Raw genomic sequence first — 459,046 nt, 5'->3', positions numbered from 1 at the left:
CGATGCCCAGCGCCTCCAGGCGCTCGGCAACCAGGGCCGCAGTACGGTGCTCCTCGAAGGCCAGTTCAGGATGGGCGTGGATGTCGCGGCGGATCGCCGTGACCTCCGGATGGAGGGCCCCCAAATTCTCTAGAAGGTGCATGATGCGTCCCGATGTCCGGCCCAGAGGCCGTGGATCAATCAATGATAGCAGCGGGCTTTGCCCCCGCTCCACCACCCTAGCCCGCCCCCAGCGATGAAACTGTTCTACGCCGACCACTTCGTACTGCCCTTGCCCGAAGGCCATCGCTTCCCGATGGAAAAGTACGCCCGCCTGCGCACCCGCCTGCTCGCCGGCGGCCTGTTCGATGCCGACGACTTCCACGTCCCGACGGCTGCCAGCGATACCGAGATCCTGCGCGCCCACGATGCCCGCTACCTGCAAAGCGTGGCCCGCGGCATGCTGGACAAGGAGGCCCAGCGGCGCATCGGTTTTCCGTGGTCCGAGGCGATGGTCGAGCGCTCACGCCGTTCCGCCGGCGCCACGCTGGCCGCCTGCCGCGCCGCTCTCGAAGACGGCTGCGCCGCCAACCTGGCCGGCGGCACCCACCATGCGTTTCGCGACCGGGGCGAAGGTTTCTGTGTCTTCAACGACTCGGCGATTGCCGCGCTGGCCATGCGCGCCGAAGGCCGCGTCGAACGCGTGGCCATCGTCGACTGCGACGTGCACCAGGGCAACGGCACGGCAGCGATCCTCGCCAACCGGCCGGACTGTTTCACCTTCAGCATCCACGGCGCCCACAACTATCCCTTCGACAAGGAACGCAGCGACCTGGACGTGGACATGCCCGACGGCAGCGGCGACGGGGCCTATCTCGACGCGCTGCAGCCGGCGCTGGCCGAGGTGTTCCGGCGCGCCGATCCGCAGCTGGTCATCTATCTGGCCGGCGCCGATCCGTTTGAAGACGACCGCCTCGGCCGCCTCAAGCTCACCAAGGCCGGACTCGCCGCCCGCGACGAGCTGGTGCTCGGCGAGTGCCGGCGCCGCGGCCTGCCGGTGGCCATCGCGATGGCCGGCGGCTACGCCCGCCAGATCGACGACACGGTGGACATCCACGTCGCCACGGTGAGCACCGCCGCACACATCTTCCGTGCACGTAAAGCACCATCGCTATAATCGAGAAAACCCCTGCGAGGACTCCCCATGCGTTTCGAAGGCTCCGACAACTACGTCGCCACCCCCGACCTGATGCTGGCCGTCAATGCGGCGATCCGCCTGCAGCGCCCGCTGCTCATCAAGGGCGAGCCCGGCACCGGCAAGACCATGCTCGCCGAGGAAGTCGCCGCAGCCCTCGGCATGCCGCTGCTGCAGTGGCACATCAAGTCCACCACCAAGGCCCAGCAAGGCCTGTACGAATACGATGCGGTGTCCCGCCTGCGCGACTCCCAGCTCGGCGACGACAAGGTGAAGGACATCGGCAACTACATCGTCAAGGGCACGCTGTGGCAGGCCTTCGATGCCGACGAGCCGACCGTGGTGCTGATCGACGAGATCGACAAGGCCGACATCGAATTCCCCAACGACCTGCTGCGCGAACTCGACCGCATGGAGTTCCATGTCTACGAGACCCGCGAGACCGTCAAGGCTCGCCACCGCCCCATCGTCTTCATTACCTCCAACAACGAGAAGGAACTACCGGACGCCTTCCTGCGCCGTTGCTTCTTCCACTACATCAAGTTCCCTGACCGGGACACGATGCAGAAGATCGTCGACGTGCACTTCCCCGGTATCAAGCAGGCCCTGCTGAAGGAGGCCCTGGAGGTCTTTTTCGGCCTGCGCGACGTGCCGGGCCTGAAGAAAAAACCGTCCACGTCGGAGCTGATCGACTGGCTCAAACTGCTGGTGGCCGAAGAGATTCCGGTAGAGGCCCTGCGCTCCCCCGACCAGAAGGCTGCCATCCCGCCGCTGCATGGCGCGCTGCTGAAGAACGAGCAGGACATGCACCTCTTCGAGCGCCTGGTCTACATGGCCCAGCGCAACCGCTGAGCCGGACGCCGCCATGCTCATCGACTTCTTCCTGCACCTCAAGAGCCGCAAGCTGCCGGTGTCCACGAAGGAATTCCTGACCCTGCTCGAAGCCCTCGAAGCTGGCCTGGGCGGGCACAGCATGGAAGACTTCTACTTTCTGGCCCGCGCCAGCCTGGTCAAGGACGAGAGCCAGTACGACCGCTTCGATCAGGCCTTCGGCGAGTACTTCAAGGGCATCGAGGCCATCCTCGGCCTGGAAGTGGATCTGCCCGAGGAATGGCTGAAGGCCATGGCGACGAAACACCTCAGCCCCGAAGAAAAGGCCAGGCTCGAGAAGCTCGGCTGGGACAAGCTGATGGATGAGTTCAAGAAGCGCCTGCAGGAGCAGAAAGGGCGCCACCAGGGCGGCTCGAAATGGGTCGGCACCGGCGGCACCTCGCCCTTCGGTAACAGCGGCTACAACCCGGAAGGCATCCGCGTCGGCGGCGAATCGGCCGGCAACCGCACGGCGATCAAGGTGTGGGACCAGCGGGAATACCGCAACCTGGACGACACCGTCGAACTGGGCACCCGCAACATCAAGGTGGCGCTACGCCGCCTGCGCCGCTTCGCCCGCCTTGGCGCACCGGACGAACTGGACCTGGACGGCACCATCGCCGCCACCGCGCGCAACGCCGGCTACCTGGACCTGCTGATGCGCCCCGAGCGCCACAACGCGGTGAAGGTGCTGATCTTCTTCGACGTGGGCGGCTCGATGGACGACCACGTGAAGGTCTGTGAGGAGCTGTTCTCGGCCTGCCGCACCGAGTTCAAGCATCTGGAGTACTTCTACTTCCACAACTGCGTGTATGACCACGTATGGCGCGACAGCCGTCGGCGCCATAGCGAGCGCACGCCGACCCTCGACGTGCTCCACAAGTACGGCCCGGAATACAAGCTGATCTTCGTAGGAGACGCAACGATGAGCCCCTACGAGATCCTGCAGCCGGGCGGCTCCATCGAGTACAGCAACCCTGAACCCGGCGCCACCTGGCTGCGCCGCCTCGCCGACGCCTACCCCGCCATCGCCTGGCTCAACCCCGAGCCGGAGCGCATGTGGGACTACCGGCAGTCCATCGGCATCGTCCGGCAACTGCTGGGAGAACGCATGTTCCCCCTCACGCTGGACGGCCTGACGCGGGCCATCACCCACCTGTCGCGGAAGCAGTAAACACCACTCCCGCGCGAAACCGGAAACGCTCCGGTCAGGGCATCCGGTAGTTGTCCTGGGTCAGCAGGTCGATGCCGCACGGCAGCTGTTCGATCCAGTCGAGGAAGCGGTTGACCATGACCTTGCCCTCGAAACGGCAGCCGTGCTGCGGCACGATCATTTCCACATCCATCTGTCGGACCATGTTCACCCAGAAGCGGCAGATCTTGTTGGAGATCATGTAACGGCGATGGAAGCCGGCCATCGTGATCACGTGGTCGTCGAAATCCCGCACCGGCTCGGCCGCCTGGGTGTGATCGACGAGCGAGGCGCCCATGTCGCCGGAGAACAGGATCTTGGACACCGGATCGTAGAACTGGAAGTTGCCTTCCGAATGCATGAAGTGGGCCGGCACCGCCTTGATCTTGCTCTCGCCCAGCGGGATGTTCATGCCTTCGTCGGGAATGCCGATGATCCGCGCCGAATAATCCTTGCCGGTGGTGAAGTGCGGCACAAAGCGCGTCCACAGACGGGAGATCATCACCTTGCAATGGGTGGACACCATCCACTTGTTGAGTGACGCGATGATGTCCGGGTCGGCGTGAGTGGCGAAGATGTAGTCGAGCCCACGCGACGGGAAGAAGCGCTGCATGGACATCAGCAGGCCGTTGTAGGTCATGTTGCCGCCCGGGTCGATCAGCGCGCCGTGCTCACCATCGACGATCAGGAACTGATTGCACTGCACCGCATGGTCGGCTTCCTCGTCCACCAGATCATAAAAGGCCAGACAGGCATGCTTGCCGTTGTTGAAGAGTTCGACTGCCATGGGGTGCATTCCGCGTATCAGAAAGACCGATACTTTATCCGAGTCGCCACATGGCGAAAACGTGACAACAACCTACATTGACCGTCGTCAAAGAAACTTCTCGTCATTCGCACGGCATTGGGGTAGTTTTAGCACTTTCGGATAGTCCAGTCCCCGTCGTGAAACAAGCCATACCCCTACTTTGCGCGATTGTCATCCTGCTCGCACCGGTCGATTACGCATGGTCCCTCGACACCGGCTTCGCCAGCCGGGCCCCGTCGTCCGCCATGAACAACCAGCAGAACAGCAGTTCACTCATGGCCCGCAAGAAGCTGCTGGCCATGCGCAAGGGCCCCGGCGCCCAGGCCGGCTTCGGTGGCGTGAACGTGATGAGCCGGGAGGGCGTCCGCCCGGAGGACCTGCGTCCCCCATCCGCCACGATGTGCGCCATGCAGGGCATCTCCGGACATGCCAGGCCCAGCGCCGTCTCGCGCCAGGAAGCGTCGGGACGGGTCGTACTGTCCACCGATCCCTCCAGCCTGAGCGGGCAGAGTGCCGACATCTACAGTGCCTGTGATTCGACTGGCAAGCGCGCCCGTGCCGGTCTCAAGGCGGGCAGCGGATCACTCCTTGTCGATGCAACTGGTGGTCGTGGTCCGGGTGGTACGCCCTCCCGCCTGACCAATGCAAGAACCAAGAGCATCTACGACGCAAGGACCAACATGCTGGTCGGCACCAAAGCCACGAAAGACCGCGCGGCGGCGTTCGCCAACCAGCCCACCAAGTCCACGTCCCTGTTCGACCCGGTCACCGGTGGCATCAAACCGCCGAAGGTCATGAGCGCGTACAGCGTTTACCAGCAGACGCCCTGACGAAACGCCCCCGCCCGTCAGCGCCTGACGGGCCAGTACCAGCTCGGCACGCCCTTGCGCCCGCCTCCTGCACCCTGACGGCGGCGGCTGCGCAGGTGGCCATCCACCGCGGCGATCCACGGCGCCAGATGCATGTCGGCAAGTTCCAGATCGACGAACAGTTCGGGCAGCCGGTAGGCAAACCAGCGATAGGCGGCCAGCAGGCGCACGGTGGTTTCCGCCTCCTCCAGCGAGGCACGCCGCGGCGACTGGGGCAGGAAATCCAGCGCAATCGTCTTGCCCTTGTTGGCACTGTAGGCCCAGTCGCGCCACACGCCGTCGATCGTCTCGTTCTGCGATGCCATCGGTGCCATCGAGAACACGTGCTTCTGATGCAGGCTGAGGTTCTTCATGCGGTCCAGCTGGGCCGCGCGGGCCAGCTGTTCCTCCGGAATGTGGGGCGTGAAGAAGCCGTCGCCGCAGTCCGCGTGGAGCAGGAACAGGGACAGTAGCGCCTCCAGCCGGCGGTCGCCCGACATTTCGGCGATCTGCTCCAGGTAGGCCGAACCCGCCGTGATCTGGAAGCCCTTCGCCTCCAGCGGTTCCTGGTGGGTTTTCATGAGACTGCTCACCACCCGGTGCTCGGCCGGGGTAAGGCCTGCCACGACGCCCTCCTCGTCGTGATGGCCGAAGCGCCCGGCGCGACCGCCGATCTGCTGCAACAATGACGGCGACAGGGTTCCCCGTGACGTGCCGTCATACTTCTGCACGGCGGTGAATACGACGCGCCGGATCGGCAGATTGAGCCCCATGCCGATGGCGTCGGTAGCGACGAGGATGTCCGCATCGCCGCCGGCAAAACGGTGCGCCTCCCGTTCCCGCACCTCCGGCGACAGCGCGCCATAGATGCAGGCCACCGACTTTCCCAGGGCCATCAGATCGTCGCGCAGATTGAGGGCGTCCCGCCGCGAAAAGACGATGAAGGCGTCGCCGGGCTTGGCGCGCCGCAGCGCGGCCGCGGGATCGTTGCCCAGCGCCTGCCCCACCACCAGCGGATGCTTGCGCTGCTTGCGCCGGATCTCCAGCGGCAGGCCCAGTCGGGCGGCAAGCGCCGTTATGGCCGGCTCTGCCGACAAGGCCCCGACCAGCCACACCTCGCGGGCATTGGCGCCCACCACCGCCTGGGTCCACGCCCAGCCGCGATCCGGATCGTCCAGCATCTGGATCTCGTCGATGACCGCCACCTCCACCGCTGTGGAGGAGTCCAGCATCTCGATGGTGGACGCCGTCACGCGGCTGCCCTCGACGATACGATGCTCCTCGCCGGTGATCAGGGACGCGCTGACGCCGAACTCCTCGTTCAAGCGGGTAAACGCCTCCAGCGCCAGCAGGCGCAGCGGCCCCAGATACACCCCGGACGCGGCTGTTGCGAGGCGCTCGAAGGCGTCGTGGGTCTTGCCGGAATTGGTGGGCCCCAGCACCGCCACCAGCCGGCGCGTACGCCGGCCGGCCTGGAAGGTGGCCGGATAATCGGACAGCTTGAGCGTCCGCCCGATCTGTTCCGCCAGATCGTGGTGGCGCTGTTTGGCGCGCAGATCGTTAAGGGACTGGGCCAGGCCCTTGCCGACCGTGGAAAGATCCAGATCGCCGCCGGACCACAGCTCCTTCAGCTTGCGCAGATTGGCTTGCAGTCCTTCCGCCGCACAGGCGTCCAGGTAGGCGCCGATTTCGATGATCGCCGCTTCCAGCGCGTATTCCAGCTCAGCACCGACTTCCTTGAGCATGGCCTGCTCAAGGGCATCCCGTACGTCGCCCGGCCGGCGTCGCCAATGGCTCGCCTGGCCCAGGCAGCTCTCGGGCAGATGGCCAAAGACCCGAAACGCATCGCCCCGGATCCGTACGGTCCGGCCCACGGCCAGCCACACCCGGTTGCCGCTGAAGGTGCGGGAGAAGCGCAGGGCTTCCGGCGGGTTCGGGGGTGTATCCATATCTATCCTATCTACGCTGCCATCGGTGCATCCGACGGGCAAAACATTGGGGGCGCACATCTTATTCGACCGCCCCTTCCCCGGCACGCCCAAATCCACGGCCAAGGGGGAAATGTTCCACAAGCCGCCTGCCCGGCCCTGGGCCTGCGTGCTGGAGTAAATCCGCCACTCACGGTAGTGTTGCGCGTTTCCGGCTTCCGCCGGGCATCTTCTTATACAGGGTAGGCATGTCTTGATGAGCGGTTTGCCACAGCCCCCGCGCCGGTGGGGCCGCGGGACGTCCCTGCCGGCATGGGCCCGGCGCATCCTCGTGCTGTCCTGCGCGGCGCTCACGGCCTGTGCCACCGACCACTTCGATCCGCAGCCCCTGTCTGCCGCCGCGATCGCCGACACCCATGAAGCCCGCACGCTGAACTCGGCCGAGCTGCAGCGCTACCTCCTGCAGCACGGCACGGCCCTGCCGCCGGAAAGCTGGAATCTGGAGGCACTGACACTGGCGGCCTTTTATTACAATCCGGAACTGGAGACCGCTCGCGCGCGCCTGGCAACGGTGGAAGCCGGTCGCCTCACCGCCGCACAACGGCCAAATCCGACCCTGCAACTGCCGCTGCAGGGCACGCTCAATCCCCAGGCCGGCACATCACCCTGGACCCTGGGTTTCGCCCTCGATATTCCCATCGAAACCGGCGGCCGTCGCACTTACCGCATCAATCAGGCGTCGCAACTTGGCGATGCGGCACGCTTCGGCTTCGCAGCCTCCGCGTGGGGCGTGCGCAGCCGCCTGCGTTCGGCGCTATTGGCCCTGTGGCATGCGGAAGCCCGCGGGACCCTCCTTCAGCAACAGGCGCTGCTCGACCTGGACATCGCAGGACGCTTCGAGCGGCGGCGTGTGCTGGGCGACGTTTCTCCTTGGGAAGCCAGTCAGCAACAGCTCGCCCTGCTGCGAACCCAGGGCGAGCAGCTGGCCGCCCGGCGCCAGGCCGACAACGCCCGCGCCGCCGTGGCCACCGCGCTGGGCGTGGGTCTGCCGGCGCTCGGCGCGGTGGCGCTGGACCTGTCGGCCTTCGAGCAGCCGCTCCCGCCCCTGCCCGCCCGCACACTACAAAGGCAGGCGCTGCTGAATCGCGCCGACCTGGCCGCCGCACTGGCCCAATTCGACGCCAGCCAGTCCGCGCTGCAGGTAGAGATTGCCCGCCAGTATCCCAACATCACCCTGGGCCCCGGCTACACCTTCGACCAGGGCGCCCGCCGCCCTGGCTTCACTTTCGGTGGCCTGGAGCTACCGCTCTTCAATCGCAACGAGGGCCCCATCGCCGAAGCACGCGGACGGCGCCGGGAGGCCAAGGCGCGCATCCATCTGCTGGAAAGCCAGGCCCTGGTGGAAACGGACGCCGCGATGACCGAATGCGTCAGCGCCCAGGAAAGCTTGCAGCAGCGGGAAGCCCAGCTCGCCGAACAGGCACGCCAGCTTTCGCGCCTGCACAAGGCCTTCGCCGCCGGCCAGGAGGACCGCCTGGCCGTGGCGCTGGCCGAGCGGCTACAGCTGGCTGCCCGCCTGTCCGTACTAGATGCCCACCTGCAACTGCAAAGCGCAGTGGGACGCCTGGAAGACGCCCTGCAACAACCGTTCGCCATAGCGGCGGACGACAATCGCAACCTGAAGTGATGATGCCCAACAAGACCCTCAGACGCGCCTCGCTGGTGCTCGTACCGCTCCTGGTGATTGGACTCAGCGTGGCCGGTTTCCTGCAATCCCGCGCGGAAGAAGGCCGCGAGGCGGAGCAGGACGGCGCAGCCATCCCGTCGCGTGTGACGGTGGAGGACGGCCTCACCGTACTGAGCCTCGACAAGGCCGTGCAGGTGCGCAGCGACATCCGGACCGCCGCGCTCGCCCCGGCCGGCGCGGGCAGCGGCGCGGAGTTCTACGGCACGGTGGTCGACCTGCAGCCTCTTGCGGAACTCACCAGCCGCCGCGACGCGGCCGCGGCAGATCTGGCGGCAGCCGACGCCGCCCTCGGAGCCGCCCGCGCCGAGCAGGCCCGCATCGAAGCCCTGTACCAGGATGGCGGCACCGCCTCGCTCAAGGCGCTGGAGGCCGCCCGCACCGCCGTCGCAGCGGCAAATGCCAAGTCACGCGCGTCCCAGGCAACCCTAGGCAACGTCGAAAGCGCGCTGCGCAACCAGTTCGGCACGGTCATCGCCAACTGGGCCGACAGCCAGGGAGACCGTGCGCTCGCACCCCTGCTGGCACGGCACGAAGCCCTGCTGCGTGTCGTGCCGCCGACGAATGAAGCGCCGCCGGTGGTCTTCATCACCAGCGATGGCATGCCGCCCCTCGAGGCCCGGCGCGTATCGCCCTCCCCACAAGCCGATGCTGCCTTCCACGGACAGGCGCATTTCTATCGCACGACGGCCGACCTGCCCGCCGGCCTGCGCCTGAGCGCCCATGCACCAGGCGCTGGCGGCGTGCGCATTCCGGCCGACGCCATCGTCTGGTACGGCGGCCAGCCGTGGGCCTATGTGCAGATTGCCGACGCACGTTTCGCGCGGCGCCCCGTCGATGCCGGCCAACCGCGGGATGGCGACTTCATCGTGACACGCGCGTTCACAGCCGGCGAACAGGTCGTCGTTCGCGGCGCGCAGCTGCTGCTGTCCGAGGAGTCGCGGCCCGCGACGGCTGGACAGACGGACAACGACTGACGCCCTCGCCCGTGATGCTGACCGCCCTCATCGATTCCGCCGTGCGCCTGCGTGGCGTGATGGTCGCCCTGGCCTGCCTGCTGCTCGGTTACGGCGTGTATGCGCTGAGCCAGTCGCGGCTCGACGTCTTCCCCGAGTTCACGCCGCCGCTGGTCACCGTGCAGACGGAAGCGCCGGGCCTGTCGGCCGAGCAGGTGGAGCAACTGGTCACCCAGCGCGTCGAGAACGTCCTCGGCGGCGCCAAAGGCCTTGCCTCCATGCGCTCCCAGTCGATCCAGGGCGTCTCCGTCATCACCCTCACCTTCAGCGACGCGACGGACATCTGGCGCGCCCGCCAGTTGGTCAGCGAACAGCTGGCTGCGCTGGCCGGCGAACTGCCAGCCGGGGTGCGCAGCCCGCGGATGACCGCACTGAGTTCCGCCACCACCCAGGTGCTGGGCATCGGCCTGACGTCCGGCTCCAGGTCGCTGATGGAATTACGCAGCTTTGCCGAGTGGACGCTGAAGCCCCGCCTGCTGGGCCGCCCCGGCGTCTCCGACGTGGGCATCTATGGCGGTGACGTGAAGCAGTACCAGGTTCAGGTGGTGCCGGAGAAGCTCGTGCGCCTCGGGCTGTCACTGCAGGATGTGGTGGCCGCCGCGCAGCGCGCGACCGGCGTGCGCGGTGCCGGCGTACTCGACACCGCCAACCAGCGCATCGTCCTCACCACCGAGGCGCAAGCCACGTCGGCCGCACAGCTTGGCCAGGTTTTGCTGCGGACGCAGAACGGCAGCGTCGTACGGCTGGCGGATGTGGCGACGGTTGCGCTCGGCAGCGAGGTGCCGTTCAGCGGCGCCAACGTGCAGGGCCGGCCCGGCGTGATCCTGATGGTCAGCAACCAGTACGGCGCCGACACCGTGTCGGTAACCCGCGAACTCGACGCAGCAATGGACAGCCTGCGTCCCGTGCTGGCGGCCCAGGACATCGAACTGCATGCGGACCTGTTCCGGCCGGCCAATTTCATCGTGGCGGCAACGGACCATCTGCGCACGGCCCTGCTGCTCGGTGCCGGCATGGTGGTGCTGGTACTCTTCCTGTTCCTGTTCAACGCGCGTACCGCCTTCATCTCGGCGACGGCCATTCCCCTGTCGCTGCTGGCAGCCATCGTCGTCCTCCACCACATGGGCGTGGCGCTCAACACCATGACTTTGGGCGGCCTCGCCCTGGCGCTGGGCGAGGTCGTGGACGACGCGATCATCGACGTGGAAAACATCTACCGGCGCCTGCGCGAGAACCGGCGCCTGGGCTACCCGCTCACTGCGCTGCAGGTGGTCGTACGGGCTTCCACCGAAGTGCGCGGCGCGGTGATCTACGCCACCTTCACCGTCGCCGCGGTCTTCCTGCCGGTGCTGAGCCTGACCGGCGTGGCCGGCCGCCTGTTCGCGCCGCTGGCCCTCGCCTACCTGCTGGCCATCCTGTCCTCCCTCGTCGTGGCGCTAACGCTGACGCCGGCTCTGTGCTACCTGCTGCTGGCGGCCCGGGACGAGGATGTGGAGGAGCCCCGGCTCTATGCCTGGCTCAAGGCGCATTACGCCCGGCGGCTCGTGCATGTCGAGGCGCACTGGCGCGCCGTCGTGCTCGCCCTGGCCGGCCTGGCCGTGATTGCGCTGGCAACCCTGCCCTTCCTGCGCATGGAGTTCCTGCCGGAACTGCGCGAGGGCCACGTCATCGTGCATATGCGCGCCACGCCCGGCACGTCGCTGCAGGAAGCCCTGCGCATCGGGGCCCAGGTCAGCAAGGCCCTGCTCGACGTGCCCAACATCCGTAGCGTGGCCCAACGCGCCGGCCGCACCGCCCGCGGCGTGGATGTGCTGGGCCCGCAGTACAGCGAGTTCGAGGTGGACCTGGTGCCGGGGCTGGACGCGGAGGCCCAGGAAGCGACCCAGGCACGCATGCGGGAAATCCTGGCCCAGTTCGCGGGCCTCAGCTTCACCTCCGAGACCTTCCTCACCGAGCGCATCCAGGAAACCCTGTCCGGCTACACGGCACCGATCATCCTGAATATTTTCGGCGCCGACCTGGATGTGCTGGACAGCCTGGCCCGCCAGGCCCAGGCCATCCTGGCCGCCGTTCCGGGCGCCAGCGGCGTGACTCAGCAGTCGCCGCCGATGCTGCCCCAGCTGTCGGTGCGCCTGCGCCAGGACCAGCTCGCCCGCTGGGGCTTCGCCCCCCTGGACGTGCTGGAGGCCATCCAGACTGCCTACCAGGGCACCGATGTCGCCCAGGTGTACGAGGGCAACGCGGTCAGCAACGTCACCGTCGTGCTGGCAGCGGCAGCCCGGCGCAACCCGGCCAGCGTCGGCGATCTGCCACTGCGCAATGCAGCAGGGATGACCGTTCCGCTGCGCAGGCTGGCCGACATCCGCGAGACGGAAGGCCGTTACCTCATCCTCCACAGCGGTGGCCAGCGCCTCCAGACGGTGACAGCCCAGGTGGCCGGGCGCACCGTGGAGGAAGTCGTCGCCGACGCCCGACAGCGCCTGAGCACCGACCTGAAACTGCCCCGGGGCTACTTCTTCGCCTTCGCCGGCGAAGCCCAGGCCCAGGCTCAGGCGCGGCAGGACTTGCTGGTCGATTTCGGCGTGGCCGCGATCGCCATCGGCATCCTGGTTTATCTGGCGCTGAGGAGTACGCGCAGCATGCTGCTGGTGATGACCAACCTGCCCTTTGCGCTGGTCGGCGGACTGGTGCTGGCCTTCGCAACAGGCGGCCTGCTCTCCCTCGGCTCACTGGTAGGCTTCGTGACCCTGTTCGGCATTACCCTGCGCAACGCCATCATGCTCATCTCCCACTACCAATATCTGGTGCGGGAGGAAGGGCACGCGTGGAACCTGGAAACGGCGCTGCTCGGCGCCACCGAACGCCTCGCGCCGATCCTGATGACCGCCCTGGTCACCGGCCTCGGCCTCCTGCCCCTGGCCCTGCAGAGCGGCGAGCCGGGCAACGAAGTTGAAGGACCAATGGCTGTCATCATCCTGGGCGGCATCGTCACCTCGACCCTGCTCAATCTGCTGGTGCTGCCAACCCTGGCCTTGCGGTTCGGACGATTCGAGGCAGGCAGCACAGATGGAAAAGCCGCCTGATTTTCAACCTGAGGCGGACCGCGTGACCTTTCCCAAAGAACGTTGTCCAGCCACCGTAGGGAAGCGCGAAAGTCGATCCGCCAGCCTATTCGTGGAATTCAAATGCAGAAAAGCAAAAAGCCCTGATTGCTCAGGGCTTTTTGCTTGAAACTGGTCTTGGCGGAGAGTGAGTCCCCCTAGCAGGCTGATGCAGAACCCAGTGAACGATCCGGCCACCCACCTGTCCTAGCCGTATCCTTCAAACCCCAGGCACAGCACCGATGCGCGGCGAAGTCGATCCCCAGTCCTCGATGTTCCACTATTTCTCGGTCGAGTCCCGGACTCCGGCCGATCATCCGCTGCGTCCGGTGAAGAAACTGGCCGACTCGGCACTCTCGGCGATTTCCGCGGAACTCGATGGGCTTTACGCCAAGGGCGGCCGACCGTCGATTCCGCCGGAGCGGTTGCTCAAGGCGCAGTTGCTGATCGCGTTTTACTCGGTGCGCTCGGATCGGCAGTTCTGTGAGCAACTCGATTACAACCTGCTGTTTCGCTGGTTTCTCGATCTGGACCTGGAGTCGGGTGGATTGGATCAATCCAATTTCAGCCGCCTGCGCGAGCGATTGGTGGAAACGGACATCGCCCGTCGTTTCTTTGACGAAGTGGTGCGTCTGGCCCGCAAGGACAAGCTGCTGTCGTCCGATCACTTCACCGTGGATGGCACCTTGATCGACGCTTGGGCATCCTTCAAGAGCTTCAAGCGCAAGGACGACGACGAGCCCCCCAAGCCCGGCGGTGACGGCACCGGCATGGTGGACTTCAAAGGCGAGAAGCGTTCCAACGCCACCCACCGGAGCACGACCGATCCCGACGCGAAGCTCATGAGGAAAGGCAACGGCCAACCGGCCAAGCTCAGTTACGGCGGCCATGCGCTCATGGAGAACCGCAGCGGCCTGTGTATCGATCTGCTCATCACCGATGCGACGATGGCCGAACACAAAGCGGCTCGCCAACTGCTCACCCGCGCCCGGCGCCGCAGGATTCATCCCAAGACGCTGGGGGCCGACAAGGGCTACCACGTGAAGGACTTTGTCCAGCATTTGCGCGAGCACAAGATCAAACCTCATATCGCCCGAATTGAAGGACGCAAGACACCGGGCCTCGATGGACGGACGACCTGCACCGAAGGCTACAAGGTCAGCCAGCGCAAGAGAAAGCGGGTTGAAGAGATCTTCGGGTGGTTGAAGACGGTGGGTGGAATGAGAAAGACCCGTTTCATCGGAGAAGCCCGAACCCAGATCGCCGCCTATTTGTCGGCAGCGGCGTACAACCTGCTGCGGATTGCGAAATTGCAGACGATGGGGAGTGCGGCATGAAGCGGCACTTGGAATCGGGTGAAAACCCATTTCCCTGCCCAGTCTATGGGCATAAAAATGGGATTGAGAATCCAATTTCGGGAATGAAGTCATGAGAGATCAAACAACGGGCTTCAGGCTGGACGTGGAGTCTGAGCTTTTTGCATCGGCCTGCTAGAGGAAGAAAAGGCCAAGATTGAAGAGAAACCCAAGATCCCAACCTTCAAAGAAGCCACGGAGACGCTCCACAAGGATCCACTTCCCGGCTGGAAAAACCCCAAGCATGGTCCGCAGTGGATCAACACACTGACCGAGTACGTCTTCCCAAAGCTTGGAGCCAAGTTTCTCCATGAGATCCAACCCGGTGATGTGGCTGAGACGCTGAAGCCGATCTGGCTCACCAAGGCAGAAACTGCCAGTCGGGTGAAGCAGCGAATCCACGCAGTGATGGCCTGGGGACGGGCGCATGGTCATTGTCAATCGAATCCCGTCGACGTTGTGGGACACCTTCTTGCACAGCAACCCGGCAAACGTCCTGATGTGACTCGGACGCTGCTGGAGTTTCTGATCCTGACGGCCTCCCGATCTGGCGAAGTACGCGGTATGACCTGGGCGGAGGTCGATCGCAAGAACGCCATCTGGACAGTTCCCGGGACTGGTGCTGCGAGAAAGGATACTCACGTGGTCTCGCCGAGCGGTCCCTTGCACACACCATCAAGGACAAGGTTGAGGCTGCATATCACCGCACCGACCTGCTGGACCAACGCAGAGAACTCATGAATCACAGCTGTCGGGAAAATAAGGTCAAATTCAGAATGCTTCATTCTAGGTAATCCAGCATACCCTTGAGCTTAATTCTCTAGAACGAAGTCAATAAACCCTCGCTCAATTGATGTGGATACCAACCGAATTCGAATCAACTGCCCGATTTTCAGTAAAGGAAGCGGGCCTTTGAGGCGCCCCTCCGCCGGGGGCTCAAAAATACGCACCCAAGTGCCCTCCGGCCCAATTCCGGTAACGAGCCCGTCAAATCGTTGTCCAACCCGCGTATGCAGCAGCAGTGCCGCTTCCGATTTACGGAGTTGGCGCTCCACCTTACGGGCGGCATCCTCCTGGGTAGTGCAATGCAAGGCCAATTCATCCAACTCATCGTTTGAATAGGGCGAACGGGCATTCTGCAATACGGCTTTCAGCAGGCGTAAGGTGATCAAGTCCGGAAAACGTCGATTAGGGGCAGTGGAATGCATATAGGCCTCCACTGCCAGACCAAAGTGGCCGATAGACTGCCCATTCGGGCGCTCCACCACATATTCTCCCGAGCCCATCAACTTCACGATAACGAGCGAGAGATCGGGGAAACGCAGCGGGTCGGATTTATGCTGCCGTGCGAGAAAGGCTTCAAGCGCCCTGCCATCCGGCTGATCAGGAAGCGTCACACCATAAGTCTTGGCCACCTCCACGATCCTCAACCAACGCTCAGGGGATCGGACGACCCGCCGCAGTGATGCGCTCCCCTGCTGTGCCAGAAAACGCGCCGTACAGCCATTGGTGGCGATCATCAACTCCTCGATCAACTGCCGCGCCCGATTCTGCTCCTGCTGCCGAATGGCAGTGATTCTTTCACCTTCGAAAAGTGCCCGCGGCTGGAATGTCTGGAACTCCAATGAGCCTTGCGCGCGGCGCAACACCCTAAGTTTCTGGGCCAACTCGTCCTGCACTCGCAACTGAATGTTCATGCCGACGACGGCTTGCGCAGCGCCTGGCAAATCGCCGGAGCCACAGATCCAGGCGGAAACCGCGTCATAGGCCAGCTTGGCTTTGTTCCGCACCATGGCGCGGTAAATCGTCGAGCCGACCAATATCCCGTCGTCGGTAAACTCCATCTCGGTCACCAGGGCCAAGCGATCCTCGTCGGGATTGAGCGAGGTCAGATCGGTGCACAGACGCTCGGGGAGCATGTGAAACACGCGCGCAGAGGTATAAACCGAGGTCGTATTGACGCGGGCATGTTCGTCAATTGGCGACCCCTTGGCGACGAGTGCATCGACGTCGGCCACCGCCACGAACACCCTTGTAGCTCCCCGCGAAAGCGGCTGGATTGCAGTCAGCTGATCCAGGTCACGGGAGTCATCGTTATCAATCGAGCACCACGGGAGCTCGGTCAGATCGCGGATATTCTTGCCTGTCTCGCGAGCCGGGCCCTTCAGTCGGGCCACTTGATCCTGCACGCTACGGGCGTATTCAGGTTCCAGCCCACGACTGAACATTGCCAGACTTGCAATCGTGGTCAGGGTAGTCCGGTGGTTGCTCAATGCGCTTCGCATTCAACCTCCCCGCAGCATGCTGTACGGCATTTTCGCCCGGAACCACTCGTTACCGTGGCGGCTTGAATGACTGACGCGCCAAGCCACTCCAGTCGAAGCGGCGGATATTCGTAAACGTGCTTTCTACAAGGCAGTATAGTCCGTCTGCCGGCCCCCTCCGGGTTCATATGCACCGCGGGAACCAATGCCACAGCGAGCGCCCGAACTACCCCCTTCCCTGCCGAAAATTACATGACAAACGGAAAATCTTCTTCCCCGTCACCCATGACCACACCAGACCAACCGGCCATGGCAGGCGCCTCTCAGGGTGGAAACCATCGCGAGCAAAGAATGGAGGGGCTTGAATCCGACTTTCCGGTGATCGGCATCGGCTGCTCCGCCGGTGGCCTCGAAGCCCTAGAGGCGATGCTGAGCCATACGCCGGCCGACAGTGGCATGGCCTTCATCATCGTCCAACACCTGGACCCGGAGCACCACAGCAATCTTCCCGAGCTGTTGCAGCGGAACACCCGCATGGCGGTGGTCGAAGCGGCTGAGCACATGACCATTAGACCGAACTGCATCTACGTCATTCCTCCCAACAAGGATCTGTCGCTGTTGCACGGAAGCCTGCACCTGTTCGATCCGAACGAAAAGCGCGGCTTGCGCCTGCCCATCGATTTCTTCCTGCGCACCCTGGCCGAGGATCGCCAGCACAAGGCCATCGGCGTGATCCTGTCCGGCATGGGATCGGACGGCATGCTCGGGCTCGGCGCGATCAAGGAGAAAGGCGGCCTCACGCTTGCGCAGGATCCGGCCACGGCCAAGGCCGGCAGCATGCCCGACAATGCCATCAAGGCGGGCATGGTCGATATCGTCGCGCCTTGTGATCAACTCAGCGCACGCATTACGGCCTATCTCCGGCATGCCGTGCGCCATACGCCGATCGATGAAACACCCGAAAGACGCGATCAGAACGCCCTTGAACGCATCATCGTCCTGCTCCGCAACCGTAGCGGCAACGACCTTTCCCTGTACAAGCCCAGCACCCTGCTCCGGCGTATCGAACGACGCATCGCCCTGCTCCAGATCGACGGCATCGCCAGCTATGTGGGTTATCTGCGTGACAACCCGCAGGAGCTCGACCTGCTCTTTCGAGAAATGCTGATCGGCGTCACCAACTTCTTCCGCGATCCCCCAGTCTGGGATTTCCTGCGTGACACCGCCATTCCGGCGCTATTTAACCGCTATCCCGACGGCCAGATCCTACGCGCGTGGGTGCCGGCCTGCTCGACGGGCGAAGAAGCTTATTCCTTGGCGATCGTTTTCAAGGAGGCGCTGGAAAACGTGAAGCCCCAAGGGCATTTCACCTTGCAGATCTACGCCACCGATCTGGACATGGATGCCGTCGACAAGGCGCGCAAAGCCTGCTACCCGGCCAACATCGCGGCCGACGTGTCGCCCGAACGGCTGGCCCACCATTTCGTCGCCGAGGATGGCGGCTTCCGGCTCAACCGGAACATCCGCGAGATGGTGATCTTCGCGCCGCAGAATGTCGTCTCAGACCCACCGTTTACACGGCTCGACATCCTCTCCTGCCGCAACCTGCTGATCTACTTCGGCCAGGCCTTGCAGAGAAAGGTGTTGCCCCTCTTCCACTACGCCCTCAACCGTGACGGCATCCTGGTCCTTGGCAGCGCCGAGACCATTGGCGGTTTCGCCAGCCTTTTTGCGCCGCTGGACAAAAAGATGCACGTCTTCCAGCGCATCGACCAGAGCGCACGCTCACCGTGGCTGGACTTCCCGACCCGCCCCCCGTCCAGCGCCCCGATTGTGGAAAGCAGCGGGCGCGCCGACTACCGGGACAGCCTGGAATACCAGACCGATCAGCTGATCCAGCAGAACTTCTCGCCGGCAGCGGTACTGGTCAATGGCGATGGCGACATCCTCTACATCAGCGGCCGCATCGGAAAATACCTGGAACCCGCCGCCGGCAAGGTCAATATCAACATCCACGCCATGGCCCGCGATGGCCTGCGCGACGCCCTGATCGGGGTTATCCGCAACGCCCTGCACCAGACGCAACCCATTCAGCTGGACGGGCTGCAGGTGGAAGTGAACGGACGCATGCAGACGGTCAATGTCACCGTACAGGGCATCGAGAAACCGGATGCCCTGCGCAATCGCGTGCTGGTCGTATTCACCGACGTGAAATCGCCATCGGGCAGTCAACCGCGCAAGCGACTGGCTTCCGAGCGGGAGAGTGCCCTGATGCTCGAACTGAATCAGCTGCGCGAGGCGCTGCGCATCAACCAGGAAGAGATGCAGGCATCCCTCGAGGAAGCGCGGTCGGCCAACGAGGAACTCCAGGTCACCAACGAGGAGCTCACCACCTCCAAGGAAGAGTTGCAGTCGATGAACGAGGAGTTGCAGACCATCAATGCCGAACTCCAGTCCAAGGTGGATGACCTCACCTGGGCACGAAACGACATGACGAACCTGCTCAACAGCACGGAAATCGCCACCATTTTCCTCGACAACGAGATGAAGCTGCGGCGTTTCACCACCCACGCCACCCATCTTTTCAAGCTCATCCCAGGCGACGTCGGGCGCCCGTTGTCCGATATCGTCACCGACCTGGATTACCCCGACCTCCACGATGACGCCGTGTCCGTGCTGACCACCCTGAACTTCCGCGAGAAACAGGTCTGCACCGCGGACAGTCGCTGGTATCGGGTACGCATCATGCCTTACCGGACCCAGGACAACGTGATCGACGGCGTAGTGGTCACCTTCATCGACATCACCGCCATCAAGCAGCTCGAAGCCCAACTGAGAAAACGCAAGGCACGGCGATAAGCGCTGCCGGCAGCGTGTCGGCTCAACATGAGCAGGCTTTTCAGGCTCGATGCCTACTGAACGGCATCGAGACCACGCCGGCCTGTCGAAACGAGCGCCCGCACTGCCTCATGAAAGGGCAGCCCGTTTTCCTGGCTGATATCCATCACCACCATGCGGCATTCCCGGCCTTCGGCGTCGGACGAGGCTTCTATCCGGACCAGGACCTCGGGACGATGGTCGGTGGCCGCCAAGGCTATAGCGCATTTGCTCCTGGTCTTGCCGCGTAGTACCTCTTCCACAAAACTGTTGAATTCGGGCAGAAAGGCCGGTTTCACAAAGGCGCCGAAGCGAAAGCGTCCCATCTGTGAGCGCCTGATACCAAGCAGAATCGCCCCCGCCAGGTTGATCTGCAGGATGACGCTCTGGGCGTCGAGGGTGAAATAGCCGACCGGCGCGAAATCGTAGAGATCCGCGTATTTCTCGCGCAGGGCATCGGCCTCGTCATAGGCCAGCTGAAGCTCCTCGTTATGCATTTCCAGCTCGATCTGATGCACCTGAAGTTCATGCAGCAAACGGGTGGTGTCCCACTGGGAGTCATCGGCAAAGGGCTGGGTCTGCTTCAGACGCGCCTCCGCACGCTGCCGCAGGGTGGCCGGGTTCGGGCGGGCACGCGGCAGGGCAAGACTCTCGGTCGTCAGGCTGAACAGCCGTTCATACTCACGCTTCACCACGCGGTAGCACTCACAGACCCGGGCCTCCAGCCCGGCGCGATCCAGCACCGTGATGTGGCCCCTGCGGTAGTGGATCAACCCAGCGGCCTGGAGCTTGCCGGCCGCCTCGGTGATGCCTTCGCGGCGCACGCCCAGCAGGTTGGATATCGTCTCCTGTGTGACATCGAGCTCCATGCCGGAACTTTGATCGAGGCTCCGGAGCAGCCAGCGGCAGAGCTGCTGATCGACGGAATGGTGCCGGTTGCACAACACGCTCTGGGCAATCTCGGTCATCAGCGCCTGGATGTAACACAGCGCCATCCGGCGCAGACTGCCGCCCTGCTCAAGCTCCCACGACATCACCTCGGCGCGCAGGCGGAAAGCCCCACCCGCCCGCTGAACAACAACCTTGTAGTGACTGGTGTCACCGCCCAATACCAGTGGAATGCCGACGAAGCCGTCATTGCCGGTCATCGCCAGTTCGACCGACGCCCCATCCTCCGTGGTGGCGATCCGCGAAAAGGTGCAGGTGGTGGGGAAATAGACGAAGCCCAAGTGATCGCCTGACCTGAAAACAGTCTGTCCGGCAGGCAGGCTTACACACTCGAAATCGTTTTCCAGCCGGGCGCGTTCGTCCGGCAGAAGAGCAGCAAGAATCCTGTTCTGTAAAGAGCCTTCGCTCATAGTGTTGGTCATCCCACCCCCTTATTTAAAGCAATTTTTTCGTTTTTTATATTTTTTGGTTCCAATCTCGCTAAAGCAGCATAGATCAAAAATATCGTTTACTACGTACGCCAGCCAACATATGACTTTGTCGATTTCAAGCGGCGACCGGCCTCGATGAAGGGGAAAACACCTCACATGTGCAGCAGTTCCCGCAATACATAGGGAAGGATGCCCCCGTGCTGGTAATACTCCACCTCCACCGGCGTATCGATACGCAGCAGCAGCGCGACGCTCCGGGCAGTTCCATCCAGCCGGCGAATCGTCAGCGTGACCGGCTGGCGCGGTGCGATGCCCTCTTCCAGGCCCGACAGGTCGAACAGCTCATCGCCGCGGATCGCCAGCGTCGCTGCGTCGTTTCCATCCATGAACTGCAGGGGCAGCACGCCCATGCCGACCAGGTTGGAGCGGTGAATGCGCTCGAAGCTCTTGGCCACCACCGCTTTCACGCCGAGCAGGCGGGTACCCTTGGCGGCCCAGTCGCGGCTCGATCCGGTTCCGTACTCCTCGCCGGCAAAGATCAACGTCGGTATGCCGGCGGCCAGGTAGTCCATCGCCGCATCGAAGATGGATTTCTGCGCGCCTCCCGGCTGAACCAGCGTCAAGCCGCCCTCCACAGGTTTGCCGGTCGCGTCGGCTGGGAGCATCCGGTTGCGGATGCGCACATTGGCGAAGGTGCCGCGCATCATCACTTCATGGTGCCCGCGGCGCGAGCCATAGCTGTTGAACTCGTCGGGTGTCACCCCGTGGGCCTGCAGCCACAGGCCGGCCGGCGAGGCTGGCTTGATCGAACCGGCCGGGCTGATGTGGTCGGTGGTCACCGAGTCGCCAAAGATCGCCAGCGCGCGGGCGTTGCGGATGACCGGCTGCGGCGCGGGCTGCATGTCGAAACCGGTAAAGAATGGCGGCTCGGCGATGTAGGTGGAGGCATCCCAGCCATAGGTCTCACCGGTGCTGATGGAAATCCGGTTCCACAGCGGGTTGCCTGCGGCAAAGTCGGCGTAGAGGCGGCGGTAGATCGCCGGGTCGGTGGCGTGGGCTAGGGCCGCGGCCACCTCCTGCTGACTCGGCCAAATGTCGCGCAGGAAGACCGGCGTGCCGTCGCTGCCAATGCCGAGAGGCTCCGTCGCCATGTCGATGCCGACCCGTCCGGCCAGCGCGAAGGCCACCACCAGCGGCGGGCTCATCAGGAAGTTGGCCTTGATGGCCGGGTGGATGCGGGCCTCGAAGTTGCGATTGCCCGACAGCACCGCCGCGCATACCAAATCGTGGCCGGCGATCAGGCCTTCCAGCTCCGGCGCCAGCGGACCGGCATTGCCGATGCAGGTGGTGCAACCGTAGGCCACCACGCGAAAGCCCAGCGCTTCCAGCGGCTCCAGCAGGCCAGCCTTGCCCAGGTAGTCCGTCACCACCCGCGAGCCGGGGGCGAGAGAGGTCTTGATATGGGACGCGACCTTCAGGCCACGGGCAACGGCTTTCTGCGCCAACAGCCCGGCGGCCAGCATCACGCCTGGGTTGGAGGTATTGGTGCACGAGGTGATGGCAGCGATCAATACGTCGCCGTGACCGAGGCTGGAGCCGTCGGCCAGCAGCGGACGTTCGGCTTGCGCCCCAGTTGCTTTCCCGTAGCCGCCCTCGCCTGCCGGCCGGGCCAGCAAAGTGTCAAAACGTGCTTTCAACTCGGGCAGGCCGATGCGGTCCTGAGGGCGCCCGGGGCCGGCCACGCTGGGCACCACGGTGGCGAGATCCAGTTCCAGTTGCGCGCTGTAGTCGATCTCGCCGGTCCGCGGGATGCCGAACAACTCCTGGGCCTGGTAGTAGCTGACGAATGCCTCCACCTCCTCGTCGCTGCGCCCGGTCGCGGCGAGATAGGCGGCGGTGACTTCGTCCGGCGGAAAGAAGCCCATCGTCGCGCCGTATTCCGGCGCCATGTTGGCGAGGGTGGCCCGATCCGGCAGGGTCAGGGAGGCCGTGCCGTCGCCGAAGAATTCGACAAACTTGCCGACCACCCGGGCCTTGCGCAGCATCTCGGTGACCGCCAGCACCAGGTCGGTGGCAGTGACACCCTCCCGCAGGCGGCCGGCAAGGTGCACACCGACCACGTCCGGGGTAAGGATGTACACCGGCTGGCCGAGCATGCCGGCTTCCGCCTCGATGCCCCCGACGCCCCACCCAACCACGCCGAGGGCGTTGATCATGGTGGTGTGGGAATCGGTGCCGACCAGGGTGTCGGGGTAATACAGGTCGCCCTGGCGGATCACACCACGGGCCAGGTATTCCAGGTTCACCTGATGCACGATGCCGATTCCCGGCGGTACCACGCGGAAGCTGTCGAAGGCCTGCATGCCCCACTTGATGAAACGGTAGCGCTCCGCATTGCGGCGGAATTCGAGACGCATGTTGAGGTCGAGGGCATCGGCTTCGCGGAAATGGTCCACCTGCACCGAGTGATCGACCACCAGATCCACCGGCACCCTCGGCTCGATGATCCCCGGGTCCTTGCCGAAGCGTTGCGCCACTCCGCGCATGGCGGCCAGATCGCACATTAGCGGCACGCCGGTGAAGTCCTGCAGCACGATGCGGGCCACCACGAAGGGAATCTCCTCGCTGCGTTCTGCCAGGGCCTGCCAGCCGGCCAGGCGGCACACATGGGCTTCGGTGATGCGCTTGCCATCGAGGTTGCGCAGCAGGGATTCGAGCATGATGCGCAGGGAAACCGGCACGCGGCCCAGGTGAGGAAATCCAGTGCCCTCCAGTGCCGGCAGCGAATGGAGGCGCCCCCTGCGGCCAGAACCTATTTCGAAGTCACGAAGGGTGTCGAAAGTGCGGGCGGACATGGCGGACTCCTGTGGCGCTACGCTAACCGGACCGTAGGCGGAAAGCGCCCGCGAGATCCGAAGGAAGAACGAACCGGACCCCTTTCGGACTCCCTCGCCCCGGCATCGTTCGCCCCCACTCGAAAGACGCCCGGGCCGGCGTCAGGTCGTCGTCAAGGTGAGCAGGATGTCCGCGTACCACGCGCTATTGAGGCCAAGCATTTCGTCGTCCTTCAAGTCCCGTGGGCCGACGTCGAGCCTTCCCGAATGGACACCCAGCAAGATCCACGGCAGCTCCTCCCGTCCGGTATCCGGTCTGGCGATCCGCATGACCACCGGCGCACCGCTGCTACCTCGGTGGGTCCGGGCATCGGTCAGGAAATAGCCTTGCCCCTGAAAGCGCAGGCCGAAGGACGAGGCGACGATCCCATGACGGACCACCGGAATATGGTGCAGGGTGTCGTGGAAGCCAAGGGGAAAGCCGAGGATCAGCAAGGCCGTCCCGACCTCCACCAGTTCGAACTGCCCCAGCAAATGCCGCGGCGTGAAGGCGCGGTAAAGCGTATCGGGCGGCAGCGCACCGCGTTCGATGGGGATCACCGCCACGTCGATCTTGCCTGCCGTATCCGTCCCCTGCCGCCATACGCTACGGCCTGCCTGGTACAGGGGAATGGAAAACCCGGTGGACGCGGCGATGTTGGCCGGGTCGATGTGCAGCTCGATCTCGATCCGGGTCGGAGCATGACCGGTCGGCTCGTCGTACAGCACGTGACGGCTGGTCACGAGGAACAGCTGGCCGTCCCGCTCGAAGAAAAAGCCGCTGGCACTGGTCAAGCGCCGCTGCGGGGAGAACGTGGAAATGCGCGCGGCAGTGAGGAGAAGGGATTCGATCATGTCCGCACCTGGCATGTCCCCTATTTCTTGATCTCGTGGCCGATGATCCCGCCAACCGCCGCGCCGCCAATCGTTCCGGCCGTGCTACCACCAGTCAGCACCGCGCCCACCGACGGCACCGATACCGGCCCCCACCGCAGTGCTCTTGTCCCGCGCCGACATTCCGGAACAGGCGCTCAGCCCCAGTAGCAGTGTCGTGGCAACAGCGCAAAAGGTCAGTTTATGGGTACTTTTCATGATAGGACTCCTCGACAACTTGCAAGGCGGGATATGCCGCACTTTCAAGGAGAGCCCGGCATACCGTTCCGTCGCTGCGGGAAAACCTGAGGTCCCCGTGGCTCGGATGGATTCAAGCTACAGGACGTTGTAGCGGGAGTCTGTCTGTTGACGTACACAACCGGGAGCTTTCAAGGCATGTTCGATTGCGCACAGACGGCACTCCGCGGGTGAGTAGGATTGAAAGACCCTCATTACTCGCCCAAGGAGACATCAAATGTCCATCGGAACCGTACTGCTGATCGTGTTGATCCTGCTGCTGGTCGGCGCGTTGCCCAGCTGGCCGCATAGCCGGAGCTGGGGTTACTACCCCAGCGGCGGGCTTGGCCTGATGGTGGTGATCCTGGTGATCCTGCTGCTGTTGGGCCGCATCTAGGATGATTGCGCTCCCATCTGTTGCCGCAGGTCAGCACGCTGACTCACGCAGCCTTTGCCGCACGGTACGCAGCCAGGTCGGCCGTTCCCGCACCGATGTTGGCCACATCCAGCTGGACAGCCCTCATCCCATGTTCCCCATTCGAATAGTGCAACGGCAGCGGAGCGCCCCGGAAAGACGGGGCACTCCGCTGCCGTGATCGGCTTTTTGCTGAACCGGATCAGCGCTTGATGCGGGAGATCTTCGTGCCTTCGATGCTGAGGCTGGCCATCAGGCCCTGCTGATCAAAGATGAACGCATAGGCGTCGTCCTTGAGGGTCGAGGTGGACAGATTCTTGGCAGCGCCTTCATTCACCACCACCACGCTGGGACCAACGCCGATTTCCCAGCCTTGCGACTTGTCCAGGTAGTGCACGGCCTTGTCACTCATCAGGAAGACCACATAACCATAGGATTCGGCACCCGCCTGCCAGCCCCACGAAGCAGATACGGTGTTGTAGTAGCCTGCGGTGGTGGAGCCCTTCATCAAGACACCTTCACCGTAGCTGCCGCCAAACACCAGCCCCGCCTTGATGACCTTCGGAAACACCAGGATCGCCCGTGCCTTCTTTGAAATGCTCTCGGCAATCGGGTTGGTCTTGTACAGCAACTGCAACGCCTGGGCCGCATCCTTGTTCAGATCCTCTGCGGTCGCGGCAAAAGCAGGAGCACCGAAGCCCCCAAGGGCGAACGAGGCAGCCGTCACGAGAATGAGCTTGTGAAAATTACGACGTACATTGGTCATGTTCCTGTCCCTCACGTTATTCCGTCATCGCCAAAGGACTCCGGAAATCTTATGGAAAGCGGCGCCTGGTCCAACGGATCGGTGACTGGACACGGCAAGTGTTCATGCTGCGCCAATCGCCCGGGAGATTCCGTACGCTAACGAACAGAGCGTCCTCATGTCATTCATGCGGACCGGCGCGGGGTGCCAGGAGACGCCATCTTCACTTGGCGCGCGGGCGCGACAGCCCGGGCTGCACCGCCTGGAGTCTTCCGGCCCTCAGTTCCTCGACCGCCTTGGCCACCGCGCGTGCCACGTTGCGCACGTCCTCCTGCATGGGCTCGTCCCAGTCCAGGGTGTTGTGGCTATCGGCGTAGGGCGCGTAATAACCGATGAAACGGTCCAGGCGTGCCAACGGACCAGCATCGATGAAACCCATCCAGTCGAGCCAGTCCGACAGGCCGCGGCGGGAATCCTCGATGCCCGCCACATCCCCATGGACCACCACCCCATAGACACGCCCCGCCAGATGCCGTGGATAGTCCCAGCCCGCCATCTCCAGTGCCTTTGCCTTGTCCGCATCCTTGCCCGAGGTGATCGTCGGGTCAGGGTTGCCGCCATCGGCGCACACTGCGCTGCCGGTCCGCCACCCATTCCGCCGACAGGGACTGAGCCGGATCTGCGTAATCAGGCCCGGCCATCTGCTGAGAGAGTGACTTGCGCCCCTCCACATAAGCCCGCCAGGCGATCTCCTCCAGCCGCGCCAGGGCTTCGTCCTCCTCCCTGAAGGCCCGATCGGCGAAAGAGGCCCGGAAGCGCTCCGAAAATGCCGACCGTTCCAGACGCCCTGGAGCCTGCCCCTCGCGAACACGAATCATGCCGGACTCACCCGCCCGCCCGCTCATCGGCGGACCTGGCATGGGAATGGTTTGTGGGTGGCATGAAGCGTCTCCTCGCAGAATGCAGAACACCGGGGCCGACCGTAACAAGGCGGCGACCCGGCCGTCCGTGCGCTAGCGAACACAACGCGGGGCATGCTGGTCCATTTCATCCGTCGGACTCAAGCATAAAGTCCCTCCTGGTATTTCCAAGAGGGACTCTCGATCTGTCTCAAGCGTGTAGCGCCGGCATCAACACCTGAATCAACGCGCTGCCCTCTGGCGTCACCCAACTACCGGCCAGTTCGGCAATCAACTGGTTGGTGCTGGTCAGCGTTACGCCAGCACGCTCCATCCGCCGCAAGGCGATGTCGTCGGCCATTTTTGTCGGCGATCCGCCCGCATCGGCGACAACCTGCACCTCGAGCCCATCCCCCACCAAACTCAGTGCCGGATAGACGGTACACACGTCGTTGGTGACGCCTGCAATGATCAGTTTCTTGCGCCCGGTCGCCTTGACCGCCGCGGCAAAGTTTGCGTCATCCATCGCATTGACGATGCCGAAGCGCTTGACGCGAGCAGCGAATTCAAGCGGAAGAATTGTCTCCAGCTCGCTCAGTAAGGGCCCCTGAGCGTATTCCTCCATGCTGGAGGTCAGCACGACCGGCATTTTCAGGATACGGGCGGATTGCGCCAGCATCAGCGCGTTTCTCTTCATTTCTTCAAATGAAATCGATTTCACCCAGCCCATGGTGCCGACTTGATGGTCGATCAGCAGCATGGCTGCATTGTCAGCGTTGAGTCTCTCGAAGCTCATGAATTTCTCCTTGCGGTATGAATGGGGCGAAGCCCCCTGAACGGAGAGCTAGCAGTCGGTCCCTTGTGGGGTCAAAGCGAACCGAACTCCCCGCGCTGATACGCGGTAATGCGTGTTGTCAGCGCCTCGGCTGACGCTAGAGCCAACGGCCCGTGCCAATGAACTGGCTGACGCAGCGGCACACCCGAGAAGAGGACGACCTTGGCATTGCCCTGCCGCGCATGTAGCGTGATTTCATGGGACGTCGCCTGAGCCGGAAATACGGGCAGGCTCGATGCATTGGCGTCGAAGGACTTGCCATCGATCTCCAGCGTGCCAAAGATCGGCATGATGAAAGCGCTGTGGCCGGGCAATACGGGGACGGCCAGGCTGGCACCCTCATCAAGCGAAATGTCGAGCAGCGCAACCTCGGTAGGGGGATGCAGTGGGGAGCGCGCCTCACCAAAGGATCCGAGAGGAACGCGCACCTTCGCCCCGGGCAGGTGCATGACTGGCACATCCTGCGGATCAAGGCTGAACGAGAAGGGATCGAGGCTCTGGCGCTCCACCGCCAGATTCACGAAGATTTGCAGCATATGAACGGTCTTGCCGGTTTCGGCAGGCACCTCTTCATGCACGATCCCCCGCCCCGCCGCCGTCCAGTGGAGCCCCCCCGGTTGAATGAGGTTGCGCGTGCCCAGCGAGTCCCGGTTACGGACCCCCGTTTCCGAATCGAGAAACAGGTAGGACACCGCGGAGAAACCCGCATGAGGATGCTTGGGAAAGGTGGAGGCACTCATCCAGGCATGATCGACCCCCAGAAAGGGATCGATGGGTCTGGCCATGTCGTCGCCACGCAGCGTAAAGGCGCGAAAGCCGTTACCGATGTTCATGTGCTGCAAATGGGCAATCCCGCTCATGTCGGCCTACCTCAGTGGGTGCTCGGGCTGTTCGCGAACGGGTAGTCCGTGTAGCCCTCGGCGCCCGGCGAATAGAAGGTGTTCTTGTCCGGGGTGTTGAGCGGCACGCCCTGGCGGAAGCGTTCCGGCAGATCCGGGTTCGCCAGGAAGGCACCACCGAATACGGTCGCGTCAGCCCTGCCATCGGCCAGAACGGCTTCGGCGCCAGTCTGGTCAAGGCCTCCACCAATGAGGTACGCGCCGTTGAACAGCGGACGCAACAGAGCGTGGTAATCGACTTTGGCACCGAACAGCGCAACGTGCAGGTACGCCAGACCGAAGCCACGCAGTTGCTCAACCAAATAGGTGTAGGTCTCCTGGGGGTTGGCATCGACGATGTCGTTGAAACCCATCTCCGGCGAAATCTTGATCCCGACGCGATCGCCGCCGGCCTCGGCCACCATGGCGGCCAGAACATCCAGCACGAAGCGGGCGCGATTCTGTAAGGAACCACCATATTGGTCCTGGCGCTGGTTGCTACCGGACGACAGGAACTGCTCAGGCAAGTAGCCCGACGCGGTGTGCAGCTCGACGCCATCGAAACCGGCCGCCAGGGCACGGCGGGTGGCCATGCGGTAGTCGTCGATCACATCCGCGATCTCGTCAAGGCTGAGTGCGCGGGGCGTGACGAAATCCTGCAGACCCGTGGCGGTCCAGGTCTGGCCGGCCGGCTTGATCGCGGACGGCGCAACGGGCTGGGCCTCGTTAGGCAGCAGCGACGGATGCGAGATGCGACCGCAGTGCATCAGCTGCATGAAGATCCGGCCGCCCTTGGCGTGAACAGCCTCGGTCACTTTTTTCCAGGCAGCAAGCTGCGCGTCGGTCTCGATGCCCGGCGTGCGCACATAGCCCTTGCCCATCGCCGACGGGAAAACCCCTTCGGTGATGATCAGCCCGGCACTGGCGCGCTGGCTGTAATAAGTGGCAACCAGGTCGCTCGGGATTCCTTCGTCGTCAGAGCGCGAGCGGGTCATCGGCGCCATGACCAGGCGGTTTGGCAGGGTATGGCGACCGATGCAAACGGGGGTGAAGAGTTGGCTCATGGTGCAGTCCTCAGTGCAGTTGGGGTGCAGCCATGATCTTCCAACGTGAATTCGCGATAAAGTACCTAAAATCGAAATAATTGATCCATAAATGGAGCAATGTAAGTGGAACTTTTGAATGACATGGCTTTGTTTGTTGAGGTGGTCAAGGCGCGGGGCTTCCGCCATGCGGCGGAGGCGGTCGGGATACCCAACTCCACGGTTTCCCGCCGAATCAGTTCCCTCGAAAAGGCCATCGGACTGCGGTTGCTACACCGCACCACCCGCAAGATCGAGCTCACCGAAGCGGGACAGATCTATTTCGAGCGCTGCAAACGCATCGTCGATGAGGCAAAGCTGGCGCACGAACAGCTCGGGGAATTGCTGGCCCAGCCGAGTGGCGTGCTGCGCGCATCACTACCGGTGGATTTTGCGAACATCTATCTGGCGCCGCTGATTGCGGATTTCGCTCGCCAATATCCGGGCATCAGCTTCGATTTTGACCTGACCCCGCGTGTGGTCGACCTCGTGGCGGAGCCCTTTGATGTGGCCATTCGCATGGGACACCCACCCAACTCAAACCTTATCGCACGGCAGCTGGCCAACCTGGCATGCCATCTCTACGCGTCACCCCGTTATCTCGAACAGTTTGGCGAGCCTTCCCACCCCACCGATCTGGCGAAGCACGAATGCATCGGATTCCGAACAGCTAAATCCAATGTGTGGGTGCTGCACAAGGCGGAGGCGTCGCTGGAGATCGACGTCGGCGGCCGCTTCCAGCTCAATAGCGTCGGCCTGATCCGGCGACTGGCCTCACTCGACCAAGGGATTGCCCTTCTGCCCGCAGAAATCGTGGCAGACGATGTGGCGCAGAAGCGGTTGCGTCGAGTCCTTCCCGATTGGGAGGGCCCCCCCACCCCCGTCTACGCAATGACCGAGACGCGGCTGTTACCAGCCAAGACACAGCGGTTTATTGAATTCCTGAAGGAACGGCTTGGCGTCCATACGCACGCATGAAGGTTTCCACGACCACGGTAAGCCGTTGCTCACGCTGGTCCCCCTTGATGCGGTCTAGTCAGCAGCAGGGGCTATGTATATGTTTTTCCCTTATTCCGGCCATACCTCAAGTAGACCCGATGCACCCGGCCGTCATCGACCAGTTGAATCCTGCCATCGTGTTGCGCGATGCCGTCCACGAACAGACCCGAGTCTTCGTGCTCCGCACCGTTGGTGGTCTGCTGCGAGACATTGATGTGGAACTCCGTTTCCCCGTAGCGGTAACGGATCGTGTATCCCGGCCAATCGGCAGGCAGACGCGGGGCCAGACGCAGCACGGTGCCTTCGCGCTGCAGCCCGAGCAACGACTCTAGGATCAACCGGTACAACCAGCCGGCGGCGCCGGTGTGCCAGCTCCATCCGCCACGTCCCACGTGAGGCTCTGCCGCATAAACGTCCGCCGCGACGACGTAGGGTTCCAGCCTGTAAACCGCCACGCCTTCCGCCGAGCGGGTGTGGTTGACCGGATTGATCAGTCCCAGCACCGACCAGGCGCGCTCCGCGTCGCCCAACTCGGCAAAGGCCATCGCGGCCCAGACAGCCGCATGGGTGTATTGCCCACCGTTTTCACGCACGCCCGGCACGTAGCCACGGATGTAACCGGGCGCCAGGGGCGAGGTGTCAAAGGGTGGTGCGAGGAGTCGGACCACGCCATTGACCCGACTCACCAGGTAAGTATCGACGGCCTCCATCGCCATGCGCGCCCGTGCGGGGGCTGCGGCTCCGGACAGCACCGCCCAGCTCTGCGCCACCGAGTCGATGCGGCACTCGGCGTTGCTGTTGGAGCCCAAAGGCGTGCCGTCGTCAAAGTAGGCGCGGCGATACCACTCGCCCTCCTCCCCGTCCCAGCCGTGCTCTTCGAGCTTGCTGCGCAAACGCGCGCTTTCGTCCCGGCACTGCGCGGCGAAGGCCGCATCGCCACGGCCTTCGGCAAGTCCGGCGAAGTGTCCGAGTACTGCATACAGGAAGAAGCCCAGCCAGACGCTCTCGCCCTTGCCATCGATCCCCACCTTGTTCATGCCGTCATTCCAGTCGCCGGAGCCCATCAAGGGCAGGCCATGGGCACCGACGCGCAGGGCACGCCGAACGGCGCGCACGCCATGCTCGTACAAGCTAGCGACCTCGGTTGAGGGTGCCGGCTGGTCGTAATAGGAGTCCTCCCCCGGATCGACCGGGCGGCCTTCGAGAAACGGCACTGTCTCGTCGAGCACGCCGGCATCACCGGTCACCACGACATACCGGCACACCGCCAGCGGCAGCCACAGGGCGTCGTCGGAACAATGGGTGCGCACCCCCCGCCCCATCGGCGGATGCCACCAGTGCTGGACATCGCCCTCGACGAACTGGCGGCTGGCGCACAGCAGCAGATGGGCACGGACCCGGGCAGGTTCGGCATGGACCAGGGCCATCACGTCCTGCAACTGGTCGCGAAAACCGAAGGCGCCGCCCGACTGGTAATAACCGCCGCGCGCCCATAGCCGGCAGGCCAGCGCCTGGTAGATCAGCCAGCCATTGACCAGCACATCGACCGCGGGGTCGGGCGTTTCGATGTGCACGGCGCCGAGCGTGTGGCGCCAATAAGCATGTACCACATCGAGGGCCCGGTGTGCTTCGCCGGCGCCCTGAACACGTGCTGCGAGGCGGTCAGCCTCCTCCGCGTCGCCACCGACACCAAGACGGAAAGCGATTTCCCGCGTCTGACCGGCGGCCAGTTCGAAGCCCGACTGGATCGCCGCGCAGGGATCCAGCCCGCCGCCGACCCGTCCCGACAGCCCGGTGCGCTGCATGGCCGCCGGCTTGCGCAGGGAGCCGTGGCGACCGATGAATTCGCTGCGATCAGCACTCAGGCCGACAGCATCATCCGCATGGAAGAAGGCGACGCGGCCCGGGAAGTCGATGCTGTAGGCGTTGCGGGCAGACAGCGCACCGCTATGCGGCACGATCTCGGTGATCACATGCATGGCTGATTTCTCGCGCAGGTCGCCCAGCACCCATTCCACGTAGCCGGTGGCCGAGAGATAACGCCGCCGGCCGGACTCGTTGCTCAACTTCAGCAGCGAGAACTTGACCGCCATGTCCACCGCCACGAACACCGTGAGCTCCGCGTGGATGCCGTCCACGCGGGTTTCGAAGACGCTGTAGCCGAAGCCGTGGCGGATCGTGTAGGCCGCATCCGCCGGCGCCGGCAAGGGCGTGGGCGACCACACCCGGCCGCTTTCCTCGTCGCGCAGGTAGATCGCTTCGCCGCTGGGGTCGCACAGGGGGTCGTTGTGCCACGGCGTCAGGCGGAATTCATGGGCGTTCTCGCTCCAGGTATAGGCTCCGCCACTTTCCGAAATCAGCGTCCCGAAGTGCGGATTGGCCAGTACGTTCGACCACGGGGCCGGCGTCGGATCGGCGGCATGCACTGTAATGACGTATTCACTGCCATCCGGCGTAAAGCCGCCGAGCCCGTTGGCAAGGATCAGATCATCATCTGACGGCACCGCCAGCGACACCCGGCCCGGCACTTCGGGCCGATAGGGCCGGATCGGCACCAGCGGCGGCATGTTGGTAACCGCCTGCACCCGGTGATCGAGCTGCTCGGCCAGCGTGCCCCGGCAATCCGAGAGGATCACACGGGCGACGGCCTGGAATAGCAGCCGGTCCTCGACGGAGATCTGCTCCACCGGACGGACGAATATGTTCCCCGGCCGGTCGCCCAAACCGCCGCTGCCCGAGGCGACGAGGTCGATGATCTGCTCCTGCAGACGTTGCCGGTAGCCGGCGTGGTCCTCGTTCCAGATCACCAGGTCCACCGCCAGGCCCTTCAGGCGCCAGTAGGCGTGCGCCTGCACGAGCTGGCGTACCAGCTCGATGTTGGCGGCATCACCGATCTGCAGCAGCACGATAGGCAGGTCGCCGGAGATGGTGTAGCCCCACAAACCCGACTGGCCGCGGCGGTTCTTGGCGAGGAGTACGGTGTCGGCGCGCAGCGCCGGGCTGGCGTACAGCACAGCGCCGGCCAGGCGGGCATAGAGCTGGGCATCGGCCTCCACCGCGTTGAGCTGCTGCAATTCGACCTCGCTATGGGTCCACGCCAGGTCGAAGACGCGGTCGGCGAGATGGCGATCCCGATACTTGCTGGCCAGGCACATGGCCACGTCCCGGCTGTCGGCCATACCGGTGACGATGTCGACACTGGCGGACTGCTCCGGGTCGAGGAAGAAGCGCTGGCGGATGGCGACGATCGGGTCGAGCACCGGCCCCGCGCTGCCTGACAATGCGCCGGTTTCGCTCAGGGCCAGGGGGAATGCGGTGGTCCGCGTGCGTCCAATGAAACGGGCGCGGTCGGTCTCCCACGAGACGGCATCCACCTCCACGCCATGCACGGCCATCACATGCAGCATCCACGGCGTCGCTTCTTCAGGGGAGCGCGGACGGCGCATGCACAGGATGGCCTGCTGCTGCGGCAGGATTTCGGTCTGCACGAACAGCTTGCTGAAGGCCGGATGAAGGGCGTCGGCGGCCGGCGGGGCAATCACTACTTCGGCGTAGCTGGTGATCTCGATCTCCCGGCGGCGGGACGAACGGTTGGTCAGGCGAACGCGGCGCAGCTCGATGTCGTCTTCCGGCGAAACAACGATCTCCGTGTAGGTTTCGATATCGCCGTCGGGCTCGACCGGATCACAACGCCGAAACTCCACCCGGCCTTCCGAGAGGATCGCCTCATAATCCGTTGGCCGGCGGCAGGTCGGCTGATGGGCGGTGGACCAGAACAGTCCGCTGGCCACGTCGCGGATATAGCAGAACGAACCCTGGTCGTCGCACGCACCGTCCTCCCGCCAGCGGGTAACCGCCAGATCGCGCCAGCGGCTGTAGCCACTGCCAGCGTTGTTGATCATCACCTGATAACGGCCATTGGACAGCAGCTGGACTTCGGGTGTGGGGGTATCCGGCGTATTGAACATCCGCACCGGGGCGGCCTGCGGAATGACCCGCGCACGCAAACCAGAGAGCTCGGCCGCATGGGAGAACAGGCCGGCGGCCCGCGGCACGCGCTCCTGGAGCAGCGGCATGACCGCCTGGAACAGGCGCTCCGACTCGAAGCGGCGCTGCATCGGACGATCCAGGATGAGCCAGGCCAGGGCAAGCAGGCTCATGCCCTGGTGGTGGGCCATGAAGGCCCGTACCACCGCCCTGGCCTGCCCGCGGCGCTGGCGGGCGGGGGTGTAATCAATGGCTTCGAAGAAGCCGAACTGGCCCATGAAACCCTCGGCAGCCAGGCGCCGGAGATTGGCACAGGCGACCACGGGCGCGACCATCAGCGCCATCACCGAAGCGTAGGGCGCGACGACCAGATCCTCGACCAGGCCGGGCTTGAGACCCAGCCCGGGCACGCCGAAGGCGCGGTACTGGTAGATCAGCTGGGCATCGACCGTGTTGTAGGCCGATTCGGACATGCCCCAAGGCACACCGCGTTGCCGGCCGTATTCGATCTGGCGGGCAACCGCCGCCTTGCAGGTCTGATCGAGCAACGTGCGCTCGTAGGTCGGCATCACCAACTGCGGCATCAGGTACTCGAACATCGACCCGCTCCACGACAGGAGCACCGGCTCGCCGCCGGCCCGGGTCAGCAGGCGTCCCAGGGCAAACCAGCTCTCCTTCGGCAAGGCCCCCTGGGCAATGCCGACAAAACTCGCCAGGCGCGCCTCCGAGGCCAGCAGGTCGTAGCAGCTGGCATCCACGCGCCGGTTCTGCACGTTGTAGCCGATACTCAACAGGTGCCGCGAGGCGTCGAACAGGAAGTCGTAATCCATCTGCGCCAGCGCCACGCACTGCTGCGCCAGGGCTTCGATGACGACCATGCGCTCACTGGCGCGGGCGCTCCCTTCGGCGAGCGCGTGCTGGAGATCAATGAGCCAGGTGCGCTGGGCGGCACTGCCCGCACCATCGAACCGCGCCTGCAGTGGCGGGCCGAGCACACGGTCGAGCGTTGCCAATGTGCGCAGGGTCGGCAGTCCGATCTCGCCGAGCAGCCAGTCGGGCACGTCGTCCAGCCCCGCGGGCGGCTTCCCGAGTACGAGCCACGGGGCCAGAAACACGATTTCGCCCCGGGCACTCTGGAGCTGTCCGGCCAGCGCCCGGGCCCAGCGGCTCGCCTCCAGCGCGGTGGGAGCCGAGTCACTGCCGGCAAGCCGACTTGCGGGATCTGCCACAACGCCGTCGGCGTGAACGGTCAGTTCATCAAGGATCGCCCGCAGCGCCGGCAGTGTGCCTGGCGGCGTAGCTACTACCGCGTCCAGCGCCTTAGCCAAAGCCGTCAGCAGGCCCTCTGCGGCCGGAGCAATCGTCTCGGCGAGCAGCGCGACGGTGTCGCCGAGGCCGTCGAACAGCTTGGGCGACGCGATCCGCTCATCGGCAAGGGCCAGCAGCCCCGCCCTCAGGGTCAGCAGATGGCCGGCGAGGTTGCCGCTATCCACCGTCGATATGTATAGCGGCTGCAGGGCCTGCAGAGTCTGGGTGTCGTACCAGTTGTAGAAATGGCCCCGGTAGCGCTCCAGCCCTTCCAGTGTGCGCAGGGTGTTGGCGGTGCGTTCTACGAGCGGGCCACCGGGGATGTAGCCAAAGTCGTAGGCGGCCAGATTGGCCAGCAGCGCCAGCCCGATGTTGGTCGGTGAGCTGCGGTGGGCCAGCGTGGCAACGCGATACTCCTGGTAGTTGTCGGGGGGCAACCAGTGATCGGCCGGGCCGACGAATGTATCGAAGAACGACCAGGTGCGCCGCGCCAGCCCACGCAGAAAGCGGGTCTGCTCGGCGGTCAGCTCCGCCTTCCGGACCACCAGCGGACGGCTGATCCACCAGGCCAGCGCAGGCGATGCGAACCACAGCAGCAACACCGGTCCGGCCCCCCCCAGGGCAGCGGGTGCCGCGGCGACCAGGCCGAGCGCAATAGCCACGCTCAGCAGCGGAGCGCTCGACATCCGCCGATAGGACGCGCTCAGGCTGTTGCGAGACCGGGCGTCCAGCACCCGCTCGATCTCGCTCGACGGACACCATTCGAGCAATCTCCGGTGGCTCGCCCCCATACGCCACAAGGTGCGGGCGATGGCCTCGAGACTGAAGGAGGCCTCGTAGGGCAGGCAGGCGAACTCGAAACCGAGTTGGGCGAGCCGACGGGAGATCGCGTTCAGCACGACCACCAGATGCTGCTTGAGCAGCATTTCCTCCGGCCGGCGGAGCAGATCGACGACGGTTCCGCACAGGCTCGGCAACAGCAGGATGCCGATCAACGACGCCGTCCACAGCAGCGGCGGTTTCAGGAACAACCAGCCCAGCACCAGCAGGAGCAGCAGCGCGCCCGGCACAAGGCTGCGCCGCAGGTTGTCGGCCAGCTTCCACTGGGACAGGAGCGACAGCGGATTGGCCTGGCGGTGGGTGGTGGCCCCACTGGCACCCTCGGGGCCGTCCTTGCAGGCGCAGGGCACCTTCGGCAGCAGCCAGGCCAGGAGCTGCCAGTCGCCGCGGATCCAGCGGTAACGCCGGCTCACGTCGACGCTGTAACTGGCCGGGTAGTCCTCGTAGAGCAGGCTGTCGCTCAACAGCCCGGCCCGGGCGTAGCAGCCTTCCAGCAGGTCGTGGCTGAGAATCCGGTTGTCGGGGAAACGTCCCCCCAGCGCGCGCTCGAAGGCATCCACGTCGTAAATGCCCTTGCCGATGAAGGAGCCCTCACCGAACAGGTCCTGGTACACATCGGAGACGACCCGCGTATAGGGGTCGATGCCCGCCTCGGCCCCGTACAGCTGGGCGTAGCGCGAGCGGTTCGCGCCGGGCAGGCTGATGCCCACGCGGGGTTGCAGGATGCCGTAACCGGCCACGACCCGCCCTTTCCTGTCGTCGTAGACCGGCTGGTTGAGCGGGTGAGCCATGGCGCCGACGAACTGGCGTGCCGCGTCCTGGGCCAGCTGGGTATCGGTGTCGAGGGTGATCACGTACCTCACGTCGGCCAGAATCGCGGTGTCGCCGACGATGGTCGCAAAACCCTCGCCGCCGCTGCCGCGCAGCAGCGCATTGAGGTCGGCCAGCTTGCCGCGCTTGCGCTCGCAGCCCATCCAGCTACGCTCCTGCGGATTCCAGCGCCGCGGCCGGTGGAACAGGAAGAAGATGTCCTGCCCCTCCGCGGCATAGCTCGCATTGAGGGCCTCGATACCGGCCCGTGCCTGCGCCACCAGCGCATCGTCCGCGGGGAGCGAGGCCTGCGGCGCATCGAGGAAATCAGTGAGCAGGCCGAAATGCACGCTGCCGTCCCGGTTGGCCAGGAAGCGGACCTCCAGCGCTTCGAGCAGGTTTGCGACGCCCGCCGGATTGCTCAACATCGTTGGCACCACCACCAGGCTGCGACATTGCGCCGGAATGCCGGTCGAGAAATCCATCCGTGGCAAGGAGTGCGGCTTCACCAGCAAGGTGGCCAGCCAGTTGCTCAGTGCCACCGCAAGCTGGCTGGTGACCGGCAGCGTCAGCAGCGCGAGCGGCAGCAACGCCCAGACCGGCCATTCGGCCGCCAGGGCTGCGTACAGCAACGCGGCACTGACAATAGCTGCGATCAGCGCGATGCCGCCCAGGTACAGCGGCAGGGCTACGCGGGATGCCGCCCGGCGCAGGCTCTCCACGGCGCCGGGGTGCGTCCCCGCCACCCGCTCAAGTTCAGACCGGCCTGCATCGATGAGGTAATAGCCGACATGGGCGGTTCTTGCGTCGCCAGCGCCTGACGCCCGGGCCAGGTCCACCGCCTTCAGGGCCACCTCATGCTCGGTGAGGGCACTCTTCTTGGCGATCTCTTCGGTGGCGTGGCGATAGCGGTCGCGGGTTGCAAAGTCCATCCGTACGTAGACACCGCCGGGGTCGTCGCGCAGGGTCTGCTCGACCATGCTCTGACTCTCAACGAAATCCCGCCAGTCCATCGCCCCCAGCACACGCAGGCTACCGATGCTGTTGCTGATGGAGACTTGGTCGGCGGCCTGGCGCTGATTCTCCGCTTGCACCACGCCGGCGATGCTCAGGCCGGACTGGGCCAGGCGCTGCTCGACCCAGCTCAGCGGCAAGGCCAGTGCGGGTCCCCGTCCCTGCAGGCGGCGCGCCAACTCGGCGACAAAGGCACCGGCCATCGGCGGCTCCGAGCGGACCATGTCGGCAACGACCAGGATCAGGTCCTTCGCGTCGGTCTCGACAGCATCGGTCATCCGGTCCGCCCAAGTGTCGGCCAGCCCCCGTTCGCCCCAGCCGGCCGCGATCCCCACGCTGACCCGCCTGAGGTTCTCGATGACCGCCAAGCGCAGCATGATCGGAATCGCCCACAACTCGCCCAGCTTGAGCGGCGCGACACTCTGGTAGCTCGCAACGAAGCGGCCCAGGCTTTCCGCGTCCACCCGGCCATCGCCATGGGCGACGGCCTCAAGGGCGATGTCGTACACCCGCGGCCGACCGGCCAGGGCCGCCGCGCCGTTCAGGTGCGGAAGTTCGCGGCTGTACCCCTCCGGCAGCAACCGCCGGGCCATGCGGATCTGCTCTTCGATGAGATAGAAATTGTCGAGCAGCCACTCGCCGGCCGGCGCAATGCGCCGGTTGTCGGCGACCGCCTCGGTGAGCAGACGACAGACCTCGAAGAGCGTTCGTTCGTTGTCCGCCAGGCGAGCCAGCAAGCGATCGGGCACAGACGGGCCATGTGCCAGGGTGTGGGCACTGGCCAGCGCCTTGCCATGCAAGGCCATCTGGTCGGCGCTGAACAGTTCCGCCCGCAGCGGGGGCTCGTCAACCGCAGGCGCGTGGGCCTTCAGCTTGCGGAAGAACAAGGTCTTCAGCGGCTTGTAGCGCATGTTCGGCGCGCTCACCGCAAAGCTGCGCGCGGCAAGGCCCCGAGCGCGAGGACCGCCGGGCAGGTGCCCCACCAGGAAAGCATGAGCATGTTGTCGTACAGACGGGCGGAGGACGACGGGTATCGGAACAGGATTGTTGGCATGGGGAACCTTCCGCCGTTCGCCATGCAACGGCTGGCGATGGACCGGAGTGCCTAGCCTTCAACCGTGCTGGCGGCAAACAGGCATGCCCCCGCGCCACGGCCGGGCCAACCCACAGCCCGTCGTCAAAGCGCAAGAGAACATGGCGAAACCTCCCGCGAAGCCTAGCGCCCCGCCCTGCGTGGGTCGGTGCGCTCTCGCACATAAGGAAGTCCTGCGGATGCGCGGGTCATCGGCTGTGTGTTCCAACGCACCGACCCCACCGAGACCAGGCCCCATTCTTCAACTGCGCCCCAAGCCGTATCGGGCACAAGCCCTGAACGGTTCCATGCATTCCCAGGCGCAGCAGATCAATACCTAGCCATAAAGGATCGACAATGAAAAACCTCAAGCTCGCAGCCATCGCCACCAGCCTCTGCCTCGCCTTTAGTGCCGCAGCCGTCGGAGCCCCTCTGTCAAAGGCCGAGTACCAGGCTGGCAAAGATGAGGCATCGAACAAGTACAAGTCCGACAAGGCCGCATGCAAATCCATGCGCGGCAACACCCAGGACATCTGCATCGAAGAGGCCAAAGGCCGGGAAAGCATCGCCAAAGCCGAACTCGAAGCAAAGTACGAACCGTCCGCCAAGCACAGCTACGAGGTCCGCCTGGCCCAGGCCGAAGCCGCCTATGCCGTGGCGAAGGAAAAGTGCGATGCCCTTGCGGGCGATGCCAAGGCAAGCTGTATCAGCGCGGCCAAGACGCGTTACGGGCAATAAGAGCAGCGGCCCCCCGTGCGGGTATCCACCTGACACGGGAGGCGCAATCCAGGAGGAAAACCAGTCTGGCGCTGTTCGCCCGCGGGGAAATGGGCCGCCCGACAGATAGACCACAAGCTCAACAATGGAGGCCGCCATGCTCTATACCATTGCCATCGTAATGCTCATCCTGTGGCTGCTCGGCTTGGTCACCTCGACCACTCTGGGGGGCTTCATCCACATTCTGTTGGTGATCGCCATCGTCGTCGTCCTGCTTCAGGTGATCAGCGGGCGCCGCGGTTGATGAGCGCAGCCGCTGGCCTTGCCGTCCGGCTCAGGCCAGGGGATGAGCCGATCTGCCGTCGCGCGCCCCATGCAGCACCCAGCATCCGGCTTCGCCGAACTCCAATACCTGGCGGTGATATGGCCGGATCGAGGCACGATGGGCGACGCTGACAAAGGCAATCCCACTGGCGGCGAGCAGTCGGTAGAGGTGCTCCTCGTTACTTGCATCCAGCGCACTGGTCGCCTCGTCGAGGATGACATAACGGGGGGAAAGGAGCAGCAGGCGGGCGAAGGCGATCCGCTGCTGCTCGCCCATCGACAGCACCTTCGCCCAATCCAGTTCGCCGTCCAGGCCACCGACACGCGCCGCGAGATACGGCAGGTTGGTCTGTGCCAGCACATCCAGCAATTCCTCGTCCGACACGGGCCGATCCTGCCGCGGGTACAGCAGCTGGTTGCGCAGGCTGCCTAGCAGCATATAGGGGCGCTGGGGCAGGAACAGCATGTCCCCAGCCGCCGGACGGGCGATGCGCCCCGCGCCGGCACGCCATAGTCCGGCAATGGCGCGGAGCAAGGTGCTCTTTCCACAACCGCTGCTACCGACGATCATCAGGCTCCCACCCGGCTCGATTGCCAGGGAAAGATCGACGATCAACGGCCTTTCCCTGTTCGGTGTCCACAGGGTCAGGCGGTCGATCACCACCCGGGAGTCCTCGACGATGGCAATGCCCTCTTCCCTGGGCACCCCGGCCCGGCCGTCCATGACCCCGGCGAAACTGTCCAGGCGCTCGATTCCGGCTGCAAATTTGCTGAAGCTCTCGAAGTTGTCGACGATCACGGTGAGAGCAGCCAGGATCGCCGCGAAGGCGCCCGCTGCCTGAATCGCGTGGCCGACCTCCAGCTCACCGGAAATGACCCGGTCTGCGATGATTACGCTGGGCAGGATGATGGTCATGAAGCTGTAGGCGTACTGGAAGATGTTCAGCTTGAGCTGAACCTGGATGAGCCTGCTGAAATTGCGGAACACCTCACCGAAATTCCGCTCGACCTGCTGGGCCTCCAGTTTTTCTCCGGCGTAGAAGGCAATGGCTTCTGCGTTCTCGCGGATACGCACGAGGCTGAAGCGGAAATCCGCCTCCCGTTTGAGCTGGTAGAAATTGAGCCCGATCAGCACCTTGCCGAAGAGCACGACAGTGATCAGCGTCCCGATGAAGGCGTAGATCATCAGGAAGAGAACCAGGCCCCGGGAGATGGACCACAGCACGCCGGCGAAGGCCGCAAGTTGCAATACGGCGCCAGCCAGCACCAGCAGGAACTGGAGTGACTTCTGGGTGAAGGTATTGATGTCGTCGGCAATACGCTGATCGGGATTGTCGATCCCCGAGCTGGCATCGAGCCGGAAATAGACGCCGTTTCCCAGATAGGAGCCTAGATAGGCCCGGGTCAGCCAGCGTCGCCAACGAAGGCCGAGCGTGTCCCGCACGTAATAGTAGAAGGCATAAACCGGCACGCCCAACACCAGCACCCCGAAACACCGCTCGATTGACAACCAGAACCGGGCCCCATCCTTTGCCGCCAGTGCGGAGGTGAATTCCCCCGTCTGCCCGTTGAGCAGCACCGCGAACAAGGCCTGCCCCAGCAGTAGCAGCACCAGCAGGGCCAGCAGAGCCCGGGCGAACACTTTCTCCTCGCTGAACCAGTAGGGGGCGGCAATCGCCCGGAAGCGCGCCAGGAGCGCCCGGTCAAGGGGAATCGTCTGCATTTGCAAGGCACCTCCCCGCGCCCGATCAAACCCATGCGCCGTATCCTTCGATCACCGGCCTGTCGCGACAAACGACATCCGCACGGGTTGCCCGGTCGTCTCGACCTGGAGACGCTGGCGCTGCCACACACCGTCGATGCGGGCGGACATCCGGTAGTCCCCGGGTGGTAGCTTGAGATAAAGCAGCGGACCTTCGCTGACGGCGGTGTAGCTGCGCCGCCCGCCCGTTCCCTCCACGGTGAACGGAATATTCGCCAGATAGTGACCGCTACGGTCGCTGAATACCACCCACACATTGTAGGCCGCAGCCGACCTGCGCATCTCGGCACGATCCGCTTCCCCCACCCCGCCGCTCATCCAGGCAATGGTCTCCGACGGCGCGCTGACCACGGCACTGCGAACAAGCGGTGGTCTCCCTTCACCCGCCTGTATCCGGGCTCCGCAGATCAAGGACAAAAGACCGACCAGCCCGGCCGGTATGGGCCGCCGGAGCCCTGCCCGGCGCCAGCGGAACCCAAACACCGATAGCTTGATTTTCATCGTTCGCTCCTGAAAGTGTCGGGCATGGGTGGTCTGACGTGCTGGATGCATCTACCCGATGGCGCAAGCCTAAGCCTGGCCTCGGAGATGCTCCGTCTGGCGCCGAACATAGGGGCGTAGGGGCCGGCACCGTGTACGCCAGCGTACCAACCCGCGATCGCTTCCCGTCCACGCTTCGCCAGTGATCCCCCACATAGCCGAGTCTCACCCACTGCGATCAGGCCGATCACCCGATTCATTCCATGAAGGGAACAGACCATGAAGACGCTTCGCAGGCCAAAGTGCTACCCCGGCACTGGGCGAACGGCCCTGCCGGTCCTGATCCTCGGTGCGTCGATGCTGCTGGCTGTGCGAGCACACCGGCACCTACCGAGCAACTGGCCGTTTCGGCTGCAGCGGTCAGCCGGGCCGACAGCGCCGGCGCAGCTACGCTGGCCCCGCCGAGATACAGATGGCGCGGGAAAAGCTCGACCAGGCCCGCCTGGCCATGACGCGGGAAGACTTCGACAACGCACGCAACCTGGCCCAGGAGACCGAGGTGGACGCCCAGTTGGCCGAAGCCAAATCCCGCTCCGGCAAGGCGCGCAAGGCTGCCGGAGAATTGCAGGAAGGAGTTCGCGTACTGCGCGACGAACTCGACCGCAAGAACAAATGATTGCTCGCATAAAAGGAATGACCATGACCGAACAAGCAAACGCCCCGCGGCATCGTGATCACCATCGGTGATGTGCTGTTTGACACCAACCGCGCCGAACTCAAGGCCGGCGGCATGCGCAATATGGAAAAGCTGGTCGTCTTTCTCAAGGACAATCCGCAGCGCAAGGCAGTGATAGAAGGGTTCACCGACAGCTCCGGCAGTGACAGCCATAACCAGGCTCTGTCGGAGCGGCGCGCGGATTCCGTCATGAACGCGCTGACAAGCATGGGGATCGGCAGTGAGCGCCTCAGTGCCCGCGGCTATGGCGAGGCTTATCCGGTGGCAGGCAATGCCAGCGCCAGCGGTCGCCAGATGAATCGGTGCGTCGAGATCATCCTGTCGGATGAAAGCGGCAATATTTCTTCCCGTTGATCGAGCCATGGCCTCCCGCTTTGCCCGCCGACGCCGGGCAGTGGGGGCTCCCAATCCTAAGCACCCGGCGGACTCAACGGGTGCTTTCCATTAGCCAACAAAGCCCCGAAGTCCGCTGCACCCAGGGGATGGCTGAACTGGAAACCCTGCCCTTCGTGGCAATGCTGGGCGCGCAGAAAGGCCAGTTGCTCAAGGGTTTCCACCCCTTCGGCGACAACCCGCTGCTTGAGGTTGCGGCCCATGCCGATCATCGCGCTGACAATGGTGGCGTCGTCCGCGTTGGTGGCGACATCTCGTATGAAGGACTGGTCGATCTTGAGGGTATCGATGGGGAAACGCTTCAGATAGCTGAGGCTTGAATAACCGGTTCCAAAATCATCAATGGCCAGGTGCATGCCCATAGCCTTGAGGGCGATGAGGACCACGGCCGAGGCTTCGGCGTCGTGCATCAGGATGCTCTCCGTCAGCTCCAGTTCGAGCAGCTGTGGCGCCAGGCCGGTGTCTGCAAGGATCAGGGCCACCCCCTCGAGAAAGCCCTTGTGACGGAACTCCATCGCCGAAATGTTCACCGAAATCGGAACCGTCCTCAAACCTGCATCCTGCCAGACCTTCAATTGCCGGCACGCCTCCCGCATGACCCAGCGCCCGATCGGCACGATCAAGCCCGACTCCTCCGCGATGTGCACAAACTGCGCCGGCTGGATGAGGCCCAGCTTCGGGTCCTGCCAGCGGATCAGAGCCTCGGCACCGGTCAATGCCCCTGATTTCAGATCGATCTGCGGCTGGTAATGGAGCACGAACTCATCCTGCCGCAATGCACGGCGCAGGCTGCTTTCGATGAACTGGCGCTGCACGGCGCGGGTATTCATATCTCCCCGGAACAACTGCCAGTTGTTCCGGCCGCTCGCCTTGGCGTGGTACATCGCCGTGTCGGCGTTCTGCATCACGGTTTCCGGGTTGTCGCCGTCATCGGGAAATACGCTGATGCCGATACTCAGGGTCACGTGGAGTTCGTGGCCGTCGATCAGCTGCGGCTGTGAAAAAACCAGTAGCAGCTTGTCGGCGACCCGGGTGGCATCCTGCAGGTGCTCGATCTCCGACAGCAGGATGACGAACTCGTCGCCCCCCTGCCGGCACACCGTATCGGTGACGCGCACGCAGGTCATCAGGCGATCAGCCACCGATTTCAGCAGCTGATCACCGACCGCGTGCCCAAGGGAATCATTGATGTGCTTGAAGTAGTCCAGGTCCAGGAACAGCAAGCCCACCTGCTTGTGCCGCCGCCGGGCCAGCCCGATGGCCTGGGCCAGGCGCTCCGTCAGCAGGGCCCGGTTGGGCAGGCCGGTCAGAAAATCATGGTGGGCCAGATGGAACATCTTGACCGCCATGGCGCGGGATTCGCTCACATCGTGAAATACGAGCACTGCGCCCACCACCTGGCCGTCCCGGTTATGGATGGGCGCCGCCGAATCCTCGATGGAGGCCTCAACGCCATCCCGCCGCCGCAGTAAGCAGTCGGCCGCCAGACCGACCGTGCGATCCTCATGCATGGCCAGATGGGCCGGGTTTGCCGCTATTTCTCCGCTTGTGCCGTCGACGATGCGGAACACTTCAGCCAAAGGTCTCCCGATGGCCTCCTCCCGCGACCACCCGGTCATCCTTTCCGCCACCAGGTTCATGTAGGTGACGTTACCCGGAATGTCCGTCGTAAGCACTGCGTCGCCGATGGAGTTGAGAGTCACCTGGGCCCGTTCCTTCTCCGCAAACAGCGCTTCCTCAGCGACCCTCAACACGCTGTCGGCAGACTTGCGATCCGCGATGTCTTCAACCGTCAGCACATGTCCAAATGGCGGCCCCAGGCCATGCCTGGCTGCATTCAGACGTATCCACGCCAAGCTGCCGTCGGCGCACAGCAGGCGGGCCTCCACACGGAAAGGCTGGTGCTCTGCGGCAGCCACCCGCCATTCGGCCAGAACGCGTGGCTGATCGTCCGGACATATGAAGCTGCGCCAATCACGGCCCAGCAGTTGCGCCTCCACGAGCCCGAAAATCCGTCGACAGGCGGGATTCGCATGGACACACAGCCCCTCAGCGTCCGTGACAAGGACGCCCAGCGGGACTGCCTCGACAATGGCGCCGAAATCGACCTTCAACGCACCGGAAGGCTGCGTGCTCATAAGGGCAGCAACAGCAAGGTCAGGACGGGCTTCTCGGCGTAGTGTCCCTGTTGAGTTCCTCGAAGCGTTTGATCTGCGCCTCAGCCTCATCCTTGGTAACGCCGTAGGTTTCCTGGACCTTGCCTAGCAGTTCGTCGCGCCTGCCGGCGATCACGTCCAGATGGTCGTCGGTGAGCTTGGCCCACTGCGCCTTGACCTTGCCCTTGAACTGCTTCCAATTGCCTTCAACGATATCCCAGTTCATTTCCAACTCCTTGAGTTCATCCACTGGACGGCAGGATTACCAGCCGAAGCCGCAAATCAACGGCGACTGAGCAGAAAAGCCGATCAGGAAGCCGGCGACAGCAGCACCGCCCAGCACCTGCCAGGGGTTCTCCTTGACGTAATTCTGGGTGGCGTCGGCGGCACGGTGAGCATGGTTTGCAAGTCGGTCCCGGGTACCGTCATAACAAGCTTGAGCCTTGTCAAGCACATCACGGACGCTGGAGTCAGTACCGGGAACTACGTTGGTTTCGGTAGTCATCATGTCTCCTTATATGGATGGAACGATGGAACACATGGGCGAACGGCGGAGCAGCCCCCACGGCGACACCCCGGTGCATCCTCCTACCACGCCATCAGCGTGTCGGTACGCAAACGTACAAAGTTGGAATGGATGTGATTTCGGGCAACAGCGTCGGGCGTTCCATGTGCGCTAGCGAACAGATGGGACCCATGAGCCACAGTCACAATGAACCGTTGCCGAATGGAGGAACCACGCCATGTTGATCATCTTCAAATCCGCCGCCTGCGGCGATCTCATCACCTTCGAGAAGGACGCCCGGCAGATGCTTGACGTGCTCGGCAAGGACAGTAGCGACGGGCAGGGCATCGTTACCGTGGAACAGCTGCCCTCCGCCATAAAGCAACTGCGTCAAGCCATTGAAGAAGATGTGACGATCTGCGCGACAGACGACAGCAAGATGCGGCAAGCGACAGCCGAGGATGGTAGCGATGAAAGCGATGCCGTCAGCTTTCACCAATGCGCCGTGCCCCTGCTTGAAGTACTGGAACGTTCGCTGCAAGAGCGGGTTCCAGTCACTTGGGGCGTGTAGTTGCTCCTTAGATTCACGATGAAACAGGTTCCCACCACCAAGACGCCCTTGCCTGGCAGCAATCTCGACCGCTTCGCCCACGCCCAACTCGCACATCTGACAGGCGGCATCTCACCTGCGGCTCTGTTCATGGCCTTCGAAGACTGGCTCATACACCTCTCGCACAATCCGGCAGAACAGGCCAAGCTCGCGCAGGAGCTTGCCAAAGCCTTCATGCTGCTTCCCAGCCATTTGCAGCAGTCCCCCCGGCCACCCGGCACTCTGGGCCGGGATCCATTCCTACCTGACCGCCGTTTCACCCACCCTGGCTGGCAGACCTGGCCGTTCAATGTGTTGAGCCAGTCCTTCCTGCTAACCGAAGAGTGGTGGAAAAAGGCAACAACCGGCGTGCGCGGCGTGTCGCCTCACCATGAGAATGTCGTCAGCTTCACTGTCAGGCAACTTCTGGACATGATGTCGCCGGCCAATTCTTTGTGGACCAACCCGGAGGTGCTGGAGCGTACCGCTCAAACTGGTGGCGCCAACCTGATCCAGGGCCTGCGTAATCTGATGGCCGATGTGCAGCACCAACAGTCGAAATCCGGGCCGCCAGGGGCACAGGCCTTCAGGGCAGGGCATGAGGTAGCCGTCACGCCGGGCCAGGTAATTTTCCGGAACAGCCTGATCGAACTCATCCAGTATGCCCCCTCCGTCCCGCAGGTGCGGCCCGAGCCGATCCTGATCGTTCCGTCATGGATCATGAAGTACTACATCCTCGATCTCTCGCCGAGCAACTCCTTGATTCGCTATTTGGTGGGCCAGGGCTATACGGTGTTCGCCATTTCATGGGCCAATCCTGGCCCCGAAGGTTACGACCTGGGCATGGATGACTACCTGCGCCTGGGAGTGATGGATGCGCTCGATGCGATCAACACCGTGGTACCAGGACAAGAGATCCACGCCACGGGCTATTGCCTGGGCGGCACCCTTCTGGCGATTGCCGCCGCGGCCATGGGGCGGGACGGCGACGCGCGCCTGGCCTCGGTGTCGATGCTGGCGGCACAGACCGACTTCACTGAGCCAGGAGAGATGGCCCTGTTCATCGACAACAGCCAGGTCAGCTTCCTGGAAGACATCATGTGGGACCAGGGATACCTGGACACCACGCAGATGGCTGGCGCCTTCCAGCTGCTCAATTCCCGTGATCTCGTGTGGTCGCGACTGCTGAAGTACTACCTGATGGGCGATCGTCATCCGATGAGCGACCTCATGGCCTGGAATGCCGACGGAACCCGTCTGCCCTACCGCATGCACACCGAGTACCTGCGACGTCTGTTCCTCAACAACGATCTGGCCAGCGGCCGCTACCCGGTCGGTACGCAACCTGTGGCACTGACGGACATAACCTGCCCGATCTTCTGCGTTGCCACACGGCGGGACCACGTCGCGCCATGGCGTTCGGTGCACAAACTGCACTTGCTCGCCGATGTTCCGATTACCTTCCTGCTCAGTTCCGGCGGTCACAACGTCGGCATCGTCAATCCGCCAGGCATACCCGGCCGCAGCTATCAGGTGCTCACCCGCCCCCGCGACGGCCGCTATTTCGACCCTGAGGCATGGCTCATTGCGGCCCCCACCCATGAAGGCTCCTGGTGGCCGGAATGGATCACATGGCTCAACGCCCATTCAGCCGAGCACACCGCGCCACCTTCGATGGGCAACACTGCGGCCGGCCTGTCCTCCTTATGCGCCGCACCGGGCACATATGTGCGGCAAGTTTGATCAGGGCTGCTCGCACTGCGGCAGACGCGACCGGTCAGTACGGCTCGCTTCGAACAGGAACCATGTACGTTTTACCCATTCCCTTATACACAACTCACCCCTGATCCATTTTCCTTGCCTGGCGCATGCCTTCGACAAAGACAGCCAGCTGCTGAAGACCGAGCCAGATTATTGTCTTGGCGCCTGGCTCACCATCATGTCGGCGGGCCAGGAAGCCTCCACGCTGGGCGATCAGGCGTAAGACGGTGTTCAGCGCGGGCACGGCTGTTGGGATGGGCTTCTTGTTCAGGATGAAGGCAGCCCGCCACTCATCGGCTTCGACCGCCATGTCGGCCGGTAAATAGGGCAGGCACCGGCCCAGACGCATCAGGCGATTGATCCGCCTCGACGAACTGGACTTGGGCAGACTGGAATTCGCTGGCATCGATCCGGCAGCAACAGGGCGTCTTGTTTACCACCCGGCGGTGATGCTGAAGCTTTACATCTACGGTTACGTCAATCGTATTCAGTCCAGCCGCCGGTTTGAGCGCGAACGCGATGTCGTCAGCCCCCAGGTAAGACAGGCCGTGGGTGTGGGCATAGAGCCGGGCAAAGGTCGTTTTACCCGAGCCGCTGGGGCCACCCACGACAACCAACCGGGGGCGTGCGGCGCTCATGCCTCGCTCCAAGCACAGGAGGCAGCCACCCATGAATTTTTTTGTTGCCGTTGAGCATGGAAACTGGGGAGTGATCAGGTCAGCGGAACGAAGCCGCATGGCAGGTGCCGACAGTGCCGGGACACCCTACCCCCAGCTTCACGAGGTCAGGCTTCCAGATTACACGGAACAGGCCCGCGCCCTAAACGGGTATCAGCACAGGGACTTCATCCAGTTCCGTCCAATAGTGATCAACCAAAGCCAGCATGCCATGGCATACCAAATGGCACACCATCGAACGACAAAAACAAAAAAGCCCTTGAAAATCAAGGGCTTTTCTGAGGTTCTTGGCGGAGAGTGAGGGACTCTTCCGGCCGGCAAACATCACCCTTGATTTTAAAGGATATTTTCGTGGACCGAGAGTTGGTTATGTAGCAACTCTTTGGGCAAGATTATCACGATCAGACCCTGCCATGCCGGACATCCACACGCACAGGGTGTCAGTTACAGTACATTCACATCATTCGAATCCAGTAAATTGCATGTGTCGCACCAGACATCTGATGAGTTTACGTACAGCAACCGATCCCTTTGCCCTGACGACCCCAAAGATCTCCACCGAAGATGAGTCCAAAGAAGAAATCGAAACTATCCAAAACAATCATCACCGGTGGCTTGGCGCTACTGCCTTTGATCATTGTGCCCAGCGCTGTCGCGAAGGGCGGGCACCACTCCGGCAGTACGGACACATTCAGCCATAGCCCGCATTCAACGATCCACACGAGCAGCAGCGGAAGTTCCTATTCCCTCCCCTGGCGAACCTCCAAAACAACGGAATACGAGAGCACCCCATCGTACTCGGCGAGCAGTAGTTATTCCGGCACGTCTAACAAGGCAGCGACAGGCGTTGCCAGAGATAGTCATGGCCGGATCGCCAGAAGCGAGCATGCGAAGGATGAGTTCAAGAAGATGTCTCCCTGCCCTTCGACGGAGGAATCGAGTGGTGCCTGTCCGGGCTACGTCATCGATCACATTAAGCCATTAAAGCGTGGTGGCGCGGATGCCCCAAGTAATATGCAATGGCAAACAAAGGCGGCAGCTAAGGCAAAGGACAAGTGGGAATAGGTTTTCTCTCTCAGTCGGCCCTTTTTCTCACTGTCCAGCTACTGCCCCTAACAAAAATGAACATCATGCAAGTCAGAACCGAAGCTAGCCTCCAGCCACCGAATACACAACAGCCCTTGCACGCCGCACTGGAATTAATCGAAGAGCAGATCAAGCTCCTCGTGCGAAGTCAAGACGAAGACGAATTTTTGATAGTCGTAGGTGACAAGAAAAAAAATTATTTTGTGCAGTTTGCAATCAACGATAACGGAGAGATGTACTGCGAAGCGAGTGGCAATGAAGTACTAAAAAACGAAGACGCCCTTAATGCCAATCAGACAATGAAAATGATTCAACTAGGTTGGCAGGACATACCATCTCATATCAATTTTTCAGTAACGCTCCCAATAGTCACCCCTGAGCAGATAGGAAAAAAATGTGCTGAACTGGCCCGAGAGACCTTGCTCGGCCCCTACCAAATCCCCGAACGTAGTGTGTGGCAGATCCAAAATAGCAGGGCATTGCTGGCCGGAGATTCGGAGTCCACCTCAAAACCCATTCAATCTTCTGAACCCGCTCCACTTCTAGAGTTATCTGTACAGGCAGCCCTAGAATTACTGGATAAACTAGCAACCCAATACGCAAGCGAAGAATTTTATAACGTTATTCATATAATCGGCGACAAGGAAAAACGCTACGACATCACCTTCACCTTTGATGGAAATGACAGCATTTATTGTGATACCAGTAGCAATGAAGCCCTCGATTCAAAGTCCTCCATTAATGAAACGCAACTTACGCAACTTAGTAAACTCGGATGGATCAATGACGAAAGTGTCTATTTTTGGCAAAAGGTTCACATCTCTTCTATAGAAGAAGCCGGAAAAAAATGCGTCGAACTCGCCCAGAGAACGCTGCTTGATGTATTTAAGATTCCGAAAGCCACAACTTGGTTATTTGATGATGGAAGCGCCATTCGTCAGCCGGCCCCTAAGCGCGTCTGGCCTAATCCATTGTCCAATGAACCGGAGAAATCAAGCAATAATGGCTGGTGCATCACACCTGGATCCGATGTAAGCATTACCTTATGCTGCGACACCTTCGAAATGGCGAAGAAACTCCAGGATCTATTTCACCCTGAGAAGTACAGAAAAGCGTCTTTCAGAACCCAACTTATTGAAGCGTTCATGAGCCGGGAAGTGTCCTGCCTTGAGATCGAATCCGTGCTGGATCGCTATAGCAAGCTGTATCACGAACTTATCGAATCACTCGATCAAGAGAAAGGCATTGATCAAAATCGTATACACGACGATGACTCTCGAGCAAGTGCAGCCATCGAGTCAATGAACCTCCCCGACTCTTTCAAGAGCCTATTTAGAACCAGATGCAAGCCAAAGCGGGAACTCTCTAGACCCGAGTTTTCGCAAACCCCTCCTAATATTCTTCGGCACTATCTTGTTCACTATAATGGAAAATTTGGGAGCGTCCTTTCAGAAAAGAGAGACCTAACACCTCCCCTCTTGGCTGAGTGCATCCGTCACGGCCTAATTAACGTAGGCTCCGACATACCTTTAATAACAATTATCGAAAATCTAACGCTTAGTGACATTAACAAATCACTTGGCACTAAAATTACTCGACGAGAGAATGCAGTAGCAGCATTACTAAGCGATCCATCCCCAGCCTCCAAACTTCAATCTGCACTTAATCTTAAAAACTTAAGATCCCCCTCCGTATCTTTCTCCAAAGAAGAATCCGATTTATTCTTCGAAGAGTGGAGTTTTAACGAATCTGTAGTTAGGCTAATTCACAGCGCGCTCTACCCTCAACCTAACTCAAAGAATTGGTGGGCATCATCAAATATCGACAGGCAGAGCTTACGACCGGACACAAATAAATTAAAAGCCAGAGCACTATCGCACTACCAAGATTATTTAAAAGATATAAAAAGCACCGCTTTAAAACGAATTGAAATCGCTGTTCAACGACGACCTTCAGCATCAATTGATATTTTTCAAAAAGTTCTCACTCCCTCAAGGACTGAAGATATCAAAAGTTTCCATTATTGGAATTTCTGGATGGGAAACTTATTGAGATCAGCAACACCGACAAAGCCTGAACACTTCAGAACCATTGATGAAGTGGCAAAAAGGGCAAGAGACCTTCTTCCATTCGCCCATGAGCAATTTGAACAAAGAACGAGAGGGTTCAGCACATACTCCAAGAACAACGAAATAACGGGGAATGATGCATTCCCAAAATACATTACACACTTAGAATCTGCCGGACGACTCGACGAGGCAATAGCCGTATGCAATGACTGCATCAAGTACAACATTAACGATGGGACCAAAGGTGGCTTTGCAAGAAGAATAGCAATACTTGAGAAGAAAGCTGAAAAGCGGGCTCAAGAAACAAACCCTTCAAAAAAAAGGGGGAAGGTTTCTAATGAGGACATCACATCAATTGTCTCTCGCTACCCTACTTGCTCGCCGGAAGAGCGGAAAGCGTTAGCGGCAGAATATGGCTTAAAGATGAGTTATCTCTATTACATCGTCACAGTAAACAAACCTAGAAATTAATCAAATTAGCTCATTTCTAAGCGACAACACGTCGGTAAAGCCGAGACTTCTATCAAGTTGGGGCCCCTATCGCGAACGCGAAGCCAACAACGTCCATAAGGCCCAGAAACAGCCTATACGGGCCGCTAGCGCGTTTCTCTTCGCTTGGATATACGCACACACCAACAATGATAGAAAATCGCGCACACGGCCCGTATACGCCCCACAGGCGACTTCGTCTTTGATGCGCCGGAGTTTGGGTACGTTCGACCAAAGGGGGCGGGGGAATCCGCAGCCCCCTTTGCTTGGAACACTTGCAGGGGAAAGTGTAAGGGGGCCGGCGTTTGGGGTTTGGGTTTTCGTCGGACTAGACGTTAGTTCGCTTAGGAAAATTATCTTTCTAAATATTGTTCGCCGTCAGATCCTTCAATGTCTTCGCATAACTGCGTTACTTCTAAGACTACCGCCCCTCTGCCGGACTTCAGTAAGCGAGTACTTACTATCTCAAGGCGCTAAAGAGAGATAGCTTAACAAGCTCCCTTTAGCGTCCTGCTATTACTCGTCCGACAAATCAAACACTCCGATAGCCTCATCCTCGTTATCGAAGAGGTGGGTTTCGCCGCCGTCAAACTCTACAAGCCAATAGTCCTTCAGTGCTCCGGAGATGGGCGTCATGTGAATTGCGGTTTTGTTCGATGCTTTCAAGACATACTCCTTGCGATTAGATTTCGGGTTGTCCGATGAATACCGGACTGGCGAAAGCATACCTCACCGGACTAAAGAGTCGACAAGATTGGAGATGGTTTTTCAAAGTTTAAAGCTGTCAGTAAATGGTGACTGAGACGAGCACAGCCATTGAGAACGTGCGAGCAGCAGGGCTGCGAGGCTGTTCTGGCATGCTGTAGGGCGTGCTTGGCCGATTTGGCTGCTTGGCTTGAGGAAGGGGCGGTAGCACCTGACTGAAGGCCGTAGAAGCCTTCTGGCCTGCTTGGTGGGGTGTTCTGCGGTGGTGTTCTGGTTCTTCGCCTTCGCTGCGCTTCAGACTCGAACCTCTCCCCTTCTTGTTGCTGTCTTCAATGATGAGGAGTGTATCCCCTGCGTGTACAAAGAAGATGTATAGCTATTAGGAGCCCCAACACAGGGTTTCTACCCTTTTCCAGTGCAGGCGCGGCCTGCCAAGCTAGGCGACGCCCGCCCCACTCCTCGAAACAGGCGAAAAATGGTCGAAATCGTGGAGGTAAGACTTCGCCAGGTTGCCGAATTTACGGTCTACGATCCGGTTGATCTGGTAGTCCATGTCCGCCCAGCGCGATACGTTCAGATCGACCGGCTTGGCGTGCTTCCGGTATCCATCCTGGCCGATATCTCGACGCATCCAACCTCTGGACAAACACACGGCACGCTCGTCCCAAGCACAGCGGATGGATACTTCCGCGTAGCGACCCTTGCCCTTCAGAACCTCGTCCAAGCTCTTGAGGTTGGCAAAGCGGAGATGCTTCCCCAGCTTGGTTAGATCGATTTTAGCCAAATCATCCAGCGTACGAAGGTTATGCTCTTCAAGCTTGGAGCCCGTAAGTGTGACCTCAGCACGAGCCCGCCATTGCTTGCGAGGAAGTTCCTTCCCTTGCTGATCGTCGTCCTTGCAGTCAGTGCGCTTTAGATAAACCCGGTACGTGACCGGCTCGTTCTTCTCCAGAACGTAAAGGGTTCCGTCCGGACTAGTAGGATCGATTTCCCACCATTGATCAATTCTGCGCATTTTGCTCCGGACTGGGTCGTACTTGCGAACATCCCGATTCGGCGCAGAGAGATGCGCCATAAAGAACCGGGTAACTTCGCGCAGCTTTTTATCATCCGGACTATAGGCATCAAAGGACAACTCAAGTCCAGTGATCTGAGGAGCGCAGGTTAGCGGATATCGCTTCTCCAAATGCTCGAACAGTTCCAGAGTCTCACGATAGGAGTTGGCACAGTCGTCGTACAGTCTGATTCGGAAAACGTTCGTTGTTTGACCTTCTCCCTTCTTCGTCTCTCCTGTAGCTGGGTCAATCGGGTCAACGAAGGGCTTCGCCTTCAGTTTCTCGACCAAGTGGTCTTGAACGAATCGAAATTGCGTCGGGCTAGCCGTCGTGAACTGAAACTCGATCCAATCAATCACGGCCTTGAATTTAACGCCTTTGGTATTCAGCTTTTCGCCGAGTGTGTTATGATAATCAATCACTTGAAGCACCTTAGCCGTTTTGATCGCGCCAACGATCAAGCGGCTTTTGTTTTTCTTAGTGAAGCAGTTTTCGCTTCGCCTTCTCTGACATCGCCGAGTATTTTCCGATTCGGCTGACTTTCCGGCCTTCGACTACTTTTGTAGCTTCCTCGATAAGAATCGGGGATTCCCGCTCCGCGTCGGGAATCACATCTCTCACCTGCGAGACAAAGCCCGCAACGTCCTTCATGTGGTAGTAGTAGCGGCCTCCAGCTTTGAACGCAAAAGGCAGATCGTATTCCGGGTGCCGACCTCTCCGGGCATCCCTGATCCAATCTACCCAAGCCCAAATCGGCCCCAACTCGTTGCGAAGAAGCACTGCAAGTTCAGCTTCGATAATCACCGGATCTTTCATCGTGCATTCACTTACGGACATTTTCGGCTTCCTTCCAAGCTTCCAAGCACAGTCTCTCCAACATCTTGGCCTGCGTGAGTGAGTTGTAAATACAGAGATGCTTTAGCGCAGAATGGGCTTCTTCGCTGATGCGCAGGTTGATCGACTTAATCTTCTCGTTCGCTTTCATTTCAAATTCTCATTTAACTTAAAGAACGAATGAATATCACATCTACTCATAAAAAACAAATGTAAGCGCCGACGTAGAAAGCTGAACTTAAATCAGAATTTACACCTTCAAGTTCAACACTCCAAATTCAGCAAATGCACACAAAGTTTTTCCTTACAGAATAGAAAAACAACTTATTTTTCAGTCATTTCAGGAAAAGTGTAAGCGGACAATCACTGCATTAGACACACGTCCATGTACTACTTATACAGCGAGAAAGAAGTAAATTACTCGCCGGAGTCCTACTGTCTCAGATTGAAAATATTTCGAGAAAGACCATTCACCGACGCCACCCCGCGTCGTATTTGTCGTTCGGAGTGACACCCAGCCGGCGCTGGAGATCCTTTTCGCGCTCCTGGACATCGCGATGCTGTTCCTCGTACCGGCGCGCGTTCTCGCGTTCGACCATCCGATTGTTCTGCTCTACCTGCATGCAGGCGACGGACGACCCTTGACATACGAACCTGCCGCCACCCACATACTCAATTTTGGGTTCGCGCCCACGATCCGCCCATGCTGAAGAAGCGCCTGTAAGAGCACTGGCCACCGCAACTAGTAATGCAAAAACCTGACTTTTCATAGTCGTCCTTTTCACGTCAACTTTGTACGCATTTCAACATTCAAAACACCTTACACAAAAGTTCGTTTTGAGTACACTTCAAGAGAACCAAGCAAAACCGGTTCGATATCCAACCGTTAGACAACCTATATCGAACCAACTCAATCGAACCACTCATATCGAACTGGAGGAGCTTCAGATGTTTGTCCGTGCCTACCTTCGCGCATCTACTCAAGAACAAGACGCTAGCCGTGCCCGCGAACAGCTCATCAACTTTGCCGCTGAACGGGGTCTGAAGATTGCCAGCTTCTATGTTGAGAACGAGTCCGGCGCCAGCCTCAAGCGCCCCGAACTGTTCCGCCTCCTGAACGATTGCCAGAAGGGTGACGTTTTGCTTGTCGAACAAGTTGACCGTCTGTCACGCCTGAACGACGAGGACTGGGAAACCCTCAAGCGTGAGATCGGAACGCGTGGTGTGCGGATCGTGGCATTGGACTTGCCCACTAGCTGGATGAGCATCAGCACCGACGAAACCACCGGCCGGATCATGACTGCCATTAACGGAATGCTGCTGGACATGCTGGCCGCTATCGCCCGCAAGGACTACACCGACCGGCGTAGGCGGCAAGCGCAGGGTATCGAGAAGGCCAAGACTGCAGGCCTCTACAGAGGCCGCCAGGAAGACGAAAAGCGGAACGCGGGCATTCTCAAGATGCTTGAAGCTGGCATGACTTGGGCTGCAATCGAGAAGGCTACCGGCTGCAGCCGTTCCACAATTGCACGCTTGAAGAAGCGGACTGAAACGACTGCTGAGTGATCAGGTAACAGGCAGCGTTGTTATGCGCGGCCTGTTTCATCACTTCACCGTGAAGACGAGGTTCGAACTAAGAGAACCGGAAGAGTACTGCTGGAATGTCTCAGATACGACGCCACCAGTCCCGTCTGTTTTGACCTTGTAGACAGTCGTATCTGCAGACAAGAGCGTGCTTACCGCATACTCCGAGTTCGTCACGCTTACCAGCAGGCTGGTTGCGTCGTTACTCTTGACTGAATAATTAATGGCGATTGAATGACCGTTGCTGCCATCAACACCCCGCCCCATCACGCCCGTATCACCGGCCTTCACCGTTGCTGGAATGGAGAAGGAAGAGTACGTGTAGGTCGACGTTGATCCACCAGTCGTTGACTTGTACTGTGAGTAGTCGCTGCTGTTATAGACATTTACTGTATAGGCGGTTTGTGTTGCCCCCCCATTCAAAGAAAAAACGAGGTTCTCTGTCTGGGTGAGGTAGGTGACGCCATTCAAGGTGCTAGCGGTTGGAGCCCCCCAGCTCAAAGTACCGCTACCAGACACAGGGACTTGGTTCTTTCCTGTCGTATCGAGATACCAGCCACTAACCGTGAAGTTCGCGGAATACTGATTGTTGATGAAGTTAGCGTATGCCGACTTCAGGGGAACAGTCATATTCGGATCAACTGCAGGAGCAGATGCAGTTCCGCCACCTCCGCCCCCGCCCCCGCCGCACGCAGACAGTACGGCTGCGCCAAGAACCACAACAGCAGTTTTCAACTTGCCAGCGATCACTTTTTTATTCACTTTGTTTGCACGAGAAACCAATTTGGGCATCAACTGTATCCCATACGAAACGCCGACAAAGTGCCGTAGATCACACGCTGGCGCGGTTCTCCGTCCGATGCAGCGCTCCGTAAACAAGCCTCATGATCATCGTGAAACGACCGGATAGGGTTTGGGACGAGGGAAGTTCAGGCCGTAGTCGAGCTGGTTCAGCAGTGCTGCGTTATCCTCTATCGAGGTCAGCATTTTCTTGTTCAAGTATCCCTTGCCTGCGCCGGTCGCCGGAATTGGCAACTCCCCTTGCGCATGCCCTGTAATGCAGAACAGTGACAACGGCGGCTTCTGACCGGCCCCGCAGGTCAGCAGCGTGTGCCGGAACGCATGCATACCGACCAAGTTCTGATGAGGGGTCTCGTCACGCAGCTGTGTGTCCCTGAGCAGTTGCCGAAACCACTTCTCGGCCTCACCACATGCCCGCCCCTTGCTGGGCGACCAGCTTGGAAACAGTAGCTTGTGGCCGGCGCTCTTGACCCTCGCAACGTAGTCTAGGAAGCCAAGCTCGATCAGCTTCTGATGCAAGGGCACTTTGCGTGCATCTTCCGTTTTAACCGATTTGACAATGCGCGGATCAGCCTCCGATTTCTCGGTTATCTCGAAAAACCAAACGCCGGGCGCTTTCGGATCGTCGTTACGGATATCGCACTGCGGATTCAACTGGCAGATCTCGTTAACGCGTGCGCCGGTGAACAAGCCGACAAGAGGAAGCCAGAAACAATGCGCACTGGTTGGGTCAGCAGCAAACGCCTTCATCTCCTTCCCCTCGAAAAGCCGCTTCAGTTCGTGCCGCTCAAAGGGGCGCTGTTTGTTCTCGCCTTCCTCTCGGTCGCCGATATACTCGATACCTTCAGTTGTCAGGCCCAACGGGAATCCCTGATCCTGCCAGTCACGTTTGGCAGCCTTCAGGAACGGCCGGATCGATCCAATGTACGTTTCGTGAAATGTTTTGGGCGCGATGGTTTCGTCGAACTGCTGCAACCGAACAAGCTCCATTGGCGCCACTTGACGCCGCTCACATAGATCCCTCCACTTGGGGGGCAACAGACAAATCAGTTCAAAGAACCCGTTGATGTCCGCTTGCCTCAAGTTTCTGATGGGCTTGTCACCCACAACGGTCTTGAGGAGCTTGAGCACAGTATTGTGCTTTTTAAGCATCTCACTCTTTGCGGCCGGGTACTTCTCGAGGAACTGGTCGACAACAAAGCTCAACGTCACGTCTGACTCGGAACTAGGAAGAACCGGAGTTACTTGCGACACCTCTGGCTGAACCTCAGGTTTTTGTGCAAGCGTAGGCTGAAGTTCCCGCCCCTCCGCGGCCTGACCTTGCAGGACTGGACCAACGACAGCAGATCCCATGCCAACTACACGCGTTAACACGTCGTTGGCCGCTTGAAGCTTGGCAGTCTCTAGCTTCGCCTCGAAGGACGCACCCGCCGCCTGCAGTTCCCGCCTGTACAACTCTTGCATTCGCAGGAACCGCTCTTCACTCTGAAGACATGCTTGTTCGGCGACTCGCCACTTGTCTTCAAGTAGTTGGTTGTTCTCGCTGAGGCGGAAATTCTGACCGTGCAGCCGGTCCAGTTCGTCGCTGAGGGCGTCCTCCCTCTCGTCACGACGGATCTTCTCCTTGATCTCGCGACTGATCGCGGTCAACTTCGCTATGTCCATGCAGCTTCGGGCTTCGTAAAACAGATGCTTGATCCGGGAGGCGTACTCTAACGCGGCCGGAGCTGCTTTACGCCGATCTTGGGTCCGTAAGGTCCGGATTACCTCGCGAATTCCAAAAATGGCCCGAAGATCTGAGGGAACCGCCACACGTACGAAGAAAGTGTCGCCGCGACGGTAGAGGTAGGGAGATTGACCCGGCATTGCCGCTTCCGCAGGTGGGGCTGTTTTGTAGCAACCCTTTGTAGCTAGCTTCGCTAGACACCCACGAAAACAAAAAAGCCCTTGAAAATCAAGGGCTTTTCTGAGTTTCTTGGCGGAGAGTGAGGGATTCGAACCCTCGATGCAAGTTTTAGCTCGCATGCTCCCTTAGCAGGGGAGTGCCTTCGACCTCTCGGCCAACTCTCCCGTCAAGAGCTGCGCATTGTAGACATGCAGCAGCTCTTTGTCAAATCAAGATTGCGCTTGATCGAGGCCAAAAGCGCGGTGCAGCACGCGGACAGCCAGTTCAAGGTACTTTTCGTCGATGACAACGGAGATCTTGATCTCGGACGTGGAGATCATCTGGAGGTTGATGCCCTCCTCGGCCAGCGTGCGGAACATGCGCGACGCGACGCCCGGGTGGGAGCGCATGCCGACGCCGACGATTGACACCTTGGCCATCGTGCGGTCGCCCTTGATCTCGCGGGCGCCGATATGGCCCTGGACCTGCTCGAGGATCTTGTTGGTCTTGTCAAAATCGCCGCGGCTGACGGTGAAGGAGAAATCCGTGGTGCCGTCATGGCCGACATTCTGGATGATCATGTCCACATCGACATTGGCATCCGCCACCGGGCCGAGGATCTGGTAGGCGATGCCCGGCTTGTCCGGCACGCCCTGCACGGTGATCTTGGCTTCGTCGCGATTGAAAGCAATGCCGGAGATGATCGGCTGTTCCATGTTCTTGTCTTCCTCAACGGTAATCAGGGTGCCCTCACCTTCCTCCTGGAAGCTGGAGAGAACACGAAGCTTCACTTTGTACTTGCCGGCAAATTCCACGGAGCGGATCTGCAGCACCTTGGAACCCAGGCTGGCCATTTCCAGCATCTCTTCGAAGGTGATGGTGTCCAGCTTGCGGGCTTCCGGCACGACGCGCGGGTCGGTGGTGTACACGCCATCCACGTCGGTGTAGATCTGGCATTCGTCAGCCTGGATGGCTGCGGCCAGCGCAACGCCGGTGGTGTCGGAACCGCCACGGCCGAGCGTGGTGATGTTGCCGTCTTCGTCCACACCCTGGAAACCCGCCACGACCACGACTGCACCAGCATCCAGATCGCGGCGGATGTTGTCGCCGTCGATGTCGAGGATGCGTGCCTTGGTGTGGGAGTCGTCGGTCAGGATGCGCACCTGGCCGCCGGTGTAGCTGCGTGCCTTGATGCCCAGCTCTTCGAGCGCCATGCACAGCAGGCCGATGGTGACCTGCTCGCCGGTGGAGATCACTACGTCGAGCTCGCGGGGGCTCGGATTCGTGCTGACTTCCTTGGCCAGTGCAATCAGGCGATTGGTCTCGCCGCTCATCGCGGACAGGACGATCACCAGCTGGTGTCCCTGGGCTTGGAACTTCGCGACCCGCTTGGCCACGTTCTTGATCCGCTCGGGGTTGCCGACGGAAGTGCCGCCATATTTCTGAACTATGAGCGCCATCTTGACTTCTAAGAAGATGAGGATATGGGAAACCCGTGATCTTAACGGATATCGCCGCGACGTGCAGCCCCACCGATTTTTCCGTAACGATGTGTGCCACGTCACGAAAAACTGCTGTGGAAAACCCTAGTCCATGCAAATATGGCGTTGTATGTGTTGCGAGTAGTGATCTATACTTTCCGACATATAACGAAAGTTATATCAGACAGCAGCTAGTCTGTTGTAAAGACTGACAGAGTGAACAACCCCTTGAGGATGGCAAAAATGAAGACCACTGAGAAAGTTGATGTGCGCGAAATCCGCCGGAAGCTCGGCCTGAACCAGTCCCAGTTCTGGTCCAAAATCGGCGTTACCCAAAGCGGTGGCTCCCGCTACGAAAGCGGCCGCAACATTCCGCGCCCTGTGCAAGCCCTGCTCCGCCTGGTTCATATCGAACAAGTGGACATCAGCAAGATCAAGAAGGATGACGTCGAAGTCGTGGAATACCTGAAGTCCACCAACCCTGAACTGTTCAAGACGCTGAAGAAGGAAGCCCGCGCCAAGAAGAAAGAGCGCGTCGCCCACTGAGCAGGTACGAGCCTCAAGGGCTGACTGTCACGGCCAGCCCTTTCTGCCTCAGCCTGTCGGCGATCGACTCGAGTTCGTCGGCACTGAGCTGTTGAAGGTGAATTGCCTCAGGCTGAAAGGACTGACGGGCAAGGCCATATAGCAGCACTCCCCTCAGGGAGGCCAAGCCCGCCTGCTCCAGCGCCTCGACATAGCTGCCTACAAATTCCGCGGACGGCACCTCGCCATCCCAGCGGACTATGCAGGTCTGCACCCACGTCGGGCATAGCGACGCACACAGCGCCAGCCGCCGTACATGCGACTCGGGTCGAATGCTGACGCCGTTGATACGCGCAATATCGGCCTGCGTCCCCGCATCCAGCTTGAACCACACCTCCCCGCCCGCTTCGGCGAGCAGGCGCAGCCCTGCCTGCACATCGGGCTTGTCCACCTGACTGCCATTGGTGATCAGGCGTATCGGTACGTGCGCCAACCCGGCTTCGTTTCGGATGCGTACGACCTGCCTGACGATATTCGAGAAGGTCGTACAGCTCGTCGGCTCCCCGTTGCCCGAGAACGCGATGTCGCGAATCACGCGTGCATCCTCCGGCACGTGCTCGGCCATGAACTGGCCGTGGACCAACTCCTGCAGAAAGCCCGTCAGCTCACGCGCCAGCAGCGCCTCGTCGATCTTGGGCGCCGCACCGCGCACCAGGCCGGGAACCTGGCAGTAGGCACAATGCCAGTTGCAGGCATTGTTCGGGTTCAGGTTGATCCCCACCGACACGCCCCGCGCCCGCCTGGACACAACCGGGTAAACATAGGTCATGTCGATGTAACTGCGGTTGTGATCCGTCACGGTCAGCATCTGCTGCCTGGTGTTCATGGCACTATCCGGCTTCAAAAACGAGGCGCGTATAATACGGGACCTTTTTTGTTTACCCGGTGCTCCCCATGCGTATCACGCGCCGCCTGGAATTCGACGCGGGCCACCGCATCCCCGACCACGCCAGCCAATGCCGTCACCTGCACGGCCATCGCTACGGACTGGAGATCACCCTCTCCGGCGACATCATCCAGGCTGCCGGCGCCCCGGTTAACGGCATGGTGATGGACTTTGCCGACGTGAAGGCCATCGCCAAGCAACATGTGGTGGATGTGTGGGATCACGCCTTCCTGGCCTATCGCCACGACACCGCGGTGGTGGACTTCCTGCAGAGCATGCCCGGCCACAAGACCGTCATTCTCGACGTGGTGCCGACCGCCGAGAACCTGGCCGCCGAGGCCTTCCGCATCCTTGATCCCCTCTACCGGGACAGCTACGGCAACCACCTGCGCCTTGAGCGCGTGCGTCTGTTCGAAACACCCAACTGCTGGGCCGACGCACTGCGCTCCGAGTAAGACCAGGCAAGGCGGCGCCAGACAGCGTCGCCTTTGCCAATTCCGGCTTAGACGATCCGCACCGCCAGGCTGCCGACGCCTTCCACGCCCGCCTCGATGAGGTCGCCGGCCACGACGGGCCCCACGCCATCCGGCGTCCCCGTAAAGATGAGATCGCCCGGCTCCAGCCGGAAGTAAGTTGACAGGTTGGCAATGATCTCCGCCATCGACCAGATCATGTCCGACACGTCGCCCCTCTGACGGGACTCGCCGTTCACGTTCAGCCACACCTCGCCCTTGCCCGGATGTCCCACAACGGACGCCGGCACCAGCGGGGAAATGGGCGCTGCCTGGTCGAAAGCCTTGCCGAGTTCCCACGGACGCCCCTTGTCGCGCAGCGCAAACTGCAAGTCGCGACGCGTCATGTCGAGCCCGGCCCCGTAACCCCACACGTGGGACAAGGCTTCGTCCACGGGAATATCCGCCCCGCCCTTGCCGATCGCCACGACGAGTTCGATCTCATGATGGAGATTGGCCGTCGCCCGCGGATAAGGCAGCTCGAGCGTTGCGCCCTGGCCCACCGGCACCACCGCATCAGCCGGCTTGCAGAAGAAGAACGGCGGTTCCCGCGTCGGGTCCGAGCCCATTTCACGGGCATGGGCGGCGTAGTTGCGCCCGACGCAATACACCCGGCGCACCGGGAAAGACGCATCCTTGCCGACCACCGGCACCACCACCACTGGCGGCGGAACAATTACGAAATCCATCCAGTCAATCCTTTCCATGTGTTCATGTTGTCCGCATCGGATCACGATGCTGGACCGTATTCGGGGGCGCGGTAACCGGTTACCACCCGCAGCCCGTGCTCCATCGCCACACTTCCTGCACCCTACCCACCACCGAGGAGACTGGCATGCCCAAGAAAATCCTGATGATCTGCGGCGACTTCTGTGAAGACTACGAAACCATGGTGCCGTTCCAGGCCCTGCTCGCCGTCGGCCACACCGTGCACGCCGTATGCCCCGACAAGAAGGCCGGTGACACCATCGCCACCGCCATTCACGACTTCGAGGGCGACCAGACCTACACCGAGAAGCGGGGCCACAATTTTGCCCTGAACGCGACCTTTGCCGACATCCGCGCCGAAGATTACGACGCGCTGGTGGTGCCTGGCGGGCGCGGGCCGGAATACCTGCGCATGTATCCGGCGGTCGTCGAAGCGGTCCGCCACTTCTTCACCGCCAACAAGCCGGTTGCCGCCATCTGCCACGGCGCCCAGCTGCTGGCCGGCGCCCGCGTGCTCGAAGGACGGACCTGTTCCGCCTACCCGGCCTGCCGTGCCGAAGTGGAACTGGCTGGTGGCACCTATGCCGACATCCCGGTGGACCAGGCCGTCACCGACGGCAACCTGGTCTCGGCCCCGGCCTGGCCGGCCCATCCGGCCTGGATCGCCCAGTTCCTGACGGTACTCGGCACGCGGATCAGCCACTGAGCCAACACCCCCTTCGGCGCGACGCCCCCACCCGGCCTAGAATGGCCTGGCGGGGGTGTTCCCGTTAACGGAGTCATCGCAGCATGTGCCAGATCTTCATCAACGCCGACCCCGACCTGTACGCCGGCCGCAGCCGCTCGATCCGCCTGCGCGGCGTAGCCACCAGCCTGCGCCTGGAAAACCTGTTCTGGAACGTGCTGGAAGAAATCGGCGAGCGGGACGGCCTCAGCATCCCGCAGCTGGTGGGCAAGCTGTACGACGAACTCATCTCAAGCGGCCGGCTCGACGAGCACGCGAACTTTAGTTCCTTCCTCCGTGTCTCCTGCATGCGCTACCTGCAGCTCCAGCTTTCCGGACGCATCCCCGCCGACACGGGCATACCGATCCGCAACCTGGACGCCAGCTGGGTGCTATCCGACGAACGACGCCCTAACGCCTGAAAGAACCGTGCGATGATCGACCTCCATTACTGGACCACGCCCAACGGCCACAAAATCACCCTTTTCCTGGAAGAATCCGGCCTGCCCTACCGCATCCTGCCGATCAACATCGGCAAGGGCGAGCAATTTCAGCCGGACTTCCTGCGCATCGCCCCCAACAACCGCATTCCCGCCATCGTCGACACTACGCCGGCGGATGGCGGCGAACCGATCTCCATCTTCGAGTCCGGCGCCATCCTGCTGTATCTGGCCGAAAAGACCGGCCAGTTCCTGTCCTCCGACGCGCGCACCCGCATCACCACGCTGCAGTGGCTGTTCTGGCAGATGGGCGGCCTCGGACCGATGGCCGGGCAGAACCACCACTTCGTGCAGTACGCGCCGCAGCCGATTCCCTACGCCATCGAACGCTACGTCAAGGAAACCGCCCGCCTCTACGCCGTCCTCGACAAGCAGCTGCACGGCCGCGACTTCATCGCCGGCACCAACTATTCGATCGCCGACATGGCCTGCTATCCGTGGATCGTGCCCCACGAACGCCAGGGCCAAAAACTGGAAGATTTCCCCAATGTGCAGCGCTGGTTCGAGGCCATCCAGCAGCGCCCGGCCACCGTCCGCGCCTATGCGCTCGCCGAAGGCATCAACAAGACGCCGACGGTGGACGACGAATCGAGAAAGATTCTTTTTGGCCAAGATGCTAGAACTGTAAACAAAGCGTGATGGGGCGACGGCACGGCCGGGTGCGCTTCCGGTAAAATCGCGGTTTCCTCTGAAGCCGCTTCTTTTTTCCGGGCCCAAGACCGCTTCACCCATCACCCGGCCCGCGTCCCGCTCCCATGACAGCTTCCATCGAACGCTTCGACCAGCTCGATCTCCAGGCCCCGATTCTCGAGGCCCTGGCCGAGATCGGCTACGAAACCCCCTCCCCCATCCAGGCGGCTTGTATCCCGCACCTGCTCGCCGGCCACGACATCCTCGGCGAAGCCCAGACCGGCACCGGCAAGACGGCCGCCTTCGCGCTGCCCGCCCTCGACCGCGTCGACATCAGCAAGCGCAGCCCGCAGGTCTTGGTGCTCGCCCCCACCCGCGAACTGGCCATCCAGGTGGCCGAAGCCTTCCAGCGCTACGCCAGCAAGATGCCGGGCTTCCATGTGCTGCCGATCTACGGCGGCCAGAGCATGGTCGTCCAGCTCCGTCAGCTGCAGCGCGGCGCCCACGTGGTGGTCGGCACCCCCGGCCGCGTGATGGACCACATCGAGCGCAAGAGCCTCAACCTAGACGGCCTGACCACGCTGATCCTCGACGAAGCCGACGAAATGCTGCGCATGGGCTTCATCGACGACGTGGAGTGGATCCTCGAGCACACGCCCGCCGACCGCCAGACCGCCCTGTTCTCGGCCACCATGCCGGACGCCATCCGCCGGGTTGCGCACCGCTACCTGCGCGAGCCGAAGGAAGTGAAGATCAAGGCGGCCACCGCCACCGTGTCCACGATCCGCCAACGCTTCCTGCAGATCGCCGGCGCCCACAAGCTCGACGCGCTGACCCGCATCCTCGAAGTCGAAGACGACTTCGACGCCGCCATCGTCTTCGTCCGCACCAAGACCGCCACCGTCGAGCTGGCCGAAAAGCTGGAAGCCCGCGGCTACGCCGCCGCCTGCCTCAATGGCGACATGACCCAGCAGCTGCGCGAGCGGGTCATCGAGCAGCTCAAGAACGAAACCCTCGACATCGTCGTCGCCACCGACGTGGCCGCCCGCGGCATCGACGTACCGCGCGTCAGCCACGTCATCAACTACGACATTCCCTACGACACCGAAGCCTACGTGCACCGCATCGGCCGTACCGGCCGTGCCGGCCGCGCCGGCAACGCGATCCTCTTCGTCGCCCCGCGGGAGAACCACCTGCTGCGCCAGATCGAGCGCGCCACCCGCCAGCCGATCGAGCTGCTCAAGCTGCCGAGCCGCGAAGCAGTCGCCGACAAGCGCGTCGCCGCCTTCCGGCAACAGGTTTCCGAAGTGCTGGAATCCGAGGACCTGAACTTCTTCCTCGATGTGATCGCCGGCATGGAAGAGAAGCACGACGCCAGCGTCCACGAGATCGCCGCCGCGCTGGCCTTCCTGGCCCAGAAGGATCGCCCGCTGCAGATGCCTGACACCGGTCGGCCCGACATCGCCCAGCTCGCCGCTGGCAAGCCCGAGCCCCGTGCACCGCGCGACGCCCGCGAGCCGCGCGAGAACCGCGGCCAGATCCTCGAGCGCCGTCGCGACTTCGCCGAAGGCCGGCTGGCCCGTTACCGCATCGACGTGGGCCGCGAGCACATGGCCTCGCCGAAGGACATCGTCGGCGCCATCGCCAACGAGGCCGGCATCGAGAGCCGCTTCATCGGCCAGATCAATCTCTTCGAGGACTACAGCACGGTCGAACTGCCGGCTGATCTTCCCAACGAGGTGGTCCAGATCCTGCGCCGCGCGCGGGTCCGTCAGCAGCCGCTAAACCTCCGCCTGGCCAGCCCCGAGGAAGCCAGCCGCGAACGTGGTCGCCCGGGTCCCGGCGGCCCCGGCGGCCGTGGCGCACCGCCGAAGAAGCCCTTCCGCAAGGAAGGCTTCAACCGTGACGGCGGCGGCTTCAATCGCGAAGGTGGTGGCTTCAACCGCGATGGCGGCGCTGGCTTCAAGGCGCGCAAGCCGAAGCCCTGATCCTTCCGGGTTTCATTCGAGCCCGAGGCCGTCGACAATCTCCCTGAGCGCCGCGAAGCAGCGCTCGTCGATGGCCCGGCCGACCTCGTCGGCCATGATCTCCAGCGTCTTGGCAACCGGAACAGCGCCCCGGTAAGGGCGCTTGGCGGTGATCGCATCGAAGATGTCCGCCGTGGTGATGATGCGTGTCTCGATGGAAATCTGCGCGGCGTCCAGGCCGCGCGGATAACCCATGCCATCCAGGCGCTCGTGGTGGGCGCCGGCAACCCGCGCCAGTTCTTCAAAAGCACCGATGCGGGACAGGATTTCTTCCGTGTAGGCGGCGTGGCGCTGCACCGCGACCCACTCTTCCGCATCGAGCTTGCCGGGCTTGTCGAGAATCGCGTTGCTGACGCCCAGTTTACCCATGTCGTGCAGCAGGGCTGCCCGCCGCAACCAGCGACGGCGGCCGGGCTCGACACCCAGCGCTTCGGCGAGCCGGTCGGTGTACAACGCCACCCGGCTGCTGTGGCCCGCAGTGTAAGGGCTCTTCGAATCGACCACCTGGCCGAAGGCCTCGGCGATCTCGTCCAGGTAGCCCTCGTCGAGCGCCACCGCGTACTGCCCCGGCTCCAGCGCGAACACCGCCTGCGCCAGATCGGGCGAGGCCAGACGCTCCCAGAAATCCGCCTGTTCCGCGCAGCGCCTGAAGGCGTCGACCACGGCCGGGTCAAACCAGCTCCCGGCACGGTCCGCCACCTCCCAGCAGGCCGCATCCACACCGTCCGACACATTGAAGACGTCCACGACCTGGGCCAGCAGCGCGATGCGCGAGAACAGCGGGATGTCCTCCCCACGCAGGTGGCCCGGCCGCCCGCCGCCATCCCAGTGCTCGTCCAGGCCATGGATGCCCTCGGCCACTGCTTCGCTGAAACGTAGTTGCCGTGCGATGTCGGCACCCCGCGTGCAGCGGGTCTGGATCAGATCCTGGGCGATGTCGTCGCCGTTCTGGAAAATATGCGCGAGCGCCTTGATCCGCGCCGTCAGCCCCGCCCCGAGACCGGTATGGCCGATGACGAACTTCAGCACCTTGGGCAGGCGGCCATCCACCGTCTTGAAATCGCGCTTGAAGGACAGGTCGTCCGTCATGTACAGCTCACAAATGCGCGCGGCATTGCTGCTGCAGCCGAGGTCCTTGAGCAGCAACGTGTAATACAGCTCCCACAGGGCATCCTCCGGCAGCCCGAGCTCCCGCCCAACATGCATGCCGATCCAGCAACAGCGCACGCAGTGGCCTTCCGGCTGCCCTTCCGTGATGTCAAGGGCATGGCTGAGGGCCCCGATCAGCTCCGCGAGGGTCAGTTGCGCAAGGGGCATATCGACTCCCAGAACGTTCCATTCAGTGTCGATTTAACGGCCCGGGCGCAGCGGAATGAAGCACCATCTTCCGTTGCATCCGCCCCACACTCTTACAAACCGCCCTTCGTGAAGGCTGGAGGCGTCTGTTAAAATGTAAAATTACCGTAATTCATTGGTAACAATTCCACATGTTCGGACGCCTGCTGCCCCAAGAGGGGCGCTTTTTTGAACTCTTCAACAGCCACGCGGAACAGATCGTCCGTGGCGGCGAAGCCCTTGTCGCGCTGATGCAGGATCTGGATGGCGCGGAACAACACATCGCCAACATTGAGGCGATCGAGCAAGCCGCAGACAAGGTCACCCACGAAACCATCGCGCAGCTCCACAAAAGCTTCATCACGCCGCTCGACCGCGACGAGATTCATGGCCTCATCAACGCCATGGACGACATTCTCGACACCGTCCAGGACGTTGCCGAGTGCACCACGCTATACCACATCCAGCGCATCACCCCGGAAGCCCTGCAACTGGCCAACGTCAGCCTGTCCTGTTGCACGCGGGTCAAGATCGTCGTCGGCCTGATCGCCAACATGGACAACGCCAGCGCGATCCTGCAGACCTGCCAGGAAATCGACCGCCTCGAAACGGACGCCGACCGCATCATGCGCAGCGCCATGTCCAAGCTCTTCCGCGATGAACGCGACGCACTGCAGGTCATGAAGCTCAAGGCCATCTACGAGCAACTCGAATCCATCACCGATCGCTGCGAGGACGTCGCCAAGATCGTCGAAGGCATCGTGCTCGAAAACGCCTGAGCGCCCTCATGGAACACGTACAGATCGGCCTGTGGGTCATTGCCGGGCTCGTGGTCGTCGCCCTGCTTTTCGACTTCATGAATGGCTTTCACGACGCCGCGAACGCCATCGCCACCGTCGTTTCCACCGGCGTGCTCAAGCCCCATCAGGCCGTGGCCTGGGCCGCCACTTTCAACTTCATCGCCTTGTTCGTCTTCCAGCTGAAGGTGGCCAGCACCGTCGGCAAGGGCATCATCGAGCCCTCGGCGGTGGACCACTACCTGATCTTCGGGGCCCTCGTTGGCGCCATCGCCTGGAACATCGTCACCTGGTATTACGGCATTCCGTCGAGCTCCTCCCACGCCCTCATCGGCGGCATCGTCGGCGCCGCGATTGCCAAGGCCGGCAACACCGGCACGCTGATCGGCGCAGGCATCTGGAAGACGGTCGCCTTCATCATCCTCTCGCCGCTGTTCGGTTACGTGCTCGGCTCGCTGATCCTCGTCATCGTTGCATGGGTGTGCCGCAACAAGACCCAGCGCCGGGTGGACAAATGGTTCCGGCGGCTGCAACTCTTGTCGGCAGGCCTGTACAGCCTCGGACACGGCGGTAACGATGCCCAGAAGACGGTCGGCATCATCTGGATGCTGCTGATCGCCGCCGGCGTGACCGCCCAGGGCGATCCAGTACCGATGTGGGTCGTCGTGCTGTGCTACATGGCCATCGGCCTCGGCACCCTGTTCGGCGGCTGGCGCATCGTCAAGACCATGGGGCAGCGCATCACTAAGCTGAAGCCAGTGGGTGGTTTCTGTGCCGAAACGGGCGGCGCGATCACCCTGTTCATCGCCACCGCGCTGGGTGTGCCGGTCTCCACGACCCACACCATCACCGGCGCCATCGTCGGGGTTGGCTCGGTGCGCCGCACCGCAGCCGTGCGTTGGGGGATTGCCGGCAGCATCGTGTGGGCCTGGATCCTGACCATTCCCTGCTCGGCGATCATTGCCGCCGGCGGCTACTGGCTCGGTCGCGGTCTGCTCTAAGCAGCACAACTTGACGTCCGCGAGGAGAAGTCCGATCCTCGCGGCCTCAATCCGCTTGGCCCCGCCCAGTTCATGCCCGCTCCCACCCTGAAGCAGCAAAAGACCTTTGCCTTCGTCCGCATCGTCGGCGGCTTCGCCGCTGCTGCCGTGCTCGGCTACTCCTTCATCACCAATGTACTGGCCGGCCAGCCCGCCGAAGGCCCGGTACTGCTGACCGGCGTCATGGCCCTGCTGGGCCTCGGCTACGCGGCCTACTACACCCGCAGCCTGGGGCGCATCGCCGAGGCAGAAAAACAGCGCGATCAATCGTGATCCGCTCGCCAGCCCCGCTGGGAGGGCTGCTGGCCAGCCTCGCCCTGCTCGCCGGCTGCGCCACCGGCAACGCCCCCGTCGAATCCCGCCCCTCACCCCGGCTTCCTCCCCCGGTAGAGCCCACGCTACCCGCACGCCCCTTGCCGGCACCGGACATCCCCCGCCCAATCCCGCAAGCCGTGCCGGCAACACCACCCGCCGCACCGCCGATCGCGCCGAAGCCGCCCCAGGCCACCGCCCCGGTCGCCTACCTGGGCGAACGTGAAGGGCGCGCGCTGGTGGCGCGATTCATTCCGCCTGGCGCCAAGGATCGCGACGGCTGGGCCGCCGACATCTTCACGGCCTTCTCGACGCTGCGCATTCCCCCGACGGCGGACAACATCTGCGCTGCCATCGCTGTCATCGAACAGGAGTCCAGCTTCCAGGCCGACCCCGCGGTGCCCGGCCTGTCGCAGATCGTGTGGAAGGAGATCGACAGCCGGCGTGAACGTGTGCATCTGCCCAAGCTGCTGGTGGACACCGCCTTCCTGAAAACCTCGCCGGACGGCCGCAGCTACAAGGCACGAGTCGACGCGCTGCGCACGGAGAAGCAGATGAATGCCCTCTTCGAGGACATGATCTCCGAACTGCCCAACGGCAAGTCCCTGCTCGGCGGCTACAATCCGGTGCGCACCGGCGGCCCGATGCAGGTCAGCGTCGCCTTCGCCGAAGAGCAGATCAGGGAAAAGCCCTACCCCTATCCGCGACAAGGCAGCGTGCGCTCCGAGGTGTTCACGCGCCGGGGCGGCGTCTATTTCGGCATCGCGATCCTGCTCGACTACCCGGCGCCTTACAGCAAGATCCTGTACCGCTTCGCGGACTTCAACGCGGGGCGCTACAGCAGCCGCAACGTCGCCTTCCAGAACGCCGTGGTGCGCCTGAGCGGGCAGCAGATGGCGCTGGACGGCGACCTGCTGCGCTATGTGGACGGCGCCCCGTCACCGGAGCCGAGCACCACGTTGACGGCCCTGCTGTCCATTGCCGGGCGCCTCGGCATATCCCGCGCGGACATTGCGCGCGACCTGCGCCTCGAGAAGACCTGGCAGTTCGCGCAGACCGCGCTCTACACCCGGGTCTTCGCCCTTGCCGAAGCCTCGGGCGCCCGCCTGCCGCGGGAGATGCTGCCGCAGATCGATCTCAAGAGCCCGAAGATCCAGCGCAAGCTCACAACCGCCTGGTTTGCCGAACGCGTGGACGGCCGCCACCGCACCTGCCTGGGGCGCGATCCGTCGGCACTGCCCTGAGCAAACATCGCGCGAACCTTCCTTGATCCGGGCCCATACGGAAAAGTACGGACCGGCTTTACAATCGAGTACAGCTTGGGCCATGGGAGCATGGTCTAATCTGCACTAAAACGATTACCAAGGGAGAAAAGCATGAGTTTTCAGGAGCAATACGCCGCCAAACGGACCACCGCCGCAGAAGCGATCCGTCATGTCCGCAACGGCGACACCATCGTCGTACCGACCGCCGTTGCAGAGCCGCCCGCGCTGCTCGGCGCCCTGTCCGAACACCGTCGCGACTTCCACGACGTGAAGGTGTCGCAGATCCTCGCCGTGCGCAAATTCGGCTACCTCGACCCGAGCACCGCCGAGCACGTCCGCCACGTGGCCTACTTCTTCAGCGGCGCCACCCGCCCCGGCTTCCGCGAAGGCGTCGTGGACTTCACGCCCAGCTATTTCTCCGAGATGCCGCAGTTGATCGACCGCGGCCTGATGCCGGCGGAGGTCGTATTCACGCAGGTCTCGCCGATGGACAAGCACGGTTATTTCTCCCTCGGCATCGCCGCCGACTACACGATGGCCGCGATCCGCAAGGCGCGCGCGGTGATCGTCGAAGTGAATCCGAACGTCCCCTACGCCTTCGGCAACTGCCACATCCACATTTCCCAGATCACCGCGCTGGTCGAAAATGAAGAGCCAATCCTCGAAGTCGGCCTGCCGACCATCGGACCGGTGCAGGAAGCCATCGGCAAGTACGTGGCAGAGCTCATCGACGACGGCTCCACGCTGCAGATCGGCTACGGCGGCATTCCCGACGCGGTGGTCATGCAACTGACCCACAAGCACGATCTCGGCATCCACACCGAGATGATCGGCGACGGCATCCTGACCCTCATCGAAGCCGGCGCGGTCACCAACCGCCGCAAGAACTACCTGCCCAACAAGATGGTCGCGACCTTCGCGCTCGGCTCCAGGAAGCTCTACAGCTGGATGGACCGCAACCCGATGTTCGAGATGCATCCGGTGGACTTCACCAACGACCCCTACCTGGCCGGCCAGAACGACAACCTCGTCGCCATCAACGCGACGCTGGAAATCGACTTCCTCGGTCAGTGCGGTTCCGAGAGCCTGGGCCCGATCCCCTACTCCGGCACCGGCGGTCAGTCCGACTTCGTCCGCGCGGCCAACCGCTCAAACGGCGGCAAGGCCTTCATCGTGCTGCCGTCCACCGCCAAGGACGGCGCGATCTCCCGCATCGTGCCGACCCTCACGCCGGGCACCCACGTGTCCACCAGCAAGAACGACATCAACTACGTGGTCACCGAATACGGTGTCGCCCAGCTCCGCGGCAAGACCACCAAGCAGCGCGCCCAGGCCCTGATCGGCATCGCCCATCCTGACTTCCGCGAGGAACTGACTGCCGCCGCTCGGAAGATGCACCTGCTGTAAACAAGAAATGCCGCCCCGGCCAGCGGCCGGAACGGCATTCTTTGCAAGCAACCCAGGGCTGCAAGTGCTGGCCGCATCGCGCGACCGGTTCTTGCAGCCCTGATCATTCGCGCTCAGGGAATCTCGTACTCCAGTTCGAACTTGGCGCCGTCATCCAGGCCCAGCACCTCAACCAGGTAGGGCATCACCTTCTTCAGCATTTCCGGCATCGTCCACGGCGGGTTGATGATGAACAAGCCGCTGCCGTGCATGCCGAAACCATCCTCCGACGGCTTCTGCACATCCAGGCTCACGTTCAGCCAGCTGGTGATCGGCAGGCGCTTGAGCTTGTCGGCCAGTTCCCGCGACTGCATCGACTGCAGCTTCGGGTACCACACCACGTAGGTGCCGGTCGCAAAGCGGCGCAGGCTCTCCTTCAGCATCGAGATCACCGTCCGGTAGTCGGTCTTCACCTCGTACGGCGGATCGATCAGGACCAGCGCGCGGCGGCTCGGCGGTGGCAGAAAGGCGTTGATGCCGGTGAAGCCATCCTGCTCGAGGATCAGCACCTTGCTTGCGGAGCTCTCGAAAGTCTGCTGCAACAGCCGGTTGTCGGCCGGATGCAGCTCGAACAGCCGCATGGCGTCGTCCGGCCGCAGGATTGCCGCGGCACAGCACGGGGAGCCGGGGTACAGACGCAGGCGGCCGTCCGTGTTCATGTCGCGCACGACCTTCAGGTATTCCCGCAGCTCCTTCGGCACATCCTTGCGACCGAGGAGGCGCGCAACGCCCTCTTCGTATTCCGCGTTCTTGCGTGCAAACGCCTCGTCGAGGGAATAGCAGCCGGCACCGGCATGGGTGTCGATGTACCAGTAAGGCTTGTCCTTCTGGTTGAAGTATTCCAGCAACTGGACGAGCACGAAGTGCTTGAGCACGTCGGCGTGGTTGCCTGCGTGGAAGGCATGGCGGTAACTCAGCATGGCGGATGCACCCGGCAACGGGAACTAAAGATCAGGGGCGCGATGTTAACACCTCGCCCGCCCTGCCGCCTCCCCAACGATCACTCCGGCGCGTCGTATTTGCGGCGCGAGCCCCGGAAACGCTCGACCGGATACTTGGCGGCATTCTTGACCAGCTTGGCGCGGGCCGCCGCCTCCAGATCGATACCTGCCCGGTCCGCGATCAGCAACAAGTACAGCAGCACGTCCGCGCATTCGTCCTCCAGCGCCTCCCGCCCGTGCAGGTCGAGCGGCAATGCGGCGATCTCGTCGTCGCTCTTCCATTGCGTCAGTTCCAGCAACTCGCCGGCCTCCAGGTTGAGGGACACGATCAGGTTGCGCAGGGAATGGAACTGGGACCAATCCCGTTCATCCCGAAACGCCCGTACCCGCCGCGCCAGATCATCCAGCCCCGCCATCCCGACTCCCCCTTCGTAAACACTGGAGCCCCCCAGGGAAATCCCCAGTTTTCATAAGCAGGCCAGCATTTCCAGAAGGCTTCCCGCCACTTTCCGGACAATCCTAAGCCCTTATTTCAGCACGGGAAATGTATCAAAATAATACGTTTTCCCCTTGCGTTGGACCGTCACCCTGCTATTATGGCGCGCTCTTCGGCCGGCCATTCGGCGGCACGGCCGAGACTCAACTAAAACAGGAAAACACATGCCGATTTACCGCCTCGGAGAGCGCGCTCCACAACTGGAGGAGGGGGTCTGGATCGCGGACAATGCCACCGTCATCGGTGACGTGCACCTCGGCCCCAATGTCAACGTGTGGTTCGGCGCGATTCTGCGCGGAGACAACGATCCGATCAATGTCGGCGAGAACACCAACATTCAGGACGGTGCCGTTCTTCACACCGACGACGGTGTGCCGCTCGATATCGCCCGTGACGTCACGATTGGCCACAAGGCCATGCTCCACGGCTGTACGGTCGGAGAAGGCACCCTGATCGGCATCAACGCGGTCGTCCTCAACCGTGCCGTGATCGGCAAGCACTGCCTGATCGGCGCCAATTCGCTGATCCCGGAAGGCAAGGTCATCCCCGAGCGCTCGCTGGTCTGCGGCTCGCCGGGACGGATCATCCGCGAGCTCACCGACCATGAGATCAGCCGCCTCAAGGCCAGCGCCGACGGCTACGTGCAGAACGCACTCCGTTACCAGGCGGAGCTGGTCGAACTCAAGGACGAGTGAGTTCAGCCGCGGGGATACCCCGCGGACTGTTCAGGACAACGTCAGCATGATGGGCTGGTGGTCGGATGCCGCAGTGGCCTGATTGACGGCCACCGAGTCCACCTTGTCCACCAGGTCGGGACTGACGAAGAAAAAGTCGCAGCAATAGGCCCGGTCCGGCCATTCAGCGCCATTCAGGCCGACGGTGCTGAGATGGGGGATGTCGCCGTAGCAGGCGGGCCAGGCGTCCAGCCACTCCGGCCCACCATGGCCGGCCAGCGTCATCCGGTAATACGCCTGGCTGCCCGGCTCGCAATTGAAGTCACCGCAGATGACGGCCGACAGCGGACGCGGCCAGTCGCGGAACGGTGAATCTTCAGCCACCGCCTCGCCTTGGGGCGGCACGGCGCTTCCGACCCATTCCCTGACCTCCGCCTGCAGCTCACGCAAGGCGTCCACCTGGGCCGAACGCTGCTTGCCCGAGTAGTACTCCAGGTGGGTGTTGAGCACCCGCAGGGGGCCAGCAGGCCCTTCCACGACAACCTCGAGGCAGACCCGCGGCATGCTCGGCACGCCGACATCGGGCGGCCGCGGCAGGCTATGGCGGAAGACCTGCCCGACCGGCAGACGCGACAGGGTCAGGTTGCCGAACCGATTGCGCCCCCCCGCTTCATCCGGCACATCCACGCCGGCGGCGAAATGAGCGCTGTAGCCTGGAAAAGCAGCCGCCAGCACCGCCACCTGGTCTACCGGATTCTTGCCCTGCAGACCGGAAAAACCGATGGCCACCTCCTGCAGGCACAGCACATCGAACTCGCCCAACATCCGGATTGCGGCGATGCTGCGGGCAAGGTCGACCTCGCCGTCGGCGCCTCGACCCCACTGAATGTTCCAGCTCAATACCTTCATCGACAAACCTGTTCTCCATGATTTCCGATCCACTCTCTACCCGCTCCCGGGATCGGTTTTTTGCAGGATAGCAAGGCTGTCGGCGTGCTTCTCCCCCTATCCTCCCAGTTCTGTGCTCAAATCCCGCAATATGTTCAGGTGAGCGGGAAAAGCGGGATTTATTTCACGCTGACGCGTCAGCCTGCCAGGCAGGCAGCGCGCTAAAGTGACAATGGGCGATGCCGTTAAACACCTCGACTCCGTCATAACTCCAAGCCCATGAGCACCCCTCAGGAACTCGTCGCCTGCGTCGAGAAGCTCGCCAGCCTGCCGGCGATCTACCATCGGATCCGCGATCTCATCGACGACCCGGACAGTTCGGTTCAGCAACTGGCCGAGACGGTCTCCAGCGACGCGGCTGTCACGGCTCGCGTGTTACGCATCGTCAACAGTGCCTTGTACGGATTTCCTGGTAGGGTCGAAACGGTGGTGCGCGCTGTCAATCTGATGGGCATGCAGCAGATTCACGACCTGATCCTGAGCACGTCCGTCATCTCCGCGCTGTCGTCGATCCAACCCCCGCAGATGCCCTTGATGCGTTTCTGGAAGGGCTGCGTGTTCCGCGGCCTGGCGGCCCGCTCGGCGGCGCGGCAACTCGGGGTCGGCGACCCGGAGCGGCTGTTCATCGAAGGCCTGCTCGCCGACATCGGTCATCTGGTCATGTATCAGGCCGTCCCCGACCTCTGCCGGGCCGCCCAGGAAAAAGCCCAGGACAACGGCCTGCCGCTGCATGAGGCCGAACAGGCCATCATCGGCTGCAACCATGCGGAAGTCGGCGCAGCGCTGGCCTCCACGTGGAACCTGCCCCCCAGCTTCGCGACCGTCATCGGCGCCCAGCTGATGCCGGCCCTCGGTGGCTCCCATGCCATGGAAGCTGCGTTACTGCACGTGGCCAATCATGTCCTGGCGACGGAGGATCTCGATCACGCGGATGAAACCGCGCTGGCTCTGCTGGATCCAGTAGCGGTCGCGCGGCTCGACATGGGCGTGCAGCAACTCGCCGAGATCCGCATCCAGGCCCGGACCGAATCGCCAGCCGTCATCGCCCTCTTCTTCCCGACCCAGTGCTGAGCAGCTCCGGGCTCAGCACCAGCGGCATTGCCCGGGAGATGCCGGCACCTCGCCGGCCCTGGCTGCCCCTGCAAAACCTGCCTCAGAACTCCGCGTGGACGCGCATCGCGAAGAAGTTGGCCGGCCCCCGGTCGGCGTTGTAGCCCGGGTTCCACATGCGCTGGGCGTCCGCCGTTACGTAGAGGCTCTTCCACACATTGAAGCTGTAGTACACCTCGGCGATCTGTTCCGGCTGGTAATTCAGGCCGCCATCGCCGAGGAAGAAGGACAGACCGCCCGCCGCTAGGTAACGACGGCGATCCAGGGACAGCGCATTGCGGGCATAGCCGACCCCGACCGCATCTGCCGCGCGCCCCCAGCTGTTGCCCTTCAGAGACAAGCCGGTTCCGATAGAGCTGTCTGTCTCCGTGAACGCAAAGGTCTCGCTGCGCCCATCGGCCTTCATCGCACGCAGGAAGAAACCCAGGTCGGCGGAGATCGCCTGCTCCAGGTTGATGCCCAGACCAAACTTGATCTGGTCGCCATGGCGCACCGCCAGAATCGCCTGCGGATCCGCATCCGGATTGGCCCTCAGGTAGTCCAGCGCATCATCGAAACGGGCCAGCCGGGCCCGGTTGCGCCAGGCCAGCACGCGCAGCTTGCCGGGCTGGCCGTACAGCGTATGGGCACGCTCCACCTCGATCTGGTCGCCATAGTGCTTGCCGATGCGCGAATCGATGGGAAGCATGTTGGGCTGCTGCGGCCCCGTCATCCGGCCGATGCGTACCGCCCAGTCGTCCTGGTACCACTCGAGCGCATAGCCCCAGCCGAAGCCCCGGGCGTCGGCGGCGTAGTCGTAGGCCAGCGGCGCCATGAACGCTGCGTTCATGAAATGGACACGGGGATCCTTGGCGTAGACGTTGTCATCGAACACGTCGAGCAGCGAGAAATTACCGACTGTCAGCACCACACGGTTCTTGTCCACGAAGCCCGCCATCTGGTTCAGGTCGCCGTCCTGATGCTCCTGCTCGCCGCCCAGCCCCCAGGTCTGGCGCAGGAACAGGCGCTGACGGTAGGACTTCGGGCGAGAGCCGGCGGTCCGCGTCAATTCTCCGTTGGTGAAGGCTGCAGTCCCCTCAAGATTGGAAAACGGCCGCCCCTGGGTTTCTTCGCCGTTGAAGTACAGCTCGCCGCCTGTCCATGGGCGAAAACCCAGAAAGGCGGTGGCGGTCGCCGTGTAGCTCTTGTCGTGGTCGGCTGTCAGACTGTTGCGGCCGCTATAGTCGGCATGGAAGGCCGGCTTGTTCTGCCACACGTAAGTCGTCTGGAAACGGGCGGTCCACGTCTCGGTGTCGGCGGATTCGGCGTGGGCCGGGACCGGCAGATACAAGCTGGCGAGAACCGCGGCAGCCATGACGGCCAAAGGCCAGTGAGCCCCACGCTGGGGGGCAGCAAACAGTTGAAAAGACATGGGGCAAGGTCCGGCAAGCACGTGAAGCCGGGCAGAACCCGGCTCTGTGGAATGAAGGGTCGGCGGATTGTATGACTGTAATGTTACGGTTCATGGAGCCGGCACGAAGGACCGGATCCAGCGGAATTCAGTCCGTCAGATGACCAAGAATGGGGTTGAGCATGGCCGCGCCGAGGCGTTTGCTGCGCTCGCCACTCCAGCCGCTCAGGCCGTCCGGCAGGTTTGCATTGTCCTTGAACGGCATCTCCAGGGTCAGGGACACGCAACCGAAACGGTGGGCCACCCATTTCGAGGCGAGGCTCAGCAACTCGTCCTTGAAACGCCCGCTGAGATAGCCGTGCTCGGTCTGGAAGTCCGGGCTCGCCGCCTGGAAACGCTCGACGAAGCGCGCCTGGCGGGCTTTCTGCTCATCCGAGAAGCCCGGCACCTCCTCGGCGGTGGAGAAGAACACATAGGGCAGCGCCTCGTCCCCGTGGATGTCGAGGAACAGCTCTACGCCGCTCGCCTCAATCGCCTGGCGCACCAGCAAGACCTCCGGGCTGCGCTCGATGCTCGGCGCGCGCCACTCGCGGTTGAGGTTGGCACCGGCCGCATTGGTGCGCAGGTTGCCGCGGATCGCCCCGTCCGGGTTCATGTTCGGCACGATGTACAGCACCGCATGTTCGCGGATGCGGCGGGCCACCGGATCGGCCGCATCGAGCAGACGCTCCAGCAGGCCCTCGACGAACCACTCGGCCATGCTCTCGCCCGGATGCTGGCGCGCGATGATCCACAGCGGCCGCTTGCCCGGCGCGGCGCGGCCGACGGTGACCAGGTCCAGGTCGCGCCCGTCCACCGTCGCCCCCAGGTTGCTCACCGACGCAAACGGCGACATCTCCACTCGCCCCAGCAGGTCCAGGTGGCGCTCATGGGAGTACGGCTCGAAGTAGGCGTAGTAGACGCTGTTGCGTTCCGGTGTGTGCTCGACGATCAGCTGCCCGTTCTCATAGCGGGTCGAACTGATGCGGAACCAGTGGCGGCGATCGTAGGACGCGACGCAGCGGTAATCCGGCCAGCCGTCCGGGTAGGCGGCGTCGGCGGCGTTCTCGAACACCATCCTCACGCCCTGCCCCGCTGCGCCGTGCAGGCGGAAATGGAACCACTGGCGGAAGGCCCCGTCGCCGGCCACGCCCTGGTCGGCGCGCAGGCACAGGCGGATGTCGTCCGGGCGCTCCGCGGACAGCACCTCGATGGCGCCGGAGTCGAAATTGCTGCTGATTCTGAGAGTCATGGCTGGATCAGGTCAGGAGTTGGGTCACCGCGTACAGGGCCAGGCCGATCAGGCCGCCGACGAAGGTGCCGTTGAGACGGATGAACTGCAGGTCGCGGCCGACGCTGACTTCGATCTCGCGCACGAGATCCTCGTCGTTCCAGGCCCGCACGGTGCTGGCGATATGGCCGGCCAGCCCTGTGCGCAGCTCCGGCGCCAGGCTTTCCACGGTCTTCTCCAGGTGCTCGTTGAGGGAATCCCGCAGCGCCTCGTTGGCGGCCAGGCTGGTGCCGAGCGCGCCCGCCGCCGACGCGATGCGCTGGCGGATCATCGAGTCCGCGCTGGCCATGTCGCGCCCAAGCCAGGTACGCAGTTCGTCCCACAGATCCCGCAAATACGTGCCCACCGCCGGATGGGCGAGGAACTCCCGCTTCATCTGGTCCACCTGGGCCCGGAAGGTTTCGTCGCTCTTGAGGCGCCCGACGTAACGGGTCACCACTTCGTCGAAGGCCGCCCGGCGCGGATGCTCGGGATTGGTGGCGATGTCGTTGAGCAGGCCATGCACGCCGGCGACGATACCGGTCGCCACCTTGTCGCCGAGCTCGGTCGGATCGATGCCGACGAAGCCGAGGGTCGCGACCACCTTCGGATATTCCCGCGCCGCCACGTCGAGGATCATGCCGGCGAAGCTGTGGCGCACACCCGGCTCGTCCAGCCACTGGGCCAGCTTGTGGATGCTCTCGTCGAGCAGGGCCTGGTGGCGCCCACCCTGGGTCAGCGCATCGAGAATGCCGCCCATGCTGTCGGCCATGTCCAGGCCGCCCGCCCGCCGCCGCAGCGCATGCAGCGCCAGCCGCCGGACGCGCGGATCGTCCATGAAGTTCAGGGACTCGGCCATCACCACCACCAGCCGCTCGGCGAAGATGGCTGCGTTCTTCGGGTCCTTCAGCCAGCCGGCCAGCCGCTCGGCCGGGTTGGCGCTACGCAGGCGGGCCACCAGCGATGCGGTGTCGAGGAACTTGTCGCGGATGAATTCTGCGATGTTGTCGGCCAGCCGCGCCTTGTTGCGCGGCAAGATCGCCGTGTGCGGGATGGGCAGCCCAAGCGGATGGCGGAACAAGGCCACCACCGCAAACCAATCCGCCAGCGCACCAATAGTTGCCGCCTCGGCAAACGCCGCCACCCACGGCCAGCCCTGATGCCGAGCCAGTACGAACAAGGCTGCGACGGCGATCAGCGCCGCCACAGCCACACCCTTCATGCGCGCCAGTTGCGCGATCTTCTGCGGATTCGCCACGGCCGGCTCCCGTCAGTCCTGGCGCCGCCGGAAGACCCAGCGGTCGGCATCGGAAGCCTCGGCGGCAAAGGCGTAGCCATCGAGGTCGAAGTCCTTCAGCTGCTCCACCTGCTCGACCCGATGGGTGACCGCGTAGCGGGCCATCAGGCCGCGGGCACGCTTGGCGTAGAAGCTGATGATCTTGTAGCGCCCGCCCTTCCAGTCCTCGAAGCCGATGTTGAGCAGGCGCCCCTTCAGCTGTGCCGGCTTGACCGACTTGAAGTATTCCTCGGAGGCCAGATTGACCAGCACCGGCTCATGGCCCGCCGCTTCGTCCCGCGCCAGCAGGCGGTTCAGCGCCTCGGTCTGGGTCATCCCCCAGAAGGCGTACAGATCCTTGCCGCGGCCGTTCTTGAAGCGGGTGCCCATCTCCAGGCGATAGGGCTGCATCAGGTCCAGCGGCTTCAGCAGGCCATACAGGCCGGACAGGATGCGCAGGTGCGTCTGCACGTAATCCAGCTCGGCCTCGTCGAGGCTGCGCGCATCGAGCCCGTCGTACACATCGCCGTTGAAGGCCAGCACAGCCGGCTTCGCATTGGCTGGTGTGAACGGCTGCGACCACTCGGCGTAGCGGGCCACATTGAGCGCCGCCAGCTGGTCGGACAGGTCCATCAGCTTGGCAACCTCGGCGTGGGACAGCTCGCGCAGGCCGGCAATCAGCTCAGCCGCGTCGTTCAGGTAATCGGGTTCAGTGAAGCGCGGGGTGGTGGGCGGCGTCTCGTAGTCGAGCGCCTTGGCGGGGGACAGCACGAAAATCATGGGGGCGACCCGGATTCTGAAATGCCGCGATTCTACTGCCTGCAGGCCTCGTTTCGGGCGCGAGATCCGCCGTGGCACGGCACGCCGGCGCCGCTTTCAGGGCAAGGGCTCCAGGTGCGTCGTGACTTCGGTGCCCGGCAAGGCCTTGCCCAGTTCCGCCTCGATCTCGTCGAGCAGGTCATGCCCCTGGCGGACGCTCCACTCGCCCGGCACCAGCACCACCACCTGCAGGAAGGACGAGGCCCCGGCCCGGCGCGTACGCAGGCCCTGGAAAGCCACGCCGCGGCAGTGGAAGGATTCGAGCACGTTGGTGGCGTGCTCCACCGCGGCGCGATCCATGCTGCGATCCATCAGCCCGTCGATCGACTCCCTGAGCAGGTGCCAGGCCTCCAGCGTGATGTGCAAACCAACAGCGATGGCGATCAGCGGATCGAGCACCAGCCAGCCGGTCAGTGCGACCAACGCGACGCCGGCGATGACGCCGATTGACGTCCACACATCGGTCATCAGGTGCCGGGAATCGGCCCGCAAGGCGATCGAATCAAAACGCTCGCCGGCCCGGCCGAGGATGCGCGCCACGACGAAGTTGATGAAGGTGGCAGCCGCCGACCAGGCCAGCCCCCAGCCGGCGGACTCGAGCGGCGCGGGGTAGATCAAGCGTTCCACACCGGCCCAGATGATCGCCACCGCGGCACCGAGGATCAGGATGCCCTCGAAGCCACTGGAAAAATACTCCGCTTTGCCATGGCCGAAGGGATGGCGCCGGTCCGGCGGATCCTGGGTAACGAGGATCATCCACAGCGCGAAGGTGGCGCCCGCCAGATTGACGAAGGACTCCAGCGCGTCGGACAGCAAGCCCACCGAACCGGTCAGCCACCAGGCCAGCGTCTTCAGGCCGATCGTCGCCACCGCCGCGGCGATCGACAACCACGCAAAGTGATGCCGTTCGAGGCGGCCGCTGTCGATCACGCGTCAGCCACGCTCCACATCGGTGACGCCCTTGACTTCGCGGATCAGCGTGGCTGCCCGCTGGATCTGGTGCACACCTTGCACCTCCAGCGTGAAGCGCATGCGCGCCGCGCCCTTGCGGCTGAGGGTATTCACGGCGATCACGTTGAGTTTTTCCCGCGACAACACCTCGGAGATGTCGCGCAGCAACCCCTGCCGGTCCATCGCATGGACCAGCACGTCCACCGGGAAGACTGCCACCTCCTTGGTGACATTGGCCGCCTCGCCCCACTGGGCACTGATCAGGCGCTCCGGATGCTGGCGCACCAGTTCCTGGAAGTCCCGGCACTCGACGCGGTGGATGGACACGCCGCGCCCGCGGGTCACGTAGCCCTGGATCGCATCCGGCGGCGCCGGCTTGCAGCAGCGCCCGAGGGAGGTCATCAGCTTGCCGACCCCGACGATCAGGATGGTGTCGCCAGCATCGCCGGAATGGCTCTGGCCGATGATCACCTCCGGTGTCTCCGGCGACGCCTCCAGGGAGTCCGCACCGCGCAGCGCCACCTGGATGGCCCGCGGCCCGACCTCCCCGCGCCCGGCGGCGATGAACAAGGCTTCCGGATTCTTGAAGCCGAGGCGCGTCGCCAGCTCCTCAAGATTGACCTGCCCGTGCCCTTCCCGCTGGATTTCCTTGGTCAACACACTGCGGCCGCGGATCAGCAGCTCCTCTTCTTCGAGGGCGCTGAAGTACTGCTTGATCTTCTGGCGCGCCCGCGACGTGGCCACGTAGTTCTGCTGCAGATTGAGCCAGTCGCGGGACGGCCCGCCCTCCTTGGTGGACATGATCTCCACCGTCTGGCCGTTTTCCAGCGGCGTGTTGAGGGTCACCAGCTGGCCATTGACCTTGGCGCCACGGCAGCGGTGGCCGAGGTCGGTATGCACGCGGTAGGCGAAGTCGATTGGCGTCGCCCCGCGCTGCAGGTCGATGACCCGCCCCTGCGGCGTCAGCGCGTAGATCGTGTCATCCAGCGAGGCCCGCTTGAACTGCTCCAGCCAGTCCGCCGAGTCGGTCACCTCGTCGCGCCACGACAGCAGGCTGCGCAGCAGCGCGATCTTCTCGTCGTACTCGCCGGTCGACGCACCGGAGCCTTCCTTGTAGCGCCAGTGGGCGGCCACGCCGAGCTCGGCATGGTTGTGCATCGCGTGGGTACGGATCTGCACCTCCAGCGCGCGCCCGTCGCCGGCATACACGGCGGTATGCAACGACTGGTAATTGTTGCCCTTGGGCATCGAGATGTAGTCGTCGAACTCCTTGGGGATCGGCGTCCAGATCTGGTGCACGATGCCCAGCACCGCGTAGCAGTCCTTCACCTCGTCCACCAGCACGCGTAACGCGCGCACGTCGTAGATCTGCGAAAAGTCCAGGCGCTTGGCGCGCATCTTGTTGTAGATGCTGTAGATGTGCTTGGGTCGGCCATACACCTCAGCCTTGACGCCGATGGCCTCCACCTCACTCTTCAGCCGGGCCACGGCATCGACGATGAACTGCTCGCGCTCCACGCGCCGCTCGTCGAGCATGCGCGCGATGCGCTTGTAGGTTTCCGGCTCCAGAAAGCGGAAGGACAGGTCTTCCAGCTCCCACTTGAGCTGCCAGATGCCCAGCCGGTTGGCCAGCGGCGCGTAGATGTCGAGGCTCTCGCGGGCGATGGATTCACGGATCTTGCCCGGGTGGTCGGTGAAGTAGCGCAGCGTCTGCGTGCGCGACGCCACACGCAGCAGCACCACACGGATATCCTCCACCATGGCCAGCAGCATTTTGCGCAGCACCTCGCTCTGGGCGCGGATCTCGGGGGCGCTGGCGGTGGTGGTCATGCGCGTGATGACGCGCAGCCCATTGAGCTTGCGCAGGCCATCCACCAGCCGCGCGACGCTTTCGCCGAAGCGGGCGGCAATCTGCTCGCCCGAATGGTCCAGCACGTCGCCGAGCGCAAAGCACAGCGCTGCCGTGCGCGTATCCGCGTCGAGACGCAGGGAAGCGACGATCAGCGCGGAGCCGAGGGCGTGCTGCCAGATGGGTTCGTTGGTGCCGAGGGTACGCTCGCCATAGAGCGGCTGGACCCACTCGAGCGCGGCGCCCACGCGGGCGGCATCATCCGGGCCGAGCCCTTCGCACAATAATTCGACCGCGGAGAACGCGGACACGGATTGGGATATCGAATGTGTAACGGCAACCATGCCGACATTATCCTATAGGCTGATGACGCAAAGCTTGATCTTCATCGTATTCGGGTGACCGACGACATGCCGGTACGGCCTTGCCACGACACCGGCCCCCTTCGACAGACTTCGACCCGCCATGTTCTCCGCCTTCCGCCGCTGGCGTCGCCAGCGCGCCGCCGACCGCATGCAGGTGGCTCCCGCCCAATGGGAGCGCATCGAGCAAAGCCTGCCCTTCCTCGACTTCCTCCCTGAGGAGGAACGCCCGCGCCTGCGCCGGCTGGCCCTCGAATTCCTGGCCGACAAACAGGTCCACGGCGCCGAAGGCATGAACGTCACCGATGACATGTTGCTCTCCATCGCGCTGCAGGCCTGCCTACCTATCCTTCACATCGGTCTCGATGCCTACGCTGAGTGGGTCGGCATCGTGGTCTATCCGGGCGATTTCGTCATCCCCCGCAGCGTCGTGGGCGAAGACGGCGTCGTCCATGAATACGACGACGAGGTGCTCGGCGAAGCCTGGGAAGGCGGACCCGTGCTTCTCTCATGGTTCGACGGCGAAGTACAGCCCGCCGGCGTCAATGTGGTGATCCACGAATTCGCCCACAAACTGGACATGGGCAACGGTGACGTGGACGGCTACCCGACCCTGCCCGCCGACATGTCTACCGCCGACTGGGCGGCCGCTTTCCAGCCCGCTTTCAATGACTTCTGTAGGCGTGTGGACGGTGGCGAAGACACCTTGCTGGACCCTTACGGTGCCGAGCATCCGGCCGAGTTTTTCGCCGTCATGAGCGAGGCTTTCTTCGAGACGCCGGGGCTTCTGAAATCCGAGTACCCCGCTGTTTACACGCAACTTTCCCTGTTCTACCGGCAGGACCCGGCAGCCCGCGAAACATCCTCGAAATAAAACCGACAGCATTCCTGAAACAAAACTTTGAAGTCCCCGGCTCCGCTGTCTACAGTGGGTAAGCCGCCCCGGCATTCCTTACCAAGTGTGGAGAGCAATTCATGGCTATTACCTGGATTCTGGTCGCCAATGCGAGTCTTGCCCGCCTGTACGCCAACCTTGGACCCAAGCAGGGCCTGCAGCTCGTGAAGGAAATCGCCCACCCCGCCAGCCGCATGAAGAATTCCGACCTGTCATCCGACCGCGCCGGACAGATGCAGGCCTCCATCAGTGGACATGGCTCCCGGGAACAGCAGACGCCACCAAAAGAGAACGCCGCCCGCAGTTTTGCGCAGAAGCTCGCCAAGGAACTCTATCTCGGGCGCAGCCGCAACCTCTTCGGCCGCGCCATCGTCATTGCACCCCCGTCATTCATGGGCATGCTCAATTCCGTTCTCGACCGACCCACCGCGCAACTGATCACCGACCGCTTCGAGAAGGACTACACCAAGACGCCCGAACCGGCACTCCGCGATCATCTGGAAGGATGCCTGTTCGTCTGAACCACCATTCGAGTTGTACCGTTCCTCTGACCTCCCGGCGCGCCCATTCGGGTTAGCGCACTTTCAGGCGGCCGCGATACCCATCGTTGCCGCCTGATTTCTGTCTACGCGGGGCAATCTGCTCAGTCCAGCGCCCACGCGGCCACCCGCTGATAGTCCGCGCCATGCGGTGCAAGGCAAGACTCCATCAGCGCCCACTGGGCAACATCCCACTCCAGCGGCTCGAAAACCGCCGGCCCATAAGGCGTGTTCGCCTTACGCAACAGGGTCATATGCGGCACGAAGGCCGGCCCGCTGGCAGGCAGGCCGATTGCCGCCACTTCCCGACGGATGTCGGCCGCCAGTTGCAGCAGGGCCTGCGGCGGCACCGCACATCCCGCCCACAGGATATGGTTGTGGGCCCAGTGGCCGACCATATCCAGCCGCATACGGAAGCGCGGCACACGGATCTGACCCAGCGCGGTCAGGAGCTCGGACAGACGGTCTTCCGCCACCGCCCCGATGAAAGCCAGCGTGAGATGCAGCGTTTCCCGCCGCATGATCCGCCCGCCGCACTCCCGCTGGGCCTCGCCCGCCAGCTGACGCAGGCGTTCGGCCAGGGCCGGCTCCGGCCACAGGGCCAGGAAGAGCCGGCGGCTTTGTTCAGCCATCCACGCGGGCCAGCAGCGCCACCGCCTGGGCAGCAATACCCTCACCACGGCCGGTGAAGCCGAGCTTCTCGGTGGTCTTGCCCTTGACGTTGATGACGGCCGGCTCGACGCCCAGGTCCGCCGCGATGTTGGCGATCATCGCCGGCACATGGGGCAGGATCTTCGGCGCGCGGGCGATCACCGTCGCATCCACGTTGATGGTCTGCCAGCCGGCGGCGCGCGCAGCGGCAGCGGCCTCGCGCAGCAGCACGCGGGAGTCAGCCCCTTCGAAGCGCGGATCGGTATCGGGAAAATGCCGGCCGATATCGCCCAGGCCGGCCGCGCCGAGAATGGCGTCGGTGATCGTGTGCAGCAGCACGTCGGCGTCGGAATGACCGAGCAGGCCACGCGCGAAGGGAATCGTCACGCCGCCAATGATCAGCGGACGGCCGGGAACCAGGGCATGGACGTCGAAGCCCTGCCCGATACGAAACGGAACATTCATCTCTATGACTCCCGGTGTTGCAGGATCCACTCGGCCAGGTGCAGGTCGAGCGGGAAGGTCACCTTCAGGTTGGTCGGATCGCCGCGCACCAGGCGCGGCTTGAGGCCCATCGCCTCGACGGCGCTGGCTTCGTCGGTGACGTGGCGGGCATTTTCCAGCGCACGCTTGAGCATCACGTAGCGGAACATCTGCGGCGTCTGGGCCTGCCACAGGCCATCGCGCGGCACGGTGGCGGCGATACGGTGCAGGCTGTCCTCGCGCTTCAGCGTATCGGCCACCGGCACCGCCAGGATGCCGCCCACCTCGTCATGGATAAGCTCACGCACCAGGTTCTCGATATGCCAAGGCGCCAGGCACGGCCGCGCCGCGTCATGGACGAGAACCCAGTCGGATTCGGACGTATCATCGGCAATGGCGCGCAGGCCGTTGAGCACGCTGTCCGCCCGCGACGCCCCACCGCAGAACAGGGGCACCAGGCGGTCGCCGAAGGGACTCCAGTCATGACGGTCCCATTCCTGATCACCCACCGAAAGGACCACATAGACCCGATCGATCACCGGCGATGCGCACAGCACCGCCAGGGTGTGTCGGATCAGAGGCTCGCCGAGCAGGGAAAGATATTGTTTGGGCTGTTCACCGCCCATCCGGCTGCCGCTTCCGGCCGCCGGCACCATCGCAAAACAACGGGTTGTAGGATTTCGCATCGCGCGATTCTACTCAATGTCACCCACGATCCTGCCGCTGATTAAGCCATACGTCTTTCCGGAGAGCCCACATGCTGTTCTCACAAGCCTTCGACCCTCGTGAGCTGGAGGCCCTGGCCCTCGCCACCGCGATCGGCCTGCTGATGGGCCTGGAGCGCGAACGCCGCCCGTCCGCCCTTGCCGGCGTGCGCACCTTCGGCCTCACCGGGCTGCTCGGCGCGCTGGCCGGGCTCCTCACCGAACAACTCGCCGAGCCCGCACTGCTGGTCGGCGGCTTCGTACTGGTCGCCGCCACGATCATCGCCGCCAACTACCGCCAGCCCGAGCCCAACGACCCGGGCACCACCTCCGTCGTGGCCCTGCTGGTGTGTTACTGCCTCGGCGCCCTGGTCTGGCTTGGGCACGGGCGGCTGGCGGTCATGGCGGCAGTCGGCTCGACGATGCTGCTCTATTTCAAGTCCGAACTGCGCGGCGTCGCCGCCCGCCTGACCAGCCAGGACTGGCGCTCGATCCTGCAGTTCTCGGTGCTGTCGCTGATCGTGCTGCCGATCCTGCCGGACCGGGGTTTCGGCCCCTACGAGGCGATCAACCCCCATCAGGTATGGCTGATGATCGTGCTGATCTCCGGCGTCAGCCTCACCGGCTACGCCGCGCTGCGGTTGGTGGGCGCACGCTACGGCGCGCCGCTGCTCGGCCTGCTCGGTGGTCTCGTCTCCAGCACCGCCACGACGATGGTGTTTTCCCGCCATGCCCGCGAGAACCCGGCCATGGCGCCGACGGCCAAGCTGGTCATCCTGCTCGCCAACCTGATCATGGTCGTGCGGGTGCTGGCCATCGCCGGGGCGCTGTCGCCAGACATCACCCCGCTACTGCTGACCGGTTGCGTGCTGGCGGTGCTTGTCGGTGGCGTGGTCATCGCCTTCGACTGGCACAAGCTGGCCAGCAAGGACACGCTCCCTGTGCCGGAAACCCGCAACCCGACCGAGCTGCGCGCGGCCATGGGCTTCGGCCTGCTGTACGCCATCGTGCTGCTGTGCGCCGCGTGGCTGTCGGACATTGCCGGCCAGGGCGGCCTCTACCTGCTGGCCTTCGCCTCTGGCCTGACCGATGTGGACGCCATCACCCTGTCGACGCTGCGACTGCTCAATCTGGGCAAACTCGAATTAATGCCATCTGCGATCGCCATCCTGCTGGCGATGCTCGCCAACCTGGCCTTCAAGTCGGGGCTGGCCTTCGCCCTCGGCGGCCCGGCTCTCGGCCGGCGCGTCGTCGGTGGCATGCTGGTCGTCGGCGCCGGGCTGGGCACCGGTATCGGCTGGCTGGTGCACACCTCCCTATAATCCAATCAGGCAAGTCCGTAGCGAACAGAAGGAAATCATGGCTCACGCGTCCCACCGTCTGCCGGCCGTCGCCGGCATGTTCTACCCGGCAGATCCCCACAGCCTGCACGCGCAGGTCGCGGGGCTCCTGTCGTCGGCGATCCCAGCCGAAGTCGTCGAAGCGCCCAAGGCGCTGGTCGTCCCTCACGCCGGCTACATCTACTCCGGCGCAGTGGCGGCGAGTGCCTACAGCGAACTCACTCAACGCCGCGACGTGATCCGCCGCGTGCTGATCCTCTGCCCGACGCACCGCGTGGCGGTACGCGGCATGGCCATCCCAGCAGCCCAGACCTTCCTCACCCCGCTCGGCGCGGTGTCGGTGGACCGGGAAGCCTGGCTGCAGGCCCGGGAACTGCCCGGCGTGGTCGTCGATGACCGGCCGCACGCGGACGAACACGCGATCGAAGTCCAGCTGCCCTTCCTTCAGAGCACGCTGGATCATTTCGAGATCCTGCCTATCGCCGTCGGCGACATCGACCCGCAGCGGGTGGCCAGCCTGCTGGAAACCCTGTGGGGCGGCCCGGAAACCCTGATCGTCATCAGTTCCGACCTGTCCCACTATCACCCCTACCGCCAGGCCCAGCTGCGCGACAAGGCCACCATCGCCCAGATCCGCCAGCTCGACGCCCGCCTGGAGGGCGAACAGGCCTGCGGCGCCGACGCCATCAACGGCCTGCTCCTCGCCGCCGTCCGCCACCACCTGACACCCCACGTGCTCGACCTGCGCAACTCGGGCGACACCGCCGGCGACCGCGACCACGTGGTCGGCTACGCATCGATCGCCTTCTCCGAGGACCACCAGCATGCCCACCACTGACACCCTCGGCCCGGTGCTGTTGGCCCAGGCCCGCAAGGCGATTGCCGACGCCCTCGGACAATCCGCCCCGCCGCCCCCCGAGCACCCGCAACTGAAGGAACGGGGCGCGAGCTTCGTCACTCTAACCATTGACGGAGAGTTGCGCGGCTGCATCGGCAGCCTCAACGCCCACCGCGCCCTTGGCGAGGACATCCGGGAAAACGCTGCCGCCGCCGCGCTGCGCGACCCCCGCTTTCCACCGCTGTCGGCGGCGGAGTTCGAGCAGGTCGATATCGAGGTCTCCCTGCTCAGCACGCCTGATTTCATGGAGTTCCGCGACGAGGCCGACGCCCTCGCCCAGCTGGTTCCGGGCCGCGACGGCGTGATCTTCTTCAACGGCTGCCAGAAAGCCACTTTCCTGCCCCAGGTGTGGGATCAACTGCCCGATCCCCGCGACTTCATGGCGGCGCTGAAGCGCAAAGCCCGCTTGCCGGCCGATTTCTGGGGCCCCAACGTAATGCTGGCCCGTTACCAGGTCCAGAAATGGCACGAGGGCAGCGAAGTGGAGTAAACCATGTCCGACCATCCCGCCCGTTACTGGCACCCCATCGACGACGGCCGTATCCAGTGCGACCTGTGCCCGCGGGACTGCCGCCTGCATGAAGGCCAGCGGGGCGCCTGCTTCGTCCGCCAGATGGTGGATGGAAAAATGGTCCTGACCACTTACGGACGCAGTTCCGGCTTCTGCATCGACCCCATCGAGAAGAAGCCGCTGAACCACTTTTACCCCGGCTCCAGCGTGCTCTCCTTCGGCACCGCGGGCTGCAATCTGGCCTGCAAGTTCTGCCAGAACTGGGACATTTCCAAGAGCCGCGACATGGACCGGCTGATGGATAGCGCCCCGCCGGACGACATTGCTGCCACTGCCGCGAGCCATGGTTGTCGCAGCGTGGCCTTCACCTATAACGACCCGGTGATCTTCGCCGAATACGCGATGGACACCGCCGACGCTTGCCACGCCCGCGGCCTGGCCACCGTTGCCGTGACGGCCGGCTACATCAGCCCGGACGCCCGCCGGGATTTCTACGCGGTGATGGACGCCGCCAACGTGGACCTGAAGGGCTTCACCGAGGACTTCTACGTCCGCCAGACCGGCGCCCACCTGGCGCCCGTGCTCGACACCCTGCTCTACCTGCACCACGAGACGCAGGTGTGGGTCGAAATCACGACGCTGCTGATCCCCGGCCTCAACGACAGCGACGCGGAAATCATCGCCCTATCGGACTGGATCGCCCGGGAGCTCGGCCCGGATGTGCCGCTGCACTTCACCGCCTTCCACCCGGACTACAAGCTGGACCGGACTCCGCCGACGCCGCCGGCCACCCTCAGCCGCGCCCGCCGCATCGCCCAGGACGCCGGCCTGCACTACGTCTACACCGGCAACGTGCACGATCCGGAAGGCGGCTCCACCTACTGCCCAGGCTGCGGGCAGGCCGTCATCGAACGGGACTGGTACGCGATCCTGGCCTACCGGCTCGACGCCCAGGGCGCCTGCACGGCCTGCGGACACCGGCTGGCTGGCCGCTTCGGCGAATTCCGCGGCGCTTTCGGCCCGCGCCGTGTCCCAGTGCACATTCACACTCAATAGGGCTCTCCACGCCCTTGCCCGGCACCCGCCGGCGTGCCATCGTTGAGCAAAAAACACGCGCTGCACCGCCATGATGAAACTGCGTCAAACCCCCCTGAGCATCGCAGCCGGCCCGATCTGGCTGGAGGCCCTGCTCGCCCATTCTCCCGACGCCGAGGGGCTGATCCTCATCGCTCAAAACTCCGTCGGCAACCATCGCGAGTCCCGTGAAGCCCACTTCGCCAAGCGCCTGCAGGAAGCCGGCTTCGCCACACTGATCTTCGACCTGCTGACCCATTACGAAGAAACCCGCGACCCGGACACCCGCTACAACGCGCCGCTCCTCGGCCAGCGCATCAACCTGATCTTCGAGTGGCTGCGCCACCAGCCGCCACTTGCCACGCTCCCGGTCGGCCTGGTCGCCAGCAGCACGGGCAGCGCCGCCGCGGTGCGCGCGGTATCCAAGGAACCCATGGTCGTCGACGCGCTGGTGCTGCGCGGCGGCCGCCCGGGCCTGGCGGGTATTTCGCCGCTGCGTCAGATCGTCTGCCCGACCCGTTTCGTGGTTGGCGAGAAAGACACTGGCCTGCCGGCCGTGCGACAGGCCTTCGAGCTGCTCACCTGCACCAAGGACTGGCGAGCCCTGGCAGGCACTGACGAGGATTTCCGCCAACCCGGCGCGCTGGACGACGCGGCGACGAAGGCCGCCGACTGGTTCCACCATCACCTCATCCAGCAACCCGCCGCGGCGGACGCCCCCAAGCCCGACGCCGGTTAGCGCTGACGCAGCATGGCCTGGTGCGGCAGGCCCGCCTCTTCGTAAACCTCGCCTTCCGGCACGAAGCCGAAACGGGCGTAGAAGCCCCGCGCATGGGTCTGCGCGCTGAGCGCCAGCCGGTGCATGCCACGCCGCTCGGCCTCATCGATCAAAGCCTGCAAAATAAGCGCGCCCACACCGTGCCCGCGCCAGTCGGCCAGCACCGCCATGCGCCCGATGTGGCCGTCGGGCAGCAAGCGTCCGGTACCCACCGGCTCATTGCCCGCCAACGCCAGCGCATGGCAGGACACGGCATCGAACTCGTCGAGCTCCATGTCCGCCGGCACCTTCTGCTCGTCCACGAAAACCTGGAAGCGGATCAGCGTCGCCTGGGCGGCGAGCTCGGACCACTCGCTGAGCTGGACAGTGATGTCGGGCCGGGTATTCATTCGCGGATGTCCACCGGTGTGCCAGCCGGAACCAGGTCGAACAGCTCCGCCACGTCGCGATTGCGCATGCGAACGCAGCCGATGGACAGCGGCACACCCATCGGCTCGGTATCCGGCGTGCCATGGATGTAGATGTAACGCTGCATCGAATCCACTGTACCGAGCCGGTTCCGCCCCGGCTCCAGGCCGGACAGCCACAGGATCCGGGTGAGGATCCAGTCTCGCGCCGTCGAGGCTTCCGCCAGCGCCGGCGACCACACCTCGCCGGTCGGGCGACGCCCGCGGAAGGCCGCCCCCAGAGGCGCGCCTGCGCCGATGCGCGCGCGGATCACATGGCGCCCGCGCGGCGTACAGTAGCTGCCCTTCTCCTCGCCGGCACCGTTCTTCGCGGTGGACACCGAATAGCGGCGGATGCAGGCCCCGTCGTCACCGTAGAGGGACAGGGTCTGGCTGGAAATATCGACACGGATCTGCATGGGCTTACCCTGCCACGACGCGCTTGCGCCGGGCCGCAAAGAAACTCGACAACAGGCCGCCGCACTCCTCGGCCAGCACGCCGCCCTCGATCGCAGCGTGATGGTTTAGGCGTGTCTCGGCAAACAGATCGATTACGCTACCGGCAACCCCGGTCTTCGGATCCCGCGCCCCGAACACCACCCGACCGATGCGCGCATGCATGATCGCGCCGGCGCACATGGCGCAGGGCTCCAGCGTGACGTACAGCGTGCAGCCCGGCAGGCGGTAGTTGCCGAGACGCTCGGCGGCATCCCGCAGGGCCATCACCTCGGCATGGGACGTCGGGTCGTGGCGGAGGATAGGCTGGTTGAAGCCACGTCCAACCACCTGCCCGTCCGGGCCGACGATCAACGCGCCGACCGGGACCTCACCGCAACGGCCGGCATCCTCGGCCAGTTCGATCGCCATGCGCATGAAAACGCTGTCCTGCTCGGGAAGGATGAGGGGCATGTTCAAGAAATCAGGGATTCAATCGGACCTAAAGCCGGGATTTTAAAACAGCATCGTGAAAAGCCTCAGCGAAACCGCAAGCACACATCTCTCCCACGGAGTCGGGGCATGACGGGCGGCAAGCGGGGAGCCATTCTCCTGACGCTGCTCCATGCGCTGCTGGGCGGCCTGGCGGTAGCCGGCAGCATGGCCGGCGGACCACCCGCGCTGATGATCAGCGCCGCCAGCCTGTTGTTCTGGCTCGCCAGTCGCAGCTATCTGGCACGCGTAGAGCGGTCCGTGGAAGCCGGAGCCGTCGCCACCTCCGCTACGGCGCCCCAGACCATGCCCGATGCCGATGCCGATGCCGATGCCGATGCCGATGCCGATGCCGATGCCGATGCCGATGCCGATGCCGATGCCGCAAGCAGCCTGCCCGAAGTCGGCAAGGCAATCGACCAAACCGAAGAACACCCCCTCCACAAGTATCTGGCGCTGACCCTACGCAGCATCGGCGAGGCCGTGATCGCCACCGATACGGAATGCCGCGTCAGCCTGATGAACCCGGTCGCCGAGCAGATGACCGGCTGGCCCAAAGAGGAGGCCCTTGGGCGCCCGCTGTCCGAAATTCTGTCCCTCGTCAGTGCCGAGGACGGCAGCGCCGTCGAATGCCCGGCCCAGCGAGTTATGCGCGAAGGCGGCAAGGTCACGCTGCCGCCGGGCACCCTACTGGTAGACCGCCAGGGCCGGCGGCGCCCCATTGCCGACAGTAGCGCGCCCATCCTGGCCGACCCGCACACCGCGCCGGTCGGCGTCGTCGTCATGTTCCGCGACGCCTCCGCCGAAGCCCGGTCGTTCACGATCGAGGCGGAACGGCAGCTCAAGGCCGAGCGGGACTTTTCCCGTGGCCTCATCGACAGCCTGCCCGCCCCCTTCCTCCTGCTCGACGAGGCAGGCCGCCTCGTGCTGTGGAACCGCTTCGTTCACGACCTGACCGGCCTGGACGAGAGCCAGCTGCTCCACCGGGAAGCCCGCCAACTGGTGATCCCCGAACAGGAAGCGATGCTGGCCCACCGTCTCGACACGGCCCTGCAAGCCGGCGAAGCATCGGCGGAAGTGCTGCTCCGGCGGAATGGCCCCGACCCGGTCCCCTTCCTGCTGGTGAGCCGCCGTGTCCAGTTGAATGGAAAGCGCCACGTCATCGTCGTCGGCACCGACCTTACCGAGCGCAAGTTTGCCGAGCGTGCCATCAAGCGCCTCAACGCCGAACTCGAACGGCGGGTCGGCGAGCGCACGGCCCAGCTCAGTGCCGCGCTGGCCGAGCTGGAATCCTTCAGCTATTCGGTCTCCCACGATCTGCGGACGCCGCTGCGGGCGATCGAGGGCTACAGCACCATCATCGGCTCGGACTATGCCGACCGGCTCGACGACGAAGCCCGCGAGCTGTTGCGCCGTGTCCGTGCCGCCGCCCACCGCATGAGCCAGTTGATCGACGACCTGCTGACCCTGTCGCGGGTCAGCCGCAAACCACTGGAACGGGGCACGGTGGACCTGTCCCGACTGGCCCGGAACATCTGCGATGAGTTGCAGCAACAGGAGCCGGAGCGCCAGGTGCACATCCGTATCGACCCGGGCCTGCAGGTGGATGCCGACCCGAGCCTGATGCGCACCGTGCTGGAGAACCTGCTCGGCAATGCCTGGAAATTCACCGGCCTCACCGCACAGGCAGAAATCCAGATAGCGGCAACCCGGCACGAAGGACACGCCGCCTTCGTCATCCGCGACAACGGCGCGGGCTTCGACATGCGCTACCGGGACAATCTGTTCCGCCCCTTCCAGCGCCTGCATACCGACCGGGAATTCCCCGGCACCGGCATCGGGCTCGCCACCGTCGCCCGCATCGTGCATCGGCACGGCGGCCAGGTCTGGGCCGAGGGTGAGCCCGGCCACGGGGCGGCAATCTATTTCTCCCTCGATCCAGCCCCGTCAGTCGCCTGACGGGAGCGATCGCCCCCGTCGTCGGGCCAGACGACGGCCGTCAGAGCAGGATCGGCCGGTCCGGCAGGGTCGCCGGATTGAGCCCCGGCTTCGGGAAATGCGCTGCAAGGATCAAGGCCAGTTCTCGCACGGCAGTCACCGCACCGCCGCGGTAATCGCCTTCCCGAAAGGCATAGTCCATGCGGTGGCACAACTGGTCCCATTCGGCTTGTTTAACCCGGCTCGCAAACCCTCGGTCAGCCACCACCTCCACCTTGCGGTCGAGCCACTGGATGTAGAGCAACACACCGTTGTTCTCCTCCGTGTCCCACACCTGCAGATGGGAAAACAAGCCCTGCGCGCGCGCGCGGGCATTCTCGTTGCGCCACAGGGCACCAAGCCCCAGGGTTCCTTCGACGACAACGCGGATCTGGCCCCGATGCCATTTTTCCGACTCGCCCAGCGCAACATCGATGGCCGACAGGGTTTCGGCGGGAAAGGCCCCGCTGCGTGCCCAGGAAGGTACGAACAGGTGCTTCAGGATTCTCATGATTCTCATCGCTGCCAGCCTCCCGAAGCGCCAACCGTGCCCCCGACTGCCGCCGATGGCCGGCCGAGGACTTTCTGGCTCTTGCCCGAACGCCCGCCAAGGGCCACCGGAAAGACCAGGGCCGCACACACGGCACCGACCCAAGTCAGCCCGGTCAGCGACCAGGCCAGAAAGAAGACCGCCCCGCTGCCCAGCACGCTGGCCAGGCCCCGTCCTGCCACCCACCCGAGCATGCGGACGGCTACCATGGCGGCCACCAGCGCCAGCACCCAGCGGTGATCGGCGGCGGTGATGACGTTGTTGGTCGCCGGGGCGGACGGAGCCTCGACCGGTGGCGCCTGTGGCTTCGATGCGGCGTTGTAGGCGGAGATCAGCGCATCGACCCCGGCCTCGAAAGCCGTCGCATAGTCACCGTCCCGCAGGAGCGGCGACATCACGTCCACCACCACGTTCAGCGCCTCCTTGTACGGCATCACGCCACGCCCCTTGCCGACATCGATGAAGACCTGGCCATCTTCCTTGGCGATCAGCAGCAGCACGCCGTCCTTGCCGTCGGTAACGCCGCGGTTCCAGGCACTCACCACCTTGGCTCCATAGGCCTCCAGAGAGTCCGGTTTGGTCGATGCGACCAATACGATCCCGATGTGCAGGTCACGCTCCTTGGCCAGCTGTACCAGCCTGGAGTCGAGCGCCGCCTTGCGCTCGGCGGGCACGAGCCCGAGCGCATCGGTCACCGGACTCGTCACCTCCGGCATGGCTTGCACCTTCGCCTTGTCGGCCCCCGACGCCGGCAGCGCACACATCAGCAGCAAGACGACCAAGCTGCGCCTCAGCAATCCGACAAGATGCATTGCCCCCCTCCTCGCTCTTATATTCACGTTTGTCATTACGACCAGCACCGCCAACATGCCGCCCGTTGCGATCCCCGACACACCACAATCCCCGGCGCATTCAGTGGAGTTCGCCCCTTGGCCTGGCGCCCATCAGCATCGCCGTCAGGCTGTTCGGCAAGGCCTCGATCTCCGCGTTATACGCCTTGACCGCATCGGCATACCGAAGCTGGGCTGCGTCGATGCGCTCTCCGGCCTCTTCCAGCTGGGCCTGGATGTCCCGGAAACCGGCATCAGCCTTGAGGGCCGGGTAGTTTTCGGCACTGCTCAGCAGGTGCTCGACGGCACGGGACAAGGCCATGTTTTCCGTCGACAACCTGCCCAGCACATCCAGCTCGCCCAGCGCGTCTGGTAGCGCCGGCATGTGTTCCGCGACCGCATCCCGCGCGCGCGCCAACTGACTCAGCGCATCCCGCTCATTGGGGGCATGGGTCTGCGCCACCTGGATCAGCCCCGGCACCTGATCGATCCGCCGCCGGCTGAGCGCCAGGTACTCGGAAGCCGCGGCCAGCACCTGTTCGTCGTCGGCCTGAATCTGATGATAGCCGCAACCGCTCAGCAGGTTCGCGGATAGCAGCAGGCACAACAATGCGGGCAGCCAGTTACCCATGAAAAAGGCCTTTCCAGAATTCGCATCGCCCGACGCCATCCGCCACAAGGCGTAACGGCGCGGCACTCAGAGTGGCTGCAGTGTTTGGCCGTCTGCCTTCAAACGCAACATGGTTCGCCGTGCGAAGCACAAATCTTCCCAAGCCTTGGCCTTGTCGGGAAGGTTTCGCAGCAGATAGGCCGGGTGATAAGTCACGATGACCGGTATCGATCCGTAGGAAAACAGCTTGCCCCGCGCGGCACCGATCTTGATTTCCTGGTTGAGCAGGGCTTGCGCCGCAGGACGGCCGAGGGCGACGATCAGACGCGGGCGGATCAGTTCGATCTGGCGTTGCAGATAGGGGAAGCAGGCGGCCAGCTCAGTAGTTTCCGGCGTTCGGTTATGGGGCGGCCGACATTTCACCGCATTGCCGATGTAGACGTCCTCACCCCGCTTCAGGTCGATCGAGGCGAGCATGTTGTCGAGCAGACGGCCAGCCTGGCCGACGAAGGGCTCGCCACGCTCATCCTCCTCGGCCCCCGGTCCTTCACCGACGAACAGCCAGTCCGCCTCCCGGTCGCCGACGCCAGGCACGGCCTGTTTGCGCCGGCGGCACAAGCCGCAGGCTTCGCAGCCGCGGATGCGTGCCTCAAGCGCGTCCCAGCCCAGATCACCGACATGCACGGATGCCGTCGACGCCTCGACGGGTGCAGGGCGCTCGGATTCCGGCGCGACCATGCCCGCGGGTCGCAGCGCGTTGCGGAGCGGTCGGAGCGGCTGCGGCGCGGCCGGTGCCACCGCTGGGGGCATGGCAGGCGACTCAAGCTGCACGGCAGGCGCCGCCACGACAGCGGCGTCTTGTTCTTCGGACACGCCACGGAGGCGCCACAAGGGCGCCAGCCCCATTTCGCGCAGGATGGCGTCTTTACGCTGGTTCATCGCAAGCGGCTCACAGACGGGACCTCATCACCAGCCCATCCTCACGCCCGGTGGCCGCGGGATAGTAGCCCTTGCGCCGGCCAATGGTCTCGAAACCGGCACGGGCATAGAGGGCCAGCGCCGCGATATTCGACGGCCGCACCTCGAGAAGCATCTGGCGCGCGCCGGCCTGGCGAGCCACTTCGGCCAGATGGTCCAGCAGACGGCGCCCCAGGCCTTGGCGCTGGCGATCGGCAAGCACGCTGATGTTAAGGATGTGGGCTTCGTCGAGCACCATCATCAACACCGCGTAGCCGACCTTCTCCGTCCCGTCCCGCATGGTCCAGCAGCCATAGCCGGAACGCATGGAGTCCGAGAAATTGCCAGCCGACCAGGGGAAGGGATACAAACGGGTGTCCTGCAGCGCAACCCACTCCAGGTCGTCTTCCTGCATCGGCGCGAAATTCAGTCCGACAAGCGTCACGCCCGCCCTCCGCTGGCCAGTCGCTCGGCGGTGGTCATCGCTACCTTGTCGCGGACATACAACGGGGCCGCCAGCGCCGGGTCGATCACTATCCCCTGGGCGAAGCGGGCGGCGGCAAGCCGCGCCACGCTGGATGCCTGCGGGATCGGCGAGGCGTCGAAACCGACGAGGCGCCCACCCAGGGCCGGAACCAGCGAGTCCCCGTAAGCGCCGAAGGCAGAGCCGAATCCGAACCAGTCACCATCCGGCGGCAAGCGCACCGCGGACGGCGCGGCGCACGCCGGACCAGCCTGCTCGACCAGCACACCGTCGATGTGCCGATAGGCTGCAAAGTACACTTCCGACATCCGCGCATCCGCGGCAACGAAGATGGAGGCTTGATCGCACTGGGCGGCCAGCGCTTCCAGCGTACATACCGGCACCACCGGCTTGCCCGCCCCCAGCGCCAGCCCCTGGGCCACACCACAGGCCAGGCGCAATCCGGTAAAGGCGCCGGGGCCGGCGCCGAAGGCGATCGCATCGAGTTCAGCGAGCTCTACGGCGGCCTCCGCCAGCAGCGCGCGCACCTCAGGCAGCATGGTTTCCGAATGGCCGGGACGGCCGGCCACCGGACGTTCGACGAGACGGCTCCCGTCGAGCAGCGCAACGGAGCCGTGTTCAGTGGAGGTTTCGAGGGCGAGAATCTTCATAGGAGGCGCATTCTACCGCGCCTCCGGCACCGGCAGCCGCGTTGATGGCGCGCGCTGCCGCTGGGCGGTCAATCCTGACGGCGATGACGGTCACCGTACAGATCCCGGCCGGCCTCGTGGACATCACGCCGCAGCTGGCGCCGTTCCTCAGGCGACCAGCGACGGGGGTTGCGGCTCTCGTCCACGTCCTGACGCCGCATGGGCTCCGCGGAAAAGGCCGGCATCTCCCGCCCCTGGCGGTCCTGCGGAACCGCGTGCTGACGGAGAAAAGGCCCCAGACGCTCGTTGCTCTGGGCCGCCGCGGTTCCCGCGGCCAGCAGGCCAACCAGCAACAAGCCCAACGCCAAGCGCGGGCCTAGACCAGACTTGTTCGGCAAACTTGTTTCATCACGCATGGCACTCATCCTAACCCGACCGCAATCATTCGGACATCTCCGGGAAGCGGGTCGATCTGATTCTGGCAGGCCGGACAATCCAACGTGCGACGCTTTGTAAGGGAATGTTAGGTCCATCACTCCACTTACGTTTCTTTACCCACGTCTTTTGTCGCCCCGCTAGCCGACCAGCAAACGAGCGGCTAGCATTCGACTCATGGAAAAAGAGAGCTTTCGCATCCTCGTCGTCGACGACGACCTTCGCCTGCGTGACCTGTTGAAACGTTACCTTGGCGAACAGGGCTTCAATGTCAAGACCGTCGCCGACGCGGCGCAGATGGATCGCGCGCTGCTGCGCGAACACTTCGACCTGATGGTGCTCGACCTCATGCTGCCGGGAGAGGATGGCCTGTCCATCTGCCGGCGCCTGCGCGGCACCAACAACGGCATTCCGATCGTGATGCTCACCGCCAAGGGCGACGATGTGGACCGCATCGTCGGCCTTGAGATGGGTGCCGATGACTATCTGCCCAAACCCTTCAACCCGCGCGAACTGGTGGCCCGCATCAACGCCGTGCTGCGCCGCCAGCCGCAGACGCCCCCCGGCGCACCGGCGGCCGACGACGAGGACGTGCGCTTCGGCCAGATCGTCGTCCAGCTCGGCACCCGCATGCTGATCCGCAACGGCGAGGAAACCCTGCTCACCACCGGCGAATTCGCGCTGCTCAAGGTGCTGCTGCAGCACCCCCGCCAGCCCCTGTCGCGGGATCGCCTGATGGAACTGGCCCGCGGGCGCGAGTACGACGTCTTCGACCGTTCCATCGATGTGCAGATCTCCCGCCTGCGCAAGCTCATCGAGGAAGATCCCGGCAAGCCCCGCTACATTCAGACCGTGTGGGGTTTCGGCTACGTCTTCGTACCGGACGGCAACAAGCACTCCCAGTAAGGCTGGCAGTCTCGTCTGCCCGCCTGCCGCAACATGGCATCGGCCCGCTACCGCTCCCTGCTCCACGCCGCACCCCGCACGCTGCTGTGGCGCATATTCCTCGTCGTCGCGGCGCTGATGCTCGCCTCGGTGGCCGTGTGGTCGGCCATCTTCAACCACTTCGACCAGTCCAGCCGGGCGCGCCAAACCGCCCAGACGGTGATCAGCATCATCAACCTGACGCGCACCGCCCTCCTCAATGCAGATCCGGCCAGGCGCAAGGACCTGCTGCTCGATCTGGCAACCCTGGAAGGCATCCGCATCTATCCCGCGGAATCGCAGGACAAAGTGCAGCCGCTGGAAGATACGACGCTGATGCGGATGATCATCACCGATGTGCGCAAGCAGCTGGGCGTGGAAACCCGTTTCGCGTCCTCCTGGGAAGGCCTGACGGGGTTCTGGGTCAGCTTCCGGCTGGATGACGACCCGCCCTCGGAGAGCATGGAGTTCTGGGTCATGCTGCCCAGCGAGCGGATCATCCGCCCCCACGCGCTGGAATGGATGGGATGGGGTGCGGCGGCGCTATGCCTCGCCACGCTCGGTGCCTACATGATCGTCTCGCGCCTCAGCCTGCCGCTCAAGGCTATGGCAGCCGCCGCCCGGACCGTCGGGCGCGGCGAGGTGCCGCCACAACTGAGCGAAAGCGGCCCGACGGAACTGTCGGATCTCGCCCACGCCTTCAACCAGATGTCCCATGACCTGCAGCAACTCGACGCCGACCGGGCCCTGATCTTGGCCGGCGTGTCCCACGACCTGCGCACGCCGCTGGCGCGCCTGCGCCTGGGCATCGAAATGTGCGGCGCCGAGCCGGCCGACATCGATGCGATGGTCTCCGACATCGAGGACATGGACCGCATCATCGGCCAGTTCCTGGAGTTCTCGAAGCTGGACGGCGGCGAGGCGCTAAACCTCGTCGATCTCAACGAACTGGCGGCCGAACTGGTCACCCTGTACGCCCGCCGCGGCTTCACGTTGGAACTGCGCAGCATCGGCTGCGTCATGGCGGCCGCCCGCCCGCAAGCCCTGCGACGGGCCGTCACGAACCTGATCGAGAATGCGCTGCGCTATGCTGGCGCCGCACCGGAGCTGGAAATCGGTTCCGATCAAGGCCGGCCGACCATCCGCGTGCTCGATCGCGGCCCCGGCATTCCGGAAGCCGACATCGAGCGCGTCAAACGCCCCTTCACCCGCCTCGAATCCGCCCGCACCAACACCAAGGGATCGGGGCTGGGCCTGGCCATCGTCGATCGCATCGTGCGGGGCCAGAACGGTGAATTCCGCCTGACACCGCGAACCGGCGGCGGACTGGCAGCCAGCATCCACCTCCGGGCCACAACAAAAGCCTGAGTTGAAGCTAGAATCGATGCTATTCCGTTTTGGCGCCACACCCATGATCCTGTTCCGCCAGTTCTTCGATCCGAGCAGCTGCACGCTCAGCTACCTCCTGGCCGACCCCCTGACCGGCGATGCGGTCATCATCGATTCGGTCAAGGAGCACGTGGGTGCCTACATCAGCTTTCTCCAGGAGCAGGAGCTCCGGCTGGTCTGGGTAATGGAAACCCATGTACATGCCGACCACATCACCGGCTCGGCCGGCCTGCGGGAGCTGACCGGCGCCCGCAGCATCATCAGCACCGGCGGTGGCGTGGGCTGTGCCGACCGCACGGTGGGCGACGGCGACACGATCGTCTTCGGCAACCAGGTCATCCGCGTGATTCCTACGCCGGGACACACGCCGGGCTGCGTCACGTACCACTGGCGCGACCGACTTTTTACCGGCGATGCGCTGATGATCGGCGGCTGCGGCCGTACCGATTTCCAGGGTGGCGACGCCGGCCAGCTGTACACCAGCATCACCGAACGCCTGTTCACCTTTCCGGACGAAACCCTGGTCTATCCGGGCCACGATTACCGTGGCGCGCGCGTCTCCAGCATCGCCCAGGAAAAGGGCAGCAACCCACGCCTGGCCGGGCGCAGCCGGCAGGAATTCATCGACCTGATGGCCAATCTTGGCCTTCCGCCCCCACGCATGATGGACGAAGCGCTGCCCGCCAACCTGCGCTGCGGCCGTATTGGAGAGCAGGACATCCATGGCACTTGAACCTCTGACCCCGTATTCCGAACTTGGCGGAGAAGATACCATCCGCCGCCTCGTCCATCGTTTCTACGAGCTCATGGATACCCTGCCCGAGGCATGGGATGTCCGCCAGATGCATCCCGAAGACCTGGCCGGCTCGGAAGAGAAGCTGTTCAAGTACCTGACCGGCTGGCTCGGCGGACCCCCGCTTTACGAACAGGAGTTCGGCCACCCACGCCTGCGCGCCCGCCACCTGCCCTTCGCGATTGCCAGCAAGGAGCGCGACCAGTGGCTGATGTGCATGGAAACGGCCTTCGACGAATGCCTGCCTTCCGGTCCGCTGCGCGACAAACTGTGGGCCGCGATCCTCGGCCTTGCCGACCACATGCGTAACCGCGTCGACCTCTCCTGATTTATCCCCTTCCGGCCTCCTCCCCCGCCCTGCCTCCCTGCGTCCCGAACTGATGAAATTTCTTTTCGACCTGTTCCCGATCATCCTTTTCTTCGTCGCCTACAAGTTTGCCGGCATCTTCGTCGCAACCGCGGTGGCCATTGCCGCCACCGTTGCGCAGATCGGCTGGGTATGGTTCCGCCACCGCAAGGTGGACACCATGCTGTGGGTCAGCCTAGTGATCGTCACCGTCTTCGGCGGCGCCACCCTGTTCTTCCAGAACCCGACCTTCATCAAGTGGAAGCCGACCGTGCTGTACTGGTTCTTTGCCACGTCCCTGATCGTCTCCGCGCAATTCCTCGGCAGGAACCTGATCCGCAGCCTGCTGGAAGCCCAGATGAAACTGCCCGATGCGCTGTGGGGCAGGCTCAACCTGGCCTGGGCCGGGTTCTTTGCTGCCATGGGCGGCATCAATCTGTTCGTCGCCTACAACTTTTCCGAAGACACCTGGGTCAACTTCAAGCTTTTCGGCGGCATGGGCCTGATGCTCGTGTTCGTGCTGGCTCAGGGAATGCTGCTGTCCCGTTACATCGAAGAGGAACCCAAATAATGCTGTATGCCCTGATCGGCGAAGACGCCCCCAACTCCCTCGACAAGCGCATGGCCGTGCGCGCCGAGCATCTGGCACGCCTTCAGGCCCTGCAGGCTGAAGGCCGCCTCGTGCTGGCCGGCCCCTGTCCGGCAGTTGACTCCCCCGACCCCGGCCCGGCCGGCTTCACCGGCAGCGTCATCGTTGCCGAATTCCCCTCGCTGGCCGAGGCCGAAGCCTGGGCCGCCGCCGACCCCTACGCCACCACCGGCGTCTTCGTGCGGTGCACCGTCAAGCCCTTCAAGAAGGTCCTGCCGTGAGCGTCATGGACGACATCCGCCAGCGCCTCGCCGTGCTGGCACCGTCCGCCATCGAGCTGATCGATGACAGCCATCTGCATGCCGGCCATGCCGGCGCCCGTTCCGGTGGCGGCCATTACCGGCTGACCATCGTATCGGCGGCGTTCAGCGGCAAGAACACGGTCGCCCGCCATCGCCTGGTATACGACACCCTCGGCGACCTGATGCGCCGCGAGATCCATGCCCTGGCCATCCAGGCCAGGACGCCCGACGAAAGTTGAATTTCAACCCGCTCCACCAGCAAGGAAAACTGATGAAAATCATCCCGAGCCGCCTGGCTCTGTCCCTCCTCGCAGCCACCATCGCGATTCCCGCCTTTGCCCAGAACGTGGCAACGGTCAACGGCACGGCCATACCCCAGGCCCGCGCCGACGTGATGATCTCCGAGCAGAAGTCCCAGGGCGCTCCCGACTCCGAGCAGCTTCGCAACGCCGTGAAGGAAGAGCTCGTGCGCCGCGAGGTGCTCGCTCAGGAAGCCAGCAAGAAGGGCTTTGAAAAGTCCGCAGCCGTACGTGCCCAGGTCGAAATGGCCCGCCAGGCCGTGCTGGTCCGCGCCTACCTGCAGGACTTTGTGAAGAGCCATCCGGTCACCGACGCCGAAGTGAAGGCCGAATACGACAAGATCAAGTCCCAACTGGGCGACAAGGAATACAAGGCACGGCACATCCTCGTCGAGAAGGAAGACGAAGCCAAGGCCATCATCGCCAAGCTCGAAAAGGGCGAGAAGTTTGAAGAGCTCGCCAAGCAATCCAAGGACCCGGGCTCCAAGGACAAGGGCGGCGATCTCGGCTGGGCCAACCCGGCCGGCTTCGTCAAGCCCTTCGCCGACGCGCTGACCAAGCTCGAAAAGGGCAAGATCACCACCACCCCGGTGAAGACCGATTTCGGCTATCACGTCATCAAACTCGAAGACAGCCGGGCCCTGAAGGCACCGAGCTTCGACGAGGTGAAGGGTCAGATCAAGCAACGCCTCGAGCAGCAGCGCGTGGAACGCCACATCACCGAGCTGCGCAGCAAGGCAACAGTCAAGTAATCCGCGCCACGCTGACGACAAAAAGCCGACGGTTTCCCGTCGGCTTTTTGTTTGCCTTGCGCCCGGCGGCCCCGGCTTGCCAGAAGCAATTGGCCCGGACGGCACCTCCCACCAGGGGCAGCGCCATCCGGGCCAAGCCGGAAGAAGCCGGAAAACGTCGATCAGGCGCCGAAGGGGTGGCGCTTCAGGATCGTCTCGTCACGCTCGGGACCGGTGGAGATCACGTCGATGGAGATTTCGCAGATCTCCTCAATGCGGTGCAGATAGGCGCGCGCTTCGGGCGGCAGCGCATCCCAGGTGCGCGCACCGAAGGTCGTGCCGCTCCAGCCAGGCAGCGTCTCGAGGATGGGCTCGCAACGAACCACTTCCTCGGCGCCCATCGGCAGCAGATCCACGCGCTTGCCGTCGAGCATGTAGCCGGTGCACAGCTTGAGCTCCGTGAGGCCATCGAGCACGTCCAGCTTGGTGATGCACAGGCCGGAAACGCCGTTGATGATGATGGAGCGCTTCAGCGCAGCCAGATCCAGCCAGCCGCAACGACGCTTGCGCCCGGTCACGGTGCCGAATTCACGGCCCACGGTGGACATCTGGTAGCCCGGCGTGCCGGCAGTTTCGAAATCCAGCTCGGTCGGGAACGGCCCGCCCCCCACACGCGTACAGTAAGCCTTGGTGATGCCCAGCACGTAGTGCAGACGGCCGGGACCAACACCACTGCCCGCCGCCGCCTGACCCGCCACGCAGTTGCTGGAGGTCACGAAGGGATAGGTGCCGTGGTCGATGTCCAGCAGCGTGCCCTGCGCGCCTTCGAACAGCAGGTTGCCGCCGGCCTTGTTGATCGCATAGAGATCGGCGGACACGTCGGTGACCATCGGACGGATCTCTTCCGCGTCGGCCAGCGCCTGGTCGTAGACGGTCTGGAAATCCACGGGATCGGCGCCCAAGTACTGGGTCAGCACGAAGTTGTGATAATCCAGATTCTCCTTCAGCTTCTCGGCGAAGCGCTCCGGATGGAACAGGTCGTACACACGCAGCGCACGGCGGGCGACCTTGTCTTCATAGGTCGGGCCGATGCCCTTGCCGGTGGTGCCGATCTTGTCGCCAGCGCTCTTCTTCGCTTCGCGGGCACGATCCAGCGCCGAGTGGTAGCCGAGGATGATCGGGCAGCCCGGGCTGATCTTCAGACGCTCACGCACCTTGATGCCGCCCGCTTCCAGACCACGCACCTCGGCCAGCAAATGGTGGATGTCCAGCACCACGCCATTGCCGATGAAGCACTGCACGCCTTCACGCACGATGCCGGACGGCACGAGGTTCAGCTTGTACTCGGTGGTGCCGACGACCAGCGTGTGACCGGCATTGTGGCCGCCCTGGAAACGGACAACCCCCTGGGCCTGATCGGTCAGCCAGTCGACGATCTTGCCCTTGCCTTCGTCACCCCACTGGGTGCCAACAACCACAACGTTCTTTGCCATCTCTTTAATCTCCCTGAAGCGGTTCAACCTGCCAGGCACCGCCCCGCAGAACCAGACGCCGGTCACAGCCGGCCTCGCGCCACGTGCCGTCATGGCCGGGCAATTCAATCACTACGTTTTCGCCGTTGTCGCGCAGGGCGGCGATGGCCCCCTGCAACTGCGGATCCCGCCCACCCGGAGCCAGCACGGCGCCCGGCAACACGGGGTCGGCAACCTGCGCCGCAAGCTCACGCAAATCCAGGCTGAAACCGGTGGCCGGACGACCTCGGCCAAAGGCGCGGCCGACACTGTCGTAACGCCCGCCGAGGGCGAGCGCGACCGGCGACTTGCCGCCATAGGCCGCGAAGACCACCCCGCTGTGGTAATGGTAGCCGCGCAGGTCAGCCAGATCGAAACTGATGGGCAGGCCCTCCAGCTCATCGGCCAGCCACTGGAGATCGCTCAGCGCTGCCTCGATTTCGGTGTCAGCCGGCAGGATCCCGCGGGCACGTGCGAGCACCTCGGCACCGCCGTACAGGGTCGGCAGGGCCAGCAGGGCTTCGCGGACATCTTCGGCGACGCCGGCCAGCAGATCACGCAAACCGGGCAGATCCTTGGCCTGCAGGCAATCGAACAGCGGCTCTTCCCGCTCCGCGCCGATACCGGCCTTGGCCACCAGCGCCTTGAAAAGACCCACATGACCGAGATCGATGCGCGAGGTCCCCACGCCAGCGGCCTGCAACGCTTCCGCAAGCAGACGGATCACTTCCGCATCGGCTTCCAGACCGGCGTGACCGTAGATCTCGGCACCCAGCTGGAGCGGCTCGCGGGTTGCCGTCAGCGACGACGGCACAGCGTGCGCGACGCTGCCGCAATAAGACAGGCGGGCAACGCCCTTCCGGTTGAGCAGGTGCGCATCGATGCGCGCAACCTGGGGCGTGATATCAGCCCGCACCCCCATCGTGCGACCGGAAAGCTGGTCGACGAGCTTGAGGGTCTTCAGCTGGAGGTCCTGACCGGCGCCGGTCAGCAGGGATTCCAGGTATTCGAGCAGGGGCGGAGCAACGAGCTGATAACCGTTGAGACGGAAGGCGTCGAGCAGACGACGGCGCAGATCTTCCAGTTTGGCCGCTTCGGCTGGCAAAGCGTCCTGGATATATTCGGGTAGAACCCAACGCAACATGGGGTAGCGCCTTACGAAAAAACGAATAGAACAACGAGGCCCAGCAGCATGGAGCCGAGGCCGACAAAACGGATCTGCCCGTCCGCCATGCGGACCAGACGGGCGAAAGTCTCCCTCCACAGGGCTGGCGCAACAAAGGGCACAACGCCTTCAAGCACCAGCATCAGCGCGAAGGCGAGGATGAGGGAACGCCCCATTATTATTACTTCTTGCTCTTCCCGGACTCGCTGCTGGCCGCAGCGGCCCGCCCACCTGGACTCTTGAGATACTTGAAGAACTCGGAGTTCGGTTCGACGACCATCACGTCCGACTTGCTCTTGAAGCTGTTCCGGTAAGCCTCGAGGCTGCGGTAGAAGGCAAAGAACTCGGGGTTCTGGCCAAAAGCCTGCGCATAGATCGCGGAAGCCTTGGCATCACCTTCACCCTTGACCTTCTGCGCATCACGATAGGCTTCGGCGACGATCACTTCCCGTTGCTTGTCCGCATCGGCCTTGATCTTTTCCGCCTCGGCACCGCCCTGGGAACGCAATTCATTGGCCACCCGCTTCCGCTCCGCCTCCATGCGGCGATAGACGGACTCGGAAACCTCGGCCGGCAAGTCTACGCGCTTGAGGCGGACATCGACGATCTGCACGCCGATCTTGCGGGCATCAAGGTCTGCCTTGACGCGCATCTCGTCCATGATCTTCTCCCGCTCACCGGAGACGACCTCATGCACCGTACGCTTGCCGAACTCCTCGCGCAGACCGGCATTGACCGTCTGTTCGAGGCGCGTGCGGGCTCGCGTTTCGTCGCCCCCTACAGAAACATAGTAGAGCTTAGGGTCGACGATGCGCCACTTCACGAAGAGGTCCACCAGGACGTTCTTCTTCTCCGACGTGATGAAACGCTCCGGCTCGGAGGTATCCATCGTCAGGATGCGCTTGTCGAAATAGCGGACGTTCTGGATCAGCGGGATCTTGAAATGCAGGCCCGGCTCGCTGATCTGCCCCTTCACTTCACCCAGCTGGAAGACCAGCGCATGCTGGCGCTGATCGACCGTGAATAGGGACATGGACAGCACGGCCACGCCAAACAGGCCGGCACCAAAAATCAATGGCAGTCGTTCACGCATCAGCGCTCTCCCCGCTCACGGTTGCGAGCGGCCTCGCGGGTACGGGACTCTCCCAGCAGGGCGTCGGCGCGCGGCGGAGCGATATTGCTCTCGGTCGGCGACGAGGATGTCGGACGGCTGGTCTGCACCGGCTCCGCAGCCGGCGCTGCGGCCGGTACTGCCGTCTGCTGGATCAGCTTGTCGAGCGGCAGGTAAAGCAGATTCCCACTGCCGCGGGAGTCCACCATGACTTTGGAGGAGTTGGAGAAGATCTGCTGCATGGTATCGATGTACATGCGCTGACGCGTGACTTCTGGCGCCTTGGCATATTCGGTGTAGACCTGCTTGAAGCGCGACGCATCACCCTCGGCCTGGGCAACAACCCGCCCCTTGTAGGCGTCCGCCTCCTCGATGAGACGGGAAGCCGTACCACGGGCACGCGGAATGACGTCGTTGGCATAAGCCTGACCTTCGTTCTTCTGGCGCTCACGATCCTGGCCGGCCTTCACCGCATCGTCGAAGGCAGCCTGGACCTGTTCCGGCGGCTGCGCATTCTGCATCGTCACCTTGCTGACCTGGATACCGGTCGAATAGCGATCGAGGATGTCCTGGGTCAGCTTCTGGGCGTTGGCGGCGACCTGTTCGCGACCTTCGTAGAGCACGAAGTCCATCTTGCTCTTGCCAACGATCTCGCGCACCGCTGTTTCCGCGGCCTGGATCACCGAATCATCGGAGTTGCGGTTGTTGAACAGGTACTGCTGCGGATCCTTCAGGATGTACTGCACCGCGAACTGGATGTTCACAATGTTTTCGTCGTCCGTCAGCATCAGGGCTTCCTTGAGCACCTTGTTGCGTTCCGAACCGCGATAACCGATCTCGACCGTACGCACGCCAGTCAGGTTGACCAGTTCGTGGCTCTGGATCGGATAAGGCAGGCGCCAGCGCAGGCCGGGCTCCGTGGCTTCCTGGAAACGGCCGAACTGCAGCACGATGCCGCGCTGGCTCGCATCGACGATGTAGAAGCCGCTGGCCAGCCACACGACCACAGCGAAAGCGGCGATCAGGCCGATGCCGCCACCAAACTGGCGCATGTTGAAATCGGGACTGCGATTGCCACCGTCTCCGCCCGATCCATTGCCACGGCCGGAGTCACGCCCGAACATGCCGGACAGGCGCCGGTTGAAGTCACGCCAGAGTTCCTCCAGATCGGGAGGTCCCTGATTTCCATCGCCGCCGCCGCGGTTGTCACCGCCGCGGTTACCCCATTTGGGATCGTTGAGAGACATGAGAATGCCTGTGATCACAGTAAAAATCCGCTCCGGGAAGGTGATGGGAAGGATTCGTCAGACTGAATCCTGAGTTTCCGACGTGGCGGCCAATGGCGCCTTGTGAGCAAGTGCGATATCGGACAGCACTTGCCGCAGCAAACCGAGCCCCTCACCCGTCCTGGCGCTAAGCAAAACGCGCGAGATATTACCACATGCATCCCGCTGGACCTCCGGACTGGCCAGAGTCGCGTCGATCTTGTTCCAGATCTGGATCTGGGGGAGGCTGCCGGCACCGATTTCCTCGAGCACCGCATTGACCGCCGCAATCTGCCCTTCCCTGTCCTCACTCGATGAATCGACGACATGCAGCAGCACGTCCGCTGCCACTGTCTCTTCGAGCGTGGCGTGGAAAGCCGCGACGAGGGAATGAGGAAGATCACGAATGAATCCGACCGTATCCGAGAGCACTATGTTCCCGGCATCCCCCAGAAAAAGTCGTCGTGACGTGGTATCCAGCGTGGCGAACAACTGATCGGCCGCGTAAGCGCCGGCCTTGGTCAGCGCATTGAACAGTGTGGATTTGCCCGCGTTGGTATAGCCCACCAGAGACACGGTGAGCACGTCGCGGCGCTCCCGGGCGCGGCGACGCACGCCGCGCTGGCGTTCGAGCTGGGTCAGACGGGACTTCAGCAGCTTGACGCGCTCACCGAGCAGGCGGCGGTCGGTTTCAAGCTGCTTCTCGCCGGGGCCGCGCAGGCCGATACCGCCCTTCTGGCGCTCCAGGTGAGTCCAGCCCCTGACAAGGCGCGTGGAAAGGTGCTGCAACTGGGCCAGTTCGACCTGCAGCTTGCCCTCGTGGCTCTTGGCACGCAGCGCGAAGATGTCGAGGATCAGCGCGGAACGATCGATGACGCGGCGCTCCAGCACGCGCTCGAGATTGCGCTGCTGTGCCGCCGAAATGTCATGATTGAAGATGACAATATCGGCCTCGTTGAGCTGCGCGGCCATCCGGATCTCTTCGGCCTTGCCCTTGCCGATGTAGAGAGCCGGATCGGGCGCCTGCCTGCGGCACTGGACGACACCGACAACGCTGGCACCAGCACTGCTGGCCAGCAGGCCGATTTCGGACAAGCGCTCTTCAATGCTGCCCTGACCAAAATCGACCTGGATCAGGAGCGCGCGGGTTCCCGTGGAAGGCCGGTCAAACACACGCGAACCCGGATCGGAATAGGCCGCACTGCGGCCGGAAGGTCACGGAACTCAGCTCGCAGCCTCGTTTTGTTCCTGCTGGATATTGACGGGACGGGCCGGCACGACGGTGGAAATGGCGTGCTTGTAGACCATCTGGGTCACCGTGTTCTTCAGGAGAACGACGTACTGATCGAAAGACTCGACCTGCCCCTGCAGCTTGATGCCGTTCACGAGATAGATCGAAACGGGGACGTGTTCACGACGCAGGGCGTTGAGAAATGGATCTTGCAGGAGTTGCCCCTTATTGCTCATGTCATAACCTCTATGGTTTTAGTTTGGAATAATTATAGAGCCTTTTGCTGCACCGCCACATCAGGCAGGCATCGGCTCGCAGGTGTGGATAACAGGTTACTTAGTCTTTGTTCGCGTAGGGGTTGTGCGACGATTTGAATTGTATCCGCAATGGCGTCCCCTGCAATTTGAACGCTTCCTGGAAAGTCCGCTCGAGGTAGCGCACATAGGACGCCGACACGTCATCCAGGGCGCTGCCGTGGATGACGATCACCGGGGGATTCATGCCGCCCTGGTGTGCATAACGCATCTTCGGACGGAACCCGCCGTGTCGCGGCGGCTGCTGACGCAGCACGGCGTCGAGCAGCAGACGCGTCAGCTTGGGCGTGGACAGTTTGGTCATCGCCGCCTCGTAGGCGCCATCGACGCACTTGAGCATCGGCACGATGCCCTGCCCCTTCAAGGCCGAGACATACAGGAACCGGGCGAACGCCAGGAACGGCAGCTTGCGGGCGATGTCCTCCTTGACCCGCTGGCGGCGGTAGTCGTCGATGGCATCCCACTTGTTGACGGCAACCACCAGCGCCCGGCCGGTTTCGACGACGAAACCGCCAATATGGGCGTCCTGCTCGGAAATCTCCTGACTGGCATCGAGCACCAGCACCACCACATTGGACTGCTCGACCGCCTGCAGGGTCTTGATGACCGAGAACTTCTCGACCGCCTCGAAGACCTTGCCGCGCTTGCGCAGACCAGCCGTGTCGATGAGGGTGTAATTCCGGCCGTTGCGCTCGAACGGTACCTCGATCGCATCCCGCGTGGTGCCGGGCATGTCGAAGGCGATGACGCGCTCCTCACCGATCAAGGTATTGACCAGCGTGGATTTGCCCACATTGGGACGACCGACGATGGCCACGCGCGGCCCCTTGCTGGCGCCCTCGTCATCTTCCGGATCCAGGGGGAAGTTCTCGAGGATCAACTCCATCAGCGCATTGACGTTGTCGCCATGGGCCGAGGAAATACACAGGGGATCACCGAGGCCCAGCGCATGGAATTCGGCCGAGACCATCGAGCGGTTCATGCCCTCCGCCTTGTTGACGACGAGGAAGGTCGGGCGGCCAGCCCGGCGCAGCCGGGTAGCGATCTGTTCGTCGTGGGGCGTCAGGCCGGCACGGGCATCCACCATGAACAGCAGCGCATCGGCTTCGGCGATGGCTTGCTCGGCCTGCTTGGCCATTTCATGGACGATGCCTTCCTTCGCCACCGGGTCGAAGCCGGCGGTATCCACAACGAGGAACTCGCGCTCGGCGGCTCGCCCGAGGCCGTAGCGGCGGTCGCGGGTCAGGCCCGGGAAGTCCGCCACCAGCGCATCGCGGGTCTTGGTCAGACGGTTGAACAAGGTCGACTTACCCACATTGGGGCGTCCGACCAGGACAAGAGTGGGTTTCACGCTTCAGCGACTCCGTTATTGCACGCCGAGGGCGTAAATTGTGCCGTTCTGGGTCTGCACCACGATGTCGCTGCCCGCACGCTGCGGATCGGCCACAACGGCGCTGGACACGACCCGGGTACGACCGACCAGCGTGCCGTCATCACGACGCAGCACGTGGATGTCGCCCAGACCATCACCGATGATCACATGATCACCAATGACGCGGGGACGACCGGGCGAACGGCCGGCGAGTTGGTCCTGCTTCCAGGCGCTCGCGCCATTGGCGATGTCGAGGGCGTGCACCGCCCCCTTTTCGTCGGTTACATAGACATGACGCTCGTCCAGGTCGAGACCGCGGGAACTGGACAGGTCGCGCGTCCACAGCGTGGAGCCGTTGGACATGTCGAAGCAGGCGACCCGGCCCTGGTAAGCCACGGCGCAGGTCGCGCGGGCATTCATCACAGGCAGGCTGGTAATGTCCGCAACGCGCTCGAGCTCGGTGGCCCCGCGCGGAATGGCGACGGTGCCTTCCCACATCAGCGAACCGTTGGCCGGATTGACTGCGGCTAGTTTGCCGCCCGGGAAGCCCGCCAGGATCAGCTTGTCGTCCAGCACCACGCCGGCCGCGCTGCGCAGAGCCAGCGGCGGCGTTGCACGCTGGTAGACCCAGCGCTGCTTGCCGCTCGCCGGCTCGAGGCCGAACAGGCGGCTGTCGGCACTACGCACGACGACGATGCCATCCGAAACGGCCGGAGCCGCGAGCACTTCGGCATTGACCTTGGCCTTCCAGCGGACCTGGCCGTTGGCGCCGTCCAGCGCGACCACGTCGCCCTTCGGCGACGCGACGAGCACGAGCTGACCGTCGCTACCGACCCCGCCCGACACCGTAACGCCGACGTCGGTCTTCCAGACCGTCTTGCCGCCCTGCAGCTTCACGACCTTGCCATCGCGCCCGGCCGCGAACACCGCGTCGCCGGACAGTGCCGGCTGCAGGACGAAGGGCCCGGCATCACCGACACTGGCACGCCAGACTTCGGTGGTGCGGATCGGGTTGCTCAGCGGTTTGAGCGGCGGCAGCTTGCCGTCACCCGACGCAAAGGGATTCCAGGTAGAGCAGGCAGCCAGGCTCAGAGAGGCGAGAACGGCAGCAACGCCCGGACGAAGCTTCATCATTGGGCACCCCCGAGCGCATCCAGCTTGGCCTGGGCAATCTCACGCAGGGTCGCCGCCTCGACCTTGGAAGCGGCTTCGAGTGCGTCCACCGCAGCCTTGTAGGCGACGCGCGCCTCGGCCGGCTTGCCCTGGGCAACGAGGATGTCACCCTTGAGATCGGCAAAGCGCGCCGCCAGGCTCTCGTCCGGGGCAGCCTGCAACTGGGCCAGCGCCTCGTCATATGCCTTGTCGTCCAGCAGGACGGCAGCCAGGCGCAGCCTTGCCAGGCTGCGCAGCGCCGGATCATTGGCCTTTTCGGCCGCCCAGGACAGCGGCACGCGTGCATTCTTCAGATCGCCCGCCTCGACCTGGACCTTGGCGGACAGCAACGCCGCGAGATCGGCATAGGCCGTACCGCTGTACTTCTCGATCAGGGTGCCGGCAACTTCACGGGCCTTCTGCGCGTTATGCTCGGCCGCCGCCTGTTGGACCGCGTCGTAGAGCGCGGAAGCTTCCCCACTCTGCTTGCCCACGTACCAGTTCCAGCCCTGCCAGGCCACCGACGCCAGCGCGGCGACGATCGCCAGCGCCGTCACCAGCTTGCCGTACTGTTCCCACCAGCCCTTGATCTGGGAAAGCTGTTCTTGTTCTTCGAGGTCAAATGCTGCCATCGTCTTCTTCCGATTCGATTAGGCGATCCGCCAGGGTTTCGGGGAGCACTTCCATGGGAACACGAAGCTGTTCGCCACCGTCGCGCAAGGGCTTGAGACTGACTTCACCAACCGCGGCCTCGTCATCGCCGATCACCACCGCGAACGGCGCACCGGATGCGTCGGCCCGCTTCATCTGAGACTTGAAGCTGCCGCCACCGCAATGCTGGATCACCGAAAAACCAGTGCCGCGCAGCATCTCGGAAACCCGGAAGGCTGCGCGCTGGGCTGCCTCGCCGGCGTGGACGAGATAGACGTCGGGCACGACGCGCTCGGCCTGGCCGCCACTCTCCTGCCACAGGGCGAGCAGGCGCTCGACCCCCATCGCAAAGCCCGCCGCCGGCGCCGGCTTGCCGCCTAGCTGGGCGATGAGACCATCGTAACGGCCACCCGCGCAGATGGTGCCCTGGGCGCCGAGCCGCGTGGTCACCCACTCGAAAACGGTGCGGTTGTAGTAGTCCAACCCACGCACCAACCGATGGTTGATGCGATAAGGCAGGCCGGCATCCTTCAGTACGGCCTGAACACCCTCGAAGTGCTTGATCGACTCCTCACCGAGGAAATCGGCCAGCTTCGGCGCGGCCTCCACGATGTCCTGCAGATCCGGATTCTTGGTGTCGAGGATGCGCAGCGGATTGGTGTAAAGACGACGCTTGCCGTCCTCGTCCAAGCGGGCCTGGTGTTGCTCCAGGTAGGCGATCAGGGCTGCCCGGTGGGCCGCCCGCTCCTCGCTGCTACCGAGCGAGTTGATCTCCAGCTTGACATCGTCGAGGCCGAGGTCGTCCCACAGGCGCGCACACATTAGGATGTGCTCTGCGTCGATATCCGGCCCTTCGAAGCCCAGTGCCTCGACGCCGACCTGGTGGAACTGGCGGTAACGCCCCTTCTGGGGACGCTCGTGGCGGAACATCGGGCCGTGGTAATACAGCCGGCGCGGCTGACTGAACAGCAGGTTGTGCTGGATCGCCGCTCGCACGCAGGACGCGGTGCCTTCCGGCCGCAAGGTGAGGTGCTCGCCATTGAGGGCATCTTCGAAGGAATACATTTCCTTCTCGACGATGTCCGTGACCTCACCGATGGCCCGCTTGAACAGCGGGGTCGGCTCGACCAGCGGCATGCGGATCGGGCGATAGCCGTAGCTATGCAGCCAGTTGCGGACGATCTCTTCGAATTGTTCCCAGATTTCTGCTTCGTCGGGCAGGATATCGTTCATCCCGCGCACGGCCTGGAGGGTCTTGCTCATGATTCCTTTTGTTTTTCTGTAACGCGCGGATCAGGCCGCGGCGCCCTTGCGGGGATAGGTGCGGACCACATAGTTCTCGATGATGGCCTTGAATTCATTGGCGATGTTGTCGCCCCGGAGGGTCAGGGTCTTCACCCCGTCCTCGAACACCGGCGCCGCCGGCGACTCGCCGGTTCCCGGCAGGGAAATGCCGATGTTCGCATGCTTGCTTTCGCCCGGGCCATTCACGATGCAGCCCATCACCGCCAGGCTCATGTTCTCGACGCCATCGTACTGATCGCGCCAGATCGGCATATTGTCGCGCACAAAGGACTGCACGTCGGACGCCAGCTCCTGGAACAGCGTGCTGGTGGTGCGGCCACAACCCGGGCAGGCGGTGACCATCGGGGTGAAGGCGCGCAGGCCCATCGTCTGCAGGATCTCCTGCGCGACGATGACTTCCTGGGTCCGGCTGCCATTGGGCTCCGGCGTGAGCGACACGCGGATCGTGTCGCCGATGCCTTCCTGCAGCAGCACGGCCAAGGCCGCCGTCGACGCCACGATGCCCTTCGAGCCCATGCCGGCTTCGGTCAAGCCCAGATGCAGCGGGTAATCGCACTTGGCCGCCATGTCGCGGTAAACGGCGATCAGGTCCTGCACACTGCTGACCTTGGCGGACAGGATGATCTTGTTGCCAGCCAGGCCGTACTCCTCGGCCTTCGCCGCGGACTCCAGCGCCGACGTGACCAGCGCCTCGCGCATCACCGCGCCGGCGTCGCGCGGCACGGCCCGCCTGGCGTTCTCGTCCATGATGCGCGCCAGCACCGACTGGTCGAGGCTGCCCCAGTTGACGCCGATTCGCACCGGCTTATCGTACTTGCAGGCCATTTCGACGATGGACGCAAACTGGGTATCGCGCTTGGCGCCCTGCCCCACGTTGCCCGGATTGATGCGCAGTTTGTCCAGCGCCTCTGCGCAAGCCGGATTGTCGGCGAGCAGCTTGTGGCCGTTGTAGTGGAAATCGCCGACCAGCGGAACGTCGAGGTTCATCGCCAGCAGCTTCTCGCGGATCTTCGGCACGGCCTTGGCCGCTTCGTCGTTATTGACGGTGATCCGGACAAGCTCGGAGCCGGCACGCGCCAGCTGGGCCACCTGCATCGTTGTCGCGAAATCGTCGGCGGTATCCGTATTGGTCATCGACTGCACAACGACGGGTGCGCCGGAGCCGATCAGCACATGGCCGACGCGAACCTGACGGGTCTGACGACGGGCGCCAGCGCGCCCTGAAAGTAGTAGATCCATAAATGCGCCTGATTATTCGAGCTTGAGACGAACCACCGTCACCTTGGTGTCGTGAGTCAGTTCCACGGGCGCGCCATTGCGCTGCAACTTGACATAACGGGCATTGCCCACCACCAGGGAGAATGGGGCATTGCCGCTCACTTCACGACGTACGCCGGCCTTGCCCAACTGGGACAACAGGATCTTGCCATTCCGATCCTTCACCTCGACCCACGCATCCTGGGAAAAATCGAAGACCAGCTGCTCGGCGCCGCTCTCGGCAGCAGGCTTGGCCGGAGTCGTCTCGGCGACCTTCGCGGCCGCCGGCGCGGCAATCGCCGGCACCGGACTCGGCACCACCGTGGCGGAGGGAGCAACGGCCTCGCGCGAATCGGCAGGTGCAGGAACGGCAGCCTGGGGGGCTGCGGGTTCGGGTGCAGGAGCCGGCATCACCGGGACCGCAGGCACTGCCGTAGCAGGCGCAGCCTCCAATGCCTGGGGAGCCGGCTCCACGCGCGCGCCCTCCACGGCAACCGGCGGCGCCTGTACCGTCACGTTCTCGGCCACCTTCTTCTGGGTGTCAAAATACCAGCCTGCCACCACCACGCCGAGTAGCCCCGCTGCCGCCAGCACACCGGGCAGGATCGATTTGCGGAAGCGACCACGCCCAACCTGAGGAATGGCACCCTGGGCGTTCGACGCCGGCATCAGCTCCACGGACTCCACATCGCCCGGCCGATCCAGATTGGCCAGCAGCGGCGCCACATCCAGCCGCAGCAGGCGTGCGTAGTTACGCAGGAAACCACGCGTGAAAGCCAGGCCCGGCAGTTCATCGAAACGCCCACCTTCGAGGGCCTCGACCTGCCGCACGTTGAGTTTTAGCGCATTTGCCACTTCGGCAAGGCTTAAGCCTTGTGCTTCGCGGGCCCGGCGCAGGGTCTCCCCCACGGAGACGTCAGTCTCGACCGGTGCAGCAGAAGACGGAAGTGCTTGAGGATCTGTCACTGATACTGCCCTTGCAAGAAAGCCTGATACTCCGGTGACTCCGGGAAACGGCGCCTCAGTTGCTGGACGTAGCCAGTCTCCGCAGTCCTGTTGCCCAGGCGGCGTTCGACGCGGATCGCCAGCCACAGGCTCTCAGCGGTCGGCTCTCCCCCCTGATGCAGCGCGGCGAGGTAACGCCTCGTAGCCTCGTAGACGCCGCGCCGGTAAGAGATGTCGGCCAGGTGGAACAAGGCCCTGAGGTTACCGCCATCCGCCTCCAGCGCCTTCTGGAACTGGAGCTCGGCAGCGGCATCATTCTTCAGGCGAAGCTGGCACAGCCCGGCGTTCACGTAGGCACGGGTCGGCGTCTGGTAGTACGGATTGCGCGCAGCCCGGCCCAGCAGCTCCAGCCCGGCATTCTCCTTGCCGGACGAGCACAGGAACCAGCCATAGCTGTTCATGATCTCGGGATCGCCGGGCGAGAGGCGCATCGCGTTCTCGAAGTGGCTCGCCGCGATCTCGTTCTCCTGCAGGAACATGTGCACCATGCCCATCAGCTGGAAAGCCGGTGCATAACCGGAATCGTATTGGCTTGCCGCCCTGGCTTCGTCGAGCGCGACGCCATACTTGCCGACCTGAAAATAGGCCTGCCCCAACTCCACATGGACCTTGGCCTTGCGCCTGGCGTCGGTCGCCGCCGGCAGATCGGACATCGGTCGTTCGAACTTGCCGGTCTCAACGGGCGCCATGGGCGCCACACATCCGCCAAGCTCGAGCGCCAGCATTGCCAGCACCAGCGCGGTACGCATCAGGAGCGTGCCTCCACTACCGGCACGATCCGGGTGGTCGTCCGGCGCGTCTTGTCCTTGACCTGCCCGGCCAGCTGGCCGCAGGCCGCATCCACGTCATCGCCGCGGGTCTTGCGGGTGGTCGTCACAATGCCGGCATCGATGAGGATCTCGGCAAACTGCTTGATCCGCGGCGCCGGGGAGCGATCGAAGCCCGAATTCGGGAACGGATTGAAGGGAATCAGGTTGAACTTGCACGGTACGTCACGGGTAAGCGCGATCAGTTCCCGGGCATGGGCGTCGGAATCATTGATACCGTCGAGCATGACGTACTCGAAGGTGATGAAGTCGCGCGGCGCCTTTTCGAGATAGCGCCGGCAGGCGGCCATCAGCTCACGCAGCGGATACTTCTGGTTGATCGGCACCAACCTGTCGCGCAGCGCATCGTTGGATGCATGCAGCGATACCGCCAGTGCGGTCGGGCAGGCGTCGCGCAGTCGGTCCATGGCCGGCACGATGCCGGAGGTGGACACGGTGACGCGCCGCCGGGAAAGTCCGTAGGCATTGTCGTCGAGCATCAGCTTGAGCGCCGAGACGACATTGTCAAAATTGGCGAGGGGCTCGCCCATGCCCATCATCACGACGTTGCTGATGACCCGCTCGCCGTCGCCGTTGGCGCCCAGCATGCGATTGGCCAGCCACAACTGGCCGATGATCTCGGCAGCCGTGAGATTGCGGTTGAAGCCCTGCTTGCCGGTGGAGCAGAACGCACAGTCGAGGGCGCAGCCGGCCTGCGACGAGATGCACAGGGTGCCGCGGTTGGTCTCGGGAATGAACACCGTTTCCACCGCGTTGCTGTTGCCCACGTCGAGCAGCCACTTGCGCGTGCCGTCCGTTGAAACGCTGTCGCGCACCGGCACGGGCGGCATGACGCAGGCCGTCGCTGCGAGCTTGGCCCGCAGCGACTTGGCGACGTCGGTCATCTGCTCGAAGTCGGTTTCGCCGAAACGATGGACCCAACGGAGCACCTGCTTGGCGCGAAACGGCTTCTCACCCTGCTGGACGAACCATTCGGTGAGGGCTTCGGCATCGAAATCGAGAAGATTGACCACGTGTATTTCCATCCAGACCAGCGGGACGGAGGAGTTCCGCCCCGCTGGTAGAGATCATCAACGGCTGTAAACGTTCATGCCCGGGAAGAAGAAGGCGACTTCCACGGCAGCGGTTTCAGGAGCGTCGGAGCCATGCACGGCGTTAGCATCGATGGACTCGGCGAAGTCGGCGCGGATGGTGCCGGGAGCAGCCTTCTTCGGGTCGGTGGCGCCCATCAGCTCACGGTTCTTGGCGATGGCGTCCTCACCTTCCAGGGCCTGGATCATCACGGGGCCGGAAGTCATGAAGGAGACCAGATCCTTGAAGAAGGGGCGCTCTTTGTGAACAGCGTAGAACTCGCCGGCTTCACGCTCGGACAGGTAGGCCAGCTTGGCAGCAACGACTTTGAGGCCGGCGGCTTCGAAACGGGCGTAGATCTGGCCAATCACGTTCTTGGCGACGGCATCGGGCTTGATGATGGAGAGGGTGCGTTCAATAGCCATGTTGCTAGCTCCAGTGAGACAAAGGATGGTCGAAAAACCGAAAGCTTGGAATTTTAGCAGGTTGATGCGTCAATTCGGCTTTTTTCGGCTCACAGGGCAGAACGGGAGCGAAAGCGAAGACGGCGCGGAGCGGCGGGCAGGTCGAGGGGCGAAAAAAAAGGGTGCGCATCGCGCACCCCCAACCCCAACAGAGAGACTTCAGCCTGGACCGTAATCCAGGAGGCGCCCGGTATTGCTTGTTGTTTGCGCCTTGAACTTGGGACAGAGTATGAAAGAACTCCGCGGAGGTAGTCTTGACCTGCATCAAAAACCCTTCATATAGAGGGGTGACTGGTACCGTAAAATCATGCCCCTTCCTTGTTCTTGTCGGCAGGCCCGCGCGGTGCCGGCTGCGGCGTGTCGTCATCACTGACGACACGGTAGCCCGGCCCCTCGAGATCGTCGAACTGCCCGCTGCGAACGGACCACCAGAAGACCACCCCGATCAGGAAGACGAGCAGCACGGACATCGGAATCAGCAGGTACAGGCTTTCCATGGCACAAAGGGCTTTCAGTTGGCCTTCCGCCGTTGCAGGCGAAGGGCATTCAGGACGACGAACAGGGAGCTGGCGGACATGCCGATGCCAGCCATCCAGGGCGTCACCAGGCCGGACATGGCCAGCGGCACCGCAGTGAAATTGTAGGCGAAGGACCACCACAGGTTCTGCCGGATGATGCGCAGCGCCCGCCGCGAGAGCCCGACGCCGTCCGCCAGCGCGCCCAGCCGCGCACCGAGCAATACGATGTCCGCCTGGTTGCGGGCCAGGTCCGTGCCGCCGCCCATGGCGATCGACACCTGCGCCTGGGCCAGCACCGGCGCGTCGTTCACGCCGTCGCCGACCATTGCCACCACGGCACCACCGTGCTGCAGCTGGGTCAGTTCCGCATGCTTGTCCTCTGGCGTCATGCCGCCCACCGCGCGAGAAACGCCCAGGCGCATGCCGAGCTCGACAACCGTGGCCGGCGTATCTCCGCTGAAGATCGACAGGTCGATCCCCTTGCCGCGCAAGGCCTCGAAGGTTGCCGGGCAATCCTCCCTCAGCCCATCGCTGAGCGCGAAGCCCGCAATCCAGCCGGCCGACGAACCCAATGCGATGACGGTCCGGCCCGAACGCTCGTCCTCCAGCAAGGCCGCCGGAATCGGCGTGCCCGTCAGTTCGGCCACGAAGGCCGGGCGGCCGATCCGATGGACCACTCCGGCAAGCTCGCCAGCCACCCCTTGCCCCGTCGTGGCCTTGATGGCCGTGATAGCAGCGCCCGGAGCCGTCGCGGCCGCCAGCCGGATGGCCGTCGCGATGGCATGCTCCGACCCCTGCTCCAGCCCCGCCGCCACGGCCAGGGCTTCTTGTTCAGAGAGGCTGCCGAGCAGACGTACCTGCTCGACCCGCATCGCCCCGTAAGTCAGCGTGCCCGTCTTGTCGAAGACGAAATGCTGAGCCCTGGCCAGCGCCTCGACCGCGTGGCCGCGCGTCACCAGCACCCCCATGCGCGCCAGCGCGTCGGTCGCCACGGTGAGCGCCACCGGCGTAGCCAGGGACAGCGCGCACGGGCAGCTGACCACCAGCACCGACACGAAGACCCACAGTGCCCGATCCGGATCGAACCACCACCAGCCGGCCGCGGTGAGCGCCGCCAGAACCAGCAGCACGACGATGAACCAGGCTGCCACCTGGTCGGCCTGCTGCACCACCCGCGGCTTCTCGGCCGACGCCCGCTCCATCAGCTGGCGGATCGCTGCCAGGCGGGTGTGTTCGCCGGTGCGGGTTACGCGTACGCACAGCGGACTGGTGACGTTGATGCTGCCGCCGGTCACCTCATTGCCGGGCGCCTTGGGCACCGGCCTGCTCTCGCCGGTCAGCAGCGCCTCGTTGGCTTCGCTTCGCCCCTCGACAACGATGCCGTCCGCCGGCACGGCCTCGCCCGGCTTGACGCGGATCACATCCCCCGTCAGCAGCTGGGATACCGGAACCTTTTCCCCATCCGGAGCAGGATAGGCCGGCAGACGCTCGGCGAAAGCCGGCAAGGCCTTGCCCATCTCCTCAACGCCGCGCACCGCCTTCTGGCGCGCCAGCATCTCCACGTAGCGGCCGCACAGCAGAAAGAAAACGAACATTGTCACCGAGTCGAAATACACCTCGCCCTTGCCGGCCACCGTCGCCCAGCAACTGGCCAGGAAGGCCGCGCCCACCCCCAGCGCAACCGGCACGTCCATGCCCAGCCGGCGCAGGCGTATGTCGCGAATCGCGTGACTGAAGAACGGCGCGGCGGAATACAGCACGACGGGCGTGGTCAAGATCAGGCTCGCCCAGCGCATCAACTGCTCGATGTCGGCGGTCATGTCGCCTGGGTCGGCGATGTACACCGGGAAGGCATACATCATGACCTGCATCATGCCGAAGCCGGCCACAAACAGGCGCCACAGGGCGGAGCGGCGCTCCCGCTGGGAAATCTGCTCGGAGCGCGCCGCATCATAGGGATAGGCGCGGTAGCCGATCGCGTGGATGGCCGCCAGGATGTCCGACAGCTTGATGCGCCGCTCATCCCAGCGCACGCGCGCACGCCGCGTCGCGTAGTTGATGTCCACCGCCGTCACGCCAGGCTGGTGGGCCACGTGCTGCTCGTTCAGCCAGATGCAGGCGGCGCAGGTGATGCCCTCGAGGATCAGCGCCGCCTCGCGCTCGTGTTCGCCGATGGGCTTGACGAAGCCCTGCTGGAAATCCGGATGGTCGAACAGCCCGAGGTCCTTCAGCTCGTCGGGCATCGCCTCGCGGGCCTGCTCGGGCATTGTGTCGCGGCGCTTGTAGTAATCGACGAGCCCGCTGCTGACGATGGACTCGGCCACCGCCTGGCAGCCGGTGCAGCACATGTGGTGCGGAACACCCTCGATATCGACGGGGAGATCTACATCTGCGGGAATGGGGAGTCCGCAGTGGTAGCAATCATGCTCGGGCAGAACAGGGGAAGGGGACGACAACGAAGGCCTCGCACAGGACTCGCCGGCGACCGGACGGTGGCCACCGGGAAAACACGCCTTTTAACACAAAGCAGCCCCCCGCGGCGAACCGCCCCTCCCCGGACGGCAACTGGGCGGGCTACAGCCGCGACGGATCGAAACCGGTTTCCCGGTAGATCGAGCGGATCAGGTCGCTGCCAATGCGGGCCTCCATCTTCTGATGGACCGGCAGCATGGCTTTCTTGAAGGCCAGGCGCTCTTCCTTGTTGGGCACATACACCTGCACCTTGCCGCTCTTCCTGATCGCTTCTAGCGCCTTGTCGTTCTCTTCCTTGGCGATCCGGTTGGCGTAGACCGTGGCTTCCCGCATCGCCTGCTCGAGCTGGCCCCGCACGTCGGCGGGCAGGCCGTCCCAGAAACGCTTGTTGGCGATGACCGCATAGCCGAGATAACCATGGTTGGTGACCGCCAGGTACTTCTGCACCTCGTGCATCTTCTGGGTATAGGTGTTCGAATGGGGGTTCTCGGTACCGTCGACGACGCCGGTCTTCAGCCCCTGATACACCTCGGAGAAAGCCATCACCTGTGGCAGACCACCAACGGCGCGGATCTCTTCTTCCAGCACTTTCGACGACTGGATGCGCAGCTTCTTGCCGCGCAGGTCGGCCGGCGTACGGATCGGCGTGTTCGCGGAGAAGGACTTGAAACCGTTGTCCCAGTACGCCAGACCGACGATACCCTTCGATTCGAGCTTCTTCAGAATGCTCGCCCCCACCGGCCCCTGGGTCACCCGGTGCAGGTCGGCGTAGTCGTCGAAGATGTAAGGCAGGTCGAAGACCTCGAACTCCTTCACGCCCAGCGGACCGAACTTGGCCAGGGACGGCGCCAGCATCTGCACAACACCCAGCTGCAGGGCTTCGAGCTCTTCCTTGTCCTTGTACAGCGTGCTGTTCGGATAGACCTCCACCTTGACCTTGCCGCGCGTCAGCTCTTCCGCACGCTTCTTGAAATACTCGGAGGCCTTGCCCTTTGGGGTGTCCGCCGCCACCACGTGGCTGAACTTGATCACAATGGGCGCCTGAGCGGCGGCCATCGCGCACATCCCCAGGGAGAGCAGGCCGAACAGCAGGCTACGCAAACGCATTCCAATCTCCATCATCGGCAGTCGAGGCGGCATGGTACATGAGCCGCAATTCCGGCAGACTGCAACGCCGCACTGTGGAAGATGGCACCAACAGACTCAATTGTGGTCATCCGCAGTGTGGAAACATCGAATGGCTCAAAAATGCCAGTCCGGCGATAAACAGGAATCCTCCCATTCGTGATTCTCAACCCGTTGCCCCCATCGAATTCAGCCTCTCCACCACCGAGTTGGTACTGGAGCCTACCCTATGCCGCCGTGGCCCTGTTCATCGCCACGATGGCGACGCTGCTGTGGCTGACCCATCGCCAGGACGCCGAAGAGCAGCGCGCCACGCTGATCAACGACGTGCTGTGGATGGAGCAGAACCTGTCCTTCCAGTTCGAGCGCAATGACGCGCAACTGACCCAACTCGGCCCTGCCCTGCTGACCAGCAACCGCCTGAGTTCCACTGCCGAAGCGCGCATCAGGCAGGCCCTCGACCCGGAAAGCGGCCTGATCCGCGTACTGTGGCTCGACCCAAACGGGCGCGTGAAAGGCTCCGAACCGCCCTATACCGACAGCCACCTGGTCGGCGAAGCGTCAGGCACCTTTCCGTCGTCGTCGGCCTATCGCCTGGCCCGCTCCCTCGGCCGGCCGGTGTACAGCGACGCCTACGCCGTCCTCGACAACCAGACCCAGTTCGAGGTCCATGTGCCGATCTTCGACGGCGGCCGCTACCTGGGCTCGGTGGTCGGCGTCTATTCGCTGAACAACATGCTCGGCCGCCAGATTCCGTGGTGGTTCTCCGAACGCTACCGGGTGTCCGTCAGCAATAACCTGGGCACCGAAATCGCCGCCAAGTCCAAGGTCTCCCCGCTGTCCAGCCTCAACTACGAGATCCCCTTCGAGCCGCCCGGTCACGGGCTGATGGTCAACGTCACCGCCTACAAGAGCGAAGTGCGCTGGATTCCGCTGCTGCTGATGGGCTCCCTCGGCGTGCTCGGCGCTGCCATCGTGTGGAGCCTGTGGCAGCTGCGCCGGCACATGAAGCGCCGCCAGCAGGCCGAACAAGCCCTCAGTGCCGAACACGCCTTCCGCAAGGCGATGGAGGACTCCCTCAACACCGGCATGCGCGCGCGCGACCTGAGCGGCAAGATCACCTATGTGAATCCGGCCTTCTGCCGCATGGTCGGCTGGAACGCCGATGAGCTTGTCGGCCTGATGCCACCGATGCCTTACTGGGCGCCGGAAGCGCTGGAGCGCACCCGCGCCGTGCACGAACTGGTGCTGGGCGGCAATGCGCCGCCCCAGGGCATGGAGATCCGCCTGATGCGTCGCAACGGCGAGCGCTTCGATGCGCTGCTCATCGAAGCGCCGCTGATCGACTCCAACGGCAAGCACATCGGCTGGATGGGCTCGGTGGTGGATGTCACCGAACAGAAGCGCTCCCAGGAACTCGCCCGCCAGCAGCAGGAGCGCCTGCAGGCCACCGCCCGCCTGGTCACCATGGGCGAGATGGCCTCGACCCTCGCCCACGAACTCAACCAGCCACTGGCGGCGATCTCCAGCTACAACACCGGCTGCCTGAACATGCTCGGCAACGGCGACCTGCCGAAGAAGGAACTCACGACCATCCTCGAAAAGATCGGCAAACAGGCCCAGCGGGCCGGGCAGATCATCCGGCGGGTGCATACCTTCGTGCGGCGCAGTGAGCCCAAGTTTGAACCGGTGGACGTCAACACCATCCTCCGGGAAGCCGTCGGGCTGGTGGAGCCGGACGCCGACCGGCGCGGCGTCCTCATCGAGCTTGAGCTGGAAGACAACCTGCCCTGCGTCGAGGCAGACCCGGTGATGATCGAGCAGGTCGCCGTCAACCTGATCCGCAACGGCATGGACGCGATGGCGGACAATCCGCGCGAAACCCGCCGCCTGATGATCCGGACCCAGCGCCAGAACGGCACGCTGGTCTGCGATGTAGCCGACCGCGGTGCGGGCATTCCGCCCGAGGTCGCCGAAAAGCTGTTCGCCCCCTTCTTCACGACCAAGGCCGAAGGCATGGGCATCGGGCTCAATATCTGCCGCTCGATCGCCGAACTCCACCGGGGCCGCCTGAACTTCGAGAACAACCCGGGCGGTGGTACGATTTTCCACTTCTCCCTGCCGATCCCGTCATGAGCACGCCCCTCGCCCACATTGTCGACGACGACGAAGCCATCCGCGACGCCCTCACCTGGCTGTTCCGGACCCGTGAAGTGGCCAGCGCCGAATGGAGCTCCGCCGAGGAATTTCTGGCTGCCTGGCAGCCGGCGTGGCGCGGCTGCATCGTGCTGGACATCCGCATGCGGGAAATGAGCGGCCTGGAATGCTTCGACGTGCTGCAGGAGCAAGGCAATACCCTGCCGGTCATCTTCCTGACCGGCCATGGCGACGTACCGATGGCGGTCAGCGCGCTGAAGAAAGGCGCCTTCGACTTCCTCGAGAAGCCTTTCGAAGACAACGCCCTGGTGGACGTGGTGATCCGCGCGCTGGCCAAGGATGCCAAGCGCCAGGCCAGCCAGGCCAGCCAGGTCTCGGTCGCCAACCACCTGGCCCTGCTGACGCCGCGGGAGCAGGAAGTCATGAATCTCGTGCTGGCCGGCAAGTTCAACAAGGTCATCGCCGACGAGCTGAACATCTCGATGCGCACCGTGGAGGTGCACCGGGCGCGGGTCTTCGAAAAGATGGGCGTCCGCTCCGCCGTCGAACTGGCCCAGCTGCTGGCACCAAGCCGTGAAAAAGGGTCGAGCAGCTCAGGAGAACACTGACCAGCGCGGCAGGACGCCCGCCGCTCCCGACGGACAGGCGAATTCGGCCGCCACACCAACCCCGGCGATCCACGCCAGGTGCTCATCCACCCACAGCATCGGAACTGTATCCCGCAGCCAGGGGGGAATACCCGCCTCCTGCCACAGGTTTTTCAGACTGCGGGAAGGTCCGCCGGCATTCAGACGCATGCGCGTGCCTGCCGTCCGGTGCCCAACCCGGCACGCCGCCGCCGTCACCCGATCAGCCGCCACCCCCTGCCCGAACACGGCGCAGAAATCCAGCACGCCGCCAGCCCACGGCAAGGCGGCTTCGCCACGCCACGGGCGGAAATCGGCCACTTCGACCGGCACGGTCGCCGCCTCCAGCCACCAACGCTGCCGATAGACACACAGCGCGACGTCACCCAACAGGATCCTCGAACCGGACGCGGCAGCTTCCTCGCGGAACTGCCGCTCAGCCTCCCGCAACCGCGCCTCATCTGGCATCGCCGCCCCCACCTGCACCAGCAGGCGCCGCAGCAGATTGCGCAAACGGGCCGAGGACAAATCCAGCGCAGGGGCTCGCAGCATCTGCATGCATCCCGGAATACTCAGCTTCTCGATGTCGCCGTCCGCCAGTTCCTCCAGCAGCCCTTCCGCCTCGCCGGCCAGCCGCCCCAGCCGGGCAAGATTGGCCGATGCGCCGGCAAAACGCCCATCCAGCTGCGGCAGGATTTCCTTGCGTAGGAAATTGCGGGAGAACGCCGTATCGGTGTTGCTGGGATCTTCCACCCAGCGCAGGCCATGCCGGACCGCGTATGCGTGCAGTACGGAGCGTGGAACGTCCAGCAGCGGGCGCCAGATCCGGCCCGCGGCCCCGACATGTAAGAAATCGCGCATGCCGGCCAAGCCCTTGACGCCGCTACCGCGCAACGCGCGGAAGAGAACGGTCTCGGCTTGGTCGTCCCGGTGGTGGGCCAGAGCCAGCATGCCGCCGCTCAGGCCATCCAGCAGCGCGGCCCGGCGCACTTCCCGCGCAGCCGCTTCCAGCCCGCCCGGATGCGCCCGATCCACCTGGACTTCACGAACCGCGAGCGGCACGGCGAGTACCGCACACAGCTCGGCGCAGGTGTCGCTCCACACTTCGGAGCCCGCCACCAAGCCGTGGCGGACATGCATGGCGCTCACCTCGATCCCGAGCTCGCCCTGCAAACCGGCAAGCACATGCGTCAGCACGGAAGAATCGAGGCCGCCGCTCAACCCGACCCGGACCGGGCCGGGTGCGAAGGAGAGTTGCCGCCAGCTTGCGACAACCCAGGGAGCAAGCTCAGTCGACGGCAATTTCCTTGAACTTGCCGTAACTCATCAGGCGCTCGAAACGGCGCTCGAGCAGCTCCGACGGCGACAGCTCGGACACCTGGCGCAGCGCGTCCTGCAGCGCCCGCTTGAGGTTCTGCGCCATCGCCCGATGGTCGCGATGGGCGCCGCCCACCGGCTCATTCACCACCTTGTCGACGAGCCCGAGGGACTTGAGGCGCGAAGCGGTGATGCCCATCGTCTCGGCTGCGTCAGGCGCACGATCGGCGCTCTTCCACAGAATGGACGCGCAGCCTTCCGGCGAGATGACCGAATAGGTGGAGTACTGCAGCATCAGCAACTGGTCGCCGACCGCGATGGCCAGCGCGCCGCCCGAACCGCCTTCGCCAATGATCGTGCAGATCAGCGGCACCTTGAGTTCCGCCATCACCAGCAGGTTGTGGCCGATGGCTTCCGACTGGCCGCGCTCTTCCGCGTCGATACCGGGATAGGCGCCCGGCGTGTCGACGAAGGTGAACACCGGCAGGCCGAACTTCTCGGCCAGCTTCATCAGGCGCATTGCCTTGCGATAGCCCTCGGGGCGCGGCATGCCGAAGTTGCGGAACAGCTTTTCCTTGGTATCGCGGCCCTTCTGATGGCCGATCACCATGCAGGACTGGCCGTTGAAACGGGCCAGTCCGCCGACAATCGCCTTGTCGTCGGCAAAGCTGCGATCGCCGTGCAGTTCTTCGAAATCGGTGAAGATGTGCTGCACGTAGTCAAACGTATACGGGCGCTGGGGATGGCGCGCCACCAGCGCGCTCTGCCAAGGCGTCAGCTTGGCGTAGATATCCTTGGTCAGGCCGTGGTTCTTCTGCTCCAGGCGGGCGATCTCCTCGGAGATGTCCACCGCCGAATCGTCCTGCACAAAGCGTAGTTCTTCGATCTTCGCCTCAAGCTCTGCAATAGGCTGCTCAAAATCTAGGAACGTTGTTTTCATCCGGTCGAACTCATAGAAATTTTTGCCATTTTACCCTATCGACTCCCGCGACGGGCGTCGCACCCTGGTCAGCCCTGTTTTTACTGCAAAAATCGCATTGCTGCACAGCGCAATAAGCCGCTAACATCGCCCCTCTTTTTGGCTCGCCCCATCATTCCAAATGGCTTCGATGAACCTTCTCCGCGCCCTCGCCACGGTCAGCGGAATGACCCTGCTGTCGCGGATACTGGGTTTCGTGCGCGATTTCGTGCAGGCCCGCGCCTTTGGCGCCGGCATCGAGATGGATGCCTTCGTCGTCGCCTTCCGCCTGCCCAACCTGCTGCGCCGCATGTTCGCGGAAGGCGCCTTCTCCCAGGCCTTCGTGCCCATCCTGGCGGAATACAAGAACAAGCGCGGCCCCGACGAAACCCACCGCCTGATCAACCACGTCGCCAGCGCGCTGGGCCTCGTCGTGCTGATCGTCTCGATCCTGGGCGCCCTGGCTTCACCGGCCATCATCTACGCCACCGCCCCCGGCTTCTCCGACAACGTGGAGAAGTTCGAGCTGACCGTCCAGCTCACCCGCATCACCTTCCCCTACATCTTCTTCATGTCGCTGGTGGCCCTAGCCGGCGGCGTGCTCAACACCTGGAGCCGCTTCGCGATCCCGGCCTTCACGCCGGTGCTGCTGAACCTGTCCTTCATCTTCATGGCGCTGTTCGCGGCGCCCTACTTCCACCCGCCGATCCTGGTGCTCGGCTGGGCCGTCTTCATCGGCGGGCTCGCCCAGGTCGTACTGCAACTGCGCCCGCTGGCCAAGATCGGCATGCTGCCGCGCTTCTCGCTGGACTTTTCCGACCCCGGCGTGCGGCGCATCCTCAAGCTGATGGCGCCGGCCATCCTCGGCGTATCGGTCAGCCAGATCTCCCTGCTGATCAACACGGTCTTCGCCTCCTTCCTGCCGAGCGGCAGCGTGTCCTGGCTGTACTACGCCGACCGCCTGATGGAATTTCCGTCCGGCATGCTCGGCGTGGCGCTGGGCACCATCCTGCTGCCCAGCCTGTCGAAAATGCACGCCGACGAAAAGCCGGCCGAGTTCTCCGCGCTGCTGGACTGGGGCTTGCGCCTGACCCTGCTGCTGACGCTGCCCGCCTCGGTCGGCCTTGCGCTGCTGGCCATCCCGCTGATCAGCACGCTGTTCCACCACGGCGCCTTCAGCGCCAACGACGTGCTGCAGACGCGGACCGCGCTGGTCGCCTACAGCCTCGGTCTGACCGGGCTGATCCTCGTCAAGGTGCTCGCCCCGGCCTTCTATTCCCGTCAGGACGTCCGCACGCCGGTGCGCATCGGCATCATGTCGCTGATCATCACCCAGTTGATGAACCTGATCTTCATCGGCCCCTTCCAGCATGCCGGCCTGGCCCTGTCCATCGGTCTCGCCTCCTGCTTCAACGCCACCCTGCTGTACCGCGGCCTGCGCGCCCGCGGCGTCTACAACCCCCAGCCGGGCTGGGGCGCCTTCGGTGGCAAGCTGGCCGTTGCACTGCTGGCCCTCGCCGGCGGCCTCTATTTCACCGCCGGCCCGGACAGCCTGTGGCTGCACGCCAGCAGCCTGGAACGGGTGATCCGCTTGTCGGCCCTGATCTGCGGCGGCATCACCGTGTATTTCGCCGTCCTGTTCGCCCTCGGCTTCCGGCTGACCGACTTCCGTCGGCGCGGTACGACCTGACGGCGATCCTGGCTACAATTGCTCAAACCACCCAGGGAGACGAAGCAAGATGAAATTGCACAGCGACAGCTTTGCCGACGGCAGCGTGATTCCCGGCCAGTTCGCCTTCTGCGTGCCTGCCGCGGAAGGACATGTGGGCCTCAGCAGCAACCGCAATCCGCAGCTCACCTGGAGCGACGCGCCTGCCGGTACCCGCTCCTTCGTGCTGATCTGCCACGACCCGGATGTCCCGAGCCGCGGCGACGACGTCAACCAGGAAGGGCGCTCCGTGCCGGCCGACCTGCCCCGCGTGGACTTCTTCCACTGGACGCTCATCGACCTGCCGGCCTCCGTCACCCACATTGCCGAAGGAGTGCACTCCAGCGCCGTCACGCCCAACGGCAAACCCGGCCCGGACCTGCCCGACGGCAGCCGCCACGGCGTGAACGACTACACCGGCTGGTTCGCCGGCGACGAGCAGATGAAGGGCAACTACTTCGGCTACGACGGCCCCTGCCCGCCGTGGAACGACTCCATCCGCCACCACTACGTCTTCACGGTGTACGCACTGGACATTCCACGCCTGCCCGTCGAAGGCATTTTCAGCGGCCAGCAGGTGCGTGACGCCATCGCCGGGCACATCCTCGCCCAGGCCAGCCTGACCGGCACCTACAGCCTCAACCCAGCCGTCCCGGCCTGACCCGGCGCATGCGGCCTCCCAACGGGGAGGTCGCATGCGCCGGGCCGGATCAAACCTCGTAGGCAGGCAGGCGCGCCGCCATCAGAGGCAGATTCAGGTGCAAGTGCAGGTAATCGGGCAAGCCGTTCCTGAACGGCGGCCAGTCCTCGCCGGCAATCAGCGGGCGGCACCAGGTCTGAAATGCCGCGGTCACACCAAAGCCGTCCGCCGCGATGAACTCCAGCGGTAGAGTGCGCTCCAGATTGGCCACGCTCTCGAAGGGCTGCAGGTTGGTCCGCCAGCGATAGGGCTGGTCCGACACCCGCTCGATGCCGACGACCCCCCGCTCGCCGGCCAGCGCCCGCCGCACCGCCGCCTTGCCGACGGCAAAAGCCTGGGCCGTATCCGTACGCGACGCCAGATGCCGGGCCGAACGCTGTAGATAGTCGGCCAGCGCATAGTGCACCTTGTAACCGAGGCAGGCGTGGATGCGCTCAGCCACCACCTCCCCCGCCCCGCCCAGCTGGACGTAGCCCTTCTGGTTGCGGTCATGCATGGCCAGGATCTGCCCGTCCGAACCGCGAATGCCTTCCGCCACGACGATCGCGCAGGCGCCGATGCGCTCGACGATCTCCTTCACACGGACCAGAAAGGCAGCCTCATCGAAGGGCACCTCGGGCAGCAGGATCAGGTGCGGCGCCGCGTCTTCCTCCTCCGCCGCCAGCGCACAGGCCGCCGCCAGCCAGCCGGCATTGCGCCCCATGACTTCCAGCACGAAGACGCGCCCCCCGCCGGTGGTCATCGCCGCCAGATCGAGGCCGACCTCGCGGATCGAAGTCGCCAGGTACTTGGCCGCCGAACCGTAGCCCGGACAGCAGTCCGTCAAAACGATGTCGTTATCGACGGTTTTCGGCACCCCGACCACGGTCAAGGGATAGCCGCGCAGGTCTGCCGCAGCCTGGATCTGCCGGCAGGTCTCCATCGAACCGTTGCCGCCGTTGTAGAGAAAGCCGGCGACGTCATGAGCCGCCAGCACATCGAACAGGCGGTCGTACTGGGCCGGATTGCGCTCCAGCGCATCCAGGTCGAAGCGGCAGGAGCCGAAGGCGCCGCCCGGCGTTGCGCGCAGGCGGGCCAGGTCGGCGTCCGACAGGGCCGCGGTGTCCAGCAAGGTTTCCCGCAGCACGCCCAGAATGCCGTTGCGGGCGGCCAATATACGTCCGACCGCATCGCCGGCCTGGCGCGCGGTAGCAATCACGCCGGCCGCCGACGCATTGATGACCGCAGTCACGCCGCCCGACTGTGCATAAAGGAGATTTTTCGCCATCCGGATCCTCTTGCCGCAGATTGCGCCACTGAAAAAACAAAGGCCGGCTTGAAGCCGGCCCTTTGCGAGTGCGGACTGGGCGCTTACTTCAGCGCTTCGAAAGCACGCTCGCGGATTTCCTCGACCTTGCCGAGGCCGCCGATCTTGCGGTACTGGGGCGCAGTCGCGTCACCCTTGGCCGCCCAATCGGAATAATAGGCGACCAGCGGCTTGGTCTGGGCGTGGTACACGTCGAGACGCTTCTTGACGGTCTCTTCCTTGTCGTCGTCGCGCTGGATCAGCGGCTCGCCGGTCTCGTCGTCCTTGCCTTCCACCTTGGGCGGGTTGAACTTGACGTGATAGGTGCGGCCGGAAGCCACGTGCACGCGGCGACCGGACATGCGGCCGATGATTTCTTCATCGGGCACGTCGATCTCGAGCACGAAATCGATGGGCACGCCGGCAGCCTTCATGGCCTCGGCCTGCGGAATGGTGCGCGGGAAGCCGTCGAACATGTAGCCGGACTGGCAGTCGGCTTCCTTCAGACGGTCCTTCACCAGACCGATGATGATGTCGTCGGACACGAGGCCGCCGGCATCCATGACCTTCTTGGCCTCGATGCCCAACGGGGTGCCCGCCTTGACGGCAGCACGCAGCATGTCGCCGGTGGAGATCTGGGGAATACCGAACTTTTCCTTGATGTAATTGGCTTGGGTGCCCTTGCCGGCGCCCGGCGGTCCCAACAGAATCAAACGCATGTCTTTCCCTCCTCTGGTTATTGTCGATACGACATGGGATTGCGAAACTATCGCGAAACTTCCGCAAGGTCAAACGCCTGGCGGACACGTTCAAGATCTTCGGCGGTATCCACTCCGGCGGGCGGAGCCTGGTCCAGCACCATGACCCGGATGGGGAAACCGTGGGCCATTGCCCGCAGCTGTTCGAGGGCCTCCCAGTGCTCCAGCGGAGACGGCGTCAGCGTGGAATAGCGCTTCAGGAAGCCAGCCCGATAAGCGTACAGGCCGATGTGGCGATAGGCCGGCAGGCCGACGGGCAGCACGCCGCGCTCGGCCGCAAAGGCGTCCCGCGCCCAGGGGATCGGCGCCCGCGAAAAATACAGCGCCCGGCTCCGGGCATCGAGCACGACCTTCACCACGTTCGGATTGAAGAATTCTTCCGCCGAACCCAGCGGATGGCAGGCGGTGGCGATGGCGGCCTCGGTGTCGCCGGCCAGGCACTCGGCAGCACGGCCGATCAGTCCTGCCGGAATCAGCGGCTCGTCACCCTGCACGTTGACGACGATGTCGTCGTCGCCCCAGCCCAGTTGCGTTGCCACTTCGGCCAGGCGGTCGGTGCCCGACGGATGCCCGGCGTCGGTGATGACGACCTTGCCTCCGGCCTGTTCGACCACCGCGGCGATGCCTTCGTGATCGGTGGCCACCCACACCTCGTCGGCGCCGGCTTCCAGAGCGCGATCGAGCACACGCAGGACCATCGGCTTGCCGGCGATATCGAGCAGCGGCTTGCCGGGCAACCGGCTACTCGCGTAGCGGGCCGGAATGACGATACGGAAACCCATGTCAGCGGGACTGGGCGATTTCTTCGTCGGTCAGCGACCGGGCTTCTTCCTCCAGCATCACCGGGATGCCGTCACGAATCGGGTAAGCCAGGCGGGCGCTGACGCTCCACAGCTCCTGCTTGTCCTTGTGGAAGTCGAGCGGGCCCTTGGTAATCGGGCACACCAGGATTTCAAGCAGTCGGGGGTCCATCGAGCTTCTCCACAATCAGTTCCGCCGCCCCCGGCGCAACCTGCGCGCGGACCGGCCACACCCAGCTGTCGGCCGGGGCGAAAGGCGCGCATTTTACCGCATCCTTCTCAGTCATCAGAAGCACATCACCATCGGAAATTCCCAGATCGGCCGCAGCGAACGCGTGATGATCGGGAAATGGGCGCCGCAGGATGCTCAAACCCAACCCTTCGAGCTGGCTGAAGAAGCGTTCCGGCCGCCCGATGCCGGCCATCGCATGGACCCGGCGGCCACGGAAGGCGGCTGCCTCGCAACGTTCTTCGCGCCGCCCGAGCCGCTCGAACAGCGAACCGGCCAGCCCGAACTGGAACACCGGCGCCGGGCGGATCTTTGCGGACAAGCGTTCCGACAAGGCGCCGTGGGCCAGCACCAGCCCCGCCTCGCGAACACGGCCCAGGCCTTCCCGCAGTGGCCCCGCCGGCAGGCGCAGGCAGTTGCCGAGGGTGGCTTCGTCCACCACCACCACTTCCAGATCCCGTGCCAGCCGGTAATGCTGCAGACCATCGTCGGCGATCAGCACATCCACATCCGGGTGGGCGTTCAGCAAGGCCTGCCCCGCCGCCGGACGGTCTCGCCCGACAAAGACCGGGCACCCCGAGCGGGACGCCATCATCACCGGCTCGTCGCCGAAACGGGCCGGATCGCCATCGACGGGCACCGCGGCCACGCCTTCGACCGCCCCGCCGTAACCACGGCTGACGATTCCCGGCTTGAAACCCCGACTGCGCAAAAGCTCCACCAGCCACAGCACGACGGGCGTCTTGCCGCTCCCGCCGACAGCCACATTGCCGACGACGATGACCCGCACCGGCAGGCGGACGGATTTCAGGACGCCCAACGCAAAGAGCCGGCGACGCAGGCCGGCCAGCAATACGAACAACAGGGAAAGAGGAAAGAGGCTCCATGCGAGCGCCCCTCGGCTCTGCCAGAATCCGGGGGCGCTACGAGGCATGGATTACTGCAGACTCAGCGCTGAGTAGCCTGAGTGGCGAAGGAAATGTGAATCAGCCCGGCCTGCTGCGCCGCCTGCATCACATCGATGACGCGCTGGTGAACCGCCTTCGCATCCGCATTGATGATGACCACCGGATCCTTGGCGTTGGCAGGCGCCACGGCGCGCAGCGCGGCTGCAATGGCGGCCACGTCGGTGCCGCTGACCGGGCGCTTGTTGATGACCACCTCGCCACCGGCGGTGACGGCCACGTTGATCTCGACCGGCTTGTCATCGCTGACCTGGGCGTCCGCGGTGGGCAGGTTGATCTCCAGCCCGGCGAAGCGCGAATAGGTCGTGGTGAGCATCAGGAAGATGATGATCACCAGCAGCACGTCGATCATCGGAATCAGGTTGATTTCCGGCTCCTCGCGGGAGCGGCCGCGGCTGAAGTTCATGGCCTGTGCCTCAGCGACGTTCGCCGTGGATCAGTTCGACGAGACGGATCGCCTGCTGCTCCATCTCGATGACCAGACCATCGACGGTGGCCCGGAAATGGCGCCAGAAGATCATGCTCGGAATCGCGATGACCAGGCCGAAACCGGTGTTGTACAGGGCGATGGAGATACCGTGGGCCAGCTGTTGGGGGTTGGAGCCGCCGGGCGCCTGGGAGCCGAAGATTTCGATCATGCCTACGACGGTACCGAACAGGCCCATCAGCGGGCTGATCGATGCGATGGTGCCGAGGGTGGTCAGGAAGCGCTCCAGGTCGTGGGTCACCGCGCGACCGGTTTCCTCGATGGACTCCTTCATCACATCACGCGGGCTGCGCACGTTGCGCAGACCGGCGGCCAGCACACGCCCCAGCGGGGAGCTGAGGGCCACGCGGTTGAGCATCTCGGAAGTCACGCCACTCTGGCGCATCTCGGCGACCACCTTGTCCACCAGGCCGTCGGGCAGGATCTTGCTGCGACGCAGCGTAATGAGCCGCTCGATGATCAAGGCCACGGCCACGATCGAAGCAAACAACAAGGGCCAGATCGGCCAGCCGGCAGCTTGAAGAATGGCGAACACGCGAACGCTCCTGGGAATCGGACGAAGCCCGTGACTCTAACCTGCCCAAGGTTGCAGAGCAACACATGGAGCGTGTCAGACAATCCACAAATTCTGTGGATAACTTTGTGGATTGATGCCAAGGGCGGGCGCTAAACCCGTAGTTTGTAAGGGTTTTTAGTGGTCGGGTCAAAAATGAGGCGACATACACATATGTTATAAATCAATTACTTACAAGTTTATCGGCAAGTCAAGGGCCAGAACTGGATTTTTTACCCCCGCCCTGGGCGGGATGTGGATTCCGTTAGAATTGGCCCCCATGAACACCCCGCAAAGCAGCACCAAAGTCAACTCCGGCGAAGTCGTTTCCGTGTCCTGGCTGAACCGCGCGGCCCGCGAAGCGCTGGAAGGCAGCTTCCCCCTGTTGTGGATCGCGGGAGAGGTTTCGACCCTCACCCGCGCGGCCTCCGGGCATGTGTACTTCACCCTCAAGGACGACCAAGCACAGGTGCGTTGCACCATGTGGCGCAACCGTGCCCAACTGCTTGGCTTCCGCCTGGAACACGGGATGCGCGTGGAAGTGCGGGCCTTGGTGACGCTGTTCGAAGCCCGCGGGGATTACCAGCTGAATATCGAATCCATCCGCCAGGCCGGCGTCGGGAATCTCTATGAGGCCTTCCTGCGCCTGAAGGCGCGCCTCGAGGCGGAAGGCCTGTTCGATCCGGCCTCCAAGCGGCCGTTACCACGCTTTCCGCGGGGCGTCGCCGTCGTCACCTCCCCCCAGGCCGCCGCTTGGCGCGACGTCACGGCCGCGTTGGCACGGCGGGCACCGCATGTTCCGCTGAGTCTGTATCCGAGCCTGGTCCAAGGCGCCGACGCGCCCGCCCAGATCACCGCCGCGATCCGCCAGGCTGGCCTCCGCGCCCAGCAGGACGGCAACGACGTGCTGCTGCTGGTGCGCGGCGGCGGCAGCCTGGAAGACCTCGCCGCCTTCAATGACGAGAGCGTCGCCCGGGCCATTCGCGCCTGCCCCTTGCCGGTGGTGGTCGGTGTCGGCCACGAGACCGACGTGAGCATTGCCGACTTCGCCGCCGATCTGCGCGCCGCCACACCGACCGCCGCAGCCGAGCTGGTCAGCGCCGGCTTCGTGGAAGCCAGGGAGGGGCTGGAGCAACTGGCGCGCCGTCTCAAGCGGGCCATGGAGCGGCGCATCGAGAACGCCGCCCAGCGCGTCGACCGGGCCGCAGCGCGCCTGACCCATCCCCGCCAGCGCCTGCACGCCGGCCGACTGCAACTGGAGAATCTGCGGCAACGCCTGCAGGCCCGCATCGTCCAGCAGCTTTCTGCCCACCGGACGCGGGTCACCACGCTGGAACTGCGCCTATCCGCCTGCCGCCCCGATCTGGCCAGCCGGCAACAAAAACTGGACGCGCTGGAGCAAGGACTGCAGCGCGCCATGCGCAAGCTGCTCGCCGACCGCCGGACGCAAGTGGACACCCTGGGCCAGCACCTGGCCCACCTAGATCCCCGCGGCGTGCTGTCCCGCGGCTACAGCATCACGCGGGACGCATCGGGCCAGATCGTCCGCTCCGCCAAGGAGCTCGTTCCGGGGGATCTCATCCACGTTGAATTCCACGACGGTGTCGTAGATGCAAAGGTAGACAAGCATTCCGGCTAGTTGCGGTGCAAAATAGCGGATGGAACCGGCGGCCGGATGAGGTACGCCGAGGCCGATTGTGCAGAGAATCCAATCCCGACTAGAATAGTCGGATAACTTCCTATACACCCCGGAGAAACAAATGGCTCATACCCTGCCCGAACTGCCCTACGCCAAGAACGCCCTGGTGCCCCACATTTCCGAAGAAACCTTCGAGTACCACTACGGCAAGCACCACCAGGCCTATGTGACCAACCTGAACAACCTCATCCCGGGCACCGAGTACGAGAACCTGTCCGTCGAAGAGACCTTCCTGAAGGCCCCGGCCGGTGGCGTCTACAACAACGCCGCCCAGGTCTGGAACCACACCTTCTTCTGGAGCTCCCTCAAGCCGAACGGCGGCGGCGCTCCCGCCGGCGCGCTGGCTGACGCCATCAACGCCAAGTGGGGTTCCTTCGACGAGTTCAAGAAGGCCTTCCAGGCTTCCGCCGTCGGCAACTTCGGTTCCGGCTGGACCTGGCTGGTCAAGAAGGCCGACGGCTCCGTCGACATCGTCAACACCGGCGCCGCCGGCAACCCGCTGAAGAGCGGCGAAGGCAAGCCCCTGCTGACCATCGACGTGTGGGAACACGCCTACTACATCGACTACCGCAACGCCCGTCCCAAGTTCGTGGAAACCTTCCTGAACAGCCTGGCCAACTGGGACTTCGCTGCCGCCAACTTCGCCTGATCGCGAAGCGGCTGCAGCCACCGGGAGCCCGGCGACCTCAGCGGTCAGCGCTCCCGGAACAGCCCCGACACCGGTTCACGCCGTGTCGGGGCTGTTCTTTTTGAGCACGTCTTGCAGCGCGGAAGTATGGCTTGTTGAGGAAGCTGTATTTATATACAGTCAACTCATGTCCCAACAGGATCCTCCCGCTTTTGCCGAACTCTGTGCCCGCTCCAACTTCAGCTTCCAGACCGGTGCTTCGCATCCGGAGGAGCTCGTCGAACAGGCCGTGGCCCTCGGCTATACCGCGCTGGCGCTGGCCGACGAATGCTCCATGGCCGGCGTCGTGCGGGCTTACGCGGCCTGGCAGACGCACAAGGAACGGCTGCAGCTGATCGTCGGCACCCGCATCCAGCTCGAGGACGGCCCGCAGCTCGTATTGCTGGCCGAGAACCGGGAAGGTTACGGCCAGCTGTGCCGCCTCATCAGCCACGGCCGGCTGGCAACGGAAAAGGGCCAGTACCGGCTGCACCGTCGGGATCTACATGGCGGTCTCAACAGCTGCCTGGCCCTGCTGATTCCTCCGGACACCACCTCCGCCACGCTCACGGATGACGCCTGCTGGCTGGCCGCCCTCTTCCCCGGCAGCGCCTGGCTCGCCGCCCTCCTCCCGATGGGCGCCGACGACCGCCGCCGACAGGCGTGGATCGGCACATCAGCGCGCGCCGCCGGCATCCCGGTCGCCAGCACCTGCGCACCACTGATGCACCACCCGTCGCGCCACCCCGTGGCCGATGTGCTGAGCGCCCTGCGCCACCATTGCAGCATCGACGAGGCCGGCTACCGGCTGGCCGCCAATGCCGAACTCCACCTGCAGAGCCGCCAGCGCCTGGCCCGCCGCCACCCGCCGGAGTGGTTGGCCGAAACGCTGGTGATCGCTGCCCGCTGTCACTGCCCGCTTAGCGAGCTGGGCTACGAGTATCCGGAAGAAATTGTGCCTCCCGGCGCCACGGCGGGATTCCACCTGCACGCGCTGGTGGACGCCGGCCTACGGCGCCGCTACCCGTCAGGTCCGGACGGGCTGGATCGGGTCCCTACCCACATCCGCGCCCAGGCCGACAAGGAGCTCGCGTTGATCATCGACCTCGGGTACGAGGCCTTCTTCCTCACCGTCGAGGACATCGTCCGCTTCGCCCGTAGCAAGACCATCCTGTGCCAGGGCCGCGGCTCGGCGGCCAATTCGGTGGTGTGCTACGCGCTGGGCATCACCGAGGTCAAGCCGGAGGACGGGCATCTGCTCTTCGAGCGCTTCGTGTCGAAAGAGCGCCGCGAGCCGCCCGACATCGACGTGGACTTCGAGCACGACCGGCGTGAAGAGATCATCCAGTACATCTACAACAAGTACGGTCGGGATCGGGCCGCCCTGGCCGCCACGGTGATCCGCTACCGTCCCCGCAGCGCCCTGCGTGACGTGGGCCGTGCCCTCGGCTTCGACCTCGGCCAAATGGAACAGCTCAGCCGCCGCCTGGCCTGGTGGGACGGCAGCCGGGTGGCACCGGAACGCCTGCGCGAAGCCGGCCTCGATCCGGACGCGCCGCGCACGCAGTTGCTGCTCGAACTCGCCAACACGCTCGTCGGCTTTCCCCGTCACCTGTCCCAGCACGTAGGCGGCTTCGTGATTTCCCGCGGCCCGCTGGCCGAACTGGTCCCGGTGGAGAACGCCGCCATGGCCGAACGCACCGTCATCCAGTGGGACAAGGACGACCTGGAAACCCTCGGGCTGCTGAAGGTGGACGTGCTAGCCCTCGGCATGCTGTCGGCGATCCGCCGCAGCCTGGACCTCATCTCACGCTGGCGTGGCCAGCCCTTTGCGGTAGCCGACATCCCGCGGGAGCAGGCGCCCGTCTACGACATGCTGTGCGAAGCCGACGCCATGGGTGTCTTCCAGGTGGAGTCCCGCGCCCAGATGAGCATGCTGCCGCGCCTGAAGCCACGCACCTACTACGACCTGGTCGTCGAGGTGGCCATCGTCCGGCCCGGGCCAATCCAGGGCGGCATGGTCCATCCCTACCTGCAGGCGCGGGAAAAGGTGGCCCGTCAGGAGACCATCGACTATCCACGGGCGGAGATCGAGCCGGTCCTGTCCCGCACCTACGGTGTGCCGATCTTTCAGGAACAGGTCATGCAACTGGCGATGGTCGCCGCCGGCTTCAGCCCCGGCGATGCCGATCAACTACGCCGCTCGATGGGTGCCTGGGGACGCCAGGGCGACCTGCAGCACTACCAGGAGCGCCTGACAGCCGGCATGCTCGATCGCGAGTACCCGCGGGAATTCGCCGAGGCGCTGTGCCGGCAGATCCAGGGCTTCGGCAGCTACGGCTTTCCGGAATCCCACGCTGCCAGCTTCGCGCTGCTGGTCTATGTTTCAGCCTGGCTCAAGCGTTTCGAGCCGGCGGCCTTCCTGTGCGGTCTACTCAACAGCCAGCCGATGGGCTTCTACGGCCCGTCCCAGCTGATCCAGGACGCCCAGCGTCATGGGGTCGAAGTCCGCCCGGTCGATGTCAGCGCCAGCGAGTGGGAATGCACGCAGGAAGCCTCCAGCAGCGCCCCGGATCTCCCCGCCGCCCGCCTCGGTCTGCGCCTCGTCAAGGGCTTCAATGCCGCCGCCGCAGAACGCATCGTCGCCGCCAGACAGGGCGGCGCCTTCCTGTCGGTGGACGACCTGACGCGCCGGGCCGGGCTCAACCCGGCGGAGCTCCGCGCACTGGCGTCCGCCGGTGCCATTGCCAGCCTGGCTGGCCACCGGCGCCAGGCCTGGTGGGCCGCCAGCGGCGCCCAGCCCCCCCCCGGCCTGCTCCACCAGGCACCGCTGGCGGACGACCGGCTCGCCCTTCCCACCCCCAGCGAAACCCAGGACCTGATCGCCGACTATGCGCGCCTGGGTTTCAGCCTGGGCCGCCATCCACTGCTCTTCCTGCGCGCCCGCTTACGGGCCGAGCGCTTCCTGACCGCGGCGGAAATCTCCGACTGCCCGGACCGCAAACTGGCCCGGGCCGCCGGCATCGTCACCTGTCGCCAGCGTCCGGGGACGGCCAGGGGCACGATGTTCGTCACCATCGAGGACGAAACCGGCTGGATCAACGTCATCGTCCGGCCCGAACTCCTGGAGGCCGAAAGACGCATCCTGCTGGGCACCAGCCTGCTCGGCGTCTATGGGCAGATCGTCCGCCAGGACAAGGTGGTGCACCTGCACGCCAAACGGGTCGTGGACCGCTCCTCCCTGCTTGGCCAGCTGGCCCCCAGGAGCCGGGACTTTCATTGAATCCCGCCGCCCTTCCGCGGTCTCATTTCCATGAAGAGTCCACCATCTCGCCCGGAGTACCTCATGCGTTTCCGCCCCCTGTCCGTACTGTCACTTCTCGTTTCCTGCATGCTCCTGCTGGCGGGCTGCGCAACCAGCACCATCCAATCCAGCTGGCGCGATACCAGCACACCAGCCGTCGCCCCTCACAGGATTGCCGTCTTCGTCTCTGTAAAGGACGACGAAAACCTGCGCAAGATGGCCGAGAACCGCATCGTCCAGCACATGCCCAGGAGCGTGCAGGCCACCGCCGGGCATCTGCTCGACCTCGAACCCAAGCCCGAAGCCGCCAGCGTCCGCCGGCGTTTGATCGACGGCGGTTTCGACAGTGCTCTCGTCGCCCGCCTGGTATCCGTGGACAAGACGCAGACCGTCGTTCCCCCGCAAACCCAGTTCGGGCCCGACCCCTTGTTCTGGCGGATGGGGCCTTACTATCGGCCTTATTACAGCCCCTTCTTCAGCTACTACCCCTATACCTACGAAGCCCCCGGCTACACCATTGACACCACCCGTGTCGTCGTCGAGACACTGCTGTATCGCCTGCCGGACGCCAAGCCGGTGTGGTCGGCGGTCACTGAATCCGTCAATCCCGAATCATCCATCCGCCTCGTGGACGAGCTGATCGATCTGCTCGGCAAACGCCTCAGGGACGAAGGGCTGCTACCGCCCAACTGAGAACGATCCACCCCATTTCCTCTCCGGGCGACGTAAAACACCCCTATTCAGGTCAGGGGCATTGACCATTTCGGGTTCCAGCCTTAACATAGGATTCATTCTCATTTGCGAATGAATCCTGTTTTACATTCGCAAACGCAAGCCAGCCAAGCAACCGCCCAGCCAGCCAGCGAAGAGGACGCAACCTGCCGGCCACCAGGCCGCCCAGGTTCACTGCCGACGCCGACTGACTGGAGCCCTTCGATGCACCGCCTCGCCCGGATTACCCTATCCCTGTCCATGACCCTGCTGCTCGTCGCCTGCGGCGGTGGAGGCGGAGGAGGATCCAGTGCCGAGACAGCCACCAGCGAGCTATCCGCAGCGGCCCAGCTCGGCGAAAAGCTGTTCAACGACCCGCTCCTGTCGAGCACCGGCGCCATGTCCTGCGCCACCTGCCACGTCAAGGCCAACCACTACGCAGCCACCGACAACCGCTCGGTGCCCGCCGGCGCGGACGCCGGCCACGAGGCCGGACGCCAGGCTCCGTCGCTCAAGTACCTCAAGTTCAACACCGCCTTCTACTTCGCCAAGGACGGCACGCCGACCGGCGGCTTCACCTGGGACGGCCGCGCCAACACCCTCGGCGACCAGGCTTCGGGCCCCCTCCTCAACCCGAACGAGATGGCCAACACCAGCGCCGACGACGTGGTGGCCAAGCTCAAGCGCTCCGCCAATGCCACCGAATTCATGAAGGTCTTCGGCAGCGACATCTTCAGCCGCCCCGCCGACGCCTTCGCCCGCCTGCAATACGCACTCCAACAGTACCAGCTGGAAGACGCCGATTTCGCCCCGTTCAGCAGCAAGTTCGACCTCTGGCTCGCCGGCAAGGTCCAGCTCACCGACGCTGAAATGCGCGGCTGGGCGCTGTTCAACGATCCGAACAAGGGCAACTGCACCGCCTGCCACGTCGGCACCCCGGCGGACGGCCATCCCCCGCTGTTCACCGACTTCACCTACGACACTCTGGGCGTGCCGCGCAACATGGACATCAAGGCCAACAGCGATGTCAGCTACTACGACCTCGGCCTGTGCGGCCCGGTGCGCACCGATCTGTCCGCCCGCACCGACCTGTGCGGCGCCTTCCGCGTGCCGACCCTGCGCAACATCGCCAAGACCGGCCCCTACTTCCACAACGGTGCCCTCAAGACCCTCACCGACGCAGTGCGCTTCTACGTCCGCCGCGACACCAACCCCGAGGAGTGGTACCCCACGGACACCAGCGGCACGGTGCAGAAGTTCAACGACCTGCCCGCCGTCTACCGCAAGAACGTGAATACCGTCGAGGTGCCGTACAACCGGAAGCCCGGCGATAACCCTGCCCTCACCGAAAGCGAGATCGCCGACCTGGTGACCTTCCTGAACACGCTGACCGACGGCTACGCCCCCTGAGCCGATACCGATTTCCACATTGAAGCCTGCTTGCTGATTCCGGAGAAACGACGATGAAGAGCACCCCGATCTGTCTGGCCCTCGCGGCCCTGTTTGCCACCGGCAGCGCTCATGCCGCCACCGACACCGAGCTGATGGCCAGGCTCGAACGCCTCGCAGCTGAACTCGAAGCCGTCAAGGCCGAGCTGAAGACCGTCAAGGCGCAGGCGACGGCCAACCAGGCCCCTGTTGCGGCCACCGCCTCCTCTACGGCTCCGGCACCGGCTGCCGTCCCGAGCCCTGCCGCAGCACCTGCCCAGGCCTATCAAGCGCCCCTGGCCGTCAGCAGCTCCAGCGGCCAGACCAGCTTCTTCGGCTACGGTGAAGTCAATTACAACCGCCCCTTCCGCGACCAGAGCAACACCCAGATGGACGTCCGCCGCGCCGTGCTCGGCGTGACCCACCAGGCTTCCGAGCGCACCCGCATCGTCGCCGAGTTCGAGTTCGAACACGCCATCGCCTCCTCCTCCGATCAAGGCGAAGCCGAAGTCGAACAGCTCTATGTCGAACATCGTCTCAACGACAATATCGGCCTGAAGGGCGGTCTGTTCCTGATCCCCCTCGGCATGTTGAACCTGAGCCACGAGCCCACCTCCTACTACGGCGTGGAACGCAACTTCGTCGAGACGGCCATCATCCCGACCACCTGGCGCGAAGTCGGCATGTCCGCCTTCGGCGTGACCGATGCCGGCCTGCGCTGGGACGTCGGCATCACCAGCGGCTTCGACCTCAACAAGTGGGACGGCACCAGCAGCGAAGGCAAGGAGTCGCCCCTCGGCGCCCTGCATCAGGAAGGCCAGCTCGCCAAAGCCAACAACCTGTCGGCCTACGGCGCCGTCAGCTGGCGCGGCACACCCGGCCTGGACGTGGGTGCCGGCGTGTTCTCCGGCAAGGTTTCCCACAAAAACACCGCCGCGGACAGCACCAAGGCCGGCCTGTACGCCCCCGACGCCCGCGTGACCCTGTGGGACACCCACGCGCGCTGGACGCCCGGCAAGTGGGACCTGTCCGCCCTGTATGCACGCGGTACCATCACCGACACCAGCGAGTTCAACCTGCAATTTGCCGGCGGCACCCTGGTGCCCAAGACCTTCTATGGCTGGTACACCCAGGCTGCCTACAAGCTGTGGGAAGGCGGCGAATACCGTCTGAGCCCGTTCGCGCGTTACGAGGTGTTCAACACGGCGGCCAACTACGCAGCCATGCCGGCGGGCCTGGAAACCGACTCCCAGCGTGACGAGAAGGTCGTCACCCTCGGTGCAAACCTGCGTGTCGGCGACAACGTGGTGCTGAAGGCCGACGTGCAGCGCTTCCAGCTGGAGCGCACCCGCGATCGCCTGAACCTGGGCATCGGCTACCAGTTCTGATCCGGAGACGAACGCGGTATCCTCCCACCCTGCCCGGCGGCTCTCACCGACCCGCCGGGCTTTGTGCTTTCAACGAAGGAACAATGATGAGCAAGTCCTGTGACAGCTGGAGCACGGTCTCCCTGGTCAGCCTGGCCAGCGCCGGCCTGAGCGCTCTCTGTCCGCCCGCCGTCGAGGCCGCCCAGTACATGAGCGTCGAGCAGGCCGAAAAGGCGGCCTTTCCCGAGGCAGACCGTTTCGACGCGCACGTGCTGCGCCTGACGCCCGAGCAACTCCACAGCCTCGACGCGGTGGCCAGCGTGCGCCAGCGCGGCGAAGTCCGGCAGATCGACGCCTGGGCGGGCAACAAGCTGCTCGGCACACTCTACGTGGATGATGTGCTGGGCAAGGTCGAATGGGTGACTTACGCGGTGGCAATCGGCGCCGACGGTGCCGTCCGTTCCCTGGAGATTCTCGAGTACCGCGAGACCCACGGCTACGAAGTCCGCACGCCCAGCTGGCGCAAGCAGTTCGCCGGACGTCGTCTGGATACGCCCTTCCACTTCGGTGACGATATCAAGAATATCAGCGGCGCCACCCTGTCCTGTTCTCACCTCACCGCCGGCGTTCAGCGCCTGCTGGCTCTGCACGCCCAGCTCGCCAAGACTCGATGAACACCAGCACCTTGCGACGGATCCGTCCGTGGCTGGGGACTTATGTACATATCGACGTAACGGCGGCGGATGACCACGTCGCCGAAACGGCGCTACAGGCAGCATTCGAGGAAATCGACGCCGTTCACCAGGCCATGAGCTTCCACTCGCCAGACAGCGACGTGTCCCGGCTGAACCGGGAAGCCCATCTGCACCCCGTGGCCGTGGGCGCCGGCACGCGGGCCGTGCTACTTGCCGCCCGCCGCTTCGCACAGTTGTCCGGCGGTCTCTTCGACCCGACGGTCGCCCCGGCGCTGGTCCAGCGCGAGATACTGCCCAGCCCCACGGCTCCCGATGCCGACAAGGGAGCGAGCTGGGAAGACATCGAAATCGACGACGGCGGCAGCGTGCGCTTCCGGCGCCCCCTGTGGATCGACCTGGGGGGCATCGCCAAGGGCTACGCCGTCGACCGGGCAATCGACGCCCTGGAACGCCTCGGCGTGCACAATGCCTGCGTGAATGCCGGTGGCGACCTCCGCCATTTCAGCCGCCTGGGACAACGCCATCCGCTTGCGGTCCGGCATCCGGACGACGCATCCCGGTCCATCCCCCTCGGCCACATTGCGAACAAGGCGGTTGCCAGCTCGGGCGACTTCCTCCTCGGGCGCCGCGGCGACCAAAAGGACGCATCGCCCATTGTTCATCCCCGCCACGGCGTTGCACAATCCCGCCCGCGCAGCGTGACGGTGATTGCCGGCACCTGCTGCGAGGCCGATGCGCTGACCAAGATCGTCAGCCTGCTCGGCCGGGATGCCAGCCCCTTGCTGGTCGAACTGGGCGCCAGCGCCGCCATCATCGAGGCGCCGGATACCCTCCAGGCCAGCCCCGGCTTCTGGTCGGCGCTGGGCCATGACGCCCCCTTAGGACGACAGCCTCTTCATGCATGAACATCCGCACTCACGCCCCCGGAAAGCCGTCCGACCGGGGCGCCGTCAACGCCACGCCGTCCACCTGAGCACACTGCTGCTGCTGGGCAGCGGCGTCGCCTGGATGCTGGCCCACTACCTGCTGCCGCTGCCGGAAGATGCCGCCCGCCATCCCGTTGAGCCTTGGGCCATGCGTGCGCATGGCGCCGCCGCGATGTTCGGTCTGGTCGTGCTGGGCAGCATCTGGACGACCCACGTGCAGCCAGCCTGGCACCGGGGCACCCATCGACTGTCGGGCGGCGGCCTGTTCCTGCTGTGGAGCGCCCTGACCCTCAGCGGCTATGGCCTATACTACCTGGCCGACGAATCGCAACGGGCAACGACCAGCTGGATCCATATGGGCTGCGGAATGCTCCTGCCCTTTGGGCTGCTGCTGCACATTGTGCAAGCCGTCAGGGCGCGCAAGCACCCGGTTTGAGCAGCCCCGCTCAGCCTCCATCGGCCGTGGCCTGTTCGTGCCGACGGTAGTGCATCACCGCGGGAGCGACAAGCACCGCCCCCAGCGCCACAACGAGAAGCAAGGGCCACAACACGGGTGTATTCCACTCGGCACGTTTCTGCTCCCTGGCCGCCACATCGATACGCTGGTACTTCAGCGTGTTGCGGACGATCTTGCCGGGCTTGCGGTTGTAGACCCAGCCGTGCTGCAGCGTGTAGGCCTTTTCGTAAAAGCCCCAGACCCAGGGCGCGTCATGCTGCAGGATGGCCAGCATGCGCTCGATGATGGCCATCCGCTCGGCACCGTCCGGCATCGCCTTCATGCGCTCGAACAGGCGATCGTATTCGGGGTTCTCGTAATTCGACGCATTTTCCCCCTGGCTCTTGACCTTGCCCTGAGCGCCATGCAGCAAGAACAGGAAGTTCTCCGGATCAGGGTAATCGGCGTTCCACCCCCAGTAGAAGAGTTGAGCGTTGCCCTTGCGAATCTTGTCCTGGAAGCGGTTGTAATCGGTCGCCCTGACCACTAGCTGGATGTCCAGTTTCTTCAACTGCTTGGAAAGCCAGTCGACGGAAGACTTGTCTCCCAGGCCGGTACCGGTGGTGTCGAGGTTGATCACCAGCGGATCGCCGGTCTTCTCATCGCGCCCACCTGGATACCCCGCCTCGACGAGCAGGCGGCGAGCTTCATCCACGGACTTGCGACTCGGTTTGCCATCGACCCAGTCATACACATACGGGTTGATCCCGGCCTTGTCAGCGCGATAGCCCGAGATGCCGGGCGGAATCGGATGCATAGCCGGCAGGCCGCGTCCATTGAGAAAGACCGAGATGAATTCCTCCTCGTCGATGGCAATCGACAGCGCCAGGCGCAGCTTGCGCGCCCGTTCACTATTCCCACCAACCACCGGGTCGAGCATGTTGAAGCCCATGTACATCACGCTCGGCGCTACAGAGGTGTTGAGCTTGATGCCTTTGGCGACCATGTCGCCGGACAAGGTCACGTCACCCTGCCCGCCCATCTGCACCGCCTGATCGAAGTTGTCCGAAGAAACACCGGACGCGTCGTAATACCCCTGCAGGAACTTGTTCCAGTACGGGATGCTCTCCTTCTCCCGCGTGAACACCACCTTGTCGATGAAGGGAAGCGGCTTTCCGCAATCGCGGAGCAAGCCTGCATCGCGGTCCTCCGGCTCCCCCTCACAGGGGTAGCTCGCCCCATGGAAATTCGGATTGCGGACCAGCGCCATGCGCGCGTTGGGGTTGTTGTCTGCCAGCATGTACGGCCCGGTTCCCACCGGCCACCAGTCCAGCGTCAGATTGCGCTCCGCCATGCCCGGTTGTGCAAAAAAGCGGTCCACCTCGTACGGCAACGGCGCAAAGAAACTCATGGCCAGCCAATAGTTGAACTGGGGGTAGCTTCCCTTGATCTTGATCCGGTAGGTGTAGTGATCGACAAGCTCCACGCCGCTCAGCGGATAATTGCGCAGATCAATCCATCCACCCGGCGACGAGCTGCGGCCCGCCTTTTCGTCGGCGAGCAGGCGCGCATGCAACTCCTTCAGGCCAACGATGTAATCACTCATCAGCTCAAGCACCGGAGAATGCAGGCGCGGATGTGCCAGGCGCTTGATCTGATAGACGAAATCGTCTGCGGTCAGCTCCCGGCTGGCAGTCTGCGGAAAATCGCCCAGAACGCTTTTCCCGGCCAGATCCCGCGCCCCCAGATTCCGATAGACGGGCTCGCCTCGGGCATCCATCGCGAAGGCCGGATGGGGTTGATAGCGAATGCCCGGGCGAATCCGGATCTCATACTCGCTGCGCGCGATCTTCGCTGGATCACTCCCAGCCGGCAAAAGCTGCCCTTGCCCATCGTATTCCCGAAGAACCGGCATCTGTACGGCAGACAAGGGCTCAAGCTGAAAGGGACGCTTCAGGTAGTGGTACTGCAGGGGCGGCTCGTAGATCTGACTGAGGAAGAGCGCCTCGTCTTCACTGTAGGACTGCACCGGGTCCAGATGCTTGGGACGTTGCGTGAACGCGGTGTACAGGATGTTCTGCCCCTGCTCCGCCGCAGGGTATGGGTCGTTCCACACCTGGCCGCAACCTGTGCTCACGAGAGCGAACAAGACCAGGCAGAAATGAGAAATAGTCGTGCGCATAACACTAAGTCTAACGGATAGCCCGTCGGTCCGCGGCAACGCACGTCCAGGAAGCATCCGTTATAATCGAGAGGTTATTCACTGGAGACACCTTACATGGGCTTTCTCGCCGGCAAACGCATTCTCATCACCGGATTGCTGTCCAACCGCTCGATTTCCTACGGAATCGCCAAGGCCATGCACCGGGAAGGTGCCGAACTTGCGTTTACCTATCAGAACGAACGCTTCATCGAGCGGGTTTCCAAGATGGCCGCCGAGTTTGGCAGCTCACTGGTTTATCCCTGCGATGTGCAGAACGACGACGAAATTGCCAAGCTGTTCGCCGAACTCGGCGCGCAATGGGATGGCCTGGACGGCCTCGTCCACTCCATCGCCTTCGCACCCAGCGAAGCCCTTGAGGGCGATTTCCTGGACAACGCCAGCCGCGAGGCCTTCCGGATCTCCCAGGAAGTCAGTGCCTACAGCTTCCCTGCCCTCGCCAAGGCAGCCCGGCCGATGATGAAGGGCCGCAATGGGTCGCTGCTCACCCTGTCCTACCTGGGCGCCGTGCGCACCATGCCCAACTACAACATCATGGGCCTCGCCAAGGCCAGCCTCGAGGCTGCCGTTCGCTACATGGCCGTCAGCATGGGGCCCGAGGGCACGCGCGTTAACGCCATTTCGGCGGGCCCCATCAAGACCCTGGCCGCTTCCGGCATTGGTAGTTTTGGCAAGCTGCTGGCCTTCAACGAGCGCAACGCACCGCTGCGCCGCAACGTGACCATCGACGAAGTTGGCAATGCCGCTGCGTTCCTGTGTTCCGATCTGGCCAGCGGCATCACCGGCGAGATCATGTACGTGGATGGCGGCTTCAATACCACGGCCCTCGGTAATCCCGACCAAGGCTGATATCCACTACGAGAAATAGAAAAAGCCCTTGAAAACAAGGGCTTTTTTCTTTTCTAGGCCGGATTCTCTCTTACTGCTTTTCTTTGGTGGGCTCCAGTGCCGCGGCATTGATCTTTACGTCGTAACGCTTGCGCAAAGCCGCGACATAAGCGGAAAAGTCCTGCTCGGCCAGAATCTGGCCGTATTGCTGACGCAGTGCTTCCAACCTGGGGTCGCTCTCAGCAATTGTCGGACGGCTGACCTTTTCGACGCGGAACAACGCATAACCCGCACCCGGCAGCTTTGCCCCGACATAGCTTGGCAGCTTGTCGACCGGCGCGCGGAAGACTGCGCGCACCGCATCAGGCGGCAAACCTTGCGCGCCCCGCTGCAACGCATGGGAAGCGCCCCAACCGAGCTCGACGGACTCGCCCTTGACCAACTTGGCGAGCTTGGCCTCGCCATCGGTCTCCGCCAGCTTGCCGGCCTCCTCGTTCACGAGCATCTTGTTGATGTCGGCCTTCACATCGTCCAAGGGACGAAGGGACGACGGCTTGAAATCGAGCACGCGAGCCGCAACCATGGTCCCGCCCCCTACGTCCACCGCTTCCGTATTCCGCTTGTTCTTGACGCTATCGTCGGCAAAGAGGGCCGCCGCGAGCTTTGGATTGTCAAAGGGAGCCAGCATCTTGCCGTCCTTGGCCATCCAGTCGCTCGTACGAATCTGCAGCTTGAACTTGTCCGCAGCAGGTTTGAGGCTGTCAGCCTGCTCATAGACCGTGTTACTGAAGCCATCGACGAGTTCCGCAAACTTCTTCGCCGCTTCCGTACGCTTCAACTCGGTGACAATCTCTGCCTTCACATCATCGAAGGCACGCACCTTTTCCGCCTTCACGCCGGTGAGGCGGATGATGTGGAAACCGAAATCAGACTGCACGACGCCCGACAAATCCCCTTCCTTGGCGAGCCCGAAAGCTGCATCCTCAAAGGGCTTGACCATCGCTCCGCGGGCAAAGAAGCCGAGATCTCCACCCTTGTCCGCAGAGCCGGGATCCTGGGAGTTCTCCTTGGCCAACTTGGCAAAGTCAGCAGGACTCGCCTTGAGCTGCTTCAGCAGGGCCTCCGCCTTCTCCTTGGCGGTCTTCAGAACTGCCTCACCAGCAGCCTTGTCCGCCTGAATGAGAATATGGCTCGCACGCCGCTCCTCACCCTGACGGAAACGTTCCGGATGGGCGTCATATTCCTTGCGCGCATCCGCATCGCTCACCGTGATCTGGGACATCAGCTCATCCCGATTCAGGACGAGGTACTCCGCGCGCAGTTGGGCGGGCAATTCAAATTGCTTGCGGTTCGCGTCATAGAACTTGCGCACCGCGTCCTCACCCAACTTGACCGAGGCCGTGTACTGATCCGCACCAAGATGCACCTCACTGACCTGGCGCTCCTCCTGCTGGACCGAATACACGCCTTCCGCAGACTTGCGTGAAACCATCACCCCTTCCGCCACGACACCAATCACCTGCTGCAGCGCCAGATCCTGACGCAGCCGCGCCTCGAAAACCGCCTGGCTCATGCCCTGGGCCTGCAGGGCAGCCTCGTAACGAGACAACGAAAACTGACCATTCTCCTGGAAGGCCGGAATTGCCGCTATCGTGTCCCGGAGTCGCTTATCGGAGACAGTCACATGCTTCTTGGCCAGATCCAGGGCCAACAGGCGCTGGTTCACCAGATTTTCCAGGACCGCCCGACGCGCCTCTGCGGTTTCCATCATCGCCGGGTTGAAATTTGCGCCCAATTTGGCCCGCAAGCGCTCCTGCTGCTCGCGAAGAGCCTGCTGAAACTCTGCCTGTCCGATGGCACTGCCCCCGACTTTCGCCAGTTCATCACCACCGCTCATGTTCCGGACGTACGAATCGACGCCCCAGAAAGCGAATGGAAGGGTGATCAAGAGCAAAAAAACTTGAACAATTTTCTTGTTGTTGCGTACTGCATCGAACATGCGGGAGATCCTTAGTTACAGCTACGGGCAAGTGCTTCTTGGCGGGGAAAATACAAAAAAGGCGAACCTTTTTGTTCGCCCTTCTACCAGACATCCATCGATCAGCGTTGGAACAGGCACTGCACAACGCAATCGGGTCTGCTCATCCGAAGGCTCCACAAGGCCTTCATGAGCGAACGAGTCTACATGCAGGCATGTTACGGAACAAGGCCTGGAACCCGCCAAACGGCAAAAAGCAAAAAGGCCACTTAAAGTGGCCTTTTTGCTTTTTGCATTTTGCATTTCTTGGCGGAGTGGACGGGACTCGAACCCGCGACCCCCGGCGTGACAGGCCGGTATTCTAACCAACTGAACTACCACTCCAAATTGATTTCATGCATCGATTAGCTGGTGGGTGCTGACGGGGTCGAACCGCCGACATTCGCCTTGTAAGGGCGACGCTCTACCAACTGAGCTAAGCACCCGACTATCGAAGACTTCTCGAAATCAAGAGCTGATCATTGTAGTGCATCTTTTAGCGCTTTGCCAGGCCTAAATTTAGGAATTTTTGCCGACCCGATCTTGATAGCAGCACCGGTCCGCGGATTCCGGCCACTTCTCGCGGCACGCTCTCCCACGTGGAAGGTTCCAAAACCCACCAATGTTACCGTTCCACCCTTCTTTAGCGTTTGCTTAACTGCGCCAATTGCAGCATCCAACGCTCGTCCCGCAGCAGCTTTTGAAATATCGGCACCAACAGCGATTTGGTCGATCAGTTCGGATTTGTTCATACAAGCCCCCTCGTTATTAAACAAACAGACAGGAAACCCCGACGACAAATGCTGGCGCAATATTGCGAGACCGCTGATGCGCACAGAGATTGATTCTATATAACGCGCTAAAAATCAGGATGTCAAGACAGGTGCCATGAAGACACCATCAGCCATACTCAACACCCGCAGCAGAAATGCAAAAGACCGCGAAAACGCGGTCTTTTGCATACATAGCTTGCGCTGCAACGCGTGATCCTAGTGGATCATGCTGCACATCGATCGATGCGCTTAAGCGGCGGCAACCGCACCCATCGACTTGATGGAAGCAGACAGGCGGCTCTTGTGGCGGGCGGCCTTGTTCTTGTGGATGATCTTCTTGTCAGCGATGCTGTCGATGGTGCGCTGAGAAACCACAAAAACTTGCTGAGCCACTTGCTTGTCACCAGCCACGACTGCCTTGCGAACAGCCTTGATAGCGGTGCGCAGACGCGAACGCAGGCTCATGTTGAGGGCGCGGGCCTTGACTGCTTGACGGGCGCGCTTACGGGCTTGTGCCGAGTTGGCCATCTTTGAGTAATCCTAAAATAAATGCATTAAAGGCGGGATTTTAATGGCAAGCATGTTCTTCTTGCAAGGCCTTTTGAGATCTTCCCAAAATGAAAATGCCCCGCACGCGAGCGTGCGGGGCATTTGAACTACTTAGGAACTCAGATGCGCTCGAAGATCGTTGCGATACCCTGCCCGCCACCGATACACATGGTCACCAGCGCATAGCGGCCACCGACACGCTCAAGTTCGTACAGAGCCTTGGTTGCGATGAAGGCGCCGGAGCACCCGACCGGGTGGCCCAGAGCGATCGCCCCACCGTTCGGGTTCGTCTTCGCCGGGTCCAGACCAAGAACCTTCGAGACCGCCAGGGCTTGCGCGGCGAACGCTTCGTTCGACTCGATGACATCCATCTGGTCCAGGGACAGGCCGGCCTTCTTGAGCGCCAGACGCGAGGCCGGGATCGGACCTTCGCCCATAACGTCGTTGGGCACACCGGCAACCGCATAGGACACGAGGCGCGCGATCGGCTTGTAGCCCGCGTTGACAGCCGTGGAGCCATCAGCCAGCACAAAGAAGGCCGCGCCGTCGTTGATGCCCGACGCGTTGCCGGCAGTCACGGTACCGTCCTTCTTGAATGCCGGCTTCATCTTGCCCAGGGACTCCATCGTCGTCCCGCGCTTCAGATGCTCGTCAGTATCGAATACGATTTCGCCCTTGCGGGTTTGCTTGACGATCGGGACGATCTGGGACTTGAAGCGGCCTTCGTCGATGGCCAGCGCAGCACGGCGCTGGGACTCGACGGCAAACGCGTCCTGCTCTTCACGAGTGATGCCGTGCTTGGCAGCCAGGTTCTCGGCGGTGATACCCATGTGGCCAACGCCGAACGGGTCGGTCAGGACCGCAACCATGCTGTCGATCGCCTTGGTGTCACCCATGCGCGCCCCAGAACGCAGTGCCGGCATCAGGTAAGCCGCCTTGGACATTACCTCGACGCCGCCGCCAACACCATAATCGGCATCGCCGAGCAGGATGTTCTGGGCCGTCGTGACGATCCCCTGCAGACCGGAGGAGCACAGACGGCCGACCTGCATGGCGACCGACTCCATCGGCAGCCCGGCCTGGATGGAGGCCACGCGGGGCACGTAGGCGTAACGGGAATCAGTAGGCATACAGTTGCCCACGGTGACGTAGTTGATCAGCTGGGGATCCACACCCGAACGGACAACCGACTCCTTCATCACGATACCGGCCAAATCGCTCGAATCGAATTCCGCCAGCGCGCCCCCGAAGGCGCCGATAGCAGAACGTACTGCGCTCAAAACCACCACTTCACGATTAGCCATGTGAACTCCCTCCTCAGAATTACTACGGTTAATTACCAACCCATCCTGCAACGCCCAACAGCGCCAGCACAAGACACAGTAGCACCAGCGTACGCCAGATCAGGCCGATAGTACTTTGCATGAAATCGGCGTCAGCTTCATCTCCGACCCCCATTTCCGGACGCTCCAACACATCTCCGGATTCATGTATCGGCATACCCAGACGTACTCCCAGGGCTCCTCCACCGCTCGCGAGGAGGATACCGGAAGCCTTGTCTTTCCACTGTGAAGCCTGGGCTCGCCAACAATACACGCCATCCTCGAAATCGCCGACGATCGAAAAGGCGATCGCCGTCAACCGTACCGGCAGCCAGTCAAGAATAGCGAAAATCTTGCGAGAGAAGTCTCCGAAGTCGCCGAACTCGTCGGACTGCTCCCGGTTTCCCCATGTTTCGTAGAAGAAGTGCGCAAGTCGATAAAAGACAGCACCACTCGGTCCAGGCATCAGGATGAACCAGAAGGCTACCGCAAAGACATTACGGTGCGACGCGACCAGGGCTTCTTCGATAGCCAGCCTTGCCACTTCACTAGAGCTCGCACCGTCGTGGCTCCGCCCTCGCCACTCGGTGATCAGCCGCCTCGCCTGGGGAAGCTCTCCCATGCGCAGCGCCAACTGAATATCCGTGAAGAAGTGGCTGACCTGACGGAACCCCATCGTCAGGTAGAGCACCAGCACATTGAATGCAAAGGCCAGCACCGGATGGACATGCCAGAGCACGAAATAAATCAGCGCCGAACTGAAGCAGGCGATGATGATCGCTACCCACCATGCAACGGCGCCATGGCGCGCCTCGCCGTCGTTGAAACGGTCCTCGAGAAAACGGGCAAAAACGCCTAAGGGGGCTTTTACGAAACGCTCAACGGGGAGCGGACGAAGTTGCTCCAGGAGCAAGGCGGCAATCAGCGAAAACAAGGTCATGCGGCGGGGGGCTTTGATGGGCCCTCATGGTTCGAGCCTATAAGATATGGCCTCAAGATACCACCAAACGGACACAACACAAACGGAGGAGGCTCATCGGAACAGGAAACGGTGAAGACTGACGAGCATTCCCGCGGTAGCCCCCCAAATGAAGTAGTCGCCATAAGGCATCGCGTAGTATTCACGGCGGACCCCACGTACCTCCGTCGAATGCAGGCGATGGTTTGCATCATCCAGCAGGAATGAAAGCGGGACCTCGAAGGCCTCGGCAACTTCAAACGCATCCAGCACCAAGTCCAGCGGAGGACTCACGAGCCCCACCACTGGAGTGACGTCGAAGCCCGTCCCGGTCCGATACTGAGGCAGGCATCCAAGCAACTCGACCTTTTCGCGGACGAGGCCGATTTCCTCCTCGGTCTCCCGCAGCGCCGTGTCGAGCGGAGAGGTATCGTGCGCCTCGACACGGCCACCAGGAAAGCTGACCTGGCCCGGGTGGTGGTGAAGATGGTCCGTGCGACGGGTCAGCAAGACCGTCGGCTCCCCCTCGCGCAGGATGATGGGCACGAGCACCGCAGCCGGAGTCAATGCTCCCTCCGCTCCACTCTCCTTTACCGACACGTCCCGCACGGAGCCTTCTGCAAAGCAGGCCCGCAGCCACTCGACAGAAGCAATTTTAGACAGATCGGGAGCCATCATCACAGAAACCGTCATCAATAACGTTGCCGCAACTGGAGACTGGGGCCGTCGTGCCGCATCTCCATGCGACTGAGAAAACTCATGCCGAGCAGCGCAAAAGGCATGTCAGCCCCCTGCACGACGCCGTCCACGTTACGCAGGACGACATCGCCGACACGCACCGAATCCAGCTTAACCTTCCAGGCCTGCGCGACACCGTTGGCTGTTTGCATCATGACGGGTTCAGCCTTACTGACATCGATACCCGCCCTCGAAGCGTCCCCACGGCCCAAGGATACATAGGTTGCCCCCGTATCGACCACAAAACGGATGGCGGAGCCATTGACAGCGCCCGGCACATGAAACTGCCCCCTGCTGTCGGCCTGAACCGTCACCGAGGCACGTCGCCCATCACCGCCCAGGTTCAAGGCCTGCTGCCCCACGACCAGGCGCTGCCGACGGCCATCCACCTCGACCACTGCGCCATCGGCATCCACCGCAATGACCCTGACCCCTTCCTGCGTCGTGGCCCCGACAGACAGCGCACGCGGGGCCCCGCCATTGACAACCACCAGCACCTTGCCGGGAAAGACACCAGCCAATGCGACTTCGGTCGCCTCCGCGGGGATCGCTAGGCAGGCCAAGAGCACGCCGCTACACTGCAGCCAACGATCAATCGAGAGAGTCTTCATGAAACCGGTAGCAATCATTCGACATAGCAGGACGGAAGGGCCAGGTCATTTTGCCACATTCCTGGAGCGCCGCTCCGTCCCATGGCAACTGTTCCGCATTGATGCTGGTGATGTTGCGCCAACACCATCACAGACGGATGAGTTCTCCGGCCTCTGCCTGATGGGCGGCCCCATGAGCGTGAATGACGATCTGCCGTGGATCCCTCCGCTACTCGAATTCATCCGGAGCATGATCGACGCTGACCGCCCGGTGATCGGCCACTGCCTGGGAGGGCAATTGATCAGCAAGGCGCTGGGCGGGGTCGTTACCCGCAATCCGGTCAAGGAGATCGGCTGGGGCCTGGTAAGCGCCGTCGTCGGACCGCAGGCATCCCGCTGGTTGGGCGACTTGCAGCAGTTCGAGAGCTTCCACTGGCACGGGGAGACTTTCTCGATCCCGCCAGGCGGCACTCGCATCCTCTCAAGCGCGGCCTGCCCCAACCAGGCCTACGTGGTGGGAGACAAGCACCTGGGCATGCAATGCCACGTGGAGATGACAGCCGAGATGATCCAGAACTGGTGTGAGAGCGGCGCCAAAGAGATCGCCGCCAACCTCTCCTCCACGACGGTCCAGACGCCCGAGCAAATGGCTGAAAACCTTGACCACCGCCTGGCGGCCTTGAATCACGCCGCCGAGCAGCTGTACTCACGCTGGATCAAGGGGCTGGAGACGGTCGCCTGAAGAGGTTCAGACAAATAAAAAACCGGCCTGAAGCCGGTTTTTTTATTCATTGCGTCTCACGCAAACGTATTGATCGTTCGCCCTACCGTGGCAGTAGGATCGGCAGCCGCTGTAGGCTTCGGAACCGCCTCCAGCAATTGCGCCGCACTCTGCTGCTGCATGTCGAGCGCCTTGCGAAGCATGAGGATGGAGGTCGTATCCTGCGCCTGCACCTGCGACGTGGACGCCAGTGCGGAGATGCTCATCGTTCAGTCCCGGAAGTTACCGTACTGTAGAGGATAATCCGTCACATCCTTGCGGACCAGGGTAATACATTCCTGCAGGACATCCCGCTTCGCCCCGCTGACACGGACAGCCTCACCCTGAATGCTGGCCTGGACCTTGAGCTTGCTGTCCTTGAGCAACTTGACGATCTTCTTGGACTGCTCCTGCTCGATACCGACCCGGACAGTGAGCTCCTGCTTGACCTTGTTGCCGCCAACCTTCTGGATATCACCGTGCTTGAGGCAGCGCACGTCGATCTTCTTCGCCGTCATCTCGGGCAACAGGATCGCCAGCATCTGCTCCAGCTGGAAATTGCTGTCGCCGTGCAGGACCAGGAGCTTCTCCTGTTGCTCGACGCGGGCGTCCGTACCCTTGAAGTCGTAGCGGCCGGAGATCTTGCGGTTCGCCCCCTCGACAGCATTCTTCAGGGCAACCATGTCGACCTCGGACGTAATGTCGAAAGATGGCATGGACGCGCCTCCCGATCAGCCGAAGTAACAGACGTAGTGATAGGCCTCGCCGCTCACTTCGATGTCGAAGCTGGAATTGCCGGGCACATTGAAGCTCTCGCCAGCCGCGGACACCTTCCATTCGGTCTCACCCTTGAGGCGATAGCGGCAGGAACCGGCCACCGTTTCCATCACTTCCGGCTCACCGGTGTTGAAGGTCAGGCTGGCCGGCAGGATCACGCCGACGGTCTTCTTGCTGCCATCGGCAAAGATGACCGTGTGGCTGACGCACTTGCCGTCAAAATAAACATTTGCCTTCTTGACGACGGAAACGCCATCGAACTGAGCGGACTGAGTCATATCTCTACCTTCACAAATTTATTCAATGCCTAACAGCTTCTGGATGATGCCCTTGGCCATGAAGCCAATGAAACCCACACCAAGCCCCACGAACATCCAGATCGCACCGTATTTTCCCGCCTTCGACTCCCAGGCAAGATGGCCGATGATGAAAATCATGTAGGCAATCAAGCCGCCTACACACACCTTGAGGGAAATATCCTCGAACTCGGCTACGGTTAGACCGAATATCAGTGGGGCACTAGGGTCCATTTCGGTCTATTAGCCCCGCTTCGCCTTGGCGTTGGCAGCGATCCGCATGCGCAGCGCATTGAGGCGGATGAAACCGTGGGCATCCTTCTGGTTGTAGGCGCCCTGGTCATCCTCGAAGGTCGCGATCGTCGGATCGAACAGGGAATCCGTCTTGGAGTCGCGAGCGACGACGATCACATTACCCTTGTAGAGCTTGATGCGAACCCAACCGTTGACGGTCTGCTGAGTGTGGTCGATCAGCGCCTGCATGGCCTGACGTTCCGGACTCCACCAGTAGCCGGTGTAGATCAGGCTGGCGTAGCGGGCCAGCAGATCGTCCTTGAGGTGGGCCACTTCGCGGTCAAGGGTGATGGACTCGATGGCGCGGTGAGCGCGCAGCAGGATGGTTCCGCCCGGGGTCTCGTAGCAGCCACGGGACTTCATGCCCACATAGCGGTTTTCAACCAGATCCAGACGACCGATGCCATGCTTGCCGCCCAGTTCGTTGAGCTTGGCGAGCAGTTCGTGCGCCTTCATACGGGTGCCGTTGATGGCAACCATGTCACCATTTTCGAACTCGAGATCCACATACTCGGCAGCGTCGGGAGCTTCCTCCGGCGACACGGTCCAGCGCCACATGGACTCCTCGGCCTCGGCGGCCGGATTCTCGAGGTGGCGGCCTTCGAAGGAGATGTGCAGCAGGTTGGCGTCCATCGAATACGGGGAGCCGCCCTGCTTGTGCTTCATCTCGATGGGGATGCCGTTCTTTTCGGCATAAGCCAGCAGCTTTTCGCGGGACAGCAGGTCCCATTCACGCCACGGCGCGATGACCTTCACGTTCGGCATCAGCGCGTAATAGCCCAGTTCAAAACGCACCTGGTCGTTACCCTTGCCGGTAGCACCGTGGGAAACCGCATCGGCGCCGGTCTCGCGAGCGATCTCGATCTGGCGCTTGGCGATCAGCGGACGCGCGATCGAGGTGCCGAGCAGGTATTCGCCTTCGTAGATCGCATTGCAGCGGAACATCGGGAACACGAAGTCGCGCACGAACTCTTCGCGCAGATCGTCGATGAAGATGTTCTCGGGCTTGATGCCGAATTGCAGCGCCTTCGCACGCGCCGGCTCAAGCTCCTCACCCTGACCGAGGTCAGCCGTGAAGGTGACCACTTCGCACTGGTAGGTGTCCTGCAGCCACTTGAGGATTACCGATGTATCCAGCCCGCCCGAGTAGGCAAGCACAACCTTCTTTACGTCGCTCATGTCCCGCTTTCCGAATATGAGTAATTGAGTCTTAACCGCTTCCAACCACGCTACGCGCAGTCACCTTCGATCTTTCCGATCAGGAGGTATTCCATCAAGGCCTTCTGCACATGCAGACGATTTTCCGCCTCATCCCAGACGACGGACTGGGGTCCGTCGATGACCTCCGCAGATACCTCCTCGCCACGATGGGCCGGGAGGCAATGCATGAACAGGGCGCCCGGATTGGCCACCTTCATCATGTCCTCGTCCACCTGCCAGTCGGCGAAGTCGCGCATCCGCTCTTCGTTCTCCGCTTCGAAACCCATGCTCGTCCACACGTCCGTAGTCACCAGATCGGCACCACGGCAGGCGTCCATCGGGTCGTCGAAGTGCGCGTAGTGATCCGTGCCATACAAACCGGCCCGCTCGGGTTCGACTTCATACCCCGGCGGCGTGGACACATGGACATGGAAATCCAGCACTTCAGCCGCCTGCAACCAGGTGTTGCAGACGTTGTTCGAATCCCCGACCCAGGCCACCGTCTTGCCCTTGATCGAACCACGATGCTCGATGAAGGTGTAGATGTCGGCCAGGATCTGGCAGGGATGGTATTCGTTGGTCAGCCCGTTGATCACCGGCACACGCGAATACTCCGCGAAACGCTCGATGATGGATTGCTCGAAGGTGCGAATCATGACGATATCGCTCATGCGCGAAATCACCTGCGCCGCATCCTCCACCGGCTCACCGCGCCCCAGCTGGGAATCCCGCGTGTTCAGGTAGATCGCCGATCCGCCGAGCTGCTGCATCCCGGCCTCAAAGGACAGCCGCGTCCGCGTGCTGGCCTTTTCGAAGATCATCACCAGCGTTCTGTCGAACAGCGGATGATGAGGCTCGTAACGCTTGAAACGCTCCTTGATCCAGCGAGTGCGGGAAAAAAGATAATCGTATTCGGCGCGGGAAAAGTCGTTGAACTGTAAGTAATGTCTCGGTGCGTTCATGGCACTCGTTCTTCGTTATTGTGCTGCTAGAAATCTCTTGATGAGCGGCACCAATCCTTCCACCAACGCCGCCGCCTCCCGTTCGTTGAAATTCAACGACGGCAGTAAACGCACAACCTTGTCGGCGGTGACATTGATCAGATAACCCGCTTCAAGAGCCTGCCCCACCAAAGCACCGCAGGGACGATCGAGCTCGATACCGATCATGAGGCCACTCCCCCGGATGTCGAGCACGCCGGGAACATCCTTGAGGGCCTCAGCCAGACCATCACGGATGGTCTGTCCGATCCGCTCTGCATTTGCAAGGAGGCCATCCTCCTCGATCACATTCAGGGTGGTCATCGCCGCCGCGCAGGCCAGCGGATTGCCACCGAAGGTCGAACCATGGTTGCCCGGCTGGAAAACACCTGTCGCCCGGCCGGCCGCCAGGCAGGCACCGATCGGCACACCTGAGCCCAGCCCTTTCGCTAGGGACATCACGTCGGGCCTCACATCGGCGTTCTGGTGGCCAAACCATTTCCCGGTCCGTCCGACGCCGCACTGCACTTCGTCGAACATCAGCAAGAACTCTCGCTCGTCGCACAGCTTGCGCAGGGCCTTCAGGTAGGCCTGCTGGGCCACGTGGATGCCGCCCTCGCCCTGGACCGGCTCGAGCAGGATGCCGACAACGTCGGAGCGCCCTTCGACAATGCGCTCAACTGCCGCCAGATCGTCGAACGGAACCCGGAGGAAACCGCCCACCAGCGGCCCGAAGCCAACCTGCACCTTCTTGTTGCCGGTGGCCGACAGCGTGGCAAGGGTGCGGCCATGAAAGGAGTCATCCATGACGACGATGACCGGCTCGGCAATCCCGCGCTTGTGCCCATACAGACGTGCAAGCTTGATGGCAGCCTCATTGGCCTCGCAGCCCGAGTTGCAGAAGAACACCTCATCCATGCCGGACAACTCGGCAAGCTTGTCGGACAAGGCCGCCTGCAGCGGGATCTGGTACAGATTCGAGGTATGGATGACGCGCGATGCCTGCTCGGCAATTGCGCTCACCAGGCGGGGATGGTTGTGTCCAAGCGTCGATACGGCAATTCCGGACAGGGCATCAAGGTAGCGCTTGCCGGAAACATCAAACAACCAAGCCCCCTCTCCGTGGCTGAATGCCACCGGAAGCCGTCCGTACGTGTTCATCAGGTGAGACATGAAGCAACCTTGTTTCAATTTTCGCCCGGCGCAGATACGGTTCGCCACATCCGCGCCAAAAAGGCGAAACGGCGACTTTCGCCGCCGTTGAATAAAAAACCGCTACGGGATTCTACTGGACAACCACCGGACTGTACAGCGCACTCGAGACCTGCCATCACCTTGCCACCTGCTGCCTCATTGGGCCGATATACGCCTTGGCGATGACAACGTTGTCGATGTACATATCCATATCCCGCGGTGGAGGCGTTACGCCACCATGATAGACGTTGAACCAGACGGTCTCGATCTTCAACTCGGGAACGTTGCGCAGCTTCAGATCCTTGCTCTCGAATACCAGACGCCCGTCAACCCAGGCACGCAGCACGCCATCCTTCTGCCTCGGAGTATTCAACTTCATGTACTGCTCGATACAGTACCAGCGATTTCGCTGCAAGGCGGCGAGACGCCCCAGGTTCCACTTGAAAAGATCACCGGAAGGCGCAGTCATGTCCGCGTGATAGGCGTACGTACCTATCGGGGTCGTGCCGGCCAGCGGATTCTCTGCACCCGGCATGACGGAAAAGGCGCCGCGCAGCGACCAGCCATCATCCCCCGCACTCCGCCGCATTCCCCACCCGGCCTTGCCGTAGGTGCCCGCAAAACCGGGCAGCTTGCCGCCATCCACATCGGGAGACCAGTTGTTGCCGAGGCGCAGGTAATACCGGAAATACGCTTCCTCCGGCTCAAAACCCTGCTTGCCGCGGAAGCTATAACGCAAATCCACCCCAAGATTGACGCCTTTCTTAAAACGGACCTTCAATGCATGCGCCTGAAGCGGGGCAAACCCCTCCTCCGGATCTTCGCTGATACGGGACGTCGACGCACGCGGATCGAAGAAAGACCACTCCGCAGCCCAGGCCGTACTCTCGAAACCGGTGGCGAAATAAACGGCAGGATCTCTGGCTAGCGATTCCTCATCCGCATATTTCGCAGCCAAGCCAGGACGCGGCATCGAGTCAGGACTGACAGGTGGGCTCACGGCAAAGACACCGAGTGTCATTTCTCCACCATATTGTTTCGTCAGCGTGAAGGTCAGCGTCACCTTCTCAATTTTCTTTTCCCTGGCCGCCGGCGGCAGGGAAAAGGACAGCACACCGTTGTACTCCCCACCAATCTTGAGCCGAGTTTCGCGTCCGAGCCCTTTTTCCGTGGAGCAGTCCAGGTAGGCGTCTGCTGCTGGGAAAGCAATATCGCTCGAACGATCGGAGAATTCAATGATGATAATTGGACGGGAGGCCATATCCGGGCTCTCCCGGCTCGGAATATCGAGGACACCCTGCCCCTTTACACTCGCAATCATGACGCCTTTCGAGGCATCTGCCTTGCCACGCAGCCAGTCCTTGACCAGGGCCGTGAGATCCATTTGTATCGCACGCCCCCGGTAGTTGGCCGGAACAAGCGTCGTCGCGTAAGGGCGGGCACCGAACAGTTGATGGGAGGCGTCCTGCCAATCCCCCCCTTTGCGCGTCCATTCTCCCCCAGCGCCCCGGTTGAAGGCATGGCATGTCACACCATCCGGCCCATCAAACAAGACATCGGCCCCCTGGGCATTGGCATTGATATGGACCAACATGGACAACAGCACCACAGCCCAGGTGCTGCGCGCCCATTCACACGTCACTGCTTTTCCTCTGAAGGTGGTACAGCCCTCTTGTCTTCCACCTTGTCCGATGTCTTTTCGAGCGTAGCCTCGCCGGGCGCCGCCGGCGGCAGCGGACGCCACTTTCCGGCCCTCTCCAGTTTCATGCGCAGGCCAGGCAGCGGATACCCGAGACCATAGGCCACATGCGCCGCCTCCAGCGCCTCCTCATAGCGCCCCACGGCGAACCAGCCCAACCCCAGGTTGTACTGGTAATTAGCATTCCCCGGCGGAGCCAATTCCCGCGCCCTCTGCAGATGCCCGGGAGCGCCCTTCTGATCAGAAGTCTCCGTCAGCCATACTCCGTACAGCAATTCAACCATGCCATCGTCCGGCGCAATCTGCAGCGCTGACTCGAAATAGCACCCAACCGACGCACCTACACCACGCGGTCGATCGGTTTTTTCCCGCTTCGCGAGTCGAACCAAGGTTGCAAGGACGCGAGGATGATTTGGAAAGTACTTCAAGGCAAAGGCGAGGTCAGCACCAAAAACCACCGTACTGTTGCCCTTGGTAAGAGACTCGACACCTGGACCGAAATGGAAGGTCTCGACGCGTCTCAGCACATCCGGTGGCGCCACCCGATAATCATGCGCAGTGGGAGACCGAATACTCTCCGGAACACACGCCTGCTCAACCGAGTGCACGGCGCCCGCAGCCGCCATGAGCGCGAGCCCCGACATGGCGCGCGCCAGCACACTCTTCGACCCCACGGAAACCATCAATCTGAATGCAGACCTATACATGAATACCTCGCCAATTGGATGGATCGGGTTTCGATTTCATCAAGAAGGTACCGGAACGGCCAACTGATCCACATCAACCCTCAGGAAATTAAGAGCCAAGCGAACACAAAACCTCGCCCGTCCTTTATCCCAAGGAGTAAATCGAGGCAATTCATACGCACCACTCTCCCGGCCAACGGAGCCCCAAGTCGTCGTAAAAGCAGCCTCATAGCCCGCCTTCTCCACCAGACGAACACTCTGCGCCGTATAGTCGGCGCCGGGCTTGCCATTTGGATAGGCAAAGAAGCGCGGGCATACGCCCAGCAAATCAGTCAAATGCTGCCGATTGGAAGCGATTTCATGCCAGGCCGCGTCATCATCCAGCACCGCGAGAATCGGATGATTCATGGTGTGTCCGCCAATAGTCATGCCACCGGCGAACAAGGCCTGCAATTGCTTCGAAGTCATCATCAGGTCAGTGGGGCGCGTTACATGCGCTTCCTGCAGGAAACGCTCCAAAGCTTCCTGCCTCCCGTTCAAGGAGAGGTATTTGACCCGACCCAGCAACTCATGAATCAACGCACGACGTTGTGACACGCTTTGCAGTTCATGCACACCCGCCCCAAGCCAGTTCAGATCCAGACTTGCAGCAGGCGTACGACGCACAGCCTCAATAACGACATCGTTGAACATGATGCCGCCATCGAGATATCCACTGGCTACAAAGAAAACCGCCTGCACGCCATGCTTGCGCAAGATCGGATAAGCAACGGTAAAATTGTCTGCATATCCATCGTCAAATGTGATCACCAGCGACCGGGGCGGTAGCCGCCCGGAGCGCCAAAGCTCAAGCGCCTCGTCGACACGCAGCACATTGAAATACTTGACCAGCACTCCGATCAGTTCGTCGAACTGATCCGCACATATTTCGTCTGGCTGCAAAGGGTCTGGCTCGGGCAGCACACGATGAAAGATCAACACACCAAAACGGCTGCAGCGCGTCCCGACCAAGGACTCCAAGCCGTTAAGCATCAATCGAAAATTATGAACGGTCACTCAGCCACGCCTCCGAAACCCCACAAACTCCATCAAAAACAATAACAGGGCTGACGATCAGCATTTCAAACAACGGACTTTTTCAACGGCGCAAGCGGCCTTGGTCGGCAGTCCCGCCAGATCACAGCAACGATGGCGGCCAAGTAATAGGGAACGTCAAAATTGACCAAGCCTAGGAAGGCGCCACCGACAGCAAAGCTGATCAGGGAAACCTGAATTGACTGCATCAGGACTGTAAGCCACCTGTATTCGGGACGCCCCCCCGCCTCCGTAATCAGCTTCGAGGCAAGGCGCCAGGATGAAACACCGATCCCCAAATACAGGATAAACCCGATCACGCCCTGCTCTCCCAAAGCCTGGAAATAGATGCTATGGGGTGAATAGGGTAACTTCCATTCGGTAACCGCATACAACGACCAGACATCATAGGTCCAGAAATCGTAGCCTGCTCCCCAAGGACGATGTGCAACGAGGTTCAGGATCATCTGCCATGTGTACAGACGACTTTGTGCCGAATGATCTTCATGGGTGGTGATCGTATGCATTCGATCCGACCAGTTTTCCGGCATGAAGGCAACCAATGCAAGGCCGATCGACAGAATTGTCAACGACGACAGTACTGGACGGGAACTACGCAGCCCCAGTACAGCCGCCATGGTGCCGATGGCCAGCAACGCGCCGCGGGACTGGGAGCCCAGCACTGAGAAGGCAATCAGGATCAGCGATACCAGCAGCGCCCTGCGTCCCCACTTGTTTTCAGTCGTCGCATACAGGAAGTACATCAGGGGCATGATGACCACGAGAGCCAGAGCGAGTTCGTTATTCCCCTCGATGAAGCTACCGGCTGGCCCCCATACGCGTTGCCCCCCCCCCGACAATACGGTGAAAATCCCGCCTTTGATCCCATAGAACCCGATCGACAATGCGATGACCCAGATCAGGGTGCGGATCTGCTTTTCGCCGACCAGCATCACCATCGTGACCCACAGCATCAGCTGGATCTTCGTGACCTTGACCCACATTGCAAATGCTTCGCCTGTTTGATTCAAGGCCCATAAGGTCGTCAAGGAACAACAGACATAAAAATACAAGAGAAACTTTGTCGGCCCACACCAAGGCACAGGCTTTCTATCCTGACTGAAGGCAAACGCAAGGAGGGTCGTGATGCCAAGGATCTGGGCCACTGGCAAATAATATGCAAAGCCCCAAGCCATCCGCTGGGGACTCATCATGCTGACCCAGGCCCACGCCAACGGGCCGCGATAAGGCTTGATCAGAATCGCCGGGACCAGGTAGAGCACACTGAAGAGAATGGCTATATCACGCAACGGGTCAGGCTCTCCATGAATCTTGCAAAGGGATGAACGGCATGCTCGGACAGCTTAACGCTTCACATGACTGACGACATAGCGTGTCTTGCCGGATTTTTCGGGCGGAATCTCGGCGACCGGGGTGATCTCGACACGCACCGACGCCCCCAGGCGCGCAGCGAAATCGTTGCGGATACGCTGACGCTCAACCTCCCCGAAACGCTCGTCAGCCACGACGAGAACCTCCGTGTGGTCCACGCTGTGCTGGACGATCTTGAAGCGCTCCACGCCGGGCAGGTCGCGAACCGTATAGATCAGCGCCAGCGCATGGATGACCGTGCCATCGGCGCCGATGACGAAGTCCGTCGTACGCCCCTGCACCTCGGCCAGTACCGGCAGCTTGATACCGCACGTGCAGGCTGTGCCGCTCAGGATTCCCACATCCCCCGTCCGGTAGCGCACGAACGGAAAATCCCGCGTGGCGGTATGGGTCACTACGATCTCTCCCGGTACACCAGGAGGCACCGGACTGCCATCGGGGGCAATCGTCTCGACGATGATGTCCTCGGCCGAAATATGCAGACTGCCATGGGAACATTGATGGGCGATGAAACCGGCGTCACGGGCGCCATATCCATTGGCGACCGGGCAGCCAAAGATCTCGCTGATAGACTGCTTCTGATGCTCGTACAGCATTTCGGACGTGACAAAGGCGACCTTGATGCCGAGATCGTCCATGGGCATCTGCCACAGGCGCGCCTTCTCAGCCAGATGAGCCAGCGCCGACGGATAACCGAACAACATCTTCGGCCTGATCTCCCTGATCTGCGCAAGCATGGCCCGAACTTTGTCGTCCGACATTTCGAAGGCCGGCAACAGCCATGAACGCAGGAGCCGATCGCGCAGCGCCTTTACACGGTCCTGGGCACCCAGTTCGATGGGCGAGCCCCACAGCACGATTTCCGGGTCGCCGATATCCACCCCCCACCAGCGGGTGGCGCGCCACTTGGCCGCCACATCATGGCTCTTGCGCGCCTTGCCGATGTAGAAGATCAGCGGCTCGCCACTCGATCCCCCCGTGTTGTAGCGGCTCACCGGCCCAGCGTCATCAGCCCGCAGCCCATCCACGTTCTCACGGATGAGTGCCTTGGTGAGGAAAGGAAGACGCTGCAGGTCCTCCAGGCCGTTGCAGCTTGCCGGATCGAACCCCTGCGCACGGAACACGTCACGGTAATAAGGGACGTGCGTTCCTATGTCGATCAGGAAACGCTTCAGGCGCTCGTTGCGCAGGGCCAGGATCCGTTCCAGCGGCAGGTACTGGGTCTTCTCGAGATCCTGCCGGCGCCCGACCGAATCGTGGGACTTCAGGCGCTCGTGCAACGGAAAGATCGCACCGGAGGCGATACTGGTATAGATGGAACCCATTTTCTGACTACTCCTTCCTTTCCCGCCGCGCACGCGCGCCCAATGCACGGAATCGTTCGACCAGGATGCGCATGCGCGCGTCCCACGCGTTGTCCCGCGCATGCGCCGTGATGTACTGGCGATCCCAATCCTGCACCAGTGCAGCAGCCGTCGCCTCCCGCAGGGCAATCTGGTCCCCGAATGGAACCACCATTCCCAGGCGTGGCGAACACACGACCTCGACATTGCCGCCGACGGCTGTCGTCACCACCGGCAAGCCACACCCCATGGCCTCGAGAAAGACATTGGCCCAGCCTTCGTTGCGCGTGGACAGGACGAAGACATCGGCGCTGCTCAAGGGCACCGAAAGCTGCTCGGGTGGCAAGGCCCCCGTGAAGATCACATGCTCGGCAAGCCCCAGGTCGCGCACCTGATCACGCAGGGCTTGCGACATATCCCCTTCCGGGCTCGCCCCGCCGACAATGATGTAACGGAGCTGCGGAAACGCCCGGATCAACTCCGGCAGGATTTCCAGCACGCGGTGAAATCCCTTGCGCTCCACCAACCCGCCGACGGAAATCAGGACCTTGGCTTCTGCCGGGAGGCCCATGCGCTGGCGCGCCTCGTCGCGGGGAATCGGCGCGAACTTGCTGATATCCACGCCATTGCCGACGACCTCGATATGCGCGGCATCGGCGCCCGCCTGCACCAGCAACTGGCGCAGGGAGTCCGACACGCTGATCACCTGGTCGGCCTGGCGGACCGCGGACACCACCTGCGGTGCCAGCGTGGGGTCCTTCAACTGCCGGGTTTCGGTACCCCGCAGGGTGATGGATGTCGGCCATCCGAGCCACTTGCCGAGCAGAACACCCGCACGTCCGTTCGGATACGCGAAATGCGCATCGAGGATACCGTCCCCGTAGCGGCGCCGAAGCCGCCACAACAAAGGCAAGGCGCACAAGGCCATCGACAGGCCGTCAAGGCGCCGCAACACGCCAGGCAGGGAGAAGAAGCGCGGGAAGAACACTTCGACGCCATCCTGCACTTCGAAGCGGCCGGTCTCGGGCCGGTAACCCGGCTTGAAACGCCGGATCACGGACTGCAGCGGAAACCACGGTTGCGGGGCGATGACGACGAGCCCGAAAGCCGGACGCAGGCGAAAGACGCGCTCGCGGACGAACAATCCCGCGGTCGGCTGGGCCCGGCTCGGGAAGAGAGAGGACAACACATAGATCGTCTTCCTCCCCTGCCCCTCCAGCGCAGCAGGCATGTCCGCATCCGTACCGTGGCCAGCCTTCACCTGCGCCTCAGCCTGCATGCCCGACCTTCTTCCTCTGGCGCGCCGACCACCACCAGGCCGCGCCGCTCAAGCCCGCCATCAGCCCGGCCGACATCAGCACGAAGAGACGCAGGCGGAGGTTCTTCAACTGCTCGCGCTGCACCTCGTTGTCTCGGCTTTCCAGAATGCGGATGTGCGGGTACAGCCCCACACCGACGGACACCAGCTGCTCCACGCTCCGGCCAGCCTTCGAGGCCAGCTTGACGAGTTCAGCCCGGTCGTACTCGAAGACGTTGTTGCCCCACCACAGATACCATTCCGGCAGGCCCCGACGGTAGTAGTCGATGGCCTTCTCAGGGTAGCGGTAGGTCGGCGGGGACGCCGGCGCAACCGGGATCATGCGCGGCGCGCCACCAGCCTGCAGGACCTCGCGGGCCTCCAAAGCCGACAGCGGCCGCCCCGCGGCATCGGCGAAATAGAAGTTATTGAACACGTCGAGCATGATCCACCGCGCGCTGCGCCGGTCCCAGATCTCGTTGAAGACGTGGCCGTGACCGCCGAACCCATCGAACGAAAAGGCCCAGGCGCGGGAAAACACGCCGGACGCCTGGGCGAGCGCGGTGAACACGTCGGAGAAGTCCGCGCAGTACCCCTCGGCATTATCGGTAATGCGCCGATAGGTCTCAGACAGGTTCGACTGGATGGGATTGCCGGGCACACGCCCCGGCTGGCGCAGGAGCTGGCCGATGCGCAAGGCCGTCGCCCAGTCATCGCCCTCCACACGTAAGTCAAAGCGCCGTACCAATTCGGCAAACTTGGGATCTGTACTGCCGGCTTCCCCCGCGAGGTAGCCGGCCGGCAGCGCCGCCGGCGTCCAGGCCGCATTGGCAGGTTCGGAATCAAGCAGCAGGGCGTTGCGCAGGCGGACCAGTTCGGACGAAGCCGCGAGATGCGGCACGAGGCTCGCCGAACACAGCACCGCAAGCGCCAGGCAAACCCAGAAAAGAAACCGGGCTCCCCGCTCGAACACGCCCCGCTCCACCGCGCAACTCACCAGCACAGGCCCTGTACTTGCCCCCTGATTGCAGTTCTGGACTTGATGCCCACCAGGTCCAGCAAGTACTGGTCATCCCGCACGTGGGTCGCCAGTGCATCCTGGATGGACGGCGTGGACAAGCCGAGGACCAGCACCTCGGACGTCTTGATGACCTCCTCGATATCAGCGTTCAGGAGTTCGCCGATATGCGGGACGTGACGCTCGATGAAGCTCTTGTTGGCCCCGAGCAGACGGGACAGGTGAACCTCGGGGTCATAGACGGACAACTGCACCCCCTTGCCGATCAACTGCTCAGCGAGCGTCACCAGCGGGCTTTCGCGAAGATCGTCGGTGCCGGTCTTGAACGACAGGCCGATGAAGCCGACCTTGCGCTTGCCGGTCGCCAGGATGCGCTCGATGGCCACATCCACGTGGTTGCGGTTGGACGGCATGATGCCGGCCAGCATCGGAATTTCCACGTCGTGCTTCTTGGCGAGATAGGTCGTGGCCCGCAAGTCCTTGGGCAGGCAGGAGCCGCCGAAGGCGAAGCCGGGCATCAGGTAAGCGCGGGAGATATTGAGCTGCGTGTCCTGGCAGACCAGATCCATCACCTCGAAAGGATTCACGCCAAGCGCCTCGCACAGGCGGGCCGTCTCGTTGGCGAAGGTGATCTTGAGGGCATGGAAGTTGTTGCAACAGTACTTCATCATCTCCGCCGAACGGACGGAGGTATCAAGGAACTTGCAGGGCAGATGGCCGAACAGTTCCTTCAGGCGCTCAAGGGGATAGGCATGATTGGCCCCGACAACCGTGAACGGCGGCTTGTCGTAATCACGGATCGACGAGCCTTCACGCAGGAACTCCGGCTGGAAGCACAGGTGGAAGCCCTCGCCATCCTTCTTGCCGGAACCCGCCTCGATGATGGGGCGCAGCACGTCCTCGACGGTGCCGGGCACCAGCGTCGACCGGAACACCACCACGTGGGGCGTGGACTTCTGGCTGATCGCCTGGCCCATGCTGTCGGCCAGGCGCAAGACTGCGCCCTGGTCCTGACTGCCGTTGGCAGCGGACGGCGTCCCGACGCAAACGAGGGAAATATCGCTGTTCAGCACCGCGTGCACCGCATCGGTCGTTACCGACACGCGGCCGCTGGCCACCACGCTCTTCATCAGGTCGACCATGCCTTCTTCGACCACCGGCGTCTTACCGTCGCGGATGAGATCGAGCTTGGTCTGATCGATGTCCACGCCGATCACGTCGTGACCATCCCGTGCCAGACAGGCCAGCGATACCGCGCCGACGTAGCCGAGGCCGAAAATACTGATCTTCATTTGCGTTTTCCCTTGTTTTCCTGAAACTGTTTGACGCATCGTTCGATGATGCCATCCAGCCGCTCCATCGAGCGCGGCCAGGCATGGTGGCTCAGCATGCGGGCCCGCCCCGCGTCCGCAAGGCGATTGCGCTCAACGGGATCGGAGCAGATCCGTTTGATGGCCGCAGCATAAGCCTCGGGCGTGTCGGCGACGAGGAAATGCTTCTCGGCTTCGGCGTCGACACCGCCTGCGGCAATGCTGCTCGTCACGACCGGGACCCCCATGGCCATCGCCTCGAGGATCTTGTTCTGCGTACCCCGCGCAATGTTGAGCGGGGCAACCATGAGAGCGGAGCTGCGCACGTAAGGACGCACGTCCGGCACCGAGCCCGTCACGGTAACCCCGTCCAGATCGCCGAGCTTGCGCACCGCCGGCGACGGATCGGCACCGACGATGAGCAGCTTCATCTGCGGCCGCGCCTTCTTCAGCAGGGGCCATGTCTGCTCACAGAAGCGGAACATGCACTCCTGGTTCGGGTAATAGTCCATCCGCCCGATGAAACTGACGGTGTCCGGATCGTAGGCCGAACCATCGGGGCTAAAGAACGACGCATCCACGCCATTGGGAAACCAGTCGGTCGTCAGGCCGGTGTTATAGCCATCGAGCGTTTCCCACTCGGCGCGGGTCGTCGCCGTGCCCATGTCGAACTTGCCCGCCAGACGCTTCTCGGCGGCCAGCATCTTGAGCCCTTCGAGGCGATACCCCATCGACAGCGGGAAGGGCTTGTAGTTGGCGTACTCCAGCCACTTCTGGGAGTCCATGTCACCGTAGTCGATGATCTTCGGCACGTCGGTGACCTGCTCCACATACTGGGCCACGGACGAACAATGGACGAAGATCAGGTCCCACTTCTGGGAGGCCAGCAGGCTGTTTACCTTGCCCTTCAACTCAGGCGAGTAGAAGAACCCCATCGACGACGGCGTGACCAGCGGCAGGCGCGCCACCATCCGCAAGCCCTGCACGGGATTGCTCACCTGCCCCATCTCAAAGGCATGGCAATGCGGAGCAATCCCTTTCCCCTCCTCGGCCTCCGCCGGGGAACGGGCCAGCGAGCACACGGTGACCTGGTGCCCCTTCTCCGTCAGGTGACGGATCATGTTGAAGGGACGGATCTTCCCCCCACGCTTGGGGGGAAACGGAAAACGGTGACAGACGTAGAGGATTTTCATCGCGTATAGCTCTTGAGCTCGGCCGCCACATCGCCGGGCTCGCGCCGGTCGAGGTAGATCCGGCTCCAGATTTCCAGATTCATCAGGGACAGCAGGCCGTCCGTGCCATCGGCCCGGTTCGCCTCGTGATCGGCCATCAGCGTGGCGATCACGTCATGACGGAACAGGCCGCGCCGGGCGACTGACTCCTTGGACAGCAGTTGGCGCAGGACGGGGGCCAGATCATGTTTCAACCAGGCGCCCATCGGCGTGCCGAACCCGCGCTTCTTGCGGTCGAGGATGTCCGCCGGCAGCAGGCCTGACAGGGAATCCTTGAGCAGATGCTTGAGGCGCCCACCCTTGACCTTGAGGGAGGCCGGAATCGCCGCCGCCAGTTCGACCAGCTCATGGTCGAGAAGCGGCACCCGGCATTCCAGCGACACCGCCATGCTCATCTTGTCGGTCAGCAGCAGCAGATCGTCCGGCAACTGGGTCTCGGCATCCACCGCGAACATCCGGTTCAAATCGTCATTGCTGCCCGCACCGGCAAAAGCCGCCGCCAACGGGTCCGGCGCCCCGGCCGCCGGCTCCAGCAACATTCCGGCAACGGTCTCCCTGGCCAGCACCTGCAGGTAACTCCGGTAACGATCGTCCGCACTCATGTCGGCCGATGCAATGAAGCCCTTGGCCAGCCGCAGCGTATTGAGCAACCCGGAGTGCCGGTCGCTGGGCAAGCGATTGGCGACGCTCCGCGCGACCGAGCGCACGAAGCCCGGCAGGCGATGGAAGCGCTCCGCGTAGTGCCCGCCGAGATAACGCCGATACCCGCCGAAAAGCTCGTCGCCGCCCACGCCCGAGAGGATCACCTTTACGTCGTGGCGGGCGAACTCCGACACCAGATAGGTCGTGATGAAGGCCGTGTCGGCCACCGGCTCGTCCATGTGCCACAGCAACTTGGGCAACAGGGACACCACGTCGGGCTTGACGACGATCTCGTGGTGCTCGGTGTCGAACAGCTGGGACACCTGCCGCGCAAAGGGCAGCTCGTTATACAGGTTCTCCGCGACTCCGCCTTCGAAGCCGATGGCGTAGGTGCGGATCGGCTGCCCGGAATGGCGGGCCATGAAGCCCACCACGGCGCTCGAATCCACCCCTCCGGACAGGAAGGCACCGATGGGTACGTCGCTGACCATCTGCATGCGCACCGACTCCTCGAGCCGCGCCTGGATCCGGGCGATCCATTCGGCTTCGGAGACGCTGCGCTCGATCGCAGTCGGCAGACGCCAGTAGCGCCACTCCCTGACCTGGCCATTCTCGATCGCCAGCAGGGTTGCCGGCGGCAGCTTGCGAATTCCCTTGAACATGGAGCCCGGCGCCGCCGCGTAGCCCAGGTGCAGGTAACTGGCCAGCTGGGTACGATCCAGCTCGGCACTCACGCCCGGCAGCGCCAGCAGCGCCTTGGCCTCCGTGGCGAAGGCCAGTCGCTGCCCATCCTGCAGCACGTACAAGGGCTTGACGCCGATGCGGTCGCGCCCGATCAGCAGACGCTTGCGACGGCCATCCCACAGCGCGAAGTCGAACATGCCGTTGAGACGATGGACAAACTCGTCACCGAAGGCATCGTAGGCATGCAGCACGACTTCGCTGTCGGAACCGGTCTTGAAACGGAACCCAAGCCCCTGCAACTCCTCGCGCAACTCGCGGAAGTTGTAGATTTCCCCGTTGCAGACCAGCCACAGGCTGTCGTCCGCATTGGAGATGGGTTGATGCCCGCCGGCCAGGTCGATGATGGACAAGCGCCGCATGGCGATGCCGCAGGGACCATCGATATGCTGCCCTTCGTCGTCCGGGCCGCGGTGGACCGTCCGGTCACCCATGGCGGAGAGCATGGCGGGCTCGACCCGCTGCCCGTCAAATCGGTAAAGCCCGTGAATGCCGCACACCTTGGAACCTCAGAAATTCAGGACGCGCCCATGGCTCGCCAGGGCACGTCGATAGACTTCACGATAACGGGCCACGCTGTTTTCCCAGGTCCGCTCCACTTCGACAAACCGCCGTGCCTGCGCCCGCACCTGGGGCCAGACATCCCGCTTCGTCAATACGTCGCCGATTGCCGATGCCAGCGCACCGGCATCACCGGCGCGGAACAGGAAGCCGGTCTCGCCGTGACGGATCAGTTCCTTGTGCCCGCCCACGTCCGACGCCACGAACATCCGCCCCTGGGCCATGGCTTCCAGCGGCTTGAGCGGCGTGACGAGTTCCGTCAGACGGATTGGCAGGCGCGGGTAGGCCAGCACATCGATAAGCTCGTAGTAACGCTGGACCTGGGAATGCGGCACCCGCCCGGTGAAGATGACCCGCTCGGCCAGGCCCAGACGCTCGACCTGGGCCTTCAGATTGGCTTCCTGCGGACCGCCCCCCACCAGCAGGACACGCAGGTCCGGGTAGGCCGGAATCAGCTTGTGGCTTGCCTCGATGAGCAGATCGAGGCCTTCATAACCGTAGAAGGAGCCGGCGAAACCCAGCACCGTCTTGCCGTCCAGTCCCAAGGACGCGCGCAGCGCCGGATCCGCTTCGGTACCGAACTGGAAGGTCGTCACATCAACGGCGTTGGGGATCACAGTGATACGCTCGGCGGGCACGCCGCGGGCTCGGATATCACCGCGCAGCCCCTCGCAGATCGTCGTCACCTGGTCGGCTCGCCGCAGGGCAAAACTCTCCAGCCCCCGGGACACCCGGTAGCGCAGGCTGCCTTCGGTCGTGGTGCCATGATCCACCGCCGCGTCTTCCCACGATGCGCGCATCTCATAGACCACCGGGATCTTCCGCTTGCGCCCGACCCACAGGGCCGGCAAGGCGTTGAGGACGGGGGAATGCGGATGCAGGATGTCGGGCTTGAGTTCGTCCACCAGTTCGTCAAGCCGCGCCGCGGTCAGGCGCATCTGCGCGACCAGGCCTTCCTGGCCGGAATTGGCGGTCCGGTAAAAGGTCCATCCGTCGGCCTGCTCGCTCCCGCCCGCACCTGCACCCTGCTTCGGGGTCGTCAGGTGGAAGGTCTCCCAGCCGAGCTTGCGTTGCTCCTTGAGGAGGGAAACGGTGCGGAAAGCGTAGCCGCTATGCAAAGGCAGCGAGTGGTCGAGGACATGCAGGATACGCAGGCTCATGCGCCCCCCACCAAGATCGGCGCCGGCTCCACGCCCAGTTTGCTGTTGCGCAGGAAGGCCTCGAACATCAGCAGCGTCCAGAGTGGCGAGCTGTAGTCGCGCGCGCCGCTCTGATGCGCATCGACCAGATGTTGCAGGTACTTGCGGTTGAACAGGCCGGTCGCCGCCAGCGTCTCGCCGAGCATTGCCTCACGGACCCGCTCCTTGAGCGGACCGCGGAACCAGCGCGCCAGCGGAACCGAAAAGCCCATCTTGGGGCGATACAGCACATCATGGGGCAGCATCGGCTCCATGGCCTTCTTGAACAGGTACTTGCCCTCCTGCCCCTTGATCTTCAGGTGGGTCGGCAGGCTGGCCAGCCATTCCACCAGCGGGTGATCCATCAAGGGCTCCCGCACCTCCAGCGAATGCGCCATGCTGGCCCGGTCCACCTTGGTGTTGATGTCACCGACCAAGTAGGTCTTGATGTCCAGGTACTGCACCAGGGCCAGCGCATCGTCGGTATCGGCATTGGCCGCATGGCGCCGGAACACCTCGACCGCGTTGTAGCCCGCGAGCTGGTTGCGGAAGGTCTGGGAGAACAACTGGCGACGCATGTCATCGCGCAGGATGGACACCGAATGGAAATACGCCTGCACGGAATCCCGTGCCAAGGACTGGAAGGTGGTCTTCGCGCGGAACACCCGCGGCGCCCAGTCGGCCTTGGGATACAGCCGGCCGAGCAGGCCGAAGACCGGCTTGCGGACCGAGTACGGCAAGCCGCCGCGCATTTTTTCTTCCATCATGTGGAAGCGGTAGCGCCGGTAGCCGCCCATGTTCTCGTCGCCGCCGTCGCCGGACAGGGCAACCGTCACATGCTTGCGGGCGAGCTGGCAGACCCTGTAGGTCGGAATGGCCGAACTGTCGGCATAGGGCTCGTCGTAGAGCGCCGCCAGCGTGTCGATCAGGTCGAAATCGTCCGACTGCACGGTCTCGAGACGATGGTTAGTGCGATAGCGGTCAGCCACCATCTGCGCAAAGGCGGACTCGTTGAAGGCCGGGTCGTCAAAGCCGATCGAGCAGGTGTTCACCGGCTCACCGGAGAGCCCTGCCATCGTGGCGACCACGGCACTTGAATCAACCCCGCCGGACAGGAAGGCCCCCAGCGGCACTTCGGCAATCATGCGCAAGCGCACCGACTCCCGCAGACGCTCGGTCAGTTCCGCCGTCGCATCCTGGAGGCTCAGGCGGTTGTCGAGCGTGAAGCGCACGTCCCAGTAGGGCTTGGGCTCAGGCACCGGCTGTCCGTGGCGGATCATCAGGGAGAAACCCGGATCCAGCTTGCGGGCCCCCTTGAAGATCGTGCGCGGCTCAGCCACGTAACCCAGCGCGAAGTACTCCTCGACGGCCAGCGGATCCATGGTCTTATCGAGGCCCGGGTGCTGCATCAGGACTTTCAGCTCGGAGCCGAACAACAGCGTGCCGTCCGGCAGCACCGCGTAGTACATCGGCTTCACGCCCATTCGGTCGCGGGCCATGAAGAAGGTCTGCTGGTTGCGATCCCACAAGGCAAACGCAAACATGCCGCGGAAGCGCTTCACGCAATCTTCGCCCCACGCCTCCCAGGCATGGACGATGACTTCGGTGTCGCTGCGGGTGTGGAAGCGGTGCCCCAGCGCGGTCAGCTCGGGGATCAGCTCCTGGAAGTTGTAGATCTCGCCATTGAAGACGACGACGACCGACCCGTCTTCATTGAACAGGGGTTGCTGGCCGGTCGAAATATCGATGATAGACAGGCGGCGGTGCGCGAAGGCGATGCCGGGCTCGAAATGGTAGCCCCCCTCGTCCGGCCCACGATGCTGCTGGATGTCGTTCATGCGCTGGATGAGCGCCTGCGCGAACGTCTGTTTCCCTCTCGTATCAAAGAGTCCGGCTATCCCGCACATAGTTCTCTACCTGTTGTCCATCGCTCTGCCACCCCACGACAGCTCAATGCGTATTGAATGGTCCTAGCGGGGCGGCATTCTACCCTGAGTCGCCAGAGTCCTTGGTGGAGAATGCAGTGCGCATTCCGCATCCGGTACAACAACGCTGCACGCCCGCATCATTCCGCGGCGTTGGTCCCGAGCAGCGTCTCGATCAGCCCCCGTCCATTTGCACGTTCAAAGACATCGAGTTGGTCGGCCGCGCTCTTCTCGTCTGCGCCGCTCGCCCAGACGGCCACGTAGGCAGACGTATCGAGACGCCCCTGCAGCTTAGTCAGGGCCAACAGCGCCTTGGCGACGTAATCGCTGGTCACCAGCCGGCCATCGATCAAGTAACCGGACAAGGCAACGACCTTGCCTTCTCGACCTGCCAGGACTGAACGCCGCCAGTACCCGTGCCCCGAATCAGCCCCCTGCCCATCGGCCAGCCTGCTCCAGTCATTGTTGGACGGCAGCACCAGCTGGTTCGAGGTCTGTACCAATTCCCGGCCGTTCCCCTGCTGGGCATAGATTGCGACATACACCGAGACCCGATGCTGCCCATCCGAAAAGTGGCGCAAGGCCTCCGTGCTGAACCCCTTGAAAGCGGGCTTGAAAGCCGTCGACGCCCCCGGCACCTCCATCCACTCGCCGTTCAGGCTCACCGCCGGCACCGCCGGTACCGTCTGGGGCCGTGCGGCCTCCGAGTGCTCCAGCATCCCAAGGATCGGCGGCCAGACTGCAACGGCAATGGCAACCGGCGCGACACGTGCGAGCAGCGAAGAAAGCTTTGGCATCTCCGCGCTCTCCGCCTGCACCTCGGCAGGCTCTTCGACCGGCAGGAGGTCTTCCCGCCAGCGGCCGCCGATCCAGAACATCAGCATGATCACGATGCCGAAGAACAGCCATCCGTAAAGGATGTGGTCGACCCCCGTCGCCAGATTGTTATCGCTCAGATAGCCGAGCATCACGATCATGTAGGCCCTGAGCCAATTGGCGACGATGGGCACGACAATCGCGCAGGCAACGAAAAGCAGGCGCCGCTTCAGACTCCGGTAGCTGAGATAGGCGTAAAGCGTACCCACCATGAAAGACGCGATGAGGTAACGCACGCCGCTGCAGGCCTCGACCACCGACCAACGCCCGTTGGGCACGACGAAATGCAGCCCTTCCTGGTAGACGGGCACGCCGGATGCCCGCACAGCAGCAACGGTGAACATCGCCGTGTACTTCATCATGACGGGCAGCAGGAACTCGCCGATGGGCACCCCGAAGAACAGGAACAGGATTGGGAAGGCCAGCCGCCGCGACAAGCGCAGCCCCAGCATCCCGACCAAACTGAAAACAAGCAGCAAGGCCAGCGCAAAGTGCGTCACCGAGGCAACGCTGGCAAGCGCGCCCAGCAACCACATCATCCCGGCCAGGGCCAGGGGCGCGGCCATGGCCCGGCAGGGGCTCAGAGCCTCCCCGGCCAGCCGATCACGATTGCGCCACACCAGCCAGCCAAAGATCGGCAGGACGAGCAAGCCGTGCGCAAAGGTCTCGGAACGCCACCAGATTTCGAGGACCTCGGCAGCAGTGCTGTGATACCACGCGACGACCCACGCAAACACGGCCCCCAGGGCAATGAGGATGTACCGAACCGACGCCGTCACCGGGTGTCTCCCGACTGATGCCATCCGACCAGGAATTTCCTTGAGATCATCATGCCTAGCCCAGGTTACGCACCAGCACCGGCCCGAGCCAGTTGGCTACGCCGATGGGAAGACGCTTCCAGAGCGCGATGAAGGCACGGTACTTGGGATTCATGGGATTGTTCTGCGGCACGGAATCCCGCTTGAAAAGACGATATTCGTAGGACAGCGGCACCGGCTCGAACCCCCAGTTCTTCTTGAAATGGTAAGGCCCGGTGCCAACCTTGCTGCGCCCATAGTCGAAAATCCGGCATCCGCGGGCAACCGCGTGGCGCATCAGCTCCCAGTACTTGAAATCGTTGGCGGCCAGGTCGCGCGCGGCCAGGTCGTCCCCGGCGTAGTAAGGAAGGATCTCGTCGCGAAAATAGAAGGTGAGCACGGTCGACAAGGGTTTTCCATCGTCAGTGCTCACCGTCATGATGTCGCAATCCCGACCAAAAACCTCCAGCAAGGCCTCGAAGAACTTCTTCGGCAACGCCGGGGTCCCGTGCCGCAGCACGTTATCGGAATACAGCGCAAAAAACCGGTCGGCCGATGTGTCTATCTCGCTGCGCAAGCCGTTCTTGATGCCCTTGCGCACCATCGCCCGCTGTTTGCGCGGGATGGCCTGCATGTTGGCCTCGTCGTCCGCCTCGATCTCCTTCCGGAAGGTGACGTACAAGTCCTGGCGCGGCCACTCAGGATGGCGCTCCCCGAGGTTGCGGTACTCCAGATGCTGCACGCCGGCCTTCTGGGCCACCGCTTCAGCCGCCGCCTCCAGCTTTTCAACGGCCTCCGGGTCATGACCCGCAACGCCGCCATAGACTGCGAACGGCAGCGACGTCAGCGCATGGCCGAACAACGCACTCTTCACTTCCACCAGCGGCAGGACGGCAACGATATTTCCATCGCGCTCCGCCAGCAGGTAATGGGTCCGATGCCGGAAGATCCGCTGCATCAGATCCTGCCATTCGATCCGATGAAAGAATGTCGCATCGGGACAAGCGAAGACGAACTCGTTCCAGCGCTCGGCATCACTGCCCTCAAAGGGGCGCACGATCACATCAGACATTGAAAAACCTTAAGCTGTCGGCCTGACCGACGGGAGAAACACCTCATCCATCCGCCCCCAGGAAAAATCCTGCAGGAGACGCTCCAAGCGGGCCTCCGTGTGCGCCAGATTGACGTAATGACGGAAACGCGTCTTCGCACTCGCCTGCTGCACCACGGGCTGCCCCGGGTCGATCTCCCAGGGATGGAAATAAAAGATCGCCGGCTTGCCGTCCTCTTCATTCACTTTCCGGATGCCCCAGGCAGAGACAGAGTACGGCAGGAGCCGGAAATAGCCCCCTCCTCCCACCGGCCAGTTGCGCCCGAAGCGGCGCACCGTGCTGATCGGGATCTCGACGAGCCCTCCCTCGACCACATACGGGAAACGGGGCGCATCCGGCACACCATAGTGGTCGTGCTTCACCGGATACACACTCGAGCTGTAGACATATCCGGCCTGCGCGATGCAATCGTGCGCCCAGGGGTTGGATGTTCCGACGGAGAAACTGGGCGCCCGGTAGCCACTCACCTGGCAACTTGCGATGTCCTCCAGCACGACCTTGGCCAACCTGATGTCGGCCAGAAAGGCTTCTGGACTCTGCTCGCTGGCCCGCTCGTGGCCATACCCGTGGCTGGCAAGCTCATGCCCCTCCGCCGCGATCCGGCGGATCAGCTTCGGGTAGCGCTCCGCGATCCACCCCAAAGTGAAGAAGGTAGCCTTCGCATCGCGCTCACAGAGCATTTCAAGAATACGCTGGACATTCCGCTCCACGCGGCACGGGGTCGCATCCCATACATCCTTGGGAAAATGCGGGGCCAACGCCGATACCTGGAAATAGTCCTCGACGTCGATGGTCAACGCGTTCCGCACACCGGGCTCGCCACGATCATTCATTTTGAACCCGCCTCATCTTCCGGCACAGAGGCCTGCTGTGCCGACCCGATCAACTGGGTCAGCGCATTCAAGGTTGTGGACAAGGTCCGCTCCAGCAATGCCAGACGCTCCTCGATGCGTGTCGCATCGTAGCCCGGGCCGATTTCAGCGAGGGCCCGCGCTGCTTGCGGATTGGCCAGCAGGCGCTGCAGATCCACGGCCGACGACATCCCGCCGGCGAGGCGCCCGTAATCGACTCCCACCCCGCTCTCCGGACCGACCTGTTCTTCGCGCATTTCGGCGGCCGTCTGCTCGACGATCTCACTGGAGATCCAGCCCTGCTCGCCCAGAAAGGCGGCCAGCATGACTCGGTCGCACAAGGCATTGATGCGGCGCGGGATCCCCTGACTGTGCTCGAAGATGCCCTGCATCGCCTCCGGATCGAAGGACGGGTTCCCCTTCCAGCCGACACAATTCAGCCGATGCTGCACATAGGCTTGCGTTTCCAGCGAATCAAGGGGCCCGAGATGGTAGGACGCGATGACCCGCTGACGAAGCTGGATCATCTCCGGGCTCTGCATGATCGTGCGGAACTCGGGTTGCCCCACCAGGAAACTCTGCAGCAGCGCATGGTCTTCCAGCTGGAAGTTGGAAAGCATGCGCAGTTCCTCCACCGCCCGCTGGGTGAGATTCTGTGCCTCATCGACAATCAGAAGCGCGCGCTTGCCCTGCGCCGTCGTCGAAACCAGGAAGGCTTCGATGGCCAGCAGCAGATCGCTCTTGGACAGGTTCTTGCTCGGTACGCCGAACGAGGCGGCTACCAGACGGAGAATGTCGTCTGCGTCGATCTGGGTACTGACGAGGTTCGCCGCGACGATCTTGCCCGGATCCAGTTTCTCCAGCAGGCTGCGTACCAGCAGGGTCTTGCCCGCGCCAACCTCGCCCGTGATGACGATGAACCCCTCGTTCTGATGAAGTCCGTACTCCAGGTAAGCCATCGCCCGGCGATGTCCACGACTGCCATAGAAGAAACTGGGGTCCGGATTGAGCTGAAAGGGCTTCCCTGTCAAACCGAAATGGGCTTCGTACATATACGGAATCAGAAGGTAAAGAACAGCGATGCAATGGCCGCGTTCTCACTGTAAGTGCTGGCCCCGTCCCCCTTGATGTTCCGGAGGGTCAGCATGCCATTTGCGCCACGCGAAAGCTTGGTCACAAGCCCGGTGGAGACACGACGCATGCGGCTGCCCGGTGCGAGCGTCGCATCGCTCGTATCGCGGTGGCTGCTGGAAACGGTCAGGCTCACATTGGCCGAGGTCACCGGAGTCAACTTATGGCTCAGGATCGCCGAACCACTGACTTCCCTGATGCGGCTGGAGTTCTCGAAATCTCCACCGAAAACCGAGAACGATTGCTCGCTCTGGCGGCTTCTCTCGGAATGGAAGGCCGAAAACACCAGGGTACTGCGTGTCCCCATCAGGCTCATGCCAAGACGTAGGCGTCGATCGAGAAAGACACCGTTCGACAGCACGGCCTGACTGATGCCGACGGTGTCGGGCAGGCCACGGTCGGCGATGTACTGGCGAACATAGACGTCGCGTTCGACGGCGTCCGGATGGCTGCTCTGCGCCATGGACATCAACAGGTCGTAGGTACCGACCTCCGAAATGGCTGCCAGTGCTTGGCTGGTCGTCGTAACGTCCTTGGAGTAACGCAGATTCAGTGCGTACAGCGCGCTGCGATGGTCGGCCGAAAGCTGGAAGGCGGGTCCGAAGAAACGGTCTTCCCACAGGGCGGTCAGCTTGGTCGCGGGACTCACGGTCCAGTCCGCCCCCGCCCCGTAGATAGTTGAACGCTGGGTGTCGACCGAGCGGATGTTGTTGCCTTCCAGCCCGGTGATGAGGCGCAGCTGGAACTGGGATACCGGTCGTACGAGCCCGGTAAAACGGAGGCTCTGCTGCTTGAGATCACGTCGGCCCACCGTACTCATGACGCTGTCAGAGCCCGTCACGCTCCAGCCGATGTTGCCAAACGCCCCCGGGTCTCCCGCATTGAACGAGGTTACATTGCGCTTACTCTGCTTGAAGGCCCCCTGAGAACCATCGGTCTCGCTGAAAAGATAGCGCAACTCGGCGCTTCCTGAATCCCCGAAGCGCTCGACCCAGTACGGGGACGCCATGAAGTTACGGATCTCGCTGAGGTTATTGGTGCCCGTAACGGAGTCTCCCGGCTTGGGAGCAAAGGCTGAAACGGTCTCCCGACTGACGGAAGCGTTCAGATCGACGAAGCCGTGCTGTTGCCACGCCTCGACCCGCCCCGAGCCACGCATTGTGAGGAAACCCTGGTTACGGCTCTGATCTTCGCCGTAGAAGGTGCCGTTGAAGGCCCCCTGCAGCGTCCCCTGCACGGCCCCGCTCCTGGAGTTCAGGCTCAAGCCTGGGCTGACCTGCGTGATGAAGTCGGAGCGTGCATCGGAACTCTTGACCAGCTTGACGTTGTCCGTAAGGGTCTCGGTCAGTCGGAAGGTCGGAACGATGCTGAGCCCGGAGCGCGAAGATGATCCTGAATCAGTCGCCGATGCGCCGGCTGGGGCGTCGCTCCCCGTTGAGGCGGGAGCGGACGACGAAGAAAGCTGCTGTGCGGATGCGATGCTGCTGATGGAGAGCGCGAGAGTCGTCAGGCAATGGGGAAACAGGGACAACCGGAGCACGGATTCACGGCGAACTCTCACGTGTTCTCCTTCGAACTGTGCCCATAGCCGTACCCATAACCGTAGCCATAACCGTAGCCGTAACCATAAGAATCGCCGCTGGCATACTGGGCCTTGTTCAAAAGCATCAAGCGCACCGGGCACGAATCTATCGTCGACAACGCCTGCTTGACCGCAGCGCGCGTCGTCTTGTTCGCTTCAACGACCATGACGATCTGCCCCATGTGCGTCGCCAGCACCCGCGACTCCGTGGTGACGAGAAGCGGCGGGGAATCGAAAACGATGATCCGGTCGGAATAACGTTCGGCCAGCTCTGCCAGCAGGTTGTTCATCGCGTCGCTGGCAAGAAACTCGGTTGCCCGAGGATGGGGAGTACCAGCAGGCAAGAGGCTCAGCTTCTCGATATTGGTCCTGAGAAGCACGTCGCCGAGCTCGATGTCATTCGACGTCATGACATCCATCAAGCCCTTGCGCGGCGGCAGACCCAGCACGTTCAGCACGGATGGCCTGGAAACGTCGGCGTCGATCAGCAGAACCGTGTGATCGAGCTCCATTGCCATGCTGATGGCCAGGTTGATCGAACTGAAGCTCTTCCCTTCCCCGGGAAGGGAGCTGGTCACCATGATCAGGTTGGCGTTCTTGACCTCCGCGGCGCCCTTGCCCTGCACGTTGCGCAGAAGCGGGCGCTTGATGATCCGATATTCGTCACCGATAAGGGAGCGCGGCGCGTTCGGGGTGACGATACCCACCGAATTCAGCCGCTCCAGGTCGATCTCGACATAGCGGTCATTGTTGGCGGGCGGCGGTACTGGAGCCGCTGACGGAGCCTGCACTGCGGGAGCCTCTGCGGCCGGGGCCTGCGCTGCAGAAGCCTCCATGGCCGGTGCTACCGTGACCTCCGCGGGCACCTCGGATGGCGCCGCCGCATCGTTCTTCAATACTTCGACCTGGGGCTCGGCACTGGCACCGGCTTTCTGGAGTTGCTCAAGCCGCTCGACGGCCTTCTCGATAATGCTCATGTTCTACCCTCAAGCCATCCTTGCCAGGATCAAAGAGACCGTCATCGCAGCAAAGAGACCGATAAGCGTCATAACCCCGATCAGAAACACGATCTTGCCGCGGCGCTGCTTGTGCAGCCAATCCGCATCGGCAAGTCGACTCACCGAGCCCAGCACAGCCAGACCCGTCATTTCCCGTAAGGCATGGGTGTCGGCAAAGGTCGGACGGATCTGACTCATCAGGAAAGCCACCGCGGCACCGAGCAACAAGGCGACGATGCCACCAGCCGGCATCAGCAGCAGGCGATTCGGCGCAGTCGGCTTGTTCGGAACGGTGGGGGGATCGATCAGGCGGAAATCGGCGACGCCGGAAGTCGCCCCCATCTCGACCGCCATCGCGGCCGACTCCCGACGGGCGACCAGCGCGTCATAGTTACGCTTGTTGATGTCGTAATCGCGGTTCAGCTGGGTCAGCTCGGTTTCGATCTGTGGCAGCATGCGCGACGCCGCCGCCAGTGTCTTGGCGCGATTGTCGTATTCTTCGACCCGGGCCTTCAGCGATGCCACGTTCGCCTCGGACTCCGCCAGCGACATCTTCAGCTGCTGGTAGACCGGATTGGAATTCACGGAAGCCACTGCAGTCGCCGCACCACCGCTGGCGGCGGCTTTCCGACGCGCTTGGACTTCCTTGGCTTTCTGGGCTTCCAGGCTCTCGATCATCTTCCGCGCACCGACTACATCCGGATGCTGATCGGTGTATTTCTGCAGCAGCGTATCCAGGCTCTTCTTGAGCACATCGATACGCCCGTCCAGTTCTGGGACCGACACCGTCGACAGCGCCGAGCTAGAAGGATTGTCGGGAAGCAGGACCGGATCTTCGCCGGTGATCTGACGCTTCAGCGAATCCCGCGAGTTTTCAGCTTCCCGCAAGGCCAGGCGAGCCTGATTGAGCTGCTCATTGGCCTCGTTCATCTTCCCGAAGTAATCACGGCCACCACCGATGGTGTTCATGTTGCGCAGCTTGTATTCCTTCAGGCGGTTTTCCGCCTCCTCAAGCTTCTGCTCATAGCTCTTGATCTGTTCGTCAATGAACTTGCGCGCAGAATCGGAATCCTTGCGCTTGTCCCCGAGCCCGGACTCCACGAACATCGAAACCAGCGACTGCACGACGCGCTTGGCACGTTCGGCATCCGTGTCGGTGTACACCAGCGTATACAGGTTGTCCCGCCCCGCCACACGGATCTCGAGGGCTTTGGTTACCTTGGTGATCAAGGCCTCCCGCTCGTCCTTGCTCTTGACGGCCAGGTCGAGGTCCGCCATGCGAATCAGCTTTTCCACGTTAGGACGGCTGATCAGCGTACGGCTCAGGATGCTGATCTGCTGATCGATGTTCGGCTGCACGGCCAGGCCGGACATCAGGGGCTTGAGGATCGACTGCGTATCGACATACACCCGTGCGGACGACTCATAGCGGTCAGGCAGCAGATACACGGTAGCAGCAGCAATCGGCCCAACGATCCACGCAACGGCAAGGCCCCACCAGCGGTAGAGCCACATGCTTCGCAGGATGATCGACAGTTGTCGAAGAATGTCTTCCATCAGGAAATTCCGAAAACCGACCTCCCGGGCCACCCCGGGAAGGTCACATCAAGAAACGGATCAGAACCAGCCCTGGGGGATGATCAGCACATCGCCCGGCTTCATTTCCACATTGGCGGACACGTCGCCACGCTTGACGAGATCCTTGAGCCGAACCGTGTATTGCTTGTTGCCTTCCGCGGTCCGCAGCAGAGTGGCGTGGTTGCCGTCGGCGAAATCCGTGATGCCGCCAACCGCGATCATCACGTCCAGCAGGGACATCTGCTGGCGATAGGACAGGGTCTGCGGCCGGGCAGCCTCACCGAGCACCCGGATCTGTTCGGAGTAAGGGCCCACGAAGCTCGTCACGATCACGGTGACAACCGGATCACGGATGTACTTGGCCAGCGCCTTCTCGATTTCCCGCGCCAGTGCCGTTGAATCACGGCCTGCGGCGGGCAGGTCCTCGACCAGCGGGGTCGTGATCTTGCCATCCGGACGAACGGGGACAGACATCGACAACTCGGGGTTGCGCCACACGACGATATTGACTGCGTCACCCGGGCCGATCAGGTAGTTGTAATCGGCGCTTGCGGCCATCACCGGCGCGGGCGGATAGGTCGTGGCGCACCCCACCAGACCCGCGGCGACACAAGCCAGCACGCCCATCGTGAAAACACGTTTCATAAGGTACTTCCCCTTAACTCGGCCAACCCTCAGCCTTCGAATGATAACGGGTGGATATTACGGCAGCCCGTAAAGCCAACCCGGAGAAAAAGATCACGCCATGGGACAAAGGTCGCATGCCCTTGCCATTTGATGCGCGTGCAGAATGTGCTCAGGCTGACACCATACGTGCGAAACCGCCCGCGACCACCTCAAAAGTACCACCGTGCCTCCGTGTACACGCGATCCTGCTGGTCGTACCGGCCAAACACCCCCTCCGGCTTGCCCCCAAAGATGTCGGCGCCAAAGGTCAGCCGCCAGCTCTTGGAAGCCGACCAGATCACCTTCGGCCGGAACATGTAATCCGTGCGGTTGAACATGGACACCAGCAGCGCTTCAGCCTCCCAGCCCTTGGTCAGCTTGGAGTTGAGGAGGATGCTCCCCCCGGCTTCCGTATGCTCCAGGCCGGTGGAGGGATCGTGATTGAGCATGCGACGGGCGAAATACTGGACATTCACCCGGCCGTCCTTGAACGCGGGGATGTCGACACCCACCACATAGTCCACGGTGTTCTGCTCCACCAAGCCAAACGCGGCAGTGGGATCGTAGCTATTGAACTTGCGGCCGCGGGTGTGAACGACCTCGCTCTTGAGCACGAAATCGCCGAAATCCTTGGCCAGGGTCCCGCCAGTCTGGCCGATGCGTTCGTGGCGCGGCTCGAACTCATTAGCCCCCACCATGTAGAAAGTCTGCGCCACATCTTCGCTGCGGTAATAGAAGCCGGACAGATCCCAGCCGCCCACCAGGCGGGACAACCGCCCGCCCCAGTTGGTGTTCCCCAGCGACGAATCCGGCTTGACCTCGGCCCGGACATTCGCCCCCTTTGCAAAGGGATAGAACTCGGCGCCGGGCTTGCCGATCTTGTCGTAACTGGGCACCGGGATCCAGATCAGCTCGGCGTGCGTCTCGCCGAAATAATACTCGGCTCGGGCTGCCCACTGGGGAATCCGGAGCTGCTCGAAATCAGGCAGGTAGAACGTACGCAGATCCCGCGCGGAGACCACGTCGGCAAAGAACAGGCCGACCATTTCCCCCCACACTATGTTCTGACGCCCGACCCGGAAGTCCACATCGCCAGCGGAAAAATCCACGAAGGTTTCACGGAAACTGAACTCGTACTGCTGGTCTCGCCTGACCGCATCCGGATAGAAACCGGAGTCGATCCCGAAGACCGCATCCGCATCGGCCCGGCCGGAAATCTTCCATTTGAAGACATCCCCACCGCCCTGGGCCGTCAATTCGGCACGTCCCCGCGCCATCGACCAGTGCTCGGGCCTGGCATAGGTCCGGGCCAGATCAAACTGGAGATGACCACTGGTCTGAACAGACTTGCCTCCCTCCAGATCGTCGACACCGAGCTCCGCGTCAGCGGCAAGCGCGTGCCCCCCTGCAAGCAGCCAGGCCAATGCAAGCCCGAAGCTGCCGGGTTTCAACGTGAAACGCATCACCTTCCCCTTGTTTCTCTTATCAATTGAATCAAATGTCGGGGTCGTCACCGGGCACACGACGATCCTGCACGAAGATCCACGCGCCATCCCGCTTCAGGCCGAGCGCGGTGATCTTCCCGTCCTCCATGCGCACCAGGCGGTCTGCGCGGTTCATTACCCGCTTGTCGTGAGTCGAGAAGACAAAGGTCGTGCCCGAATTCTGGTTGATGTCGCGCATCAGATTAAGGATGCTCTCCCCGGTTCGCCGGTCCAGATTGGCCGTGGGCTCATCGGCCAGCACGACTCGGGAGTTGGTCACCAGGGCCCTGGCGATGGCCACACGCTGACGCTGACCACCGGAAAGCTGGTTTGGACGATGGCCGGCATACTTGGCAAGCCCAACCATCGAGAGATAGCGTGAGACCCGCTCCTGCCGCTCCTCTTTGGAGACTTCCGGCATCTGCAGCAGGGGATACTCGACGTTCTCCTCGGCGGAAAGTACAGGTAGCAGATTAAAGGTCTGAAAAATGAAGCCGATGGTTCTGGCCCTGACCCCGGCGAGTTCGTCGGGGGTCTGACCGGAGACATCCTTGCCCTCGATTTCCACCGCACCCTTGCTTGGCGTATCGATGCATCCCATGATATTGAGAAGCGTCGATTTCCCGCTCCCCGACGGGCCTGCGATCGCCATGAAAACACCGGGCTCGACGGTCAGCGACACCCCCTCGAGAGCTGTCACTTCCTGCTCACCGAGTTGATATACCTTGCTTACGTTGTCAACACGAATAATTGGCATCGGTGCGCGAGTCTATGTTGTTTGCTTTTCAAGGATAACATTATGAGCCTTAAATTTTCCCTTCCCCGCGCTCTGGGGCGCTACGCCGCTCTCATGCTGACGGCCACGGCACTCTGTGGCAGCGGGTTATCCCATGCCGATGAAGCCGCCGATCTCGCCCGCAGTGTCGTTTCCAAGGCGGACGAGGTGCGCTTCCCCCGCGACGGCTTCCAGGTCGTCATCGACATCAACTCGATCAGCCCGGGGGAACAGGCGGAAGAGCGGAAGTACCGGATTCTTTCGAAGGGCAATGAGAACACCATCGTCCAGACCCTGGAGCCAGCCAGTGACAAGGGACAGGCGATGCTGATGCGCGGCCGCGACCTGTGGGTCTTCATGCCGAATGTCTCGCAGCCGGTGCGGCTCTCGCTCGCGCAGCGCCTGACCGGCCAGGTGGCGAACGGTGACCTGGCCCGTGCCAACTTCGCCGGCGACTACGAGCCCAAGATCCTGCGCACCGACACCATCGACGGGGAGAAGATGTACGTGCTCGAACTCACCGCGGTGGACCGCGGCGTCACGTATGCAAAGGTTCTGTACTGGGTGCGCCAGTCCAACAACTGGCCCCACCGGGCAGAGTTCTACTCCCTGTCCGACCGCCTGCTGAAGGTCTGCCGCTATGAGAAATTCCAGAGCTTGGGCGGACGCGTGCGCCCGACCCAGCTCATCATGGAAGATGCCTTGAAGAAGGGGGAGGCCTCGGTGCTGCGCTACTCCCAGATGACAGCCAAGGACCTGCCCGACCGGGTTTTCACGAAGCAGTACATGGACAAGCTCAACCGGGTGGACTGAGCTCAGGCCAGGTTGTCGGGCAGCCCTACCGGGCCGTCCGACAGTCCGTCGAGCATCCGGCCAGCCGCCACCTCCAGCATCTCCAAGGACGGCGGCGGCGACTCCAGTTCAAGACGACGGAAGACTCCGCTCACGCGGACATCGATACCCTCACAGTCGACACCGAGCAGCTCTACGCCGACTGGCGCACGGGACTCCAGCCGCGCCAGCACTGCATGCTCATCGGCCGCAACGACGGCCAGCGGCAAGGCATCCGCCTCGCCCCAGCCCATCCGCCCGAAGCCCGCGATGAAGCGGACCTTGAAGGGTTCAAGCCGATAGAACCGAAAATCCCCAAGCGCGAGATAGTCCGCAGACTCGGGGCTGTAGCGCAGGAAACGCTCTCGGGTCGCCGCATCCAGATCCGGCATTTCCAGCCTTCCGAGCAACGTCATGCGCGCCTGCTGAAGCGGGCCGCCCACTCCATCCGCCAGCAGCAGGCTGACCCGCGGATCGGCCCGCACATTGCGCGTGTGCTCGGCCAGATCACTCAGCAGAAACAGTGGCCGGCATGCGCCATCCAGCACATAAGGCAGCAGCGTGACGTAGGGATACCCCGGCTCCGCCAGCGAATGGGAACCGAGGGCTCCGCTGCTGCACTGGCGCAGCAGACGGCGAGCCTCCCGGTAACCGATCTTCATGCTCAGGCTGCGGCTCGCTGGCGGCGCGCCTCGAACAGGCAGAGGCCGCTGGCGACGGACACGTTCAGGCTCTCGACCGTGCCGTACATCGGAATGCTCACCAGCTCGTCGCAGGTGTCGCGGGTCAGACGTCGCAAGCCATCCCCTTCTGCGCCGAGAACCCAGGCGATGGGGCCTTTCTGATCCACGGTGTGGATCGATTTCTCGGCCTCGCCAGCCGCCCCCAGCACCCAGACACCGGCCTCCTGCATTTCCCGGAGGGCGCGGGCCAGATTAGTGACGGTGACGTAGGGCACCGTGTCGGCAGCGCCGCTGGCCACCTTTACCGCAGTGGCGTTGAGGCCGACGGCCTTGTCCTTCGGCGCGATGACCGCATGGGCCCCCGCGGCATCGGCAACCCGCAGGCAGGCGCCGAGGTTGTGGGGATCCTGGATACCATCAAGCACCAGCAGCAGCGCCGGCTCGGTGAGGCCATCAAGCACGTCGGGCAGCTTGAGCTCCTTGCGACGGGAATCGATACGTGCCACGACCCCCTGGTGCCGACGGGTGCCCACCATTTTGTCGAGGCGCTCCCCTTCGGACGGAATGACCCGCGTGCCAAACTGCTGGGCGTGGCGCAGCAGATCCCGCGCACGGGCGTCACTGCGCTGCGCGTCGGTAAAGATTTCAAAAATGCCCTCGGGATCATGGCGGAGCTTGGCCTGCACCGCATGAAAACCGTAGATGAGGCGGGAATTGGACTGATCAGACACGGACTTTCACTTTCTTCTTGGCGCCGCCGGCAGCGCTCTTGCGCGGCTTGGCGGCCTTGGTCGTCTTGGCAGACTTGCTTGCCTTGGTCTTGCGGGGCTTCGGCGGAGCCGACTCCGTCTTGCGGCTCCCGGCTTTTTTCTTCGGCGCGACAGGAGCCGGCGACTCCACAGGCACGGGCGCAACATCCTTGACGACGCGCCGACGCGGCGCGGCCTGAGCCTCCGCGGCAGCAGCGCGCTCCCGCTCCTTCTCCGTCTTGCCCACCCTTTCGGTAGCCCGCTGCGGCCCCTGGATCAGGCGGAAGTCGATCTTGCTCGCCTCCATATTGACGCGCACCAACTGCACACGCACCCGATCGGACAGCCGATACCGTTCACCGGTCCGCTCACCGACCAGTGCATGCTGCGCGTCGTCAAAATGGAAGTAATCGCTCCCCAAATCGGAGATATGCACGAGACCTTCGACAAAAACGTCGTCGAGGGCAACAAAGAGGCCGAAAGGTACCACCGCCGAGACGCTGCCGTCGAACTCCTCGCCGATGCGGTCCTGCATGTAGTAGCACTTAAGCCAATTCTCCACGTCCCGGTCGGCTTCGTCCGCACGCCTTTCGGTCATAGAACAATGCAGACCGATATCGCCCCAGACGCCACCTTCCTGGGCCGGCGTGTATTGCTCGCCCGCCAGCACCGCCTTGATCGCCCGGTGAACGAGCAAGTCCGGATAGCGGCGGATCGGCGACGTGAAATGGGTATAGGCCTCGTAGGCAAGCCCGAAGTGCCCGACGTTGTCCGGGCTATACACGGCCTGGCGCAGGGAGCGCAGCATCACCGTCTGCAATAGCTGCAGATCCGGACGATCCTGGATCTTTTCGAGCAGCTTGGCGTAATCAGAGGCATGCGGCTCCTCACCCCCGCCCAGCTGCAGACCGAACTCACCCAGGAAGTCCCGCAGCTTGGCCAGCTTTTCCGGCGTCGGCCCTTCGTGCACCCGGTACAGGGCCGGATGCTCATGGGTGCTCAGGAATTCCGACGCACACACGTTGGCGGCCAGCATGCACTCCTCGATCAGGCGGTGCGCATCGTTGCGACTCTCCGGCACGATCTTCTCGATCTTGCCGTTGTCGTCGAAGATCATCCGGGTTTCCTGGGTCTCGAAGTCGATCGCGCCGCGCTTGGCCCGCGCCTTCAGCAACACCCGGAACAGCTTGTCCAGGTTCTGCAGATTGGGCAGCAGCTCGCCGACAGTCTCGATCGCCGCCGGATCCCGCTCATAGAGCGCTGCGGCGACCTGGTTGTAGGTCAGGCGCGCTTTCGAGAACATCACTGCCGGGTAGAAACGGTACTGCTTGATCGCCCCGGTCTGGGAGATCGCCATGTCGCACACCATGCACAGGCGCTCCACCCGAGGGTTCAGCGAACAGAGCCCGTTGGACAGTTTCTCCGGCAGCATCGGGATCACCCGCCGTGGGAAGTAAACCGAATTGCCGCGCTCGTAGCCTTCACCATCCAGCGCCGAGCCGACCGTCACGTAGTGGGACACATCGGCGATCGCCACCACGAGGCGGAAGCCACGCCCCTGCTTTTCGCAGTAAACCGCATCATCGAAGTCCCGCGCGGTTTCGCCGTCAATGGTCACCAGCGGCAGGGCCGTGAGGTCCTCCCTGCCCTTCCAGTCCATTTTGCGCACCTTGTCGGGCAAGCGCCGGGTCTGCTCCTTAGCCTCCTTGGAGAACTCAAAGGGCAGCTCGTGCTTGCGCAGCGCAATCTCGATCTCCATACCCGGATCGGCGTAATTGCCGAGCACCTCGACCACCTGGCCGATCGGCTGTGCATGACGGGTCGGCTGCTGGATCAGCTCGACCACCACCACCTGCCCGGCCGTCACCTTCTTCTTGCCACCGGGTGCCAGCAGTACTTCCTGCGCGATACGCCGGTTCTCCGGCACCACCCGGGTCACGCCGTGCTCGACCAGCACCCGACCGACGATGCGCGTATTGGCGCGCTCCAGCACCTCGACAATCTTGCCCTCGGGCCGTCCGCGCCGATCGACACCGGCCAGACGGACCATCACCCGGTCACCGTGCAGGACTTCCCGCATCTCGTTCGGGCTGAGGAAGACGTCCGGCCCTTCCTCGTCGGTCACGACGAAGCCGTAACCATCCGGATGCCCCTGCACGGTGCCGCGGATCAGATCGGCCTTGGACGGCAGCAGATAGTCGCCGCGCCGGTTGCGCATGACCTGCCCATCCCGCTCCATCGCAAACATGCGGCGCTCGAAGAACTCGAGTTCGACCGGCAGGATGTCCAGCGCGGTGGCCAGATCCGGGAACGCCAGCGGCACGCCATGTTCGGTGAGCGTCTGCATGATGAATTCCCGGCTCGGCAGTGGGAAGTCGTACTTCTCGCACTCACGCTCGAAGAAAGGATCGCTGCGGCGCAGCTTGCTCAGTTTTTTTGTGTTTTTTGATTTAGATATTGACACGGATAATTTCTACTCTATAATTCTTGGCTTCGTTGCCCAGATGGCGAAATTGGTAGACGCGCTAGTTTCAGGTACTAGTGCCGCGAGGCGTGGAGGTTCGAGTCCTCTTCTGGGCACCATAATTACAAAAGCCAGTCCATGTGACTGGCTTTTTGTTTGTTTGTTCAACGCGCAATGCATTGGAACAGGCTAAAAACGGGCTCGTCTCGTTTCTCACTGCAGGAAAGTTCTCTTGAATAGCTTGCATCGGGATCAACTTGTTCTATAATAGCGCTTTCGTTGCCCAGATGGCGAAATTGGTAGACGCGCTAGTTTCAGGTACTAGTGCCGCGAGGCGTGGAGGTTCGAGTCCTCTTCTGGGCACCAAAAATTTAAAAAGCCGGTCATTGACCGGCTTTTGATTTGCAGAACCCGTCGTGGTATTGCTTTGGCGGATTCAAGCAAAGAAAGTTCAAAAAGAACTTGCAATAAAAAGAAGATTGCCTATAATGGCGCACTTCGCTGCCCAGATGGCGAAATTGGTAGACGCGCTAGTTTCAGGTACTAGTGCCGCGAGGCGTGGAGGTTCGAGTCCTCTTCTGGGCACCAAAATTCAAAAAAGCCGGTCATTCGACCGGCTTTTTTTGTTTTCAGCTCTCCCCTTCCATCCACTGGCAAAGCAGCGCACACTGATATAGCCGACTGTCGCATACGCGCCACACGGGAGAGCAATGATGGACAGGACTTCTGCCGAGCGCCAGGAGGGTATCTGGCGTCTCCTGTATCGCTACCTCTGGCCGTTCCCCTACTTCCGGGACGTAAGTCGTGGCACGCTGCTCGAACGACAACAGAACTACCGCTACAACCGGCGCATGGGCATCCACCACCTGCCCGGCTTCGTCGCAAAATGGGCGTGCCTGACACTACTCTTCTTCGTTCTCGGCGTTCTTTGCGAACAGCTGCTTGAGGTGGTCCTTCCCGCCGCCTGCTGCTACGTGACGGGAACCTGGACGCTGACTGTCGTCGTACAGCTCCTGGTTGCCTGGCTATGGCTATGGCGCTTTCCCGAATTGAGCCGATGAACCACTCCGTCACCCAGCCAACCCAACCGGATGCGTGCAAGGTTCGATCACATCACGCTGATATCCCTTTTTGAGTTGTGGAAATACCCCGTCAGGGTTAGGCTCTGCCGCCGCTGAAGAGCCCGTCATCGTTCGCGGCACAAGCTGCGGAGCCTGAACGGCCACACCGCAAATCCAACCTGTCAAAACAATGTCCGTCCGGCATAAGCGCCGGACGCCGGGGGAGCATGGCCGACAATCCGCGTGGCAATGAACTGATAGGCTGGCTCAGGAACCAGCACGCACCAGCCACATATTTGCTGCTCCTCGTCGTCGGAATCGGCGGCATCCTCCTCTCGGTCCTGCTCGGCCGCCTTGATTCCGAGCGCCAGGCGAGCGATTCCCGCGCCAAGGCAACAGGCGAACTGGCCCGCATCAGCGCCATGCTTGAAGGCCAGGTTCGCAGCACCTTCGGAACGGCCGAAGGTATTTCACACATGCTGAGCATCGATGGCGACATTTCCGATGCGCATTTCTACGGCATGGCCAGGATGGCCATCGCTTCCGCGTCGCACATTCGCAGCATCGCCCTCGTTCCCGACGACGTGATCCAAAGGATCCACCCCCGCGAAAACAACGAAAAGGCGCTGGGAACAAACCTCCGAGCGATTCCGGAACAATACGCCGCAATACAACGCGCACGGAACAGCGGTCGCGCGCTGCTTGCCGGTCCCCTCAAGCTCATTCAGGGCGGTGTTGGGCTGATCTACCGGCAACCCATCTTCACCCATCCCCTCCACGGAGCGCCTCTCTACTGGGGCACGATGTCGATCGTCACGGACCTGGAAAACCTCATCCGGGCCAGCGGCATCTCCAACGACGCCTCGCTTCGCCTGCTGCTGCGCGGCAAGGATGGCCTGGGGAGCAGCGGCGAGGTGATCTGGGGAGACACCGCCGTTCTCTCCGAGCAGCCCGTCAGCCTAACCGTCACGGTGCCCGGTGGCGTCTGGCAGCTGTCCGCCATACCGCGCAATGGCTGGCCCAGCCAGGCACCGCTGGAATCGCCCCTGTTCCTGATTTCGATCGCCAGTACGGCCCTGGTCCTTTTCTTCATCGCCCAGTTGATGCGGCGCAACACATTGATCAGGCAACGAAACCTGCGCCTGTCTCAAGAGATCGCGGAGCGCGAGGACGCCGAGGCCTCCCTTGCGCAGAGCGAGGCGCGCTTCCGCACCTTGTTCGAACATTCTCCCGACGCAACGTGGGTCATCGATCGCAACGGTCGATTTACCGAAAGCAACGACGCGGCACTGGCGCTTTTCGGTTTCTCCGACCACGCTCAGTTCCGGGGCATGACTCCCGCTCAACTCTCGCCCGAACGGCAAGCCGATGGCAGCAGCTCTAGCGGGAAAGTGCGGGAGATCCTCGACACCACACTCCAGAAGGGGCTGCACCGCTTCGAGTGGCTCCACCGTCACAGCAATGGGCACTGCTTCCCGGCGGAAGTGACGCTGTGCGTGATCCCACTGAGCGATGGCCCCATGATCTACGCGGTGGCACGTGACATTTCCGAGCGCAAGGCGACCGAGGAGGCGCTGGGTCTGCAGCAGGCCCTGTTGCAGACCGTTGTCGATCACGCGCCGTCATTGATCTACGTCTTCGACAAGGACGGCAATCTCCAGTGGTCGAACCGCTGTTTCGAGATGGCCGTCGGGTCCCCGCTGGACACCCTGAAAGGCTTGCCGCGGGAGCGCTTCCAGCCGGCCGACCTCGCCCGGCAGCATCGGGCCAACGACCTGGCCGTGCTGGCGAGGGGCCAGTCCATGCGCTTCGAGGAGCAACTGGATGACCACGGACATCAGCGCACCTACCTGACGACAAAGTGTCCGCTGCCGGGTGCCGATGGGCAGCCCCAGGCGATCCTGGCGATCTCCACGGACATCACGGAGATCAAGCAAACCACCGAGCAGCTGCGCCTGGCCGGCGTCGTCATGGCCAATACCGCCGATGCTGTGATGATCACCGACGCCCACAGCACCATTCTGTCGGTCAACCGTGCGTTCACCGACATCACCGGCTACAGCGCCGAAGAAGCCATTGGCCAGACGCCCCGCCTGCTGCGCTCCGACCGCCAGCCGCCCGAGTTCTATCAGGCCATGTGGGAGACCCTCCGCAGCACGGGGGGCTGGCGTGGCGAGATCTGGAACCGCCGCAAGAATGGCGCGCTCTACCCTGAATGGCTGACCATCAACGCCGTCAACGACGACGCCGGGCAGCATGTGAACTACGTCGCCGTCTTCTCCGACATCTCGGCGATCAAGCACTCCCAGGCCGAACTGGAGCGCCTGGCCCACTACGATCCCCTGACCGACCTGCCCAACCGGACCCTGTTCCACCATCAGCTTCAGCACGACCTGGACCGTGCGGTCCGCTACGAGCGCCAGCTCGCCGTTCTGATCCTGGACCTGGACGGCTTCAAGACCGTAAACGATAGCCTGGGCCACCCGGTCGGCGACCGTCTGCTGCAGCAGGCCGCCGAGCGCTTCAAGCGCTGCCTGAGAGTCGAAGATACCGTTTCCCGTCTCGGCGGCGATGAATTCGCGGTGATCCTCAGCGATCTCGGGCAGGACACCGACGCCGTCGCCGTCGTCAAGAAACTCCTCCAGACCCTGCAGGCTCCGTTCGACCTGGACGGCCACATGGCGCTGGTCACCGCCAGCATCGGGATCGCCATCGCCCCCACCGATGGCCTCACGCCGGAAGAGCTCGTCCGCAATGCCGACACCGCGATGTATGGTGCCAAGGAAGGCGGGCGCAACAGTTACAGCTTCTACCAGGCGGAAATGACCCGCCGGGCCCAGGATCGGCTGACCCGGGAGCGTGCGCTGCGGCGGGCGCTGGAAGAAAAGGAATTCGAACTCTGGTATCAGCCCAAGCTCGACCTGGAAAGCGGCCGCATCAGCGGCGCGGAAGCCCTGCTACGCTGGCGGGACCCCGAGCGGGGCATGGTGTCCCCAGCCGAGTTCATTCCGCTGGCAGAGCGCACCGCGCTGATCATCCCGATCGGCGAACTGGTGCTCGACACCGTCTGTGCGCAGATCAGGCTGTGGCGGGAGACCGGACTGGAGACGGGGCGTATCGCCATCAACGTCGCCGCCCTGCAGATCGAACGCAGCGACTACGTGGATACGTTGGCCTGTGCGCTGGCCCGCCATGGGTTGCCACCCGAGGTGCTTGAAGTGGAAGTCACCGAGAGTCTGATCATGGAAAACCCCGAGCATGCCCGCCAGGTGATCCATGCCATCCAGAACCTGGGCGTGACGACGGCCATCGATGATTTCGGCACCGGCTACTCTTCCCTGGCCTACCTGAAGGTATTGCCGGTCAATAACCTGAAGGTGGACCGCGCCTTCGTTTCCGATCTACCCCACGATGAAAACGACGTGGCGATCACCCGCGCCATCGTCGGCCTGGGCCAGACCCTGGGCTTCGAGATCACCGCGGAAGGTATCGAAACCGTCGAACAACTCGAGTTTCTGCGCAGTATCGGCTGCGACCACGGCCAGGGTTACCTGTTCGGCAAGCCCATGCCCGTCGCGGAATTCGAAACCTGGATCATTCGCGGCCAGCACGGCGAGGGCATCTAGGCCGCAGCCAGCTCAAGGCCGCCGTGCGTGGCCAGCCAGCTCGGAAAACACGCCGCTTCGATGGGCCTGGAGAACAGGTAGCCCTGCCCTTCGTGGCAATGCATCTGCTGCAGCACCGCCACCTCGGCGGGCTTTTCGATCCCCTCGGCGACGATCTCCAGCGACAGGCTGTTCGCCAGAGCCACGATGGCCCGGGCGATCGACGCATTGACCGGCGTGTTGTCGATATCGCGCACGAAGGACTGGTCGATCTTCAGGCGGTCGATGGGGAAGCGGCGCAGATAGCTTAGGCTCGAAAAGCCGGTGCCGAAATCGTCAATGGCCAAGCGGACGCCGAGCGCCTTGATCTCGTTGAGGGTGCGCAGCATCTCCTCGACGTCCTTCATCAGCACGCTCTCGGTCAGCTCGAGCTCGAGCAGGCCGGGCTCGATGGCGTACTCCGCAAGCTGTGCCATCAGGAAGCCCACGAAGCCCTTCTGGCGAAGCTGCAGCGCCGAGATGTTGACCGCCACCGGCAAAGGCGCCATCCCCTGCGCCTGCCAGGCACGCAGTTGAGCCAGCGCCTGCCGGATCACCCATTCACCGAGCTGGATGATGAGGCCGCTCTCCTCAGCCACCGGGATGAACTGCATCGGCGGAATCAGTCCACGTCGCGGATGATGCCAGCGCACCAGCGCCTCCACCCCGCGAACCTTACCACTCGCCAGATCGACCTGAGGCTGAAAGAACAGCACCAGCTCATCCCGCTCAATGGCCTTGCGCAACTCGCTTTCGAGCGACATGCTGGCCGGGTTGTAGGTATGCATCTCCGGCGAGTACGAACAAAAGCCGTTGCGGCCGGCTGACTTTGCCTCGTACATGGCCGCATCGGCCTTGCTCAGAATGTTGTGGATCTGATCATCGTCGCGTGGATAGATCGCGCTGCCGATACTGACGGTGGCCACCAGGGAGTGGCCGAGCATCTCGATCGGCTCCTGCATCGATGCCACGATCCGGTCCGCCACCAGTTCCGCCTGCCCTGGGCTCGACAGGTTCTCCATCAACACCACGAACTCGTCGCCGGCCAGCCGGGCCACGGTATCGACCTGGCGGGCGGAAGCCTTCAAACGGGCCACGATGCGACGCAGGACCTCGTCACCGGCGCTATGGCCGAGGGAGTCGTTGATCTGCTTGAAGCGGTCCACGTCGATGAACAACAGAGCTACCAGGCTGCCCTTGCGGTCGGCCTCCAGGCAGGCCTGCTCCAGACGGTCGGCCAGCAGCGCCCGGTTGGGAATCCCGGTCAGGGCATCGTAGTGGGCCAGGTAATACAGTTCGGCCTGTTTGCGCTGGGTGATGGTGTTGAGCAGGTCATGGCCGTTGGCGACGCCCGCGTAGCGCCCCTGCCGACTGACGACGAAGCCCGTCACCATGTGCTGCATGCCGGCATCGATGATCATCCGCGCTGCGTCCTCGACAGTACTCCCCTCATCCATGACGAGCGGAGACGCACTGTCGTACGGCTCGTACGCAAGCAGATCGACGATACTGCGGCGGCCAAACAATTCCCGGATGTAGGGGCGCCCGAAGAACTCGACGTAAGACTTGCGATCCAGTAGGGCCACCGGGCCCATCTGCTCATCCACGACGGGCAGCGCGTACAGGCCGGCGTCCACAAAGAAGCGATCGAGTGCGCATTGGCACGACGCACTCACGGGCAAGGGCTCCACGGTGCGCAACAGTTGGCGCACGGTTGTCGGCTGCTGCAACTGGCCGTTGAACACATACGCAGCACGACGTGGCAAGAATGCGGAGGACGATGCAGTAAGGCTCATGAATTGCGAAACCGGCCCTGGTGGCACAATCTGCCATCCCGGACCGGCCCACCGGAAATACGAAAACCCGGATACTGCGCATCAAGTATTACAGAACGACGACAAACACAACACCGGCCCCCTCTGTACCGATACAGCGCTCATGCCATTCAATTGGAAGAGCTTTTTCATAACGCCCAATCCATGACGAACGGGCGGATGAAATCAGGGCCTCGCGAACCGACTTGGACGACCTTAGTACCGAAGCGTCAGAACTGCGCCTCGTCCAGGGCCAGCGCAGCGGCAGCGCCATTGACCACCGCGTAGGCCAGACCCGGGGCCTGGGACAGCACGTGGTCCGCGTAGAAACGTGCGGTCGTGATCTTGCCCTGATAGAACGCGGCGTCGCCCGCTCCTTCCGCCAGCCGACGGGCGGACACCAGTGCGGCCCGCGCCAGTTGCCAGCCGCCGGCCACGATACCGAACAACTTCAGAAACGGCACCGAGCCCACCGACGCCGCCTTGATGTCATTGCCGAAGGTCGCCACGATGTAATCCACCGCCTCCTCCACCGCGCTGGTACCGGCCGCGAGGGACTTGCGGATTGCCTCGAATTCTTCGCCCGAGGTTTCCGCCAGCTGAGCCTCGACCTTGCGCATCTCGGCCACCACGCCCTTGGCCGTCAGGCCGCTCTCGCGGGCGATCTTGCGGCCGATCAGGTCGTTGGCCTGGATCGCCGTCGTGCCTTCGTAGATCGCCGTGATGCGGGCATCACGGAAATGCTGGGCCGCCCCGGTTTCCTCTATGAAGCCCATGCCACCGTGCACCTGCACGCCTGTGGAGGTGATCTCGATGGCGCTCTCGGTGAGCCACCCCTTCACCACCGGGATCATCAGATCGACGAAAGCCTGGTTCTGGGCCCGTACGGCAGCGTCGGCGTGATAGTGGGCATGGTCGGTCGCGGCGCCGACCACATAGGCCAGCGCGCGCTGGGCTTCAATTTGCGACTTCATGCTGAGCAGCATGCGGCGCACGTCAGCGTGATGGATGATGCTGACCTTCGGGCCGCCGCGGACGCCCGCTTCGGTGCCCTGGATGCGGTCCTTGGCGTATGCCAGGGCCTGCTGGTAGGCCCGCTCGGACAACGCCAGGCCTTCCATGCCCACTGCAAAGCGGGCTTCGTTCATCATGATGAACATGTACTCCAGGCCACGGTTGGCCTCGCCAACCAGCGTGCCGATGGCACCGCCCTTGTCGCCGAAGGCCAGCACCGCCGTCGGGCTGGCATGGATACCGAGCTTGTGCTCGATGGACACGCAGTGCACATCGTTGCGCTCGCCCGGCGTCCCGTCAGCATTCAGCAGGAACTTCGGTACGACGAACAGCGAAATGCCCTTCACCCCTTCCGGCGCGTCCGGCAAGCGGGCCAGCACCAGGTGGATGATGTTATCGGTCATGTCATGCTCACCGTAGGTGATGAAGATCTTCTGACCGAAAATCTGGTAGGTGCCATCGCCCTGCGGTACCGCGCGGGTACGCACCGCAGCAAGGTCGGAGCCGGCCTGGGGCTCGGTGAGGTTCATGGTGCCGGTCCACTCGCCACTCACCATCTTGGGCAGATAGGCCGCCTTCTGCTCATCGGTCCCGCACAGCTTGATTGCCTCGATGGCCCCGGTGGTCAGCATCGGGCACAGGGAGAAGGCCATGTTGGCCGACTTCCACATCTCCATCACCGCCGTCGAAATCAGCTTCGGCAGCCCCTGGCCGCCGAACTCCGGCTCGCAGGCCAGCGCCGTCCAGCCGGACTCCGCAAACTGCGTGTAGGCGTCCTTCCAGCCCGCAGCCGTACGCACCTCTCCGTTGTCCCAGCGGGCGCCTTCCTGATCGCCACTCCAGTTGAGCGGCGCCAGTACGCCGCTGGCAAACTTGTTGGCTTCCTCAAGGATCGCATCCACCACATCGGCGGTCGCCTCCTCGCAGCCCGGCAGGGCCGACACGGCGTCGAGGCCGGCCAGTTCCTTCATGACGAACTGCATGTCACGGATCGGTGCGTTGTAGCTGCTCATCGTTCTTTTCTCCACACGGTGTTGTTATTTGGTTTTTGACGGCCGCGAAGCCAGGGCACTGCTATTTGTTCATCAGATAGACACGATCATCGAAACTGGCGACCCACTCCGGGCGATAGATGACCATCAGGGTCAGCGCCATGCCCGACAGCCAGGCTTCCGCAAAGCCCAGCAGCAGGAAGAACGGCAGGTATTCGGACAGGAGCTTGTCGGCCGAGTAGGCGCCGGCCGAGAACAGCATCAGGGACGCAATCAAACCCTGGATCAGAACGATCACCATCGCGCCGATGAAAGCGTTGACGAAGATGTAGACGAAGAAATGCTTGGGCAGCCAGCGTTCCACGAGACGGAAGTACAGGGAGCCCAGCGCCACCGGCACGATGCCCATGGCGAGGAAATTGATGGGGATGGCGGTCCACTCGATGCTGCCGTTCAGCGTCACGCCGATCAGCGCCAGGGTCAGCACGACGAGGGCCAGTTGCGGCCCGAAGATCAGCGTCGCGGCCATCGCCCCTAGGATGTGGAGGTTGAGACCGGGATAGACACCGGCATTCAGGCTCCACAACAGCGTGAGAACGACGGCGGCGCCTGCCAGGGCATTCAGCTGATGCCCATCCAGCATGCGCCGCCAGGGGGCGGTCCGGATCACCCACGCTCCGACCCCCAGTCCGCAAAGACAGGCAAAGATGTGCCAGCCTGCAGAGAAGAGATCGGGCGCGAAGTTCATTCAGCCTGCCCCGGCTCCGAGCGTCCTCAGACGGCGGAGGTCAGTTGCGGCACGGCCTCGAAGAGGTCGGCGACGAGACCGTAGTCGGCCACCTGGAAGATCGGCGCTTCCGGATCCTTGTTGATCGCGACGATCACCTTGGAGTCCTTCATACCGGCCAGGTGCTGGATGGCGCCGGAGATACCGACGGCCAGGTAGAGCTGCGGCGCGACGATCTTGCCGGTCTGGCCGACCTGGTAGTCGTTGGGCACGAAGCCGGCATCGACGGCGGCGCGGGACGCGCCAAGGGCGGCACCGAGCTTGTCGGCCAGCGGCTCGAGCAGCTTGTGGTAGTTCTCGCCGCTACCCACGCCACGACCACCGGAAACGATGATCTTGGCGGCACCCAGTTCGGGACGGGCAGATTTGGTCAGCTCACGGCCAACCAGCTTGGACAGGCCCAGGTCAGCCGCCGCAGCCACATTCTCGACGGCAGCCGAACCACCCTCGCCCGCCGCCTCGAAAGCGGTGGTACGCACGGTGATGACCTTGACCGGATCAACCGACTTGACGGTAGCCAGCGCATTGCCTGCGTAGATCGGGCGCACGAAGGTGTCGGCGGACTCGATGGCGACGATCTCGGAGATTTGAGCCACGTCGAGCAGCGCCGCGACGCGCGGCAGCACATTCTTGCCGAAGGTGGTGGCAGGGGCCAGCACGTGGGTGATGGCACCGGCGGAAGCCTGCACCGTGGCGACGACCTGGGCAGCGAGGTTCTCGGCGGCCTGGTCGGCAAAGGCGGCAGAATCCGCCACCAGCACCTTGGCAACGCCGGCCACCTTGGCCGCCGCTTCGACGACGGCCGCAGCAGCGGAGCCCGCCACCAACATGGCGACGTCGCTGCCCAGCTTGGCGGCAGCGGATACGGCGTTGAGGGTCGCGCCCTTCAGGGACGCATTGTCGTGCTCGGCAACAACCAGAATCGTCATTACAGCACCTTCGCTTCGTTCTTGAGTTTCTCGACCAGCTGAGCCACGTCAGCCACCATCACGCCGGCGCTGCGCTTCGGCGGCTCGGCAACCTTCAGCGTCGTCAGGCGGGGGGTGACATCCACGCCCAGATCGGCGGGCTTGACGGTTTCCAGCGGCTTCTTCTTGGCCTTCATGATGTTCGGCAGCGTCGCATAGCGCGGCTCGTTCAGGCGCAGGTCAGTGGTCACCACGGCCGGCAGGGAGATCTCGAGGGTCTCCAGGCCACCGTCGATCTCACGGGTCACACTGGCCTTGCCGTCGCCCAGCGCCACCTTTGACGCGAAGGTGGCCTGCGGCCAACCCTTCAGCGCGGACAGCATCTGGCCGGTCTGGTTGGCATCGTCGTCGATGGCCTGCTTGCCGCAGATCACCAGCTGGGGTTGTTCCTTGTCGCACAGCGCCTTCAGCAGCTTGGCGACGGCCAGCGGCTGAAGGTCGGCATCGGTCTCGACGAGGATGCCGCGATCGGCACCGATCGCCATCGCGGTGCGCAGGGTTTCCTGGCAGGCACCCACGCCGCAGGAGACGGCCACCACTTCAGTTGCCACACCGGCTTCCTTCAGGCGTACTGCTTCTTCGACCGCGATTTCATCGAACGGGTTCATGGACATCTTGACGTTGGCGATATCCACGCCAGATCCGTCACTCTTAACGCGTACCTTGACGTTGTAATCGACCACGCGTTTAACGGGAACCAGAATCTTCAATGCTGCGCTCCTTCCATTTGTAGAGGTTCTCCACCATATTCTGGATCTGCCGCAGGCATCGACGATTCGACCTCCTGCTGGCAAACCTGTTCTCCGACCGCCGCTTCCGCCGGCAATCCGGTGCCGACACGGAGACGGACCAGCAAAGCCGCGAGCTTCTCACAGGCACCTTGCTTTGTCACTTTCCGTACGGTACCGTATGGGGACTGCACCCGTCAATACTACACCGTATGGAAAAACCGCCCCGCCTTCAGCTCGACCGTGACGCCTGGGTCCAGGCCGCCCTCGATACCCTCGCCGACGAAGGCGTCACCGGCGTGCGCGTCGAAGTGCTGGCCAAGCGCCTGCACGTGACCAAGGGCAGCTTCTACTGGCACTTCAAAGATCGCCAGGACCTGCTTTCCGGCGTGCTCGAGACCTGGAAGGACGGGCGCATCCGCGACATCGTCAAGCAGACGAGGCCAACCGGCGACGAGGAGGCGCAGATCTTCCACGTCATCGACGTGTATAGCGCCAGCCGCAACCGCAAGGGCATCCTCATCGAACTGGCGATGCGCGAATGGGCACGCCGCGATACGGCTGCTGCACTGATCGTCGAGGAAGTGGACGCCTGGCGCCTGCGCTGTGCCCGCGAACTATTTCTGGCTGCCGGCATGCCGATGCACGAGGCGTCCACCCGCAGCATGCTGCTCTACGCCTACGTCTTCGGGATCTCGATGATGAACTGCGAGAAGTTCGACGGGGACATCAGCCGCATGAAGGACGACATCCGCCAGCTCATCGCCAGCAGCCGTCCGACGGCACCGGAAGTGCAGGCCTGAACTCCGGCAGGTCAGCCAGGCCAGGAATCGCGTCGACCGCATTATCTCCTGTTACGGCGATCACGGCATCCACGTCGATGCCGCGCAGCAGCGCCAGCTCCTGCGCGAAGCGCGCCAGGTTAGCCGGATCGTTTCGCCCGCCGGCACACCACGCGGGCGGAATGTCCGGCGCGTCGGTCTCCAGCACGATGGAAGAAAGCGGCAAGCTCGCCGCCAGCTCGCGGATGCGCCGCGAGCCGGTGTAGGTCATCGCACCGCCGAAACCGAGCTTGAAACCCAGCTTGATGAAGGCCTCGGCCTGCTGGCGGCTACCGTTGAAGGCATGGGCGATGCCGCCGCGCACCCGGATCTGGCGCAGGCATTTGAGGATAGCGTCCTGCGCGCGGCGGACGTGCAGCACCACAGGCAGGTCGAATTCCCGCGCCAGCTTGAGCTGAGCGATGAAGAACGCCGTCTGGCGCGGCAGATCGCCGTCCGGGATGAAGCCGTCCAGGCCGATCTCGCCGACCGCCACCGCCCCACCCCGTGCCAAGCCATCGCGCAGCAGCTCCAGATCGGCCCCCCTCGCCCCGGCCACGTATATGGGGTGAATCCCCAGTGCGTAGCGGCATTCCGGCAGCCGGGCGGCCAGGTCGGCGACCTTCGCAAAGTTGGCCGCCTCCACCGCCGGCACCAGCAAGCCGCCCACCCCTGCCGCCCGGGCCGCCTCGAAAACGGCAGCGCGGTCTGCGTCGAACTCCGCGGCGTCCAGGTGGCAGTGGGTGTCGATCAGCACGGGCAAGCTGCGCTTACCTGCCGGTCCACACCGGCTTGCGCTTGGCCATGAAGGCGTCGATGCCTTCGGCGGCGTCCTCGCTCATCATGTTGCAGGCCATCACCTCGGCCGCCTGCTGGTAGGCCGCGTCGAGCCCCATTTCGAGCTGCGAGTAGAACATCTGCTTGCCCATCGAGATGGCCACCGGCGACTTGGCGCAAATGGAAGCGGTGAGCTTGGCCACCTCCTCGTCCAATGCCTCAATGGGCACCACGCGATTGACCAGCCCACGGCGCTTCGCCTCGGCGGCGTCGATGAAGTCGCCGGTCACCAGCATCTCGAAGGCTTCCTTGCGCCCCATGTTGCGGGACAGGCCGACGCTCGGCGTCGCGCAGAACAGCCCGACGTTGATGCCGGACACCGCGAAGCGCGCCACGTCGGAGGCCACCGCCAGATCGCACATGGACACCAGCTGGCAGCCGGCGGCGGTGGCGATGCCATGCACGCGGGCGATCACCGGCTGGGGCATGTTCACGATCTGCATCATGACCTTGCCGCACAGGCGGAACAGGGCCTGCTGGAAGGACTTGGTGTAGTTGCCGCGCATCTCTTTCAGATCGTGCCCGGCACAGAAGGCCTTGCCGGCCCCGGCCAGCACGACGACACGCACCGAGGCATCGGCAGCGATGCCGGTGAGTTCCGCCAGTAGCGCATCCAGCATCGGCTGCGAAAGCGCGTTGAACTGGCCCGGCCTGTTCAGCGTCAGCGTCGTCACGCCATTGGTGTCGTCACGCAACAGCAAGGGGTCGGTAAGGGTTTCGGCAACGGCATTCATGGGCTCTCCTCCTTGGTCTTCAGTTGTCACTATGCGCCGGCACGTTCCTGCCGGTCGGGTTTCAGGCTGAACAGCGGGCGCGGACGCCACCGCCAGGGCGCGCCACGCCTTCCTTGTCGATGGCTTCCAGCCAGTCGAGCAGCTCGCGGTTGAGTTGCAGCACGCCTTCCCGCAGCGCGGTGACGCCGCCTACGGCATCCGGCGTCGGCGCCGGGCGGGTGACCGCGAAACCGCGGGTCGCGATGAGCTGATCCGTGCGCGGCGCCAGCAGGGCCGCGCGCGCCTCGATGAGCCCGCGGCTGCGTCCTTCCTCGTCGAAGACCTGGATAAACTCGTCCAGGTCCACCCGCAGCCGGCAACCGCTGGAGGACACGGCAGTTTCGCTGGTCTTCATCGAACGCTTGACCGCCAGCTCCACGAGCTGGCCCGGCTGGGCAACCCACCGGCTTTCCAGGTAGAACTGCCGCCGGGTCGGCTGCGCGTAGGCGAGGCGATACTGCATGGTCGTCGAGGCGAGCCACGACGCCGGCACCACCTCGGCGCTGCGGATCGGAAAGCCGAGGGGACGCAGCGTGGCCGAATCGAGCGGACCAAAATCATGCATCGAGTAGTTGGGCGCCGCCTTGGGCAGGCTGCCGCACGCCGCCACGGTGAGCGCCAGGAGTATGGGCACCAAGAACCGGAAGTGAAAATACTCACGCATCGATTGTGGACACAGAAAGCGCATCGTTGATGGTCCCGGACTCACCGTGCCGTGGGCCGGCTATGGAAACCGGCCTCGCCGGGCCCCGGCGCCGGCTTGCCGCGTCCCAACAGCAGGAGCTGCGGCGAGTTGTCGAGTTCGTCGAGCAGGTCGGACAACTGCCGCGACGTGGTGGTGAGTTCCTGCAACAGCACGTTCAGGCGCGGCAGTGTGCTGGTCGCAAAACCCTCGCCGGCCGCACCGACGACGCTGTCCACCCGGTCAGCCACGGTCTGCAGCCTCACCAGCAGCGCGCGGCCGTCGCTGGCCATCGGCGCCGCGTCGGCACTCAGGCGTTCGAGGTTGGTCAGGGAACGGTCGATGCGCGCCAGATTGTCCTTGCTGAAGACCTGCCGCACCGCCGCCAGGGCCTTCGGAGCTTCCTGCAGGGTCTGGTCAAGCCCCTTGCTCGACGATTCGAGATTGGCCAGGGTCTTCTCGAGGTGTTCCAGGTTGTCCTGGCGGGTCAGCACCGCCAGGCGATCGACGATCTCCTGCACGCGCCTGAGGGTCTGCACCGAGGCATCAGCCACCTCCTCGATCAGACCGGGCGCCAGGCGGATGCGCGGCGGACCGCCGCCCTCCCCCTGCAAGGGCTCCGGCTTGTCACCAGCATCGTCGAGGGCGATATAGGCCAGCCCGGTCACCCCCTGGTTGGCCATGCGCGCCCGCGTACCGCGGGTGATCGGCAGATCCGTGCGGATCCGTACCTTGACCAGCAGGTCTTTCGGATTGGCCGGATCGAGGGCGATATCTGCCACCTTGCCGGCGACGATGCCGCGGTAACGCACGGTGGATTGGGGGTTCAGGCCATTGACGCTGCCCGACGTCACCAGCACGACCTCACGGGTGCTCTCCCGCTTGTCGGAGAACCACCACAGGGACAGCACGATCGCCCCGCTCAGCAGGATCACGAACAGACCGGCGGCAATGGCGTGGGCCCGGCTCTCCATCAGCCCATCCCCCGCCCGCGCGCCAGTGCAACCTGGGCACGATCGCTATGGAAAAAACGCTCTATGAAGGGATCCTGCACCTGGACTATCTCGTCAAGCGGGCCGAAAGCCAGTATACGCCCCTCCGCCAGCACCGCCACGCGGCTCGCCAATGCCGCCAGCGTATCCAGATCGTGGGTCACCAGCACCACGGTGAGCCCCAGCGCCCGATGCAGGGCGCGGATGAGGTGCACGAAACCGCTGCTGCGGTCCGGATCGAGTCCGGCCGTCGGCTCGTCGAGCAGCAGCAGTTCCGGCTCCAGGGCCAATGCCCGCGCCAGCGCCACCCGCTTGACCATGCCGCCGGACAGCTCGGCGGGCATGCGCCGCGCCACATCGGCATCAAGCTCCACCATCGCCAGCTTGAGGCGCACCAGATCCTGCAGCAGCGCGTCGTCGGTGACGCCGACCTCCCGCAATGGAAACGCCACATTGGCAAACACATTCAGCGCAGAAAACAGCGCGCCCTGCTGAAACAGCATGCCGAAGCGCCGCCGGCGTTCGAGTTGCTCGGCGCGGGAGCCGGCAAACAGCGGCTCACCGAACAGGCTCACGTCGCCCGCAGTCGGCCGCAGCAGGCCGACCATCTGGCGCAGCAACGTAGTCTTGCCGCTGCCGGAACCGCCGACGAGGGCCAGCACTTCCCCAGCCGGCACGGCGAGATCGATGCCCCGGTGGACCCAGGTCTGCCCGAAGCGGGTCTCCAGCCCGCGGACCTCGACGGGGTAGTCGCTCATCGGGGCAGGCCGATGGAGCGGGTCGCAATGGCGAATACCGCATCCACCAGGATGACGACGGTGATCGACGTGACCACCGAGGCGGTCGTATTGGCCGACAGGCTCTCGGTATTCGGCTTCACGCGCAGCCCGAAATAACAGGCCACCAGCGCAATCATCAGCCCGAACACCGCCCCCTTGCAGAGGCCGATGACCAGGTTTGCCACCGGCACGGCGCGCGGCAGGGCATTCACGAAATAGTCGAAGCTCAGATCCAGCTGCAGGTTGGCCGACACCATGCCGCCGAACAAGGCCACTGCCGAGCCCCACAGGGTCAGCGGCGCCATCGCCAGCGTCAGCGCAAGCACCTTGGGCAGCACCAGCCGCACATAGGGCGAGATGCCCATCGCCGCCAGCGCATCGATTTCCTCGGTGACGCGCATCACGCCGATCTGCGCCGTCATCGCCGAGCCCGAACGTCCGGCCACCAGCACCGCCACCAGCACCGGACCGAGCTCCCGGATGATGCCAAGCCCCAGGATATTGACGATGAACACGTCCGCCCCAAAGGCCCGCAACTGCAGCGCAGACAGGTAGGACAGCACGACCCCGATCAGGAAACCGACCAGCGCCGTGACCGGCATGGCCCTGACCCCGACCTTGTAGAAGTTGGCCGAGGTTTCCAACACCGGCCAGTGGCCCCGTGCCCGCAGCAGATGGGCGAAGTCGATGACGAGCTGGCCAATCAGCGCGACGAAGCCGACCGCATTGCGGAGCATCTTGAAGAAGAGGCGGCCAACGCCCTCCGTGCCGTCGAGGAAACGATAGCCCGGCTCGACGGGCAGGCCGCCGTCACCGAGCTCGGCAAGGCGCGCGAAGACCGGCGCTAGCCTGTCCGGCAGCACCAGCCCTGGCGGACGCTGCCGCCCCCAGCGCCGCCACAGCAGCAACGCACCGAAGCTGTCGAGGCGCGACACGGCCTCCAGATCCCAGCTGCCGTCGGACGCGGCCTGCTCGAGCTGACGCCCGAGGGCGTCGAGATCCGGCTGCAGCAGGCGCAGCGTCCAGTCCCCCGACAACACGACCCGCGCCCCCCCTCCTGCGCGTTCGAGGCGGACCACGGGGAGCGGACGGGGCTCCGGACTCATCGACCGACGCCTAGGCGCCAGCCGGACTGCGGGCCGCAGCCCGCTCCACGCGCACTCTCAGTGGCAGGCCTATGGTCTGCCACTGGCGCTCTTCCTCATCCAGCGCCGCCGCAGTAAGCGGCAGGTTGCGCAGCCATTCGGCATCCGCCACCACCACATGCCCACGCCCCTCGCGCTTGACGCGCAGCGGCGGCACGCCACGCCCATCACGGGCGCGATGGACAACTGCCGCCAGGCGCAGGCACAGGATCAAGCGCCACTCGGGGCTGTCCGGATCAAGCGCGCCGATGCGCGCCAGCTTGCCGCGATGGGCCAGCACCACGCGCGCCAGGCGCCCCTGGTCCATGCGCGAGAAACCCGGCATGTCGGCATTGCCGAGAATGTAGGCGCTGTGCTTGTGATAGCTCGAATGGGCCACGGACACCCCGATCTCGTGCAGCCGCGCGGCCCACTCGAGGAAGCGCCGGTCCACGTTCTCCTCGTCGCTGGAGGTCGGATCGAGTTGCGACAGGAAGGCCAACGCCGTCTCGCTCACCTGCCTGGCATGGGCCATGTCCACCCCGTAGCGTTCCATGAAGGCCGACACGGTGGCGTCGCGCAGGTCGTGGTGGTGGTAGCGGCCGAGCAGGTCGTAGAGCACGCCGAGACGCAGGGCGCCTTCCGAGAAGGTCATCCGTTCCAGGCTGAACTCCTGGAAGATCGCCCACATGATCGCCAGGCCGCCGGGCAGCACCGGCAGGCGATCGGGGCGTAGCCCTTCCAGTTGCAGGTTGTCCAGGTGCCCCGCCTTCAGCATCAGCGTACGCAGACGGTCGAGGCCGCTACGGGTGATGCCGCCATCGGAGAGCCCGTTGAGTTCCAGGATGTCCACCAGGGCCTTGGCCGAGCCGCTGGAACCGACCGCCTCTTCCCAACCCACCTCGCGATAGGCGTGGGTGATGGTCTGGATCTCCTTCTGGGCCGCCAGTTCGGCTTCGCGCATGCCGCGCTTGTCGATGCGGCCTTCGGGGAAATAACGCAGGGAATAGCTCACGCAGCCCATGTAGAGGGATTCGAGCTTGATCGGCTGGAAGCTCTTGCCGATCACGAACTCCGTGGAACCGCCGCCGATATCCACCACCAGCTGCTGCTTGTGCGGGTTGGGCAGCGTGTGCGCCACCCCTACATAGATCAGGCGCGCTTCTTCCCGTCCGGCAATGACCTCGATCGGAAAACCCAGCGCAGCCTCAGCCTGCACCAGGAAATGCGGTGCGTTCTTGGCCACCCGCAGGGTATTGGTCGCCACCGCCCGCACGGCGTCCAGCGGATAGTCGCGGATACGCTCGTTGAAGCAGCGCAGCGCGCTGATGCCGCGGAACTGGGACGCCGCATCCAGCATCCGGTCGGGGGACAGGCCGGCGGCGAGACGGACGGCCTCCTTGATGCCATCGAGAGGATAGATCTGGTCGTTGACGATCCGCCCGACCTGCAGACGGAAACTGTTGGACCCCAGATCGATGGCGGCAATCAATTCACGATTCATGAAACACGCACAAGTGGCGCCGGACGGCGCGAAAGCTGGAAATTCTAGCACTGCGCCGGGCGACGCCCCGCATCAATCCGGCCCCTACGGCAGTCGTCATCTTTATGCAACAAAAATGTCACATACTCAGGGCCTAATCAGAAGATCAAGAGGAGAGCCCATGCACCGTACCAACAATATCCGCCATTTCAATTCGGATCACTTCATCAACCGCGAACTCTCCCTGCTTCAGTTTCAGCGCCGCGTCCTTGCCCAAGCCGCCGACCCGGCCGTACCGCTGCTCGAACGTTTGCGCTTCCTGTGTATCGTGTCCAGCAACCTGGACGAGTTCTTCGAAGTGCGGGTCGCCGGCGTGAAGGAGCAACTGCGCCTCGGTAGCCACGCCATAACCACCGACGGCTTGAGCCCATCCGCGCTGCACAGCCTGATCAGCGCCAAGGTCCATACCATCATCGCCGAGCAGTACGCGCTGCTCAACGACACCATCCTGCCGGCCCTCGCCGAGGAAGGCATCGTCTTCCTGCGCCGTAGTGTATGGACCGACGCCCAGCACCTGTGGGCGCGGGACTACTTCATGCGTGAAGTGATGCCTGTGCTGACGCCCATCGGCCTGGACCCGGCCCACCCCTTCCCGCGCGTGCTCAACAAGAGCCTCAACTTCGCCGTCGAGCTGGAGGGCCGCGACGCCTTCGGCCGCAGCTCCGGCTCCGCCATCGTGCAAGCGCCCCGCGCGCTGCCCCGCGTGATCCGCCTGCCGAAGGAGCTGACCGGCGTCGACTACGGTTTCGTGTTCCTGTCCTCCCTGCTGCACGCCCACGTCGGCGAGCTCTTCGAAGGCATGAACGTGCTCGGCTGCTACCAGTTCCGGGTGACCCGCAACTCCGACATGTTCGTGGACGAGGAAGAGGTCAAGGACTTGCGCGCCAGCCTCAAGGGCGAACTGCAGCAGCGCCACTTCGGCGACGCGGTGCGCCTGGAGATCGCCGACAACTGCTCGGAAGCGATGGCCAACTTCCTGATGAAGCAGTTTGCCCTCAGCCCTGCCGACGTCTATCGGGTTCCCGGCATGGTCAACCCTGTCCGCCTGAACCAGGTGCCTGACTGGGTGGAACGCCCCGACCTCAAGTACCGCCCCTTCCTGCCGGCACGCCCCAAGGGCCTCGACAAGCAGGAGAACATCTTCGCTGCGATGCGCCGCCAGGACATCCTGCTGCACCACCCGTTCCAGAGCTTCGAGCCGGTCATCGAACTGCTGAAGGCAGCGGCTGACGACGCCGACGTGGTCGCCGTAAAGATGACCGTCTACCGCACCGGCACCGATTCCGTGCTGATGGAGCACCTCGTCCGCGCCGCCCAGAAGGGCAAGGAAGTCACCGTGGTGCTGGAGCTGATGGCCCGCTTCGACGAAGAAGCCAACATCAGCTGGGCGGCCCGCCTCGAAGAGGTCGGTGCCCACGTGGTGTACGGCGTGTTCGGCTACAAGACCCACGCCAAGCTCCTGCTGCTGGTGCGCCGCGAAGACGGCAAGCTGAAGCGCTACGCCCACCTCGGCACCGGCAACTACCATCCGCGCACGACCCGCTTCTACACCGACTTCGGCCTGCTCACCGCCAACGACGAAATCGGCGCCGACGTCGCAGAAGTCTTCAAGCAGCTCACCGGGCTCGGCCAAGCCGGCAAGCTCAAGCATCTGTGGCAGGCCCCGTTCACACTGCAGCCCAACGTGGTGGCAGCCATCCGCGAGGAAGCCGAGATCGCGCGGGCGGGCCGCAAGGGCCGTATCGTCGTCAAGGTCAATGCGCTGCTCGAACCGGAAACCATCGAGGCGCTGTACGAAGCCTCCTGCGCCGGCGTCGAGATCGACATCATCGCCCGCAGCGTGTGCGCGCTGAAGCCCGGCGTGCCCGGCCTGTCCGAGAACATCCGGGTGCGCTCCATCGTCGGCCGCTTCCTGGAGCACCACCGGATTTTCTATTTCCGTGCCGACGGTGCCGACAAGCTCTACATGTCGAGTGCGGACTGGATGGAACGCAACTTCTTCAAGCGCATCGAGGTCGGCTTCCCGATCCTCGACCCGAAGATCAAGCGACGGGTCATCAAGGAAGGCCTGCGTCCCTACCTGGGCGACAACTGCCAGGCCTGGGAAATGGATAGCGACAACGTCTATCGGAAGAAGAATCCCCGCACAACCCGCCGTGCGGCCCAGGAAATCCTGCTCAAGGAGCTGGCTGGCGTTCAAATCGTCTGACCCATCATCCTGGCATTCCCATCGGCAACAGGATTCAGGAGGAGCATGAAGGCCGCCGTGTTGTAAAATCTCGAGTTCAATCCATTTCTCGATGGCCAACTTCATGTTTCTCCCCCGACGCCGACTGCTCCTCACTGCAACTCTCAGTGCTGCCGTTCTTTCCGCCTGCGGCGGCGGCGGCAGCGCCTCCTCCGCCCCGACGAATGTCACGGTGGCAGCGGGCGACCAACAGATTTTCGTTACCTGGGACCAAGTATCCGGCGTGGACTACTGGCTGTGGTTCAACACCGGAACCACGACCGTCAATCCGGGCGACAAGACCGCCAGCTTCAAGCTCAGCGTGGGCTCCCCTTATCTGCTGAATATGGACGACCGCTCGGTAGCGCTCGTCAACGGGACGCTCTACGCCCTCACACTCAACGGCCGTAACAATGGCGGCCCTGGCGGCCCGGGCTCGACGCCCGTCACTGCGACCCCCCGCCTTAGCGGCGACAACTGGCCGGCGGGTGCAACCCTCGGCAGCCAGACGCTGCGTGGTATCGCCTACGGGCGTTCCATCAGCAGTTCGAGCAACAACTCCTACGTAGCGGTGGGCGATGGCGGCAGCATCTACAACACGCCGGACACCGATGCCGACCGTATCTACCGCTCCACGTCCAAACTCAACTGGATCACCCCGACCGGTACCGGGGTATCGTCTTCCATCGACCTGAAGGCGGTCGTCTACGCCAGCGGCCTGGGCAACTACTACGCCGTCGGCACCGGCGGCAGCGTCGTCTACAGCTCCGACATCAACAACTGGACGACCCTCGGCAGCGGCACCACGGGAACCACAAACACCTTCAATGCCGTTGCCACCAGCGGTTCCACGCTGGTCGCAGTGGGCGAGAACGGCACCATCCGCTACTCCACCAACGGCACCTCGTGGAGCACGCCGACGTCCATCAGCCAGGACGTGAGCGGCATCGCCCTGCGCGGTGTCACCTACAACAACGGCGTATGGGTCGCGGTCGGCAGCAACGGCAAGGTTCTTACCGCCACGGACGTGAATACCTGGACGGTGGCCACGCAATCAGGCGACCTGACCTCAGTCGCATCGGGCAGCCAGACCGTCAACAGCACCACCACCTACTACTACATCGCGGTGGGCGCTGACGGCACCGTGCTGACCAGTACCGATGGATCGCTGTGGACGAGCACGACCCTGGGCGCAACCCTGTACACCGCCTCCGTCGGCTCGCGTCTGGTGGCCCTGGGCGCCAGCGGTGCCGTCTATACCCGCGAACTCGATGGCACGGGCGGCTGGACCCAGCGCACCAGCGCCACCCCCGGTGCGAGCATCTACGGCGCCGTGCGGGCCCAGAACATCTACACCGCAGTGGGTTCCAGCGGCGCTACGATCTACTCGTACTAAGCCGTCCACGCAATCGACCGGTGCCGCCCGGCACCGGCCCCCTGAGTGGAGCCGCCAGCCATGGCCGCTCCACTTTTCACTTCCGTCGCAGCCGAAGCCACCATGTCGTCCAACACCAGCAACAGCGATCTTCTCGCCCGTTCCCTGTCCGCGGTCTGGCACCCGTGCACCCAGATGAAACACCACGAGCAGATGCCGCTGGTGCCCATCAAACGTGGCGACGGCGCCTGGCTGTACGACATGGACAGCAAGCGCTACCTGGACGGCATCAGCTCCTGGTGGGTCAACCTGTTCGGCCACGCCAATCCGCGCATCGGCGCCGCCCTCAAGACTCAGCTCGACACCCTCGAACACGTGCTGCTGGCCGGCTTCACCCATGAACCGGTGGTCGAGCTGTCCGAGCGTCTGGCCGCCCTCACCGGCCACCAACTCGGGCACGCCTTCTACGCGTCGGACGGCGCCTCGGCCACTGAAATTGCCCTCAAGATGAGCGTGCATTACTGGCGCAACACTAACCGCCCCGGCAAGAACCGCTTCGTCAGCCTGGCCGGCAGCTACCACGGCGAAACCGTCGGCGCACTGGCCGTCACCGATGTGGCGATCTTCCGCGACGCCTATGCCCCGCTGGTGCGTGGCGGCACCTGCGTACCGACACCCGACGCCCGCCTCGCCGAAGCCGGTGAAACGGCCGCCGACGTGGCCCGCCGCGCCGCCGCCGCGCTGGAAGCCCACCTGGCCGCACACGCCGACGAAACCGCCGCACTGATCGTCGAACCGCTGGTCCAGGGCGCCTCCGGCATGGTCATGTACGACCCGGAATACCTGCGCCTGGCACGCAGCCTGTGCGACCGCTACCAGGTGCATCTGGTGGCCGACGAGATCGCCGTCGGCTGTGGCCGCAGCGGCAGCTTCTTCGCCTGCGAACAGGCCGGCATCTGGCCGGACTTCCTGCTGCTGTCGAAGGGCATCTCCGGCGGCTACCTACCCCTGTCCATCGTCCTCACCACTGACACCGTCTTCGACGCCTTCTACGACGACGACACCGCCCGCGGTTTCCTGCACTCCCACTCCTACACCGGCAACCCGCTGGCCTGCCGGGCAGCGCTGGCGACCCTCGACATCTTCGCGCAGGACGACGTGATCACCGCCAACCGCGTCAAGGCTCAGCGCATCGGCGAGGCCTTCCGGAGCGCCATCGGCGGCCATCCAGCGGTCCGCCATCTGCGCCAGCAGGGCATGATCCTGGCGTTCGATGTGGCCGACGCACCGGCCGGCTTCTCCCGCCGCTTCTTCACCGAAGCCCTGCAGCGGGAACTTCTGCTGCGCCCGATCGGTAATACCGTTTACACCATGCCCCCCTACATCCTCGGCGACGACGAGATCGACTTCCTCGCCAGCCGCTGCGCTGCCGCCCTGGAGGCCAGCCTTGCCTGAGTATCCCGATCCGCTCGACGAATTGGACGCCGGCCTCGCCGAACTCGACGCCGCCGGCCTGCGCCGCCGCCGCCGCATTGTCACGACTCCCTGCCGCCCGGAGACCCACCTCGTCGACCGGGAGGATGCGGTCACCGCCTTCTGCTCCAACGACTATCTGGGCCTGGCCGCCGAACCCGCGCTGGCTGACGCAGCCCACCGCGGCATCGACCGCTGGGGCGTCGGCTCCGGCGCATCCCACCTCGTCAGCGGCCACTATGCCGCCCACGAAGCTCTCGAAGCCAGCCTCGCCGCCTTCGTCGGCATGGAGGACGCGCTGTATTTCTCCACCGGCTACATGGCCAACATCGGCGTCATGCCGGCACTGGTCGGCCGCGGCGACGCGATCTTCGCCGACAAGGTGAACCACGCCTCGCTGGTGGACGGCGCCTTACTGTCCCGCGCCGAGCTGATCCGCTACCCCCATTGCGATGTCCAGGCCCTGGCGACCCGCCTGCAGGCCTCCACCGCGCCACGCAAGCTGATCGTCACCGATGGCGTGTTCAGCATGGACGGCGACATCGCCCCGCTGCGCGAACTGCTCGCGCTGGCGGAGGCACACAAGGCCTGGCTGCTGGTGGACGATGCCCACGGCTTCGGCGTGCTGGGCCCGCAAGGCCGCGGCTGCCTCGCGCACTTCGGCCTGAGCTCGCCGCGCCTGATCTACATGGGCACCCTCGGCAAAGCCGCCGGCGTGTCCGGCGCCTTCATCGCCGGGCAGCGCAAGATCATCGACTGGCTGCTCAACAAGACGCGTAGCTACATCTTCACCACCGGCGCCCCGCCGCTGCTCGCCGACGCACTGCTGACGGCCGTCGACCTGATCGAACACGGCGACGCCCGCCGCGCCCACTTGCAAGCCCTGATCGCCCGCTTCAAGGCCGGGCTGAAACTGAAGCGCTGGCAACTGCTACCGTCCGACACGCCGATCCAGCCCGTCGTCATCGGCGACAACCACGAGACGCTGGCGGTCTCCCGCGCCCTCGACGCGGAAGGCCTGTGGGTGCCGGCGATCCGCCCGCCGACGGTGCCCAAGGGCGCCGCGCGCCTGCGCATCGTGCTGTCTGCTGCGCATAGCGAGGCACAGGTGGATCACCTCATCGCTGCCCTCCTGCGCCTCGAAGGTGGCCCGGCATGAGCCGCGATCTCGTCCTGCTCCACGGCTGGGGCTTGTCCGCGACGGTCTGGAAACCGCTGGCCGCTACGCTGGCCGGCACCTTCACGCTGCATGCCCCCGATCTACCGGGCCACGGCAGCGCAGCCCCCGTCGGGCCCAGCCTGAACGAATGGGCAGATGCCCTACTCCCCCGCATACCGGAAGGCGCCGTTCTCGTCGGCTGGTCCCTCGGCGCCCAGCTCGCGCTGCATCTCGCCCAGCGGCACCCCGAGCGCGTAGCCAGGCTGGTACTGATCGGCGCCTCACCGCGCTTCGTCCAGGCCAGCGACTGGCCGGCGGCACTGCCGGGCGCAACGCTGAGCACCTTCCGCCAGGATTTCGACAGCGCACCGGACGCGACGCAGCGCCGTTTCGTGGCGCTACAGAGCTTCGGCGACAGCGCCCGCAAGGCAGTCGCCGCGACGCTGACCGACAGCATCACAAGCGCCGACGAAGTCCACAAAGCAGCCCTCGCCGACGGCCTGCGCCTGCTCGCCGAAACCGACCTGCGCGTCCTCGTCCCGGAAATCTGCCAGCCCGTGCGCCTGCTCCATGGCCGCGAAGACAAGCTGATGCCGGTGGCCGCCGCGGAATGGCTGGCCGACACGCTGCCCGATGCGCGCCTGACGGTGTTCGGCCAGTGCGGCCACGCACCCTTCCTGTCGCGCCCCGAAGAATGCGCGATGCTGATCGAGGGCTTCGCCCTTGACTGACGCCCCCGCCCCAAAAGGTGCCGTCCGCGCCGCCTTCAACAAGGCCGCCGACGCCTACGATGCAGTTGCCGCCGTCCAGCGCAGCGCCTGCGACCGCCTGTTCGCGCTGGCCGCCCCGCAGCCGCTGCAGCCCGGCCGCATCGTCGATGCGGGCTGCGGCACCGGCTATGCGCTTCCCGGCCTCAGGCAGCGTTTCCCCGCAGCCCAGCTGATCGCGCTGGACTTCGCCACCTCGATGCTGCGCCGTCATCCCGCCGGGCTCGCCGAACCGCTGTGTGCGGACATGGAACGCCTGCCACTGGCGGAAGCCAGCGTGGACCTGCTGTGGTCCAGCTACGCGCTGCAGTGGTGCCATCCGCGCAAGGCCTTCCCGGAACTCGCACGCAGCCTGCGCCCCGGCGGCCAGCTGTGGATCGCCAGCCTCGGCCCCGGCACCCTCGGCGAGTTGCGCGATGCCTTCAGCCACGTGGATCAGCACGAACACGTGTTGCGCTTCCAGCCGCCGGAAGTCATCGACGATGCCGTCGAGGACGCGGGCCTGCAAATCGTCGCCAGCGAGCGCGACACCCTCTACGCCTGGGCGCCCGACCTGCGCCGCCTGCTGCGCGACATCAAGACCCTCGGCGCCCACCAGACCGGCGCGCCGCGCCGCCCGGCGCCCCTCGGCAAGGCCGCCTGGAGCCGCCTGAGCGCAGCCTACGAGGCCTACCGGACCCCCGCCGGCCTGCCGGCGTCCTACGACACCTACTGGTTGATAGCAGAAAAGAAATGAGCGCCTACTTCATTGCCGGCACCGATACCGAAATCGGCAAGACCTTCTCCACCTGCGCCCTGCTCCACGCAGCCCGCGCCCGTGGCCTGCGCGCTGTCGGCATGAAGCCGATCGCTGCCGGCGCGGAGATGATCAATGGTGAATTCCTCAACGAAGATGCGGCCCGCCTGCGTGCTGCCGGCAGCTTCGACCCGGGCCTAGCGCTGCTCAATCCCTACTGCCTGGCCAGCCCGATCGCCCCGCACATCGCCGCGGCCGAGGAAGGCGTGACCATCGATCCGGCCAGAATCGACGCAGCTTTCGAGGCACTCCGTGCCCAGGCCGAACTAGTGCTGGTGGAAGGCGTCGGTGGCTTCCGCGTGCCGCTGGGCGACGACCTCGACACCGCCGACTGGGCCCAGCACCTGGGCCTGCCAGTGATTCTGGTGGTGGGCATGAAGCTCGGTTGCATCAGCCACGCCCTGCTCACCGCGGAGGCCATCCAGGCCCGCGGCCTGCGGCTGGCTGGCTGGATCGCCAATCAGGTGGATCCAGCCATGCTGCGCTTCGAACAGAACCTGGAAGCCCTGAACCGTCGTCTGCCAGCACCGCTGCTGGGCGTGCTGCCCTTCCGCGCCGACCACGATGCCGCGGCGGCAGCGAGCGCTGCCGACCTCAAACTACCCGACTGAGCACCCCACTCAACGCCGCTGGCGGAGCTGCTCGAACAGGCACACGCCGGCCGCCACCCCCACGTTGAGGGACTCCATGCCGCCCGGCATCGGGATCAGCACGCGGCGGGTGGCCAGCGCCGCCACTTCGGCGGACAGCCCCTGCCCTTCCGAACCGAACAGCCAGGCCACCGGACCGCGCAGGTCCAGGTCATAGAGTTCGGTGGCGTCCCGCAGATCCGCCGCCAGGATGGCGCCGGGAAAGGCCTCCAGCGCCACAGCCGCATCGACGCCTTCGCGGATGCGCAATCCGAAGTGGGCCCCCATCGCCGCCCGCAGCACGCGGGGCGACCAGGCCTGGGCACAGCCGGGAGTGAGGAGCACGTCCTTCACCGCAACTGCCGCCGCGGTGCGCAGGATGGTGCCGAGATTGCCGGGGTCCTGAACCCCATCGAGCAGCACGCAGCTCTCGACGATCGGGCGCCCTTCATTCGCAACGGAAGTCGCAACCACCGCGATCACACCACTGGGCGTATCCACCGGGCTGATATGCGCAAACAGGCGATCCGGCACCTCGATCTGCCGCTCGGAGGGGCAGCGCGCCAGCAAGGCTTCGATCTCCGCCTGTCGGCGCCCGCTCTCGCTGACGATGATCTGCAGTACATCGACACCCTTATCCAGCGCAACCCCGAGCAGATGCGCGCCATCGAGCAGCGTCCGCCCTTCCTTGCGCCGGTCCCGCGCCGACGTTGCCAGCGCGTGCAGTTGCTTGATGGTCGGGTTATCCCGCGAGCTGATCTGCTTCACGGTTCAGAATGCCAAGCCAACCGTTGCGAGCGCGACGGTCAACGTTCCCAGCACGAGGTTGACAACCACCCGCTGGCGGATCGCATTGAGCGCCTGCGCGCCCTGGGCCCAGCTCTCCGCGGCCACCGCCGCCTTGAACGCCTGCCAGGGGCCGAACCAGATGCTCGCGAAGATCACCATCATCACCAACCCCACCCCAGCCATCATGTGCCAGGAACGCGGCGCCTGGGCGAAGCCCACCTCCAGCAACATTGCGAAACCGGACAGAGCAATGGCCGCGATGGCACCCCACACAATCGGGAAGAAGCGCCCGAAGACTCCATGCCACAGGTTCAGGCGCTGGGCAGGCGGCAGCTGCAAGGCGGACGGCCGCAGGCAGAAATGGGCGAAAGCCATGCCGCCGACCCAGACGATCACGCCTGCAAGATGCACGAGCAGCAGCAGATGGTGGTGTTTCATCGCAGGTCATCCTCGGTCCACAAGGGCGGATTGGAGATTACGTCGCGCACCGGCGCAAAGCTCTGGCGATAGATTTCGCAGGCGCCATGGGCACGCAGCGCAGCCAGATGGGCCGCGGTCGGGTAGCCTTTGTGGCCGGCCAGGCCGTATTGAGGGTAGCGCTTGTCGAGTTCGACCAGCAGCTCGTCGCGCACCGTCTTGGCGAGGATCGATGCCGCGGAAATCTCGGCTACCAGCGCATCCCCCTTGACGATGGCTTCGCAGGGCAGATCCAGCTGCGGGCAGCGGTTGCCGTCGACGAGCACCTTGTCCGGCCGCTGCGACAACCCCGCTACGGCACGCTGCATCGCCAGCATGCTGGCGTGCAGGATGTTGATGCGGTCGATCTCGGCGACGCTGGCTTCCGCAACGCACCAGGCCAGCGCCTTCTCGCGGATCTCCACGGCCAGCCGCTGGCGGCGCTTCTCGCTGAGTTTCTTGGAGTCGGCCAAGCCCTCGATGGGCTTCGTCGGATCGAGGATCACCGCAGCCGCCACCACCGGCCCGCACAGGGGGCCGCGCCCGGCCTCATCGACGCCGCACAGGAGCATCTTCAACGTCCTTTCAAGTAGGGCAGGATCGCCGCCGCGGCCTTGTCCGCCGTGTCCTGGCGCAACTGCAGATGCATGTCTGTGAAGGTCCGCTCAAGCTCGGCGATGCGCGCCTTGTCCGACAGCCAGCCGTCGAGGGCATCCGCCAGCGCCTGCGGCGTGGCGGCGTCCTGCAGCACTTCGGGCACCACCTCACGTCCGGCCAACACGTTGGGCAGGCCGACCCACGGCAGGTAGGCCATCCGCTTCATGAGGCGGAAGGACCATTTGCCGATCTTGTAGGTGATCACCATCGGCCGCTTGAGCAGCGCAGCCTCCAGCGTCGCCGTTCCGCTCGCCACCAGCACCACGTCGGCGGCGATCATCGCCTCGACAGAGTGACCGAACAAGATGCGGATCGGTAGATCCATGTGGGCATGGCGCCGCAGGGCATCTTCGAACAACACGCGGGTCTCGCGGGTTGCCAGCGGCACCAGGAAACGGGCATCCGGATGCCGGGCGTGCAGCAGCGCCGCGGTAGCGATATAGGTATCCGCCAGGTTGCGCAGTTCCGACTGGCGGCTGCCCGGCAGAAACGCGAAGACAGGCCCACCGGGCGAGATCTGCAGCATCTCCCGCGTGCCCTCGCGATCGGGCGCCAGCGGAAAGACGTCGGCCAGCGGGTGCCCCACGTAAGTCACGGGCACACCGGCGGTCCGGTAGATCTCGGGTTCAAACGGGAACAGGCACAGCATGTGGCTGACGGCCCGCGCGATGCCCTTCAGACGCCCCCGCCGCCAGGCCCAGATGGACGGGCTGACGAAGTGGATGGCCGGGATGCCTTTGTCCTTCAGGCGCTTCTCGAGCCACAGGCTGAAGTCGGGTGCGTCCACGCCGATGAAGGCCGCCGGCGGATTCTTCACCAGCATGTCCCGCAACTCGCGGCGGATGCCCGACAGCTCCCGGTAGTTCTTGAGGGCGTCCACATAGCCGTGTACCGACAACTTCTCGGCGGGCCACAAGGCCTGAAAACCCACTGCCTGCATTTTTGGACCACCGATGCCGAAGAACTCGGCATCGGGAAGATGGCGCTTGAGCGCCTTGATCAGGTGACTGGCCAGCAGGTCGCTGGAGGCCTCCCCCGCCACCATGGCAATCCGCACTGGCATGGATCAGCGAACGATGCCACGCCCGGACTCGGCGATGAAGTCGGAAAACTCCTGCAGTTCGGGGGCCTGCGTGGCGGCCTCGGCGATCTGGCGGCGTGCTTCGTCGAGGGTCAGGCCGTTACGATAAAGCGTCTTGTAGGCACGCTTGATGGCCGCGATGCCTTCGCTCGAATAGCCCCGGCGCTTGAGCCCCTCACTGTTGATGCCGTGCGGCGCGGCCGGATTGCCGGATACCGTCACAAAGGGCGGCAGATCCTGCAGCAGCACCGTACCGACGCCGCAGAAGCTGTGGGCGCCGACGCGCACGAACTGGTGCACGCCGGTGAAACCGCCCAGGATCGCCCAGTCGCCCACCGACACATGGCCAGCCAGCGTCGCGTTGTTGGCGAAGATGGTGTTGTTGCCGACCACGCAGTCGTGGGCAACATGCACGTAGGCCATGATCCAGTTGTCGTTGCCGACGCGGGTCAGGCCGCCATCCTGCACGGTGCCGGTGCTGAAGCTGCAGAATTCACGAATCGTGTTGCGGTCACCGATCTCGAGCCGAGTCGGCTCATTGGCGTACTTCTTGTCCTGCGGCTCGGAGCCAATCGAACAGAACTGGAAGATCCGGTTTTCACGACCGATGCGGGTGTGCCCCTCGATCACCACGTGGGGACCGATGTGGGTCCCCTCGCCGATCTCGACGTGTTCACCGATGATCGAGTACGGCCCGACCTGCACCCCTTCGGCAAGGCGTGCGCCCGGATGAACGATGGCGGTCGGGTGGATCGTCATCGCTTGATCGCACACATGAAATCGGCTTCGGTGGCCAGCTCACCGGCCACCTTGGCGGTGCCCTTGAACTTCCAGATGTTGCGCATCACGCGCACGATCTCCGCTTCCAGCACGAGCTGGTCGCCCGGCACCACCGGACGCTTGAAGCGCACGTTGTCCACGGAAGCAAAATACACCATCGCGTTCTCGTCCGGCACCGTACCGTCGGTCTTGAAAGCCAGCACCGCGGCGGCCTGGGCCAACGCCTCGATGATCAGCACGCCCGGCATCACCGGGTTGTGCGGAAAATGGCCCGTGAAGAAAGGCTCATTGACAGTCACGTTCTTCAGGCCCACGACGCGCTTGCCGACTTCCAGCTCGGTGATGCGATCCACCAGCAGGAAGGGATAACGGTGCGGGATGTAACGCTTGATTTCGTTGATGTCGATGATTTCGCTCATGATTTCTTTTCCATTTCGGCGAGCTTCTTTTCCAGCTCGCGCACCCGCTCTGCCATCGCATCGAGGCGACGCAGGTGGGCAAAATTCCTGACCCAGTCCGCATGCGGCTGCAGCGGGATCATGGCCGTATACACGCCGGCCTTGTCGAGGGTCTTGGTCACATTGGTGTCGGCAGAGATCACCACGTCGTCGGCGACTTCCAGGTGGCCCGAGAAACCGGCCTTGCCGCCCACCATCACCCGCTTGCCGACGCGTGTGCTGCCCGCCAGGCCGGCCATCGCCGCCATGATGGTGTCGTCCCCCACATGGCAGTTATGGGCCACGTGGATGAGGTTGTCCAGCTTCACGCCGTTGCCGACAACGGTGTCGTCCAGCGCACCGCGGTCGATCGTCGTGTTGGCGCCGATTTCCACATCGTCGCCCAGCACCACGCGGCCGATCTGCGGAATCTTGACCCAGTGCTTGTCGGCATCCCGCGCAAAACCCAGCCCATCGGCGCCAATGACCGAGCCGGAATGCAGGATGGCCCGCGCGCCGATGACGCAGTTGTCGTAGATCTTGACGCCAGGATGCAGCAGGGAACCCGCGCCAATGTGCACGCCGTCGGCGATCAGGCAACCTGCACCGATCACGCAGTCTTCACCGATCACGCAGTTCTCGCCGATCACCGCATTGGGACCGACGGATACCGAAGCCGGCAGCGCGGACGCAGCGACTGCGCTGGCGTGCACGCCGGCTGGCGCCTTCTTGGGCGGATTGAAGAGCTGCGCGACGCGCGCGAAATAAAGATACGGATCGGCCGTCAGGATGCGCGGGCTGTCGGTCAGCCCGGCCGCCTTCGGCGACAGGATGAATGCGGAAGCCTTGCTCGTTGCCAGCGACGCCCCGAGCTTGGGGTTGGACAGGAAGGCCAGCTCGCCTTCCCGGGCCGCTTCGATCGACGCGATCTGCCGAACGACAACAGCCGGGTCGCCGACGAGTTCGCCGCCGAGCCGGCTTACGAGCTCGCCAAGGGAGAATTCCATTGGCGACCGCTTACTTGGCTTCGCTCAGCGCCTTGATCACCTTGTCGGTGATGTCGATGCGCGGGCTAGCGTATACCGCCTCCTGGAAGATGATGTCGTACTTCTCGGCCTCGGCAATCTGCTTGATCGTCTTGTTGGCACGATCCAGCACGCCAGCGAGTTCCTCGTTGCGACGCTGATTGAGATCTTCACGGAACTCACGCTGCTTGCGCTGGAAATCCCGGTTGAGCTCGTTGAATTCGCGTTCCTTGTTGCGACGCTCGGCCTCGGCCATCGTCACGCCGTTCTTCTCAAGGCCTTCCTGCATGCCCTGGAGTTGCTTGGCCATGCGTTGCAGGTCCTGGTCACGCTTCTCGAATTCTTTTTCCAGCTTCTGCTGGGCCTTCTTGGCAGGCGTCGCTTCCTTCATCACGCGGTCGGAATTGACGAAACCGACCCTCACCTCGGCCGCAGCCGTCTGCGCGAAAGCAGCGAGCATGACTGCTGCCAGTGCGGACAAACCAATACCTTTCACTCAAACCTCCATCTGCTTGCCACTCGGCAACAATCAGAACACCGTACCCAGCTGGAACTGGAATTTCTGCGTCTTGTCGCCTTCTTTTTTCTTCAACGCGTCGCCCAGACTGAACTTCAGGGGCCCCACCGGAGAACTCCAGGAGAACGCCAAGCCCGCACTGTAACGCAAATCCGAAGCCTGCACCTTTTCATCGGCCCCCCAGACGTTGCCCACGTCCGCAAACAGCGACAGACGCATGGACTTGTCCTTGCCGGAACCCGGCATCGGGAAGTAATACTCGGCATTGCCGATGACGCGGCGGTTACCGCCAAGCGCACGGACATAGCCGGACGAATCCGTGTAATGCGGGCCCAGCGTGCTCTGCTGATAACCACGCACCGAACCGATACCGCCGGCGTAGAAGTTCTTGTAGAACGGCAGTTCCTTGCCGTCGTAACCATGGGCGTAGCCGACATCGCCGTTAATCATCAAGGCGTAGCCGCCGCCAAACGGAATCCAGTACTGGTGCTGGTAGTTGGCGCGGATGTAGCGCATGTCGAGCGCCGGCGTCGCGATTTCCACCGAGGCACGCTGATACACGCCTGAAGTCGGATACACGAAGCTGTCACGCCGGTCGCGGGACCAGCCGATGGTCGCCAGCAAGCTCTTGGCCGTGTCGCCGAAGGTATTCACGAAACCGACGTAGGGCGACGGGCTGGAGTCGTAGACCTTGATCGTAGTCTGGTCGACGGCCAGGCCGAAGTTGATCCGGTCATCCTCGGCAATCGGGTAGCCGAAGCGGATGCCTGCACCGATGGACGAACTCTTGTAGGTCGCCACCGACAGCGAAGTCGGATCCACGTTACGCTGATAGAGATCCCAGCCGATGCTGACGCCGTCGATCGTCCAGTAGGGATTGGTGAAGGACAGCGCGATGGTCTTGTTGATGCGACCGGTGTTCATCTGCAGCGTCATCGCATTACCCGTACCGAACAGGTTCTGCTGGGAGATCGACGCGGACAGGATGACCTTTTCAGAGCTGGAGAAACCCGCACCGAGCATCAGGTTGCCGGTTGCCCGTTCCTTGACCGTGAAATTCGCATCCACCTGGTCGGTCGAGCCTGGCACCGCCGGGGTCTCAATGGTCACTTCATCGAAATAACCGAGACGATCCAAACGCACCTTGGAGCGGTTGAGGGCTTCGCCGTCGTACCACGCGCCTTCCATCTGGCGCATTTCACGGCGGATCACCTCGTCACGGGTCCGCGCGTTGCCTGCAAAATTGATTTTGCGCACGTACACCCGGCGACCAGGATCGACGAAGACCGTGAAGGCGACCGTACGCTTGGCCTTGTCCACCTCGGGCGCGGCATTCACGTTGGCAAACGCGTAGCCGGCATTGCCGAGCCGGTCGGTGATCGCCTTGGTCGTCGCGGTGACGTTGTCGCGTACGAAAGTATCGCCGGCCTTAAGCTTGACGAGCTTCTGCAACTCGGCCTCGGGCACCACCATGTTCCCCGCCAGCTTGACATCGGAAACTGTGTACTTCTCACCTTCGGTCACGCTCAAGGTGATGTAGATGTCCTTCTTGTCCGGCGTGATGGACACCTGCGTCGAATCGACGGTGAAATCCAGGTAGCCGCGGTTCAAATAGTAGGAACGCAGCGTTTCGATGTCGGCTGACAGCTTCTGCTTGGAGTACTGGTCGCTCTTCGAATACCAGGTCATCCAGCCCGGCGTCGTCAGGGAGAACAGCTCCAGCAGCTCCTTCTCCTTGAACACTTGGTTACCGATGATGCTGACCTGGCGGATCTTGGCGGCCTCGCCTTCGACGACATTGAAGTTCACGCCGACGCGGTTCCGCTCCAGCGGCGTGACGGTCGTCGTGATCTGGACGCCGTACAAACCCTTGGACAGATACTGGCGCTTCAACTCCTGCTCGGCGCGCTCGAGCACCGCACGGTCGAAGATGCGCGACTCGGCAAGACCTACTTCCTTGAGGCCCTTCTTCAGCGCGTCCTTATCGAACTCCTTGATTCCGACGAAATCGACCTGGGCGATCGCTGGACGCTCGTCGAGCACGACAACGATGACATCGTTGTCCACCTCGATCCGGACATCCTTGAAGAAACCCGTGGCGAACAGCGCCTTGATGGCCTGGGAAGCCTTTTCGTCCGAAAAGCGTTCGCCGACCTTGACCGGCAGGTAACTGAATACAGTTCCCGCCTCGGTCCGCTGAATCCCTTCAACACGAATATCTTTGACAACGAATGGCTCGAAGGCCAAGGCGGGCGATGCCACGAAAAGTGCGGCGATCAGCCCGGGAAGAAGCTTGGAATTCATCCGATTTCAGCTAGCAACAAGGCGGTTGATGTCGTTGTAGAAGGCAAAAGCCATTAGCGCCGCCAGCAGAGCCATTCCAATCTGCTGACCGATTTCCATAACCCGCTCGGAAACCGGGCCGCCCTTGATGATCTCGATCACATAATACAACAAGTGCCCACCATCGAGCACCGGGACGGGCAGCAGGTTCAGCACACCGAGGCTGATGCTGATCAGGGCCAGGAACTTGACGTAATGGGCCAAGCCCATCTTCGCCGACTGCCCGGCAAAATCGGCAATTGTTACCGGACCGCTCAGATTTTTAACGGAAACGTCGCCGACGATCATGCGTCCCAGCATCGAAACGCTCAACGCGGCGGTATCCCAGGTCTGGGCCACGCCCTTGACGAACGCATCGACGAAATCGTACTGGACGATGGTGAACATCAGATCACGGCGGAGATCCGCATCTGCCACAGCAACGCCGATCCTGCCGATGCTCCGCCCCTTTTCCTCTACCGAGGTGGGCACGACCTTCAGGACCAGCGGAACGTTGTCACGCGACACTTCGAATTCCAGCTCGGCACCCGGCGCATCGCGGACCGTCTCGACCAGATCACCCCAGCCACCAATCCGCTTGTCACCGATGCGGAGAACCCGGTCCCCGCTTTTCAAGCCAGCCCGCTCAGCCGCGCCACCGGCACTCAAGACACCAAGCACCGCCGGCACATTCGGTCGATAGAGGCTGAGCCCAAGCTGGACGCTGATGTCCTGCTCTCCCTGATCCACATGAATGCCGGCCATGTCGAGCGGACGAAAGGCGATCTCGTCCTTGAAATTGATCGTCTCTACCGTGACCGTGCGCCGCTCGAAGGCGTGCTGCAACAACTGCCAACGGAGCTCCTGCAAGGTGGCCACCGGGTGGCCGTCTACCGAGCGGACCAACTCACCATCGGTGAAACCAGCACGCTCCGCAGCACTGGCCGCGACAGGCGCGCCGAGGCGGGGCCGCAATTCTTCCACGCCGCTGCAATACAGCCCCCAGTACAAGGCAATCGCCAGCATGAAATTGGCCAGTGGCCCGGCCGCGACAATGGCGATGCGACGCCAGACGGTCTGCCGATTGAAGGCACGATGCAGCTCTTCATCGGCGACCGGCGCCTCGCGCTCGTCGAGCATCTTGACGTAACCGCCTAGTGGAAACGCCGACAGCGCCCACTCGGTGCGATCCCGCCCGCTGCGCCAGACCAACAGCGGCTTGCCGAAACCGAGGGAGAAACGCAATACCTTCACGCCACACAGGCGGGCAACGATGTAGTGCCCGAACTCATGCACGACGATAAGGATGCCCAGTGCCAGCGCAAAGGGAATGAGGTAATCCAGCAAGCTCATGGCGGTCAGCGGGATACCTGTTCGACGAAACGGGCCGCGCACTCGCGGGCCCGGCGATCCGCTTCGAGGACCACGCCCAGGGAATCGGCCACTTGGGGCTCGATAGCGTCGAGGGTCGCAGCAATAATGCCGGCGATCCGCTCGAAACCCAGCTTGCCGTCCAGGAAGCTCGCCACGGCCACTTCGTTGGCGGCATTCAACACCGCTGGTGCGATGCCACCCTCGCGAAGCACCCGGTACGCATGGCCCAGACACGGGAAGCGCCCGAAATCCGGTCGTTGAAAGTCGAGACGTCCGATTTCGAACAGATCCAGCGGCTTAACGCCGGCATCGATGCGCTCCGGATAGGCCATCGCATGGGCAATGGGCGTACGCATGTCCGGATTGCCAAGCTGGGCCAGCACTGAGCCGTCCGCATAGGCGACCAGCGAGTGGATCACGCTCTGGGGATGAATCACGACTTCGATACGGTCGGCGGATGCGCCAAACAGCCAGTAGGCCTCGATAACCTCCAGCCCCTTATTCATCATCGTCGCTGAATCGACGGAAATCTTGCGCCCCATCACCCAGTTCGGATGGGCGCACGCCATTTCCGGCGTTACCGCTGCAAGCTCGTCGATGGGCTTGTTGAGGAAAGGCCCGCCGGAAGCCGTTAACAGGATACGGGTCACGCCGCTACCGTCCAGACCACGCTCGAACCCTGCGGGGAGGCCCTGAAAGATCGCATTGTGCTCGCTGTCGATGGGAAGCAGACTTGCGCCACCCGCTGCGACTTCCTGCATGAACAGCGCCCCGGACATCACCAGGGCTTCCTTGTTGGCCAGCAGGATCCGCTTGCCGCTACGTGCAGCGGCAAGCGCAGGAGGCAGGCCCGCCGCACCGACAATGGCCGCCATGACCATGTCGACCTCGGGTGCCGATGCGACCTCGATCAAGGCCTCGCTGCCGGACAGCACCTCGGTGCAACAACCTTCACGCTCCAGCATCGCCTGCAGGTGCAGCGCATCATCGGCGCCTGCCACGACCGCGTAGGCCGGACGATGCTCGAGACACTGGGCCAGCAACTTGTCCACCTGCCGGTGGGCCGTCAATGCAAAAACGCCGTAACGATCCGGATGACGCGCAACCACGTCGAGCGTGCTGACGCCGATGGAACCCGTCGCCCCCAGCACGGTAATGAGCTTTTTCCCTTGAATCATGATCCTTATCGTGCCATCCAGAGGGCGATCAGCGCGACGACCGGCAACGTGGAGGTCAGGCTGTCGATCCGGTCGAGCACCCCTCCATGGCCGGGCAGCAAGGTCCCGCTATCCTTCACGCCAGCCTGACGCTTGACGAGGGATTCGAACAGATCGCCGATGATACTGAGTGCCGTAAAGCCCACCAACAAAAGGGCCACTGGCAACAGCCCCAGCCCTTTGACGGAACCCCAGTGGGAGATGCTGGCAAGACCATACAGCGTGACTGCGGCCATCGCGCCATAGGCCCCCTCCCAACTCTTGCCGGGACTGATGGACGGCGCCAGCTTGCGCTTGCCGAAGGCACGCCCGACAAAATAGGCGGCGATGTCGGCAATCCACACCGCGGCCATGACCCCGAGCAGCAGCCACGGGCTGAGTAGCCGAAGATGCGCGATGGCGAGACTGGGCGGCACCAGCAGCACGCAACCGATCAAGGGTGCCGCCGCACTCTCGGGTAGACGCCATTTGGCACGCAGCCAGAACGGTACGCACAGCAACCAGAAGATGGCCCCGACCGCATAGATCGGCTCCAGCGCAAACGGTGCGACCGTCGCCTCCAGATGCAGGCCAGCAACAAGTCCCATGGCGAGGCACAGCCCCCCCAGCAACAACGCGTACAGGCGCTTCCGCAAGGTAGAGAACCCAAGCATGGAAGCCCACTCGGTTGCCGCGAGTGTGCAGATCAGGGATGAAAAGACAAGCCAACCGACGGCCGGCAGCAGGAATAGTGCCGACAGCAAGCCCACCAGCAGGACGAGCGCGGTAATGACCCGCGCTTTAAGCATGGCCTGGAACGGAAGAGTCTGGCCCGCCGGACACGACCTGCTCACTGGTGCGCCCAAACCGGCGCTCGCGCTGCTGATAGGACAGGATCGCCTCGTCCAGCGCGGCCTCCCCGAATTCGGGCCAGAGCTTGTCGGTGAAATAGAGTTCCGAGTAAGCCAGCTGCCACAGCATGAAGTTGCTGATGCGCTGCTCGCCACCCGTACGAATAAAGAGATCCGGCTCGGGGCAAAAACTCAGGGCCAGATGCGGCGCGAGATCATCTTCCGAGAATCCGCTCGTCACGCCAGGGGAAGAAGCCAGCATCTTCTCTACGGCCTGCAGGACATCCCAACGCCCACCGTAGTTGGCGCAGATCGTCAGATGCATGCCCGTATTGGCCGCCGTGAGGGCTTCCGAATCACGGATCAAATCCACCAGCGGCTTGTCGAAGCCAGCCAGATCGCCAACAACATGCAAACGCATGTTGTTGCGGTGAATACGCTCGATCTCCAGCTTGAGCGACTTCACGAACAATTGCATCAGGAAAGAGACCTCGTCCTTGGGACGACGCCAGTTTTCCGAACTGAACGCAAAGACCGTGAGATATTCAACCCCGCGATCCAGACAGGTCCGAATGACTTCCCGCAGGGCATCGACGCCCTTCGCATGGCCAGCAACCCGAGGCATCAGGCGCTTGCGCGCCCAACGCCCGTTGCCGTCCATGATGATGGCGATATGCCGCGGAATTTTCGCTGCCTCGGGTACACCCCGCGTGGAGCTGAGAAAGGGCAATCGCACCATGATCCGTCCGTCTGAAGGAGAGCGGAAAAAATCTGACCGCGAAGGTCAGATCTGCATCAGTTCTTGTTCTTTCTGAGCGAGCAGCTTGTCGATTTCGACGATCGCCTTGTCGGTCAGTTTCTGGACGTCATCCTGGGTACGACGCTCGTCGTCTTCGGAGATCGTCTTCGCCTTGACGGCATCCTTCAGCGATGCGTTGGCATCACGGCGCAAATTGCGCACGGCAACCTTTGTACTTTCGCCTTCGTGCTTGACGACCTTGATCAGTTCCTTGCGACGCTCCTCGGTCAGAGGCGGCATCGGCACGCGGATGATCTCACCCTGCGACGCCGGATTCAGACCGAGGTCCGAATCACGGATAGCCTTCTCGACCTTGCCAACCATCGGCTTTTCCCAAGGCTGGACACCGATCGTGCGGGCATCGATCAGCGTGATGTTCGCAACCTGGTTGATAGGCACGGGATTGCCATAATAATCGACCATCACATGGTCCAGAATCCCTGCATGCGCACGACCGGTACGCACCTTGGCGAGATCCTGCTTGAGCGCATCGATGGACTTCTGCATCTTGAGCTCGGTCGTTTTCTTCAGCTCTGGAATCATCACTTTTTCCTCAGCAATAAACCAGCGTACCTTCATCTTCGCCAAGAACGACGCGCTTCAGGGCGCCACTCTCGAAAAGGCTGAAGACATTAATCGGCAGACGCTGGTCACGGCACAGCGCAAACGCCGTCGCATCCATCACCGCCAGATTGCGTGCGATGGCTTCATCGAACGAAATCTTGTGGAAGCGGGTCGCGGACGGATCCTTCTTGGGATCTGCCGTGTAGATTCCATCAACCTTGGTGGCCTTGAGCACGATATCCGCACCGATTTCGGAGCCACGCAGTGCAGCCGCCGTATCGGTCGTAAAGAACGGATTGCCGGTACCGGCACCAAAGATGACCACCCGCCCCTCTTCAAGGTAGCGGATTGCTTTTCCGCGGATGTACGGCTCGACCACCTGATCGATACGCAGCGCGGACTGAACTCGGGCATTGACCCCGGCGGCGCGGAACGCGTCGCCGAGGGCCATTGCGTTCATGACGGTGGCCAGCATCCCCATGTAGTCGGCGGTCGCGCGATCCATACCGGTCGCAGCGCCCGCCATTCCACGGAAGATGTTCCCGCCGCCAATCACAATCCCGACCTCGACACCGATGCGTGTAACTTCGACCACATCACTGACGATCCGGGTCACCACTTCCTGGTTGATGCCATAAGCATCATCACCCATCAGGGCCTCACCGGAAAGCTTGAGGAGAATGCGCTTGTAAGCGGGCTGGCTCATCGTCCTGTCACCTTTCTTACTTCTGGGCAGCGGCAGCAGCCTGGGCGGCCACTTCAGCAGCAAAGTCGGTAACCTTCTTCTCGATGCCTTCACCCACGATGTACAGGGTGAAGCCGGCAACGGAAGCGCCCTTCGCCTTCAGCAGCTGAGCGATGGTCTGCTTGCCGTCCTCGGCCTTCACGAAGACCTGGTCCAGCAACGTGACATCCTTCAGGAACTTCTGAACGGTGCCTTCGGCGATCTTCTCGAGCATGGCTTCCGGCTTGCCGGCTTCACGGGCCTTCTCGATGGCGATACGACGCTCGACGTCCAGCAGCTCGGCGGGCACGCCGGAAGCATCCAGGGACTTCGGCTTGGAAGCAGCGACGTGCATGGCGATATCCTTCGCCAGCGCTTCGTCACCACCAACGAGGTCGATCAGAACGCCGATCTTGGAGCCGCCGTGGATGTAGCTGGCCACAGCGCCCTTGGCGTCGATGCGGGAGAAACGACGAATGGTCATGTTCTCACCGATCTTGCCAACCAGCGCCTTGCGGGTTTCCTCGACGCTCAGACCATTGATCTCGAGCGCGGAGAGGGCTTCCACATCGGCCGGGTTCTTGGTGGCGACCAGTTCAGCGAGGTTCTTGGTCAGAGCCAGGAAATCGTCGTTCTTGGCGACGAAGTCGGTCTCACAGTTCACTTCGACGATAGCGCCCAGCTTGGCGTCGCCGGAAATGTACACACCGACGATGCCTTCGGCGGTCACGCGGGCAGCAGCCTTGGAGGCCTTGTTACCCAGCTTGACGCGCAGAATCTCTTCGGCCTTGTCCATATCGCCAGCGGCTTCGGCGAGGGCCTTCTTACACTCCATCATCGGCGCGTCAGTCTTTTCGCGCAGTTCCTTGACCATGCTTGCGGTGATTTCCGCCATGCTTGCTCCTAATAACTAGTTGATCGGATTCGACGGAAATCAGGCTTGCTCTTCGGCGCCGTCTTCCACTTCGACGAAGTCGTCGGAGCCGGCGGCCACGATTTCCTGGATCACCTGGTTCTTGCCTTCGAGGGCCGCATCGGCAACGCCACGGGCGTACAGACGGATCGCGCGGGAGGAGTCATCGTTACCCGGGATCACGAAGTCAACGCCTTCGGGGGTGTGGTTGGTATCGACAACAGCCACGACCGGGATGCCCAGCTTGTTGGCTTCGGTGATCGCGATCTTGTGGTAGCCGACGTCGATCACGAACAGTGCGTCCGGCAGGCCGCCCAGATCCTTGATGCCACCGAGGCTCTTCTGCAGCTTTTCGAGTTCGCGGGAGGCCAGCAGGGCTTCCTTCTTGGACAGACGCTCGACGGAGCCGTCTTCGACCATGGCTTCCATGTCCTTCAGGCGCTTGATGGAAACCTTGACGGTCTTGAAGTTGGTCAGCATGCCGCCGAGCCAGCGCTCATCGACATAAGGCATGCCAGCACGACGGGCTTCTTCGGCAACGATTTCACGAGCTTGGCGCTTGGTGCCGACGAACAGGATGTTGCCGCGATTGGCAGCCAGCTTGCGCACGAAGTCCATGGCCTCGTTGTACTTGACGAGGGTCTTCTCGAGGTTGACGATATGGATCTTGTTGCGCTGACCGAAGATGAACGGGGCCATCTTCGGGTTCCAGAAACGGGTTTGGTGGCCGAAGTGAACGCCCGCTTCGAGCATTTGACGCATGGTGACAGACATTTGTTACTCCAATACTGAGGTTTGACCGCCGCCCGACCTGCCGTACAGCCATTCTGCCGACGGCTCCGCTTTGAATCCATAACAAGGATTCACAAACCCCAAGGGGTCAGGCGTGTGAATTTTGCCTGGCACCAGCCAGACAAGCCTCCGAGTATATCAGCATTTGCAGACCCCTCTCAAGACCGCCTCAACCGAGACGCAAAGCCCGTCGCGTTGCCGGCGGGGTCGGCTTGAGCTAGCCTAATAGGCCTGAAACCCAACAAAGCTTGCCTCCATGAGCGTCTCCATAAAAACGCCCGAAGAAATCGAAAAGATGCGCATCGCGGGCCGTCTGGGCTCGGAAGTCCTGGACTACATCACCCCCTTCGTCAAGCCTGGCATCACCACCGCCGAACTCGACAAGCTATGCCATGACTACATGGTAGATGTGCAAGGTTGCATTCCTGCGCCGCTCAATTACTGTCCGCCCGGCTACAAGCCTTACCCCAAGTCGATCTGCACGTCGATCAATCACCAGGTCTGCCACGGCGTTCCGAGCGACAAAGCCCTCAAGAAGGGGGATATCGTCAATCTGGACATCACGGTCATCAAGGACGGCTACCACGGCGACACCAGCCGCATGTTCATCGTTGGCGACGCCAGCATTCTAGCGAAGCGGCTGTGCAATATTACATACGAATGCCTGTGGCTCGGCATCGCGCAAGTGAAGCCTGGTGCCCATCTCGGGGATATTGGCCACGCGATTCAGACCCACGCCGAGAAGAATGGCTTCTCCGTAGTCCGCGAGTTCTGCGGGCACGGCATCGGCGCCAGTTTCCATGAAGACCCCCAGGTGCTCCATTACGGCAAGCCCGGAACGGGCTTGGAACTTGCACCCGGCATGATCTTCACGATCGAGCCGATGATCAACGCCGGCAAGGCCGCCATCTCTGAGCTCCCCGACGGCTGGACCATCGTCACCCGCGATCGCAGCCTTTCGGCCCAATGGGAACACATGCTACTCGTCACCGAGACAGGCGTCGAAGTCCTGACCCTGTCGGCAGGCTCCCCCGCCCGCCCGGACGTCGTCGCCCACCTCCTGCCCTGAGCTTCCGCCAGAACATGCCCGAGACCGCCTCCATCATTCCGCTCGACGTCGCCAGGGAACTCATCGCCCGCTACAAGGGCCGCCTGAAGGCCGGCAGCGAAACCCTGCGCGCAGCCTACGAGGCCCGGCCGCTGACCGACCCCATCCTCAAGGGCCGCACCCACCTGGTTGACGGCGTCCTGCTGGACCTGTGGAAGGACTTCGGCCTGCCCACGTCGGCAACGCTGGTCGCCGTAGGCGGCTACGGGCGCGGGGAGCTCTTCCCCTGTTCGGACGTGGATCTGCTGTTCCTGCTCGAAGACCAGCCGGACGAGGACCTGCAGGAGCGCCTGACCCAGATGATCGGCCTGCTTTGGGACGTCGGCCTGGACATCGGCCACAGCGTGCGGACCGAAGCGGAGTGCCTCGAGGAAGCCGCCCTCGACGTGACGGTCATGACCAATCTGCTGGAGGCCCGGTTCCTGTGCGGCAACCGGCCCCTTTATGAACAGTTCGAGCAGCACCTGCGGGAACGGCTCAACCCGGGCCAGTTCTTCAAGGCCAAGCGCCTGGAGCAGGAGCAGCGCTACACGCGCCACAACGAAACACCCTATTCCCTGGAACCCAACTGCAAGGAAAGCCCCGGCGGCCTGCGCGACCTGCAGCTGATCGGCTGGGTCAGCCGAGCGGCGGGCTTCGGCACCCACTGGCGCGATCTTGCGAAGCACAGCCTGATCACCGACGAGGAAGCCACCGAACTGCGCGAGGTGGAGCGCTTTCTGCAGCACACGCGGATCCGCCTGCACCACATCACGGGCCGCCGGGAGGACCGACTGCTGTTCGACCACCAGGACAAGCTTGCCCGCCAGTTCGGCTACGAATCCAACGACGTGCGACGAGCCTCCGAAGTCTTCATGCAGGAGTACTACCGGACGGCGAAGAAGGTCACCCAACTCAATACCATCCTGCTGCTGAACTTCGGCGTCGAGTTCTTTCCCAACCGCTACCCGGCCGCGATCAACATCAACGAACGCTTCCAGTGCGTTCGCGAGCTGCTGGACGTGCGCGACGAGGGCATCTTCGACCGCCATCCGAGTGCACTGCTCGAGTGCTTCCTGCTGCTCGAACAGCGCTCGGAACTAAAAGGCATGACGGCCCGCACGCTGCGTGCCCTGTGGCGCGGGCGCAAGCTGATCAACGCCGAATTCCGCCAGAATCCGGCCAACAAAGCGCTGTTCCTGCGCCTGCTGCAGCAGAAGCGCGGCGTCGTGCATGAGCTTCGACGCATGAACCAGTACGGCATCCTGAGCTTCTACCTGCCGGCCTGGCGACGCATCGTCGGCCAGATGCAGCACGATCTCTTCCATGTTTATACGGTGGATCAGCACATCCTGCAGGTGCTGCGCAACGTACGCCGCTTCGTGGTAGCCGAACACGCCCACGAATACCCGCTGCTGACGCGCCTGTGCACCAGCTTCGAAAAACCGTGGCTGATCTACATCGCCGCGCTATTCCACGACATCGCCAAGGGCCGCGGCGGCGACCACTCCAAGCTTGGCATGAAGGACGCCCGGGACTTCTGCGAATCCCACGGCATCGAGGCAGCGGACACCGACCTGGTGGAATGGCTCGTCGAGCACCACCTGTCCATGTCCAACGTCGCACAGAAGCAGGATCTGTCCGACCTGGACGTGATCCGCCGCTTCGCCGCACGGGTCAAGAGCGAACGCAACCTGACGGCGCTGTACATCCTGACCCACGCCGACATCCGCGGCACCAGCCCGAAGGTCTGGAACGGCTGGAAAGGCAAGCTGCTCGAGGACCTATTCTTCACCACCCAGCGCCTGCTCCGCGGCGCCACACCGCAACAGGCCCTGGGCACGCCGATCCGCCAGGACGACGCCCGCAACCTGCTGCGCTACTATGGCCTGCGCCCCGGCACCGAAGACGCCCTGTGGGACCAGCTCGACACGGTTTACTTCCTGCGCCACGACCCGGAAGAAATCGCCTGGCACGCCCGCATGCTGTACTACCGGGTAGAAGCTGGCGAGCCGGTCGTCAAGGCGCGCCTCAGCCACGTGGGCGAAGGCCTGCAGGTCATGGTCTACATGCAGGACCAGCGCGATCTGTTCATGCGCCTGTGCGGCTTCTTCGCGCGCCTCGGCTTCACCATCGCCGACGCCAAGATCCACACCACCCGCCACGGCTACGCGCTCGACAGCTTCGTGCTGCTCGACCCGGGCCAGGAAGAGGTGCATTACCGCGACCTGATCAATCTGCTGGAGCACGACCTCACCGAGCGTCTGCGCACCAACGCACCAGTGGACCAGCCCGCCAACGGCCGCCTGTCACGGGAAGTGAAGCACTTCCCGATCACGCCGGAAGTAAGCATCCGGCCGGACGAGCGCGGCCAGCATTTCATCATGTCGGTCACCGCGGCAGATCGCCCCGGCCTGCTGTTCGGCGTCGCCGAAACGCTGACCCGCTACAGCATCAACCTGCACACGGCCAAGATCGCCACGCTCGGCGAGCGCGTCGAGGATACCTTCCTGATCAGCGGCCCCGGTCTGACCCAGGACGCCCAGGTACTGAAGATCGAATCGGATCTGCTGGAAAAGCTGGCCGTCTGAGCGGAAAGCAGCCCGGAAAGCGGCCGGCGCTCAGTCGTCGGCAGCTGCCGAACCATCCGGAAACAACACGTCGGTAAAGCCGAAGCGCGAGAAGTCGCGCACCCGCAGCGGATACAGCACGCCATCCAGGTGATCGCATTCGTGCTGCACCACGCGGGCGTGGAAGCCGGTCGCCAGTCGATCGATCGGCGCCCCGTGCTCATCGAACCCGCTATAGCGCAGCTGCGACCAGCGCGGCACCCAGCCCCTCAAGCCGGGCACCGACAGACAACCTTCCCAGCCGCCCTCCTCGTCCTCGCCCAGCGGAGTCAGGATCGGGTTGATCAGCACGGTATCCGGCACCGCCGACGCATCCGGATACCGCGGACTCGGACCACCACCAAAGATCACGACGCGCAGATCGACGCCGATCTGCGGCGCGGCGATGCCCGCGCCGCTCAGGTGCCGCATCGTGTCGCGCATGTCGGCAATCAGCGTCGCCAGTTCGGGGGTGCCGAAGGCCTTGACGGGCCTGGACACCCTCAGCAGGCGCGGATCGCCCATGCGCAGAACGTCGCGGATCATGCTTCGCAGATGTGGTCGAGAACGCGCCGCACGCGGCCCATGGCTTCGCGCAACACCACGTCGATACTGTCGAAGCAGATGCCGCTGGCGCTGCTGGCACGGCCGGCGGCGAAATTGGCCACCACGTTGATCGCAGCGTAAGGAATGCCCAACTCACGGGCCAGAGCCGCCTCGGGCATGCCGGTCATGCCTACCAGGTCGGCACCGTCACGCTCCAGCCGGTTGATTTCGGCCGCGGTTTCGAGACGCGGCCCCTGGGTGGCGGCGTACACCGCGCCGTCGATGAGGGTTTCGCCCGCCAGCGCACCGGCGGCAAGAATGCGCCGGCGCAGCGCCGCGTCGTACGGATCGGTGAAATCGATATGCACGACAGGCTCTTCGGAGCTGTCATGGAAGGTGCTCTTGCGCCCCCAGGTGTAGTCGATGATCTGATCGGGGATGATCAGCGTACCCGGACACAGGTCTGCCCGGATGCCACCGACCGAAGCCACCGAGATGATCGCATCGACCTTGGCCTGATGAAGCGCCCACAGGTTGGCCTGGTAGTTCACCCGATGGGGCGGAATGGTGTGGCCGTAGCCATGGCGGGCCAGGAACACCACCGGGCGATTGCACAGACGCCCGAAGGTCAGCGCCCCGGAAGGCTCGCCGTAGGGCGTGCGCACCACTTCCCTGCGGATCAGGTCCAGGCTCGCCAGTTGGGTCAATCCACTACCGCCAATAATCGCCAGCATGCCGGCTACTCCTCAAAAATCCGTGTTGGCCGCGCATCTTAGCACGCCCCAAAACCGGGCCTGTCGATGCTGCGTCGCGCAAGACATGCTAAAATATGGGTTTATTCAAGCACTTCCGGTGTCCAGCCCCATGTCCCGTTCCATCCGCAACATAGCAATCATTGCCCACGTTGACCACGGCAAGACCACCCTCGTCGACCAACTCCTGCGCCAGTCCGGCACCTTCCGCGACAACCAGCAGGTCAACGAACGAGTGATGGACAGCAACGATCTCGAAAAGGAACGGGGCATCACCATCCTGTCGAAGAACTGTGCGATCCAGTACGGCGACACCCACATCAACATCGTCGACACCCCGGGACACGCTGACTTCGGCGGTGAAGTGGAGCGTGTGCTGTCCATGGTTGACAGCGTGCTGCTGCTGGTCGATTCCGTCGAGGGCCCGATGCCCCAGACCCGCTTCGTGACCCGCAAGGCGCTGGCCCTGGGTCTCAAGCCGATCGTCGTGATCAACAAGATCGACCGTCCGGGCGCCCGCCCCGACTGGGTCATCAACCACACCTTCGATCTGTTCGACAAGCTCGGCGCCACCGACGAGCAGCTCGACTTCCCGATCATCTACGCCTCCGGCCTCAACGGCTTCGCGATGGAAAACCTCGAAGACGAGCGCAAGGACATGCGCCCGCTGTTCGAAGCCGTCCTCAAGCATGTGCCGGCTCCCGAAGTTGACGCCGAAGGCCCGCTGCAGATGCAGATCTGCTCCCTCGACTACTCCACCTACATGGGCCAGATCGGTATCGGCCGCATCAAGCGTGGCCGCATCAAGCCCAACCAGGAACTGGTCGTGATGTACGGCGACGAGAACCGCGGCAAGGGCAAGGTTTCCCAGATCCTGACCTTCAAGGGCCTGGAACGCTCCCCCGCCGAGGTTGCCGAAGCCGGCGACATCGTGCTGGTGGCGGGCATCCAGCAGGTCAACATCGGTGTGACCCTGTGTGATCCGGACTGTCTGGAAGGCATGACCCCGATCGCTGTGGACGAACCCACCCTGACCATGAACTTCATGGTCAACAGCTCCCCGCTGGCCGGCCGTGAAGGCAAGTTCGTGACCAGCCGCCAGATCCGCGAGCGTCTCGAGAAGGAACTCCTCAAGAACGTCGCCCTGCGCGTCAACTTCACCAGCGACTCCGACACTTTCGAAGTGTCCGGCCGCGGCGAACTGCACCTCACCATCCTCCTCGAAAACATGCGCCGCGAAGGCTATGAAATGGCCGTCAGCCGTCCGCGCGTGGTGTTCAAGGAGATCGACGGCGTCAAGTGTGAACCGTACGAAATGCTCACCGTCGACGTGGAAGAGGAACATCAGGGCAGCGTGATGGAAGAACTCGGCCGCCGCCGTGGCGAGCTGCAGGACATGGCGCCGGACGGTAAGGGCCGCGTGCGCCTCGAATACCGCATCCCGGCCCGTGGCCTGATCGGCTTCCAGGGCGAATTCCTGACCATGACCCGCGGCACCGGTCTGGCCAGCCACGTGTTCGACGACTACAGCCCGATGGCCGGCACCATGGCCGAGCGTCGCAACGGCGTGCTGATCTCCCAGAACGACGGCGAAGCCGTGGCCTACGCCCTGTGGAACCTGCAGGATCGCGGCCGCATGTTCGTGAGCCCGGGCGACGCCCTCTACGAAGGTATGATCATCGGCATCCACACTCGTGACAACGACCTCGTCGTGAACCCGATCAAGGGCAAGCAGCTGACCAACGTCCGTGCTTCCGGTACCGACGAAGCCGTCCGCCTGATCAACCCGATCCAGCTGACCCTCGAATCCGCCATCGAATTCATCGCCGATGACGAAATCGTGGAAATCACGCCGAAGTCCATCCGCCTGCGCAAGCGTTTCCTGAAGGAGCACGAGCGCAAGCGTGCTGCCCGCGACGACGCCTGATCACGTCTCCAAACCGCCGGCCTTCACGCCGGCGGGGCATAAAAAAACGCGGCTCATCGAGCCGCGTTTTTTATTGCCGACCGAACCTTATCAGAGGTTCTCGAGGCGCAGGCGGGTCACCTTGCCGGCCACGGAATCGAGGCTTTCGATCTTGGCGATGGCGGTGTCCACGTTCTTCTCGATGGTCAGGTGGGTCAGAATGATGATGTCGGTCTGGGACTCGCCCTCTTCCGGCTCACGCTGCAGCATGGCATCGATGGAGATCGACTGGTCGGCCAGGATGCGGGTGATGTCGGCCAGCACGCCCGGCTTGTCGAGCACGCGCAGGCGCAGGTAGTAGCTGGTCTCGACTTCCTCGATCGGCAGCACCGGCACGTCGGTGATCTGGTCCGGCTGGAAGGCCAGGTGCGGCACGCGGTGTTCCGGATCGGCGGTGTGCAGGCGGGTGACGTCCACCAGGTCGGCGATCACGGCGCTGGCGGTCGGCTCGGCACCGGCACCCTTGCCGTAGTACAGCGTGGCGCCGACGGCGTCGCCCTGCACCAGCACGGCGTTCATCGCGCCTTCCACGTTGGCGATCAGGCGCTTCTCGGGGATCAGCGTGGGGTGCACGCGCAGCTCGATGCCTTGCGGGCGGCGGCGGGCGATGCCCAGCAGCTTGATGCGGTAGCCCAGTTGCTCGGCGTACTTGATGTCGGCCGCTTCGAGCTTGGTGATGCCTTCCACGTAGGCCTTGTCGAACTGGACCGGTACGCCGAAGGCGATGGAGGCCATCAGGGTCGCCTTGTGGGCGGCATCAACGCCTTCGATGTCGAAGGTGGGGTCGGCTTCGGCGTAGCCGAGACGCTGGGCCTCCTTCAGCACCTCGGCGAAGGGCAGGCCCTTGTCGCGCATCTCGGACAGGATGAAGTTGGTGGTGCCGTTGATGATGCCGGCCAGCCACTGGATGCGGTTGGCGGACAGGCCTTCACGCAGTGCCTTGATGATGGGAATTCCACCGGCGACGGCGGCTTCAAACGCCACCATCACGCCCTTCTTCTGGGCAGCGGCGAAAATCTCGTTGCCATGCACGGCCAGCAGCGCCTTGTTGGCGGTGACCACGTGCTTGCCGTTCTCGATGGCCTTCAGCACCAGTTCCTTGGCCACACCGTAACCGCCGATCAGCTCGACGACGATGTCGATCTCGGGGTCGGCGACCACCGAGAAGGCGTCGTCGGTGACGCGCACGCCGGCGCCCGCCACGCTCTTCGCCAGTTCCAGGTTCTTGTCGGCCACCGCGGTAATGCGGATCGGCCGGCCGGCACGGCGGGTAATTTCTTCTTCGTTGCGCTTGAGAACGGTAAAGGTGCCACCGCCTACGGTGCCGATGCCCAGGAGGCCAACATTGATGGGTTTCATGTGTCTGGTGAAGGTAAGGGTCTAGGGTTGAGAGTCTGGGACAAGGAAGGGTTGGGAGCGCATGTTTGGCGGCTCGGCCACCTTCCCTCTCCCGGCATCAGGTGCCGTGCCGTTTGCGGTAGCTTTCGAGGAAGCGGGCGATGCGGGCGATGGCGAGTTTCAGGTCTTCCTCGTGGGGCAGGAAGACCAGACGGAAATGGTCCGGGTTCGGCCAGTTGAAGCCGGTGCCCTGAACCAGCAGCACGCGCTCCGCCTCGAGCAGCTCGGCGATGAACTGCTGATCGTCCTCGATCGGGTAGATCTTGGGGTCGAGGCGCGGGAACATGTACAGCGTAGCCTTCGGCTTGACGCAGCTGACGCCCGGGATGGCGGTGATCAGCTCGTGGGCCAGGTCGCGCTGGCGACGCATGCGGCCACCGGGCGCAACCAGGTCTTCGATGCTCTGGTAGCCGCCGAGGGCGGTCTGGATCGCATGCTGGCCGGGCACGTTGGCGCACAGGCGCATCGAGGCCAGCATGTTGAGGCCTTCGATGTAGTCGGCGGCCGGACGCTTGTCGCCGGACACCACCAGCCAGCCGGCGCGGTAGCCGCAGGAGCGGTAATTCTTGGACAGGCCGTTGAAGGTGACGGTCAGCACGTCTTCCGACAGGGAGGCGATGGAGGTGTGCTCGATGCCGTCGTACAGCACCTTGTCGTAGACCTCGTCGGCGTAGATGATCAGGCCGTGCTCACGGGCGATCTGGACGATGGCCTTGAGGGTTTCGTCCGGATAGACGGCGCCCGTCGGGTTGTTCGGGTTGATCAGGACGATGGCGCGGGTATGCGGGCTGATCTTGGCGCGGATGTCAGCCAGATCGGGCAGCCATTCGTTGGCCTCGTCGCACATGTAGTGCACCGGCGTGCCACCGGAAAGGCTCACCGCGGCAGTCCACAGCGGGTAGTCGGGGGCCGGGACGAGCACTTCGTCGCCGCTGTTGAGCAGCGCGTTCATGGCCATTACGATCAGTTCGGAAACGCCGTTGCCGACGTAGATGTCTTCCAGCGTCACACCCTTGATGTGCTTCTGCTGGGTGTAATGCATGATCGCCTTGCGGGCCGAGAAGATCCCCTTGGAGTCCGAGTAGCCTGCGGCATTGGGCAGGTTGCGGATCATGTCGAGCTGGATTTCTTCGGGGGAGTCGAAACCGAACGCGGCCAGGTTGCCGATGTTCAGCTTGATGATCTTGTGGCCCTCGTCCTCCATCTGCTTCGCCTTTTGCAGCACGGGGCCGCGGATGTCGTAACAGACGTTGGCGAGCTTGTCGGACTTGCGGATTGGTTGCACGGCGGTTTCCGTTTCCTTACTGGTGAGCGCGGGCTGCTCGTTGACGACCCGCAATTTGGCTTGGCGGCTCATGATCATGGCCCCGTCAGGGACGATCGGTGGTGAAACCCGGTCGGGTGCCCGGCGACGCAAAGCTATAATGTTACCCAAGCCACCCGGACCGGGCAAATCCGCGTCCAATCAATCAGTAAGAGTGCCCACTGCAGAGAAGCCACCCATGAAACTCCACCTCGACAAGAGTGCGCAGTACAACACCATCGCCCGCTACGACGCCCGCCACGTGATGGTTTCCGATACCCGTTACGAATCCAGCGTGCTCGTGATGCCCGAACGCATCGAAACCGACTGGCACGCTGGCGGTTTCGAGACCCTCGACGAAGCCGCCTTCCAGCGTCTGGCAGCGCTGGGTTGCGAGATCCTGATCCTCGGCACCGGCATGAAGCAGCGCTTCCCGCAGCCGCGCCTGATGCGCGCGCTGATCGACGCCCGCATCGGGCTGGAAGTGATGGATCTGGGCTCGGCCTGCCGGACCTACAACATCCTGGTAGCGGAACATCGTAACGTGGCCGCCGCGCTTCTGTTCGATCCGGAGTGAATACCCTTCATATGCCTGGATGCATTGCCAGGCCTGCATCTTGGGATTAGGCTGACGCCGGAATAATCAATTTCCGGAGAAATCATGCTAGACCAGGCCGCACCCGATTTCAGCCTGCCCGCCACCGGCGGGCAGACGCTCACCCTTTCCGCGCTGAAGGGCAGCAAGGTGGTGCTGTATTTCTACCCGAAGGACAGTACCCCCGGCTGCACCACCGAGAGCCAGCAGTTCCGCGACCTGCATCCCGAGTTCCTGGCCGCCGGCACTGTCGTGCTGGGCCTGTCGCGGGACAGCCTCAAATCCCACGACAACTTCCGCACCAAGCAGGCTCTGCCCTTCGATCTGGTCTCCGATCCGGACGAGACCGCCTGCGCGCTGTTCGGCGTCATGAAGCTGAAAAACATGTATGGGAAACAGGTGCGCGGGATCGAACGCAGCACTTTCGTCATCGACGCCGACGGCGTGCTGCGCCGCGAATGGCGCGGCGTCAAGGTCCCCGGCCACGCCCAGGAGGTGCTCGACTACGTGAAAACCTTATAAAGCAGGACAGCTCCACCCCCTTCCACGACCGACGAGAAGACCGACATCATGGCTACCCGACGCCCTGCGAAGTCCAAGACCCCCGCTACCAAGCTTTTCGTCCTCGATACCAACGTGCTGATGCACGACCCGACGAGCCTTTATCGCTTCGAAGAGCACGACATCTTCGTGCCGATGATGACCCTCGAGGAGCTCGACTCCAACAAGAAGGGCATGTCCGAAGTCGCCCGCAACGCGCGCCAGGCCAGCCGCACCCTCGACGAGATCGTGCAGAGCTGCCCGGAAGGCATCGAAGCCGGCATCAGCCTGGTCGGCCCTTCCAGCGAGCTGGCCAGCGGCCGCCTGTTCCTGCAGACCGAGGCCATCAACAGCCAGCTGCCGGCCGCGCTGCCCACCTCCAAGGGCGACAACCAGATCCTCGCGGTGGTGATGTACCTGTTCGAGAAGTTCGACCGGAAGCGTTCGGTGATCCTCGTCTCGAAGGACATCAACATGCGTATCAAGGCCCGCGCACTGGGCCTGGAGGCGCAGGACTACTTCAACGACAAGGTCCTCGAAGACACCGACCTGCTGTACACCGGCACCAAGGAGATCGACGCGGCCTTCTGGGACGCCAACGGCAAGGACATGGAGTCGTGGAAGCAGGAAGGCCGGACCTACTACAAGATCAAGGGCCCGGACGCGCCGGACATGCTGATCAACGAGTTCGTCTACCAGGAGGGCGAGCAGCCGCTGCAGGCATGGGTCAAGGACAAGGCCGGCAAGACCGTCACCCTCGAGACCCTCGTCGATTACTCGCACCAGAAGAACAACGTGTGGGGCATCACCGCCCGCAACCGGGAGCAGAACTTCGCCCTCAACCTGCTGATGAACCCGGAGATCGACTTCGTCACCCTGCTCGGCCAGGCCGGCACCGGCAAGACGCTGCTGACGCTGGCCGCCAGCCTGACCCAGGTGCTGGAGAGCAAGCGCTACTCCGAGATCATCATGACCCGCGTCACCGTGCCGGTCGGTGAGGACATCGGCTTCCTGCCGGGCACCGAGGAAGAGAAGATGGCCCCGTGGATGGGTGCGCTGGAAGACAACCTGGACGTGCTCAACGGCACCACCGGCGAGGGCGGCGAGTGGGGCCGCGCGGCCACCCGCGACCTGATCCGCAGCCGCATCAAGATCAAGTCGCTGAACTTCATGCGCGGGCGCACCTTCATCAACAAGTTCCTGATCATCGATGAGGCGCAGAACCTGACACCGAAGCAGATGAAGACGCTGATCACCCGAGCCGGCCCCGGCACCAAGGTGGTGTGCCTCGGCAACATTGCGCAGATCGACACGCCCTACCTCACCGAGGGTTCGTCGGGCCTGACCTACGTGGTGGACCGTTTCAAGGGCTGGCCACATTCCGGCCACATCACGCTGCAGCGCGGCGAACGCTCGCGGCTTGCGGACCACGCGGCGGAAGTCTTATAAGTAGTACGCTGTACGCGGGATGGACCGCTTGCTCCGGCCCATCCCGCCACGCCCCGTCAGGGGTTTTCACAAAAATAACGCGGATCCGGCTACGGGGAGAAAAATCCGATGAACGAGACAACACAAGACATTTCCGCTACGCCCCGCTTGACGGGCATCACGGTTCTCGCCGCGGAGGACGACGAGATCAATCAGATCGTATTGGACGACATCCTGCGCTACGAGGGTGCTCAGGTCGAGATCGTCGGCACCGGTATTGCTGCGGTCGACCGCATCACCAAAGCCGCTCCCGGAGACTTCCAGTTGGTGCTGATGGACATCCAGATGCCCGAGATGGACGGCTACGAAGCGGCACGGCGCATCCATGCACACTCGCCGGACCTGCCGATCATCGGCCAGACGGCCAATTCGGGCGCCGAGGAACAGGCACGCTGCCGGGCATCCGGCATGAGTGCCCAGATCAGCAAACCCATCGACCCGGAAGCCTTGGTCGCGCTGATCCGCCGGCACACCATGGAGCGCTCGGCTAGCACGATAGACTGGCCGGCGCTGGAGGCACGCTTTCCGGGCAAAGCCGACTTCATCCGCCGCCTGCTCGGCGTATTCATCCAGAGCCAGACCCCAACGGTGGCGACACTGCGCGCAGCCGCGGCCGGCGGTGATATCGGCGCTATCGCGCCCATTGCCCACCCGCTCAAGAGCTCGTCCGGCAACATCATGGCCAACGCGCTGATGGCCCTGGCCCTGCGCGCCGAACAGGCCTCCCGCCAATCCCAGCCCGAGGCGCTGACGCTCGCCGAAGAGCTGGCCACGGCCCTCGAGGCGACGCTGGCCGAAATCGCCGCCCGCCTGGAATCCTGAGTCCGCAGATCAGGCGTCCGTCTGTACGGCTCCATCCCGCAAACCGCACGCCACGCGGGTCAGCGTCGCCTGATCCAGCGTGGTCACGGGCTGCACGCGGGCCTCCTCGGCCCGCCTGTACAGCCCTTCGCCGCCACGCCGGTAAGCCGGATCGTAGTGATCTACGATCAGCTTTTCGGCCAGTTGCCGCCATTCACCGGCCGTCACCATCGCCTGCCATTCACCGACCTGCTTGTGTCCGTGCTGGCCCACCAGACGTTCCAGCTTGGCATTGAAATCGGCTGGATCGGCGATCAGGCTGGTGTAGCGCTCGAGCAAATGATCCACCCGCGCCGGCAACGCGGCGTCGATACACACGCAATCGCCATCACGCAGACGTTCGAACAGCTCTGCCGGAATATGCAGCCGGCCAACCCGCCGGCTTTCCGACTCCGCCCACACCGGCCGGGCCGGATCGAAGCTTCGCAGCTTGGCCCACAGGGCCGTTTCGAAAGCCTTCTGACCAGGCTGCTCGCTGTTCGGCTCAGCACCGAGCACCGACCCCTTGTGATTGGCCAGCGCTTCCAGATCGAGGACCTGCTCCCCCGTGGTCACCAGCGCCTCCAGCAGCGCTGTCTTGCCGCTGCCCGTCGGGCCGCACAGGATGCGGAAGGCCAACCGTTCGGGGAGGAGATTCGCCAGATCTTTCAGCACACGGAGGCGGAAGCTCTTGTAGCCACCTTCGAGACGCCGGGCGGCCCAGCCGACCTGCCCCAGCACCAGCGTCATCGCACCGCTGCGCTGACCACCGCGCCAGCAGTAAATCAGAGGTTTCCAGCCCTTCGGCTTATTGAGAAAATACGTCTCGATGTGCCGCGCAATGTTGCGCGACACCAGTGCCGCCCCCACCTTGCGCGCCTCGAAGGGCGAAACCTGCTTGTAGAGCGTGCCGACACGAGCCCGCTCCTCGTCATCCAGAACGGGGCAATTGATCGCCCCGGGGATATGGTCTTCGGCGTATTCGGCCGGCGAGCGGACATCGATGATCTCGTCGAACTCTTCGAGCCGATCGAGGCTGGCGGAAAATGGGGCGGGATGGGACACGTTGGAAACGACTGGAAAAGACAGGAAAAAAGAGATGACCGAAGCCCCCCTGCGACTCACTGAATTGTCTCACGGCGGCGGATGCGGCTGCAAAATCGCACCCGCAGTGCTGAGCGAAATGCTCGCCCACATGCCGGCCGCCCAACCCTTCGCCAACCTGCTGGTGGGCACCGAGACGGCCGACGACGCCGCGGTGTGGCGCCTCAACGACGAACAGGCCTTGATCGCCACCACCGACTTCTTCATGCCGATCGTGGACGACCCCTACGACTTCGGGCGCATCGCCGCCACCAACGCGCTGTCGGACGTCTACGCGATGGGCGGCACGCCGATCATGGCGCTGGCCATCGTCGGCATGCCGGTGAACAAGCTGCCGCTGGCGGCCATCGGGCGCATCCTCGAAGGCGGCGCTGCAGTCTGCGCAGATGCCGGCATTCCGGTGGCGGGCGGCCACAGCATCGATTCGCCGGAGCCGATCTATGGCCTCGTCGCCCTTGGCATCGCCCATCCGGACGTGATCAAGCGCAATCGGGATGCCCGCGAAGGCGACGTGCTGGTCCTCGGCAAGCCCCTCGGTGTCGGCATCCTCGGCTCGGCAATGAAAAAAGGCGTGCTCGACGCAGACGGCTACGCGCAGATGGTCGCCACCACCACCCGCCTCAACAAGGTTGGCCCGGCGCTGGCCAAGCTGCCGGGTGTGCACGCACTGACCGACGTCACCGGCTTCGGCCTGCTCGGCCACCTGCTGGAGGTGTGCCGCGGCGCCGGCCTGGGCGCGACGGTGGAAGCCGGCGCCCTGCCCGTCATGCCGGCGGCGATCCCATTTGCGCAGCAAGGCATCGGCCCCGGCGCCATCGCCCGCAACCTGGCGAGCTGCGGCGACGACGTGCGGTTCGCCGACGGCGTGGAGGAATGGCAGCGCAGCGTGATGGCCGACGCGCAGACCAGCGGCGGCCTGCTGGTGGCCTGCGCGCCCGAGACCGTCGACACGGTGCTCGCCACCTTCCGTGACGGCGGCTTTGCCGGCGCGGCGATCATCGGCCACATGCATGCCGGCGCTGCAAAGGTTCAGGTGGAGAAGTAAACAGGAGCGTCGGAATGGGGGTCGCCGCATCACGGGGCGGCGGCCAGTGCTTTCACGCACCTGACCATAAAGGAAGCGCGCGCGGGGTGCGCAGGCTATCCAGCGCTTGGAACTCAGCGGCAAACCGCGCCACCAGTCGGACCTTGTTGGTCCGCAGGTGGCCAATCACCGGACACTGGAGGTCCGCCGGATCCTGCATAGCCCCCACTTTCCGAAGGCCTCCCGCACCCTGTTCTCGCCGGTGACGGCCTGGGGATACCGGCCGTGCCGGGTTTGTGTGCTGAATGTACCGGCTATCAGTCGGGCACGCCTTTGCCTGCCACGCTGCCGGCTGGCTGCAGGATCTGCCCTGCCGTCGGTTGCGGCAGCCGTCCGTTGAGCACGACATACGCCAGCAATCCGATCAGCAGCCCCCAGAACGCACCGCCGATGCCGAACATCGTGATGTTGGCGGCCGCAGCCAGGAACGTGATCAGCGATGCCTCCCGCCGCTTCACATCCGCCATGGCGCTGGCGAGGCTGCCGCCAATGGTGCCCAACAGTGCCAGCCCCGCCAGCGTGGTGATGAAGGTGGCGGGGAATGCCATGAAGACCGCGGCCAGCGTGACCCCGAACACCCCGACGAGGATGTAGAACGCACCCGCGGCGATGCCGGCGATCCAACGCCTGGAGGGCTCGTCGTGCGCTTCCCGGCCGGTGCAGATTGCTGCCGTGATGGCGGCGATGTTGAAGGCATGCGAACCGAAGGGTGCCATCAGCAGCGACCCCAGCCCAGTGATCGTGACGATCGGGTTGGCGCTGGTCTTGAAGCCATCGTTGCGCAACACCAGCATGCCAGGCATGTACTGACCGGTCAGCGTGATCAGGAACAGCGGCAAGGCGACGCTCAGCAGCGCATTGAGCGAAAACACCGGCATCGTGAGGACCGGGGTCGCGAGCTTCATCTCCAGCCCGGAGAGGTCGACACGGTTCTGCACGAGCAGGAAGGCCAGCCCGAGCCCCAGGATGCCGACCACCGCATATCGCGCCGTGAAACGCTTCAGCACCACGTAAGTGAGGATCAGCAATCCGGCCAGCAAGGGGTCGACGCTCAGGCCGCCGAATGCCTTGATACCGAACTGCAGCAGGATGCCGGCCAGCAAGCCCGCTGCCACGCCCGGCGGGATCCATCGGATCACCCTCTCGAAGCAGCCCGACAGGCCGAGCGCCACGAAAGCGGTCGCTGAGATCAGATACGCGCCCACGGCTTCCGCATGGGACGTGCCGACCAATGCGGTCACGAGGAATGCCGCAGCCGGCGTGGACCAGGCCGTGATGATCGGTTCGCGGAACATCCAGCTCAGCACGATCCCCGTCACGCCCACACCGATGGAAATCGACCATACCCACGAAGCCGTCAGCTCCGGGCCGAGGCCGGCCACCTTGGCGGCCTGGAACACCAGGATGAAAGTGCCGCCATAGTTGACGATGACCGAGATCAAACCGGCGACGATGGGATGGACGAGATCGTTCCAACGGACTGACGGAGATGGGCTGACGGATGACATGGTCGGTATGTGCCTCCTGGACACGGCGTGATTGACCCGGGGAATGACATGTTTATATCCTTCCAGTGGCCTGATACCCCCCACCAATTTTTCTTACATATACAGACCAATTGTTCAAACACGCCCAACTCGAATCCGTCAAAGCCTGGATCGGTGATCCGGCGCATGGCGCCCTGCCCCTGCATGCGCGGATCCAGCGGGCCGTCCGCCAACTGATTCTCGACGGTGCGCTCGACGTGGGCAGGCCATTGCCGGCATCGCGTGCCCTGGCCAGATCGCTGGATGTTTCCCGCGATACGGTCGAGACGGCATACAGCCAGCTTCATGCGGAAGGCTTCATCGAGCGGCGCGTGGGCAGCGGCAGTTTCGTGTCGGAACGGGCGCGGCATCTCGGGCGCGCAGTCCTTGCGCCCCGTGCCGCGTCTCCTGGCGAAGACGTGCCGCTGAGTCGGCGCGGCAGCGCCATCCACCAAGGCGGGGGCGTACGCGACTTCCTGGCCCCGCGCCCGTTTGCCCCCGGCGTACCGGAGACCCGCAACTTCCCGCTCCAGACCTGGGAGCGACTGGAGCGGCAGATATTGAAGGAATACGGCACCCGGGCCCTGCTGCACAGCCCACCTCAGGGTATGGAGGTGCTGCGGCGGGCCATCGCCGATCACGTCAATCTGGAACGCGGCGCACGGGCGACACCCGAGCGCGTGCTGGTACTGACCAGTTCCCAGCAGGCCCTCACCTTGTGCGCCACCCTGCTGCTCGATGCCGGCGACAGGATCTACATCGAAGACCCCGTCTATCACGGCGCGCGCAAGGCCTTCGACGCCGCCGGTCTGGAATGCGTCCCCATTCCGCTGGACGCCGACGGCATGCGGGTGGAACAGCTTTTCGATACGGGACTGTCCGCCAAAGCCGTGTTCCTGACCCCTTCGCATCAGTTTCCGAGCGGGGCGACGCTCGCGCTGGACCGCCGGCTGGCCATCATCGAATGGGCCTGCAGGCAGCAAGCCTGGATCATCGAGGACGACTACGACAGCGAGTTCCACTACGCCGGCAAGCCCAAAGCCTGTGTGCAGGGGCTGGACCCGCACGAGCGGACGATCTACATCGGCACCTTCACGAAATCGCTGTTTCCGGGCCTGCGCATCGGCTACGTGGTCCTGCCACCCCGGCTCGTGGCACCGATGACGGTGGCGCGCACCCTGCTGGACGGACACAGCGCACCGATCCCGCAGCTCACCCTGGCCCGCTTCATGGAGGGCGGCCATTTCGGCGCGCACGTGCGCACCATGCGGGCCGTTTATGCCGAACGGCGCAACGTGCTGGCGCGACTGGTCAGCACGCATCTGGCTGACTTCCTGGAGGCGCGGGTACCCGCCGGGGGCATGCAGATGCCTTGCATCCTGATTCGCGATATTCCCGAGCAGGAAGCCGTCGATGCCGCCCGTCGGGCCGGTATCGATCTATTGGGACTGACTGCGCTGCATGCGTCCGGCAAGCGCGAGGCCGGCTTCCTGCTTGGATTCGCCGCCCATGCGCCGAACGAGCTGGAAACCGCCGTCAGCAAGCTGGCGGACGTACTGCGTGCGCTGGATCGTTAGATAGGCGCAACAAAACCAACACCGCATTCCGCGGGGAGAGGGACGCGGAATGCGGGCTGGCCTTGGGGGAGATGCAGGCGGTACTACCTGGACTTCGGATCGAAGGGCATTGTCGACGGCCGAAGGAGCCGGGAGCGCGGCCTGCGCGCGCTCCGGTTTGGGGTAAGACGATCAGGCGAGAGCCGGTTCCGGCCGCTTGTCGAGCATCGAGCCGCTCTGCTCGTAGCGCAGGTGCCAGGCAAAGGCCTCCTGCAGCAGGTGCGGGGTGTGGCCGCCGCGCTTGGTGGCGCGCAGGAAGTAATCGCGCAGCGCGTCCCGGTACAGCGGGTCGGTGCAGTTGTCGATGACCTGGCGGGCCCGCTCGCGGGGTGCCAGGCCACGCAGGTCGGCCAGGCCGTGCTCGGTGACGATGATGTCGGTGTCGTGCTCGGTGTGATCCACGTGGGACACCATCGGGACGATGCTGGAGATCTTGCCGTCCTTGGCGATGGACTTGGTGACGAACACCGACAGGTGCGCGTTGCGGGCAAAGTCGCCGGAGCCGCCGATGCCGTTCATCATGTGCGTGCCGCCCACGTGGGTGGAGTTCACGTTGCCGTAGATGTCGCACTCAAGGGCCGTGTTGATGGTGATCAGGCCCAGGCGGCGGATGACTTCCGGGTGGTTGCTGATTTCCTGCGGACGCAGCACCAGGCGCCGTTTGTAGCGCTCGATGTCGCCCAGCACGCGCTCGTAGGCACTCTTCGAGAGGGTGATGCTGGACGCCGACGCGAAGGTCAGGCGGCCGTCGTCGAGGAGTTCGACGGTGCTGTCCTGCAGCACTTCGGAGTACATCTTGAGGTCGCGGAACGGGGAGTCCAGCATGCCGTGCAGCACCGCGTTGGCGATGGTGCCGATGCCGGCCTGCAGCGGCTGCAGGGACGGCGACAGGCGGCCGGCCTTCACCTCGTGGTACAGGAACTCGTTCAGGTGGCCGGCGATGGCATTGGTCTCGTGGTCCGGCGGCAGCACGTTGGACGGGCTGTCGGCCTTCTCGGTCAGCACGATGGCGACGATCTTCTCAGGGTCGACCGGGATGTACGGCAGACCGATGCGCTGCTCCGGCGAGATCAGCGGAATCGGCAGGCGATGCGGACGGTAGGTCGGGATGTAGATGTCGTGCAGACCTTCGAGGCCCTCCGGCATCTTCACGTTGATCTCGACGATGATCTTCTTGGCCAACACCGCAAAGCTGGCGGAGTTGCCCACCGAGGTGGTCGGCACGATGCCGCCGTTCTCGGTGATGGCGGTTGCCTCGACGACGGCGATGTCCACCGGCGCGATCTGGCCGGAGCGCAGCTGCTCGACGGTCTCGGACAGGTGCTGGTCGATGAAGGCGACCTCGCCGGCGTTGATCTTGCGGCGCAGGGTCGGATCGGACTGGAAGGGGATGCGACGGGCGATGACGTTGGTTTCGGTCAACACCTTGTCGATATCGTTGCCCAGGGACGCGCCGGTCATCAGGGTGATTTTCAGCGGCTCGCGGGTGGCGCGCTCGGCCAGCGCAAAGGGCACCGCCTTGCAGTCACCGGCGCGGGTGAAGCCGCTCATGCCGACGGTCATGCCGTCCTTGAACAACAGGGCGGCCTCTTCCGGCGACATGATGCGCTCTCGCAGGCGCTGCAGACGAATACGGTCCATGGACATTTATTTCTCCGATCCTCGATCTTGTTGGGCTCGCCTCGACGGGCAAGTTCGCTGGAAAGTATAGAAGTCGGAAATAAGTCATTGGATGACTTAAACTACTTGAAATAAGTCGCTTTTTTCATACCCCATGGACCTGCGCGCGCTCCGCTATTTCATCGAAACCGTCCGCCAGAACAGCTTCACGCTGGCCGCCGAAAAGCTCCACGTCACCCAGTCGACGGTGAGCAAGATGATCCGCCAGCTGGAAGACGAGATCGGCCAGCCGCTGCTCAGCCGCGAAGGGCGTCAGCTGCGCCTCACCGATGTGGGGCGCATCCTGTTCGCGCGCGGCCAGGAGGCCCTCGGCGTGATGCAGGAACTGTCCCGCGAAGTCGCCGACCTGACCGCCCTCACCCGCGGCGAACTCACGGTGGGCATGCCGCCGATGATCAATCTGCTGTTCTCGCCGGTGGTGAAGGCCTTCTGCGAGCGCTATCCTGGCCTGCGCCTGACCCTGCAGGAAAACGGCGGCCAGGTGATCGAGCAGCAAGTGGCGAGCGGCGAGCTGGAAGTCGGCGTCACCATCCTGCCGGCCGACCCGGCGCTGGAGCTGGCCAGCCGCCATTACGGGCGCTACCCCATCCTCGTCGTCGGGCCTCGCCATGCCCGTTGGGCGCAGAGCGCTGAAGTCCGCATCGCGGCGCTGCAGGACGAGCCGCTGGTGCTGCTGCCCGACGATTTCTCGCTGACCCGCCGCCTGCGCGCCGCCTTCGAAGAGGCCCACCTGACACCGCGCATCGCCGCCCAGAGCGGGCAATGGGATTTCCTCGTCGCGATGGCCGCGGCCGGCCTTGGCACCACCTTCCTGCCTGCCCCGCTACTGGCCCGCCTCAACGTGGGCGACGAACTGGCAGTACGCCCCCTCGCCGCGCCCGGCATCGACTGGGACGTGGCGCTGATCTGGAAGCCCCACCGCTACCTGTCCCACGCCGCGCGGGCGTGGCTGGCCGTCTGCGAGGAAGTGCTGGTGCCGTCGACGCCGTGAAGCACGATCACAGGCACCACGAAAACAACCGGGAGCCGCCGCCCTCGGCCCTTGCACGCGGTGGGCCTGTCAGTCCTTCAGCACGGTGGCGAGCCAGCTTTCGACATCCCTGATCTCCTCGAGGCACAGGCTGTGCTCCATCCGGTAGCCATGCCACTCGAGCGGATAGCCGGCCGCCGTCAGCAGGTCGCAGGACCTCTTGCCGAAGGCGTAGGGGATCACCGGATCGTGCTGCCCGTGGGCCATGAAGATCGGCACGTCCCGGTTGGCCTCGTCGGCCTCCGCCCCCAGCGTATCAGCCAGCGGCACATACGTAGACAGCGCCAGGATGCCCGCCAGGCGCCGCGGATGGCGCAGGCCGGCATGCAGCGCGATGGCGCCGCCCTGGGAGAAGCCGGCCAGCACGATACGCTCGTCGGGGATGCCGCGGGCGTTCTCGCGGGCGATCAGTGCTTCCACCTGCGCAGCAGACTCCAGCACGCCGGCCGGATCTTCCCGCCGCTCGGAAAAGTCCATCGACACGATGTCGTACCAGGCCCGCATGACGTAGCCGGCATTGATCGTCACCGCGCGCTCGGGCGCATGGGGAAAGACGAAGCGGGTCGGCGGCAGGCGGTCGGCGTCGAGCTCGTCCACCACCGGTTCGAAGTCGTGGCCGTCGGCACCGAGGCCATGCAGCCAGATCACCGCATGGGTCGGTTCGGGGGCCGTCGTGATCTCGACGGCGGGCAAAAGCGGAACAGTCATGGCATCTCCTTGGAGTCGGGCTCGAATCGGGCTCGATTGTAGCCGGGCCGGCCCCCGGCCCGCCGTCCGGCGGCCCGGTGTCGCCACCTGTGCAAAAGTAACGATTTATTGCGCAAGATCATCACCGGGGGGCAAGGGCAAGGTAGATTCATGAGCTTGATCCGTGCCTTGCGTCCCGCTTATGGTCACTACCGCTCCCGATACCCTGATCCGCACCAATCTCGACTTCCTGCGCCGCCATCCGCCCTTCGACCGGATGGAAGCCGAAGCCCTGCATTTTCTGGGAGAGCGCCTGGCCACCGCCTTCTACCCGGCGGATTCGGAAATCCTGATGCCGGAAGACGGTCCGCCGAGCTTTTTCTACATCGTGTATCGGGGCAAGGTGCAAGCCCGTCAGGTCGGGGGCGTTGCGGTCACCGAGTACGCCACGCTGACCCTGGGGTCCGGCGAAGGCTTCCCGATCGGCGCCATATCCGCCGGGCGGCCATCCACCAACGGCTACCTCGCGGTGGAAGACACATACTGCTTCCAGTTGCCGGCTGCCGACTTCCTGCACCTGCAGGAGATCAGCCCGAGCTTCCAGCTGTTCTGCACGCGCTACATCGCCAGCCTGCTCAACCAGTCGCGGGAGCAGTTGCAGATCCAGTTCTCCCAGCGCGCAGCCGAGCAGCAGACGATGACCACGCCGCTGTCCAGTCTGGTCAAGAAGGCGCCGGTCTTCGTGCCGCCGGGGCTCAGCACCCGCACCGCCCTCGAAAAGATGGTGGAAGCCGGCGTCGGCTGCATGGCCGTCGCCGGGGACGACGACAAGCCCGTCGGCGTGCTGACCCAGAGCGACATCCTGAAGCGCATCGTGCTGCCCGGCTTCGACCTGACCCGGCCGATCTCCGACGTGATGACCGCCCCGCCCCACACGCTGGGCGGCAATGCCAGCGCCTACGACGCCGCCCTCGAAATGGCCACCCACGGCGTGCGCCACATCCTCGTGGTGGATGCGGAAGACAAGCTGAAAGGCGTCATCTCCGAGCGCGACCTGTTCGCGCTGCAACGCATCGGCCTGCGCCAGATCCGCTCCAGCATCGAGAGCGCTGCCAACGTGCAGGCCCTGCAGCGGGCCAGCCAGGACATCCGCCAGCTGGCCCTCAACCTGCTGGCCCAGGGCATCGGCGCCGAGCAGCTGACCCAGTTCATCTCGGCCCTCAACGATGCGCTGACGCGCCGCATCATCGAACTCAACCTGGACCGCCACGACCTCTACGGCGTGGAATACGCATGGCTGGCCTTCGGCTCCGAAGGGCGCCACGAGCAGACCCTGTCCACCGACCAGGACAACGGGATCATCTACGTGCTGCCCGAATGGGCCGACAAGGAACCCCTCAAGCTGCGCCTGCTGGAGTTCGCCCGCGACGTCAATAACGACCTGGCGAGCTGCGGCTTCCCGCTGTGCACCGGCAACATCATGGCCAGCAACCCGGACCTGTGCCTGACCATCGACGAATGGCGGGAGCGCTTCGGCACCTGGATCCGCGAACCCCACCCGGAAGCCCTGCTCAACGCCACCATCTTCTTCGACTTCCGCGTGCTGTTCGGCGACGAGAAGCTGACCTACAAGCTGCGCCACTGGCTGCTGTCGATGACCGGTGGCAACCCGGCCTTCCTGAAGGCAATGGCTACCAATGCGCTGGACGTGTCGCCGCCGCTGGGCAAGATCCGCGACTTCGTCATCGACGACGACCCCAAGTACCCGGGCACGATCGACCTGAAGAAATTCGGCGCCCGCCTGTTCGTCGACGCCGCCCGCGTGCTGGCCCTGCGCACCAGCGTCGAGGCCACCAGCACCGTCCAGCGCCTGCGCCAGGGCGGCGGCCGGATCGGCATGCCGGCGGAAGAGCTCGCCGCGATGGCCGACGGCTTCCATTTCATCCAGCTGCTGCGCCTGCGCCACCAGCACCTGGACACCGACCACGGTGCGCCGGGCGACAACCGGGTCAAGCCGGACGACCTCAACGAACTGGATCGGCGCATCCTCAAGGAAGCCTTCCGCCAGGCCCGCAAGATCCAACTGCGACTCAAACTGGACTATCAGATATGAGCTGGCTCTCCCGACTCCTGCCCGGCAGCGGACCGGACCTCAGTCCCGAACAGCAGGCCAGCCTGGCGGCGATCACGCGTCAGCCCCCCCCCGATCTGGGCCGCAGCCATTTCGAGACGCGCTACGTCGTCGTCAATGCGGAAAGCCGGCCGATGGACGGCGGCGGCCGGCGCCTCATCGGCGTCGGCGCGGTGGCGATCAACCGCGGGCTGCTGCACCCGGCCGAGAGCTTCCGGGCCGAACTGGCCAGCGCGCCGGCCGACGCCCTGCTGGGGCTGCTGCACTTCATCGCGAAGGCACCGCTGGTGGTGTACAACGCGCCGTTCAACCAGGGCATTCTCGAGCGGGGTCTTGAGCAGAACCTGGGCAACGTACCGGCGATGGAATGGCTGGACCTGATGGTGATCATGCCCAGCCTGTACCCCGAACGGATCGCCGGCCAGGCCAGCATGGATGCCTGGCTCGGCGCCTTCGGTATCGACCGGCTTGACCGTCACGACGCGGTGCTGGAAGCCCTTGCCGTAGCCCAGCTCCACCAAGTGGCACTGGCCCGCGCCAAGGCCCAGGGGCTCAACACACCGCAGGATCTGCTCGAAAGCCAGACCAGCCGCAAGTGGCTGCGCGGTAGCTGAACAGGACTATTCCTGCGTGACCAGGGCCCGCTGCCAGCGCGCCTCGCACAGGGCCGCAAAGCGCCGGGCCAGCGGTGACGGTGCCTGCGGCAGCAGGATCGCCGCATCGGCGGTCGCATCACTGTCGTCAAGCGGCCGCACCCGCGCACCGGCCGGCACCAGGGTGGCCATGCACTCCGGGATCACCGCGATGCCGAAGCCGGCTGCCACCAGGCTCAGCATCGAAGTCTTGCGGGAAATGACATTGCCCATCCGCGGCACGAAGCCACGCTGCAGGCACAGGTCCGTCATCCGCCGAGCCAGCCCGCCCCGCTCCCGATGCACGGCCGACACGAAGGGCATCTCGGCCAGCTCGGCGAGCCGAAGGCTTGGCCGGTCGGCGAGAGGATGAGCGGCGGGAAGCGCGACGACCAGCCGCTCCCTCGCCAGCGGAATGAACTGCACGGCCGGATCCCGGCGCAGCACCGGCATCCGCGCCACGCCCAGGTCGGCACGGCCGGCGGCGATCTCCACCACCTGCACTTCCGACGAAACCCGGTCCAGATCCACCCGTGCCGCCGGCGCAGCCTCCGCAAAGGCCTGCAGGCTGGCCAGCAACGGGCCGCCGATGGGAATCGAGCTCGAATGCAACAGCCGCAACACGCCCGATTCCCCGCGGGCCAGGCAGCGCGCATCCTCCGCGGCTTCGTCGATGGCCTGGGCGACATCACCGATACGCTCGCGGAACAACGCGCCGGCCGGCGTGAGGCTCACGCCCCGCGCCTCGCGGACGAACAGCGGGAAACCCAGCTCCTCCTCCATCTGCGCAATCTGCCGGCTGAGCGCCGGTTGCGCGACGAAGAGCCCGGCGGCGGCCTGGGAGAGATTGCCGGTTTCGGCAACGGCCAGGAAGTAGCGGATCTGACGCAGGCTAAGCATTCCAGAAATTCATAGCTTGAGTAAAAAACTGATATTGGCGTTATACCTCGGTCAATTCCAGAATTCCATGCAAGTCGATTCCGTACACAACGATCATGGAAAACTGGATGCCCACCCTGCTCTTCAGCACCACCGATATTTCCGCCCTGGCGGCGGCCTTTGCGATTCTGGTCGTCGCCTACGCCATCTTCTCGCTGCTCGGCTTCGGCTCCGCGCTCATCGCCAGCACGCCGCTGGCCTGGGTGATGCCGGTCAGCCGCATCGTGCCCCTGCTGGCCCTGCTCGACGCGGCGGGCTCGCTGCAACGGGGCTACCAGGCCCGTCACCTCATCAACCGGAAGAGCTTGGGGCGCCTGGTGCCCGGCATGCTGGCGGGCCAGTTGGTGGGCGTGAGCATGCTGGCTCATCTGCCGCTGGGCATCCTGGCGATGCTGCTCGGCCTCTTCGTGGCCGGCTACGGCCTGCGGGAACTGCGCGGGCGTCGCGGATCGGCAGCGCCGGGGCAAGGCGCCGCCTGGTTGTACGGGGGATTCGGGGGGGTATTGGGCGGGCTGTTCGGCAGCGGCGGCTTCGTCTATGCCACTTACCTGCAGGCCCATCTGCCCGGACGGGAAGCCTATCGCGCCACCCAGGCGGTCATGATCGCCCTGTCCACCAGCTGGCGGATCGCCTTGTGCGTGGCCGCTGGCCTCATCGACGGCCGCCTGCTGCTCACCGCGCTGGTGCTGCTGCCGGCCGCTTACCTGGGCATGGCGCTGGGGCGGCATGTGGACAAGCGCTTGAGCGGAGCGGGCTTTGCCAGGCTGCTGAACCTGTTCCTGATCGCCTCCGGCCTGGCCTTGATCGGCAAGGGCGTGCAGCAGATTTCGTGAATCGAAACTCCCGCGGCCACCGCCGCGGGAATTCAGTCAGCCGTAGACCTTGCACATCAGCGGCGAGGCCACGCGGGACATCACACTTACACCTTCAGGAAGTTGTCCCGGTAGTAGCGCAGTTCGGCGATCGACTCGTGAATGTCGGCCAGGGCCTGATGGGCACCCTTCTTCTCAAGCCCCTTGTAGACATCCGGACGCCAGCGGCGGGCCAGCTCCTTGAGGGTGGACACGTCCAGGTTGCGGTAGTGGAACCAGTCTTCCAGCTTGGGCATGTAGCGGGCCATGAAGCGGCGGTCCTGCCCGATGGAGTTGCCGCACATCGGCGAGGTGCGCGACGGGATGTACTGCCTCATGAACTCCAGGTAGATCGCCTCGGCTTCCGCTTCGCCGACGGTGGAGGCCTTCACCCGGTCGATCAGGCCAGAGCGGCCGTGGGTGTTCTTGTTCCACTCATCCATGCCGTCGAGCACAGCGTCGGGCTGATGCACCGCAATGACCGGGCCTTCCGCCACAACTTCGAGATTGCCGTTGGTGACGACCATCGCCATTTCGATGATGCGATCGCTGTCGGGATTCAGGCCGGTCATTTCCATGTCCAGCCAGATGAGGTGATTCTGGTCCTGTGCCATAATCGGCTCGCTTTTCGGTAAAGGCGCGATTTTACGCGCTTGCCGCTTCCCGTCACGCCTTCCCGCGGTTTCCATTCCCTAGCCGATGACTTCCAGCAGCTTCACCGCCCTGTTCCTCTTTGCCCTTGGCGCCGGCCTGCTCACCCGCCTGTGGCTGGCCCGCCGGCAGATCAGCCATGTGGCTGGCCATCGGGCCGCCGTGCCGGCCGCCTTCGCGGCGAGCATCGCCCTCGACGCCCATCAAAAGGCGGCGGATTACACGGTCGCCCGGGTCAGGCTGGGAATCGTAGACCTGCTGATCTCCGCCGCCCTGCTGCTCGGCCTGACCGTCGGCGGCGGCCTGCAGGCGCTGTTCGCGCTGAGCGCCACGGTATTCACGCCCGGCACGCTGCAACACAGCGTGGCCTTCATCGCAGTGGTGGCATCCGTCTCCTGGCTGGTGGACCTGCCGCTCACCGTCTATCGCAGCTTCGGGCTCGAAGCCCGCTTCGGCTTCAACCGGCTGACCCCTGCGCTGTTCGTCGCTGACACGCTGAAGGGCATCGTGCTGTCCGCCGTCATCGGGCTGCCGCTGATCAGCTTCGTGCTGTGGCTGATGGCGGCCATGGGCCCGCTGTGGTGGCTGTATGTATGGGCCTTCTGGCTGGGCTTCAACCTGCTCGTGCTGCTGGTCTACCCGACCTTCATCGCCCCGCTGTTCAACAAGTTCCAGCCCCTCGAAGACGGCCCGCTCAAGGCCCGCATCGAAGGCCTGATGGAGCGCTGCGGCTTCCGTCTGTCCGGCCTGTTTGTGATGGACGGCTCCAAGCGCTCGGCCCACGGCAATGCCTACTTCACGGGTTTTGGCGCCGCCAAGCGCATCGTCTTCTTCGACACGCTGCTGGAAAAGCTCGCCCCCACCGAAGTGGAAGCGGTGCTGGCCCACGAGCTCGGCCACTATCACCACCACCATCTGTGGAAGCGCCTGGCCGTCATCGGAGCCGGCAGCCTGGTGTTCTTCGGGCTCCTCGGCCATCTCGCCGGCCAGGACTGGTTCTTCAACGGGCTGGGGATGCAGGAAAGCGGCACCGCCCCTACGCTGGTGCTGTTTGCGCTGGTGCTGCCGATCTTCACCTTCCCGCTGACCCCGCTGATGAGCATGTGGTCGCGGCGCCATGAATTCCAGGCCGACGCCTACGCTGCCAGCCAGGCGCCGGCCACCGAACTGGTCAGCGCGCTGGTCAAGCTGTACCGGGACAACGCCTCGACCCTGACGCCGGACCCGCTCTACTCCAGTGTCTACGATTCCCATCCGCCGGCAGCGATCCGCATCGCCCGCCTGCAGGGAGCCGAGCGATGAAGGCCGTCGGCACGCTGGTGGCCGCTTTCGGGCGGCAATACGAAGTCCGCTCCGAATCGGGCGAAATCCTGCTGTGCGTACCGCGGGGCAAGAAGAGCCTGTTCGCCTGCGGCGACCGGGTGCACTACGCATCGACCGGCCCCGGCCAGGGCGTCATCGAGAAGCTGGTCGAACGCAGCAGCCTGCTCTACCGCTCGGATGCCTGGCGCCAGAAGCTGATCGCCGCCAATGCGACCCAGGTCGCGCTGGTAGTGGCGACGGAACCCAGCTTCTCGGACGAGTTCCTGTCCCGCTGCATCTGTGCCGCAGAAAGCCAGCATCTGAAGGTGCTGATCGTACTGAACAAGACCGATCTGAGCGCCAACCTGGAGGCCGCCCGCGCCCAGCTGGCCCCCTTCGTCGCCCTGGGCTACCCGGTGCTGGAACTGTCCGCGCTGAGTGACGTGGAGTTGCTGCGCGCCCGCCTGATCGGCGAAACGAACCTGCTGGTGGGGCAATCCGGCATGGGCAAGTCCACGCTGACCAACGCCCTGATACCGGAAGCACGAGCCGAGACCCGCGAGATCTCCGAAGTGCTGGATACCGGCAAGCACACCACCACCTTCGCTCGCCTCTACGCGCTGCCGGAAGGCGGTGGCATCATCGACAGCCCGGGCATGCAGACTTTCGGCTTGGTGCATCTCAGCGCCGAAGAGCTCGAAGACAGTTTCCGCGAGTTTCGCCCCTACCGCGGCGAATGCCGCTTCCGCGACTGTCGCCACGACGCCGAGCCGGGCTGCGCACTACGCGAGGCCGCCGACAGCGGCAAGATCGATCCGCGCCGTCTGCGCCAGTTCCTGCAGTTCCGTACCGAATGCGAGCAGGGCCGGCGCATGGCCCAGGGGTGGTGAAATTCGGGGCTGGCCAGTGGCTAGCCCAGTAGCGCCTCGATGTCCGGCACCAGATCGGCAGGCGTCGTCGTTGGCGCATAGCGCCTGAACGGCACGCCGGTCTTGTCCACGAGAAACTTGGTGAAATTCCACTTGATCGGCTGGGTGCCGAGCACGCCGGGCAGCGCGGTGGTCAGAAAACGGAACAGCGGATGGGCGGCGTCGCCATTGACATCCACTTTTTCGCTCAAGGGAAAGCTCACGCCGTAGTTGCGCTCGCAGAACTGGGCAATCTCCGGCGCGTCGCCGGGCTCCTGGGCGCCAAACTGGTTGCACGGAAAACCGAGCACCACCAACCCACGCCCGGCATAGGTTTCGTGCAACTCCTGCAGGCCTGCGTATTGAGGCGTAAAGCCGCAGCGGCTGGCGGTGTTGACGATCAACACCACCTTGCCGGCGAAATCCGCCAGCGAAACCGGCGCCGCGCCGCCCAGGCTCAGGAACTCGAAGCCGTGGATGGTGGCCGGCGCCGCGGCAGTCACTCGGACTCCTCGATCCAGGCCTGCTGAATCGCCTCCAGCACGCGCTCGCCGCAGTGCTTGGGATCGTCATTGAACTCCGGCAAGGCCATGACCCAGCGCATCAGGTCCACGAAATTGATCCGCGTCGGATCAGTGTCGGGATGCGTATCGGCAAGCTGGATGGCGATTTCCTGCACATCGGTCCATTTCATCAGTGCTTGCCCTCCCGCGCCATGTTGATGGAGTACTTGGGAATTTCCACCGTCAACGGCGTTTCGCCGACGATGGCCTGGCAGGACAGGCGGGACGTGGGCTCCAAGCCCCAGGCCTTGTCCAGCAGATCCTCTTCCAGTTCCTCGGCCGCGTCCAGGCTGTTGAAGCCGTCGCGCACGACCACGTGGCAAGTTGTACAGGCGCAAGACTTCTCGCAGGCGTGTTCGATCTCGATGCCGTTGGCGAGCAGGCTGTCGCAGATGCTCTGGCCGGGTTCGGCCTCGATGACTGCCCCTTCCGGGCAGAGTTCCACATGGGGCAGCACAATCAATGTCGTCATGATTCTTTTCCGTCCGGATTCGTTCAGATCCGGATCTCGTCGATTTTGTGGCCCGCCAGCGCACCGCGGATGCTCTTGTCCATGCGGCGCGAGGCGAACTCGTTGGAAGCGCGGTTGAAAACCTCGAGCTGGATCTTGATGGCGCGTGCGTCCTGGCCTTCCGCTGCACTGCGCAGAGCCGCGATGGCAACGTCCAGCGCCGCCCGCTCCGCCTCGTTGAGCAATTCGCCATCGGCCTGCAGCGCCTTCTCGGTCGCCTCGATCACGCGCTCGGCTTCGACCTGCTGTTCCTTCAGCGCACGCACTTCCATGTCGTTCTGGGCGTGCTCAAAACCGGCCTTCAGCATCTCAGCGATCTCGTCGTCGGCCAGGCCGTAGGACGGTTTCACCTCGACGCGCGCCTCCACGCCGGTGGTCTGCTCCCGCGCCGACACCGACAGCAGGCCGTCGGCGTCGACCTGGAAGGTCACGCGGATGCGCGCCGCACCGGCCACCATCGGCGGAATGCCGCGCAGCTCGAAACGCGCCAGCGAGCGGCAATCGGACACCAGCTCGCGCTCGCCCTGCACCACGTGGAAGGCCATGGCGCTCTGCCCGTCCTTGAAGGTGGTGAAATCCTGCGCGCGGGCGGTGGGAATCGTCGAATTGCGCGGGATGATCTTCTCGACCAGACCGCCCATCGTCTCGATGCCGAGGGACAGGGGAATCACGTCGAGCAGCAGCCATTCGTCTTCCGTCGCCCGGTTGCCGGCCAGCACATTGGCCTGCATCGCGGCGCCGACGGCGACGACGGTATCCGGATCGAGGTTGGTCAGCGGGGTCTGGCCGAAGAGCTCGCCAACCGCCCGCTGCACGTGGGGCATGCGCGTCGCACCACCGACCATCACCACGCCCTTCACATCCTCAGGCGACAGGTTGGCGTCCCGCAGGGCCTTCTTGACCGGCTTGAGGGTCTTGCTGACCAGGTTGGCGGTGATCTCGGCGAAGACTTGGCGTTCGATGACCAGGTCCACTTCGTCACCGTTCTCGAGCGCGGTGCGGATCGGCACGGATTCGTCGAGGGTCAGACGCTCCTTGACCTCCCGCGCCTTCATCAGCAGGCGGCGGGAATCCCGGTCGGACGGCAGCGAGATGCCGGCGTTGTCGAGGATCCAGCAGAACAAACGATGATCGAAGTCGTCGCCGCCCAGAGCTGCGTCGCCGCTGGTCGCCACCACCTCGAAGACCCCACGCGACAGGCGCAGGATGGAAATATCGAAGGTACCGCCGCCGAGGTCATAGACCGCGTAGATGCCTTCGGACGCGTTCTCGAGACCGTAGGCGATCGCCGCCGCGGTCGGCTCGTTGAGCAGGCGCAGCACGTTGAGGCCGGCCACCCGCGCCGCGTCTTTGGTCGCCTGGCGCTGGGCATCGTCGAAATAGGCCGGCACCGTGATCACTGCGCCGGTCAGATCACCGCCGAGGCTGTGCTCGGCGCGCTGGCGCAGGTTTTTCAGGATTTCGGCGGAGACCTCGACCGGGCTCTTCACGCCCTGGACGGTGCGCAGGCGCACCATACCCTCGGCGTCCACGAAGTCGTAGGGCATCGTCTCCACGTGGGCGACGTCCTTCAGACCGCGGCCCATGAAGCGCTTCACGGAGACGATGGTGTTGCGCGGGTCGATCGCCTGGGCGGCCTGGGCCGAGCGGCCGATGTCCACCTGTCCGTCCGGCATGTAACGCACGACGGACGGCAACAGCATCTTGCCGTTCTCGTCCTGCAGACATTGGGGCACGCCATTGCGCACGGTGGCCACCAGCGAATTGGTCGTGCCCAGGTCGATGCCCACCGCCAGCCGGTGCTGGTGGGGCGCCGTGGACATGCCCGGTTCGGAAATTTGCAGCAGAGCCATCAGGATTCCAGCGCCGTCAAGGCGTCATTGATTTCATGTTGCAGCTTCTCGAGAAACTTGAGGCGGCGCACCGTATCGGCCGCGGCCTCCAGATCGCCGGCGGTGTCGAACTCGGCTTGCAGCTGTTCGACCAGCCCCTTGGTGTCACGCCGGATGCGCCGTGCGAGATCATCCAGCACATCCTCGTCGGCCGCCTCGCGGGCTTCTTCCAGCGCCTCGCGCCACTCCATCTGCTCCATCAGGAACTCGGCGGACATGGCGGTATTGGTCTCGAAGGCCGGATCGACGCCCTTCAGCTCAAGCAGGTACTGGCCGCGGGCGAGCGGGCTCTTGAGGGTCCGGAAGGCCTCGTTGGCCCGTGTCGCCCATTGCATGGACAGGCGCTTTTCAGCGTCCGACAGATGGGCGAAACGATCCGGATGCACCCGGCCCTGCATCTCGAGGTAAGCCTGCTCGAGACGATCCAGGTCAACGGCAAAGCGCGGCTCGAGGCCGAACAGCTCGAAGAAATCCTGCTTCATGTCGAGCATGTCAGCCCTCCCCCGCGCCTGGCGAGCAAAACGTTTCGTGAAACGGCGTCATCCTAGACCGAGAAGCTCTCGCCGCAGCCGCACTCACCCTTGACGTTCGGGTTGTTGAACTTGAAACCTTCGTTCAGGCCCTCGCGCACGAAGTCTAGCTCGGTGCCGTCCATGTAGGGCAGGCTCTTCGGATCGATCAGCACCTTCAGGCCATGGCTTTCGAAGACGACATCTTCCGGCAGCACCTCATCGGCGAATTCCAGCTTGTAGGCCATTCCGGAACACCCCGACGTGCGCACACCCAGGCGAATGCCGACGCCTTTGCCGCGCTTGGCGATGAAGTTGCCGATGTGATTTGCAGCCTTGTCGGAGAGGGTTACTGCCATGATCGCGTTTCCTTTCAGCCGTTGTGCTTTTTCTTGTAATCCTCGACCGCCGCCTTGATGGCGTCCTCGGCCAGGATCGAGCAGTGGATCTTCACCGGCGGCAGGGCCAGTTCCTCGGCGATGGCGGTGTTCTTGATTTCCAGCGCCTGATCGAGGGTCTTGCCCTTCACCCATTCGGTGACAAGGGAACTGGAAGCAATAGCCGAGCCACAACCATAGGTCTTGAACTTGGCGTCTTCGATCACGCCGTCCTTACCGACCTTGATCTGCAGTTTCATCACGTCGCCGCAGGCCGGAGCACCGACCATGCCGGTACCGACATCTTCGTCTTCCTTGCCGAACGCGCCGACGTTACGGGGGTTCTCGTAGTGATCCAGAACTTTTTCGCTGTATGCCATTTTCGCTCTCCTGTCAGTGCGCAGCCCACTGCACGGTATCCAGATCGATGCCTTCCTTGAACATGTCCCACAGGGGCGACAGTTCGCGGAGCTTCCCGATCTTGTGCTGCAGCAGATCAATTGTGTAGTCGATTTCCTCGACCGTCGTGAAGCGGCCGATGGTGAAACGGATGGAACTGTGGGCCAGTTCGTCGTTGCGGCCAAGGGCGCGCAACACGTAGGACGGCTCCAGGCTGGCCGACGTGCAGGCCGAACCGCTGGACACGGCGATGTCCTTGATCGCCATGATCAGCGACTCGCCTTCAACGTAGGCGAAGCTGATGTTCAGGTTGTGCGGCACGCGATGCGCCATGTCGCCGTTCACGAAAGTTTCCTCGATGGCGGACAGGCCTTCCAGCAGACGGTCGCGCAGCGCACCGATGCGCTTGTTCTCTTCCAGCATTTCCAGGCGGGCCAGGCGGAAGGCTTCGCCCATGCCGACGATCTGGTGCGTTGCCAGCGTGCCGGAGCGCAGGCCGCGCTCGTGGCCGCCGCCGTGCATCTGGGCTTCCAGGCGCACACGCGGCTTGCGGCGCACGTACAAGGCACCGACGCCCTTCGGACCGTAGGTCTTGTGGGCGCTGAAGGACATCAGGTCCACCTTCAGCTTGGACAGGTCGATGTCGACCTTGCCGGTGGCCTGGGCCGCATCCACGTGGAAGATGATGCCCTTGTCGCGGCAGATCTCGCCGATCTCGGCGATCGGCTGGACCACGCCGATTTCGTTATTGACGAACATCACCGACACGACGACGGTGTCCGGGCGGATCGCCGCCTTCAGGACTTCCAGGTCGATCAGGCCATTTTCCTGCACGTCGAGGTAAGTGGCCTCGAAGCCCTGACGTTCCAGTTCGCGCACGGTGTCGAGGACCGCCTTGTGCTCGGTCTTGACGGTGATGACGTGCTTGCCTTTGCCGGAGTAGAAGTGCGCGGCACCCTTGATCGCCAGGTTGTTGGACTCGGTGGCGCCGGAGGTCCAGATGATCTCCTTCGGATCGGCGTTCACCAACGCAGCAACCTCTTCACGGGCTTCTTCGACGGCCTTTTCTGCCGTCCAGCCGAAGGGATGGCTACGGGATGCGGGGTTGCCGAACAGCTCCGTGAGGTAGGGAATCATCTTCTCCGCCACGCGGGGATCCACCGGCGTCGTTGCCGAATAGTCGAGGTAGATCGGGAACTTGAGCATCTTCATCTTCTCCGTACTGCAAAAATTTAATCGTTCCAATCACTTAGACCGCCATGGCGGCAAGCGTTCGGAGGTTTTCGAGGTTCTCGTGAAGCGCCCCCAGAAAACCATCCACATCCTGTTCTGTACTGCCGTCGCCGAGGCTGACGCGTACCGCCGAGCGGGCCAGCCCTGCCTCGACGCCCATCGCCAGCAGCGTGTGCGAAGGCTCCGGATTGGCGCTGGAGCATGCCGAGCCGCTGGCTACCGCATACCCCGCCCGATCGAGCTTGCCGACCAGGGTCTCGCCATCCACACCGGCCATGGCGAAAAAGCTGGTGTTCGCCAGGCGTTCGGCCTCCGCCGAAAAAATCTTTGCCCCGACGGCAACCAGACCACGCTCCAGGCGTTGCTGCAGCCTAGCCAGGCGTTCCGTGCGGTCACGGCGCAGGGCGACGGCACGCTCACAGGCGACGCCGAAGCCCACGATGGCCATCACGTTCTCGGTGCCGGAACGCAGATTCCGTTCCTGGCCGCCGCCGGCAATCAGCGGGACCAGTTCGACCCGCTTGTCGACGATCAGCGCGCCTGCGCCGATCGGCCCGTAGATCTTGTGCGCCGACAGCGTAAGGCCATGCACGCCGAGCGCCCGGAAATCCACATCGATCTTGCCCAGCGCCTGTACCGCATCGCAGTGCATCCAGCCACCGCGGGCGCGGACTTGGGCCGCCAGCGCCGGCACGTCCTGGATCACGCCGGTCTCGTTGTTGGCCAGCATCACCGACACCAGCTTCGGTTTGTCGGCAAGCAGACGTTGGAAATCCGACATGTCGAGGCGCCCTGCCTCGTCCACGGCGATCTCTTCGCAACGCCAGCCCGCACGTTGCAGTTGCCGCGCCGGCTCCCTGACGCAGGGGTGCTCGATGGCGCTGATCGCCACCAATCCCGGCTTGAGGTTTGCCGCCGCGCCTTTGATGAAGAGGTTGTTGGCCTCAGAACCGCCGCTCGTGAAGAGCACCTCGGTCGGATGGGCATTGACAGCCGCTGCCACCTGGGCGCGGGCTTCGTCGATGGCCTTGCGTGCCGCGCGACCGTATTCGTGCCGGCTCGACCCGTTGCCGAAACGCTGGCCGAACCACAGCAACATCGCCTCCCTGACCAGCGGGTCGAGGGGCGTCGTTGCGTTGTGATCCAGGTATGCGGGGGCGAACACGGGCCGTCCTTGTTACTTACGCGGTGAGATGCATCTTGTCGGCAGACTTGCTGGCCGTCGGCGTGCGCTCATCGTGGAGCACAGCCACTTGGGCGCACTTCTGCCGCTGCTGCTCGACGAGGCTGGCCAGCGTCACCGAATGGAGGTACTCGTACATCCGGCGATTGAGGTTGGTCCACAGCTCGTGGGTCATGCAGCGCTGCTCGTCCTGGCAGTTTTCCTTGCCACCACAGGAGGTTGCATCGAGGGGCTCATCCACCGCCGCGATGATGTCCGCCACGGTGATGGAAGCCATGTCCCGCGCCAGCGCATAGCCGCCGCCGGGCCCGCGCACGCTGCTGACCAGCTCGAAACGGCGCAGCTTACCGAACAGTTGCTCGAGATAGGAAAGGGAGATCTTTTGACGATCGGCGATCCCGGCCAGCGTCACCGGGCCGTCCGCGCAACGCAGCGCGAGATCGATCATTGCCGTGACAGCAAAACGACCTTTGGTTGTGAGTCTCATATCGGCTCCCGGGGGCTGGTAAAAGAATAGTTGAATATTTCGGTCAACAATACCAAACCCGACAAATTCAATCAACTATTTTCCCGCCCGCATCAGGCAGTCAGTCGACCATCTTCCCCAGGCCCTTCGGATCGAAGGCGTCTTCCGCCTTTGCCGTGCCTTCCACGCAGATTCCCGCGTCGACGAGCTTCTCCACCAATACGCGGATGCGCCGATCCGTTTCGACCGCGTGATCGAGCAGGCCGTGCAGCGCCTTCGACACCGGGTCGTCCAGGTCGCGCGTCACGCCGTAGGCGGTAAAGCCCATCTGTTCGGCCTTTGCCTCGCGCTCGCGGTTCGCCTTATCACCGGCTTCGACGATGCGGGCCGGATTGCCGACCGCCGTCGCCCCCGCCGGAACAGGCTTGACGACGACCGCATTGGAGCCGACCTTGGCGCCGTCACCGACTTCGAAGCCACCCAGCACCTTGGCGCCGGCACCGATGACGACACCGCGACCCAGTGTCGGGTGCCGCTTGGCACCACGGTAAAGCGAGGTTCCACCCAGGGTGACCCCCTGGTAGATCGTACAGCCGTCGCCCACCACGGCGGTCTCGCCGATGACGACGCCCATGCCGTGGTCAATGAAGACCCGACGACCGATGGTAGCGCCCGGATGGATTTCCACGCCGGTCAGCATCCGGGCCACATGGCTGGTAAAGCGCCCGACCCAGTAAAAACCTCGCAGCCACGCCGCGTGGGCAAAACGATGCATCCACAAGGCGTGCATGCCGGGATAGCAGGTCAGCACTTCCCACTTGGAGCGTGCGGCTGGGTCGTGTTCGAGAACATTCGCCAGATCTTCACGCAGACGACGGAACATGAAAGGGAACCCCCTGGACTGAAGTGCACTGAAGCGGGCCCACCTGCAGGCCGAAAACCCGCGGCAGGCCCTGTTTATTTCCGACTATTTTAGTCTACTTCTTTTCGAAGGCGCTCAACATTCCGCGCAGAATATTGACTTCGTCCTTTTCGAGACGAATCCGCCCATACAGGCGACGCAGACGCGGCCACAAACGCTTCGAGCTTTCCGGGTTGAAGAAGCCGCTCGCGGTGATCGCCCGATCCAGATGGGCGTAAAAGCCCTCGATCTGCTCATGGGTCGCCGGTTCAAACTCCGTCGCCGGCGCGCGCCCCGGATCGATCGCCGCCATGCGCAGTTCGTAGCACAGCAACTGCACGGCCGCACCCAGGTTGAGGGAAGAATAAGTTTCGCTGACCGGAACCTTCACCGGCATGTGGCACAAGGCGACGTCCTCGTTGGACAGCCCCTTGGTCTCGTTGCCGAAGACCAGCGCCACGTCACCACTACCTGCCAGCTGGATCACGTCCGCCGCAGCCTCCCGCGCCCACTTCATCGGCACGGCAAGCTCACGCCGGCGCGCGGTGAGCGCCGCCGCGAAGACTGTGCCTTCCAGCGCCTCCGCCAGCGTCTCCACGACACGGGCGGATTCGAGGATGTCGTCGGCTCCCGCCGCACGGGCAGTGGCAACCGGATCAGGAAAAGACTGGGGGCTGACCAGCACCAGCTGCGACAGACCCATGGTTTTCATGGCCCGGGCGGCGGCACCGATATTGCCGGGGTGACTGGTGCGGGTGAGGACAACACGCACGCGCTCAAGCGCGCCATCGTTGTTCATATTAAAATAAGCGGTTTTCCGAATTAGAGTCGACCGGTGGGCATCCGATGCCCGTACCGGCAGAGCTCGCCAGACACCATGCATCCCACACTGAACATTGCCATCAAGGCCGCGCGCCGCGCAGCCACCGTCATCAACCGGGCGTCCCTCGATGTGGACCTGCTCCGTGTCGAGGTCAAGAGCCCCAACGATTTTGTGACGGAAGTGGATCGCGCCGCAGAAGAAGCCATCATCCAGGTTCTCCGCGAGGCCTATCCGAGCCACAGCATTCTAGCAGAAGAGTCCGGCGAGACCGGCCCGGAGGCGGAAACCGAGTACCAGTGGATCATCGACCCGCTCGATGGCACCACCAACTTCATCCACGGTTTCCCCCAGTACGCCATCTCCATCGCACTGGCCCGCAAGGGCGTTGTCGAACAGGCCGTCGTCTTCGACCCCAACCGCAACGAGCTGTTCACCGCCTCCAAGGGCGCTGGCGCCTTCCTCAACGACCGCCGCATCCGCGTTTCCAAGCGGGTCAAGCTACAGGATGCGCTGCTCGGCACCGGCTTCCCCTACCGCCAGTTCACGCACGCCGACACCTACCTGGCGATCTTCAAGGAACTCACGCAGAAGACCGCCGGCCTGCGCCGTCCGGGCGCCGCGGCCCTCGATCTGGCCTACGTTGCCGCCGGCCGCCTCGACGGCTTCTGGGAATTCGGCCTGTCGCCCTGGGACACCGCTGCCGGCAGCCTGCTGATCAGCGAAGCGGGTGGCCTGATCAGCGACCTGTCCGGCGAAGCCGACTACCTCAACACCGGCAACGTGGTCGCCGGCACGCCGAAGATCTTCCCAGCCCTGCTGCAGATCATCCAGGGCCACTGCGGCGACAAGCTCAGCGCCTGAGCCCTGCGATGAAGCTGGCGCCCCTTCTCCGCACGCTGTGTCTGGGCATGTTGCTGGCGTGCAGCCCAACATGGGCCGCCAGCAAGATCCTGGTGTGGGGCGACAGCCTTTCCGCAGGCTACGGCCTGCGTCCGCAGGAAGCTTGGCCAGTGCTGCTCGGGCAAAAGATCGGCACGGCCAAGCTGCCTTACGAAGTGGTAAATGGCAGCATCAGCGGCGAAACCACGGCGGGCGGCCTCAGCCGTTTGCCGGCAGCCCTGCAGGAGCACAAGCCTGCCATCGTGATCATCGAACTCGGTGCCAACGACGGGCTGCGTGGTCTGCCGATCAAGGCCATGAGCGCCAACCTGCAAAGCATGATCGACGCCAGCCGGCAGGCCGGCGCCAGGATCCTGCTGATCGGCATGCGCATGCCGCCCAACTACGGGCCGAGCTACACCAACGCTTTTGAAGGAGCATACCGGGACCTGGCCAAGGCCAACCGGGCCCGCCTTGTTCCCTTCCTGATGCAGGGCTTTGCCGACCGCCCGGACCGCTTCCAGCAAGACGGCATCCATCCGATTGCCGCCGCCCAGCCGCTGATCGTCGATACGGTCTGGCAGGAACTCCGCCCCCTACTCCATTAGGGTATCGCCACAACTGGCAAGCGCAGCGAAGGCGCATGCCCCTTCACCGCGCAAATCCGCTGGATGACCGCCGGTTTCGGCTCGCTCACCTCACCCTGCTCGTAAGCGAGAACGGTGCATGAGCCCGAAACGCGCTCGAAGAGTTCATGGGAGCGCAGCAGGAAATCCGGATTGCTCGGCTTGCCGAAGCGCTCGTTGCCGATCATGAAGGTCTCGTAGATCAGGACCCCGCCATGGGACAGCGCAGTCAGCAACAAAGGCAGGCGCGGGCGATAGAGATAATTGGTGACCACTATCGCATCGAACTGACGCCCCTCGTACGGCCAGGGCCCCTCCTCCAGATCAGCGTCCCGCGTGAGGACATGCGGCACCGCCGCCAGCAACTCCAGCGCCACCGCATCCCGATCCACCGCCTCGACCCGGAATCCCCGCCCGGCCAGCCAGCGCGCGTGACGGCCGCTGCCGCAGGCCAGATCGAGAACCTCGCCCCCCGCAGCAATCAAGGGCGCAAAACGCGTCACCCACGGCGACGGCGTCAATACAGACATCTGATGACGCATCATTTTCCAGACTCCACGCCGGCACGTACTCCGCAACCCGCGCTCACCTAACAGTTATCAAGCACCCAGGACGGCGCACTCCCGCCAGCACCAACCCCCTGCACCCGATTCTAAGCCGACGGCCGCCCTTGTCCGCAAGGCCATGCAACTTGCGCTACCCAAAATGAAGAAGGGCGCTTGCGCGCCCTTCTTCCCATCACAAGTCAGTCCGCGTTATTACTGCGGGGCCTGCTCGTTCAGGAGCGCCTTCATGGACAGACGCACGCGACCCTTTTCGTCGGTCTCGAGCACCTTCACGCGCACGACCTGGCCTTCCTTGAGGTAGTCGGACACGGCATTGACGCGCTCGTTGGCGATCTGGGAAACGTGCAGCAGACCGTCACGGCCCGGCAGGATGTTGATGATCGCGCCGAAGTCGAGGATACGGACCACCGGACCTTCGTAGACCTTGCCCACTTCGACTTCAGCGGTGATCTCTTCGATGCGCTTCTTGGCCTCCTGGGCGCCTTCGGCGCTGACGGAGGAGATCGTCACGTTGCCGTCGTCGGTGATCTCGATGATGGTACCGGTTTCTTCCTGCAGACCACGGATCACCGCGCCACCCTTGCCGATCACGTCACGGATCTTCTCGGGGTTGATCTTCAGCGTGATCATGCGCGGCGCGAAGGTGGACACCTCGCCACGAGCTTCACCCAGCGAGGTCTTCATCAGATCAAGGATGTGCATCCGGCCTTCCTTGGCCTGGGCCAGCGCGACCTGCATGATTTCCTTGGTGATGCCGAGGATCTTGATGTCCATCTGCAGCGCGGTCACGCCCTTCTCGGTACCCGCCACCTTGAAGTCCATGTCGCCAAGGTGATCTTCGTCACCCAGGATGTCGGTCAGCACAGCGAAACGGCCACCGTCCTTGATCAGGCCCATGGCGATGCCAGCCACCGGCGCGCTCAGCGGCACACCGGCGTCCATCATGGCCAGGGAGCCACCGCAAACGGACGCCATGGAGCTGGAGCCGTTGGATTCGGTGATCTCGGACACAACGCGAACGGTGTAGCTGAACTCTTCCTTGCCCGGCAGCACCGCAGCGAGGGCGCGCTTGGCCAGACGGCCGTGGCCGATCTCGCGACGCTTCGGAGAGCCGAAACGACCGCACTCACCGGTGGAGAACGGCGGGAAGTTGTAGTGCAGCATGAAGCGCTCGCGGTACTCGCCGGCCACCGCATCGATGATCTGCTCGTCGCGGCCGGTGCCGAGGGTGGTGACCACCAGCGCCTGGGTTTCCCCACGGGTGAACAGCGCGGAGCCGTGGGTACGCGGCAGCACGCCGACGCGGATGTCGATCGGGCGCACAGTACGGGTGTCGCGGCCGTCGATACGCGGCTCGCCACTGAGGATGCGGCCACGCACGACCTTGGCTTCCAGGTCGAAGATGATGTTATTGACGGTGTTCGCGTCGAACTCCACGCCTTCGGCGGTCAGCGCGGCATGCACTTCGGTACCAATGGCGGACAGCTGCGCGGAACGGGCCTGCTTCGCGGTGATGCGGAAGGCTTCCTCGATCTTGGCACCGGCGATTTCGGTCACGCGGGCGATCAGCGCCTCGTTCTTGGCGGGAGCCTGCCAGTCCCACTCGGGCTTGCCGGCCACATCGACCAGTTCGTTGATCGCATTGATGGCGGCCTGCATCTGGGTGTGGCCGAACACCACGCCACCCAGCATCACATCTTCCGGCAGCTCCAGGGCTTCGGACTCAACCATCAGCACGGCGCTCTCGGTACCGGCCACAACCAGGTTCATCTGGCTGGTTTGCAGTTGGGAAGCGGTCGGGTTGAGGATGTATTCACCGTTCAGGTAGCCAACGCGACAGGCGCCAATCGGGCCCGCAAACGGGATGCCGGCAATCGCTAGCGCAGCGGAAGCGGCGATCATCGCCGGGATGTCCGCATCCACTTCGGGGTTCAGGGACACGACCTGGGCGATGACCTGCACTTCGTTATAGAAGCCGTCCGGGAAGAGCGGACGGATCGGACGATCGATCAGGCGGGAGGTCAGCGTCTCCTTCTCGGTCGGACGGCCTTCGCGCTTGAAGAAACCGCCGGGGATACGGCCCGCGGAGTAGAACTTCTCGACGTAGTCGACGGTGAGGGGGAAGAAATCCTGGCCCGGCTTGGCGTTCTTGGCTGCCACAACGGTCGCCAGCACAACGGTGTCGTCCATATTGACGAGCACCGCACCGTGGGCCTGACGGGCGATCTCGCCGGTCTCCAGGATCACGGTATGGGAGCCGTAGGTGAAACTCTTCTTGATTGCGGTAGGCAAAGGATGTCCTTTCATTCAATCGGCTGGCGGCAAACAACAACCGCACGCGTCGCCGAGGTCAAGCGCCGTTCTCTCTGGCGCACAGATGTGACAAAGCCGGCGAAGCCACTCGGACTTACACCGGCCGTGCCCATGATCAAACCTGCGCAAAATGCGCAAGGAATGTCACGTTCAGTAACGAAGCTACGTCTATCCGCTTACTTGCGCAGACCAAGGCGGGCGATCAGCTCACGATAGCCGTCGACGTTCTTGCGCTTCAGGTAGTCGAGGAGCTTGCGACGCTGGCTCACCATCATCAGCAGGCCGCGGCGGGAGTGGTGGTCCTTGACGTTAACCTTGAAGTGGCCGGTCAGATCGTTGATGCGGGCGGTAAGCAGAGCGACTTGCACTTCCGGAGAACCGGTGTCGCCCTTGGCGCGCGCGTAGTCGCCAACGATTTGCGCTTTTTGTTCAGTGGAGATTGCCATTGTTTAACTCGGTTAGTTTTAGCCTTGCGAAGCGCGCGATTATATCGAACGCCAGCGGGATTACTCAAGAAATTTCATTGGGTGCCTGTTGACATCAGACGGGTTGGCACCAACACACCGCCTTCGGTGAGCGTTCCCACACCGAGAAAACGCTCGTCATGATAAACACGCAACAACACGCCCGCCACGCCCTCTTCCACCGTGACCGACTGGCCATGAGTGAAGCTGCGCATGCGGACCTCGTCCAGGAGCTGGACGGCCAAGTGCGACAACAGAGCGTCGACCGGCGCCAGGCGAGCATCCCGCTCTTCCAGCGGGAGCGCCTCGAAATCGGCCAGCGACGTCGTCACATCCAGCGCAAAGGGGCCGATATGCGTGCGGCGCAGCGCCGTAAGATGCGCGCCACAGCCCAGCATGGCGCCGAGATCGGATGCCAGCGTACGCACGTAGGTTCCCTTGCTGCAGGCCACCCGGACATGCAGGCTGTCGCCTTCACGCCCCAGGCACTCGAAGCGATGGATCGCCACACGGCGCGGTTCGCGCGGGATCTCGATGCCGGCCCGTGCATATTCGTACAAGGCCTTGCCATGGTGCTTGAGTGCCGAGTACATCGGCGGCACCTGCTCGATCTCGCCACGCAGACGCGCCATGGCCGCTTCGATCTCGGCGTCGGACACCTGCACTTCCGCACGGGCGAGCACCTCGCCCTCCGCGTCGGCCGTCGTAGTAGTGACACCGAGCAGCACTGTCGCGTCGTAGCCCTTGTCGGCGTCGAGCAGGGTCTGGGAAAACTTCGTCGCCTCGCCGAAGGTCAGCGGCAACAGGCCGCTCGCCATCGGGTCGAGCGTACCCGTATGGCCAGCCTTGGCGGCATTCAGCAGACGCCGTGCCTTCTGCAGCGCATGGTTGGACGTCAGGCCGACCGGCTTGTCGAGAAACAGCACGCCATCGACGACACGCCGCTGGATGCGGCGCTGGGGAGCTTTAGTCAAACAGGAAATTCCAGAAAAAGCGGCAGCGCGGTCAGCGCTGCCGGCAGTATCAGGCCGCAGTGTCGGGCTTGTCGCCCTCTTCCGGCTCGTCACCTTCATCGGCGGCGAACTGGCGATCGGTCTCGACAGCCTTGTCGATCAAGGCCGAAATCCGGTTGCCGGTTTCGACGGAAGGATCGTAATGGAAGTGCAGCTCGGGCAGCGTATGGATACGCACCCGGCGCCCCAGCTCGCGCCGCAGGAAGCTACTGGCACGACGCAGCCCCTTCAGGATTTCTTCGAGCCCTTCCTGCCCCTTCATCGAGGTGAAGAACACCTTGGCGTGAGCATAGTCGGGGGTGATCTCCACGTCGGTCAGCGTAATGAAACCGACGCGGGGATCTTTCACTTCCAGGCGGATCAGCTCGGCCAGTTCGCGGCGGATCTGCTCCGCCACGCGCTGACCACGGGAAAACTCCTTCGGCATGGCTTACAGCGTCCGGGCGATTTCCTGGATCTCGAAGATCTCGAGCTGGTCGCCTTCCTGAAGATCGTTGAAATTGCGCACCTGCAGGCCGCACTCGTAGCCGAACTTGACTTCCTTGACGTCGTCCTTGAAGCGCTTGAGCGATTCGAGTTCGCCGCTGTGGATGACCACGTGGTTGCGCAGCACACGGACCAGCGAGTTGCGCTTGACCAGGCCTTCCAGCACATAACAACCGGCGATGGTGCCAACCTTGGAGATCGTGAAGACCTGACGGACCTCGACCATACCCAGGACCTGCTCGCGCTTTTCGGGGGCCAGCATGCCGGACAGCGCGCTCTTAACCTCATCGACGGCATCGTAGATGATGTTGTAGTAGCGCAGATCCACTCCGAAGGTCTCGGCCAGCTTGCGGGCGTTAGCATCGGCACGGATGTTGAAGCCGATGATGACCGCACCGGAAGCCTGAGCCAGGTTGACGTCGGATTCGCTGATCGCACCGACACCACCGTGGATGACCTGCACGCGAACCTCGTCGGTGGACAGCTTGACCAGCGAGTGGGCCAGCGCTTCCTGGGAGCCTTGCACGTCGGCCTTGATGATCAGCGGCAGGGTCTTCACCTCGCCCTCGCCCATCTGTTCGAACATGCTCTCCAGCTTGGCGGCCTGCTGCTTGGCCAGCTTCACGTCACGGAACTTGCCTTGACGGAACAGGGCGATTTCACGCGCCTTGCGTTCGTCGGCCAGTGCCACGACCTCGTCACCAGCGCCCGGAACCTCGGACAAGCCGAGAATCTCGACCGGAATGGACGGGCCGGCTTCTTCGATGGCCTTGCCGTTTTCGTCGAGCATGGCGCGGACGCGACCGAAGGTAGCGCCAGCCAGCAGCACGTCACCACGACGCAGGGTGCCGGACTGGACCAGCAGCGTGGCCACCGGGCCACGGCCCTTGTCGAGACGAGCTTCGATGATCAGGCCCTTGGCCATGGACTCCTGCGGAGCCGTAAGCTCGAGCACTTCGGCCTGCAGCAGGATGGCTTCGAGAAGGTCGTCGATGCCATGGCCGGTCTTGGCCGAGACTTCGACGAACATGGTGTCGCCGCCATAGGCTTCCGGAACCACGCCTTCAGCGATCAACTCCTGGCGCACGCGCTCGGGGTTGGCGCCCGGCTTGTCGATCTTGTTGACCGCCACGATCAGGGGCACTTCCGCCGCCTTCGCGTGGTGGATGGCTTCCTTGGTCTGCGGCATCACGCCGTCGTCCGCCGCCACCACCAGCACCACCAAGTCGGTGGCCTTGGCACCACGGGCACGCATTGCCGTAAAGGCCTCGTGACCCGGGGTATCCAGGAAGGTCACCATGCCACGCTCGGTCTCCACGTGGTAGGCGCCGATGTGCTGGGTAATGCCGCCCGCTTCGCCAGCGGCCACCTTGGCGCGACGAATGTAGTCGAGCAGCGAGGTCTTGCCGTGGTCGACGTGGCCCATCACGGTCACCACCGGAGCGCGGGGCTCCAGCGCAAAGTCCTTGTGCTCGGCGTTTTCCTCGAGGAAGGCGTCCGGATCGTCCAGCTTGGCCGCCATCGCCTTGTGGCCCATTTCCTCGACGATGATCATCGCCGTGTCCTGGTCCAGCACCTGGTTGATGGTAACCATAGTGCCCATCTTCATCAGGGCCTTGATGACTTCGGTGGCCTTGATCGCCATCTTGTGGGCGAGGTCGGCAACGGAGATGGTCTCCGGCACGTGCACTTCGCGCACGATGGGCTCGGTCGGCGCAACGAAACTCTGGGTATCCTGCTGACGGCCGCCATTGCGACCGCCGCTGCGACCACCGCCACGCCAGCCACCGGCACCACCCGTCGTATCGCCACGGGTCTTGATACCTGCGCCACGACGCTTGGAGTCGCTTGCAGCCTCCTTGGCGACCACTTTCTTGCCGTCCTTGCTGCGCGGCGCACCCTTGTCGTCCGCCTTGGCCGGCTTGTGCAGCGTGCCGGACTTGGTTACGGCTTCACCTTCAGCCTTGGCCTTCTCGGCTGCAGCCTGACGCTGCTTCTCTTCTTCGGCCCGCTGCAGCATCGCAGCGCGAGCGCGCGCTTCGCGCTCCTGCTTTTCCTTCAGATCGGCCGCCTGACGGGCTGCCAGTTCAGCGCTACGCTGCGCTTCGCGCTCGCGGGACGCCTTCTCTTCGGCAGACAGGATCGAGCCGACCACGACACGGCGCACCGGACGCTGCTGCGGCGGCGCAACCTCCTTCGCAGGCGCAGCAGCAACAGGTTCGGGGGCGGCCGGTTCGGGCGTCGGCACGACGGCCTCGACCACGGGAGCGGGGGCCACCACCTCGACGACGGGCTCGGGCACGGGGACCGGCTCGGGTTCAGGTTCCGGCTCCGGAGCCACCTCAACGACAGGCTCGGGAGCAGGAGCGGCCACGACATCTACCTCTACCTCCACCGATGCCGGCTCCGTCACCATCTCAAGCTCAGGGACGACAATATCCGCCTCAGCCGACTCTGCCATGGCTGCAGCCGCCGCAGTCTCAGGCACCAACGTCTCGTCGCGCTTAACGAAGACGCGCTTCTTGCGTACTTCGACCTGCACGGTGCGCGCACGCCCCGTGGAGTCGGTCGCCTTGATCTCGCTGGTCTGCTTGCGGGTCAGGGTGATCTTCGCCTTGGACGCGGAGTCGCCGTGGGCCCGGCGGAGAAAGTCGAGAAGACGATTCTTGTCCTGCTCGGAGAGCAGATCGGTTTCCTTCGCCTTGTCTACGCCAGCCTTCTGCAACTGCTCGAGCAACACGGAGGCCGGCATCTTAAGTTCGCCGGCAAATTGTGTAACGGTTGTCTGTCCCATCTTGATGAACCTCCGGGTATTACTCGAACCAGTGCGCGCGCGCCTTGGTAATCAGATTCTTCGCCCGCTCTTCGTCCAGCCCCGACATTTCCATCAGTTCATCCACTGCCAGATCGGCCAACTCATCACGGGTATGCACACCGCCCTGGGCCAGCTTGGCAGCCAGGGGTTTATCCATCCCCTCCAGCCCCAGCATGTCCTCAGCGACGGACTCCAACTGCTCTTCGGTCACGATGGCCTCGGTCAGGAGCACGTTACGCGCACGATTGCGCAGCTCATTGACCGTGTCTTCGTCGAACGATTCGATTTCCAGCATCTCGGCCAGCGGCACGTAAGCAATTTCCTCGAGGGACGAGAAACCCTCGTCGATCAGGATGTCGGCCACCTCTTCGTCCACATCCAGCTTGGAAATGAACAACTGGCGAACCGTGCTGTGCTCGGCCTCGGACTTCCGCTCGGATTCGGCTTCGGTCATCAGATTGATGGTCCAGCCGGTCAGCTCGGAAGCCAGCTTCACGTTCTGGCCATTGCGCCCGATGGCGATCGCCAGGTTGTTTTCATCGACGACCACATCCATCGCATGAGCTTCCTCGTCCACGACGATGGAAGACACTTCCGCGGGCTGTAGTGCGCCGATCACGAACTGGGCAGCCTCCGGCGACCACAGCACGATATCGATATTTTCTCCGCCGATCTCGTTACGGACCGCCGTCACGCGCGAACCGCGCAGACCGACACAGGTGCCGATCGGATCGATGCGGGGATCGTTGGACTTTACGCCAATCTTGGCGCGCAGGCCGGGGTCACGGGCACAAGCCTTGATCTCGAGCAAACCGTCGTCAATCTCCGGTACTTCGAGTTCGAACAAGCGAATCACGAACTCGGGTGCCGTGCGCGACAGAATCAGTTGCGGGCCGCGGGCGCCGCGATCGATGCGCAGCAGATAAGCCTTGACCCGGTCGCCGACGCGCAGGTTTTCCTTCGGGATCATCTGGTCGCGGGGCAGCACAGCCTCCAGACGACCGACCTCGATGATCGCATTGCCACGTTCCATGCGCTTGATGGCACCGGAGATGATGAATTCCTTGCGCTCGAGGAAGTCGCTGAGGATCTGCTCGCGCTCGGCGTCGCGTACCTTCTGCAGGATGACCTGCTTGGCAGCCTGCGCACCGATACGGCCGAAGTCGATGGGCTCCAGCGCTTCTTCCACAAAATCGCCAACCTGGATGTCCGGGTATTCTTCACGGGCGTCGATCAGCCCCATCTGGGCTTCGTCATTGTCCACTTCTTCGTCGGGCAACACCTGCCAACGACGGAAAGACTCGTAATCGCCGGTTTCCCGGTCGATGGACACACGCACGTCGGCTTCGTCGTGAATACGCTTTTTGGTCGCCTGAGCGAGCGCGGACTCCAACGCAGAGAAAACGATTTCCTTCGAAACGTTCTTCTCGCGGGCCAGCGCATCAACCAACAGCAAAATTTCGCGGCTCATACCTGCTAACCTCCAAATCCCTCAAAACCTGGGTACCAGGCGGGCCTTTTCAATTTCTTCAAACGGGATCTCCATCAACCCATTTTCCGTCTCGATGGCGACGACGCCATCCTTCAGACCTTGCAACACACCGGAGAAATTGCGCTGATTGGCGATCGGCATGCTCAACCGTAGCTGCACATCCTGTCCGGCAAAACGTTCAAAATCGGCGGGCTTCTTGAGAGCCCGATCCAACCCGGGGGAGGAGACTTCGAGACGGTCGTAATCGACGTTCTCGACCTCAAAGATCCGGGTCAGCTGATTGCTCACAGTGGCGCAATCGTCCACCGTGATGCCGTTCGGCGAATCGATGAACACCCGCATCAGGCGCCCACGGGGCGAGGTTTCGAAGTCGACCAGCTCATAGCCAAGGCCTTCCGCGGTCTGTTCGATTAGTTTCTGCAACTCCATTTCCTAGCCCACAAATGAAAAATGGGCGAAACGCCCATCCCTGTTTAAATTCGACCGGATGTCGGTTCTTTCGAACCGGTAAAACGAAAGGAGTATACCAGCCCGCCGAAGCGGGCGCAATTTCAACCCTACGTCAACGGGGAGATACAGTCTGGCGACGGGGCTGCCGAGCCGGCCGCCGCCCCTTGCCACCAGCATCGACGGGCTTCGGCAACCCGGCCAGCGCACAGACATCCTCCACCGACATGTCCTCCCACATGCCGCGCTTGAGCCGCGACGGCAGCAGAACCGGCCCGTAACGGACGCGCATCAGGCGGCTGACGGTCAGGCCGAGGGCCTCGAACATCCGCCGCACTTCGCGATTGCGACCTTCGGACAGGGTCACCCGGTACCAGTGGTTGGCGCCTTCGCCGCCGGCATCCAGCAGCGTATTGAACTTGGCCGGACCATCCTCCAGCTCGATCCCCTGCAGCAGCGCGTTGCGCTGCGCCTCGTCGAGCTCGCCGAGGATACGGACCGCGTATTCCCGGTCCAGCTCGTAGCGGGGATGCATCAGCTTGTTGGCCAGGTCTCCGTCATTCACGAAGAGCAGCAGGCCGGAGGTATTGAAGTCCAGCCGGCCGACCGCGATCCAGCGCCCCTTGCGCAGCACCGGCAGGCGATCGAACACCGTCGGACGACCTTCGGGGTCGTCCCGCGACACGATCTCTCCTTCCGGCTTGTGATACAACACAACCCGCGGGATCCGCGGCGCGAAACGCAGCGGCATCAGCTTGCCGTTGATGCGTACCCTGTCGCCGGGCCCGACCTTCTGCCCCACGTCGGCGGGTTCGCCGTTCACGGAGATGCGGCCGGCGACGATCCATTCCTCGATCTCGCGGCGGGAGCCAATGCCGGCCGCGGCCAGCACCTTGTGCAGCCGCTGGGGCTCGGTATAGGTGGCGTCCTGCGGCTTGCGGCGGCGCTCGCCCTCGGCGGGCGGCAGTAGCTCGCTACTGGCCAGCGGATAGGTGGAGTCCGAAGCCCCCTCCTGCCCGCTGCGGCGTCCACGCCAGTTGCCACGGCCACCGCCGAGATCGCTCACGCCAATGGCCGAGGCGTTGCTCTTCGGCTGACGCCCGCCGTCCTGCTCCTGCTCAGGCCGCCCGCGGCGCGCACCTTCGCCTGCGGACTGGCCGCGTCCGCGACGTCCGCCTGCAGGGCCCCCGTCCGCCATTCCACCCGGGCGACCGCCCGCGGCTGCCGGCTTGCCGGTCTTGGGCCTAAACGGCCGATTCTTCGGTTTTTGGGAGGTCGACAAGATCCATGATCCTCTTAACTAGAGTATTCATAGATATTCTTTTGTATCTACGAACACACAAAAAATTCAAAAAAACCTGAAAGAACATAGGCTTTCAGGCCGAACGACCAAGACAGCACTATCTCGAGTCGTTCAAAACTATCTACGCAAATCGCGTACACTGGGCGTACACCGTTATCAAAACCCCAGCAGCGATGAGCGACGATCTCGACCAGTCCCTTGCGAAGCCGGCGCGCGTGAAGCTCACAACAGACCGCATCCGCCGTTTCACCTGCCCTCCAGACAAGCCACAAGCCTTCCTCAGGGATGCTGTTGCTCCAGGCCTGGGGGTCCGCGCAACAGCCGGCTCCAAGTCCTACATTTTCCAGTCCAAGTTGAAAGATGGTCGCACCGTGCGGATCACCATAGGCGACTGGCACACCCTGGACATTGACCAGGCGCGGGAAGCTGCCCGGCAGCTTCAAGTGATTGTGGATCAGGGAAGAGACCCCCGCCAAGAGAAACGGCAACAGAACGCCGAAGCCATCGCGCAGCTTGAGCGAACCCGCCAGTTCCAAGCGCCAGCTCTTGAAGCGTGGGCGCATTATATCCGTGCACGCCGCCACCATTGGGGAGAAGCGCACATTGCCTGCCATGAGGATGCAGCCAAACCCGGCGGAGAACCACGCCCCCGGGGTCGAAAGGGGGTCACTCAGCCCGGCATTCTTCGCCCCCTACTGGAAAGGCCCCTGAACCAGCTCAACGCTTCCACCATCGAGACATGGCTAAGGGAAGAGGCCGCCGTTCGCCCAACTCGGGCCAGGCTGGCCTACAGCCTACTGCGCGCGTTCCTCAACTGGTGCGCCGAGACTGCCGAGTACCGTGACCAGGCTGACCCCACCGCCTGCACAACCAAGGTCGTGCAGCAGGAATTGCCGAAGAAGAAGGCCCGGAAGGATGCACTACTGCGGGAGCAGCTCGAAGCGTGGTTTCGGGAGGTGAGGCGCCTGCACAGCCCCGTGGTAGCTGCCTATCTGCAAGGAATCCTTCTGACCGGCGCCCGCCCAGGGGAACTCTGCATTCTGAAGTGGGATGACGTCGACTTCCAGTGGAACAGCTTGACCCTGCGCGACAAGGTCGAAGGGGATCGAACGATACCTCTCACGCCCTACTTCGCCGCCCTGCTACGCGAGTTGAAGGCGAGGAACGAGACGCCGCTCCGACAACCCACTCGATTGAGGACGGATCAACAGGAAGAGGCTGTAGCCACTGAACCCTGGCAGCCCTCCCCTTGGGTGTTCAGCAGCTCGCAATCTGCAACTGGTTGGCTGCAGGATCCGAGCAACCAGCACAAGCAGGCCTACCGCCGCGCCGGTATCGAACACCTCACCCTGCACGGCCTGCGCCGCAGCTTTGGCTCCCTGGCCGAATGGACAGAAACGCCCGCCGGCGTGGTGGCGCAGATCATGGGCCACAAGCCCAGCGCCACCGCGGAAAAACATTACCGGGTCCGACCGCTCGACCTGCTACGCATGTGGCACACCAAGATTGAAGCCTGGCTGCTCGAGCAAGCAGGCATGGAACACCCCGCAGAAGCAGCCGCCGGCCCGCGCCTCGTCGCAAAGTAAAGTTGAACTGGCAGCCTGAACTTAACAGTCCCAATGGATTACAATTTAAACATGCTCACCGTTGCCGAACTGGGCAGCTTTGCCAGGCAAGCAGAAAAGCTCCTCGGCGAAGCAGAACGGCGAGACCTGATCAGCTACCTGGCTGAACACCCTCGGGACGGCGATTTGATGGAAGGCACCGGCGGTATCCGGAAGCTACGTTGGGGGCGTGGGGGCCAGGGTAAGAGCGGCGGCGTACGTGTCATCTACTACTTCCATGATGAAGGTATGCCCCTCTACTTGCTGACGCTATTTGCCAAGGGCGACCGAGCCAATCTGACAAAGGCCCAGCGCAACGAATTGGCAGAACTGGTCACTTTGCTGGTTGCTGCATGGAGGAAGAAACGGAAATGAGCACTGCATTTGAAAGCATCAAGCGCGGCCTGCTGGAGGCTATAGACCACGCGGAAGGCCTTACCAAGGACACCATCATCCATCGCCCCCGGCCGGTGGATGTGAAGGCTCTGCGTGCCAAGGTGGGGATGACTCAGGAACAGTTTGCCGCCCGCTTTGGCTTCTCCAAGGCCACCCTCCGCCACTGGGAACGTGGCGACCGTTCTCCCCACGGCCCCGCACTCGTGCTGCTGAACGTCATCGAACGGAACCCCAAGGCTGTAATCGACGCGCTGACCGTCTGAGCACAACGTTTTCCGATCATGCCGCGCCTAGCCTTTGGCCGGGCGAAAAGCCGGACACCTTCACCGACCTGGCGCGGCATCCCAATGAAGGAACGCCACGAAGGGGTGCCCCATGGTGAAGCTTTCTCCCGAGAAACAAGCGGAAATCGATCAGATATTTTCAAAGATATACGCAGGGATGCCTCTTGAGGCTCAAGCCAAGATCAACCATATCCGGGCAGAGGGAGTCCAAGAAATTGAGGACGGCAAGATCGAATTTGAAGCCCGTATCAAGCAACTCGAATCGGGACACTGCCGACTTGTCCCCATCGCGGAGTTGGCCTGGAATGCAGCATTTGCAGCTCACAAGGCGGAGCCCTTGGAATCGCGAAAGGAGCTCGCTGCTTGCGAGTCTGGAAGGGCCTTCATCCGGACAATCAAGGCTGCCCTTTTGGACGGAAGTCTTGTTGCCCGCGAACAGGGAAGTGGAATTCCCGTAAATGATCGTTCGTGGTGTCTGGAGAACGACACCCTCTCGTCACTGCCAGCAATGATGCCTCACGACCGGCTAATGCTACGAGCGGATGAAGCAAAGGCTTGGATTGAAAAAATGGGTATTGCGATTGATGCGTTTCCGATTTTGCAATTGGCGACTCAAGGCGTTATCGCCGCCCAACACCCCCCAAGCCAAACCGAGCCCTTGGGATCGCAGGTGAAACGACGGAAGGACTTCATCGCGGATGCGCTGGAGGACGCCATCAAGGCGGTACCTGAAGGTGAGACTCGAGACCTCTGGCGATGGATCGTTACCAACATCAACAGATGGCCGGAGCTTAGTTATGACAGCTCCAGGAGAGCACTTCGCGAAGGCACGAAGAAGCCCACTGATTTTCAAGCCTTTGACGCACGAGTACGCAGGCAAAAGAAGTACCACGGGGACAACGCTAAACCGACGATTAGCCGACGATTAGCCGACGATTAACGACTCTGCAACGCTTAGCACGCAGGCGCAGCACACATAACCATGATTCAGCGCACAGACAAACAAACAGCTGGGTGCAAACATGGAAACCGCCGCCAAACCTGCCGCTGCACAACAAGCCGACCTTCCCTGCGAACTCACTACCGCTGAGTTCGCCACGCTCAACGGTATCAAGCCCAACACTGTCCGGCAGCACCTGTGCTCCCGCGGCAGCTACTACGGCGTGAAGCCGGAAAAGCGCGCCAACGGCCGCACCTACTGGCCAGCCATCCGCCCGACCTTCGACGCCTGATCGGGGCCCTGGGCCGTGTCCACCTTCCGCGAAATCGCCGCTCGCTGGCTTCCGCACGCCCGGAAGGCTGCAGGGCTGGGTGACGTGCCGGCCTCCGCCTTCGGCCGGGCATGGGATAAGGGAACGCCCCAGGACCGGCGCCTACTCGCGATCATTGCCCAGGTACCCCGCCCCGATGACGTGGCTGCGCTGCCGTGGCTGAAGATCCCCGCGGCGATGCGCCCGGTAATCGTGGCCCGAGCACGCAAGATGGATGAATGGCTGGGCGCCTTTTGCGCCGAGTTGGAAATCGAGGGAGCTGGGCAGTGATGCGCCATCGTGCCATCCCCTCACGCCTTCGCACCCCGTGGCGGCCCACGGCCGGCAGCGCCGGAACGCGCCGGGCCGATGAGGAGTTCGTCGCCTACTGCCTGGCGCCCGTCCCCTACGAATGGCGCCCGGAAGTGACCGCCGGGTATGAGCTGCGGCGCACCTCCAAGGGTGAGGCCGCGGCCAACACCTGGCTTAGGGAGATCGGCGAGCGCCTGCGAGCACTCCCCCTGCCGGTGCCCCTGTCCGCCACCGATGACGACGTCCAGGCCAAGGCCGACCGCCTCGCCCGACAAGCGTTTGAGCTCCAGCGCCCCAAGAGGGCCGCGAGCGCCTCGAATGACTTTTCCATGATCGGCACCTATCGGGCGCTTTGCGCTTTCTGCGTCGACAACTTCATTGAGCCACCCGCCGTGAAGGACGGCACCGAGGAAGAGGTTAGGGGTGCCATCGCTCGCATGGTTTGCCGCAAGTGGTGGCGCCGCCAGGTGGGCCGGCTGCACCAGCGCACCAAGGAAGCCTGCGCGATCGAGCTATTCGGCATCGTGCATGCCAAGAAGCAGAAGTATGTGACCAACGCCAACGTGAGGCGGTGGGAGCGGCAGAAGCGGCGCAACGCTGCTTACCTGGAGGGGCTGGAAGCGGTCAACCAACACGACTACGCAGCCACCCTTGCCGAGCTGGCCGAGAAGAGCACTGCAAACCCCGCCATCCGCCGCGGAGAGCTGTTAGCCCGCGCCCGGGGCTTCGAGGAGATCGCCCGAGGCTTGGAGCATGCAGCCTTCTTCATCACCGTCACCTGCCCCTCTGCCATGCACGCCAAGCGCGCGGTGTACCGCAAGGGGCTGCCGGTGAGCGTGCGGGACAACCCTTCCTTCGATGGCACCACGCCGCGGGAAGCACAGCAGCATCTGTGCAAGGCCTGGGCGAAGACTCGCGCTTACCTGCAGCGCCGCGGGATCCGTCTCTATGGCTTCCGGATCGCCGAACCCCACCAGGACGGCGCCCCTCACTGGCATCTGCTGCTGTTCATGCCGGCCGCCGCCGTCAAGCCGGTGCGCGAAGCCGTCACCCGCTACTTTCTGACCCAACACAGCCCGGACGAACCCGGGGCCCTGAAGAATCGGGTGAAGTTCGTGCCGATCAAGATGGACGCGGCCCATTCGGCAACGGGCTACATCCTGAAGTACATCGCCAAGAACATTGACGGCTACAAGGTGCAGCAGGATCTGTTCGGCGACGACGCCATTGAGGGTGCGGCGCGGGTGAATGCGTGGGCGTCCACGTGGGGTATCCGGCAGTTTCAGCAGGTTGGCGGCGCGCCGGTCGGCGTGTGGCGCGAGCTGCGCCGCATGGAGGCCGCGCCCGAGCATACGCCCCTGATCGAGACCGCCCGCCAGGCCGCCGACGCGGGCGACTGGGCGAGCTACGTGAAATGCCAAGGCGGTCCGGCAGTGGCTCGCAAGGATCTTGCCGTTTCCCTGGCGAAGACCCGTTCCGGCGAACGCTGGTGCCCGATTGCGCGGGCGCCGGAGCCCGCCTCCCTCACCCGCTACGGTGAAACCCGCCCGGCGGGCGTGTACGGCGTGCTCGATACCCACAAGGACCGCGCCTTCGAGAGTCGCCGCTTCAAGTGGGAGATTCGCCGCGCTTCGAGCCCGGACAAAGCAAGGCCCGCCCGGGCCGCCGCGCCTTGGACTCGTGTCAATAACTGTACGCACCAGTCCTCAGCCGAGCACTGCGACAGCACCCAAGTTTCATCCGACAGGGCTTCGAAATGGCCCCCAACGCTACTCGCCGCCCAGCCCGCCCCCCGATTCACACCGCAACTACCTTGAGGAACATAGCCAATGTCTAACCCGACATCCCTTAGCAATGCCGAAATCATGACTCTGCGCGTGGAGCTGTTCGTCGCTGAGAAGCGCGTCTCCGACATTCACGCGCAACTCGAAAAGGCCGGCGATCACGCCTTCCTCGCCTCTCACGCCAACGGGCAGCCCATCGCGGAAGTCCCCGACTGCCTCTGAACACTGACACAGGAAAACCATGAGCCACTTCGCCATGCAGCCCGGTACTGCCAAACAGCTGGATGCCTACCGCCAAGCCCTGGCCAGGATGAACGGCGCCGAGAGCACCGAACGCAACTTCACCGTGGCCCCCTCAGTTGCGCAGGCCCTGGAAACGAAGATGCAGGAAACCTCCGAGTTTCTGAGCCTGATCAACATCCAAGCCGTTGATGAAGCGGCTGGAGATCTGTTGGGTCTGAACGTGACGGGCCCGATTGCCGGGCGGACGGCCGACCCCGCCGGTCGCACGCTGGCCGATCCGATCACCTTGGACGGGACGGGTTACCAGTGCAGGCAGACCAACTTCGATACGTCCATTGAATATGCAAAGCTGGATCAATGGGCCAAGTTCCCGGATTTTCAGACTCGGATTCGCAATTCCATCCTCCAGCAAATGGGGCGTGATCGGCTCATGATCGGCTGGAACGGCGCCTCTGCCGCTGCCACTACCAACCGCGTCGCGAATCCCCTGCTGCAGGACGTCAACATCGGTTGGATCCAGAAACTGCGCATTGCACGGCCCGGCAATGTCCTCTCCGAATGCCTCCACGGCTCCGGCAAGGTTCTGGTTGGCATGACTGGCGACTACAGCACCATCGACGCCCTCGCACGCGACGTTTTCAACAACCTGATTCCGTCCTGGTATCAGGATATGAGCTTTGGCTACGTCGCCATCATGGGCCGCGCACTGGGCGCCGACCGCCTCTTTCCCATCATGAATGCCACTCAGCCCCCCTCTGAAATGATGGCGGCCGACGTGATCCGGTATTCGAAGAAGCTGGCCGGAACGATCCCCGTGGTTGAAGTGCCGTTCTTCCCCGAACGGTCGCTGATGATCACCCCGCTGTCCAACCTCTCGATTTACTGGCAACGCGGCACTCGCCGGCGTCGCGTGGCCGACAACCCCGCCCGTAATCGGATCGAGGATTACCAGTCCATCAATGAGGCCTATGTGATCGAACAGCCCGATCAGTGCGTGCTCATCGAGAACATCGAGTTCATCAGCTAACCCCTCCTGGAGATCCATATGCACAACTACACCGTCAACAGCCTGAACGTGACCATGGGCAGCGTGATGCAGACCGACCGGGAGCCGGATTTCTCGTCTCTGCTGAAAAACCGCCAGCGCATCGAGGAACTAGACAAGCAATGCAGTAGGCTGAACAAAGCCATTTCCGCGGGAACAGCACACCTGGCGAAAGCGGAACGGAAGTCCGCCGAAGCCGCCCGGCTTCTCACCAAGCAAACCGAGAAGATCAAGGGCGCCCTACTGACCGGTAAAAAGCCGAACCCGGAAGACAGGATCCACTTCGAAGGCCGCATCACCGAGTTGCACGAACTCGATGATGACTTCCCCGCCAGACCTGCGGAACTGAAGGCGGCCCTCGTCGAACTTCAAGCCGAGCTTTCCTCGGTGGAGTTCGAACGCACCGAGTGCTTCCGCCGCGCCCGTCGACTCGCGCAGCAGTACTTTATGGAGAACTTCGAAGACCTCGAGATCCGCTACCGGGAACTGGTAGCGATGACCCGCGAGTGCTTGGAGCACATGCTCGTCCAGGCAGCCATGGCCGGTACCTTCTTCGACTATCAGGACCCCGAGCACCGCCGCCGCAATGGCGGCGACACCCGCAATCCCTCCATGGTCAAGGCACTCAAGTACATCCAATACACGGCCGCCATGATCAACGGCAACTGGACTGAAGGCCTGCAGATCCAGCCCGAGACCGTGCTGATCCGTGCCGACCAGGACATGCAGCGCATCATCGATGGCCTGAAAGACTGGCGCGCACTCCCAGTGAACGCCATCCGCAGCCGAGCAACCGCCGACGAGACCATGAAGCAGCGTTTCGCTGCCGCTCAGGCCAATCGCCAAGCACAACGCATCTGAGGGTAACAGCAATGGCCTCACTCAAGTGCCCAGCCTGCGGTGGATACACGGTCATTCGAGGCTCGCGACCACTCTCAACCATCGTCCAAGAATGCTTTTTGCACTGCCAAAACGAACAGTGCCAGTGCGCCTTCGTTGCCTTCATGAGCACGGAGCGGATCATCGGGGAAACGTTCCTAGCGGAAGACAAAACGCTAAGGGACTACAAGCACATATCCCGATCGACTAGCCACTCCATAGGTGGCAAGCACTACTTTAGTGCCGCGAGAGTCGCAAGAGCCAAGGCTAGAACTTGTCATCCATCTCCAGAACAGGAGCGCACAGCCAATGTGCACAACTCTGCACATGACAGTGCAGAGGATGAAACCGATGTCTCCACCAAGACGGCTATGCCCTCCACGGCTCCGCACAGGCGCACAGAAAGCACTCGATGAAGTGCGCAGGCGTGGCGGGGTCCCGACTGCGCGCTGAGGGTTCTAACGGCCTTGCGCGGCCTTCCGATCGACCATCACCAGACCTCCACAACCGGCCCTCACAGCCCAAGGCCGAAACGGCTACACCCAACCTTCAACCAAGGAACTGAAATGACTACGACTGCCACCACCAATGCTGGCTCCCTGACCACCGTTGAGCTGGACCACCCCATCAAGCGGGGTGAAACGGAGATTCGCACCGTGCAGCTGCGCAAGCCGAAGGCAGGCGAGCTGCGGGGGATCTCGCTCTCCGATCTCTTTGACATGAAGGTGGATGCCGTACTGACCACCATTCCCCGCGTGAGCACCCCCACTCTGACGGCATACGAGGTCAATCAACTCGAAGCCTCGGACCTCGCCAAGTTCTGCATTCGCCTGGTGGCAACCCTTCTGCCCGACAACGTGCAGATGGAAGTTGAACACCTGGGACTGAACTGATCCACCTCGGCAAACGGGAGCCCGTGAGCTCCCAATGCGCAGCCCTTCATCTGAAGCGAGATCTACATGGATACCCTGCGCCTCAAAGTCATCCTCGAATCACTCGACAACGCCACCAAGCCGCTGCAGGGCATCCTCAAGGGCACCAGCGCACTGGGCCGGGCGGCCAAGGAAACCCGCGACCGCCTGCGCGACCTCAACGCCCAGAACAAGCAGCTCGAATCCTTCCGCACCACCACCGCCCGCGTCACCGAAACCGCCCAGGCCCTCGATGCGGCCCGGGAAAAGGTGCGCAACCTCGGCACTGCCCTCGCGGCGGCTGAAGCCCCCACGGCCAAGCTGCAGGGCGAGCTCAAGGCCCTCACCGCCCAGCGGGCGCAGCTCGACACATTCAGCCGCGCCCTCGGCACCGTATCCGACACCGCCCGCCAGCTCGATGCCGCCCGCGAGAAAGTGCGCAGCCTCGGCACCGCCCTCGCCGCTACCGACCGGCCCACCCTTGAACTCACCCAGGACTACAAGCTCGCCACTGCCCAACTGGCCAAGCTGGAGCGCGCCCACATCGCGGCCACCAAGGCCCAGCGCCAGGCAACGGCGGACATGCTGCGCGCCGGCATCCCCATTGCCGAGCTCGCCAGCCGCCAACGCGCCCTCAACGACAAGATCAGCGCCACCACCCGGCAGCTCGAACAGCAGGCCGCGCAACGCAACCGCACCCAGGCCCTCGCCACCGAATACAAGGCCGCCACCCGTGAGCTGAGCAGCCTCAACGCAGCCCACGACCGCGCCTCCCAGGCCCAACGCACGGCGACCGCCGACATGGAGCGCGCCAAGATCCCGATCAACGAGCTGGCAAACCGGCAGGCTCATCTCGCGAAGCAGATCGCCTCGGCGACCGGGCAACTGGAACGGCAGGGAGCCCAGCTTTCGAAAATTCGGGACATCCAGCGGAACTGGAAGGCAACACAGGAGATGCGAGGGCAGCTGTTGGGCGCAGGCACAGCGGCGGTCGGAACAGGAACTGCCACTGGCCTCCCTCTCCTCAAATCCGTCAAAGACTTTGCGGACCTGCAAACGGCCACCACCGATCTCAAGATCGCCATGATGGAATCCGGGAAGCGCGTGCCCGAGGAGTTCGACAAGATCGCGACCAAGGCCCGCGAACTCGGCGCCCGCCTGCCAGGCACCGGTCAAGATTTCATGCTCGCTGGCAAAGCCCTGGTAGAGCAGGGCGTCAACTTCAAGAGCATCGTCGACGGCGGCTTGGAAGCCACCAGTTACCTCGCCGTGCTCCTCAAGTTGGAAAAGGATCGCGCCGCCGAATTCATCGCCAAGGCCCGCGAAGTCCATGGACTGCAAGACCGCGACCTACCTGCTGGCGCCGACCTCATGCAGCGCGCCCGCTTCGGCTTCGGCCTCAAGCCCGATCAGATCTACGAAGCGATGTCTTACTCGGGCACAGACATCAACATCAAGGGCCTCGTCGGCGACCTGCAGAAGATGAAGGAATACCTGGCCCTGCAAGGCATGGCCGCCGGCGTCGGGCTCGAAGGCTCCAGCTTCGGCACCAACTTCGCCCACATGCTCAAGGCCATGGCCAACGTCAACAAACTCGACGACGCCAGAGGCTCTGAAGGCAAGTACGTCCGAGATCTACTCGCCTCCAAGAACATCAAGTTCGATTTCTTCGACGCCGCCGGCCAATTTGCCGGCTTCGGCAAGATGGTTCAGGAGCTTGAGAAGCTCAAGCAGTTCAACCCCCAGCAGCAGGAACGCATCCTCAAGAAGCTCTTCGACACTGAAGGCGGCCGCCCAGCCGCCATCTTCATCAAGAACGGCATGCAAGGGTTCCAGGACGCCCTTGAGAAGATGGACAAGCAGGCCAACCTCAACGACCGCGTCAACGAATCCCTTGGCACCCTCCAAAACCGGTGGGACGCCCTTGGAGGCACATTCAACGAATTCAGCACCAAGGTCGGCACCCTGCTGGAGCCTGCAGCCCAGAAAATCATGGACCTCGCGGGTCGCATGGTTGGCGGGCTGACCAAGTTCATCGATGAGTACCCGGGACTCTCCAAGGTGCTGGTGGTCGGCACCGCCCTGTTTGCCGGACTCGCGGGGGCCGTAGGGACACTCGCCCTCGCCGCCTGGGCGATCAGCGGCCCCCTGGGAATCCTGAAAACTGGCTTCGAGATCCTCGGTGTTGGCAAATACCTCCCCGACCTTGCTGCCCTAGGAAAGACAGCCCTCCCGTTCGTCAAAGATGCGCTGCTCGCCATTGCGAACATTGCCCGCGGCCATCCCGTGCTGTTGCTGATCACCACCCTGGCAGGTGCTGCTGCACTCATCTGGAAGAACTGGGACGCGATCGGCCCTAAGCTCAGCGAGTGGTGGGACCGTCTCAGCAATTTCATCTCCGAGAAGATCCGCTTCATCCTGGACAAGTTTGCCGCCATCAAGCGCGCCTTCTCCTTCGACTTCAGCCAAACCGGCGCCCCAGTCCCCGTCGGAACCAAGGCACTGGTTGGAGCGGGCGCCAACCTTGTCGCACCATCCCAACCGCTCCGGCCGGCTCTCAGCCAACCCTTCAACTACAGCGCCCCCACGACCTTCAACATCACTGCCCCCCAAGGTCAATCCCCTGAAGAGATTGCACGCGCAGTGGATCGTCGCCTGGACCAGCGTGATCGCCAGGCGCAGGCCATGCGCCGCAGCATCTTCGCTGACACCCAATGACCTCCCCAATCAGCCCTATCCGCACAGCCGATCTGCTGGGGATCAACCTCGCAGACTTGCTGAACATGGAGGCCAGCACCATCCAGCGCCTCCAATGCCGGCTGCAGAACATCGACGAAGCCACAGGACTTGATGATGAGGCAGACGTCGGGCAACTGATCACGTTTGGCTATCAAGCCGCGGCCCAAGTCGTTACCGCCCTCGAACAAGCCCAGGCCCGCCTACCCCGTGCGACGCTCCGGCTGCCTGAGTACGTGGATGACGCGATTGCCGACATCGCGCTCATCTTCCATTGGCCCCTCGATACCCTTGCAGCCCTGCCACTACCCGACCTGATCACCTGGCGGGAGCGGGCCCGCGTGCGCGCCTGCCCCGATGAATGACGCTGCGGGGGCTTGACGGCCGGATGCCATCCGACGCATGATGGCAACGCTTCCGAAACAGAGGAAGCCGGGATTGGAACCCCGGAACGTCTAGGCCGATAAAGGCCGCGCAAGCGGTTTTTTTACGTCGGTAGCATGGTGACGCCTGTTCAATGGCGGGCCGTGTGGGGCAGCCGCAAGGCTGGCCGGATCCTAGACCCGGTAGTTCCAACCCCACACGGTTCTGCCGCCCCCATTGGAACGGGGGCTGCGGAGATTGAAACCGCAGTCTAGGAGCACCACCATGCGCCAATCCGCATTGGGTACGAACGCCCACACCCCGGCCCCGGCCGATGCCCCCGCCACGCTCAGCACCGCCGAATTTGCCGCGCTGAACCACGTCAAGCCCAACACCGTTCGTCAGCGCCTGTGCGCAACCGCCAGCTTCTACGGCGTGCGCCCGCTCAAGCTGGCGAACTCCCGCCTGCTGTGGCCTGCGCTCATCGCCACTGCCGACGGCCCGATCGCTACAAACCTGGAGGGCGGACGCCATGCGTAACACCTCGCACCTCCGTCTCCGGTTGCGCTTCTACCGCGCGCTACGCCACTTTGCCGGCCCTGCCCTGGCATTCCGGCTGACCCTTGCAGGGAGGACGCAAGCATGAGTGGGCGCGATCAGCATCAAGTTCGGCTTGTGGTGGACAACACGCAAACCGCTCAGCTGGCCGCCAGCAACCAGCGCCGTCGGCGCACGCCCTCGCGCAATGAAGGTCGCACAGACTGGATTTTGCTCAACGAGCAGGAACAGCACTTGATTCGGCTCCTGAGGTTCACGACCTACCACGGCAGAAACCTTGTGATCCAGCAGGCGATTTCCGCCCGGGAATCGCATCCTTGGCGCGATGATCGGGCATCGTTCCAAACGAATATCGAAACGAGCTTTCCCGTCGAAGATCAGCGCTTCTATTCCGAGCTCAAGATCACGAGGGATTGAGGATGAACCCAACCCCAGGGCCATGGCACCGTGTCAGGCATCGCACCAGCACGGAGCCCAGTGTCGTCACGATCTGCGAGGTATGTTCAGGCACGGCAGGCAGACCCCACCCCGCTTGGGGCAATCTGAACGAGCTGCCGGGGGGAGCGGGATCATGAGCCCCCATGCCCCTCAACTGATCGCCCTTACCGATGCCGAACTCGACGCACTGCACGGCACCGGCCCACTCGCCTTTCAGACCTACATCCTGCTGCGCGCTTGGATGGACTTCAGCACCGGAATCACCGGCCGACGCCGCGCCGTCAGCCTGGGCATGCTCCGGACGTACTGCGAAACCCACACCCCGAGAGGGGGTGGGCTCCAGATCGAGCAGCCCAGCGAAAAGGCGGTTCGAACGGCACTGGATCGCCTCATTCGCGTCGGGCTTCTGCGCCGCCTAAGCGGAGAACGACTTACTTTTTTGCTTCCTCTGGCCCTCGTCGCCCCGGCACGTCCTGAACAAACCCGGCACGGTGGCGGCACGTATCTATCCACAGGAAACAGCAACGTGAAAGCCGCGCCAGCACAGGAAAAGCTCGAAGAATCCGGACCGGTTCACGCGATCTGCCAATGGCCGAACTGGGCACACATCAGGTATCAGGAAAATCTAAAACCCACCGGCCCCACTGTGGATAAATCGCCACCTCCACCATATGGCTCGGCAGCAGCAACACACACGGCACGAAAAGCAGGCCTCGATACGAACCGACTGCTTCAGTGGGGCGTGCAACTCGGCAAACCACCTCGCCCCGGCGAAAGCTGGACAGATTATCGGGCACGACTGTTTGCAGCCCGCCCTTCTCACCGAACCACCAACCGAGGCTCGATACACCATGACCGATAACACAGACGCCTCTTCAATGCATGCGATTTTTCCAGGGCAGGAAAGGGACGATGCTCGGCTCGCCCTGATCCGCTGGATCGCTGCGCAGCTTGTCGACCAGTTCCTTGCGGAAGCAGCAACACCGAGCCAGGAGACACCTGATGATGAGAATTGCGGTTTACGCTAGGTTCAGCACCGATCGACAACGGGAAACATCGTTGGAGGATCAGGCACGAGTTTGCCAAACCTACGCTCAATCCCGAGGCTGGCCAGCAGCACATGCCATGTATTCGGATGAAGGAACATCCGGAACGACGCCCGTCATCCAACGACAAGGGGGCGCCCGTCTCATTACCGACGCGTTGGCAGGCCGCTTCGAAGTCTTGATTGTCGAGGGCCTGGACCGTCTGTCCCGCGATCAGGTGGAGCAGGAACGCACCGTACGGCGCCTGGAGCACCGGGGCATCCACATCATCGGAGTGGCCGACGGGTATGACTCGGAATCCGCCGGCCGCAAGATCCACCGCACCATGCGCGGCCTGATCAACGAGATCTACCTCGACGACCTTCGGCACAAGACCCACCGCGGCCTGGCTGGCCAGCTCGCGCGCGGTGGACACGCCGGGGGCCTGTCCTACGGCTACCGCAGCATGCCTGCCGGCGAGATCCACAAGTTGGAGATCGTCGAGGAGGAGGCCGAGCACGTGCGCTGGATCTTCCAGCAATTCGCAGACGGCTGGAGCTGCCAGCGGATCGCGGCGATCCTCAACGCGCGCGGTATCAAGTCGGGGCGTAGCTCGACGTGGGCGGTGTCGGCGCTGTATGGATCGCCGGCGAAAGGCTCCGGACTGCTGTGCAATGAGCTGTACGTCGGCCGCGTTATCTGGAACCGATCCCAATGGGTGAAGGACCCGGATAGCGGCAAACGCAAGCGCATGGATCGCCCACGGGAGGAGTGGTACGTGGAGGAGCGTCCAGAGCTGCGTATTGTGAGCGATGAGCTGTGGTCCGCAGTCCGGGCCCGGATGGGGCGTCCGACTGGCCAGGGTGGCAGCGCTGGCAACGGAAGGCCGCCCCGCACGCTGTTCGGCGGCCTGCTGCGCTGTGGCGTGTGCGGCGGTGCAGTGGTGGCCACCAGTGGCCGGCACTACGGCTGCACGACCCGGAAGGACCGTGGCGAGAGCATATGCAGGGGTGTAACGGCCTTCAGGAAGGAGGTCGACGCCGCTCTCCTGAATGCAATCCGGGAAGAACTCATGACGCCTGAGTCTCTCGAAATTCTGAAGGCCTCTGTAGGCGAGATCCTGGAAGACCGACAGCGGAGCATCAGGGGCCATGCCACTTCATCGAGCTGCCGACGAAAGGAACTCGACGCAGAGATTCAACGATTGGTCGATGCCATAGCCGCGGTTGGCATATCACCAGCCCTTCGCGATCGACTTCAACAAGCTGAATCGGAGCTGGCGCAGCTGATAGCCATTCAGTCCGTAGATGTCCCCCAGCAAAGCATCTCAGCCGAAGCCGTTCTCAGGCGATACCCGAAGGCGTTCGAAGACTTGGCAAGCGTGCTGCAGTCGGATGTGCAGAAAGCCAGGGAGCACCTTCGCAGACTGATTGGCAGGCCTGTATTGAGAGCCGAAGCGGAGGGTGTGCTACTCGAGACATGGGCAGGTCGCCACGTTTTGCGGGGCAAAACACAACCCGATCACCAGCACTGAATGAACAAAGGGCGGTCGATCCGCAGATCAACCGCCCTTCATCCCTATTCACCGTCCGTCTTCGAAGAGGACAGGTGAAAGATAAGCCACAGCAGAACGAATTTCAAGGAAATTCGCGTACACAGCGGGTACACGGGCCCAACTCGCACAGACTCAGAACTAAAATATCGCCCTTAAGCCTCTGATTTTTCTGGACTCACACCCGATAAAACAGGGATCTCTACAAGATCCATGATCCTTTCGATTTCAGTCAACGGAGGCAACTCGGTCAGACTGCGCAAACCGAGGTCCTCCAGGAATTTTCTCGTCGTGGCGTACAAACCGGGCCGCCCTGGCGTATCCCGGTAGCCCACCACGTCTACCCACCCTCGGGATTCGAGGGTCTTCAATACACTGCTCGACACCATCACGCCGCGGATATCCTCGATATCGCCACGGGTCACCGGCTGCCGATAGGCGATGATCGCCAGGGTTTCGAGCACCGCCCGGGAATACTTGGGCGGCCGCTCCTGTTTGAGCCGGTCGAGGTACACCTGGTATTCCAGGCGGGTCTGAAAGCGCCAGCCGCCGGCCGTCTGCACCAACTCCACGCCCCTGCCCTGCCAGTCCTCGATCAGCTCGGCCAGCAAACGGCGGATCATGTCCGCCCCCGGATCCGGCTCGAACAGTTGCCTCAGCTCGCTCACCCGCAAGGGTGATGCTGCCGCCAGCAGCGCCGTTTCAAGCACCAGCTTGAACTGCTCAGGCGTCAGCACGCTCACTGTAGGCACGCTTCACGTAAATCGGCGCAAAGGCCTCGTTCTGGGTCACCACCACCAGGCGCTCCTTCACCAGTTCAAGTGTCGCCAGAAAACTGACCACCAATCCTGCGACACCCAAACCGGGATCGAACAGGGATTCAAATACCACGAATGCGTCATCCTGCAACTTGCGCAGGATCAGGGTCATGTGCTCGCGCACCGACAGCTCTTCCCGCTGGATCGTGTGATTCCTCCGCAAACGGCTCTGCCTGGCGATCTTGAGCCAGGCCAGTTGCAGATCGTGCAGACTCACGTCCGGCAGGCGCTCGATGACCTTCTCGGCCACGAACACGCCGACCCACTCGAAATCCCGCTCCACCCGCGGCAGGGCATCCAGCCTCACGGCCGCCATCTTGACCTGCTCGTATTCGAGCAGCCGGCGCACCAACTCCGCCCGCGGATCGAGCTCTTCCGCCTCATCGGCCCGTGGCGGCCGCGGCAACAGCATCCGCGACTTGATCTCCAGCAGCGTCGCCGCCATCAACAGGTAATCGGCCGCCAGCTCCAGGTTGTGCTGGCGCATGGCCTCCACGTACTCAAGGTACTGCGCGGTGAGCGGCACCATCGGAATGTCGAGGACATTGATGTTGGTTTTGCGGATCAGGTACAGCAGCAGGTCGAGCGGCCCCTCGAACGCCTCGAGGATGACCTCCAGCGCATCGGGCGGGATGTACAGATCCTTGGGCAGGGCGAAGATCGGCTGACCATACATCCGACCTATCGCCCCATCCAGAGGGTCGGCGGCGGGAGCCGGATCGAGCGGCGCGGTCAGCCCCTCGCCCATGCTGTGCACCTTAGCACGCCGGCAACGCAGCCTCCACGCCGCATCCGCGTCGTCATCAGTTGTAGCTCAATCCCATCGAATCACGCACATCGCGCATGGTTTCCTGGGCCAGCTTGCGGGCCTTGTCGCACCCATCGGCCACGATGCTGCGCACCAGCGAAGGATCGTCCAGGTACGGCTGAGCACGCTCGCGCATCACCTCCTGCTCCTTCAGCACCGCGTCGATGACCGGCTGCTTGCATTCGATGCAGCCGATGCCGGCGCTCGTACATCCCTGGGTCACCCAGTTGCGCGTAGTGTCATCGGAATAGATGACGTGGAACTGCCACACCGGGCACTTCTCCGGATTGCCCGGATCGGTGCGGCGCACGCGGGCCGGGTCGGTCTGCATCGTGCGGATCTTCTTCGACACGGAGTCCGCCTCTTCCCGCAGGAAGATCGTGTTGCCGTAGGACTTGGACATCTTCTGGCCGTCCAGACCAGGCATGCGCGAGGCCTCGGTAAGCAGCGCGTCGGGCTCGACGAGGATCACCTTGCCGCTACCTTCCAGGTAACCGTACAGACGCTCGCGATCGCCCAGCGACAGGTTCTGGGTTTCTTCAAGCAGAGCCTTGCCGAGGGCCAGCCCTTCCTCGTCGCCGTTCTGCTGGAAGCGGGTGCGGAATTCGTCGTACAGCTTGGCGCGCTTGGAGCCCAGCTTCTTGACCGCCTCCTTGGCCTTCTCCTCGAAGCCCGGTTCGCGACCGTACATGTGGTTGAAGCGCCGGGCCAGCTCGCGCGTGAATTCCACGTGGGGCAGCTGATCCTCGCCAACCGGCACCTTGTCGGCGCGGTAGATCAGGATGTCGGCGCTCATCAGCAGCGGGTAGCCGAGGAAGCCGTAGGTGGACAGATCCTTGTGCACCAGCTTTTCCTGCTGGTCCTTGTAGGTCGGCACCCGCTCCAGCCAGCCCAGCGGCGTCATCATCGACATCAGCAGATGCAGCTCGGCATGCTCGGGCACGCGGGACTGGATGAAGATCGTCGCCTGGGACGGATCGACGCCCGCCGCCAGCCAATCAACGATCATGTCCCACACGCTGTTTTCGATGCCGCGCGGATTGTCGTAGTCGGTAGTCAGCGCATGCCAGTCGGCCGCGAAGAACAGGCAAGGATATTCCGCCTGCAACTTGACCCAGTTTTTCAGCACACCGTGGTAGTGGCCGAGGTGGAGCCGCCCGGTGGGGCGCATGCCGGAGAGGACGCGTTCAGCGAACATGGGATGTCAGAGTCCAAAAACGATTGCAATGGCAAAACGGAACAAGGCCACCAGCGGTCCGAGAATGTCGCCCAGAATGCCGGTGAACAGCAACAACAGCAGGATCGGAAAGCCATAGGGCTCGATCTGCGCAAACTTGTAGGCCTGCCGCGCGGGCAACAGGCTCACGACGATACGGCCACCGTCGAGGGGCGGCAGCGGCACGAGGTTCAGGAACATCAGCACCGCGTTGATCTGGATACCGGCATCGGCCATTTTCGCCATCGGCAGCGCATACATGTTGTCCGGCGACGCCACTGCCAGCCGGAACAGCAGCGCCCAGCCGAGCGCCATCACCAGGTTGGCCAGCGGCCCCGCCGCCGCCACCCACAACATGTCCGCCTTCGGATTGCGCAGCCGGCCAAAATTGACCGGCACCGGCTTGGCCCAGCCGAACAGGATCGGCGAACCGCCCGCGAGCGTACTCACCGCCACGATCAGCCCGGGCACCAGCAGCGTGCCCACGGGATCGATGTGACGAAGCGGGTTGAGGCTGATCCGCCCGGCCTGCTCCGCCGTGACATCGCCGAAATGACGCGCCGCGTAGCCGTGGGCGGCCTCGTGCAACGTGATGGCGAAGAGAACGGGCAAGGCCCAGATGGTCAGGGTGGTGATCAGTTCTTGCATGGCAGACACTACCGAAGGCCGGCGATTCTAACAGAGCCGCAGGCCATCCCCCGCTCCGCGCGCGCGATGCGGCCGGATGCGGCCCCCTGCAGGTCGCTCACAGACCGAAGGGCTCGAGGCTGCCCCGCCCTTCACGCACCAGCTCGGGCACGCCGCTGGTCAGGTCGATGACCGTCGTCGCCTCGCCGCGACATGCACCCGCCTCGATCACCAGATCGACGTCCTTCTCGAGCCGGTCGCGGATCTCCTCGGCGTCGGTCAGCGGGTGCTCCTCGTCCGGCAGCAGCAGGGTCGAACTCAGCATCGGCTCGCCCAGCTCAGCAAGCAGGGCCGACACCACCGGATGATCCGGAATGCGGATGCCGAGCGTCTTGCGCTTGGGGTGGAGAACCCGCCGCGGCAGTTCCTTGGTGCCTTCCAGGATGAAGGTGTAAGGCCCCGGAGTAACGGCCTTCAGCAAGCGGTACTGGCTGTTGTCGACCTTGGCGTAGGTGGCGATTTCCGACAGGTCACGGCACAGCAGCGTGAACTGGTGGCGCTCGTCCACGTCGCGGATGCGCCGGATGCGGGCCAGCAACGGGCTGTCGCCGGTGCGCCCGCCGAGCGCGTAGGCCGAATCGGTGGGAAAAGCGACGAGACCGCCGTCGCGCATGATCTGCGCGGCCTGCTTGATCAGCCGCTGCTGGGGTTGTTCAGGATGAACAGAGAAGAACTGAGCCATGATTCAGACAAGAGCAATGAGGGTCACACCAGGCGCGTCCACACCGGCGTAAGGTCGGGGGGCAACGGCGGCGCCTGCCCCAGGTCGATGGGACTGTCTTCCGGGCCGTGAAAGTCGGAAGCCCGCGACGCGAGCAGGCCGAACTTGCGGGCCAGGCGCGCAAAGGCCAGCACCTGCCCACCGTCGTGGGCACCGCAGGACACTTCGACGGCGTCGCCGCCGCGGTCGCGGAAGGTTTCCAGCAGGATGTCCATCTCCGCGTGGCTCAGGCGATAGCGGCCCGGGTGGGCGATCACTGCAACCCCACCCGCACCCTTGATCCAGCCGAGGGCATCCTCCAGTGTCGCCCACACATGCTCCACGTAGCCCGGCTTGCCACGAGCCAGGTAGTGCAGAAAGACGTCATGGACGTTCTTGGCACAGCCTTTTTCAACAAGGAATCGCGCGAAGTGGGCACGGCCGAGCAGGGCTGGATTGCCGGCGTAGGCCAGCGCACCTTCCAGCGCGCCGGAAATGCCGATCCGCTCGAGCTCGGCGGCGATGCGCGCGGCGCGGCCATCCCGGCCACCGCGCACCTGGGCGAGGCCAGCGACGAGCGCGGGATTGGTCCGGTCGATGCCGAGCCCCACCATGTGCACCGTCTGATCCAGCCAGGACACCGAGATCTCCACGCCGGGCACGAAGCGCAGGCCGACTTCATCGGCCGCCGCAGCCGCCTCGTCGAGGCCGAGCAATTCGTCGTGGTCGGTCAATGCCAGCAGATCCACGCCGTTGGCCTTCGCGCGGCGAACGACCGCCGCCGGCGCCAGGGTTCCGTCAGACGCGGTGGAATGGCAGTGCAGATCGGCGTTCAGAGCATTCATGGCGTATTCGACAACAAAAAGGTCTCGATGATCCGCGCGACAATTTCCGGCTGATCATGGTGCAGATTGTGGCCGGAGTCGGAAACCTCGACCTCCTGGAAATTGCGGAAACAAGCCTTGCCTTCCGCATGGACCTCATCGCTGACACCAAGCCGCCGACGCAGCGCCGGATCGGCCGGTTCGATCCACAAGGTGGGCGCAATCACCCGGCACCAGCACGCCAGGGCCTCGGCCCGGCGGTAGGAAATGGGATTGACCCGGCGATGGGCCGGATCGCCCGCCATGCGGATCCCGTCGCCATCGGGCTCGCCAAGGTGCCCGGAGAGGAAGGCTGCCTTGTCCGGCGTCAGGCGCGGATTGTCCGCCTGCAGCCTGGCGGCCAGCGCATGCCGGTCCGGATAGCCCCGGAAGGCCGAGTCGGCTTCGAGCTGCAGCAACCATTTCTCCATCCGGCCCGGCGCATCCTCCGGCCGACTGTCCGCCAGGCCAAAAGCATCGAGGGCAATGAGCTTTGCAACCCGGCAGGGGCGAATGCCTGCGTACTGGCTAGCCACGTTGCCGCCCAGGCTATGGCCGATCAGATTCACCGGCTGATTCGGCGCGAAGATACGCAGGATCGCCTCCAGGTCGGCCAGGTAATCCGGGTACCAGTAGGCGTCGCCCGACCATTCCGTCTGGCCGAAGCCACGCCAGTCGGGCGCGATGACATGCCAATCGGCCTGCAGCGCATCGACGATGAACTGGAAGGAGGCGGAAACATCCATCCAGCCATGCAGCATGAACAGCTTGGGAGCGCCTTCACGCCCCCACTCACGCAGGTGGTAGCGCAGGCCACGAATGCCGACGAAACGGCTTCTGGAAGGGATCATCCGTAATAGTGTATCAGACCCTTGTCGCGCCTCGCCCTCGATGGTAAGGTGCGCGCCGTCGTGTGGGAGAGCGTTCGCCGGCCTGATGCCGCGAACCGCCGAAGGCGCAACCCCCGGAACCGCTCAGGCAAAAGGACCGCCGACGAATCAAGAATCTGGAGAGTGATGCCCCCTGCCCACTGCGCAGGCCGCATCCACCGAAGGGGCACGCAGAGGGTTCGAGACCGCTGCAATCTCTCAGGTACAAAGGACAGATGGGGCCGAAGCGAATTCACGTCGCATCGGCCCCATTGCTTTTCTACACTGGAACGATTGTCACGGAGAGCCCCATGGCCCAACAAACCCCGCTTCACGCCTCCCATATTGCCGCCGGCGCCCGCATGGTCGACTTTGCCGGCTGGGACATGCCGGTCAACTACGGCTCGCAGATCGAGGAGCACCACGCGGTGCGCCGCGACGCCGGCATGTTCGACGTCTCCCACATGCTCGCCCTCGACCTGGAGGGTGCCGATGCCAAGGCCTTCCTGCGCGGCCTGATCGCCAACGACGTCGCCAAGCTCACCGAATCCGGCAAGGCCCTGTACTCGTGCATGCTCAACGAACAGGGCGGCGTCATCGACGATCTGATCGTCTACTTCCTGACCGACACCCACTACCGCATCGTCGTCAATGCCGGCACCGCCGACAAGGACGTGGCCTGGATGCGGCAGCGCCTGGCCGCCACCGATACGCAAGCCACTCTCGCCGTGCGCCGCGACCTGGCGATGATCGCCGTGCAGGGCCCCAACGCCCGCACCAAGACCTGGGCCGCCCTCCCCGGCGCCGAGGCCGCATCCGCCGGCCTTAAAGTGTTCCAGGCCTCCCAGTTCGGCGACATTTTCATCGCCCGCACCGGCTACACCGGTGAAGACGGTTTCGAGCTGACCCTGCCGGTCGCCGAGGCCGTTGCCGCCTGGGACGCCCTCGTCGCGGCCGGCGTCAAGCCCTGCGGCCTCGGTGCGCGCGACACCCTGCGCCTGGAAGCCGGCATGGCCCTCTACGGCAACGACATGGACGACACGGTCTCCCCGCTGGATGCCGGCCTGACCTGGACGGTGGACTTCAAGGACGAAAGCCGGGACTTTGTCGGCAAGGCTGCCCTCGTCGCCAACGGCGCCGGCAAGCAGACCCTGGGCCTGATCCTCGAAGACAAGGGCGTGCTGCGTTCCCACCAGAAGGTGACCACCGCCCAGGGCGAAGGCGAAACGACCAGCGGCACCTTCTCGCCGACACTGGAAAAGTCCATCGCGCTGGCCCGCCTGCCCCTCGGCGTCGCTGCTGGCGACGCCGTCGAAGTCGAGATCCGCGGCAAGCGCCTCAAGGCCCGTGTGGTAAAAGCCCCCTTTGCCCGCAACGGCAAGGCGCTGGCCTGACGGCAGCACGGCATCGAACCCCATTCCCCTTCATCGACTTGAACAAGGACATACCATGAACACTCCCGCGAACCTGCGCTACACCACCTCCCACGAATGGGTCCGCGTCGAAGCGGACGGCACTCTGACCGTCGGCGTCACCGACCACGCCCAGGAAGCCCTCGGCGACGTGGTCTTCCTCGAGCTGCCGGAAGCCGGCCGCGTCGTCGCCAAGGAAGAAGCCATCGCCGTGATCGAGTCCGTCAAGGCCGCCTCCGACATCTACGCGCCGGTCGCCGGCGAGATCCTCGAAGCCAACCAGGCCGCCGTGGATGCCCCCGAGTCCGTCAATGCCGACGCCTACGCCGCCTGGCTGTTCAAGATCAAGCCGGCCAACGCCGCCGACGTGGACGGTCTGCTGGACGCCGCCGGCTACGAAGCTGCCATCGGCTGATCACCCCTTCGCGGGCGCGCCCGGTCGGCGCGCCCCACCCTGCTGTTGCTGTAACCCAACCCGAGTTTCTCCCATGTCGAAGACCCTTCTATCCGCCCCGCTCGCCACGCTCGAACAGGGCGACGACTTCATTCGCCGTCATCTGGGCCCCTGTGCCAACGAGCTGCCGGCCATGCTCGCCGCCGTCGGCGTCGATTCTCTGGACACCCTGGTCGCCCAGACCGTGCCTGCCGGCATCCGACTGCCCGCCCCGCTGGCCCTCGGCGAACCGACGCCGGAACACGTCGCCCTCGCCAAGCTCAAGACCATCGCCGGCAAGAATGTGCTGAAGAAGTCCCTCATCGGCATGGGCTACTACGACACCATCACGCCGAAGGTCATCCTCCGCAACGTGATGGAGAACCCAGGCTGGTACACCGCCTACACGCCTTACCAGGCCGAAATTGCCCAAGGCCGCCTGGAAGCGCTGCTGAACTTCCAGCAGATGGTCATTGACCTCACCGGTCTGGAACTCGCTAACGCGTCCCTGCTCGACGAAGCCACCGCAGCAGCCGAAGCCATGGCGATGGCGCGCCGCATCTCCAAGGTGAAGAGCCAGGCCTTCTTCGTCGATGAAGGCGTCTTCCCGCAGACCCTCGACGTGGTGCGGACCCGTGCCGCCTATTTCGGCTTCGAGCTGATCGTCGGCCCGGTGGCCGATGCGGCCCGCCACGAAGTCTTCGGCGCCCTGCTGCAATACCCCAACGAGCGCGGTGAAGTTGCCGACATTTCCGGCGCCATCGCTGGCCTCAAGGCCAAGGGTGCCGTCGTAGCCGTCGCCTCCGACCTGCTGGCGCTGGTGCTCCTCAAGTCGCCTGGCGAGCTGGGTGCCGACATTGCCCTCGGCTCGGCCCAGCGCTTCGGCGTGCCCCTCGGCTTCGGTGGCCCCCATGCCGCTTTCTTCGCCACCCGCCAGGCCCACGTGCGCTCCATGCCTGGCCGCATCATCGGCGTGTCGAAGGACGTCCGCGGCAAGACCGCCCTGCGCATGACGCTGCAGACCCGCGAACAACACATCCGCCGAGAAAAGGCCAACTCCAACATCTGCACGTCCCAAGTGCTGCTGGCCAACATGGCCGGCATGTACGCGGTTTACCACGGCCCGGAAGGCCTGCGCACCATCGCCGCCCGCGTTCATCGCCTGACGGCCGTGCTGGCCGAAGGCCTCCGCCAGGCTGGTTTCGAGCTGGCCGCAGACAGCTTCTTCGACACCCTGCAGGTAGCCACGGACGAACGCAGCACCGCCATCTACGCAGCCGCCCAGGCCGCCGGCTACAACCTGCGCCACGTGGACGGCAAGGGGCTCGGCATCTCCATCGACGAGAAAACCACCCTCGCCGACATTGCCGCGCTGCTCGAAGCCTTTGGCGCCAAGGCCGACGTTGCGGCACTGGACGCCCAGGTGGCCAGCCGCGGCGGCAACCTGCCGGAAGCCCTGCTGCGCGGCGACGCCATCCTGTCCCACCCGGTGTTCAACACCCACCACACCGAGCACGAGATGCTGCGCTACCTGAAGCGCCTGCAAAACCGTGACCTGGCCCTCGACCACTCGATGATCTCCCTGGGCTCGTGCACGATGAAGCTCAACGCCACCAGCGAGATGATCCCGGTCACCTGGCCCGAGTTCGCCGACGTCCATCCCTTCGCCCCGGCCGAGCAGACCACCGGCTACCTGGAGATGATCGACGGCCTCGCCGCCCAACTGCGCGAGATCACCGGCTTCGACGCGATCTGCATGCAACCTAACTCCGGCGCCCAGGGCGAATACGCCGGCCTGGTGGCGATCCGCCGCTACCATGCATCCCGCGGCGAGCAGCACCGCACCGTATGCCTGATCCCGAAGTCGGCCCACGGCACCAACCCGGCCACCGCGCAGATGTGCGGCATGGACGTGGTGGTCGTCAATTGCGACGACAACGGCAACGTGGAGCTGGCCGATCTGCAGGCCAAGGCCGCCCAGCACGCCGACAAGCTGGCGGCGCTGATGATCACCTACCCGTCCACCCACGGCGTCTTCGAGGAAGACATCCGCGAGATCTGCGCCAGCGTGCACCAGTACGGCGGCCAGGTTTACATGGACGGTGCCAACCTCAACGCCCAGGTTGGCCTCACCTCCCCCGCCACCATCGGCGCCGACGTGAGCCACATGAACCTGCACAAGACCTTCTGCATCCCCCACGGCGGCGGCGGGCCGGGCATGGGCCCGATCGGCCTGAAGGCCCATCTGGCACCGTTCATGGCCGACCACGCAGTCGCCCCGACCGGCACCGAGGACCGCCCCAATGCCGGCCAGGGTGCCGTTTCCGCTGCCCAGTTCGGCTCCGCGAGCATCCTGCCAATCTCGTGGATGTACATCACGATGATGGGCGGCCGCGGCCTCAAGCGCGCCACCAAGATGGCCATCCTCAACGCCAACTACGTGGCCAGCCAGCTGAGCACCCACTACCCGGTGCTGTACACCGGCAGCCAGGGCCGCGTCGCCCACGAGTGCATCCTCGACATCCGTCCGATCAAGGCCGCCACCGGCATCAGCGAGGTGGACATCGCCAAGCGCCTGATGGACTACGGCTTCCACGCCCCGACCATGTCCTTCCCGGTGGCCGGCACGATCATGGTCGAGCCCACCGAATCTGAGGACAAGGGCGAGCTGGACCGCTTCATCGCCGCGATGGTAAGTATCCGCGCCGAGATCCAGGCGATAGAGGAAGGCCGCGTGCCGGCGGACAACAACCCGCTGAAGAACGCCCCCCACACCCAGGCCGACTTCTTTGGCGACTGGGACCGCCCCTACTCCCGCCAGGAAGCCGCTTTCCCGCTGGCCTGGGTCGGCGACAACAAGTTCTGGCCGAGCGTGAATCGCATCGACGACGTTTACGGCGACCGCAACCTGTTCTGCTCCTGCGTGCCGATGGACGAACTGGCCTGAAGGCAGCCGACGCTGGCCGGAAAATGAAAAGCCCGGGATGGAAGCATCCCGGGCTTTTTTACACCTGGACGGCGACCAGGCTTAGGGCTGCTGCAGCAAGGCCTTGATGAAGGACGCCGGAATCGCGTAGGAAATCGCCGACGGATTGGTGATCGCAGCTTCCTTGCTGCCTTTCACGAACACCATGTTGACGATGCCCAGCACTTCGCCCGTTTCCGGACTGTAGATCGGGCTTCCACTGTTACCAGGGTAGGACACCGCATCCAGCTGGAACACCGAGTAGCTCCCCGCCGCCAGGCGCCGCAGCGTCTGGGTTTCGAGCTGACGAGCGCTGGGCAGCGGCTGCCCGACGGGTGTGATGGCCGAGATGATCCCCTTGTGAGTGACCGGCACGATGCCGATGGCCGAGCCCAGCGGGAAGCCGGTCAGCGCGATGTCCTGACCATCACGGACGGCATCAGAATTGCCCAAGCGCAGAGCCGGCATCGGCGGACCGTCGAAACGCAGCACCGACACGTCGTGATCGCGGTCGATCGCCTCGCGCCTCACGGGGCGCGCCGCAACCCGCCCGGTGCCGGGCAAAGCGATGACCAACTGCTCCTTGCTTTCGGAGTTCTCGACGACAGCCCCTTCGACATGGGCATTGGTCACCACCTGGTTGCCATTCCCTGTCACGAACCCGGTTCCCAGAAAGCGAAACTGCGGGCTGCGGGTCGGTTCGAATGTACCGACAGCGACCACCGACTTCTTGACGACGGCCACCGTATCGGCCAGATCGGCCCTTGCATCCACGGATACGCCTGCGACCCCTGCAGCGCTCAACGTGACGAGCACCGCGCTCCTGATGGCCGCAGAAAAAACCCTCAGGAAACCTGCACTCATCGACCAACTGCCTTGAGCGCCTGCAGCACCGGGGACGCGTCCACGACACGGGCATCGAAGGGGTGCTCGGTGCGCGGGAAGAATTCCAGGATGCGCTTCACGTAGTTCTGTGTCTCCTTGAACGGCGGGATCCCGCGATAACGGTCAACCGCGCCCTCTCCCGCGTTGTAGCCGGCAACAGCCAGTGCCACATTGCCGCGGTAGTAAGCCAGCAACCAGCGCAGATAGGCCAAGCCGCCCTTGATGTTCTGTACCGGATCGAAAGTGTCCTTCACGTTGAAGCGGCTCGCCGTCTCCGGGATCAACTGCATCACCCCCATGGCGTTCTTCGGTGAAGTGGCATTGGGATCGAAATTGGACTCGGTTGTCGCGATGGCCAGCGCCAGCCGCGGCTCGATGGAGAAGCGCGGGGCCAGCGTCGTGACGAGCTCGACCATCTTCTTCTTCTGCTCGGGCAGCGACGCGAGGTATTTCTGCGTGTCCCAGGTGTCCCCCGCCACGAATCCCCGCGCGGACTCCCGGGCGGCCAGGCAGGCTGGCACCGCGCCGGTGTATTCGCCCGCCAGCCGACGCGCCTTCTCGGCGCCGGCATGGCCCTTGAAGAGCGCCATCTCGAACAGGGTGGCCGCATAGCCATCGTCCCGCTCGACACCGCGGCCGTTGGCATACATCCAGCCGAGGCTGTACATCGCCTCGGCGTCCCCCATACGTGCCGCCTCGCAATACAGCTCGACGGCCCGCTCGGGATCACGCGGCACACCTTCGCCGTGCTCGTAGGCCAGCGCCTGCTCGACGATCCGGGTCGCATCGACATCTTGCTCGGCAGCATGCCCGACGCCGACAGCGCCCAGGCAACCTCCGCACAACACGACTAAAGACCGCTTCCACCCGGACATCGCAAACAAACCCATCTGCTTCCTAGAGGCGCCAGACCGTGACGCCGGCAGCCTCGAGAGTAGCCTGGTCATAGATGCTCTTCACATCGGTGAACACACCGTTCGGCTCGAGCTTCTCGCACAGGCGGCCCACGCCGAGCTCAGCGTACTCGTTGTGCGCCACGGCCGCCACGATGGCCTTGGCCCGCGGCAGCGCGTCCCAGGCCGTCAGGCTGACGCCATACTCGTGCTCGGCCTCGGCAGACTCCGCCACCGGATCGTGCACCACCACGTTGCAGCCATAGCTCTGCAGCTCATGGATCACGTCGATGACCTTGCTGTTACGCAGGTCCGGGCAGTTCTCCTTGAAGGTCAGGCCCAGCACGATGACGTTCGCCCCCTTGATGTTGTGGCCGGCGCCGATCATCTGCTTGACGGTCTGCTCGGCCACGTACTTGCCCATGCTGTCGTTGATGCGACGGCCGGCCAGGATGACCTGCGGGTGGTAGCCCAGCATGTCCGCCTTGTGGGTCAGGTAGTACGGGTCGACGCCGATGCAGTGGCCACCAACCAGGCCCGGACGGAAGGGCAGGAAGTTCCACTTGGTACCGGCAGCCTTCAGGACCTCGATGGTGTCGATGCCGATCTTGTGGAAGATCACCGACAGCTCGTTCATCAGTGCGATGTTGAGGTCGCGCTGGGTGTTCTCGATGACCTTCGCCGCCTCGGCGACCTTGATTGAGCTGGCTGGATAGACCCCGGCGGTGATCACCATGCCATAGGTTTCGGCAACCTTCTTGAGGGTTTCCGGCGTATCGCCGGAAACGACCTTCACGATCTTCGTGACGGTGCGTTCCTTGTCACCCGGGTTGATCCGTTCGGGCGAATAGCCGACGAAGAAATCTTCCTTCCACTTGAGGCCGGAGCACTTTTCCAGGATAGGAATGCAGACCTCTTCGGTCGCGCCCGGATAGACGGTGGACTCATAGACGACCGTCGCCCCGCGCTTCAGGTTGCGGCCGACACTCTCGGACGACTTGATCAGCGGCGTAAAGTCCGGCTGGTGCGCCTCGTCCACCGGGGTCGGCACCGCCACGATGACGAAGTCGGCCTCACTGATCATCTTGGGATCGGTACTGCACGTGAGGTGGACAGCCGCCTTCAGGTCTTCGGTACTGACTTCACCGGTCGGATCGACAAAGCGGCCATAGGCCTCGACCTTCTCAGCGGACAGATCGAAACCGACGGTCCGCATCTTCTTGCCGAACTCGACAGCCAGCGGAAGCCCCACGTAACCGAGGCCGATAACAGCAATGGTGCTCATGATCTCATTCCTGCAATATGGGTAGCGGGTAGTACAAGCCGTTACAGGGAAGCTCGTATTTTTTCAATCTCGGCACGGACGGGGGTCTTCTCCGGGGCGCTCTTCAGTGCCACGTCCAGCTCCTTGCGGGCGCCATCCTTGTCTCCGGATTTGATCAACGCCCGGGCAAGGCTGATTCTCAACTGGGGCAGATTGGGGCCGAGGCTGACAGCCTTCTTCAGGGTTTCCACGCCTTTGCCGACATCGCCCCCCTCCACCTGCAGCGTGCCATAGGTATCGAGCACGACCGGACTGTTCGGAGCCAGACTGACAGCCTGCTGGGCTACCGTAAGGGCACTGCTGTCCTTCATCTTGCCCAGCGCCCAGGCCATGTTGTTAAGCAGCATGGGATTCTTAGGGGCGATCTCAAGCATCTGGCGGTACTGCTGGACGGCCTGATCGTATTTCAGCTCCATCAGGTAGCGTTCGGCGATATAGGTGCGCAGGGCCAGATCCTTCGGATTGGCCTTGTTCCATTCCGCTGTAAGTTTGGCGGCTTCCTGGGTCTGTCCCGCAGCGATCCTGGCCCCATACAGCCGGATCACGCTCTGGGGCGTCTTGTCACGCTGGAAGGCTTCGCTGTAAGCAGCTACAGCCTCGCTCTTCTTGCCCTGTACGAACAGGACATCCCCCTCCAGGACAAAACCGGTCGCCGATTTGCCGTGCTGCTTCTGAATATCCTTGGCGACGCGCAGCGCTTCATCCGGGCGCTTGCCGTTCATCAGGATGGAGATGAGACGCTGCTCCGCGTCGATGTTGTCGGGCTTGAGCGCCAATGCCTTCCGCAGCGACCGCTCTGCGGCCGCACCGTCCTTGGCCGCCGACTGAAGATCGGCCAGGGCGATCAGCGGAGCGATCGAATTGGGCTGCCGATCCACGAGCTTGGAGAACGTTGCGATTGCCTGCTGCTGCTCCCCAGCCGCCACCTGGGTCCGCCCCAGCAGGTCCAGAACAGTGGGATCGTCAGGCGCCGAGGCGGAGGCCTCCTGGGCCAGCAACAGGGCGCGCTTGGTTTCACCCAGTTGGGCCAGCATGCGCACCAAGGCGATGCGGATGGGCAAGGCGGTCGGAACCTCGGCAAGGCCCTTCTCGAGAACAGCCTGCACATCCTTGGCGCCCCCGCCGGTCATGGCGAGCAGCTCGGCCTGCTGGAGATAGCCTTCGGGCAGCTTTTTGTTCTTGCTCGTGAAATCCTCGTAGCGCTTGCGGGCGGCAGCCGGGTTCTTGTCGCCGACATCCAGACGGGCCAGGTTGCTGAGCGCAGGCAGAAAGTCCGGCTTGAGTTCCAGGGCCTTCTCGAAGGCCTTGCGCGCATTGGCGGTATCCTTGTTGGCCATGAACACCCCACCCTTCATGTTGAAGGTCACCGGGTCGGTCGGCCGCTTCTTCTCAAGGGTCTGCACGGCGGCCAGCGCCTTGGCGGCTTCGCCACGACGCAGGTGAGCCATGATGAGTGCGATGTCGGCCTGGGTGTTGTCCGCATCGAGGGCGGACGCCGCCTCCAGATCCTGGAAGGCGCGCTCAGCCTCCCCGGCAGCCAGACGGGACACGCCGAGACGGGTCCGGTACTGGGCGTTCTTCGGATCGGCCTGGCTGGCCCGGCGGAAATACTCTTCCGAGCGCGTGAAATCGCCAGTCATCGCGTACACTTGACCGGCCAGATTGAGCACGGCCAGATCGTCCCCCCGGTCCTTGAGCAGCGGCTGAAGTTCTTCGAGCGCCTTGGCGGGTTCCTGCAGCCCGATATAGGCGGCAACCAGCATGCGTCGCGCCAACGGCTGATTGGGCGCCTTCTCGAGAACCTTGCTCAGGCCCTCGCGCGCCTGCGCGAAATCCCGCCGCTGCAACTGGAGGCTGCCGGCGAGCACCAGCGCCGGCATGTAGTCCGGAACGACGCGCAACACCTGCTGGATCTCGTCGTAAGCCTCCTTGGTCTTGCCGGTACGTACATCAAGGAAAGCCTGCAGGTAAGACGCCAGCGGGTGGTTGACCGCGACCTTCTTCAAGTCATTGAGCTTGCTTTGTGCCGCTTCCAGCTTGTCGGCCCGCAGCAACTGAGCAATGAGGTTCTGGTGGGCGGTCAGGTCGGTGGGCCGCGCCGCGACAACGGCTTCGAATTCGGGGATAGCTTCATTGGGCCTGTTCAGCGCAAGCAGCAGTTCACCGCGCAGGCTGTGCGCCTCGGCCAGCTTCGGCGCGTCCTTGAGGATGGCGTCGACATCGGCCAGGGCCCCTTCCAGGTCGCGTGCCCCCGCCTTGAGCCGGGCCAGGCCAAGGCGCGCCTGGGGGAAGTTGGGAACCTCGCCGAGGGCCCCCTGGAAGGCCTCAGCGGCGGCCTCACGCTTGCCCTGCGAGAGTTGTGCCAAGCCGATGGTGGACAGCAGCGCTGCCCGCGGCTCCGCCTGGGTCAGCTTCTGCTCCTGGAGCTCGGTGAGGATCCGCGTCGCCTGCCCACTCAGCAACAGGCTCTCAGCCAGCGGCGGAACGACGAGATCGGGTGAGAACCCCAGATCCAGCGCCCGCTTGAGCTCCTTTTCGGCATCCGCATAATTGCCCTGCTGGAAATTCACCTTGCCCAGCAGATAGCGCGCCTCAGCAAAGCTGGGATTCTTTTGCAGCGCATTCTTCAGCTGGATCGTCGCCGCATTGGTATCGTTTTTTGCCAGATAGTCCTTAGCAGAAGCGACCATGGACTCCGGGTTGCCGCCACAGGCAACCAGAAGAAGGGCACACAGGGCACTGACAGCGGTGTTCCGTACCTTGCTGCCATGCTTGAACGGGGAACGCATCTGCGGGGATCCTTGAGTCACGTTAAATCTCTTTCTTCAAACCGAAGCGGTTCATCAAATCGTAAAGGGTCGGCCGGCTGATACCCAGGATCTCGGCGGCGCGGGCCACATTGCCATTGACCCGGGCCATCACCCGCACCACGGCACGACGCTCGGCCTCTTCACGCACAACCCGCAGATTCAGGGCCTCCAGTTCCTCGTCCGGATTCCGGCCGAGTCCTATGTCATCAGCAGTAATGCAGTTCGCATCCGCCATGATAACCGCTCGCTTGATGGCATTTTCGAGCTCCCGGATGTTGCCCGGCCAGCGGTGCGCCTCGATGCTCTGAACCGCATCGTCGGTGAGCGTCATCGAACCCCGCCCGTGCGCACTGGCGAAGCGCTGCACGAAGGCATGTGCGAGCAGCACGGAGTCCCCGTCCCGATCCCGCAGAGCGGGAATGTCCACTACGATCTCGGCGAGGCGGTAGTACAAGTCCTCCCGGAAGCGTCCGGCCTGAATCAGCCCTTTCACGTCCTGGTGGGTCGCGCAGACGATCCGCACGTCGACCGGGATCTCCTCGCGGCCCCCGATGCGTTCGATGACGCGCTCCTGCAGGAAACGGAGCAGCTTGGCCTGCAGGGGCATCGGCAGATCACCGATTTCATCGAGGAACAGGGTGCCCTTGTTGGCCACCTCGATCTTACCCAGCGTTTGTTTCACCGCTCCAGTGAAAGCGCCCTTCTCGTAGCCGAACAATTCGCTCTCGAGCAGGTTTTCCGGGATCGCAGCACAGTTGATGGCGACGAAGCGCTCGTTACGCCGCGGCGAAAGCTCGTGCAGACCACGCGCCAGCACCTCCTTGCCAGTGCCGCTCTCGCCCAGCAACATGACCGTGACGTTTGCCGACGCAACCTTCTCGATCAGGCGGCACACCCGCAGCATGCCGGGATCCCGCGTGATTGCACCGGAAAGCGCGCTCCCTTGCTGGATCTTGAGCTTGCGGTTGTCCTGCTGGAGGTCATACATGCGCAGGGCCCGATCGAGCGTGAGGGCCAGCAGTTCGGGCTCGAAAGGCTTCGCGAAGAAATCGTAGGCCCCCATCCCCACCGCACGGACGGCATTTTCCCGGTCATGCTGGCCGGTCAGCACCACGACCTTGGTATCCGGCGCCAAGGCCAGGATCTCGCCGAGGAGCTTGAAGCCCTCGGTCACGTCGTCCGGCGCCGGCGGCAACCCAAGGTCCATCGTCACTACAGCCGGCTCATGGCGCCGCAACTGGGCGATGGCGTCCTCCCGATCGCTGGCGACCACCGTCTCGTACTGATCGAAGGCCCAGCGCATCTGCTTCTGGAGAGCAGGATCGTCTTCGACGATCAACAAAGTCCTGCGTTTATCACTCATATCGACTACTCAGCCAATGCCTCGATACCGACGTTCTGGGTCTGCCCCGCTAGGGGCAGGCGGATGTCGAAGCGTGAGCCGACACCCACCTCGCTCTGCACGGCAAGGTTTCCCCCAAGTTCATTCACATATTGCTGGGACTCGTAAGCCCCGATACCCATCCCACTGGACTTGGTCGTCTGGAAAGGCCTGAACAACTGCTCCCGCATGAAGGCTTCCGACATGCCAGACCCCGTGTCACACACCGCAACACACGCGAAATTACCCTCACGGGATAGCTCCACCGACACACTACCATGCTCGGATGTCGCATCGAGTGCATTTTGCACGATGTGACCGAGTATCCTCTCCAGCCGCTCCGCATGGGCAAGGACCGTAAGATCCGGCGCTCCCGGAGCCATACTCGGGGATGGCTTGAACATGCGCTTGGAGTGGATGATGTGCTCGACGACCGCCTTGAGTTGAACGGGCCGGCGCTGGTTGATCGGCGTTTTCTCCATCAGCTGGGCCATCAGCCCGCGCATGCGCGTCTCCACATGCCTGACGGTATCCAGCATATCCGCCTGGAATTCGGGATTATCCTTGTGTCGTTCAGCATTGCGCAACATGAGTGACAACTGGGCGACCAGATTCTTGAGATCATGCACCACGAATGCTGACATCCGGTTGAACGCGTCGAACTTGCGTGCTTCGATCAACGCCTCAGCCGTCTGCATGCGCGCGATGTAGCTGGCGGCCTGCCGCCCCGCAATCTTGAGCAGATCAAGAACCTCCCAGTTAACGTCCACAGGAGTGCGCGGCGTCAGCAGGACCACGAAACCCACCAAGGCCCCCGAGGAAATCAAGGGCACGATCAACCACATGTCGGACAGCTCGGAAGCCCAGACCGGCCTCGGCATGCCAGCGCCTGACGACAGGCCACTGCGCATCTCCTGCAGATTGACTACCCACTCGCGCTCCAGCAGAAAACGGCAGAACTCAGAATCCGCCTGCTCCCGCACCCCCGAGTCAGGCATGTTGAAACGCGCCTGCTGGCTGTAGTTACCGTCCAGGTCGCACAACCAGACGCCACCTCCCGGACTCTCGACGAGGTCGGCAAGCGCCTTGACCACCGATTCGCCGAGATTCAACCCGTCGCCAGCCACCGACAGTGACTGGGTCACGCTCAACCATTCCTTCCGGTAATCGTAACGGTATGCAAAGAAATGTTTGGCCAGCAGGACCCGCAGGCGCGCCCGGAAAGCACCGGAAACGACCAGGACACAAAGAAACAATACGCCGCTGAACAGCAGCGCCAACTGCAGTGCCTCTCCCCATTCGCCACCGAAATAGCGCATGTAGTAACCCGCTGCAGCGATCAGCAGCAGGTACAGGCCCGATCCGGCCAGCGCAGTCGAATGGAACACCACGTGACGTGACACAGACACCCGCAGCGTCCAGTCGGGATTCCGCGATGCAGAGATCACCAGCAGCGGGATGGTCAGGGTATGGGCGAAGCCACGGACGCTCCAGGTCACCGGATCGATACGGGTGAACAGCAGCGTATCCGCGTACATGTACACATCGAAGACGAACAGACTGCCCAGCGCGAGGGCTAGCGGCTTGATACCCCAGCGGTAGCGCTCCGACACGGCACGATAAAAAAGTTCGAGCAGGACGAGGCCAAACACCGAGGACAACAGGGATGTTGCCGCCCAGGTCCGCATCGGCGTGCCATACACCGGTAGGCCAAGACTGAAACAGACGACACCGCCAGCCGCCAGGGCGACCACCGCCGATGCTCCAGGAGCTGGCCAGCGTGGCATCCCGTCGCTCGCACCGTCAGCCGAGGGTTGCGACAACAAGGCAACCAGGAAGCTGAACCAGGCTGCCAGGCGCAGCACGTCGAAGAAATTGGCCAGCTGGAACAGCCAGCCCCAGCCAGATGCGGAAAACGCCCAGTTTGCTCCGGCCCACAGGGATTCGGTGGCCGCTGCGGCGATCAGCAGCGCCCCGCGCCCGCCCTTCCGCCATGCCACCGCCAGGTAAAGCCCGAACAGCGCATGGACGACGGTCGCGAACGCATAGCTCCAGACCGATACTTGGGACAGGACGGATTCCATCGGCTCTCAACAGAAAAGCACATGCTCCCGACAAGCGGGAGCACAGCAACTCATCCCCTCAGGGATGAACCTCAAGCGACGGAACGATCAATGCGCACCGTCACCCGTCAAGACCACCCGCACGGTTTCGAAAAGCACCACGGTATCCAGGAACAAGGTGTGATTCTTTACGTAGTAAAGATCGTACTGCAGTTTGTTGATCGCATCATCCACCGAGGATCCGTACTGGTAACGGACCTGAGCCCAACCCGTGACGCCCGGCTTGACGCAGTGGCGGACCGCGTAGAACGGGATGTCTTTGGTCAGCTGATCCACGAAGAAGGGGCGCTCGGGACGCGGCCCGACCAGACTCATGTCACCCTTCAATACGTTGAACAGCTGCGGCAGCTCGTCGATGCGCACCTTGCGGATGAAGCGGCCGACCCGCGTGACCCGGTCATCGTTGGCGGCAGCCCAACGCGGCTTGCCGTCCCGCTCCGCATCGCGGCGCATGCTGCGGAACTTGGTAACCTTGAACAAGCGTCCGCCGAGGCCGACCCGCTCCTGGCGATAGAACACCGGGGCACCATCCTCGATGACGATGGCCAGCGCGGCCAGCACCATGACCGGCGTGGCGAGGACCAACAGCACGAGCGACGCCACGATGTCGAAGATCCGCTTCACCAGCGTGCGCCCCCAACCTTGGCGGAAGCCCTCACCATAGATCAGCCAGCTGGCCCGCAAGGAGTCGATCCGGACCTGGCCGCGCACCCGCTCGAAGAAGCTCGACAGATCCAGCACCTTGATACCGGCCATCTTGCAGTCGAGCAGTTCGCGCAGCGGAATGACGCCACCTCGCCGTTCCTTCACGGCGACGATGATCTCGTTGACCCGCAATTCATTGGCAGTCGCCAGCAGGCTTCCCTCGACGTGGACGATCCGCTTCGGGTCGACCCGCACCTCATCGTTGCTGCCGGCGGGATAGAAACCAACCACCTGGAGGCTGGAATTGGCGGGATGCGTCAGCGCATGCTCGACTGCAACTGCATCCACCCCCGTCCCGATAACCATGATTCTCTTGACCAAGACACCCGCCCCTGTACGCCGAACCGCAACCCCCCGCACGGCGACCACCAGCCCCAACAAGGCGATGACATTCAACTGCATCGCCTCATGGGCGAAAACGCCCCACGGCAACACCCGAAACACGCCATAAGCCACCGGCACACTCAACGCAATGGAAACGGTCACGCGCATCAGGGTGTCACGCCAGTCGCCGCCAAACCCTGCCCGATAAAGCCCCAGCGCGCCGTTGAGGATCATCATCGCCACCGCAAACACCAGCGCCGACGGCACGACGGAAAACAGGAGTTCCCCATCGACCCGATCCTGAACGACAAACACGACAATCACCGCAACAAACAGCAACAGCGCATCGAACAGCAACTGCAATACAGTGTTGGATGGTACGTAATGATTGAAGAGTTTCAGCATCCTGAGCCCCGGCCGTTTTTCAAGATAACCGCCCATGCAAATTGAATTAAGCGATCAAGCGTAGACGCCTTCACACCCCAAAATAAGCAGCACATTATCTATGAAGACGGCGTGAAGGTCATGCCGATTGTGCACTGCAAATTTGCAAAATGCGTGAAATCTCGCGCACTCGAACGATAGTCCCAGGCGCCGGAAACGCCCGTGATACCTGTCACACAGGAAAAGACATTTCGGCCGGCTTAATGCCCACAACGAGCGTGACAAAAAAACCATACAGCATGAAAACAATTCTCAACAAAAGCCCAGCAACTTGATTCAAATGAAAAAAATGAAATAACGACGATTTCATATTTCTTGACGTACGGATTTCTGCACGCAAAATCAAGCACGAGCGCATAAAACGGGAGGCATCACAGCTCGATCTGGGTCCCGAATTCGACCACCCGGTTGGCCGGAATGCAGAAAAAGTCGGCGGCGCTGTGCGCATTCCTGAACAGCAGGATGAACAGCCGCTCCCGCCACAGGCCGAGGGAGGCGCCGGTCCTGGGAATCAACGTCTCCCGCCCGAGGAAGAACGAAGACTCCATCAGTTCGAAGGTGAAGCCCTGGTCCTCACACATGGCCAGCGCAGCGGGGATATCCGGATCGTCTTTGAACCCATAGCGGACAAAGACACGGTAGAAACCGAAATCGAGCTCCTCCACACGGACCCGGTCCGCCGCCGGCACATAGGGGATGTCGTCGGTCACCACGTTCACCAGCACCACCCGCGCGTGCAGCACCTTGTTGTGCAGCAGATTGTGCAACAGCGCACGGGGCACTCCGTCGGGCGCCGTGGTCATGAACACGCCGGTTCCCGGAACGCGCAGCGGGGGATCATGGAACATCGACTGGATGAACAGGTCGAGAGGCATCGTGTCCTGCCGCATGCGCTCCGAAAGCAGCGCCCGCCCCCTCTTCCAGGTCATCAGCAGCGTATGGACCGCCAGCCCCATCGCCAGCGGGAACCAGCCACCATCGAAGATCTTGACGCTGTTGGCAGTAAAGAAGCCGAAATCGACAGTGAAGAACAGGGCCAGGAAGGCCACCGCCGGCGCCCAGCGCCACTGCCACAGGGCACGCACCACCACGAAGGCGAGCACCGTGTCGATCATCATCGTCAAGGTCACCGCAATGCCGTAAGCCGAGGCCAGCGCGCTCGATGAACGGAAGCCGATCACCAGCGCCACCACCGCCCCGAGCAGCAGCCAGTTCACGTTGGGCACGTAGATCTGCCCCATCTCCTTGTCGGAGGTGTGAATCACGTGGATCCGCGGCGAATAGCCCAGTTGCACGGCCTGCTTGGTCAGCGAGAAGGCCCCCGAAATCACCGCCTGGGAGGCGATGATGGTGGCCAGCGTCGACAGGCCGACCATCGGCAGCAGCAGGGGCTGCGGCACCAGCAGGTAGAAGGGATTGGCCACCGCAGCGGGATTGTCGAGGATCAGCGCCCCCTGCCCCAGGTAATTGAGGTACAGGGCCGGAAACACGTAGCCGAACCACGCGACCTTGATCGGGCGCCGGCCGAAGTGGCCCATGTCCGCATACAGGGCCTCGCCGCCGGTGATCGCCAGCACCACGGCGCCCAGCGCCAGGAAGCCGAGCCAATGATTATCGGCAAAGAAACTCACTGCGTAAGCGGGATTGATGGCCCGCAGCACATCGGGGTGGCGGGTGACGTTCATCGCCCCGAGCACGCCGAGGGTCGTGAACCAGAACAGCATCACCGGGCCGAACACCGCGCCGACCCGGGCGGTTCCCTTGCTCTGGATGACGAACAGGCCAGTCAGCACAATCAGCGAGATCGGCAGCACATAGGGCTTGAAGGCCGGCGTAACCACCTCTAGCCCCTCCACCGCCGACAGCACCGAGATGGCCGGCGTAATCACCCCGTCACCGTAGAACAAGGCGGCGCCGAACAGCCCCAGGCCGGCCATCGCGGCCCCCAGGCGTGGCGACTTGCTGGTTCGCAGGGCCAGCGACGTCAGGGCCATGATGCCGCCCTCGCCCCGGTTGTCGGCCCGCATGATGTAGACCACGTACTTCAGGGACACCACGATGGTCAGCGCCCAGAAGACCAGGGACAGGATGCCCAGCACGTTGTCTGGCGTCACCGGCACCGCGTGAGGACCGTTGAAGACTTCCTTCATCGTATACAACGGGCTGGTGCCGATATCGCCGAACACCACCCCCATCGCCGCCAGCGCGACCGGCAGGACCTGCATACGGGACTGCTTCTCTTGCCCGGGGGCAAGCACTGTACTCATACGGCTCTCCTGTAACACCTCCGGACGGCTCAGACGATCCGTCCCGGGAACTCACCGCCGGCAAGCCGGCCCCGGGGCACGGGTCCATCGGCAACGCCCCGCCCCGCTCGGGGCCGAGATACTACCGCATCGCAACAAGAGCAGGCTGCAGAACGCGCTGGGGCTTACGCCTCGGGCAGTTCGAAGGAGACCGCCACATCCGCCGGTGGCGCCATGTACGGCGCGGACGTGACCAGCAGATCGGCTCCGGCTGCCACGAAGGCCGCCGCGTTGTCCGCCTTCACGCCGCCGGCTGCCGCCAGCAATGGCCGCCCATGCAGCCCCGGCGGGAGCGCGTCTACCTGCTGCCGGCACGCCACCACCTGCTCGACGGAGAACTTCTCAAGCTGCAGCACGTCCGCGCCAGCCCGGGCCCACTCGCTGGCCTCCTCGACGCTCCCGACCTCGACGACGATCTTCTTTTCCGGCTCCCGCGCCCGGAGTCTTGCCACGGTCTGCGTCGGCGTCTCGGCGACGAACAGGCGATGTTCGGCGAACACCAGCAGGGACTCGGACAAACCCAGGCGATGGATGGTCGCCCCACCGGCACGCACCGCCTTCACCGACATGGCTTTCGCCCCCGGCACGTTCTTGCGCGTGCACGCCACCGCCACCTTGCGCCCCCCCGTCTCCGCGGCCCGGACTACAACCGCGGCCCCGGTCGCCAGACCGCTGGCCCACTCCATCAGCACCTGGCCGGTCTTCCAGGCAGCGTGCAAGGGCCCCGCCGCCCCTTCCGCCTCCAGCAGCAGGCGCCCCGCCTCGGCATGACTCCCCGACGGCACCCACAGGCGTGCCCGCGCCCCGGCCAGCTCGAACAGACGGGCGGCCTCTTCCGAGCCGCACACCGTCATCGGGCCACGGGCGCGGAAGGCCACCCGCCCTTCCCGCGTACCGATCCCCAGCGACGCGGTGGTCAAGTCGCCACATGACACATCATCAGCAAGCAACGCCAGCAGCGTCGCGTCCGGCAAGTTGAACGAAGACATCCTCGAAGCTCCCGAAGTCGATGACACCAACAGAAAGTAGGAAGCTGATGATACTCGCCGGCCGCTTTAACGCCGCCTATGCGGAGTACGCCACACCCCACCGCCGGTTACCCCCACTCACAAAATGGGGAGCGCTAGAATGGCGGCGACTTGCCGCACGGAGCCCGGGTTCGCACAGAAATGCCCTTGACCGCCATCGGCTTTCGACAACCGCAACCCGACACCGCAGACACCCCATGCCTTTTTCCTCGCGGATACAGCAGATCGCCGGAATCACCGTCGCCTACGCGATATGCGGCCTGATCGCGCTCCATATCGCGATTCCCCCCGGGTATGTTGCGCCCCTGTATCCCCCAGCCGGCATCGCCCTGGCCTGCATGCTGATCTACGGTCGGCGCGTCTGGCCGGCCATCTTCATCGGTGCGGCGGCCACCAACGTGGAGGCGGTTCTGCAGGCCGGGCTCGGCGGCATCAACTGGATCATGCCCCTATGTGTAGGGACGGGCGCCGTTCTGCAGGCCTTCGCCGGCGTCGCACTGGTCCGCCGCTGGGTCGGCTTTCCCAATCCTCTCGACAGCGCCGGGGCCATCCTGCGCTTCTTCTTCCTCGCCGCCCCGCTCAGCTGTCTGGTCAGTGCCAGCATCGGCGTCGGTGCCTTGTCCCTGCTCGGCTCCGTGCCGGAGCATGACGCTGTTTTCAGTTGGTGGAACTGGTGGGCGGGCGACGCCGTCGGCATCCTCATCGCCTGCCCGTTGATCTTCGCCTTCTGGGGCCAGCCTCGCGGAGACTGGGCGTCCCGCCGCCTCGGGCTCGCAATCCCGATGGGCATCGCGCTGATCCTGCTGGTCGGCCTGGAGGTCCAGATCGGGCTGTGGGAACGCCAGCGCCTGCAATCCCGCTTCGAGACCGACGCCCACTTCGTCGCCAACCTGCTCACCAACCGCCTTTCCGACTATCTGTCGGTGCTCCAGTCCGCGGAACGCGTCATGGTTGCCGCCCCAGACCTGGACGACGAAGGCTTCCAGCAGTTCGCCACATCCTGGCTCTCCCGTTCCGGCGGATTGCAGGCGATCGGCTGGATTCCCCGCGTACCGGGCAGGCTACGCCCCGCCTTCGAACACGCAACCCGCAGCGCCACGGCAGATCCGGACTTCCAGATTATGGAGCGGGGCCCCTCCAACGAGCTCTACCCGGCCGGGCCCCGCACCGAGTACGACCCGGTCCGCTTCGTCGCCCCACCGGAATCCAACCGGCGCGTCTTCGGCGTGGATATTTCGTCCATCCCGGCCAGCGCCGAAGCCATCCTGCGCACGAGTGCCGACGGGAAAGCCGCCGCCTCCCGCGCCTTCGAGCTCACGCAGGAGACCGAGGGACAAGCGGGCGTCGTCGTCTATCAACGGACAAGCCACGCCGGCCGGAGACCGCCAGCCAGCCCGGACGGATTCGTCTTCGTCGCACTGCGCATCGAGGAGAGCGTAGCCAACGCGCTGCACGGCCATGAGATCCCCGGCATCCATTACTGCCTCACGGAAAACGTCAATGGCGCGGCGATCGGGCACCACCTCGCCGGCCTGCAGTCCTGTCCGCCAGCCGGCGAGCCCGGCAGCGATGGGCTCGTCCCGTGGGTCGAGCAGATCGAATTCGGCGGACAGACCTGGACGCTGACCCTCACCACTACTCCGAACTACGCCTTCCGCCACCGGGGCTGGGAAGCCTGGACCCTGCTCGCCATCGGCCTGCTGAGCACCGGCGTGCTGGGCGCCTTCCTGCTCGCCACCACCGGGCACGCGCGCCGCGCCGAGGAGCTGGTGGAGCAGCGGACCACCGAATTGGCCGAGGCCGGCCGCCGCCTCATCGAGCAGCAGGCCGTGCTGACCCACGCCGAGCGCATCGCCCGCTTGGGCAGCTGGGAGACGGACCTGCTCAATGACCGCAGCCATTGGTCCGCCGAACTGTACCGAATCCTCGACGTCCCGCCCGGCACCGCCAGCACCGCGCACAACCTGCTGGCGGCCGTCTGCGCCGACGACCGTCCCCGGCTGCAGGAAACCCTCGACAGGGTGCAGCAAGGGCAGGACAGCGCCAACCTGGACGTCCGCCTGGCGAGCCCGGCCCGCGAAGGGCACATCGTCCACTTCAGCATCGAGGCCGCCCCGGGCTCCGGTGGCACGCGCACGCTGCGCGGCACCGTGCAGGACGTATCGGAAAGCCGTGCCGCGGAAGCGCACATCCACTACCTCGCCCACTACGACACCCTGACCGGCCTGCCCAACCGCAGCCTGTGGATCAACCGCGCCGAGCAGGCGCTGGCGCTCGCCCGGCGCAACCACACCTGCGTCGGCGTGCTGTTCCTCGACCTGGACAACTTCAAGAAGGTCAACGACACCCTCGGCCATCCGACCGGCGACCGCCTGCTGTCGGCCGCCGCCGAGCGTCTGTCCCGCTGCCTGCGCGACGAAGACGTGCTGGCCCGCCTCGGCGGCGATGAGTTCGTCGTGCTGCTGCCCCAGCTGCCCCGCGCCGAGGACGCCGCCACGGTGGCCCGGAAGCTGATCGCCAGCCTGGCCCCGCCCTTCGACATGGACGGCCAGGAGCTCACCGTCAGCACCAGCATCGGTATCGCCCTCGCCCCCAACAACGGCACCGATGTGGACGTGCTGCTGAAACACGCGGACACCGCCATGTACGACGCCAAGAACGAGGGGCGCAACGACTTCCGTTTCTTCACGCCGGACATGAACAGCCGCGCCTACGCGCGCCTGATGCTCGAAAACGCGCTGCGGCGGGCCATCGAGCGCAACGAGCTGTTCCTCGAGTATCAACCCCAGTGGGAGATGCCCGGCAAGCGGCTGATCGGCGTCGAAGCGCTGGTACGCTGGGACAGCCCCGACCGCGGCCGCGTCCCCCCGGTCGAGTTCATTCCCCTTGCCGAGGAAACCGGCCTGATCCACGCCATCGGCGACTGGGTGCTGCACGAAGCCGCGCGCCAGCAAGCCGCCTGGCGCGCTGCGGGCCTGCCGGCGCTGACCGTCGCCATCAACATCTCGGCCCTGCAGTTCCGCCGCCCGGGCTTCATCGACCGGCTCCAGCATGCGCTGACCCACTGGAACATTCCGCCCACCAGCATCGAGCTGGAGATCACGGAAAGCGCGCTGATGCAGCCCAGCGGCGAAACGGAGCAGCAGTTCGCCACGCTGAGCAATCTGGGCGTCGGCCTGGCGCTGGACGACTTCGGCACCGGCTATTCGAGCCTGTCCTATCTCAAGCGCCTGCCGCTGACGCGCCTGAAGATCGACCGCTCCTTCGTCGAGGACCTGCCCGGCGACCCGGAAGACGCCGCGATCGCCACCGCCACGCTGTCAATCGCCCGCGACCTGGGCCTCGACGTGGTCGCCGAAGGCGTTGAGACCGAAGCCCAGCGCGACTTCCTGCTGGAACGCCAGTGCCGCGTGATGCAGGGCTACCTGCTCGCCCGACCGCAACCTGCCGGGGACATCACCCGCCTGCTACGCAGCGAGGCAGAACGCAGCGTGGTCCCGGCCTGAACGCCTGAACTAAGCATCGCCGGCACCGCCGCTGCGGATCCGCGCCATCGCCACTGACGCCGCGGCGGTTCGGTTCTCGACTCCCAGCTTGGCGAAGACGTGCTCCAGGTGCTTGTTGACGGTGCGTGGGCTGGAGCCGAGGATCTCGCCGATGTCCGGGCTGGTCTTGCCCTTGATCACCCAGTACAGCACCTCGGCCTCACGGGTGGTCAGCCGAAAGGCCCCCATCAACGCGTCGAGCACCGCCGCGTCGGACTCCTCGCGCAGGCTCACCAGCCACTCGTCGTCGCCGGTCCGGTCGTGCAGCGTGAAGATCAGCCGGCGCGCGCCCTGGTTCAGGGACAGCGGCGGAAACTCACGCCCCTCGCCACGGGCGCGGCCGGAAGACTGCACCCAGGCCATCACCGACGGCGGCGCCCGGTCCTCCAGCCCTTCCGCACCTTCGAAATAGCTCTGCATCAGCTTCCGCGCCAGCGGCGTCTGCCAGACCACGCGGCCGCTCTCCGGGCGGATCGCCAGCGTCGCCTGGCCGAAGGCGTCCAGCGCGCTGCGGGCCTGCTTCATCAGGCGGGCGCTCTGCATGTGGGCGGCAATGCGGGCCAGCACCTCCTGCGGGCGGATCGGCTTGGTCACGTAGTCGGCGCCGCCGGCATCGAAGGCCGCCACCACGTGCTCGGTCTCGGTCAGCCCGGTCATGAAGACGATGGGGATATGGCGCGTCGTGAAGTCGGCCTTCAGGCGCCGCGCCACCTCGAAGCCATCCATGCCCGGCATCATCGCGTCGAGCAGGATCACGTCGGGCAGGCTCTGGCGTGCCCGCTGCAGCGCCGTCTCGCCATTGGTGGCGACCAGCACCGTGTAGCCGGATTCATCAAGGGCGTCGTGGAGCACCGACAGGTTCTCCGGAATGTCGTCCACGATCAGCACGAGGTCGGAATTGAGCCGGTCGAAATCAGGCATGGCGGGCTTTTTCCAGCAGCGGTGGAATGGCGTCGAGGCGGAAACCGCGGGTCAGCTCGCGGACTTCGGCCACGAAGGGGGCGTAGGCCGGATCTGCCGCCTCGATATCGGCCAGGCGGGCCAGGATGCCCTTCACGTAGCCGAGCTCGACCTGGTGGGCCAGCGGCTCCAGCAGCGCTGCCGGCGGTGCAATCCAGCCGACCGGCGGAGCGACGGGCAGTTCGTCCCCGGCTTCCAGCCATTTGAGGCCCAGCCGCTGGCCGATCCAGTCCAGCAGTTCGTTCACCTGCACCGGCTTGAGGATGAAATCGGCCGCACCGATGCCCAGATCATTGTCGTCGCTGTGCAGACCGCGCTCGTAGGCGTTGGCCGAGATGATCGCCACCGGCGTCGCGGCGTGGGCGCCGGCGCGGATACGGCGCACCGTCTCCCAGCCGTCCATGCCCGGCATCGCCAGGTCCATGAAGACCAGGTCGGGGCGGAATTCCGGCAGCACATCAAGGCATTCCTGCCCGGACGCCGCCTGGGCCAGCACGAAGCCGAGGGGTTCCAGCAGCGTGATCAGGAATTCCCGGTCCACCCGTTCGTTGTCCACAATCAGGATGCGCCGCCGCTCGCCGCGGTAGCCCAGCCGGTTTCGGCGCGGCAGCTGGCGCGTCGCCAGCTCGTCGCGCAGCTGCGGCAGGAACAGGCGCACACGAAAGGTGGTGCCGACGCCGGGTTCGCTCGTCACCGTCAGTTCGCCGCCCATCACGTCGGCGAACATGCGGCTGATCGTCAGCCCCAGCCCTGCCCCACTCGCCCCCTGGGCCGAACTGCCACGGGAAAAGGGCTCGAAGATGCGCTCGATCTCCGCCGCCGAAATGCCCGGCCCGGAGTCTTCGATCTCGAAGGTCGCCATCTCCATGCGGTAGGCGAAGCGCAGGCTGATATGACCCCTGGCGGTGAACTTCACCGCGTTGCCGAGCAGGTTGATGAGGATCTGGCGCAGGCGCTTCTCGTCGGCGCGCAGGAAGGCCGGCAGCTCGCCCTTCGGCTCGAAGCGGAATTCCAGCCCCTTGTTGCGCGCCTGCAGTTCGAACATGCCGACGATCTGCGCCATGAAGTCGCGGAAATCGAGCGGTTTCACATCCAGCGTCAGCTTGCCGCCCTCGATGCGTGCGATATCCAGCGTGCCTTCGATCACCGACAGCAGGTGGTCGCCGCTACGGCGGATCACGTTGATCGCCTGGCGTCGGTGCACCGGGATCGAATCGTCCCCGTCGAGGATCTGCGCGTAGCCGAGGATGCTGTTCAGCGGCGTGCGCAGTTCGTGGCTGATCGCGGTGATGTAGCGACTCTTGGCCTGGTTGGCCAGGTCGGCCACCTGCTTGGCCTTCTGCAGCTGTTCGTCGGTACGCCGGTGGGAATCAATCTCGCGCATCAACAGGTGGGTCTGGCGGTTCGACTCCTCCTGCGCCACCTGGCGGCTCTTGTGGGTCAGCACCAACCACCACACCACCAGCCCGGCCAGCAGCAGCAACGCCGCGTAGCCTTTCAGGAAAGCCAGCTGCAGCGCCGGTGCGAACTCCGGCGCACTGGCGCCGAGCAGGCTGAGGCCGTGGTAGTGCAGCAGCCACATCAGCAGGGCCAGCCCCGGCGCGATGACGCCCATCAGCAGCAGGTAGTGGCCGAGCCCGGTTTCCAGGTAAGGCCACACGGAGCGCGGCAGGATGCGCCGCATCGCCGCCGACCACTGGGCGGCGAGCCGCGCGTCGGGCTTGCACAAGTCGTTGCAACGGGCGTCCAGCGAACAGCATAGGGAGCAGATATCGCCCTGGTAGGCCGGGCAGTGGGCCAGGTCGTCGGCCTCGTACTCGCTCTCGCAGATCGCGCAGCGGCGCGTGCCGCCAGCCGCCGACGGCACCGGCCGGCGGGCGATGTAGTAGCGTCCGCCGGTGGCCCAGGCGATCAGAGGCGCGGTGACGAAGGCGACGACCAATGCGATGAGTGCCGAGAAAGCTGCCGCGTCCGGCCCGAACACGCCCAGATAGGCCGCCACCGACAGCACCGACGCGATACCCATCGCGCCGACGCCAACCGGATTGACGTCATACAGATGGGCGCGCTTGAACTCGATGCCCGGCGGCGACAGACCCAGCGGCTTGTTGACGACCAGGTCGGCGACCACCGCCATCATCCACGAGATGGCCACGTTGGCGTACAGGCCAAGCACCTTGCCGAGGGCCTGGAAGACGTCCAGCTCCATCAGCACCAGTGCGATCAGCGTATTGAAGAGCACCCACACCACCCGCCCAGGATGGCTATGTGTCAGCCGCGCGAAGAAGTTCGACCAGGCCAAGGAGCCGGCGTAGGCGTTGGTGACATTGATCTTGAGCTGCGACACCACGACGAACAGCGCCGTCGCCGCCACCGCCCAGTGCAGGCCGGGAAAGACGTATTCGTAGGCGGCCAGATACATCTGATTGGGGTCCACCGCCCGGTCCGCCGGCACCGAGTTGCTGATCGCCAGATAGGCCAGCAGCGCCCCACCGAGCATCTTGACGACCCCCGGCAGCACCCAGCCGGGCCCACCGACCAGCACCCCGGCCCACCAGCGCCAGCGATTGGCCGAGGTCTTCTCGGGCATGAAGCGCAGGTAGTCGGCCTGCTCACCCATCTGGGTCATCAGCGCGATACCCACCGTCAGCGCGGCACCGAAGGCGCGCATGTCGAACCCCGCCCCCACGCCGTACTCCCCGCCATAGGAGACGATGCCGTGCAACACGTCCGGCCGTTCGTTGAAAACGAAGACGTAGGGCACCACCAGCATCAGGATCCACAGCGGCTGGGTCCACGCCTGCAGGCGGCTGATCGCCGTCACCCCGTGGGTGACCAGCGGAATCACCACTACCGCGCACAGCAGGTAGCCCCAGGCCGGCGGAATGTCGAAGGCCAGGTCCAGCGCGTAGGCCATGATCGCCGCTTCGAGGGCAAAGAAGATGAAGGTGAAGGACGCGTAGATCAGCGACGTGAGCGTCGAGCCGATGTAGCCGAAGCCGGCACCGCGGGTCAGCAGATCCATGTCCACGCCGTAGCGCGCCGCATAAACGCTGATCGGCAGGCCGGCCAGGAAGATGATCAGCCCGGCTGCGAGGATCGCCCACAGGGCGTTGCTGAACCCATAATCCACCAGCAGCGTGGCGCCGACGGCCTCCAGCACCAGAAAGGACGCCACGCCGAAGGCGGTGTTGGCGACCCGCCATTCCGACCAGCGCCGGAAGCTGCGCGGCGTGAAGCGCAGCGCGTAATCCTCGATGGTCTCGCGGGCGACCCAGGCGTTGTAGTCGCGCCGGACCTTGACCACCCGCTGGACGGCGTCCGGCTCCGCCGCAGAGGTCGTGGCCTCGGCGTCCATCACTCCTTCATGCCCAGCCGTTCCAGGCGATAGCGCAGGGAACGGAAGGTCACGCCCAGATGGCGGGCCGCTGCGGTGCGGTTACCGCCGGATTTCTCCAGGGCCTCCTCGATGGCGTGGCGTTCCACCTGGTCGAGGTAGTCCTGCAGGTCGGTGCCGGCCGGCGCCGTGGCAACAGCCGGGCCGCTTTCGCCGATGTCGGCCGGATCGAGCAGCAGGTCGTCCGCCTCGATCATCTGCCCGCTGGACAGGGCCAGCGCCCGCTCCAGGATGTTCTCCAGTTCACGCACGTTGCCGGGGAAGGAACAGGTGCACAGCGCCTTCACCGCGCCTTCGCTGAGGCGCGCCACCGGCATGCCGGACGTCTCGGCCAGGCGTTCGAGGAGGATCTCCGCCAGGCGCGGGATGTCTTCACTGCGCTCGCGCAGCGCCGGCATGCGCAGTTCGATGACGTTGAGGCGGTAGAACAGGTCCTGGCGGAAGCGCGAAGCCTCCACCATGGCCTTCAGGTTCTGGTGGGTAGCGCTGAGGATGCGCACGTCTACGGCCGTCTCGGCAGTGTCGCCAAGGCGGCGGAACTTCTTTTCCTGGATCGCCCGCAGCAGCTTGACCTGCATCGCCAACGGCAGATCGCCGACCTCATCGAGGAACAGGGTGCCGCCGTGGGCGGCCTGGAAGAAGCCTTCGCGGTCCGAGTCAGCGCCGGTAAAAGCGCCCTTCTTCGCGCCGAAGAACTCGCTCTCCATGAGGCTCTCCGGGATCGCGCCGCAGTTCACCGCCACGAAGGGCGCCGCCGCGCGGGGGCCCAGTTCGTGGATCATCCGCGCCGCACGCTCCTTGCCGCTGCCGGACTCGCCCGAGATGAAGACCGGCGCCTGGCTCCTGGCCAGCTTCTCGATCAGCGAGCGCACCTGCACCATCGCCGGCGAATCGCCGATCAGGCTGGAGCTGTCCTTCTGCCGGGCCTCGCAGTCCCCAGCCGACACCGAGAAGACGGATTTCACCAGGGCCCGCAGCTGGTCGATGGAAACCGGCTTGGCGAGGTAGTCGAAGGCGCCGGCTTTCAGGGCCGTCACCGCGTTGTTCATGCTGCCGAAGGCGGTGATCACCGCCACCGGCAGATCGCGGACGTTCTCCGAGATGTAGCGCACCAGTTCCAGACCATCGCCGTCAGGCAAGCGCATGTCGGTCAGGCACAGGCGGTAGCGCTTCTCGCCGAGCAGACGCCGGGCCTCGGCCAAGTTGGCCGCACCGTCGCTGGCCAGGCCGAGGCGCAACAAGGTAAGTTCGAGCAATTCGCGGATGTCGTCCTCGTCGTCGACGATGAGGACATCCGGCCCGCTGGAGCGGGCCCGTCTTTCGTGCTGGATCATGGTTTCACGCGTCCAGTGATGCGGAAATGGGCGCCGGCTGGCAAGGTGCCCGGCTCGTCGCGGCAGAGTTCGAGCAACGCACCGTTGGCCTCGGCCAGCTCCCGGGCAATGTACAGCCCCAGGCCGGTCCCTTTCGAATGGGTGGTGAAAAAGGGTTCGAAAACCTGCGTCCGCAGTTCTTCGGGAACCCCCGGACCATCGTCGGAGACATCCAGTGCCACCCGACTGTCATCGCAGGGCGATGCCGTAATTGTCACCGCAGCCGGCCCGCCACTGCAATGGCGGCGCGCATTGCCCACAAGATTCCACAGAATCTGGCGCAGGTGGGTGCGGTCCATCGCGATCTGCAGTTCCGGTCCGATCCGATTGACAACAAGCCCTGCCGCGTCACTGGCATTCGCCACCGCGAACTCCTCCAGGAACTCGTCTACGAAGTCCCGCAGCGGCAAGACTTCCGGCAGCGCCTCGTCACGCCGCCCGAGGGCCAGCACGTCGCCGACCAGGCGGTCGATGCGCTGTGCGTTGTTGCCGATGATGCGGATCAGGCGGGCCTGCATGTCGCTGCGCTTCTCGTCGCGCAGCAGCTCCGCCGCCTGGTACACCGACGCCAGCGGATTGCGGATCTCGTGGGCGATGCTGGCCGTCAGGCGTCCCAGCGCCGCCAGCTTGACCTGCTGGATCTGGCGATGGGTGCGGTCGTAGTCCTCCAGGTAGATCAGCGTCTCGCCGGCCTCGCCGGCCGGCAGCAGGCGCACCAGCAGCATCTTGCCGGTCAGCTCGGCACGGATCCGCCGCGCCGAATCCTTCGTACTGGCACCAAGCTGAAGCTCCCGCGCCAGGGCCGGCGCGCAGGCCGCCAGCACCGCACCGTCCTGCAGTGCGGGGCCGAGCAGCGCCACCGCCTGGGGGTTGTAGTGACGCACGACGCCATCCTCGCCGACGACCAGCACGCCGTCCTGCATGTCCTGGATGATCTGCCGGTTGAGGCGCAGCTGGCTGGCCAGGTCGGCGCCGCGCTGGAGGGCCAGGTTCTCGTTGGCGATTGCCCGCAAGGCCAGCAGGCGCGCCACCTGGGCGATGGCGAAGAAGCCGATGCAGGTCACACCGACAGTGAAGAAGTCCGTCATCGCCCGGTCGGACAGCAGGCGCAGGGTGTTCTCCAGCAGCACCGCCAGCGTCGCGTAGGACGCGTAGAACAGCACCATGCGCCCCTGCCCCACCAGGCCGGCGCCGGCCAGCGCCACCAGGATCAGGATCGGCATACCGCTGCGGTAGCCGCCGCTGGCCCACATGATCAGCGTCAGCAACGTGATGTCCACCAGCACCTGCACGGTGACCAGGCGATTCATGCCAAGCAGGCGTGCGGCGTCCGGGAAGCCGAGGATCAGCACCGCCGCCAGGTAGGCGAAGGCGGCACCGAAGAACAGGGTCGGAGAATCGCTGCCCAGCTGCAGCGCCCGCCCCGCCACGAGGAAAATTCCGGCCAGTACCAGGCGGAACAGGTTCAGATAGCGCAGCGGCTGGCTACGGTCGTCGCCAGGCAGGAATTGGCTCGCGAGGGGGGCGGAGCCGGCGCTCACGAGCGGGCGCCGAGGCGGCGGTGCTCCTCCGAGCAGAAGAAGTGGCCGCCGCTCGTCACCCCTTCGCTCTCCGGCACATGCACACCGCAATGGGCGCAGGCCACCATCTGCTCGATCTGGCCCGCCGGCGCCTGGCTCGCCCCCTGCTCCGGCGCGGCATCGCCGCCCACCTCACGCCGCGGGCCACCCTGCAGTGCGCGACGAACGTAGAAAACAGCCAGCAGGAACAGGACAAACAGCAGGATATTGCGCAAGACGAGGGCCTCCGGGGATTTCCGGGGCAGTTTAGCAGAAGCGTCCGAGGCGCTCGAAAGCCGCCTCCAGCGTGTCGTCCCGCTTGGCGAAGCAGAAGCGGATCACCTGTTCGTCGCGGCCGTCGCCGAAAAATGCCGACAGCGGGATCGCTGCGACGCCGACCTCGCGGGTCAGCCATTCCACGAAGGTGGTGTCAGGCATGTCGGCGATCGCCGTGTAGCGGGCCGTCTGGAAATAGGTACCAGCGCAGGGCAGCAGTTCGAAGCGCGTGGCGGCCAGCCCACGGCGGAAGAAGTCCCGCTTTTCCTGATAAAAGGCCGCCAGGCGCAGATGGCGCCCGGCGTCGGCCATGTAGTCGGCCAGCGCCAGTTGCACTGGCGTATTGACGGTGAACACGTTGAATTGATGCACCTTGCGGAACTCCGCCATCAGCTCCCGCGGCGCCAGCACGTAGCCGACTTTCCAGCCGGTCACGTGATAGGTCTTGCCGAAGCTGGACACGATCACGCTGCGCTCGGCCAGTTCCGGGTAACGGGCAGCGCTCTCGTGGCGGGCGCCGTCGAAGACGATGTGCTCATACACCTCGTCGGCCACCACTACGATGCCGGTGCCACGGGTGATCTCCGCCAGCCGCTGCAGATCGGCCGCGGACCACACGGTGCCGGTGGGGTTGTGCGGCGTGTTGACCATGATCATCCGCGTGCGCCGCGTGACCAACGCCTGCACCGCGTCCCAGTCGGGCCGGTAGTCCGGCGCGGCCAGGCGGGCGCGGCGCACCACGCCGCCCTGCAGCGTGATGGCCGGCACATAGGAATCGTAAACCGGCTCGAAGACGATCACCTCGTCACCCGGATGGACCAGCGCCGCCACCGCAGTGAACAGCGCCTGGGTGGCGCCGGCCGTCACCGTGATCTCGTGCTCCGGATCGTAGGCCGCCCCGTATAGATCCTGCACCTTGGCGGCGATCGCCGCGCGCAGCGCCGGCGTGCCGGCCATCGGCGCATACTGGTTGTGGCCGCTGCGCATCCAGTGGGCGACCCGCTCGAACAGCATGTCCTCGGCGCTGAAATCGGGAAAGCCCTGGGACAGGTTGATCGCCCCGCACTCCTGGGCCAGGCGGGACATCACGGTGAACACTGTCGTCCCCACTTCGGGCAGACGGGAAACAAGCGGCATGGGAAAGGACGGCATCGCAAATACACTCCGGATCAGGCTCTCCGATTCTGGCAGATCGACCGCGGCAGAGCCAACCGGCGTCAGGCGCCGCTACAATCGGGCCGCCCTCTAACAAGGAACCACCGTGTCCGACACCTGCCCCACCCTGCGCCGCGACGGCGACCAGGTCGTGATTCTCGACCAGACCCGCCTGCCTTACCGGGAAGTCTTCCTCCGCCTCGACAGCCTGGCCGACGCCGCCACCGCGATCCGCGATATGCAGGTGCGCGGCGCCCCGCTGATCGGCGCCACCGCCGCCTTCGGCATCGCACTGGCGCTGAGCGGCGACGCCTCCGATGCCGCGCTGCAATCCGCCGACGCCTGCCTGCGCCAGACCCGCCCCACCGCCGTCAATCTGCACTGGGCGCTGGACCGCATGCACGCGGCGCTCGCCCCGCTGCCGGCCAACGCGCGCAGTGCAGCCGCCTGGGCCGAGGCCGAGGCGATCCGCGCCGGCGACGCTGCCGCCAATGCCGCCATCGGCCAGTACGGCCTCGAACTGCTGCGCCAGCTGCCGGGCGCCGGCGAACGCCCGCTGCAGCTGATGACCCACTGCAACGCCGGCTGGCTCGCCACCTGCGGCCACGGCACCGCGCTGGCACCGATCTACGCCGCCCACACCGCCGGGTTGCCGGTCCACGTGTGGGTCAGCGAAACCCGGCCGCGCAACCAGGGCCTGCTCACCGCCTGGGAGCTGGCCCGCGCCGGCGTGCCGCACACGCTGATCGCCGACAACGCTGCCGGCTGGCTGATGGCGGAAGGACGCGTGGACTGCGTGATCGTCGGCGCCGACCGCATCGCCGCCAACGGTGACACCGCCAACAAGGTCGGCACCTACCTCAAGGCCCTCGCCGCCGCCGCGCACAGCGTGCCGTTCTACGTGGCCGCACCACGCTCGACCATCGATTTCAGCTGCCCCGACGGCCGCCACATTCCGATCGAGGAGCGCAGCGCCGATGAAGTACGCGCGATCAGCGGCCTGGCCGACGACGGCGAAGTGCACCGGGTGCAGCTGATACCGCCCCGCGCCGCGGCATGCAATCCGGCTTTCGACGTCACGCCCGCGCCATTGCTGAATGGCATAATCACCGATCTGGGCATATGTCTGCCCGATGCGCTGGGCCCGCTCGCCCACCGATGATCCGGTCCCCAGGAGGCCTCTGATGAACGAAAACGTACTTCGCGAAGGTCTGCTCGCCACCGCCCGCAGCATGGCTGCCAGCGGACTCAATGCCGGCACCGCCGGCAATGCCAGCGTACGCTGTCCACGAGGCTTCCTGATCACCCCCAGCGGCCGCCCCTACGAAGACTGCAGCAGCGACGACATGTCCCTGGTTGCGATGGACGGTAGCTGGACCGGCCCCTACGCGCCGTCCAGCGAGTGGCGCATCCACCGGGACATCTTCCTTGCGCGGCCGGAAGCCGGTGCCGTGCTGCACGCCCACTCCCCGTTCGCCACCGCGCTGGCCTGCCACCGGCGGGACATCCCGGCCTTCCATTACATGATCGCCCGCTTCGGCGGCGACAGTATCCGCTGCGCCCCATACGCGACCTTCGGCACCCAGGACCTGTCGGTCTCCGCCATCGCCGCGCTGGAGGACCGCAACGCCTGCCTGCTGGCCAACCACGGCATGCTGGTGTTTGGTGCCGACCTGCGCCACACGCTGGCCCTCGCCATCGAGTTCGAGACCCTCTGCGAACAATACTGGCGGGCCTGTCAGCTCGGCACGCCGGTCGTGCTGGGCCCCACCGAAATGGCCGAGGTGATCGCCAGGTTCAAGAGCTACGGCAAGGCCAAGGCCGCCAACACCCCCGACGCCATCAATCCCCCGCCTCCAGCCCTGGACTGACCGCCCGGCCGATGCCCCACCCGACCTCCCGCGCCGCCCCGCGGCAAAGCCTTGCGCGCAGCCTCCTGTGGCGCATGTCGGCCGTCTTCGTGGCCTGCCTGCTGATATTCGGCAGCGCCTTCCATTACCTCGTCGTCGCCCCGGCCACGCAGACGCTGGCCCGGGTGCAGCTCGACCTCGCCGCCCGTCACGTCCACGCCGAGGTGGAGCGGCGTTTCCGGCGCATCGAGATCGAACTGCGCACGGCCCGCTCCCTGGGCGAAACAGGCCGGCTCGACTCCGCAAACATCGAAGCCTTCAACACCGCCCTGCTGCCCGTGCTGAGCAACGGCCCGCTGATCACCGCGATCCATATGGCCGGTGAGGACGGCGGAGCACTGAGCCTGGAACGGGACGGCGAAGCCTGGACCAACCATGTCACGCCGCCGGTGGGACGGGGGGGCGAGACGCGCTGGCTGCACTGGTCTCCATCCGGAAAATTGCTGCACGAGCAATCGGGCGCCGCACGGGACGACCCGCGCAAACAACCATGGTTCGACACCGCCATGCGGGCCCCCGCCACGGATCCGCTGGCCTGGTCCCAGCCATACCGCCGCCTGCCCGACGGTGACGGCGGCATCGCCATCGCCACCCGCTGGCGGGGCTCTGACGGCAAGACCCGCGTCCTCGCATTCGAGATCCAGCTCGCCGACCTGTCGATGCTGACCGTCGACACCCCTGTCGGCGAACGGGGTGGCAGCGCGGTGCTCACCGCAGCCGGAGAAGTGATCGGCGTGCCGCGCTATCCGCGCTTCGCCAACCTGACCGACCGGCGCGGCGCCGTCCTGCGTCCGGTGGCCGAGCTGAACGTGGATTTCCTCACCCACGGCTACGCCCGCTGGCTCGACGATGAGCGGCCAGGCGAAAAGATCCTCCGCTTCGACAACGAAAGCGAAACCTGGCTGGCCGAGTTCATTCCGGTCCAGTTGGGCGACCAGCAATGGTGGATCGGCGGCTTCGCCCGCGAGGCCGACTTCATTCCGGCCCGCCTGCGCGACGTGGCCCCGGCCCTGGCGCTGCTCATCGTGCTGGCTGCGCTGACAGCCGCCCACCTGGCCCGCCGGGTCTCCCGACGCATCGAGACGGACCTTGCCACGCTGGTCGAACGCAGCGAACGCATCGGCCGGCTCGATCTGTCCCCCGGCCAGCCCATCGACACCCCCTGGCGGGAAATCGCCGGACTGGCCGAATCCCAGGAGAACATGCGCGCCCAGTTGCAAAAGGCAGCGGACGAACTGCTCCAGGCGCGCGGCCAGCTGGAAGACAAGGTCGATGAGCGCACCCACCAGCTGGAGGAGAAGACCCAGGCGGCAGCCAACCAGCTGCTGTTCATCGAGGTGCTCCTCGACGCGCTGCCCAACCCGGTTTTCTACAAAGGGCCCGACGGACGTTTCCTCGGCTGCAACCGCGCCTATGAGGAAGCCTTCGGCACCACCCGCGCCTTCCTCATAGGCAAGACCGCGCTCGACCTGCCCTACCTGCGTCCGACGGAGCGCATGGCCTACCACGACGAAGACCTCCAGGTCATCGCCAACGCCAGCGCCGTGCATACCGAACGCCGAATCCCCTTTGCCGACGGTCGCGAGCACGATGCCCTCTACTGGGTCTCCGGCTTCCGCCTGGCCAACGGCGAGCCCGGCGGGCTGCTCGGCGTCATCGTAGACATATCCGCCCAGAAGACCGCCGAACGCACCGCCCTCGCCGCCGACGAGTGGAACCGCCGGATGCTCGAATCGAGCCCGATCGCGGTGGTCATCAATCGCCCGGAGGGCACCCCGTTGTTCGCCAACACCCGGGCCCTGGTGCTGGCCGGCACCGACATGCAGACCTTCATGCAACGCCCCGTCACCGGCTGGTTCCGCGACCCGTCGGCGGGGGAGCGTGCGCTTGGTCGCCTGCGCGACGGACGGCCGGTGCGCGACATGGAGATCGAATTCCAGGACATTGACGGCCGGCCGTTCTGGACCCTGATGACCATGGAGCAGATCGAGGTGAAGGGCGCGCCGGCACTAATCAGCTGGTGTTACGACATCACCGCCCGCAAGGAAGCCGAGCAGGAGCTGCGCAAGCTCTCCCTGGCCGTCGAGCAGAGCCCTTCGATGCTGCTGATCACCTCGCCGGGTGGCGCCATCCAGTATGCCAACCCGCGCTTCCGCCAGGTCTGCGGCTTCAACGCCGACGACCTATATGGCACGCGCCCCGACCTGCTCGACGCCCACGGCCTGCCCTTCGAGTTCCACGCCGAACAATGGGAGGCCCTACGCGCCAACGGGGTCTGGCGGCGCGAATGCCAGCTCCGGCGGCGCAGCGGCGAGGCCCTGTGGGTCGGCCTGTCGGTCAGCGGGCTGGCCGAAGACGACGGCGAGATCACCGACTGCATCTGGGTCTTCGAGGATCTCGCCCTCTATCGCCAGGCCGTGGAAACCCTGCGCGAAGCCAAGCGCCTCGCCGAGGAAGCGGCGGAATCCAAGGCCCGTTTCCTGGCCAACATGAGCCACGAGATCCGCACCCCGATGAACGCCATCATCGGCCTCGCCAGCCTGTGCCTGGACACCACCCTGCCGCCGCGCCAGCACGACTACGTCACCAAGATTCATGCCGCGGGCACGGCCCTGCTGCACGTGGTCAACGACATCCTCGACTTCTCGAAGATCGAGGCCGGCAAGCTGAGCCTCGAGCAGATTCCCTTCGCCCTCGACCAGGTGATCGACAACGTGCTCACCTTCGTCGGCCAGAAGGCCCGCGAAAAATCCCTTGAACTGCTGCTGCATCTCGCCCCAGACGTTCCGCAGGACCTGGTTGGCGACCCGCTGCGCCTCGGCCAAGTGCTGACCAACCTGGTGGGCAACGCAGTCAAGTTCACCGAGACAGGCGAAGTGACGGTCTCGGTAGGCATCATCGAACGCGGCCCGCACCACGCCACGCTGCGCTTCGCCGTCCGCGATACCGGCATCGGCATGAACGCCGAACAGCTCGCCCGCCTGTTCGAAGCCTTCGCCCAGGCCGACGACTCGATGACCCGCCGCTTTGGCGGCACCGGGCTGGGGCTGTCCATCTCCCGCCATCTGGTAGACATGATGGGCGGTCGTCTGGACGTAAAGAGCGCTCCCGGCGAAGGCAGCAGCTTCAGCTTCGACCTCCCCTTCGAACTTGCCGAACCCCGTGCCCCGCGCGCCTTGCCCGGCGTGCTCGAAGGCCTGCGCGTCCTCGTAGTGGACGACCACCCGGTGGCCCGCACCGTGCTGCTCGACCTGCTGCGCAACTTCCCCTTCCGTTGCGAGGCCGTGTCCTGCGCGGCCGACGCCGTGGCCGCGGTGCGCCGGGCCAACGGCGGCGACCGCTTCGGGCTGGTGCTGATGGACCTGCGCATGCCCGACCAGAACGGCATCGAAGCAACCCGCCGCATCAAGCAGGACCGCAGTCTCAGCTCGCCGCCGACGGTGATCCTGCTCACCGCCTTCGGGGACGACAACACCTCGGCAGAAGCCATCGAGGCCGGCGCCGACGGTTATCTGCACAAGCCGGCCACGGCCTCCACCCTGCTCGACGCCATCGTCGGGGCCTTCGGCACCGACGCGGCACCACCGACACGCGGCGCCCTCGTCCAAGCCCCCAGCCTCGCCGGCCTGCGCGTGCTCGTCGTCGAAGACAATGACATCAACCAGCAGATCGCCCGCGGCATCCTCGAGCGGCTTGGCGCCCAGGTCGGCGTGGCTGATAACGGACGGATCGCCGTGGACACCCTCAACACTGCTCCGGACGCCTTCGACGTGGTGCTGATGGACCTGCAGATGCCTGAGATGGACGGTCTCGAGGCCACCCGCCGGATCCGCCAGAACCCGCGCCTGGCCCGCCTGCCGGTGATTGCCATGACCGCCCATGCGATGGTCGACCAGCGCCGCCGCTGCCTTGAGGTCGGTATGAACGATCACGTGGCCAAGCCCATCGTCCTCGAACACCTGGTCGAGTCCATCCTGCGTCACACGCGCGGTGGAGATGGCAGCGTCGCCATCGCCCCGCTCCCGCCGGCTACCGGCAATCTGCCACCACTGCCCGGCCTCAACGTGGTCGCCGCCCTGCGCCGGGTCGGCAACGACGCCGCCGAATACCTCTCGTTGCTGCGTCACTTCACCCGCAGCCAGGCCGACTGCCCGCAACGCATCGACGCCGCCTTGGCCGCCGGCGACGCCCCCACTGCCGAACGCCTGGCTCACACATTGCGCGGAACCGCCGCCAACCTCGGCGCCACCGCGCTGCAGGAGGCTGCGGCAGCGGTCGAGGCGGCCCTGCGCGAGGGCCGCCCCTCCGACGCCGCCCGAAGCACGCTGCACATCAAGCTGAACGCACTGCAGGAACTGCTTGCCCGCAGCCTGCCGCCCGAGGCAGAGACGGAAACCGGCCAACGGCTCAGCGACGAGGAGTTCAGCGCCGCCCTGCAGGCACTGACCCGCCTGGTCGAAAGCTCCGACGGCACGGCGCCTTCCTATTTCAAGAATATCCGCGCCGACCTCGCCGCGCGCCTGGGGAGCGATGCCGCCGGAGAAATCGCTAGCGCCCTGCAGGCTTACGATTATGATCAGGCCCTGGCCTGCCTGTCCCCGTACACCCAACCGAACCGCGCCTAGCCCCGCCCGGAGCGTTCCCGATGCCCTCTACCGATCCCCGCAGCCCGCTGATCCTCGTCGTCGACGACGCGCCGGACTCCATCGAGCCCATCGTCAACTGCCTGCACCGGGCCGATTTCCGCACCCGCATCGCCACCAACGGCGCCCGGGCGCTGGCATTGGCCGCCAGTGCGCCGCAGCCCGACCTGATCCTGCTCGACGTGACGATGCCCGACATCGACGGCTACGAGGTGTGCCGGCAGCTCGTCGGCAACCCGCTCACCGCCAGCATCCCGGTGATCTTCCTGACCATCCGCAACGAAGAGGTGGACGAACAGCTCGGCTTCGATGCCGGCGCGGTGGACTACATCACCAAGCCGATCAGCCCGCCGCTGGTCCTCACACGGATCCGCAACCACCTGACCCTCAAGGCCGCCAGCGACTTCCTGCGCGACCGCAACAGCTACCTGGAGCAGGAGGTCGTGCGACGGGCCCGCGAGCTGGGCCTGATGCAGGACGCCACCATCGTCGCGATGGCCTCTCTCGCCGAAACCCGCGACAACGAGACCGGCAACCACATCCGCCGCACGCAGATGTACGTGCGCACCCTCGCCCGCCACCTGCAGCATCACCCGCGCTTCGCCGGCGAACTCAGCGACGGGAACATCGAGCTGATGTACAAGTCGGCCCCGCTGCACGACATCGGCAAGGTCGGCATCCCCGACCGCATCCTCCTCAAGCCCGGCCGCCTGACCCCGGCCGAGTTCGAGATCATGAAGACCCATACCACCCTAGGCATGGAAGCCATCAGCAAGGCCGCGTCGCTGTTCGGCCTGTCCGCCAGCTACCTGCGCTACGCCAAGGAAATCGCCCATTCCCACCAGGAAAAATGGGACGGCAGCGGCTATCCCCAGGGCCTCGCCGGCGAGCGCATCCCCCTTTCGGCCCGCCTGATGGCCGTCGCCGACGTTTACGACGCACTGATCAGCAAGCGCGTGTACAAGCCGGCCTTCACTCACGAAGAAGCCTGCGAACTCCTGCAACGGGGTCGCGGCAGCCACTTCGACCCGGACATCCTCGACGCCTTCATCGAACTCCAGCCGGAATTCCGCGCCATCGCCCAGCGCTTTGCCGACGTGGAGGTGGATCACGAGCAGGAAGCCGAGCGGCTGCGCCTGGTCTTCGGCGACTGAGCGGCACCCGATTGACGTAACGGTACTCAAGATCATCCTCACGCGACCGTTAATGGGACGCGCGTAGATTCGCCTACCGAGATTTCGTTCGTCCTTCAGGAGACTTGATGACCCGCAGCCCGGCATCCTTTCAGGTTGTCGACGTGTTTCGCCGCTACGGGCTGGCCATACTCGTCTTTGCCCTGACATTTGGCTTTACGCTGAACAGTTACAACAGCACTATAGAGGATGAAAAGGCTGCAGCGGACGGCCGCTTCCTGCAGTTCGCCCGGCAACAGGTCGCGCGCCTGCACGAACGCACCGACAGCCTCCTTGCCGCCGCCGAACTGCTACGCCGCCACGTAGCCCAGACTCCACAGGGCGGAAGCCAGGACTTCGCTCATTTCGCCGCCCCACTGCTGTCGAGCCATCCGGAAATCGGCCGTATCGGCGTCATCCGCATGGACGGCGACACTCCCGTCCTGGTCACCACCGCCAGTCAGCCCGGCATGCCGGAAGCGGATCGGCTGTTTCTCGCCCCGACCCACGTACCGGATACGGCCAGCCAGGCCACACTGCAGCAACTGATCGCCGCCACGGCCGCCGGCCACGATCTGCGCGCCAGCCCGGTATATGCGTCCTTGCAGGCCGACGACCGTCGCAGCGACAGTATCCTGCTGCTCGCGCCGCCTCTTTCCGCCGGCACGGCACAGCCCGCCGGACAACGGCTGGTCTTCATGGAGATTCCGCTGGATCGCCTGACCGACGGACTCCTCGCCCCGGCAACCGAGGGCGACACCCGTCCAGCCATCGAGTTCGAGCTGACCGATGCGGACGGCAACCACCCGCTGTTCATCTCGCCGGGGTATCGCCTGGGGCGGCTGTCGTACGCCGACACCGTTCCGCTGGCCGACCGCCGCTGGCTGCTGGTCTCTGCGCCGGGCACCGTCGGCCTGGTCCAGGAACCCGGCCCGGACGCGGGAGCCAAACTGTTCTCCGGCTTGTCCCTGGGCGTGCTCGCGGCCCTCATCCTGTATGTGCTGCAGACCCGCGCCGAAGCAATCCGTCAGCAGGTCACGGAAAAGACCCTGGCGCTGGGCGACGCCAACGAGGCCCTCGGGCAGTACGTCAAGGCGCTCGGAGAAACCAACCGTCTGCTCGAAACCGAGGTCGAGAAGCACGCCCGCTCCGAAGCCCTGCTGCGGGAAACCACCTCGCTGCAACGGGCCATCCTCGACTGTGCGGAGTACGCGATCGTCTATACCGATGCGGCGGGCATCATCCGCGTCGTCAACCCGGCCGCCGAGCGCCTGTTCGGCCATCCTGCCGACGAACTCATCGGCCAGGAGACGCCGCTGGTCTTCCACACCGCCGAAGACATCGCCCGCTGGACCCTCGCCCACAGCAACAACGGCTTTGCCGCCCTGGCGGCCGAAGCCAGCGCCGGCAACCAAACGGAACCACGGGAGATCAACCTGCGGCGCCGGGATGGCAGCATCTTCCCCGCCAACATCGCCATCTCGGTAGTCCACGACAGCAAGAAGCAGATCCGCGGCTACCTGGGCATCATCGCCGACATCACCCAGCGCCGGGCAGCCGAGAGCCGCATCCGCCACCTGGCCCATTACGACAATCTCACATCGCTGCCCAACCGCACCCTGCTCAACGAACACCTGGCCGAAGCAATCGGCCAGGCCTCCCAGTTGCAGCGTGGCGTGGCCGTGCTGTTTACCGACCTCGACCGCTTCAAGTTCGTCAATGACACCCTCGGCCACCAGGCCGGCGACCAGCTGTTGCTGCTGGTCGCCCAGCGCCTGCGCGCCTGTGTGCGCGACGGCGATCTGGTGGCACGCACCGGCGGGGACGAATTCGTGGTCGTCCTCGGCGACCTGGAGGAGGGCTCCATGCCGGAGGACGTCGCCGAACGCATCCTCGCCAGCCTGGCCCGCCCCTTCGACCTGTCGGGCCAGCAATGCACGGTGACCCCGAGCATCGGCATTGCCCTTTACCCGAGCGACGGCCTCGACGGCCATGCGCTGATCAAGAACGCCGACGCCGCCATGTACCTGGCGAAGGAGCGCGGGCGCAACAATTACCAGTTCTTCGACCACGGCCTGTCGGCGCGCTACAGCGAGCGCCTCGAACTGGAGAACCGCCTGCGCCAGGCCCTCGATGGCAACCAGCTCGAACTGTTCTACCAGCCCCAGGTAGACACCCTCTCCGGCGAGCTGATCGGCCTGGAAGCACTGATCCGCTGGCGGCAGCCGGACGGCACGATGGTGTCGCCGGACGTCTTCATCCCGATCGCCGAAGAGTGCGGCCTGATCGTGCCGATCGGCGCCTGGGTGCTCCACGAGGCCTGCCGGCAAAACCACGCCTGGCTGCAGGAGGGCATCTGCCGCGTGCCGGTGGGCGTCAACCTGTCGGCGCGCCAGTTCGACGACGCGGACCTGCTCGACACCATCAAGGCCGCCCTGGCGGGCGCCCGCCTGCCACCGGCCTACCTGGACCTGGAACTGACCGAGAGCCTGGTGATGCGCAACCCGGAACACACCCGCAACCTACTGGCCGAATGCAAGAAGCTCGGCCTGCAGCTGTCGGTGGATGATTTCGGCACCGGCTACTCCAGCCTCGCCAACCTCAAGCGCTTCCCGATCGACCGGCTGAAGATCGACCGTTCCTTCATCAAGGACATCGTCAGCGAACCGGACGACGCCGCCATCGCCCAGACCATCGTCGCGATGGCCCACACGCTACGGCTGGAAGTGATTGCGGAAGGCGTCGAGACCGAAGCCCAACTGGCCCTACTGCGCCGCTGGCGGTGCGACGCCTACCAGGGCTACTTGTGCAGCAAGCCGATCAACGCCACCGAGATGACCGCCATGCTGCGCGGCCTGCGCGCCTCACGACTGGTTTCGTTGACGCCGCTCTGATCAGTACGGGTAGCCGGCCATCCGGCCGCCGACCACACTCCCCAGCACCGCCCCGACTGCGGTAGCAGCCACCCGGCCACCGCCGCGGCCGATCTGGTTGCCGATCACGCCACCCGCCAAAGCGCCCACCGCCTGACCAACCACCCGGTTGCCGTCATAGCGCGGATAGGCGACGGCGGGCTGCGGCGGGTAATAGGCTTCGGGCTGCGGCTGGGCGTAGTACACCGGCCGGTCGCGATAGACGATGCGTTCCCGGTACACCACTTGCGGCGGGGCTTGATAGACAGCTGGCGGCGCCTGATACACCACTTGCGGCTGCTCATAGACCACCACCGGACGGCCGCCGTGGCGGTAGCGATGATCGCAGTGATCGTCATCATCGTCCCAACCACGGTCGGCCAGGGCGTTGGCACTGAAGACGATGGCGGCCAGAGCGGCCGGGATCATGAGCTTTTTCATCGTTCTACTCCTGCTTGAGTCGGGCGGCGCAATTGCCGCCTCTTGCAGGAAATAACGCGGCGGCCACACCGGCGTTGGCATCGGTTTGTAAGCCGATGTTCGCTTGTAAGCTGGCCCGGCGCTGCCCCGGTCCGGCATCCCGCTCTTCAGAAGGTCTCCGACGGTCCCTTGTCCGGCGTCGGCTCGGTCTTCGGCCCGCCGCCGCCACTGATTCCGCCGAGGATCTTCGGGAAGGCCACTTCCCCGCTCTTGTCGAAGTCGAAGCCGCCTAGGTTGCCGGTCACCAGACGCCCACGGATGCGGTAATCGACCCTGTCGCGGCCCCGGCCCAGCTCGCCGAACTGGCGCAGCAGCTTGTCCAGCCCGGTGGTGGCGGTCACGTCCAGCACTGCCTCGCCGAGCCGCGGCACCACCACCGGCTGATTGCTGACCCCGTGTGCAAAGGGCTGGCCATTGATATCCACATTGAAGTTGAGCCCTTCGATGGGAATCTCGCTGTTGTTCGGGTTGGTGATGCGCAGACTCACGATGAAGCGCTGCTCGAACAGGCCGGCATCCAGCAGGCGGATGCCGGCCACCTTCACGTCGGGCTTCTTCAGGCCCAGCGACAACCCGGCGCAGCCGCCCAGTACAGTTGCCCCCACTGCGGCGCCCAACAACAGCGCAAAGCGTCGGCGTGAAATTGGCATCATCACGATCATTCTCCCGCGGGTTCGAGCACTTTCAAGAGGCTCGCCGTATCGTCCCGGCCGCCGCCCAGCGCCATCAGCGCGTTGAGCTGCTGCCAGGTCTGGGCCGCCACCGGCAAGGGTGCGCCGAGCTGACGGGCCTCTTCCATCAGGATAGCGAAATCCTTGTGATGCAGCCGCGACTGGATGCCGGCGACAAAATCGCGCCGGGCCATGCGATCGCCCATCACGTCGAGCACCCGCGAGCCGGCGGAGCCGCCCATCAGGGCTTCGCGCACGCGGGCCAGATCAACGCCATGGGCGCCGGCCAGGCGCATCGCCTCGGCGCAGGCCTGGATCGCATTCACCATGATCATCTGGTTGCAGGCCTTGGCCACCTGGCCGGCGCCCGCCGGGCCGATGTGCACCACCGTCTTGCCCATGCAGGCCAGCACGGGCCGCACGCGCTCCAGCACGTCCGCCTCGCCGCCGGCCATGATCGCCAGTGTCGCGTCCCGCGCGCCGATCTCGCCGCCGGACACCGGCGCATCCAGCCAGCCGATGCCGCGCTCGGCATAGCGGGCTGCCACCTTGCGGGCCGTTCCCGGTGCGATGGTGCTCATGTCCACGTGGATGCCACCCGATGCGAAGCCCTCGATGAGGCCGTCCGCGCCGAGGGCCAGGTGCTCCACGTCGGCGCTGGACGTCACCACAGAGATCACCACTTCGCAGCGGTTCGCCAGCTCGACCGGCGTCGCGCACACCTGCGCGCCGGCTTCCGCCAGCGGCGCCGCCGACTCGGGCCGCCGTGCCCACACCGCCAGCGTGTGGCCGGCCGCCAGCAGATGACCGGCCATCGGCCGGCCCATCACACCCAGTCCGACAAATCCGACCCGCACCGTCATTCTCCCGACAGGTTTTCCAGCAGCTTGAGGGCCGCGATGGAGTCCTCCTCGCCCATGCCGCTGCCGACCATCGCGTTGAAGAGCTGGGCCGTAGCAGCGCTGCTCGGCAGCATCAGTCCGAGGCGGTGAGCTTCCTGCATGACGATGTTCATGTCCTTCTGGTGCATCCAGGCCTTGAAGCCCGGCTTGAAGTTGCGGTCGAGCATGCGCTGGCCGTGATTCTCGAGGATGCGGCTGTAGGCGAAGCCGCCAAGCAGCGCCTCACGCACACGGCCAGCATCGACGCCGCTCTTGCGGGCGAAGTTGAAAGCCTCGGCCACCGCCATCACGCCTACGCCGGTGAGAATCTGGTTGCAGGCCTTGGCGACCTGACCGGCGCCGGGCCCGCCGATCAGCGTGGCGGCCTTGCCCAGGCAGGCGAACAGCGGCTTGACCTTCTCGAAGGCCGCCTCGTCGCCGCCGACCATGATGGTCAGCCCGGCGTTGATCGCCCCGACCTCGCCACCGGACACCGGCGCGTCGAGCATCGTCACGCCCCGCTTGGCGAGCCCTGCCGCAATCGACTGGGCAGCAGCCGGCGCGATGGTGCTCATGTCCACGTAGATCAAGCCGGCCTTGGCGCCCTCGGCCACACCACCGGCGCCGAGGGCCACCTGCTCCACATCGGCGGCGTCCGCCACCATCGAGAACACCACGTCACAGGCCGCAGCCACTGCCGCGCTATTGGCGGCGCCCTTGGCACCGGCTTCCAGCAGCGGGGCCATGGATTCGGCGCGGCGCGCCCACACGGTCACGTCATAGCCGCCCTTGAGGAGGTTGAGCGCCATCGGGCGCCCCATGATGCCCAGACCGATGAAACCGACTTTCATTGCTTGCGTCCTCGCGACCGAAAAGGACGCAGCCTAGCCGCCGCCGCCCGGTGATGCAATCGGGGAAACGCGCGCTTACGAACCACCGCCGTAGCTCACCCGGTAGATCGCGCCGGCCTGATCATCGCTGATCAGCAGCGAACCATCCGGCAACACCAGCACATCGGCGGGCCGCCCCCACACGTGTTCCTGGCCGCCGGCATCGACCTGCAGCCAGCCCTCGGCAAAGACCTCCTGGCGCACTACCTTACCGGCCTGATCCACCTCGACGCGCACGATGCGGTAGCCGGACTTGCGGCTGCGGTTCCACGAGCCGTGCTCGGCGATGAAGAGGTTGTTGCGGTAGGCCGCCGGGAACATGCGGCCGGTGTAGAAGCGCATGCCCAGCGCCGCCACGTGCGCCCCCAGCCTCGCTACCGGCGGAGTGAACTCCTTGCACGCACGCTTCGCACCAAATTCCGGGTCGGCGAGGTCGCCCTGGTGGCAATACGGGTAACCGAAATGCTCGCCGCTCTTCGTCGCCCGGTTCAGCTCGTCGGACGGCAGATCGTCGCCGAGCATGTCGCGGCCGTTGTCGGTGAACCACAGGCTGCCGTCCGCCGGGTTCCAGTCGAAGCCCACGGTGTTGCGCACGCCTCGCGCCACCACCTCGGCACCGCTGCCGTCCGCGCGGATGCGCTGGATGTTGGCGTAGCGCCGCTCGTCCGGCTCGCAGATGTTGCACGGAGCACCGACCGGCACGTAGAGCCAGCCATCCGGGCCGAAGGCGATGAACTTCCAGCCATGGTGCGTCTCGGTGGGAAAACGGGCGCTCAGGGCCCGCGGCGCCGGCGGTTTGTCGAGGTGGCGGCCGACGCCGTCGAGGACCACGATGCGCGACACCGCCGACACGAACAGGCTGCCGTCCCGGTAGGCTACGCCCACCGGCTGCTCCAGCCCGCTGGCCAGCGTGTGCACACGCGTCGCCCACCCCTTGTCGATCTCCACCCCATAGACCTTGCCAGCCGTGCGGCTACCCACATAGACCACGCCGCGCCCATCGGCGAAGTCGCCAAGACTCATCCCCCGGGCGTTCGGCACCTGATCGGTGAGCACCTCCACACGGAAACCCGGCGGCAGGCGCAGCGTATCCAGCTGCGGCGCCGCCAACACCGGAACACAGAGGCCCACGCCCAACAGCGCGGCACCGCTGCACAGGATTTTCGAGAAAACGGACTTCACACCCTTCTCCTTTCGGTTCGCATCAGCCGCCAGCATGCCGCGGCCGGGCCGCAGCGGCCACCGGCCACGGCACCCAGGCCATTCGTGACATCGTCATTGTCTTTAGCCCTGACGGCATCTATCTTGGATGCGGGGCGGCAGCACAGCGTAAGACCCCTCCATCGAGGAGAGTTCATCATGGCCGAACGTGCCCTGGCCCCTTACGCCGTCGGAGGAAGCTACCTGAGCATCGACGGGGCCATCTTCCCGTTGGTGGATTACACACTGCCCGAGATCAACTGGTCGGTGCACGAACCCGGCACCGGTGTGCCAACGTCGCGAACCGACATCCAGATCGGCGAACCGGAACTCGGCAAGCTGATCCTGTCCGTGCAGCCGCAATCCTTCCCGTTGCTGGCGAAGTGGGTGCTCGAACTGGGCAACGGCGGCCATCACCTGCTCAATCTCGAAGTGCTGCGCACGGATCTCAACGGCACGATCCAGGAAGGCTTCCAGCTGGCCGGCTGCGTGCTCACCGAACTGCACTTTCCTCCCTGCTCCACCACGCAGAAGGATCTCTACGTGGTTCGCGCGGTCCTTCAACCCGAGAGGATCGTCGCGCTCCCGCCTGGCAATCCGGTGAAGCCACCCATCGGCGTCAAGCAGCGCCCGTGGCTGGTGTCCACCTTCGGGCTCAGCGTCGATGGGCTGCCCACCAGCGCCATCCTGAAGATCGAAGGCCTCGACCTGACCCGCGACATCTCGGCGCGCAGGGTCGGCGAACAACGCGAACCCCTGACCTACTACGGCGTCGCCCGCTGCTCGCCCTTGGTACTGACCATCGGCGGTCGGGACTACCCGGCGTGGCGCGACTTCGCGCTGAAGCAGCTCGCCAGCGGCGTGCCGGCCAATGCGCTGGGTGCCAGGCTGGCCTTCCTCGATGCCAGCCTCAAACAGGAACTCGGCAGCCTGAAATTCTCGCTGGCCGGCCTCGCCGGCTTCCAGTTTGCCCGCGTGACCTCCCGCGGCGACGAGGCGGCGGGCCCGCAAGGGGTGGCCCGGCTGCCGGTCCGGGACATCGCGCTGGACATCCCACCGGCCATAACGTAGCGGCCCGATGCGGCCCCCGCCGCCAGCCGGGCCGGCGCTTCCGCTACACTCCGGCGATCATCCACCGATACGCGCACTCTTCCCCATGTCCTACGCCCCATTCATCAAGGAGATCGGCCGCGGGCCGAAAGGCTCCAAACCCCTCACCATCGACCAGGCCGAATCCCTGTTCGGCGACATGCTCGACGGCCGCGTGCCCGACCTGGAACTGGGCGCCATCATCCTGTCGATGCGCATCAAAGCCGAGTCCACGGACGAGCTGCTGGGCTTCCAACGTGCCCTCGACGCCCGCACGGCCCACGTCCGGGTTCCGGCCGGCCCCCGCTTGGTCGTGCTGCCCACCTACAACGGCGCCCGCCGGCAAGCCAACCTGATGCCCCTGCTGGCCCTGTTGCTGGCGCGGGACGGCGTACCGGTGCTAATCCAGGGGCGCCACGACTTCGACAGCCGGGTCAGCCCCTTCGAACTGCTGGCGGCCCTCGACATCCATCCGGCGGCAAACCTCGCCGAAGCGGAAGCCCAGCTCGCCGAAAAGCACCTGGCCTGTCTGCCGCTGGAAACCCTGGCGCCGGGGCTGGCCCCGCTGCTCGCGCTGCGCCCGCGCCTCGGCGTGCGCAACAGCGGCCACACGCTGGCCAAGCTGCTCGATCCGGCGCCGGGCCACAGCGTGCGGGTCGCCTCGATGACCCACCCCGAGTACCTGGAGCGTATCCACGAACACCTCGTCGCCACCGGCGGCGTATCCATGCTGCTGCGCGGCACCGAGGGTGAAGCCTTCGCCAATCCGCGCCGCCGGCCTCGGCTGGAAGTCTTCGTGAATAGCAGCGCGCAGGTCGCCTTCCCGGCCGAAGAAGGCGGCGCACCGCCAGTCGAAGGGCGTGCCGACGATCCGGAAGTCGCCGCCAACGCCGCCTTGATCCGCGCCATGCTGGCCGGCGAAGTGGCCATTCCGCAGCCCATCCTCGACCAGGCCAGCGCCCTGAAGGAGCTCAGCCGCGTCCCCCGCGCCATGGCCTGAGGCAGCGACGGCACAGGCCGTCATTGACCTTTCCCCGCCCCGTGCTTAAATCCAAGGGCCATGCCAATGCAATGCCCCGGGCCAACGGGCCCCGCATGGCCCAAACGATATCAGAGAGGGGGAAAAGACCATGAGCAAGAAAGCCCTGTGCATCGGCATCAACGACTACCCGGGCACGCAGAACGACCTGAGTGGCTGCGTCAATGACGCCACCGACTGGGCCGCCGCGCTCACCGCGCGCGGCTTCGCCGTCACCAAGCTGCTCGACAGCCAGGCCACCAAGGCCGCGATGGTCGGCGCCATGACCGACCTGATCGGCGGCGCGGCCAAGGGCGACTCCGTCATCATCACCTATTCCGGCCATGGTACCTGGGTGCCAGACCAGAACGGCGACGAACCCGACGGCCGTGACGAGGGCCTGTGTCCGTGGGACATCGGTTCCGGCAATGTGCTGCTGGACGACGAGATCGCACCGATCTTCACCCACCATGCAACCGGCGTTCGGGTGGTGCTGATCTCCGACAGCTGCCATTCCGGCAGCGTGACCCGCGGCAGCACCCCCGATCTCGACCCGGGCCTCCCGCGCGCGCGCTTCCTGCCGCCCGAAGCATGGATGAAGGCCACCGACCTGCCCGCCCCGCGCGTCGCCACGCTGCCCACGTCGAGCGGCCTGTCGCGCAGCGGCGGCGACCTGCTACTGGCCGGCTGCACCGACAGCCAGTTCAGCTGGGACACCAGCTTCAAGGGCCGTCCCAACGGTGCCTTCACCTACTACGCACTGAAGGCACTGGCCTCGCTGCCGGCCACGGCCAGCTACCAGGACTGGTTCAAGAAGATCACACCGGGCTTCCTGCCGACCAACCAGCTGCCGCAGAACCCACAGATCTTCGGCACCCGTACGGCCCGCGCCTGGAAGGTGTTCGCCTGATCGACGGCCGTCATCGCCCCTGAGCCGCCACGGCGGCGCCCATTCCTGGTGCGCGGCCGCGGTGGCCGCACCAATTCGACGCCGTGCCGCCACTCTTTGGTGCGCGCGAAAGGCGCCGCACAAGGAAAACAGCGACTTAGACGGATGGCACGACGCTTGCTGGACTCAGTCCACCAAAGGAGTCGTGATGGCAGAAACCAAATCCACCTGTTGTTACTGCGGCGTCGGCTGCGGTGTCGTAATCGAACATGAAGCCGGTCGCATCACCGGCGTCCGGGGCGACCCGGACCATCCGGCCAATTTTGGCCGCCTGTGCACCAAGGGCTCCACGCTGCACCTGACCGCCGCACCTGAAACCCAGGTCGCCCGCGCCCTGTACCCGGAGCTGCGCACCGACCGCAGCAGCACCCGCCAGCGCGTGAGCTGGGATGCCGCCCTCGACGCAGCCGCCGAACGCTTCGCCGCGATCATCGCCGAGCACGGCCCCGACGCAGTCGCCGTCTACGGTGCCGGCCAGTTGCTGACCGAGGACTACTACGTCTTCAACAAGCTGATGAAGGGCCTCGTCGGCAGCAACAACCTCGATACGAACTCCCGCCTGTGCATGTCCAGCGCGGTGGCCGGCTACAAGCTGAGCCTGGGCGCCGATGCGCCGCCGTGCAGCTATGCGGACATCGCCCACACCAGCGCGCTGTTCATCACCGGCAGCAACACCGCCTTTGCACACCCGATCGCCTTCCGCCGCATCGAGGACGCCCGCAAGGCCAACCCGGACATGAAGCTGGTCGTCATCGACCCGCGCCGCACCGACACGGCCGAAGCCTCCGACCTGCATCTGGCCCTGCTGCCCGGCACCGACATCGCTCTGTACAACGCGATGCTCCACGTGATGCTATGGGAAGGCTGGGTGGACCGGGACTACGTGGACGCCCACACCGAAGGCTTCGATGCGCTGAAGAAGACCGTCCGCGAATACACGCCGGCGATGGCGGCCACGATCTGCGGGCTGGACAAGAAGCTCATCGAGGAAGCGGCGCAGATCTTCGCCACCTCGAAGGCCACGATGTCCATGTACTGCCAGGGGCTCAACCAGTTCTCCTTCGGCACCCACAACAACTCGGCGCTGATCAACCTGCACCTGGCCAGCGGCCAGATCGGCCGCCCCGGCGCCGGCCCCTTCTCGCTGACCGGCCAGCCCAACGCGATGGGCGGCCGCGAAGTCGGCGGCCTGGCCAACCTGTTGTCTGCCCACCGGGACATGGCCAACCCCGAGCACCGCGCCGAAGTTGCCGCCCTGTGGGGCGTGGACAGCGTGCCCGACAAGCCGGGCAAGAGTGCCGTCGAACTGTTCCGCGCGCTGAAATCCGGCGAGGTGAAGGCGGTGTGGATCGCCTGCACGAATCCAGCCCAGTCCATGCCGGACCAGGTCCTGATCCACGAGGCCCTGCAGGTCGCCGAATTCGTCGTCGTGCAGGAAGCCTTCAACCAGACCGAAACCTGCGCCTACGCCGACCTGCTGCTGCCCGCCACCACCTGGGGCGAGAAGGACGGCACCGTCACCAACTCGGAGCGGACCATCAGCCGCGTCCGACCCGCCGTGTCCGCGCCGGGTGAAGCCCGCCACGATTGGGCGATCGTGGTGGACTTCGCCCGGCGTCTGGGCGCCCGCCTCGACAAGAGCGAGCTGGCCGCCCGCATGTTCCCCTACGCCAAACCGGAAGAGATCTGGAACGAGCACCGGGAATCCACCCGCGGCCGTGACCTGGACATCACCGGCCTGAGCTACGCGACGCTGGAGAACGTCGGCCCCCAGCAGTGGCCCTTCCCCGAAGGCGCCAGCCAGGGCAAGGTCCGTCTCTACGAGGACGGCGTCTTCCCGACCCCGTCCGGCAAGGCCCGCTTCGTCGTCACCGAACACCGCATCACCGCCGAGTCGCCGAGCGCCCGTTATCCGCTGCACCTCAACACCGGCCGCCTGCGCGACCAGTGGCACGGCATGAGCCGCACCGGCCTGGTAGCCCGCCTGTACAGCCATGAGCCGGAGCCCATGCTGCACATGCACAAGGACGACATGGAACGCCGCAGCCTCGCCACCGGCGATCTGGTCAAGGTGAAGAGCCGACGCGGCGAAGTGGTGCTGAAGGTGCTCGAATCGGCAACGCTGCGCCCCGGCCAGTGCTTCGTGCCGATGCACTGGGGCGGCAACACGATGGGTGGCCAGGGCGTCAACGTCCTGCTGCCCGGCGATTTCGACCCCTACTCGAAGCAGCCCGAACTCAAGCACGCCGCCGTGCAGGTGGAGAAATACACTGCCGGCAAGACGCTGGTGGCAATGCGGCGCACCGAACTGGGCGAAGACGGACAACTCCATCCCAACCCGCTGACAGTCATGGAAGGCCTGCGCCGCTGGCTGCCCCACTTCCCGTACGCCAGCCTGACGCTGGCCGGACGCACCGCCCCAGTGGTGGTACTGAAGGCCCGCGGCGAGGAACTGGAGCCGGCGCTGCTGGAAGCCCTGGACAAGGAACTGGCCCTCGACGATCCGACCAAGGTGCTGTCCTACCAGGACAGCCGCAAGGACATCGCCAAGCGCGCCCTCGTGGAAGGCGACTCCCTCACCGCGGTGCGCCTCGCCGGCGAGACCAAGGCCGCCGACTGGCTGGCCGACATGATGGTGCAGGGGCATTCCGCCGCTGCCGTCCGCCAGTGGCTGCTGGCACCGCTGACCCAGCCGCCGGCGGGTCAGGCCGCCCGCGGCAAGGTGATCTGCAACTGCTTCGACGTGGCCGAAGACGACATCCTGGCCGCCTTCCGGGCCGGAGAATCCCTCGAAGCCCTGCAGGCCCGCACCAAATGTGGCACCAACTGCGGCTCCTGCGTGCCGGAGCTCAAGCGCCTCCAGCAGAGCCGCCCGCACTGATGGCCCTCCCCCGGAAGCCTCCTGACGGGAGCTTCCGGGGGGCTGCATGCCTGTCTGCCGCCCCCCGGCGCATCCGCATGCAAATAAATTTGCGCCTATCCCGCAAAACTCAGCCTATATAATGCGGCTTCCGGTAACAAAAAAGCCGAATTCCATTCGGCAATAGCCTGCTGCGGCCGGCTTCGTGTTTCATCACGGGCGCGCCAGCTGCATCTGTTTGGGGAATATTTTGCGTACTCAAGAACGCCTGCTGTCCTTGCTCGACCACGTACTCAGCCTGAATGGCCGAGCCCTGTCCTTCACCCGTGACACCGCCCTTCTCGGCAGCGTCCCGGAACTCGACTCCATGGCCGTCGTAGCCGTGCTGACCGCCCTCGAAGAACAGTTCGGCTTCGTGGCTGATGACGATGAAATCGACGGCAGCACCTTCGCCTCCGTCGGCAGCCTGCTCGATTTCGTCGAGACCAAGATCGGCGCCTGATCCATCGGTCATGTGCAGGTGCGCTCTGTGCACCTGCACATTTCTTCACGCCAGCATGTTTCTGACTCTGGCATACTCGCGCCTCGATCAACATAAGCATAAAGTCGCCTCGCATGCTTTTTCCAATTCCTGGCGTGGAACGGAACGAACACGGCAAACCGCTCATCGGCCTCGACGACGCCAGCCTGTATGCATACGGACACCTGCTGCGCAGCACCGAACAGCTGATTCTCGACCTGTTCAGCCGCGGCCTGCTGTCAGGCACCACCCACACCTGCATCGGCCAGGAGCTATGCCAGATGGCAGTGGTCCGCGCCCTCGACCACGAGGATGACGCGGTACTGTCCAACCACCGCAATCACGGCCACTACATGACCTACTCCGGGGACTTCCTCGGTCTGGTCGCGGAAGTGATGGGACGCAAGGCGGGGGTTTGCGGCGGCTACGGCGGCAGCCAGCACATCGCCTACCGGCATTTCCACAGCAACGGCATCCAGGCCGGCATGACCGGCATTGGCGCCGGGCTCGCGCTGGCGCGCAAGCTCAAGGGCTCCCCTGGCATCGTCGCGATCATGGTCGGCGACGGCACGCTAGGCGAAGGCCTCCTGTACGAGAGCATGAACCTGGCCTCCATCTGGGACAGCCGGGTGCTCTTCGTCGTCGAAAACAACGGGATCGCACAGACCACCTACACGACGGACACCCTCGGCGGTTCCATCGAAGGGCGTGGACAGGCCTTCGGACTGCAGACCTGGCGCGTGAACGATGCGGATCCGGAATTCAGCGCCTCGGTCGCCCGCGTCGTCGCCGAAGTGCGCGAATCCGGCAAGGCCGGCATGCTGGTCATCGACACCCGGCGCCTCGGCCCCCACAGCAAAGGCGACGACCTGCGCAGCGACGACGAGAAGGCCGGCATCGCTGCGCGCGACCCGCTCGCTGCCCTCGGCCGCCGCCTGCCTGACACTCAGCGGGAAGACATCGAGGCCCGCAACAAGGTCTTCCTGGCGCGCATCGAAGCGGAAGCGCTGGCCTCTCCGGAAGCCAGTTTCGACGCCCAGCGCCTGCACACCTTCAGCCCGGTCAGCGCCACACGCATCGACGCCCACCAGCCGGCCCAGGCCTCCAACGTCCGCGTCGCCATCAACCAGGCGCTGCGTACGCTGCTGGGCGGCGACGAACGCGTGCTGCTGATCGGCGAAGACCTCCACGAACCCTACGGCGGGGCCTTCAAGGTCAGCGCCGGCCTGTCCGGCGACTTCGCCGGCCGGGTCATCTCCACGCCGATCAGCGAAGCCGGCATCACCGGCGCCAGCATCGGCCTGGCCCTGGACGGCGAGCGACCGATCCTCGAGATCATGTTCGCCGACTTCCTGACCCTGTGCATGGACCAGCTTTACAACCACGCGGTCAAGTTCCCGGGCATGTTCGAGGACGTACAGGTGCCGCTGCTGATCCGTACGCCGGCCGGCGGACGGCGCGGCTACGGGCCGACCCACAGCCAGAACCCCGAAAACCTGTTCGTATCGGTGCCCGGTCTTACCGTGCTGTTCGGTAGCCACCGCCACAACGTCGGGCAGCTGCTGGTGGATGCGGTCGAACGCTGGCCGAACCCCACGGTGTTCCTGGAACACAAGCTGCTGTACGGCGAAGCCCAGGATCCGGCCGACTACGAGACCATCGAAGCCAGCCCGGACGATCAGGGGGCCGAACTGTTCCCCACCCTGCGCCGCGGCGCGGCCGAGCCGGACGTCACGCTGGTGTCCTTCGGCGGCATGCTGCCCGTCGTCGAACGCGCGGCCAAGCAGCTGGAAGAACAGGAAGAACTGGCCGTCGAGATCGTCGCACCGGCGCTGCTGGCGCCGCTTCCCCGCGGCACCCTGCTCGAAGCCCTGCTGGATCGTCCGCGCATCGTCGTGGTCGAGGAGTCCCATCACGAGTTCGGTGTCAGCGCCGAAATCCTGGCCCTGCTCGCCGAATCGGGCTACACCGGCCAGGTGCTCCGCGTCGGCCTGGCTCCGGTGCCCATCGCCTCCGCCCGCAGCCTGGAACGGGAGCAGATCCCGGACGAGCAGATGATCGTCGCCAGTGTGCTCGATCTCATCTGAGCCGCCCCAGAGATTCCCGAGGATCAAGATGGCAGTTTCCATTCACGCACCGCGTATCAACAACAACGACGACCAGGTCAAGCTGATCGCCCTCGATGTCGCCGTCGGCCAGAAGATCGAGCGTGGCGCGGTCATCGGCCAGGTCGAAACCGACAAGGCTGTGGTCGACGTCGAAGCACCGGCTGAAGGCTATGTGATCGGCGTCCAGGCCGAGGTGGACACCATGGTCGAGGTCGGCAGCGTCCTCGTCTGGCTCGGTGAGAGCGCCGACGAAACCGTACCTGTCGCCGCCCCCGTCGCCGGCCATAACAGCGAAGCGTCCGGTGCTCCGACCGCCAAGGCCCGCCTCCTGCTGAAGCGCCACGGCCTCACCGCCGACCAGGTTCCGTCGGCCGGCGAGCGCCTGACCGCCGAAGACGTGGAACGCTTCGTGAGCAACAAGGGCGGCCGTGCCGCTCAGGCCACCGCCGGCGCGGCAGCCCCGCGCGTTGATCGCCTGCCGGATGTAGCGGGCGCCCTGCGGCCGCTGCGCCCGGACGAGCGCGGCATGGTCAACACCGTGAGCTGGAGCCGCGACTTCGCAGTGCCGGGCTACATCGAGCTCGAGTACGATCCCCAGCCCTGGGACGCCTACGCCAAGGATTACGCCGATCGCCACCGCCTGATGCTGAGCCCGCTGCTGTCCCTGATGGCCTGGCGTCTGGTCGATCTGGCCCGGGAGACACCGGCCCTCAACGCCACCCTGGTCGGTGACCAGCGCTACGAATACGGCGAGGTCAATCTGGGCTTCACGGTCCAGGCCGGCGAAACACTTTACCTCACGGTATTGCGCAATGCCGCCGCACTCGACGAAAGCAGCTTCATCAATGCGCAAGGCGATATCCAGCGCCGCGCCGCCGGGCACAAGCTCACGCCGAATGAACTGCAGGGCGCCACGGTCTCGTTCTCCAGCATGGCCCGCTGGAAGGTCAGCCGCCACATCCCCATTCTGCCGCCGCACACGGCACTGATGATCGCCCATGCGGTATCCGCCGATGGTCGCCATGTGCTGGGTGCCACCTACGATCACCGGGTCCTGAACGGCTTCCAGGTCGTCAACACGCTGCGCAAGCTCTCCAAGCCGGCCCCCATCGACAGCAAGAAGGAAAACACGTAATGAGCCTCGACCAAGCCGCCATCGAAGACGCCATCAAGCAGAAGCTGGTCCAGATCTGTGAAACCCTCGGCGAAGATGCCAGCGACCTGGCCCACGACGAACTGATCCCCGCGTCCGGCCTGATCGACTCCGCAGGTCTGCTGGAATTGCTGATGTGGTACGAAAGCCATTTCGAAATCCCGCTGAAACCCGAAGAGATCACCATCGACAATCTCGGCTCCATCGTGCTGATGGCGGAATACGCCATCAAACGCAAGAGCCAGGCCTGATCCTCCATCGCGATGAATGCCCCTTTTCCCGCGGAGGCCTCGACGCGCGTCGCCATCGACGTCGTCCCCTTCTTCCTCGACACGCCGGGCGGCCGCATCTTTGCCTTGCACCACACGCCGTCCGCAGCCCGCGGGCACGTGCTGTGCATCCCGTCCTTCAACGAGGAAATGAACCGCTGCCGCAGCATGGTCACGCTGCAGGCGCAGGCTTTCGCGGATCTCGGGTTCGGCACGCTGGTCATCGACCCGTTTGGGACCGGCGACAGTGACGGCGATTACGTCGATGCGCGCTGGGAAGACTGGCTGGAGAACATCGGTGCGGCCATCGGCTGGCTCTCCGAGCGGGAAGGCTGCGTGGCGCTGCTCGGCATCCGTAATGGCGTACTGCTGGCCGCCGAATGGCTCCATAAAAACGCGCCGGCGTCGCCGCCTGCGCTGCTGGCCTGGCAGCCCGTCACCGACGGCAAGCAGTATTTCACGCAGTTCCTGCGCATGCGCATTGCCGCCAACATGGACCGCAACGACCTGCCCAAGGAAACCACGACCACCATGCGCGAGCAGCTGGCGGCCGGCCAGCCGATCGAAGTCGGCGGGTACGAGATCCACCCGGAATTGGCCAAGGCGATGGACAGCCGCAAGCTGGCCGACTTCCCGCCGCCGGCCGGCACCGCCGTGGTCTGGCTGGAGCAAGTCACGCCCGGCGGCAGCGTCCCCTCTGCCGCCGGAGAGCGCGTTGTGGCTGCCTGGCAGGCCGCGGGTACCGAAACAGAAGTCCGCGGCTTCGACGGCCAGGCATTCTGGCAGCTCCATGAACGGGCCCTCGCCCCGGAAGCAATTCGCCTGACCACCGAATGGCTGCAGGCAAGGATGGGGGCGGCATGAACGAGCGCGCCATCCGTTTCGACTGCCACGGCGCCCCGCTGGTCGGCATCTTTCACCCATCGGCCAGCCCGGCCCCGCGACGCGGCGTGCTGATGGTGGTCGGCGGCGGCCCGCAATACCGGGTCGGCGGACATCGGCAACTCGTCCTGTGGGCCCGCAAGCTGTCCTCCGAAGGCTACCCGGTACTGCGTTTCGACTACCGGGGCATGGGCGACAGCCATGGCGACTTCCTCGGCTTCGAAGATGCCGACGACGACATCCGCACCGGCATCGACCAGTTGCTGCAGGAATCGCCCGGGCTCGACGAAATCATCCTTTGGGGCGAATGCGACGCCGCGGCGGCGATCCTGTTCTATGCCTACCGCGACCCTCGCGTGAAGGGCCTGGTGCTGCTCAACCCCTGGGCACGCACTGAAGCCGGGCAGGCCAAAACGGTGCTGCGCCACTACTACCTCAACCGCATCATGCAGCCCAGTTTCTGGCGCAAGGTATTCAGCTTCCAGTTCAACATCCTGGACTCCGTGCGTTCGGCGATCCCGCTGATCGCCGCCGCCAAGGGTGCATCGGGCAAGAACAACGACGTGGCGGCGGATCCGTACGCTCCCCTGCCCCGCAGCGCCTCTCTGCCCGACCGGCTGTACACAGGCTTCAACCGCTTCAAGGGGCCGGTCATGCTGGTCATGAGCGGGCGCGACTACATCGCACGGGAATTCGACGATCTCATTCGCGACTCCTCTCCCTGGCAAACGGCCATTGCCGCCAAGCCCACCACCCGCTTCGATCTGGAAGAAGGCGATCACACCTTCTCATCGCGGGAATGGCGTGACCAGGTGGTCAATTGGGGCCTGGGCTGGTTGCGCGGACACTGATTCAATCTTCCTCATCTCTCATGGCCAGACCGATCATCGAGCCGGTGACCGAGCAGACCCTGCCGGAGTTCGCCGAGTTTCTCTACGCCAACCTGAGCAAGGACCGCAGCCCGGCTGACTGGCAGCAGGCACTGCGCGTCTGCTGGGCGCCGGAACGTCCGAATTTTGGCTTCGTCATGCGCGACGAGGGCCGCATCGTGGGCGGCATCGGTGCCATCTATGCGCTGCGGCACATCCGCGGCCAGGAGGCGCGTTTCTGCAACATCACCAGCTGGTGCGTGCTCGACGCCTACCGCAAGCAGAGCATGCGGCTGGCCATGGCGGTCATCGAGCAACCCGGCTACCACTTCACAGATTTCTCGCCAACCGAAGTCGTCGGCGGCGTCCTACGCTTTCTAAAGTTCAAGCCGATCGACGACCGGCAGACGGTCATCCTGAACCTCCCCCGCCTGTTTGCAGGTGGTCGCGTGATCACCGATCCGACCGGGATCGAAGCCGTGCTGCAGGGCGATGCGCTTCGGGCCTACCAGGACAACACCGGTTTCCCCTGGCTCGAGCATCTGGCCGTCGGGGCAGGCACCGCTTGGAGCCACATCATCTACAAGCGCTGGGCTTTCAAGGGCCTGCCGGCCGCCCGCATCGTCCATGTCGGCGCGCCTGAAGTCTTCAGCCGCCACGTGAATCGCCTGAGCACCCATTTCCTGCTGCACGGCATGGTGAGCACCCACGTGGAAACCCGTCACCTGCATCGTGACGTGTCCCCCTCCAGGATTCGTTCCGGCTTCAACGCCAAGCTGTACCTCAGCCCGAACCTGCAGGAGCCGGACATCGACTATCTCTACTCCGAGACGGTCGCAATGAATCTCTAACGGAACGCGCCCCCATGACCGACAAGCGCATCCTGATGATCGCTTTCCACTACCCGCCGGTGCGGGTCAGCAGTGGCATTCAACGTACGCTGAAGTTTTCCGCCTATCTCCGGGATCATGGCTGGGAGCCGATGATCCTGACGATTTCGCCGCGCGCCTACGAAATGGTCAGCGACGACCAGATGAAGGAAATCCCCCCCGGCATGCTCGTCGAGCGCGCCTTCGGACTGGATACCCAGCGCCACCTGTCGATCAAGGGACGCTACCTGCGCTGGATGGCCCAGCCCGACCGCTGGGCCAGCTGGTGGCCGATGGGCGTGCTGCAGGGCCTGCGCATGATCCGCAAGCACCGTCCGAAAGCCATCATGGCGACCTACCCAATCGCCACCTCCCACTGGATCGGCCTGACGCTGCACCGCCTGACCGGCCTGCCCTTCGTCGCCGATTTCCGGGATGCGATGACCGAACCTGACTACCCGCGCGACCCGATCACCTGGAAAGTGCACCGCCGCCTGGAAAAGGCCCTCGTCACCCATTGCACGAAGGCCATCTTCACCACCCAGGGCACCCTTGAGATGTACGCCGAGCGCTACCCGGAGATTCCAGCGTCCCGCTGGGCCGTCATCGAGAACGGGTTCGACGAAGAGAACTTCAAGGATGCGGAAAGCGGTCTTGACCGCAGCCGGCTCGGCGCGGACGGGCAGCTGGTGCTGGTGCACAGCGGCATCCTGTATCCGCAAGAGCGGGATCCCCGCCCCTTGTTCACGGCTCTGCAGAACCTCAAGCAGGCCGGCGAGATCAGCGCCGCAACGCTGAAGGTCCTGTTGCGGGCGACCGGCACCGACGACCTCTACCAGCAGATGATCGCCGACTACGGCATCGACGACATCGTCAGCATCGAGCCCACCATTGCCTACCGCTCGGCGCTGCAGGAAATGCTGCGCGCCGACGGCCTGCTGTTGATGCAGGCGTCCATCTGCAATCACCAGGTGCCGGCCAAGCTGTACGAATACGCCCGCGCCGGGCAGCCCATCCTGGGCCTGACGGACTTCGCCGGCAACACCGCCCATCTCCTGCGCGATCTCGGCTGCGCCCATATTGCCGACATCGCCGACGCCGACTCGATTCGCACAACCCTGCGCGATTTCATCGCCCAATGGCGCTCGGGGCAGCTCAGCGGCATCCGCCGCGAACGGGCCGACACCTGCTCGCGGCGCTCGCGCACGGACGAACTGGCGCGCCTGCTGGACGCCATAAGCCACTAACCGGCGCCAGCGCCCCTTCGCCCGCGCCGGCCGATCTCCTTCTCCGCCTTCACCTGCCACAGGCATCCCAAATGGAGCCCCCCGCGAAGATGACCACGACGCTACTCCATGAACTCATCAGCGCCTCCGCCGGGCGCAACCCGGACGCGGCCGCGCTGGGCACCCGGAACCTGACGCTCTCCTACGGCGACCTCGACACGGCCGTCGCCGCCTTTGCCGCCGGCCTGATGGACCTCGGCCTGGAACGCGGCGAGCGGGTCGGCATCTTTCTCGACAAGCAGCCCGAGACCGTCATTGCGAGCTTCGGCACGGCGCGCGCCGGCTGCGCCTTCGTGCCGGTCAATCCGATCCTCAAGGGCGAGCAGGTCATGCATATCCTGCGAGACTGCAACGCCCGCCTGCTGGTGACGTCGGCCGAGCGTCTGCCGCTGCTCATGGACACCCTGGCGCACTGTCATGATCTGCGCCACGTGGTGCTGACCACCCAAGCAGCTACCGCGCCTGTCCTGCCGGGCGTCAATATCGTGCAGTGGGACGCGCTTCTCTCCGCCCCCGCGCGGCCGGGACACCGGATCATCGATACCGACCTGCTGTCCATCCTTTATACGTCCGGCAGCACCGGGCGACCGAAGGGCGTTGTGCTGTCCCACCGCAACATGGTGGCCGGGGCCAAGAGCGTAGCCAGCTATCTCGGCAACACCCCGGACGACACCCTGCTCGCCGCCCTCCCCCTGTCCTTCGATGCCGGCTTCAGCCAGCTCACCACCGCCTTCCACAGCGGCGCGAAAGTCGTGCTGCTGAACTACCTGCTGCCGCAGGACGTGCTCAAGGCCGTAGTCAGGGAGAAGGTCACTGGCCTGACCGCCGTGCCGCCGCTGTACATCCAGCTCGCCCAGCTGAAGTGGCCGGCGGAAGTCACCGACCATCTGCGCTACTTTGCCAACACTGGCGGGCGAATGCCGCTCGAGACGCTCAAGCTGCTGCGCAGCCAGTTGCCCAGGACCAAGCCTTTCCTGATGTACGGCCTGACCGAAGCCTTCCGCGCAACCTACCTACCCCCCGAGCAGGCCGACATCCGGCCGGACTCGATCGGCAAGGCGATTCCCAACACAGAGGTGATGGTGCTACGGGAAGACGGTTCGGAGTGCAGCCCCAACGAGCCGGGCGAACTGGTGCAGCGTGGTGCGCTGGTCGCCATGGGCTACTGGAATGATCAGGACAAGACCGCCGAACGCTTCAAGCCCCTTCCCAATACGGCTCCCGGCCGCCAGTCGGGCTTCGTCCTGCCTGAAATCGCGGTGTTCTCGGGCGACACCGTGCGCCGTGACGAAGAAGGCTATCTTTACTTCATCGGACGCCGCGATGAAATGATGAAGACCTCCGGCTATCGAGTCAGTCCCACCGAGGTCGAAGAGATCCTGTACAGCACCCAGTTGGTCGGCGAATGCGTGGCCTTCGGCGTTCCCCATCCTAGCCTTGGCCATTCCATCTGTGTCATCGCCACCGGCAAGGATGGCGTGCCGCTCGACACGGCGGCCTTGCTCAGCGAGTGCAAGCAGCGCATGCCCGCCTACATGGTTCCCGCCGCAATCGAGGCGCGCGAAGGTCCGCTGCCACGCAATCCCAATGGCAAGATCGACCGCAAGGCACTTTCCACCGAATACGAAACGGCCCACAAGGTACAGCAATGAGTGATGCAAGCCGCGACAAGCCGGTCCATGTCGCCATGGACCAATTCCAGTCCGCCGATGGCGAGCTGCTGATCGGCGGCATTCCAATCCGCCGCTTGGCCGAGCGTGTCGGACAAACCCCGTTCTACGCCTACGACCGCAAACTGCTGACCGACCGCGTCGCCGAATTGCGGGCCGCCTTGCCGGCCGGCATCAAGATTCATTTCGCGATGAAGGCCAATCCGATGCCCGCCGTTGTCGATCACATGGCCCGTCTTGTGGACGGCATCGACGTAGCCTCGGGACGCGAACTCAACATCGCCCTCGACAGCGGCACCAATCCCCGCGACATCAGCTTTGCAGGGCCGGGCAAGCGTCACGAAGAACTGCGCCAGGCGGTCGCCGCGGGCATCCTGATCAACGTGGAATCCTTCCGGGAAGTGACGGAACTGGCCGCCATTCGCCAGGAGAGCGGCTGGCCGGTGCGCGTGGCGGTGCGTGTGAATCCCGACTTCGAATTGAAGAGTTCCGGCATGAAGATGGGGGGCGGTCCCAAGCAGTTCGGCGTCGACGCCGAACGCGTGCCCGACCTGCTCGCCGACATCGGTCGCGCCGGCCTTGCGTTCGAAGGCTTCCACCTCTTTGCGGGCTCCCAGAACCTGCGCCCCGACGCCATCGTTGAAGCCCAGCGCAAGTGCTTCGATCTGGCCCTCCGGCTCGCCGAGGCCGCTCCGGCACCGGTCAAGTTCCTGAACCTCGGCGGCGGCTTCGGCATCCCGTATTTCCCTGGCGAACAACGATTGGACCTCACCGCCATCGGCGCCAATCTCAAGGCCATCGAGGAGGAAGCGGCGGAGAAGCTACCTGGCGCCGAGATCGTCATCGAACTGGGACGCTATCTGGTCGGCGAAGCTGGTGTCTACGTCTGCAAGGTCGTAGACCGGAAAGACTCCCGCGGACATACCTTCCTGGTGGCTGACGGCGGCCTGCATCATCACCTGTCTGCCTCCGGGAACTTTGGCCAGGTCATCCGCAAAAACTATCCCGTCGCCATTGGCGACCGCATGGACGAACCTGCCAGCCAGAACATGTCCGTCGTCGGCCCGCTATGCACGCCGCTCGACCTTCTGGCCGACCGGATGCTCCTTCCCGATGCGAAGCCCGGCAATCTCGTCGTGGTCTTCCAGTCGGGCGCCTACGGCGCCAGCGCAAGTCCCCAGGCCTTCCTCGACCATCCCCGCGTCGTCGAGACCCTGGTCTGAGCAGAGCGCATCCCCAACGAAAATGGGCCGCGCAATTGCGTGGCCCATTTTCATTTGACGACTCCGATTCGACTGCCGACTGACCGGCAGTTCTGCCTGACACCTTCAACCGAAATGGTCATCCGGCAACGACTCCACCTGCAGATCGTTGTCCTTCGCAAAATTGCGCAAAAAGTTGTACGCCAGCGGCTCGATATCGTGGATTTTCGCGTCCACCAACACCGTCTTGTCTCCCCTCAAATTACACGCGGGCCTGACATAGGGCGAATAAGTCATGCGATTGTCCGCTCCGAATACGGACATTATCCCGCACAAACGATCCGCCCAATCACTAGGACGAAAAGTCCTGCCATCACTAGTGCGCCCAACAATAACGAAATTTTCGATTTTTTGAATCATGTGCGATGACTGAAATGATTTCGCCGAACTTCGGCCCGACCACAAGCACTCCCCTCGTCTCCCTTTCGATGAGAGGCCCCGAAAATTTCATTTTTGAAACTCGATCCGATCCAACTGCAACAAGCAAAACGACAACGGACTGAATGCTAGATGATCGCTCCAGGACATACAAACATGCCCCGTCCCCGTCCCCAAAAGCAAAACTGTGGACCGAGGCCCACAGTTTCATATGATTACTTCATCCAGCCGCATACACCTGTATCCGATACCCGATGGAACACGCCACGCGCCTCTAGGACTTCAACTCGCGCGACCACAGATGGCGATAGACAAACCCCGGGTATGCAAAGACAGCAAACAGGCACATCGTGATCGCGAAGAACTCCCAATTCTGGGCATAACGGGAACCGTTTTCCGCCACCTCTCTGGCGCCGAGAAATGCTCCCGCCAGAAAGTAATAGGCCACAAGCTCCAGCAGCCGCAAAAACACGGTCTTCTTCTTCGTCAGACGAATTACGAAGAACAGCCGCTCACTGAGAAAAGGCAGGTTCGCCAGCGCAAACAACAGGACGAACTCTCCAAAGTGCTTCACTTGCCGCCTGCCTTTCCAGTGATGTGATTACCTATGCCCTGAACGCGCTTAGAGCGAGCCCAGCAACGAATAGGCACACAGCGACATCAATGCCTGCGGCGCCAGGCCCAGCGCTGCGATGGCGATACCGTTCAGGGACAGCAGCGCGCGCATGTCAGCCGGAGCGGAAATAGGCGTTGCATCCAGCGGCTCATCGAAGAACATGATCTTCACGACGCGCAGGTAATAGAACGCACCGATCAGCGACATCACCACAGCCAGGATCGCGACCCAGATATAACCAGCCGCCACGACGGCCTGCAGGACGGAGAACTTCGCAAAGAAACCGACGAAGAACGGGATACCTGCCATGGAGAACATCACCATGGCCATCACGCCGGCAAACCAGGAATTACGCTTGTTCAGGCCCTTGAAATCGTCCAGCGCCTCGGCCTCGAAACCGGCACGCGACAGCAGCAGCAGCACGCCGAACGACGCCAAGCTCATCAGCACATAGGACACGACGTAGAACATCGCGGAGCTGTAAGCATTGAGCGCGAAATGACGATCACCGCCGACCACGCCGGATACCAGGCCCAGCAGCATGAAACCCATGTGGGAGATACCGGAGTAACCCAGCATGCGCTTGAGGTTCGACTGGGCGATTGCAGCCAGGTTGCCCAGCACGATCGACAGAACCGCCAGCACCATCAGCATGGACTGCCATTGCTCGGCAAACTCGAACAGGCCATTGACCAGCAGACGCATGGCCATCGCAAAGGCGGCGAGCTTGGGGGCGGAGGCGATGAAGAGCGTGATGGACGTCGGAGCGCCTTGATAGACGTCCGGAATCCACATGTGAAACGGAACCACGCCGAGCTTGAAAGCCAGACCGGCGACGACAAACACCAGACCGAACAGCAGCACGGTCTTGTTGCCAGCCTGCTGGTAGATGGCTTGGGCCACGCCCGAGATTTCCAGCGTGCCGGCAGCGCCATACAGCATCGAGATGCCATACAGCAGCAGACCGGAAGCCAGCGCACCCAGCACGAAATACTTCATGGCCGCTTCGGTTGCGCGAGCGGAATCACGCAGCAGCGCAACCATCGCGTAGAGGGCCAGGGACAGCAGCTCCAGACCCAGGTAGATGGTAAGGAAATGGTTGGCGGTGATCATCACCATCATGCCCAGCGTCGCAAAGATCGCCAGCACGTAGTACTCGGTGGTCTCGATCTTGCGGTCGTTCATGTAGCTGCGCGAATAGAGCAGCGCGATAGCCACCGCGAAGTAAACGACGAGCTTGAGGAAATCGCCCATCAGATCATCCACGTACATGTTGCTGAACGTGAAGCTCACCTGCCCGTCCATCGTGAACAGCGTGATTGCCGCCGCACCGATCAGCGTGAACTGGCTCAACGCGTAAGCCACGTTGCGCGGCTGCTTCGAGAACGTCCCCGCGAGGAGGATCACGAACGACATTGCAACGACGAATAACTCAGCCGCTGCCGGGTAAAAATCAGGGATTACAAAGTTCATCTTAAGGCCACATTCCGCTGGTTTCGTATCCGTTACAGGCTCAAAGCTTGCTCACCGCAACATGCTTGAGCAGTTCATTGACCGACGCGTGCATGACTTCCGTTACCGGGAAGGGATAGATACCCATGGCCAGAACACACACGGCAAGGATCGCAAGGAAAACGAACTCGCGATTGTTGATGTCGGTCAGTTCGGCCACGTGATGGTTGGCCACTGCACCGAATACCACACGCTTGTACATCCATAGCGTGTAGGCAGCACCCAGGATCAGCGTCGTGGCAGCTGCGAAACCGATCCAGAAATTGAATTTCACCGCACCCAGCGCAACCATGAACTCGCCGACGAAGCCGGAGGTGGCGGGCAGACCGGAGTTGGCCATCGCAAACAGCATGAACAGCGCTGCAAACTTGGGCATCACGTTCACCACACCGCCGTAGTCGGAGATCTGCCGGGAGTGCATACGGTCATACAGCACGCCGATGGACGCAAACATGGCACCCGACACGAAGCCGTGGGAAATCATCTGGACCAGCGCACCTTCAATACCCAGCGGATTGAAGATGAAGAAACCCAGCGTTGCGAAACCCATGTGGGAGATGGACGAATAAGCCACCAGCTTCTTCATGTCCGTCTGCACCAAGGCGACGAAGCCAATGTAGATCACCGCGATGAGGGACAGCGTGATGATCATCGGAGCGAATGCATGGCTTGCATCCGGCGCGATCGGCAGGGAAAACCGCAGGAAACCGTAAGCACCCAGCTTCAGGCCGATAGCAGCCAGCACGATGGAACCGCCAGTCGGTGCCTCCACGTGAGCGTCGGGCAGCCAGGTGTGCACCGGGAACATCGGCACCTTGACCGCGAAGGACACCAGGAAGGCCAGGAAGATCAGGCTCTGCACGTCCATGCCGAGCTTGAGCTGGTGCCAGTCAAGGATGTTGAAGCTGCCACCGGACTCCATGAACAGGTAGAGCAGCGCAATCAGCATCAGTAGCGAGCCGGCCAGCGTGTAGAGGAAGAACTTGATGGCCGCATAAACACGGTTCGGGCCGCCCCACACACCGATGATGATGAACAGCGGAATCAGCGACGCTTCGAAGAAGACGTAGAACAGCACGCCGTCGAGTGCCGAGAAAATGCCGTTGATCAGGCCGGACATGATCAGGAAGGCCGCCATGTACTGGGCGACTTTCTCCTGAATCACCTCCCAACCCGCTACCACCACGATCACGGTGATGAAGCTGTTGAGAAGAACGAAAAGCACCGAAATGCCATCAACACCGAGCACATAGTTGATGTTGAAGCGCGGAATCCACGGATAGGCTTCCACAAACTGCATGGCACTCGTGGTGACATCGAAGCCCGTGTAGAGCGGTATGCTGACGGCCAGACCCGCTAGCGCGAAAAACAGCGCAACAAATCTCGCGACCGACGCATTACGGTCCGACCCCGAAGCGAGCGCTAATAGGCCACCAACGATCGGAACCCAAATCGCAAGGCTGAGGAATGGAATACCCGTCATCTCTACTTTCCGTTCTATGCGCCCCCTAAGGGGCGCAAAAGTCCTAAATTATGTGAAGTGCTCTCAAGCCGTTTTCTATCGAGCGAATCAGCCCCGATTGACCCAGAAGGCCAGCAGCAGGAAAACACCAATAATCATCGAAAACGCATACTGATAGATGTGGCCACTCTGGAAGAGGCGCGACAGCTGGGCGATCAGCCCCACGGCCTTGGCGGTACCATTCACCGCGATACCGTCGATGATGGTCTGGTCGCCGACCTTCCACAGCAGGCGGCCAACCAGTCGGGCACCCGCGGCAAAAACCGCTTCATTGATCTTGTCGAAGTAGTACTTGTTTTCCAGCAGGCGGTGGATCGGGCTGAAGACGCGGGCGATCACCGGCGGCACCGACGGAACGACCAGATACAGCAGGCCGGCGAGTGCAACGCCACTCATCGCCAGGATGAACGGCAGCGACGTGAAGCCATGCAGCGCCATTGCAGCCGAACCGTGGAACTCCTCGCCAAGTTCAGCCATGGCGTGGTGGTGCTCGGCGAAATGGATGACACCCTTGAAGAAGTCGCCGAAGAGCATCTTGTCGATCGACAGGTAACCGATCAGCACCGACGGGATGGCCAGCATCACCAGCGGAACAGTGACCACCCACGGGGACTCGTGCGGCTTCTGGCCCGGAGCCAGACCGTGATGGTGCTCGTCGTGATGATCGTCATCGTGACCATGCTCGTCATGAGCGTGCTCGTCGGCATGGGCGTCATGGCCGTGGGCGGCTTCTTCGTGGTGAGCCTTGCCGAAGCGCTCCTCGCCGTGAAAGACCAGGAAATACATGCGGAACGAGTAGAAGGCGGTAACGAAGACGCCGGCGATCACGCAGAAGTAGGCATAGCCCGAGCCGTACAGCTCAGAGAGCTGCACTGCTTCGATGATCGTGTCCTTGGAATAGAAACCGGAGAAGAACGGGAAACCGATCAGCGCCAGAGAGCCCAACAGCGACGTGATCCACGTAACCGGCATGTACTTCCACAGGCCGCCCATGTTGCGCATGTCCTGATCATGGTGCATACCGATGATCACGGAACCGGCACCAAGGAACAGCAGGGCCTTGAAGAAGGCGTGGGTCATCAGGTGGAACACGGCGGCGGAGTACGCCGACACGCCCAGCGCGACGGTCATGTAGCCCAGCTGCGACAGGGTCGAATAGGCAACCACACGCTTGATGTCGTGCTGCACGATGCCCAGGAAACCCATGAACAGAGCCGTGGTGGCACCGATGATCAGCACGAAGGACAGGGCCGTCTCGGACAGTTCAAACAGCGGGGACATGCGGGCAACCATGAAGATACCCGCGGTCACCATCGTCGCTGCGTGGATCAGTGCGGAGATCGGCGTCGGGCCTTCCATCGAATCCGGCAGCCAGACGTGCAGTGGAACCTGCGCCGACTTGCCCATGGCGCCGATGAACAGACCGATACAGATGGCGGTGATCAGAGGCCAGCCGGTTTCCGGAATCGTCATGCCGGCGAGCTCACCCGCCTTCGCGAACACTTCCGTGTAATTCAGGGTGCCGGCGAAAGCCGCGATCAGACCGATGCCCAGCAGAAAACCGAAGTCACCGACACGGTTGACCAGAAAAGCCTTCAGGTTTGCGAAGATCGCGGTCGGACGCGTATACCAGAAGCCGATCAGCAGGTAGGACACCAGGCCCACCGCCTCCCAACCGAAGAACAACTGCAGGAAGTTGTTCGACATGACCAGCATCAACATCGAGAACGTGAACAGCGAGATGTAGCTGAAGAAACGCTGATAACCAGGATCCTCAGACATGTAGCCAATGGTGTAGATGTGCACCATCAGCGACACGAAGGTCACCACCAGCATCATCATCGTAGTCAGGGAATCGATCATGAAGCCGACTTCAAGATCGAGACCACCACTGGAAGCCCAGTGGTACAGGGTTCCATTGAAGGTATTCCCCGCCTGGACGTCCTGGAAGATGATCACCGACAACGCGAACGCAGCCGCGACGCCTGCGATGGTGACGGTATGAGCCCCTCGCCTGCCGATGATCTTCCCGAATAGCCCCGCCATGATCGCGCCGAAGAGCGGCGCAAGCGGAACCAGCAGATATAGCTTTTGCATCCCAGTCATTCGAACGCTTCCTTATCCCTTGAGGCTATCCAGGTCATCAACGTGGATGGTCCGCAGGTTGCGGAACAACGCAACCAAAATTGCCAGACCAATGGCCGACTCCGCGGCCGCCACAGTCAAGATGAAGAACACAAAAATCTGGCCTGAAGCGTCCCCGAGATAATGCGAGAAGGCGACGAAGTTCAAATTAACGGCCAACAACATCAACTCGATCGCCATCAGCAGCACGATCAGGTTCTTACGATTCAAGAAGATGCCCACCACGCTTATCGCGAAAAGAATGGCACCCAATATCAGATAGTGAGACAACGAAAGCATTACTAGGCCCCCCTGACGATCGCCAGCAGAAATTATTCTTTTTCTGCACGCATCGAAACGATGCGCACACGATCATCACGCTTGACAGCAACCTGCACCGCGGGATCGATGATCTTCACGTTCTTGCGCTTGCGCAGCGTCAGTGCCACGGCAGCCACCATCGCAACCAGCAGCACGATCGATGCCAGTTCGAACGGATAAACGTACTCGGTATAGAGGAGACGGCCGAGTTCCTTGGTGTTGCTGTAACCCTGCTCCACCTCGGCGGGCTTGGGCATCGCATCGAGACCGAAGTAGCGGCCGCCCAGCACCATGACCATCTCGATCACCATCAGCACACCGATCAGCGCGCCGACGGGCAGATAGCTCCAGAAGCCTTGCCGAATCCGTTCGAGATTGATGTCGAGCATCATCACGACGAACAGGAACAGCACCATCACTGCCCCGACGTAAACCATCACCAGCGCGATGGCCAAGAACTCAGCGTGCAGCAACATCCAGATTCCGCCGGCGCTGAAGAATGCCAGCACCAGGAACAAGGCGGCGTGCACCGGGTTACGTGCCGTGATGACTCGCAGCGAGGCGAGCACCATGACCGTCGAGAAGAAGTAAAAGACTACCGACTGAAAATCCATCTGCGTATTCCGATGTGTGTGTCCGTATCCGCTTCCGCGTCTTTACCGGTACTTAGAATCGATCTCTCGATCCTTGGCGATTTGCGCCTCGTACCGATCCCCAACCGCGAGAAGCATCTGCTTGGTGTAATACAGATCACCCCGCTTTTCGCCGTGATATTCAAAAACACGGGTTTCAACGATGGCATCCACCGGACATGCTTCCTCGCAGAAACCGCAGAAGATGCACTTGGTCAGGTCGATGTCGTAGCGACTGGTACGACGGGAACCGTCGTCGCGCTGCTCGGACTCGATCGTGATGGCCATCGCCGGACAGATTGCCTCGCACAGTTTGCAGGCGATGCAACGCTCTTCCCCATTGGGGTAACGACGCAACGCATGCAAGCCGCGGAAACGGGAGCTCTGGGGCGTCTTCTCGTCGGGAAACTGGACCGTGATCTTCCTGGCAAAGAGATGACGTCCGGTCAGTGCCAAGCCCTTAAGCAACTCCTTAAGGAACAGGCTCCCTACGTAATTCTTCATAGAACCCATATCGATCCCCTTACTTCCACAACGACAACGGCGACATGATCCACACTGCAACCACTACAACCCAGAAGAGGGTCAGCGGAATGAAGACCTTCCAACCCAGCCGCATGATGTGGTCATAGCGGAAGCGCGGGAACGTTGCGCGGAACCAAAGAAACAAGAACAGAATGAACGCGATCTTGAGAGCCAGCCAGATGAAGCCATCCGGAAGGAAACTCACCGGCGACAGCCACCCCCCCAGGAACAGGATGGAGGTCAGCGCGGAAACGAGGATCATGTTGGCGTATTCGCCGAGGAAGAACAGCGCGAAGGCCATCCCAGAGTACTCGACCATGTGACCTGCCACGATTTCCGATTCGCCTTCGACAACGTCGAATGGTGCGCGATTGGTTTCTGCGATACCGGAGATCAGATACACGATGAACATCGGGAAGAGGGGCAACCAGTTCCAGCTCAGGAAGCCCAGGCCCAGATCGGCCCCATGCCCCTTGCCCTGGCTCATCACAATGTCTGACAGGTTGAGACTGGAGGAAATCATCAATACGCAAACCAGCGCGAAGCCCATCGCGATTTCGTAGGAAACCATCTGGGCCGCGGCGCGAACTCCACCGAGGAACGCGTACTTCGAGTTGGATGCCCAGCCAGCGATGATCACGCCGTAGACTTCGATGGAGGTCACAGCCAGCAGGAACAGCAGGCCGGCATCGACGTTCCCGATAACCCAGCCATCACTGAAGGGCACCACCGCCCAGGCGGCCAGCGCAGGGCCGAGAGCCAGAACCGGCCCAACGATGAACAGGCCTTTGTTGGCGCCGGAAGGAACGATGATTTCCTTCAGCAGAAGCTTCACGCCGTCGGCGATCGGCTGTAGCAAGCCGCGCGGCCCCACGCGGTTGGGACCGATGCGGACCTGCATGTAACCGATGACCTTGCGCTCGGCCAGCGTCAGATAGGCAACACAAAGGAACAGCGGTGCGATGATGCCAATGATCTTCAGCAGCGACCACACCAAGGGCCACGCACCACCAAAAAGAGTCGCTACGGGTTCGATGATGGCTTCCATCACACACGCTCCACGCTAACTTCGCCATGCAGGCCACCCAGCGCCGAAGTGTCTGCGTGTGCACCAGCAAGACAAATGCTTCCTTCGACGACGCCATCATCCACCACGACCGGAACGGTCACGGTGCCAGCTGCGGACTTCACCTTCGCCGTGCCGCCTGCCTCCAGGCCCAGCTTGGCGACCGTGGATGCACTCGCGCGCAGCGCCGGTGCCTGGCCGTCCCGGGTCTTCTGCAGCGGCGCGGAACGCCGTGCGATGGGATCTGCGGCATAAATCGGAATGTCCGCAACGCGTTCCACACCCTGCGCGGCAGCGCCGAGCGCAAAGGAATCAACGGCCAGCGCGTTGTTCAGACGGGCGCGATCGACTTCCTGCGCAGGCCCGAGAATGATCTGACGTACGTCCTCGACCTTGTCGAAACCGAAGCCATCGAGGCCCAGCAGTTCCCCGAGGACACGCAGCACTTTCCAGCCCGGGCGCACCTCGCCGGCAGCCTTCACCACCGGGTAGAAGGCCTGAGCACGCCCTTCGGTATTCACGAAGACACCGGCCGTTTCGGTGAAAGGCGCGATCGGCAGCAGAACGTCGGCGTAGGCCAGCGCGCTCTCCGACTTGAAAGCCGACAAGGCGATGACTGTGTCGGCCTTGCCCAGCGTGTCGACCGCGGCCTGACCGGCCTGGGTATCCAGTTCGGCATCGATACCGAACAACACGTATGCCTTCAGCGGCGCCCTCAGCATCTCCGCAGCGTTCTTGCCGCCCTTGGCGGGCAGGCTGCCGACCAAATAGCCACCGACAGAGTTGGCAGCCTCGCCGAGAATACCGAAGCGCCCCTTGCTGAGACGGGCGATTTCCTGGGCAATTGCTTCAATGCTGGCAGCGTCTGCATGCTGTTGCGCGTAGTTGCCGATCCAGACGGCTACTTGCTTGCCGGACGCGAGGCTGTTGGCCACGGACAAGGCAGCAGCATCGACCTCAACCGCGGCAGCGGCAGATGCGAAGACCTCAGCCAGATCCTGACCGGTCTTCTGCGCGAGGGCCTTTGCCACGCCGACCAGCGCACCGGCAACCGCCGACGGCTTGACCTGGATCTTGTTCTCGACCTTGAACTGCCAGTCGTCGATGACCGGGTTCAGCACGCTGACCTTCAGGCCACGCTTGACGGCCTGACGCACGCGTTGGGCGACGAGCGGATGATCCTTGCGGAAGAAGCTGCCGACAATGAACAGGCGATCGAGACTGCCGATCTCCGCCACATTCAAACCGAGCCAGGGCGCGCCGGTGCGACGCGTGTCAGCCGAAAAATCGGTCTGACGCAGACGGAAATCGATGTTGTCGGAACCCAGCCCACGCACGAGGGCCTGGAGAAGATGCATTTCCTCGAGGGTGCTGTGCGGAGAGACAAGCGCGCCGATAGCCTCGGCACCATGCTCGCTGCGGACGGACTTGAGGCCGTTGGCAACGTATTCGAGTGCCGACTGCCAGTCCGCCTCGATCCACTTACCGCCCTGCTTGATCTGCGGCCGGGTCAGACGCTCTTCACCATTCAGCGCCTCGTAGGAGAAGCGATCCTTGTCGCTCAGCCAGCACTCGTTGAGTGCCTCGTTCTCCAGCGGCAGAACGCGCTTCACGACATCATTCTTGACCTGCACGACCAGGTTGCTGCCGAGGGAGTCGTGAGGGCTCACGGATTTCCGGCGGGACATTTCCCAGGCGCGAGCACCGAAGCGGAAAGGCTTGGAGGTCAGCGCGCCGACCGGACACAGATCGATGATGTTGCCCGACAGCTCTGAATCTATGGTCTTTTCCACGAACGGCATGATTTCGGCATGCTCGCCACGGAAAACCTGACCAAGCTCCATGAGACCCGCGATCTCGGTCGTGAAGCGAACACAACGGGTGCAGTTGATGCACCGGGTCATGTCCGTCGACACCAGCGGACCGAGGTCCTTGTTGCCGACCACGCGCTTCTCTTCCTCGTAACGGGACTGCACGCCACCGTAACCGACGGAAAGATCCTGCAGCTGACACTCGCCGCCCTGGTCGCAAATCGGGCAATCCAACGGGTGATTGATCAGCAGGAACTCCATCACACCCTTCTGCGCCTTGACCGCCTGCTCGGAATGGGTCCAGACCTTCATTCCGTTGGTCACCGGCGTTGCGCATGCGGGCAACGGCTTCGGGGCCTTCTCCACCTGCACAAGGCACATGCGGCAGTTGGCCGCGATGGAGAGCTTTTTGTGGTAGCAGAAATGCGGCACATAGGCGCCGACCTGGGAGGCAGCCTCCATGACGGTGCTACCGTCAGGAACCTGCAACTGCTTTCCGTCAATTTCGATTTCTAGCATGTCGAGCCTACGCCACGTAAATCTTGCTGCCTTCGCGCTGTACGTCCTGCGGGACAAGGCATTTCTTATGTTCGATATGGAATGCGAACTCGTCGCCGAAGTGCTTAATGAAACTCTGCACCGGCATCGAGGCAGCATCGCCCAGAGCACAGATCGTCCGGCCCATGATGTTCGCCGTGACGCTGTTCAGAAGATCCAAATCATCCGGACGGCCGAGCCCGTTCTCGATTCGATGAACGACCCGGTACAGCCAGCCCGTACCTTCCCGGCACGGCGTGCATTGGCCGCAGGACTCTTCAAAATAGAAGTAGGACAGTCGCTCGAGCGCCTTGACCATGCAAGTGCTCTCGTCCATCACGATCACCGCACCTGAGCCAAGCATCGATCCCCCCTTGGAAATCGAGTCGTAGTCCATCGTGCAATCCATCATGACGGATGCCGGCAGCACCGGAGCCGACGAGCCACCAGGAATGACCGCCTTGAGCTTGCGACCGCCGCGAACCCCACCCGCCATCTCCAGCAGATCGGCGAAAGGCGTACCCAGCGGGATCTCGTAGTTGCCGGGCTTGTTCACATGGCCGGACACCGAGAAGAGCTTCGTGCCGCCATTGTTCGGCTTGCCGAGCGCCAAGAAGGCGTCGCCCCCCTCACGGATGATGTAGGGAATGGATGCGAAGGTTTCGGTGTTGTTGATCGTGGTCGGCTTGCCGTAAAGACCGAAGCTCGCCGGGAAAGGCGGCTTGAAGCGCGGCTGCCCCTTCTTGCCCTCGATCGACTCAAGCAAGGCGGTCTCTTCACCGCAGATGTAGGCGCCGTAGCCGTGGTGGGCAAACAGGTCGAAACTGAAATCCGAACCCAGGATGTTCTTGCCCAGGAGGCCCGCCTCACGCGCCTCCTGCAGCGCTTCCTCGAAACGGCTATAGACCTCGAAGATCTCACCGTGAATGTAGTTGTAGCCTCTCTCACAACCCATTGCATAACCGGCGATGATCATGCCTTCGATCACGGAATGCGGATTGTAGCGAAGGATGTCGCGGTCCTTGAAAGTACCGGGCTCCCCTTCGTCGGAATTACAGGCCAGATACTTCGCGCCAGGGAAGGCCCGCGGCATGAAGCTCCACTTCAGGCCCGTCGGGAAGCCCGCACCGCCCCGGCCGCGCAGGGACGACTTCTTGACTTCAGCGATGACGTCATCTGCGGAAATCTTCTCGGCAATGATCTTCTTAAGCGCCTCATAACCGCCGCGCTTGATGTAATCGGCCAGGCGCCAAGTACGGTCACCGTCGAGACCGGAAAGAATAATTCCTTGAGAACTCATTTTTTCAGATCTTCGAGCAATTGATCGATTTTCTCTTCCGTCATCCAGCTGCACATGTGGTGATTGTTCACCAGCAGGACGGGCGCGTCACCGCAAGCCCCCATGCACTCACCCTCCTTGAGGGTGAACTTGCCGTCGGGCGTGGTCTCGTTGAAGTCGATGCCGAGACGCTTCTTGATGTAGTCGGCCGCATGCACGCCACCGGAAAGCGCGCAAGGCAGGTTGGTGCACACGGTAATCTTGCGTGCTCCAACGGGCGACAAGTCATACATGTTGTAGAAGCTGGCAACCTCATACGCAGCGATCGCCGGCATCTCGAGATACTTGGCGACGAACTCGATGGTCTCGCTGGACAGCCAGCCTTTTTCTTCCTGCGCAATTCTGAGCGCTGACATGGAAGCGGACTGCTTTTGATCAGGAGGATACTTAGCGATCTCTCGATCAATTTTCTTCAGGGATTCCGGACTCAGCATTTTATGTGTCTACTGTCAGCAGAATTACGATATGACTTTGGCGACTACGTGTTCCAGGCAGGACCGATCAGCGGTCCACGTCACCAAACACGATGTCCATGGTGCCGATGATCGCCACCACGTCAGCAATCATGTGCCCGCGGGACATTTCATCCATTGCCGAAAGGTGGGCAAAACCCGGCGAACGGAGCTTGAGGCGATATGGCTTGTTCGCGCCGTCGGACACCGCATAGACACCGAACTCACCCTTGGGGTGCTCGATAGGTGCATACACCTCACCTGCCGGGACATGCATGCCTTCCGTGAACAGCTTGAAGTGATGAATCAATTCCTCCATGCTGCCCTTCATGCGCTCCCTGGACGGCGGGGCCACCTTGTGGTTACCCGAAATCACCGGACCAGGATTCTTGCGCAGCCAGTCGATACATTGCTTCACGATGCGGTTCGACTGACGCATTTCTTCGATGCGGCACAGGTAGCGATCGTAACAGTCGCCTTCCACGCCCACAGGGATATCGAAATCCATCTGATCGTAAACGTCGTAGGGCTGCTTCTTGCGAATGTCCCACTCGATGCCGGAGCCACGCAGCATCACGCCGGAGAAACCCAGCGCCAGTGCCTTTTCCGGAGACACGACGCCGATGCCGACCGTACGTTGCTTCCAGATACGGTTATCAGTCAGCAGCGTCTCGTATTCATCGACATACTTCGGGAAGCGGCTGGTGAAGTCTTCCAGAAAGTCGAGCAAGGAGCCCTGCCGATTCTCGTTCAGCTCAGCAACGGTCTTCGCGCTCTTCCACTTGGAGACTTCGTATTGCGGCATGCGATCGGGCAGGTCGCGATAAACGCCACCCGGCCGGTAATAGGCCGCATGCATGCGAGCGCCAGAAACGGCTTCGTAAGCATCCATCAGATCCTCACGCTCACGGAAGGTATACAGCACCATCGTCATGGCGCCGATATCCAGAGCGTGCGTACCTACCGCAAGCAGGTGATTCAGGATCCGGGTGATCTCATCGAACATCACACGGATGTATTGAGCACGAAGCGGTACGTCAAGCCCGAGCAGACGCTCGATCGCCATGCAGTACGCGTGCTCATTACACATCATCGACACGTAGTCGAGACGGTCCATATAAGGAACGGACTGAACCCAGGTGCGCGTCTCGGCGAGCTTCTCGGTACCCCGGTGCAGCAGGCCAATGTGGGGATCAGCACGCTCGACAACTTCACCATCGAGCTCAAGAACCAGGCGGAGCACACCGTGCGCGGACGGGTGCTGAGGGCCGAAGTTGATTGTGTAATTGCGGATCTCAGCCATTTCCGACGTTCCCATAATTCTCGTCACGCACGATACGTGGCGTATTTTCCCGCGGCTCGATCGTCACCGGCTGATAGATTACCCGGCCGAGTTCCTGGTCGTAGCGCATTTCCACATAGCCCGTAACGGGGAAATCCTTGCGGAAGGGATAACCGACAAAACCGTAATCGGTGAGAATGCGGCGCAAATCCGGATGACCTGCGAAGGTAATACCGAACAGGTCGAATGCTTCCCGCTCGAACCAGTTCGCGCTCGGCCACAACTCGACCAGCGACGAAAGAACCGGGAAGGAGTCATCGTCGGCAAAAGTGCGTAGACGGAGACGCTGATTCTTGCTGACGGAAAGGAGGTGAACCGATACAGCAAAACGCGCAGAAGCCTCGACACCGGAACCGGAATAGGAGGAATAGTCCAGCCCGGTCAGATCAACCAGCTGCTCAAAGCGAAATCCGGGCTCATCCCGAAGCGCCTGGGCAATGTTGAAATAATCGGCAGCTGCCACAACCACCGTCACCTCATCATGGGCAACGATGACCTCTTTCAGCTGCTCACCAAATCTGTCTGCCAGCGACTGGCTGAGGCGCTCAAGTTTCTCACTCATGATGTTCAGCAATCAGCGAGCAATCGTGCAGTCGCGCTTGATCTTGTTCTGTAATTGAACAATCCCATAAAGCAGCGCTTCCGCGGTAGGAGGACACCCGGGCACATAGACATCGACCGGAACAATGCGATCACAACCACGGACCACCGAGTACGAGTAGTGGTAATAGCCACCACCGTTCGCGCACGAACCCATGGAAATCACCCAGCGCGGCTCGGACATCTGGTCATAGACCTTGCGCAGGGCCGGCGCCATCTTGTTGCACAGGGTGCCTGCAACAATCATCAGATCCGACTGACGCGGACTGGGACGAAACACCACCCCGAAACGGTCCAGGTCATACCGGGAACATCCGGCGTGAATCATCTCCACCGCACAGCAAGCGAGACCGAAGGTCATCGGCCACAGAGAACCCGTGCGAGTCCAGTTGATTACCGTATCAAGCGAAGTGGTTACAAACCCTTCCTTGAAGACACCTTCGATACTCATAGACACCCTTCAAGCAACATTTCACCGCCCAAGGCAACTGGACAATTTATTCCCAGTCGAGAGCACCCTTCTTCCAGACATAGACATAGCCGAGAAGCAGGATACCCAGGAAGACGACCATCTCGAAGAAGCCAAAAAGCCGGATGCTTTCACTGGCCGCAATTTCCCGCAGAATGGTCGCCCACGGAAAAAGAAATGCGATCTCGAGATCGAACAGAATGAAAAGAATAGCCAGAAGATAGTAACGCACATCGAACTTGATACGCGCATCTTCAAATGGCTCAAAGCCGCACTCAAAGGGAGAGAGCTTTTCCGCGTCAGGCTTACTGGGACCGAGGACCCGACCTGCGACAATGGGAATTAAACCAAAGACAGCCGCAAACAGGATGAAAACAAGAACTGGAAAATACCCTTCCAACATACCTGACCCCTCCCAACCGCAAGCAGAAATTAGCACCGCCTGCAAGCAAACGCCCGCATGTGCGGGCGACTAGCTTAATCCATGGTGCCGACGATGAGACTCGAACTCATACGGCTTTCGCCACTACCCCCTCAAGATAGCGTGTCTACCAATTTCACCACGTCGGCCTGTTTGTTTGACGCCCGAAATTATAAGGGTAATCACCCCTTGGCGCCAAGCATTACTTTGATTTATCGGGGAATGTCCTTGGACTTGGAGTCCTGGCTTTCACCCGCAGCAGGCGCCGCAGGAGCGGCCGCGGGAGCAACGCCATCCATGATGCTCTTAGCCGCCGGAGCCTTCTGCCCGGAGAGATAGCTCAGGCTCAAGCTCGTAACAAAGAAGACGGCAGCAAGAACCGCAGTCGCACGACTCAGGAAATTGGCCGAACCGGACGACCCAAAGAGACTGCCCGAGGCGCCGCTCCCAAATGCCGCCCCCATGTCAGCCCCCTTGCCATGCTGCATAAGCACCAGACCGATCACACCGAGACCGGCCAGCACATGCACAACGAGTACAACCGAAAACACCACACCGCTCATCAAAATCTCCAACAAGAAAACCTATGCAGCAACCAAAGACGCCGCACGACAAATTCCCGAAAAACCCGAAGCGACGAGAGACGCACCACCGACGAGCGCCCCATCAATATCTGGCTGCACGAACAACGAAGACGCATTCTCCGCGGTAACACTGCCACCATAAAGGATGCGCACACCACCCGCCGCGACCCCAGCCGACTCAAGGCGAGCACGAATGAAGCCATGCATTGCCTGAGCCTGCTCAGGGGACGCAACCCGCCCCGTTCCAATCGCCCAGACGGGCTCATAGGCCACGGTCAGCTTTGCCGCACTCTCCAACCCGAGGGCCGAAACCACGCTATCAATCTGCTCACCAACTACCGCTTCGGCCTTGCCGTCCTCACGCTGCTGAAGGGTTTCCCCAACGCACACGATGGGATTCAGACCCGCCTCCAGCGCAGCCCTGACCTTGACGGCCACAACCTCATCAACCTCCCCGAACAAGGATCGACGCTCCGAGTGCCCCACGACCACCCAGGTACACCCGAGATCAACCAGCATGGAGGCGCTCACCTCACCGGTATAGGCTCCCGCGCTGAACGAGCTGATATTTTGCGCCCCCAGCGCTACCCAGGAACCCGCCAAGGCTTGCCCAACTTGCCCCAGATAGGGATACGGCGGACACACGACGACCTCGACCGCCGCATCCTGCCTCCCCTCTTCTTTCAGGGCGGACAGCAGAACATCATTCCGGACAAGGCTACCGTTCATCTTCCAGTTGCCGACTACGAGCTTTTTCCGCACCTTAGGCACCAGGCTAAAGTTTTCGATTCTATCGTCACGACATCAAAACGTCAAAAAGGCCGGCATGAGCCGGCCTCCAGACTGAACCTGCCAGACAGCTCGATCAGCCGAAGCGGCCGGTGATGTAGTCCTCGGTTTCCTTGCGCTTGGGCTTGATGAAGATCTCATCGGTCAGACCGAACTCAACCAGCTCGCCCAGGTACATGTAAGCCGTGTAGTCCGATACACGGGCGGCCTGCTGCATGTTGTGCGTCACGATAGCGATGGTGTATTCACTCTTCAGCTCATGCACCAGCTCCTCAACCTTGGCGGTGGAGATGGGGTCCAGCGCCGACGTCGGCTCGTCGAGCAGAAGCACTTCCGGCTTGACCGCAACGCCCCGCGCGATGCACAGACGTTGCTGCTGGCCACCGGACAGGGACAGACCGCTCTGATTGAGCTTACCCTTGACTTCATCCCACAAGGCGGCCTTGCGCAGAGCCCATTCGACACGATTGTCCATGTCGGCCCGTGACAGGCTTTCATAGAGGCGAACGCCAAACGCGATGTTCTCGTAGATCGACATCGGGAAGGGGGTCGGCTTCTGGAAAACCATCCCGACCTTGGCACGCAGGGCATTCACGTCCTGCCCCTGATCGAGGACATTCTTTCCGTTCAGGAGAATCTCGCCGGTTGCCCGCTGGCCCGGGTAGAGGTCGTACATCCGATTCAGCGTACGCAGCAGCGTCGACTTGCCACAGCCCGAGGGACCAATGAAAGCGGTGACCATACCTTCGTTGATATCGAGATTGATGTGCTTCAGCCCCTGAAAGGAACCGTAGAAAAAGTCGAGATTACGGATACGGATCTTCGGGGTCTGCTCCGACCCCACCACTTGAGACTTCTGTTCGCCCCGCAATTGCGAGAAGGACATGTCACGCTTGGTTACTGCAGAAGATTGCATGATGAATTTCCTAGATCTTTTTGCGGAACAGGGTGCGAACGACAATATTCAGGCACAGCACGCCGAATGTAATAATGACCGCACCGCCCCAAGCGAGGGAATTCCAGTTCTCGTAAGGGCTCATTGCAAACTGGAAAATGACGACCGGCAGATTGGCCATCGGACCATTGAGGTCAAGGCTGGTGAATTGGTTATTGAGGGCGGTAAACAACAGCGGTGCCGTCTCACCACTCACCCGCGCAAGGGCCAGCAGGATACCAGTCAGCACCCCGGCCTTTGCCGCACGCAAAACGACATGTAGGACCACTTTCCAGCGCGGAGCACCCAAGGCAGCAGCAGCTTCGCGCAAGCTGGCCGGAACCAGATTCAGCATGTTCTCGGTCGTTCTCACCACAACCGGAATTGCAATCAGGGTCAGGGCAAGCGACCCCGCCCAGCCGGAAAAGTGCTGCACCTGGGCCACATAAACGGTGTAGATAAACACACCAATGACAATCGACGGCGCCGACAGCAGGATGTCATTGATGAAGCGGGTTGCCGGCGCCAGCCACCCTTTTCGCCCATATTCGGACAGATAGACGCCAGCAAGAATGCCGATCGGGGTGGCAATGAAAGTGGCAGAACCAACCATCATCGCGCTACCGAGAATGGCATTGGAAAGCCCGCCTTCGGAGCCCGGCGCCGGAGTCGGCAGCGTAAACAAGCTCAGGCTCAGGGCTCCCACACCCTTGTAGAGCAGCACGATCAGGATCCAGGCCAGGAAACCCATACCAATGCCCATAGCGAGGATCGACATCACCAACGCAAGCTGATTGGTGCGCTTGCGCTTGCGATAAAGAGCGGACGAATCAATCATCAGGTTTTCTCCCCTTCCATCCGACCAAGGCGCATCAGCAGCAGCTTGGAGAGTGCGAGCACGACGAAGGTCACGAAGAACAGAATGAGGCCCAGAGCAATCAGAGACGCCACGTGCAGATCAGACGCCGCTTCGGCAAACTCATTGGCCAAGGTCGAGGCAATACTGTTACCCGCCTCGTACAGGGACGGACTGATGCGGTGAGCATTGCCAATGACGAAGGTGACCGCCATGGTTTCACCCAGCGCGCGCCCCAAACCCAGCATGACCCCACCGATGACACCGACACGGGTATAGGGCAGGACGACATTCCAGACCACCTCCCACGTCGTCGCCCCCAGACCATAAGCCGACTCCTTGAGAATCCCCGGCACCACTTCAAAAACATCGCGCATCACGGATGCAATGAAAGGAATGACCATCACAGCCAGAATCAGACCCGCGGAAAGAATGCCGATACCATTCTTCGGCCCCTGGAACAGTGTCCCCAGGAAAGGAACATTACCCAGCGTCGCCGACAGGGCAGGCTGCACGTAATCGGCGAACAGCGGCGCGAAGATAAACAGGCCCCACATGCCATAAATGATGCTCGGCACGGCGGCCAGCAGCTCTACGGCAATACCCAGGGGACTACGCAGCGCAGGAGGGCACAGCTCGGTCAGGAAGACCGCAATCCCAAAACTGACGGGAATCGCAACCACAAGCGCAATAACCGACGTACTGAGCGTTCCGTATACGGAAATGAGACCACCGAACTTGTCCGTAACCGGATTCCATTCAGCACTAAACGGAAAACCGAAACCGAATTCCTTGATAGCCGGCCAGGCGCCATAAAGCAGGGAACCGAGAATCGCCACAAGGATCGCAAGGACGGAAAACGCGAAGAAGCGCGTCGTCTGATAGAACAAAGCGTCCTGAAAACGCTGGGCACGCATCCGGTCTTTTGGCGGTTCGGGTTGCTTCACACCGGAGGCGGCGTCAGCAAGGCCAGGAGCGCCACCAGCCGTAGTACCACCAGCGCCTAACACAGAGCTATGGGAAGACATTGCAGCTTACCGTTTCAATCTAGCAAACAAAACGGATGGATGAGCAACGACTCGGCCGCTCATCCATCCGGTCTAATTGGAACTGCTTACTTCCAGACCGGGTGACCCGAAGCGTCCTTCAGACCCGAACGCCACGCCGCGTCAATCTGCTTGACGAGGGAGGCAGGCAGCGCCACGTAATCCAGATCCTCAGCCGTCTTCTGGCCATTCTTGAATGCCCAGTCGAAGAACTTGAGGACCTCGGCACCCTTTGCAGCATCAGCCTGAACCTTGTGCATCAGCACGAAACTGGCGCCAGTGATCGGCCAGCTGGTCTTGCCGGGCTGTTCGGTCAGGATCTCGCCGAAGCCAGGAACCTTGTTCCATTCAGCATAAGCTGCAGCAGCCTGGAAGGTCAGGTCGTCGGGTTGAACATACTCACCCGCCTTGTTCTTGAGGGACAGGTGGATCATCTTGTTCTTCTTGGCGTAGGCGTATTCAACATAGCCGATACCGCCCTTGATACGCTGAACGTAAGAGGCCACACCTTCGTTGCCCTTGCCGCCCACACCTTCAGGCCACTGGACAGCCGTGCCCATACCGACCTTGTCCTTCCACTCCACGTTCACCTTGGACAGATAATTGGTGAAGAGGAAGGTCGTGCCGGAGCCATCCGCACGACGGACCACGGTGATGTTCTCGTCGGGCAACTTCACACCCGTGTTCAGGGCAACGATCGCCGGATCGTTCCACTTCTTGATCTTGCCGAGGTAAATGTCAGCAAGCACGGCACCGGTCATCTTCATCGCGCCAGGTGCGACACCATCCAGATTCACAACGGGAACCACGCCGCCAATCACTGCGGGGAACTGCACCAAACCATCTTTCTCAAGCTCTTCTGCCTTGAGCGGCATGTCGGACGCGCCGAAATCGACCGTCTTGGCCTTGATCTGCTTGATACCACCACCGGACCCGATGGACTGATAGTTCAGACCGACATTGGTCTTGGCCTTGTAGATCTCAGCCCACTTGGAGTAAATGGGGTACGGAAAGGTGGCGCCAGCACCGGTGATATCGGCGGCCTGGACGACAGCGGCACCCCCCAGAGCGACAACGAACGAACAGGCACGAACGAAACCTTGCATGAAATTCTCCATCGTAGAGACGAACTGCGAAACAGTCGGTTACACATTTAACCAACCGACCCAATAGCATCGACACGCGCTCTTGAGCCGGATTGAATTCTACGATTGGAAAATTTCAGATTTGTGACATGTTGCGATGCAACATGTCACATTGCCGCAGCGCGCACCACTTCTGCCAGTCCGCTGGCGATCCGATCTACAGTCGCAGCATCGCGCCCCTCGACCATGACCCGCAGTAGTGGCTCGGTTCCAGAGGGGCGCAAGAGCACCCTCCCCTGAGTCCCAAGCGCCTCCGTGGCCGCATCGACCGCAGCCTTGATCTCCGTGCAATCGGACCACACGAAGCCCTGCTTGATGCGCACATTGACCAGCCTCTGAGGATAGAACACCAGATCCGCACACATTTCCTTCAGTGACACCCCCTGCTGACGAAGCGCCGCAAGGACCTGGAGCCCGGCAATGATGCCGTCCCCAGTCGTATGCCTATCCAGACAGATGATGTGCCCCGAGTTCTCGCCCCCAAGGCGCCACCCTTTTTGATGCATGAGCTCAAGCACGTATCGGTCCCCAACCTTCGCCCGCGTGAATGGCAGCCCCAGGCGGCCGATGGCATGCTCGAAGCCCAGGTTGCTCATCAAGGTACCTACCACGCCCCCACGGACGCCCGACAGACACGCGGCCTTCGCGATGACGTACAAGAGCTTATCGCCATCATAGATATTGCCCTCAGCATCAGCCATCACAATGCGGTCACCGTCGCCATCGAGCGAGATGCCAACATCAGCCCCGCTCTTCAGAACAGCGTCGCGAATGCTGGCCGGCACAGTCGCGCCCACGCCATCATTGATGTTCGTACCGTTGGGCTCGACGCCAACCAATACAGTTTCAGCCCCCAGTTCGTGAAAGACCTTCGGCGCCACCATGTAGGCGGCGCCATGCGCGCAATCCAGGGCGATCTTGAAGCCCCGCAGATCCAGTTCATTGGGGAAGGTGTTCTTGCAGAACTCGACGTAACGCCCCCGGGCATCATCGATGCGACGCGCCTTACCCAATGCGGCAGACGGCTCACACCCCATGGGCTCATCAAGACGGGCCTCTATCTCAAGCTCCACAGCATCCGGCAGCTTGGTACCTGCGGCACTGAAGAACTTGATCCCGTTATCCTCGAAAGGATTATGAGACGCCGAAATCACCACACCAACCTGCAGGCGCAGCGCACGCGTCAGGTAAGCAATTGCTGGGGTCGGCAGCGGCCCCGCCAGATAGACATCCACACCTGCCGCGGAAAAACCGGCTTCCAGGGCCGACTCCAGCATGTACCCAGAAATACGCGTGTCCTTGCCGATGATCACGGCGGGACGCTCTCCCTGGCGCAACGCCTCGTGCGCCACCAGCGTCTTGCCAGCAGCATAACCAAGCCGCAAACAGAAATCCGGCGTAATCGGCGGCTCGCCCACGCGGCCACGCACGCCATCGGTTCCAAAATAACGTCGAGACATCTTTCCCCCACTTCTGCGGTGCCACTCGGACACGGATCTCGTCATTGCTCTTGCCAGCAAACAGCGTCAGGCAAGCCTCTCCCAAAGCCTCAACACATCGCGCGTCGCTCCCACATCATGGGTCCGCACGATTCGAGCACCATTCTGCACGGCCACAAAAGCGGCCGCCGCGCCAACAACCACCCTATCTCCTACCGGCCGGCCGCTGATCTCCCCAAGCATGGTCTTGCGTGACATGCCGACGAGCACCGGCAGACGTCCGCCACTAAAACCAGCCAACCCCTTGAGCAAGGCCAGATTGTGGTCAAGCGTCTTACCGAAGCCAAAGCCCGGATCAAGCACGATACGCTCTTCAGCCACACCAGCGTCCTGCAACACATCTAGCCGCTCAGCTAAAAAACGCTCTACATCGACGAGGACATCGCCATAAGTCGGCGCAATCTGCATTGTGCCCGGCTCTCCCTGCATATGCATCACACACAGGGCCGCACTACTATCCTTTACAGCCTCGATCGCACCAGGGATCCTGAACGCAGCGATATCGTTGATCATATCCGCCCCTGCGCGAATCGACTCGCGCATTACAACCGGCTTCACCGTATCCACGGATATCGGGATGTTGAGGGACACCAATACCTCCACGACAGGAATGACCCGGTCGAGCTCCTCTTGCTCGGAGACAGCTTGCGCTCCGGGGCGCGAAGACTCACCACCGACATCCAGGATTTCCGCGCCATCAGCAATGGCTTGCTCCGCCGCCCGCAGCGCGGCATCCCGACTCAAGTAACCCGGCCCCGAAAAGGAATCCGGGGTCACGTTGATGATCGCCATGATCTTGGGCCTACCAAGATCCAGCTGAAAGCGGCCACATGCGAGAACTGAAGACATAAGGTGATCTTTAAATGAAAGGGCCGGCTCCCCCAGGAGCCGGCCCGTAAATCAATGCAGGAATCTGAGACTCAAGCCGCAGGCGCAGGTGCCGTCGGCGCAGCCCCCGTATTGTCATCGCTCGGACGCTTGGGGAGCTGGGACGAAGGCTTGGGCGGCCGTGGAGTCCGCCCGGCCATGATGTCATCGATCTGGTCCGCATCGATGGTTTCCATCTCCAGCAGCGCGGCCGTCATCGCCTCGGCCTTGTCCCGGTTTTCCTCGATCAGGCGACGTGCCAAGGCGTACTGCTGATCCAGAATCCTCCGGATCTCCGCGTCCACCTTCTGCAAGGTCGCCTCGGACATGTTCTTGTGGGTCGTAACCGAGCGGCCGAGGAACACTTCACCTTCTTCCTCGCCATAAACCATCGGACCGAGGTTGTCCGACATCCCCCACTGGGTCACCATGCGGCGAGCCAGGTCGGTGGCACGCTGAAAATCGTTTGACGCGCCCGTTGTCATCTGGTTCATGAAGATCTCTTCGGCAATCCGCCCGCCGAAGAGAACGGCGATCGTCTGCAGCAGGCGTTCACGATCCTGGCTGTAGCGATCCTGCTCCGGCAACTGCATGGTCACGCCAAGAGCGCGCCCACGCGGAATGATCGTAACCTTGTGCACCGGGTCCGTCTTGGTCAGGCACTTTGCGACGATCGCGTGCCCGGATTCATGGTAGGCGGTATTGCGGCGCTCCTCCTCGGGCATGACCATGGAGCGGCGCTCGGCCCCCATCATGATCTTGTCCTTGGCGCGCTCGAAATCCTCCATATCCACGAGACGCTTGTTGCCCCGCGCAGCAAAAAGGGCGGCTTCATTGACCAGGTTGGCCAAGTCAGCACCAGCGAAACCCGGGCAACCACGGGCCAGGATCAGCGCATCGACGTCCGGTGCAATGGGAACCTTACGCATATGAACGCGCAGGATCTGCTCACGCCCACGGATATCGGGCAGCGGCACAACCACCTGGCGGTCAAAACGGCCCGGACGCAGCAAGGCGGGATCAAGGACATCGGGACGGTTGGTCGCAGCGATCACGATCACCCCCGAAACACCCTCGAAGCCATCCATCTCAACCAGCAACTGGTTCAGGGTCTGCTCACGCTCGTCATTGCCACCGCCGAGGCCGGCGCCACGCTGCCGGCCCACCGCATCGATTTCGTCGATGAAGATGATGCACGGGGCCTGCTTCTTGGCCTGCTCAAACATGTCACGCACGCGCGCCGCACCGACACCGACGAACATTTCGACGAAATCCGAACCGGAGATCGAGAAGAACGGAACCTTCGCCTCACCAGCGATCGCCTTTGCCAGCAAGGTCTTGCCGGTACCCGGCGAGCCGACCATCAGCACGCCCTTGGGAATGTGGCCGCCCAGCTTCTGGAACTTGGATGGATCGCGCAGGAACTCGACGAGCTCACCGACCTCCTCCTTTGCCTCGTCGCAACCGGCAACGTCGGCAAAGGTCACCGTATTGGCGGTCTCGTCGAGCATCTTGGCCTTGGACTTGCCAAAGGAGAACGCACCACCGCGCCCGCCCCCCTGCATCTGGCGCATGAAGAACACCCACACGCCGATCAGCAGGATCATCGGGAACCAGGACACGAAGATGTTCATGAGGAAGGACTGCTCCTCTTCCGGCTTCGTGGCAGTAACCTTGACGCCATAGCGCATCAGATCGCCGACCATCCAGATATCCTGCACGCCAGGCGTGTAAACAGTGATCTGACGACCGTCCTGGGTCGTGGCCCGAACCGTCCGCCCGTCCACAACCGCCTTGGCGATCTTGCCCTGCTTCGCGTCCTCCATGAACTGGGAGTACTCGATCGAGTTCTGGGCCGTCTGACGATTGTTGACCTGGTTGAAGACCGTCATCAGAACGACGCCTATCACCAGCCAGATCGCAAGATTCTTGAATAGATTGTTCAAAACGATTCCTTGAAAGCCCAACAGGGGCCACAGCCTAGTGGACTGATTCTATGTCTGATCGTTCGCAGGATCAAATGATCGTGGCCATAGCTTGAATCAATGGCCTTCCACACTATGTTCGCAGTCCGAAGCCCAGCAGGTACACCTCGGAGCTACGTCCGCGGGAGGCCTGGGGCTTGCGCACGACGACCGACTTGAAGACCCGCTCCACCTCTTTGCGGAACTCATCGAAGCCCTGCCCCTGGAACACCTTGACCAGGAACTTCCCGCCCGGATTCAAGTGCTGATATGCAAACTCCAGGGCCAGTTCGGCCAGATGAATCGAACGGGCCTGGTCGCTGGTAGGGATACCCGAAATGTTCGGTGCGATATCCGACATCACGAGGTCAACGCCCCGTCCCTCCAGTTGCGCCTCGAAGCGGGCCACGAACTCCTCATCGTGGAAGTCGCCCTGCATGAATTCGACCCCGTTGATGGGCTCGATCGGCAGCAGATCAAGGGCAAAAACCCGGCCCTGCGCCCCTACCCGCCCAATGGCAACCTGGCTCCAGGAACCCGGGGCAGCCCCCAGGTCGACGACCACCATGCCAGGGCGGATCAACTTGTCCTTTTCGTCGATCTCCATGAGCTTGTACGCCGCCCGGGCGCGCCAGCCCTCAGCCTTGGCGCGCTGCACGAACGGATCATTAACATGCTCCGTCATCCACGATTTACTGGTCTTGGTACGCTTCATCGCGGTACAATTACGCCCTTTTTTCAATGAGTTGCAAAATGATTGAACTTTCGCCCGCGCAGCGCCGCGCGTTCCGCGCGCAAGCCCACCACCTTAACCCCGTGGTCAGTGTCGCCGGCAATGGCCTGACACCTGCCGTGCTCAAGGAGATCGATCACGCCCTGCAGGCTCACGAACTCATCAAGGTCCGCGTCTACGGTGACGATCGCAGTCTTCGGGAATCCATCCTCGCCAGCATCTGCACCGAACTCGGCGCCGCTGCAGTTCAACACATCGGCAAGACGCTGATCGTATGGCGGGAAAAGCGCGAACAGGAAACCACCCGGGCTCCTGCCGCCGATCGTCCGAAGAAGCCGCTGGCCAAGGCAAAGTCTGCCAAGGCGCTGTCGTCCCACCGGGGCATCGCCTCCTTGAAGAAGAAGGCGGGCGCCAAGAAGGATTACTGGTTCGCAGCTCCCGGCAAAGGTCCGCGCCGCCAATCTGACGACTCCTGAGCGGCGTCTATCAGCGCAAACCCTTGTCCTGCCAGGCCACCAACAGCAGGCCAAGCAGACTTTCCACCAGATAGACGACACTGGAAACGCCATGCCAAGCCATGAACCGGCTGCGCAAGGCGCTTTCCATGACCTCGCGCGGCAAGGAATCCTCCTTCAGCTGCGCCAGGATCGGCTGGATCCCGAAATGGCCGGCCACAGTCAGCAGCAGCATCAGGAAAACCACCCAGAACACGCTGCTCTTGAAGGCCGCACCATTCTTGCGGAGCGCCACGAACACCAGCAGATAGGCGGCTGAAGCAAGACCCAGCCATGCAACGTAGGTGAACATTTCCCCAGCCAATCGCCCGGCAAGCATGCGGTCGTCGAGCAACCGGAACAGCGTGGGCGCGGCAAGGTAGCCGATCGCCCACAGCGCCCCAACCCACAGGGTGATCAGGGTGCTGTAGACGTATTCAGCAAATCGGGGCATGGGCTCGAGACTTACTCGTAACGGACGTCGATCAGTTCAAGCTCACGCACGCCGCCGGGTGCCTGCACCTCGGCAACGTCGCCTGCAAACTTGCCGATCAAGGCACGAGCGATGGGAGAGCTGATCGCGATCTTGCCCGCCTTGATGTCGGCCTCGTCGTCGCCGACGATCTGGTAGGTCACCGATTCACCGTTATCCAGGTCCTCGAGCTCCACCGTGGCACCAAAGACGCAGCGCCCATCCGCATCGAGCAGCTTGGGGTCGATGATCTGGGCGTTGGAGATCTTCCCCTCCACCTCCCGGATACGCCCCTCAATGAAGCCTTGCCGCTCCTTCGCCGCGTCGTACTCGGCGTTTTCGGAAAGGTCGCCATGGGAACGCGCCTCGGCAATCGCCGCAATAACGTCCGGACGATCGACGGTCTTCAGGCGATGCAGCTCCTGGCGCAGCTGCTCTGCGCCAGCAACGGTCAGCGGTACCTTGTTCATGCCTTCACCAGCTCGCCATGGAGGTCCTGCAGGGAATAAGCCTCGAGCCCCACCAGATGGCGCATACCCATGCAGGCAGCACGCGCACCTTCGATCGTCGTGTAGATGGTGACCTTCGCCGCCAGCGCACTGGTACGGATCGAACGGGAGTCCGTCACCGCCTGGCGCTTTTCCTCAACGGTGTTGATGACAAGGCTGATCTCGTTGTTCTTGATCATGTCCACAATGTGCGGACGGCCTTCGTTCACCTTGTTCACCGCGGACACGGGCAAGCCGACAGCCGAAATCGCCGCGGCGGTACCGCGGGTAGCGACCACGGAGAAGCCCAGTTCGATCAGCTCACGCGCAACCTCAACGGCCTTCGGACGGTCGGTGTGCTTGACGCTGATGAAGGCTTTACCCGAAGTGGGCAAACGCACGCCGGCACCGAGCTGGCTCTTCACGAAGGCTTCAGCAAACGTACGGCCGACACCCATGACCTCGCCAGTGGACTTCATCTCGGGCCCAAGGATGGTATCGACACCCGGGAACTTGACGAAGGGAAACACGGCTTCCTTCACGGAGTAGTACGGCGGCACGACTTCACCAACAACGCCCTGATCGTCGAGGCTGCGGCCGGCCATGCAGCGCGCTGCAATCTTCGCCAGCGGCAGGCCACAAGCCTTGGAGACGAACGGAACAGTCCGGGATGCGCGGGGGTTCACCTCAAGCACGTAAACCACCGCGTCATCGCCCTCGCCCTGGATCGCGAACTGGACGTTCATCAGGCCGCACACGTTCAGCGCACGGGCCATCGATTCCGTCTGGCGACGCAGTTCATCCTGCAACTTCTGCGACAGCGTGTAAGGCGGCAGGGAGCAGGCGGAGTCACCCGAGTGGACGCCAGCCTGCTCGATGTGCTCCATGATGCCGCCGATCATGACGCGCTTGCCGTCGGACAAGGCATCCACGTCCACTTCAGTCGCGTCGTTCAGGAAGCGATCGAGCAGCACCGGGGAATCGTTGGAGACCTTGACGGCCTCACGCATGTAGCGCTCGAGATCCTTCTGCTCATGGACGATTTCCATCGCCCGGCCACCCAGCACGTAGGACGGGCGGACCACCAGCGGGTAGCCGATCTCGGCCGCCAGGCGCACGGCGTCTTCCGGCGTACGGGCGGTGCGGTTGGGAGGCTGCTTCAGGCCCAGTTCGAACAGCAGCTTCTGGAAGCGCTCGCGGTCTTCGGCCGCATCGATCATGTCAGGGCTGGTGCCGATGATGGGCACGCCGTTGGCTTCGAGCTCACGGGCACGCTTCAGTGGGGTCTGACCGCCGAACTGAACGATCACACCAACGGGCTTCTCGACAGCGACGATCTCGAGGATGTCCTCGAGGGTCAGCGGTTCGAAGTACAGGCGATCCGAGGTGTCATAGTCGGTGGACACGGTTTCCGGGTTGCAGTTGACCATGATGGTCTCGTACCCGTCTTCGCGCATGGCCATTGCCGCATGCACGCAGCAGTAGTCGAACTCGATGCCCTGGCCAATCCGGTTCGGACCACCGCCCAGCACCATGATCTTCTTGTTGCTGGTCGGCAGCGCCTCGCACTCATCCTCGTAGGACGAGTACAGATACGCGGTGGACGTGGCGAATTCGGCTGCGCAGGTATCCACGCGCTTGAACACCGGACGCACGCCGGCGGCGTGACGATGCAGACGCACGGAGGTTTCGTCCGTGGCCAGCAGCTTAGCCAGGCGACGGTCGGCAAAACCCTTGCGCTTCAGTTCGCGCAGCTCGGCCGCGTTGATGCCCTTGAGGGAGCGGCCCACCAGGGACTTCTCGGTCTTGATGATGTCTTCGATCTGGATCAGGAACCACGGATCGATGCGAGTCAGCGCATGCACCTGCTCGAGGGTCATGCCTTCGCGGAAGGCCTGGCCCACGTACCAGATACGCTGGGAACCCGGTTCGCTGAGTTCGCGCTCGAGATCGTCCTGGTCGGCTTCAACTTCGTCCAGGCCGTAGGCACCGGTTTCGAGACCGCGCAAGGCCTTCTGGAAGGACTCCTGGAAGGTGCGGCCCATGGCCATCACCTCACCCACGGACTTCATCTGGGTGGTCAGGCGATCGTTGGCCAGCGGGAACTTCTCGAAGGCGAAACGCGGGATCTTGGTGACCACGTAGTCGATGGACGGCTCGAAGGACGCCGGCGTCGCGCCGCCGGTGATGTCGTTCCTCAGCTCATCAAGAGTGAAGCCGACGGCGAGCTTGGCCGCCACCTTGGCGATCGGGAAGCCAGTCGCCTTGGAAGCCAGTGCGGAGGAACGGGACACGCGCGGGTTCATCTCGATGACGATCATGCGACCATCCTTCGGATTGATCGCGAACTGCACGTTGGAACCGCCGGTATCCACGCCGATCTCACGCAGCACCGCGATGGAGGCGTTGCGCAGGATCTGGTATTCCTTGTCGGTCAGCGTCTGGGACGGCGCCACAGTGATGGAGTCACCAGTGTGCACCCCCATCGGATCGAGGTTCTCGATGGAACAGACGATGATGCAGTTGTCCGCGGTATCACGGACCACCTCCATCTCGTATTCCTTCCAGCCGATCAGCGACTCTTCGATCAGCAGCTCGTTGGTCGGCGACGCTTCCAGGCCACGCTTGCAGATTTCCGCAAACTCTTCCGGGTTATAGGCGATGCCGCCGCCGGTGCCACCCAGGGTGAAGGACGGGCGGATGATGACCGGGAAGCCGATGTCGGCCTGCACCTGCAGGGCCTCGTCCATGCTGTGGGCAACGCCGGAACGCGCAGAGCCAAGACCAATCTTGGTCATGGCATCCTTGAACTTCATGCGGTCCTCGGCCTTGTCGATGGCCCCTTCCTTGGCACCGATCAGCTCGACGCCGAACTTCTCGAGCACGCCGTTGCGTGCGAGATCGAGCGCGCAGTTGAGCGCGGTCTGGCCGCCCATGGTGGGCAGCACGGCATCCGGCCGCTCTTTCTCGATGATGCGCTCGACGACCTGCCAAGTGATCGGCTCAATGTAGGTGACGTCGGCCGTTTCCGGATCCGTCATGATGGTGGCTGGGTTGGAATTGACCAACACGACCTTGTAACCCTCTTCACGCAGGGCCTTGCAGGCCTGGGCGCCAGAGTAGTCGAATTCACAGGCCTGGCCGATGATGATCGGGCCGGCGCCGATGATGAGAATGGTCTTGATGTCTGTACGTTTGGGCATGGTTCTTCAGAGACTGGAAAGCGGTTGATCGAAAACTGGTGCGTCGCGGCGCACCACCGTGACGATCGGCTTCAGCTCCTCGCCTCCATCAGCGCAATGAATCGGTCAAACAGGTAGGCCACGTCGTGCGGACCGGGGCTCGCCTCCGGGTGTCCCTGGAAGGAGAAGGCCGGCACATCGGTACGCGCCAGGCCCTGCAGGCTGCCATCGAACAACGACACGTGGGTCACCCGCACGTTGGCTGGCAGCGTTGCAACGTCGGCGGCAAAACCATGGTTCTGGCTGGTGATCAGCACCTGGCCGGAATCAAGATCCTTTACCGGATGGTTCGCGCCGTGGTGGCCGAACTTCATCTTCATGGTCTTGGCACCGGACGCCAGCGCGAGCAGCTGGTGCCCCAGGCAGATGCCGAAGGTCGGGATACCCTTCGCAAGCACCTGCTGAATCGCCTCGATGGCGTAATCACAGGGCTCCGGATCGCCAGGCCCGTTGGACAGGAAGACGCCGTCGGGATTGAGGGCCAGCACTTCCGCAGCAGGGGTCTGGGCCGGCACCACCGTCAGGCGGCAGCCGCGCTCGGCCAGCATGCGCAGGATGTTGCGCTTGACGCCATAGTCGTAGGCCACCACGTGGAAACGCGGATTTTCCTGGACCACGTAACCTGCGTCGAGGCGCCATTCGCCTTCCGCCCACGGATAGGATTCAGTGGCGGACACAACCTTGGCGAGATCCATGCCGGCGAGCCCGGGAAAAGCCCGGGCCTGTGCCAGCGCGGCCTCCACGTTCAGTTCGGCAGCCGTTGCCGCCGTGACGATACAGCCGCTCTGGGCCCCCTTCTCACGCAGGATACGCGTGAGCTTACGGGTATCGATACCGGCGATCGCGACGATGTTCTCAGCCTTGAGATAGGCATCCAGCGATTGCTCACTACGCCAGTTGGACGCCACCAACGGCAAATCACGGATCACCAGGCCGGAAGCAAAAACCTTGGCGGCTTCATTGTCTTCCCGATTGATACCGGTGTTTCCGATGTGCGGATAGGTGAGCGTGACGATCTGGCGACAGTAGCTCGGGTCGGTGAGGATTTCCTGATAGCCGGACATGGAAGTGTTGAACACTACCTCGCCGACCGTTGCACCAATGGCCCCGATGCCTTTGCCGTAGAACACCGTCCCGTCGGCAAGAACAAGAATGGCGGGCGGGAAAGCTGACACGGCGAACTCCTCGAAATCTTGTGATTGAACGACTTACATGCATAGCCAGGCTACACATGAAAAACGGGATCGCCCTGAAGGCCATCCCGTAAGAAACTTTCTAATTATAGCCCGAAGCCACTTCTCCCGGCAAATCCGACTGTAAGAATACTGACAAACTATGTCACCTTCCGCGCCCGGCGCAACACGCCCGCGAGGCGACCGAGCGCCTCGAGAAGCTCCGGCAAGTCACGGCGCACGGCAGCCCCGTCTTCATTCTTGCCCGCCACCTCCAGCCGCTGTGCAACGGCCACGACAAGCTCGGCGTTGAACACCCCTGCCGAGCCCTTGATCGAATGGGCCAGAGTACGGATCCCCGCAAAATCATCGGCCCGCTGGGCCTGCTCCAACGCCTTGCGATTGCGCTCCAGATCATTGAAGAAAAGGGTGATCAACTGCTGCAAGGCAGACTCATCCCCATCGAGCAGCTCCAGCGTGGCGGCCAGGTCTGCCACATCGCTCCCAACCCCAAGGTCGATACAGGACTCACCCTCCTCATCCCCCCGCTCTCCCCCCATGACGCGCCCGATCGCCGCAAAAAGCTCGGCCGGCTTGATGGGCTTGGCAATATAGTCGTCCATGCCAGCCATCAGACAGCGATCACGATCACCCTGCATTGCATGCGCCGTCATGGCGATAATCGGCGTGAACTTCCAGTGACCTCCCGCCGCCCAGCTGCGCCTGGCCTCTCGCGCCCGGATGGCCTGCGTCGCCTCAAAGCCCCCCATGACCGGCATCTGGACATCCATCAGGATCAGGTCGAAGCGCCCCGCGTCGAAACAATCGACGGCCTCCTTGCCGTTCGATGCCAGCGTGATCGAGTGCCCCGCCTTCTCCAGCATCTTGACGGCTACGGTCTGATTGACCGGGTTATCCTCGACCAACAGGATGCCGTACGCACGCCCGAGAGGCGCGACCGACAGCGGCGCCACCGGAAGCTCATCGACGAGGAAACGCTCTTCCTCCACCACGCCCCCCTGCAACGACAGGCGTAGCGCATCAATCAGATCTAGTTCGGAAAAAGGCTTGATCAGACGGGCGCCGATCTTGAAGTGCTCACACTTTGCTGAATCACCACGCTGCGCGTTGCCATCGAGCATCATGACCAGGCGATCGAGGCGCGGCCACCCCTTGATCAGCCGTTCAGCCAACGCATAGCCGCCCGGCGCCGGCATCGCCGCATCCATCAGCAGCCAGTCATACGGCGCATTCCCCACCTGTGCCGCCTGCAGCTGAGCAAGAAGCGCCTCGCCATCTGCCACCTCACGGACATCCAGCCCCAGAGACCTGAGCTGCGCACCGACACAGCGGCGCAGCGCCTGATTTCCGGCCGCCACCAGAACCCGTCGCGCACCAAAGGCAGGCCGCTCGGCCAGCGGCTGCGCGGCCACGTCAACGTGCACCGAGAAGCTGAAAGTGCTGCCCTTGCCGAGCTCGCTCGATACGCTGATCACACCCCCCATCAGCTCGACGATCCGCTTGCAGATCGCCAGCCCCAACCCGGTTCCACCATATTTCCGGGTCGTCGACTCGTCAGCCTGGGAAAAGGCGCCAAAAATCGCGTCGTGCTTGTCTTCGGCAATGCCGATCCCGGAATCCCGCACACCGACATCGAGGAGCGCACCGCGATCCTCCAGCAGCCGGGCCCGAACGACGACCTCAACCTCCCCCTTATCGGTGAATTTGATGGCATTCCCGACAAGATTGGTCAGCACCTGGCGCAAGCGGGTGGGATCCCCGATCAACACCGCAGGAACCTCGGGCCCCACGTAATAGAAGCACTCGATGCCCTTCTGGTAGGCCCGCAGCGCAAGGGACTTCATGGTGTCGCCGAGCAGACCGGGCAAGGAGAACTCAACCTGCTCGAGATTCAACCACCCGGCCTCGATCTTTGAAAAATCCAGCACATCATTGATGATGTGCAACAGGGAATCCGCCGAACTCTTGACGGTATTCAGATACTCCCGCTGCTCGTCATCAAGCCGCGTATCGAGCACCAGCTCCGTCATTCCGATGATGCCGTTCATCGGCGTGCGGATCTCATGGCTCATGTTGGCCAGGAAATCACTCTTGGCCCGATTCGCCGCCTCTGCCTGCTCCTTGGCGTGCAATAGCTCAAGCTCGGCACTCTTGGCGCGGGTGATGTCACGGTATATCCCCATCATGCGAAGCCAACGACCGTCGCTGCCGCGACCACTCGCCCGCCCCTTGACGAGAATCCATCGCCACGCGGAGGTTTTGTCGAGGATCCGGAACTGCGCCTCGAAGCAATCCAGCTCTCCGCGCAGGTGCGCCACCACGTGGTGATGCAGCAACTCCTGGTCGTCCGCATGCAGCAGCGGCATCCACGAGGAAAAATCGCTGGACAGCTCCTCGACGCCATAACCCAGCATTTTCTGCCAGTGCGCGTCCATGACCAACGTGCCGCCGAGAAGGTCCCAATCCCACAGGCCGGCCTCAGTATTCTGCATGGCGAGCCCGAGCCGCTCCCGCGCATCATGCGCCTCCCGCTTCGCGGCCTCCCGGGACAGCAGCACCCCCTGCAAGGCCTCCAGGATTTTCCCCGCCGGCGCATGCAGGGCATCACCCACTGGCCCGATCGCCCCCGCCGCAGCCCCGGCAACCACAAAAGCCCTCAGCGCCTGCCCAAGTTCGGCATCGGCAAGACTGGGGTTGATCGCTGGATCGGTCAAATCGACGGCCTCACGACGACGGACAGATGGGGGTGAGGACACCCTTCCCCATCGTATCGGCAGGGCGCCCCACGGCTTGAGCCGCGACTGGCCGATTTACTTCAGACCGAGCACGTCCTGCATGTCGAACAGCCCCGCCTTGCGCCCAGCAATGAAGCGCGCCGCCCGCAGGCTTCCCAGCGCGTAGGGCATGCGGCTACCCGACTTGTGGGTGATCTCGATGCGCTCACCGATTCCAGCGAACAACACGGTGTGGTCGCCTACGATGTCGCCACCACGCACGGTAGCAAAGCCGATGGTCTGGCCATCGCGCTCTCCGGTCACGCCTTCGCGGCCGTAAACAGCGCACGACTCGAGGTCGCGCCCCAGCGCCGATGCAACAACTTCGCCCATGCGCAGCGCGGTTCCGGACGGCGCGTCGACCTTGAGGCGATGATGCGCCTCGATGACCTCTACGTCATAGCCTTCGTTGAGAATCCGCGCAGCCACGTCCAGAAGCTTGAAGACCGCGTTAACTCCGACCGCCATGTTCGGCGCGAAGACCACGGGGATGCCTTGCGCTGCAGCGCCAATCGCAGCCTTTTCCTCGGCCGAGAAGCCCGTCGTACCAATCACCATGCCGCAGCCGGCAGCCTTCGCCAACTCGAGGTGATGCAAGGTTCCCTCCGGCCGCGTGAAGTCGATCAGGCAATCGGCTTGCGCCAGCCCGGCGGCCACATCGCTGGTGATGGTCACGCCGCACGGGCTACCGACCAGATCGCCGGCATCCTTGCCGATGAAGGTACTCTCGGAACGCTCGAAGGCGGCGACCAGCACGGTCTCCGGATCCTTCAGGGTTGCTTCGATGAGCATCCGCCCCATTCGACCGGAAGCACCGGCAATCGCGATACGAACTTGAGTCATGAAAATTCCGGAATAAGGGTATTAAGAGGTTCCGCCGGGCCAGTCCGTCAGGGTTGCGAGGGCGTCTCGCCTGCACGGACATCCCCCTCGAGGCGCGCCACCTTGCCGTCCTCGAAGATCACTGTCAGGCGGCGCTCCTGCAAGCTGCCCTTGCCCGGCTGAAAACGGTAGATGTAGTCCCAGCGGTCTGAATGAAAGACATCGGTCACCAGCGGCGTCCCCAGCACGAAGCGCACCTGATCCCGTGTCATTCCGGACTTGAGCTGGGACACCATTTCCTGGGTCACGAAATTGCCCTGCCGGACATCGATTCTGTAGGGTTTGAAAAAGTCGCCGACGGCGGTGCAACCGGAAAGGATAGCTACCAGCAGTACAGAAGAGAACAGTTTGCGCATGGCGTTTCTGGAAGGCGGAATGGGCATCGGCCGAAAGGCCGCATTCTCAAGGTTGGTCTGAAACTATATCATACGGGGCTGGTCGGACTTTCGACCGCCGCATCCAAGTTTTCGGGGCTCCCATGTCCAGTAATTCGCAGAACCTAAAGAGTATCGGCCTCAAGGCTACCTTCCCGCGCCTCAAGATCCTCGATCTGTTCCAGAAGGTGGAAAACCGCCATCTGACGGCAGAAGACGTCTATCGCCTGCTCATCGCCGAAGATATGGACATCGGACTGGCCACGGTCTACCGCGTGCTCACCCAGTTCGAACAGGCCGGCCTTCTTGAGCGCCATTACTTCGAGTCCGGCAAAGCCGTCTTCGAACTCAACGAAGGGCATCACCACGACCATCTGGTATGCCTGCAGTGCGGCAAGGTGGAAGAGTTCTTCGACCCCGCCATCGAGGAAAGGCAGAACAGGATTGCCGAAGAGCGCGGTTTCGCCGTACGCGAACATGCGCTTTATCTGTACGCGGACTGCAAGAAGGACCCCTGCCCCAACCGCCCGGGCAGCGGCCCGATTACCAGCACCTGAACGCTGCTGGCCTCAGCCAGCGCGCTGCAGGCCCAGCATCTCGGCCGCATGATCGCGGGTGGTATCGGTGATGTGTACACCACCCAGCATGCGGGCGATCTCCTCAACGCGCTCGGCAGGCGTCAGGCGCTTTACGCGGGAAAGCGTCTGGCCATCACGGGTTTCCTTCGAGATGGTCCACTGCCAGTCGGCCTGAGCCGCCACCTGGGGCAGGTGGGTCACGCACAGCACCTGGCGATCACTCCCTATCTGCTTGAGCAGGCGTCCGACGATCTCGGCCACCCGCCCGCCGATACCGACATCGACCTCGTCGAAGATCAGCGTTGGCGTAGCCGCGTTGCGACTCGCAATGACCTGGATCGCCAGACCGATCCGTGACAACTCCCCGCCCGATGCAACCTTGGCGAGGGAACGCAGCGGCTGGCTGGCGTTGGCCGTGACCAGGAACTCCACCGTCTCAAGCCCGCTGGCACAGCCCTCCTCCACCGGTCGGACGGCAATCTCAAAGCACGCGCCGGCCATCGCCAGCGACTGCATTGCATCGGTCACCGCCGCCGACAGTGCCTCCGCCACGCTTCGGCGCGCCACTGACAAGCGTCCGGCAGCCTCCATGAAGCGCGCTTTTGCGGCCGACTCCTCTCGGGCCAGCGCCTCTGGATCGGCCTCCCGCGTGAGGCGCTCCAGGCGCAGCACACTATCGGCCTGCAGATCGGGCAAGGCCTCGGGCGCCACCTTGTGCTTGCGCGCCATGCCGGTTACCGCCTGGATACGCTGATCGATCTCCGCAAGGCGCTCCGGATCCACGTCGAGCCGGTCCCGATAGCGGCGCATCGCATGCAGGGCTTCGTCGAGCTGGATGCTCGCGCTGCCCAGCAGCTCCTGCACGTCGGCAAGCTGCCCGTCGTGCTGCGCCATATCCGCCACCCGTGCGAGCAGGTGATCGAGTTGCGAGACCAGCGCATAGTCGCCGTCCGCCAGGCCTTCCAGCACCTCCGTGCTGCCCGCAATCAATCCTGCCGCATGAGCCAGGCGGGTCTGTTCCTGGTTGAGCGTCGCCCACTCATGAGGATCGAAGGCCAGTTCACGCAATTCACTGACCTGCCAGGCCAGCAGTTCGCGCTCCCTCTCGGTGCTCAAGGCCCCGTGCTCCGCCACCTCCCGCGCCCGTCGCAGAGCGGACCAGGCACGATACAAGTCGGCCACTTCGGATGCCTGCCCGGACAGGCCGCCATGAGCATCCACCAGTTCCAGCTGGGCATCCGTACGCAATAGCGCATGATGGGCGTGCTGGCCGTGAATATCCGCCAGCCACTCCCCGGCGGCCCGCATCTGGGCCAGCACAACGGGAACGCCGTTGAGCCATGTCTTGGAGCGCCCGCCGCTGTCGATGACCCGCCGCATCAGCACCGAGCCGTCACCGGAATCCAGCTCCTGTTCGACCAGCCAGTCCCGCAACGCGCCATCTTCCGGGAGGTCGAATTCGGCGAGAATCTCCGCCTTGGCCTGCCCGGTCCGGACAACCCCGCTCTCGGCCTTGCCGCCCAGCACCAACCCCAGGGCATCCAGCAGGATCGATTTGCCCGCGCCGGTCTCGCCGGTCAATGCACCAAAACCGGCCTCGAACTCGAGCTCGAGTTGATCGACGATGACAAAATCGCGAATGGAAAGATGACGCAGCATGAAGGCAGAGAGGAAATTTGAGCAGGTCAGCCGTGGCGGGGCGCGGAGCTCCAGTGCAGCTTTTCACGCAGCATGGCGAAATAACTGTAGCCCACCGGATGCAACAGGCGAACCCGGTGGGGCGATCGGGTGATCTGCAGAGTATCGCCCGCCCGTGTGTCGTAACGTGTCTGTCCATCAAAGTGCACGCGGGAGTCGTGCGGCGGCAGCAGCACGATCTCGATGCGGCAGCGGTCCGGCAGCGTGATGGGACGCGCAGTCAGCGTATGAGGGCACATCGGCACCAGCGCGATGCCGTCCACGCTCGGATGCAGGATCGGGCCATTGGCCGACAGCGCGTAGGCCGTCGAACCGGTCGGCGTCGAAATGATCATGCCGTCCGAACGCTGGGTATAGACGAACTCTCCGTCGATACGCAGATCGAACTCGATCATGCGCCCGAGATCGCCCTTATTGACCACCACATCATTGAGCGCCACCGTATGAAACACGCGCTTTCCATTGCGGAGCACTTCGGCGTCGAGCAGCACGCGGCTTTCTTCCGAATACCGCCCTTCGAGCACCTCGCTGATCTTTTCCAGCGCGACCTCCCGGGAGATGTCGGTCAGGAAGCCGAGCCGCCCCTGATTGACGCCGACCAACGGTACCTCGTACTCAGCCAGCCGGCATGCACTATTGAGAAGCGTGCCATCGCCCCCAAGTACGACCGCAAGATCGGCCTGAACACCGATTTCCTCGTAGCTGGCGACCGAGAAACCCGCCGTCAGCCCGGTGGAACTGGCTGTCCCCTGTTCGATCAGCACCTGAAGCCCCAGGCCGCGCAAATGATTGGCCAGCCGAAGCACCGCTTCAGCCACCTCGGGGCTCTGATACTTGCCGATCAGCGCAATCGTCTTGAACTCACAGGTCATGCGCCGATTAAACCACATTATTCACGGACGCCGCAGGCGGCCAAGACAAAACAGAACCAACCGGCACCATTCATGCTTCTCATGAGCGCGTCCCTTCCTTAGAATCCCAGCGTCTCTCCGAGCCTTCCGCCATGACCAGCCTCGACCAACGTTCGCAAATCCTCCTCAAGACCCTTGTGGAGCACTATATCGCCGAAGGCCAGCCGGTCGGTTCGCGTGCCCTGTCACGCCATTCCGGGCTCAAACTGTCCCCGGCAACGGTGCGCAATGTGATGTCGGACCTGGAAGAGCTCGGCTTCATCACCAGCCCGCACACTTCGGCCGGCCGCGTGCCCACGGCGCGCGGCTATCGTTTCTTCGTCGACAGCCTGCTCACGGTGCAGCCCATCGACCTGGGCCAGATGCGGGAGATCAAGGGCCAGATCCAGCCCGGCGAGCCGCAGCGGGTCATCAATGCCGCCTCCCAGCTGCTGTCAGGCCTCACCCACTTTGCTGGCGTCGTGATCTCCCCGAAGCAGGACGCCATCAAGATCCGCCAGATCGAGTTCGTCAGCCTGTCGGAAACCCGTGTCCTGCTGATCCTCGTCACCACCGGTGGCGACGTACAGAACCGGATCCTGTTCACCAAGCGCCACTACAACCCGGCCGAACTGGTCACCGCCGCCAATTACCTCAACCAGCACTTTGCCGGCCTGGCGTTTCCCGAGATCCGCACGCGCATCCAGGACGAACTCAAGCAGCTCCGCTCCGACATGACCGACCTCATGAGCGCGGCCGTCGAAGCCGGCAGCGAAGCCCTCGAGGAAACCCAGAGCACCTACGTGATCTCCGGCGAAACCAACCTGCTCGACGCGGAAGACCTGTCCTCCAACATGGCCCGCCTGCGCGAACTCTTCAAACTGTTCGAACAGAAGACCGGCCTCATGCAGCTCCTCGACATCTCCAATCGCGCCCAGGGCGTGCAGATCTTCATCGGTGGCGAGAGCGGGCTGAGTCCCCTCGACGACTGCAGCGTCATCACCGCACCCTACGAAGTGGACGGCCAGCTGGTCGGCTCCGTCGGCGTCATCGGCCCGACCCGCATGGCTTACGAACGAGTGATCCCGATCGTCGACGTCACCGCCCGCCTCCTAACCAGCGCCCTTTCGGGCCACAACTGACGAAAGCCGCCATGTCCAGATACTGGCAGGAGCCAGCCCACACCCATGGCCAGACACCCCGCATCGGCATCCTGCTGGTCAATCTCGGCACACCCGCCGCGGCAAGCGCCGACGCGCTCCGCCCCTATCTGAAGCAGTTCCTGTCCGACCCGCGGGTCGTCGAGATTCCGCGCCTCATCTGGTGGCCGATCCTCAACGGCATCATCCTGCGCACCCGGCCCGCCAAGTCCGCCGCCAAGTACGCCAGCGTGTGGACCGATGAAGGCTCGCCGCTCAAGGTCCATACCGAAAAACAGGCAAAGCTGCTGGCCGGCTTCCTGACCCATGCAGGCCAGCCTGACCTGCAGGTGAGCTGGGCCATGCGTTACGGCCAGCCGTCCATCCGCAAGCAGCTCGATGCACTGCGCAGCGCCGGCTGCAACCGCATCCTCGTCGTCCCGCTCTACCCGCAGTTCGCCGCCAGCACGACCGCGACGGTCATCGACGACGTGGCCGACTGCCTGCGCCATTGGCGCAACCTCCCGGAAATCCGCTACGTACGCAGCTTCGGCGACGACCCGGGCTACATCGCAGCGCTGGCCCAGTCGGTGCGCGATCACTGGAAGAAAGAGGGGCAGGCCGACAAGCTCGTCCTCAGCTTCCACGGCATTCCGCGCCGCAGCCTGGACCTGGGCGACCCCTATCACTGCGAATGCCACAAGACCGCCCGCCTGCTGCGCGAGGCCCTGCAGTTGCCCGAGGAGCGCGTCATCGTCAGCTTCCAGTCGCGCTTCGGCAAGGCCGAGTGGCTTACCCCGTACACGCAGCCCACGCTGGAGCAACTGGCGCGCAACAAGACCGCTTCATCCGTAGACGTCATGTGCCCGGGCTTCGTGTCCGACTGCCTCGAGACACTCGAAGAAATCAACATGGAATGCCGGGAGACCTTCCTTCACGCCGGCGGCCAGCGCTTCAGCTACATTCCCTGCCTGAACGAACGACAGGACTGGATCGAAGCCTTGATGAAGCTGAGCCTCCGCCAGCTGGGCCACTGGCTAGACGACGCCCGCCCGGACCGGGACGAACTGACCCACCAGGCGGAGCGTGCCCGTGCCATGGGCGCAGCATCATGACCACAATCGGCACGCCGGCCAGCCGCGGCAGGAACGGACAATCATGAAGCTCCTCTTACGCTGGGTTCTCAACGCGGTCGCGCTGATGCTGATCCCGGAAGTGCTCACCCGCATCCACGTCGACAGCTACTCCGCCGCCCTGGTGAGCGCGCTGCTGCTGGGCTTTGTAAACGCGATAATCCGACCGATCCTGATCATCGTGACCCTGCCGATCACTATCTTGACCCTCGGCCTGTTCACACTGGTCATCAACGCCCTGATGTTCTGGTTCGTGTCCGGCCTGGTGCGCGGCTTCGTCGTGCCGGATTTTCCGACGGCGTTCTTGGGCGCGTTGCTGTACAGCCTGCTGACCTGGATGGTCAGCATGGCTTTGGGCGACAAGGACTAGCCGCAGCGCTCAGCGCGAGGGAGCAGAACCCACGACCACCGTACGACGCCTCACGGGCTTGCGCCGCACCGCCCCGGGATCGAAGGCCCCAACCAGTTTTCCCAGAGCCACCGACCTGGCGTCCATGGCCATCTGGAAGGCACCGTCTTCGCCGTACTTCTTGACGGAGAACTTGACCCGCTTGCGCTTACCGTCGGGCAAGGGCCACGACGCCACCCAGAACCAGCGCTGCTTTTCCTCCGGCAGATCACGGGTTTCTGAAGCGCAGTACCGGCAAACCCCTACAACACCCGAACGGTTGTTCTTCTTGACGATGTTGGAGTATTCCTGCATCGACAGCGGCGGATGGGCGGCGATGATCTCGTCCCGATACGCTTTCGCAGCCAAGAACGAGCGCTGCCTCCCGCCGAAGACGCCGTCGCTGAAGTGCTTGCGATAGATCACGCCGCGCCGCTGAATCGTCACCAGCCAGCCATGAGTACGGCTGGTTTCGTTATCGACCCGACTGATCCCATAAGTGCTGACCCGACCCACACGCCACCTCCTTCCGCCCCGCGCAGACATCGCGTTACCAGGCGAATTTCGACCGAATTTGGTGGAACTTTAGATTTTTGCAATATAGCAGCCGATCGTCGCTTGAAACCCCGGGCTACCTCCCCAACATAGCCAGAAACCTTCCCGGAGCCATCCCATGAGCGAAACCCTGCTGATCGCCTGCCCCCATTGCGACACGCTGAACCGCATGTCCGCAACACGCCTCAACGACGCGGGACAGTGCGGCAAATGCAAACAGGCACTCTTCACCGGAAGCCCTGTCCCCCTGAGCGATGCCAACTTCACCGCTCACGCGGAGCGCAGCGGCATCCTCCTGCTGGTGGACTTCTGGGCGCCCTGGTGCGGCCCGTGCCGTAGCATGGCGCCCGCCTTTGCCGCCGCGGCGACGGGCCTTGAGCCGCGGGTCAGGCTTGGCAAGGTAAACACGGAGGACGAGCCCGGACTGGCGACGCGCTTCGGCATTCGCAGCATTCCCACCCTGGTGCTTATCCACGAAGGCCGGGAAATAGCGCGCCACTCGGGCGCCATCGGTAGAGAGGACATCCAGCGCTGGACGCTGGCGAATCTGGGCCGCCAAGCCACCTGATGGTGGCGGCCAGCCTCAGTTGTCGACCAGCTGGAGCTCCATGCCGAAGCCGCTGGCCGTGATGCGTTCGGCCGGTGGCCCGTCTTTCGACAGATCCCGCAAGGCCTGCCCCAGACGACGCGCCACGACGGTGACAAGCCGGGTCCGGAACGCCTCCTGACACTCGTCGGTGGCAAGGGAAAGCGCCGCCGGATTCAGCTCGAGATAAACGGTGGAAGTCGTCGTGACCACCGTACTCATGTGCTTGTGTTCCTGCTGGTCGAGATACGCCAGCTCGCCAAACACTTCACCATAGGCATACTCGCAGACGCGGTGCCCATCGATGGAAACCTCCACGCGCCCGTCGATGACGATCCCGAAACGCTGATCGGCATCTCCCTCCCGCATCAGCAAGGTGTTCGAATCCACCTTGCGCCAGCGGGATATGCGCAGGATCTCCCAGATCTCCACATCCTCGAACTCCACGAAGAAAGGCATCTTGCGGAGGATCGAAAAGCGCGTCGTATCCTGCGGCATGCTCGAGTCGTCGAGGATCTTGTACCTGACCGCCGACAAATCCTTGGCGAAATCGGCACCGTTCTTGTAGCGGGAATACAGGTCTTTCTCGAGCGCCTTGCGGATGACGGTATCGAGCTGCTCCGGCAAGTCTGCGTTGATCTGCGAGACGAGCGGCGGCTCGGTGTTGAGGATCTTGTAGATCAGCTGGGCCGGATTCTTGGCACGGAACGGCAGGCGCCCCGTCAGCATGTGGAAGAGCACGACCCCGAGCGAGAACAGGTCGGTCTTCTGGTTCAGCGGGTAGCCCTTGATCTGCTCCGGGCTCATGTAGGCTGGAGAGCCGACACCCATGATGAAGGTCGAGTCGGACTCGCTCTTCTTGCAGATATTGAGGGCCAGGCCGAAATCGGTGATTTTGACGTTATCCTGCTCGTCGATCAGGATGTTGGCCGGCTTGATGTCCCTATGTACGATGCCTTGGCGGTAGGCGTAGTCCAGCGCCATGCAGCACTTGAAGACGACGCCGATGGTCCGGTGCAGCGGCAGCAGATTCTGGAAGGTGCAGTACGGCTCCAGCGTCGTGCCGGGGAAGTACTCCATGACGATATAGGCGTAGTCCTTCTCGACTGCCGTATCGAAGATCTTGATGATGTTCGGGTGATCCAGGCGGCGGGATACGTCCATCTCGGCCCTCAGCAGCTTGAGGAGCCGCCGGTTCCACTTGGCCTCGTCCTTCGACTTGTCATCGAAACGGATCAGCTTGAGGGCAACCGGCTCCGGGTACTGAGGGTGCTCGGCCAGATAAACGGTTGCCGTGGCGCCACGGCCAACCTCGCGGAGCAGCTTGTATTTACCGATCTTGCTGGGTTCTTGTTCCATACCTGCTTTACGCCCCAGAGCCTGGAAAGATGACCGGGACACGCCGGATTCATCACAATTTTACACCCACTGTGGATACAGGACGGCATCGATGAAATTTGCCCCTTGAAATCTTAACCTGCGCCCCCAAGTTACCGCGAGTCCCAAAAAGGAGCCTTACCCATGCAAGATCAAGACACGCCGCTGAACGCCGAAGAAACGCGGGCCCCGGAACTCGTGGAAAACGCCGCCGGCGCTGAGGCCGAGCAAGTTTCCCAGCCTGCTGATGCGCCGAGTGTCGATTCCCTGCCGAGCCTCACAGAACAACTCCGCCAGGTCGAACTGAAGGCCGCCGAGCACCACGACGCCTGGCTGCGCGCCAAGGCCGAGACCGAAAACGTCCGCCGCCGGGCCCAGGACGACATCGCCAAGGCCGGCAAGTTTGCCGCCGACAAGTTCGCCCAGGCCATGCTCCCGGTCAAGGACAGCCTCGAAGCCGCCCTCGCCACCGAGAACGCCACCCTCGAAAGCCTCAAGCAAGGCGTCGAGCTGACCCTCAAGCAACTCGCCTCCGCCTTCCAGGGCGCCAATGTGGTCGAGATCAATCCGGTCGGCGAGAAGTTCGACCCGAACAAGCACCAGGCGATCAGCGCCATCGAAGCCGACGGCGAACCCAATACGGTGATAAATGTGCTGCAGAAGGGTTACCTGCTGCACGACCGCACCATCCGCCCGGCGCTCGTCGTCGTGTCGAAAGCCAAACCCGCCGCTTGAAAGCGGCGACGGCATCCCCATATCGGTAACAAGCCAGCGCTCCGACCCCGTCGGGCCGCATGTCAAACAGAATTCGAACTGAAGGAAAACTCATGGGCAAGATCATCGGCATCGACCTCGGCACTACCAACAGCTGCGTTTCCGTGATGGAAGGCGGCAAGCCGAAAGTCATCGAAAACTCCGAAGGTGCGCGCACCACCCCGTCCGTCGTGGCCTACGCCGACGACGGTGAAATCCTGTGCGGCGCCCCGGCCAAGCGCCAGGCCGTCACCAACGCCCGCAACACCCTCTACGCCATCAAGCGCCTGATCGGCCGCCGCTTCGAAGAGAAGGAAGTGCAGAAGGACATCGACCTGATGCCCTTCACCATCGCCAAGGCCGACAACGGCGACGCGTGGGTTGAAGTGCGTGGCAAGAAGATCGCCCCGCCGCAGGTTTCCGCCGAAGTGCTGCGCAAGATGAAGAAGACCGCCGAAGACTACCTCGGCGAAGAAGTCACCGAAGCGGTCATCACCGTGCCGGCCTACTTCAACGACAGCCAGCGCCAGGCCACCAAGGACGCCGGCAAGATCGCCGGTCTCGAAGTCAAGCGCATCATCAACGAGCCGACCGCGGCCGCTCTGGCCTTCGGCATGGACAAGAAGCCCGGCGACTCCAAGATCGCCGTGTTCGACCTTGGCGGCGGCACCTTCGACATCTCCATCATCGAAATCGCCGACATCGACGGCGAGCACCAGTTCGAAGTGCTGGCCACCAACGGCGACACCTTCCTGGGCGGTGAAGACTTCGACCAGCGCATCATCGACTACATCGTCACCGAGTTCAAAAAGGAACAGGGCGTCGATCTCAAGAACGACGTGCTGGCCCTGCAACGCCTGAAAGAAGCCGCCGAAAAGGCCAAGATCGAGCTGTCCTCCGGTCAACAGACCGAGATCAACCTGCCCTACATCACCGCCGACGCCACCGGCCCGAAGCACCTGGCGCTGAAGATCACCCGTGCCAAGTTCGAATCCCTGGTCGAAGACCTGGTCGAGCGCACCATCGAGCCCTGCCGCGTGGCCCTGAAGGATGCCGGCGTGAAGGTCTCCGACATCGACGACGTGATCCTGGTCGGCGGCCAGACCCGCATGCCCAAGGTCATCGACAAGGTGAAGGAATTCTTCGGCAAGGATCCGCGCCGTGACGTGAACCCGGACGAAGCCGTCGCCGTCGGCGCCTCCATCCAGGGCGGCGTGCTGCAGGGCGAAGTGAAGGACGTGCTGCTGCTCGACGTCTCCCCCCTGTCCCTCGGCATCGAAACCCTGGGCGGCGTGATGACCAAGCTGATCCAGAAGAACACCACGATTCCGACCAAGGCCTCGCAAGTGTTCTCCACCGCCGACGACAACCAGTCCGCCGTGACCATCCACGTGCTGCAGGGCGAGCGCGAAATGGCTTCCGGCAACAAGAGCCTCGGCCAGTTCAATCTGTCCGACATTCCGCCGGCTCCGCGCGGCATGCCGCAGATCGAAGTCACCTTCGACATCGACGCCAACGGCATTCTGCACGTGTCCGCCAAGGACAAGGCCACCGGCAAGGAAAACAAGATCACCATCAAGGCCAACTCCGGCCTGTCGGATGACGAGATCCAGCAGATGGTCCGCGACGCCGAGGCTCACGCCGAGGAAGACAAGAAGGCCCACGAACTGGTCGATGCCCGCAACCAGCTAGACACCCTGGTCCACTCCGTGAAGAAGGCCCTGGCCGAGCACGGCGACAAGATCGGCGAGGACAAGGCCAAGATCGAAGCCGCCATCAAGGACGCCGAAGACGCCATCAAGACCGGCGACAAGGCTGCCATTGATGCCAAGAGTGAAGCCCTGGCCGCCGTCAGCCAGAAGCTCGGCGAGCACATCTACGCCCAGGCTCAGGCTGAAGCCGGTACCGCTGGCGCCGCCGAAGGCGCTGCCGGTGGCAGCAGCTCCAAGGCCAACGATGCGGACGTCGTCGATGCCGAATTCACCGAGGTGAAGGACAAGAAGTAAGCCTGTCCGGCATCACTGCCGCAGACTGTTCCGGCCGAGCCATGCCGGCGCCCCGTGCGCCGCTCGGCTCGGCCTTTCCACAAGATAGCCAGAGCACCCAAAAATGGCGAAACGGGATTTATACGAGATCCTCGGCGTCAATCGCGACGCATCCGAGGATGAACTGAAAAAGGCCTACCGCAAGCTGGCCATGAAGTACCATCCGGACCGCAACCCGGACAACAAGGAAGCCGAGGACAAGTTCAAGGAGGTCAAGGAGGCCTACGAGATCCTCACCGACGGCAACAAGCGCGCAGCCTACGACCGCTACGGCCATGCCGGCGTCGATCCTTCGCTGGGCGGCGGTGGTGGCGGTGGCGGCCAGGGCTTCGACGGCTTTGCCGACGCATTCGGCGACATCTTCGGCGACATCTTCGGTGGCGGCGGCGGACGCGGACGTTCCAACGTCTATCGCGGCGCCGACCTGCGCTACAACCTGGAGATCACCCTCGAGGAAGCCGCCCGCGGCGCCGAGAAGACCATTCGCATTCCCGCCTTAGAGGAATGCGACAGCTGCCACGGCAGCGGCGCCAAGCCCGGCACCCAGCCCAAGACCTGCCCCACCTGCGGCGGCGCCGGCCAGGTACGCATCCAGCAGGGCTTCTTCTCGATCCAGCAGACCTGCCCGAAGTGCCACGGCAGCGGCCGCATCATCCCCGAGCCCTGCACGTCCTGCGGCGGCGCCGGTCGGATCAAGCGCCAGAAAACCCTGGAGGTGAAGATCCCGGCCGGTATCGACGACGGCATGCGCCTGCGCCACAGTGGCCACGGTGAGCCCGGCGTCAACGGCGGCCCAGCGGGCGATCTGTATGTGGAAATCCACATCAAACAGCACCCCGTCTTCCAGCGGGATGGCGACGACCTGCATTGCGAGATGCCGATCAGCTTCACGACGGCGGCGCTGGGCGGCGAGATCGAGATTCCGACGCTGGACGGCGCGGCAGCCATCCGCATTCCGTCCGAGACCCAGAGCGCCAAGGTCTTCCGCCTGCGCGGCAAGGGCATCCGCAATGTGCGCAGCCACGCTCCGGGTGACCTGATGGTTCACGTCATCGTGGAAACCCCCGTCAAACTGACGGAGCGTCAGAAGGAACTGCTGCGGGAATTCGATGAGATCGCATCGTCCAATGCGGAACGTCACAACCCTAAGGCAAAGTCCTGGATGGACAAGGTGAAGGACTTCTTCGGCGCCTGATCATTGCCGCACTGCAACAGCCTGACACACGGGCCGACGTTGTTTCAACGTCGGCCCGTGTGCTTTCCGAAAGGCATTTTTTTTGTCCTATACTCGGGGCCGGCTCCGATTTGATTAACAAAAAATAATGACAATGATGCCCTTCCACACCATAAAAAGACTGATCACCTGTATTGGCGCCGGCTTGATGCTTGCGTCAGGCGCGCCGGCCCAGGCGGCTGATCCGGGTATAGGAGACACCACCATCACGCTGGGCATGTCCGCCCCCTTCAGCGGCCCCAACGGCGCCTATGGCAAGGAGATGAAGGAAGGCGCCCTGGCCTATTTCGCACAGCTGAACGCCGCCGGCGGCATCAATGGCCGCAAGGTTGAACTGGTCGCCCTCGACGACGGTTACGAAACGGACAAGGCCGTCGCCAATACCCGCAAGCTCATCAACGAGCACAAGGTTTTTGCACTAATGGCTTTCTATGGGTCGTCCCCGACCACGGAGGCGATGAAGGTGTTCAGCGAAGCCAAGGTGCCGCTGGTCGGCACCATCAGCGGGGCGGGCAGCCTGCGCAGCCCTGTCAACCGCTACATGTTCCATCTCAGGGCCAGCTACGCCGACGAAACGGAGGCCATCGTCAATCACCTCGTCGGCCTGGGCATCACCAACATCGCGGTGTTTTACCAGAACGACGGATTCGGCAAGTCAGGGCTGGAAGGCGTGACCGCCACGCTGGCCCACCACAAGCTGAAGCCGGTCGCAGTCGGCTCGATCGAACGCAACTCTCTCGACGTCGGCCCCGCCGTCGCCCAGATCGCCAAGGCCGATCCCCAGGCCGTCATCATGGCCACCCTGTACAAGCCCAGCGCCGAGTTCATCCGGCAGATGCGCAAGGCCGGGCAGATGCCCCAGTTCTCGACGCTGTCGCCCATCGGTGCCGATCTGCTGGTAAGCGAACTGGGCGCCAAGGATGCGCACGGCATCGGCATCTCCCAGGTCATGCCCTATCCCTGGAACGACACCCTGCCCGTCGTCAAGGAATACCAGAAGGCGCTACAGGCCTTCGCCAAGCACAGCAATTACAGCTATTACGGCATCGAGGGCTACATCAACGCCAAGGTGGTCAGCGAAGCATTGAAGAAAAGTGGCAAGGAGCCCAGCCGGGAAAAACTGGTTTCGGTGCTCGAAGGCGGCAACATCGATGTCGGCGGCTATCGGGTCAGCTACACCCCCAGCAGCCACAATGGATCGCGCTTCGTCGACCTGACGGTACTGGGCCGCGACGGCCGCGTCCTGCACTGAGGCGCCCCGCTCCGCAGCAACACAAACTGAAAGGCCTCGGAAACCTGACGGGTTCCCGAGGCCTTTTCAATGGCCCCGTTGGAGACGGTGCGTGAAGGATCAGGCGCGCCGCCAGATCGTTCCCTGCGGCGTGTCTTCAAGGACGATCCCGTCCGCGAGCAGTTCGGCCCGAATCCGATCCGCGTCGGCAAAGTTCTTTGCCTTCTTGGCTGCGATCCGCGCCGCGATCTTCTCCTCGATCGCAACAGCATCCCCTTCATCGCCATCGGTGCCGGCTTGCAGGAAAGTGGTCGGATCCTGCTCAAGTAGGCCCAGCACGCCGCCCAGGGCCTTGAGTTCGGCCGCGGCCTCCGCCGACCGGGAACGGTTCACCTCGTTGGCCAGATCGAACAACACCGACAAGGCTTCCGCCGTGTTGAAGTCGTCATCCATCGCCAGCTTGAAGCGCGCCGCCGCCGGCGAGGACCAGTCGATCTCCGCCACCTGCTGGGCCGCCGGCACGTTGCGCAAAGCGGTATACAGGCGCGACAGGGCGCTACGGGCATCTTCCAGGTGGGTATCGGAATAGTTGAGGGGGCTACGGTAGTGCGCTCTCAGGATGAAGAAGCGGACCACCTCCGGAGCGTAATCCTTCAGCACGTCGCGAATGGTGAAGAAGTTGCCGAGACTCTTCGACATCTTCTCGTCGTCCACCCGCACGAAGCCGTTGTGCATCCAGTAATTGACGAAGGAACACTGGTGCGCCCCTTCGCTCTGCGCGATTTCGTTCTCGTGGTGGGGAAACTGCAGGTCAGCACCACCGCCATGGATGTCGAAGTGCTCGCCGAGCAGTTCCGAGCTCATCGCGGAGCATTCGATGTGCCAGCCCGGGCGCCCGGCACCCCACGGGGATGCCCACTTGACCTCTTCCGGCTCCTCCGGCCGCGCGTGCTTCCACAGCACGAAATCCAGCGGATCATGCTTGCCGCCCGCGACCTCGACACGCTCGCCGGCCCGCAACTCGTCGAGGGACTTGCCGGACAAGCGACCGTAACCTTCGAACTTGCGCACCGAATAGCACACATCCAAGTTGTCCGCCTGGTAGGCCAGGCCGTTACGTTCCAGATCGCCAATCAGACGCAGCATCGACGGCACGAACTCGGTGGCGCGCGGCTCATGATCCGGGCGTAGCACGCCCAGCGCATCGGCATCCTCGTGCATGGCGGCGATGAAGCGGTCGGTCAGCGCACGGATGCTCTCTCCGTTCTCCTGGGCGCGCTTGATGATCTTGTCGTCGATGTCGGTGATGTTGCGCACGTAGGTCACCGCATACCCACTCGAACGCAGCCAACGGGCGGCCATGTCGAAAACCACCATCACGCGCGCATGCCCCAGGTGACAAAAGTCGTAAACCGTCATCCCGCAAACATACATGCGGACCTTGCCGGGTTCGATGGGGGTGAACTGCTCCTTCTTGCGTGAAAGGGAGTTATGAATTTTCAACATGAGAGAGGCCGTTAGGAAACCGGATTAGTATGGAAGGCAGCGCGATCCGCATCTGCAAGGCCACCCAAAAGCGCAGTGAAGACCGCATCCGACGGACCGGGGACGCGCGTGGTAGGCCGTGACGCTTCTTGCTAGAATGAAAAGCCTGCAGCAATACCGACGCAAGCACGACACAAAGCAGCCTTCGTGCCTTGCGCATCTGGTCGATCATATCACATGTCAAAACGAGCTCTGGCCGCCGCCCTGTCCCTCCTGTGCATCACCTGCGGCCCCGTACGGGCCGACTCCGTCCAGGACCTGCAACAACTCGTCCGCCAGGGTCAATTCGATCAACTCGTCGAGCGGGTGACACCCTTGCTCGCCAGCCGGCCCAATGACGTCCAGCTACGCTTCCTCAAAGGCATCGCGCTGTCGGAACTTCACCGCAGCGCCGAAGCAATCGCCATCTTCCAGAAGCTGACCGAGGAACACCCGGAGTTGCCCGAGCCGTTCAACAATCTCGGAGTGCTGTACGCCCAGCAGCGGCAATACGACAAGGCCCGCACCACCTTCGAAACGGCCATCCGGAATCACCCGGGCTACGCGAGGGCCTACGAGAACCTGGGCGACGTCTATCTCCGGCTTGCCGGCGAGGCCTACGACAAGACACGAACGCTCGACACCGCCAACCCCGCCGTCCAGCGCAAGCTGACCATGATCCGTGATGCCACCGGCTTCGCCCCGGCCGAAGCCTCTGCCGGATCGGAAACGCCCGCGTCAAAGACTCCCCAAAAGACTCTCCCGGCAGCCAGGTAAGAGCCCGCACTCATCAACGCCACCACGACACGGTAGGCACGAAAAAAACAGCGTGGGGGTAGTCCCCGGCAACGCCATGGCAAGCGCCTCCCGCCCAATATCCCTGTCGGCCCGACCGAGAGACTTACCATCGCACCAAAGGAACCGAGAATGAAGAAGACCCTCATGGCCCTCATGATCGCCGGCCAGAGCATCCTGGCCCTGGCGGCCAATCCCCAGGTCGAGATGAAGACCAGTGAAGGGACGATCGTCCTCGAGCTCTACCCGGAAAAAGCCCCCAAGACGGTGGCCAACTTCCTGGAGTATGTGAAGAGCGGCTTTTACGACGGACTGGTCTTTCATCGCGTCATCGACGGCTTCATGATCCAGGGCGGCGGCATGAATGCCCGCATGGAGGAAAAGGCCACCCGGGCGCCGATCCCGAATGAAGCCCGCAACGGCCTCAAGAACGACGCCGGCACCATCGCCATGGCCCGCACCCAGGACCCGAATTCCGCCACCGCGCAGTTCTTCATCAACCTCGAAGACAACCGCCCGCTGAACTACCCTTCCCCTGACGGCGCCGGCTATGCCGTCTTCGGCAAGGTCACCAACGGCATGGACGTCGTTCGCAAGATCGGCAAGGTGCCCACCGCCAACCGCGGCTTCCAGCAGAATGTCCCGACCACGCCCGTCACCATCCAGTCTGTCCGGCAACTGCCCGAGCAGGCCGGCAAGTAAGCTTCACACCAACCCACAGGAGTAACTCCATGGCTGTCAAACTCAGCACCAACCACGGCGACATCGTCCTTGAACTGGACGCCGAAAAGGCCCCCGAAACCGTCAAGAACTTCCTCGCCTACGTGGAAGCCGGCCACTACGACAACACGGTCTTCCACCGCGTGATCAACGGTTTCATGATCCAGGGCGGCGGTTTCGAGCCGGGCATGAAGCAGAAGGCCACCCAGGCACCGATCAAGAACGAAGCCGACAACGGCCTGAAGAACGAAATCGGCACCATCGCCATGGCCCGCACGCAGGATCCGCACTCCGCCACTGCCCAGTTCTTCATCAACGTGGGCGACAACGACTTCCTCAACTACCGCTCCCCTGACATCCAGGGCTGGGGCTACTGCGTCTTTGGCCGCGTGACCGAAGGCCTGGACGTCGTCGAGAAGATCAAGGCCGTCAAGACCGGCTCCGCCGGCTTCCACCAGGACGTGCCGAAGGAAGACGTGGTCATCACCCGCGCCGAAGTCATCTAAGGCTCCAGGGCGACCGGCTCCATGCAAATCCATTTCATTTCCGATCTGCACCTGAGCGCCGATCGCCCTGAACTCACCGCCCTGTTCGAACGCTACCTGGCCGGCCCCGCCCAGGCTGCCGATCGCCTCTACATCCTCGGCGACCTGTTCGAATACTGGGCCGGCGATGACGACCTGGACGACCCGCTCAACCGCAGGGTTGCCGAAGCGCTCGCCGCCTTCGCCGAAGGTGGCTGCAAGGTCCATTTCATGGCCGGCAACCGCGACTTCCTGCTGGGCAGCGAATTCGCGACCCGCGCCCGCCTGCAGATCCTTGATGAGCCGACGCTGATCCAACTGGGCGAACAACGCACCCTGCTGTGCCACGGCGACAGCCTGTGCACCGACGATCTCGCCTACCAGGCTTTCCGCGCCCAGGTGCGCAACCCGGCCTGGCAAGCCCAGTTCCTCACACAGCCGCTGGCCGTCCGCAAGCAGATCATCGCCGGCGTGCGCATGAAAAGCGAGACCGCCAAGTCTGAGAAGGACGCGGCGATCATGGACGTCAATGGCGATACGGTTGCCGCATTGCTGCGCGAGCACGGCTTCCCGCTGCTGATTCACGGACACACCCATAGACCGGCGCTCCACCAGGTCGAAGTGGACGGACACCGCTGCGAACGCTGGGTGCTGGCTGACTGGAGAGTCGAGGCCGAACGGGCCTCTGGAGAGGTACTTGCATGGGCAGACGGGAAACTCTCCCGCCAGCCCCTGAACTGACAGACTTGCCGCGGCCGCGCGCTTAGACCAGCGCCGACCTCGGCAAGCTTTCACGCCCCGTGACCGCACGCCCTTTTGGGGGGATGTGGCCAAGGGCGGTAGGTGCTGAATTCGCCGGCATCACGCGCTCCAGACCACCCACCGGGTTCATTTTCAGCTTTCGCCGCGGGAGATCAGGTTGAGGTCCATCTGGGCGCCACCTTCTTCGCCACCCGACTTGCCGGCCGCGCCGCTACGCTGGCTTTCGATACCGCTCAGGTATTCCTGGGTCACGTCGCCGGTAACGTAGGTGCCGTCGAAACAAGAGGTCTCGAAGACCGAGACCTCCGGATTCAGCGCCTTCACCGCATCCTTGAGATCTTCCAGATCCTGGTAGATCAGCGCATCGGCACCGATCTCCGCACAGATTTCCGCTTCGGTACGGTCGCTGGCGATCAGCTCGGCCTTGGTCGGCATGTCGATGCCGTAAACGTTTGCATAACGAACCGGGGGCGCGGCAGAGGCCATGTACACCTTGGTCGCCCCGGCATCCCGCGCCATCTGCACGATCTCGCGGCTGGTGGTGCCACGCACGATGGAATCGTCTACCAGCAGCACGGCCTTACCCTTGAACTCCTGGTGAATGGTGTTCAGCTTCTGGCGCACCGACTTCTTGCGGATCGCCTGCCCGGGCATGATGAAGGTACGGCCGATGTAGCGGTTCTTCACGAAGCCTTCGCGATACGGCACGTTGAGGCGATGGGCCATTTCCATCGCCGACGGACGGCTGGAATCAGGAATCGGGATGACCACGTCGATCTGCAGGTGCGGCAGGGTCTCACGCAGTTTCTTGGCCAGGGAGCTGCCCATGTTGATGCGCGCGTCGTAAACCGAGATGCCGTCGATCAGCGAGTCGGGACGGGCCAGATACACGAACTCGAACATACAGGGAGCGTGCACCGTGTGGGTTGCGCACTGGCGGCTGTGGAAACGCCCTTCGGTGTCGATGAGGATCGCCTCGCCCGGCGCCACGTCACGCACCAGCTTGAAGCCCATCACGTCCAGCGCCACGCTCTCGGAGGCGATCAGCCACTCCACGCCATTGGGCGTGTCGTTGCGGCCGATGACCAGCGGACGGATTCCGTAGGGATCGCGGAAGGCCAGCAGGCCGGTTCCAGAGATCATTGCCACCGTGGCGTAAGCGCCGCGGCAACGGCGATGCACGCCGGCCACCGCGTCGAAGACTGTCTCCTTGTCCAGGCGGAAGCTCTTGGCGGCCGCCTGCAGCTCGTGGGCCAGCACATTGAGCAGTACTTCCGAATCGGAGTTGGTGTTGATGTGCCGCAGATCGGACAGGAACATCTCCCGCTGCAGCTCTTCGGCATTGGTCAGGTTGCCGTTGTGAGCCAACATGATGCCGAAGGGTGAATTCACGTAGAAAGGCTGGGCCTCTGCCGCGGCCGAAGCCGAACCGGCCGTCGGGTATCGAACATGGGCGATACCCAGGTTGCCGGGCAGATCCCGCATGTTCCGGGTCCGGAACACGTCGCGCACGAGGCCCGACGCCTTGTGCATGTGAAACCGCCCGCCTTCCGCAGTGGCGATACCCGCTGCGTCCTGGCCGCGGTGTTGAAGCACCTGCAGGCCATCATAAAGGAGCTGATTGACGGGGGTTGTCGCTACTACGCCCAGAATGCCACACATTTCAAACCACCTATCGGTATCTAAGTCTCTTTGCCAGAAGCTCGGGGAGCCACGGTTTGGAAGCCAGCACAGCGGCTTCGAGGGGAGCCGAAAAGCTCGCCTCCTGCCACCACCTGCTTCCGGCGAAGCCGCCGAGGCCGACGAGCAACGCCACTGCAAACACAATCACGCCACCTCGGACCGCGCCGAAGCACGCACCGAGAAAACGATCCGCGAACCCCAGCCCTGCCGCCCTGACGAGTTCGCCCAAGGCCCAGCGCAGGATCGCCACAAGAATCAGTACGACCACAAAAATCGAAATAAATGCCGCCGGTACCTGCAGCACCGGCTCCTTCACCAGCACCGCCACGAAAGGCTGCACGCTGGCGGTCAGGGTCTTGGCGGCCAGGAAGGCCAGCACCCACGCACACAGCGCCACCAGCTCCGACAGCAGGCCCCGCCAAAACCCCAAAACTGCCGACACGCCCACGACGGCCAGCAGGAAGTAATCAAATCCGCTCAAAGGAATTGCACGTCAGGGTTTGGACGCCACGGCAGCCGGCACCCCGAGGATCTTGCTGATCCGGGCAGCCGCCTTGTCGGCAGCCGCCTTGTTGGGGAAAGGGCCGGCGCGGACCCTGATCTTGTCACCCAGCGGCTCCACGTATGAAGCGTAGCCCTCCGCCTTCAACTTGGCGCGCAGACTTGTCACGTTCGCCGCCTCGCGATAGGCGCCGAGTGATACAACGTGGGCCCCACCCGCGCTCGGCTCCTTGGGCGCAGCACCACTCAACAGGGCCTTGGCGCGCTCGGCGTCGGCATGAGCCTTGTCAGCCTCAGCCTTCTCTTTTTCCTTGTCCCGCTCCCTTTCCTTCTGCTTGGGATCAGACTTGGCTTCGAGTTTGGCTTCGGGCTTCTTTACGTCGGGCTTGGCGTCCGCCTTCTTCGGCGGCTCGGGCTTGGGTTCCGGCTTTTTGGCAGGCTCGGGCCTGGCTTCCGCTTTCTTGAGCGGCTCGGGCTTGGGGTCCGCCTTGACCGCCTCCTTCTTGAGTTTGGACGGCGGGAGCAGCTCCTGCCCCGGCTTCAGCAGCGGGGGCGGCATATCGGCATCGCCCTTGTGGTGCGTCCCGTCATCCTCCTCCGGCACGACCGCCTCTTCGGTGACCGTGCCCGCCACGGGCTGGGACGGCGCGGGCGCCTTGCCGGTGATCACCCGCGACGTGAAATTGCCGCCCTCCTGGCTCGGAAGGCGGATCTGCACGTCGGGCACCGTTTGCCGCGGCTCGTGATCCATCACCATCGGCAGGACGATCACCGCGGCCAGCGCCAGCGCGGCAGAGCCCACCAGGCGACGACGCGCGCGCTTCTTCAGGTCGATCTGGGAATCGTTATCGGCCATCTTGCAGCAATACCTATTTGGACGTTCCGGCGACAGCCAGAACATCGGCTACCGTGAGGAAGGAGCCAAAGACCACGATTCTATCACCCTCGGCAGCCTGACCACGTGCAGCCTGATAAGCAGCACTCGGCGACTCGAACTCCGAGATATCGACACTCACCCCCGCCTCCCGCAGCATCCCGGCAAGACGCTCAGCTCCCAGGCCTCGTGGGCCGGGCAGCGTTGCCACCAGCCAGTGGTCAACGCGGTCACGCAGCAAGCGGATGACGCCTTGCACATCCTTGTCGGCCAGCATGCCGATCACCGCCCAGGTTTCCGGGAAGAAGCCCATGCTAGCGAGGTTCTCGTTGAGCACCCCCGCGGCCTGAGGATTGTGAGCTACATCGAGGATCACCGACGGACGCCCCGGCAGCACCTGGAAGCGCCCGGGCAGATCCACCAGCATGAAGCCCTGACGGATCGCCTGCATTGGCACCGGCAGGATGTCGCGCACCGACTCGCACGCCGCCATTACCGCCGAGGCATTGAGCAGTTGATTGGTGCCGCGCAGCGCCGGATAGGCAAGCCCACCACGGCGCGCGCCACCCGCCAGCCAGAACGCCCACTGCTGCTGGTCGCCGGAAAAACCGAAATCACGGCCGCTGACCAGCAGCCGCGCACCGATCGCCTCGGCATGGGCCAGCAGGGATGCGGGCGGCAGTGGGTCGCTGCAGATCGCCGGCTTGCCGGCGCGGAAGATGCCGGCCTTCTCGAAGCCGATGGTCTCCCGGTCGTTACCCAGGAACTCCATGTGATCCAGGGCCACGCTGGTGACAATGGCGCAATCTGGCTCGAACACGTTGACGGCATCGAGCCGCCCGCCAAGGCCAACTTCGAGGATGATCGCATCGAGCCCAGCCCGGCAGAACGCCACCCAGGCCGCCAGCGTTCCGTGCTCGAAGTAAGTCAGCGACGTCTCGCCGCGGGCACGCTCGACTTCGGCAAAGGCCTCGACCAAGGCCTGGTCATCTGCTTCTCGGCCATCGATGCGCACGCGCTCGTTGTAGCGCAGCAGATGGGGCGAGGTGTACAGACCCACGCGGTAGCCGGCGGCCAGCAGCACCGACTCCAGCAGCGCACAGGTGGAGCCCTTGCCGTTGGTTCCACCAATGGTGAAGACTGGACAGGTCTGGGGCAGATTCAGCGCATCGCGGACCAGGCGGACACGGTCCAGGCCAAGCTGGATGGCCTGGCCGTGACGTGCTTCCAGTAGGCCCAGCCAGCCTTCAAGTGTTTCGGGCAATTGCATGGATCAGGCCGCGCCGCCGACCGACGGCTGGCGCGTGAGGAGAGTGATGAGTTCGGGGAGCCGGTCGCGCAGTTCGCGCCGATCGATGATCATGTCCAGAGCGCCTTTCTCAAGCAGAAACTCGGAACGCTGGAAGCCCTCGGGCAGCGTTTCACGCACCGTCTGCTCGATGACCCGCGGACCGGCAAAGCCGATCAGGGCCCCCGGCTCACCGATCACCAGATCGCCCACGAAGGCAAAGCTGGCGGACACCCCGCCCATCGTCGGATCCGTCAGCAAGGTGATGAAAGGCAGGCGACGCTCCGCAAGACGCGTGATGGAAGCCGTGGTCTTGGCCATCTGCATCAGCGAGAACAGGCCCTCCTGCATCCGCGCGCCACCGGTGGCCGTCGCACAGATGAAAGGCAGGCGCTGCTCCAGGGCAGCCTTGACGCCGCGCACGAAACGCTCGCCAACCACCGAGCCCATGGAACCGCCGAGAAACTCGAACTCGAAGCAGGCCACCACGACCGGCACGGTCTTGATCGCACCCTGCACCACCACCAGCGCATCGGCCTCGCCGGTGTCCTCGTTCGCCGCGGCGAGCCGGTCCGGGTAGCGCTTGGAATCCTTGAACTTCAGCGGATCGACGGGCACCACTTCGGCGCCGATCTCGAAACGGCCTTCCGGATCGAGCAGATAGTCGATGCGCTGACGCGCGCGGATGCGCTGATGGTGTCCGCACTTCGGGCAGACGTTGAGGTTGCTCTCCAGATCGGAACGATAAAGCACCGCCTCGCAGGAAGGACACTTGCTCCACAAACCTTCAGGAATCGACTTGCGTGCAGACGGCACATCCCGCTTGATCTTGGGAGGCAGCAGCTTGGTCAGCCAGCTCATTGTTGTCCCCCTGCAGCGTCGATCGCCTCACGAATGCCGCGGATGAAGGCCTGCACGCGGGCCGGGGCCTCGCTGCGCTCGCTCTGTTCGATCTCCTCGATGATGCGGCTGCCGATCACCACTGCGTCGGCAAGGCCGGCGATGCGTGCCGCCGTTTCCGCGTCGCGAATACCGAAGCCGACTCCGACCGGCATGCCGACCTTTTCTCGGATGACGGGGATGCGGCGGGCGACTTCATCGAGGTCGAGCTTGGCTGACCCGGTTACGCCCTTCAGGGATACGTAATAGATGTAGCCACTGCCGGCAGCAGCCACATCGGCAAAGCGCTGTTCGGTGGAGGTCGGCGCCAGCAGGAAGATCGGATCGAGGCCGGCCGTACGACAGGCCTCGGCAAAGCCCTGGCACTCCTCGGGCGGGTAATCCACCACCAGCACGCCATCGACACCGGCATCCGCGGCGGCACTTGCGAAAGCCGCCATCCCCATAGCCTCGATCGGGTTGGCGTAGCCCATCAGCACGATCGGGGTTTCGTCCCCCGCTGCCCGGAAGGCGCGCACGATGTCGAATACCTTGCGCAGGCTCATGCCGGCGGCCAGGGCCCGTTCAGAGGCGCGCTGGATGGTCGGCCCGTCAGCCATCGGGTCGGAGAACGGAACGCCGAGCTCGATGACATCAGCCCCGCCCGCAACCAGCGCCTGCATCAGCGGCAGGGTCATCTCGGGTGCGGGATCTCCGGCGGTGATGAAGGGAATGAGCGCCTTGCGGCCTTCGCCTTCGAGCCGCTTGAAGGTTCGTTGAATTCTGGACATGAATGGGTACGAATGATCAACGGCCTTGCCGACTATGGCCGGCAAGGCCGTGAAGAGGTTAAAACTGGATGCCGGATTTCTCGGCGACGGTATGCATATCCTTGTCGCCCCGGCCGGAAAGATTGACGAGCAGGACCTTGTCCTTCGGCAGCGTCGGCGCCAGCTTGGCCGCGTAGGCCAGGGCGTGGGACGACTCCAGTGCCGGGATGATGCCTTCGAAGCGGCACAGGTCGTGGAAGGCCTGCAGGGCCTCGGCATCGGTGATGCCCACATACTCGGCGCGTTTGATGTCCTTGAGCCAGGCGTGCTCGGGACCGACGCCCGGGTAATCCAGGCCCGCGGAAATCGAATGGGTCTCGATGATCTGGCCGTCCTCGTTCTGCAGGAGGTAGGTGCGGTTGCCGTGCAACACACCGGGACGCCCCGCAGACAGGGAGGCCGCGTGCATGCCCGTTTCGATGCCGCTACCAGCCGCTTCGACACCCACCAGACGGACATCCTTGTGCTCGATGTAAGGGTAGAAGATCCCCATCGCGTTGGAGCCGCCGCCCACGCACGCAATCACGTAGTCGGGCTGGCGACCGGCCATATCGGGCATCTGCTCGATGCACTCCTCGCCGATGATCTTCTGGAAGTCGCGCACCATCATCGGATAGGGATGCGGGCCCGCCACTGTGCCGATGATGTAAAAGGTGTTGCCGATGTTGGTAACCCAGTCGCGCATGGCTTCGTTGAGCGCGTCCTTGAGGGTCTTGGAGCCGCTCTCCACCGGCACCACCGTGGCGCCCAGCAACTTCATGCGATAGACGTTGGCAGCCTGCCGCCGCACGTCCTCCGACCCCATGTATACGACGCATTCCATACCGTAGCGGGCCGCCACCGTGGCCGTCGCTACGCCGTGCTGCCCGGCGCCGGTTTCGGCGATCACCCGCGGCTTGCCCATGCGGCGAGCCAGCATGGCCTGGCCGATGCAGTTATTCACCTTGTGGGCGCCGGTATGGTTGAGGTCTTCGCGCTTCAGGTAGATCTGCGCGCCGCCGAGCAGTTCGGACCAGCGCTTGGCATGGTAGATCGGGCTCGGGCGCCCCACGTAATGCTTCAGCTCGTAAGCGTACTCGGCCATGAAGGCCGGATCCTGCTGGGCCTCTTCGTAGGCCTGGCGCAGTTCGGTCAGTGCCGGAATCAGGGTTTCCGCGACGAACACGCCGCCATAGGGACCAAAATGGCCGCGCGCATCGGGTAGATCGTAGGGGGCATCAGCCATGTGCATGTCGAACTCCGGCAACAAATTCGGTGATCCTGGCGGCGTCCTTGACGCCCTTCGCGGCTTCCACGCCGCTGGACACGTCCACAGCCCAGGGCTGGACGCGCCGCACCGCCTCCTCCACATTGCCCGCGTGCAGCCCACCCGACAGGATCAGCGGCACAGGCAGCCCGGAAGGAATCAGCGACCAGTCAAAAGTTTCACCCCCGCCGCCATAGCCTTCGACGAAGGCATCAAGGAGCAAACCTTGGGCTGTGGGGTAGCAAGCCGCGTATTTTAGCAGATCAAGCCCTGGCCGCATCCGCGCCGCCTTGATGTAAGGCAGCCCATAGCCGAGGCACTGGGCCTCGCTCTCGTCACCGTGGAACTGCAACACCTGCAGCGGCACCGCGGCCCTTGCGGCCTCGACATAGCTGCGCTCGGCATTGACGAACAGACCGACGACGGTTACGAAGGGCGGCACCAACCGGGCCAGCTCCGCCGCCCGCTCGAAACTCACGAAGCGCGGACTGGGCGGATAGAAGACAAAACCGATGGCGTCAGCCCCGGCATTCACCGCCGCCAGGACGTCCTTTTCCCGGGTCAGACCACAGATCTTGATGCGCGTCCGATGCATGGCGCTCACGGTACAAGGAGTTGGGGAGGCGCGATGATACGCCCGCCACCCGGCAAGGGCCACCGCTCGGGATACTCGACCCCCGACAGGTACAAGCCGCCGGGTGCGAATGTCGGCGCAGCCTGGGTCCGGTCCCGCACGGCGAGCACTTCCGCCATCCATTCGACCGACTTGCGCCCCAGCCCCACATAGACCAGAGAGCCCACGAGGTTGCGGATCATGTGGTGCAGGAAGGCGTTGGCATGGAAGTCGAACAGCACCACCTCCCCTTCGCGGCGGATACGTACCGCATGCATCTGCCGCACCGGCGACTTGGCCTGGCACTCGGCCGCCCGGAATGACGTGAAATCGTGGGTACCGATCAGGCACTCCGCCGCCCGGACCATCCGCTCCACATCGAACTCGCCATGGATCCAGCCGACACGCCCCTCCAGCAGACTGGGACGCACCCTCCGGTTGAGCAGCACATAACGGTAATGCCGGGACTCGGCACTGAAGCGCGCGTGAAAATCCTCATCCACCTCCACCGCCCACAGCACGCCGACACTGGCCGGCAGATGGCTGTTAACACCCCGCACCCAGGCCTCGAGTGGGCGCTTGGCAACGGTATCGAAGTGGGCCACCTGCATGCTGCCATGCACGCCGGTATCCGTTCGCCCGGCACACACCACGGCCACCGGATGCTGGGCGATGACGGCCAACGCCCTCTCCAGTACATCCTGAACCGTCCGCCCATGGGGCTGCGTCTGCCAACCCAGAAATGCACTCCCGGCGTACTCGACGCCTATCGCAATCCTCAACGGAGAGCTCCCAACAAGATCAACACCAGCACACTCCCTGCAACAAGCCCATCCCACCAGCGCAGAGGAAGCATTCGAATACGCAGGCTTTCCGCAGAAGGCGATGTGTCGTCATGAACAAGCAAGGCACGCCATCCGCCACGGGGAGGACTTTCCACATAACGAAAGACCAGCAACACCCGCACAGCCAGGCGCTCCACCGGTAATCCCAGCCCCCCCAAGGGACGGGCCAGCACCATCAAGCCGGCGACCAACTCCTGGTCCCGCGTCGATTCCAGCAGCACGGCCACCAGAAGCACCACAACGAGCAATTGCACACAATGCATCGACGCCGCCGCAATGCCTTCCAGTGTCGGGCCTGCGCTCCCCAGAAACGGGATGACCAGCTCGCCGGGGGTGAACAGCGCGAACAGCGCCCACAGCACCAGCAGCAGCACCCGCACACGCTTGACGAGCCGCCATGCGCGATGCCGGGCAAATAAAAAGGCCCCCGCCAGAACAACAAGCCCGAGGCCCCATAACCAGGGACCTCGGGCCAGTTGCGCCAATACTACCAGCGCCGCCCAGGCGACAAGACGCGTCGCCGGGTGCAGGGAAATCATCGCAGCTTCATCACGCGGATGTCAGCGGCTCACGAAAGGCGGGCAAGGATTTTACGGGCCTCTTCCTTCTGTACGGCAGCGCCCTCCCGCAGGACTTCCTCAACCAATTCCCGCGCACCGTCCTTGTCACCCATTTCCTCATACGCACGCGCCAGCTCAAGCTTGGTCGCCACTTCCTGCTGCAGTTCCAGGTCGAGGGGGGGCTCCGTCGGCGGGCCGGCATCCGGGAGCTCCGCCAGGGTGTCGGGATCAGAGGGAAGTTCGAGATCGATGGAGTCGAGATTGACGACGGGCTCGAAGGGGCGCGTCTCCGTCATCTTGTCCTCCAGCTTCTCGTCCAGCTCAAAATCGAAGTCCAGCAGGCTGCTATCGAAGCTGGTCTTCTCGAGATCCATCGTAGCCGCACCGGCCTCGTCGCGAAGCGGCTCGTCGGCAAGCGTCGCGGTGAGATCCACATTGACGGATGGCGTGGCAGCGGGCTCGAACTTGTGCTCACCAAACTCCGAGCTGATTTCGAAATCGAGATCACTGGGATCCGGCAGGCTGAAATCATCCGTCATGCGCTGGGGGCGCGTAGAAGTCGCCTCCATGCTCGCCGGCATGCGATCGCCCACCATCTGCGTAGCCTGTTGCGGCAGCGGTTCCGGCTCGTGATCGAAGCCAAGGTCGAAGTCCAGCGCACTTGCCGTCGGGGACTGTGCGCCACCCACTACCTGATCGTGGGCCTCGCCGCCATCGGCGTTCAGGTCCAGGTCAAAATCAAGCATGCTGACATCCGGCGCAGCAACCGGAACCGCCGCCGGGGGCGCGGCCCTCCCGATGTCCTCGAGACTGGTGTATTGGTTGAGCTCACCCGGCAAGGCCCAGGTGTCCTTCAACTGGGACGGGGACTCAAGCGGGTCTTCATGCCCTGCAGAAAGCATCGGCTCAACGGGCTCCGGTGCACGCGCTCTCGTCTGGACAGGCTGGGCCTGCCCAAAGCCAGCGGCCAGCGGCGCAACCGTCTGCGGTGCCGCTGCAGCCGCACCTGCTGCTGCACCCGGCGTCGGAATGCGGTACAAGGGGCTATCAGGATCCACTTTGCGCCCGAGGGCCGCGGCCTTTTCCCAGTCCTGCCCATTGCCGCCCGTCAAGGAATAGAGCTCGGTGGCGGTCGTTTCAAATTGCTTCAGGTTCTTCCGCTGCGCGTATATCTCGAGCAACTTCAGATGAACCCCGGTGCGCCCCGGATCCGTCTTCAGGGCGTCGAGGAGAATCTCCTCGGCCTGCGCGTCTCGACCGTAAGCCATGTACACGTCAGCCTCGGCCACCGGATCGACACCTTCATCGGTATCGATCGCAGACAGGCCCGACTGACTGAAATCGGTCTGGATCTGGCTGCTGCTTCCCGTATCCACGCTTTGCCCGCCCGAACTGCCAAACACCGAATTGGAGGCTTCCCCGAATTCGGACAACGCGGAGGTCGTGGTCGGCGCAGCCTGGGCACGGCGACGCTGATACAGCTTGTAGCCCCCCCAACCCAACAGCAGCGCGAGAATGCCCCCGCCCCCCATCAGCAAGGAGAGATCCTCGGAGGACTCTGCCTGCGGCGGCGCTTCGGCAGGCTTTGACTGAGGCGGCGCCGACTGTGGTGCTGGCGGCGTAGCCTGAGGAAGGGGCTTGGCCTCGGGAGCAGACTCTGGCACCTTGGCCTGTTCAGGCTTGTCCGACTCTGCTGCAGGCGGGTTCGGCTGCGCGGCGGCCGGGGGCTCGACGGGAGCAGCCGGCTGCGACGCAACCGTCGGCTTGCCCTGCTCGACCACCTGGGCCAGACCCTGGCTCTTCAACTCCACCAAGCGCTGGAGTTCCTTGATGCTCTTTTCCAGATCGGCGAGTCGGTTGTTTGCTTCCTTCAAGGCCTTGTCGCGGGAGACGAGGTCCTCCTCCAGGGCCTGCAGCCGTGCACCACCGGTCTTGTCACTGCCAAGCCCCCCGGCGCGCCCTTCATCCCCCTTCGAAACCTTCAACTGATCACTCGAGCCTGCTGCCGCAGCGGCGCGGTCATCCACCTTGGCGCCAATCCGGCCGCCAGCCCCCTGACGAGCCGGCGCTTCCTTTGCGGGCGCATTGGCAGCCTGCTCGGCCAGCTTTTGCCGATAACGCCCGAAATCGGACGACTTTCCGACGATCTGCCCGCGCTCTCCGCCGGCAGCAAGCTGCCGCGCGGTCTCCGCATCCGGAATGCGCAGGATCTTGCCAGCCTGCAACCGATTGACATCGTTCGCCTCGAAAGCGGAACGGTTGCCCTGGAACAGCGCCGCCAGCATCTGCTCCATGGAGACGCCATCGGGACGGTTTTCCGTCGCAATCCGGTTCAGCGTATCACCGGGTTTGACCAGATAGGTTCTGCCCGCGGCCGCGCCTTCGCGCGCTACGCGTCCTGCCGGTGCTGGGCGACGGACCGCAGGCTGAGGCTCAGCACGACGCGCGGCGAAATCGGAACGGACCTCCGGCGCGGCTACCGGCGCTGCGTGACGCCCGGCCCCGGTGTCAGGCGGGTCCAGAAGGAAGGTGTACTCACGAATCAAGCGGCCAGCCGCCCAGCTCAACTCGACCAGCATATCGACGAAGGGCTCATTGACCGGCCGGTCGCTGCTGACCTTCACCACCGCACCGCCTCCCCGACGTTCGATGGCCATGCGCAGACCATTGATGGAGGGCGCGTAATCGACACCAGCCTGCCGGAAAGCCTCCGCCGATGCGAGCCGCGCCGTCATGTTCTGGAGTTCTTCGGGGGTCGCGGCGACCTCGACCTCAGCCCGCAGAGGCTGTCCCAGGCCGCTCAGGACCGTTATCCGCCCCAGACCTGCCGCGTTGGCACCAAGGGACAGGGCGCTGATGGACGCGGCGAGCAAGGTAAGCTTGAGCCGGCTATTCACAGGGTTCTTATGCACGAAGGCTGATCATTAGAATCAAGTTATTGATGAACATAACATCATGGGTTTGGAGTGGCAAGTTCGAGCCGTTTTTGAAGTCCCCACCTCAAGCTCGACATGCATTCTGCAAGCGCAACACGCCAGCTCCCGCCCAGCTTCATCGACGAGGCTGCCCTGCCCCGCGCTACTGCTCGCCCAAAAGAAAATGCCGTTCAGCTATCGCAGAACGGCATTTGAACAACGGAGCGGCGAGGTATCAGTCCTCGAGCAGGATGCGCAGCATGCGTCGCAGCGGCTCCGCGGCCCCCCACAGAAGCTGGTCACCGACGGTGAAGGCCGACAGGTATTCACCGCCCATCGCCAGCTTGCGCAGGCGGCCGACGGGAACGGTCAGGGTGCCGGTCACGGCGGTCGGCGTCAGATCGCGCACGGACTCCTCACGCTTGTTCGGAACGACCTTGACCCAGTCGTTGGCACTGGCCAGCATGCTTTCGATCTCGTCGATCGGGAGGTCCTTCTTCAGCTTCAGGGTCAGAGCCTGGCTGTGGCAACGCATCGCACCGATACGCACGCACAGGCCGTCGATGGGTACGATCGGGGTCCCGAAACCTTCGCCACGACCGAGGATCTTGTTGGTCTCGACGCCGCCCTTCCACTCTTCCTTGGACTGGCCGTTACCCAGATCCTTGTCGATCCACGGGATCAGGGAGCCCGCCAGCGGCACGCCGAAGTTGGAGGCCGGGAAGGCGTCGTCGCGCATCGTGCCAGCCACTTCGCGGTCGATGTCGAGGATCGCGGAGGCCGGATCGTCCAGCAATTCTTTGACCGAACGGTTCAGTTCGCCCATCTGACTCAGCAGCTCACGCATGTTCTGCGCGCCGGCGCCCGAAGCCGCCTGGTAGGTCATCGAGGTTGCCCACTCGACGAGGTCGCGCTGGAACAGGCCGCCCAGTGCCATCAGCATCAGGGACACGGTGCAGTTGCCGCCGATCCAGTCGCGGCCGCCCTTGACCAGGGAGTCCTTGATGACGTTCTGGTTTACCGGATCAAGGATGATCACGGCGCGGGGATCCATGCGCAGGGACGACGCGGCGTCGATCCAGTGGCCATTCCAACCCGCCTCGCGCAGCTTCGGATACACCTCGTTGGTGTAATCGCCGCCCTGACAGGTGATGATGATGTCCAGCGCCTTCAGTTCGTCGATGTTCTTCGCATCCTTCAGCGAGGGCGCGTCCTTGCCGAAGCTCGGTGCCTTGCCGCCCGGGTTGGAAGTGGTGAAGAACACCGGCTCGATCAGCGCAAAATCGTTTTCCTCGCGCATGCGCTGCATGAGCACGGAACCGACCATCCCGCGCCAGCCAACCAGACCTACTCTTTTCATATTGATCCCCAATCAGGCTTGAATTGTCTTTTGTGCTCAGAGGGACGCGATGACGGCGTCGCCCATCTCCTTGGTGCCCACGCGGCGGGTACCCGCCTCATAGATATCACCGGTGCGATAGCCGGCAGCGAGCACCTTCTTGACGGCGGTCTCGATACGCGTCGCATGCGCCTCAAGGTTGAAGGTATAACGCAGCATCATCGCCGCAGACAGAATGGTAGCCAGCGGATTGGCCAGGTTCTTGCCGGCGATATCGGGGGCCGAGCCGTGGCTGGGCTCGTAAAGACCCTTGTTGTTGGCATCGAGGGAGGCCGACGGCAGCATGCCGATGGAGCCGGTGAGCATGGAAGCCTCGTCCGACAGGATGTCGCCGAACATGTTGCCGGTCACCATCACGTCGAACTGCTTCGGCGCGCGCACGAGCTGCATCGCGGCGTTGTCCACGAGCATGTGGGACAGCTCGACATCCGGATAATCGGCCGACAGCTCGATCATCACGTCACGCCACAACTGGGTACACTCCAGGACGTTCATCTTGTCCACCGAGCACAGCTTCTTGCCGCGCTTGCGGGCCGCCTCGAAAGCCATCTTGCCGATGCGGCGGATCTCGGACTCCGAATACACCATGGTGTTGAAGCCGACGCGCTCGCCGTTTTCCTCGCGGATGCCTCGGGGCTGGCCGAAATAGATATCTCCGGTCAGTTCGCGGACGATCAGGATGTCCAGGCCGGACACCACTTCGGGCTTCAGCGTGGAAGCGTTGGCCAGTTCCGGGTAGAGGATGGCCGGACGCAGGTTGGCGAACAGGCCGAGCTCCTTGCGGATGGCCAGCAGGCCACGCTCGGGGCGCTGCTCACGCGGCAGGGAATCCCACTGTGGGCCGCCCACGGCACCCAGCAGGATCGCGTCGGCTTCCTTGGCCAGCTTGCTGGTTGCCTCGGGGTACGGCGTGCCAGTGGCGTCGACGGCACAGCCGCCGATCAGGGCCGTTTCGGCCACAAAGTCGAAACCGTCGCCACGCACCGCTTCAAGCACGCGCAGCGCCTGTTCCATGATTTCGGGGCCGATGCCATCACCGGGCAGAACACAAATCTTCATCGTCATTCTCTAAATCGAATTCGTTACAGGGACGCCAGCCGGCGATCAGGAGAACAGCCAGGGTTGGTCGATACGCCGACGCGCTTCGAACTCCTGGATCTTATCGGCGTGCCGCAACGTGAGACCGATATCGTCCCAGCCGTTGAGCAGGCATTCGCGGCGGAAGGCATCCACGTCGAAAGGGATGACCTTGCCGTCGGGGCGGGTGATCGTCCGCGCCTCCAGGTCCACCATCAGGCGATAGCCGGCGGTTCCCTGGCACTGGGCGAACAGTGCATCCATTTCCGACGCCGCCAGCTTGATCGGCAGCAGACCGTTCTTGAAGCAGTTGTTGTAGAAGATGTCGGCGAAGCTCGGCGCAAGGATCACGCGGAAGCCGAAATCCTCCAGCGCCCACGGCGCATGCTCACGCGAGCTGCCACAGCCGAAGTTGTCGCGGGCGAGCAGGATCTGCGCACCCTGGTAGCGCTGCTGATTGAGCACGAAGTCCGGGTTCTTGGGGCGTCCGGATGCATCCTGGCCGGGCTGGCCGACATCCAGGTAACGCCACTCGTCGAACAGGTTGGGGCCAAAGCCACTCCGCTTGATCGACTTCAGGAACTGCTTCGGGATGATCGCGTCGGTATCCACGTTGGCGCGATCCATCGGCGCCACGAGACCATCGAGCTTACGGAAGGGATTCATTGCTTGACCGCCTTCTGGATGGCTTCGCCACCCTTTTCAATATCTTTGCCAAAGCCCTGAACGGTATTGCAACCGCTCAGCAGCACGACAACCAATGCACCGAGCAATGCGGCAAATTTACGCATGGCGCAATCTCTCCAGGCACTCAGGCCAGTTCGCGAACGTCGGCGAAATGCCCGGCAATCGCCGCAGCCGTCGCCATGGCCGGGCTCACCAGGTGGGTACGGCCACCGGCGCCCTGACGCCCTTCGAAGTTACGGTTGGACGTGGACGCGCAGCGCTCGCCCGGCTCCAGCCGATCCGCGTTCATGGCCAGACACATGGAACAGCCCGGCTCACGCCATTCGAAACCGGCAGCGATGAAGATCTTGTCGAGCCCTTCGGCCTCGGCCTGACGCTTGACGAGACCGGAGCCCGGCACCACCAGCACCTGCTTGACGTTGTCGGCCTTGCGACGACCACGCGCGACATAAGCGGCGGCGCGCAGATCCTCGATGCGCGAATTGGTACAGGATCCGATGAAGACCTTGTCGATAGCGATGTTCTTGATCGGCGTCCGCGGCGTGAGGCCCATGTACAGCAGCGCGCGCTCCATGCCCTCGCGCTTCACCGGATCCTTTTCGAGGACTGGATCGGGGACGATACCGTCGATCGGCGCGACCATCTCGGGCGACGTGCCCCAGGTCACCTGCGGCTTGATCTGAGCGGCATCAAGTTCGACCACCGCGTCGAAACGCGCACCGTCGTCGGAATGCAGAGTGCGCCAATACTCGACCGCACGATCCCACACTTCGCCGCGCGGCGAGAACGGACGCCCCTTCAGGTAGGAGATGGTCTGCTCGTCCACCGCCACCAGACCGGCGCGGGCCCCTGCTTCGATCGCCATGTTGCAGACGGTCATGCGGCCTTCCATCGTCAGGCCGCGGATCGCGCTGCCGCCGAACTCGATGGCGTAGCCGGTACCGCCGGCGGTACCGATGCGGCCGATGATGGCCAGCACCACATCCTTGGCGGTCACGCCCGCGCCCAGCACGCCGTCGACGCGCACGAGCATCGTCTTGGACTTCTTCTGCAGCAGGCACTGGGTGGCCATCACGTGCTCGACTTCGGACGTACCGATGCCGTGGGCCAAGCAGGCAAACGCGCCATGGGTTGATGTATGCGAATCGCCGCACACGACGGTCATGCCGGGCAGCGTCGCGCCGTTTTCAGGTCCGATCACGTGCACGATGCCCTGACGCTCGTCCTTGAACGGGAAGTAAGCCAGCGCACCGACTTCACGGATGTTGCTGTCCAGGGTTTCAACCTGCTGACGGGACACCGGGTCCTGGATGCCCATTTCCCAGTGATCGGTCGGCGTGTTGTGGTCGGCCGTCGCAACGATGGAATTCACGCGCCACGGCTTGCGCCCGGCCAGCTTGAGGCCTTCGAAGGCCTGCGGGCTGGTGACTTCGTGAACCAAGTGACGGTCGATGTAGATCAGCGCCGTGCCGTCATCCTCGACGTGCACCACGTGGCTCGACCACAATTTTTCGTAAAGCGTTTGCGCTTGCATGGGCGAAGTAGAGCTGAGGGCGGAAAAACTTTAATTATTTCACAGGCCTTGCGCGCTGAGTAGCTTGCTCGTAAAGGGGCATCACGCGAGCCGCGTACTCTGTGAGATCACGCAGGCGGGTTTCGTTGGACGGGTGGGTCGACAACCACTGGGGCTGGGCGCCGTTGGAGGCCTTAGCCATTTTCTGCCAGAGACCGATGGCCGCCCGCGGGTCGTAGCCTGCCCGCGCAGCCAGTTCGACGCCCATGCGGTCGGCCTCGGTCTCATGCTCGCGACTGTTGGGCAGCTCGAAACTGAGCTTCGCCGCGCCACCAATCAGGTCGGTCCCCGCCTGGCCCACGCCAAGGGCGGCACCCAGTACGCTGACACCGATATTGGTCACCATCGACTGGGACGCCCGCTCCCGCGCGTGCTCACGCAGCGCATGGGAAATTTCGTGCCCCATGATTGCGGCAATCTCGTCGTCGGTCAGGTCCAGGCGCTCAATGATGCCGCTGTAGAAGGCGATCTTTCCACCGGCCATGCACCACGCATTGAGCTCTTTCGAGCTCAACACATTCACTTCCCATTTCCAGCCGGGCGCATCGGGGCGGAAAATTCCTGTCATCGGAATCAGGCGACGGGCCACGGCACGCACCCGCTCAACCTCCTCCTGATCCCGGTTCAGCGCATTCTTCTGCGCCGCCTCCGCGATGATCTTCTGGTAACTCTGGGCGGAAGCCTGCTCCATCTCCCTGGAGGAAACCATCATCATCTGCCGGCGCTCCACGCCGACAGCACCTGACTGCGTCGTCTGCACGGACTGACAGGCCGCCAGGCCGCTCACTGCCAGCAGCGCCGTGCCGAGCATGCGCCACCATTCGAACCCCGTTCTCATCCTTCTCCCGACATCCCGTTCAGTTGACGTTAGACAGTCTCGACGGCCAAACGATCCCGCCAGCCGCGGCTCAGGGCCACCAGGCCCATCAATGCGAAGACTGACGCGAGGGTATAAGTCCATCCGGCGCCGACGAGTTCCCACGTATAGCCGCTGATCAGCCCTCCAAGCACCCCGCCGGCGCCGAAGGAAATACTGCCATACAGGGCCTGCCCGCGTGCCTGGTGCTGAGCGCCGAACCAGCGATTGACGGCGGCCACGGCCGCCGCGTGGTAAGAGCCGAAGGTCGCGCCATGCAGCAACTGCGCCAGCGCCAACACGGCAAGCGAATCAGCCCACCAGCCGATCATCACGAAGCGGAAGACTGCCGCAGCAAAACTGAAGAGAAGCAGATTACGCAGTGAGAACGCTTTCAGCAATTGGGGCATACCCATGAAAACCAGGATCTCGGCCAGCACCCCAAGGGTCCACATCCACCCCACCAAAGTCTTGCTGTACCCATGAGCAACGAGATGCAGGGAGTAGAAGACGTACAAGGCGCCATGGGCGGCCGACATGAAAAAGCAGGCCGTCAGCAGCGCCTTCACCTCCGGGCGACGGAGAATGCTCCCCAGCGAGGCGGACGCCACCGTCTCCCGTACCTTGCGGACTTCGGGGATCGCCAGAGCACACGCCAGGATGCCCGTAAGGATGGCCAGCGTCACCCACAGCAGGTTCCTGATCGGCATCTCATCGAGCAGATAGCCCAACCCGAGCACCGCCAACACAAAACCGACGGACCCCCACACCCGGATGCTGCCATAGCGACTGGCCCGCCCTTCCAGGTGCGCAAAGGTCAAGGTTTCCACCAGCGGCAACGCAGCACTCCAGAAGAAAGCCAGGAAGGCCATGCTCACAAAGAGCGCCCCATAAGCATTGCTGAGCAGGAAACCGGAGAAGCCCAGCACGGACAGCACCGCCGACAGACGGACGATGGGCGCACGCATGCCGAATCGATCGGCCAGCCAGCCCCACAGGGTCGGCGCAAGCGTGCGCATGACCGACATCAGGGACATCAGCACTGCAATCTCGGCCGCCGAACTACCAATCGACTGCAGATAAAGGCCAAAGTATGGTGAAAAGGCACCGACAAAGGCGAAGTAGAAAAAGTAATAACCCGACAGGCGCCAGTAGGGAATCATCAGAGATATTGGGGGCAACCCCGGTCACTACCAAGAAAAAGAGCGCCCGAAAGCGCTCCTTCCATCTGCCAGAACCTCACCCGTGCGGGTGAGGAACTCCGCGCCTGTCTTCCCCAGGCGCAAAGCCGAACGCGATCAAGCCTTCGGGCGGGGAGACGGCACGGCCTGCTTGCCCGTCGGCGCCAACCCGGCCACCTTTGGCGTGGAGCATTCCACATCGGCGTTCTGGGCACGATGGCGCAAGGCGTGATCCATCAGCACGATCGCCAGCATGGCCTCGGCGATGGGCGTAGCCCGAATACCGACGCAGGGATCATGGCGACCGTGGGTGTTCACGACAACCGGCTCCCCGGCCTTGTTGATGGAGTGGCGATCGAGACGGGTGCTAGACGTAGGCTTGATGGCCATGCTGACCAGGATGTCCTGCCCAGTAGAGATCCCGCCCAGCACACCACCCGCATTGTTCGACAGGAAGCCTTCCGACGACATTTCGTCCGAGTGCTGCGTCCCGAGTTGAGCGACGCTGGCAAAACCGGCACCGATCTCCACGCCCTTCACCGCGTTGATGCTCATCATCGCGTAAGCGATGTCGGCGTCGAGACGATCGAAGACGGGCTCACCCCAGCCAACCGGCAACCCCGTTGCAACGACATTGATCCGCGCACCGACAGAGTCGCCGGACTTGCGCAGATCGTCCATGTAACTTTCGAGTTGCGGAACGATGGCCTGATTCGGTGCAAAAAACGCGTTGCCGTCCACCTCGCCCCACGACACGAAGGGAATGTCGACGGGGCCAAGCTGGGCCATGTAGCCCTGAATCACCACGCCATAGCGCTCCTGCAGCCACTTGCGCGCAATCGCTCCAGCCGCCACGCGCACCGCGGTTTCACGGGCGGATGAACGGCCCCCGCCGCGGTAATCACGAATGCCGTACTTCTGCCAGTAGGCGTAGTCGGCGTGCCCCGGACGGAAACTCTCGGCGATGTTGCCGTAGTCCTTGGAGCGCTGATCCTGGTTGCGGATCAGCAGCGCGATGGGCGTGCCGGTCGTGACGCCCTCGAAGACCCCCGACAGGATCTCGACCTCATCCGGCTCCCGACGCTGGGTCACATGCCGGGAAGTACCCGGCTTGCGCCGATCCAGCTCGGCCTGGATGTCGGCCTCACTGATCTTCAATCCCGGCGGACAGCCATCCACCACACAGCCAATGGCGGGGCCATGGGATTCGCCGAAGGAAGTGACGCTGAAGAGCGTGCCAAGGGAATTACCGGACATGGAGAGACTCGCGGAGACAGAAGATTAAAGACTAGGCAAGTAAGGCGGCGGAGTCTAGCACGCCGCCGGCACGAGGCCGGCAGCGCGTGGGAGACGTATTACTTGAAGAACTCGTCCAGACGGCCGAACACCGGATGTTCGCCATCGTGCTGCTTCACATACAGGACATCCTCCAGCTTCTCGACCTGCCGGATCATCTTCTCGAGGCGCTCATCCTCGAAAATCAGCAGCCAGATGCGGCTGGTTTCGCCGGAGCCGACCGGCATGCACAGGATGCCTTCCACATTGAAAGCCCGCCGGGCAAACAGACCGCAGATGTGGCTCATCACCCCCGGGTGGTTGGCCACGCCCAGTTCCAGGACTACCTTCTTGAAGCCCGTATGCTCGGGCACATCGGGAATGTATTCGGAAAGATTGGTGTTTTGTTCGGACATCGTGTTCTCTCCTGCGGGCTCAGCCGATCATCTCGGAGTTGGCGGCGCCCGGCGGCACCATGGGGTAAACGAACTCGTTCGGGTCGATGGTTGCGTGGATCAGGCAGGGTCCCGGTGTGTTGAGCGCCTCGGCCAGCACGGCTCGGGGATTCGGCGCCGGATCCAGATCGACCGCACGCATGCCAAAGCCGTCAGCAATCTTCAGGAAGTCGGTGGGACGCTCGTAGCGGGATGCCATGATGCGCTTGCCGTAGAAAAGATTCTGCTGCTGATGCACCAGCCCCAGGGACTGATTGTTGAACAGCACGATCTTCACGTTGGCATTTTCCTGGGCCGCGGTAGCCATTTCCTGAATGTTCATCTTCAGGCTGCCGTCACCGGAGAAGCAGACCACCGTGCGCTCGGGCTCGGCCAGCGCCGCACCGATCGCTGCCGGGAAGCCGAAGCCCATGGTTCCGAGGCCGCCGGAGTTGAGCCACTGGCGGGCACGGCGGAACGGATAGGCCTGCGCAACCCACATCTGGTGCTGGCCCACGTCGCTGGTGATGATGGCACTGTCGTCCAGGCAGCTGGCCACCGCATGGATGAGGCCATACGGCGAACGGGGATTGTCCACACCGGGCATGGCCAACGGGAAGCGCCCCTTCAGGCTATCCACATGCGACAGCCAGCGCTTGCGCAGCTGGGGCTTCACACGCGGCAGCAATTCGGAGAGCACCTGCCCCACATCCCCGGCAATCGCCACATGCGCCGTCTTGACCTTGTGCAGCTCGGAACGGTCGATGTCGATATGGATGATCTTGGCGTTCGGACAGAACTCGGCGGTCTTGCCGATGGCGCGATCGTCAAAACGGGCACCGACACAGATCAGTAGATCGGCCTCTTCGAGGACGTAGTTGGTGTAACGCGCACCGTGCATGCCCAGCATGCCCAGGGACAGGGGATGATCCATCGGCATGGCGCCCAGCGCCATCAGCGTCATCGTGGTCGGCAGGGAAGCCTGCTCCGCCAGCGTCACCGCGAGCTGCGAGGCGCCGGAGTGGATCACGCCACCGCCGAGGTAAAGCACGGGGCGCTCGGCCGCCTCGATCATTTTCGCAATCTCTTCGATCGCACCGATGTCGAAGCTGGGCGCAGCATCGGGCACCACCACGTCGGGGTATTCCTCGAAGCTCACCATCTGGTTCTGCACATCCTTGGGCACATCCACCAGGACGGGGCCCGGCCGGTCGGACATGGCGATACGGAAGGCAGCCGGGATTGCCGTCAGCAGTTCCTTAGCGGAACGCACCAGGAAATTGTGCTTGGTGATGGGAATCGTGAGCCCGTAGGTGTCCACCTCCTGGAAGGCATCCGTGCCGATCATCGACAGCGGCACCTGGCCGGTCAGCGCGATGATGGGAATGGAGTCCAGCTTGGCATCGGCGATCGCAGTGATCAGGTTGGTCGCTCCAGGACCGCTGGATGCTAGGCACACTTCCGGATGGCCGGACACGCGTGCCATACCCTGAGCGATGAAGCCCGCACCTTGTTCGTGACGACACAACACATGATGAATCTGCTCGCTCTTGGACAGCGCGTCATACATCGGAAGGGCCGCTCCGCCGGGAACGCCAGCGATAGTGCGGATACCCTGCCGTTCGAGCAGCTTCACGATCAGGTCTGCTCCAGTCATTTGCATCATCAAAATTCTCCTTGAGGCTTTGGGAGCCGTACAACGTTCCGGGCCGGGGGACAAAAAACAAAACCCCCGCCGGTTGCGCGCCGGCGGGGGTCTGAAAATTCTTTACCGATTACCTACGGACCCTTACGACGCGCGTACACCTACGCTTACTACGCGTACTACAACTACGTCGACAGGCAGGGAACGGGCGATCAGGTTCATGAGGTCATATACAAGACTAAGTACGGATTATTCTTCACATCCAATCAAAAACACAAGCTCTTTTTTTGACAAGTCATTCATTCACCTGCCCGGTATCCCGCAAGACACGCCGGAGGATCTTCCCCACGTTGCTCTTGGGCAAGGACTCCCGAAACTCCACGAAACGGGGCACCTTATACCCGGTCAGCCCAAGCCGGCAGTGATCGATCAGCGCTTCGGCGGTCAGGGTCGGGTCCTTGCGCACAACGAAGATCTTCACGGCCTCCCCGGAATGCTCGTCCGGCACGCCGAGCGCGGCAACCTCCATCACGCCTGGATGGCTTGCCACCACATCCTCGACCTCGTTCGGATAAACATTGAAGCCGGACACGAGGATCATGTCCTTTTTGCGATCCACGATACGCACGAAACCATCGGCGTCCATGGTTGCCACATCGCCGGTACGCAGGAAGCCATCCGACGTGAAAGCCCGGGCAGTATCCTCCGGGCGCCGATAGTAGCCCTTCATGACCTGCGGCCCCTGCACGCACAATTCACCTGCCTCGCCGAGCGCCACCTCCTTACCTTCATCGTCACGCAAACTGACCGAGGTGGATGAAATCGGCAAGCCTATGGAGTGATTGAACTCGGGCAAATCCAGCGGATTGATGCAGACCGCCGGGGAAGTTTCGGTCAGGCCGTAAGCCTCTGCCAGAGGCTTGCCGGTCACCTTCCTCCAACGATCGGCCACACTCTGCTGGACGGCCATTCCGCCACCCAAGGCAATCTTCAGCGCCGAGAAATCCAGCCGGGCAAACCCCGGATCATTCAGCAGCGCATTGAACAAGGTGTTGACCCCGGTGATCACAGTAAAGCGATGACGCGCCAGTTCTGCCACGAACCCCGGAATATCCCGCGGGTTGGTAATGAGCACGTTTGTCGCACCGATCTTGAAGAAGGTCAGGCAGTTCGCTGTGAGGGAAAAGATGTGATACAGGGGCAAGGCCGTTACGATGACTTCAGACCCAACCCTCACATAGGGGCTGATCCACGCGTGAGCCTGCTGCAGGTTTGCAACGATGTTGCCATGGGTCAGCATGGCCCCCTTGGCCACCCCTGTCGTCCCACCGGTATATTGAAGATAGGCCAGATCATCATGATCGACGGCCACGGGCTGGAGCTCGTGCTTCCGTCCTAGCTTGAGTGCGGCGCCGCAACTCAAGGATCCTGGAAGTTGCCAGGCCGGCACCATTTTCCGCACGTGGCGAATCACAAAATTCACCATTGCCGACTTTGGAAAACTCAGCAGATCCCCCAGGCCCGTCACCACCGCATGGCGCACTGAGGTACGTGCGATGACATCCTGAAGCGTATGGGCGAAATTCTCGACAATGACGATAGCTTCGCAACCCGCATCATGCAGCTGATGCTCAAGCTCCCGAGCCGTATATAGCGGATTGACATTCACCACCGTACAACCAGCCCGCAAAACCCCAAACATTGCGACAGGGTACTGAAGGCAATTCGGCATCATCAGTGCAATGCGGGCCCCCTTACCCAAACCGAGCTCACCCTGCAGATAGGCAGCAAAGTCACGGGACTGGCGATCCAGCTCCGCGTAACTCATGGCCTTACCCATGCAGACGTAAGCAGTGTTCGCCCCAAAGGCGCGAACACTCTTGTCAAACAGATCGACAAGGGAAGAGAACTCGTTCGGATCGATTTCCGCAGGTACGCCGGAGGGATAACTCTTTAGCCAGACTTTATCCATATTGCCTCCTTCGCCGTTGGTCACATAGCCCTGCGACAGACGAGGCATTGCACCTCACCCAACGAACCCCGCTCGAGCGCTCCGACCACGAGACGTGGTCGGCAACCAACGTACTTCCGGCTGTGGTGCGCATGTTTCATTCTATGGCGCACCTTGCAGCGACCGGCATGCAGCCCATGCCTCGCCCTGAACACCGACCGCTACCGCGCCCCTGAGCGGCGCGGCTTCAACATCACATCACGCCTGATCTTCTTCCGCCGGCCAGTTGCGGATGTAGTTTTTCAGCATGCGATTCTCGAAACTTTGCTCTTCAAGCACAGCTTTCGCCACATCGTGAAAGGAGACGACACCCAACAGAACAGTATCGTCCATCACAGGCAGATAGCGCTGGTGGTGCTCCACCATTTGCCGACGCAACTCGTCCATCTCCATGTTGGGAGCAGCCACAACAGGCGTCGTCAGCATCGCGTCGGCGACGGGAAGGTCTTGCCAAGCGGCGCCGGCCTTCTGAGTGCCCAGCAACACCTCCCGGAATGTCAGCAATCCCGCCATGCGCCCCTTATCGAACACCACCAGAGATCCGACATCCTGCTCCGTCATGATAGCCACAGCCTCGGAGAGTGCCTTGTTCGGCGCAATGGTGAAAAGGACCTTACCTTTGATCGCGAGAATTTCACTGACCAGCATTTTTTCGTTCCTATGGGGAGCACCAAATGTGCTCGTAAATGATTACTGCACGCGATGGTATTCGATTGCAGAGGCAGCGAAAAGTCCGCAGGTATCAGGGCCTTCCCTTACATGGTGTACATATGAAGGAATCTGTTCATTTTCAATACACGATGCCGGCGACCGCCTAGAGAGCTCAGCGCTCCAAGAGCTTCAGCTTGTCCTTCACTCCGCGCCACTGGTCCGCGTCGGCAGGAGGATCCTTGCGCTCCACGATCGGCGTCCACTGCGCAGCCAGCTCCGCATTGAGAGCAATGAATCCTTGCTGGTTAGCCGGCACATCGTCCTCAGCGAAGATGGCCTCAGCAGGACACTCGGCCACACACAAGGTGCAGTCGATACACTCTTCCGGGTCGATGACGAGGAAGTTGGGCCCCTCTCGAAAACAATCCACCGGACAAACATCCACGCAGTCGGTGTACTTGCAACGGATGCAGTTCTCAGTAACAACATAAGTCATGGGGCGTACTCCTATATGTCTTGGCACTGGATTGACATCCGCGGATACTGCTCGGGGACCAACTCACGCCGTCAAGTAGTTTAGGGGCTGAAATATACCCCATTCGTCACGCTGAAGGCGGCCCTCGCCGTAGGCTGATGCAATCCTCCCGTCAAGGTTGACAAGAATAGGCACTACCACACTTTAGCCAAGTAGGCGAGAAAAATGCTTTTCTTGCAAAGCAAGATTCGCTAGCATGCCCACGCTGTCATCCTGTTGCACAGGTTGTGTGGCTTTGGCACGCCCTTCCCTCACCTGCAACGCCACCCCCTGAATGTACGAGGCACCATGAGCGAACACATCCATTACGTCACCGACGCCAACTTCGATGCGGAAGTACTCCAGTCGCCCAGCCCTGTCCTCGTCGACTACTGGGCGGAGTGGTGCGGTCCGTGCAAGATGATCGCCCCTATCCTCGACGAAGTGGCCAAGGAATACGAAGGCAAGCTCAAAGTGGCCAAGCTGAACATCGACGAGAATCAGGACACCCCTGCCAAGTATGGCATTCGTGGAATCCCGACACTCATGCTCTTCAAGGGCGGCAACATAGAAGCCACCAAGGTTGGAGCCCTGTCTAAGTCTCAACTGGCCGCGTTCATTGACAGCCACATGTAAATCAGGTTAAGTTACAAAAATTCCACATTGGTACCGGAACTATCTTAGGACAGGTTCCGGTCCCCAGGTGCAGCTCTGGCACCCTGCCGCTGCACACATAGTGACAACTCTGTCGCGCCTAGATCTCCTAATTCCCTACACCTCCCCTCACCGCTGCCTGCCATGCAACTCTCGGAGCTGAAGTCCCTCCATGTTGGTCAATTGCTTGAAATGGCCATTGCCAACGAAATTGAAGGCGCCAATCGCCTGCGCAAGCAGGAACTCGTCTTCGCACTTCTCAAGAATCGCGCCAAGAAGGGGGAGCCCATCTACGGTGACGGAGTCATGGAGGTGCTGCCCGACGGCTTCGGGTTCCTGCGCTCTCCGGACACCTCTTACCTAGCAGGCACCGACGACATCTACGTTTCCCCCAGCCAGATTCGACGCTTCAATCTCCACACTGGGGACACCGTTGAGGGTGAGATCCGAACGCCCAAGGACGGCGAGCGCTACTTTGCGCTGGTCAAGGTAGACAAGGTCAATTTCGAGCCTCCTGAGGCATCGAAGCACAAGATTCTTTTCGAGAACCTGACTCCTCTTCATCCCAATCAGTGCCTGAAGCTGGAGAGGGATATCCGCGGGGAAGAGAACATCACCTCCCGAGTGATCGACATGATCTCTCCCATCGGGAAGGGGCAGCGGGGGCTTCTCGTTGCACCCCCAAAGAGCGGCAAGACGGTGATGCTTCAACACATCGCCCACTCCATCACGTCGAACCATCCGGATGTCGTCGTGATAGTGCTGCTGATCGATGAACGCCCCGAGGAAGTCACGGAGATGCAACGCTCGGTCAAGGGCGAAGTCGTCGCCTCCACCTTTGACGAACCCGCCATCCGGCACGTACAAGTGGCGGAAATGGTGATTGAAAAGGCCAAGCGTCTCGTTGAGCACAAGAAAGATGTCGTCATTCTGCTCGACTCCCTGACACGCCTGGCCCGAGCATACAACACCGTCGTCCCTGCCTCCGGCAAGGTTCTGACCGGTGGTGTGGACGCAAACGCCCTGCAGAAGCCCAAGCGCTTCTTCGGCGCCGCCCGGAATATCGAAGAGGGCGGCTCTCTGACGATCATCGCCACAGCCCTCATCGATACAGGCAGTCGCATGGATGATGTCATCTACGAAGAGTTCAAAGGTACCGGCAATATGGAAATCCACCTGGATCGCCGTATGGCCGAAAAGCGGGTTTATCCTGCCATCAACGTTAACCGCTCTGGCACCCGTCGCGAAGAACTTCTTCTCAAAGCCGATATACTTCAAAAAGTCTGGGTTCTTCGCAAGCTCCTTTACGGCATGGATGACATCGACGCAATGGAGTTCTTGCTCGACAAGATCAAGGCAACGAAAAACAACAATGAGTTTTTCGATGCAATGCGTCGAGGCTGAACCAACTACGTAACAGCCTCACCATACAAAAAGGCCGCATTCTCATGTGGCCTTTTTGCTTTCTTTTCAGCTGCGGTATTGACCGAACAGAGACCCGTATAGGTCAGGCCACGCGATACTGGCTGTTCAGGTCCCAGCAAACGCTTCCCCGGTCACAACCGCTGAAGCAAATGCCTCAGCAGGTGTCTTCATATCCAGAGCCCAATGAAGGTGTTGGTGGTTGTAGAACTGAATCCAGTCGCCGATCACATGGCTGGCGTGCTGCAAGGTTTCGACGCGGTGGCGGTGGAAGCGTTGCGCCTTCAGCGTGCGAATCATCCGTTCCACCAATCCATTCCGCGATGGCGGTATAGGGCGTGATGAACACTTGCTTCAATTGACCAGCACCGTGTAGCAGCGGCTGGTGAAACCCCGGATCGTCCCGATCACGTCTCGTCCTCGCCCAGCAGGGACTGCCATTTTCTCGAGCCCGCAGCGCGTTTTCCATGCCCGGGCCGGCTTCATCAATCCAGGTTTCGATTTCGGACGGTGGTGCGCAAGACATTCGGGTCGTTACGCGGCTGTATGGTGATACGGTAAGGGTTGCGCGGGTTCGGGCGGGTGTTCTTGGTTCCGAATTTCCAATACAAAAAGCCCCCGCAGAGAACTCTGCGGGGGCTTCGATGGGTTAGTCTGACGATGACCTACTTTCACGCACGGCTGTGCACTATCATCGGCGCGGTCTCGTTTCACGGTCCTGTTCGGGATGGGAAGGGGTGGTTCCAAGACGCTATGGTCGTCAGACTATAACTTGTACCGCTCAGGCGCGCTTTCGCGCTGAGCGTCAAAGGGAAGAAGTGTTCTGTGGGGTGTGTGACTGCGCTGTGCGCGGTGTTCATCTTGCACTTTTTTGCAAGGTTATAGGATCAAGCCTCACGGGCAATTAGTACTGGTTAGCTTAACGCATTACTGCGCTTCCACACCCAGCCTATCAACGTCGTGGTCTTCAACGACCCTTCAGGGGAATCAAGTTCCCAGGGATATCTCATCTTGAGGCGAGTTTCCCGCTTAGATGCTTTCAGCGGTTATCTCTTCCGGATTTAGCTACCCGGCGATGCGACTGGCGTCACAACCGGTACACCAGAGATCCGTCCACTCCGGTCCTCTCGTACTAGGAGCAGGCCCCCTCAAATATCCAGCGCCCACGGCAGATAGGGACCAAACTGTCTCACGACGTTTTAAACCCAGCTCACGTACCACTTTAAATGGCGAACAGCCATACCCTTGG

Annotated in this window: 423 protein-coding genes, 7 tRNA genes, 2 rRNA genes, 2 pseudogenes and 1 riboswitch (2 of these 435 cut by a window edge); of the genes and pseudogenes, 155 read left to right on the top strand and 279 right to left on the bottom strand. The window is 63.4% G+C overall.

What is annotated here, in order from left to right:
- On the bottom strand, positions 1–142 hold the beginning of the coding sequence (locus AC3QL2_RS21215) for a M20 aminoacylase family protein (protein WP_493236262.1). It extends 1,028 nt beyond the left edge of the window; 142 of the gene's 1,170 nt are visible here — the first part of the coding sequence; its start codon is at positions 140–142; its stop codon lies beyond the left edge, outside the window.
- Between the two features lie 93 nt (positions 143–235).
- On the opposite strand from AC3QL2_RS21215, the gene AC3QL2_RS21210 reads away from it, so the two are divergent.
- From AC3QL2_RS21210 to AC3QL2_RS21200, 3 genes are read left to right on the top strand one after another with little or no spacing between them, the layout of a single operon-like run.
- A complete protein-coding gene (locus AC3QL2_RS21210; RefSeq protein WP_493236263.1) occupies positions 236–1,156 on the top strand; it encodes a histone deacetylase family protein in 921 nt (306 codons plus the stop codon).
- Positions 1,157–1,183: 27 nt separating this feature from the next.
- The gene (locus AC3QL2_RS21205; RefSeq protein ID WP_079435023.1) at positions 1,184–2,026 is read left to right on the top strand and encodes an AAA family ATPase; all 843 of its coding nucleotides are present in this window, start codon (positions 1,184–1,186) and stop codon (positions 2,024–2,026) included.
- Positions 2,027–2,039: 13 nt separating this feature from the next.
- Positions 2,040–3,218, top strand: coding sequence for a vWA domain-containing protein (locus tag AC3QL2_RS21200; RefSeq protein ID WP_493236264.1), 1,179 nt, complete (start codon positions 2,040–2,042; stop codon positions 3,216–3,218).
- A gap of 34 nt (positions 3,219–3,252) precedes the next feature.
- Here AC3QL2_RS21200 and AC3QL2_RS21195 read toward each other — a convergent pair whose 3' ends face one another.
- Positions 3,253–4,023, bottom strand: coding sequence for an oxygen-binding di-iron domain-containing protein (locus tag AC3QL2_RS21195; protein ID WP_493236265.1), 771 nt, complete (start codon positions 4,021–4,023; stop codon positions 3,253–3,255).
- Between the two features lie 158 nt (positions 4,024–4,181).
- Between AC3QL2_RS21195 and AC3QL2_RS21190 the strand changes: the two genes are divergently transcribed.
- Positions 4,182–4,874 carry a hypothetical protein gene (locus AC3QL2_RS21190; protein ID WP_493236266.1) on the top strand — a complete coding sequence of 231 codons (693 nt, stop codon included), beginning with the start codon at positions 4,182–4,184 and terminating at the stop codon, positions 4,872–4,874.
- Between the two features lie 17 nt (positions 4,875–4,891).
- Here the strand turns inward: AC3QL2_RS21190 and AC3QL2_RS21185 are convergent, their stop codons facing one another.
- Positions 4,892–6,841: a helicase-related protein gene (locus AC3QL2_RS21185; protein WP_493236268.1), complete on the bottom strand. Its 1,950-nt coding sequence runs from the start codon at positions 6,839–6,841 to the stop codon at positions 4,892–4,894.
- A 235-nt stretch (positions 6,842–7,076) separates the two neighbouring features.
- Here AC3QL2_RS21185 and AC3QL2_RS21180 point away from each other — a divergent pair, with 235 nt between their 5' ends.
- The 5 genes from AC3QL2_RS21180 to AC3QL2_RS21160 all read left to right on the top strand — a co-directional run bounded on the left by AC3QL2_RS21180 (position 7,077) and on the right by AC3QL2_RS21160 (position 14,777).
- Positions 7,077–8,507 carry a TolC family protein gene (locus AC3QL2_RS21180; protein WP_493236269.1) on the top strand — a complete coding sequence of 477 codons (1,431 nt, stop codon included), beginning with the start codon at positions 7,077–7,079 and terminating at the stop codon, positions 8,505–8,507.
- 35 nt (positions 8,508–8,542) lie between these two features.
- Entirely contained in the window at positions 8,543–9,541 is a 999-nt protein-coding gene (locus AC3QL2_RS21175) for an efflux RND transporter periplasmic adaptor subunit (protein ID WP_493236270.1), read from the top strand.
- Positions 9,542–9,555: 14 nt separating this feature from the next.
- On the top strand, positions 9,556–12,663 hold the full coding sequence (locus AC3QL2_RS21170) for an efflux RND transporter permease subunit (RefSeq protein ID WP_493236272.1): 3,108 nt from the start codon (positions 9,556–9,558) through the stop codon (positions 12,661–12,663).
- Between the two features lie 260 nt (positions 12,664–12,923).
- On the top strand, positions 12,924–14,018 hold the full coding sequence (locus AC3QL2_RS21165) for an IS5 family transposase (protein ID WP_493240299.1): 1,095 nt from the start codon (positions 12,924–12,926) through the stop codon (positions 14,016–14,018).
- A 144-nt stretch (positions 14,019–14,162) separates the two neighbouring features.
- Complete coding sequence (locus AC3QL2_RS21160; RefSeq protein WP_493236685.1) at positions 14,163–14,777, top strand: tyrosine-type recombinase/integrase; 615 nt, start codon at positions 14,163–14,165, stop codon at positions 14,775–14,777.
- 71 nt (positions 14,778–14,848) lie between these two features.
- Here AC3QL2_RS21160 and AC3QL2_RS21155 read toward each other — a convergent pair whose 3' ends face one another.
- The gene (locus AC3QL2_RS21155) at positions 14,849–16,321 is read right to left on the bottom strand and encodes an RNB domain-containing ribonuclease (protein ID WP_493232728.1); all 1,473 of its coding nucleotides are present in this window, start codon (positions 16,319–16,321) and stop codon (positions 14,849–14,851) included.
- Between the two features lie 330 nt (positions 16,322–16,651).
- Here AC3QL2_RS21155 and AC3QL2_RS21150 point away from each other — a divergent pair, with 330 nt between their 5' ends.
- Positions 16,652–19,159, top strand: coding sequence for a chemotaxis protein CheB (locus AC3QL2_RS21150; protein WP_493232730.1), 2,508 nt, complete (start codon positions 16,652–16,654; stop codon positions 19,157–19,159).
- Positions 19,160–19,212: 53 nt separating this feature from the next.
- Here AC3QL2_RS21150 and AC3QL2_RS21145 read toward each other — a convergent pair whose 3' ends face one another.
- The 4 genes from AC3QL2_RS21145 to AC3QL2_RS21130 form a co-directional block, all read right to left on the bottom strand.
- Positions 19,213–20,547 (bottom strand): helix-turn-helix domain-containing protein, encoded by a 1,335-nt coding sequence (locus AC3QL2_RS21145; RefSeq protein WP_493232732.1) that lies wholly within the window; start codon positions 20,545–20,547, stop codon positions 19,213–19,215.
- A gap of 161 nt (positions 20,548–20,708) precedes the next feature.
- Entirely contained in the window at positions 20,709–23,411 is a 2,703-nt protein-coding gene (acnA, locus tag AC3QL2_RS21140; RefSeq protein WP_493232734.1) for an aconitate hydratase AcnA, read from the bottom strand.
- 141 nt (positions 23,412–23,552) lie between these two features.
- A complete protein-coding gene (locus AC3QL2_RS21135; RefSeq protein WP_493232735.1) occupies positions 23,553–24,284 on the bottom strand; it encodes a S1 family peptidase in 732 nt (243 codons plus the stop codon).
- Between the two features lie 84 nt (positions 24,285–24,368).
- Positions 24,369–24,521 (bottom strand): YMGG-like glycine zipper-containing protein, encoded by a 153-nt coding sequence (locus AC3QL2_RS21130; protein ID WP_493232736.1) that lies wholly within the window; start codon positions 24,519–24,521, stop codon positions 24,369–24,371.
- Positions 24,522–24,777: 256 nt separating this feature from the next.
- On the opposite strand from AC3QL2_RS21130, the gene AC3QL2_RS21125 reads away from it, so the two are divergent.
- Complete coding sequence (locus AC3QL2_RS21125; RefSeq protein ID WP_493232737.1) at positions 24,778–24,936, top strand: DUF3309 family protein; 159 nt, start codon at positions 24,778–24,780, stop codon at positions 24,934–24,936.
- A gap of 220 nt (positions 24,937–25,156) precedes the next feature.
- On the opposite strand, the gene AC3QL2_RS21120 is transcribed toward AC3QL2_RS21125, so the two are convergent.
- From AC3QL2_RS21120 to AC3QL2_RS21095, 6 genes are all read right to left on the bottom strand, one after another.
- Positions 25,157–25,720 (bottom strand): lipid-binding SYLF domain-containing protein, encoded by a 564-nt coding sequence (locus AC3QL2_RS21120; protein WP_079436031.1) that lies wholly within the window; start codon positions 25,718–25,720, stop codon positions 25,157–25,159.
- Positions 25,721–25,922: 202 nt separating this feature from the next.
- Positions 25,923–26,330 carry a flavodoxin family protein gene (locus AC3QL2_RS21115; protein ID WP_493232738.1) on the bottom strand — a complete coding sequence of 136 codons (408 nt, stop codon included), beginning with the start codon at positions 26,328–26,330 and terminating at the stop codon, positions 25,923–25,925.
- Positions 26,305–26,577 (bottom strand): hypothetical protein, encoded by a 273-nt coding sequence (locus tag AC3QL2_RS21110; protein ID WP_493232739.1) that lies wholly within the window; start codon positions 26,575–26,577, stop codon positions 26,305–26,307. Before AC3QL2_RS21110 ends, AC3QL2_RS21115 begins: the two co-directional genes overlap by 26 nt.
- A 232-nt stretch (positions 26,578–26,809) precedes the next feature.
- Positions 26,810–27,394 carry an isochorismatase family protein gene (locus AC3QL2_RS21105; RefSeq protein ID WP_493232740.1) on the bottom strand — a complete coding sequence of 195 codons (585 nt, stop codon included), beginning with the start codon at positions 27,392–27,394 and terminating at the stop codon, positions 26,810–26,812.
- A 71-nt stretch (positions 27,395–27,465) separates the two neighbouring features.
- Entirely contained in the window at positions 27,466–28,293 is an 828-nt protein-coding gene (locus tag AC3QL2_RS21100) for a pirin family protein (protein ID WP_493232741.1), read from the bottom strand.
- An 11-nt stretch (positions 28,294–28,304) separates the two neighbouring features.
- Positions 28,305–29,375: an alkene reductase gene (locus AC3QL2_RS21095; RefSeq protein ID WP_493232742.1), complete on the bottom strand. Its 1,071-nt coding sequence runs from the start codon at positions 29,373–29,375 to the stop codon at positions 28,305–28,307.
- A gap of 105 nt (positions 29,376–29,480) precedes the next feature.
- Between AC3QL2_RS21095 and AC3QL2_RS21090 the strand changes: the two genes are divergently transcribed.
- Positions 29,481–30,371: a LysR family transcriptional regulator gene (locus AC3QL2_RS21090; protein WP_493232743.1), complete on the top strand. Its 891-nt coding sequence runs from the start codon at positions 29,481–29,483 to the stop codon at positions 30,369–30,371.
- A gap of 71 nt (positions 30,372–30,442) precedes the next feature.
- On the opposite strand, the gene AC3QL2_RS21085 is transcribed toward AC3QL2_RS21090, so the two are convergent.
- Positions 30,443–39,277, bottom strand: coding sequence for a glycoside hydrolase family 94 protein (locus AC3QL2_RS21085; RefSeq protein WP_493232744.1), 8,835 nt, complete (start codon positions 39,275–39,277; stop codon positions 30,443–30,445).
- Positions 39,278–39,780: 503 nt separating this feature from the next.
- On the opposite strand from AC3QL2_RS21085, the gene AC3QL2_RS21080 reads away from it, so the two are divergent.
- Both AC3QL2_RS21080 and AC3QL2_RS21075 read left to right on the top strand, forming a co-directional pair.
- A complete protein-coding gene (locus AC3QL2_RS21080; protein WP_493232745.1) occupies positions 39,781–40,161 on the top strand; it encodes a hypothetical protein in 381 nt (126 codons plus the stop codon).
- A 136-nt stretch (positions 40,162–40,297) separates the two neighbouring features.
- Positions 40,298–40,444 carry a lmo0937 family membrane protein gene (locus AC3QL2_RS21075; protein WP_139379550.1) on the top strand — a complete coding sequence of 49 codons (147 nt, stop codon included), beginning with the start codon at positions 40,298–40,300 and terminating at the stop codon, positions 40,442–40,444.
- Positions 40,445–40,474: 30 nt separating this feature from the next.
- Here AC3QL2_RS21075 and AC3QL2_RS21070 read toward each other — a convergent pair whose 3' ends face one another.
- Together AC3QL2_RS21070 and AC3QL2_RS21065 are read right to left on the bottom strand one after the other, a co-directional pair.
- The gene (locus AC3QL2_RS21070; protein WP_493232747.1) at positions 40,475–42,187 is read right to left on the bottom strand and encodes an ABC transporter ATP-binding protein/permease; all 1,713 of its coding nucleotides are present in this window, start codon (positions 42,185–42,187) and stop codon (positions 40,475–40,477) included.
- A 51-nt stretch (positions 42,188–42,238) separates the two neighbouring features.
- On the bottom strand, positions 42,239–42,727 hold the full coding sequence (locus AC3QL2_RS21065; protein ID WP_493232748.1) for a hypothetical protein: 489 nt from the start codon (positions 42,725–42,727) through the stop codon (positions 42,239–42,241).
- A gap of 451 nt (positions 42,728–43,178) precedes the next feature.
- Here AC3QL2_RS21065 and AC3QL2_RS21060 point away from each other — a divergent pair, with 451 nt between their 5' ends.
- Positions 43,179–43,382: a DUF4398 domain-containing protein gene (locus AC3QL2_RS21060; RefSeq protein WP_493240297.1), complete on the top strand. Its 204-nt coding sequence runs from the start codon at positions 43,179–43,181 to the stop codon at positions 43,380–43,382.
- A 54-nt stretch (positions 43,383–43,436) separates the two neighbouring features.
- Positions 43,437–43,796 carry an OmpA family protein gene (locus AC3QL2_RS21055; RefSeq protein ID WP_493232750.1) on the top strand — a complete coding sequence of 120 codons (360 nt, stop codon included), beginning with the start codon at positions 43,437–43,439 and terminating at the stop codon, positions 43,794–43,796.
- Positions 43,797–43,852: 56 nt separating this feature from the next.
- On the opposite strand, the gene AC3QL2_RS21050 is transcribed toward AC3QL2_RS21055, so the two are convergent.
- Genes AC3QL2_RS21050 through AC3QL2_RS21040 form a run of 3 tightly spaced genes read right to left on the bottom strand, consistent with a single transcriptional unit; the run spans position 43,853 to position 46,496 of the window.
- Positions 43,853–45,949 carry a putative bifunctional diguanylate cyclase/phosphodiesterase gene (locus tag AC3QL2_RS21050; RefSeq protein WP_493240295.1) on the bottom strand — a complete coding sequence of 699 codons (2,097 nt, stop codon included), beginning with the start codon at positions 45,947–45,949 and terminating at the stop codon, positions 43,853–43,855.
- Between the two features lie 43 nt (positions 45,950–45,992).
- The gene (locus tag AC3QL2_RS21045; RefSeq protein ID WP_493232752.1) at positions 45,993–46,217 is read right to left on the bottom strand and encodes a CsbD family protein; all 225 of its coding nucleotides are present in this window, start codon (positions 46,215–46,217) and stop codon (positions 45,993–45,995) included.
- Positions 46,218–46,253: 36 nt separating this feature from the next.
- Positions 46,254–46,496, bottom strand: a complete 243-nt coding sequence (locus tag AC3QL2_RS21040; RefSeq protein WP_493232753.1) for an ElaB/YgaM/YqjD family protein — start codon at positions 46,494–46,496, stop codon at positions 46,254–46,256.
- Positions 46,497–46,734: 238 nt separating this feature from the next.
- On the opposite strand from AC3QL2_RS21040, the gene AC3QL2_RS21035 reads away from it, so the two are divergent.
- Together AC3QL2_RS21035 and AC3QL2_RS21030 are read left to right on the top strand one after the other, a co-directional pair.
- Complete coding sequence (locus AC3QL2_RS21035) at positions 46,735–47,067, top strand: DUF1840 domain-containing protein (protein ID WP_493232754.1); 333 nt, start codon at positions 46,735–46,737, stop codon at positions 47,065–47,067.
- Between the two features lie 18 nt (positions 47,068–47,085).
- Positions 47,086–48,828 carry a PHA/PHB synthase family protein gene (locus tag AC3QL2_RS21030; RefSeq protein ID WP_493232755.1) on the top strand — a complete coding sequence of 581 codons (1,743 nt, stop codon included), beginning with the start codon at positions 47,086–47,088 and terminating at the stop codon, positions 48,826–48,828.
- Positions 48,829–48,922: 94 nt separating this feature from the next.
- On the opposite strand, the gene AC3QL2_RS21025 is transcribed toward AC3QL2_RS21030, so the two are convergent.
- A complete protein-coding gene (locus tag AC3QL2_RS21025; protein WP_493232756.1) occupies positions 48,923–49,195 on the bottom strand; it encodes an IS4 family transposase in 273 nt (90 codons plus the stop codon).
- 16 nt (positions 49,196–49,211) lie between these two features.
- Between AC3QL2_RS21025 and AC3QL2_RS21020 the strand changes: the two are divergent.
- The 3 genes and pseudogenes from AC3QL2_RS21020 to AC3QL2_RS21010 all read left to right on the top strand — a co-directional run.
- Positions 49,212–49,361: pseudogene (locus AC3QL2_RS21020) on the top strand (transposase); the annotation flags it as partial.
- 154 nt (positions 49,362–49,515) lie between these two features.
- A complete protein-coding gene (locus AC3QL2_RS21015; RefSeq protein WP_493232757.1) occupies positions 49,516–49,824 on the top strand; it encodes a hypothetical protein in 309 nt (102 codons plus the stop codon).
- Positions 49,825–50,644: 820 nt separating this feature from the next.
- Positions 50,645–53,149 (top strand): TY-Chap domain-containing protein, encoded by a 2,505-nt coding sequence (locus AC3QL2_RS21010; protein WP_493232758.1) that lies wholly within the window; start codon positions 50,645–50,647, stop codon positions 53,147–53,149.
- A 534-nt stretch (positions 53,150–53,683) separates the two neighbouring features.
- Here the strand turns inward: AC3QL2_RS21010 and AC3QL2_RS21005 are convergent.
- From AC3QL2_RS21005 to AC3QL2_RS20985, 5 genes are all read right to left on the bottom strand, one after another.
- Positions 53,684–53,833, bottom strand: a complete 150-nt coding sequence (locus AC3QL2_RS21005) for a hypothetical protein (RefSeq protein ID WP_493232759.1) — start codon at positions 53,831–53,833, stop codon at positions 53,684–53,686.
- Positions 53,834–54,308: 475 nt separating this feature from the next.
- Positions 54,309–55,349, bottom strand: a complete 1,041-nt coding sequence (locus AC3QL2_RS21000; protein ID WP_493236683.1) for a hypothetical protein — start codon at positions 55,347–55,349, stop codon at positions 54,309–54,311.
- A 55-nt stretch (positions 55,350–55,404) separates the two neighbouring features.
- Complete coding sequence (locus AC3QL2_RS20995) at positions 55,405–55,764, bottom strand: hypothetical protein (RefSeq protein WP_493232761.1); 360 nt, start codon at positions 55,762–55,764, stop codon at positions 55,405–55,407.
- Positions 55,751–55,912 carry a hypothetical protein gene (locus AC3QL2_RS20990; RefSeq protein WP_493232762.1) on the bottom strand — a complete coding sequence of 54 codons (162 nt, stop codon included), beginning with the start codon at positions 55,910–55,912 and terminating at the stop codon, positions 55,751–55,753. Before AC3QL2_RS20990 ends, AC3QL2_RS20995 begins: the two co-directional genes overlap by 14 nt.
- Before the next feature lie 319 nt (positions 55,913–56,231).
- Positions 56,232–56,360, bottom strand: coding sequence for a hypothetical protein (locus AC3QL2_RS20985; RefSeq protein WP_493232763.1), 129 nt, complete (start codon positions 56,358–56,360; stop codon positions 56,232–56,234).
- 349 nt (positions 56,361–56,709) lie between these two features.
- Between AC3QL2_RS20985 and AC3QL2_RS20980 the strand changes: the two genes are divergently transcribed.
- Positions 56,710–57,327 (top strand): recombinase family protein, encoded by a 618-nt coding sequence (locus tag AC3QL2_RS20980; protein ID WP_493232764.1) that lies wholly within the window; start codon positions 56,710–56,712, stop codon positions 57,325–57,327.
- 39 nt (positions 57,328–57,366) lie between these two features.
- Here the strand turns inward: AC3QL2_RS20980 and AC3QL2_RS20975 are convergent, their stop codons facing one another.
- From AC3QL2_RS20975 to AC3QL2_RS20955, 5 genes and pseudogenes are all read right to left on the bottom strand, one after another.
- Positions 57,367–58,137, bottom strand: coding sequence for a hypothetical protein (locus tag AC3QL2_RS20975; RefSeq protein WP_493232765.1), 771 nt, complete (start codon positions 58,135–58,137; stop codon positions 57,367–57,369).
- 96 nt (positions 58,138–58,233) lie between these two features.
- Positions 58,234–59,811 carry a site-specific integrase gene (locus AC3QL2_RS20970; protein ID WP_493233153.1) on the bottom strand — a complete coding sequence of 526 codons (1,578 nt, stop codon included), beginning with the start codon at positions 59,809–59,811 and terminating at the stop codon, positions 58,234–58,236.
- Between the two features lie 66 nt (positions 59,812–59,877).
- Positions 59,878–60,012, bottom strand: a pseudogene (locus AC3QL2_RS20965) (DUF6538 domain-containing protein); the annotation flags it as partial.
- 110 nt (positions 60,013–60,122) lie between these two features.
- Positions 60,123–60,216 (bottom strand) — tRNA-Ser (locus AC3QL2_RS20960).
- 45 nt (positions 60,217–60,261) lie between these two features.
- Entirely contained in the window at positions 60,262–61,491 is a 1,230-nt protein-coding gene (locus AC3QL2_RS20955; protein WP_493232766.1) for an aspartate kinase, read from the bottom strand.
- A 264-nt stretch (positions 61,492–61,755) separates the two neighbouring features.
- Between AC3QL2_RS20955 and AC3QL2_RS20950 the strand changes: the two genes are divergently transcribed.
- On the top strand, positions 61,756–62,058 hold the full coding sequence (locus AC3QL2_RS20950; RefSeq protein WP_481114636.1) for a helix-turn-helix domain-containing protein: 303 nt from the start codon (positions 61,756–61,758) through the stop codon (positions 62,056–62,058).
- A gap of 13 nt (positions 62,059–62,071) precedes the next feature.
- Here AC3QL2_RS20950 and AC3QL2_RS20945 read toward each other — a convergent pair whose 3' ends face one another.
- On the bottom strand, positions 62,072–62,923 hold the full coding sequence (locus tag AC3QL2_RS20945; protein WP_493232767.1) for a radical SAM protein: 852 nt from the start codon (positions 62,921–62,923) through the stop codon (positions 62,072–62,074).
- A gap of 68 nt (positions 62,924–62,991) precedes the next feature.
- Here AC3QL2_RS20945 and queD point away from each other — a divergent pair, with 68 nt between their 5' ends.
- On the top strand, positions 62,992–63,438 hold the full coding sequence (gene queD, locus AC3QL2_RS20940) for a 6-carboxytetrahydropterin synthase QueD (RefSeq protein ID WP_493232768.1): 447 nt from the start codon (positions 62,992–62,994) through the stop codon (positions 63,436–63,438).
- Between the two features lie 47 nt (positions 63,439–63,485).
- Here the strand turns inward: queD and AC3QL2_RS20935 are convergent, their stop codons facing one another.
- Entirely contained in the window at positions 63,486–64,184 is a 699-nt protein-coding gene (locus AC3QL2_RS20935) for a fumarylacetoacetate hydrolase family protein (RefSeq protein ID WP_493232769.1), read from the bottom strand.
- A 146-nt stretch (positions 64,185–64,330) separates the two neighbouring features.
- Here AC3QL2_RS20935 and AC3QL2_RS20930 point away from each other — a divergent pair, with 146 nt between their 5' ends.
- The 4 genes from AC3QL2_RS20930 to AC3QL2_RS20915 all read left to right on the top strand — a co-directional run bounded on the left by AC3QL2_RS20930 (position 64,331) and on the right by AC3QL2_RS20915 (position 68,045).
- Positions 64,331–64,909, top strand: a complete 579-nt coding sequence (locus tag AC3QL2_RS20930; protein WP_374483422.1) for a DJ-1/PfpI family protein — start codon at positions 64,331–64,333, stop codon at positions 64,907–64,909.
- Between the two features lie 83 nt (positions 64,910–64,992).
- Positions 64,993–65,349 carry a ribbon-helix-helix domain-containing protein gene (locus AC3QL2_RS20925; protein ID WP_493232770.1) on the top strand — a complete coding sequence of 119 codons (357 nt, stop codon included), beginning with the start codon at positions 64,993–64,995 and terminating at the stop codon, positions 65,347–65,349.
- Between the two features lie 12 nt (positions 65,350–65,361).
- Positions 65,362–66,066 carry a glutathione binding-like protein gene (locus AC3QL2_RS20920; RefSeq protein WP_493232771.1) on the top strand — a complete coding sequence of 235 codons (705 nt, stop codon included), beginning with the start codon at positions 65,362–65,364 and terminating at the stop codon, positions 66,064–66,066.
- Between the two features lie 116 nt (positions 66,067–66,182).
- On the top strand, positions 66,183–68,045 hold the full coding sequence (locus AC3QL2_RS20915) for a DEAD/DEAH box helicase (protein ID WP_493232773.1): 1,863 nt from the start codon (positions 66,183–66,185) through the stop codon (positions 68,043–68,045).
- 12 nt (positions 68,046–68,057) lie between these two features.
- Here AC3QL2_RS20915 and AC3QL2_RS20910 read toward each other — a convergent pair whose 3' ends face one another.
- Complete coding sequence (locus AC3QL2_RS20910; RefSeq protein ID WP_493232774.1) at positions 68,058–69,401, bottom strand: HD-GYP domain-containing protein; 1,344 nt, start codon at positions 69,399–69,401, stop codon at positions 68,058–68,060.
- A gap of 170 nt (positions 69,402–69,571) precedes the next feature.
- Here AC3QL2_RS20910 and AC3QL2_RS20905 point away from each other — a divergent pair, with 170 nt between their 5' ends.
- The 5 genes from AC3QL2_RS20905 to AC3QL2_RS20885 all read left to right on the top strand — a co-directional run bounded on the left by AC3QL2_RS20905 (position 69,572) and on the right by AC3QL2_RS20885 (position 74,240).
- Entirely contained in the window at positions 69,572–70,198 is a 627-nt protein-coding gene (locus tag AC3QL2_RS20905; protein ID WP_493232775.1) for a DUF47 domain-containing protein, read from the top strand.
- 8 nt (positions 70,199–70,206) lie between these two features.
- On the top strand, positions 70,207–71,217 hold the full coding sequence (locus tag AC3QL2_RS20900) for an inorganic phosphate transporter (protein WP_481114643.1): 1,011 nt from the start codon (positions 70,207–70,209) through the stop codon (positions 71,215–71,217).
- A gap of 72 nt (positions 71,218–71,289) precedes the next feature.
- Positions 71,290–71,529, top strand: coding sequence for a hypothetical protein (locus AC3QL2_RS20895; protein WP_493232776.1), 240 nt, complete (start codon positions 71,290–71,292; stop codon positions 71,527–71,529).
- Positions 71,526–72,812 (top strand): DUF1615 domain-containing protein, encoded by a 1,287-nt coding sequence (locus tag AC3QL2_RS20890; RefSeq protein WP_493232777.1) that lies wholly within the window; start codon positions 71,526–71,528, stop codon positions 72,810–72,812. Before AC3QL2_RS20895 ends, AC3QL2_RS20890 begins: the two co-directional genes overlap by 4 nt.
- Positions 72,813–72,944: 132 nt before the next feature.
- Positions 72,945–74,240, top strand: a complete 1,296-nt coding sequence (locus AC3QL2_RS20885) for an acetyl-CoA hydrolase/transferase family protein (RefSeq protein WP_493232778.1) — start codon at positions 72,945–72,947, stop codon at positions 74,238–74,240.
- 113 nt (positions 74,241–74,353) lie between these two features.
- Here AC3QL2_RS20885 and AC3QL2_RS20880 read toward each other — a convergent pair whose 3' ends face one another.
- Together AC3QL2_RS20880 and AC3QL2_RS20875 are read right to left on the bottom strand one after the other, a co-directional pair.
- The gene (locus AC3QL2_RS20880) at positions 74,354–75,199 is read right to left on the bottom strand and encodes a 23S rRNA (adenine(2030)-N(6))-methyltransferase RlmJ (RefSeq protein WP_493232779.1); all 846 of its coding nucleotides are present in this window, start codon (positions 75,197–75,199) and stop codon (positions 74,354–74,356) included.
- A gap of 80 nt (positions 75,200–75,279) precedes the next feature.
- The gene (locus AC3QL2_RS20875; protein WP_493232780.1) at positions 75,280–75,636 is read right to left on the bottom strand and encodes a nucleotide pyrophosphohydrolase; all 357 of its coding nucleotides are present in this window, start codon (positions 75,634–75,636) and stop codon (positions 75,280–75,282) included.
- Between the two features lie 244 nt (positions 75,637–75,880).
- Here AC3QL2_RS20875 and AC3QL2_RS20870 point away from each other — a divergent pair, with 244 nt between their 5' ends.
- On the top strand, positions 75,881–76,411 hold the full coding sequence (locus AC3QL2_RS20870; RefSeq protein ID WP_493232781.1) for a gamma carbonic anhydrase family protein: 531 nt from the start codon (positions 75,881–75,883) through the stop codon (positions 76,409–76,411).
- Positions 76,412–76,441: 30 nt separating this feature from the next.
- Here AC3QL2_RS20870 and AC3QL2_RS20865 read toward each other — a convergent pair whose 3' ends face one another.
- On the bottom strand, positions 76,442–77,299 hold the full coding sequence (locus AC3QL2_RS20865) for an endonuclease/exonuclease/phosphatase family protein (RefSeq protein WP_493233141.1): 858 nt from the start codon (positions 77,297–77,299) through the stop codon (positions 76,442–76,444).
- Between the two features lie 258 nt (positions 77,300–77,557).
- On the opposite strand from AC3QL2_RS20865, the gene AC3QL2_RS20860 reads away from it, so the two are divergent.
- On the top strand, positions 77,558–78,409 hold the full coding sequence (locus AC3QL2_RS20860; RefSeq protein ID WP_493232782.1) for an HDOD domain-containing protein: 852 nt from the start codon (positions 77,558–77,560) through the stop codon (positions 78,407–78,409).
- A gap of 82 nt (positions 78,410–78,491) precedes the next feature.
- Here AC3QL2_RS20860 and AC3QL2_RS20855 read toward each other — a convergent pair whose 3' ends face one another.
- The 6 genes from AC3QL2_RS20855 to AC3QL2_RS20830 all read right to left on the bottom strand — a co-directional run bounded on the left by AC3QL2_RS20855 (position 78,492) and on the right by AC3QL2_RS20830 (position 86,386).
- On the bottom strand, positions 78,492–79,802 hold the full coding sequence (locus AC3QL2_RS20855) for a carbohydrate porin (RefSeq protein WP_493232783.1): 1,311 nt from the start codon (positions 79,800–79,802) through the stop codon (positions 78,492–78,494).
- A gap of 184 nt (positions 79,803–79,986) precedes the next feature.
- Entirely contained in the window at positions 79,987–81,129 is a 1,143-nt protein-coding gene (locus AC3QL2_RS20850) for a M14 family metallopeptidase (protein ID WP_493232784.1), read from the bottom strand.
- A gap of 7 nt (positions 81,130–81,136) precedes the next feature.
- A complete protein-coding gene (locus tag AC3QL2_RS20845) occupies positions 81,137–82,405 on the bottom strand; it encodes a DUF445 domain-containing protein (protein ID WP_493232785.1) in 1,269 nt (422 codons plus the stop codon).
- 12 nt (positions 82,406–82,417) lie between these two features.
- Positions 82,418–83,203 carry a peroxide stress protein YaaA gene (gene yaaA / locus AC3QL2_RS20840; RefSeq protein WP_493232786.1) on the bottom strand — a complete coding sequence of 262 codons (786 nt, stop codon included), beginning with the start codon at positions 83,201–83,203 and terminating at the stop codon, positions 82,418–82,420.
- A gap of 96 nt (positions 83,204–83,299) precedes the next feature.
- Positions 83,300–84,172 (bottom strand): cation diffusion facilitator family transporter, encoded by an 873-nt coding sequence (locus AC3QL2_RS20835; protein ID WP_493232787.1) that lies wholly within the window; start codon positions 84,170–84,172, stop codon positions 83,300–83,302.
- 3 nt (positions 84,173–84,175) lie between these two features.
- Entirely contained in the window at positions 84,176–86,386 is a 2,211-nt protein-coding gene (locus AC3QL2_RS20830; protein ID WP_493232788.1) for a RelA/SpoT family protein, read from the bottom strand.
- Between the two features lie 121 nt (positions 86,387–86,507).
- On the opposite strand from AC3QL2_RS20830, the gene AC3QL2_RS20825 reads away from it, so the two are divergent.
- The gene (locus AC3QL2_RS20825; protein WP_493232789.1) at positions 86,508–87,278 is read left to right on the top strand and encodes a M90 family metallopeptidase; all 771 of its coding nucleotides are present in this window, start codon (positions 86,508–86,510) and stop codon (positions 87,276–87,278) included.
- A gap of 101 nt (positions 87,279–87,379) precedes the next feature.
- Positions 87,380–87,820, top strand: coding sequence for a host attachment protein (locus AC3QL2_RS20820; RefSeq protein ID WP_481114672.1), 441 nt, complete (start codon positions 87,380–87,382; stop codon positions 87,818–87,820).
- A gap of 122 nt (positions 87,821–87,942) precedes the next feature.
- Here AC3QL2_RS20820 and thpR read toward each other — a convergent pair whose 3' ends face one another.
- From thpR to ispD, 3 genes are read right to left on the bottom strand one after another with little or no spacing between them, the layout of a single operon-like run.
- The gene (gene thpR, locus AC3QL2_RS20815; protein ID WP_493232790.1) at positions 87,943–88,470 is read right to left on the bottom strand and encodes an RNA 2',3'-cyclic phosphodiesterase; all 528 of its coding nucleotides are present in this window, start codon (positions 88,468–88,470) and stop codon (positions 87,943–87,945) included.
- Positions 88,463–88,954 (bottom strand): 2-C-methyl-D-erythritol 2,4-cyclodiphosphate synthase, encoded by a 492-nt coding sequence (ispF, locus tag AC3QL2_RS20810; RefSeq protein WP_079434963.1) that lies wholly within the window; start codon positions 88,952–88,954, stop codon positions 88,463–88,465. The genes thpR and ispF overlap by 8 nt, the downstream gene beginning before the upstream one ends.
- Positions 88,955–88,956: 2 nt before the next feature.
- On the bottom strand, positions 88,957–89,658 hold the full coding sequence (gene ispD / locus AC3QL2_RS20805; RefSeq protein ID WP_493232791.1) for a 2-C-methyl-D-erythritol 4-phosphate cytidylyltransferase: 702 nt from the start codon (positions 89,656–89,658) through the stop codon (positions 88,957–88,959).
- Between the two features lie 71 nt (positions 89,659–89,729).
- Between ispD and AC3QL2_RS20800 the strand changes: the two genes are divergently transcribed.
- From AC3QL2_RS20800 to AC3QL2_RS20780, 5 genes are all read left to right on the top strand, one after another.
- Entirely contained in the window at positions 89,730–90,998 is a 1,269-nt protein-coding gene (locus AC3QL2_RS20800) for an MgtC/SapB family protein (RefSeq protein ID WP_493232792.1), read from the top strand.
- Between the two features lie 37 nt (positions 90,999–91,035).
- Complete coding sequence (gene amrB, locus AC3QL2_RS20795; RefSeq protein ID WP_493232793.1) at positions 91,036–91,854, top strand: AmmeMemoRadiSam system protein B; 819 nt, start codon at positions 91,036–91,038, stop codon at positions 91,852–91,854.
- Entirely contained in the window at positions 91,841–92,404 is a 564-nt protein-coding gene (gene amrA, locus AC3QL2_RS20790; RefSeq protein ID WP_493232794.1) for an AmmeMemoRadiSam system protein A, read from the top strand. Before amrB ends, amrA begins: the two co-directional genes overlap by 14 nt.
- A 3-nt stretch (positions 92,405–92,407) precedes the next feature.
- Positions 92,408–93,481 (top strand): AmmeMemoRadiSam system radical SAM enzyme, encoded by a 1,074-nt coding sequence (gene amrS, locus AC3QL2_RS20785; RefSeq protein WP_493232796.1) that lies wholly within the window; start codon positions 92,408–92,410, stop codon positions 93,479–93,481.
- 70 nt (positions 93,482–93,551) lie between these two features.
- Positions 93,552–94,238, top strand: coding sequence for a dienelactone hydrolase family protein (locus AC3QL2_RS20780; RefSeq protein WP_493240293.1), 687 nt, complete (start codon positions 93,552–93,554; stop codon positions 94,236–94,238).
- Here AC3QL2_RS20780 and AC3QL2_RS20775 read toward each other — a convergent pair.
- The 3 genes from AC3QL2_RS20775 to tadA are packed head-to-tail and all read right to left on the bottom strand — an operon-like array spanning position 94,235 to position 95,632.
- Entirely contained in the window at positions 94,235–94,666 is a 432-nt protein-coding gene (locus AC3QL2_RS20775; RefSeq protein WP_493232798.1) for a GNAT family N-acetyltransferase, read from the bottom strand. The two genes, AC3QL2_RS20780 and AC3QL2_RS20775, sit on opposite strands and share 4 nt — an antisense overlap.
- Positions 94,663–95,142, bottom strand: coding sequence for a L,D-transpeptidase family protein (locus AC3QL2_RS20770; protein WP_493232799.1), 480 nt, complete (start codon positions 95,140–95,142; stop codon positions 94,663–94,665). The genes AC3QL2_RS20775 and AC3QL2_RS20770 overlap by 4 nt, the downstream gene beginning before the upstream one ends.
- Before the next feature lie 4 nt (positions 95,143–95,146).
- Entirely contained in the window at positions 95,147–95,632 is a 486-nt protein-coding gene (tadA, locus tag AC3QL2_RS20765) for a tRNA adenosine(34) deaminase TadA (RefSeq protein ID WP_493232800.1), read from the bottom strand.
- A gap of 108 nt (positions 95,633–95,740) precedes the next feature.
- On the opposite strand from tadA, the gene AC3QL2_RS20760 reads away from it, so the two are divergent.
- Positions 95,741–97,609, top strand: a complete 1,869-nt coding sequence (locus tag AC3QL2_RS20760; RefSeq protein ID WP_493232801.1) for a sensor histidine kinase — start codon at positions 95,741–95,743, stop codon at positions 97,607–97,609.
- Between the two features lie 40 nt (positions 97,610–97,649).
- On the opposite strand, the gene AC3QL2_RS20755 is transcribed toward AC3QL2_RS20760, so the two are convergent.
- The 7 genes from AC3QL2_RS20755 to AC3QL2_RS20725 form a co-directional block, all read right to left on the bottom strand.
- Positions 97,650–98,138: a TPM domain-containing protein gene (locus tag AC3QL2_RS20755; RefSeq protein WP_493232802.1), complete on the bottom strand. Its 489-nt coding sequence runs from the start codon at positions 98,136–98,138 to the stop codon at positions 97,650–97,652.
- Positions 98,139–98,143: 5 nt separating this feature from the next.
- Positions 98,144–98,989 carry a TPM domain-containing protein gene (locus AC3QL2_RS20750; protein ID WP_493232804.1) on the bottom strand — a complete coding sequence of 282 codons (846 nt, stop codon included), beginning with the start codon at positions 98,987–98,989 and terminating at the stop codon, positions 98,144–98,146.
- Between the two features lie 100 nt (positions 98,990–99,089).
- Positions 99,090–99,638 carry a LemA family protein gene (locus AC3QL2_RS20745; protein WP_493232805.1) on the bottom strand — a complete coding sequence of 183 codons (549 nt, stop codon included), beginning with the start codon at positions 99,636–99,638 and terminating at the stop codon, positions 99,090–99,092.
- A gap of 66 nt (positions 99,639–99,704) precedes the next feature.
- Entirely contained in the window at positions 99,705–100,556 is an 852-nt protein-coding gene (locus tag AC3QL2_RS20740) for a uracil-DNA glycosylase (RefSeq protein WP_493232806.1), read from the bottom strand.
- Positions 100,557–100,566: 10 nt separating this feature from the next.
- On the bottom strand, positions 100,567–101,019 hold the full coding sequence (rimI, locus tag AC3QL2_RS20735; RefSeq protein WP_493232807.1) for a ribosomal protein S18-alanine N-acetyltransferase: 453 nt from the start codon (positions 101,017–101,019) through the stop codon (positions 100,567–100,569).
- A complete protein-coding gene (gene tsaB, locus AC3QL2_RS20730; protein WP_493232808.1) occupies positions 101,016–101,708 on the bottom strand; it encodes a tRNA (adenosine(37)-N6)-threonylcarbamoyltransferase complex dimerization subunit type 1 TsaB in 693 nt (230 codons plus the stop codon). Before tsaB ends, rimI begins: the two co-directional genes overlap by 4 nt.
- 68 nt (positions 101,709–101,776) lie before the next feature.
- Entirely contained in the window at positions 101,777–102,103 is a 327-nt protein-coding gene (locus AC3QL2_RS20725) for a hypothetical protein (protein WP_493232809.1), read from the bottom strand.
- Positions 102,104–102,299: 196 nt separating this feature from the next.
- Here AC3QL2_RS20725 and ompR point away from each other — a divergent pair, with 196 nt between their 5' ends.
- Genes ompR through AC3QL2_RS20685 form a run of 8 tightly spaced genes read left to right on the top strand, consistent with a single transcriptional unit; the run spans position 102,300 to position 107,516 of the window.
- A complete protein-coding gene (gene ompR / locus AC3QL2_RS20720) occupies positions 102,300–103,028 on the top strand; it encodes an osmolarity response regulator transcription factor OmpR (RefSeq protein WP_481114687.1) in 729 nt (242 codons plus the stop codon).
- A 33-nt stretch (positions 103,029–103,061) separates the two neighbouring features.
- The gene (locus tag AC3QL2_RS20715) at positions 103,062–104,414 is read left to right on the top strand and encodes a sensor histidine kinase (RefSeq protein ID WP_493232810.1); all 1,353 of its coding nucleotides are present in this window, start codon (positions 103,062–103,064) and stop codon (positions 104,412–104,414) included.
- Between the two features lie 43 nt (positions 104,415–104,457).
- Entirely contained in the window at positions 104,458–105,168 is a 711-nt protein-coding gene (locus tag AC3QL2_RS20710) for an MBL fold metallo-hydrolase (protein WP_493232812.1), read from the top strand.
- A complete protein-coding gene (locus AC3QL2_RS20705) occupies positions 105,158–105,556 on the top strand; it encodes a group II truncated hemoglobin (RefSeq protein ID WP_493232813.1) in 399 nt (132 codons plus the stop codon). The genes AC3QL2_RS20710 and AC3QL2_RS20705 overlap by 11 nt, the downstream gene beginning before the upstream one ends.
- 52 nt (positions 105,557–105,608) lie before the next feature.
- Entirely contained in the window at positions 105,609–106,145 is a 537-nt protein-coding gene (locus tag AC3QL2_RS20700; protein ID WP_493232814.1) for a septation protein A, read from the top strand.
- Positions 106,145–106,444, top strand: a complete 300-nt coding sequence (locus AC3QL2_RS20695) for a YciI family protein (RefSeq protein WP_493232816.1) — start codon at positions 106,145–106,147, stop codon at positions 106,442–106,444. Before AC3QL2_RS20700 ends, AC3QL2_RS20695 begins: the two co-directional genes overlap by 1 nt.
- A 5-nt stretch (positions 106,445–106,449) precedes the next feature.
- Positions 106,450–106,704, top strand: a complete 255-nt coding sequence (locus tag AC3QL2_RS20690) for a BolA family protein (protein ID WP_481122990.1) — start codon at positions 106,450–106,452, stop codon at positions 106,702–106,704.
- 32 nt (positions 106,705–106,736) lie between these two features.
- Positions 106,737–107,516 carry a peptidylprolyl isomerase gene (locus tag AC3QL2_RS20685; protein ID WP_493232817.1) on the top strand — a complete coding sequence of 260 codons (780 nt, stop codon included), beginning with the start codon at positions 106,737–106,739 and terminating at the stop codon, positions 107,514–107,516.
- A 161-nt stretch (positions 107,517–107,677) separates the two neighbouring features.
- On the opposite strand, the gene AC3QL2_RS20680 is transcribed toward AC3QL2_RS20685, so the two are convergent.
- The 19 genes from AC3QL2_RS20680 to AC3QL2_RS20590 form a co-directional block, all read right to left on the bottom strand.
- Positions 107,678–108,988, bottom strand: coding sequence for an adenylosuccinate synthase (locus AC3QL2_RS20680; protein WP_493232818.1), 1,311 nt, complete (start codon positions 108,986–108,988; stop codon positions 107,678–107,680).
- A 4-nt stretch (positions 108,989–108,992) separates the two neighbouring features.
- Positions 108,993–110,147: an ATP phosphoribosyltransferase regulatory subunit gene (locus AC3QL2_RS20675; protein WP_493233142.1), complete on the bottom strand. Its 1,155-nt coding sequence runs from the start codon at positions 110,145–110,147 to the stop codon at positions 108,993–108,995.
- A 14-nt stretch (positions 110,148–110,161) separates the two neighbouring features.
- On the bottom strand, positions 110,162–110,347 hold the full coding sequence (locus AC3QL2_RS20670) for a DUF2065 domain-containing protein (RefSeq protein ID WP_481114696.1): 186 nt from the start codon (positions 110,345–110,347) through the stop codon (positions 110,162–110,164).
- A gap of 5 nt (positions 110,348–110,352) precedes the next feature.
- Positions 110,353–111,264, bottom strand: coding sequence for a protease modulator HflC (gene hflC / locus AC3QL2_RS20665; RefSeq protein WP_493232819.1), 912 nt, complete (start codon positions 111,262–111,264; stop codon positions 110,353–110,355).
- Positions 111,264–112,529, bottom strand: a complete 1,266-nt coding sequence (gene hflK, locus AC3QL2_RS20660) for an FtsH protease activity modulator HflK (RefSeq protein ID WP_493232821.1) — start codon at positions 112,527–112,529, stop codon at positions 111,264–111,266. Before hflK ends, hflC begins: the two co-directional genes overlap by 1 nt.
- 57 nt (positions 112,530–112,586) lie before the next feature.
- Entirely contained in the window at positions 112,587–113,720 is a 1,134-nt protein-coding gene (gene hflX / locus AC3QL2_RS20655) for a GTPase HflX (protein ID WP_493232822.1), read from the bottom strand.
- A 51-nt stretch (positions 113,721–113,771) separates the two neighbouring features.
- The gene (hfq, locus tag AC3QL2_RS20650; RefSeq protein WP_079434940.1) at positions 113,772–114,014 is read right to left on the bottom strand and encodes an RNA chaperone Hfq; all 243 of its coding nucleotides are present in this window, start codon (positions 114,012–114,014) and stop codon (positions 113,772–113,774) included.
- Between the two features lie 100 nt (positions 114,015–114,114).
- Complete coding sequence (der, locus tag AC3QL2_RS20645) at positions 114,115–115,443, bottom strand: ribosome biogenesis GTPase Der (protein WP_493232823.1); 1,329 nt, start codon at positions 115,441–115,443, stop codon at positions 114,115–114,117.
- A 15-nt stretch (positions 115,444–115,458) separates the two neighbouring features.
- Positions 115,459–116,598 (bottom strand): outer membrane protein assembly factor BamB, encoded by a 1,140-nt coding sequence (gene bamB, locus AC3QL2_RS20640; protein WP_493232824.1) that lies wholly within the window; start codon positions 116,596–116,598, stop codon positions 115,459–115,461.
- Complete coding sequence (locus AC3QL2_RS20635; protein ID WP_493232825.1) at positions 116,595–117,248, bottom strand: YfgM family protein; 654 nt, start codon at positions 117,246–117,248, stop codon at positions 116,595–116,597. The genes bamB and AC3QL2_RS20635 overlap by 4 nt, the downstream gene beginning before the upstream one ends.
- Positions 117,235–118,530 carry a histidine--tRNA ligase gene (gene hisS / locus AC3QL2_RS20630; protein ID WP_493232826.1) on the bottom strand — a complete coding sequence of 432 codons (1,296 nt, stop codon included), beginning with the start codon at positions 118,528–118,530 and terminating at the stop codon, positions 117,235–117,237. Before hisS ends, AC3QL2_RS20635 begins: the two co-directional genes overlap by 14 nt.
- A gap of 30 nt (positions 118,531–118,560) precedes the next feature.
- A complete protein-coding gene (gene ispG / locus AC3QL2_RS20625; protein WP_493232827.1) occupies positions 118,561–119,811 on the bottom strand; it encodes a flavodoxin-dependent (E)-4-hydroxy-3-methylbut-2-enyl-diphosphate synthase in 1,251 nt (416 codons plus the stop codon).
- 12 nt (positions 119,812–119,823) lie between these two features.
- A complete protein-coding gene (locus AC3QL2_RS20620; RefSeq protein ID WP_493232828.1) occupies positions 119,824–120,738 on the bottom strand; it encodes a RodZ domain-containing protein in 915 nt (304 codons plus the stop codon).
- A 53-nt stretch (positions 120,739–120,791) separates the two neighbouring features.
- Positions 120,792–121,583: a type IV pilus biogenesis/stability protein PilW gene (gene pilW / locus AC3QL2_RS20615; protein WP_493232829.1), complete on the bottom strand. Its 792-nt coding sequence runs from the start codon at positions 121,581–121,583 to the stop codon at positions 120,792–120,794.
- On the bottom strand, positions 121,583–122,686 hold the full coding sequence (gene rlmN / locus AC3QL2_RS20610) for a dual-specificity RNA methyltransferase RlmN (RefSeq protein WP_493232830.1): 1,104 nt from the start codon (positions 122,684–122,686) through the stop codon (positions 121,583–121,585). Before rlmN ends, pilW begins: the two co-directional genes overlap by 1 nt.
- 45 nt (positions 122,687–122,731) lie before the next feature.
- Entirely contained in the window at positions 122,732–123,157 is a 426-nt protein-coding gene (ndk, locus tag AC3QL2_RS20605) for a nucleoside-diphosphate kinase (RefSeq protein ID WP_481122219.1), read from the bottom strand.
- Between the two features lie 344 nt (positions 123,158–123,501).
- Complete coding sequence (gene ccoS / locus AC3QL2_RS20600) at positions 123,502–123,693, bottom strand: cbb3-type cytochrome oxidase assembly protein CcoS (protein ID WP_493232832.1); 192 nt, start codon at positions 123,691–123,693, stop codon at positions 123,502–123,504.
- 14 nt (positions 123,694–123,707) lie between these two features.
- Positions 123,708–126,149, bottom strand: coding sequence for a heavy metal translocating P-type ATPase (locus AC3QL2_RS20595; protein WP_493233143.1), 2,442 nt, complete (start codon positions 126,147–126,149; stop codon positions 123,708–123,710).
- A 139-nt stretch (positions 126,150–126,288) separates the two neighbouring features.
- On the bottom strand, positions 126,289–127,293 hold the full coding sequence (locus tag AC3QL2_RS20590; protein WP_493232834.1) for a TRAP transporter substrate-binding protein: 1,005 nt from the start codon (positions 127,291–127,293) through the stop codon (positions 126,289–126,291).
- Positions 127,294–127,548: 255 nt separating this feature from the next.
- Between AC3QL2_RS20590 and AC3QL2_RS20585 the strand changes: the two genes are divergently transcribed.
- Both AC3QL2_RS20585 and AC3QL2_RS20580 read left to right on the top strand, forming a co-directional pair.
- Positions 127,549–129,447 carry a PAS domain S-box protein gene (locus AC3QL2_RS20585; RefSeq protein WP_493232835.1) on the top strand — a complete coding sequence of 633 codons (1,899 nt, stop codon included), beginning with the start codon at positions 127,549–127,551 and terminating at the stop codon, positions 129,445–129,447.
- A complete protein-coding gene (locus AC3QL2_RS20580) occupies positions 129,444–130,076 on the top strand; it encodes a response regulator transcription factor (RefSeq protein WP_493232837.1) in 633 nt (210 codons plus the stop codon). The genes AC3QL2_RS20585 and AC3QL2_RS20580 overlap by 4 nt, the downstream gene beginning before the upstream one ends.
- Here the strand turns inward: AC3QL2_RS20580 and tilS are convergent.
- Positions 130,062–131,315: a tRNA lysidine(34) synthetase TilS gene (gene tilS, locus AC3QL2_RS20575; RefSeq protein ID WP_493236682.1), complete on the bottom strand. Its 1,254-nt coding sequence runs from the start codon at positions 131,313–131,315 to the stop codon at positions 130,062–130,064. The two genes, AC3QL2_RS20580 and tilS, sit on opposite strands and share 15 nt — an antisense overlap.
- A 67-nt stretch (positions 131,316–131,382) precedes the next feature.
- Positions 131,383–132,351, bottom strand: a complete 969-nt coding sequence (locus AC3QL2_RS20570) for an acetyl-CoA carboxylase carboxyltransferase subunit alpha (RefSeq protein WP_493232840.1) — start codon at positions 132,349–132,351, stop codon at positions 131,383–131,385.
- 169 nt (positions 132,352–132,520) lie between these two features.
- Here AC3QL2_RS20570 and murJ point away from each other — a divergent pair, with 169 nt between their 5' ends.
- Both murJ and AC3QL2_RS20560 read left to right on the top strand, forming a co-directional pair.
- Positions 132,521–134,059, top strand: a complete 1,539-nt coding sequence (gene murJ / locus AC3QL2_RS20565; RefSeq protein WP_493232841.1) for a murein biosynthesis integral membrane protein MurJ — start codon at positions 132,521–132,523, stop codon at positions 134,057–134,059.
- A 49-nt stretch (positions 134,060–134,108) separates the two neighbouring features.
- Positions 134,109–134,738 (top strand): YbhB/YbcL family Raf kinase inhibitor-like protein, encoded by a 630-nt coding sequence (locus AC3QL2_RS20560; RefSeq protein ID WP_493232843.1) that lies wholly within the window; start codon positions 134,109–134,111, stop codon positions 134,736–134,738.
- Between the two features lie 49 nt (positions 134,739–134,787).
- On the opposite strand, the gene AC3QL2_RS20555 is transcribed toward AC3QL2_RS20560, so the two are convergent.
- The 7 genes from AC3QL2_RS20555 to AC3QL2_RS20525 all read right to left on the bottom strand — a co-directional run bounded on the left by AC3QL2_RS20555 (position 134,788) and on the right by AC3QL2_RS20525 (position 139,836).
- Positions 134,788–136,044, bottom strand: coding sequence for a 6-phosphofructokinase (locus AC3QL2_RS20555; RefSeq protein WP_493232844.1), 1,257 nt, complete (start codon positions 136,042–136,044; stop codon positions 134,788–134,790).
- An 83-nt stretch (positions 136,045–136,127) separates the two neighbouring features.
- Positions 136,128–136,781, bottom strand: coding sequence for an adenylate kinase (gene adk / locus AC3QL2_RS20550; protein WP_493232845.1), 654 nt, complete (start codon positions 136,779–136,781; stop codon positions 136,128–136,130).
- 47 nt (positions 136,782–136,828) lie between these two features.
- A complete protein-coding gene (gene kdsB / locus AC3QL2_RS20545) occupies positions 136,829–137,602 on the bottom strand; it encodes a 3-deoxy-manno-octulosonate cytidylyltransferase (RefSeq protein WP_493232846.1) in 774 nt (257 codons plus the stop codon).
- A gap of 1 nt (position 137,603) precedes the next feature.
- Positions 137,604–137,792, bottom strand: a complete 189-nt coding sequence (locus AC3QL2_RS20540; protein ID WP_079434920.1) for a Trm112 family protein — start codon at positions 137,790–137,792, stop codon at positions 137,604–137,606.
- Entirely contained in the window at positions 137,773–138,783 is a 1,011-nt protein-coding gene (lpxK, locus tag AC3QL2_RS20535; RefSeq protein ID WP_493232848.1) for a tetraacyldisaccharide 4'-kinase, read from the bottom strand. Before lpxK ends, AC3QL2_RS20540 begins: the two co-directional genes overlap by 20 nt.
- Before the next feature lie 14 nt (positions 138,784–138,797).
- Entirely contained in the window at positions 138,798–139,220 is a 423-nt protein-coding gene (locus tag AC3QL2_RS20530) for an ExbD/TolR family protein (protein ID WP_493232849.1), read from the bottom strand.
- Positions 139,221–139,230: 10 nt separating this feature from the next.
- On the bottom strand, positions 139,231–139,836 hold the full coding sequence (locus AC3QL2_RS20525; RefSeq protein WP_079434917.1) for a MotA/TolQ/ExbB proton channel family protein: 606 nt from the start codon (positions 139,834–139,836) through the stop codon (positions 139,231–139,233).
- Positions 139,837–140,134: 298 nt separating this feature from the next.
- Here AC3QL2_RS20525 and xseA point away from each other — a divergent pair, with 298 nt between their 5' ends.
- The 9 genes from xseA (at position 140,135) to AC3QL2_RS20480 (ending at position 151,087) form a co-directional block, all read left to right on the top strand.
- Positions 140,135–141,493, top strand: a complete 1,359-nt coding sequence (xseA, locus tag AC3QL2_RS20520; protein WP_493232850.1) for an exodeoxyribonuclease VII large subunit — start codon at positions 140,135–140,137, stop codon at positions 141,491–141,493.
- Between the two features lie 121 nt (positions 141,494–141,614).
- Complete coding sequence (locus AC3QL2_RS20515; RefSeq protein ID WP_481122206.1) at positions 141,615–142,202, top strand: superoxide dismutase; 588 nt, start codon at positions 141,615–141,617, stop codon at positions 142,200–142,202.
- Positions 142,203–142,368: 166 nt separating this feature from the next.
- The gene (locus AC3QL2_RS20510) at positions 142,369–145,503 is read left to right on the top strand and encodes an error-prone DNA polymerase (RefSeq protein ID WP_493232851.1); all 3,135 of its coding nucleotides are present in this window, start codon (positions 142,369–142,371) and stop codon (positions 145,501–145,503) included.
- Between the two features lie 63 nt (positions 145,504–145,566).
- Positions 145,567–146,217, top strand: coding sequence for a DUF4136 domain-containing protein (locus AC3QL2_RS20505; RefSeq protein ID WP_493232853.1), 651 nt, complete (start codon positions 145,567–145,569; stop codon positions 146,215–146,217).
- A 243-nt stretch (positions 146,218–146,460) separates the two neighbouring features.
- The gene (locus tag AC3QL2_RS20500) at positions 146,461–147,645 is read left to right on the top strand and encodes a cytochrome-c peroxidase (RefSeq protein WP_493232854.1); all 1,185 of its coding nucleotides are present in this window, start codon (positions 146,461–146,463) and stop codon (positions 147,643–147,645) included.
- A gap of 53 nt (positions 147,646–147,698) precedes the next feature.
- Entirely contained in the window at positions 147,699–149,051 is a 1,353-nt protein-coding gene (locus AC3QL2_RS20495) for a porin (RefSeq protein WP_493232855.1), read from the top strand.
- 86 nt (positions 149,052–149,137) lie between these two features.
- The gene (locus AC3QL2_RS20490) at positions 149,138–149,704 is read left to right on the top strand and encodes an FMN-binding protein (protein ID WP_493232856.1); all 567 of its coding nucleotides are present in this window, start codon (positions 149,138–149,140) and stop codon (positions 149,702–149,704) included.
- The gene (locus AC3QL2_RS20485) at positions 149,701–150,630 is read left to right on the top strand and encodes an FAD:protein FMN transferase (protein ID WP_493232857.1); all 930 of its coding nucleotides are present in this window, start codon (positions 149,701–149,703) and stop codon (positions 150,628–150,630) included. The genes AC3QL2_RS20490 and AC3QL2_RS20485 overlap by 4 nt, the downstream gene beginning before the upstream one ends.
- Positions 150,623–151,087 (top strand): hypothetical protein, encoded by a 465-nt coding sequence (locus AC3QL2_RS20480; protein ID WP_493232858.1) that lies wholly within the window; start codon positions 150,623–150,625, stop codon positions 151,085–151,087. The genes AC3QL2_RS20485 and AC3QL2_RS20480 overlap by 8 nt, the downstream gene beginning before the upstream one ends.
- A 10-nt stretch (positions 151,088–151,097) precedes the next feature.
- Here the strand turns inward: AC3QL2_RS20480 and AC3QL2_RS20475 are convergent, their stop codons facing one another.
- A complete protein-coding gene (locus AC3QL2_RS20475; protein ID WP_493232859.1) occupies positions 151,098–153,269 on the bottom strand; it encodes an ABC transporter substrate-binding protein in 2,172 nt (723 codons plus the stop codon).
- A 96-nt stretch (positions 153,270–153,365) separates the two neighbouring features.
- On the opposite strand from AC3QL2_RS20475, the gene fabI reads away from it, so the two are divergent.
- The gene (gene fabI / locus AC3QL2_RS20470; RefSeq protein WP_493232860.1) at positions 153,366–154,157 is read left to right on the top strand and encodes an enoyl-ACP reductase FabI; all 792 of its coding nucleotides are present in this window, start codon (positions 153,366–153,368) and stop codon (positions 154,155–154,157) included.
- 70 nt (positions 154,158–154,227) lie between these two features.
- On the opposite strand, the gene AC3QL2_RS20465 is transcribed toward fabI, so the two are convergent.
- From AC3QL2_RS20465 to AC3QL2_RS20425, 9 genes are all read right to left on the bottom strand, one after another.
- Complete coding sequence (locus tag AC3QL2_RS20465) at positions 154,228–156,135, bottom strand: SurA N-terminal domain-containing protein (protein WP_493232861.1); 1,908 nt, start codon at positions 156,133–156,135, stop codon at positions 154,228–154,230.
- A gap of 286 nt (positions 156,136–156,421) precedes the next feature.
- A tRNA-Asp gene (locus AC3QL2_RS20460) sits at positions 156,422–156,498 on the bottom strand.
- 25 nt (positions 156,499–156,523) lie between these two features.
- Positions 156,524–156,599: transfer RNA gene (locus AC3QL2_RS20455), tRNA-Val, on the bottom strand.
- A gap of 33 nt (positions 156,600–156,632) precedes the next feature.
- Entirely contained in the window at positions 156,633–156,905 is a 273-nt protein-coding gene (locus AC3QL2_RS20450) for an HU family DNA-binding protein (protein ID WP_079433439.1), read from the bottom strand.
- Positions 156,906–157,175: 270 nt separating this feature from the next.
- A complete protein-coding gene (gene rpsT, locus AC3QL2_RS20445; protein ID WP_493232862.1) occupies positions 157,176–157,454 on the bottom strand; it encodes a 30S ribosomal protein S20 in 279 nt (92 codons plus the stop codon).
- Positions 157,455–157,594: 140 nt separating this feature from the next.
- Positions 157,595–158,779: an acetyl-CoA C-acyltransferase family protein gene (locus tag AC3QL2_RS20440; protein WP_493232863.1), complete on the bottom strand. Its 1,185-nt coding sequence runs from the start codon at positions 158,777–158,779 to the stop codon at positions 157,595–157,597.
- Between the two features lie 28 nt (positions 158,780–158,807).
- Positions 158,808–159,737 (bottom strand): CobD/CbiB family protein, encoded by a 930-nt coding sequence (locus AC3QL2_RS20435; RefSeq protein WP_493232864.1) that lies wholly within the window; start codon positions 159,735–159,737, stop codon positions 158,808–158,810.
- Positions 159,738–159,830: 93 nt separating this feature from the next.
- Positions 159,831–160,448: a CoA pyrophosphatase gene (locus AC3QL2_RS20430; protein ID WP_493232865.1), complete on the bottom strand. Its 618-nt coding sequence runs from the start codon at positions 160,446–160,448 to the stop codon at positions 159,831–159,833.
- Entirely contained in the window at positions 160,448–161,104 is a 657-nt protein-coding gene (locus AC3QL2_RS20425) for a retropepsin-like aspartic protease family protein (RefSeq protein WP_493232866.1), read from the bottom strand. The genes AC3QL2_RS20430 and AC3QL2_RS20425 overlap by 1 nt, the downstream gene beginning before the upstream one ends.
- On the opposite strand from AC3QL2_RS20425, the gene AC3QL2_RS20420 reads away from it, so the two are divergent.
- Positions 161,103–161,825 (top strand): type 1 glutamine amidotransferase, encoded by a 723-nt coding sequence (locus tag AC3QL2_RS20420; protein ID WP_493232868.1) that lies wholly within the window; start codon positions 161,103–161,105, stop codon positions 161,823–161,825. The genes AC3QL2_RS20425 and AC3QL2_RS20420 overlap by 2 nt on opposite strands.
- Positions 161,826–161,881: 56 nt before the next feature.
- Here AC3QL2_RS20420 and AC3QL2_RS20415 read toward each other — a convergent pair whose 3' ends face one another.
- The 29 genes from AC3QL2_RS20415 to AC3QL2_RS20275 all read right to left on the bottom strand — a co-directional run bounded on the left by AC3QL2_RS20415 (position 161,882) and on the right by AC3QL2_RS20275 (position 194,514).
- Positions 161,882–162,070, bottom strand: a complete 189-nt coding sequence (locus tag AC3QL2_RS20415) for a YjfB family protein (protein ID WP_493232869.1) — start codon at positions 162,068–162,070, stop codon at positions 161,882–161,884.
- Between the two features lie 3 nt (positions 162,071–162,073).
- Positions 162,074–162,559 (bottom strand): YajQ family cyclic di-GMP-binding protein, encoded by a 486-nt coding sequence (locus AC3QL2_RS20410; RefSeq protein WP_481114742.1) that lies wholly within the window; start codon positions 162,557–162,559, stop codon positions 162,074–162,076.
- 15 nt (positions 162,560–162,574) lie between these two features.
- On the bottom strand, positions 162,575–162,898 hold the full coding sequence (gene ppnP / locus AC3QL2_RS20405; RefSeq protein ID WP_493232870.1) for a pyrimidine/purine nucleoside phosphorylase: 324 nt from the start codon (positions 162,896–162,898) through the stop codon (positions 162,575–162,577).
- A gap of 18 nt (positions 162,899–162,916) precedes the next feature.
- Positions 162,917–163,150 carry a DUF2788 domain-containing protein gene (locus AC3QL2_RS20400; RefSeq protein ID WP_493232871.1) on the bottom strand — a complete coding sequence of 78 codons (234 nt, stop codon included), beginning with the start codon at positions 163,148–163,150 and terminating at the stop codon, positions 162,917–162,919.
- A gap of 9 nt (positions 163,151–163,159) precedes the next feature.
- On the bottom strand, positions 163,160–164,389 hold the full coding sequence (locus AC3QL2_RS20395; RefSeq protein ID WP_493232872.1) for an argininosuccinate synthase: 1,230 nt from the start codon (positions 164,387–164,389) through the stop codon (positions 163,160–163,162).
- 50 nt (positions 164,390–164,439) lie between these two features.
- Positions 164,440–165,372: an ornithine carbamoyltransferase gene (gene argF, locus AC3QL2_RS20390; protein ID WP_493232873.1), complete on the bottom strand. Its 933-nt coding sequence runs from the start codon at positions 165,370–165,372 to the stop codon at positions 164,440–164,442.
- A gap of 15 nt (positions 165,373–165,387) precedes the next feature.
- Positions 165,388–166,563: an aspartate aminotransferase family protein gene (locus AC3QL2_RS20385; protein WP_493232874.1), complete on the bottom strand. Its 1,176-nt coding sequence runs from the start codon at positions 166,561–166,563 to the stop codon at positions 165,388–165,390.
- 157 nt (positions 166,564–166,720) lie between these two features.
- Complete coding sequence (locus AC3QL2_RS20380; protein ID WP_493232875.1) at positions 166,721–168,178, bottom strand: polysaccharide lyase; 1,458 nt, start codon at positions 168,176–168,178, stop codon at positions 166,721–166,723.
- 44 nt (positions 168,179–168,222) lie between these two features.
- Positions 168,223–168,969 (bottom strand): tetratricopeptide repeat protein, encoded by a 747-nt coding sequence (locus AC3QL2_RS20375; protein ID WP_493240292.1) that lies wholly within the window; start codon positions 168,967–168,969, stop codon positions 168,223–168,225.
- A gap of 60 nt (positions 168,970–169,029) precedes the next feature.
- A complete protein-coding gene (locus AC3QL2_RS20370) occupies positions 169,030–170,025 on the bottom strand; it encodes a polysaccharide deacetylase family protein (RefSeq protein ID WP_493232877.1) in 996 nt (331 codons plus the stop codon).
- 65 nt (positions 170,026–170,090) lie between these two features.
- Entirely contained in the window at positions 170,091–171,353 is a 1,263-nt protein-coding gene (locus AC3QL2_RS20365) for a putative O-glycosylation ligase, exosortase A system-associated (protein WP_493232879.1), read from the bottom strand.
- Positions 171,354–171,407: 54 nt separating this feature from the next.
- Positions 171,408–172,760 (bottom strand): phenylacetate--CoA ligase family protein, encoded by a 1,353-nt coding sequence (locus tag AC3QL2_RS20360; RefSeq protein ID WP_493232880.1) that lies wholly within the window; start codon positions 172,758–172,760, stop codon positions 171,408–171,410.
- Positions 172,761–172,767: 7 nt separating this feature from the next.
- Entirely contained in the window at positions 172,768–174,057 is a 1,290-nt protein-coding gene (locus tag AC3QL2_RS20355) for a glycosyltransferase (RefSeq protein WP_493232882.1), read from the bottom strand.
- A complete protein-coding gene (locus AC3QL2_RS20350) occupies positions 174,047–175,048 on the bottom strand; it encodes a transglutaminase domain-containing protein (RefSeq protein ID WP_493232883.1) in 1,002 nt (333 codons plus the stop codon). Before AC3QL2_RS20350 ends, AC3QL2_RS20355 begins: the two co-directional genes overlap by 11 nt.
- A 20-nt stretch (positions 175,049–175,068) precedes the next feature.
- Positions 175,069–176,385 (bottom strand): nucleotide sugar dehydrogenase, encoded by a 1,317-nt coding sequence (locus AC3QL2_RS20345; protein WP_493232884.1) that lies wholly within the window; start codon positions 176,383–176,385, stop codon positions 175,069–175,071.
- Positions 176,382–177,596, bottom strand: a complete 1,215-nt coding sequence (locus AC3QL2_RS20340; protein WP_493232885.1) for a TIGR03087 family PEP-CTERM/XrtA system glycosyltransferase — start codon at positions 177,594–177,596, stop codon at positions 176,382–176,384. The genes AC3QL2_RS20345 and AC3QL2_RS20340 overlap by 4 nt, the downstream gene beginning before the upstream one ends.
- Positions 177,593–179,464 (bottom strand): asparagine synthase (glutamine-hydrolyzing), encoded by a 1,872-nt coding sequence (gene asnB, locus AC3QL2_RS20335; RefSeq protein ID WP_493240290.1) that lies wholly within the window; start codon positions 179,462–179,464, stop codon positions 177,593–177,595. The genes AC3QL2_RS20340 and asnB overlap by 4 nt, the downstream gene beginning before the upstream one ends.
- Positions 179,465–179,527: 63 nt before the next feature.
- The gene (locus tag AC3QL2_RS20330) at positions 179,528–180,733 is read right to left on the bottom strand and encodes a TIGR04063 family PEP-CTERM/XrtA system glycosyltransferase (RefSeq protein ID WP_493233144.1); all 1,206 of its coding nucleotides are present in this window, start codon (positions 180,731–180,733) and stop codon (positions 179,528–179,530) included.
- A 2-nt stretch (positions 180,734–180,735) separates the two neighbouring features.
- Positions 180,736–182,664 (bottom strand): XrtA/PEP-CTERM system amidotransferase, encoded by a 1,929-nt coding sequence (locus AC3QL2_RS20325; RefSeq protein WP_493232887.1) that lies wholly within the window; start codon positions 182,662–182,664, stop codon positions 180,736–180,738.
- A gap of 158 nt (positions 182,665–182,822) precedes the next feature.
- Positions 182,823–184,337 carry an exosortase A gene (gene xrtA / locus AC3QL2_RS20320; RefSeq protein WP_493232888.1) on the bottom strand — a complete coding sequence of 505 codons (1,515 nt, stop codon included), beginning with the start codon at positions 184,335–184,337 and terminating at the stop codon, positions 182,823–182,825.
- 55 nt (positions 184,338–184,392) lie between these two features.
- Positions 184,393–185,427 carry a FemAB family XrtA/PEP-CTERM system-associated protein gene (locus tag AC3QL2_RS20315; protein WP_493232889.1) on the bottom strand — a complete coding sequence of 345 codons (1,035 nt, stop codon included), beginning with the start codon at positions 185,425–185,427 and terminating at the stop codon, positions 184,393–184,395.
- A 9-nt stretch (positions 185,428–185,436) separates the two neighbouring features.
- Positions 185,437–186,300 carry an XrtA system polysaccharide deacetylase gene (locus AC3QL2_RS20310; protein ID WP_493232890.1) on the bottom strand — a complete coding sequence of 288 codons (864 nt, stop codon included), beginning with the start codon at positions 186,298–186,300 and terminating at the stop codon, positions 185,437–185,439.
- A complete protein-coding gene (locus tag AC3QL2_RS20305) occupies positions 186,297–187,370 on the bottom strand; it encodes an XrtA/PEP-CTERM system-associated ATPase (protein WP_493232891.1) in 1,074 nt (357 codons plus the stop codon). The genes AC3QL2_RS20310 and AC3QL2_RS20305 overlap by 4 nt, the downstream gene beginning before the upstream one ends.
- Positions 187,371–187,378: 8 nt before the next feature.
- Complete coding sequence (locus AC3QL2_RS20300) at positions 187,379–189,010, bottom strand: TIGR03016 family PEP-CTERM system-associated outer membrane protein (RefSeq protein ID WP_493232892.1); 1,632 nt, start codon at positions 189,008–189,010, stop codon at positions 187,379–187,381.
- Positions 189,007–190,008 carry an XrtA-associated tyrosine autokinase gene (locus tag AC3QL2_RS20295; protein WP_493232893.1) on the bottom strand — a complete coding sequence of 334 codons (1,002 nt, stop codon included), beginning with the start codon at positions 190,006–190,008 and terminating at the stop codon, positions 189,007–189,009. Before AC3QL2_RS20295 ends, AC3QL2_RS20300 begins: the two co-directional genes overlap by 4 nt.
- Positions 190,009–190,017: 9 nt before the next feature.
- A complete protein-coding gene (locus tag AC3QL2_RS20290) occupies positions 190,018–191,586 on the bottom strand; it encodes an XrtA system polysaccharide chain length determinant (RefSeq protein WP_493232895.1) in 1,569 nt (522 codons plus the stop codon).
- 60 nt (positions 191,587–191,646) lie between these two features.
- A complete protein-coding gene (locus AC3QL2_RS20285; RefSeq protein WP_493232896.1) occupies positions 191,647–192,252 on the bottom strand; it encodes an XrtA/PEP-CTERM system exopolysaccharide export protein in 606 nt (201 codons plus the stop codon).
- A gap of 191 nt (positions 192,253–192,443) precedes the next feature.
- On the bottom strand, positions 192,444–193,736 hold the full coding sequence (locus tag AC3QL2_RS20280; RefSeq protein ID WP_493232897.1) for a DUF1302 family protein: 1,293 nt from the start codon (positions 193,734–193,736) through the stop codon (positions 192,444–192,446).
- Between the two features lie 31 nt (positions 193,737–193,767).
- A complete protein-coding gene (locus tag AC3QL2_RS20275) occupies positions 193,768–194,514 on the bottom strand; it encodes an ABC transporter ATP-binding protein (protein ID WP_493232898.1) in 747 nt (248 codons plus the stop codon).
- Between the two features lie 42 nt (positions 194,515–194,556).
- On the opposite strand from AC3QL2_RS20275, the gene AC3QL2_RS20270 reads away from it, so the two are divergent.
- On the top strand, positions 194,557–195,345 hold the full coding sequence (locus tag AC3QL2_RS20270) for an outer membrane lipoprotein-sorting protein (protein WP_493232899.1): 789 nt from the start codon (positions 194,557–194,559) through the stop codon (positions 195,343–195,345).
- Between the two features lie 2 nt (positions 195,346–195,347).
- On the opposite strand, the gene AC3QL2_RS20265 is transcribed toward AC3QL2_RS20270, so the two are convergent.
- From AC3QL2_RS20265 to rnr, 3 genes are read right to left on the bottom strand one after another with little or no spacing between them, the layout of a single operon-like run.
- The gene (locus AC3QL2_RS20265; protein WP_493232900.1) at positions 195,348–196,025 is read right to left on the bottom strand and encodes a HugZ family pyridoxamine 5'-phosphate oxidase; all 678 of its coding nucleotides are present in this window, start codon (positions 196,023–196,025) and stop codon (positions 195,348–195,350) included.
- A 2-nt stretch (positions 196,026–196,027) separates the two neighbouring features.
- The gene (gene rlmB / locus AC3QL2_RS20260; protein WP_493232901.1) at positions 196,028–196,777 is read right to left on the bottom strand and encodes a 23S rRNA (guanosine(2251)-2'-O)-methyltransferase RlmB; all 750 of its coding nucleotides are present in this window, start codon (positions 196,775–196,777) and stop codon (positions 196,028–196,030) included.
- Entirely contained in the window at positions 196,770–199,142 is a 2,373-nt protein-coding gene (rnr, locus tag AC3QL2_RS20255; RefSeq protein ID WP_493232903.1) for a ribonuclease R, read from the bottom strand. Before rnr ends, rlmB begins: the two co-directional genes overlap by 8 nt.
- A 151-nt stretch (positions 199,143–199,293) precedes the next feature.
- On the opposite strand from rnr, the gene AC3QL2_RS20250 reads away from it, so the two are divergent.
- From AC3QL2_RS20250 to AC3QL2_RS20230, 5 genes are all read left to right on the top strand, one after another.
- Positions 199,294–199,378 (top strand) — tRNA-Leu (locus tag AC3QL2_RS20250).
- A 162-nt stretch (positions 199,379–199,540) separates the two neighbouring features.
- A tRNA-Leu gene (locus AC3QL2_RS20245) sits at positions 199,541–199,625 on the top strand.
- Positions 199,626–199,762: 137 nt separating this feature from the next.
- A tRNA-Leu gene (locus AC3QL2_RS20240) sits at positions 199,763–199,847 on the top strand.
- A gap of 125 nt (positions 199,848–199,972) precedes the next feature.
- Positions 199,973–200,320 carry a hypothetical protein gene (locus tag AC3QL2_RS20235; RefSeq protein WP_493232905.1) on the top strand — a complete coding sequence of 116 codons (348 nt, stop codon included), beginning with the start codon at positions 199,973–199,975 and terminating at the stop codon, positions 200,318–200,320.
- A 227-nt stretch (positions 200,321–200,547) separates the two neighbouring features.
- Positions 200,548–203,946 carry a bifunctional diguanylate cyclase/phosphodiesterase gene (locus AC3QL2_RS20230; protein ID WP_493232906.1) on the top strand — a complete coding sequence of 1,133 codons (3,399 nt, stop codon included), beginning with the start codon at positions 200,548–200,550 and terminating at the stop codon, positions 203,944–203,946.
- Here AC3QL2_RS20230 and AC3QL2_RS20225 read toward each other — a convergent pair.
- The 5 genes from AC3QL2_RS20225 to AC3QL2_RS20205 form a co-directional block, all read right to left on the bottom strand.
- Entirely contained in the window at positions 203,943–205,640 is a 1,698-nt protein-coding gene (locus AC3QL2_RS20225; protein WP_493232907.1) for a putative bifunctional diguanylate cyclase/phosphodiesterase, read from the bottom strand. The two genes, AC3QL2_RS20230 and AC3QL2_RS20225, sit on opposite strands and share 4 nt — an antisense overlap.
- Before the next feature lie 368 nt (positions 205,641–206,008).
- Positions 206,009–207,805, bottom strand: coding sequence for an acyl-CoA dehydrogenase (locus AC3QL2_RS20220; RefSeq protein ID WP_493232908.1), 1,797 nt, complete (start codon positions 207,803–207,805; stop codon positions 206,009–206,011).
- A gap of 61 nt (positions 207,806–207,866) precedes the next feature.
- Positions 207,867–208,532: an energy-coupling factor ABC transporter permease gene (locus AC3QL2_RS20215; protein ID WP_493232909.1), complete on the bottom strand. Its 666-nt coding sequence runs from the start codon at positions 208,530–208,532 to the stop codon at positions 207,867–207,869.
- A gap of 26 nt (positions 208,533–208,558) precedes the next feature.
- The gene (locus AC3QL2_RS20210) at positions 208,559–209,500 is read right to left on the bottom strand and encodes an FAD-binding protein (RefSeq protein WP_493232910.1); all 942 of its coding nucleotides are present in this window, start codon (positions 209,498–209,500) and stop codon (positions 208,559–208,561) included.
- Positions 209,500–210,249 carry an electron transfer flavoprotein subunit beta/FixA family protein gene (locus tag AC3QL2_RS20205; RefSeq protein WP_493232911.1) on the bottom strand — a complete coding sequence of 250 codons (750 nt, stop codon included), beginning with the start codon at positions 210,247–210,249 and terminating at the stop codon, positions 209,500–209,502. The genes AC3QL2_RS20210 and AC3QL2_RS20205 overlap by 1 nt, the downstream gene beginning before the upstream one ends.
- Positions 210,250–210,479: 230 nt before the next feature.
- Here AC3QL2_RS20205 and AC3QL2_RS20200 point away from each other — a divergent pair, with 230 nt between their 5' ends.
- Positions 210,480–211,070 carry a TetR/AcrR family transcriptional regulator gene (locus AC3QL2_RS20200; protein WP_493232912.1) on the top strand — a complete coding sequence of 197 codons (591 nt, stop codon included), beginning with the start codon at positions 210,480–210,482 and terminating at the stop codon, positions 211,068–211,070.
- On the opposite strand, the gene AC3QL2_RS20195 is transcribed toward AC3QL2_RS20200, so the two are convergent.
- The 7 genes from AC3QL2_RS20195 to ppx form a co-directional block, all read right to left on the bottom strand.
- A complete protein-coding gene (locus AC3QL2_RS20195; protein WP_493232913.1) occupies positions 211,027–211,845 on the bottom strand; it encodes a TatD family hydrolase in 819 nt (272 codons plus the stop codon). The two genes, AC3QL2_RS20200 and AC3QL2_RS20195, sit on opposite strands and share 44 nt — an antisense overlap.
- Before the next feature lie 13 nt (positions 211,846–211,858).
- Positions 211,859–212,659, bottom strand: a complete 801-nt coding sequence (locus AC3QL2_RS20190) for an enoyl-CoA hydratase (RefSeq protein ID WP_493232914.1) — start codon at positions 212,657–212,659, stop codon at positions 211,859–211,861.
- A gap of 61 nt (positions 212,660–212,720) precedes the next feature.
- Complete coding sequence (locus AC3QL2_RS20185; RefSeq protein WP_493232915.1) at positions 212,721–213,332, bottom strand: ABC-type transport auxiliary lipoprotein family protein; 612 nt, start codon at positions 213,330–213,332, stop codon at positions 212,721–212,723.
- A 71-nt stretch (positions 213,333–213,403) separates the two neighbouring features.
- Positions 213,404–214,354: an MlaD family protein gene (locus tag AC3QL2_RS20180; protein ID WP_493232916.1), complete on the bottom strand. Its 951-nt coding sequence runs from the start codon at positions 214,352–214,354 to the stop codon at positions 213,404–213,406.
- A complete protein-coding gene (locus tag AC3QL2_RS20175; protein ID WP_493232917.1) occupies positions 214,354–215,130 on the bottom strand; it encodes an ABC transporter ATP-binding protein in 777 nt (258 codons plus the stop codon). Before AC3QL2_RS20175 ends, AC3QL2_RS20180 begins: the two co-directional genes overlap by 1 nt.
- Positions 215,127–216,257 (bottom strand): ABC transporter permease, encoded by a 1,131-nt coding sequence (locus tag AC3QL2_RS20170; RefSeq protein WP_493232918.1) that lies wholly within the window; start codon positions 216,255–216,257, stop codon positions 215,127–215,129. Before AC3QL2_RS20170 ends, AC3QL2_RS20175 begins: the two co-directional genes overlap by 4 nt.
- Before the next feature lie 10 nt (positions 216,258–216,267).
- Positions 216,268–217,779 (bottom strand): exopolyphosphatase, encoded by a 1,512-nt coding sequence (gene ppx, locus AC3QL2_RS20165; protein WP_493232919.1) that lies wholly within the window; start codon positions 217,777–217,779, stop codon positions 216,268–216,270.
- 160 nt (positions 217,780–217,939) lie between these two features.
- Here ppx and ppk1 point away from each other — a divergent pair, with 160 nt between their 5' ends.
- The 7 genes from ppk1 (at position 217,940) to bioD (ending at position 226,226) form a co-directional block, all read left to right on the top strand.
- Positions 217,940–220,027: a polyphosphate kinase 1 gene (ppk1, locus tag AC3QL2_RS20160; protein ID WP_493232920.1), complete on the top strand. Its 2,088-nt coding sequence runs from the start codon at positions 217,940–217,942 to the stop codon at positions 220,025–220,027.
- Between the two features lie 103 nt (positions 220,028–220,130).
- Positions 220,131–221,441: a beta propeller repeat protein gene (locus AC3QL2_RS20155; protein WP_493232921.1), complete on the top strand. Its 1,311-nt coding sequence runs from the start codon at positions 220,131–220,133 to the stop codon at positions 221,439–221,441.
- Between the two features lie 102 nt (positions 221,442–221,543).
- Entirely contained in the window at positions 221,544–222,875 is a 1,332-nt protein-coding gene (gene bioA / locus AC3QL2_RS20150; RefSeq protein WP_493233145.1) for an adenosylmethionine--8-amino-7-oxononanoate transaminase, read from the top strand.
- On the top strand, positions 222,868–224,052 hold the full coding sequence (gene bioF / locus AC3QL2_RS20145) for an 8-amino-7-oxononanoate synthase (protein ID WP_493232922.1): 1,185 nt from the start codon (positions 222,868–222,870) through the stop codon (positions 224,050–224,052). Before bioA ends, bioF begins: the two co-directional genes overlap by 8 nt.
- Positions 224,049–224,783: an alpha/beta fold hydrolase gene (locus AC3QL2_RS20140; RefSeq protein ID WP_493232923.1), complete on the top strand. Its 735-nt coding sequence runs from the start codon at positions 224,049–224,051 to the stop codon at positions 224,781–224,783. The genes bioF and AC3QL2_RS20140 overlap by 4 nt, the downstream gene beginning before the upstream one ends.
- On the top strand, positions 224,776–225,555 hold the full coding sequence (locus tag AC3QL2_RS20135; RefSeq protein WP_493232924.1) for a methyltransferase domain-containing protein: 780 nt from the start codon (positions 224,776–224,778) through the stop codon (positions 225,553–225,555). The genes AC3QL2_RS20140 and AC3QL2_RS20135 overlap by 8 nt, the downstream gene beginning before the upstream one ends.
- Positions 225,552–226,226 (top strand): dethiobiotin synthase, encoded by a 675-nt coding sequence (bioD, locus tag AC3QL2_RS20130; protein WP_493232925.1) that lies wholly within the window; start codon positions 225,552–225,554, stop codon positions 226,224–226,226. Before AC3QL2_RS20135 ends, bioD begins: the two co-directional genes overlap by 4 nt.
- A gap of 9 nt (positions 226,227–226,235) precedes the next feature.
- Here bioD and AC3QL2_RS20125 read toward each other — a convergent pair whose 3' ends face one another.
- From AC3QL2_RS20125 to rpsB, 17 genes are all read right to left on the bottom strand, one after another.
- Positions 226,236–227,012 carry a TrmH family RNA methyltransferase gene (locus tag AC3QL2_RS20125; RefSeq protein ID WP_493232926.1) on the bottom strand — a complete coding sequence of 259 codons (777 nt, stop codon included), beginning with the start codon at positions 227,010–227,012 and terminating at the stop codon, positions 226,236–226,238.
- A gap of 3 nt (positions 227,013–227,015) precedes the next feature.
- Positions 227,016–227,471 (bottom strand): CopD family protein, encoded by a 456-nt coding sequence (locus AC3QL2_RS20120; RefSeq protein ID WP_493232928.1) that lies wholly within the window; start codon positions 227,469–227,471, stop codon positions 227,016–227,018.
- On the bottom strand, positions 227,468–228,061 hold the full coding sequence (gene rnhB / locus AC3QL2_RS20115; RefSeq protein WP_493233146.1) for a ribonuclease HII: 594 nt from the start codon (positions 228,059–228,061) through the stop codon (positions 227,468–227,470). Before rnhB ends, AC3QL2_RS20120 begins: the two co-directional genes overlap by 4 nt.
- Before the next feature lie 2 nt (positions 228,062–228,063).
- Positions 228,064–229,209: a lipid-A-disaccharide synthase gene (gene lpxB, locus AC3QL2_RS20110; RefSeq protein WP_493232930.1), complete on the bottom strand. Its 1,146-nt coding sequence runs from the start codon at positions 229,207–229,209 to the stop codon at positions 228,064–228,066.
- Between the two features lie 3 nt (positions 229,210–229,212).
- Positions 229,213–229,986, bottom strand: a complete 774-nt coding sequence (gene lpxA, locus AC3QL2_RS20105) for an acyl-ACP--UDP-N-acetylglucosamine O-acyltransferase (protein WP_493232931.1) — start codon at positions 229,984–229,986, stop codon at positions 229,213–229,215.
- Positions 229,983–230,414, bottom strand: a complete 432-nt coding sequence (fabZ, locus tag AC3QL2_RS20100; protein ID WP_481118242.1) for a 3-hydroxyacyl-ACP dehydratase FabZ — start codon at positions 230,412–230,414, stop codon at positions 229,983–229,985. The genes lpxA and fabZ overlap by 4 nt, the downstream gene beginning before the upstream one ends.
- 8 nt (positions 230,415–230,422) lie before the next feature.
- A complete protein-coding gene (gene lpxD, locus AC3QL2_RS20095) occupies positions 230,423–231,451 on the bottom strand; it encodes a UDP-3-O-(3-hydroxymyristoyl)glucosamine N-acyltransferase (RefSeq protein ID WP_493232932.1) in 1,029 nt (342 codons plus the stop codon).
- 10 nt (positions 231,452–231,461) lie between these two features.
- A complete protein-coding gene (locus AC3QL2_RS20090) occupies positions 231,462–231,929 on the bottom strand; it encodes an OmpH/Skp family outer membrane protein (protein ID WP_493233147.1) in 468 nt (155 codons plus the stop codon).
- Positions 231,930–231,998: 69 nt separating this feature from the next.
- Positions 231,999–234,290: an outer membrane protein assembly factor BamA gene (gene bamA, locus AC3QL2_RS20085; RefSeq protein WP_493232933.1), complete on the bottom strand. Its 2,292-nt coding sequence runs from the start codon at positions 234,288–234,290 to the stop codon at positions 231,999–232,001.
- 6 nt (positions 234,291–234,296) lie between these two features.
- Entirely contained in the window at positions 234,297–235,661 is a 1,365-nt protein-coding gene (gene rseP / locus AC3QL2_RS20080) for an RIP metalloprotease RseP (protein ID WP_493232934.1), read from the bottom strand.
- Positions 235,662–235,666: 5 nt separating this feature from the next.
- Entirely contained in the window at positions 235,667–236,860 is a 1,194-nt protein-coding gene (ispC, locus tag AC3QL2_RS20075) for a 1-deoxy-D-xylulose-5-phosphate reductoisomerase (RefSeq protein ID WP_493232935.1), read from the bottom strand.
- 5 nt (positions 236,861–236,865) lie between these two features.
- On the bottom strand, positions 236,866–237,687 hold the full coding sequence (locus tag AC3QL2_RS20070) for a phosphatidate cytidylyltransferase (RefSeq protein WP_493232936.1): 822 nt from the start codon (positions 237,685–237,687) through the stop codon (positions 236,866–236,868).
- The gene (gene uppS, locus AC3QL2_RS20065; protein WP_493232937.1) at positions 237,680–238,468 is read right to left on the bottom strand and encodes a polyprenyl diphosphate synthase; all 789 of its coding nucleotides are present in this window, start codon (positions 238,466–238,468) and stop codon (positions 237,680–237,682) included. Before uppS ends, AC3QL2_RS20070 begins: the two co-directional genes overlap by 8 nt.
- A gap of 45 nt (positions 238,469–238,513) precedes the next feature.
- Positions 238,514–239,071 (bottom strand): ribosome recycling factor, encoded by a 558-nt coding sequence (frr, locus tag AC3QL2_RS20060; RefSeq protein ID WP_481122134.1) that lies wholly within the window; start codon positions 239,069–239,071, stop codon positions 238,514–238,516.
- 10 nt (positions 239,072–239,081) lie between these two features.
- Positions 239,082–239,798: a UMP kinase gene (pyrH, locus tag AC3QL2_RS20055; RefSeq protein ID WP_493232938.1), complete on the bottom strand. Its 717-nt coding sequence runs from the start codon at positions 239,796–239,798 to the stop codon at positions 239,082–239,084.
- Between the two features lie 16 nt (positions 239,799–239,814).
- Entirely contained in the window at positions 239,815–240,711 is an 897-nt protein-coding gene (gene tsf, locus AC3QL2_RS20050; protein WP_481122132.1) for a translation elongation factor Ts, read from the bottom strand.
- A gap of 39 nt (positions 240,712–240,750) precedes the next feature.
- Positions 240,751–241,503, bottom strand: a complete 753-nt coding sequence (gene rpsB / locus AC3QL2_RS20045) for a 30S ribosomal protein S2 (protein ID WP_493232939.1) — start codon at positions 241,501–241,503, stop codon at positions 240,751–240,753.
- A gap of 274 nt (positions 241,504–241,777) precedes the next feature.
- Between rpsB and map the strand changes: the two genes are divergently transcribed.
- On the top strand, positions 241,778–242,590 hold the full coding sequence (gene map, locus AC3QL2_RS20040; RefSeq protein ID WP_493232941.1) for a type I methionyl aminopeptidase: 813 nt from the start codon (positions 241,778–241,780) through the stop codon (positions 242,588–242,590).
- A gap of 14 nt (positions 242,591–242,604) precedes the next feature.
- The gene (locus AC3QL2_RS20035; protein ID WP_493232942.1) at positions 242,605–245,199 is read left to right on the top strand and encodes a [protein-PII] uridylyltransferase; all 2,595 of its coding nucleotides are present in this window, start codon (positions 242,605–242,607) and stop codon (positions 245,197–245,199) included.
- 30 nt (positions 245,200–245,229) lie between these two features.
- Here AC3QL2_RS20035 and AC3QL2_RS20030 read toward each other — a convergent pair whose 3' ends face one another.
- Both AC3QL2_RS20030 and AC3QL2_RS20025 read right to left on the bottom strand, forming a co-directional pair.
- Entirely contained in the window at positions 245,230–245,763 is a 534-nt protein-coding gene (locus AC3QL2_RS20030) for a peptide deformylase (RefSeq protein WP_493232944.1), read from the bottom strand.
- Complete coding sequence (locus AC3QL2_RS20025) at positions 245,760–246,497, bottom strand: S-methyl-5'-thioinosine phosphorylase (protein ID WP_493232945.1); 738 nt, start codon at positions 246,495–246,497, stop codon at positions 245,760–245,762. Before AC3QL2_RS20025 ends, AC3QL2_RS20030 begins: the two co-directional genes overlap by 4 nt.
- Before the next feature lie 130 nt (positions 246,498–246,627).
- Here AC3QL2_RS20025 and typA point away from each other — a divergent pair, with 130 nt between their 5' ends.
- Positions 246,628–248,442, top strand: coding sequence for a translational GTPase TypA (gene typA, locus AC3QL2_RS20020; protein WP_493232947.1), 1,815 nt, complete (start codon positions 246,628–246,630; stop codon positions 248,440–248,442).
- 90 nt (positions 248,443–248,532) lie between these two features.
- Here the strand turns inward: typA and AC3QL2_RS20015 are convergent, their stop codons facing one another.
- Positions 248,533–249,840, bottom strand: coding sequence for a homoserine dehydrogenase (locus tag AC3QL2_RS20015; RefSeq protein WP_493232948.1), 1,308 nt, complete (start codon positions 249,838–249,840; stop codon positions 248,533–248,535).
- A 97-nt stretch (positions 249,841–249,937) separates the two neighbouring features.
- A complete protein-coding gene (locus AC3QL2_RS20010; RefSeq protein ID WP_493232949.1) occupies positions 249,938–251,236 on the bottom strand; it encodes a pyridoxal phosphate-dependent aminotransferase in 1,299 nt (432 codons plus the stop codon).
- Positions 251,237–251,381: 145 nt separating this feature from the next.
- On the opposite strand from AC3QL2_RS20010, the gene AC3QL2_RS20005 reads away from it, so the two are divergent.
- From AC3QL2_RS20005 to AC3QL2_RS19990, 4 genes are all read left to right on the top strand, one after another.
- Positions 251,382–251,759, top strand: coding sequence for an Mth938-like domain-containing protein (locus AC3QL2_RS20005; protein WP_493232951.1), 378 nt, complete (start codon positions 251,382–251,384; stop codon positions 251,757–251,759).
- 84 nt (positions 251,760–251,843) lie between these two features.
- Positions 251,844–252,299 (top strand): peroxiredoxin, encoded by a 456-nt coding sequence (locus tag AC3QL2_RS20000; protein ID WP_493232952.1) that lies wholly within the window; start codon positions 251,844–251,846, stop codon positions 252,297–252,299.
- 48 nt (positions 252,300–252,347) lie between these two features.
- Positions 252,348–253,766, top strand: a complete 1,419-nt coding sequence (locus AC3QL2_RS19995) for a PhoH family protein (protein ID WP_493232953.1) — start codon at positions 252,348–252,350, stop codon at positions 253,764–253,766.
- Positions 253,767–253,874: 108 nt separating this feature from the next.
- Positions 253,875–254,627 (top strand): Hpt domain-containing response regulator, encoded by a 753-nt coding sequence (locus AC3QL2_RS19990; RefSeq protein WP_493232954.1) that lies wholly within the window; start codon positions 253,875–253,877, stop codon positions 254,625–254,627.
- Between the two features lie 9 nt (positions 254,628–254,636).
- On the opposite strand, the gene mnmH is transcribed toward AC3QL2_RS19990, so the two are convergent.
- Positions 254,637–255,710 carry a tRNA 2-selenouridine(34) synthase MnmH gene (mnmH, locus tag AC3QL2_RS19985; protein WP_493232956.1) on the bottom strand — a complete coding sequence of 358 codons (1,074 nt, stop codon included), beginning with the start codon at positions 255,708–255,710 and terminating at the stop codon, positions 254,637–254,639.
- A 34-nt stretch (positions 255,711–255,744) separates the two neighbouring features.
- Here mnmH and selD point away from each other — a divergent pair, with 34 nt between their 5' ends.
- Entirely contained in the window at positions 255,745–256,794 is a 1,050-nt protein-coding gene (selD, locus tag AC3QL2_RS19980; RefSeq protein WP_493232958.1) for a selenide, water dikinase SelD, read from the top strand.
- 296 nt (positions 256,795–257,090) lie between these two features.
- On the opposite strand, the gene AC3QL2_RS19975 is transcribed toward selD, so the two are convergent.
- Positions 257,091–258,341 (bottom strand): benzoate/H(+) symporter BenE family transporter, encoded by a 1,251-nt coding sequence (locus AC3QL2_RS19975; RefSeq protein WP_493232960.1) that lies wholly within the window; start codon positions 258,339–258,341, stop codon positions 257,091–257,093.
- A 110-nt stretch (positions 258,342–258,451) separates the two neighbouring features.
- Between AC3QL2_RS19975 and pdxR the strand changes: the two genes are divergently transcribed.
- The gene (gene pdxR, locus AC3QL2_RS19970) at positions 258,452–259,936 is read left to right on the top strand and encodes a MocR-like pyridoxine biosynthesis transcription factor PdxR (RefSeq protein ID WP_493232961.1); all 1,485 of its coding nucleotides are present in this window, start codon (positions 258,452–258,454) and stop codon (positions 259,934–259,936) included.
- A 171-nt stretch (positions 259,937–260,107) separates the two neighbouring features.
- Here the strand turns inward: pdxR and scpC are convergent, their stop codons facing one another.
- The gene (scpC, locus tag AC3QL2_RS19965; protein WP_493232962.1) at positions 260,108–261,622 is read right to left on the bottom strand and encodes a succinyl-CoA:acetate CoA-transferase ScpC; all 1,515 of its coding nucleotides are present in this window, start codon (positions 261,620–261,622) and stop codon (positions 260,108–260,110) included.
- 127 nt (positions 261,623–261,749) lie between these two features.
- Here scpC and AC3QL2_RS19960 point away from each other — a divergent pair, with 127 nt between their 5' ends.
- The gene (locus tag AC3QL2_RS19960; protein WP_493232963.1) at positions 261,750–262,646 is read left to right on the top strand and encodes a LysR family transcriptional regulator; all 897 of its coding nucleotides are present in this window, start codon (positions 261,750–261,752) and stop codon (positions 262,644–262,646) included.
- A 69-nt stretch (positions 262,647–262,715) separates the two neighbouring features.
- Here the strand turns inward: AC3QL2_RS19960 and AC3QL2_RS19955 are convergent, their stop codons facing one another.
- Positions 262,716–263,393, bottom strand: coding sequence for an alpha/beta hydrolase (locus AC3QL2_RS19955; protein WP_493232965.1), 678 nt, complete (start codon positions 263,391–263,393; stop codon positions 262,716–262,718).
- Between the two features lie 181 nt (positions 263,394–263,574).
- Here AC3QL2_RS19955 and AC3QL2_RS19950 point away from each other — a divergent pair, with 181 nt between their 5' ends.
- Together AC3QL2_RS19950 and AC3QL2_RS19945 are read left to right on the top strand one after the other, a co-directional pair.
- Entirely contained in the window at positions 263,575–265,485 is a 1,911-nt protein-coding gene (locus tag AC3QL2_RS19950; protein WP_493232967.1) for a DUF294 nucleotidyltransferase-like domain-containing protein, read from the top strand.
- Complete coding sequence (locus AC3QL2_RS19945; protein WP_493232969.1) at positions 265,482–266,117, top strand: 3'-5' exonuclease; 636 nt, start codon at positions 265,482–265,484, stop codon at positions 266,115–266,117. Before AC3QL2_RS19950 ends, AC3QL2_RS19945 begins: the two co-directional genes overlap by 4 nt.
- 6 nt (positions 266,118–266,123) lie before the next feature.
- Here AC3QL2_RS19945 and AC3QL2_RS19940 read toward each other — a convergent pair whose 3' ends face one another.
- Complete coding sequence (locus tag AC3QL2_RS19940; protein WP_493232970.1) at positions 266,124–267,035, bottom strand: LysR family transcriptional regulator; 912 nt, start codon at positions 267,033–267,035, stop codon at positions 266,124–266,126.
- Between the two features lie 107 nt (positions 267,036–267,142).
- Between AC3QL2_RS19940 and AC3QL2_RS19935 the strand changes: the two genes are divergently transcribed.
- Positions 267,143–267,907, top strand: a complete 765-nt coding sequence (locus AC3QL2_RS19935; protein ID WP_493232971.1) for a sulfite exporter TauE/SafE family protein — start codon at positions 267,143–267,145, stop codon at positions 267,905–267,907.
- An 86-nt stretch (positions 267,908–267,993) separates the two neighbouring features.
- Here the strand turns inward: AC3QL2_RS19935 and orn are convergent, their stop codons facing one another.
- Positions 267,994–268,539, bottom strand: a complete 546-nt coding sequence (gene orn / locus AC3QL2_RS19930) for an oligoribonuclease (RefSeq protein ID WP_493232972.1) — start codon at positions 268,537–268,539, stop codon at positions 267,994–267,996.
- 85 nt (positions 268,540–268,624) lie between these two features.
- Here orn and AC3QL2_RS19925 point away from each other — a divergent pair, with 85 nt between their 5' ends.
- Positions 268,625–269,878 carry a M48 family metallopeptidase gene (locus AC3QL2_RS19925; protein ID WP_493232973.1) on the top strand — a complete coding sequence of 418 codons (1,254 nt, stop codon included), beginning with the start codon at positions 268,625–268,627 and terminating at the stop codon, positions 269,876–269,878.
- Positions 269,875–270,768, top strand: a complete 894-nt coding sequence (rsgA, locus tag AC3QL2_RS19920; RefSeq protein ID WP_493232975.1) for a ribosome small subunit-dependent GTPase A — start codon at positions 269,875–269,877, stop codon at positions 270,766–270,768. Before AC3QL2_RS19925 ends, rsgA begins: the two co-directional genes overlap by 4 nt.
- A 20-nt stretch (positions 270,769–270,788) precedes the next feature.
- Here the strand turns inward: rsgA and AC3QL2_RS19915 are convergent, their stop codons facing one another.
- The 12 genes from AC3QL2_RS19915 to AC3QL2_RS19860 all read right to left on the bottom strand — a co-directional run bounded on the left by AC3QL2_RS19915 (position 270,789) and on the right by AC3QL2_RS19860 (position 279,619).
- Positions 270,789–271,289, bottom strand: coding sequence for a glutathione peroxidase (locus AC3QL2_RS19915; protein WP_493232976.1), 501 nt, complete (start codon positions 271,287–271,289; stop codon positions 270,789–270,791).
- A complete protein-coding gene (iscX, locus tag AC3QL2_RS19910) occupies positions 271,286–271,480 on the bottom strand; it encodes a Fe-S cluster assembly protein IscX (RefSeq protein WP_481122117.1) in 195 nt (64 codons plus the stop codon). Before iscX ends, AC3QL2_RS19915 begins: the two co-directional genes overlap by 4 nt.
- Complete coding sequence (fdx, locus tag AC3QL2_RS19905; protein ID WP_493232977.1) at positions 271,480–271,821, bottom strand: ISC system 2Fe-2S type ferredoxin; 342 nt, start codon at positions 271,819–271,821, stop codon at positions 271,480–271,482. The genes iscX and fdx overlap by 1 nt, the downstream gene beginning before the upstream one ends.
- A 23-nt stretch (positions 271,822–271,844) precedes the next feature.
- The gene (hscA, locus tag AC3QL2_RS19900; protein WP_493232979.1) at positions 271,845–273,713 is read right to left on the bottom strand and encodes a Fe-S protein assembly chaperone HscA; all 1,869 of its coding nucleotides are present in this window, start codon (positions 273,711–273,713) and stop codon (positions 271,845–271,847) included.
- Positions 273,713–274,243, bottom strand: a complete 531-nt coding sequence (gene hscB, locus AC3QL2_RS19895) for a Fe-S protein assembly co-chaperone HscB (protein ID WP_493232980.1) — start codon at positions 274,241–274,243, stop codon at positions 273,713–273,715. Before hscB ends, hscA begins: the two co-directional genes overlap by 1 nt.
- A 53-nt stretch (positions 274,244–274,296) precedes the next feature.
- Positions 274,297–274,620 (bottom strand): iron-sulfur cluster assembly protein IscA, encoded by a 324-nt coding sequence (iscA, locus tag AC3QL2_RS19890; protein ID WP_481122114.1) that lies wholly within the window; start codon positions 274,618–274,620, stop codon positions 274,297–274,299.
- A gap of 14 nt (positions 274,621–274,634) precedes the next feature.
- Positions 274,635–275,018, bottom strand: a complete 384-nt coding sequence (iscU, locus tag AC3QL2_RS19885) for a Fe-S cluster assembly scaffold IscU (protein WP_079433533.1) — start codon at positions 275,016–275,018, stop codon at positions 274,635–274,637.
- A 13-nt stretch (positions 275,019–275,031) separates the two neighbouring features.
- Positions 275,032–276,243 carry an IscS subfamily cysteine desulfurase gene (locus AC3QL2_RS19880; RefSeq protein ID WP_493233148.1) on the bottom strand — a complete coding sequence of 404 codons (1,212 nt, stop codon included), beginning with the start codon at positions 276,241–276,243 and terminating at the stop codon, positions 275,032–275,034.
- Between the two features lie 43 nt (positions 276,244–276,286).
- On the bottom strand, positions 276,287–277,435 hold the full coding sequence (locus AC3QL2_RS19875; RefSeq protein WP_493232981.1) for a cysteine desulfurase family protein: 1,149 nt from the start codon (positions 277,433–277,435) through the stop codon (positions 276,287–276,289).
- Between the two features lie 16 nt (positions 277,436–277,451).
- Positions 277,452–277,940: a Fe-S cluster assembly transcriptional regulator IscR gene (iscR, locus tag AC3QL2_RS19870; protein ID WP_493232982.1), complete on the bottom strand. Its 489-nt coding sequence runs from the start codon at positions 277,938–277,940 to the stop codon at positions 277,452–277,454.
- Between the two features lie 100 nt (positions 277,941–278,040).
- On the bottom strand, positions 278,041–278,802 hold the full coding sequence (gene cysE, locus AC3QL2_RS19865) for a serine O-acetyltransferase (RefSeq protein ID WP_493232983.1): 762 nt from the start codon (positions 278,800–278,802) through the stop codon (positions 278,041–278,043).
- A 94-nt stretch (positions 278,803–278,896) separates the two neighbouring features.
- Positions 278,897–279,619 carry an RNA methyltransferase gene (locus AC3QL2_RS19860; RefSeq protein WP_493232984.1) on the bottom strand — a complete coding sequence of 241 codons (723 nt, stop codon included), beginning with the start codon at positions 279,617–279,619 and terminating at the stop codon, positions 278,897–278,899.
- 78 nt (positions 279,620–279,697) lie between these two features.
- Here AC3QL2_RS19860 and AC3QL2_RS19855 point away from each other — a divergent pair, with 78 nt between their 5' ends.
- Together AC3QL2_RS19855 and AC3QL2_RS19850 are read left to right on the top strand one after the other, a co-directional pair.
- A complete protein-coding gene (locus AC3QL2_RS19855) occupies positions 279,698–280,504 on the top strand; it encodes an inositol monophosphatase family protein (RefSeq protein ID WP_079433539.1) in 807 nt (268 codons plus the stop codon).
- Between the two features lie 8 nt (positions 280,505–280,512).
- On the top strand, positions 280,513–281,130 hold the full coding sequence (locus AC3QL2_RS19850; RefSeq protein ID WP_493232985.1) for an arylesterase: 618 nt from the start codon (positions 280,513–280,515) through the stop codon (positions 281,128–281,130).
- On the opposite strand, the gene AC3QL2_RS19845 is transcribed toward AC3QL2_RS19850, so the two are convergent.
- The 9 genes from AC3QL2_RS19845 to rluB form a co-directional block, all read right to left on the bottom strand.
- Positions 281,127–281,690, bottom strand: coding sequence for a class I SAM-dependent methyltransferase (locus tag AC3QL2_RS19845; RefSeq protein ID WP_493233149.1), 564 nt, complete (start codon positions 281,688–281,690; stop codon positions 281,127–281,129). The genes AC3QL2_RS19850 and AC3QL2_RS19845 overlap by 4 nt on opposite strands.
- A gap of 216 nt (positions 281,691–281,906) precedes the next feature.
- Positions 281,907–284,006 carry a polyribonucleotide nucleotidyltransferase gene (gene pnp / locus AC3QL2_RS19840; RefSeq protein ID WP_493232987.1) on the bottom strand — a complete coding sequence of 700 codons (2,100 nt, stop codon included), beginning with the start codon at positions 284,004–284,006 and terminating at the stop codon, positions 281,907–281,909.
- 197 nt (positions 284,007–284,203) lie between these two features.
- On the bottom strand, positions 284,204–284,473 hold the full coding sequence (gene rpsO, locus AC3QL2_RS19835; protein ID WP_493232988.1) for a 30S ribosomal protein S15: 270 nt from the start codon (positions 284,471–284,473) through the stop codon (positions 284,204–284,206).
- Positions 284,474–284,547: 74 nt separating this feature from the next.
- The gene (truB, locus tag AC3QL2_RS19830) at positions 284,548–285,465 is read right to left on the bottom strand and encodes a tRNA pseudouridine(55) synthase TruB (RefSeq protein WP_493232989.1); all 918 of its coding nucleotides are present in this window, start codon (positions 285,463–285,465) and stop codon (positions 284,548–284,550) included.
- Positions 285,466–285,514: 49 nt separating this feature from the next.
- The gene (gene rbfA, locus AC3QL2_RS19825) at positions 285,515–285,931 is read right to left on the bottom strand and encodes a 30S ribosome-binding factor RbfA (protein WP_493232990.1); all 417 of its coding nucleotides are present in this window, start codon (positions 285,929–285,931) and stop codon (positions 285,515–285,517) included.
- A gap of 3 nt (positions 285,932–285,934) precedes the next feature.
- Positions 285,935–288,784, bottom strand: a complete 2,850-nt coding sequence (gene infB / locus AC3QL2_RS19820; protein WP_493232992.1) for a translation initiation factor IF-2 — start codon at positions 288,782–288,784, stop codon at positions 285,935–285,937.
- Between the two features lie 19 nt (positions 288,785–288,803).
- The gene (nusA, locus tag AC3QL2_RS19815) at positions 288,804–290,276 is read right to left on the bottom strand and encodes a transcription termination factor NusA (protein ID WP_481122103.1); all 1,473 of its coding nucleotides are present in this window, start codon (positions 290,274–290,276) and stop codon (positions 288,804–288,806) included.
- Between the two features lie 21 nt (positions 290,277–290,297).
- On the bottom strand, positions 290,298–290,726 hold the full coding sequence (rimP, locus tag AC3QL2_RS19810) for a ribosome maturation factor RimP (protein ID WP_493232993.1): 429 nt from the start codon (positions 290,724–290,726) through the stop codon (positions 290,298–290,300).
- Positions 290,727–290,859: 133 nt separating this feature from the next.
- Positions 290,860–291,810 carry a 23S rRNA pseudouridine(2605) synthase RluB gene (gene rluB, locus AC3QL2_RS19805; RefSeq protein WP_493232995.1) on the bottom strand — a complete coding sequence of 317 codons (951 nt, stop codon included), beginning with the start codon at positions 291,808–291,810 and terminating at the stop codon, positions 290,860–290,862.
- A gap of 410 nt (positions 291,811–292,220) precedes the next feature.
- Here rluB and AC3QL2_RS19800 point away from each other — a divergent pair, with 410 nt between their 5' ends.
- The 19 genes from AC3QL2_RS19800 (at position 292,221) to AC3QL2_RS19710 (ending at position 307,409) form a co-directional block, all read left to right on the top strand.
- Positions 292,221–293,633 carry a tyrosine-type recombinase/integrase gene (locus AC3QL2_RS19800; RefSeq protein WP_493232996.1) on the top strand — a complete coding sequence of 471 codons (1,413 nt, stop codon included), beginning with the start codon at positions 292,221–292,223 and terminating at the stop codon, positions 293,631–293,633.
- A 51-nt stretch (positions 293,634–293,684) separates the two neighbouring features.
- A complete protein-coding gene (locus tag AC3QL2_RS19795; RefSeq protein ID WP_493232997.1) occupies positions 293,685–294,026 on the top strand; it encodes a type II toxin-antitoxin system RelE/ParE family toxin in 342 nt (113 codons plus the stop codon).
- Positions 294,023–294,310 (top strand): helix-turn-helix domain-containing protein, encoded by a 288-nt coding sequence (locus AC3QL2_RS19790; RefSeq protein ID WP_493232998.1) that lies wholly within the window; start codon positions 294,023–294,025, stop codon positions 294,308–294,310. The genes AC3QL2_RS19795 and AC3QL2_RS19790 overlap by 4 nt, the downstream gene beginning before the upstream one ends.
- A 112-nt stretch (positions 294,311–294,422) precedes the next feature.
- Complete coding sequence (locus AC3QL2_RS19785) at positions 294,423–295,271, top strand: hypothetical protein (protein ID WP_493232999.1); 849 nt, start codon at positions 294,423–294,425, stop codon at positions 295,269–295,271.
- A gap of 82 nt (positions 295,272–295,353) precedes the next feature.
- Positions 295,354–295,563 (top strand): hypothetical protein, encoded by a 210-nt coding sequence (locus AC3QL2_RS19780; protein WP_493233000.1) that lies wholly within the window; start codon positions 295,354–295,356, stop codon positions 295,561–295,563.
- A 15-nt stretch (positions 295,564–295,578) separates the two neighbouring features.
- Positions 295,579–295,872 carry a hypothetical protein gene (locus AC3QL2_RS19775; protein ID WP_493233002.1) on the top strand — a complete coding sequence of 98 codons (294 nt, stop codon included), beginning with the start codon at positions 295,579–295,581 and terminating at the stop codon, positions 295,870–295,872.
- Complete coding sequence (locus tag AC3QL2_RS19770; RefSeq protein ID WP_493233003.1) at positions 295,872–297,710, top strand: replication endonuclease; 1,839 nt, start codon at positions 295,872–295,874, stop codon at positions 297,708–297,710. The genes AC3QL2_RS19775 and AC3QL2_RS19770 overlap by 1 nt, the downstream gene beginning before the upstream one ends.
- Before the next feature lie 48 nt (positions 297,711–297,758).
- Complete coding sequence (locus AC3QL2_RS19765) at positions 297,759–297,899, top strand: hypothetical protein (RefSeq protein WP_493233004.1); 141 nt, start codon at positions 297,759–297,761, stop codon at positions 297,897–297,899.
- Between the two features lie 19 nt (positions 297,900–297,918).
- Positions 297,919–298,947 carry a phage major capsid protein, P2 family gene (locus tag AC3QL2_RS19760; protein ID WP_493233005.1) on the top strand — a complete coding sequence of 343 codons (1,029 nt, stop codon included), beginning with the start codon at positions 297,919–297,921 and terminating at the stop codon, positions 298,945–298,947.
- An 18-nt stretch (positions 298,948–298,965) separates the two neighbouring features.
- On the top strand, positions 298,966–299,826 hold the full coding sequence (locus AC3QL2_RS19755; RefSeq protein ID WP_493233006.1) for a hypothetical protein: 861 nt from the start codon (positions 298,966–298,968) through the stop codon (positions 299,824–299,826).
- A gap of 11 nt (positions 299,827–299,837) precedes the next feature.
- Positions 299,838–300,260 carry an ogr/Delta-like zinc finger family protein gene (locus AC3QL2_RS19750; protein ID WP_493233008.1) on the top strand — a complete coding sequence of 141 codons (423 nt, stop codon included), beginning with the start codon at positions 299,838–299,840 and terminating at the stop codon, positions 300,258–300,260.
- A gap of 150 nt (positions 300,261–300,410) precedes the next feature.
- A complete protein-coding gene (locus tag AC3QL2_RS19745; RefSeq protein ID WP_493233009.1) occupies positions 300,411–300,737 on the top strand; it encodes a phage tail assembly protein in 327 nt (108 codons plus the stop codon).
- Positions 300,738–300,803: 66 nt separating this feature from the next.
- A complete protein-coding gene (locus AC3QL2_RS19740; protein WP_493233010.1) occupies positions 300,804–303,473 on the top strand; it encodes a phage tail tape measure protein in 2,670 nt (889 codons plus the stop codon).
- Positions 303,470–303,856 (top strand): GpE family phage tail protein, encoded by a 387-nt coding sequence (locus tag AC3QL2_RS19735; protein WP_493233011.1) that lies wholly within the window; start codon positions 303,470–303,472, stop codon positions 303,854–303,856. Before AC3QL2_RS19740 ends, AC3QL2_RS19735 begins: the two co-directional genes overlap by 4 nt.
- A gap of 283 nt (positions 303,857–304,139) precedes the next feature.
- Positions 304,140–304,394: a hypothetical protein gene (locus AC3QL2_RS19730; RefSeq protein ID WP_493233012.1), complete on the top strand. Its 255-nt coding sequence runs from the start codon at positions 304,140–304,142 to the stop codon at positions 304,392–304,394.
- Between the two features lie 102 nt (positions 304,395–304,496).
- Positions 304,497–304,829, top strand: a complete 333-nt coding sequence (locus AC3QL2_RS19725) for a hypothetical protein (RefSeq protein ID WP_493233013.1) — start codon at positions 304,497–304,499, stop codon at positions 304,827–304,829.
- Between the two features lie 154 nt (positions 304,830–304,983).
- A complete protein-coding gene (locus AC3QL2_RS19720; protein ID WP_493233014.1) occupies positions 304,984–305,712 on the top strand; it encodes a hypothetical protein in 729 nt (242 codons plus the stop codon).
- Positions 305,702–305,878, top strand: coding sequence for a hypothetical protein (locus AC3QL2_RS19715; RefSeq protein ID WP_493233015.1), 177 nt, complete (start codon positions 305,702–305,704; stop codon positions 305,876–305,878). The genes AC3QL2_RS19720 and AC3QL2_RS19715 overlap by 11 nt, the downstream gene beginning before the upstream one ends.
- Positions 305,853–307,409, top strand: coding sequence for a recombinase family protein (locus AC3QL2_RS19710; RefSeq protein WP_493240288.1), 1,557 nt, complete (start codon positions 305,853–305,855; stop codon positions 307,407–307,409). The genes AC3QL2_RS19715 and AC3QL2_RS19710 overlap by 26 nt, the downstream gene beginning before the upstream one ends.
- A 173-nt stretch (positions 307,410–307,582) precedes the next feature.
- Here AC3QL2_RS19710 and scpB read toward each other — a convergent pair whose 3' ends face one another.
- From scpB to AC3QL2_RS19675, 7 genes are all read right to left on the bottom strand, one after another.
- A complete protein-coding gene (scpB, locus tag AC3QL2_RS19705; RefSeq protein WP_493233016.1) occupies positions 307,583–308,170 on the bottom strand; it encodes an SMC-Scp complex subunit ScpB in 588 nt (195 codons plus the stop codon).
- Positions 308,151–308,993, bottom strand: coding sequence for a segregation and condensation protein A (locus AC3QL2_RS19700; protein WP_493233018.1), 843 nt, complete (start codon positions 308,991–308,993; stop codon positions 308,151–308,153). Before AC3QL2_RS19700 ends, scpB begins: the two co-directional genes overlap by 20 nt.
- Positions 308,994–309,048: 55 nt before the next feature.
- Positions 309,049–310,251, bottom strand: coding sequence for a tryptophan--tRNA ligase (locus AC3QL2_RS19695; RefSeq protein WP_493233019.1), 1,203 nt, complete (start codon positions 310,249–310,251; stop codon positions 309,049–309,051).
- A gap of 6 nt (positions 310,252–310,257) precedes the next feature.
- A complete protein-coding gene (locus tag AC3QL2_RS19690; RefSeq protein WP_493233020.1) occupies positions 310,258–310,917 on the bottom strand; it encodes a site-2 protease family protein in 660 nt (219 codons plus the stop codon).
- 97 nt (positions 310,918–311,014) lie between these two features.
- The gene (locus AC3QL2_RS19685) at positions 311,015–311,638 is read right to left on the bottom strand and encodes an L-threonylcarbamoyladenylate synthase (RefSeq protein WP_493233021.1); all 624 of its coding nucleotides are present in this window, start codon (positions 311,636–311,638) and stop codon (positions 311,015–311,017) included.
- 23 nt (positions 311,639–311,661) lie between these two features.
- Positions 311,662–312,501, bottom strand: a complete 840-nt coding sequence (locus AC3QL2_RS19680; protein WP_493233022.1) for a 3',5'-nucleoside bisphosphate phosphatase — start codon at positions 312,499–312,501, stop codon at positions 311,662–311,664.
- Positions 312,498–313,370, bottom strand: coding sequence for an alpha/beta fold hydrolase (locus AC3QL2_RS19675; RefSeq protein WP_493233024.1), 873 nt, complete (start codon positions 313,368–313,370; stop codon positions 312,498–312,500). Before AC3QL2_RS19675 ends, AC3QL2_RS19680 begins: the two co-directional genes overlap by 4 nt.
- Before the next feature lie 53 nt (positions 313,371–313,423).
- A riboswitch (glycine riboswitch) is annotated at positions 313,424–313,518 on the top strand.
- A 181-nt stretch (positions 313,519–313,699) separates the two neighbouring features.
- Here AC3QL2_RS19675 and gcvT point away from each other — a divergent pair.
- From gcvT to gcvP, 3 genes are all read left to right on the top strand, one after another.
- Positions 313,700–314,782 (top strand): glycine cleavage system aminomethyltransferase GcvT, encoded by a 1,083-nt coding sequence (gene gcvT, locus AC3QL2_RS19670; RefSeq protein WP_493233025.1) that lies wholly within the window; start codon positions 313,700–313,702, stop codon positions 314,780–314,782.
- A gap of 55 nt (positions 314,783–314,837) precedes the next feature.
- Positions 314,838–315,215, top strand: coding sequence for a glycine cleavage system protein GcvH (gene gcvH, locus AC3QL2_RS19665; RefSeq protein ID WP_493233026.1), 378 nt, complete (start codon positions 314,838–314,840; stop codon positions 315,213–315,215).
- Between the two features lie 73 nt (positions 315,216–315,288).
- Entirely contained in the window at positions 315,289–318,180 is a 2,892-nt protein-coding gene (gene gcvP / locus AC3QL2_RS19660; RefSeq protein ID WP_493233027.1) for an aminomethyl-transferring glycine dehydrogenase, read from the top strand.
- Between the two features lie 81 nt (positions 318,181–318,261).
- Here gcvP and AC3QL2_RS19655 read toward each other — a convergent pair whose 3' ends face one another.
- The 9 genes from AC3QL2_RS19655 to modD form a co-directional block, all read right to left on the bottom strand.
- A complete protein-coding gene (locus AC3QL2_RS19655; protein ID WP_493233029.1) occupies positions 318,262–319,062 on the bottom strand; it encodes a S1 family peptidase in 801 nt (266 codons plus the stop codon).
- Positions 319,059–319,931, bottom strand: a complete 873-nt coding sequence (locus tag AC3QL2_RS19650; protein ID WP_493233030.1) for a transglycosylase SLT domain-containing protein — start codon at positions 319,929–319,931, stop codon at positions 319,059–319,061. Before AC3QL2_RS19650 ends, AC3QL2_RS19655 begins: the two co-directional genes overlap by 4 nt.
- A 49-nt stretch (positions 319,932–319,980) precedes the next feature.
- Positions 319,981–321,261: a nucleotide sugar dehydrogenase gene (locus AC3QL2_RS19645; RefSeq protein ID WP_493233031.1), complete on the bottom strand. Its 1,281-nt coding sequence runs from the start codon at positions 321,259–321,261 to the stop codon at positions 319,981–319,983.
- A gap of 41 nt (positions 321,262–321,302) precedes the next feature.
- Complete coding sequence (prsT, locus tag AC3QL2_RS19640) at positions 321,303–324,089, bottom strand: XrtA/PEP-CTERM system TPR-repeat protein PrsT (protein WP_493233032.1); 2,787 nt, start codon at positions 324,087–324,089, stop codon at positions 321,303–321,305.
- A gap of 22 nt (positions 324,090–324,111) precedes the next feature.
- Entirely contained in the window at positions 324,112–325,473 is a 1,362-nt protein-coding gene (gene prsR, locus AC3QL2_RS19635) for a PEP-CTERM-box response regulator transcription factor (protein ID WP_493233033.1), read from the bottom strand.
- Positions 325,474–325,478: 5 nt separating this feature from the next.
- Complete coding sequence (gene prsK, locus AC3QL2_RS19630) at positions 325,479–327,575, bottom strand: XrtA/PEP-CTERM system histidine kinase PrsK (protein ID WP_493233034.1); 2,097 nt, start codon at positions 327,573–327,575, stop codon at positions 325,479–325,481.
- 87 nt (positions 327,576–327,662) lie between these two features.
- Positions 327,663–329,048, bottom strand: a complete 1,386-nt coding sequence (locus tag AC3QL2_RS19625) for a TIGR03013 family XrtA/PEP-CTERM system glycosyltransferase (protein WP_493233035.1) — start codon at positions 329,046–329,048, stop codon at positions 327,663–327,665.
- 410 nt (positions 329,049–329,458) lie between these two features.
- Positions 329,459–331,354: a potassium transporter Kup gene (locus AC3QL2_RS19620; protein WP_493233036.1), complete on the bottom strand. Its 1,896-nt coding sequence runs from the start codon at positions 331,352–331,354 to the stop codon at positions 329,459–329,461.
- A 164-nt stretch (positions 331,355–331,518) separates the two neighbouring features.
- Positions 331,519–332,382, bottom strand: a complete 864-nt coding sequence (gene modD, locus AC3QL2_RS19615) for a ModD protein (RefSeq protein WP_493233037.1) — start codon at positions 332,380–332,382, stop codon at positions 331,519–331,521.
- Positions 332,383–332,618: 236 nt separating this feature from the next.
- Here modD and AC3QL2_RS19610 point away from each other — a divergent pair, with 236 nt between their 5' ends.
- Positions 332,619–335,927 (top strand): EAL domain-containing protein, encoded by a 3,309-nt coding sequence (locus AC3QL2_RS19610; RefSeq protein WP_493233038.1) that lies wholly within the window; start codon positions 332,619–332,621, stop codon positions 335,925–335,927.
- 9 nt (positions 335,928–335,936) lie between these two features.
- Here AC3QL2_RS19610 and AC3QL2_RS19605 read toward each other — a convergent pair whose 3' ends face one another.
- Genes AC3QL2_RS19605 through AC3QL2_RS19580 form a run of 6 tightly spaced genes read right to left on the bottom strand, consistent with a single transcriptional unit; the run spans position 335,937 to position 344,683 of the window.
- The gene (locus AC3QL2_RS19605; RefSeq protein WP_493233039.1) at positions 335,937–336,887 is read right to left on the bottom strand and encodes a response regulator; all 951 of its coding nucleotides are present in this window, start codon (positions 336,885–336,887) and stop codon (positions 335,937–335,939) included.
- Entirely contained in the window at positions 336,880–340,284 is a 3,405-nt protein-coding gene (locus tag AC3QL2_RS19600; protein WP_493233040.1) for a hybrid sensor histidine kinase/response regulator, read from the bottom strand. The genes AC3QL2_RS19605 and AC3QL2_RS19600 overlap by 8 nt, the downstream gene beginning before the upstream one ends.
- On the bottom strand, positions 340,284–341,657 hold the full coding sequence (locus AC3QL2_RS19595) for a sigma-54-dependent transcriptional regulator (protein WP_493233041.1): 1,374 nt from the start codon (positions 341,655–341,657) through the stop codon (positions 340,284–340,286). The genes AC3QL2_RS19600 and AC3QL2_RS19595 overlap by 1 nt, the downstream gene beginning before the upstream one ends.
- Complete coding sequence (locus tag AC3QL2_RS19590; RefSeq protein WP_493233042.1) at positions 341,654–343,237, bottom strand: sensor histidine kinase; 1,584 nt, start codon at positions 343,235–343,237, stop codon at positions 341,654–341,656. The genes AC3QL2_RS19595 and AC3QL2_RS19590 overlap by 4 nt, the downstream gene beginning before the upstream one ends.
- On the bottom strand, positions 343,234–343,491 hold the full coding sequence (locus tag AC3QL2_RS19585; protein WP_493233043.1) for a PP0621 family protein: 258 nt from the start codon (positions 343,489–343,491) through the stop codon (positions 343,234–343,236). The genes AC3QL2_RS19590 and AC3QL2_RS19585 overlap by 4 nt, the downstream gene beginning before the upstream one ends.
- A gap of 31 nt (positions 343,492–343,522) precedes the next feature.
- Positions 343,523–344,683 carry a pyridoxal phosphate-dependent aminotransferase gene (locus AC3QL2_RS19580; protein ID WP_493233044.1) on the bottom strand — a complete coding sequence of 387 codons (1,161 nt, stop codon included), beginning with the start codon at positions 344,681–344,683 and terminating at the stop codon, positions 343,523–343,525.
- A 109-nt stretch (positions 344,684–344,792) separates the two neighbouring features.
- Between AC3QL2_RS19580 and mtnA the strand changes: the two genes are divergently transcribed.
- The 5 genes from mtnA (at position 344,793) to AC3QL2_RS19555 (ending at position 355,305) form a co-directional block, all read left to right on the top strand.
- Positions 344,793–345,848, top strand: coding sequence for an S-methyl-5-thioribose-1-phosphate isomerase (gene mtnA / locus AC3QL2_RS19575; protein ID WP_493233045.1), 1,056 nt, complete (start codon positions 344,793–344,795; stop codon positions 345,846–345,848).
- A gap of 22 nt (positions 345,849–345,870) precedes the next feature.
- Positions 345,871–346,557 carry a class II aldolase/adducin family protein gene (locus AC3QL2_RS19570; protein ID WP_493233046.1) on the top strand — a complete coding sequence of 229 codons (687 nt, stop codon included), beginning with the start codon at positions 345,871–345,873 and terminating at the stop codon, positions 346,555–346,557.
- 11 nt (positions 346,558–346,568) lie between these two features.
- Positions 346,569–351,221, top strand: coding sequence for a response regulator (locus AC3QL2_RS19565; protein WP_493233047.1), 4,653 nt, complete (start codon positions 346,569–346,571; stop codon positions 351,219–351,221).
- A gap of 20 nt (positions 351,222–351,241) precedes the next feature.
- Positions 351,242–352,393 (top strand): HD-GYP domain-containing protein, encoded by a 1,152-nt coding sequence (locus AC3QL2_RS19560; RefSeq protein WP_493233048.1) that lies wholly within the window; start codon positions 351,242–351,244, stop codon positions 352,391–352,393.
- A 107-nt stretch (positions 352,394–352,500) separates the two neighbouring features.
- Positions 352,501–355,305 carry a putative bifunctional diguanylate cyclase/phosphodiesterase gene (locus tag AC3QL2_RS19555; protein WP_493233049.1) on the top strand — a complete coding sequence of 935 codons (2,805 nt, stop codon included), beginning with the start codon at positions 352,501–352,503 and terminating at the stop codon, positions 355,303–355,305.
- Here the strand turns inward: AC3QL2_RS19555 and AC3QL2_RS19550 are convergent, their stop codons facing one another.
- The 5 genes from AC3QL2_RS19550 to AC3QL2_RS19530 form a co-directional block, all read right to left on the bottom strand.
- Positions 355,306–355,764, bottom strand: a complete 459-nt coding sequence (locus AC3QL2_RS19550; protein WP_493233050.1) for a glycine zipper 2TM domain-containing protein — start codon at positions 355,762–355,764, stop codon at positions 355,306–355,308.
- A gap of 146 nt (positions 355,765–355,910) precedes the next feature.
- Positions 355,911–356,456 carry an LEA/WHy family protein gene (locus AC3QL2_RS19545; protein WP_493233051.1) on the bottom strand — a complete coding sequence of 182 codons (546 nt, stop codon included), beginning with the start codon at positions 356,454–356,456 and terminating at the stop codon, positions 355,911–355,913.
- A gap of 5 nt (positions 356,457–356,461) precedes the next feature.
- A complete protein-coding gene (locus tag AC3QL2_RS19540) occupies positions 356,462–357,331 on the bottom strand; it encodes an NAD(P)-dependent oxidoreductase (protein ID WP_493233052.1) in 870 nt (289 codons plus the stop codon).
- A gap of 2 nt (positions 357,332–357,333) precedes the next feature.
- Positions 357,334–358,206, bottom strand: a complete 873-nt coding sequence (locus AC3QL2_RS19535; RefSeq protein ID WP_493233053.1) for an NAD(P)-dependent oxidoreductase — start codon at positions 358,204–358,206, stop codon at positions 357,334–357,336.
- A gap of 75 nt (positions 358,207–358,281) precedes the next feature.
- Entirely contained in the window at positions 358,282–359,427 is a 1,146-nt protein-coding gene (locus tag AC3QL2_RS19530; RefSeq protein WP_493233054.1) for a PQQ-dependent sugar dehydrogenase, read from the bottom strand.
- 177 nt (positions 359,428–359,604) lie between these two features.
- Between AC3QL2_RS19530 and AC3QL2_RS19525 the strand changes: the two genes are divergently transcribed.
- The 14 genes from AC3QL2_RS19525 to AC3QL2_RS19460 all read left to right on the top strand — a co-directional run bounded on the left by AC3QL2_RS19525 (position 359,605) and on the right by AC3QL2_RS19460 (position 376,210).
- A complete protein-coding gene (locus tag AC3QL2_RS19525; RefSeq protein WP_493233055.1) occupies positions 359,605–360,516 on the top strand; it encodes a hypothetical protein in 912 nt (303 codons plus the stop codon).
- A gap of 85 nt (positions 360,517–360,601) precedes the next feature.
- A complete protein-coding gene (gene ybiB, locus AC3QL2_RS19520) occupies positions 360,602–361,534 on the top strand; it encodes a DNA-binding protein YbiB (RefSeq protein ID WP_493233056.1) in 933 nt (310 codons plus the stop codon).
- Between the two features lie 130 nt (positions 361,535–361,664).
- On the top strand, positions 361,665–362,462 hold the full coding sequence (locus tag AC3QL2_RS19515; RefSeq protein ID WP_493233057.1) for a caspase family protein: 798 nt from the start codon (positions 361,665–361,667) through the stop codon (positions 362,460–362,462).
- Positions 362,463–362,649: 187 nt separating this feature from the next.
- Positions 362,650–365,382, top strand: a complete 2,733-nt coding sequence (locus AC3QL2_RS19510; protein WP_493233058.1) for a nitrate reductase — start codon at positions 362,650–362,652, stop codon at positions 365,380–365,382.
- Positions 365,383–365,611: 229 nt separating this feature from the next.
- Entirely contained in the window at positions 365,612–365,863 is a 252-nt protein-coding gene (locus AC3QL2_RS19505) for an acyl carrier protein (protein WP_493233059.1), read from the top strand.
- A gap of 134 nt (positions 365,864–365,997) precedes the next feature.
- Entirely contained in the window at positions 365,998–367,968 is a 1,971-nt protein-coding gene (locus AC3QL2_RS19500) for a dehydrogenase E1 component subunit alpha/beta (protein ID WP_493233060.1), read from the top strand.
- 28 nt (positions 367,969–367,996) lie between these two features.
- On the top strand, positions 367,997–369,124 hold the full coding sequence (locus tag AC3QL2_RS19495) for a 2-oxo acid dehydrogenase subunit E2 (RefSeq protein WP_493233061.1): 1,128 nt from the start codon (positions 367,997–367,999) through the stop codon (positions 369,122–369,124).
- Positions 369,124–369,393: a phosphopantetheine-binding protein gene (locus tag AC3QL2_RS19490; RefSeq protein WP_493233062.1), complete on the top strand. Its 270-nt coding sequence runs from the start codon at positions 369,124–369,126 to the stop codon at positions 369,391–369,393. Before AC3QL2_RS19495 ends, AC3QL2_RS19490 begins: the two co-directional genes overlap by 1 nt.
- A gap of 12 nt (positions 369,394–369,405) precedes the next feature.
- A complete protein-coding gene (locus tag AC3QL2_RS19485; protein ID WP_493233063.1) occupies positions 369,406–370,275 on the top strand; it encodes a hydrolase 2, exosortase A system-associated in 870 nt (289 codons plus the stop codon).
- Positions 370,272–371,144 (top strand): hydrolase 1, exosortase A system-associated, encoded by an 873-nt coding sequence (locus AC3QL2_RS19480; protein WP_493233064.1) that lies wholly within the window; start codon positions 370,272–370,274, stop codon positions 371,142–371,144. The genes AC3QL2_RS19485 and AC3QL2_RS19480 overlap by 4 nt, the downstream gene beginning before the upstream one ends.
- A 20-nt stretch (positions 371,145–371,164) precedes the next feature.
- Complete coding sequence (locus AC3QL2_RS19475) at positions 371,165–372,013, top strand: hypothetical protein (RefSeq protein ID WP_493233065.1); 849 nt, start codon at positions 371,165–371,167, stop codon at positions 372,011–372,013.
- Between the two features lie 14 nt (positions 372,014–372,027).
- The gene (locus tag AC3QL2_RS19470; protein WP_493233066.1) at positions 372,028–373,278 is read left to right on the top strand and encodes a glycosyltransferase; all 1,251 of its coding nucleotides are present in this window, start codon (positions 372,028–372,030) and stop codon (positions 373,276–373,278) included.
- A gap of 71 nt (positions 373,279–373,349) precedes the next feature.
- On the top strand, positions 373,350–374,969 hold the full coding sequence (locus tag AC3QL2_RS19465; RefSeq protein WP_493233067.1) for an acyl-CoA ligase (AMP-forming), exosortase A system-associated: 1,620 nt from the start codon (positions 373,350–373,352) through the stop codon (positions 374,967–374,969).
- Positions 374,966–376,210 carry a pyridoxal-dependent decarboxylase, exosortase A system-associated gene (locus tag AC3QL2_RS19460; protein WP_493233068.1) on the top strand — a complete coding sequence of 415 codons (1,245 nt, stop codon included), beginning with the start codon at positions 374,966–374,968 and terminating at the stop codon, positions 376,208–376,210. The genes AC3QL2_RS19465 and AC3QL2_RS19460 overlap by 4 nt, the downstream gene beginning before the upstream one ends.
- A gap of 105 nt (positions 376,211–376,315) precedes the next feature.
- Here AC3QL2_RS19460 and AC3QL2_RS19455 read toward each other — a convergent pair whose 3' ends face one another.
- From AC3QL2_RS19455 to AC3QL2_RS19325, 27 genes are all read right to left on the bottom strand, one after another.
- Positions 376,316–376,609, bottom strand: coding sequence for a DUF3579 domain-containing protein (locus AC3QL2_RS19455; RefSeq protein WP_493233069.1), 294 nt, complete (start codon positions 376,607–376,609; stop codon positions 376,316–376,318).
- Positions 376,610–376,901: 292 nt separating this feature from the next.
- The gene (locus AC3QL2_RS19450; protein ID WP_493233070.1) at positions 376,902–377,201 is read right to left on the bottom strand and encodes a DUF2818 family protein; all 300 of its coding nucleotides are present in this window, start codon (positions 377,199–377,201) and stop codon (positions 376,902–376,904) included.
- A 48-nt stretch (positions 377,202–377,249) separates the two neighbouring features.
- Positions 377,250–378,716: an NADH-quinone oxidoreductase subunit NuoN gene (gene nuoN, locus AC3QL2_RS19445; protein ID WP_493233071.1), complete on the bottom strand. Its 1,467-nt coding sequence runs from the start codon at positions 378,714–378,716 to the stop codon at positions 377,250–377,252.
- A 40-nt stretch (positions 378,717–378,756) separates the two neighbouring features.
- Positions 378,757–380,238: an NADH-quinone oxidoreductase subunit M gene (locus AC3QL2_RS19440; protein WP_493233072.1), complete on the bottom strand. Its 1,482-nt coding sequence runs from the start codon at positions 380,236–380,238 to the stop codon at positions 378,757–378,759.
- Positions 380,239–380,325: 87 nt separating this feature from the next.
- Positions 380,326–382,383, bottom strand: a complete 2,058-nt coding sequence (nuoL, locus tag AC3QL2_RS19435) for an NADH-quinone oxidoreductase subunit L (protein WP_493233073.1) — start codon at positions 382,381–382,383, stop codon at positions 380,326–380,328.
- 12 nt (positions 382,384–382,395) lie between these two features.
- Positions 382,396–382,701: an NADH-quinone oxidoreductase subunit NuoK gene (gene nuoK, locus AC3QL2_RS19430; RefSeq protein WP_481114889.1), complete on the bottom strand. Its 306-nt coding sequence runs from the start codon at positions 382,699–382,701 to the stop codon at positions 382,396–382,398.
- Between the two features lie 32 nt (positions 382,702–382,733).
- Positions 382,734–383,336, bottom strand: a complete 603-nt coding sequence (locus tag AC3QL2_RS19425; protein WP_481114890.1) for an NADH-quinone oxidoreductase subunit J — start codon at positions 383,334–383,336, stop codon at positions 382,734–382,736.
- 42 nt (positions 383,337–383,378) lie between these two features.
- Positions 383,379–383,867, bottom strand: coding sequence for an NADH-quinone oxidoreductase subunit NuoI (gene nuoI / locus AC3QL2_RS19420; protein ID WP_481114891.1), 489 nt, complete (start codon positions 383,865–383,867; stop codon positions 383,379–383,381).
- Between the two features lie 10 nt (positions 383,868–383,877).
- Complete coding sequence (gene nuoH, locus AC3QL2_RS19415) at positions 383,878–384,927, bottom strand: NADH-quinone oxidoreductase subunit NuoH (RefSeq protein WP_493233074.1); 1,050 nt, start codon at positions 384,925–384,927, stop codon at positions 383,878–383,880.
- A complete protein-coding gene (gene nuoG / locus AC3QL2_RS19410; RefSeq protein ID WP_493233075.1) occupies positions 384,927–387,275 on the bottom strand; it encodes an NADH-quinone oxidoreductase subunit NuoG in 2,349 nt (782 codons plus the stop codon). Before nuoG ends, nuoH begins: the two co-directional genes overlap by 1 nt.
- Before the next feature lie 7 nt (positions 387,276–387,282).
- Positions 387,283–388,593, bottom strand: a complete 1,311-nt coding sequence (gene nuoF, locus AC3QL2_RS19405; RefSeq protein ID WP_493233076.1) for an NADH-quinone oxidoreductase subunit NuoF — start codon at positions 388,591–388,593, stop codon at positions 387,283–387,285.
- Entirely contained in the window at positions 388,590–389,066 is a 477-nt protein-coding gene (nuoE, locus tag AC3QL2_RS19400) for an NADH-quinone oxidoreductase subunit NuoE (protein WP_493233077.1), read from the bottom strand. The genes nuoF and nuoE overlap by 4 nt, the downstream gene beginning before the upstream one ends.
- Before the next feature lie 67 nt (positions 389,067–389,133).
- Positions 389,134–390,387 carry an NADH-quinone oxidoreductase subunit D gene (locus AC3QL2_RS19395; protein WP_493233078.1) on the bottom strand — a complete coding sequence of 418 codons (1,254 nt, stop codon included), beginning with the start codon at positions 390,385–390,387 and terminating at the stop codon, positions 389,134–389,136.
- Positions 390,380–390,988, bottom strand: coding sequence for an NADH-quinone oxidoreductase subunit C (locus AC3QL2_RS19390; RefSeq protein WP_493233079.1), 609 nt, complete (start codon positions 390,986–390,988; stop codon positions 390,380–390,382). The genes AC3QL2_RS19395 and AC3QL2_RS19390 overlap by 8 nt, the downstream gene beginning before the upstream one ends.
- Positions 390,989–391,000: 12 nt before the next feature.
- Complete coding sequence (locus AC3QL2_RS19385) at positions 391,001–391,477, bottom strand: NuoB/complex I 20 kDa subunit family protein (protein ID WP_079433620.1); 477 nt, start codon at positions 391,475–391,477, stop codon at positions 391,001–391,003.
- Between the two features lie 46 nt (positions 391,478–391,523).
- Complete coding sequence (ndhC, locus tag AC3QL2_RS19380) at positions 391,524–391,898, bottom strand: NADH-quinone oxidoreductase subunit A (protein WP_493233080.1); 375 nt, start codon at positions 391,896–391,898, stop codon at positions 391,524–391,526.
- Between the two features lie 82 nt (positions 391,899–391,980).
- Positions 391,981–392,065: transfer RNA gene (locus AC3QL2_RS19375), tRNA-Leu, on the bottom strand.
- 63 nt (positions 392,066–392,128) lie between these two features.
- Positions 392,129–392,479, bottom strand: a complete 351-nt coding sequence (gene secG / locus AC3QL2_RS19370) for a preprotein translocase subunit SecG (RefSeq protein WP_493233081.1) — start codon at positions 392,477–392,479, stop codon at positions 392,129–392,131.
- Between the two features lie 21 nt (positions 392,480–392,500).
- On the bottom strand, positions 392,501–393,229 hold the full coding sequence (gene tpiA, locus AC3QL2_RS19365; RefSeq protein WP_493240285.1) for a triose-phosphate isomerase: 729 nt from the start codon (positions 393,227–393,229) through the stop codon (positions 392,501–392,503).
- A 136-nt stretch (positions 393,230–393,365) separates the two neighbouring features.
- Positions 393,366–394,205, bottom strand: a complete 840-nt coding sequence (pstB, locus tag AC3QL2_RS19360; protein WP_493233083.1) for a phosphate ABC transporter ATP-binding protein PstB — start codon at positions 394,203–394,205, stop codon at positions 393,366–393,368.
- 10 nt (positions 394,206–394,215) lie between these two features.
- Positions 394,216–395,061: a phosphate ABC transporter permease PstA gene (gene pstA, locus AC3QL2_RS19355; protein ID WP_493233084.1), complete on the bottom strand. Its 846-nt coding sequence runs from the start codon at positions 395,059–395,061 to the stop codon at positions 394,216–394,218.
- Complete coding sequence (pstC, locus tag AC3QL2_RS19350; protein WP_493233085.1) at positions 395,061–396,107, bottom strand: phosphate ABC transporter permease subunit PstC; 1,047 nt, start codon at positions 396,105–396,107, stop codon at positions 395,061–395,063. The genes pstA and pstC overlap by 1 nt, the downstream gene beginning before the upstream one ends.
- An 86-nt stretch (positions 396,108–396,193) precedes the next feature.
- Complete coding sequence (gene pstS, locus AC3QL2_RS19345; RefSeq protein WP_493233086.1) at positions 396,194–397,231, bottom strand: phosphate ABC transporter substrate-binding protein PstS; 1,038 nt, start codon at positions 397,229–397,231, stop codon at positions 396,194–396,196.
- A gap of 146 nt (positions 397,232–397,377) precedes the next feature.
- Positions 397,378–398,730, bottom strand: a complete 1,353-nt coding sequence (glmM, locus tag AC3QL2_RS19340; RefSeq protein ID WP_493233087.1) for a phosphoglucosamine mutase — start codon at positions 398,728–398,730, stop codon at positions 397,378–397,380.
- Between the two features lie 66 nt (positions 398,731–398,796).
- On the bottom strand, positions 398,797–399,561 hold the full coding sequence (folP, locus tag AC3QL2_RS19335; RefSeq protein ID WP_493233088.1) for a dihydropteroate synthase: 765 nt from the start codon (positions 399,559–399,561) through the stop codon (positions 398,797–398,799).
- Between the two features lie 128 nt (positions 399,562–399,689).
- Positions 399,690–401,582: an ATP-dependent zinc metalloprotease FtsH gene (gene ftsH, locus AC3QL2_RS19330; RefSeq protein ID WP_493233089.1), complete on the bottom strand. Its 1,893-nt coding sequence runs from the start codon at positions 401,580–401,582 to the stop codon at positions 399,690–399,692.
- A 112-nt stretch (positions 401,583–401,694) separates the two neighbouring features.
- The gene (locus AC3QL2_RS19325; RefSeq protein WP_493233090.1) at positions 401,695–402,315 is read right to left on the bottom strand and encodes an RlmE family RNA methyltransferase; all 621 of its coding nucleotides are present in this window, start codon (positions 402,313–402,315) and stop codon (positions 401,695–401,697) included.
- 38 nt (positions 402,316–402,353) lie between these two features.
- On the opposite strand from AC3QL2_RS19325, the gene yhbY reads away from it, so the two are divergent.
- Positions 402,354–402,809: a ribosome assembly RNA-binding protein YhbY gene (gene yhbY / locus AC3QL2_RS19320; RefSeq protein ID WP_493233091.1), complete on the top strand. Its 456-nt coding sequence runs from the start codon at positions 402,354–402,356 to the stop codon at positions 402,807–402,809.
- A 10-nt stretch (positions 402,810–402,819) separates the two neighbouring features.
- Here the strand turns inward: yhbY and AC3QL2_RS19315 are convergent, their stop codons facing one another.
- The 7 genes from AC3QL2_RS19315 to AC3QL2_RS19285 all read right to left on the bottom strand — a co-directional run bounded on the left by AC3QL2_RS19315 (position 402,820) and on the right by AC3QL2_RS19285 (position 412,234).
- Complete coding sequence (locus AC3QL2_RS19315; RefSeq protein WP_493233092.1) at positions 402,820–403,281, bottom strand: DUF4149 domain-containing protein; 462 nt, start codon at positions 403,279–403,281, stop codon at positions 402,820–402,822.
- An 11-nt stretch (positions 403,282–403,292) separates the two neighbouring features.
- Complete coding sequence (gene greA, locus AC3QL2_RS19310) at positions 403,293–403,769, bottom strand: transcription elongation factor GreA (protein ID WP_493233093.1); 477 nt, start codon at positions 403,767–403,769, stop codon at positions 403,293–403,295.
- Positions 403,766–406,990 (bottom strand): carbamoyl-phosphate synthase large subunit, encoded by a 3,225-nt coding sequence (gene carB / locus AC3QL2_RS19305; RefSeq protein ID WP_493233094.1) that lies wholly within the window; start codon positions 406,988–406,990, stop codon positions 403,766–403,768. Before carB ends, greA begins: the two co-directional genes overlap by 4 nt.
- A gap of 71 nt (positions 406,991–407,061) precedes the next feature.
- The gene (carA, locus tag AC3QL2_RS19300) at positions 407,062–408,204 is read right to left on the bottom strand and encodes a glutamine-hydrolyzing carbamoyl-phosphate synthase small subunit (protein WP_493233095.1); all 1,143 of its coding nucleotides are present in this window, start codon (positions 408,202–408,204) and stop codon (positions 407,062–407,064) included.
- A 158-nt stretch (positions 408,205–408,362) separates the two neighbouring features.
- On the bottom strand, positions 408,363–410,936 hold the full coding sequence (locus AC3QL2_RS19295; RefSeq protein ID WP_493233096.1) for a PAS domain-containing hybrid sensor histidine kinase/response regulator: 2,574 nt from the start codon (positions 410,934–410,936) through the stop codon (positions 408,363–408,365).
- Between the two features lie 96 nt (positions 410,937–411,032).
- Entirely contained in the window at positions 411,033–411,839 is an 807-nt protein-coding gene (dapB, locus tag AC3QL2_RS19290; protein WP_493233097.1) for a 4-hydroxy-tetrahydrodipicolinate reductase, read from the bottom strand.
- Positions 411,840–411,886: 47 nt separating this feature from the next.
- On the bottom strand, positions 411,887–412,234 hold the full coding sequence (locus AC3QL2_RS19285; RefSeq protein WP_493233098.1) for an outer membrane protein assembly factor BamE: 348 nt from the start codon (positions 412,232–412,234) through the stop codon (positions 411,887–411,889).
- A 122-nt stretch (positions 412,235–412,356) separates the two neighbouring features.
- Between AC3QL2_RS19285 and fur the strand changes: the two genes are divergently transcribed.
- Complete coding sequence (gene fur / locus AC3QL2_RS19280) at positions 412,357–412,809, top strand: ferric iron uptake transcriptional regulator (protein ID WP_493233099.1); 453 nt, start codon at positions 412,357–412,359, stop codon at positions 412,807–412,809.
- 12 nt (positions 412,810–412,821) lie between these two features.
- Here the strand turns inward: fur and recN are convergent, their stop codons facing one another.
- On the bottom strand, positions 412,822–414,489 hold the full coding sequence (gene recN / locus AC3QL2_RS19275) for a DNA repair protein RecN (RefSeq protein ID WP_493233100.1): 1,668 nt from the start codon (positions 414,487–414,489) through the stop codon (positions 412,822–412,824).
- A 26-nt stretch (positions 414,490–414,515) separates the two neighbouring features.
- Positions 414,516–415,400, bottom strand: coding sequence for an NAD kinase (locus AC3QL2_RS19270; RefSeq protein ID WP_481114918.1), 885 nt, complete (start codon positions 415,398–415,400; stop codon positions 414,516–414,518).
- 131 nt (positions 415,401–415,531) lie between these two features.
- On the opposite strand from AC3QL2_RS19270, the gene hrcA reads away from it, so the two are divergent.
- Genes hrcA through AC3QL2_RS19255 form a run of 3 tightly spaced genes read left to right on the top strand, consistent with a single transcriptional unit; the run spans position 415,532 to position 418,060 of the window.
- Positions 415,532–416,560, top strand: a complete 1,029-nt coding sequence (hrcA, locus tag AC3QL2_RS19265; RefSeq protein ID WP_493233101.1) for a heat-inducible transcriptional repressor HrcA — start codon at positions 415,532–415,534, stop codon at positions 416,558–416,560.
- 11 nt (positions 416,561–416,571) lie between these two features.
- Positions 416,572–417,672, top strand: coding sequence for a ferrochelatase (hemH, locus tag AC3QL2_RS19260; protein ID WP_493233102.1), 1,101 nt, complete (start codon positions 416,572–416,574; stop codon positions 417,670–417,672).
- A gap of 43 nt (positions 417,673–417,715) precedes the next feature.
- Positions 417,716–418,060: a phage holin family protein gene (locus AC3QL2_RS19255; protein ID WP_481122023.1), complete on the top strand. Its 345-nt coding sequence runs from the start codon at positions 417,716–417,718 to the stop codon at positions 418,058–418,060.
- Between the two features lie 9 nt (positions 418,061–418,069).
- Here AC3QL2_RS19255 and AC3QL2_RS19250 read toward each other — a convergent pair whose 3' ends face one another.
- Positions 418,070–418,594: an AP2 domain-containing protein gene (locus tag AC3QL2_RS19250; RefSeq protein WP_493233103.1), complete on the bottom strand. Its 525-nt coding sequence runs from the start codon at positions 418,592–418,594 to the stop codon at positions 418,070–418,072.
- 157 nt (positions 418,595–418,751) lie between these two features.
- Here AC3QL2_RS19250 and trxC point away from each other — a divergent pair, with 157 nt between their 5' ends.
- Complete coding sequence (gene trxC / locus AC3QL2_RS19245) at positions 418,752–419,201, top strand: thioredoxin TrxC (protein WP_493233104.1); 450 nt, start codon at positions 418,752–418,754, stop codon at positions 419,199–419,201.
- Between the two features lie 15 nt (positions 419,202–419,216).
- Here trxC and AC3QL2_RS19240 read toward each other — a convergent pair whose 3' ends face one another.
- Positions 419,217–420,578, bottom strand: a complete 1,362-nt coding sequence (locus AC3QL2_RS19240) for a protein kinase domain-containing protein (protein WP_493233105.1) — start codon at positions 420,576–420,578, stop codon at positions 419,217–419,219.
- Between the two features lie 162 nt (positions 420,579–420,740).
- Between AC3QL2_RS19240 and grpE the strand changes: the two genes are divergently transcribed.
- From grpE to AC3QL2_RS19220, 4 genes are all read left to right on the top strand, one after another.
- Positions 420,741–421,331 carry a nucleotide exchange factor GrpE gene (gene grpE, locus AC3QL2_RS19235; RefSeq protein ID WP_493233106.1) on the top strand — a complete coding sequence of 197 codons (591 nt, stop codon included), beginning with the start codon at positions 420,741–420,743 and terminating at the stop codon, positions 421,329–421,331.
- 92 nt (positions 421,332–421,423) lie between these two features.
- Positions 421,424–423,355, top strand: coding sequence for a molecular chaperone DnaK (gene dnaK, locus AC3QL2_RS19230; protein ID WP_493233107.1), 1,932 nt, complete (start codon positions 421,424–421,426; stop codon positions 423,353–423,355).
- Between the two features lie 103 nt (positions 423,356–423,458).
- Positions 423,459–424,589: a molecular chaperone DnaJ gene (dnaJ, locus tag AC3QL2_RS19225; protein ID WP_493233108.1), complete on the top strand. Its 1,131-nt coding sequence runs from the start codon at positions 423,459–423,461 to the stop codon at positions 424,587–424,589.
- Between the two features lie 187 nt (positions 424,590–424,776).
- Positions 424,777–425,880, top strand: a complete 1,104-nt coding sequence (locus tag AC3QL2_RS19220; RefSeq protein ID WP_493233109.1) for an ABC transporter substrate-binding protein — start codon at positions 424,777–424,779, stop codon at positions 425,878–425,880.
- 99 nt (positions 425,881–425,979) lie between these two features.
- Here AC3QL2_RS19220 and cysS read toward each other — a convergent pair whose 3' ends face one another.
- A complete protein-coding gene (gene cysS, locus AC3QL2_RS19215; RefSeq protein WP_493233110.1) occupies positions 425,980–427,365 on the bottom strand; it encodes a cysteine--tRNA ligase in 1,386 nt (461 codons plus the stop codon).
- A gap of 216 nt (positions 427,366–427,581) precedes the next feature.
- Here cysS and AC3QL2_RS19210 point away from each other — a divergent pair, with 216 nt between their 5' ends.
- The 4 genes from AC3QL2_RS19210 to AC3QL2_RS19195 all read left to right on the top strand — a co-directional run bounded on the left by AC3QL2_RS19210 (position 427,582) and on the right by AC3QL2_RS19195 (position 430,163).
- A complete protein-coding gene (locus AC3QL2_RS19210) occupies positions 427,582–428,160 on the top strand; it encodes a tetratricopeptide repeat protein (protein ID WP_493233111.1) in 579 nt (192 codons plus the stop codon).
- A gap of 150 nt (positions 428,161–428,310) precedes the next feature.
- A complete protein-coding gene (locus AC3QL2_RS19205; protein ID WP_493233112.1) occupies positions 428,311–428,880 on the top strand; it encodes a peptidylprolyl isomerase in 570 nt (189 codons plus the stop codon).
- 29 nt (positions 428,881–428,909) lie between these two features.
- A complete protein-coding gene (locus AC3QL2_RS19200; protein ID WP_493233113.1) occupies positions 428,910–429,404 on the top strand; it encodes a peptidylprolyl isomerase in 495 nt (164 codons plus the stop codon).
- A gap of 21 nt (positions 429,405–429,425) precedes the next feature.
- Positions 429,426–430,163 (top strand): UDP-2,3-diacylglucosamine diphosphatase, encoded by a 738-nt coding sequence (locus AC3QL2_RS19195; protein ID WP_493233114.1) that lies wholly within the window; start codon positions 429,426–429,428, stop codon positions 430,161–430,163.
- Between the two features lie 153 nt (positions 430,164–430,316).
- On the opposite strand, the gene purF is transcribed toward AC3QL2_RS19195, so the two are convergent.
- The 24 genes from purF to fdxA all read right to left on the bottom strand — a co-directional run bounded on the left by purF (position 430,317) and on the right by fdxA (position 455,703).
- Positions 430,317–431,846: an amidophosphoribosyltransferase gene (gene purF / locus AC3QL2_RS19190; RefSeq protein WP_493233115.1), complete on the bottom strand. Its 1,530-nt coding sequence runs from the start codon at positions 431,844–431,846 to the stop codon at positions 430,317–430,319.
- Positions 431,847–431,856: 10 nt separating this feature from the next.
- Positions 431,857–432,348 (bottom strand): CvpA family protein, encoded by a 492-nt coding sequence (locus AC3QL2_RS19185; RefSeq protein ID WP_493233116.1) that lies wholly within the window; start codon positions 432,346–432,348, stop codon positions 431,857–431,859.
- Positions 432,349–432,360: 12 nt separating this feature from the next.
- Positions 432,361–433,269 (bottom strand): SPOR domain-containing protein, encoded by a 909-nt coding sequence (locus tag AC3QL2_RS19180; protein WP_493233117.1) that lies wholly within the window; start codon positions 433,267–433,269, stop codon positions 432,361–432,363.
- Entirely contained in the window at positions 433,238–434,512 is a 1,275-nt protein-coding gene (gene folC / locus AC3QL2_RS19175; RefSeq protein WP_493233118.1) for a bifunctional tetrahydrofolate synthase/dihydrofolate synthase, read from the bottom strand. The genes AC3QL2_RS19180 and folC overlap by 32 nt, the downstream gene beginning before the upstream one ends.
- Before the next feature lie 3 nt (positions 434,513–434,515).
- Complete coding sequence (accD, locus tag AC3QL2_RS19170; RefSeq protein ID WP_493233119.1) at positions 434,516–435,391, bottom strand: acetyl-CoA carboxylase, carboxyltransferase subunit beta; 876 nt, start codon at positions 435,389–435,391, stop codon at positions 434,516–434,518.
- Entirely contained in the window at positions 435,388–436,200 is an 813-nt protein-coding gene (gene trpA, locus AC3QL2_RS19165; RefSeq protein WP_493233120.1) for a tryptophan synthase subunit alpha, read from the bottom strand. Before trpA ends, accD begins: the two co-directional genes overlap by 4 nt.
- Positions 436,201–436,258: 58 nt before the next feature.
- Entirely contained in the window at positions 436,259–437,470 is a 1,212-nt protein-coding gene (gene trpB / locus AC3QL2_RS19160; RefSeq protein WP_493233121.1) for a tryptophan synthase subunit beta, read from the bottom strand.
- Entirely contained in the window at positions 437,457–438,080 is a 624-nt protein-coding gene (locus AC3QL2_RS19155; protein WP_493233122.1) for a phosphoribosylanthranilate isomerase, read from the bottom strand. The genes trpB and AC3QL2_RS19155 overlap by 14 nt, the downstream gene beginning before the upstream one ends.
- A gap of 5 nt (positions 438,081–438,085) precedes the next feature.
- Positions 438,086–438,880 carry a tRNA pseudouridine(38-40) synthase TruA gene (gene truA / locus AC3QL2_RS19150; protein ID WP_493233123.1) on the bottom strand — a complete coding sequence of 265 codons (795 nt, stop codon included), beginning with the start codon at positions 438,878–438,880 and terminating at the stop codon, positions 438,086–438,088.
- Positions 438,877–439,482 carry a CbiQ family ECF transporter T component gene (locus tag AC3QL2_RS19145; protein ID WP_493233124.1) on the bottom strand — a complete coding sequence of 202 codons (606 nt, stop codon included), beginning with the start codon at positions 439,480–439,482 and terminating at the stop codon, positions 438,877–438,879. The genes truA and AC3QL2_RS19145 overlap by 4 nt, the downstream gene beginning before the upstream one ends.
- A 29-nt stretch (positions 439,483–439,511) precedes the next feature.
- Positions 439,512–442,376, bottom strand: a complete 2,865-nt coding sequence (locus AC3QL2_RS19140; RefSeq protein WP_493233125.1) for a motility hub landmark protein FimV — start codon at positions 442,374–442,376, stop codon at positions 439,512–439,514.
- 277 nt (positions 442,377–442,653) lie between these two features.
- The gene (gene asd / locus AC3QL2_RS19135; protein WP_493233126.1) at positions 442,654–443,778 is read right to left on the bottom strand and encodes an aspartate-semialdehyde dehydrogenase; all 1,125 of its coding nucleotides are present in this window, start codon (positions 443,776–443,778) and stop codon (positions 442,654–442,656) included.
- 36 nt (positions 443,779–443,814) lie between these two features.
- A complete protein-coding gene (leuB, locus tag AC3QL2_RS19130) occupies positions 443,815–444,876 on the bottom strand; it encodes a 3-isopropylmalate dehydrogenase (RefSeq protein ID WP_493233127.1) in 1,062 nt (353 codons plus the stop codon).
- A 45-nt stretch (positions 444,877–444,921) separates the two neighbouring features.
- Positions 444,922–445,560 (bottom strand): 3-isopropylmalate dehydratase small subunit, encoded by a 639-nt coding sequence (gene leuD, locus AC3QL2_RS19125; protein WP_493233128.1) that lies wholly within the window; start codon positions 445,558–445,560, stop codon positions 444,922–444,924.
- A complete protein-coding gene (locus tag AC3QL2_RS19120; protein ID WP_493233129.1) occupies positions 445,557–445,685 on the bottom strand; it encodes an entericidin A/B family lipoprotein in 129 nt (42 codons plus the stop codon). Before AC3QL2_RS19120 ends, leuD begins: the two co-directional genes overlap by 4 nt.
- A 20-nt stretch (positions 445,686–445,705) precedes the next feature.
- Entirely contained in the window at positions 445,706–447,115 is a 1,410-nt protein-coding gene (leuC, locus tag AC3QL2_RS19115) for a 3-isopropylmalate dehydratase large subunit (RefSeq protein WP_493233130.1), read from the bottom strand.
- A gap of 34 nt (positions 447,116–447,149) precedes the next feature.
- Positions 447,150–447,965: a M48 family metallopeptidase gene (locus AC3QL2_RS19110; protein ID WP_493233131.1), complete on the bottom strand. Its 816-nt coding sequence runs from the start codon at positions 447,963–447,965 to the stop codon at positions 447,150–447,152.
- A 56-nt stretch (positions 447,966–448,021) separates the two neighbouring features.
- Positions 448,022–449,173: an MFS transporter gene (locus AC3QL2_RS19105; RefSeq protein WP_493233132.1), complete on the bottom strand. Its 1,152-nt coding sequence runs from the start codon at positions 449,171–449,173 to the stop codon at positions 448,022–448,024.
- Between the two features lie 135 nt (positions 449,174–449,308).
- Positions 449,309–450,448 carry a chorismate synthase gene (gene aroC, locus AC3QL2_RS19100; protein ID WP_493233133.1) on the bottom strand — a complete coding sequence of 380 codons (1,140 nt, stop codon included), beginning with the start codon at positions 450,446–450,448 and terminating at the stop codon, positions 449,309–449,311.
- A gap of 98 nt (positions 450,449–450,546) precedes the next feature.
- Positions 450,547–450,882, bottom strand: a complete 336-nt coding sequence (gene ilvN / locus AC3QL2_RS19095) for an acetolactate synthase small subunit (RefSeq protein WP_493233134.1) — start codon at positions 450,880–450,882, stop codon at positions 450,547–450,549.
- Between the two features lie 19 nt (positions 450,883–450,901).
- Positions 450,902–452,566 carry an acetolactate synthase large subunit gene (ilvB, locus tag AC3QL2_RS19090; protein ID WP_493233135.1) on the bottom strand — a complete coding sequence of 555 codons (1,665 nt, stop codon included), beginning with the start codon at positions 452,564–452,566 and terminating at the stop codon, positions 450,902–450,904.
- A gap of 274 nt (positions 452,567–452,840) precedes the next feature.
- A complete protein-coding gene (locus AC3QL2_RS19085; RefSeq protein WP_493233151.1) occupies positions 452,841–454,517 on the bottom strand; it encodes a long-chain-fatty-acid--CoA ligase in 1,677 nt (558 codons plus the stop codon).
- 237 nt (positions 454,518–454,754) lie between these two features.
- Complete coding sequence (locus AC3QL2_RS19080) at positions 454,755–455,204, bottom strand: CBS domain-containing protein (RefSeq protein ID WP_493233136.1); 450 nt, start codon at positions 455,202–455,204, stop codon at positions 454,755–454,757.
- Positions 455,205–455,379: 175 nt separating this feature from the next.
- Entirely contained in the window at positions 455,380–455,703 is a 324-nt protein-coding gene (gene fdxA, locus AC3QL2_RS19075; RefSeq protein WP_493233137.1) for a ferredoxin FdxA, read from the bottom strand.
- A 327-nt stretch (positions 455,704–456,030) separates the two neighbouring features.
- Here fdxA and trxA point away from each other — a divergent pair, with 327 nt between their 5' ends.
- Entirely contained in the window at positions 456,031–456,357 is a 327-nt protein-coding gene (gene trxA / locus AC3QL2_RS19070) for a thioredoxin TrxA (RefSeq protein ID WP_493233138.1), read from the top strand.
- 162 nt (positions 456,358–456,519) lie between these two features.
- The gene (rho, locus tag AC3QL2_RS19065) at positions 456,520–457,779 is read left to right on the top strand and encodes a transcription termination factor Rho (protein ID WP_493233139.1); all 1,260 of its coding nucleotides are present in this window, start codon (positions 456,520–456,522) and stop codon (positions 457,777–457,779) included.
- A gap of 126 nt (positions 457,780–457,905) precedes the next feature.
- Here rho and AC3QL2_RS19060 read toward each other — a convergent pair whose 3' ends face one another.
- From AC3QL2_RS19060 to AC3QL2_RS19050, 3 genes are all read right to left on the bottom strand, one after another.
- Positions 457,906–458,097: an integrase core domain-containing protein gene (locus tag AC3QL2_RS19060; RefSeq protein ID WP_493240418.1), complete on the bottom strand. Its 192-nt coding sequence runs from the start codon at positions 458,095–458,097 to the stop codon at positions 457,906–457,908.
- Positions 458,098–458,449: 352 nt separating this feature from the next.
- Positions 458,450–458,562 (bottom strand): 5S ribosomal RNA (rrf, locus tag AC3QL2_RS19055).
- Positions 458,563–458,680: 118 nt separating this feature from the next.
- Positions 458,681–459,046, bottom strand: a 23S ribosomal RNA gene (locus tag AC3QL2_RS19050); it runs 2,517 nt beyond the window's last position.

The sequence above is a fragment of the Zoogloea sp. GW822-FHT05C07 genome (genome assembly GCF_058800215.1).
This window is presented reverse-complemented; position numbering and strand designations above follow the sequence as displayed.

Bases quoted from the DNA above. Each gene is read 5' to 3' on its own strand.
- AC3QL2_RS20220 (WP_493232908.1), bottom strand. From the start codon at position 207,805: ATGAGCAGCTACAACGCACCGATCCGTGACATGCAGTTCGTCATGAAG.
- AC3QL2_RS19745 (WP_493233009.1), top strand. From the start codon at position 300,411: ATGACTACGACTGCCACCACCAATGCTGGCTCCCTGACCACCGTTGAG.
- AC3QL2_RS19780 (WP_493233000.1), top strand. From the start codon at position 295,354: ATGGAAACCGCCGCCAAACCTGCCGCTGCACAACAAGCCGACCTTCCC.
- pstC (WP_493233085.1), bottom strand. From the start codon at position 396,107: ATGTCTTCCCATAGCTCTGTGTTAGGCGCTGGTGGTACTACGGCTGGT.
- AC3QL2_RS20170 (WP_493232918.1), bottom strand. From the start codon at position 216,257: ATGAGTCCGGAGCCCCGTCCGCTCCCCGTGGTCCGCCTCGAACGCGCA.
- argF (WP_493232873.1), bottom strand. From the start codon at position 165,372: ATGAACGCACCGAGACATTACTTACAGTTCAACGACTTTTCCCGCGCC.
- trpB (WP_493233121.1), bottom strand. From the start codon at position 437,470: ATGCACATGGCTGATGCCCCCTACGATCTACCCGATGCGCGCGGCCAT.
- AC3QL2_RS20155 (WP_493232921.1), top strand. From the start codon at position 220,131: ATGTTTCTCCCCCGACGCCGACTGCTCCTCACTGCAACTCTCAGTGCT.
- AC3QL2_RS20880 (WP_493232779.1), bottom strand. From the start codon at position 75,199: ATGCTGAGTTACCGCCATGCCTTCCACGCAGGCAACCACGCCGACGTG.
- rimP (WP_493232993.1), bottom strand. From the start codon at position 290,726: ATGGAGTTGCAGAAACTAATCGAACAGACCGCGGAAGGCCTTGGCTAT.
- AC3QL2_RS20325 (WP_493232887.1), bottom strand. From the start codon at position 182,664: ATGTGCGGGATAGCCGGACTCTTTGATACGAGAGGGAAACAGACGTTC.
- AC3QL2_RS20580 (WP_493232837.1), top strand. From the start codon at position 129,444: ATGAGCACGCCCCTCGCCCACATTGTCGACGACGACGAAGCCATCCGC.
- AC3QL2_RS20930 (WP_374483422.1), top strand. From the start codon at position 64,331: ATGCCCAAGAAAATCCTGATGATCTGCGGCGACTTCTGTGAAGACTAC.
- AC3QL2_RS21200 (WP_493236264.1), top strand. From the start codon at position 2,040: ATGCTCATCGACTTCTTCCTGCACCTCAAGAGCCGCAAGCTGCCGGTG.
- AC3QL2_RS19960 (WP_493232963.1), top strand. From the start codon at position 261,750: ATGGACCTGCGCGCGCTCCGCTATTTCATCGAAACCGTCCGCCAGAAC.
- AC3QL2_RS19080 (WP_493233136.1), bottom strand. From the start codon at position 455,204: ATGCTGGTCAGTGAAATTCTCGCGATCAAAGGTAAGGTCCTTTTCACC.
- trpA (WP_493233120.1), bottom strand. From the start codon at position 436,200: ATGTCCAGAATTCAACGAACCTTCAAGCGGCTCGAAGGCGAAGGCCGC.
- AC3QL2_RS20750 (WP_493232804.1), bottom strand. From the start codon at position 98,989: ATGCATCTTGTCGGATTGCTGAGGCGCAGCTTGGTCGTCTTGCTGCTG.
- fabI (WP_493232860.1), top strand. From the start codon at position 153,366: ATGGGCTTTCTCGCCGGCAAACGCATTCTCATCACCGGATTGCTGTCC.
- AC3QL2_RS21095 (WP_493232742.1), bottom strand. From the start codon at position 29,375: ATGAGCCAACTCTTCACCCCCGTTTGCATCGGTCGCCATACCCTGCCA.
- fdxA (WP_493233137.1), bottom strand. From the start codon at position 455,703: ATGACTTATGTTGTTACTGAGAACTGCATCCGTTGCAAGTACACCGAC.
- AC3QL2_RS21195 (WP_493236265.1), bottom strand. From the start codon at position 4,023: ATGGCAGTCGAACTCTTCAACAACGGCAAGCATGCCTGTCTGGCCTTT.
- AC3QL2_RS20560 (WP_493232843.1), top strand. From the start codon at position 134,109: ATGAAATTGCACAGCGACAGCTTTGCCGACGGCAGCGTGATTCCCGGC.
- AC3QL2_RS20745 (WP_493232805.1), bottom strand. From the start codon at position 99,638: ATGGGTAACTGGCTGCCCGCATTGTTGTGCCTGCTGCTATCCGCGAAC.
- AC3QL2_RS20905 (WP_493232775.1), top strand. From the start codon at position 69,572: ATGTTCGGACGCCTGCTGCCCCAAGAGGGGCGCTTTTTTGAACTCTTC.
- AC3QL2_RS19545 (WP_493233051.1), bottom strand. From the start codon at position 356,456: ATGATGCCAATTTCACGCCGACGCTTTGCGCTGTTGTTGGGCGCCGCA.
- AC3QL2_RS19145 (WP_493233124.1), bottom strand. From the start codon at position 439,482: ATGATTTCCCTGCACCCGGCGACGCGTCTTGTCGCCTGGGCGGCGCTG.
- nuoK (WP_481114889.1), bottom strand. From the start codon at position 382,701: ATGCTTTCGTTGTCTCACTATCTGATATTGGGTGCCATTCTTTTCGCG.
- AC3QL2_RS19955 (WP_493232965.1), bottom strand. From the start codon at position 263,393: ATGACTGTTCCGCTTTTGCCCGCCGTCGAGATCACGACGGCCCCCGAA.
- AC3QL2_RS19495 (WP_493233061.1), top strand. From the start codon at position 367,997: ATGGCAGTTTCCATTCACGCACCGCGTATCAACAACAACGACGACCAG.
- bioD (WP_493232925.1), top strand. From the start codon at position 225,552: ATGAGCGCCTACTTCATTGCCGGCACCGATACCGAAATCGGCAAGACC.
- AC3QL2_RS20825 (WP_493232789.1), top strand. From the start codon at position 86,508: ATGTTCTCCGCCTTCCGCCGCTGGCGTCGCCAGCGCGCCGCCGACCGC.
- AC3QL2_RS20290 (WP_493232895.1), bottom strand. From the start codon at position 191,586: ATGGAAGACATTCTTCGACAACTGTCGATCATCCTGCGAAGCATGTGG.
- cysS (WP_493233110.1), bottom strand. From the start codon at position 427,365: ATGTTGAAAATTCATAACTCCCTTTCACGCAAGAAGGAGCAGTTCACC.
- AC3QL2_RS19785 (WP_493232999.1), top strand. From the start codon at position 294,423: ATGGTGAAGCTTTCTCCCGAGAAACAAGCGGAAATCGATCAGATATTT.
- AC3QL2_RS20435 (WP_493232864.1), bottom strand. From the start codon at position 159,737: ATGACCTTGTTTTCGCTGATTGCCGCCTTGCTCCTGGAGCAACTTCGT.
- AC3QL2_RS21145 (WP_493232732.1), bottom strand. From the start codon at position 20,547: ATGACCAACACTATGAGCGAAGGCTCTTTACAGAACAGGATTCTTGCT.
- AC3QL2_RS20970 (WP_493233153.1), bottom strand. From the start codon at position 59,811: ATGGACATAGCGAAGTTGACCGCGATCAGTCGCGAGATCAAGGAGAAG.
- rpsT (WP_493232862.1), bottom strand. From the start codon at position 157,454: ATGGCCAACTCGGCACAAGCCCGTAAGCGCGCCCGTCAAGCAGTCAAG.
- pstB (WP_493233083.1), bottom strand. From the start codon at position 394,205: ATGCAATCTTCTGCAGTAACCAAGCGTGACATGTCCTTCTCGCAATTG.
- AC3QL2_RS20635 (WP_493232825.1), bottom strand. From the start codon at position 117,248: ATGGCAGCATTTGACCTCGAAGAACAAGAACAGCTTTCCCAGATCAAG.
- AC3QL2_RS20530 (WP_493232849.1), bottom strand. From the start codon at position 139,220: ATGAACTTCAGCCGCGGCCGCTCCCGCGAGGAGCCGGAAATCAACCTG.
- ppk1 (WP_493232920.1), top strand. From the start codon at position 217,940: ATGCACCGTACCAACAATATCCGCCATTTCAATTCGGATCACTTCATC.
- yhbY (WP_493233091.1), top strand. From the start codon at position 402,354: ATGATTGAACTTTCGCCCGCGCAGCGCCGCGCGTTCCGCGCGCAAGCC.
- uppS (WP_493232937.1), bottom strand. From the start codon at position 238,468: ATGGTGCGATTGCCCTTTCTCAGCTCCACGCGGGGTGTACCCGAGGCA.
- rpsO (WP_493232988.1), bottom strand. From the start codon at position 284,473: ATGGCAATCTCCACTGAACAAAAAGCGCAAATCGTTGGCGACTACGCG.
- AC3QL2_RS21030 (WP_493232755.1), top strand. From the start codon at position 47,086: ATGAAACAGGTTCCCACCACCAAGACGCCCTTGCCTGGCAGCAATCTC.
- murJ (WP_493232841.1), top strand. From the start codon at position 132,521: ATGAACCTTCTCCGCGCCCTCGCCACGGTCAGCGGAATGACCCTGCTG.
- AC3QL2_RS20980 (WP_493232764.1), top strand. From the start codon at position 56,710: ATGTTTGTCCGTGCCTACCTTCGCGCATCTACTCAAGAACAAGACGCT.
- AC3QL2_RS19770 (WP_493233003.1), top strand. From the start codon at position 295,872: ATGCGCCATCGTGCCATCCCCTCACGCCTTCGCACCCCGTGGCGGCCC.
- AC3QL2_RS20295 (WP_493232893.1), bottom strand. From the start codon at position 190,008: ATGAGCATTATCGAGAAGGCCGTCGAGCGGCTTGAGCAACTCCAGAAA.
- rnhB (WP_493233146.1), bottom strand. From the start codon at position 228,061: ATGCTCCTGTGCGGCGTCGATGAGGCCGGGCGCGGCCCCCTGTGCGGG.
- AC3QL2_RS20490 (WP_493232856.1), top strand. From the start codon at position 149,138: ATGAGCAAGTCCTGTGACAGCTGGAGCACGGTCTCCCTGGTCAGCCTG.
- AC3QL2_RS19795 (WP_493232997.1), top strand. From the start codon at position 293,685: ATGCTCACCGTTGCCGAACTGGGCAGCTTTGCCAGGCAAGCAGAAAAG.
- AC3QL2_RS21065 (WP_493232748.1), bottom strand. From the start codon at position 42,727: ATGAAAATCAAGCTATCGGTGTTTGGGTTCCGCTGGCGCCGGGCAGGG.
- AC3QL2_RS19760 (WP_493233005.1), top strand. From the start codon at position 297,919: ATGAGCCACTTCGCCATGCAGCCCGGTACTGCCAAACAGCTGGATGCC.
- iscA (WP_481122114.1), bottom strand. From the start codon at position 274,620: ATGGCAGTAACCCTCTCCGACAAGGCTGCAAATCACATCGGCAACTTC.
- AC3QL2_RS20180 (WP_493232916.1), bottom strand. From the start codon at position 214,354: ATGGAGAGCCGGGCCCACGCCATTGCCGCCGGTCTGTTCGTGATCCTG.
- bioA (WP_493233145.1), top strand. From the start codon at position 221,544: ATGTCGTCCAACACCAGCAACAGCGATCTTCTCGCCCGTTCCCTGTCC.
- leuC (WP_493233130.1), bottom strand. From the start codon at position 447,115: ATGCAAGCGCAAACGCTTTACGAAAAATTGTGGTCGAGCCACGTGGTG.
- pyrH (WP_493232938.1), bottom strand. From the start codon at position 239,798: ATGAGCCAGCCCGCTTACAAGCGCATTCTCCTCAAGCTTTCCGGTGAG.
- AC3QL2_RS21185 (WP_493236268.1), bottom strand. From the start codon at position 6,841: ATGGATACACCCCCGAACCCGCCGGAAGCCCTGCGCTTCTCCCGCACC.
- AC3QL2_RS20955 (WP_493232766.1), bottom strand. From the start codon at position 61,491: ATGGCGCTCATAGTTCAGAAATATGGCGGCACTTCCGTCGGCAACCCC.
- AC3QL2_RS20090 (WP_493233147.1), bottom strand. From the start codon at position 231,929: ATGCTCGCTGCTTTCGCGCAGACGGCTGCGGCCGAGGTGAGGGTCGGT.
- AC3QL2_RS19750 (WP_493233008.1), top strand. From the start codon at position 299,838: ATGGCCTCACTCAAGTGCCCAGCCTGCGGTGGATACACGGTCATTCGA.
- folC (WP_493233118.1), bottom strand. From the start codon at position 434,512: ATGCAATTGCCCGAAACACTTGAAGGCTGGCTGGGCCTACTGGAAGCA.
- AC3QL2_RS19240 (WP_493233105.1), bottom strand. From the start codon at position 420,578: ATGGAACAAGAACCCAGCAAGATCGGTAAATACAAGCTGCTCCGCGAG.
- ompR (WP_481114687.1), top strand. From the start codon at position 102,300: ATGGAAAAAGAGAGCTTTCGCATCCTCGTCGTCGACGACGACCTTCGC.
- thpR (WP_493232790.1), bottom strand. From the start codon at position 88,470: ATGGCTGAACAAAGCCGCCGGCTCTTCCTGGCCCTGTGGCCGGAGCCG.
- AC3QL2_RS21135 (WP_493232735.1), bottom strand. From the start codon at position 24,284: ATGATCGAATCCCTTCTCCTCACTGCCGCGCGCATTTCCACGTTCTCC.
- AC3QL2_RS20555 (WP_493232844.1), bottom strand. From the start codon at position 136,044: ATGGCGAAAAATCTCCTTTATGCACAGTCGGGCGGCGTGACTGCGGTC.
- AC3QL2_RS19800 (WP_493232996.1), top strand. From the start codon at position 292,221: ATGAGCGACGATCTCGACCAGTCCCTTGCGAAGCCGGCGCGCGTGAAG.
- AC3QL2_RS20385 (WP_493232874.1), bottom strand. From the start codon at position 166,563: ATGTCTCACCTGATGAACACGTACGGACGGCTTCCGGTGGCATTCAGC.
- accD (WP_493233119.1), bottom strand. From the start codon at position 435,391: ATGAGCTGGCTGACCAAGCTGCTGCCTCCCAAGATCAAGCGGGATGTG.
- AC3QL2_RS19395 (WP_493233078.1), bottom strand. From the start codon at position 390,387: ATGGCTGAGATCCGCAATTACACAATCAACTTCGGCCCTCAGCACCCG.
- AC3QL2_RS19465 (WP_493233067.1), top strand. From the start codon at position 373,350: ATGGAGCCCCCCGCGAAGATGACCACGACGCTACTCCATGAACTCATC.
- AC3QL2_RS19390 (WP_493233079.1), bottom strand. From the start codon at position 390,988: ATGAGTGAGAAACTTGAGCGCCTCAGCCAGTCGCTGGCAGACAGATTT.
- AC3QL2_RS19325 (WP_493233090.1), bottom strand. From the start codon at position 402,315: ATGAAGCGTACCAAGACCAGTAAATCGTGGATGACGGAGCATGTTAAT.
- AC3QL2_RS19720 (WP_493233014.1), top strand. From the start codon at position 304,984: ATGAGCCCCCATGCCCCTCAACTGATCGCCCTTACCGATGCCGAACTC.
- AC3QL2_RS20700 (WP_493232814.1), top strand. From the start codon at position 105,609: ATGAAATTTCTTTTCGACCTGTTCCCGATCATCCTTTTCTTCGTCGCC.
- ppx (WP_493232919.1), bottom strand. From the start codon at position 217,779: ATGAATCGTGAATTGATTGCCGCCATCGATCTGGGGTCCAACAGTTTC.
- nuoI (WP_481114891.1), bottom strand. From the start codon at position 383,867: ATGGGTTCTATGAAGAATTACGTAGGGAGCCTGTTCCTTAAGGAGTTG.
- AC3QL2_RS19205 (WP_493233112.1), top strand. From the start codon at position 428,311: ATGAAGAAGACCCTCATGGCCCTCATGATCGCCGGCCAGAGCATCCTG.
- AC3QL2_RS21170 (WP_493236272.1), top strand. From the start codon at position 9,556: ATGCTGACCGCCCTCATCGATTCCGCCGTGCGCCTGCGTGGCGTGATG.
- tadA (WP_493232800.1), bottom strand. From the start codon at position 95,632: ATGCCCCTCATCCTTCCCGAGCAGGACAGCGTTTTCATGCGCATGGCG.
- dnaK (WP_493233107.1), top strand. From the start codon at position 421,424: ATGGGCAAGATCATCGGCATCGACCTCGGCACTACCAACAGCTGCGTT.
- AC3QL2_RS20030 (WP_493232944.1), bottom strand. From the start codon at position 245,763: ATGATCCGCGACGTTCTGCGCATGGGCGATCCGCGCCTGCTGAGGGTG.
- nuoN (WP_493233071.1), bottom strand. From the start codon at position 378,716: ATGAACTTTGTAATCCCTGATTTTTACCCGGCAGCGGCTGAGTTATTC.
- AC3QL2_RS20200 (WP_493232912.1), top strand. From the start codon at position 210,480: ATGGAAAAACCGCCCCGCCTTCAGCTCGACCGTGACGCCTGGGTCCAG.
- AC3QL2_RS20515 (WP_481122206.1), top strand. From the start codon at position 141,615: ATGGCTCATACCCTGCCCGAACTGCCCTACGCCAAGAACGCCCTGGTG.
- AC3QL2_RS21165 (WP_493240299.1), top strand. From the start codon at position 12,924: ATGCGCGGCGAAGTCGATCCCCAGTCCTCGATGTTCCACTATTTCTCG.
- AC3QL2_RS20945 (WP_493232767.1), bottom strand. From the start codon at position 62,923: ATGAACACCAGGCAGCAGATGCTGACCGTGACGGATCACAACCGCAGT.
- AC3QL2_RS19860 (WP_493232984.1), bottom strand. From the start codon at position 279,619: ATGAACAACGATGGCGCGCTTGAGCGCGTGCGTGTTGTCCTCACCCGC.
- AC3QL2_RS19940 (WP_493232970.1), bottom strand. From the start codon at position 267,035: ATGCTTAGCCTGCGTCAGATCCGCTACTTCCTGGCCGTTGCCGAAACC.
- rlmN (WP_493232830.1), bottom strand. From the start codon at position 122,686: ATGGAAATACACGTGGTCAATCTTCTCGATTTCGATGCCGAAGCCCTC.
- AC3QL2_RS19285 (WP_493233098.1), bottom strand. From the start codon at position 412,234: ATGCGCAAACTGTTCTCTTCTGTACTGCTGGTAGCTATCCTTTCCGGT.
- AC3QL2_RS20690 (WP_481122990.1), top strand. From the start codon at position 106,450: ATGGACGACATCCGCCAGCGCCTCGCCGTGCTGGCACCGTCCGCCATC.
- AC3QL2_RS20860 (WP_493232782.1), top strand. From the start codon at position 77,558: ATGAGCACCCCTCAGGAACTCGTCGCCTGCGTCGAGAAGCTCGCCAGC.
- AC3QL2_RS20950 (WP_481114636.1), top strand. From the start codon at position 61,756: ATGAAGACCACTGAGAAAGTTGATGTGCGCGAAATCCGCCGGAAGCTC.
- AC3QL2_RS19255 (WP_481122023.1), top strand. From the start codon at position 417,716: ATGAAGCTCCTCTTACGCTGGGTTCTCAACGCGGTCGCGCTGATGCTG.
- AC3QL2_RS21070 (WP_493232747.1), bottom strand. From the start codon at position 42,187: ATGCAGACGATTCCCCTTGACCGGGCGCTCCTGGCGCGCTTCCGGGCG.
- AC3QL2_RS20400 (WP_493232871.1), bottom strand. From the start codon at position 163,150: ATGGACCCTAGTGCCCCACTGATATTCGGTCTAACCGTAGCCGAGTTC.
- frr (WP_481122134.1), bottom strand. From the start codon at position 239,071: ATGATTCCAGAGCTGAAGAAAACGACCGAGCTCAAGATGCAGAAGTCC.
- AC3QL2_RS21045 (WP_493232752.1), bottom strand. From the start codon at position 46,217: ATGAACTGGGATATCGTTGAAGGCAATTGGAAGCAGTTCAAGGGCAAG.
- AC3QL2_RS19470 (WP_493233066.1), top strand. From the start codon at position 372,028: ATGACCGACAAGCGCATCCTGATGATCGCTTTCCACTACCCGCCGGTG.
- iscR (WP_493232982.1), bottom strand. From the start codon at position 277,940: ATGAGACTCACAACCAAAGGTCGTTTTGCTGTCACGGCAATGATCGAT.
- rsgA (WP_493232975.1), top strand. From the start codon at position 269,875: ATGAAGGCCGTCGGCACGCTGGTGGCCGCTTTCGGGCGGCAATACGAA.
- AC3QL2_RS19950 (WP_493232967.1), top strand. From the start codon at position 263,575: ATGGTCACTACCGCTCCCGATACCCTGATCCGCACCAATCTCGACTTC.
- AC3QL2_RS20975 (WP_493232765.1), bottom strand. From the start codon at position 58,137: ATGCCCAAATTGGTTTCTCGTGCAAACAAAGTGAATAAAAAAGTGATC.
- lpxA (WP_493232931.1), bottom strand. From the start codon at position 229,986: ATGACGATCCACCCGACCGCCATCGTTCATCCGGGCGCACGCCTTGCC.
- AC3QL2_RS19560 (WP_493233048.1), top strand. From the start codon at position 351,242: ATGCCCTCTACCGATCCCCGCAGCCCGCTGATCCTCGTCGTCGACGAC.
- AC3QL2_RS19700 (WP_493233018.1), bottom strand. From the start codon at position 308,993: ATGGGCGAGGGGCTGACCGCGCCGCTCGATCCGGCTCCCGCCGCCGAC.
- AC3QL2_RS20770 (WP_493232799.1), bottom strand. From the start codon at position 95,142: ATGCAGATCCGTGTCGATATTTCCAGCCAGACCCTGTCCCTCTACGGT.
- ndk (WP_481122219.1), bottom strand. From the start codon at position 123,157: ATGGCTATTGAACGCACCCTCTCCATCATCAAGCCCGATGCCGTCGCC.
- queD (WP_493232768.1), top strand. From the start codon at position 62,992: ATGCGTATCACGCGCCGCCTGGAATTCGACGCGGGCCACCGCATCCCC.
- AC3QL2_RS20420 (WP_493232868.1), top strand. From the start codon at position 161,103: ATGAAACCGGTAGCAATCATTCGACATAGCAGGACGGAAGGGCCAGGT.
- AC3QL2_RS20410 (WP_481114742.1), bottom strand. From the start codon at position 162,559: ATGCCATCTTTCGACATTACGTCCGAGGTCGACATGGTTGCCCTGAAG.
- amrB (WP_493232793.1), top strand. From the start codon at position 91,036: ATGGCTCACGCGTCCCACCGTCTGCCGGCCGTCGCCGGCATGTTCTAC.
- AC3QL2_RS20495 (WP_493232855.1), top strand. From the start codon at position 147,699: ATGAAGAGCACCCCGATCTGTCTGGCCCTCGCGGCCCTGTTTGCCACC.
- bamB (WP_493232824.1), bottom strand. From the start codon at position 116,598: ATGATGAAGCTTCGTCCGGGCGTTGCTGCCGTTCTCGCCTCTCTGAGC.
- gcvH (WP_493233026.1), top strand. From the start codon at position 314,838: ATGAACACTCCCGCGAACCTGCGCTACACCACCTCCCACGAATGGGTC.
- AC3QL2_RS19510 (WP_493233058.1), top strand. From the start codon at position 362,650: ATGGCAGAAACCAAATCCACCTGTTGTTACTGCGGCGTCGGCTGCGGT.
- AC3QL2_RS20705 (WP_493232813.1), top strand. From the start codon at position 105,158: ATGGCACTTGAACCTCTGACCCCGTATTCCGAACTTGGCGGAGAAGAT.
- iscU (WP_079433533.1), bottom strand. From the start codon at position 275,018: ATGGCATACAGCGAAAAAGTTCTGGATCACTACGAGAACCCCCGTAAC.
- AC3QL2_RS20900 (WP_481114643.1), top strand. From the start codon at position 70,207: ATGGAACACGTACAGATCGGCCTGTGGGTCATTGCCGGGCTCGTGGTC.
- adk (WP_493232845.1), bottom strand. From the start codon at position 136,781: ATGCGTTTGATTCTGTTGGGACCGCCGGGCGCCGGCAAGGGCACCCAA.
- AC3QL2_RS20380 (WP_493232875.1), bottom strand. From the start codon at position 168,178: ATGTTGGTCCATATCAATGCCAATGCCCAGGGGGCCGATGTCTTGTTT.
- prsK (WP_493233034.1), bottom strand. From the start codon at position 327,575: ATGGAATCCGTCCTGTCCCAAGTATCGGTCTGGAGCTATGCGTTCGCG.
- AC3QL2_RS19535 (WP_493233053.1), bottom strand. From the start codon at position 358,206: ATGAAAGTCGGTTTCATCGGTCTGGGCATCATGGGGCGCCCGATGGCG.
- hflK (WP_493232821.1), bottom strand. From the start codon at position 112,529: ATGTCTCTCAACGATCCCAAATGGGGTAACCGCGGCGGTGACAACCGC.
- ilvN (WP_493233134.1), bottom strand. From the start codon at position 450,882: ATGTCCGAACAAAACACCAATCTTTCCGAATACATTCCCGATGTGCCC.
- AC3QL2_RS19425 (WP_481114890.1), bottom strand. From the start codon at position 383,336: ATGGATTTTCAGTCGGTAGTCTTTTACTTCTTCTCGACGGTCATGGTG.
- AC3QL2_RS19685 (WP_493233021.1), bottom strand. From the start codon at position 311,638: ATGGCTCAGTTCTTCTCTGTTCATCCTGAACAACCCCAGCAGCGGCTG.
- AC3QL2_RS19555 (WP_493233049.1), top strand. From the start codon at position 352,501: ATGACCCGCAGCCCGGCATCCTTTCAGGTTGTCGACGTGTTTCGCCGC.
- AC3QL2_RS20395 (WP_493232872.1), bottom strand. From the start codon at position 164,389: ATGAGCGACGTAAAGAAGGTTGTGCTTGCCTACTCGGGCGGGCTGGAT.
- yaaA (WP_493232786.1), bottom strand. From the start codon at position 83,203: ATGATTTTCGTGCTGTCCCCCGCCAAGGCGCTCGACTACGAGACGCCG.
- trxC (WP_493233104.1), top strand. From the start codon at position 418,752: ATGAGCGAAACCCTGCTGATCGCCTGCCCCCATTGCGACACGCTGAAC.
- AC3QL2_RS19200 (WP_493233113.1), top strand. From the start codon at position 428,910: ATGGCTGTCAAACTCAGCACCAACCACGGCGACATCGTCCTTGAACTG.
- AC3QL2_RS20695 (WP_493232816.1), top strand. From the start codon at position 106,145: ATGCTGTATGCCCTGATCGGCGAAGACGCCCCCAACTCCCTCGACAAG.
- AC3QL2_RS19085 (WP_493233151.1), bottom strand. From the start codon at position 454,517: ATGGATAAAGTCTGGCTAAAGAGTTATCCCTCCGGCGTACCTGCGGAA.
- rseP (WP_493232934.1), bottom strand. From the start codon at position 235,661: ATGAGCTTGCTGGATTACCTCATTCCCTTTGCGCTGGCACTGGGCATC.
- hscB (WP_493232980.1), bottom strand. From the start codon at position 274,243: ATGCTCGACATGAAGCAGGATTTCTTCGAGCTGTTCGGCCTCGAGCCG.
- AC3QL2_RS20285 (WP_493232896.1), bottom strand. From the start codon at position 192,252: ATGAAACGTGTTTTCACGATGGGCGTGCTGGCTTGTGTCGCCGCGGGT.
- AC3QL2_RS20465 (WP_493232861.1), bottom strand. From the start codon at position 156,135: ATGTTCGATGCAGTACGCAACAACAAGAAAATTGTTCAAGTTTTTTTG.
- AC3QL2_RS20010 (WP_493232949.1), bottom strand. From the start codon at position 251,236: ATGAGCCGCCAAGCCAAATTGCGGGTCGTCAACGAGCAGCCCGCGCTC.
- tsf (WP_481122132.1), bottom strand. From the start codon at position 240,711: ATGGCGGAAATCACCGCAAGCATGGTCAAGGAACTGCGCGAAAAGACT.
- AC3QL2_RS19440 (WP_493233072.1), bottom strand. From the start codon at position 380,238: ATGACGGGTATTCCATTCCTCAGCCTTGCGATTTGGGTTCCGATCGTT.
- AC3QL2_RS20175 (WP_493232917.1), bottom strand. From the start codon at position 215,130: ATGAGCGACTACCCCGTCGAGGTCCGCGGGCTGGAGACCCGCTTCGGG.
- AC3QL2_RS20140 (WP_493232923.1), top strand. From the start codon at position 224,049: ATGAGCCGCGATCTCGTCCTGCTCCACGGCTGGGGCTTGTCCGCGACG.
- AC3QL2_RS19990 (WP_493232954.1), top strand. From the start codon at position 253,875: ATGAACGAGACAACACAAGACATTTCCGCTACGCCCCGCTTGACGGGC.
- AC3QL2_RS21060 (WP_493240297.1), top strand. From the start codon at position 43,179: ATGGCGCGGGAAAAGCTCGACCAGGCCCGCCTGGCCATGACGCGGGAA.
- AC3QL2_RS19455 (WP_493233069.1), bottom strand. From the start codon at position 376,609: ATGATTCAAAAAATCGAAAATTTCGTTATTGTTGGGCGCACTAGTGAT.
- nuoF (WP_493233076.1), bottom strand. From the start codon at position 388,593: ATGAGTTCTCAAGGAATTATTCTTTCCGGTCTCGACGGTGACCGTACT.
- AC3QL2_RS20500 (WP_493232854.1), top strand. From the start codon at position 146,461: ATGCACCGCCTCGCCCGGATTACCCTATCCCTGTCCATGACCCTGCTG.
- typA (WP_493232947.1), top strand. From the start codon at position 246,628: ATGTCCCGTTCCATCCGCAACATAGCAATCATTGCCCACGTTGACCAC.
- acnA (WP_493232734.1), bottom strand. From the start codon at position 23,411: ATGTCCGCCCGCACTTTCGACACCCTTCGTGACTTCGAAATAGGTTCT.
- AC3QL2_RS19730 (WP_493233012.1), top strand. From the start codon at position 304,140: ATGCGCCAATCCGCATTGGGTACGAACGCCCACACCCCGGCCCCGGCC.
- AC3QL2_RS19600 (WP_493233040.1), bottom strand. From the start codon at position 340,284: ATGGACGCCGAGGCCACGACCTCTGCGGCGGAGCCGGACGCCGTCCAG.
- AC3QL2_RS20425 (WP_493232866.1), bottom strand. From the start codon at position 161,104: ATGAAGACTCTCTCGATTGATCGTTGGCTGCAGTGTAGCGGCGTGCTC.
- infB (WP_493232992.1), bottom strand. From the start codon at position 288,784: ATGGGACAGACAACCGTTACACAATTTGCCGGCGAACTTAAGATGCCG.
- AC3QL2_RS20280 (WP_493232897.1), bottom strand. From the start codon at position 193,736: ATGCGTTTCACGTTGAAACCCGGCAGCTTCGGGCTTGCATTGGCCTGG.
- AC3QL2_RS19570 (WP_493233046.1), top strand. From the start codon at position 345,871: ATGAACGAAAACGTACTTCGCGAAGGTCTGCTCGCCACCGCCCGCAGC.
- AC3QL2_RS20830 (WP_493232788.1), bottom strand. From the start codon at position 86,386: ATGGTTGCCGTTACACATTCGATATCCCAATCCGTGTCCGCGTTCTCC.
- AC3QL2_RS20710 (WP_493232812.1), top strand. From the start codon at position 104,458: ATGATCCTGTTCCGCCAGTTCTTCGATCCGAGCAGCTGCACGCTCAGC.
- xseA (WP_493232850.1), top strand. From the start codon at position 140,135: ATGAACACCCCGCAAAGCAGCACCAAAGTCAACTCCGGCGAAGTCGTT.
- AC3QL2_RS19620 (WP_493233036.1), bottom strand. From the start codon at position 331,354: ATGAGTACAGTGCTTGCCCCCGGGCAAGAGAAGCAGTCCCGTATGCAG.
- AC3QL2_RS19490 (WP_493233062.1), top strand. From the start codon at position 369,124: ATGAGCCTCGACCAAGCCGCCATCGAAGACGCCATCAAGCAGAAGCTG.
- AC3QL2_RS20415 (WP_493232869.1), bottom strand. From the start codon at position 162,070: ATGAGCATCTCCGCACTGGCGTCCACGTCGCAGGTGCAGGCGCAGGAT.
- pstS (WP_493233086.1), bottom strand. From the start codon at position 397,231: ATGCAAGGTTTCGTTCGTGCCTGTTCGTTCGTTGTCGCTCTGGGGGGT.
- AC3QL2_RS19120 (WP_493233129.1), bottom strand. From the start codon at position 445,685: ATGCGTAAATTTGCCGCATTGCTCGGTGCATTGGTTGTCGTGCTGCTG.
- AC3QL2_RS20885 (WP_493232778.1), top strand. From the start codon at position 72,945: ATGAGTTTTCAGGAGCAATACGCCGCCAAACGGACCACCGCCGCAGAA.
- hfq (WP_079434940.1), bottom strand. From the start codon at position 114,014: ATGAGCAATAAGGGGCAACTCCTGCAAGATCCATTTCTCAACGCCCTG.
- rbfA (WP_493232990.1), bottom strand. From the start codon at position 285,931: ATGCCGAAGGAGTTTTCCCGTGGTCAGCGCGTGGCGGAGCAGATCCGC.
- AC3QL2_RS19625 (WP_493233035.1), bottom strand. From the start codon at position 329,048: ATGCTGAAACTCTTCAATCATTACGTACCATCCAACACTGTATTGCAG.
- AC3QL2_RS20990 (WP_493232762.1), bottom strand. From the start codon at position 55,912: ATGAAAGCGAACGAGAAGATTAAGTCGATCAACCTGCGCATCAGCGAA.
- AC3QL2_RS21130 (WP_493232736.1), bottom strand. From the start codon at position 24,521: ATGAAAAGTACCCATAAACTGACCTTTTGCGCTGTTGCCACGACACTG.
- AC3QL2_RS19765 (WP_493233004.1), top strand. From the start codon at position 297,759: ATGACTCTGCGCGTGGAGCTGTTCGTCGCTGAGAAGCGCGTCTCCGAC.
- nuoE (WP_493233077.1), bottom strand. From the start codon at position 389,066: ATGCTGAGTCCGGAATCCCTGAAGAAAATTGATCGAGAGATCGCTAAG.
- AC3QL2_RS20315 (WP_493232889.1), bottom strand. From the start codon at position 185,427: ATGTCTGATGTGATCGTGCGCCCCTTTGAGGGCAGTGATGCCGAGCGC.
- AC3QL2_RS20035 (WP_493232942.1), top strand. From the start codon at position 242,605: ATGCCCGAGACCGCCTCCATCATTCCGCTCGACGTCGCCAGGGAACTC.
- AC3QL2_RS21080 (WP_493232745.1), top strand. From the start codon at position 39,781: ATGAAAAACCTCAAGCTCGCAGCCATCGCCACCAGCCTCTGCCTCGCC.
- AC3QL2_RS21180 (WP_493236269.1), top strand. From the start codon at position 7,077: ATGAGCGGTTTGCCACAGCCCCCGCGCCGGTGGGGCCGCGGGACGTCC.
- asnB (WP_493240290.1), bottom strand. From the start codon at position 179,464: ATGCTCTCCGCCATGGGTGACCGGACGGTCCACCGCGGCCCGGACGAC.
- lpxD (WP_493232932.1), bottom strand. From the start codon at position 231,451: ATGGAATTCTCCCTTGGCGAGCTCGTAAGCCGGCTCGGCGGCGAACTC.
- amrS (WP_493232796.1), top strand. From the start codon at position 92,408: ATGTCCGACCATCCCGCCCGTTACTGGCACCCCATCGACGACGGCCGT.
- AC3QL2_RS20430 (WP_493232865.1), bottom strand. From the start codon at position 160,448: ATGACGGTTTCTGTGATGATGGCTCCCGATCTGTCTAAAATTGCTTCT.
- AC3QL2_RS20265 (WP_493232900.1), bottom strand. From the start codon at position 196,025: ATGAAGATCGGTTACCGGGAGGCTCGCCGTCTGCTGCGCCAGTGCAGC.
- AC3QL2_RS21100 (WP_493232741.1), bottom strand. From the start codon at position 28,293: ATGAGCGGGATTGCCCATTTGCAGCACATGAACATCGGTAACGGCTTT.
- AC3QL2_RS20895 (WP_493232776.1), top strand. From the start codon at position 71,290: ATGCCCGCTCCCACCCTGAAGCAGCAAAAGACCTTTGCCTTCGTCCGC.
- AC3QL2_RS19315 (WP_493233092.1), bottom strand. From the start codon at position 403,281: ATGCCCCGATTTGCTGAATACGTCTACAGCACCCTGATCACCCTGTGG.
- AC3QL2_RS19855 (WP_079433539.1), top strand. From the start codon at position 279,698: ATGCATCCCACACTGAACATTGCCATCAAGGCCGCGCGCCGCGCAGCC.
- AC3QL2_RS19925 (WP_493232973.1), top strand. From the start codon at position 268,625: ATGACTTCCAGCAGCTTCACCGCCCTGTTCCTCTTTGCCCTTGGCGCC.
- ybiB (WP_493233056.1), top strand. From the start codon at position 360,602: ATGTCCTACGCCCCATTCATCAAGGAGATCGGCCGCGGGCCGAAAGGC.
- secG (WP_493233081.1), bottom strand. From the start codon at position 392,479: ATGAGCGGTGTGGTGTTTTCGGTTGTACTCGTTGTGCATGTGCTGGCC.
- AC3QL2_RS20685 (WP_493232817.1), top strand. From the start codon at position 106,737: ATGAAAATCATCCCGAGCCGCCTGGCTCTGTCCCTCCTCGCAGCCACC.
- AC3QL2_RS20740 (WP_493232806.1), bottom strand. From the start codon at position 100,556: ATGAACCAGCGTAAAGACGCCATCCTGCGCGAAATGGGGCTGGCGCCC.
- dnaJ (WP_493233108.1), top strand. From the start codon at position 423,459: ATGGCGAAACGGGATTTATACGAGATCCTCGGCGTCAATCGCGACGCA.
- iscX (WP_481122117.1), bottom strand. From the start codon at position 271,480: ATGAAATGGACCGATGTGCAGGAAATCGCCATCCAGCTTGCCGATACG.
- AC3QL2_RS19485 (WP_493233063.1), top strand. From the start codon at position 369,406: ATGAATGCCCCTTTTCCCGCGGAGGCCTCGACGCGCGTCGCCATCGAC.
- ispG (WP_493232827.1), bottom strand. From the start codon at position 119,811: ATGGATCTACTACTTTCAGGGCGCGCTGGCGCCCGTCGTCAGACCCGT.
- AC3QL2_RS20800 (WP_493232792.1), top strand. From the start codon at position 89,730: ATGCTGTTCTCACAAGCCTTCGACCCTCGTGAGCTGGAGGCCCTGGCC.
- modD (WP_493233037.1), bottom strand. From the start codon at position 332,382: ATGTCTTCGTTCAACTTGCCGGACGCGACGCTGCTGGCGTTGCTTGCT.
- AC3QL2_RS19210 (WP_493233111.1), top strand. From the start codon at position 427,582: ATGTCAAAACGAGCTCTGGCCGCCGCCCTGTCCCTCCTGTGCATCACC.
- AC3QL2_RS21150 (WP_493232730.1), top strand. From the start codon at position 16,652: ATGGAGGGGCTTGAATCCGACTTTCCGGTGATCGGCATCGGCTGCTCC.
- ilvB (WP_493233135.1), bottom strand. From the start codon at position 452,566: ATGATGCAAATGACTGGAGCAGACCTGATCGTGAAGCTGCTCGAACGG.
- AC3QL2_RS20505 (WP_493232853.1), top strand. From the start codon at position 145,567: ATGCGTTTCCGCCCCCTGTCCGTACTGTCACTTCTCGTTTCCTGCATG.
- ccoS (WP_493232832.1), bottom strand. From the start codon at position 123,693: ATGGAAAGCCTGTACCTGCTGATTCCGATGTCCGTGCTGCTCGTCTTC.
- AC3QL2_RS19515 (WP_493233057.1), top strand. From the start codon at position 361,665: ATGAGCAAGAAAGCCCTGTGCATCGGCATCAACGACTACCCGGGCACG.
- AC3QL2_RS21205 (WP_079435023.1), top strand. From the start codon at position 1,184: ATGCGTTTCGAAGGCTCCGACAACTACGTCGCCACCCCCGACCTGATG.
- lpxK (WP_493232848.1), bottom strand. From the start codon at position 138,783: ATGCCTCGTAGCGCCCCCGGATTCTGGCAGAGCCGAGGGGCGCTCGCA.
- AC3QL2_RS21120 (WP_079436031.1), bottom strand. From the start codon at position 25,720: ATGACCAATGTACGTCGTAATTTTCACAAGCTCATTCTCGTGACGGCT.
- AC3QL2_RS20310 (WP_493232890.1), bottom strand. From the start codon at position 186,300: ATGAATGATCGTGGCGAGCCCGGTGTGCGGAACGCGTTGACCATCGAC.
- AC3QL2_RS20925 (WP_493232770.1), top strand. From the start codon at position 64,993: ATGTGCCAGATCTTCATCAACGCCGACCCCGACCTGTACGCCGGCCGC.
- leuD (WP_493233128.1), bottom strand. From the start codon at position 445,560: ATGAATCCCTTCCGTAAGCTCGATGGTCTCGTGGCGCCGATGGATCGC.
- scpC (WP_493232962.1), bottom strand. From the start codon at position 261,622: ATGTCCATGGACCGTATTCGTCTGCAGCGCCTGCGAGAGCGCATCATG.
- AC3QL2_RS20215 (WP_493232909.1), bottom strand. From the start codon at position 208,532: ATGAACTTCGCGCCCGATCTCTTCTCTGCAGGCTGGCACATCTTTGCC.
- AC3QL2_RS20230 (WP_493232906.1), top strand. From the start codon at position 200,548: ATGGCCGACAATCCGCGTGGCAATGAACTGATAGGCTGGCTCAGGAAC.
- AC3QL2_RS19790 (WP_493232998.1), top strand. From the start codon at position 294,023: ATGAGCACTGCATTTGAAAGCATCAAGCGCGGCCTGCTGGAGGCTATA.
- AC3QL2_RS20995 (WP_493232761.1), bottom strand. From the start codon at position 55,764: ATGTCCGTAAGTGAATGCACGATGAAAGATCCGGTGATTATCGAAGCT.
- AC3QL2_RS19755 (WP_493233006.1), top strand. From the start codon at position 298,966: ATGCACAACTACACCGTCAACAGCCTGAACGTGACCATGGGCAGCGTG.
- orn (WP_493232972.1), bottom strand. From the start codon at position 268,539: ATGGCACAGGACCAGAATCACCTCATCTGGCTGGACATGGAAATGACC.
- kdsB (WP_493232846.1), bottom strand. From the start codon at position 137,602: ATGGGTTTCCGTATCGTCATTCCGGCCCGCTACGCGAGTAGCCGGTTG.
- AC3QL2_RS20510 (WP_493232851.1), top strand. From the start codon at position 142,369: ATGTCCCAACAGGATCCTCCCGCTTTTGCCGAACTCTGTGCCCGCTCC.
- gcvT (WP_493233025.1), top strand. From the start codon at position 313,700: ATGGCCCAACAAACCCCGCTTCACGCCTCCCATATTGCCGCCGGCGCC.
- AC3QL2_RS19195 (WP_493233114.1), top strand. From the start codon at position 429,426: ATGCAAATCCATTTCATTTCCGATCTGCACCTGAGCGCCGATCGCCCT.
- AC3QL2_RS20485 (WP_493232857.1), top strand. From the start codon at position 149,701: ATGAACACCAGCACCTTGCGACGGATCCGTCCGTGGCTGGGGACTTAT.
- AC3QL2_RS20915 (WP_493232773.1), top strand. From the start codon at position 66,183: ATGACAGCTTCCATCGAACGCTTCGACCAGCTCGATCTCCAGGCCCCG.
- AC3QL2_RS19550 (WP_493233050.1), bottom strand. From the start codon at position 355,764: ATGAAAAAGCTCATGATCCCGGCCGCTCTGGCCGCCATCGTCTTCAGT.
- AC3QL2_RS19220 (WP_493233109.1), top strand. From the start codon at position 424,777: ATGCTTGCGTCAGGCGCGCCGGCCCAGGCGGCTGATCCGGGTATAGGA.
- AC3QL2_RS20590 (WP_493232834.1), bottom strand. From the start codon at position 127,293: ATGCGTTTGCGTAGCCTGCTGTTCGGCCTGCTCTCCCTGGGGATGTGC.
- AC3QL2_RS19475 (WP_493233065.1), top strand. From the start codon at position 371,165: ATGGCCAGACCGATCATCGAGCCGGTGACCGAGCAGACCCTGCCGGAG.
- greA (WP_493233093.1), bottom strand. From the start codon at position 403,769: ATGAACAAGGTACCGCTGACCGTTGCTGGCGCAGAGCAGCTGCGCCAG.
- AC3QL2_RS20270 (WP_493232899.1), top strand. From the start codon at position 194,557: ATGAGCCTTAAATTTTCCCTTCCCCGCGCTCTGGGGCGCTACGCCGCT.
- AC3QL2_RS19945 (WP_493232969.1), top strand. From the start codon at position 265,482: ATGAGCTGGCTCTCCCGACTCCTGCCCGGCAGCGGACCGGACCTCAGT.
- AC3QL2_RS20540 (WP_079434920.1), bottom strand. From the start codon at position 137,792: ATGGACCCCCGACTGCTTGAAATCCTGGTGTGCCCGATTACCAAGGGC.
- AC3QL2_RS19725 (WP_493233013.1), top strand. From the start codon at position 304,497: ATGAGTGGGCGCGATCAGCATCAAGTTCGGCTTGTGGTGGACAACACG.
- ispC (WP_493232935.1), bottom strand. From the start codon at position 236,860: ATGATTCAAGGGAAAAAGCTCATTACCGTGCTGGGGGCGACGGGTTCC.
- AC3QL2_RS20480 (WP_493232858.1), top strand. From the start codon at position 150,623: ATGCATGAACATCCGCACTCACGCCCCCGGAAAGCCGTCCGACCGGGG.
- AC3QL2_RS20775 (WP_493232798.1), bottom strand. From the start codon at position 94,666: ATGAATACCCGGCCCGACATCACTGTCCAGCTCAGCGAGTGGTCCGAG.
- trxA (WP_493233138.1), top strand. From the start codon at position 456,031: ATGAGCGAACACATCCATTACGTCACCGACGCCAACTTCGATGCGGAA.
- AC3QL2_RS20820 (WP_481114672.1), top strand. From the start codon at position 87,380: ATGGCTATTACCTGGATTCTGGTCGCCAATGCGAGTCTTGCCCGCCTG.
- AC3QL2_RS21155 (WP_493232728.1), bottom strand. From the start codon at position 16,321: ATGCGAAGCGCATTGAGCAACCACCGGACTACCCTGACCACGATTGCA.
- ppnP (WP_493232870.1), bottom strand. From the start codon at position 162,898: ATGACTCAGTCCGCTCAGTTCGATGGCGTTTCCGTCGTCAAGAAGGCA.
- AC3QL2_RS20275 (WP_493232898.1), bottom strand. From the start codon at position 194,514: ATGCCAATTATTCGTGTTGACAACGTAAGCAAGGTATATCAACTCGGT.
- AC3QL2_RS20190 (WP_493232914.1), bottom strand. From the start codon at position 212,659: ATGAATGCCGTTGCCGAAACCCTTACCGACCCCTTGCTGTTGCGTGAC.
- pilW (WP_493232829.1), bottom strand. From the start codon at position 121,583: ATGCGTACCGCGCTGGTGCTGGCAATGCTGGCGCTCGAGCTTGGCGGA.
- AC3QL2_RS21010 (WP_493232758.1), top strand. From the start codon at position 50,645: ATGAACATCATGCAAGTCAGAACCGAAGCTAGCCTCCAGCCACCGAAT.
- AC3QL2_RS19655 (WP_493233029.1), bottom strand. From the start codon at position 319,062: ATGAGTGCAGGTTTCCTGAGGGTTTTTTCTGCGGCCATCAGGAGCGCG.
- AC3QL2_RS20920 (WP_493232771.1), top strand. From the start codon at position 65,362: ATGATCGACCTCCATTACTGGACCACGCCCAACGGCCACAAAATCACC.
- AC3QL2_RS21035 (WP_493232754.1), top strand. From the start codon at position 46,735: ATGTTGATCATCTTCAAATCCGCCGCCTGCGGCGATCTCATCACCTTC.
- map (WP_493232941.1), top strand. From the start codon at position 241,778: ATGAGCGTCTCCATAAAAACGCCCGAAGAAATCGAAAAGATGCGCATC.
- amrA (WP_493232794.1), top strand. From the start codon at position 91,841: ATGCCCACCACTGACACCCTCGGCCCGGTGCTGTTGGCCCAGGCCCGC.
- prsR (WP_493233033.1), bottom strand. From the start codon at position 325,473: ATGAGTGATAAACGCAGGACTTTGTTGATCGTCGAAGACGATCCTGCT.
- AC3QL2_RS20870 (WP_493232781.1), top strand. From the start codon at position 75,881: ATGCCGATTTACCGCCTCGGAGAGCGCGCTCCACAACTGGAGGAGGGG.
- AC3QL2_RS19740 (WP_493233010.1), top strand. From the start codon at position 300,804: ATGGATACCCTGCGCCTCAAAGTCATCCTCGAATCACTCGACAACGCC.
- rnr (WP_493232903.1), bottom strand. From the start codon at position 199,142: ATGCAGACGCTCACCGAACATGGCGTGCCGCTGGCGTTCCCGGATCTG.
- AC3QL2_RS19110 (WP_493233131.1), bottom strand. From the start codon at position 447,965: ATGCTCGGCACGGCGCTGCTGGCAGTGAGCGGCCTGGCGGCCTGTCAG.
- AC3QL2_RS21025 (WP_493232756.1), bottom strand. From the start codon at position 49,195: ATGCGTCTGGGCCGGTGCCTGCCCTATTTACCGGCCGACATGGCGGTC.
- AC3QL2_RS19995 (WP_493232953.1), top strand. From the start codon at position 252,348: ATGGCTACCCGACGCCCTGCGAAGTCCAAGACCCCCGCTACCAAGCTT.
- AC3QL2_RS20000 (WP_493232952.1), top strand. From the start codon at position 251,844: ATGCTAGACCAGGCCGCACCCGATTTCAGCCTGCCCGCCACCGGCGGG.
- AC3QL2_RS21040 (WP_493232753.1), bottom strand. From the start codon at position 46,496: ATGACTACCGAAACCAACGTAGTTCCCGGTACTGACTCCAGCGTCCGT.
- AC3QL2_RS20345 (WP_493232884.1), bottom strand. From the start codon at position 176,385: ATGAAGATCAGTATTTTCGGCCTCGGCTACGTCGGCGCGGTATCGCTG.
- AC3QL2_RS20855 (WP_493232783.1), bottom strand. From the start codon at position 79,802: ATGGCTGCCGCGGTTCTCGCCAGCTTGTATCTGCCGGTCCCGGCCCAC.
- rho (WP_493233139.1), top strand. From the start codon at position 456,520: ATGCAACTCTCGGAGCTGAAGTCCCTCCATGTTGGTCAATTGCTTGAA.
- AC3QL2_RS19180 (WP_493233117.1), bottom strand. From the start codon at position 433,269: ATGTTCTGGCTGTCGCCGGAACGTCCAAATAGGTATTGCTGCAAGATG.
- prsT (WP_493233032.1), bottom strand. From the start codon at position 324,089: ATGCGTTCCCCGTTCAAGCATGGCAGCAAGGTACGGAACACCGCTGTC.
- AC3QL2_RS19580 (WP_493233044.1), bottom strand. From the start codon at position 344,683: ATGCCGTCCTTTCCCATGCCGCTTGTTTCCCGTCTGCCCGAAGTGGGG.
- AC3QL2_RS19480 (WP_493233064.1), top strand. From the start codon at position 370,272: ATGAACGAGCGCGCCATCCGTTTCGACTGCCACGGCGCCCCGCTGGTC.
- hemH (WP_493233102.1), top strand. From the start codon at position 416,572: ATGTCCAGATACTGGCAGGAGCCAGCCCACACCCATGGCCAGACACCC.
- ispD (WP_493232791.1), bottom strand. From the start codon at position 89,658: ATGCGAAATCCTACAACCCGTTGTTTTGCGATGGTGCCGGCGGCCGGA.
- AC3QL2_RS19935 (WP_493232971.1), top strand. From the start codon at position 267,143: ATGCCCACCCTGCTCTTCAGCACCACCGATATTTCCGCCCTGGCGGCG.
- nuoH (WP_493233074.1), bottom strand. From the start codon at position 384,927: ATGGAAGCCATCATCGAACCCGTAGCGACTCTTTTTGGTGGTGCGTGG.
- tpiA (WP_493240285.1), bottom strand. From the start codon at position 393,229: ATGAACGGTAGCCTTGTCCGGAATGATGTTCTGCTGTCCGCCCTGAAA.
- AC3QL2_RS20780 (WP_493240293.1), top strand. From the start codon at position 93,552: ATGATGAAACTGCGTCAAACCCCCCTGAGCATCGCAGCCGGCCCGATC.
- AC3QL2_RS19595 (WP_493233041.1), bottom strand. From the start codon at position 341,657: ATGATCCAGCACGAAAGACGGGCCCGCTCCAGCGGGCCGGATGTCCTC.
- aroC (WP_493233133.1), bottom strand. From the start codon at position 450,448: ATGTCCGGTAATTCCCTTGGCACGCTCTTCAGCGTCACTTCCTTCGGC.
- AC3QL2_RS20440 (WP_493232863.1), bottom strand. From the start codon at position 158,779: ATGGCTAATCGTGAAGTGGTGGTTTTGAGCGCAGTACGTTCTGCTATC.
- AC3QL2_RS20340 (WP_493232885.1), bottom strand. From the start codon at position 177,596: ATGAAAATCCTCTACGTCTGTCACCGTTTTCCGTTTCCCCCCAAGCGT.
- AC3QL2_RS19270 (WP_481114918.1), bottom strand. From the start codon at position 415,400: ATGACCTGTGAGTTCAAGACGATTGCGCTGATCGGCAAGTATCAGAGC.
- carB (WP_493233094.1), bottom strand. From the start codon at position 406,990: ATGCCCAAACGTACAGACATCAAGACCATTCTCATCATCGGCGCCGGC.
- AC3QL2_RS19680 (WP_493233022.1), bottom strand. From the start codon at position 312,501: ATGAATGCTCTGAACGCCGATCTGCACTGCCATTCCACCGCGTCTGAC.
- AC3QL2_RS20070 (WP_493232936.1), bottom strand. From the start codon at position 237,687: ATGCTTAAAGCGCGGGTCATTACCGCGCTCGTCCTGCTGGTGGGCTTG.
- AC3QL2_RS20025 (WP_493232945.1), bottom strand. From the start codon at position 246,497: ATGCTGGCGATTATTGGCGGTAGTGGATTGACCCAACTGGCGAGCCTG.
- AC3QL2_RS20235 (WP_493232905.1), top strand. From the start codon at position 199,973: ATGGACAGGACTTCTGCCGAGCGCCAGGAGGGTATCTGGCGTCTCCTG.
- pstA (WP_493233084.1), bottom strand. From the start codon at position 395,061: ATGATTGATTCGTCCGCTCTTTATCGCAAGCGCAAGCGCACCAATCAG.
- AC3QL2_RS19460 (WP_493233068.1), top strand. From the start codon at position 374,966: ATGAGTGATGCAAGCCGCGACAAGCCGGTCCATGTCGCCATGGACCAA.
- AC3QL2_RS20005 (WP_493232951.1), top strand. From the start codon at position 251,382: ATGAAACTCCACCTCGACAAGAGTGCGCAGTACAACACCATCGCCCGC.
- cysE (WP_493232983.1), bottom strand. From the start codon at position 278,802: ATGTTCCGTCGTCTGCGTGAAGATCTGGCGAATGTTCTCGAACACGAC.
- selD (WP_493232958.1), top strand. From the start codon at position 255,745: ATGACCGAAGCCCCCCTGCGACTCACTGAATTGTCTCACGGCGGCGGA.
- AC3QL2_RS19105 (WP_493233132.1), bottom strand. From the start codon at position 449,173: ATGATTCCCTACTGGCGCCTGTCGGGTTATTACTTTTTCTACTTCGCC.
- AC3QL2_RS20450 (WP_079433439.1), bottom strand. From the start codon at position 156,905: ATGAACAAATCCGAACTGATCGACCAAATCGCTGTTGGTGCCGATATT.
- AC3QL2_RS20355 (WP_493232882.1), bottom strand. From the start codon at position 174,057: ATGCAGGCTGAGGCGCAGGTGAAGGCTGGCCACGGTACGGATGCGGAC.
- bamA (WP_493232933.1), bottom strand. From the start codon at position 234,290: ATGAATTCCAAGCTTCTTCCCGGGCTGATCGCCGCACTTTTCGTGGCA.
- AC3QL2_RS20985 (WP_493232763.1), bottom strand. From the start codon at position 56,360: ATGGTCGAACGCGAGAACGCGCGCCGGTACGAGGAACAGCATCGCGAT.
- AC3QL2_RS19525 (WP_493233055.1), top strand. From the start codon at position 359,605: ATGGCCGAACGTGCCCTGGCCCCTTACGCCGTCGGAGGAAGCTACCTG.
- AC3QL2_RS20875 (WP_493232780.1), bottom strand. From the start codon at position 75,636: ATGGCGGGGCTGGATGATCTGGCGCGGCGGGTACGGGCGTTTCGGGAT.
- AC3QL2_RS21210 (WP_493236263.1), top strand. From the start codon at position 236: ATGAAACTGTTCTACGCCGACCACTTCGTACTGCCCTTGCCCGAAGGC.
- AC3QL2_RS21110 (WP_493232739.1), bottom strand. From the start codon at position 26,577: ATGATTCGTGTTCGCGAGGGGCAGGCTCCAGGGCGTCTGGAACGGTCG.
- AC3QL2_RS20475 (WP_493232859.1), bottom strand. From the start codon at position 153,269: ATGCGCACGACTATTTCTCATTTCTGCCTGGTCTTGTTCGCTCTCGTG.
- tsaB (WP_493232808.1), bottom strand. From the start codon at position 101,708: ATGAAGATTCTCGCCCTCGAAACCTCCACTGAACACGGCTCCGTTGCG.
- AC3QL2_RS21105 (WP_493232740.1), bottom strand. From the start codon at position 27,394: ATGAGCTTCGAGAGACTCAACGCTGACAATGCAGCCATGCTGCTGATC.
- ispF (WP_079434963.1), bottom strand. From the start codon at position 88,954: ATGAATGTTCCGTTTCGTATCGGGCAGGGCTTCGACGTCCATGCCCTG.
- AC3QL2_RS21015 (WP_493232757.1), top strand. From the start codon at position 49,516: ATGAATTTTTTTGTTGCCGTTGAGCATGGAAACTGGGGAGTGATCAGG.
- hflC (WP_493232819.1), bottom strand. From the start codon at position 111,264: ATGCGTGAACGACTGCCATTGATTTTTGGTGCCGGCCTGTTTGGCGTG.
- AC3QL2_RS20670 (WP_481114696.1), bottom strand. From the start codon at position 110,347: ATGGGGCGTTCCCTCATCCTCGCCTTCGCGCTGATGCTGGTGCTTGAA.
- AC3QL2_RS21125 (WP_493232737.1), top strand. From the start codon at position 24,778: ATGTCCATCGGAACCGTACTGCTGATCGTGTTGATCCTGCTGCTGGTC.
- lpxB (WP_493232930.1), bottom strand. From the start codon at position 229,209: ATGCCAGTGCGGATTGCCATGGTGGCGGGGGAGGCCTCCAGCGACCTG.
- gcvP (WP_493233027.1), top strand. From the start codon at position 315,289: ATGTCGAAGACCCTTCTATCCGCCCCGCTCGCCACGCTCGAACAGGGC.
- AC3QL2_RS21075 (WP_139379550.1), top strand. From the start codon at position 40,298: ATGCTCTATACCATTGCCATCGTAATGCTCATCCTGTGGCTGCTCGGC.
- AC3QL2_RS20725 (WP_493232809.1), bottom strand. From the start codon at position 102,103: ATGCGTGATGAAACAAGTTTGCCGAACAAGTCTGGTCTAGGCCCGCGC.
- AC3QL2_RS19715 (WP_493233015.1), top strand. From the start codon at position 305,702: ATGACCGATAACACAGACGCCTCTTCAATGCATGCGATTTTTCCAGGG.
- glmM (WP_493233087.1), bottom strand. From the start codon at position 398,730: ATGTCTCGACGTTATTTTGGAACCGATGGCGTGCGTGGCCGCGTGGGC.
- recN (WP_493233100.1), bottom strand. From the start codon at position 414,489: ATGCTGCGTCATCTTTCCATTCGCGATTTTGTCATCGTCGATCAACTC.
- AC3QL2_RS19155 (WP_493233122.1), bottom strand. From the start codon at position 438,080: ATGCATCGGACGCGCATCAAGATCTGTGGTCTGACCCGGGAAAAGGAC.
- dapB (WP_493233097.1), bottom strand. From the start codon at position 411,839: ATGACTCAAGTTCGTATCGCGATTGCCGGTGCTTCCGGTCGAATGGGG.
- grpE (WP_493233106.1), top strand. From the start codon at position 420,741: ATGCAAGATCAAGACACGCCGCTGAACGCCGAAGAAACGCGGGCCCCG.
- folP (WP_493233088.1), bottom strand. From the start codon at position 399,561: ATGGCGATCATCAACGTGACCCCGGATTCCTTTTCGGGGCCGGGTTAC.
- AC3QL2_RS19695 (WP_493233019.1), bottom strand. From the start codon at position 310,251: ATGTTCGCTGAACGCGTCCTCTCCGGCATGCGCCCCACCGGGCGGCTC.
- AC3QL2_RS20120 (WP_493232928.1), bottom strand. From the start codon at position 227,471: ATGAAACACCACCATCTGCTGCTGCTCGTGCATCTTGCAGGCGTGATC.
- AC3QL2_RS20015 (WP_493232948.1), bottom strand. From the start codon at position 249,840: ATGAAACCCATCAATGTTGGCCTCCTGGGCATCGGCACCGTAGGCGGT.
- fdx (WP_493232977.1), bottom strand. From the start codon at position 271,821: ATGACGACATTGATTGTGCTGCCCCATGTGGAACTCTGCCCGGAAGGG.
- AC3QL2_RS20715 (WP_493232810.1), top strand. From the start codon at position 103,062: ATGGCATCGGCCCGCTACCGCTCCCTGCTCCACGCCGCACCCCGCACG.
- AC3QL2_RS20850 (WP_493232784.1), bottom strand. From the start codon at position 81,129: ATGACTCTCAGAATCAGCAGCAATTTCGACTCCGGCGCCATCGAGGTG.
- AC3QL2_RS19610 (WP_493233038.1), top strand. From the start codon at position 332,619: ATGCCTTTTTCCTCGCGGATACAGCAGATCGCCGGAATCACCGTCGCC.
- AC3QL2_RS19060 (WP_493240418.1), bottom strand. From the start codon at position 458,097: ATGATTCGCACGCTGAAGGCGCAACGCTTCCACCGCCACCGCGTCGAA.
- AC3QL2_RS20910 (WP_493232774.1), bottom strand. From the start codon at position 69,401: ATGCCCCTTGCGCAACTGACCCTCGCGGAGCTGATCGGGGCCCTCAGC.
- AC3QL2_RS20210 (WP_493232910.1), bottom strand. From the start codon at position 209,500: ATGACGATTCTGGTTGTTGCCGAGCACGACAATGCGTCCCTGAAGGGC.
- AC3QL2_RS19690 (WP_493233020.1), bottom strand. From the start codon at position 310,917: ATGCAAGAACTGATCACCACCCTGACCATCTGGGCCTTGCCCGTTCTC.
- AC3QL2_RS19975 (WP_493232960.1), bottom strand. From the start codon at position 258,341: ATGTCATCCGTCAGCCCATCTCCGTCAGTCCGTTGGAACGATCTCGTC.
- AC3QL2_RS20305 (WP_493232891.1), bottom strand. From the start codon at position 187,370: ATGTACGAAGCCCATTTCGGTTTGACAGGGAAGCCCTTTCAGCTCAAT.
- AC3QL2_RS20680 (WP_493232818.1), bottom strand. From the start codon at position 108,988: ATGGCAAAGAACGTTGTGGTTGTTGGCACCCAGTGGGGTGACGAAGGC.
- AC3QL2_RS20760 (WP_493232801.1), top strand. From the start codon at position 95,741: ATGACGGGCGGCAAGCGGGGAGCCATTCTCCTGACGCTGCTCCATGCG.
- nusA (WP_481122103.1), bottom strand. From the start codon at position 290,276: ATGAGCCGCGAAATTTTGCTGTTGGTTGATGCGCTGGCCCGCGAGAAG.
- fur (WP_493233099.1), top strand. From the start codon at position 412,357: ATGTCCAGTAATTCGCAGAACCTAAAGAGTATCGGCCTCAAGGCTACC.
- AC3QL2_RS19645 (WP_493233031.1), bottom strand. From the start codon at position 321,261: ATGAGCACCATTGCTGTTATCGGCCTCGGTTACGTGGGGCTTCCGCTG.
- AC3QL2_RS20755 (WP_493232802.1), bottom strand. From the start codon at position 98,138: ATGAGAATCCTGAAGCACCTGTTCGTACCTTCCTGGGCACGCAGCGGG.
- AC3QL2_RS19385 (WP_079433620.1), bottom strand. From the start codon at position 391,477: ATGAGTATCGAAGGTGTCTTCAAGGAAGGGTTTGTAACCACTTCGCTT.
- hscA (WP_493232979.1), bottom strand. From the start codon at position 273,713: ATGGCTCTGCTGCAAATTTCCGAACCGGGCATGTCCACGGCGCCCCAC.
- hrcA (WP_493233101.1), top strand. From the start codon at position 415,532: ATGACCAGCCTCGACCAACGTTCGCAAATCCTCCTCAAGACCCTTGTG.
- purF (WP_493233115.1), bottom strand. From the start codon at position 431,846: ATGTGTGGCATTCTGGGCGTAGTAGCGACAACCCCCGTCAATCAGCTC.
- AC3QL2_RS19710 (WP_493240288.1), top strand. From the start codon at position 305,853: ATGATGAGAATTGCGGTTTACGCTAGGTTCAGCACCGATCGACAACGG.
- AC3QL2_RS19850 (WP_493232985.1), top strand. From the start codon at position 280,513: ATGAAGCTGGCGCCCCTTCTCCGCACGCTGTGTCTGGGCATGTTGCTG.
- AC3QL2_RS19735 (WP_493233011.1), top strand. From the start codon at position 303,470: ATGACCTCCCCAATCAGCCCTATCCGCACAGCCGATCTGCTGGGGATC.
- leuB (WP_493233127.1), bottom strand. From the start codon at position 444,876: ATGAAGATTTGTGTTCTGCCCGGTGATGGCATCGGCCCCGAAATCATG.
- rpsB (WP_493232939.1), bottom strand. From the start codon at position 241,503: ATGTCTGTCACCATGCGTCAAATGCTCGAAGCGGGCGTTCACTTCGGC.
- hisS (WP_493232826.1), bottom strand. From the start codon at position 118,530: ATGAGCAAGACCCTCCAGGCCGTGCGCGGGATGAACGATATCCTGCCC.
- ndhC (WP_493233080.1), bottom strand. From the start codon at position 391,898: ATGTTGGAAGGGTATTTTCCAGTTCTTGTTTTCATCCTGTTTGCGGCT.
- nuoL (WP_493233073.1), bottom strand. From the start codon at position 382,383: ATGACTGGGATGCAAAAGCTATATCTGCTGGTTCCGCTTGCGCCGCTC.
- AC3QL2_RS19675 (WP_493233024.1), bottom strand. From the start codon at position 313,370: ATGATCCCTTCCAGAAGCCGTTTCGTCGGCATTCGTGGCCTGCGCTAC.
- asd (WP_493233126.1), bottom strand. From the start codon at position 443,778: ATGAAAAGAGTAGGTCTGGTTGGCTGGCGCGGGATGGTCGGTTCCGTG.
- AC3QL2_RS20865 (WP_493233141.1), bottom strand. From the start codon at position 77,299: ATGAAGGTATTGAGCTGGAACATTCAGTGGGGTCGAGGCGCCGACGGC.
- AC3QL2_RS19845 (WP_493233149.1), bottom strand. From the start codon at position 281,690: ATGCGTCATCAGATGTCTGTATTGACGCCGTCGCCGTGGGTGACGCGT.
- AC3QL2_RS20935 (WP_493232769.1), bottom strand. From the start codon at position 64,184: ATGGATTTCGTAATTGTTCCGCCGCCAGTGGTGGTGGTGCCGGTGGTC.
- AC3QL2_RS19605 (WP_493233039.1), bottom strand. From the start codon at position 336,887: ATGCCTGATTTCGACCGGCTCAATTCCGACCTCGTGCTGATCGTGGAC.
- AC3QL2_RS20360 (WP_493232880.1), bottom strand. From the start codon at position 172,760: ATGGGTTCCATCTATACCAGTATCGCCTCCGGTGCGATCTTTCCGTTG.
- AC3QL2_RS20570 (WP_493232840.1), bottom strand. From the start codon at position 132,351: ATGAAAACAACGTTCCTAGATTTTGAGCAGCCTATTGCAGAGCTTGAG.
- nuoG (WP_493233075.1), bottom strand. From the start codon at position 387,275: ATGCTAGAAATCGAAATTGACGGAAAGCAGTTGCAGGTTCCTGACGGT.
- AC3QL2_RS19880 (WP_493233148.1), bottom strand. From the start codon at position 276,243: ATGCTCAAGTTCCCGATCTACCTCGACTATTCGGCAACGACGCCGGTG.
- AC3QL2_RS19565 (WP_493233047.1), top strand. From the start codon at position 346,569: ATGCCCCACCCGACCTCCCGCGCCGCCCCGCGGCAAAGCCTTGCGCGC.